Consider the following 337,170-nt stretch of genomic DNA (forward strand, 5'->3'; position numbering starts at 1 on the left):
CAGCAATGCATTGAGCTTACGCGTACTAATGAGCCGTGAGGCTTGACCATATAACCCCAAGACGCTTCACCGTCTTAATCTCTTACTCGCGGTTCGACTAAAACCCGGACGCTTGTCACTCGTTTACACCCTCTGTGGAGCCGGCGCTCGATGCGCTGCTCCCACCCCTTCCCTGGCGGCTATAGCGGCGTGGTCCCACCTGATCCCATCCCGAACTCAGAAGTGAAACGCGCATGCGCCGATGGTAGTGTGGCTCAAGCCATGCAAGAGTAGGTCACCGCCAGGGGCTTTATCCTAAAAACCCGCTACGAACAATCGTGGCGGGTTTTTTCTTTGCCCGGTGCATGCTGTTGCATGCCGCGCATGCGACCCGCAACAGGTCACCGCCAGGGGCTTTATCCCTAAAACCCGCTACGAGCAATCGTGGCGGGTTTTTTCTTTGCCCGGTGGGAAGCCGCTTCAGCGGCGATGGGTGTTCGCCTCAACCCGGCCCGCTGCCGCGGGATCGCCGGCCTGGCCAGCTCCCACCAGGTCACCGCAAGCACCCTTCGCCGACAGCGGCGGCTCCCACCAAGCAAGGCCGGTTCTCTGCCAAGGCGACGGCCACCGGTCATGTCCCCGATCACGGCCGATCGGCTACATTAGGCCCATGTATCTACAGACTTTCGGGTTGCGTGAGCCTCCATTCGGCGATGCACCGGACCTTCGGTTCGCGTGCCTGTTCACGCGCGAGCGGGAGATCCTCGCGCATGTCGAATACGAGCTTGGCTCCAGCACCTCCAGCGTCAGTCTGGTGACAGGCGAGCCGGGTATCGGCAAGACGCTGCTATGCATGCTCGTCGAGGCCGATGCGCCGAACCATGGCGTACGCGCGGTGCGCCACGGCGCCGGCGACTATGCCCTGGAAACCGTTGCCTGGCTCCGCTCCCTCTATGCCGGCTTCGGCTTGCCGTTGCCGTTGAGCGCCGAGGCCAATACCGAAGAGCACCTCGTCGATGGCCTGGCCGCGGGGCTCGGCCGGCTCGCGCACCACGTCAACCATCGGTTCCTGCTGATCCTCGACGATGCCGAGGAACTCAGCGACGGCGACCTCGCCATCGTCGACCGCCTGTTCAATGCGTGCGAGAAGGCGGCCGCGCCGTTTCACATCGTTCTTGTCGGAGAACCATCGCTTCGCGAGCGCTTCGCCGGCGCCGGTGCTCCCGTACTGGCAGCGCATATCCGCAGCCGTCTTCCCCTCGTCCCGCTCAATGCCGAGGAAAGCGAGCGGTACGTCCGGCACCGGTTGCATGTGGCGGGGACCTCGCGCATGCCTTTCAGTCGCCTCGGCCTGCGCAGCCTGCGCGATGACGGCAAAGGCAATCCACGGCGCTTGAACACGCTCGCCCACCGCGCGTTGGAAAGGGCGGCGGAGCGCGGTGAACAGTCCATCGGCGAGCGGGCCCTGGGCTTCGTGGTACGCGAGGCCTTGCCGCAACACGCACGCTACTGGCTGCGGCGCTACCGTAAGCCGATCCTCGCGATCGGCGCCATGCTGGCCATCCTGTTCGTGGGCGGAGTAGCCACCTGGTTCCTTACCGGGCACAGCCCCTCGCGGCCCAAGAACCTGGTAACTGTCACGCCCGAGCAGGCGCTGGCCAAGTTCCACGAGGCGTTGCCGACCCCGGATGTGGGCAAGGTGCGCGTGTGGGGTGAACTTCTAGCCCGTTGGCAGGTGACGTCGAAGGAAACTTCCGTCGCCAACGCGATCAACTGCGACGCCGTCATTTTTCCCGGCTTCGCCTGCGTCAGCGGCCGTGGCTCTCTCGATCAGTTGCGGCGTTTCGACCGTCCCATCGTTCTCGAACTGGACGAAGCCGACGCGAAACAGCAGGTGTTGCTGGTCGGCGCGGGGGACGAAGCCGTGCGCCTGTACCTCGGTGGCAAGTACGTCGAGCTGACACGCGAAGCCTTCGAGAAAATCTGGGACGGACGCTTCTATGCCGTGTTCCGCGTCGACCCGGCGATGCCGTCCAAGCTCGCCCGTGGCGCCAGCGGTGACGGGATGGCCTGGTTGCTCAGCCGCCTGCCGCCCGATCCTACCGCCAGCGGCAGCGCCACGGCGCCGGCCACCTTCGACCGCACGGTGGAAGCCCGCGTGCTCGCCTTGCAACAGCGCTTCGGCATCGCGGCCGACGGCGTGGTGGGGCCGGAAACCATGTTCGCACTGTCGTCGCTGGAAGCCGACGGGCCGCACCTCGCCCGCGGCGTGCCCTGAGCATGTTCGTCCAGGTCGACACCCGGCGGCGGTCCCGCTTGTGCTGGGCGACCATGCTCGTCGTCATCGTCTGCGTGGTGAGTTTCGTCGCGCTGGCCCTGAGTGGGCGCACCGAGCGCATCTCGATCATGCTGCACTGGGGCACGGTGCCGGCGCACCTGTTCGGCACCGGCTTGCCTCTATGGGAGCAGGTAAGCGACCCCGCGCTGCTGCGCCTGTTCACGGCCATGTTCATCCATGGTGGATGGCTGCACCTGTTGAGCAACCTGCTCTTCCTCGTGATCTTCAGCCTGCCCGCCGAGCGGAGCCTCGGATCGCCGCGATTCCTGCTGCTGTTCCTGCTTGGTGGCGTGGTGGCGAACCTCATCGGTGCGATCTCGCTGACCGGCGTGCGCGTGGCGATCATCGGCTGCAGCGGCGCGGTATCCGCGGTGGTGGGCGCTTATGTCACGTTGTTCCCGCGTGCGAAGCTGGGCCTGGTGCTGCCACTCGGCCTGTACCTCGAGTTCGTCCGTGTGCCTGCCTTCGTGCTGATCGGCATCTGGGCCCTCGTGCAGCTGCTTTTCAGCTATGCGGGCGCGAGCTACGGTGCCGTCGTGTGGTGGACCCACATCGGCGGCTTCCTGTTCGGCATCGTGTTCGCGCTGTTCTCGCGCGGGGCGATCGCCCGCCGTCTACGCGGCTGACATCTCGCGCGAGGCGAGCAGGTGCTCGCGTACGAAATGGCGCAGCAGCATCGTCGCATCGGGCGTAGGGACGACCGCGGCGAGCAAGGCGTCGGGTGCATGGCCTTCCTCACACAGCACGTCGTGCTTGCGCCGGATATAGGCGCGCATCACCTCGGCCGAGAACTCCGGATGGAATTGCGTGCTGATCGCGTGCTTGCCGTAGCGGACGAGATGGTGCGGATCACGATCGGACCGCGCTAAGGACACCGCGCCACGGGGTAGCTCCATGACGCTCTGCTCGTGCGTGGCATGGGCATGGAATTCCTGCGGCAGGCCCGCGCCGAGCGCGTCCTTCGCGGCATCACCCTGGGTCACGATGCGCAGCGTGCCCATTTCACGGCCGCCGGGCAGGTAATCCACGCGACCGCCCAGCGCATGCGACATCAACTGGTGTCCGTAGCACACGCCCAGCATGGGCAGGTCCACGTCCATCGCATTGCGAATCCACGCCGCCGTGCGTTCGCTCCAGGGCAGCTTCTCCGTCACCATCGACGCGGAACCGGTGATCACGGCGCCGGCGCAGTCGTCGGGATCGGGCAGGCGATCGCCCTGCTCGACGTCGACCACGCGAACGTGCGCGTCGCGAAGACGCAAGCCCAGGCGGAACCAGCGCGGGAAATCGCCATGGCGGGCGCTGATGGTCTCGGGCGCACGCCCTGTACGAATGATGAGAACGGGCTTCATGGCTGGATGCTGTCGTCGATATCGGTGGGCGGAAGCACGTTGAGTACTTCCCGTACGGTAGTGAGCCCGGCGGCCACCTGCATGGCCGCCGAGATGCGCAACGGTTTCATGCCCTCGCGCAAGGCCGCGCCGCCGAACTTGCCGAGGTCGAGCTCGGACGAAATGATCGAACGGAGCCTTGCGGAGACAGGCATCATCTCGTAGACGCCGGTGCGGCCGAGGAAGCCCGTCTTGCGGCATTCCAGACACCCGACCGGTTCGAATACGCGTTCCGGCACGGGGATATCCCAACCGTGGGTGAGTACGCCCCATGCATCGGGATCCTGCGCACCTGGAGTCTTGCAGTGCGGACAAAGCGTGCGCACCAGTCGTTGTGCGACGACGCCCGTCAGCGTGGACTGGATGAGGTAGTGCGGCACGCCCAGGTCCAGCAGGCGCGTTACCGCGCTGGGCGAATCGTTGGTATGCAGGGTCGACAGCACCAGGTGGCCGGTGAGCGAGGCCTGCACGGCCATCTGCGCGGTTTCCAGGTCGCGGATCTCACCGATCATGATGATGTCCGGATCCTGGCGCAGCAGCGTGCGCACGCCGGCGGCGAAATCCAGTTCGATCGCGGGTTGCACCTGCATCTGGTTGAGCTCGGGCGAGACCATTTCGATGGGATCTTCGACCGTGCAGACGTTGAGTTCCGGTCGCGCGAGGTGCTTCAGCGTCGAGTAGAGCGTGGTGGTCTTGCCCGAGCCGGTGGGGCCGGTCACCAGCACGATGCCGTGCGGACGCTCGACCATGCCTCGCCAGATGCGGTCTTCCTCGACCGAGAAACCCAGCTGGGCGAAATCCTTCATCACCAGGTCGGGGTCGAAGATACGCATCACCACCTTCTCGCCGAAGGCGGTCGGCATGGTGGATATGCGCAATTCCACTTCGCGGCCACCCGCCGACCGCGTCTTGATGCGGCCATCCTGCGGACGGCGCTTTTCCGCCACGTCCATGCGGGAGAGGATCTTCACGCGTGCCGTCACGGCCGTCATCACCGGCGGTGGCAGCTCGAACACCTTCTGCATCACGCCGTCGATACGGAAGCGCATTTGCCCGGCGTCGCGTCGCGGTTCGAGGTGGATGTCCGACGCGCGTTGTTCGAAAGCGTACTGCAGCAACCAGTCGACGATGTGCACGACGTGGCGATCGTCCGCCCCCACCTCGCCGGCCTTGCCGAGTTCGACCAGCTGTTCGAAGTTGATGATCTTGTTGGGTTCGCTGCCCCCCTTGGCGTCCTGGGCGAGCTGGATCGACCGCTGCACGCCGTAGAACTCGAGCAGGTAGCGATTGATGTCGATCGGGCTCGACACCACGCGGCGGACGTCGCGGCGGAGCATGTGGGCCAGGTCGTTCGCCCAGGCCATGTCGAACGGCTCGGCCGTGGCGAAGGTGACCTCCACGGACGACGCCGCCACGGGCAGGATGCGATGGCGCTGCGCATAGGCGCTGCTTACCACCTGGGTGACCTGGGCCACGTTGACCTTCATCGGGTCGATCTTGAGATAGGGCAGGTCGGCCTTGCCGGCCAGCCATTCCACCAGGGTCTCCAGGCTGAGCGGACGCCCCGTATCCCGGCGGTTCTCCAGCTTGCTGTTGGCGACCAGCACGAGGGGGTGCAGCTCGATGGCCGACTTGCCGCTGCGCGAACTCATGCGGACACGCTTGGCGTCCTCGCCGGTGAGGTACCCGTCGACGACGAGCGAGGCGAGCACCTCGTCCAGTTCCAGCCGGCCTCGGCGGCCGAGCAGCGCGCCGGGATGCGGATTGACTGCCATTGCGTCCGACCCTGTGTGAATCCTACGCCGCTATACTAGCCCGCTTTCTCAAGGACTCGGGAACCATGTCCGCGCCCACCTTCCAAGACGTGATCCAGACCCTGAACCGCTATTGGGCGGACCAGGGCTGCGTGCTGGTCCAGCCGCTCGACACCGAGGTCGGCGCGGGTACGTTCCACCCTGCGACCTTCCTCCGCGCGCTCGGACCCGAGCCCTGGGCTGCCGCCTACGTCCAGCCCTGCCGTCGTCCGACGGACGGCCGCTACGGCGACAACCCGAACCGCCTGCAGCACTACTACCAGTACCAGGTGGTGCTCAAGCCGAATCCGGACGACATCCTCGAGCGCTACATCGGCTCGCTGAAGGCGCTGGGCATCGACCCGCTGGTGCACGACCTGCGCTTCGTCGAGGACAACTGGGAGTCGCCGACCCTGGGTGCCTGGGGCCTCGGCTGGGAAGTCTGGCTGAACGGCATGGAGGTGACCCAGTTCACCTACTTCCAGCAGGCCGGCGGACTGGAATGCCGCCCCGTGACGGGCGAGATCACCTATGGCCTCGAGCGCCTGGTGATGTACCTGCAGAACGTCGACAGCATCTACGACATCGTATGGACACACGCCCCCCACGGCGTGGTGACCTACGGCGACGTGTTCCACCAGAACGAGGTGGAGCAGAGCACCTATAACTTCGAATACGCCAACGTGGCCGAACTGCTGCACTGGTTCGACGTGTGCGAGGGCGAAGCCGGCAAGCTGATCGCCGCCGGGCTGCCGTTGCCCGCGTACGAGCAGGTCTGCAAGGCCAGCCACGCCTTCAACCTGCTCGACGCACGGCGTGCCATCAGCGTGACCGAGCGCCAGCGCTACATCCTGCGCGTGCGCACGCTGGCCCGCAGCGTGGCCGAGGCCTACGTGGCACAGCGCGAGAAGCTCGGTTTTCCGGGCCTGAAGAACGACAAGGAGGCCGTCCATGGCCGATAAGCGACTGCCCCTCGTCATCGAGCTGGGCACCGAGGAACTGCCGCCGAAGGCACTCGACGACCTTGCCGGCGCCTTCGCACGCGGTGTCGTCGAAGGTCTGGAGAAACGTGGCGTCGCCGCCGACTACGCTTCGGCAAAAACCTACGCATCGCCGCGCCGTCTTGCCGTGCACATCGCGGACGTCGCCGTGGCCCAGCCCGAGCAGAGCGTGGAACGCCGCGGTCCCGCCGTGGCCGCCAGCCTCGGTGCCGACGGTGAACCCAGCAAGGCGCTGGTCGGTTTCGCACAGTCGTGTGGCGTCGAGGTCTCCGCGCTGGAGAAGCTCGAGACCGACAAGGGCGCATGGTTCGTCTTCCGCGCGGTGAAGCCCGGCCAGTCCACGGCGGCGCTGCTGCCCGAGATCGTCACCGAGGCGCTCAAGGCGCTGCCGATCCCCAAGGCCATGCGCTGGGGCAACCGTGAAGACAGCTTCGTGCGCCCGGTGCACACGCTGCTGATGCTGCATGGCGCGGATATCGTCGAGGGTGAAATCCTCGGGCTGAAGAGCGGCCGCCTCAGCAGCGGTCATCGCTTCCACCATCCCAAGCCGGTGCACGTGGCCGATGCCGACAGCTGGCTCGACGCGTTGCGCCATGCGCACGTCATCGCCGACCCCGCCGCGCGCCGCCAGCGTGTACGCGATGAGGTCGCCAGCGTCGCCACTGGCGGCATCCCGCGTCTCTCCGAAGGCCTGCTCCACGAAATCGCCAACCTCACCGAATGGCCGGTCGCCATCGCCTGCACCTTCGAGCGTGAGTTCCTCGACGTGCCGCCCGAGGCGCTGGTCACCACCATGGAGACCAACCAGAAGTTCGTCCCGGTGTTCGATGCCGAGGGCAGGCTGACGGAACACTTCATCGGCGTGGCCAACATCGAAAGCCGCGATCCCGCGGAGATCCGCAAAGGCTACGAGCGCGTGATCCGCCCGCGCTTCGCCGACGCGAAGTTCTTCTGGGACGAGGACCTCAAGACCCCCCTGGCCGACTACCAGGAAGGCCTGAAGAACGTCACCTATCAGCAGTCGCTGGGCAGCCTGTGGGACAAGACCGTGCGGGTCGCCGAACTGGCGCGCATCATCGCCAACCGGGTCGGCGTCGATGCCGGCCAGGCCACCCATGCCGCCGCGTTGGCGAAATGCGACCTGCTCACGCGGATGGTCGGCGAATTCCCCGAACTGCAGGGCGTGATGGGCCGTTACTACGCCACGCGCCAGGGTATCGCGGCCGAGGTGGCCGACGCGCTCGACAGCTTCTACCAGCCGCGTTTCGGTGGCGACGCCATCGCCGCCGGCAAGGTCGGCCAGGTGCTGGCCGTGGCGGAACGCCTGGACACCCTCGCGGGCATCTTCGCCGTTGGCCAGAAACCCAGCGGCAACAAGGACCCGTTCGCCCTGCGCCGCGCCGCGCTCGGCCTGGCGCGCACCCTGATCGAGGGTGGCCTGGACATCGACCTGCGCGCCACCCTGACGGAGGCGTTCGAACTGGTTCCGGAGGCCGCCCTGGTCGCCGGCGTGAAGCCTGGCAAGGACGGTAAGGCCCCGGCCGTCGACATCGGCGCCCGACGCCGCGAACTCGGCGACGAGGTTCACGCCTTCGTGCTCGACCGCCTGCGCGGCTACTACGCCGACCAGGGCTATTCGGCCGACCAGTTCGAAGCCGTGCTGGCCGTGACACCCGCCACGCTGCCCGATTTCGACCGCCGCCTGCGCGCCGTGGGCGAGTTCGCCCGTCGTGCCGAGGCGGCCAGCCTGGCCGCGGCGAACAAGCGCGTCGCCAATATCCTGCGCAAGCAGGCCGAGGAAGCGAACGCCGCGCCGATCCCGGGCACGGTCGATCCGGCGCATTTCGAGCTGGATGCGGAGCGTGAGTTGCATGCGGCATTGGATGCCGCCCGGGCGGATACCCGGACGTTGCTGGCCGGTGGTGACTACACCGGTACGCTGGCGCGGCTGTCGGCGCTGCAAGCGCCCGTCGACCGCTTCTTCGACGACGTGCTGGTCAATGCCGAGAATCCAGCGGTGCGGAGCAATCGTCTGGCACTTCTGGCGCAGTTGAAGGCCAGCTTCGGGGCGATCGCCGATATCTCACGGCTTTGATCTCACGGCCGTGACGTGTGGCGCGCGGTAACTCGCGCGCCAACGCGCTGGCGCGGCATCAGGCTGCCGCGACGCCCTTGTCGTCGTGGATGCGCGATACCACGGTGCGCCTGAAGGCCACCATCCGGTCCGCATAGTCCTGCTCGCCCGAGCGGCTGAGGATCGAATACATCTCTGCCACCAGATCGGCATGGCGCACCGGTGAGAAGCGGCTGCCGGCCATCTCGATGTCCGACTGCAGCAGCTTCATCGCCGCGGCGAGACGCGAGGGGTCCAGCGTTCCGGCAGGCGTCGCCGAGACCTCTCGGCCATCGCGGCCACGCGCGGATTCGGTGGACTCGGTGCGCGCGAGAGCGTCTTCGCCCGAACCATCGAGCAACATCGGCCCCTCGCCTGCGGCGAGCCAGACCAGCGACAGGCCCAGGGTCTTGGCCATCGTCACGCACCGGCCCCGGGATGGATCGGTGTTGCCGTCACGCCAGCTGCGCACGACGCCCTCGGAGAAGCCGCAGCGGCGGGCGATCTCACTGACGCTGCCGGACATCTTGATGACCGCGCGGACGCGGGTGGCAAACGAGGACGTCGGCACCGCGGTGTCGACGCGCCCGGTTTCCAGCCCCACATGGGCGGCGTCGGCCAGGATGGATCCCCGTGAATTGTCGTTCATGCGATTGAAACCTCGTGATTCAGAAGGCCGCCCCCCGGCGATTACGCGCAACCAACGCGCGAACCTGATGGTTGGTGTACAGCGATTAGCCTTCGAAAGCCTTTCATGCCGGAAGTTTCCGTAGTTTCTCGCTGCCTCGGTTGCGAATACCTCGGAAGATGGGGGTATGACGTCCGAATAATCGCCACATCTTGCTAGGAATGTTTCCTAGCCGGTGGAATGGTCATGTGCCATTAGTCATCCTGATCGTGAAGATAAGTGCTTGATCTTTACGCCAAAGACATCGATCAAGTCGTTATATCAATGCGTAAGTTATTGCCACGCACAGTATTTTTAGCGTTATTTTCCTGTTGTGGGACGCAAAATCCTGCGCTATACGTCATCTCGCGCGACGCGTTCTAAGGGGGAGAGTCGCGCGCCAGGGGCATCAGGGGGGAATCCCACATTTCGTTTTCACCGGCCATGCGCCGGTGTGGCGTGCTGCGCGGATTTCAAATCAAAAACCTCGCTCGTATTCCACCGGCCGTTTTTCGTGCCGGGCGGGTGAGTGCGCACGTAATTCCGAACGCACTGGGGAAGTGCGGTCCACTTGGGGAGTCACAAATGAATGTTTTGAAGTACGGCAGCCGGCCTTTCCGCCGCACTGCCCTCGCAACGGCGCTCGGCGTCAGCCTCGCCTGTGGCGGCGTTGTCCACGCGCAGTCGAACGCGTCCGGCGTGATCTTCGGCCATGCCGACGACGCGGCTGGCGGTACCGTGCACATCGTCAACGTGGACACAGGCTTGTCCCGTGATGTGCCGCTCCCGGCGGACGGCCGCTTCCGCGCCACATCGCTGCCAGTCGGTCACTACAAGGTGTCGCTCGAGCGCAACGGCACGACCGTCGCGACGCGCGACGTACAGGTGAACATCGGTTCCGGTACCGACGTCTCCTTCGCCGCCGCCGCCTCGGCCTCCTCGGCTACCAGCCTCGAAGGCGTGCAGGTGACGGGTACCGCACTGCCAGCGATCGACGTGTCGTCGGTCGATTCGCGCACCGTGCTCACCTCCGAGCAGCTGCAGCGTATTCCGGTCGCCTCGAACGTCAACGCCGCCGCGCTGCTGGCGCCCGGCGTCGTCAGTGGCGACTCCCGCTACGGCGGCGTCGTCTCGTTCGGCGGCGCATCCGCGGCCGAGAACCAGTACTACATCAACGGCTTCGCGGTGACGAACCCGCTGACCGGCCTCGGCTTCGCCACCTTGCCGTTCGACGCCATCGACCAGCAGCAGATCCTGACGGGTGGCTACGGCGCCGAATACGGCCGTTCCACTGGCGGTGTGGTCAACCTGACCACCAAGCGCGGTGGCAATACGTGGAAATTCGGCGCGCAGGTGCAATGGAGTCCGCGCGCGCTGAAGGCGGACCCGAGGAATATCTATTATCCGAAGACCTCGGGTAACGTCACCGACGGCGCGCTTTACCAGTACCGCAAGGGCAACAAGACGACCGATACCCTGTACGGCCTGTATTTCAGCGGTCCGCTGATCAAGGACAAGCTGTTCGTCTATGCCGCGGCCGACGTCGTGCGCACGGACGGTTCCGATGGCGTCACCAACGTCCTCACCCAGACCTCGTTCGATGGTCCGCTGAAGGCGAACCACTGGTTGGGCAAGATCGACTGGAACATCACCGATAGCCACATCCTGGAACTGACCGGCATCGGCGATACCAACCTCAACGACACCACTATCTATTCCTATGACTACGAGACCCTCTCGCGCAAGTCGTTGATCGGCTCCGAGCACCAGAAGAACATCGGCACGGCCAATTCGACGCCGGGCGGCATCATGTACATCGGCAAGTACACCGGGTACATCACCGACTCGCTGACCATCGATGCACTCTACGGCCACAGCAAGACCGATCACGTGGATAACGTATCCGGTGCCGCCGGCGTGGTGTGCCCGAACATCGTCGATAACCGGAACGTTCCCGCATCGCTCAAGCGCGTCAGCTGCGCGCCGGTGCAGGGCAACCTCATCGCCCCGGGTGCGCAGGACAAGGTCAAGAACTGGCGTTTCGATGTGCAGTACAGCATCGGCGATCACGACCTGCGCGTCGGTATCGACAACCAGACCGCGGAATCGTATGGCGGCCTTGCCGTGCAAGGCGGTGCGTTGTGGACCTATAGCACTCCTCCCGCTTCGGGCACCGTTTCGGGCTTCCCGGAACTGGCCATCCCGCCGGGATCGACCGAAATCGTCCGTCGCCAGATTTTCCGCGCCGCGGGTAACGTCAAGGTCGAGCAGGAAGCGCAGTTCATCGAAGACCACTGGCAGATCTCGCAGAACTGGTTGGCCTACCTGGGCCTGCGTAACGAGCAGTTCAAGAACTTCAACACCGACGGTGTCGTGTTCGTGAAACAGCGCCACCAGCTTGCACCGCGTCTGGGTATCACCTGGGATGTCTTCGGCGACTCGACCTTGAAGATCTACGCCAATGCGGGGCGGTACCACCTCGCCATTCCTTCCAATGTCGCCATCCGCGGCGCGGGTCCGCAGTTGTTCGAGCGTCAGTACTTCACCTACAGCGGCATCGATCCGACGACGAACGCGCCGGTCAATCCGACGCCGATCTCCGATATCCATTACGCGAACGGTGCCGACGGCAGCGCTCCCGATCCGAAGACGTTGTCGGCCAAGAACCTGAGTGCTTATTACCAGGACGAGTACATCCTCGGCTTCGACAAGCAGCTCTCGACCGATTGGACGATCGGTGCGAAGGCCACCTACCGCAAGCTCAAGAGCGTTATCGACGATATCTGCGACAGCCGTCCGATCGAAGCCTGGGCCGAGAAGAACAACGTCACGATCAGCCCCGACGCGGAAATTCCCGGATGCCTGCTGTTCAACCCGGGCAAGGGCAATACGTTCACGATCGACCTTGACGCCGACGGTCGCTACGAACAGGTGAAGCTCACCAAGGAAGACCTCGGTTTTCCGGACCTCAAGCGTAAGTACCTGGCCCTCAACCTCTACGTCGAACACCAGTTCAACAACCAGTTCTACGGTCGTGCCGAGTACGTCTGGTCGCACAGCTTCGGTAACTCCGAAGGCCTGCTGAAGTCGGACATCGGCCAGCTCGATCCTTCCGTCACGCAGGACTGGGACTACCCGGAACTGATGATCGGATCGAATGGTCCGTTGCCCAGCGACCGCCGTCACCAGTTGAAGGCTTATGGCTTCTGGCAGGCGACGCCGGAATGGTTGTTCGGTGCGAACCTGTCCGCCCTGTCGGGCCGTCCGAAGAACTGCCTGGGCGTGCGCGATCCTGACGTGTACCAGTACGGATCGTCGTACTTCTACTGCGACGGCGAGGCGCCGCGTGGCTCGCGTGGTCGCCTGCCGTGGACCTATCAGCTCGCGCTCAGCGCTGAATATCGTCCGGCCATGTTCGATCACAATCTGGCGCTGAAGATCGATGTGTTCAACCTCTTCAACCAGCAGCGCGAGCAGAACATCGACGAGACCTACCAGACGGCCGACGGCACGCTCAGCCCGACTTATGGTCGTCCGCTCAGCTTCTCCGTGCCGCGTAGCTTCCGCCTCACGGCGCGTTACGACTTCTCGCTCTAGTTCGCTTTGAAAGGTTAAAAGAAGAAAGGGCCGCGGGGCGTATACGCCCCGACGGCAAGGAAAAGCGTCTCCCCAGATTGCCCCCGGCGTCTCCCGCCGGGGGCATTTTTTTTGTGCGGAAGCGTTTCATTTGTAACCAAATTTTGGTCGATTTCCAGCTTTTGAGGGCCTGTCTTGGCCCTCCGGGAACCGAGAAAAACTGCCGATCCCTTGTAAATAATTTGTTGACACGGCGGTCAGCGTCCGCCTATGTTCGGCATCGACGATTCTGGCCGGTAATTTTGTGAACCGCGTTCACATTACCGTTCAGTGAAGAGTCGACGGCTTGTCGGGAGCAAGTCCAAGGGGAGAGGCGTACCGCTCTGGGAGGAGTGGCGCGCTGGCAAAACCCCCGAAATCCTGCACCCGCTCAGGTCATTATTTTCCGGCCTTGGTCGGTTTTGCTTGATTTCAGGCCCGGTTAGGGCCGATCTGGGGAGATTTGCAATGAGTTCTCGCAACATCCGGCAGGCATCCGCCCTGCGTCGTTCCGCGTTGGCGCTCGCCCTCGCCGTCGGTCTGGGCGGCACCGGCGCCGTCCTCGCTCAGTCCACCACGGGCTCGATCTTCGGTCAGGCCACTCCGGGCAGCACGGTTCAGGTCTCGGGCAGCACGGGTGTCACCCGTGAGGCTCCGGTGGGCCAGGATGGTCGCTACCGTCTCGGTAACCTGCCGTTGGGCAGCTATACCGTCAACGTGATGCAGAACGGCCAAGTGGTCGATTCGCGCAAGAATGTGGGCCTGACGGTCGGTGCCGGTACTGAAGTTTCCTTCGCGGGCGCTGCTACCGCTGCTGGCGCGCAGTCGCTGGATTCGGTCACGGTCACCGCGAATTCGCTGCCGCCGATCGACGTCTCCGCGACCGATTCGCGCACCGTCGTCACTTCGGAGCAGTTGGCTCGCCTGCCGCTGGGCCGTAATGCCGAGGCTATCGCATTGCTCGCCCCCGGCGCAGTGACTGGCTCCGGTGACTTCGGTCGTGTCGTCTCCTTCGGCGGCGCGGGTGTCACGGAGAACGCGTACTACATCAACGGTTTCAATACGTCCGATCCCCTGCGTAACCTCGGCGGTGTCAGCCTGCCGTATGGCGCGATCGATCAGCAGGAAGTCTATACGGGCGGTTATAGCGCCATGTATGGCCGCTCCGATGGTGGCGTTATCAGCCAGGTTGGTAAGCGCGGTACGAACGAATGGCATTTTGGCGCCCAGGTTCTCTGGGAGCCGAAGTTCGCGCGCTCTTCGTACGGTAACCGGTACTTCCCGAATGCAGAGCTGCCGGCTGGTTATTCCTACACCAACGAAGGGCAGGCTGGCTCGCTGTATCGCAGCCGTGAAGGCGATACGCAGTGGACCCGCACCGTTAGCGCATACGCCGGTGGCCCGCTGATCAAGGACAAGCTGTACATGTTCGTGGCGGCAGAGACCGAGAAGACGGAAGGTACAAGTACCACGTCCGCGACCTCCGCGAAGCCCGCCACGAACAGCTATACCTACCAGCTGCCGAAGTACTATGCCAAGCTCGACTGGAACATCAACGACAGCAATATCCTGGAGTTGACGGGTGTCCGTTCGACCGACGAGCGTAGCGGTATCTACAACGTCTATGACTACGATACCCGCGAAAATACCGGCCGGGATGGTACCTATCCTGATACGACCAAGACCTCTTCGCGCTATGCCGTTGCGAAATACACCAGCTATATCACCGATGACCTGACGTTCTCGGCGACGTACGGCCGTAGCCGTACCGACGACATCCTGCGCAATCCGGGCAACGGCGACCTGCCGCTGATCAGCAGCGCGACCAATCAGGATCCGCTAATCACAGGTGGTACGCCGATTCGCAACTCGACGGTCACGTCGCAGCAGAACGCGCCGGACGCCAACAGCAAGACGCATGGTCTTCGTGCCGACCTCGAATGGCAGGTGGGCGACCACCGCCTGACCGGCGGTATCGACAACATGAAGTTCAGCGCACATAACGAGGGTGTCGCTACCACCGGTCCGGGTTATATCTGGATTTACGGTAAGTCGAACGACGACACGGTTAATGTGCCGCTCGTTCCTAGCCTGGGTGTTGGTGCTCCGGGTGGCCGCGGTTATTACGCGCGCCGTTACATCTACAACACCACCACGAGCATGTCGGTCGACCAAAAGGCCTACTACATCGAAGACAAGTGGCAGATCAACGACAAGATTCTGTTGACGGTCGGTGTGCGTAACGATCGCTTCAAGAACTTCAACAATGTCGGTGAGAGCTACGTCAACAGCGGCAACCAATGGGCACCTCGCATCGGTGCGGCCTGGGACGTGTTCGGTGATTCCAGCCTGAAGGTGTACGGTAACCTCGGTCGCTATTACCTGGCGCTGCCGAACAGTGTCGCGATCCGTGGTGCGTCCTCGTCGACGTACACGAATGAATACTTCACTTACACCGGCATCGATCCCAACGGCGAGCCGACCGGCCTCAGCCCAATCGGTCCGGGTCCTGTTTCGTCGAACGGCGAGTATGGTCAGGCGAACGATGCCAAGTCGGTGGCAGCTCGCGATCTCGATTCGCAGTACCAGGACGAGGCCATCCTCGGCTTCGACAAGACCCTGGGTTCCGAGTGGGTCACGGGTGCGAAGTTCACGCTACGTAAGCTGCAGGCCGCGATCGACGACGTTTGCGACACGGGCCGCGTCGCAGACAAGCTCGCCGCGACCGGTGTCGATCCGGATAGCGTGACGATTCCTGGTTGCGTGATCTTCAACCCGGGCAAGGCCAATGAGTTCAGCTTCGCAAACGCGGACGGTAATGGCCGTACCGAAGTGAAGATGACCAAGGACGATTGGGGCTTCACCACGGGCGCCAAGCGCAAGTACTACGCTCTGGACCTGTACCTCGAGCATCCGTTCGACGGTAAGTGGTTCGGTCGCTTCGACTACACGTTCTCGAAGAGCTATGGCAACACGGAAGGTCAGGTGAAGTCCGATATCGGACAGACCGACGTCTCGAAGACGCAGGATTGGGACGCTGCGGCGCTGATGGTCCACAGCAACGGTCTGCTGGCCAACGACCGCAAGCATCAGTTCAAGGCTTACGGTTCGTACCAGTTGACCCCGGAGTGGATGGTGTCGGGTTCCATGCGCATCACTTCCGGTTCGCCGAGGTCGTGCTTGGGTTACTTCGGCCCCGAAGACGATGATCCGATCGGCTATGGTTCGGCCTACCACTCGTGCGGTGGCAAGCTGTATGCGCCGGGTGACCAGCGCATGCCGTGGGTGAAGCAGCTCGATTTGGCTGTCGAATATCGCCCGTCCTTCGCCGATCACAAGCTCGCCTTCGGCCTGCAGGTGTTCAACGTGTCGAACGAGCGTAAGCCGCTTCAGCAGGACTCCACGTACGAAGACGATCGTTTCACGGTCTCGAACACGTACAGCACGGGTACCTACTTCCAGACGCCGCGTTACGCTCGCCTCACGGCAACCTACGACTTCTAAGTCGGCTGTTGCCACGCCGCCTTGTATTGGCGGTGGATCTTGAAAAACGCCGCCCTTCTGGGCGGCGTTTTTTTATCTTCCTGAGAAACCGCAAGAGCGCGGAAATATCATCTAAATCCTTGACTCATAAGAAAATGATATTCAAATGTCTGCAATTTCGGCAAAAGTGCCCGTCAACACGCGAACCGCGTCGCGCTTTAAGGCCATCCCGGCAGTTTCACCCTTGACTTTTCGCGGGCCCCATTTGCCGGTATGCTCCGAGATTCCCCCCGGAAGGCCTTGCGCGCCATGCGCGCGCGTATCTTCCGTGACCCACGACATTTCCGTTCCGTAACGAGGTTCGACCCATGCGCAGGATCTTCTTGTCGCTCGCATCCGTGGCCGCACTGGCTCTTGCCGGCTGCAGTGGCGGCTCCGACAACAACGGCCAGCAGGCCGCCGCCGGTGGCAGCGACAATGCCGCTCCCGCCAACGCCAACGCCGTTACCGGAACGGTCACGCTTCGCGACGCCGGTGCGCAGCTTTCGCCGGACGCCAAGCTCGAGCTCAAGCTTGTGGATGTCTCGGCTGAAGGCTCGCAGCCCCTCGCATCCAAGACGGTCCAGCCGGTCACCTTGCCGCAGCAGTTCCAGCTCGACTTCAACCCGTCCGACCTCAACCCGAACGACATGTACATCGTCGAAGTGTCCCTGCAGGACGGTGAGCGTCATTATTCCTCGCCGCTGAAGACGCCGGTGCTGACCAAGGGCGCGAAGAACGTCGCCAACATCCAGCTCGTCGGCGAAGCCACGCCGGGCGAGAAGGAACTGGCCGGCTTCAACAGCGTGAAGAAGAACATCGGCGGCATGAAGGTGACCCAGGGTACCGCGCTGAAGGAAGGCGAATCGCGCGGCTGGCAGATCTTCAAGAAGGGCAATGACGTTCAGTTCGTCATCGAGCTGGTCGACTACGGCGACAAGGGTTTCACCTCGACGAACTACGCTTATAAGAACGGCAAGCCCTGGGTGATCGTCCAGGAGAAGAAGCCGAGCAAGGACGGCAAGCCGACCTCGATCGAGCGCGCGGGCTGGAACGATGCCGGTGAGCTGGTGCTGAAGCAGAATGAAGCCGGCGGCAAGGTCGACGCGCTCAGCGATGATGCCGCCAACGACCTGAAGAAGCAGGCCGAGGCGATGTACGCGAAGGGCGGCGGTAAGAAGTAAGGACGTCCAAACGGGTGTCGATAAACGCCGGCCTCGTGCCGGCGTTTTTTTTTTCGTCGCGGAAGATCGGGTCGCGATGGAAGATAAGGCGGTAGTGGGAGCCGACCCTGTCGGCGAAGGTACTCGCCCTGACCTGGCCCGCTGCCGCGGGATCGCCGACAAGGTCGGCTCCCACACCACCGCCTTCCTTCCTGGAAACAAAGACGCCGGCTGCGAGGCCGGCGTCTTTGTTTTCTTCGGATGTCGAACCGATCAGAAAGCCATCTTCACACCCAGGTTCAACCCGTTATACCGCTGCGTATCATCCGCGAAGCGGCCCGTGTAGCTCACCCAGCCGCTCCAGGTCTGGTTGAATTCCGCAGTGACGCCGAGGTCGGCGGTGACCCAGGTCTTGTCCGGCGTGAAGCCCTGCACGCTGAACTCGCCCGACATGTTGGTCAGGCCGGCGGTCACGTAGCGGTCGTCCGCGCGGCCGTCGTGGTTATAGGCCACTTCGGCGAACGGATGCAGCACGGTGTTGCCCGTGGCCCACGAACCCTGCAGACGCCAGCCGGCGGTTTCGATGCGGGCGTTACGCGTCTGCCTGTCGAAGCGCATCGCGGTGCTCGTGTTGTTGCGCTCGGTGTAGCCGAACACGCGCAACTGTTCCCACTCCACCGAAACGAACGGACCGGTCTTCAGCGTTTCATTGCCGAACCACCAGCCGCCGGTCAGGCCGCCACCGACGTGCGAGCCGTCGGTCTTGCCCGTTTCGGTGCGGCGGGCGGCGCCGAGGTCGATGCGGCGATCGATGTCGGTGAAGCTCAGCTGGCCGAAGCTGGCGAAGCCACCGAAGTAGCCGCCACCGTTGTGGTAGAACGCGTAGCCCGAGCCCGCGATGTCCTGCATCTTATAGCCGCCACCGCCCTGGAAATCGGCCTTGGACTGCGCGATGCCGAGGGCCACGCCCATCGAGACATGATCGTTGACGCGTGCGTCGGCACCGATGGTCAGGTTGACGTTGTCGCTGTCGGTCTTGGGCGAGGTGTCGGTGTTCTTGAACTTCTGCTGGCCGTAATCCACCGCTGCGAAGACGCGCGAGTCGGCGCCGAAGTTGTCGGCCATCATCTGGTTGCGCAGCGAGCGCACGTGCGCGGCGTTCGAGGCGAGGCCGGCTTCGCCGAGCAGCGAGATCTGCTGCGGGGCCGTGATCACCGAGATCGCGTACTGGCCGAGCAGCGCATGTGCCGCCGTGGTCGGATGGATGCCGTCGGCGAACAGGTAGGTGCTGGCCGCGTTCGGATCACGCAGCGTGGCCGGCGTGCAGGTGAGCGAGCTCGACGTGGTGCAGGCCGGCGTCGTCACGTTGGTGAAGCCGTACGTGCCCGGGCTGGCGATGACTTCGTTGAGCAGCGCGTAGGTATCGATCGGCACGATGCCGCGGTTGGCCTGGGCCAGGCCGCCGGAGAGGATGCCGTTGTAGACCTGGGTCAGCTGGGTGATCCCGGCGGAGGCGGCGGCGCCCTGCGACATGGCGGCGGGCGTCTTGCCGACGTCAGGCAGGTTGAAAACGACGATGGTCTTCGCGCCGGCGGCCTGCAGCGCCTTGATCTGCGCGACTTCGTTCGTGGCCGCGGTGGCGACCACGACCTGGGCGGTGGCCGGGTTGGCCGTGGCGGCCAGGAGGTCGTTGGCGCCGATCCACATCGTGTACAGCGCGTTCGGGTCGGCCTTGCCACCCGTCGATGCCAGATAGGTCTGGATCTGGGTGGAGGTCGGCGGAACGGTCAGCGGCGTGCCGGTGACGGGGTTGACGATCGCCGCGCGGGCATTGCCGTAGGCGTAGTCGGTGCCGCCCAGGAGGGACGGTGTGAGCGTGTAGCCGTAGTGGGCGGCGATGTTCTCCACGGCCACCGTGCCGGGGTTCGTGGTGAAGCGCAACTGCACCGGCGAGCCGATCAGCTTGGAGACGTTGCCGCTGTCGCTGAGGCTGTCGCCGAAGGAAACGACCTGCGTAAAGCCGTCGGCGTGAGCGCCGGCACTGAACAGAAGGGCAGCGCCGATGGCACCGGCAAGATGGCGAATACGCATTTGGTTCACTCCGTGTGTGGGCGTTAGAGAAACGTTACGGTAATGGAAGCCATACGCCGGCGCATGCTGCGCTGCGGTAGGGCGAGTGGCTATACATCGGGCCTGGAGCCGCGCGCGACGGCCGCTCCTGTCGGCGCAGGAGCGGCGTGAGGAAAACCGGCGGTGGTCGAGCCATGGCCGGAGCCGTGAGGTCCGGCGTCCGGCTTGAGAAATCCCCTAGTGGCGCAAGCCTTGTTACTTTTTCAAAGCCCGCGAGAACGCATCCGCGAACGCGCTGTTGGCAGGCGCGGCGGCGGGCTTGGCCGCGGGCTTGGCGGGTTGTGCCGGACGGCCACCTTGCGGTCCACGGCGATTGCCGCCGCCCGCCGGAGCCTCGTCACGTGCGCCCGGGCGACCGCCGCGGGCTTCGCCCGGCACATCGTCCAGGCGCATGCTCAGGGCGATGCGCTTTCGCGGCAGGTCGATCTCCATCACCTTGACCTTGACGATGTCGCCGGCCTTCACGGCGTCGCGTGGGTCCTTCACGAAGGTGTGCGAGAGCGCCGAGACGTGTACGAGCCCGTCCTGATGCACGCCGACGTCGACGAAGGCGCCGAACGCGGCCACGTTGGTCACGCGCCCCTCGAGCACCATGCCGACCTTGAGGTCTTTCAGGTCTTCGACGCCCTCGGCGAAACTCGGCGCCACGAATTCAGGGCGCGGGTCGCGACCCGGCTTTTCCAGTTCCTTGAGGATGTCGCGCACGGTCGGCACACCGAAGATCTCGTCGGTGAAGTCCTCGGCCTTGAGGCCACGCAGGAACGACGTGTCGCCGATCACCTGCTTCACTTCGCGGCCGCACTGCTCGAGGATGCGTTCGACCACCGGATACGCCTCGGGGTGCACCGAACTGGCGTCGAGCGGATTGCTGCCCCCGGTGATGCGCAGGAAGCCCGCGCACTGCTCGAAGGCTTTGTCACCGAGGCGCGGTACCTTGAGCAGATCCTTGCGGCTCGGGAACGGGCCGTTCGCATCGCGGTGCTTCACCACGTTCTCCGCTACGCTGGACGAGAGACCGGCCACGCGCGAGAGCAGCGGGGCGGAAGCGGTGTTCACGTCGACGCCCACGGCGTTCACGCAGTCTTCCACGCGTGCGTCGAGCGCACGGGCCAGCTTCACCTGGTTCACGTCGTGCTGATATTGGCCGACGCCGATCGCCTTGGGCTCGATCTTCACCAGTTCGGCGAGCGGGTCCTGCAGGCGCCGCGCGATGGAGACGGCGCCGCGGATCGAGACGTCGAGTTCTGGAAATTCCTTCGACGCGAGTTCGGAAGCGGAATACACGGAGGCGCCCGCTTCGCTCACCACGACCTTGGAAAGGTTCAGGTCGGCGTGCTTGCGCATCGTCTCGCCGACGAGCTTGTCGGTCTCGCGCGACGCGGTACCGTTGCCGATGGCCACGAGGTTCACACCATGCTGCTTCGCCAGCTGGGCGATGCGGGCGATGGACTGGTCCCACTGGTTGCGCGGTTCGTGCGGGTAGATGGTGTCGTAGGCGAGCAGCTTGCCCGTGGCATCGACGATGGCCAGCTTGCAGCCGGTGCGGATGCCCGGGTCGAGGCCCATCACCGTCCTGGCGCCGGCGGGTGCGGCCAGCAGCAGGTCCTTGAGGTTTTCACCGAAGACACGGATGGCTTCGTCTTCCGCGTACTCGCGCACGCGGCCGAAGAGGTCGAGGGTGAGGTGCAGGTGCAGCTTCACGCGCCAGGTGAGGCGCACGGTCTCGCGCAGCCACGCATCGGCACGGCGACCGCGGTCGACGATGCCGGCGCGCGCGGCGACGCGGCCTTCCCCTTCGGCATGGCCCTGGTCGGCATCGGTGCCCGGGTTGAGGTCGATCTCCAGCACGCCTTCGTTACGCGCGCGCATCAGGGCGAGCAGGCGATGCGAAGGGATCTTCGAAACGGGCTCCGCATGGTCGAAATAGTCGCGGAACTTCGCGCCCTCGTTTTCCTTGCCCGGAACGACGGTTGCGCGGATCTGTCCCTTCTCCCACAACCAGTCGCGCAGTTCGCCGACAAGGGTGGCGTCCTCGGCGATCGTCTCCATGAGGATGGCGCGGGCACCGTCCAGCGCGGCCTTGGTGTCCGCAACGCCCTTTTCCAGGTCGACGAAGCCGGCCGCGAACGTCTCCGGATCGAGCGCCGGGTCTTCGCGCAGGCCGATCGCCAACGGCTCCAGGCCGGCCTCGCGGGCGATCTGCGCCTTGGTGCGTCGCTTCGGCTTGTAGGGGAGGTACAGGTCCTCCAGGCGCGCCTTGGTGTCGGCGGCGAGGATGTCGGCGCGCAGCGCGTCGGTCATCTTGCCCTGCTCGGCGATGCTGTCGAGGATGGCCGTGCGGCGGTCTTCAAGCTCGCGCAGGTAGCGCAGGCGCTCTTCCAGCAGGCGCAACTGGATGTCGTCGAGACCCCCGGTCACTTCCTTGCGGTAGCGCGCGATGAAGGGCACGGTGGCGCCGCCATCGAGGAGTTCCACCGCCGCGCGCACCTGTTCGGGCTTGGCGGCGATGTCCTGGGCAATACGTTGTTCGATGCTCTGCATGTCGTTCCTGTGCGTGACTCGGCCGGCCGAACGTCGGGCCGGGCCGGGGATGATAGCAAGGCACGGGAAGACCCCGGCCGTGAGGCCGGGGCGGGCGGAGCCGTCAGGCGTCGAAGCTGCCGCCCGTGCCGCCGCGCGAGGCGGGTGCAGCGGCCTTGTCGGCACGCCCGGTCAGGACGTAGGTGCTGGCCAGGAGGTCGTGCACGCCCTGCTTGCGCTGGGTAAAGGCGGCCGTGACGTAGAAGACCATGGGGACGAGGAAGGTGAAGGCGTTCACCAGGCGAATCGCATTGCGTCCGGCGGCGCGGCCCACGCTGATGCGCTTGCCTTCCGTATCGGTGACGCGGATGCCCACCGCCATCTTGCCCGGCGTGGCCTGCCATTTCGAACTTTCGAAGGCCGCGTAGTAGACGAAGCCGATCACCAGCAGCACGTAGGTGATCGGCTGCACGGCCACGGCGTAGGCGGAGATCGCCGCCGTCTGGTCCGATTCCATCTGGCTGAGGAGTTTCGTCATCGCCGCGCCGAGCCCCATGCTCAGGCTGATGATCGTGAAGGGCACCATCAGGATCAGGTAGTCGATCACCCAGGCGCCGAAACGCAGCCAGAAGCCGGCGTACTCGGGTTCGGCGACGTCGGTGACGCCCATGAACGGCGGCGGTGCGGGCGGCGGCATCGGCGGGACGCTGCCGGCGGCGGGGCGCTCGTCCGGGAACAACTCGCCCAGCGGACGCCAGTCCGTCATGCCCTCGTGCCAGCCGAGTTCCTCCGGGCGGCAGGTGCCGTCGCGCAGCCACTGTCGGATTTCCTCATCCGCATAGGGGCCGAATCGCTCGCCGTTTCGTCCGATCCAGACTTGCATGGTGGTCCTTCCACTCGCTAACTCGATGGGAGCGATGATGCCAGATGGCCGGTTACCACGCCGACTGCTGGTGGTCATGGGCGGTGGCGAAGGCGCGTGGCGCGCCGGTTTCCCTCAGGCCGCCCGGCGCTTCAGATGCACCAGCAACAGTGAAATCGCGGCGGGCGTGACGCCGCTGATGCGTGCGGCCTGTCCGATCGTCGCGGGCAGCGAGCGCTTGAGCTTCAACAGCACCTCGGCGGAAAGGCCGCGCACGCGGTCGTAATCGAAGCCGTCGGGTATCGCCGTGGTCTCGTGCCGCCGCTGGCGCTCGATCTCCTCGCGCTGGCGCTCCAGGTAACCGGAATACTTCGCCTGTACCTCCACCTGCGTCGCCACCTCTGCGTCGTCCACCGCGGGTCCCAGTTCGGCCACCGTCGTCAGTCGCGCATAGTCCATCTCGGGACGGCGAAGCAGGTCGAGGGCATGCGTCTCGCGGCTGACGGCGATGCCGAGCGTGCGCTCGATGGTCGCGCCCAACGTGTTCCCCGGCGCGGCCCATAGACCGCGCAGGCGCGCCGTCTCGCGCTCGGTGGCCTCGCGCTTGGCTTCCAGGCGATGGAAGCGCGCGTCCGAGACCACGCCGCGCGCATGTCCCTGCGGTGTCAGCCGCAGGTCGGCGTTGTCCTCGCGCAGGTGCAGGCGGTATTCGGCGCGCGAGGTGAACATGCGATAGGGCTCGATCGTCCCGTTGGTCGTGAGATCGTCGATGAGCACGCCGATATAGGCTTCGTCGCGGCGCGGATACCACGGCGCCACGCCGCGAATGGCGAGCGCGGCATTCATGCCGGCGATGAGTCCTTGCGCCCCCGCTTCCTCGTAGCCCGTGGTGCCGTTGATCTGGCCCGCGAAATACAAGCCGGGAATGCCCTTGGTTTCCAGCCAGGGATGCAAGCCGCGCGGATCGAAGTAGTCGTACTCGATGGCGTAGCCGGGGCGCGTGATATGCGCACGCTCGAAACCCGGGATCGAACGGACCAGCGCGTACTGCACGTCGAAGGGGAGCGACGTGGAAATACCGTTGGGGTAGATCTCGAAGGTGTCCAGACCCTCCGGCTCGACGAAGATCTGGTGAGAGGTCTTGTCGGCGAAACGAACGACCTTGTCCTCGATCGAAGGGCAGTACCGTGGACCGACGCCCTCGATCTGCCCGCTGTACAACGGCGAGCGGTCGAGCGAGCCGCGGATGAGGTCGTGCGTCGCTTCGGTGGTGTGGGTAATCCAGCAACTCACCTGGCGCGGATGATCGGCCGCCGAGCCCAGGAAGGAGAAGTGCGGCATCGGGTCGTCGCCCGGCTGCTCGTCCAGCATGGCGAAATCGATGCTGCGGCTGTCGATGCGCGGCGGCGTTCCCGTCTTCAGCCGGTCGGCGGCGACAGGCAGTTCGCGCAGTTTCGCGGCCAACGCCGATGCTGGCGGATCGCCCGCGCGGCCACCGGCGTACTGTGCTTGTCCGATATGGATCTTGCCGGCCAGGAAGGTGCCTGCCGTCAGCACGACGGCGGCGGCGTGGAAGTCGAGGCCCATCTGCGTGCGTACGCCGGCGACCCGCCCGCCGACCAGGATGAGGTCGTCCACCGCCTGCTGGAACAGCACGAGGTTCGGTTGCGTCTCCACCATGGCGCGGATGGCGGCCTTGTAGAGGCTGCGATCGGCCTGGCAACGCGTCGCGCGCACCGCGGGCCCCTTCGAGGCATTGAGCGTGCGCCACTGGATGCCCGCGCGGTCCGCCGCGATGCCCATGGCGCCGCCGAGCGCATCGATCTCCTTGACCAGGTGGCCCTTGCCGATCCCGCCGATCGCGGGATTGCAGCTCATCTGGCCGATGGTCTCGATGTTGTGGCTGAGCAGGAGCGTGCGCGCACCGGCGCGCGCGGCCGCGAGCGCGGCCTCGGTGCCGGCATGACCGCCACCGACCACGATGACATCGAAGGTTTCGCTATGCAGCATGGGAATCAGGCGTAGGAAGACAGGAAGCAGGACGCGATTTTACGCGCTACGGACGGGCGCCGCTCGGCAGGGCGCCGGACCCGTGTGCAACGACGTGGCATGACTCGTGCTTCCCCCTCCACGCACTTCCACCGGGCAGACGCAGCGCGAGCATACGCGCGCCGAGGCCGAACGACAGGGGTTTGGCCGTGTGCCGGGGGAAGGAAGCGGGATGTGGGCAAGGATGCCCCATTCGGTTCGAATGAGATCTGGCGCCCGGCGGTCTCAGGAACAGGGGGAATCCAGGATGACCGTGCTGCCGGGCGCCAGAAACCGAGTGACTGGCACAAAGAGCCGCGGCTATGCCGCGGCTTTCTTCGTTGGAACGAACATTACACCGTCGGAATGAACTGTGTGTGACTTTTTCGTCAACGAAGTGCTCCAAATCGGCAATTGGTGACGCGCCGCGTCAGTTTCTCTCCCGCATTGAGACATCGCGCACATTTCTTCCTCAGCCCAGGGCGACCCGGGCGAGGATGTCGGTGAGGTCCCGTGACAGGTCCTTCCGACTGGCCAGTTCGGCCACCACGGCATGCGCGGCCTCCCGTCGCACGGGCTCCAGCCGTTTCCAGCCGTTGAACGCCGTCGCGATCCGCGCCGCCACCTGCGGGTTGAGCGAATCGATCGCGACCAGGCGGTCCGCCAGCCAGCGATAGGCCGCCCCGTCCACGCGATGGAAGCCGGTGGGATTGGCCCGGGCAAAACTGCCCAGCAGCGACTGGACACGGTTCGGGTTCTTCAGCAAGAACGCTTGGTCGTCTTCCAGTGCCCGCACCCGCGCCAGGGCGTCGGCACCGGGCAGCAAGGCCTGCATGGCGAACCACTTGTCGAGGGCGAGAGCGTTGCCGTCGTACCGCCGGCGGAAATGCGCGATCGGCGCCTCGGCAGCGTGGGCGTCGAGCGTGGCCAGCGTGGTCAGGGCGGCGAGCCGGTCGGTCATGCCGGGCGCCTGTTCATACTGGGCACGCGCCAGTTCCCGGGCCTCGCCCGGCCGGATCAGGGCGAGCAGGTCGAGAACCCGGCGCTTCAGCTGGCGCCGCGCCTGGCTGGGAGCATCCAGCGCCGCACTGGTCTGCGAACGCAGCGCCGCATAGCGGGCATGCAGCGCTTCCGTCCCTATGCGCTGGGCCAGCATGCGCAACATGGCCTGCCGGGCGATGCGGATGCGATCCGGATCGCGCTCCGCCTGGCGCTCCACCAGCTCGATCTCGCCCGGCGGTGTCAGCAATTCGGCAAGCAGGGCGTCATCCACGCCCTTGTCGTTGAACAGGTGGGCCAGGGCCTCGGTCCATGCGCGCAGGGCCGAGCCTTCGATGTTGCCGTCCCGGCAATCGTCGTAGGCCAGTCCGGCCAGTTGCTGCCCGGCCTCCCAGCGGTTGAAGCCGTCGGGATCGTGGCGCAGCAGGATGGCGAGTTCGCCCGGGACGTAGTCGCATTCGAGGATGACGGGCGCGGAGAAGCCACGCAGCAGCGACGGAACCGGCGCCGCTTCGACGTCCTCGAACACGAAGCTGCGTTCCGCGCTGTCGAGCACCACGGTGCGTTCCGCCGCGCCGGCGACGGCTTCGCCTTCGAGGCGAAGCGGCAAGGCCTTGCCCGATTGGTCGAACAGCGACAGCCGTACGGGAATGGGCAATGCCTGTTTCGCGGTCTGTCCCGCGGTGGCAGGCGTGCGTTGCCGAAGGGTCAGGCGATACCGCAGCTGCGTGGCATCGAAGCGTCCATCGGCGGATAGCCGGGGCGTGCCCGCCTGTCCGTACCATGCAAGATACGCCGACAGGTCGACGTCGTTCGCGTCGCCGAGCGCGGTCAGGAAATCCTCGATCGTGGCGGCCTGGCCGTCGTGCTGATCGAAGTAACGGTCCATGCCCCTGCGGAAGCCCTCCTGGCCGAGGTGGCCGGCGAGCATGCGAACCAGTTCCGACCCCTTCTCGTAAACGGTGGCGGTGTAGAAATTGTTTATCTCGCTGTATTGCGAGGGACGCACCGGATGCGACAAGGGACCGGCATCCTCGGGGAACTGCGCGCGCCGGAGCAGGGCCACGTCTTCGATCCGCTTGAGCGGCGCCGAGTTCATGTCGGCGGAGAAACTCTGCTCGCGGAACACGGTGAGGCCTTCCTTCAGGCTCAACTGGAACCAGTCGCGGCAGGTGACGCGATTGCCGCTCCAGTTATGGAAATACTCATGGGCGACCACCGCCTCGACGTGGCGATACTCGTCGTCGGTGCTCGAATCCGGGTCGGCCAGCAGGTACTTCGCGTTGAAGATATTGAGACCCTTGTTCTCCATCGCGCCCATGTTGAAGTCGTGCGTGGCGACCACATGGAAGACGTCGAGGTCGTAGTTGCGCCCGTACGCCCGCTCATCCCATTGCATCGAGCGCACCAGCGAATCCATCGCGTAGTCGCAACGATCGATGACGTCCGCTTCAGCCCAGATATGCAATGCGACGGCGCGGCCATCGGCGGTGGTGTAGTCGCGGCTGATCCGCTCGAGGCGGCCCGCCACCACGGCGAACAGGTAGCTCGGCTTCGGATGCGGGTCGACGAAGCGTGCCCAGTGGCGGCCATCCGGCAGCACGCCTTCCCCCTCGGGATTGCCGCCGGCGAGCAGTACAGGGAAGCGTTCGCGCTCCGCACGCAGGGTCACGGTATACCGCGACAACACGTCGGGCCGGTCCGGGAAGAAGGTGATGTGACGGAAACCTTCCGCCTCGCATTGGGTCAGCAGGAACCCGCGGTCGCGGCTGCCGGACAGGTACAGGCCCTCGAAGGCCGTATTCTCCGCCGGGCGCACGGCCACCCGCGTGGTCACCGTGCAACGGTCGGTGTCGATGGCGATTTCCAGCACGCCATCGGCGAGGATGTACTCACCCTCGGCGAGCATCCGCCCGTCCACGCCCAGCGAGAGCAGTTCCAGGCCCTCGCCGTTCAGTCGTATCGGCTCGTCCGCCTGGCGGACGAGGTCGAGCGTGGCGGCTACCTCGGTACGATCGATGCCAAGATCGAACTCCAGGGCCACATGCTCGACCGACCATGCCGGGGGACGGTAGTCGGCAAGGCGGATGACGGAGGTGGGGGCGTCGGAACGATCGCTCATGGCGGCACTACTAACGGTTGTCTGGTAAGACAGGCAGGCTAACATGCGCTAGGAATCGTCAAAAGGAAGTTTCCCATGTCACGTTTCAGCGTTACGCGCTCCCGTCTCGGCGCCCAGGAGCTGGTGGTCCTGGTCGATGCCGACGCCGACCGCGAGGTCCGTATCGCCCGCCGTGGCGCCACCGTGCTGTCGATCGGTACATGCTGGCGCGACGAGCAGCGCAATATCGCGGATGGTTTTCGCGACGAGCAGGAACTCGTCGGCCACAAGGGCTCCCGCTTCGCGATCATGACGCCGTTCGCAAACCGGGTTAACGATTCGCGGTATACGTTTGAAGGAAAAACCTACGATTTGCAGCCAGGTGCCGTCGGCGCCGATCGCGCCAGCCGCCACGGTTTCCTGCGCGGCGTCCTCTTCGACGTGCAGCGGGAACATGCCGACGACGACAAGGCATCCGTCACGCTGGTCACCCATGCCATCCGCCCCGAGGCGAACGCGGGCTACCCCTTCGCGCTGGATTTCAGCGTGACGTTCACGCTCGGCGACCGCGGCCTCACGGTGGAAGCGAAGACGCGCAACGTGGGCGATCACGCCGCACCGACGTTCTTCGGCTGGCATCCCTACTTTCGCCTGTCGGATAACCCGATCGAAGGCTGGGAGCTGCACGTGCCGGCCGACAAGGTGATCGCCACCGACAAGGATTTCATCCCCTTGCCGGGAACGCGGGCCTGGCAGGCCATCGACAAGGCCGACCGCGGGCTGGATTTCCGCAAGGCGAAAGCCATCGGCGACATGCAACTGAACCACACCTACGCGGACCTCCAGCTGGACTCCGATGGCAAGGCGCGGACGCGCCTGCGCGATCCGAAATCCGGCATGGGCATCGCCGTCTGGCAGGAGAAGGGCGTAATGCTGGTGTTCACCGCCGACACGGCCGACCGGGATGCGCGCAAGTCGGTGGCGCTCGAACCCATGGAGTGCATGCCGGATGCGTTCAATCGTGACGATTGCGCGCCCCTCGTGACGCTGGCGCCGGGCCAGGAGCGCCGCTTCGTCTGCGGCGTGGAGTTCGACGCGTGAACCTTCCCAGCTTCGCGGATATTCGCGACGCCGCGGCGCGCATCGCGCCGCACGCCAGGGTCACGCCGGTGCTGCGCAGCGATCGCATCGACGACCTCCTCGGGACGCCTGTCGTGTTCAAGTGCGAAAACCTGCAACGAGGTGGGGCTTTCAAGTTCCGCGGCGCCACGAATGCCGTGTGGTCGCTCTCCGGAGAGGAGGCGGCGTGCGGGGTGGTGACTCACTCTTCCGGCAATCACGGCAACGCGCTGGCCATGGCGGCGCGCACGCGGGGCATTCCCGCCCACGTCGTGATTCCCGAGGGCGCCGTGAAAACGAAGGTCGATGCGATCGTCGCCGCCGGCGCGACCGTGCATCGGTGCGCGCCGACAACCGCGGCGCGCGAGGCGCTGGCCGCCGCCGTGCAGGCCGGTACGGGCGCGACCCTGGTCCATCCCTATGCCGATGCGCGGGTGATGGCCGGGCAAGGCACGCTCGTGCCCGAGCTGTTTCGCCAGGCTCCGGGGCTGGATACGATTCTGTTTCCCATCGGTGGCGGTGGACTGGCTTCCGGTTGCTCGATCGCGGCGCATGGCATCGATCCGGCCATCGCGCTGTTCGGCGCGGAACCCGAAGGCGCCGACGATGCCGCCCGCTCGCTCGAATCGGACGAACGCGTGGGTCCGTTCGTAGCCGATACGATCTGCGACGGCTTGCGCACGCTGATCGGTGAACCTAATTTTCACGCCCTGCGCGATCATGGCGTGGTCGCATTGCGCGTCAGCGACTCGGAATGCATCGAGGCGATGAAGTTGCTCTGGACCGAGTTGCGCATCGTCGTCGAAGTCTCCAGTGCGACGGTACTCGCGGCCATGCTGCGTTATCCGGCGCATTTTGCCGGGCGTCGCGTCGGCGCGGTGCTCACCGGGGGCAATGTGGACCTGGACGCGTTGCCCTGGTGCCCTTCTTCCGGCTGACGGCGCCGCCCAACGCGATGACGGCGGCCCGCGCCGCTTCTGGTCATCGCATGCGGACGTGTGCCAAGGCGACGAGCGGACATCGTCGCCTGCGTCGCGTGGCTATCCTCGCCCTTCCTTAGGTGCAAATGCGGGGGTGGCGGATGCGCTGCCAATGGGCCGAACGCAGCGATGCCGAACGCGTCTACCACGATACCGAATGGGGCGTGCCCGTTCACGACGATCGTGGTCTGTTCGAATGGCTGGCGTTGCGCGGATCGCAAGCGGGGCTGGCTTGGCGCACGGTGCTCGCCAAGCGCACGTCCTACCATCTCGCCTTTCATGGTTTCGATATCGCACGCATCGCGGCGATGACCGATGCGGAGCTCGCCGCCGTGCTGCGCGATCGCGGCGTGATCCGGCATCGCCTCAAGATCGAATCGATACGCGGCAACGCGCGTGCCAGCTTGCGCGTCATCGACGAGGTGGGTTCGTTATCCACCTACCTGTGGTCGTTCATCGGCGATGCTCCGCAGAAGAACGCGTGGCAGCATGATGCGCAGGTGCCGATGCGCAGTCCCACCTCCGATCGCATGAGCGCGGCGATGCGCAAGCGCGGGTTTCGTTTCGCCGGTACGGCCATCTGCTATGCGGTGATGCAGTCGGTGGGCATGGTCAATGACCATGTCGTCGGCTGTCATCGCTATCGATGACGCCGCGTTCACCATCGCTGCACCGGCGACGCGTTGCCATGGGGTCATGGCAACCACTCGCATCGGCATCTCGGGCTGGCGCTACTCGCCTTGGCGTGGCGTTTTCTATCCCTCCGACCTCGTCCAGCGAGACGAGCTCGCCTATGCGTCGCGGCAATTTCCAACGATCGAACTGAACGGCTCGTTCTATTCGCTGCAGCGGCCGGAAAGCTACCAGTCCTGGTACGAAGCCACGCCCAAGGGCTTCGTCTTCGCCGTGAAAGGCCCTCGCTTCATCACGCACACCTTGCGCCTGCGGGACGTCGAAAAGCCGTTGGCGAATTTCTTCGCCTCGGGCGTGCTCGCCTTGCGCGAAAAGCTGGGCCCCGTCCTATGGCAGTTTCCCCCGAGTTTCCGCTTCGAACCGGAGCGCTTCGAAGCCTTCCTCGCCATGTTGCCGACCAACGTGAAGGCCGCCGCGGCGCTCGGCCGCAAGCACGACGCACACCTGAAACGGGAACCCTATCTGGAAGTGGGTCGCAATCATCGCTTGCGTCACGCCGTGGAGATCCGCAACGAAAGCTTCGTCGATCCTTCGTTCATCACCCTGCTGCGCAAGTACGGTATCGCCTTCGTCGTGGCCGATACGGCGGGCAAGTATCCGCGTTACTTCGACGTCACGGCGCCGTTCGTCTACGTGCGCCTGCACGGAGACGAGGAACTGTATGCCAGCGGGTATGGCGAGGCGGCCCTGGCCGATTGGGCGCGGCGCATTCGCGCGTGGCGCCGTGGTGCGCAACCCGCTGGCGATCCGCGTATCGCCAGGTCCGCACCGCCCAAGCGGGCGTCCCGCGACGTCTATGTCTACTTCGACAACGACGCCAAGGTGAAAGCCCCGGGCGACGCGCACGCGCTGGCCGAGTTGCTCTGAACCCGGGCCGTATCAGAACGGGGTCTTGCGCCGCGAGCCGCGCAGGTTCTCGATGGGGAAACTGGCGATCTCGCCACCACCTTCGCGCCGCGACTGCCCGGCGGGCGGTCCCCATGCGTGCGCCGTGACCACTTCCCAGGTCGAGGGAACGACACCGTCGCTGCGCATGGCTTCGTAAGCGTCGAGCATGCGCTTGTAATGCTGCTTACCGGTCAGGCCGCGTGGGCGGTCGGCGTCGGCGTTGTTCGCGCCCAGGCCCTTCAGTTCGTCCAGCAGCGCGCGTGGGGTGGGGTAGGTCAACGTGTAGCGCTCGGCGAAAAGCACGGGGTCCCGTAGGCCCTGCGCCAACATGGCGTCGCCGATGTCGTGCATGTCGAGGAAGCGCGCCACGTGCGCATGCTGGTCGGCTTCCGCCCAGGCCGCACGCAGTTCCTTCAAGGTGTCGGGGCCGAACGTGGAGAAAGTGAGCAATCCGCCCGGCTTCAGCACGCGCGCGCATTCGGCGAACAGGCGCGGGAGGTCTTCGCACCACTGGAAACAGAGGTTGGAGAAGAGCACGTCCACGCTGCGGTCGGGTACCGGCAAGGTGTATGCATCGGCGACGACGCGGCCGAACGGCTTCAGCCAGGACGCGTTATGCCGGGCCTGTTTCAGCATCGGCAGCGCGAGGTCGATGGCGATCACCTGCGCCTTCGGGTAGCGCTTCTTAAGTGCCGCGCTGCCACGGCCCGTGCCGGCGCCGACGTCGAGGACGATTTCCGGCACCGCTTCGTAGATGTCGAGCCGGTCGACCAGGGTCGCCTGCACTTCGCGCTGCAGCGCGTCGTGGTTTTCGTAGCTGCCGGCGGCGCGCCCGAAATTGCGGCGAACCTGGCGTCGATCGAAGTGGAAGTCGCTCATGCGTCTGCGTCGGTGAATGAAGTCAGGACATCCGCCACGGCGGCGGCATGTCCGATGAAAGGGGCGTGCCCGGCATGGGCGATCTCGGCGAAACGACCGTTTGCCGCCCCGGCGGACCAGCGCATCGCCTCGGGATGGACAATGCGGTCGCGACGGCCCGCTATCCAGAGGTTGGGCTGGCGAAGCCCGGCCAGGCGTGGTCGCAGATCGGTGGTTTCGAGCAGGCGCAGGCCTTCCAGCAGCACGCGTGGGTTGGGTTCGCCGCGGGAGAATGCTTCTTCCTTCAACCGGCGCGCCTCGGCGCGTGGATCGGCGCTGCCCATGGCCTCCAGGGCGATGAAGCGCTCCACGGTGGCCTTGTAGTCGTCCTGGAGATCGGTCGCCAGTCGGTGGACCATGGTCACGTCGTTGCCGTAGGGCCAGCCCTCGCCGCGCACGAAGCACGGCGTGGAACACACGGGGACCACCGCCCGCACGGCTTCCGGCACGTCGAGCGCGGCGGCAAGGGCCACCAATCCACCCATCGACCAGCCCAGCCAGGTGGCGGGCGGCGTCGCCTCGGCGATCGCGCGGGCACAGGCGAGCGGTTCCAGCGGGATGGCGGAATCACGGGAATAGCCGTGGCCCGGCAGGTCGACGACGTACATCGTGTAGCTGTCTGCCAGCACCTCGACCAGCGGCGCGAGAATGCCGCCGTGCATGGCCCAGCCATGGATCATCACCAGCGGTGTCGCGCCAGTGCCATGGGTTTCGATGTGCAGGCCGCTCATGCCTTCCGGCTCGGCGCGAGCGATGGATCGACCGCGCCGCGTTCGTCGAACACGAAGCAGTCGCCGCGCCAGTGGGCGCCGCCCACCTCTTCGAAATACTTGAGGATGCCGCCTTCGAGCTGGAATACGTTCGCGATGCCGATCTCGCGCATGTGGATGGCCGCCTTCTCGCAACGGATGCCGCCCGTGCAAAACGAGACCACCGTCTTTCCCTCGAACCGTTCGCGGTCGGCGGCGACGGCCGTGGGGAAGCCGGTGAAGCTGGACAGTCCATAGTCGACGGTGTTCTCGAACGTGCCCGCCGCCACTTCGTAATCGTTGCGGGTGTCCAGCAAGACCACCTCGCGGCCGGCGTCGTCATGACCGCGGTCGAGCCAGCGACGGAGGTCCGCCGGCAGCACGTGGGGCGCCCGCCCCTCCGCGGGACGAATGGCCGGCGCGTGCATCGTGATGATTTCCTTCTTCAGGCGCACGCGCATCCGGCGGAAGGGCGGCGCATCGGAGAGGCTCTCCTTCGGCACGAGATCGGCGAAGCGTGGGTCCTCGCGCAACCAGTCGATGAAGGCGGCCACGGCATCGGGGCTTGCGGCGAGGAACAGGTTGATGCCCTCGGGCGCGAGCAGGATCGTGCCCTTGAGCGCGAGGGCTTCGCAGCGTTCGACGATCCGCGCCCGCAGGGCGTGCAGGTCGTCGAGGCCGACGAACTTGTAGGCGGAGATGTTGAGGATCGTCATCGTCATGACCGGCGGGTGTGACCGCCCATTATACGGCCGCGCTTTCCAGGGCACGGGGCAAACGGCCCAGCGCGTCCAGGAGGGCGTCGATCCGCTCCGGCGCATGTGTCGCGGAAAGGGTGATGCGCAGCCGCGCGCCGCCCGGCGGCACGGTGGGCGGACGAATCGCCACGACCAGGAATCCCGCGGCTTCCAGCGTCGCGGCGGCAGCCATGGCGGCCCCGGCGGAGCCGATGAGCAAGGGCTGGATGGCGGTCGACGAGGGCATCAGGCGCAGGCCGAGTTGGGCCGCGCCGGCGCGGAATCGCGCGATGTTCGCCGCCAGGCGGTCGCGGCGGCCTTCGGTATCGGTGCGCACGAGGCGTACGGCCGTCCGGGTGGCGGCCGCGAATGCCGCCGGCATGGCGGTCGTATAGACGTAGGTGCGGGCGAATTGGGTGATCGCCTCGATGACGGACGCATCGCCCGCCACGAAGGCGCCTGCGCAACCCAGCGCCTTGCCCAGGGTGCCCATGAGGACGGGAACGTCGTCGGCGCCGAGGCCCGCCGCCGCGACCGAACCCGCGCCCTGGGGCCCCATGACGCCCAGGCCGTGCGCGTCATCCACGTAGAGCATGGCGCCGCGCTCCTGGCAGAGAGCCGCGAGCGCGGCGAGCGGCGCCACGTCGCCATCCATGCTGAACACGCCGTCGGTGGCGACCAGCGCGGGCAATCCGGGGCGGGCGTCGAGCTGGCGGGCGGCGCCATGCGCGTCGGCATGGGGATAGCGGCGCAGTTCCGCGCCAGCCAGATGGGCACCGTCGATGAGACTGGCGTGATTGAGCCGGTCCTGCACGCAGAGGGCATCCGGACGGCCCTGCACCGGCATCGCCCCCGCGCCTAGCAAGGCCTGCAAGGCGCCGAGGTTGGCCATGACGCCGGTGGAAAACAACAGCGCCCGTTCGCGGCCGGTCCAGTCGGCCAGTTCCTCCTCCAGCGCCGCATGCTCGCCCCGGTGGCCCGCCACGAGATGCGCCGCGCCGGTACCGACGCCCTCCGCGGCGGCCGTGCGGGTGAAGGCGGCAACGAGTTGGCGATGGCCGGCCAGGCCGAGATAGTCGTTGCCGCAGAAATCCGCCAGCACGCGCCCGTCGACGAGGCGCCGGTCGCCACCAAGGACGTCGCAGGTGCGGCTCTGGCGCAGCAGGCCCGCCCGCGCGCGTCCGGCCCGGGCGGCTTCCATGCGCGCGCGGAGATCGGGCCGGTTCACGCGGTGGCGTGGTCGTGCGTGACGATGTCGGCGTGCACCGTGCCTGGCTCGACCTCGACTTCCATCGGCTTGAGGCCGAGGCGTTCGAACAGGCGGCGGTCGTGCTCGACGTCGGGATTGCCGGTGGTCAGCAGCTTTTCGCCGTAGAAAATGGAGTTGGCCCCGGCGGCGAAACACAGCGCCTGCAAGGCATCGTCCATGCTTTCGCGGCCAGCGGAGAGGCGTACCACGGAGGCGGGCATGAGAATGCGGGCGACCGCGATGCTGCGCACGAACTCGAACGGATCGAGTGCCTCGGTGCCGGCCAATGGCGTGCCCGCGACCTGCACCAACCGGTTGATCGGTACCGATTCCGGATGCTCGGGCAGGTTGGCCAGCGTCGCCAGCAGGCCGGCGCGCTGCGCGCGTGATTCGCCCATCCCCACGATGCCGCCGCAACAGGTCCGCAGTCCCGCCTCGCGCACGTGTTCGAGCGTATCCAGGCGATCCTGGTACTCACGCGTATGGATGATCTCGCCGTAGAAGTCCGGGGAGGTGTCCAGGTTGTGGTTGTAGAAATCCAGTCCCGCGGCTTTCAGCGTGTCGGCCTGCGGCTGGCTGAGCATGCCCAGTGTGGCGCAGGTCTGTAGGCCCAGCGCCTTCACCGCACTGACGATCTCGGCCACCTTGGCCACGTCGCGGTCCTTGGGCGAGCGCCACGCGGCGCCCATGCAGAAGCGGCTAGCGCCCGCATCCTTGGCGGCCTGCGCCTTGGCCAGGACGGCCTCCACGCTCATCAGCTTCTCGGCCTTCACGCCTGTCGCATAGCGCGCCGCCTGCGGACAGTAGGCGCAATCCTCGGGGCAGCCACCGGTCTTGATCGAGAGCAGGGTGGAGACCTGCACGGCGTTGGGATCGTGGTATTGCCGGTGGATGGTCTGCGCCTGGAAGAGCAGGTCGTTGAACGGCAAGGCGAAAAGGTGCTCGACCTCTTCGCGGGACCAGTCGTGGCGGATGGCTGCGGTCATGGTGGGTTCCCGGGGGCGAAGGCGCGCAGTGTGGAAACCCCGCTGGCCACTGTCAACCTTAACAGCCATTTAAAAGTTGACATCGGGTTCGCCACCCCTGCCGTACGATGGCGTCGAACCCCACGAGGAGGCGACCGATGAGCGATGGACAGGGCAGCAGTGGCAACGTGCTTGCGGCGATCTGCAGTTTCTTCATCCCGGGCCTGGGCCAGCTGGTACAGGGACGCGTCTTCAAGGCGCTGATCATGTTCGTACTCGCCGCGGTGCTCTGGGTGATCTGGCTGGGTTGGATCATCCACCTGTGGTCGATCGTCGACGCAGCCATGTTCCGTCGACCCTAGCCACGGACCCCACGCATGGACGCGTTTCGCTGGAAGGAACGACTGGCGTCGGCGGGACGCTTCCTCCTGCCGTCGCGTTGCCTGCTTTGCGCCGGCCCCGGCCGGGGCGGTCTCGAACTGTGCGGCGGTTGCCGGCCCATGCTGATCGGCAACCTTTCGTCGTGCGGCCGCTGCGCCGTTCCGCTGTCCGAGCCCGCACCGGAGTGCGGACAATGCCTGCGGCATCCCCGGCCATGGGCCGACGTGTGGGTACCGTTCGCTTATGCGTGGCCACTCGACACACTCGAGATGCGTTTCAAGTTCGGCGGAAGCCTCGCGGCGGGGCGTGTCCTCTCGGCGTGCTGGATGGAGGCCGGGCCGCCACCGCTCATGCCCGACCTGATCGTGCCGGTGCCGTTGCACGCACACCGGTTGCGCTCCCGTGGATATAACCAGGCGTTGGAACTGGCCCGGCCGCTGGCGCGCCGCTATCGCTTGCCGCTGGCGCACGATGTGCTGCGACGCGTGCGAACGACCGATGCACAGACCGATCTGGACGCGACCGCACGCCAGGACAACGTACGCGGTGCGTTCGCGGTGAACCGCGTGCCGGCGCAGAAGCACGTGGCCGTCGTCGACGACGTGATGACCACGGGCGCGACGCTCGCCGAGTGCACCGGCGCATTGTTGGCGGCGGGTGTCGAGCGGGTGGATGTGTGGGCGCTGGCGCGGACGCCGCTGGCGAACCGCGACAGGCGATGCTCTTGTGGGAGCCGCTTCAGCGGCGATGGGTGCTCGCGGTAACCTGGCCCGCTGCCGCGGGATCGCCGGCAAAGTCGGCTCCCACACCAGCCCCACCAGATTCCCGCACACCGCCCTGGTGGGAGCCGACCCTGTCGGCGATGCTCTAATAGTTCACATAAACCGGATTGCCCAGGATCAGCAGCTTGCCCTCGGTCGAGCGTACGTCCACGCGCAACCAGTGCGGCTTGCCATCGCTCGTCCAGTCGAACGACATCTCGCCATTCGCCGGAAGGCGCTTCACAGGCACACCGTCGAACGGCCTGCCATCGATCGTCACCGTGATGTCGCTTCCTTGCAGCGCCTTGGTACGAACACCTACGTGAAGCACCGCGCCACGAGCCACCGTGATCGCATCGCCCATCGCGGCACGCGCGGAGCCGCTACTCGCCAGCACATCCAGTGCCCGATCGCGCGAACCCTCGGTGTCGACGAATACATGCCCCGCGCGAATGCCATCGAGGATGCCTTCCATCGACAGCTCGCGTGCGTGCACGACCGTCGTCGGCGTACCGATCACGCCGGCGAGTGGATCACGCGGATCGTCGGTGCCGACATGGCTGTCACTGCCACCGATGGCGGTGACGCGAAGCCCCGCGTTCAACTGGTTTTCCCAGAAAGGAATGCCGGTGTCGGCGCGTTCGGCATCACGGCCGTTCACGGCCTCGATGGCCTGGAAGCCGTGCATGTCCACCGGCGTCTCCGGGGTGAACCCGCAGCCCATGCAGGTTTCGTCGTTCGGCCGGCGCGGATGATTGATCGAGATCAGCCCGTGTGCCCGCGCGACGTCGTTCAGTAGCGTGTTCCAGTCAGGCACCTGCTTGCTTCCCACGCGGAAATCGACCGTGCGGGAGACGCCGAACAGATTGGCGTGGCCCGAGAACGTGGTGATCTCGCGCGCCGGGATGAGCAGCATGGTGTCGAAGTACGGTTGCATCTCGCGCAGTTCGGACACCTGCGACATGGTGTTGTGCTCGGACACGGCGATGAATTCCAGCCCGCGTTTCGCGGCGGACGCCACCGTGAAGAACAAGGGGCAAGGCACCTTTTTCGTGCCGGAGGCACTGAGGCAGTTGCCATCGCTATGCGCCGAGTGCATGTGCAGGTCGCCGCGGTACCAGCGGTCTTCCATGGACAAGGGTGCCGTCAGTCCGCGCTCCGGCCCGAAGCCTTCGTCGTCGCCGGAAAGCCATACCCGCGCGGTGTACGTGGCCTTCGACGCGGGGCGGATGTTCGGAATGCCAAGAAGCAGCCGCCACCTTCCCGGCACGATCGCACCGGGAAGGAAGGACGCCGTGGCATCGGTGGCCGATACGGTGAATCGCCGCTTGCTGCCGCCACTCCATCCACGGAAGCCATCCTGCGCCTCGAACCCGCCCGGTCCGAGCAGGCCCAGGTCGATGGTGGTGCGTTCCTCGCGTCCCGTGTAGTCGACGTCGATGGTGATCCGCGACGTGCCCTGGGGCACGTCGAACGGCACCTCGCGATAGGTGTGCTGATCCGCACCGGTCAGTTCGCCGCGGAGGACGAGGTCGGGCGCACGCTCCGCCGCCATGGCGACGGCGGCGAAGCAGGACAGAAGAAGGGCGATCAGCGCCCGCATCAGAAGCGGTACATCGCGGCGAGACGGAACGAGCGGCCCAGCAGCGGGCGCGCGATGAACGTGTTCGCACCGGCGTCGGAACTGGCCAGTTCACCCGCGCGCGGGTTGCCCTCGGTGAGTCCCAGCGAATTGGTAATGTTGTCCGCATAGAGGAACAATGAAAGCTGTGGTGTCGCGTCGTAGCGCGCGCTGGCGCCCACCACGTGGTACGAAGGCAGCACGACTGAGTTCGCCGTGTCGACGTAACGCTTGCCTTCATGCTCATACGACACCTGCAAGCGCAGGCGGCCGTCGAGCAGGTTCACCCCGGGAACGATGCGATAACTTACCTTGGGCACGCGGATCAGCTGGTTGTCGTCGTAATCGCGAAGCACCGGCGCCCCGGCCACCACGTCGGTGTAGCTCAGGCCCTTGTACTTCGGGTCCTGCAAGGTGGCGTTGAACTGCACGTCGAACCACTTCGTCGGATACAGCATGCCTTCGAGTTCCAGGCCGTAGGTCTTGGTGTTCGCGTAGCCGGTCTGTGGCGTGGAGGTATTGCCGTTACGGTCGAACACGTTGTTGGTGAAGCTGACATTGTCGTACTTGGTGTAGAACGCCGTCGCGTACAGGTCCATGAAACGGTCGCTGTACTTCCAGCCGGCTTCGGCGAGATCCATCGTCTGCAGCAGCGGCGTGGCGGTCGGGTTGGTGATGTACGTGCTGAGGTTGGGCAGGCGGAAGGCCGAGGTCCAGCGTGCGAACAGGCCCTGGCGCGGCGAGAACTGCCAGTTGGCGCCGAGGGTCCAGCCCGTCTTGTCGAACGACTGGTCGTAGTGGGTGAGCTTTCCGTTGCCGGTGAGCACCTGCGTGGCCGCCGGCGAGCCACCGATGTCGACGGTTTGCTTGCCTTCGGTGTAGCCCTCCACGTTGACCTTCTCCCAGCGCACGCCGCCGTCGATGCGCAACTCCGGCGTGACCTGCCACTCGTCCGAGGCATAGAAGGCGTTGGTCTTCGACTTGCCGCTGGCGTGTTCCCACTCGTACCCGTAGCGATAGAAGCCATGGTCGGTCAACGAACCCACGACGTTGCCATTGGCATCCACGCCGACGAGGTCGAGCAGGCGGGCATTGTCCTGGGCATCGGTCAAGACGGTCGAGGAGTAACGGTCGAAATCCTGCTCGAAGTTCGCGTGGTAGTAGCCGAACGTGACATCGTGGCTCTGGTCGCCGAACTCGAACTTGCGCAGTACGCGCGTATCGTTGATGAACTCGTCCACCGGCAAGGTCACGCCGCGAAGGCCTTCGGTCACGACCAACCCGTTGCCGTTCTGGTTCGCCACGTTGAAGACTTGCGAGGGGTTGTCGACGTAACGGAACTGGAGCGCCGTGGCCCCCGGGATGCTCGACAGGCGCTTGGTGTCCTGGGTGATGAATGAACTTGCGCTCTGCAACGCATTGGGGAAAACACCGTTGCGCTGGGTGTCGGTGGTGCTGTAGCGCATCGATTCGGCCAGCTTCCAGTCGTCGCCGAGATCGTGGTCGAACTTGAACGACACCTGGGTACGCTTCACGTGCGTGCCTTCGGTGTTGTCGAAATCGTAGAGGCCGCCACCGGCTTCGCGCATCTTCAGGTGTTCGGTCTCGGGGCCGGCCAACGTACCGTAGTTGCCGTTGAAGCCGGGCACGGCGCGAATGTCGCCGTTGGCATTGGTACGCATCGGAATGCCGAGGTAAAGGGCGACCTTGTCGTCCATGTGCTTCACGTCGAAGCTGATATCCCCGTGTTCCAGCTCCTTCGACAGCGTCGCGCGCAACTGGCCACCTTCATCGGCGTTGAATTGCGGGCGGCGCACGCCATTGTCGACGCGCCAGAAGCCGCCGACGCCGAGCTTCCAGCCGCTGCCGATCGGCGTGCCGTACCAGAAATCGAGCCGGTTCAGCGAATAGTTGCCGACGGTGTACTTCACCAGGCCTTCCGCCGTATCGCCCACCTTGCGCGGGATGAAATTGATCGCGCCGGCCGGTGCGTTCGAATAGAACACCGACGAGGGGCCGCCACGGACCACCTCGACGCGCTCGATCGTCTCGTCGAGGCGGAAGGCCTGGTCGGCGTTGAGGTAGCCCAGCGCGGGATCGTGCTGCACGGGGATGCCGTCTTCGAGCAGGGTCACCGATCCGTACCCATCCACGGGGATGCCGCGCGCGCGGATGTTGCCCGAGGCTTCGCCGCCAGACGATTCCACCCAGAAACCGGGAACCGATTTCACCGCTTCGGTGACGCTGGTGGGCGCCTGCATGCGCAGGCGATCCTCGTCGATCGTAGTGATCGAATAGCTGGTTTCCGCCTTGGTCCGGCTTTCCACGCCCGAGCGCGCCGTGACCACGACATTGTCGAGGTCGGTCGTCTTTTTGTCAGGATTGCTGTCTTGCGCATGGGCGGCGGCGGAAACGAGCAACGCGCCGGCGAGCGCCGCGCGCACGGCGCGGCTGAGCAGGGTCTTACGCATCTTTTTGTCTTCCGGGGGAGTGGGGGCAGGAAGCCCGCGACCCGCAAGAACTTATGCGTTACCGATGACGGAACGGCTGAGGTTTCATGACGGTCCCATTTCAATCGAGCGAAATGATGACCGTCGCTTCACGCCGTGATCTTGGTCACAAGGCGAGTGCGATGACGATGCCGAGCCATAACGCAAGACCGACCCAGTTGTTGTGGCGGAACGCGGTGAGGCATGCCATGCGATCGCGGTCGCGCATGAGCCATTGTTGGTAGCCGAACAGCGCGGCGGTGATGGCAAGGCCGATCCAGTACGGCCAGCCCAGCGCCGAGCGCGTGCCCACGAGCAGCATGGCCAGAAGAAAGGTGCCCATCAACACGCCGATGATGACGAGGTCCGCATCGGCGAACAGGATCGCCGTGGACTTGGCGCCGGCCTTGATGTCTTCGTCGCGGTCCACCATCGCATATTCGGTGTCGTAGATCACCGACCAGAGGATGTTGGCGATGAACAGCAACCATGCCACCGGGGGCACGGTATTCGTCACCGCCGCGAAGGCCATGGGAATCGACCAGCCGAACGCGGCGCCGAGCACCACCTGGGGCAGATTGGTGTAGCGCTTGGTGAAGGGGTAGACCGAGGCCAGCGCCGCTCCGGCGAAGGAGAGCAGGATGGTGAGCTTGTTAGTGAACAGCACGAGGATGAACGAGAACAGCAGCAAGCCGCCGAAGATGGTCAGCGCTTCGCGTGGCGTCACGCGTCCACTGGCGATGGGACGTCCAGCGGTTCGCGCTACCTGTGGGTCCAGCTTCCGGTCGGCATAGTCGTTGATGGCGCAGCCCGCGGAGCGCATGGCGAAGACGCCAAGGGTGAAGATGACCAGCGGCCCGATGGGCGGGAAATCTTTCGCGGCGAGCCACAGCGCCCACCAGGTCGGCCACATCAGCAGGAGCGCGCCGATGGGCCGGTCCATGCGCGTGAGCACGAGGTAGGCGTGGATCTTCTCGCGTCGCGCGGGCGGTAGGCCTTTCAGGAGGAACGCGAGCACGCGCTCGGCGTTGGTCGAGGCGTCGGCGGGGCGGGCGGCCGGTTTCGCCGCGGCGGTCTTGCGCGCGACAGGCGTCGCCTTGCGACGCGGGGAAGGCTTGCGGGAGGTGGGGCTCATGCCCGGAAGTCTAGCCGACCCGGCGGCGCGAATCGCCGACAGGGTCGGCTCCCGCCAGAGCGGTGTGCGGGAATCTGGTGGGCCCGGTGTGGGAGCCGACCTTGTCGGCGATCCCGCGGCAGCGGGCCATGTTGCGGCTAGCACCCATCGCCGCTGAAGCGGCTCCCACACTAAAGCGGCTCCCACGAGAGCGGCTCTCGCTGAGCCGGGGGGCTTAGGGCTCCAGCGGCTCGATCGGATCGTCGTCCACTGGCGGCTCGGGGTCCGCGTCGCGCTCGGGCTTGTAGCTTCCCGGCTTGCGGATCTCATCTTCCGGGCGATTCTTTCCCGGCTCGGCGAAAGGGGGTTGAGGATTTGTCGGCGTGTAAGGCATCTCTGGACTCCACTCGACCACGTTGGATTCCAAGCTAGGTCTGCGGGGGTGAAGTCCCCGGGTATGCCCCGTAAAGCTTCAGTCGAGGAGGGCGTCGAGCCGCTCCAGCGTCCACCGTACGCCGTGCGACGAAAGAGCTTCCACGCAGGTATCGTATTGCTTGCGGAAACGAGGGTCCCTGGCCGGCAGGGGACCGACCAGTTCCACGCTTTCGATGAGGGTGTCCTTCGAATCGCTGTCGATCAGCGGCTGGACGAGCCGCATCGCATTCGGTTCGCGCAGCGGATAAGCCTCGCCGTTATCGTCCTTGCCCACGCGAACATAACGATCGAACGCGGCAAGGAGGAAGGCGAGCCGGCGGGCGTCCCTGCCGTGTTCCAGGCAGGCGGTGAGGGTGGGCCCGAGGAACCCGGGGATCTTCGAACCACCGTCGAGGCAGAGCCGGTCGAGCTGGTCGGCGATCGACGCATTGCTGAAGCGTTCCAGCAACTTCTTCTTGTAGGGACCGAGGTCCATGCCCGGCAGCGAGGACAACCATACGCCCGCATCGTGGTCGAGGAAATCCGAAAGATAACGGTTGAACAGCGGATCTTTCACCGCCACGTCCACGCGGCGATGGCCGGCGAGGAAGGCGGGGTACGAGAGCATCTGGTGGGAGCCGTTGAGCAAGCGGATCTTGGCGTCCTCATAGGGCGAGACGTCACTCACGATCTGCACGCCATGGCGCTCCCACGCCGGGCGGCCATGGCGGAACGTATCTTCGAGCACCCACTGGATGAAGTCTTCGCAGACCACCGGTGCCTGGTCGTCGAGTCCGGTGGCGGCGTTCAACTGCTCGCGCACGGCGGGCGTGGTCGCGGGGGTGATGCGGTCGACCATGGCATTGGGGAAGTCCACCTGTCGCTCGATCCATTCGGCGAGCTCCGGCGAACGGGCCCGGGCGAACGCGAGCACGGCCTTCTTCGCCTGTGCGCCGTTGTGCCGGAGGTTGTCGCACGACATCAACGTGAACGCGGGAATGCCGGCGGCGCGGCGCCGCTCCAATGCGCCCACGAGATATCCGAAGACGCCGCGCGGTGAATCGGGATGCGCCAGGTCGTGGGCCACCGTGTCATCGCCGACGCGGAAGTTTCCGTGTTCGTCGATGAGATAGCCTCCCTCGGTGATGGTGAGCGAGACGATCCGGATCGAGGGATCGGCGAGGCGATCGAGCACTCGCGAGCCGTCGCGAGGCGCGTACAGGTAGTCCACCATGGCACCGACGAGGTGTGTCGTGCGTGCGCCTTTCGAATCGAACTCGCTGACCGAGTACAGGCCGTCTTGCGCCGTCAAGGCATCGGCCAGCGGCCCGTCGTGTTCCAGCAGGTTGATGCCGAGGATGCCCCAGTCGCGCATGTCCTGGTCGGCGAGCACGCGATTCGTATAGATCGCCAGGTGCGCACGATGAAAGGCGCCGACGCCGATATGCGCGATGCCTGCCTTCACCGTGCGCCGGTCGAAGGGTGGCGGTTCGACGCGCGAGGGCAGCTGGCCGAGGGTCTCGTTGCTCAGGGAAACGGGCATGGCAGGTTCTTACGGATGGTGGACGGCGACACCGGAGGCATCGAAGAGGTGGGCGTGGGTGAGGTCCAGGCGGATACAGATATCGCGGCCCGCGCGGCGATCGAAATCGCCATCGGCACGCACCGTGATCGAGCCCACCTGCGGCACGTCGACATAGGCGTAGGTCTCGCTGCCCAGCCGCTCGACGACGGTAAGCTTGCCGTTGACGGTTTCGCCGGTACCGTCGCCATCACAGACCTGGAGGTGCTCGGGGCGAATGCCGATGGTCACGGCGCCCGCATTCGACGATGCCCCCGGTACGGCGACGGCATTGCCATTGCGAAGACGGAACGCATTCCCTTCCGCCGTGGCGTCGAGGAAATTCATCCGTGGCATGCCCAGGAAGCCCGCGACGAACCGGTTCACCGGCCTGCGGTAGAGCTCCATCGGCTTGCCGATCTGCTCGATGCGTCCCTCGCTGAAGATGGCGATGCGGTCGGCCAGGGTCATCGCCTCGACCTGGTCGTGCGTCACGTAGATCATCGTGGCGTTGAGTTCCTGGTGCAGGCGCGCGATCTCCAGGCGCGTGGCGGCCCGCAGCGCGGCGTCGAGGTTGGACAGCGGCTCGTCGAAGAGGAACACGCGCGGCTCGCGGGTGATCGCGCGGCCGATCGCCACGCGTTGCCGCTGTCCACCCGACAGCGCGGACGGCTTGCGTTCGAGATAGGGTTCCAGGGCGAGGATCTTGGTCGCCCGGGCCACCTTCTCGTCGATGGCGCGCTGGTCCATCTTCGCCAGCTTCAGGGCGAAGGACATGTTCTCGCGCACTGTCATGTGCGGATAGAGCGCGTAGCTCTGGAACACCATCGCGAGGTCGCGCTTGTCCACGGCACGATCGGTGATGTCGTCCTGGTCGAGCAGGATCTGACCGTCGTCGGCTTCTTCCAAACCAGCGATCAGGCGCAGCGTGGTCGACTTGCCGCAGCCGGAAGGGCCCAGGAAGACACAGAACTCGCGGTCCTCGACCACGAGGTCGATACCCTTGATGACGTCGACGCCTTCGAACGACTTGCGCAGTGAACGGATTTCCAGACGGGACATGGGGCGGGCTCCTATTTGACTGCGCCGAAGGTGAGGCCGCGGACGAGTTGCCGCTGCGACAGCCAGCCGAGCACCAGGATCGGTGCGCAGGCCAGCGTCGACACGGCGGACAACTTCGCCCAGAACAGTCCTTCGGGACTGGAGAACGAGGCGACCAGCGCGGTCAGCGGCGCCGCGCTGGTGGTGGTGAGGTTGAGCGACCAGAACGCCTCGTTCCAGGACAGGATGAGGCAGAGCAGCGCCGTCGAGGCGAGCCCACCGCGGCTGACCGGGATCAACACACGGAACATGGTCTGCCACGTGCTCGCGCCGTCCATGCGGGCCGCCTCGAGGATGTCGTACGGAATGTCGCGGAAGTAGGTGTAGATCATCCAGACCATGATCGGCAGGTTGATCAGCGCGAAGATGACGACGAGGGCGGTCTTGGAGTCGAGCAGGTTCAGGTCACGACAGATCAGGTAGATCGGCACCAGCACGCCCACGCCGGGAAGCATCTTCGTCGACAGCATCCACAGCAGTACGTCCTTGGTGCGCTTCGTCGGGTGGTAGGCGAAGGCATAGGCCGCGGGCACGGCGACGATCATGCCGAGGATGGTGGCGCCACCGGCGGTGACGATCGAGTTCCATGCGTAATGCAGGTAATTCGCGCGGGCCAGGATCTGTTCGTAGTTCTCCAGCGTGGGCTTGAACAGGAAATGCGGCGGCATGCTGAACGCGTCGAGTTCCGACTTGAAGCTGGTCAGCAGCATCCAGAGGATGGGAAAGAACACCACCAGGGCGACGACCCACGAGGCGATGGCGCGGATCGTGCGGGCGAGGCGGCGCTGCGGTTTCTTGTGGGTCATGGTGTCCTCCTCAACGCGCCGTCAACGACTTGCCGATCAGGCGGATCAGGAACACCGCCATGATGTTCGCCAGCACCACCGCGACGAGACCTCCGGCGGAGGCGGCGCCCACGTCGAACTCCAGCAGGGCCTGGGTATAGACCAGGAACGGTATGTTGGTGGTCGCATCACCCGGCCCGCCGTTGGTGGTGACGTAGATCTCGGCGAAGATGTTGAGCAGGAAGATCGCCTCCACCATCACCACCACCGCGATGGGCCGCGCGAGATGCGGCAGGGTGAGGTATCGGAAGATCGCCATGCCGCGCGCACCGTCCATGCGCGCCGCTTCCAGTTGCTCGCGATCGAGCGACTGCAGGGCGGTGACGAAGATAAGGATGGCGAAGGGCAGCCATTCCCACGACACCACGACGATCACCGAGAGCAGCGGCCAGTCCGCGAACCAGTTCACCGGCGTGGCACCGAACAGCTTCCATATCCAGGCGAGGAAGCCGGACACCGGGTTCATCAGCAGGTTCTTCCAGACCAGCGCGGCCACGGTGGGCATGATGAAGAACGGCGATATCAGCAGCATGCGCACGATGCCCTGGCCCGGGAAGGTCTCGTCCACCAGCACGGACACCAGCACACCACCCACCACGGTGATGACGAGCACGCTGCCGACCAGCACGATCGTGTTGAACACGGAGGCCCAGAAGCTGGGATAGGTGAAGAAATAGGCGAAATTCTCCAGGCCCACGAAGGCCGATTTTCCCGGGTAAAGCAGGTTGTAGTACTGCGTGGAGAAGTACAGCGTCATCGCCAGCGGCACGATCATCCATACCAGGAGCATCAGGATGGCTGGCTGTGCGAGCAGTCGTTCCGGGCGTTTGCGGATGCGCGCGTTCATTGCGGCGGCTCCTTCTGGATGACCGGCTTCTTGTCGTAGTAACCGGCGCGCTTCATGGTGCGATCGACGGCGCCCTGCGCCGTATGCAGCAGTTCGTCCACGTTGCCGCGCCCGGCGAGCGCACCGGCGATCTGCCTGCCGACGAGGGTGGCGACCGCCTGGAATTCCGGAATCGAAACGATCTGGATGCCCTTGTAGGGAACCGGCTTCAAGGTCGGATGCGCGGGGTCGACCGCTTTCAGCGAGTCGTAGGTCACCTGCGCGAAAGGAGCGGCCTTGATGTAGGCCTCGTTGGCATACGTGGATTCGCGGGTGCCGGGTGGCGTGGATTCCTCGCCATACTTGCCGGCGACCATGCGCAGGTAAGGTTTCGACGTCGCCCAGAGGATGAAGTCACGTGCGGCATCGGCCTGGCGGGAACTGGCGGGGATCGCGAGCGACCAGACCCAGAGCCATGACGATCCCCGATCCGTGACCTGGTGCGGCGAGCGGACGAAACCGACCTTGCCGGCCACCGAACTTTCCTTGGGATTGGAGACGGTGCCGCCGCCGACGCTCGCATCCACCCACATCGCACAACGCCCCGCGGAGAACAGCGCCAGGTTCTCGTTGAACCCGTTGTCCGAGGGGCCGGGCGGCCCGTACTTCGAGAGCAGGTCGACATAGAAATTCACGGCCTGGTGCCACTCAGGCGTGTCGATCTGTGGCTTCCAACCTTCGTCGAACCAGCGGCCGCCCCAACTGTTCACGATGGTGCCGAGCAAGGCCATGTTCTCGCCCCAGCCGGCCTTGCCGCGCAGGCAGATGCCGTATACGCCGTGCGCGGGATCGTGGAGTTTCCGTGCGAATCCACGGATCTGGTCCCAGGTCGGCGCGGCCGGCATGGTCAGGTTCGCCTTGGCGAAGAGATCGGTGCGGAAGTAGGTGATGCTGGCTTCGGCGTAGAAGGGCAGCGCGTAGAGGTGGCCATCCACCGTCAGTTGTTCACGCACGTTCTTGAAGATGTCGTCGGCGGCGTAGTCGGCGGGAAGGTTGTCCAGTGGCTTCAGCCACTGCTGGGCACCCCATAGCGGGGCCTCGTAGGCGCCGATCGTGATCACGTCGAACTGGCCACCATGCGTGGCGATGTCGGTGGTGAGGCGCTGGCGCAGCGTGTTCTCCTCCAGCACCACCCAGTTGAGGTGCACGTCCGGATGTGCCTTCTCGTACTCGGAGGAGAGCGCCTGCATGCGCACCATGTCGGCATTGTTCACCGTGCCGATCGTCAGCGTCGTGTCGGCATGTGCCACGGCGACGATCCCTGGCAGCGTGGCGAACAGGACGATGGCGAGGACGCCGAGCCGGTTCCGGTAATCGCTCATCTTGCCTCCCTGGGTGGGCGGTCGAATGGATGTGCGTTTATAGGTTCAGCGCGGTGGTGGTCACCAATACGTGCCGTGTCGTTTTAGGGTGAAAATGCATACTTTCTTGCCATTACAGGCAACGCTGGTCCCGCGCGAGGGGCTGCAAGACAGCCATATTGCTGCGAAGCAGCATGATGACGTAATGGCATAAAAGTATGTGAAATGAAGATGGTGCCGCGCACGATGGCGATCGCCATGCGGCGACGCATCATCACAGATCGGCGGGCGGCCGCCGATGGCGCATACGGTATTCACGCGGCGTCATCCCGATGAGGATCAGGAAGCGGCGGTTGAAGTTGGATAGGTTGCTGAAGCCGACCTCGTAACAGATGTCGGTGATCGAACCTGCCGACGACACCAGTTTTTCGCAGGCACGCTGGATGCGGATCTGATTCACGTAATCGATGAAGCGGTAGCCGGTGTGCTGGTGGAAGAAGCGCGAGAACGCGGTCTCGGACATGCCCAGCCGGTCGGCGACGGTCTTCAACGATACGTCGCCCGTGTGGTGGCGGTCGATATAGGTCACCGCGCGATGCAGTTTCATCGACTGGCTGGGGTCCGCCGATGCCTGGAAAGGACGGCTGCTGAGCGAATGCCGCGTCGTGTCCTCGGCCAGGGCTTCGACCATCTCGAAGAAGCTGGCCACGCGACGCAACCCGGGATACGCCGCCACCCGGCGGAAGTACGGTTCGAGCGTGCGCCCGAGCTCGGGCGAAAACTCGATGCCGTAGCGGGCCTCTTCCAGCAGCAGCGACTTCACGTGACGCGCCGATGGCAGGAAATCGATGCAACGACGAACGAACGCCTCGGAGAAAAGAATGACACGGTCACGCAATGCCGAAGGCTCGCATGCGTCGTCGGTCACCCAGTTATGCGGCACGTTGGGCCCGGTGAGCATCAGGGTGTAAGGGGAAAAACGGCCTTCATAGTCGCCGACGTAGGCGGTTCCCTCCGTGGCCACGATGAGGTGCAACTCGTATGCTGGATGGTAGTGCCAGCGGATCAGGCGACTTCGCGAGCCGTGGTCGAGATAGTGGATCGACGGCTCGTCGGAAAGACCCAGCAGGTCCTGCTCACGTCCGAGCGCCGAGGTATCGGCAAGAGGCGGCGGCAGCGAAAGGGCGGCGCGGCGGTTCATGGGCCGAGCCTACTCTTTCGGATCGCCATGACCAAGTGGCTGCTTCGTCACGCCACGACCAAGGGCCATTCGATCGCCGCGATGCCGCTGCGTGCATGGTCGGCGATACGGCCCGCCTGTCGAAGCGCCTCGAGAAAGGCGTCGATGTCCTCGGCCCGCCCGGTGTATTCGATCACCGATCTGTCGCCGGTGCGCTGAAGGAGTCGCGCACCGAATCGTCCCAGGCATGTATCGATGGCCGGGACGTCATCGGTCTCGACATGGGCCACCAGCAACTCACGCTCCACGTAATCATCGCCGGACAGTTGCGACACCTCGATCACGTCGACGAGCTTCGCCGACTGCTTGACGATCTGCTCGACCACGGCGTCGTCGCCGAAGACGACGAGGGTCAGGCGGGAGGCATCCATATCGTGCGTGGCCGCGACGGTGAGCGATTCGATGTTATATCCACGCGATGCGAACAATCCCGCGACACGGGCCAATGCGCCCGCTTCGTTCTGCAGCAGGAGGGAAATCAGATGGCGCATGTCTAGAACATCCCTGTCGGTTCGGCGGTACGCAACACCGGTGCGCTGCTGCGGCTGGGAATCCAGTCACCGGTGATCATCTCGGCATAGGTCGCTCCCGGGCCGACCATGGGATAGACGCCGGCATCCGGGTCGATCACCACCTCGAGGAAGGCGGGGCCCTCGAAGGCGAGGAAGTCGGCGACGGTGGACTCGATCACGGCCGGGTCGTCCAGGCGCCGCGCCCACTCGAAGCCATCGGCTTCCGCGGCGCGGACGAAGTCCTTCTTGTGCAGGCTCTTGTCCGACGCGGAGAAGCGGCCCTTGAAGAACAGCTTCTGCCATTGGCGCACCATGCCGTCGCCGCTGTTGTTCAGCACCACGACCTTCACCGGCAGGTTATAGGTGGTGACGGTTTCCAACTCCCCGATGTTCATGCGGATGCTGGCGTCGCCATCGATGTCGATCACGACACGGTCGCGCCGGGCGAACTGTGCACCGATGGCGGCCGGCAAGCCAAAACCCATCGTTCCCATGGAGCCGGAGGTGAGCCAGTGCCGGGGCTCGCGGAAATCGAAATACTGCGCCGCCCACATCTGGTGCTGGCCGACCCCCGTACTGATGATGGCGCGGCCATCGGTGATGCGGTTGATCGCCTCGATCACCGCGCAAGGGTGGATGGCCTCGCCGTCCCGGCAGAAATTCATGCCGTGATGGGTTTTCAACGCCGCGACGTGCGCGTGCCATGTCGTGTAGTCGGGGCGGAAACCGGCGCGCTTGCCGTAGGCCGTCAAGCGGGGCAGCGAGACCTCCAGTGCGCCCACGTGGTGCCAGTCCACCGCCTTGACCTTGCCGATCTCCGCCGGATCGATGTCGATCTGCGCGACGGTGCGCGCACCAGGCGCGAACTTCGAGGGCACGCCGACGACGCGATCGTCGAAGCGTGCGCCCAGGGCCAACACGAAATCGCAATCGTCCATCGCATAGTTCGCGTAGGCCGCGCCGTGCATGCCGAGCATGTGCAGGGCCAGCGGATCGGTGGTGTCGAAGCCGCCGATGCCCATGAGCGTGGTGACCACGGGCACGCCGAAGGCATGCGCGAATTCACGCAGGGCCGCGGAGGCGCCCGCCGAAACGATGCCTCCCCCCGCGTAGATCAAGGGCCGCTCCGCCCTGGCGAGGGCGTCGAAGAAAGCGGCACATGCCCGATCGTCGATGGTGGCGGACTCGACCGCGTGCAGGCGTGTGCGATAGCCACGCACGGCCAGTTCCCGGCTGCCATGGAAGACCAGGGGCGTGTTTTGCACGTCCTTGGGAATGTCGATGACCACGGGGCCGGGCCGCCCGCTGCGCGCGATATGGAACGCCGTGCGCAGGGTGGCTTCGAGCGTGGAGGCATCGGTCACCAGGAAGACATGCTTGGCGCACGAGCCCATGATGGTGCTGATGGGTGCTTCCTGGAACGCGTCGGTGCCGATGGAACCGGTCGGCACCTGTCCACTGATGACGACCACGGGAATGGAGTCCGCCATGGAATCGCGCACCGGCGTGACCGCGTTGGTGGCGCCGGGACCGGAGGTGACCAGCGCGACGCCGACACGGCCGGAAGCCCTCGCGTAACCCGCGGCCATGAAACAGGCCCCTTGCTCGTTGGCGGGCACGATCAATGGCATGGGTTCGCTGCCATCCTCACGCGGATGGGTGCCGTTGTAACGGAATACCGCGTCGTAAACGGGAAGGATGGCGCCGCCGGAATAACCGAAAAGGACGTCGAGACCCTCGTCGGCAAGTACCTGCACGACGATGTCCGCACCGGTCATCGTCTGGCCGGCCAGGGGGTGGGTCGAAGGGGGGCGGCGAATATCGCCGACGGAGTCCAGTTGGGCGTTCACGGTGTGTCGTTTCCTTTGAAGCGAAGAACCGGTGCTTTCGGGTGTCGATGGAATGACGGTCGGTGGAGCGGTGGTTTCTTGAAAGGTTGCGGTTGCTGTGGAGACCTCGGTTGTTGCAGAAGCCGCGGCTCCTGCAGAAGCCGCGGACCTTGCAGAACCCGCGGCTCTTGTGGGAGCCGCTTCAGCGGCGATGGGTGCTTGCCCCGACCCGGCCCGCTGCCGCGGGATCGCCGACAAGGTCGGCTCCCACAACACCCTTCAGCCCTGGCAAGGGCTCTCCCACAACAGCTTTCATCCTCGGCAGGGTTTCTCCGGCCCGGCCGGGCTTATTCCGTCTTGGCGGGCTCCACGGCGGGTTTGGGCTGGTTCGCGGCGAGCCAGGGCATGCGCGCGCGCAGCTGTGCGCCGACCTTCTCGATCGGATGGTCGAGGTCGCGCTGCTTGAAGGCCTTGTAGTTCGGCAGGCCGGCCTTGTATTCGGCCGTCCATTCGCGGGCGAAGGTGCCGTCCTGGATATCCTTGAGCACGGCCTTCATCCGCTCCTTGGTGCCTTCGTCGATCACGCGCGGGCCGCGGGTGTAGTCGCCGTATTGCGCCGTCTCGGAAACGAATTCCAGCATTCGCGCGATGCCGCCTTCGTAGAAGAGGTCCACGATCAGCTTCAGTTCGTGCATCACCTCGTAGTAGGCGATCTCGGGGCGGTAGCCCGCCTCGACGAGGGTCTCGAAGCCCTTGATCACCAGCTCGGACGCACCGCCGCAGAGCACGGCCTGCTCGCCGAACAGATCGGTCTCGGTCTCTTCCTTGAAGTCCGTTTCGATCAGCATCGCGCGCGCACCGCCGATGCCTGCCGCATACGACATGGCGCGTTCGGCGGCCTTGCCGGTCGCGTCCTGATGCACGGCGTACAGGCAGGGAACGCCACGGCCGATCTCGTATTCACGGCGAACCAGCGCACCCGGGCCCTTGGGGGCGACGAGCACGACGTCGATGTCGGCACGCGGTTGGATCTGGCCGAAATGCACGTTGAAGCCGTGCGCGAACAGCAATGTGGCGCCGGGCTTGATGTTCGCCTCGATGGCGTCCTTGTAGATGCCCGGCTGGGTCATGTCCGGCGTGAGCACGGCGACCAGGTCGGCGCCGCGCACGGCGTCGGCCGGCTCGGCCACGGCGAAGCCATCCACGTAGGCGCGGCTCCAGGACGGGCCACCCGGACGCAGGCCGACGACGACGTCGAGTCCGGAGTCCTTGAGGTTGAGCGCGTGCGCGCGGCCCTGGCTGCCGTAGCCGAGCACGGCGATACGGGCGTTCTGCAGGGGAGCGGTGGTGGCTTGGATATCGGTCACGGGGTGTCTCCTTGGGAATAAGAGGTGTCGCTGTGATGGTCAGTTGCCGATCAGTTCCTGGGTCATGTCTTCGTCTTCGATTTCGCGGCGGACACGGCCGGCCGTAGCGGGCGTGTCGTCGAAGGCCTGGGTCACGGCGCCCTCCGCCGCCGAACCGACCAGGCGCGCGTACTTGGCGAGCACGCCGCGGGTCACCTTCGGGGTGGCGGGACGCCATGCCGTGCGCCGCGAGGCCAGGTCGGCGTCGGTGCGCAGTTCGCGTGTGGCGGCATCGATGAAGATAGCGTCACCTTCGCGCAACAACCCGATCGGCCCGCCGCGTGCGGCTTCCGGTGCGACGTGCCCGACCATGAAGCCGTGTGTCGCTCCGCTGAAGCGGCCATCGGTGATCAGGGCCACGTCGTTGCCGAGACCCCGGCCGACGAGCGCCGCCGTCACCGCCAGCATCTCGCGCATGCCCGGACCGCCGGCGGGACCTTCGTTGCGGATCACCATCACGTCGCCGGCGCGGATGCGTCCGGCTTGCACGGCGGCGAAGGCGTCTTCTTCGCTTTCGAAGACGCGTGCGGGACCGGCGTGGCTGGTGCGCCCGTGGCCGGCGAGCTTGAGGATGCAGCCTTCCGGGGAGAGATTGCCGTAGAGGATGCTGTAGCCGCCGCGCGGCTTGAACGCGTTGTCGACCGGGCGCACGACCTGCTGGCCATCGGTGGCCGCCGGTGCCGCGTCCAGTTCCTCGAACAGCGTGCGGCCGGTGATGGTCGGCGTATCGATGATCAGGGCCGCCTTGCGCAATTCGCGGGCGACGATCGCCGTTCCGCCGGCGGCGGTGAGTTCCACCGCGCTGTAACGGCCGCCCGGCTTCAGGTCGGCGATCACCGGCGTATGCGCGGAAGCGGGCTCGAAGTCCTCGATCGACAGCGGCACGCGTGCCTCGTTGGCGATAGCCAGCAGGTGCAGCACGGCGTTGGTCGAGCCGGCGGTGGCGGCGACCATGCGTGCGGCGTTGTCGAAGGCGGCACGGTTCATCACGTCGCGTGGGCGCAGGTTCGCCTCCAGGCATGCCATGGCCAGTTCGCCGCAGCGGAACGCGGCATCGCGCTTGGCGGGGTCCGTGGCCGGCACGTCGTTGAGGCCCATGGGCGAGAGGCCCAGGGTCGTCAACACCATGGCCATCGTGTTGGCGGTGAACTGGCCACCGCAGGCACCGGCGCCGGGGCAGGCATGACGCTCGACATCGTCCAGTTCGGCATCGTCGATCTTGCCCGCGCCATGGGCACCGACCGCCTCGAACACCTCCTGCACGGTGATCGGGCAACCGTTACGGCTGCCGTGCGCGATGCTGCCGCCATACAGGGCGACGCCAGGAATGTTGAGCCGGGCCAGGGCCATCGCGGCGGCGGGAATGGTCTTGTCGCAGCCGCACAGCACGACCATCGCATCCAGGCAATGCCCGTCGACGGCCAGCTCGATCGAATCGGCGATCAGTTCGCGGCTGACCAGCGACGACCGCATGCCCGACGTGCCCATGGCGATGCCGTCGGTGACGGCGATGGTGTTGAACTCGACGGGCGTACCCCCGGCGGCGCGCACGCCTTCAGCGGCGGCTTCGGCGAGATCGCGAAGGTTGAGGTTGCACGGCGATACATTGGACCAGCTGTGCACGATGGCGACCATCGGCCGCGCGATCGCTTCGTCGTCCAGGCCAGTGGCACGCAGCATGGCGCGTGCGGGCGCGCGGTCCGGGCCGGTCTTGATCGCATCGCTGCGCAGCGTGCGGATGGGGATCTTCTTCGTGTTCATGCGGCCTCCGCTTTCGCGTTGCAGGCGTCGAGGACGGCGCGGGTCACGGCATGCGTGGTGGCATTTCCGCCGAGATCGCGGGTGAGGTTGCCGTGCTCCAGCACGTGGTCGACGGCGGCCTCGACCACGGCGGCTTCATCGGGCAAACCGAGTGAATGGCGCAGCAGCATGGCGGCGGAGAGGATCGTGCCGAGTGGATTGGCCAACGACTGGCCGGCGATGTCCGGTGCCGAACCATGGATCGGTTCGTACACGCCGGCGCCCGGTCCGCCGATCGACGCGGAAGGCGACAGGCCCAGCGATCCCGCCAGCACCGACGCCTCGTCGGTGAGGATGTCACCGAACATGTTCTCGGTGACGATCACGTCGTAGTCGGCGGGGCGGGTCAGCAGGTGCATCGCCATGGAATCCACCAGCTGGTGTTCCAGTTCCACATCCGGATAGTCCGCGGCGACGCGCGTGGCCACCGAGCGCCACAGGCGCGAGGTTTCCAGCACGTTCGCCTTGTCGACGGAGGTGACCTTCTTCTTGCGCGTGCGTGCCAGTTCGAAGGCATGACGCACGACGCGTTCGATCTCCTCGACGGTGTAGCGGCATTCGTCGGTGGCATCGGTCTCGCTACGCGTCTTGGCGCCGAAGTAGATGCCGCCGGTGAGTTCACGGATGAAGACCAGGTCGACGCCCTTCGTGCGCTCCGGCTTCAGCGGTGACAAGGCGGCGGTGCGCGGGTGCAGTTTCAGCGGGCGCACGTTGGCGAACACGCCCAGCAGCTTGCGCATCGCCAGCAGGCCTTGTTCGGGACGCACGTTGGCGTTCGGGTCCGACCACTTCGGCCCGCCGACCGCGCCGAGCAGGATGGCATCGGCGGCGAGCAACGCCTCGCGCGTCCGTGCCGGCAGCGGGTCGCCGAAGCGGTCGATGGCGTCGCCACCGATCGCATGCTCAGTGAACGTGAACTCATGGCCGAAGCGTTCGGCCACCTGGCGCAACACGGCGACGCCCGCCGATGCGACTTCCGGGCCGATGCCGTCACCGGGCAATACGACGATCGAGGCCTTCATGCGGCTTCCTCCATGCGGGATTCGAATGCCGCGATATCGGCTTCCTGCTGGAGCAGGAAGCCGAGCTGGTCCACGCCGTTCAACAGGCAATGGCGCGAGAAGGCATCGAGATCGAAACGGATGCTGCCACCGTCGGGCAGGCGGATCGTGCCCTCGGCGATGTCGATGCGCAGTTCGACGCCGGGGTTGTCGAGCAGCCAGCGGTGCTCCGCCTCGCTCACGACGATGGCGAGCAGGCCGTTCTTGAGCGAATTGCCACGGAAGATGTCCGCGATCTCGCTGGAGATCACCGCCTGGATGCCGTAGTCCAGCAGCGCCCAGGGCGCGTGCTCGCGCGAGGACCCGCAGCCGAAGTTATGGCCGGCGACGAGGATCGCGCATCCGTGTGCCTGTGGCTGGTTCAGCGGGAAGGCGGGATCGTCGCTGCCGTCGGCGGCGTAGCGCCAGTCCTCGAAGCAGTGCTTGCCCAGGCCGGTGCGTTCGGTGGTGGTGAGGAAACGCGCCGGAATGATCCGGTCGGTGTCGATGTTTTCGTTTCGCAACACCGCGGTGCGTGAATGCACATAGGCGAGCGGGCGGCTGGTCTGGCTCATGCGGCGACTTCCTGGTTCATGTATTCGCGAGGATCGGCGACGCGCCCGGCGATGGCCGAGGCGGCGGCGACCAGGGGGCTGGCCAGCACGGTGCGTGCGCCCTTGCCCTGGCGACCCTCGAAGTTGCGGTTGCTGGTGGCGACGACGAGCTGGCCCGGTTGGGCGAGGTCGCCGTTCATGGCGATGCACATCGAGCAGCCCGACTGGCGCCACTCGGCGCCGGCGGCGCGGAAGACCTCGTGCAGTCCTTCGCTTTCCGCATCGCGGCGCACCTGCTCGGAACCGGGCACCACCAGCATGCGGACGCCGGCGGCCACGCGGCGGCCACGCATGATGCCCGCCGCCGCGCGCAGGTCGGACAGGCGTCCATTGGTGCAGCTGCCGATGAAGACGACGTCGACGCTTTCGCCCGCCATCGGCTTGCCGGCCGTGACCTGCATGTAGTCGAGCGCGCGCTGTTCCACCGCATCCGCCGCGGCGGGGACGGGGGCATGGATGCCCACGACCATGCCGGGGTGCGTGCCGTAGGTCACCGACGGCTGGATCGCCGACGCGTCGATGCGGACTTCGCGATCGTAGGTGGCGCCTTCGTCGGTGGGCAGCGTGCGCCAGTAGGCGACCGCGCGGTCCCACGCCTCGCCCTTGGGCACGCGGTCGCGTCCTTCCAGCCACGCGAAGGTGGTCTCGTCCGGCGCGATCAAGCCAGCGCGTGCGCCTGCTTCGATCGACATGTTGCACACCGTCATGCGCTCTTCCATCGACAGCGCGCGGATCGCCTCGCCGGTGTACTCGAGCACGTGGCCCGTGCCGCCGCCGATGCCGATCTTCCCGATGATGTGCAGGATCAGGTCCTTCGCCGTGACGCCGGCCTGCAACCTTCCGTCGACATGGATGGCGAAGGATTTCGGCTTGCGCTGGAGCAGGCACTGCGTCGCCAGCACGTGGCCCACTTCGGTAGTGCCGATGCCGAAGGCCAGCGCGCCGAACGCGCCATGCGTGGCCGTGTGGCTGTCACCGCAGACGATGGTCATGCCGGGCTGGGTCGCGCCGACCTCGGGGCCCGCCACGTGCACGATGCCGCGTTGCGGGCTATCCCAGCCCATCAGGTCGATGCCGAACTCGCGCACGTTCGCTTCGAGCTTGGCGACTTGTGCCTCGGCTTCCTTCGTGTAGTACGGACGCGTGCCTTGCGCGTCCGGCGGCAGGGTGGGCGTCGAGTGGTCCAGCGTGGCCAGCGTGCGGTCGGGGCGGCGCACCTTCAAGCCGCGGCCGCGCAGTTCGTCGAAGGCTTGCGGCGATGTGACCTCATGGACCATGTGCAGGTCGATGTACAGCACGCCGGGCGTGGTGCCGGTTTCCGCGCGTACCTGGTGCGTGTCCCACAGCTTGTCGAACAGGGTGCGTGCGCTCATGCCGCGACCCTCCCGGCGACGGCGTCTTCGACCGGCGTGAGCCAGCCCCAACGGTCCTCCGTGCGGCCATCGAACAGGCCGAAGAAATCCTCCTGCAACTGCCGCGTGACCGGACCAGGGCGGCCGCTGCCCACGGGCTTGCGGTCGACCGAGCGCACCGCGGTCACTTCCGCGGCGGTACCGGTCATGAAGACCTCGTCGGCGAAATACAGCATCTCGCGCGGCAGCGACTGTTCCACCACGTCGTAACCGCGTTCGCGGGCCAGCGTCAGCACGGAGTCACGGGTGATCCCGCACAGGATCGACGAGGCGGCCGGCGGGGTGTAGATGACGCCCTTGCGAACGATGAACAGGTTCTCGCCCGCGCCTTCGCTCAGCAGGCCGTCGGTGCCCAGCGCGATACCTTCCGCGAAGCCGCCGTTGGTCGCTTCACGAGCGATCAGCTGGCTATTGAGATAATTACCGCCGGCCTTCGCGCCGCTCGGGTAGGTGTTCGGCGCGGCGCGGTTCCACGAGGACACGCACACGTCGACACCCTTCTCGATCGCTTCGGCACCGTGGTAGGCGCCCCAGGGCAGGGCGATGACGGCCACATCCACCGCCGTGTCCAGCGAAGGCGCCAGGCTGAAGGTGAAGCCGCTGCGAAAGACGATCGGGCGCACGTAGGCGGAGGTGAGCCCGTTGGCGACGATGACTTCGCGGCAGGCGCGATTGATCGTGGCGGCGTCGTACGGCATCACCAGGTCGTACACGCGCGCGGAATGGAAGAGGCGCTCGGTGTGCTCTTCCAGGCGGAAGTAACGCGGGCCGTCGGGCGTGGCGTATACCCGCACGCCCTCGAACACGGAGGAACCATAGTGCAGCGCATGCGCGCCGACGTGGACGGTGGCGTCGGCCCAGGTCTTGATGCGACCGTTGTGCCAGAGATGGGTCGGGGCTTCCATGGTTTCTCCTTCAGGACTCGACCGCGACGGCCGCGGTCCGGGTGATGTTTCGATGCGTGTCCATCAGCGTCGTGATGTCATCGTTGGTGATCGAGCGCTGTTTGTCTGTCAGGGTTTTAAAACTTTCGAAGACGGCGTCGAGCGTCGGCTCGTCGATCTCGTGGCCGAGTTCGATCAGGCGCTGGCGCAGCGCGTGGCGCCCGGAGTGCTTGCCCAATACCAGGGAGGTCTTGGCGCCGACGTCCTGGGGCCGCATGATTTCGTAGGTGCCGCGATGCTTGAGCATGCCGTGCTGGTGGATGCCCGACTCGTGCGCGAACGCGTTGTCACCCACGATGGCCTTGTTGCGCGGCACCGGCTGGCCCGTGACCTCGGCGAGCAGGCGCGAGGTGGGATACAGGTGCTTGGTGACGATGCCGGTATCCACGCGAAACAGCGGCCGGCGGGTATGCAGTGCCATCACCACTTCTTCGAGCGCGGCGTTGCCCGCGCGCTCGCCGATGCCGTTGATCGTGCACTCCACCTGGCGCGCGCCGGCGCCGACGGCGGCCAGGCTGTTCGCCACGGCCATGCCGAGGTCGTCGTGGCAATGCGCCGAGAACACGACCTTGTCCGCCCCGCGCACGTGCTTGCGCAGGTACTGGAACATCTCGGTGATTTCGGAGGGGGTGACATAACCGACGGTGTCGGGCGCGTTGAGTACGCTGGCGCCGGCTTCGACGGCGACCGAGAAGATCTCGGCGAGGTATTCCGGCTCGGTGCGCAGGGCGTCTTCGGCGGAGAATTCGACTTCGTGGGCGAGGGCCTTGGCCCTGTATATCGCGGCGGCGGCGATATCGATGACTTCTTGCTTGCTCTTGCCCAGCTTGTGTTCGCGATGCAGGGGAGAGGTCGAGAGGAACAGGTGGATCCGTGAGTGCCTGGCGCCTTGCAAGGCCTTGCCCGCGCTATCTATGTCGGTGTTCTGACATCGGGCCAGCGCGGCGATCGTGGGCGTCTTCAACGTCCTCGCGATCTCCGCCACCGCGGCGAAATCGTCGGGTGAGGCCTGCGGAAAGCCGGCCTCGATGATGTCGACGCCCAATTCCTCCAGGGCATGCGCCATGCGCATCTTGGCGCGACGGTCCATCGAGAAGCCGGGGGCCTGCTCGCCGTCGCGCAAGGTGGTGTCGAAGATGCGCACGCGCCCGCCTACGTCGCTTTCGACGGTGTCGGTGCTGCCCTGGTTTGCTGGATTCATGTCTGGCTCCGCTCGTGAATGAGGCGGGCCGGGCAATAAAAAACCCCGCATCCGTTACCGGGTGCGGGGTTCTTTGGGAGTCTTCAGGTTCTTTCTTGTTTCACCTGGACACTTGCCCTCAGCCCGCACCTCCGCAGGTAATAAGTACAAGGCTAAGAAGAAGGAGGCCGCTGCCGGGACGCAGCTTGCCGCCGACCGACGTAAGTCGGTTCAGGGCAAAGCGGCCATGGGTGTTGCGCTGCGTCATGTAGTCGACCGTATGTCAGGTCGTTGGCACGTGTCAACACTTTCCGAAGAAACTTTATTCCTAGGACATTTGGACGGCTAGACGCCCGAGGCGGTGGTTTTGCCGCTCGCGTCGCCTTGGAATTGGGGTTTGATCAACTGGTATGGTCCCTGCGGACGTGGGGTCGACCCTCTCGGCGATGGGCTTGCCAAGCCCTTTCCCGAACGTGCGAATAGAACTTTTCTGAAAAATCCGTCCGATTGCGCTTGGATGACAGACGTGGGGCCATCCCCTACCTAGACTCGCGCTCCCGAAGTACAGCTTGGATGGGTGCATGCGAAGGATTGTGACCGGCGTGCCGTGCGCGTTTCTGTTGTTTATGGCGGCTTCTAAATCAATGGCGGCGGACCTTGATCCGTACGTGGAGTACGAGGTCAAGAAGGAAGGTTTTCCGGCGCAGTATTTTACCGACATCAATGAAGCCGCCGCATTGACGATGACGACCCACTGCGAGGCGCATTCGTTCTCGGGGTGCGAGCTGGAGAAGGTCTGGCCATTCAACACGATATACATCGTAGACATTCGGTATAAGACGTCGACCGGGTTCGGCTCGACTAGCGTCTGGAATTACCGTTACTACGCGTGTGAAGATGCAGATTCACTCTATATCGTCAGTGGCGACACCATCTGGGGACCATATCCAAACCGGCATCTTGCCGTAGGTGAATACTGGGGTGATGTCGTTTGCCGCTCGACCTCTACTCCCGATCCGGAAACCAGTCACCAATCCGACCTCGGCCCCGGCGACTGCGAAACCCGCCCCAACGTCGGCAACCCCATCAATGTCGGCCTCAACAATAAGTATCAGGAAGTCGTCGACATCGCCGCGACCGGCGGCTCGCCGCTGAGGTGGTCGCGCTACTACAACAGCGGCATCGTCGGTGAAGGCGCCGGGGAGGGTAAACCGACCGTTCCCTCCGCCGCCCACTTGGGTAGCCGCTGGCGCGGCACGTACGACCGCTCCCTGGCCGTCATTACAGGCAAGTCCGGCATCTTGGTCCGGCTGCAACGGCAAACCGGTGAACGTCTCGACTTCTCCGAGACGGACGGTCGTTTCCAGAGCGTCGCCGATCCGCGCGGTCAGCTGCTTCGCGAAAGCACGGGTTGGACCTATCGCACCGCCAGTGGTGAGACCGAAAGCTACGACGCCGATGGCCGTCTCGTGGCGCTCGATGCCGGCACCGACCGCCATGTCCGCCTGGGTTACGGCCCCTTCCTGCTCGAAGTAAGCGACCTGCAAGGACGTAAGCTCACGTTCGCCTACGATGGTGCCGGCCGCATCGCCACCGTCAGCGATGGCTCCGGTGTGGCTGTCACCTATAAATATGCCGAAGTCGATGGGGCAGGTCCGGAGGCCGATCTCGTGGCGGCAACCTACGCCGATGCTTCGTTGCACGAGTACTACTACAACGAATCCATCTTCCAGGATGGCGCCAGCCTGCCCCATAGCCTTACGGGCATCTACGACGAAACCAAGCAGCGCTTCGCCACCTTCTGGTACGACCGCGACGGCCGTGCCATCCGCAGCGAGCACGCGAACGGCATCGATGGCGTGCAACTGGTCCGCGAAGCCGGTGGCAGCGTGGCCGTGACCGGCCCGATGAAGGCGGTCCACCGTTATCGTTTCGCCGAGGTGCGTGGTGTTCGGAGGCTCGTCGGTGTCGACCAGCCGGGCGGCGCAGGCTGCGGTGCCGCCAACTCGAAGATCGAGTACGACGACAACGGCCTGGTATCGGGCCGCGTCGATTTTGACGGTCGAGTGATGACCTACCGCTACGACGCGGAGGGTAACGAGATCGAGCGCACGGAGGCGGCGGCTACGCCAACTGCCCGTCAGACGACCATCGCATGGGACGCAGTACTTCGAAGGCCAACACGCATTACCTCGCCCGGACGCGAAGAACGCTTCACTTACGATGCTGCGGGCAATCTCAGCACCCGCGAAACCTGGGGTGCCATCGATCCGAACCAGCCGGATGCACCGCTCACATTGTCTCGGGCTTGGCGCATGACCCATGACATCGACGGCCGCCTGATCCACGAGGAAGGCCCGCGCAGCGACACCGGCAAGTTAGGAACGCTGGCGCGACATTCCTATCGCGGGGCAGATGCCCCGAACTGTGCGCAAGGCGCCTGCGACTATCGCAAGGGCGATCTCTGGAAGAGTGAGGATGCTCTGGGCCATGTCGAGGAAATCCTGGCCTATGACCCAGGCGGTCGCGTGCGCTCCCGGCGGGATGTGCAAGGCACCGTATTTACCTATACGTACTCGCCGCGAGGTTGGATGACGGAGGCGAAGGAAGCGCGCTCCGATGGTGTCATCGCCAGCACTACGTTGACCTATACGCCGCGCGGCGATGTCGCCTCGGTGACGGATGCCGATGGCATCACCCTTCGCTTCGAATACGACGCTGCCGGCCGATTGATCCAGGTCGCAAATCCCTCCAATCATCGCTTGCGCTTCACCCTCGATGCCGCTGGAAACCGTATTGCGGACGAGGGGTATGACACCTTGTTCCTCAAGACACAGATCAAGCGCACGTTTGATGCGCTAGGTCGTGTTGAAACGGAAACACACGCCAACAATGCGGTTACTCAATACACCTACGACGAGCGTGGTCGGCCCACTGGCGTCACGGATGCCGATGGACGCCACGATACGGGCAGTTATGACGCCCTCGGACGCCTGCGCGAATCCATCCAGGATATCGGAGGCGTGGGTGCGAGCAGCAAGGCTTCTTATGACCCGCTCGATCAGCTGACGTCGATCGAGGACGCGAAGGGCCTGAAGACGCACTATCTAGCCACTGGTCTGGGCGATATCGGCAGCACCGATAGCCCGGACAGCGGCGAGTCCACCGACGAGCACGATGTCGCCGGACTGCTCGTACGTCATGAAGGTGCGGGTGGCATTGGAAGTTTCGACGTAACACGCGATGCGTTAGGTCGGCCCACGCTCGTCCGCTATGGTGACGCCGCGCTCGACACGCGTTACATCTACGACACAGCAGATAGCGCGTGCCCGGCAGGCGAACGTCATGCCACGGGGCGCCTATCTTCCATGGCACAGGCAAGCAGTCGAACGGTGTATTGCTACGACGCCCCCGGAAACGTCATGCGGAAGATCCAATCCTGGGGTACTACCGTCAAGGCAGTGTCCTACCGCTATTCGCGAGCCGGTCGTCTGGAGGAAGTCGCCATCGAGGGCGGCTCGCGTACCACGTACCAGTACGACAAGAACGGTTCCCTATACGGTGTCGCCGTCGCGCCGGACAATGGCGCCAAGATCGATCTCATTACGGCCGTCGCCTATCGACCGTTCGATCTCATCGAAAGCTGGCGGTACGGCAACGGATGGCAACTGAACGCAACACGAGACGATAGCGGCCGTGTAACCGCCTGGAGCGGTATCGATCCAGGCAACTCCTACTATTGGTTAGGTCGTACGCCCGCCGGCCAGATCGAATCGCAGACTGCGCGGGCTTATGCCTTCCGCTTTGACCATGATGGTCTCGGGCACCTGAGTGCCGTCGAGAACTCGAACGGGGACGCGCTGCGTAGCTTTGAGTACAACAGCACGGGCGACCGCGCATCGATGACCGTCGGCGGCATCAAGCAGAGCTATCTCTACGATCCGTCCAGTCACCACCTTTCCAGCACGGACGGGAAGCTCCGTCGGTATGACGCGGCAGGCAACACCATCGCCATCGGCGACGCGACGCTGGCGTACGACGCCGTGGGCCGTCTAGCATCGGCAAGCGAGCAGGGACGATTGCTTGTCAGCTACGGCTACAACGCAGCGGATGAGCGTATCGCGCGGACCGAGGCGGGCAGCGCGACCGGGTTGATTCTGTATGACGAAGCTGGGCATTGGCTGGCCGACTACGATAGCGCCGGCAAGATCATCCGGCAGGCTGTCTGGATGGGCGATTACCTTGCCGGTCTCGTCGACGGCGGCAAACTGCTATACGTCGAACCGGATCATTTGGGCTCGCCGCGCGCCGTGATAGACCCGGAGCGCAAAGTCGCGCTCTGGCGCTGGCGTCCGAGCGACGATCCGTTTGGGACGACCCTGCCTGATGAGGACCCGGATGCCGATGGCACGCGCTTTGTCTTCGACCTCCGCTTTCCAGGGCAGCGTTACGACGCGGCTACGGGACTGCATTACAACTACTTCCGGGACTATGATCCCGATGCGGGGCGGTATATCCAGGTCGATCCGATTGGGTTGATGGATGGGGTCAATCCATACCTGTACGCGGATGCATCGCCTATGCGACATATCGATCCACTTGGTTTGACTAAATGGGAGGGCAAAGTTCAGGCAAGGGGGATTGCGGCCGGTATTGGCGTTGCGCTCTACAAGTTCCTTCTCGAATCGGATTGCATTAACGGCCAGAAAGCTCAGGTCACCGTACATGCAGGAGGCGCGTCCATAGGTCTCAATATAAAGTTCGCTCCACCAATTTCCGCCACGTCATCTTCGGTAACTCTGGAAGATCGACTCGATCACGTTGACCCCAACGTGTTGAACGGTTGGTTTTCTGTCTGGGGCGCTGGAGCTTCATTTGGCCCGGGTTATGGTGCGTCTAGCATTCAGCTTGGTGGGAACGGAAGAATTCTTGCGCGCCCCAAGGATTCGGGGGCATGGTCTCATCCGTCGTTTGGCTCGCAGAACGGGCTTGAGCTCGGTGCGGGAGGAACCGCCGGACGAAGCAATGTTGTCGAGACGAACTGGACGTCTTGCAGTTGTGCAAGGCAATGAAGGGCGAGGTTCTTGTCTTCAAGGTGATGGTTGCTGCCAGTGCGATATCTGCCGCAGTTACCCTAGCTGCTTACTTTATGGCGACATACATCGGCGGCCCGTGGATCACGGACTATTTGGCATTCAAGATCAATATAAGTTTGGCGCTATTTCTGGCCATTCTTCCGATATGTGCGAGTTGGTCGAAACGTGCGCGAGCCCGCGGTCATCTCACCTGCATGGAACGACGAATCCTGGATTGCGTAGCCCTTTGTCTGCCGCCGTCCGAACGAGAAGTGTGGGGGAAACAGATAGATGCCATCAGTAACGTTCGACGGATTCTGGGCGGCCTTGAAGTTAACTTTGATATGCGTGCCGTTGGAAGGAATCCCTATTTCCCTCTTCCTCGATTCAGTAACGAAAATAAGTTCTCCGTCGCAGTGGTAACTATGTCGGTTCCGGCAGTCGAATTATCATTAAATGCGTACGTCTGGTGTGCGTCAGGCAAGCTATTTTCCATCGAGTATAGAGGGAGTGTCGAATACTTCGCAGGGATGGTTGGCTCCAATGCGGAGAAGGATGTCGTTATGTCGACAGAGATCATCGCGTCCAGTTTTTGAGATTGGTCTTGTTCTCGCCAATAGGGCGTTGTACATGAAGTTAAGGAACGTTCTTCTATGGATAGCGACTCTGTTTTCTGCGCTGCTCCCCCTGCTGCTATTTGTTGGACATACAGTGATGGGAAGATATCAGGTGGGAAGGAAATACGATTCGCAAAAGGTATCGTTTGCGAACGAATGTGCTCTCGATGAGTACTCAGTTGAGAAGCGCGTAATTTATGACAGGCGCAGGTTGGGAACATATCCCGTCTGCATCGATCGAGAAGGATCGGTAAGACAAATTGAGTCCAGCGGAGTCGTGCTTGGCCGGTCGAATTACGACGGAGCTTACAAAGTGACGCTGCTCGTCGACGAAGCAGCATCAGCTAGTATCTCGAAAGTTCTCGTGCGTGGCCATGGTGAAGCGATTCTGTATCGAGGGACACGCTGCTAACTCGTGTTGTCGGAAGCGGCAAGGATTTTCCCGGACGCCGTTCTTCCTATCACTCAGATCGCGAAGAGGCGGATATCGCGATGAGTCAGGTAGCCGTGATAGCTAGCCAGGAGGCAAAGCAATCGTGGCACAGGTAATGTAGTTTCCACGGAAGTCCAATTACCAACCTCGCAACCAATCCGCAAAAGCCCGCCCATCCACCGCCATCGGTTCAGCCGACGCATCCCTTGCGAGCATCGCCGCCAATGCCGCGGGCACCTCCACCCGCCGACCGATCAACGGCTCGACAATCGTGTCGAACTTAGCGGGATGTGCCGTGGCGGCGATGGTCCAGCCACGGCGGTCGCCCGCAAGGCGCTTGCGCTCGAACACACGAATGCCCGTGGCGGTATGCGGGCAGAACACTTCGCCATCGCTGGACGCGTGGCGATGGATGGTGTCGCGGATGCCGGCGTCGTCCACGCTTTCCGCATGGCCGTTGAGGCGGGTCGCCGCATCGCTGCCGAACAAGTGGCGGAGCCGCTCGAAGTTGCTCGGTGCGCCCACGTCCATGGCATTGGCGATGGTCGGAACGGCGTCGCGCGCACGGTAGGGCCGCCCGGCGAAGAATTCCGGCAGGGTTTCGTTGGCATTGCAGGCGAAGCTCACCTCGCCGATCGGCAGGCCGATCTCCCGTGCCCAGAGGCAGGCGACGGCGTTGCCGAGATTGCCGGTGGGCACGATGGTGTTCATGCGCTCCCCCGCATGCAGCGAGGCGTGGCCGAAGTACGCCATCTGCGGCAGCAGGCGGCCAAGACTGATGCTGTTGGCCGAGGACATCGGCACGTCCGCTTGCAGCGCGGCATCCCCTAGCGCTTCCTTCACCAACCGCTGGCAATCGTCGAAGCTGCCTTCGACGCGAAGGGCGCGCACATTGCCGCCGAAGCTGCCGAGCTGGTGCGCCTGGCGGGGTGACACGCGGTTGTCCGGGTAGAGGATCGCCACGTGTACGCCCGGCAAACCGTGGAACGCGGCACCGACGGCGGCGCCCGTATCCCCCGACGTCGCGACGAGGATCGTCAAGGGCCGCGTCGTGTCACGGTGCAGGCGGGTGAGGCAGGCGGCGAGGAAGCGCGCGCCGAAATCCTTGAACGCGGCCGTGGGGCCGTGGAACAGCTCGAGCAGGTGTGCGCCTTCGATGCGAAGCTCACGGCGTGGCGCGGGGAAGGCGAAGGCCTCGGCGCAGATGGCGGGCAACTCGTCGGCGAGGGGATCGCCTTCGAAGAAGGGTTCCAGCATGCGTTGAGCCGTTCCCGCGAGGTAGCCGTCGAGCGGCGGCAGGCCGATCCTCGGCATGGTCTCCGGCACATACAGGCCGCCATCGGGCGCGAGTCCGGCGGCGATGGCGGCAGAAAGACCCACGGGCGCGGCGCCGCCGCGCGTGCTGAGATAACGCATGCTCACAGCACTTTCGCGGCGGGGCCGTCGATCGGGGCGACCAGCACGTCGCTGTCATGGCCGGCGGCCTTGAAGGCGGCGCGCATGTCGAGCGCCGCGGCCTCCGCCGAAGCGCGATCCTCGAACCAGCCGAACACGCTGGGTCCGGCACCGGAAATGCTGGCACCGAAGGCGCCATGGTCGAGGGCCGCCTGTTTCACCTGGGCGAAGCCGGGAATCAGTGGCGCACGCCGGGGCTCGACGAGCACGTCGGATAAGCCCTCGCGTACCAGGGCCGCTTCACCGCGGTAGCAGCCCGCCAGCACGAGGGCCAAGTTGGCGCTCTGCGCCACGAATTCGCCCAGGGCGTAATGGCCGGCCAGCGCGGCGCGCGCGCGCCGGGTCTCCAGTACCACGTGCGGATGGACGAGCGCGCAGTGCCAGGTGGCCGGCACCGGGATACGGACCAGGCGGGAGGTCGTGGCCAACACGAGGCCGCCGATCAACATCGGTCCCAGGTTGTCGCCGTGGCGGCTGCCGCTGGCGACGACTTCACCATCGAGGGCGAAGGGGTACAGGGCCTCGCGCGACAGGGGTTCGTCGAGCAGCGCGTTCGCGGCGACGACGGCTGCCACGCAGGATGCCGCCGAACCGCCCATGCCGGAGCCGAGCGCGATGCCCTTGTGCAGGGTCAACTCGAAGCCGAAGGGCAGGTCCAATGCATGCAGCATCGATAGCAGCGCCGCACCGGCCGTGTTGTCGGGCGCGTGCAAGGGCAGGTCGGTCACGACACCATCGATGGCGGCGATGCGCACTTCCCGCTCGGGAATGCGGCGCACTTCGGCGCGGTCGCCGGCACCCGCGACCGTATGGCCCAGGATATCGAAGCCGATGCCGACGTTGCCGACACTGGCATAGGCCTCGGCCACGGCGACATCCGCACGGGCCAGGGGCGAGGATTCTTCTTTCAGCATGCGCACCGTTTTACTCCCATCGCGCCCGCCACGCGTAGCAGATCGGCGAACACCGCCGCCGCCGTGACCTCCGGACCGGCACCCGGTCCCTGGACGACCAGCGCATTGTCGCAGTAACGGCGCGTGGCGAAACGCACCACGTTGTCGGTGAGCCGCGAGTGGGCGAAGGCATGCTCGCGATCGATCGCCTGGACGCCGACCGACGCCTGCCGGCCATCGAGCCGCGCCACGTGGCGGAGCACGCGGCCCGAGGCTCGTGCTTCGGAAAGCAGGGCGGCCATCGGCGCATCCATGCCTTCCAGGTTTTCCATGAATTCCTCGCGCGAACATGCGGCGAGATCGGCCGGGATGAGGCTGTGCACGGCGACATCCTCCAGCGAGAGCGCCAGGCCCGCTTCGCGAGCGAGGATGACGAGCTTGCGCGCCACGTCCATGCCGGAGAGATCGTCGCGCGGGTCCGGCTCGGTGTACCCCATGGCGTGCGCTTCGCGGACGAGGGCGGAGAAGGGGATGGAGCCGTCGAAGCGGTTGAACAGCCAGGCCAGCGTGCCGGAAAGCATGCCTTCCACGGCGGTGAGTTCGTCACCCGTATCGATCAGGTCGCGCAGCGTCTGCACCACGGGAAGACCGGCGCCGACCGTGCCTTCGTAATGCAGGCGCGCGCCGCTGGCGCTCGCCGCGCCATCGATCCTGCGCCAGCGTTCGAGCGGTCCGCTGGCGGCACGCTTGTTCGGCGTCACCACATGGATACCGGCGGCCAGCCAGCCGGCGTAGTGGTCGGCGACCACGTCGCTGGCGCTGCAATCGGCGAGGACGGCCGCTTCGCCCCGTTCACCCGCGACATAGGCGGCGAACTCGTCCAGTTCCGCGGGGCGCCAGGTCTGTGCGCCGTGCGTGCGGCTGTTCAAGGCGTCGTCGTCGCAGTCGAGCCACATGTGGCGGCTGTCGCTGACCCCGCGCAGACGAAGTTCCAGGTTGCAGTCGCGGAGCAGGCGGGGCGCCGCCAGCCGGAGCTGGGTGAGCAGGGCGCTACCGACCTTGCCGGGGCCGACGATGCCGATATTGACGACGAACGGCGGGACGACCGCGCGCAAGGGCGCGGCACGGAGTGGTGAACGAGGTGGTGCGACAGCGATGGACACGATCAAAGCCTCCGGTGAGAGGCCCTTCGATCACGTCAGGTGGGTTGTCGGCTGAGAGTTCTGGCGCCGGTCCCGTCCTGCGGGAGGTCGGGGCCGGCAGCGACAAGGGAACTAGGCGCGCGCGAACTCCGATCCTCCGACCAGGGTAGTGGTCGTGGTGGTTGTAGTCGCGGTGGTGGACAGGGACGCGAGCACGCCGGCCGTGAGGGCCGTGATGGAGCGCGGTGCTGGCGTGATGGGATGCATGGGTTGACGTTATGCCTTGCGCGATGGGGCTGTCAAGCGGCGAGGGGCGGCCAGATGGCCTATGCGGGGGTATGGAGTCGGTTCCCACCGGCATGGACAAGGGGCGGCTCGGCTGACTATATGTGGACGAAGGATGTTGTGGGAGCCGACCCTGTCGGCGATTCAAGCCGCCGGAACGCTCAGCGTTTCGACAAATCGATCGAATACACCGCCGTCCCATCACCGTTGTCGCGCAGCTGGCGGATTGGCAGGCCGAGCGACTTCGCCACGTCTTCCTTGCCGCTGGCCGAGCTGAAGGTCACCGCGCCCTTGGTCTTCAGCGGCGCGAAAGTCCACGAACGCTTGTCGACATCCTTGCGCGTCAGCGTCTTCTTCGCCTCCACCCAGTGGATCACCACTTCGCGGTTACCGTCGGGTGCGCTCAACACGATGTTGGCGTCGTCCATGCCGGGGAATCCGCCGCCACCGCTGGCGCGGTAGTTGTTGGTCACGACGATGAACGGCTGCCCCGGCTTCACCGGCTTGCCCTTGTAGCGGAGGTTGGCGATGCGCTCGCCCTCGGGCTTGCTGATATCGATGGTATAGGTGATGCCGCCTTGCATCTGGTCGAAGTTGTAGCCGGGGAAGCTGCCGATCAGTGCCTGCTCGCCCTCCTTCGCCGGATCGATCCGGTTGAAACGCGTCGCCGCCTTCTCCAGCCACGCCTTCACGCCGGCGCCGTCGGTCTTCACCGCGGCGAGCGTGTTCGGATAGAAGTACAGGTCGGCCGCGTTGCGGATCGTCATCGGGCCGGCGGGAACGTCGGTGAAGTCGTCCGGGCCACCGAAGCCCGTGCGGAAGGCGGATGCGGCGGAAAGCACGGGCACGCCCTTCCATTCCGGATGCGTGCGGCCGAGCTCGTCACGCGCATAGTCGATCTGCGCCGCGTTGACCACCGCCAATGCGGACATGTTGCCTTCGTCGGCGAAGTAACTGCTGAGCGGATGGTCGGTGGCACCGATCGGTGTGTTCACATAGGCGATGGCGGCCTCGTGTGCCTCGCGCACGATCGGCGCGATGGCCGGATCGGGGGCTACGCACTCGTTCTTCTTCGGGCAGATCGGGCGGACCTGGCTGTGGCTCTTGTCCTTGTCCACCACCCAGCGGCCGCCTTCGCGCTTCAACGTCATGTCGATCACGCCGAGGTCCTTGCCGAAGAAACCGCCCATGACGGCCGGCACGCCACGGACGAGGCCGCGCTTCGCGTCCACGTCCTTCATGTCGGCATAGCGCGGTCCGGGAAATTCCGTGTGCGAATGGCCCAGGAGCAACGCGTCGATGCCAGGCACGCCGGCGAGGTACCAGCCGCCATTCTCCATCTGCGGCGTGTACGGCGCCGTGTTCAGTCCACCGTGCAGGATCGCCACGACGAGATCGGGGTGCTGGGCTTGCACCTCGGGCATGTACTTGTTCGCGGCTTCGACGACGCCATCGACGGTGACCTTGCCGGCGAGGTTGCGCTTGTCCCAGTCGAGGATCGGCGGGGGAGTGAAGCCGATGATGCCGATCCTGAGCGTGGTGGTGACCGGCTTGCCATCGGGACCCGTCGCCGTGACGGTCTTCTCGACGATCGTCCAGGGTTTGAAGATCGGCTTGCCGTCGCGTGCGCTGTAGACGTTGGAAAGCACCAGCGGGAACTTCGGCCCGGCGCACTGTCGCGGGCTCACGCCATCGACGTTCATTGCGGTGTTCGTCACCTGGGCGAGGAAGGGCAAGCCATAGTTGAACTCATGGTTGCCGGCGGTGCCGCCGTCGTAGCCCACGGCATCCATCGCCTTGTAGATGCCCAGTTCCGTGTCGCAGCCCACCGGTTTCACCAGCGCCTGGTAGTCGGCGAGCACGGAACCCTGGATGGTGTCCCCGCTGTCGAACAGCACGGTATTCGGGAATTCCTTGCGGGCTTGACGGATCAGCGTGGCGACACGTTCGTAGCCGAAGGTCGGGTCGTCCTTCTGCTTGTAATAGTCGTAGGAAAGGATGTTCGAATGGACGTCGGTGGTCTCGAGGATGGCGAGGTCGAGCGTCGCCCCATCCTTCACGCCGGTGGGCGCCGCGGGTTTTCCAGCGGGGGTGCCGGCGCAGGCGGCAAGCAGGGCGGCCGAGAGCGCGGCCAGGGCGAGAGGCTTGAACATCGTGGGTATCCGGTGGAGACGGGGTTCGGGACGGGAAACTAGCAGAAATGCCGGAGCGTGGTTTTCCGTGGAGCCAATCCTATGTGGGAGCCGACCCTGTCGGCGATGGGTGCTTGCCTCGAACCCGGTGGGAAGCCGCTTCAGCGGCGATGGGTGCTTGCCTCAACCTGGTGGGAGCCGCTTCAGCGGCGATGGGTGCTTGCCTCTGTCTGGCCCGCTGCCGCGGGATCGCCGACAAAGTCGGCTCCCACCAGGGTGAGGGGGCCCCACAGGAATTGAGGAGGCCACAGGAATAAGGAATCGCCATGGGGCTCATTGGCGGTCGGCTTTTGCTTCGTCGAAATAGGTATAGGTCTTGCCGTTGTCGTCGAGTTGCTTGGTCTTCAGGACGAAACGGTACGACGTCCGGTTCATCGGGGAGCCGTCGACGCGGCGGATATCGAGGCCGGTGGCTGTGTCGGTCGTCACCTGGGCGGACTTTACGTTGAGCCCGTCGGCGTTGCGACCCGCCAGGCCTTCGCGCAGCACGCGTCCATCCGTCTTCCCCAGGTCGAGCTTCAATAGCGAAGCCAGCGTCGGCGCGAGATCCACATTACCGCTGGGCAATTCGCTGTGCAGGCCCTGCCGAAAATCCGGCCCCGTCGCGACGAGGAGGTTGTGCACGTCCACGGGACTGAAGCTGCCGTGCATGCCCCGTTCGTTCGACATGCTGGTGTATTCCGTACCCTTGAATCCCTGCACCGTGGCATCGGCATCGAAGTCGTAGCTCACCACGATGTCCGGCGCGCGCTTGTTGGCGAGGTGCACCGTCGCCAGCGGCAGCGTGCCGGGCAACTTGCCGTAGCGCGCATCCACGAAGATCGCTCCGAAGGGCTCCCGGCTTTGCAGGAAACGCACGGCCTTCCGTACCAGTTCGCGATCGTGCGTGGGCTGGTAGAGGTATTCGCTGCCGCCGTTCGGGGCGATGACGAAGGCGTCCTTCGGCAACTCGGCCGGGACCTTGTAGGCGGGGGTGGTGTAAGGACCTGGCTTGCCGCAGATCCTGCCGTCGTCGTCGAAGCGGGTCGGTCGAAGCGGGCTGCCATCGGCCTTCACGCCGGCCATCACGGGCGCGTAGATGCATCCGAACCCGTCGAAGGCGGTAAACCCCGCACGGCTCATCTCATCGGCCAGGCGGATGGCGCCCGACGTGGAATATCCCCACTCCGCGTCGACGTGGCCCACGCGGCCGTCGTTGATGGTTCGCAACGGAAACAGATCCACCGGTCCGGAAACGTTGCTGTGCGCATGGTCGGACACGATGACGAGGTCGGTGTCGCCTTCCATGCCCAGTTCCTTCAGGCGCACCTGCAGCTTGCCCAGCAACTCGTCCTGCGCGCGCAAGGCAAGATGAAAATTGGGCGAGCCCACACCATAGGCATGCTCGGTGGAATCCGGATTGCGCAGCCAGACGAAGCTGATGTCCGGCTTCTCGACAGGCAGCACGTAATCGAGGAAGGCGTGCATCAGGTAGGCGTTGGCGGCCGTCGGCGGCGCCCCCGCGCCATCGGATGCATCGGAGGTGACGCCGTCCTTCAACGTCACCAGCGGGAGCGGTGCCGTCGGCGTGCCATTGTCCGGCTCCAGCTGGAAACGATCCGGTTCATACGCATGCACCGTGTTGGCGGGAAGCGGGAAACCCGCGCCGGCGAGCTTCTTCGCGAAGGCCAGTGGCAAGGCGACGTTCTCGTCGAGGATCGTCCCGCCTTCATGGATGTCCTGCAGGAAGGCCGGCCCCGACTTGCCGATCACCGCCGTCTTCAGGCCCGCCTTGCGTGCCTTTCCAAGCAGCGTCGGGGCCTGCAACAGGTCATGATCCCAGTGATCGTCCAATGCGCGGAGGACCGCATAGTCCTCGGTGTAGACGGGTGCGTTGAAGTCGCTCGGCACGCCCTTGGCATCGAAGCCCCTGGCCCCCGGCGCCCAGAAGCGGTTGCCGAAGAAGCCGATCGTGCCGGGGAACGAGCCGGTGGCGAAACTCGATGCGTTGACCATGGTGAAGGTCGGGTAGGTCGCGTGGTTGTCCGCGAAGTAGGAGCCCTGTTTCACCAGTGCCGCGAGGTTTGGCGTGTCTTCTTCGCTGATCGCATCGGGCCGCATGCCGTCCCAGACGAAGACGATGACGCGGTGTGCCGCGTGGGCCTCGACGGCGAGGACCATGAGGCACAGGGCGGCCAGTCGGGCGAGTTGGCGCATGGGCGGTACCGTGAGGTTAAAAGGGAGAATGGTGACGCCGTGATGTTGCAGTTCGGGGACGCCGTCGCAACTGCGACCCACGTCACCGCTTCGCAACATCTTCGCGTGACCGTAAAAAAACGTAAACACTTGTCGGTCACCCTCGTCCGCTTCCCCATGACGAGTTGCCTGTCGATGACGCACTCCCGCCGCGCCCTGTTCCTCGCCCTCGCCTCCGCGCTCGCCTTCCCGGCCCATGCCGACGATGCGCCGCCGCCGAAGCCCCAGGATCTGGAAGCGGTTTCCGTCATCGGACAGGGCGAAACGCGCCAGGTGCAGCGCATCGTGCCGGAAGACCAGAAGGTGCTCCCGCCGGGGACCAGTCCGCAGAAGATCCTCAACCGCCTTCCCGGCGTGTCGGTTCAATCGAACGATGCCTTCGGTGCCAACGAGGAATCGCAGTCGATCACCTTGCGCGGCTTCAACACCACCCGCCTGGGCTACACGCTCGACGGCCTGCCGCTCGGCGACAACGCCTACGGCAACTACAACGGCCTGAACATCTCGCGCGCGCTGTTGCCGGAGAACATGGCCACCGTCGAGTTGTCCGAAGGCATCGGCGCCCTGGGCACGGCCTCCACCAGCAACCTCGGCGGCGCCATCCAGTACTTTTCGTCGGACCCGGCCAAGACCTTCGGCGGCAAGGTGGCGCAGACCTTCGGTAGCGATCACAACCGGCGCACGTATGCGCGAATCGACACGGGCGACTACAAGGGTTTCTCCATGTACCTGTCCGGTGCCCATGCCGACGCGGACATGTGGGCACGACCCAATTCGCCGACGAATACCAAGCAGTTCAACGGCAAGGCCGTCTATGAGTTCGGTGAAGGCAACCGCATCACAGGGTTCGCCGATACCTCGCGCACGAGCCAGGCCGACTACGCCTATCTCTCCAAGAGCGGGCTGAAGCGCGGTCTAGGCTGGGACTGGAACCTCTACGCCCCCGACTGGAACCGTGCGCTGGCGGCGGCGTATTGCGCGCCCGCGTACACCAAGGGTGGCGTGAGCGACCCGCGATGCGGGTTCTCCGGCGGCGTGGACAACATCGACGATGCCTATTACCAGAGCCGAGCGCTGCGTCGCGACGATCTCTACTACCTCGCGGGCGACTTCGCCGTCGCCGACGCGGCCACGTTGCATACCCAGGTCTATCACCACGAAAACGCCGGCCAGGGCCACTGGTGGTCACCGGGACAGAAGTCCAATCCAGGTACCCCGGAAGAACTGCCGATCTCGATCCGCAGCACGAACTACACGATCAACCGCAACGGCGCCATCGCGTCGTTGTCGTGGGACCTGGGCAATCACCACGTGGAAGGCGGCGTCTGGTACGAAAAGAACGACCATCACGTCGAGCGAAATTTCTACTACATCGACGGACCGGTCAGCGACGACCGCTATCTCTCCGATCCGGATCGCCGCCTGTTCGCGCAGGACTATACGATCACCACCAAGCAAGCCTACCTGCAGGACAGCTTCAAGGCGCTGGACGATCGCCTCACCATCGACGTGGGCGTGAAGAGCCCGCACACCACCATGAAAGCGGTCGAACTGCCCGGCGTGGAAAGCCCCTATGCCAATGGCACGCTGAAAGCGGGCAAGTCCCTGCTGCCGCAGGCCGGGTTGGCGTTCCAGCTCGCGCCGGGCCAGGAGATCTTCCTCTCCTATGCCAAGAACATCGCCGCCTTCCAGGGTGGCGGCGCGGGCGGCCCGTTGTCGGTGTCGCAGGCCGCGTTCAATGGCACGAAATCGAACCTGAAGCCCGAGCAATCGCGCTCGATCGATGGCGGCTTCCGCAGCATCGGCGAGGGATACGAAGCATCGGTCGCGCTGTACGACGTGAAGTTCGACAACCGCCTGCTCTCGCTCAATCCCTGCCCGAGCATCGAGGTCGGTACGCGCCCGGAATGCAACACGGCCTTCGTCAACGTCGGCTCGGTGAGCAGCCGCGGTGCCGAGTTCACCTTCATCTGGAAGCCCGTGCGTGGTTTCGAGTGGTATAACTCGGCGTCGTTCAACGACTCCACGTATGACGACAACTATGTCGCCGGCGGCAAGATCGTCCCGGTGAAGGACAAGACCACGGTGGATACGCCCAAGCGCATGTTCGCCAGCGAGATCAGCTGGACCTCCGGGCCCTGGTCGGCCAGCCTGCGCGGCAAGTACACCGGCAAGCGCTACTACACCTATACGAACGACCAGAGCGTGGCCGGTGCGACCTCGTTCGATTTCGGCGCCAGCTACGACTTCGGCCCCGTCGCCAACCTGAAGGCGCTGACCCTGGCGCTCAACATCACCAACCTCACGGACCACCGCTACGCGACGAACCTCACCGCGTTCGCGGCGACGGACCCGCAGGGCCGCGCCCTGGCGTTCCACGCCAGCGCCCCGCGGCAGAGCTTCCTCACCCTGACGGCGGATTTCTGATGAGGGCGTTTGCTCTATCCTCGTGCGCTGTGTTCCTCGCCCTTGGAGCGATACCGATGCCCACGATCGCCGCCCCGGTGGCCCCGCTTGCCGCGAAGGTCCTCGTCATCGGCCATCGCGGCGCCAGCGCCTTGCGGCCCGAGCACACGCTGGCGTCGTACGCGGTGGCGATCGAAGACGGTGCGGATTTCGTCGAGCCGGACCTGGTCTCGACGAAGGACGGCGTGCTGGTGGTCCGGCATGAGAACGAGATCGGCGGCACCACCGACGTCGCCGCCCATCCGGAATTCACCAGCCGGCGTACGACGAAGACGGTCGATGGCGTGACCATCACGGGTTGGTTCACCGAGGATTTCACGCTGGCCGAACTGAAGACCTTGCGCGCCCGCGAGCGCCTTGCCGATATCCGCAAGGCGAACACGGCGTTCGACGGGCAGTTCAGCGTGCCCACCTTCGACGAGATGATCGAATTCGTCGCCGCCGAGGCCTCGGCCCGCCAGCGGGTCATCGGCATCATCCCCGAGATCAAGCATTCCACCTACTTCCGTGGCCTCGGCCTGCCGATGGAGGACAAGGTGCTGGCGACCCTGGATGCCCATGCCTACACACGCGTCGCGCCGGTGGAGATCCAGTCCTTCGAGGTCGGCAACCTGAAGTACCTGCGCGGGACGTTGGGCAAGAGTCATCCCAACGTCCGTCTGCTGCAGTTGATGGACGATGCGGCGGAGCATCCGGCCGACGAGCCGTCGATCACGTACGGCAAGATGATGACCCCTTCGGGCCTGAAGGCCATCACCGCTTATGCGGACGCGATCGGCCCATCCACGCGGAGCATCATTCCGCTGGGCAAGGACGACCGGCTGGCGCCCGTGACGTCGCTGGTTCGCGATGCGCACGCTGCCGGGCTGGAGGTCCACCCGTACACCTTCCGTCCTGAAAATCACTTCCTGGCCGCGGATTTCCGTGACGGCGCCGGTGATGCCGCGCGCAACGAGGCCGGCTCCGTCGCTGAGATCCGTGCCTACCTGGCCACTGGCATCGATGCGTTCTTCACCGACGACCCGGCCCTGGGACGCAAGGCCCTCGACGGACGCTGACACGGCGCATCGGCCCGCGCTGACGACACTCCGGGCTCGCCCGGCTATGATCCCCGGTCAGCCAGCCCCAGGGGATCCACCCGATGTCGTTAGCGAAGTTCCTCCGCCACAAGTCCGTCGAACAGCTCCAGGCCGAAGTCGGCCAGCGCACGGACTTCCGGCGCGTGCTGGGCCTGTGGCAGCTCACGGCGATCGGCATCGGCGGCATCATCGGCGTCGGCATCTTCGTGCTGGCGGGCCAGCAGGCCGCGCTCAACGCCGGGCCGGCCGTGGCCCTGAGCTTCATCATCGCCGGCTTCGGCAGCGCCTGCGCGGCGCTTTGCTACGCCGAATTCGCAGGGCTGATCCCGGTCACCGGCAGTGCCTACACCTATGGCTATGCAGTGCTCGGTGAGGGAGCGGCCTGGATCATCGGCTGGGATCTCCTCCTCGAATACGCCTTGGTGGTCGCCGTCGTGGCGATCGGCTGGTCCGGCTACGTGCAGGTATTGCTGGCCAGCGCCGGGGTGCACCTGCCGGAATGGGCGCAGAAGAGCATGAGCGCCGACACCATGAAGTATTTCTGGCAGCAGGGGCTGGGCTCGCTTGGCGTCTCGTTTGCCGCGCCCGTCGCCGCGCCGACCGATGCTCACCGCTTCAACGTGATCGCGGCCGGTATCTCGCTGCTGGTGGCGATCCTTCTTTCGGTACGTACGGAGTGGGGCGCGCGCCTGAACACCCTCATCGTCGGCATCAAGGTGCTGGGCGTGGCGCTGGTCATCGGTGTCGGCGCCTTCTTCATCAATACGGCCAATTGGCACCCGTTCATTCCGGAGCGGATCTTCGACGACAAGGGCGTCGGCCACTTCGGCTGGCACGGTGTGCTCACCGGCGCGAGCGTGGTCTTCTTCGCCGTGTTCGGCTACGACACGCTCACCACGGCGGCCGAGGAAGCGAAGAACCCGCAGCGTGACCTCCCGCGCGCGGTGCTGCTTTCGTTGGCCGTCGCCATGGTGCTTTATATCGCCGTGTCCCTCGTGCTCACCGGCATCGTGCCGTACGCCACGCTCAGTGGTGAAGCCTCGGTTTCCGATGCGTTCAACGCGATCGGCCTGCCCTGGCTGAGCAACGTGATCGCCGTCGCCGCCGTGATCGGCGTGATCAGCGTGTTGTTCGCCTTCATGCTCGGCGCGGCGCGGATCTGGTTCGCACTCGCGCGCGATGGGCTGCTTCCCGCCTGGTTCGCCCGCGTGCATCCGCGTTTCGGCACGCCGGCACGGCCGACCATGATCCTCGGCATCTTCACCGCGATCGTCGCCGGCCTGCTGCCGATCGGCGAGGTGGCCGAGCTGGTGAACATCGGCACGCTCAGCGCCTTCATCCTCATCTGCGCATCGGTCCTGGTACTGCGCGTGCGCAAACCGGACCTGGAACGCAAATTCCGTACGCCGGCCGTGTGGTTCGTGGCGCCGCTGGGCATCCTGTTCTCGCTGGCGCTGATCTGGGGCTTGCCCTGGATCACGTTCGAGCGCTTCGCCATCTGGATGGGAATCGGCCTGATCGTGTACTTCACCTATGGGGTGAAGCACAGCAAGCTCAATCGCACGCGGGCATAATATGCCCGCCGACGTGATCGGCATGGATCAATCAAGGGAGAGGACGATGGGGAAGGGGACACTTGCCGCACTGATGATGCTGGCCGCCGCGCCGGCGGCGTTCGCGGCGGATGGCGTGACGGTACCGAGGCCTGTGGCCTTCAACGAGGATGCGGAGATCCCGAAGGCCGTTCGCGCCGAGTGCAAGCTCGACGAGGAATTGCCCGATGCGATCGCCGCCACGGCGAAGGAGGGCGGCGTGCCGGTGACGTTCGCGCCGCAGGTCACGAGCGCGACCACGGGCCGTGCGCTGGAGCTGGAGATCACCGACGTCGCAGCCGACGGTAACGGGTTCATCGGGCACCGCAAGTCGATGTCGGTGCGCGGCAAGCTATACGACAACGGCCAGGTCGTGGGCAGCTTCAAGGCCCGTCGCACTTCGATGGGCGGCGCGTTCGGCGGGTTCAAGGGCAACTGTTCGGTGCTGTCGCGGACGGTGAATGCCATCGGCGAAGATATCGGCGGCTGGCTGGCCGCGCCGAAGATGGATTCACGGTTGGGTGACTTGGAATAAGCTGGCGCCCGCCTGGCTTCACGCCATGTATATCGGGGGCGGACCGCAAGGCCGCCCCCGATGCGTTTCCGACGTCTGTCGACGTCAGTAGTCGTAATTCACGCTAAGCCGAACATAACGCGGAAGCTGGCGCGAGGTCGGCGTTCCATAGAGCGGATTGGCGAGGTTCGGATTGGACTCGGCGTTGGGGTAGATGCCGATCACCTTCTGCTCGTTGAGCACGTTGAACACGTTGGCGTTGAATGCCAGCTTGGAATCGGCGAAGGCCGGGCGATAGGTGACGCCGAGATCGATCTGGCGCACCCAGGGCAGGCGTCCGTGGCTTCCCGGCGGCGACGGCAGGCCATTGCAGAAGTGATAGCTGTTGCCGTAACCGGCCGGATCGGTGCGGTCGACCCCGAAATATCCAAGGCAGGGTTTCGGCGCGCCCGAGATCATGCTGAGGTTGCCGCTGACCAGCCACTCGGGGGTGAACTCGTAGTAGCCGAAGAACTTCAACTGGTGCTTGTGATCGTTGTTCTGCACGCCGTTGGTGTTGACCATGATGTACGAGTTGTCCCAGTCCTGCGTCGTCGAGACCGCGGTCTGGCCCGTGCCGCGCGATTCGCGGTAGAGGTCCGAGCGGAGCTGGCCTTCCGTGTTGCCGTAGCTGCGCGAGAAGGTGTAGCTGACCTTGCCGTACCAGCCGTTGCTGAAGGGATGTTCGAGGAAGGTCTCCAACGCGTAGTAGCGTCGCTTCAGCCGGTCGAAGCCGAACTCCTTGTTCGATAGCGGCACGCTCACGTAGTTGCCGGAGGTGTCGACGAGATTGAAGGTGTTCGCCTTGCCCGGGTTGAACAGCCAGCAACTCACGGGGTTGCTGTCGGTGGTGACGTCGTAGCCGAGCGACTGGGCCTTGGCCAGTACCAGGTCGATGTCGCAATAGTCGTCGATGGCGTTGCGCAGGACGCGCTGCGTGGCCTTCGCGCCATAGACCCAGTCGGTACCCAGTGTCTTGGTGAAGCCGAGGATGAACTCGTCCTGGTACTCCGACTTCAGGCCCTTGGTCGTGACCGTCTTCGGATCGGGCAGCTGCCCGAAGGTGTTGTTCGCCGCGACGGGCGGCGAGATGGTGGTGAGGCCGGTCGGCGTGCCATCGGCGGCGATGCCGCCATAGGTGAAGTATTGCGACGTGGTGAGTGCGCCGCCCGCGGCGTTCAACGCCGGGTTGAGGGGCAGGCCGAGGTAGTAGCGGCCCGCGTTGGCGTACACCTTGAAGGTCGCATCCCCGTACACATCCCAGCTGGCGCCGAGGCGTGGCGCCCATTGCGGCTTGTGCTGGGTGACGAAGGCGTCGCCATCCGCATTGAAGTTCTGGAACTGGTCGTTGCGCAGGCCCACCGAAAGCAGCCAGCGGTCGTTGATCTGCCACTTGTCCTCGATGTATTGGGCGCGTTGGGTGGAGCGTACGGTGGCGAGGCTGCTGCTGATGTTCTGCACCACGTAATAGCCTTCGGCGCCGTTCGGAAAGCCGCCCGTGGCGGGCACGCCAAGACCGGTGGAGATGGGCGTGTTGGGATCGCCCTGGCCATACGTCCACGAGTAGCCCGGGCCCGAGGTGACCGATCCCTGGTCGAGCGCCGTCGCGGTCTGGTTGTCGATGCCGGCGGTGATCGTGTGGTCGCCGATCTTGTAGGTGATGTCGAAGCGGGTGTTGGTGGTGCGGTTGCCGCGCCCGGAAGGAATCAGGCTGGACACGGTCTGGCTGTTGCCGCGCCCGGTGCCGCCGTTCAACGCCGGATTCTGGTTGACCAGGCCGTCCACGTAGGTGAGCGAGGGATCGTACCCGCCCGGGGCGTCGTAGTCGGTGGTGTGCAGCTTGCCGTAGAGGGCGGTGATGGTGAGGTCGTCGGTGATGTAGCCGGTGTATTTCGCCGTCCAGAGATCGCCGCCAGCCTTGGTGTCGTCGTTCTGGCCGATGCGGGCGAGACGTGTACGGCTGTTGTAATCGTAGTTGTAGACACTGCCCGAGGTTTCGTACTTGTCCGACGCGCCGGTCAACTCGAGGATGTTGTTGTCCGTGATGTTCCAGTCGATCTTGCCGTACCAGCGCGGCGAGTTGTACCGGTAGTCCACGTACGGCTTGGTGCTGGTGTATCCGCTGACGGGATTGACGGTGTTGCCTTCCTGCCGCTGGAATTCACCGGCGATGAAGACGAACAGCTTGTCCTTGATCAGCGGGCCCCCCGCATAGGCGCTCACCGTGGTGCTGTCGCTGTCGTTCTCGCTGTCGGGCGAATACAACGAGCCTGCGCGTGGCGTGGCGGGCAGGCCGTTCTCGAAGTAGCGGTCGCGCTGGCTGGCGCGCGCGAAGCCCGGTTCCCACAGCACCTGTGCACCGAAATGCCATTCGTTCGTGCCTCGCTTGCCGACCACGTTGATCACGCCGCCGTCGGAGCGCCCGTACAGGGCGCTATAGCCACCGGTGTAGACCTCCTGCTGGTCGATGGCGCCGTAAGGCAACGACAGGCCGCCGAACCCGCGCAAGGGGTCGGTCGTGGCGAAACCATTCACGTAGTACGCGTTCTCGCTGGCCGCCGAGCCGCCGAAGCTCACCAGGGAATTGCCCGTCGGGCCCTTGAAGCTGCCGCCGTTGTTGACCACGCCCGGAGCGAGCAGCGCGATGGCTTCCGAATTGCGGCCGAGCGGCAGGCGGGCGAGCTGTTCGGACGTGACCACGGTGCGGGAATCGATGGTGGAAACGTCGATCTTCGGCAAGGCCGAGGCGGAAACGGTGACACCACTGAGTGTCTGGGCGTCGCTCGCCGCGAAGGACACCTCGGTGCCGGCACCGACTTTGAGCACGATGTTCTGTCGCGTGTCGATGGTCTGCCCGTTGGCACGCAAGCTGACCGTATAGGTACCCAGCGGCAGCTGGCTTATGGAATACCTGCCGCGGTCGTCCACCGGAATTTCGCGGCTGAGGCCGGTATCGCTGGTGACGACCACCGTCTGGCCGGCGGCGACGGGTGCCTGTCCGAAGATGCCGCCCGTCGTCGACTGGGCGAAAGCCGCGGGGCTCGAAGCGAGCGCCAGGGCGACGGCGAGGGTGGTCTTGTTGAGGGACTTGAAGCTGAGCATGAAGAAACGCCTCCTCGGAACGATTTCAAGGCAAAGGCATGCCCGGGCTCCGCGGGCGCGGAACCTGGATATCGATGTTGTGGTGACCCCCGGGCACATCCCCGACGCCGGCGACCGAGGGGTCGCCGGAGCGGTATGAGCCGATAAACGCGTGCGAACGCGTCGCTTCCGTTCAGCAGACAGCGCGTGCTGCGATGCAGCACTTGTTACCGGTTATAGCGAAAAGTTACGAGCATGTATAGGGGTATAGACGTCCCTATTCGCAGAAGAGCGGAATCCCCGGTGGGTCCGGGTTGACCGGCACGGTCCATTCCCGGGCCATCTGGACGCGCATGTTGCGTTCGTTCTTCCTCGAATAGCGGTAGCAATTGGACCTCATGGCGACGGTACCGGAGACCAGGTTGGTTTCGCACGGCCACACGGACGACCATCGCACCTCGGCGTCGTCGTGTGTCGCGCCCAAGGTGTGTCCGTACTCATGGGCGATGATCGTGTAGCGGCCCGAGAGCGAAGCAATCGCCTCTTCACCGCCGAGCCATGCCTGCCCGGTGACACCGGGCAGGGGTTCCTTGCTCGTGACGAGCATGAACTTGTACTCGAACTTTCCCGGGATGCGCGGCAACTTGTTCCGCCGTTCGTAGAAATCGATCGCCGTCGTCCAGTCGCGGAGCGACTCCTCGTGTCCATAGGACATATCGGTAAGCCCCTCGACCTGCTGGCTATAGATCGCCCACAACCGATGAACAGGCAGGATCTTCTTCATGTCCGCGATCCACCAGGCGACGTAACGGGCATGTATGTGTCTTCGGTCCATGCCGAGCGTGTCGTCGTGAAGGAACATCCAGAATGTCAGCGTGGGCGGTTGGTCCGCGCTGGGACGCCTGGGCCCATCCGTATTCCTTCCCGAGGGGCCCTGACGGTTCGCGTGTTCCACCGCGGCAGGCCTTGCGTCGACGGCGTCCGCGGACTCGACGACGTGGGGCGTGTCGTCATCGCGGTCGTAGCCGGTGACGGATACACCATCGCGACGAGCCACCGTGATGTCCAGGTGGTCACCGGAACGGGTGACGACGGCCTGTTCGCCTCGCCAGGTGGCAAGGTACATGTCTCCAGATTCCCCGTCGGCGAAACGAATGCCGATGTCGAGATGCGATTCGACGACGAGGGTGTCCGCACCCCCGACGCCGCGTGATCGTTCCGCCGAAGCGGCAAGGGAGACGGTGCGAGGCAACCCTGCGGTGACGGCCTGGTCGAAGGCGGCGATGGGATGTGTGATCGCCGGTCGCGCGGTGCAGATGCCGGCCGTGCAGGCGGCGGCGAGAATGACGGTGCACCGCAACGCGGTGATGGGTAGCTGGGCCATGGCAGTCCTTTGCGGGCGGTTGGGGTGGCTTGGAGCGGAGGCAGTGTATGCGGCGTCAGGGCGTCCTGGTGCGCGTGCGATGCGATGCGGTGCGACAGCCGGCGCCCCGTCGCGCCGGGGGTGCTGGCTTGGCGCGACGTACGCCTGCGTGGGCGAGCGGCATTGAATCGTCGCCAGCCACCCCCTACCTTCAAGCGTTCACGCCGCGCAGGAATGTCCCATGTCCGACCTCACGAGTTTCCCGATCAACGCCGTATGGCCAGCGGCCCACCCGGAGCGCATCCAGCTTTATTCGCTGCCCACGCCGAACGGCGTGAAGGTATCGATCATGCTGGAGGAACTGGGCCTGCCCTACGAGCCACACCTCGTCGACATCGGCAAGGACGAAAGCAAGCTGCCCGAATTCGTCGCGCTCAACCCGAATGGGAAGATCCCGGCGCTCGTCGATCCGGATGGGCCGGACGGCAAGCCCATCGGCCTGTTCGAGTCCGGTGCGATCCTGCTGTACCTGGCCGAGAAGACGGGCCGATTCATTCCCGCGGATGCCACCGGCCGTTGGGAAACCATCCAATGGCTGTTCTTCCAGATGGCCGGCATCGGCCCGATGTTCGGGCAGGTGGGTTTCTTCCACAAGTTCGCCGGCCGCGAGTACGAGGACAAGCGTCCGTTGCAGCGCTACGTGGCGGAGTCGAAGCGCCTGCTCGGTGTGCTCGACAAGCGGCTGGAAGGGCGCGAGTGGATCGTGGGCGACGAATACACCATCGCCGACATCGCCACGTTGGGATGGGTCAACAACCTCGTGACCTTCTATGGTGCCCGCGAACTGGTCGGTTTCGACGAATACGAGAATGTCATCGCCTGGCTCGAACGCGGCATGTCGCGTCCCGCGGTGCAGCGCGGACTGAAGATTCCCGCGCGGGCCTGATCCGGGTCGTCTGAAGAGACCGCCTTGTAGCGAGGCGGGTTCTTATCACGCCAGTACTTGAAGGCCGTGTTTCGCGACCACGGCCAACAGTTTCAGCGCCATGCCGCTAGGCTTCTTGGCGCCCGTCTCCCACTTCTCTATCGTGCTTTCGCTGGTATTCAAATAGCGCGCGAAGACTGGCTGGCTTACGTGGTTGGTTTCGCGGAGACGCTTGATCTGTGCAGGTTCGATTGTTGGCGGAATGGCGATGCACGTGGCATCGAATTCCCTCATCGTGGTCTTGTCGATCGTTCCGGCGCGATGCATGCCGGCCACCGCGCTGTGAATGGCCTCGAATGCGTCGCTCTTGTATTTGCGCTTAGCGGTCATTGTGCACCTCAACGAGTTCACCGGCGGCGATTTCGCATTCGATGTCGTCCTCGGATTTGCCGCCATATAGGGCAGCAAGTTTCTTAAAGGCGGCGAGTTCCGCATCGTCGATGTTGGCTCGATCTTTTTTCGCGAATAAGTAAGTGAATATCCAGAAGCGACGGCCCTTGGCAACGACGATGGCGCGGTGCATGTTCCGATGCAGTCGCTTCTTGAAAACACCCCCACCTAGATCATCCGCCTGCCCGCGCAGAATCTCGCGCGTGATCGCACGAAGTTCCGATTCCGGAATCCTCTCTTTTTTCGCCGCCTTGGCGAACCAGGCGGTCTTGAAGACCCGCTGGCGATGCGTCCATTCGCTCATGCATGAATATGGTAGCACCTGGTGCTATGGATAAGTCAAGGCGGAAGCCCCGCCCGTGACCTCTGGCATAGGGAACCCCGCAGCCCGGCGTTTAGGATCGAGGGCTTGCGCGGGCCTCAGGGGAACGCGCCGACCCGCTCGACAGGGATGGACGGGCGACCATCATGTTCCACGGGAGAACACAGTGAAATCCACCATGCTCGCCTCCGCGCTGCTGGCCGCCCTGGCAGGTATCGGCGCCTCGGCCGTCCGCGCGGACGATGTCCCCGCACCGCAAGACACCGCCTATAACGGCACCCTCAAGCTCGTCGTCGACGCCACCGACCTCGACCGCCGCATTTTCCGCGTGCGCGAGAACATCCCCGCGCAGCCGGGTCCGCTGACCCTGTTGTTCCCGGAGTGGATCCCGGGCCACCACTCGCCCAGCGGCCCGATCGACCAGTTCGCCGGCCTGATCGTCACCGCCGGAGGCAAGCGCATCGAATGGAAGCGCGACGAGTTCAACGTCTACGCCTTCCATGTGGACGTGCCGGCCGGTGCGTCCTCGGTGGACGTGGAATTCCAGACGTTGACGCCGCAGGACACCCGCCAGGGCCGCATCGTCATGACGCCGGACATCGTCAACGTGCAGTGGAACCAGGTATCGCTGTATCCGGCGGGCTATCGCGCGGATCGCATCCAGGTCGAGCCATCGGTGAAGTTCCCCGCGGGCTTCCAGTTCGGCACGGCGCTGGAACAGGCGAGCAAGGACGGCGACACGGTCACCTTCAAGGCGATCGATTATGACGACCTCGTCGATTCGCCGATCTTCGCCGGCCGCTACTTCAAGCGCGTCGACCTCGATCCCAACGGCCGCTCGCCGGTGCACCTCAACATCGTGGCCGACAACGCCAAGGCGCTGGAGATCAAGCCGGAGGCGCTCGATATCCACCGCAAGCTGGTCCAGCAGATGGACAAGCTCTACGGCGCGCGCCACTACAACCATTACGACTTCCTGCTGGCGCTGACCGAAAAACTCGGTGGCATCGGCCTGGAGCATCATCGTTCGTCCGAGAACAGCGCCTCGCCCAACTACTTCACCGAGTGGGACAAGAGCTGGCTCGGCCGCGACCTGCTCGCGCATGAATACAATCACTCCTGGGACGGCAAGTACCGCCGTGGCGCCGATCTGGCCACGCCGAACTTCAACGTGCCGATGGGCGACAGCTTGTTGTGGGTCTATGAAGGCCAGACGCAGTTCTGGGGCAACGTGGTCGCCGCGCGTGCAGGCCTGCTATCTCAGGACCAGGCGCGCGACATGCTCGCCTTCGTCGCCGCCACCTACGACAAGGGCCGTCCGGGCTTGTCCTGGCGCAACATCCAGGACACCACCAACGACCCGACCATCGCGCAGCGTCGTCCGCTCTCGTATCGAAACTACCAGATGAGCGAGGACTACTATTCCGGCGGCCAGATGATCTGGCTCGACGTGGACACGAAGCTGCGTGAGCTGACCAAGAACAAGCGTTCGCTCGACGATTTCGCCAAGGCTTTCTTCGGCATGAAGGACGGCGACTGGAAGGTGAATCCGTACACCTTCGAGGAAGTGGTCTCCACGCTCAATGGCATCACGCCATACGATTGGGCCACCTACCTGCGCGATCGCGTCGACGGCCACAAGGGTGACCTGGAAGGCATCGAGCGCGGTGGCTGGAAGCTCGTCTACAACGACAAGCCGTCCGATGCGCTCAAGGCCATCGAAGGGCGCCGCCACTATACCGACCTGACTTATTCCGCCGGCTTCGCGGTGTCGGCCAAGGGCGATATCTCGGACGTGCGCTGGGATGGTCCGGCATTCAATGCTGGCCTGTCGCCGGGCATGCACATCGTCGCGGTGAACAACAAGGAATTCGACGGTGACGCATTGAAGGATGCCGTCACCGCCGCGAAGACCGACAAGGCGCCGATCGAACTGCTGGTGAAGAATTTCGACCAGTACAAGACGATCAAGATCGACTACCACGAAGGCCTCAAGTACCCGCACCTCGAGCGGGACAAGAGCAAGCCCGACTGGCTGGGCGAGCTGTACAAGGCGAAGTAAAAAAAGGAGGGCGCCGCAAGGCGCCCTCCTTCTTCGACAAGGTCAAAGGACGCTTTTTTGTGGGAGCCACTTCAGCGGCGATGGCTCCCGACCAGGACCATGCCTGCTCCGCGGGATCGCCACTGAAGCGGCTCCCACAAGGCGCCGGGCGCTATCATCCGCCGCATGACCCCAGCCCCTCTGCCGCCAGGCCTCGAACTCGACCGCGCGCACCGCCGCCGTCGCCGCTACATGATCGCCTTCTGGATACTGGCCTTCGGCAGCGCGGCCATCGGCAACACCCTCACCAATCGAATGGATGCCGATCGCTACGGTATCCCCATCGCCACCTGGCAGATCGCCACCAACGAACTCACCAGCGTGCTCGTCTCGCTGGTGATGCTGCCCTTCCTGCTCCGCGCCTGCGATCGATGGCCGTTGCATGCGGATACCTGGCGCCGGCGTCTGCCGCTGTATTTCCTCGGCAGTGTCCTGTGGTGCGCCGTGCATGTGGCCGGCATGGATCTGTTGCGGCTCCTCGTCTACCGGCTGGCCGGCGTCGCCTTCGACCCGGGCTCGTTGCGGATGCAGGTCATCTACGAGTACCTCAAGGATGTCCGCACGGTCTTCGTCATCGTCGCCTTCTGGCACATGGTGGAGTGGTTCGGTCGGCGCGTGCAGGGCGAAGCCCACCTGCTCGACGCGCCGGACGAGGGTGCGCCCGTGGAGCCCGTGGACCGCCCCGAGCGATTCCTCGTGCGCAAGCTCGGCCGCGACTTCCTCGTCGCCACCGCCGACATCGAATGGGCGCAGGCCTCGGGCAACTACGTGAACCTGCGCGTGCGTGGACGCGATTACCCGCTCCGCAGCACGTTGGCGGCGCTGGAGACCCGGCTCGATCCGGCGGTGTTCGTTCGTGCCCACCGCAGCTATATCGTCCAGTTGGCCCAGGTCACCGCCATCGAACCCCTGGACGCGGGCGAAGCCCGCCTGCACATGGCCGACGGCAGCGTCCTGCCGTGCAGCCGGCGCTACCGGGAAAGCCTACGCTCCGTGGCGGCGGGCGCCGGGCCGGTGCCGGCCCGGGCCTGACATCGAGGCTAGGCCGCCCGGGCCATTCCCGCTACAATGCCGGTCCGCTGTTACGCGCCTGTAGCTCAGCCGGATAGAGTAGTGGCTTCCGAAGCCATTGGTCGGGGGTTCGAATCCCTCCAGGCGCGCCATTCTTTGCCCCGTCTCGCGTTGTCCATCGAGTATCGCCTGGCACACCCTTCGGCGCGGCGGTCGGCAGGAATTCCGTTCCGGATGCATGCCCTATGAAGGTCACCGAGGCGCGCCGCTTCTTTTTCATCGAGGGCGAGGGAGCGACTGATGTCTTCGCCAGAGAGAACTGGCGCGGAGGGGTACTCAATCGAGACAAGTACGGATGGCACCGCATGCCCCAGGTCCTCTGGGAGGCATTGCGAGATGCGAGTGCTGATTCTGCTTGGTGGATCTGTGGCTATGGAGTCGTAGGCGAGGTCGAGCCTGGCGCGGTGTCGTTTGCCTTCGACTGGAATTTCTTTCCTACGCTTCCCGATAACCCGGCCAAAACGTCGACCGAATGGGTTGCGTACAACGATTCGCGGACCATTGCCGTACTAGCGGATTTTGATGTCACCATCGTAGGGGCCTATCAGCCATTCGCTGACCAGATCGACCGCCTTCTGGCAATGTCGGACACGAGTCTGCGAAAGCTCACCCGTGATGATATGGGTGACGAAAATGAGTGGGGTTTTATAACGGCCCTCATCAAGTCGGCCATAAAATAGGTTCCCCACCGAAGATCGGGTCATACCTCGCGATTCGGCTTGGGTTTGCCCTCGCGGTGGAATGTGTGAAGCAGAGCGGTCAGCCGCGTGAGCCTGGTGGGAAGCGGACTGGTCCGCGATCCGTCGACCTGGGGCGAGCCGGAGAGGCGATGCATCGCATCTGTGTGGGTGGTGAGAGCCTCGTGCTTTCGACGCAACGCCTCCTTCGCCGGCAGAAAGGTTGAGGACTCGCGGACTAGTCCGCTTCCCACCAAGTTCCGGCGGCGGGCAGTTCGCACCGGACTCTTGGGTCCGGCAGGTCCCAAAAGGCCTCGCATCGGCACCGGTGATGTTCCCGGCACCGATGACTGCGCGCGTCATCAGGCGAGGCGGATCTCCACATCGATGTTCCCACGCGTCGCCTTTGAGTACGGACAGGTGCGATGGGCGGACTGGATCAGCTCGTGCGCGACGTCCGGGTCGATGCCGGGGAGGCTGACCGTGAGGCGTGCCTGCAGGAAGTAGCCGCCGTTGCCGGTGCCGAGATCGATCTCCGCGTCGACCGCCGTGTCCTTCGGCAGGGCGATCTTCCGTTCGCGGGCGGCGAGACCCATGGCGCCGATGAAACAGGCCGACCAGCCCGCGCCGAGCAACTGCTCGGGATTGCTGCCGGTGCCCGGGCCACCGGGTGAGGAGAGCTTCACGTTGAGACGATCGTCGGAGCTGCGCGATTCGCCGTCGCGGCCGCCGGTGGTGTGGGTCTTGCCGGTATAGAGGACGTTCTCGATCTGGGCCATGGCCGTGGTTTCCGTTGTGGGGTGGTCATAGGAAACCGCGAGGGCGTATCCGGGCTGTGTCCCGATGGCGGCGGAAGTGCATCGAACCGTGTCGCGGCAACGGCTCGACACATTCGGATACAAAGCGTGCGCTCGGCGGTCTTGGGCGGCCTGTCCGCGGCTTGTACATGCCGATACAAAAAGGCGGGGTGGGGGACACGTGCGAGATAAGTGGCGGGCGTCCAATACGACCATGCCCGGTACCTCTACCGGGCCCCTGTCGCCACCACGAGGTGTCCCCCATGCGCCCCATCCGCCTTGCCCTCGCCACCCTCGCCATCGGTGCCGCCCTCGTCGCGGCATGGCCGGGTAACTGGTCCTCCACCGCGCTCGCCCAGGATTCCACAGCCAAGGCCCCCGCACCGGATTTCGCCGGTATCGATCGTTGGTTCAACTCACGGCCGCTATCCATCGCTGGCCTGCGCGGCAAGGTGGTGCTGGTCGAGTTCTGGACGCATGAATGCATCAACTGCCTGCATGTGTTGCCGCATACCAAGGCGCTTTACGACAAATACGCCAAGGATGGGCTCGTGGTAGTTGGTGTGCATACGCCGGAGTACGACGAGGAGCGTGATCCCGCCAACGTGAAGGCGGCGATCGCCCGCTATGGCATCACCTGGCCGGTCGCCATGGATAACGGCTACCAGACATGGAACGCCTACGGGAATCGTTTCTGGCCGGCGCTGTACCTGATCGACCGCGATGGCCGGGTGGTCTACAGCCATTTCGGTGAGGGAAACTACGAAGAAACCGAGGCCCGCGTCCGCCAGCTCCTGGACAAGGCATGATGTCGTCGATCTAGCGCACCACACCGTCATCGAGAGAGATTCGCGCATGGAACATACCGACCATATCCTCGTCGTCGACGACGACCACGGCATCCGCACGGGCGTGGTCGACTACCTGCGCAAGAATGGCTTGCGCGCCACCGCCGCCGCGGACGGCCGCGAGATGATGGCGCAGCTGGACACTTCGGCCTTCGACCTGATCGTGCTCGACATCATGATGCCGGGCGACGACGGCCTCGTGCTCTGCCGCAACCTGCGCAGCGGCAAGCACCGGGCGGTGCCGATCCTGCTGCTCACGGCCCGCGACGATGAGACCGACCGCATCATCGGCCTGGAAATGGGCGCCGACGACTATGTGGTGAAGCCCTTCTCGCCACGCGAACTGCTGGCGCGGATCAAGGCGGTGATCCGGCGTACGAGGATGCTGCCGCCGAACCTGCGCATCACCGAATCCAGCGAGACGATCTCGTTCGGCCGCTGGCGCCTCGATACCACGGCGCGCCACCTGCTGGACGACGACGGCACCGTGGTCTCGTTGAGCGGCGCGGAGTTCCGCCTGCTGCGCGTGTTGCTCGATCATCCGCAGCGCGTGCTCTCCCGCGACCAACTGTTGAACCTCACGCAGGGCCGTGACGCGGAGTTGTTCGACCGCTCGATCGATCTCATGGTCAGCCGCCTTCGCCAGCGTCTGAAGGACGATGCGAAGGAGCAGGCGTACATCAAGACAGTGCGCAGCGAGGGCTACGTGTTCTGCATGCCGGTGACCGTGCATGGAGATGCGTCATGAACCCCGCCGGGGCCTTCCGCATGCCGCGCTGGTGGCCGCGGAGCATGGCCTCCCGGATCTACATCATCATCTTCACCGGCCTGTTGCTCGCGCAAGGACTGTCGTTCGGATCGATGTTCTACGAGCGTTACCAGAGTGCCACGACGGTGATGTTGAACACGCTCGAACACGACGTCGGTACGTCGGTGGCCGTGCTCGATCGCCTGCCCGCGGCGGAACGTCCGCAGTGGCTGCCGCGGCTGCAAAGGGATAACTACCGCTTCATCCTCGGGCCGGGTGACCAGGGCAGGCCCCTGGTCTCGGCCCGCTCACGCGACGTGACCGGCTTGATCGCGAAAGAGGTCGGGCCAGCCTTCCAGGTCCACGGCGCGACCACGTCCGTCTCGCCGGAGCGATACCAGGTGCACCTCACCCTGCACGACGGTTCGCCCCTGACGCTCGAGGTCACCCCACGCGGCGTGCCCGTGGCGGACTGGCTGCCCTTCGTGCTCATCGTGCAGGTGGTGGTGTTGCTGGCTTGCGCGTGGATCGCCGTGCGCCAGGCGACGCGTCCACTGGCACGGTTGGCGCGTGCGGCGGATGGCCTGACACCCGCCGTGGACAATCCGCGTCTCGCGGAAGACGGGCCAACGGAAGTCGCGCATGCCGCGGTGGCGTTCAACGCCATGCAGGACAGGATCGCGCGCCACCTGAAGGAGCGCCTGCATATCCTTGCGTCCATCTCCCACGACTTGCAGACACCGATCACGCGGATGCGCCTGCGCGCCGAATCCCTCGGCGACAGCGCCGCCCGGGACAGGATTCTCGACGACCTGCGCGAGATGGAACATCTCGTGCGTGAAGGCGTGGCCTATGCGCGTAGCGCGCACGGTGGTGAAGAGGCCCCCGTGCGCATCGATCCCGCGGCCTTTCTCGAGAGCCTCGTCTTCGATTACCAGGACTCGGGCCAGCCGGTGACGCTGGTTGGCAGTATCCACGGCGTGTGTCTGGCGCGGCCGAGGGCATTACGCCGTGTCCTCGGAAACCTCGTCGACAATGCGATCAAGTACGGTGGTTCGGCCGAGGTCGGCGTATCGCAGGATGCTCACGACGGTCTCTGCATCACCGTATCGGATCGGGGGCCGGGCATTCCCGAGGACGAACTCGACGAGGTGCTGCAACCCTTCTATCGCCTGGAGGCCTCGCGCAACCGGGATACGGGCGGCGCGGGCCTGGGCTTGGCCATCGCCATCCAGCTCATGCGCTCCATCGGCGGCAACCTGACCCTGGCCAATCGCGAAGGGGGTGGCCTGGTCGCGACGGTGGTGCTGTCTGGCGCGCGATAGCCGCGGATGGGGCGAAGGCTTGAGGTCACTTCTGTCTAAGACCCCGTGGGACGTCGCCTGTTAACGTCCCTCGCCACTGGCGCGCCGTTCGCGCCCTGCAGCCCTGACGGAGTCCCATCGTGTCCCACACCCTCACTGTGAAAACGCCGGACGGCTCGTTCGACGCCTACGTCGCCATGCCCGCCACCACGCCCGCGCCGGTCGTCGTCGTGGTCCAGGAAATCTTCGGTATCACCGAGGGCATCCGTGCGATCGCCGATGACCTGGCGCGCGACGGTTTCATCGCCGTGGCGCCCGACCTGTTCTGGCGCTTCCAGCCCGGCATCTTGCTGTCCGAACATAGCGAGGCCGACTGGAAGACGGCGGTGGGGTATTACATGAAGCTCGACCTCGGCAAGGCCGAGGAAGACATCGAGGCGACGGTCGCGGCCGCGCGTGCGTTGCCGGAATCGACGGGCAAGGCGGGCGTGATGGGCTTCTGCCTCGGCGGCCTGTTGTCGTTCCTCACCGCCGTGCGCGGCAAGGTCGATGCGGCGGTGGAGTACTACGGCGGCCGCACTGAGGAATTCGTCGAGCGCGGCGCGAACATGACGACGCCATTGCTGATGCACCTCGCCGGCGACGATGAATTCATGACCAAGGAAGCACAGGCGAAGATCAAGCAAGTGCTGGCTTCCCGCCCCAACGTGGAGATCCACGTCTACGACGGAAGAAACCACGCCTTCGCCCGTCCCCAGGGCGACCACTACGATGCGGCGGACGCGGAGAAAGCGAATGCCCGTACCCGCGCTTTCCTGAAGCAACACCTGTCGCCGCTGAAGCGGCTTCCCACCACAGCATGAAGCGGCTTCCCACCACAGCTATCGAGTAGACAGGTTAGGAATACACCTGTGGGATCTGGAACAGACCCTGTGGGAGCCGATCTTGTCGGCGATCCCGCGGCAGCGGGCCGGGTTACGGCAAGCACCCATCGCCGACAGGGTCGGCTCCCACCAGAAATCGGCGGCTATCCATCCACGCTCTTGCTGCTGTCGGATGAAAAAACGCCCCGGTTCCGGCCGGGGCGTTCTTTTTCGTCCAGCGAGTATCGCCTTCGCTATACCCTCGGGCCGCGGCGCAGGCCTCCGAACAGCAGCGAAAGGATGAACAGGATCAGGAAGACCACGAACAGGATCTTCGCGATGCTGGCGGCGCCCGCGGCGATGCCGGTGAATCCGAAGACGGCGGCGATCAGCGCGATGACGAAGAAAATGACGGCCCAATGAAGCATGGCTTGTCTCCTCTGGCGAGTTGGGAAGAAAAAAAAGGGGCTCAGTACTGGCGATCGATGCGGTCGCGAAAATCCTTCACCTGCCGCTCCGCTTCGTCCCTCGCCACGCCATAGCGTTCCTGGACCTTGCCCGCGAGGTACTCGCTATTGCCTTCGGCAACCGTCAGGTCGTCGTCGGTCAGCTTGCCCCACTGTTCCTTCATCTTGCCGCTCAGTTGCTTCCACTTGCCCTTGAGGGTGTCTTCGTTCATGGCGGTTCCTCGATCTATCGGTCATGCCCGCGCGGCGGTCGTCGCCGAGCCAGGACGCCGCCATTCGAGCATCGCGGTGTTGAAGCCGGTGTCTGTAGGGGGTGAGGCGACGGCTCACCGGGCCTTGGCGCGCCGTACACGGTAAAAAGGCGTTGCGATCGAGGCGGCGGTGGCGGATCGTGTCGTCACTTTCTCCGCACGGACCTTTCGACACATGAATGCCCAGACCCTCCGTGACCTCCACGCTGGCGAACGCTTGCTGGTCCTCGCCAACGCCTGGGACGGTGCCAGCGCCGCCATCGTCCAGCATGCCGGGGCGCCCGCCGTCGCCACCACCAGCGCCGGTGTCGCGTGGTCTTGCGGTTGGCCCGATGGCGATCGCCTGCCCGTGGCGGAGATGCTCGCCGCCGTCCGCCGTATAGCGAGGGTCGTCACCGTTCCGCTGACCGTGGATATCGAGGAAGGATGTTCCGACGACCCCGCGCAGGTGGCGGACTTCGTCTCGTCGCTGGTCGACGTTGGCGTGGCGGGGATCAACATCGAGGACGGCACCAAGGCACCCGCGTTGCTGGCCGACAAGCTCCGTGCGATACGCGCCCGGCTGGGTGGACGCGACCTCTTCATCAACTCGCGCACGGATGTCTACCTGCGCGGCATGGCATCGGGCGATGCCGCCGTCGAGGAAACGCTTCGGCGCGCGAGCCTTTATCGGGAGGCGGGCGCCGACGGCATGTTCGTGCCGGGTATCGCGGCGAGGGATGAAATCCAGCGTGTGGCGGCGGCGCTCCAGCCGATGCCGTTGAACGTGATGCTGGTGCCCGGGTTGCCGTCGCGGGAGGAACTGTTCGCCGCGGGTGCGCGCAGGCTCAGCGCGGGGATCGCGCTGTCGCTCGAGGCATATGCGATGGCGGGGCGGAAGGCGGCGGAGTTCCTGGGAACCGAGCCGAAGGACATCGGATACGGAACCTTGAACACGCTGCTGGCCGGGTAGATTCGCCGACGGGAAGCCACACTTGTGGAAGCAGCCCTGGTGGGAGCCGACTTTGTCGGCGATCCCGCGGCAGCGGGCAAGGTTACGGCAAGCACCCATCGCCGCTGAAGCGGCTTCCCACCGGAAACGAGAAAGGGCGCGACCTTGATCGCGCCCTTTCTCGTTGGAAAGACCTGGGAAGGCTTACTTCTTCTTGACCTCGAACGCCTCGTTGCCCACGGACTGGCCGTTGAGCGAGACGGTGACCTTGTACTTGCCTTCCGGCCACTCGTTCGGATTCTGGATCTTGAACGTGGTGACCGCCGGGCCATCGGTGCTGATCGACTGGCTGATGTCGCTGACGGTCGTGGTGGTGTCGCCGTCCTGGTAGGTCCACTTCGCGTTCAGCGTGGCGCCGGCGGTGGTGCCCTCGGTGGCGACGGAGGCGTAGATGGTCTTGTCGGTCGGGGCGAAGGCGGTCTTCGCCTTGGCGACCTTCTTGTCCGCGCCCACGGCGTTACCCAGGGTCACCGAACCGACCTTCAGCGACTCGGTGGCGGCGGCGGGAGCGGCCGGGGCGGCAGCCGGCTGGGCGGCGGGCGCGGCAGCGGTGGTGGTCGCCGGAGCCGGGGCGGCGGGGGCCGGAGCGGTGGCGGGTGCGGCCGGAGCCGTCGAGGCGGCGGCCGGGGCGGTGTTCTGCTGCTCTTCCTTCTTGCCGCAGGCGGTGAGGACCAGCAGGCCGGCGATGGTGGCCGTGCAGAGGGCGGACGAGCGGAAGGAAAGCTTCATGTCTGGATTCCGGGAGTGGCTTGTCAGGTTCGAAACGAAAGGGGCGTCAAGGTGGATCCCCTTGGCCGCCGCAGGGTACAGGCTACACAACTAAAGGCAAGACCAATGAAGAACGCATGAATGCGCCATTCATCATTGGCGCGCACCGCGCGGGTTCGAGGGTACGGCGGCCGGGTCGGTGCTGCGGAACGGGTTGATGTCCAGGCCGCCGCGACGGGTATAGCGCGCGTACACCGACAGTTCGCGCGGTGCGCAGCGGGCACGGAGATCCATGAAGATGCGTTCCACGCATTGTTCGTGGAATTCCGTATGGCTGCGGAAGGAAACGAGGTAGCGCAGCAGTCCCGCACGGTCGATCGGCGCGCCGGTGTAGGCGATCTGCACGCTGCCCCAGTCGGGTTGTCCGGTCACCGGGCAATTGGAGCGCAACAGGTGCGACACGAGCACCTCGCGCACGTCGCCATCGCGCGTGGCGAGGAAATCCGGACGCGGCGGGCCGTAGCTGTCGAAATCGAGTTCTTGCGTGTCCAGCAGGATGCCTTCCGGCTCGCCCAGCGGGGTGCCGTCCAGGTCGTTCGGCGCACGTAACACCACGTCCACCGGGCCACCCGACGCGGCCGACAGATCGCGGACCAGGGTGGCGAGCACCTGCGCGTCGTCGTCCATGCGTTCCTGGGCGAAGCTGTTCAGGTAGAGCTTGAACGACTTGGATTCGACGATGTTGGGCGTGGTGGCCGGGAAGCGGAACTCCGCCACGGCCACGACCGGCTTGCCACGTGCATCCAGCCAGGACAGTTCGTAGCCGTTCCAGACATCGACGCCATGGAAAGGGAGGGTACCGGCGGATACGCCGATCTCGTCGCGCTTGCCCTGGCGTGGAATCGGAAAGAGCAGGCTGGCGTCGTAGCGGTCCGCGTAGACGGTGGCCTTGCCCAGCGGTGAGTGATCGGGAGACGACATGGCGGTTTGCTGCTGGAACAAACCGCCATTATAAGCCAAGCACTTAGGCGTTGATGGAGCCCATCATGTTGGAGGCGTAACGGTCGCCCACGGCCGAGTCCGGCGGGAAGATCGCATCGATCTCGGCCACCTCGGCCGGGCTGAGTTTCACCGCCACCGCGCCGGCGTTTTCCTCCAGGTACTTCACCCGCTTGGTACCCGGGATCGGCACGATGTCGTCGCCCTTGGCGATCACCCAGGCGAGGGCGAGCTGGCCGGGGGTGCAGCCCTTGTCGGCGGCGAACTTCTTCACCTTCTCCACGATGGCCAGGTTCTTCGCGAAGTTCTCGCCGGTGAAGCGCGGATTGACGCGGCGATAGTCGTCCTCGGCGAAGTCCTCCGGCCGGGTGATCGCGCCGGTGAGGAAGCCGCGGCCCAGCGGGCTATAGGCCACCAGGGCGATGCCGTTCTCGCGGCAGGCGGCGAGCGTGCCGGTGGTTTCCGGATCGCGCGTCCACAACGAGTATTCGCTTTGCAGCGCGGTGATGGGATGCACCTTCGCGGCCTTGCGGATCGACTCGGCCGAGGCCTCGGACAATCCGAGATGGCGCACCTTGCCTTCCTTCACGAGGTCGGCCATCGCGCCGACGGTTTCCTCGATGGGCACCGTGCGGTCCACGCGGTGCTGGTAGTAGAGGTCGATGTAATCGGTCTTCAGGCGGCGGAGGCTGCCTTCGACCGACTGGCGCACGTAGTCCGGGTGGCCGCTGATGCCGCGCTTCATCGGATCGTTCGGGTCGCGGAGGATGCCGAACTTGGTGGCCAGGAATACCTTGTCGCGGCGGCCGGCGAGCGTACGGCCGAGCAGTTCCTCGTTGGTGTGCGGGCCGTAGGCGTCGGAGGTATCCCAGAAGGTGATGCCGAGCTCCAGCGCACGTTCCAGCGTGGCGACCGATTCCTTCTCGTCGCCGGCGCCATAGAACTCGCTCATGCCCATGCAGCCGAGGCCGAGGATCGAGACCTCCGGGCCGTGCGTGCCTAGTTTGCGGGTGATCATGCGTGTCTCCTTCGTTTCGAGGGGGCGTTCGCCGGCGCCGCCTTTGTCACGGGCGGCTCGGCGGGGAGGGGTTCGTCGGGATAGATCGAGCGGTACAGGGCGATCTTCTCGTCCAGCCGCACGATCGTCTCGGTCAGTTCGGTCAGCTGGCCGCGCAGGTAGGCGGCGTGCCGGGCGAGCAGGTCGCCGCGCAAACGGATGCTTTCGGGGGTTTCACCCAGGCGGCGCAGGCGCACGTATTCCTGGATGTCACGCATCGACATGCCGGTGCCGCGCAGGCGCAGCACGAAGTCGATGAGGCGCATCTCGGCTTCGCCGTAGACACGCTGGCCCCCGCGCCGTGGCACCGGGTCGATCAGGCCGATCTGCTCGTAATAGCGCAGCGTGTGGGTGGTCAGGTCGGTGGCGAGGGCGGCCTCGGCGATGGTCTTCGAATGGGGCATTCGAAGAGCGTACGCCTTCGAGTGCGCTCTAAGTCAACAGGGGCGACGGCAGCGGCTGCACGGGAGTCGGCTTGTGGTCCCTGTCCAGCGCGATCATCGTGAAGGTGCCGCGAGTGCACAGTTCACGCGCGCCGGAGATGAGGTCTTCGGTGTACATCGCCACGTCGATCTTCATCGAGGTGCGGCCCACCGATACGACCGTGGCGATGAGTTCCACCATCTGGCCCTTGCGCACGGGCACGTGGAAGTCGACCTGCTCGGAGCGCGCGGTGACCACGATCTGCCGCGAATAGCGCGAGGCGGCGAGGAAGGCGGCCTTGTCCATCCAGGCGAGCGCCTGGCCACCGAAGAGCGTGCCGAGGTGGTTGGTGTGGTCGGGGAAGACGATTTCGAGGACGCGGGCCTCGGTGGGGCGGTCGATGGGGGGCATGTTGGGGCGGTTTTTGGGGTGGGGAGACCATGCTATCGCGAGTGGGGAGGAGCATCGCCGACAAGTCGGCTCCCACAAGGGCGGCTCCCGCCAGGGCACCGCAAGCATGTTTTTGTGGGAGCCGACTTGTCGGCGATGCCTTCAGAAGTCGGTGATGCCGTTAGAACGACTGGTCGAAGGCCACCTCGCCCTGCACGCCCACCTGGTACGACGAGACGCGCCGCTCGAAGAAATTCGTCAGTTCCTGCACGTCCTGCAGGTCCATGAAGTCGAACGGGTTCTTCGCGCCGTACTTCTTTGGCATGTCAAGCTGCACCAGGCGCTGGTCGGCGCAGTACTCCAGGTACTGCCGCATGTCGTTCACCGAGAGCCCGGCCACGCCACCGGAGAGCACGTCCGCCGCGAACTGCGTCTCGCAGGCGATGGCGTCTTCCAGCATCGCCTCCACCTGCTGGCGCATGTCGTCGTCGAACAGGTCGGGCTCCTGTTCGCGCACGGTGCGCACCACCTCGAAGGCGAACGCCATGTGCCCGGATTCGTCGCGGAACACCCAGTTGGTGCCCGACGCCAGCCCGTGCAGCAGGCCGCGCGAACGCAGGTAATACACATAGGCGAAGGCGGCGAAGAAGAACAGGCCTTCGATGCAGGCGGCGAAACAGATCAGGTTGAGCAGGAACTGGCGCCGATGCTCGCGTGTCTCCAGGCGGTTGAGGTCCTGGATGGAGTCGATCCACTTGAAGCAGAACTCGCCCTTCTGCCGGATCGAGGGAATGCTCTCGATCGCGGCGAACGCCTTGTTCCGTTCGGACGGCTCGGGGATGTAGGTATCCAGCAGGGTGAGGTAGAACTGCACGTGCAGCGCTTCCTCGTACAGCTGGCGCGAGAGGAACATGCGCGCCTCGGGCGAGTTCACGTGCTGGTAGAGATTCAGCACGAGGTTGTTCGACACGATCGTGTCGCCCGTCGCGAAGAACGCGACGAGGCGATGGATCAGGTGGCGATCCGCGTCGGACATCTTCGCCTTCAGGTCGGTCACGTCGAGCGAGAAATCCACTTCCTCCACCGTCCACGTATTGCGGATGGCGGCGCGATACATCTCGTAGAACTGCGGATACTTCATCGGCCGCAGCGTCAGTTCGAAACCGGGATCGAGGATGTGGGTATCGCGGGTGATCGGTGAAGCGGACATCGGGGTACCTCGGGAAAGTGAATAGCTTTTCTTTTTACTGGCAGGCTTCGCAGTACTCGGGGTTCTCGAGCGAGCAGAACACCGCGGCCTCGGCCTGTTCCTGCGCGTCCGCGACCGGTGTGGCGGGCGTCGGCAGCGAGGCGGCCGACGAACTGACCGTGGTCTTCGCGATGCGTGTCGCCGGACGCGAGCGCAGGTAATACGTCGTCTTGATGCCCGACTTCCACGCGTACATGTACATGGAGGAAAGCTGCCCGATGTTCGGGTTTTCCATGAACAGGTTCAGCGACTGGCTCTGGTCGATGTAGGCACCGCGGGCGGCGGCGAGGTCGATCAAGGCCTTCTGCGGCAGCTCCCAGGTGGTGCGATACACCGCGCGCAGTTCCGCCGGGATGGCCACGATGCCTTGCACCGACCCTTCCGCGAGCTTGATCTGGTCGCGGATCTCGGCCGTCCACAGGCCCAGCGTCTTCAACTCGTCGACGAGGTAGCGATTCACCACGAGGAAGTCGCCCGACAGCGTCTCGCGCTTGAACAGGTTCGACACCTGCGGTTCGATGCACTCGTAGCAGCCGGCGATCGAGGCGATCGTCGCGGTGGGGGCGATGGCGATCAGCAGCGAGTTGCGCAGGCCCTTGGCCTTGATCTTCTCGCGCAGTTCCGCCCAGCGGCCGTCCTTGCCGGCCGGCGTGGCGGCCGGCCAATAGTCGAACTGCAATTCGCCGTTGGCCGCGCGGCTTTCCTCGAACCCGGGATGCGGGCCGTCGCGCTCGGCGATCTCGTTGGACATCGACAGCGCGTGGAAATAGATCTCCTCCGCGATGCGCGTGGACAACGCACGGGCTTCATCGGAATCGAACGGCAGGCGCAGCTTGAAGAAGACGTCCTGCAAGCCCATCACGCCCAGGCCGACCGGACGCCATTTCACGTTCGCCGTCTTCGCCGTGGCGATCGGGTAGAAGTTCAGGTCGATCACGCGGTTCAGCTGGCGCACGGCCGTGCGCACGGTGGTCGACAGCTTCTCGTAGTCGAACTGGCCGTCCACCACGTGGCGGGCGAGGTTGATCGAGCCGAGGTTGCACACCGCCGTCTCGCCTTCCGAGGTCACTTCGAGGATCTCGGTGCAAAGGTTCGACAGGTGGATGACGTTCTCGGGACGCGCGGTCTGGTTGCTGGTCGCGTTCGAGCGATCCTTGAAGGTCATCCAGCCGTTACCGGTCTGCGCCAGCGAGCGCAGCATGCGCGCGTAGAGTTCGCGTGCCTTGATCGTCTTCACCGCCAGGCCATCGGCTTCGGCCTTCTCGTAGGCAGCGTCGAAGGTGGCACCCCAGGTATCGACGAAGTGCGGCACGATCTTCGGGTCGAACAGCGACCAGTCGCCGTCCGACTCGACGCGGCGCATGAAGAGGTCCGGCACCCAGTTGGCGAGGTTGAGGTTGTGCGTGCGCCGGGCGTCGTCGCCGGTGTTCTCGCGCAGTTCGAGGAATTCCTCGATGTCGGCGTGCCACGATTCCAGGTAGACGCAGGCGGCGCCCTTGCGCTTGCCGCCCTGGTTCACGGCGGCCACGGAAGCGTCGAGCGTCTTCAGCCACGGCACCAGGCCGTTGGAATGACCGTTGGTCCCCTTGATCAAGGAGCCGCGCGAGCGGATGCGCGAATAGGCGAGGCCGATGCCGCCGGCGAACTTCGACAGCTGGGCCACGTCGCCGTACTTGGCGTAGATGGATTCCAGTGCGTCCTGCGGCGAGTCCAGCAGGAAGCACGAGGACAGCTGTTCATGCGCCGTGCCGGCGTTGAACAGGGTCGGCGAACTGGCCAGGTATTCCAGCGACGAGAGCATGCGGTACAGCTCCAGCGTTTCGGCCACGTCGTTGCCGCCGAGCGCGCAGGCGATCCGCATGAAGAAATACTGCGGCGTCTCGATGACGAAGCGCTTGGTCGGATGGCGCAGCAGGTAGCGGTCATAGACCGTGCGCAGGCCGAAGTATTCGAAGCGGCGCGAGGCCGTGGTGTCGATCGCGTCGTTGAGCTTGCGCGCGTTCACCTGCACGAAATCGCGCAGGCGTTCGTTGAGGATACCCAGGTCGAAACCGGTGGAGATCGACTGCGAGAACGACTGGATGTCCTGGCCGGACACTTCCTTGTCGATGAAGGCGGCGAGCAGGCGCGCCGCCAGCTGGCCGTACTCCGGTTCCTCGGCGGTGAGCGCCGCGGCGGTGCGGATCGACAGCTGGTCGAGTTCCTGGGTGGTCGCGCCGTCGTAGAGGCCGCCGATCGTCTTCAGCGCCACGCGCATCGGATCGACCGCGTACAGGCCATCGGCGCTGCGGGTCACCGCGCGCACGATCTTGTTCACGTCGACGACTTCCTGGCCACCGTTGCGCTTGGTCACGCGCATCTGGCCGGGGTTGTGCGGCGGGGTGAGGGCGAAAGCCGGCGGTGCGTCGTTCTTGTAGCCGGCGGCGGGCGCCTTGCCGGCGGTCGGAGAAGGAATGGCGGCCTGGTCGGCCGTCTCGGTGCGCTCGCGCGCTGCGGAATCCATCGTGGTCATGTGTGGCGTGCCCCAAGGCCTGGTTCAAACTCCCGTTCCCTCGGACGGGGCTCGAAGTGGCCAGGCAATGCGGGAAAGGCCGGGACGGAGCCCGCCCGAGGCGGCTCCGGTCCGCGACGTGCTTCCCCGCGGAAGCCGTCACCACAATCGGTACCGATCAGGCACCGACTGTTGGCAGGTCTTCGGACTCGTGGACGAGGGCTTGGAGGCCCGGCCTACCCGTCGCTTCCCAGTCGCCGAGGACCAGTGCATAGAACGGGGTCGTTTCCACTTACCGCTGCGGGGCAGTTCCGGATTCGCACCGGATTCCCTATTAAGTCCGACGGGCAGTCGCGCCTCTCCGGACACCAACGGGACACACGATATAGGCGATCCTATGGCTGGTCAACACAAGATGTGGTGTAAGCCACCTAGGTCCGCGTTCGTTCAAGACATGTAAAGGCCTTCTACACAAAGTGCATGAACCCGCGACGATAAACTCCGCTCCCCATCCCGGATCATTCAGGCTCGATGCCCTCACCATTCGCATTGCAGGACAATGAACTGATCGCCCGGGCGTTTGACGCCGCGCCCTACGGCCTCGCCGCCCTTTCTCCCACGGGTGAACTCCTGTACGCCAATGCCTGGGCCAGGGCCCGCCTGCCCGAAGGCGGGTTCCTGTCCATCTGGAACAGTGCGGGCCGCGACTGGTTCAGGTCGGAATTGCCGAATCTGGCCGCGAGCGGCATGCGCACGGCGGAACTCGGTTCCGTCGACGGCTCGCCCTGGCGCGTATGCATGGAACGCTGGGACGGCGCGGCCATCGTGTCCATCCAGCCGGCCAGTGGCGAAGACCAGGGCTGGCGCAGCGCCGGAAGCGGTCCCGCGCTCGCGCTCGACCTCACCCAGGACCAGTTGCGCCAGGCGCAGAAGATGGACGCGATCGGCAAGCTGACCGGTGGCGTCGCCCACGACTTCAACAACCTCTTGCAGGTGATCAGCGGCAACCTGCAACTGCTCGCCTCCGACGTCACCGGCAATGCCCGTGCGGAACGGCGCCTCGCCAATGCGATGGCCGGCGTGACCCGCGGCAGCAAGCTGGCCGCGCAGTTGCTCGCCTTCGGCCGGCGCCAGCCGCTGGCACCGAAGGTCGTGAACGTCGGGCGGTTCATCCGCGACATGGACGAACTCCTGCGTCGCGCGCTCGGCGAGGCGATCGAGATCGAAACCGTCGTCGCCGGCGGCCTGTGGAACACGCTGGTCGACCCGGGCAACGTGGAAAACGCGCTGCTCAACCTGGCGCTCAATGCCCGCGACGCGATGGACGGGCGCGGCAGGCTCACCATCGAGGCCGGCAACGCCTTGCTCGACAGCGCCTATGCCGCGGCCCATGGCGACCTGCGCCCCGGCCAGTACGTGATGATCGCCGTGACCGATACCGGCGGAGGCATTCCCCCGGAAATCATCGACCAGGTGTTCGAGCCCTTCTTCACCACCAAGCCCGAGGGCCGCGGCACCGGCCTCGGGCTCTCGATGGTCTACGGCTTCGTCAAGCAATCCGGTGGGCACGTGAAGATCTACAGCGAGCCCGGCGAGGGCACGACGGTGAAGATCTACCTGCCACGCTGCGTGCAGAGCGAAGACCGCCTGGTCGATCTCGACGAGGAAGCCGTGCGCGGTGGCGACGAGACGATCCTGGTGGTGGAGGACGACGACGCGGTGCGCGAGACGGTGGTCGGCATGCTCGGCGATCTTGGTTATCGCGTGTTGAAGGCGCGCGACGCGGAGAGCGCGCTGTCGATCGTGGAAAGTGGCATCGCGATCGACCTGCTCTTCACCGACGTGGTGATGCCCGGTCCGCTGCGCAGTCCGGAGCTGGCGCGCAAGGCGATGAAACGGCAGCCTGGCATCGCCGTGCTTTTCACCTCGGGCTATACCGAGAACGCCATCGTGCACGGTGGCCGCCTCGATGAAGGCGTGGAATTGTTGAGCAAGCCGTACACGAAGGAACAGCTGGCCCGGCGCGTACGCCATGTGCTGGCCGCGCGGGTACCGCGCCCGGCGGCCGAGATCGCGCCAGCGCCCATGGCGGTGCCGGGTGCGGCACCCACGCCATCGGTCTCGCTGCGCGTACTGGTCGTCGAGGATGACGCCCTGATACGGATGTCCATTTGCGAGATGCTCGAAAGCCGGGGCCACATCGCCTTCGAGGCCGGCGATGGCAACGAGGCCTTGCGTGTGCATGCCGTCGAGCCGATCGACATCCTGCTCGCCGATGTCGGGCTACCCGGGATGAACGGGGTGGACCTGGCCGAGCGGTTGCGCGAGGCGCAGCCCGGCCTGCCGGTGATCTATGCGACGGGCGACCATACGGCCAATGGGGTCGAGTGCGATGTGCAAACGCGGATCATCGTGAAGCCTTATGGGGTGGCCGACCTGATGGAGGCGATCGGGCGGATCGCGGGTCGGTAGAGCATCGCCGACAGGGTCGGCTCCCACCAAGAGCAGGAGCATCGATGCCCTGGTGGGAGCCGACCCTGTCGGCGATACGGCGCGCCTCAAGGCAACATGTGCCCACCGGTCACCCCGTAAGTCTCCCCGGTGATGAAGCTCGCTTCCTGGCTGGCCAGCAACACATACACCGGCGCGCACTCCACCGGTTGCCCTGGCCGCTTCAGCGGCACGTTCTTGCCGAATTCGACCACCTTCTCCTGTGGTTGCCCACCGCTCGGCTGCAACGGCGTCCACACCGGCCCCGGCGCCACGGCGTTCACGCGAATGCCCTTGTCCGCCGCCTGCTTGGCCAGCGCCTTGGTGAACGCCACGATCGCGGCCTTGGTCGGCGCGTAGTCGAGCAGGATGTCCGAGGGCTCGTAGGCCTGGATCGAGGCCGTGTTCAGGATCGCCGCACCCGGCGGCATGTGCGGCAGGGCCGCCTTGGTCAGCCAGAACATCGCGAAGACATTGGTGCGGAACGTCGTTTCGAAGGCCGCGCTATCCAGTTCGTCGATGGATTTCGCGTACTGCTGGCGGCCGGCGATGTTGGCGAGGATGTCGAGGCCACCCAGCTCCTTCACCGCCCTGGCGACCAGGTCCTTGCAGAACGCCTCGTCCTTCAGGTCGCCGGGCATGCCCACGACGGTGTGCCCTTCGCCTGTGAGCAGGGCGATGACCTCGTCGGCATCCTTCTGCTCCGACGGCAGGTAGTTGATCACCACGTCGGCACCTTCGCGGGCGAAGGCGATGGCCGTCGCCCGCCCGATGCCTGAATCGCCGCCGGTCACCAGGGCCTTGCGGCCTTTCAAGCGGCCGTTGCCACGGTAGCTGGTCTCGCCGTGGTCCGGCTTGGGGACCATTTCCTTCGCCAGGCCCGGTGCCGGCTGCGGCTGCTTGGCGAACTCCGGCTGCGGATACTGGGTGCGCGGATCGCGCATGGCGTACGGGTCGTGCTTGGCTGCGTTTGCCATGGGAAGGTCCTCGTGGGTGGAGAGGCCTTCAGGTTTACGGGCCGGGGTGTCCATACCCCGTCCACGTCATGTCACTTCCCCATGCCGACCATCTTCTTGCCTTGCTTCAGCACCGCGTCGCAGGCCTTGCGGGTGAGCTGGGCCTTGAGATCGCCGGTGCCGGCCGGGCTGGAGCCGCCGCCGGAGAGGTCGAGGGTCTTGCCGTCGCTGGACTTCAACAGTCCCTTCGCGCCGTCGAGGTAACCCTTGTCCTGCGTGGGAGCGGGCGTGGCCTGGGCGGACTGGCCGCCGAGCTTGCCCAGCAACTGGTCCTTCACACCCGCGGCGCCGCTTTCGCCGCCGAGGTAGTTGTTGTTCATGCAGTACTGGATGATGCCCGCGGCATTGCCCATGCTGCCCGAAGCGAGCGAGCTGCCGCCGCCACCCATCATGCCCTTCAGGCTGTCGAGTTGTACCGCCGCCGCGGGCGTCGCGGCGAAGGCGGTGGCGAGGGTGATGCCGGCGAGTAAGGTCTTCATGACAGGGCTCCGGGGTTAAAGGTGGGGAAGGGATAAACCTTGATGCGTTAGATGGATGTAAGCACGGCCGGCCGATATGCTCCGTGCGTACTCCGCGGAAGGAAGGTCCGTTGCCCGTTCGCTCCCGTCTCGCCTGCATCCTGCTGTTCGCCGCGCCGCTCGCGAACGCCACCGTCAGCCTCACCACGCCCCGTGTCGAACGCGCCGACACGCCTGGGTACGTCGACGTGGACAGGCCACGCTTCTCGTGGATCGTGCACAGCGATACCGATGGCACCGTGCAGACCGGCTATCGCATCATCGTGACGCATCGGGGCGCGACGGTCTGGGACAGTGGCGACGTCGTCGGCGCACGTCCGTTCGACATCGAATACGCCGGACCGTCGCTGACTCCCGGCGAACGTTACGAGTGGCGCGCCGACGTCCACACCTCCGGCGGCGACGCCAGCGTGGCCTCGCACTTCGATACCGCGCTGGACGAAGCCGGCTGGCACGGGGCGCGCTGGATCGGCAAGGGCGACGACACGCTTCCGGCGCCCTTGCTGCGGAAGACATTCCGTGTCGAGGGCGACGTGGCGCGCGCCACCCTGTACATCGCCGCCGGTGGTTATGCCGATGTGTCGATCGACGGCAAGCCGGTAAGCGACGCCGTGCTTGGCCCGGGTTTCACCGATTACGGGAAGCGCGTGGAAGTGGTGGCGGACGAGGTCACCCTCACGCCCGGCGAACACACGCTCGGTGCCGAACTCGGGCGCGGTTTCTACGGGCTCACCAACCCGAACGTATGGCATTGGGAACGCGCGCCGTGGCATGGCCGTCCGCGGATGCGCGCGTTGCTGCGCATCCGCTTTCGGGACGGCCGCATCGAGCAGGTCATCAGCGATGCAAGCTGGCGCGTGGCCGACGGGCCGACGCGGTTGGACGACTTGTACGGTGGCGAGGAATACGATGCGCGTCTTGCCTTGCCGCGCGCATGGTCGGCCGCGTCGGAGCTGCCGGCGCCTGCGGGAAGGCTCGTCGCGCAGGTCGAGCAACCCATCCGCGTCGTGGATACCCTCGACGCCACGGCCGTAACCGAACCGGTGCCGGGTACGTACGTGTTCGCGTTTCCCCGCGTGATGGCCGGTTGGGCGAGCTTCGACGTGAGCGGCCCGGCGGGCACGACGATCGTCGCACGTTACGGGGAGAAGCTGCTGCCAGACGGCACCGTCGACGCACGCGACGAGCATCATTATTTCAAGCAGGGCTTCCAGACCGACCGGCTGACGCTCGATGGTGGACGGGTGCGCTGGCACCCGCGCTTTTCGTACAAGGGCTTTCGCTACGTGCAGGTCCAGGGTTGGCCAGGTGGCAAGCCGGCAGCCGATGCGATTGCGGCGCAGGTGGTGCACACAGATGTCGCGGTGACCGGCCGCTTCGACAGCGACAACCCGTTGTTGAACTGGATACACGGGGCCGCCGTCGACACCATGCTGAACAACCTGCACGGCATCCCCACCGACACGCCCATGTACGAGAAGAACGGCTGGACGGGCGACGGCATGCTCGGCGCGGAGATGTTCCTGCGCAACTTCGACGCGGATCGATTGCTGGTGAAGTGGCTGCGTGACATCGGCGATGCACGCAACGCGCAAGGCGCGCCGTTGCTCATCGCGCCCAATCCCGGGTGGGGCGACGTACGCGCACCTACCTGGCATTCGGCCTACGTATTCATCCCGTGGTGGTTGTGGATGTATGCGGGAGACCGGCGGCCGATCGAGGAACACATCCAGGGCATCGCGCGCTACGTGGCGATGGAGGATGCGCGTTCGCCGGAAGGCATCGCCGATACGGAACTGGGCGACTGGGTCAGCCCGGAAACCGATCCGGGCGGCGAGAACGCGCCGGAGGACAAGCGCGTCGCCGCCACGGCCTATCTCTACGGCATGGAGCGTGCGACGGCGGCGATGCTGCGGCTTGTCGGCGACGCGTCCGGCGCCGCCCCGTTCGATGCCAGCGCGGAGAAGGTGCGGGCGGCATTCAACCAGCGCTTCCTCGATCGCGCGGCCGCCCGCTATCGCGGGGAAGGCGACCATGGCTATCGACAGGCGCACAACCTGTTGGCCCTGGCTTTCGGCCTGGTGCCCGACGACGTCAAGGCGCGCGTGGCGGCTGGCGTGGCGGCGGATGCGAAGGCGCGCGGGGATCATCTCGATACCGGCGCGCTGGCGACCAAGGCGATCCTTCCGGTGTTGACCGCCAGCGGCCGCGCGGACGAAGCCTGGGCCATCGCCATCCAGACCACCTTCCCGAGCTGGGGCTTCTGGCGCGCCAACGGTGCCACCAGCCTCTGGGAACACTGGAAGCTGGCCTCGCGCTCACGGGGCCACTATTTCCTCGGCACGATCGACGACTGGCTGTTTGGCGACGTGGCGGGTCTCCGGCCGCTGGAGCCGGGTTGGCGGCGTTTCGAGGTGCGGCCGGCCCTCACGGCCTTCCTGGGCCGCGCGTCGGCGGCGGTCATGACGCCCTACGGTGAAGCGTCCGTGGCATGGCGCAAGGTGGCGGGGAAGGTCGAGGCGGACATCGTGGTGCCGGTGGGCGCCGAGGCGGTGGTGACCCTGCCGGGGTCGCCGCGGAAGGTCCTCGGATCGGGCCGGCACAAACTGACTGCCCCATGAGCGTCTTCACATACCCCTCGTAAAGTCTTGCACCCCACCGCCGATACATCTTGCACGGGGATTTATCGAGGGTGATGGGTATGTCGGCAGTGGAAAGATGGTTCGGCCGCACGCGGCTGAACACGCGGGTATGGATGGTGACGACGGTGGTCGTGGCCGGCCTGATGGCGCAGACCATCATGGCGGGCATCGAAAGCCGCGGCGTGCAGATGCGCGCGCTCCAGGACACGCTCGAGCAGCACGTGACGGCGGCCATGGCGATCGCCGACGCCTACCATGCGCGTGCGCAGAAGGGCGAGTTGAGCGACCTGGAGGCGCGGGTGAACGCGCTGCAGGACATCGAGGCGATGCGCTGGGCGAACAACACCGGCTACGTGTTCGCGTTCGATTCGTCGCTGACGATGCGCATGCATCCGCTGCGGCATGACGACATCGGCAAGAACATTCGCGAGGATGTCGATGGCAAGGGCTTCCACCACTACGAGGCGATGCTAGCCACCGATACGAAGGCCGGCCACGGCATGACCCGCTATACGCAGATCATGCCCAAGACGAAGGAACTGAAGGACAAGATCAGCTTCTCGTCCTGGTACAAGCCGTGGGACCTGCACTTCGTGTCGGGCGCCTACTTCGACGCCATCGATGCGGCGTTCCAGGCCCAGCTCAAGCGCGACCTGGTCAAGTCGGGGCTCATCGCGCTGCTGGCGCTGGCGATCGTCTGGTTCTCGATGAGCAGCATCCGCACCAGCCTGGGTGGCGAACCGAACGATGCCGTGGAGATCGCGGGGCGTATCGCCGGTGGCGACCTTCGTGCGGACGGCGCGGCGGCCTTCGCGCCGGAGAGCTTGTTGGGCGCGCTGGAACGCATGCGTGGCACGCTGTCCTCGATCGTCACGGAAGTGCAGGAAGGCGCGCATGTCGTCTCCACCACCTCCAGCGAAATCGCGCGCGGCAACGACGACCTCTCGCAGCGCACGCAGGAACAGGCCTCCAGCCTGGAAGAAACCGCCGCGTCGATGGAAGAGATGACCGCGACGGTGAAGCAGAACGCCGAGAACGCCCTGGCGGCGGACCGCTTGTCCCGTCACGCGCGCGGTGCGGCGGAGAAGGGCGGCGCCGTCGTCGGCGAGGCGATGGAGGCCATGCGCCAGATCGGCGATTCCAGCCGTCGCATCGGCGACATCGTGGGCCTGATCGACGACATCGCCTTCCAGACCAACCTGCTGGCGTTGAACGCCGCCGTGGAAGCGGCGCGTGCGGGCGAGCAGGGCCGTGGCTTCGCCGTGGTGGCGGCGGAAGTACGCCGTCTCGCGCAGTCCAGCGCGTCGGCGTCGCGCGAGATCAAGGGCCTCATCCTGGAAAGCGGCGAACGCGTGGATGCGGGCGCGGCGCTGGTCGAGCAATCCTCGGACGCGCTGCGCGACATCGTCGACAGCGTGAAGAAGGTGACCGACATCGTCGCCGAGATCGCCGCGGCCAGCGCGGAACAGTCCTCCGGCGTCGACCAGGTGAACCTCGCCATCGCGCAGATCGACCAGGTGACGCAGGAAAACGCCGCCCTCGTGGAAGAGGCCGCCGCGGCCGCGAAGTCGATGCAGGACCAGGCCAAGTCGTTGCGCGACCAGGTGGCGTTCTTCACGGTGGACGCCGAGGCAGGCGGCAGCGACACGTCGCGCGCGGCGGTGGAGCGTGCCGCGCACGACCTGAGCTTTGGTCATCGCCAGGCCTCCGCCACGGCCGAGGCCGCGGGCTGGACCGAGTTCGCCTGACCAGGGGCCACGCGCCGGCGCACATTGTTTATCCTCGGGCGAAGCCACGACGAGGATGAACGCATGGACCACGCCGCGAGTTACGTGCACGGCGCGAGCCCCACACCCCTGCTGGGCGAGACGATCGGAGCCCTGCTCGATCGTGTCGCGGCACGTTGGCCGGACCGGCCGGCGCTGGTGGTACGCCAGCAGGGTGTCCGCTGGACCTACCGGGAATTCCACGCGGAGGTCGAGCGCGTCGCCGCCGGCCTTCTCGCGCTGGGCCTGGAGCCCGGCGACCGCATCGGCATCTGGGCACCGAACCGCGCGGAATGGGTGGTGGCGCAGTTCGCCGCGCCGAAGGCGGGGTTGATCCTGGTCAACATCAATCCCGCCTACCGTTCGCACGAGTTGGCGTATTCGCTGAACAAGGTCGCTTGCCGCGCGCTCATCCTGCCGCGCGCCTTCAAGTCGTCGCGTTACCTGGACATCCTTCGCGGCCTCGCCCCGGAACTGGAAGCCTCCCCGCCGGGCGGATTGCGCGCGGCGGCCTTGCCGGACCTGCGCCACGTGATCCTGCTCGACGAGGACGCGGCACCCGGCGCGCTGCGCTGGCGCGACATCGTGGCGGACGACACGGCGCGGGAACATCTCGCGGCGGTGGAGGCGGAGCTGTCGTTCGACGACGCGGTGAACATCCAGTTCACCTCCGGCACGACGGGTGCGCCCAAGGGCGCGACGCTCACGCATCACAACATCGTCAACAACGGCTTCTTCATCGGCGAGGCCATGCGTCTCAACGAGGACGACAGGCTGTGCATCCCCGTGCCGTTCTACCATTGCTTCGGGATGGTCCTGGGCAACCTCGCCTGCGTGACGCACGGCGCATGCATGGTGATCCCCGGCGAGGGCTTCGACGCGTTGGCCACGCTGGAGACGGTGGCGGAGGAACGCTGCACCGCGCTGCATGGCGTGCCGACGATGTTCATCGCCGAACTCGAACATCCACGCTTCCGCGAGTTCGACCTGTCGAGCCTGCGCACGGGCATCATGGCGGGCTCGCCATGCCCCATCGAGGTGATGCGCCGTGTCGTGCGCGAGATGCACATGAGCGAGGTGACCATCGCTTACGGCATGACCGAGACCAGCCCGGTCAGTTTCCAGACCGTGCCGGACGACCCGCTCGAACTGCGCGTGTCGACGGTGGGACGCATCCATCCCCACGTGGAAGTGAAGATCGTGGACGAGGCGGGGCGGGTCGTCCCGCGCGGCACGACGGGCGAGTTGCTGACGCGCGGCTATTCCGTGATGCGCGGCTACTGGGGCGACGAGGCGCATACCGCGCTGGCACTCGACGCGTCGCGCTGGATGCATACCGGCGACCTCGCGGTCCTCGACGACGAGGGGTACTGCACCATCGTGGGCCGCCTGAAGGACATGATCATCCGTGGCGGCGAGAACATCTATCCCCGCGAAATCGAGGAATTCCTCTACGGGCACCCGGATATCCAGGACGTGCAGGTGTTCGGCGTCCCGGATGACCGGCTGGGCGAGCAGGTGTGCGCGTGGGTCCGCCTGCGCGACGGGGCGAAGGCCACGGAGGGCTCGATCCAGGACTATTGCCGGCGGCACCTCGCCTATTTCAAGGTGCCGCACTACGTCCGCTTCGTGGACGGATTCCCGATGACCGTGACCGGAAAGGTGCAGAAATACCTGATGCGCGAGATGATGGAGGCGGAACTGTCCGGCAAGACGCGGTCCTGAAGCCAGGTCCGCCGACCGTCGTCCTCCACTTCGGATTCACGCCCTCCTCTCCACCCTAGCTGGAAGGGAGGGCTCAGGACACCAGAGAGGCGCATGTGAATCGAGTCAGGAGACACCACCCCGCGACGCTGTTCACCGCGTTCCTTTTCGCCTTGTTCGGGGCGGTGACCCTGCTGGGTGGCATCCGGCTGGTCAACCTCGGCGGCTCCGCGTATTACCTGGTCGCAGGCGCGGTCACCCTGGTGGTCGCGGCCTTGCTGCTGTTCCGTGTGCGACTGGCCGTGCCCCTCTATGGCCTCCTGCTGATCGGCACCGCCGCCTGGTCGGTCTGGGAGGTGCGCCTGGACTGGTGGCAATTGCTTCCGCGCCTCGACGTATGGTTCGTGCTGGGCTTGTGGCTCCTGCTGCCGTGGCCGCGCCGCGGGCTCAACCGGGACAGCCTCTACGAGACCTCCAGGCATACCGGCGGTGGTTTCCTCCTCGTCTCGTTGTTGATCGTCGCGGTGGTGGGCATCGCGGGAGCCCTTCATTCCGATCACGACCTGTCCGGCGAATTGCCGATGGCCGACGTCGCGGGACCGCAAGGCGACCGCGCCGCACGGCCCGACGGCGACTGGACGGACTACGGTGGCTCGCCATTCGGTCAGCGCTACTCTCCGCTGACGCAGATCACTCCGGATAACGTGGGACAGTTGCAGGTCGCCTGGAAGATCCAGACGGGCGATACCCCGGGGCCCGACGATCCGACCGAAACGACCTCCGAGAACACGCCGCTGAAGATCGGCGACACCGTTTATCTATGCACGCCGCACAGCCGCGTGATCGCGGTGGATGCGGCCACGGGACAGAAACGCTGGGAGTTCGATCCGAAGATCCAGAGCCCCGTCGGATTCAAGCACTGGGAACACATGACCTGCCGCGGCGTGTCGTACCACGACGATGCGAAGTACGCGGCCGCGACGGTTCCCGCTCCGGCGACGAGCGCGACGGGCGCTCCCGCGCCTGCTTCGACAGTCGCGACCGCCGCGGCGTCCACGGTCTCGGCGACGTGCCCGCGCCGGTTGTTCCTGCCGACCGCCGACGCGCGCCTCATCGCGATCAATGCGGATTCCGGCCAACCCTGCGCCGACTTCGGCGAGCAGGGCACGGTGAACCTGCGCACGAACATCGGCCCGTTCACGCCGGGTGGCTACTACTCCACCTCGCCCCCGGCGGTGACGAAGGACCTGGTCATCATCGGCGGCCATGTCACCGACAACGAATCGACGAACGAGCCCTCCGGCGTCATCCGCGCCTACGATGTGCACGATGGCCACCTGGTCTGGAACTGGGACCCCGGCAAGCCTGATGACACGGCGCCGATCGCGCCGGGCGCCACGTATACCCGCAATTCGCCGAACGTCTGGTCGCTCTTCAGCGTCGACGAGAACCTCGGCATCGTCTACCTGCCCATGGGAAACCAGACGCCGGACCAGTTCGGTGGCGGTCGTACGCCCACGTCGGAGAAGTACGCCGCGGGCATCGTCGCCCTGGACGTGGCCACCGGCAAGGTGCGGTGGAATTATCAGTTCACCCATCACGATCTCTGGGACATGGACATCGGTGGGCAGCCGACCCTGGTCGACCTGCAAACCGCCGACGGAATGAAGCCCGCCCTCGTCGCTTCGACCAAGCAGGGCAGTGTGTACGTGCTCGACCGGCGCGACGGCACGCCGATCATCCCCATTCGCGAAGTGCCGCGTCCGCAAGGTGCCGTGGCCGGCGATCACACCGCCCCCACGCAACCGCTATCGGATCTCAATTTCGCGCCGCCGGACGTGCGAGAGAAGGACATGTGGGGCACGACGCCGTTCGACCAGCTCTGGTGCCGCGTGCGTTTCCGTTCGTTGCGCTACGAGGGCATGTTCACGCCGCCCTCCGAACAAGGATCGCTGGTTTTCCCGGGTAATTTCGGCGTGTTCGACTGGGGTGGCGTGTCGGTGGACCCCACGCGCCAGTTGATGTTGATCAACCCGAGCTACATGGCGTTCCAGTCGCGACTGATTCCGAAGGACGTGTTGGCCAAGATGGAGGTCGGTCCCGCGAAGAGCGAGACCGAAGGCGTGAAGAAGGCCGAAGGCATCCCCTACGGCATCGAGTTGTCCGCCTTCCTCTCCCCGCTGGGCATTCCCTGCCAGGCACCGCCGTGGGGATACGTCGCGGGCGTCGACCTGCGCACGGGCAAGATGATGTGGCGGCACAAGAACGGCACCATCGTCGACAGCGCACCGCTGCCGATCCCGATGCCGCTCGGCGTCCCGAGCCTCGGTGGCATGGTGACCACGGCCGGCGGCGTCACCTTCCTCTCCGGCACGCTGGACTACTACGTGCGCGGTTACGACGTGCGCACCGGGAAGAAACTCTGGGAAGCCCGCCTGCCGGCCGGCGGCCAGGCCACGCCGATGACCTATGCGGACAAGGACGGTCGCCAATACCTCCTCGTGACGGCCGGCGGCCACGGCTCGCTGGGCACCAAGCAAGGCGACTGGGTGATCGCTTACGCCTTGCCCAAGTAGGGATGTGTAGTTACGGGTAGCCGACCTGGTGGGAGCCGACTCTGTCGGCGATCCCGCGGCAGCGGGCCAGGGTGAGGCAAGCGCCCATCGCCGCTGAAGCGGCTCCCACACGGACCTCGGTGGCGCTGGCTGTACGCCTAGCCCCGCTTCGGGCTGGGCAGCAGCGCCGCCAGCAAGCCGATCAGGGGCAGGAAGGCGCACACCTGGTACACCGCCTCGATGCCGATGTGATCGGCCAGTTCACCGAGCACGGCCGCACCGAGGCCGCCCATGCCGAACGAGAAGCCGAAGAACAGGCCCGAGATCATGCCGACGCGGCCTGGCACGAGCTCCTGTGCGAAGACGACGATCGCGGGGAAGGCCGAGGCCAGGATCAAGCCGATCGCCACGGTGAGCGGTGCCGTCCAGAACAGGCTGGCGTGAGGCAGCAGGAGGGTGAACGGAAGGGCGCCGAGGATCGAGAACCAGATCACGCGCTTGCGTCCGATGCGGTCGCCGACGGGACCGCCGAGCACCGTTCCCACCGCCACCGCGCCGAGGAAGACGAACAGGTGGAACTGCGCGTTCTCCACCGACACGCCGAAGCGATGGATCAGGTAGAACGTGAAATAGCTGGTGAGGCTGGCGAGGTAGACGTACTTCGAGAAGATCAGCGCGAGCAGGACGGCGATGCCACGCCGCGCCTCGCGCGTGGGTGGAGCGAGTTGCGCGTGCTTGCCGGCGTTGTTCGTCAGCCGGACCAGGCCATGGTGGCGATACCACTGGCCGACGTTCCACAGGATCGCGCAGGACAGCAAGGCGAGCAGCGCGAAGAAGGCCAGGCTCGACTGTCCCCAACGCACCACGACCAGCGCCGCGGCGAGCGGGCCCAATGCCTGGCCGGCGTTGCCACCCACCTGGAACAGCGACTGCGCGAGGCCGTGGCGGCCACCGGAGGCCATCCGTGCCACGCGGGACGATTCGGGATGGAACACCGACGAACCCATGCCCAGCAATGCCGCGCCGGCGAGCAGCAACGGGTAGGCGTGGGCCTTCGACAACACGAGCAGGCCGAACAACGAGAACAGCGTGCCACCGGGAAGCGCCAGCGGCGTGGGACGCCGGTCGGCGTAGAGGCCGATGAGCGGCTGCAGGATCGACGCGGTCATCTGGTATGTCAGCGTGATGAGACCGATCTGGCCGAAGTCGAGTTGGAAGTCGGTCTTCAGGCCCGGGTAAATGGCCGGAAGCAGCGACTGCATCATGTCGTTGAGCAGGTGACAGAAGCTGATCGCGAAGATCACGCCATAGACGGTCGTGTCCGCACGGCGGCCGTCCAGCGCCGCGTCGACGGGGGCTTGCATGGGCTTTCCTGGGGGTAGGGGAGCGAATATGAGAACACGGGCGAGACGACGCGGCCACTGCCGGCGTGATCGCGGGCCCTAGGTCCGGGCGCCGTGGCAATCCGCGCGGATGATGCACTCGACGAGTTCGGCCGGCGGCTTGCCGATTTCCACGCGCATGGCCTCTTCGTCGCCGGGTTCCTCCAGCGTCGCGAGCTGGCTGTCGAGGAGCGCCGGATCGAAGAAGTGTCCTGCCCGGTGGCCGAGGCGGTCGGCCAGCAGTTCGCGCGAGCCATGCAGGTAGACGAACTTCACGTCGTCGTGTCCATCGCGCAAGAAATCGCGATAGCGGTGCTTCAACGCCGAGCACGCCACCACCAGCGACTCGCCCTGCTGCCGGTGGCGATCCATTTCCGCCGCGATGGCGGCGAGCCAGGGCTGGCGGTCCGCATCGTCGAGCGGTATGCCCCGGGCCATCTTGTCGCGGTTGGCCTGGGGATGAAGGTGATCCCCGTCGACGAAGGGCTGGCCCAGCCTTGCCGCCAGGCCCATGCCGATCGTGCTCTTGCCGCTGCCGGAAACACCCATGACGATCGTGATCATGGCCGGAAGCATGCCGTCTTCCGGGCCACGGAATCGTGAACGGCATCGCGTACCATCATTGGCTGGTCCCTTTCGAACCCACGCCATGGAAACCATCGACCTGCGCAGCGATACCGTCACCCAGCCGACCGACGCCATGCGCGAGGCGATGTTGCGCGCGCCGGTCGGCGACGACGTGTACGGCGAGGACCCCACGGTCAACGCCTTGCAGGACCGCATCGCGGCCGACCTGGGTTTCGCCGCGGCGTTATTCGTGCCCACCGGTACCCAGGGCAACCTGCTCGCGCTGATGAGCCACTGCGAACGCGGCGACGAATACATCGTGGGCGCGGATGCGCATACCTATCGCTTCGAAGGTGGCGGTGCGGCGGTGCTGGGTTCGATCCAGCCACAGCCGATCCCGCAGGACGCCGACGGAACCTTGCCCCTGGACAAGGTCGAGGCGGCGATCAAGCCGATCGACCCGCACTTCGCCCGCTCCCGGCTGCTGGCGCTGGAGAACACCTGGCATGGCCGTGTCCTTCCGTTCGACTACCTCGCCTCGGCCCGCGACCTGGCGACACGGCGTGGGCTCGGACTGCACATGGACGGTGCGCGTCTGTACAACGCGGCGATCGCTTATGGCCGTCCGGCTCGCGAGGTCGTGGCGGGTTTCGACAGCGTGTCCGTGTGCCTGTCCAAGGGGCTTGGCGCGCCGGTGGGCTCGGTGTTGCTGGGCAGCGTGGCGCTGATCGACCGCGCTCGCCGCTGGCGCAAGGTCGCCGGCGGTGGCTGGCGGCAGGCGGGCATGCTGGCCGCGGCGGCGATGCATGCGCTCGACCACCATGTGGAACGCCTGGCCGACGACCACGCGCGCGCCAGCCGGCTGGCGAACGGCTTGCGCCGGATCGACGGACTCGAGGTCAAGGGTTGCCATACGAACATGGTCTTCGTCGACGTGCCGCCCGCACGCTTGAAGGACCTCGCCACGCATATGTCCGCGCAGGGCGTGCGACTGAGCATCGGCTATCTGCCGTCGATCCGCCTGGTGACGCACCTGGATATCGACGACACGGCCATCGAACGGACGATCGCCGCGTTCGCTTCGTTCGATTACTGACGCGGCGCCATCAGCTTGCGTTGCAGCGAGTAGAGAAGGGCGGCGTCGGTGAGATCGAGCGTGTCGGTTTCCATCGCGCGGTAATGGCGATGGAAGGCGATGATCGCATTGCGCGGGTTGGATACGTCATAACCGACCAGCCGCATCGCCGCCAGGCTATCGAAGCCGGGCGGCGCGGGGATCGGGCTCGGCTCCGGCCATAGTCCGAAACCGTAGCTGGCGAGCGTCGCCCAGGGGAACAGCACGCTCGGGTCGTTCTTCCGGCCGGGCGCGATGTCGCCATGACCGACCACGGCTTCGCGCGGGATGCCCAGGCGCGTGGTGAGATCGGCCAGCAGTTTCACCAGCGCTTGTATCTGCGGCTGGGTGAATGGGGACACGCCATCGTTGTCGATCTCGATGCCGATGGACGAGGAATTCAGGTCGGTCATGTCGCCCCAGCGCGAGGCGCCCGCATGCCATGCACGGTCGTTGTCGTCGACGAGCTGGTCGATGCGGCCATTGGACTCGACGAGGTAGTGGGCGCTTACCTGGCCTTCGCTGTTACGTGTGCTCAGCACGCGCAGGGCTTCCGCGGCGTCGCCGATCGACGTGTGGTGCAACACGATGATCTGCGCCTTGCGCGCGTTGAAGTTGGGCGACGGTGTCCAATGGGCGAGGGCGCTGCGCTGCGGTGCGACGCGTGGCCCGGTGGCGCAACCGGCCAGACAGGCGATCGCCAGCACGACCGCCGCGAGGCGGAGGCGCCTTGCGACGGTGGCCTTCGTTCGCGTCATTCGACGCGGAAGTCGCTGCTGGTGATGACCCACGCGATCTCCTCGCCCACGTCCCCGGTGTCTTCCCGGGATGCCACCACGATCTGGAGGTCGACGCAATCGTGGCCTTCGGAAAGCCATTCGGTTTTCTCCAGCGCCATGCCGGATTTCTTCAACGCCGCATGCAGGGCGGGCATCGTCGTGGCGAGTAGTTCCGTGCCCTCGTGGGTGAGCTGGCCGCCCAGCACCTCGATGTCGCACAGCTTGTCGTCGAGGAAGCGCAGCCGCAGCCATTCGTCTCCGGCGGCATCGGCGTATTCGTCTTCGTCGTCCCACATGTTTTCGCCGCCGGCCTTCCAGCCGAGTGTGTCGCGAAGTTTCTTTCGCGGCATGCCGAAGAAGATGTCGGTATCGCCGCGGCGGATGCCGCGGCCCGGGACCAGCTCGCAATGTTCCATGGCGTACCTCGTCAGATGGCGCGGGAGACCCGCCGGTGAAGCATGGCGGACCGGCGATACGACAGGCCAGCCGGTCCTGTCCGTGCCGTATCAGGGTTTATGGTCACGGCCGAGGTAGTCCTCGCTCTGCATTTCGATGAGCCGCGATTCGGTGCGGCCGAACTCGGCGCGAACCTTGCGGCCATCGTAGAGTTCCGTGATCGGCGCGGCCGCGGAGAGTACCAGCTTCACGTGGCGGTCGTAGAACTCGTCCACCAGCAGCACGAAGCGCTTGGCCTCGTTTTCCGAGTAGACGGTGAACTGCGGCACGTTGGACAGGATCACGGCCGGATACGACTTCGCCAGTTCGATGTAGTCGGCGACGGCGCGCGGGCCTTCGCAAAGGGCCGCGAAGTCGAACCAGACGATGTTGTCGGCGCGCTTGCGCACCGGCACCTCGCGGCCGCTGAGCAGGATGGAGCCGGCCTCGACGAGGTCGCCCTGCGCCTGGCCCATGAAGATCTTCGTCAGCGAGCGCTCAGCTTCGGGGCCGGGCGGGACGAGGTAGACCGGCGCCTGGCTCAGGGCGCGCAGGCGCCAGTCGTGCGGGGACACCATTTCATGGACCACGCAGTGCTTCTCGATCGCCGCGATGGCCGGCAGGAACCGTGCGCGTTGCAGGCCATCCTTGTAGAGGCCCTTCGGCGGCGTGTTCGAGGTGGTGACCAGGGTGACGCCGCGGGCGAACAGGCCGTCCAGCAGCCCGGCGAGGATCATGGCGTCGCCGATATCGGAGACGAGGAATTCGTCCAGGCACAACACGCGGCACTTCGTGGCGAGGCGTTCGGCCACCTCGTCGAGCGGATTCTGCCGTTCGCCGAGCTCGCGCAGCATGCCGTGTACCTCCAGCATGAAGCGGTGGAAATGCCGGCGAAGTGCGAGACCCGGGGCGAGGCTGGAAACGAAGAGGTCCATGAGGAAGGTCTTTCCCCGGCCGACGCTGCCCCAGAGGTACAGGCCGCGCACGGCGGCGCGCGGTTCGTTGCCGAGCATGCTGCGCAGGCGGCCGAACAATCCGCCACTGGCGGGTTCCGGCGCGCAGAGCGCCGCATGCAGGCGATCGAACTCGGCGATGACCGGCAACTGTGCCGGGTCCGACTCCCAACGATGCCCTGCGATGCCGTCCCGGTAGCGTTCGCCGGGCGTCGATTCCGTGCAGTTCATGCAGCGCGGGGCCCGGGCAACCAGTTCTTCACGCCATTCTTGATGACGCCGCGCAGGTCCATGAGGCGGCGATGGAAGAAATGGCTGGTGTCCTCCATTCTCACCAGTTGCGGCCGAACATCTTCCGGCAGGCTGTCGACCCAGTCGTAGACGGCCTGCGGATCGACGATCTCGTCGGCGTCGCCCATGACCACGAGCCAGTGGCCCGCGGGCAGTTCGATCTGGGCGAAATCCCAGCCACGGCCCGCCACGGGCGGTGCCACGCTGATCAGGGCATCGGCCCCGAGGTGGCTGGCGTTACGCAGGGTCACGTAGCTGCCGAAGGAAAACCCGGCCAGCCACAGGGCGGCGCCGGGACGGACCTTGCGCGCCCAGGCGACCACGGCGGCGAGATCGTCGCTTTCGCCATTGCCACTGTCGAACGCGCCTTCCGACCGGCCCACGCTGCGGAAGTTGAAGATGACCGTATCCATGCCGGACTCGCGCAGCGAGCGCTCGATCATGGTCACCACCTTGTTGTGCATGCTGCCGCCGTCCGTGGACAGCGGATGGCAGATCACGGCGACGCCGTGACGGGCCACGTCGGCGGTGGCGGCCTTGGCTTCGCATTCGAGCTTGCCCGCCGGGCCTGCGAGCGCGAAGCTCATGCTCTCGGCCGGGAAGTGATCCGGCGCTGTAGGTAGAAGTTCGCTCATGCTCTCCATGATACCCGCTGGCTGGCCGGTTCGCGGCGAAGACCGGCGATGAACGTCCTCGCACACGCCTTGTTGGCGGGCGACGACGCGGCCTTGCGCCTTGGCGGCATCATGGGCGACTTCGTGCACGGGACACCCGATCCGGCCATTCCCGAACGGGTCCGCCAGGGTATCCACCTGCACCGCGCGATCGACAGTTTCACCGACAGCCACGACGAGGTACGCGCGGCTCGCGAGCGCTTGCCCGCGCCGTTCCGCCGCTATGCGGGGATCCTCCTCGACATGTGGTTCGATCACTGCCTGGCGCGCGACTTCGCGCACTGGTCCGCGCAGCCCCTGGAGGATTTCTCGACGAACCTGCGTGCGGAGTTGCATGCCGCCGGTCCGCTGTTGCCCGATGCGCTGAAGCGCTTCCTCGGTTACATGGACGCGAACGGCCTTCCGGCCGGCTATGCGCGGGCCGAGGCGATCGCCAAGGCCTTGCGCGGCATATCGCAGCGGCTGTCCCGGGCCAACCCCGTCGGTGACGCCATGCCGCTGCTGATGGCGGAGGACGCCCTGTTGCAGGCCACCTTCGAGCGGTTCTTCCCGCAGCTGCGGGCGTTCGCGAAGGAATGGGTGGCCCGCCTGCCGCCGCTTACTTGACCTGGTCGGCCATCCACTTGACCGTGTTGCCGACTTGTTCGTCGGTCAGGGCCGGGTTGCCGCCCTTGGCCGGCATGTGGTTGCCGTCGGGACCGGTGTAGCCGTCGATGGCGTGCTTGGTGAGGGTGGCGATGCCCTGGGCGATGCGTGCGGACCAGGCGGCCTTGTCACCGAGCTTCGGCGCGCCGGCCACGCCAGCCGTGTGGCAGCTGTGGCACAGGTTGTCGTAGATGGTCTTGCCGTCGGTGCTGCCACCGTAGGCGACCTGCGAGGCGGCGGCCTTCGCGGCGGCTTCCTGGGCGGCCAGCATCGCCGCGCGGCCGGTGTCGCCGGCATAGACGCCGCCCACGGGGGCGATCCGGGCCTCGGTGCGCTTGGCGACGGCCGGGTCCTGATCCTTGGGGATGTTGCTGTAGATGGTATAGGCGATAACCATCAGGACGAGGGCCAGGACACTGAGGCCGGCGGTCAGCCACGAGAACTGACGCATGAAGTTCTGGTCGGACTTGCTCGGAGAACCGCTCACGCATTGACTCCACTGATTTGGGTGTGCCGTCCCCTCCCCGGGATCCGGCGTGCCTGCCGGCCGCAAATGCGGCGTCGAATTTCGCGAGTATAACGGAACCTCCGCGGGAGTCAGCGGTCTGCATGCCGGTGCCGTGCCAGGGGACCGGCCGGGAGACGTGCCGTCAGTCATGCTGTACCCCTGTCAACCGGCATTGTTCAATGCCGTTCACCTACACCTATATTGGCGCCGTCGGGTTTTCACCTTTTGGGGGTATAAACCCCCGTGGCGCACGGCGCGCCGGTCGGACCAGGTATCCCCGTCCGGTCATTCATCCTGGGAGTGTTTTGCATGTCGCGTTTTTGGAAGATCGCGCTGGCCGTCATCGTGGTTCTGGTGATCGCGGGCATATTCGTCGTTCCCCGGCTGCGTCACGCCGAAGGTGCGAACGCAGCCCAGACCCAGGGAGGCAAGGCCAATGGAGAGGGCCAGGGGAAGGACCAGCCGCCCGTGCCGGTCACCGTCGTACCCGTCGCCAGCCAGGATGTGCCCGTCTACCTCACCGCGACCGGTACCGCCCAGGCGCGCAACTCCGTGGTGGTGCGCCCGCAGGTCGGCGGCCAGCTGATGAAGCTCAACTTCCAGGAAGGCCAGGAAGTGAAGCAGGGCGACGTCATCGCCGAGATCGACCCGCGCACCATCCAGTCGCAGTACGACCAGTCCGTCGCCAAGCTGCGCCAGGACCAGGCCGCCGCGGCCACCGCCAAGAACAACCTCGAGCGTTCGCAGAACCTGGTCAGCAAGGGCGGCCAGCAGTACGTGTCCAAGCAGGACCTCGACAACCTCAAGAACACCCTCGACCAGGCCGTCGCCACGGTGGTCGCCGACCAGGCCTCGATCCGCGCCTCGCAGGTGCAGCTGGGCTTCACCAAGGTGATCGCGCCGATCGACGGCCTCGCCGGCATCCGCGCCGTGGACGTCGGCAACATCGTCGCCACCACGGACACGATCGTCACGCTGACCGAGGTCCATCCGATCTACGTCTCGTTCAACCTGCCCGAGAAGAACCTCGACCTGGTCCGCTCCTCCATGCGCGAGGAAGGCGCCACGCCACTCGAGGTCGCCGCGCTCGATCGCGTCGACGCGCACGTGGTGGCCACCGGCAAGCTCGACGTCATCGACAACACCATCGACACCACCACCGGCACGTTCCGCCTGCGCGCGCTGTTCGACAACACCAAGACGGAGCTCTGGCCGGGCCAGTTCGTCAATGCGCGCGTCCGCGTGCGCACGGTGAAGAACGGCCTCGTCGTTCCGGCCCAGGCGGTGCAGCGAGGCCCGGATGGCGACTACGTCTACCTCGTGCAGGGCGACAACACGGTCAAGATGCAGCCCGTGGAAACCGCGACCGAGGTGGGTGACAGCCACATGCTCATCAGCAAGGGCCTGAAGCTCGGCGACAAGGTGGTGACCGAGGGCCAGTTCCGTCTCAAGCCGGGCTCGAAGGTGCAGCCGCTGGCGCCGGGGCAGGTCCCCGCCGCGCCCACGGCCGAGGAATTGAAGGCGAAGAAGGATCAGCAGGGCCGCCAGGGCGGACGCCGCGGCTGATAGCGCTTAGCGCGCGGCGTGTCCACGACGGACGCGCCGCCACGGATCGCAAGGTCCCGACACCAGGAATAGAACGTGGGTTTCTCGACACTCTTCATCCGCCGGCCGATCGCCACCTCGCTGTTGATGGTGGCGGTCCTGTTGCTCGGCATCCTCGGCTACCGGCAGTTGCCGGTGTCGGCGCTGCCGGAGATCGACGCGCCCAGCCTGGTCGTCACCACGCAGTACCCCGGCGCCAGCGCCACCACGATGGCGGCCCTGGTCACCACGCCGCTGGAACGTAACTTCGGCCAGATATCCGGCCTGAACATGATGAGTTCGGACTCGTCGGCGGGCCTGTCGACGATCGTCCTGCAATTCAACATGGACCGCGACATCGACATCGCCGCGCAGGATGTGCAGGCGGCCATCAACCAGGCGCGCGGCACGCTGCCGAACAACCTGCCGTACCCGCCCGTCTACAACCGCGTGAACCCGGCCGATGCGCCGATCATGACGCTGATGCTCACCTCGGACAGCCGTGCGCTGCGCGACGTGAACAACTTCGCCGACTCGATCCTCTCGCAGAAGCTCTCGCAGGTGCAGGGCGTCGGCCTGGTCTCCATCGCCGGCAACGTGCGTCCGGCCGTGCGCATCCAGGTGAACCCGGCCCAGCTGGCCAACCTCGGCCTGACCATGGAGGACGTGCGCAGCGCGCTCACCCAGGCCAACGTCAACGCGCCCAAGGGCACGCTGAACGGCAAGACCCAGTCGTACAGCATCGGCACCAACGACCAGCTGGCCGATGCCGCCGAGTACAAGGGCACGATCATCAGCTACAAGAACGGCGCCCCCGTGCGCCTGTCCGACGTGGCGAACGTGATCGACGGCGTGGAGAACGACCAGCTCGCCGCATGGGCGAACGGCAAGCCGGCCGTGCTGCTCGACATCCGCCGCCAGCCCGGCGCGAACATCGTTCAGACGGTGCAGCAGATCCGCCAGACCATCCCCGACCTGCAGAAGGTGCTGCCGGCCGATGTGCACCTGCAGGTGTTCTCCGATCGCACCATCACCATCCGTGCGTCGGTCGAGGATGTCCAGTTCACCCTGATCCTCACGATCTGCCTCGTCGTCGCGGTGATCTTCGTCTTCCTGCGCCGCCTATGGGCGACGGTGATTCCCTCGGTGGCGGTGCCCCTGTCGCTCATGGGCACGTTCGGCGTGATGGCCTTCGCCGGCATGTCGCTGGACAACCTCTCGCTGATGGCGTTGGCGGTCGCGACCGGTTTCGTCGTCGACGACGCCATCGTGATGATCGAGAACATCGTCCGCTACATCGAGCAGGGCCAGGATGCCAAGACCGCCGCCGAGGTGGGTGCGAAGGAGATCGGCTTCACGGTGCTCTCGCTGACCGTCTCGCTGATCGCGGTGTTCCTGCCACTGCTGTTGATGCCGGGCGTCACCGGCCGCCTGTTCCACGAGTTCGCCTGGGTGCTGACCATCGCCGTGGCGATCTCGATGCTGGTCTCGCTGACGCTCACGCCGATGATGTGCGCGTACCTGCTCAAGGCCGACCAGCTGCCGGACGCGGACGACGCCCACGAACACGCCGCGGCCGCCGGCAAGCACACCACCTGGTCGCGCATCGTCGACGGCTACGGCCGAAGCCTCGACTGGGTGCTCGCCCACCGCCCGTTGACGATGATCGTCGCGGCGCTCTCGGTGGCGCTCACGGTCGTCCTCTACATCGTGATCCCCAAGGGCTTGTTGCCCGAGCAGGACACCGGCCTCATCACCGCCGTCGTGCAGGCCGACCAGAACGTCGCCTTCCCGCAGATGGAGACGCGCACGAAGGCCGTGGCCGACGCGCTCGGCAAGGACCCCGCCGTGTCCGGCGTGGCGGCCTTCATCGGCGCGGGCTCGGTCAATCCGACCCTCAACCAGGGCCAGATCTCGCTGGTGCTGAAGGATCGCGGCGATCGCGACAGCCTCGACGAGGTGTTGCCGCGCTTGCAGGAAGCCGCCTCGCACATCGCCGGCGTGGCGTTGTACCTGAAGCCGGTGCAGGACGTGACGCTGGACAGCCAGGTGTCCGCCACCGAATACCAGTATTCGCTGTCCGCCGTGGATTCGACCGCGCTGGCGGGTTATGCGCAGCAGATGACCTCCGCCTTGCGCAAGCGCGAGGAACTGGCCGATGTCGACAGCAACCTGGCCGACAAGGGCAATGCGCTGAAGCTCACCATCGATCGTGACAGCGCCAGCCGCCTCGGCGTGCCGGTGCAGACGATCGACGACACCTTGTACGACGCCTACGGGCAGCGGCAGATCTCCACGATCTTCACGCAGCTCAACCAGTACCGCGTGGTGCTGGAGGTCTCGCCGGAATACCGTACCAGCACCGACCTGCTGAACAAGCTCACCGTGCGCGGCAATGGCAACGGCGCGCTGACCGGTTCCAACGCCACCAGCTTCGGCCAGGTCGCCTCGAGCAACTCGGCCACGCCGGCGGGTATCGGCAACACCGGCAACGTCGGCTTCCAGGTCGGCGGTGGTGGCACCATCCCGCTGGCCGCGCTCGCCAGCGCCCAGGTCACCAGTGCGCCGCTGGTGGTCAGCCACCTGCAGCAGCTGCCGGCGGTGACGATCTCGTTCAACCTCGCGCCGGGCTACTCGCTGTCGTCGGCGGTGGACGCGATCCACGAGGTGGAGAAGGAACTGAACTTCCCGCCGGAAGTACGTGGTCAGTTCATCGGCAAGGCCGCCGAGTTCTCGTCCTCGGTGGGCGACGAAGTGCTCCTGTTGCTGGCCTCGATCATCGTCATCTACATCGTGCTGGGCGTGCTCTACGAGAGCTACATCCATCCGCTGACGATCATCTCCACGCTGCCGCCGGCCGGCGTCGGCGCGCTGCTCGCCCTGCTCCTTTGCGGCATGAGCCTGTCGGTGGACGGCATCGTCGGTATCGTCCTGCTGATCGGCATCGTGAAGAAGAACGCGATCATGATGATCGACTTCGCCATCGAGGCGAAGCGCACCGGCCTGAACGCGCAGGACGCCATCCGCCGTGCCTGCCTGCTGCGCTTCCGTCCGATCATGATGACCACCGCCGCGGCGCTGCTCGGCGCGCTGCCCCTGGCCCTGGGCAACGGCATCGGTTCGGAACTGCGCAAGCCGCTGGGCGTATCGATCGTCGGCGGCCTGCTGCTTTCGCAGCTGGTCACGCTCTACACCACGCCGGTGATCTACCTCTACATGGAGCGCTTCTCCGACTGGCTGGCCGAGCGCAAGCGACGACGCGCCCTGGCGCACGGCATCGAACCGCAAACCGCGGGCTGATGACGGATCGTCCCTTCCCAAGGAAATACCCCTTCTTCGCCGGACGGTTCGCCGCCCGGCGAAACCTTTTTCCGGTTGGCGCGTTAGGCAGGGAATGCCCACCGCCATCCCGCTCCCCATGAGCCGCTTCGCCCCATGAACATTTCCGGCCCCTTCATCCGCCGTCCCATCGGCACTTCGCTGCTGGCGATCGGTATCTTCGCGGTCGGCATCATCTGCTATGCGTTGCTCGGCGTGGCCGCGCTGCCGAACATCCAGTTCCCGGCGATCTTCGTCCAGGCGCAGCAATCCGGCGCCGACGCGAGCACGATGGCCTCCACCGTGGCCGCGCCGCTGGAACGCCACCTGGGCCAGGTGCCGGGCGTGGAATCCATGCGCTCGAACAGTTCCGAAGGCAGCGCCTTCGTGTTGTTGTTCTTCCAGAACGGCACCAATATCGACGCCGCCGCGCGCGACGTGCAATCCGCCATCAACGCCGCCCAGCCCGACCTGCCGCCGGGCTTGTTGAACGCGCCGTCGTATACCAAGGCCAACCCGAACGACGATCCCATCATCGTGCTGGCGCTCACCTCCGACACGGTGGCGCCGACCGCGCTCTACAACGTGGCGGATTCGATCCTCGCCCAGCGCCTGCGCCAGCAGGAAGGCATCGCCACCGTCGATATCGCCGGCAGCGCCACGCCCGCCATCCGCGTGGACGTGAACCTGCGCGCGCTGAATGCGATGGGGCTGTCGCCGGACCAGCTGCGCAACGCCCTCACCGCCGCCAACGTGACCTCGCCGCAGGGCTTCCTCAGCGACGGCGTCACCACCATGGCGGTGACGGCGACCGACTCACTGCACACGGCCGAAGAGTTCGCCAACCTGATCATCGGCGTGAACAACGGCGTGCCGATCCGCCTGTCCGACATCGCCAAGGTCTACGACGGGCAGCAGGATGCCTACCAGGCGGCCTGGTTCAACGGCAAGCCCGGCATCCTGATGTACGTCTACAGGAAGGCCGATGCGAACGTCATCGAGACGGTGGACCGGATCAAGGCACAGATGCCGACGATGCAGGCATGGCTGCCGGCCGGCGTGCAGCTGCATTCGTTCTTCGATGGCACGCCGACCATCCGCGCCTCGCTGCACGAGGTGCAGGCCACGCTGCTGATCAGCCTCGCCATGGTCATCATGACGATGGCTTTGTTCCTGCGGCGATTGGCGCCGACGGTGATCGCGGGCCTCGCCGTGCCGCTCTCGCTGGCCGGCGCGTTCGTGGTGATGTATGCGTTCGGCTATACCTTGAACAACCTCACCTTGCTGGCCCTGGTGATCGCGATCGGTTTCGTCGTCGACGATGCCATCGTGGTGATCGAGAACGTCATCCGGCACATGGACGAGGGGATTCCACGCTTCGAGGCGGCCTTGCTCGGCGCGCGCGAGATCGGCTTCACCATCGTCTCGATCACCGGCTCGCTGGTGGCGGTGTTCATTCCGTTGCTGCTCGCCCCGGGCATCATCGGCATGTTCTTCAAGGAATTCACGATAACGCTGGTGGCGGCGATCGTGGTGTCGGCGATCGTGTCGCTGACCCTGACCCCGTCCTTGTGCGCCCACTTCCTCACGGCGCACAAGGACGACAAGCCGGAATCGAAGCTGGGCCAGGCACTGGAGCGGATGCACGAGCGCCTGCTCGGGATGTACCGAGTGGCACTGGACTGGACCCTGCGCCACGCCTTGTTCATGGCGATCACGCCCTTGGTGCTCGTCGGGGTAACCTTCCTGCTCTTCGGCATGGTCAAGGGAGGCTTCTTCCCGCCGCAGGACACCGGCCTGATCGGTGCCCGCGCCACGTCCAGTTCCACGGTGTCGTTCGGCGAAATGAAGGTGCGCCAGGCCCGTCTCACCCAGATGCTGCTGGACGATCCCGCCGTGAAGGCGGTGGGTTCGCGCCTCGGCACCAGCCGCACGGGGTCCAGCGGCTTCTTCAACATCGAGCTGAAGACCATGGCGGAAGGGCGCAAGGAGAGCACCTTCGTCGTGCTCGACCGGCTGTCGGCCAAGGCCAACAAGTATCCCGATCTCAACCTGCGCCTGCGCCCGATCCAGGACCTGCCCACCGGCGGTGGCGGTGGCAACACGCAGGGCGGCCAGTATTCGGTGTCGCTGAAGGGCAACGACATCGTCGAGTTGCAGACCTGGCTGCCCAGGCTGGTCGACGCGCTGAAGAAGAACCCGATGCTGAAGGATGTCGGCAGCGACATCGATGCCGCGGGCCTGCGCCAGAACATGGTGATCGACCGCGACACGGCCGCGCGCCTGGGGGTGTCCATCGGCGACATCGACGGCGCGCTCTACAACGCCTTCGGCCAGCGCGCGGTCTCGACGATCTACTCGGATATCAACCAGTACCGCGTGATCGTCAACGCGCTGCCGCAGATGGCGGCCACGCCCGAGTCGTTGAACCAGATCTACGTGCGTTCCAGTTCCGGCGCGATGATCCCGATGACGGCGGTGACCAAACAGGTGCCGGGGCTCGCGCCCACCCAGATCGTGCACGAGGACCAGTACACGAGCATGGGAGTCAGCTTCAACCTCGCGCCCAACGTCAGCATGGGCGAGGCGATGGAGATCATCCAGAAGACCATCGACGGCATGCGCATGCCCGGTGACATACGCCTCGACGCCGGCAGCGATTTCCGCCGGTTCCAGCAGTCGCAGAGCGACATGCCGTTGTTGATCCTGGCCGCGATCATCACGGTCTACCTCCTGATGGGCATGCTCTACGAGAGCCTCATCCACCCGGTGACCATCCTCTCGACCCTGCCGGCCGCGGGCGTGGGCGCGCTTGCCGCGCTGGTCATCACCGATACCGAACTGTCGGTAATCGCGATGATCGCCCTGGTGCTGCTGATCGGCATCGTGAAGAAGAACGCGATCATGATGATTGACTTCGCCCTCGTGGCGCAGCGCGAGCACGGGCTCGATTACAAGGGCGCCATCCGCGAGGCCTGCCTGGTCCGCTTCCGCCCGATCATGATGACGACGATGGTGGCGATCCTGGCCGCCACGCCGCTGGCGATCGGCCTGGGCGAGGGCGCCGAACTGCGCCGTCCGCTGGGTATCGCCATGATCGGCGGCCTGGTGATCTCGCAGAGCCTGACCTTGCTCTCCACGCCGGCGCTGTACGTGATCTTCGCCTGCCTGTCGGAGCGCTGGAAGGCGCGCAAGGCGCGGCGCAAGGAGCGGAAGAGGGAGCGCCGCGCCTTGCGCGCCGCCGGCACCTGAATCGCCGACAGGGTCGGCTCCCACCAAACACCGTTGATGGTTGATGGCCTGACGGACCTGGGTGGGAAGCCGCTTCAGCGGCGATCCCGCGGCAGCGGGCCAGGTTACGGCAAGCACCTTTCCCACCCGGCACAACAGCCATGCCCCCCGATCGCTTTCCCCCTCCCGCCGAATCGGGCCACAATGGACAGGTTTCCCGCTCGCCGGCGCGCCCTCGTGGCCTGCGCCGGTGCGCCCCATGACCTGGCCCACTCAAGCATAAGGCTCGCCGAATCATGTCCAGCTCGCCCAAGATCATCTATACGCTCACCGACGAAGCACCGTTCCTCGCCACCGCCTCCTTCCTGCCGATCGTCGAAGCCTTCGCCGGCACCGCGGGCGTGGCGGTGGAAACGCGTGACATCTCGCTCGCCGGCCGCATCCTGGCGCAGTTCCCGGAGCGCCTCACGGACGCGCAGAAGATCGGCGACCACCTCGCCGAGTTGGGCCAGCTGGCCACCACGCCGGAAGCCAACATCATCAAGCTGCCGAACATCAGCGCCTCCGTGCCGCAGATGAAGGCCGCCATTCGCGAACTGCAGTCGCAGGGCTACAACTTGCCCGACTACGTGGATGCCCCCTCGACAGACGAGGAGAAGGAAACCAACGCGCGTTACGGCAAGGCCATGGGCAGCGCCGTGAATCCCGTGTTGCGCGAAGGCAATTCCGATCGCCGTGCGCCGCTTTCGGTCAAGAACTACGCACGCAAGCATCCGCATCGCATGGGCAAGTGGTCGCCGGAGTCGAAATCGCACGTCGCGCACATGGATGGCGGCGATTTCTACGGCAGCGAGAAGTCGGCCACGCTGGACAAGGCGGGTAGCTTGCGCATCGAATTCATCGGCAAGGACGGCGCGACGAAGGTCCTGAAGGACAAGCTCGCGGTGAAGGCCGGCGAGATCGTCGATGCCGCCGTGATGAGCCGCAAGGCGCTGGCGACCTTCATCGACGCGCAGATCGCGGACGCGAAGGCCAAGGGCGTGCTGTTCTCGCTGCACCTGAAGGCCACGATGATGAAGGTCTCCGACCCGATCATGTTCGGCATCGTGGTGCGCGAGTTCTACAAGGACGTGCTGGCGAAGCACGCCGACGCGCTCAAGCAGGTGGGCTTCGACGCCAACAACGGTATCGGCGACCTCTATGCACGGCTGGACAAGCTGGACGCGGGCACGCGCGCGCAGATCGAGGCCGACCTGAAGGCGGAGTATGCGCAGCGTCCCGCCTTGGCGATGGTCAATTCCGACAAGGGCATCACCAACCTGCACGTGCCCAGCGACGTGATCGTCGACGCCTCGATGCCGGCGATGATCCGCGACTCCGGCTGCATGTGGAATGCGGAAGGCAAGTTGCAGGACACCAAGGCGGTCATTCCCGATCGTTCCTACGCGGGCGTCTACCAGGCCGTGATCGAGGATTGCGTCGCGCACGGCGCGTTCGATCCGGCCACGATGGGCAGCGTGCCGAACGTCGGCCTGATGGCGCAGAAGGCCGAGGAATACGGTTCGCACGACAAGACCTTCCAGATCCCCGCCGACGGTACGGTTCGCGTCGTCGCGGACGATGGCGCCGTCGTGTTCGAACATGCCGTCGAGGCGGGCGACATCTGGCGCATGTGCCAGACCAAGGATGCACCGATCCAGGATTGGGTGAAGCTCGCGGTGCAGCGCGCGCGCCTCTCCGCCACACCGGCGGTGTTCTGGCTGGACGCCGACCGCGCCCACGATGCCCAGGTCATCGCCAAGGTGCAGCGCTACCTCAAGGACCACGACACCAGTGGCCTCGACATCCGCGTGCTTTCGCCGGTGGAGGCGACGACGTTTTCTCTCGAGCGCATCCGCAAGGGTGAAGACACCATCTCCGTCACCGGCAACGTGCTGCGCGATTACCTGACCGACCTGTTCCCCATCATGGAACTGGGTACCTCCGCGAAGATGCTCTCCGTCGTGCCGCTGATGGCCGGCGGTGGCCTCTTCGAGACCGGCGCGGGTGGTTCGGCACCGAAGCACGTGCAGCAGTTCGTCGAGGAAGGCTACCTGCGCTGGGATTCGCTGGGTGAATTCCTGGCCCTGGCCGCCTCGCTGGAACACCTCGCCGAGCGCTACGACAACAAGCACGCCCGCGTGCTGGCGAAGACGCTGGACCAGGCCAACGGCCGCTTCCTCGACAGCGACAAGTCACCCGCCCGCAAGGTTGGCGAGATCGACAACCGCGGCAGCCATTTCTACCTGGCGCTGTATTGGGCCGAGGCGCTGGCCGCACAGGACGACGACGCGGACCTGAAGGCCAAGTTCACCACGGTGGCCAAGACCCTGGCCGAGAACGAGGCGAAGATCGTCGCGGAACTCAACGGTGCGCAGGGCAAGCCCGTGGAGATCGGCGGCTATTACCACCCGGACATGAAGCTGGTGAGTGCCGCGATGCGTCCGAGCGCCACGTTCAACGCGGCGCTGGATGTGTTGGTGGCTTCGCGCTGACGGGTAGGACTGGGCGAGCCTGGTTGCCACCAGTCTCTATGCCATTGATCAATAGGCGCTGGCGGCCTTGAGGGTCGCCAGGTCCGGCGGCGTCAACTCGAGTGTCGCCGCCTTCGCGATCTCGTCCAGTTGTTCCAGCGAGGTGGCGCTCGCGATGGCGGCGGCGATCGAGGGTTGCGCCATCACCCATGCCAGCGCCACCTGGGCCGGCTTCGCGTCGCGGGTCTGTGACACCTCGTCCAGCGCCGCCAGGACGCGATAACCGCGGTCGTTGAGGTACGCCTTCACCTTGCCGCTCCGGGCGCTGCTCTTGGACAGGTCGGCCTCGCTGCGGTATTTGCCGCTGAGGAAGCCACTGGCCAGCGAGTAATAGCTGATCACGCCGATCTCTTCTTTCACGCATAGCGGTTGCAGCGCTTCCTCGAAGCCCTTGCGGTCCATGAGGTTGTATTCCGGCTGCATCGACTCGTAACGCGCCAGGCCCTTCGATGCACTCGTGCTCAAGGCATCGTCCAGCCGCGTGGCGTCATAGTTCGAAGCGCCGATCACACGCACCTTGCCCGCATTCACCAGGTCGTCGAACGCGCGCAAGGTCTCTTCGAGAGGCACCTTCGGATCGTCCTCGTGCGACTGGTAGAGGTCGATGTGGTCGATTTGCAGGCGGCGCAGGGAATCCTCCACCGCCTCCTTGATATTGGTCGGCGCCAGTCCGGGATAACGCGCCCATTTGCCCACCTTGGTGGCGACGATCACCTTGTCGCGCTTGCCGCTCTTCTTCAGCCACTTGCCGATGATCGTCTCGGATTCGCCGCCTTCGTTACCCGGCACCCAGGCCTCGTAGACATCGGCCGTGTCGATGAGGTTGAAGCCGTGGTCCACGAAGGCATCGAGGAGGTCGAACGAGCGTGCTTCGTCGACACTCCAGCCAAAGACGTTGCCGCCGAAGGCGAGCGGGCCGACCCGCAGGGGCGAACGCCCGAGGTTGCGTAACTTCATGCGTCATCTCCGATGAGGGCGGAAACCCCCATGATGACGCAAGGCAGGTTCAGGCCGCGTGTTTCAGCAGGTGGCGCAAGCAGGCTTTCCCGGGAGTCTTAATCCCGGCTGCACGCTCTCCTTGCGGGGAGCCGCGGAGGCCTGCGGAGCGCCTGCGCCGCGATCGATGACGGTTTCGTCACGGCCGAGCCGGAGCACGAGTTCGCGATTGACGATGTGGCCGTGCATGAAGGCAAGGCCGGTGAAGATCGATGCCATGACACCCTCCCATTACACCGTTCGCAACGACTTGCGGCTTTCGGTGAGGTAAAGGGTGCCCGTTCTAACGCGGGCCAAAAAGCGATATGTTTGCAACCCGGCCTTGAGGAATTTTCACATGTCCCGCCTCCCGCTCGGTCTGCTTCAGGGGTTCGTCCTGGTCGCCCGCACGGGCAAGCTGTCACGTGCGGCGGAACAGCTGAACCTCACCGTCAGCGCGTTGAGCCACCAGATACGCAACCTCGAGGAACGCCTGGGACGCTCCCTGTTCGATCGTGGGCCGCGCGGCGTCACCCTGACCGCCGACGGTGCCAACCTGCTCGAAGCCATCGGCCATCATTTCGAGGGCATCGAGCACGCGTTGAGCCGTTACGAAGGACGCCATCAGGACGCGGTGACGCTGAGCATCATGCCCTCGGTGGCGTCGAGCTGGCTGGTGCCTCGCCTGCCGCGTCTCGTGGGCAAGCATCCGGAACTGGAACTCAGTCTGCATTCGTCCGTGTCGGTGGTCGATTTCGACCGTGAACCCACCGTGGACCTGGCTTTCCGCTACGGTCTCGGCGCGTGGCCGCGCACGAAGGCGGACCGCCTGTTCGACGAGTACATCGTCCCCATCGCCAGCCCGTCCCTGGTACGCCGCATGGGCGGCTTGCCGGATACCTCGCTCGCGGGATGGCCTCTGCTCGGCGATCCGTCCGGCCGCTGGAACGACTGGGCGGAGACCTTCGGCATGCCGCTGCCGTCGCGCTACGTCGCGCGCTTCGACAACACCGAACACTTGCAGCGCGCGGTGCTCGAAGGCATGGGCGTGGCGTTGGGCCGCCTGGTCATGGCGCGCTCGCTGATCGAATGCGGCGCGTTGACGGTGCTGTGCAAGGAGCGCATGCGGGTCGCCGAGGCGTATTACCTCGTCTATCCGAAGCGCTCGGAAGCGCATACCGGCGTGGCGCGTTTTCGCGAGTGGCTGCTGGCCGAGGCGGCCGAGTACGAGGCCGGTATCAAGCACGGCTTGCCGCTGCCGGCCTGAATCATCCCGGATGACGAGTTTCGCTTGACCGCGCTTCGCTGCGGCGCGACAATCCCCCGGCTACCGCACGGGGTCTCGTGCGGCGGCAACCCTCTTAGCTTATCCAGGCATATGGACGTCTACCCTAGTCGACGCGCCGGCTCCCGCACGCATCGGGTCCCGGCGCTGGCAAAACTCATCGCCCGCGGCGACCGCACCCGGTCGGCCGGCGCTTTCCTCCGCTAGGGAAAGTCCGGCTCACCTCGTCGGAAGCCGTGAGCTTCCGTTATTCGAGGATTGAGCCATGAACCTCCAGCTCGACAAGACCGCGCCGCGCATGTTCGGCCGCCGTCTCGCTTTCGCACTCGCCCGCCGTCGCGCCACCGGCCCGGTGCCGGCCAAGCGCACGATCACCGTGCCGCGCTCGCTCGACACCGCTGAAAGCTCGTTGAAACCCGCGGAAGGCAAACTTCCGAGGCCATGAACAGCGACATAGACACTACGGCGCGGCTTACGCCGTCCGCCGTCGATATCCATAGCGACACCGAACGTCGGCCCCGCGCCGGCGCGCTCGCCTTCGGCTAACCGCCGACGGCCGCTCGCGCCTGACCGGACCGCGCGTCCGGAGAGGTAGCGAGCCATGAAGATCCACACCTCGCAGGCGGCCGTCGCCGCCAAGATCTACACCCAGGCCACCGCGGACGCCTATCGTCCCGCGGATGAATTGCTGCGTGCGCTGGACGCACGGCCGGATGGCCTCGACGAGGCCGCCATCGCCGAGCGCCTCGACCGCGACGGTATCAACGAAGTGGGCCACGAGAAACCGCCGCACTGGTCGATCCAGTTGCTGCGTGCCTTCCGCAATCCCTTCATCATCGTGCTGCTCGTGCTCGCGGGGGTGCAGCTGTTCACCGAGCCCGACGACGTCACCGGTCCCGTCATCATCGCGGTGATGGTGGCGATCAGCGTGCTGCTGTCGTTCACCCAGGAATTCCGTTCCTCGCGCGCGGCGGAGAAGCTGAAGGCGATGGTGCGCAACACGGCCACCGTCACCCGCCGCGCGGACGACGGCCACGCCGAGCGCATCGAAGTACCGGTCGAGGAACTCGTCGTCGGCGACATCGTCCACCTCGGTGCCGGCGACATGGTGCCCGCCGACCTGCGCCTGCTGGCGACGAAGGACCTCTTCATCAGCCAGGCCATCCTCACCGGCGAGTCGATCCCGGTCGAGAAAGCCGCGCCCAACGGCACCACGGCAGGCGATACCTCGTCCGGGCCGCTCGACCTGCCGACGATCTGCTACATGGGCACCAACGTGGTGTCCGGCACCGCCACCGCCGTGGTGTTGGCGACGGGCGGGCGCACCTACCTGGGATCGTTGGCGCACACCCTTTCGGGCGAGCGCGTGCAGACCAGCTTCGACCGGGGCATCTCTTCGGTGAGCTGGCTGCTGATCCGCTTCATGGCGGTAATGGTGCCCGTGGTTTTCCTCATCAACGGCTTCGACAAGCACGACTGGCTGGAAGCCTTCATGTTCGGGCTTTCGGTGGCGGTGGGCCTGACGCCGGAAATGCTGCCGCTGATCGTCACCGCCAACCTCGGCAAGGGCGCCCTCGCCATGTCGAAGCGCAAGGTGGTGGTGAAGCGCCTCAATGCGATCCAGAACTTCGGCGCGATGGACGTGTTGTGCACGGACAAGACCGGCACCCTGACGCTGGACAAGATCGTGCTCGAGCGCCACGTCGACCTCAATGGCGACGATTCGGATGAAGCGCTGGAATACGGCTACCTCAACAGCCGTTTCCAGACGGGCCTGCGCAACCTGATGGACAAGGCGGTCCTGGCCCACCGCGATCTCGAGCCGGTGGCCCATCGTTTCCACGTGGTGGACGAGATTCCCTTCGACTTCCAGCGCCGCCGCATGTCGGTGGTCGTGGCGGATGGGAAGGGCGAGCAGCTGCTGGTCTGCAAGGGCGCGGTCGAGGAGATGCTGGCGATCTGCAGCGAGGCGCGCATCGGCGACGTGACCGAACCGATGACGGCCGAGAAGCGCACCGAGATCCGCGCGATGACCCGTCGCCTCAACGAGGACGGCCTGCGCGTGCTGGTCGTGGCCGTCCGCCGCGATCCGACGGGCGAGCGCGCCTATGGCGTGGCCGACGAGCAGGGCCTCACGGCCGTCGGCTGCCTGGCCTTCCTCGATCCGCCCAAGGACTCGGCCGCCACCGCCATCCGCGCGCTCAACCACCATGGCGTGGCGGTGAAAGTGATCACCGGCGACAACGAGGCGGTGACGCGGAAGATCTGTACCGAGGTGGGCCTCGACGTGGAAGCGTCGGCGCAGGGCCGCGACATCGAGCAACTGGACGACGAGGCGCTCGACGCGATGGTGGAGAAGACCACCGTCTTCGCGAAGATGTCGCCGGTGCAGAAGGCCCGCGTGGTCCGGTCGCTCCAGCGCAAGGGCCATACCGTCGGCTTCCTCGGCGACGGCATCAACGATGCGCCCGCCCTGCGCGATGCCGACGTGGGTATCTCGGTCGATACCGCGACGGATATCGCGAAGGAGTCGGCGGATATCATCCTGCTGGAAAAGAACCTCATGGTGCTGGAGGAGGGCGTGATCGAGGGACGGGTCACCTTCGGCAACATCATGAAGTACATCAAGATGACGGCCAGCTCGAACTTCGGCAACGTGTTCAGCGTGCTGGTGGCGAGCGCCTTCCTGCCCTTCCTGCCCATGCTGCCGTTGCAGATCCTCGTGCAGAACCTGCTCTACGACCTGTCCCAGCTGTCGATTCCTTTCGACCGCATGGACGAGGACTACCTGCGCCAGCCGCGCAAGTGGGACGCCGGCGACATCGGCCGTTTCATGGTCTGGATCGGGCCGGTCAGCTCGGTGTTCGACATCACCACGTTCTGGCTGATGTGGCACTGGTTCGGCGCCAACGACGTCGCCCACCAGTCGCTGTTCCAGTCGGGCTGGTTCATCGAGGGCCTGCTCTCGCAGACCCTGATCGTGCACATGATCCGCACGCGGCGCATTCCGTTCCTGCGCAGCATGGCGTCCGCGCCGGTGCTGGCGTTGACCGGCGCGATCATGGTCGTCGGCATGTTGATTCCGTACTCGGGCCTCGGCGCGCGCATCGGCATGCATCCCTTGCCGGGTATCTATTTCGCCTGGCTGGCGCTGACGTTGGTGTGCTACTGCGTGCTCACGCAGGTGGTGAAGACGATCTACATCCGGCGCTACGGTCGCTGGCTATAGATCCTTCCTACCCCACGGTTGGCCGGGTGGCTACACGCGCGCGTGGGCGGAGAGGGACATACGCGTCGTCGCGATGAAGGTCTCATGGTGGCTCCTCAACCAAGGAGTCACCATGATGCTTCGACACACGCTCGCCGCCGTCCTCTTCGTCCTGCCCGCCGCCGCCTTCGCCCAGGTCGCGCCCACGCCCGCCCGCTATGTCGACGCCATCGACTGGCCGGCATCGGAACAGGGCATGGACCGCTTCTTCGAGGCGGAAGTCCGGCTCAACGCCGGCTTCGACAAGATCTGCGGCGACACCTTCTGCGAAGGCGAATACGGCAATCTCCGCCCGATGCAGCTTCGCTGTTCGGTCGACAGCACCAAGGGCACCATGAAGCAGTGCCTCTGGCTGTTCTCGGGCAGCACCGCCGCGGTGAATCCGAAATCCGGTGCCGTGCAGACCGCGGCCAAGCTCTTCAAATGCAAGCTCCTGCTCGCCAAGGACACCCCGGTGGACAAGTTCTACGAGGTGATGAACGGCGACGACGCGCTGCACGCGAAGTTGCCGATGTCGCGTTACTCCGTCTACGACGGGTTGGTCGGTTGCCTGTAACCACCGTTTCACAGCGTTGATCCACCGTCCCGCCGCACGCCTACTGGCGGCGGGGCGGTTACGCTGGTTTGCTCGATGCACCCACCATCGAGGTCACGCCATGCGCATCCACCATCTTCTCGTCCTGCTGGCCCTCATGGCCGCCGTTCCCTGCGCCGCCGCCGATGCGCCCAAGGCCGAGATCGAACAGGTGGTGACGCGTTTCCAGGCGTCACTGAAAACCCACGATCGCGCCGCACTGGCAAGCCTCTTCCTCGCCGACAGCAAGGCATGGTGGACCGTGCTCGGTGACGAAAGCTACCGCAAGGTCAAGGCGAAGCACCCGGAAGCCGCCCGCTACAAGACAGGTACCTGGCAGGAATTCGCCGACTACGTCGGCGGCACCAAGGCCAGTATCGAGGAGCGCTTCCACGACGTTCGCATCGAGACCGACGGCAGCGTGGCCTCGGTCTACTTCGATTTCGAATTCGTGGCCGATGGCAAAGTGGGTAACAAGGGCGCGGAAACCTGGCAGCTGATCCGCACCGACGACGGCTGGAAAATCGCCTCCATGCTGTACTCCTCCAACTTCTGACCGATACTGCGGGCACGGAAGCCACGGGCAAGCCCATGCGTGAAGATCGCAGCGTGACGGTGTCGCCGGGCATGGCCTGGGTCGCGGGCCTGCCCGTACTGGGCTGCATGCTGGTCATGGGCTTGCCGTCGGTCGGCGATGCGCACGTGCTGGCGTTCCGGCTCTTTTACGCCGTCGCCTACCTGTTCTGGATCGTGCCGGTGGGTTGGCTGCAGCGCTGGCTGTGGCGGCGCGGCGCCGGTGGGTGGACGATGGCCGCCGTGCTCCTCCCGGCTACCTATGCGATGTCGGTGTCGAACGCCTTGATCGCCTTGCGTTTCATCGCCAACGAGGACGCGCGGGCACGCCTGGGCTGGACCTGGGTGTTCGGCGGGCTGGACGGTTGCTGGCTTGCCCTCATCGCGTTCTGCGGGTTACAGGCGATCGTGCTGCACCGTGCGGCCCTGCAAGCCGAGGGTGAGCGCGTGAGGCTCGCGGGGCTCGCGGCGCGTGATGCCGAACTGCGCGCCTTGCGCTACCAGCTGCAGCCGCACTTCCTCTTCAATACCCTCAACGCGATCTCCGCCCTCGTCGCCGACGATCGAAAGCGGGAAGCCAGCCGGATGATCGCCCGCCTCGGCGACTTCCTCCGCGCCACGCTGGAGGAAACCCGTGGGCACGAAGTCAGCGTGGCCGAGGAAATCGCTTTCACCTCCACTTACCTGGATATCGAAAAAGCCAGGTTGGGCGATCGCCTGCGCGTGGACATGCGGGCGGGGCCGGATGTCCTCGACGCGATCCTGCCGTACCTGCTTCTCCAGCCGTTGGTCGAGAACGCGATCCGGCATGGCATCGCGCCGCGGGGAACCGTGGGTACGCTGGCCATCCACATCGTCCGGGATGACGACCGCCTACGCGTGACCGTCGACAACGATATACCGTTCCCTACGGACAGCCAGGCGACGGGCGTCGGGCTGGCAAACGTACGCGCACGGCTGGACGCGCTGTATCCCGGCGCATACCGTTTCGAGGCCGGGCTCGTCGAAGCGACATGGCACGTCGCGATCGAACTGCCATGGCGGGTCGCGAATGCCGCGCGGGTCGCCGCATGATCCGCGTGGCGGTGGTGGACGACGAGCCGCTGGCCCGCGCTGGCGTCCTGGCGCGTCTGCGTGGCGAGCCCGATGTCGCGGTGGTCGGCGAATTCGCGGATGGGCATGAACTCGCCGCGCTGCGCCGTCATTCGGTGGACGTGGCGATCGTGGATGTCCAGATGCCGGGACGCGATGGACTCGCCGCCCTGGCGGCGATTCCGGTGGCCGAACGTCCGCTTGCCATTCTTCTCACGGCGCACGAGCACTTCGCCGTACGCGCCTTCGAACTCCAGGCGGTGGATTACCTGCTGAAGCCCATCGACGACGAACGTTTCGGCGAAGCGATCGACCGGGTGCGGCGGCAGCTGCGTGGCCAGACGGTGGCCGCGACGACACAGCGCTTCGCCATCCGGACGGGGTCGAAACTGAGCTTCATCGACGCGAACGACGTCGAATGGATCGAGGCCGACGGCGACTACGCCGTCTTGCACGTCCAGGGACAGCGCCATCTGCTGCGCGAACCACTACACGCGCTTTCGCGCCAGCTCGACCCCACCCGATTCGTGCGCGTGCACCGGTCGGCGATCGTTCGCATCGACCAGGTGGAGGAACTGCGTCCGCGACCGAATCGCGACGCGGTATTGCGCCTGCGCGATGGTACGGCACTCAGGGCGAGCCGAACTTATATCGAGACCTTGCTCGCGGCGCTGCACCGCGTCGCCTAGTGCCGGGTCGCCCAGGCCGACGATGCGGACGGCAAGGCTTCGGGAGACGCGGATTCGGGTTCATCAGGCAAGGCGATCTCGACGCGGTTGCGCCCGGCGGCCTTGGCCCGGTAGAGCGCCTCGTCCGCCTTCGCCAGTAGCCGGTCGAGTTGTTCACCGTGGCGCGAGGTACACGCCACGCCGAAGCTGGCGGTCACATGGGCCGTGGAGGGGCCGCCGGCGGGCGGCGCGGCGAGCGCCATGCGGATCATGTCCGCACGCTTCGCACCGGCGGTCTCGTCGGCGTTCGGCAGGAGGATGCCGAATTCCTCGCCGCCCAGCCGTCCGAACACGTCTCCCTCGAGGATGTGGTCGCGGCATTCGGCGACGACGCGCAGGAGCACCCAATCGCCTTCGGCGTGCCCGTAGGTATCGTTGACCAGCTTGAAATGGTCCAGGTCGAACAGGATCAGGCAGGAGGGCTTGCCGCTCTTGCGAACGTTCTGCAACGTCTGCGTGGCTTCCTCGACGAAATGCTGGCGGTTGCAGATGCCGGTGAGACTGTCACGGCGCGCCATGCGCATGAAGCGCAACTGCGAACGCTTGGTGCGGACCAGCCACAAGCCGATCGCCGCCAGCACGGTGAGCAGCAACAGGATGTAGAGCCGGCTCGTCTCCATGGAGCGCCGGTCGACTTCGCGTTGCAGGTGCAGGATCTGGTTCTGGCGGTCGAGCGCGTCGGCTTCCATGCGGCTGGAGCTCACCTGTTGCTTGACCACCTGGTAGGCGAGCGCACGTGCCGTCACGTCGTCGAGATAGCCTTTGTCCGCCTGCATGTAGCGTTCGAGCCAATCGGTCGAGGCGTGGAAATCGCCACGCCGCTTGGCGCCCAGGTAGAGCGTTCGCAGCGCCACCGCCAGGGGCTCGGAATATTCCCCCGCGATCGAGCTGTCCACCGCCGCATGGGCATATTTTTCCGCCGCCTCCACGTTGCCGCCCTGCCAATGGCCCTCGGCGAGCAGTGATTCGAATTGTGAAATGAGGCTTGGATACTGGTCGCGCACGACCGCCGGATAGTGTTTTTCCAGCATGGCGACGGCTTCGGCGGCGTGTCCGGCACGGATGGTCCCTTCGGCCACGTCCGCGCGAAGCGCGTTGGCGATGAGGTTCTCGCCGGCGGCCTCGCATGCCGCGATGCCCTGGGTGAAGCGCGGGTCGGCGCCCTCGATGCGCTTGCCGCGATAGAGCGCGTGGAGCTTGATGAAGGTGCCCTTGCAGACGCTGTCGCCGGTGGGCGTGCTTTCGATCATCCGCTCGGCGTATTCGGCGGCGATGTCGTACTGGCCGGCGGACGTGAGCATCTGCGCCGCCTCGCCCAGGCCCTGGATGCGGGCCTGCGGATCGCTTATCTCGGGCAGGCTGTCGGTGAGTTCGGTCAGGCGGGAGAAGGCTTCCTGGTAACGATGCCCGATGCCCAGGATGTTGATCAGCGTGGCGGTGGCGCGGAAGCGCAGGGTGGCATCGGATGAACCGCCGATCACCGCCTCCAGCAACGGCACCGCGGCTTCGTAATCGCCGGCATAGGCGACCTGCCAGGCCTCCAGATAATGCAGGTGGGCCCGTTGTGCCGCGGTCAGCCGCGGAACGTCGCGGCCGAGCCGCGCCACCGTATCCATGAAGGCGGGATGGTCGGAGGTCTTGGTCGCGTCGGCATGGGCGAGCGTCGCCGTCGCGTCCTCGCCCGGCGTGAGCTGAGCGAGGGCCGCGCCGGCATAAGACGCCAGCGTGAATGCGATCGCCAGTCCCAGCCGGCGTCCGATGCGACCGATCATGCCACCGTGGCCTCGCGCTCAGGCGTCGGAGGGATCGGGGACGTCGGGTGTTTCGGGTGCGTCCTTCGCAGGCGCTTCGGAGTCGTCCTCGTTCTGCGGCGTGTCGCCGAGCTGGATGCTGTTGAAGGTGCCCGGCGCGACGCGGTCGCGCAGCGCTTTCTCGTCACCGGCGAGAATCGCGGCGGCCAACGCGCCATCGACGGCGGCCTCGTCCAGCTCACGGGCCAGTTCAGCCGTGCCGGCGGCGCGTAACGTGGCGTCGCCACCCATGCGTTCCAGGAAATCGATAACGTCAGACATGTTTGCCCCTTGATGAGACGCCGGACCACCTCCCCCGGTGCCCGTGCGCGTGGCGATCATAGCGCGGTGGGACGCGGCCCGTCGGTCTCCACGGCAGGGGCCACCCGCATTTGCCCCGGGAATGCCATGAAGAGGCCCCCGGTCCCGCCGCTGGCGGCTTCACCATGCCCAGGCCAACAGGGGGAAATCCATGCATCGAACGCCAGGCCTCGATTCGCTCCGCGCCATCGCCATCGCCTGGGTGATGCTTTTCCATGGCTACCTCGTCGGCGGCCTCGGCGAAGGCTTCTCGAAACTCGAACAGTCAGGTTGGATGGGCGTCGACCTGTTCTTCGTGCTCAGCGGTTATCTCATCGGTTCCCAGGTGCTGAAATCCCTGGCCGTCACGGGCCGGCTCGACTTCGCCGCCTTTTACGGGCGACGTGCCGTGCGCATCCTGCCGGCGTTCCTCGTCGTGCTCGCACTGTACGTACTGTGGCCGGCGTGGCGGGAAACGCCGGGGATGCAACCGCTGTGGCAGTTCCCCACCTTCACCTTCAACCTGCTGTTCGATAACGGCGGGAACTACGCCTTCTCCCACGTGTGGTCGCTTTGCGTGGAAGAGCACTTCTACCTCGTGTTTCCCATCCTCGCCTTCGCCCTGACGCGCAAGCCGGCCGCGTGGAAATTCGCCGTCATATGCGCCGTCGTGGTCGTCGGCGGCATGCTCGTTCGCGGATGGTCGTGGATGCACTGGTTCGCGCCGGCGCAAGCGGCGGATGACAACGCAGGTACCGTCTACCTGCGCTACCTGTACTACCCGACATGGGCGCGCCTGGATGGACTGCTGGCCGGTGTCGCGCTCGCGGTGTGCGGCGTGTACTGGCCGCAGGTCATGGCGGGGTTGCGTGCACGGCCGAACAGGGTGCTCCTCGGCGGCGTGCTCCTGCTCGCGTCCGCGCTGGTGTTGTTCGACGGTGCACGCACCGGGTTCTGGCCCTGCGTCGCCGGTTACCCACTGATCGCGCTGGCGATGGCCGCCTTCGTCGCCGCGGCCAGCGGGGAGACGTGGCTGGCGCGGCTGGACATCCCGGGTGCGGGCTGGCTGGCCCGTGCCTCCTACAGTCTCTACCTCAGCCACAAGGGCGTCTTCCACCTCGTGCAGTCCGCCCTGGGCGGCCAGTTGGCCGACCATCGGTTCCTGCGTTTCGCCATCTATGCGACCGCGACCCTGGCCGGCGGCGCCGTCCTCCACTACGCGGTCGAGCGGCCCTTCCTGCGCTGGCGCGACAAGCGTGCCGCGCGTTCGGATACACTGTCGCCGCCCAAGGTGATCCACGGCTTCAGCGCCGCGGATTGAAACGGGAATCCGGTGACGTGCGTGGCCTGCCAAGGGCCGCCGCCATTCCGGAGCTGCCCCCGCAACGGTAGGCGAGCAAAAGGTCGGCATCGAGCCACTGTGCCAAGGCATGGGAAGGCGCCGTCCCCGCAGGATTCCCTGCGCTCGCGAGCCCGGAGACCGGCCTCGAGGTACACCGGACAGGCGGAGGGCCATGTCGTGGGTGGCCGACAGCCTTCCGCCGCCGGCGATCCCCGCCATCCCGATTCCCGTCCCTCGCCATTCATGCCGCGCGGGTAGGCGCGGTGAGCAGGGAGTCACCCCGTGTCATTTCGTTCCTCCAGCCTCGCGGTCGCCATCGCGCTGGCCTTCCTCGCGCCGGCCGTGTCTTTCGCCGATGCGTCCACCGATCTCGACCAGGTCGTCGTCACCGCCAGCCGCACCGACCAGACCCTCAACCAGGTGCTCGCCGCCTCCACGGTGATCGACCGGGCCGAGATCGAGCGCTTGCAGCCGCGATCGCTGGCCGACCTGCTGCGCGGCACGCCGGGCGTCTCGATCGCCAACAACGGCGGGCCTGGCAAGGCCACCTCGGTGTTCCTGCGCGGCACCGAGGCCGACCACGTGCTCGTCTTGGTGGACGGCGTGAAGATCGGCTCGGCCACCTCGGGCACCGCGGCCTTGCAGGATATCCCGGTCGACCAGATCGAGCGCATCGAGATCGTGCGCGGCCCGTATTCGAGCCTGTATGGCTCCGACGCCCTGGGTGGCGTCATCCAGATATTCACCCGCCATCCCGAAGGCGGCTTCGTTCCCCACTTCTCCGTGGGCGTCGGCAGTTACGACACGCTGCGTGGCTCGGCGGGCTTCGCCGGCAGGGGTGCCCAGGGTTGGTACGCGGTGGAGGCGAGCCACGACCAGACCGACGGCATCAACGCCTGCCGCGGCAAGCCCAGCCCGGGCGGTGGTGGCTGCTTCACCTATGAACCGGACAAGGACGGCTACCGCGACAACGCACTGTCATTGAAGGGTGGCTGGCGATTCGACGAGCAATGGGATGCGGACGCCAGCGCCACGCGCACGGAAGGACGCAACCACTACGACGGCACCAGCAGCAACGTCGCCGAATCGGCCACCCAGGTCGTCGGCGGCCGCCTGCGCTACAAGCCATCGCAGGACGTGCTGCTCACGGCCAACCTGGGTCGCAGTGAAGACCTTTCCACCGATTACGAGAACGGCGTCTACGCCGATACGTTCAACACGCATCGCGACGTCGCGTCCGTGCAGGCCGACCTTGGCCGCGTGGGTGGCGCCGCCGGCCTCACCACGCTCGGTTTCGACTGGCAACGCGATCGCGTCGTCGGCAATACCGACTATCTGGTGGATGCGCGGCGCAATCACGCGTTGTTCGCGCAGTGGCAGCAGGAGTTCGGAGCCAGTTCGGTACAGGCCGGCCTGCGCCGCGACGAGAACAGCCAGTTCGGAGGAAAGACCACCGGCAGCTTGCAGTACGGCTACGCGCTGACGAAGACCCTGCGCGTCACGGGCAGCTATGGCACCGCGTTCAAGGCGCCGACGTTCAACGACCTCTACTATCCCGACTACGGCAACCCCGACCTCGGCCCCGAGACCTCGCGGAACTGGGAACTCGGTGTACGCGGCACGCCCGGCTGGGGCAACTGGTCGATCAACGCCTTCCAGAACAAGATCGACCACCTGATCGTGTTCGACTCCGGCCTGAGCGGACCGTTGTTTCCCTTTGGCGGGGCGAACAACATCGATCGTTCGCGCATTCGCGGCGTCGAACTGGCGGCGGACACCACCCTTGGTGACTGGCGCCTCGCCGGCAACGCGACGTGGTTGCAGCCGGACGACGATAGCGACGATGCGTCGCACGGCAACCTGTTGCCGCGTCGCGCGCGCCGCACCGCGCATGTCGATGTCGATCGCAGCTTCGGCGCGTTCAGCGCCGGTGCGAGCGTGTTCGCTTCCGGTTACCGCTACGACGATACCGCCAATGCCCATCGGCTCGGCGGCTACGCGCTGACCAACCTGCGCATGGCCTATGCCTTCGACGCGGCCTGGAAGGTCGAACTGTCGGCCAACAACATCTTAGACCGCCACTACGAGACGGCCCGCTACTTCAACCAGCCGGGCCGCAACTGGATGCTCACCTTGCGCTACCAGCCCCGTTCATGACCGCACACACATCGAGGACTATCCGATGAAACCGCTTTCGCGTCCCCTGTTCACCGCCGTCGCCGCCTTGTTCGCCTTGCTCATGATCGGCACGCGTTTCTCCCATTTCGGGGACGCGTTGCACCTGCCCGACGCCTCGATGGGGTTGTTCTTCCTGGGTGGTCTCTACCTGCGCAAGCACCTCGCCTTTCTCGGCTTCGTCGCCCTTTCGGTGCTGATCGACTGGTACTCGGTGAGCTATGCGGGGGTGAGCGACTTCTGCATCACCGTGGCTTACTCGTTCCTGCCGCTGGCGTATGCGGTGCTGTGGTATGCGGGGCGTCTCCTGGCGCCACGCTTCGACGGATCGCTTGCCTCGCACGCCCTCGTCTTCGCGGGCATCGTGGTTGGCGCCACGCTCTCCTATGCGATCTCCAACGGCGCGTTCTACTGGCTGGGTGGCCGTTATACCGAACCGAACATGGACCAGTACGTGCAGCGTTTCGCCCAATGGGCGCCGTTGTTCGTTCGTGCCGCCGCCGGATACGTGCTCGCCGCCCAGCTGGTCCAGGCCCTGGTGTTCCGCTTCGCGCCTCGCGCGGGCGACGGCAAGACGGCCAGCGCATGAACGACACGGTGCCCTGGCAGGACATGGACGAGGATGCTCGCCATCGGGACCGGATGCGCCGCAAGAAGGAGCTGATAGACCGGCGTATCGCCAAGGCGACGATCGACCGCGGCGTACTGGTGGTGAACACCGGCAACGGCAAGGGCAAGAGTTCGTCGGGCTTCGGTATGCTGGCGCGATCGCTCGGCCATGGGTTCCGCTGTGGCGTCGTGCAGTTCATCAAGGGCAGTTTCTCCACCGGCGAGGAGGCGTTTTTCCGCATGTTCGAGGACGGACCGCTGGATTACCACGTCATGGGCGAGGGCTACACCTGGGAGACCCAGGACAAGGCGCGCGACGTGGCCGCGGCGATGGCTGCATGGGAGGTGGCGGAGAGCATGCTTCGCGACCCCGCCTACGACTTCGTGTTGCTCGACGAGCTCAACATCGCCCTGGTGAAGCGCTACATTCCACTCGACCGCGTGCTGGACGCGCTGCGCCTGCGGCCCGAACGGCAGCATGTCGTCGTCACCGGCCGCGGTGCACCCGATGAACTGGTCGCCGCCGCCGACACCGTCACGGAGATGCGCGTGGTCAAGCATGCCTACCAGGCGGGCATCCGCGCGCAGAAGGGCGTCGAGCTGTGAGCCGTACCTGTCCCGCGCTACTGGTTTCCGCGCCTGCGTCGGGGCAGGGCAAGACCAGTGTCACCGCCGCGCTCGCCCGTGCCCATGCGCGGCAGGGACGCCGCGTGCGCGTGTTCAAGACGGGGCCGGATTTCCTCGATCCGATGATCCTGGAGCGTGCGAGTGGGGCGCCGGTGTACCAGCTCGATCCCTGGATGGGTGGGGACGACGACGTTCGCGCACGGCTTCATGCCGCCGCGGGCGACGCGGACCTGATTCTCGTCGAGGGCGTGATGGGCCTGTTCGACGGTGCGCCATCGAGCGCGGACCTGGCCATGGTTTTTGGGCTGCCGGTGATGGCGGTGATCGACGGTAGCGCCATGGCGCAGACTTTCGGCGCGCTGGCCCATGGACTGGCGAGCTATCGCCCCGGCTTGCATGTGCAAGGCGTGCTCGCCAATCGCGTGGGTGGCGCGTATCACGCGGGACTGTTGCGCGACAGCCTGCCCTCGGGCATGGCGTGGTACGGCGCCTTGCCGCGCGATGCGGCCATGGCCTTGCCGGAGCGGCACCTGGGTCTGGTCGCGGCGGCGGAACTGGCCGACCTCGATGCGCGACTGGATGCGCTGGCGGATGCGTTGCTGGTGCAAGGGCCGGTGGAGTTGCCGCCCCCGGTCGTCTTCGATGCGCCGCCGGCGACCGTCCCTTCGGTACGCTTGGACGGCGTACGCATAGCCATCGCACGCGATGCGGCATTCGCCTTTCTCTATCCCGCCAACCTCGACGTGCTGCGCGACGCGGGCGCGGATCTGTCGTTCTTCTCGCCCGTGGCCGGCGATCCGCTGCCCGATTGCGATGCGGCCTGGTTGCCCGGCGGTTATCCCGAACTGCATATCGACGCGCTCGCCGCACGCGATGACCTGCGTCGCGATCTGCACGCGCACGTCGAGGAAGGCCGTCCGCTGCTCGCCGAGTGCGGTGGACTGCTCTACGCCCTGGACCGCCTCGCCGATCGCGATGGTCATGAAGGTGCGATGGTGGGTTTGTTGTCCGGCCACGCGGCGATCCAGCCACGGCTGGCGGCGCTGGGCATGCAAGCCGTCGAACTGCCGGAGGGAAGCCTGCGCGGCCACTCGTTCCACTATGCGCAGGCGACGATGGAGGCGACGCCGCTGGCCGTGGCGAGCAACCCTCATGGCGGCCCCACGGCGGAGAAGGTCTATCGCCGCGGGCGCATGACGGCGAGCTTCGTGCACTTCTACTTTCCGTCGAATCCCGACGCGGCGTGCCGGCTCTTCCTGCGATGACGATCGTGCTGGCGATGTTGCTGGCCTTGGCGCTGGACGCCATCTTCGGCGAGCCGCGCCGTTTCCATCCGCTGGTCGGCTTCGGCTCGCTGGCCAACGCCGTGGAGCGCCGGCTATATGCGGACCGGCGCACGCCGGGCATCGTCGCGTGGGCGATCGTCGTGCTTTGTCCCGTGGCATTGCTTTGTGGATGGCGTGCGATGTCGCCGCCGGTCGTGGTCTTTGCCCTGGACGTGCTCGCGCTGTACTTCGCCCTGGGACGACACAGCCTCGGCGAACACGCGCGGCCGGTGGCTGCCGCCTTGCGCGATGGCGACCTGCCACGGGCGCGTGCCGCCGTGGGCCGCATGGTGAGCCGCGACACGGACGCATTGGATGCCACGCATGTCGCCGCGGCCGGCACGGAATCGGTGTTGGAGAATGGCCACGATGCGGTGTTCGGTGCGCTGTTCTGGTTCATCGTCTTCGGTGCGCCCGGCGCCTTGCTGTTCCGCCTGGCCAATACGCTGGACGCGATGTGGGGCTATCGGACCGTTCGTTATGAACGTTTCGGCTGGGCCGCGGCGCGGGCCGACGACGTGCTCGGTTACGTGCCGGCCCGGCTTACCGCGCTCAGCTACGCCGCCGTGGGCGATGCCGCGACGGCCCTCCGTTGCTGGCGAACGCAAGCCCCGTCATGGGACAGCCCCAACGCGGGGCCGGTGATGGCTTCCGGCGCGGGTGCGTTACGCGTGCGCCTGGGTGGTCCGGCTCGTTATCACGGCCGTTGGGAAGACCGGCCCGTGCTCGGCGACGGCGAGTCACCCGACGCGTCCTCGATAGTTCGCGCGTTGCGTCTGGTCGATCGCGCGGTCGTCGCCTGGCTGGCTGTCGTGCTGTTGGCGGGAGTGGCGGCGCATGCTTGAACACGGCGGACGTCTTGGGCGTGCCTCACGCGAGTTCGGTATTCCGCGTGAAGAATGGCTCGATCTGTCGACGGGGGTGTGTCCTCGTGGGTGGCCGGTGCCTGTCGTCCCGGCCGACGCATGGCAGCGCCTCCCCGAGGACGATGATGGTCTCCTGGACGCCGCGCGCGCCTATTACGGCACCCGAGACTTGTTGCCGGTCGCGGGATCGCAAGCCGCCATCGCCGCGCTGCCGCGTTTGCGCGCACGCTCGCGGGTGGGCGTGATCGCACCCGGTTATGCCGAGCACGCGCACGCGTGGCGGCGAGCGGGCCATGATGTCGTTGCACTGCCGCTTCCGGAGCTGCTCGCGCGTGCCGGGGAATTCGACGTCGTCATCGTGATCCGCCCGAACAATCCCACCGGCACCTGCCTCGACCGCGAGACCCTATTGGCCTTGCACTCCAGGTTGTCCAGGCCTGCTGTTGTGGGAGCCGCTGCCGTGGGACATGCACTGGTGAAGCCTGCTCTTCTGGAGCCTGCTCTTGTAGAGCCTGCTCTTGTAGAGCCTGCTCTTGTGGGAGCCGCTTCAGCGGCGATCCCGCGGCAGCGGGCCAGTTCGACTCAAGCACCCATCGCCGCTGAAGCGGCTCCCACAAGAGCAGGCCCTGTAGCAGGTTCCATAGCAGGTCCCATAGCAGGCCCTGTAGCAGGTCTCGTGGCAGATCCTTCAGCAGGCCCCATGGCAAGCAACGAGCCGTGGCTCGTGGTGGATGAGGCTTTCATCGACGCACGGCCGGACGAAAGCCTGGTGCCGCATGTACGTGACGGTTTAATCGTCCTTCGTTCCATCGGCAAGTTCTTCGGCCTGGCTGGCGCACGCGCAGGTTTCGTCGCCGCAAGCCCCGCCTTGCTCGGCGCATTGGCGGAAGTGCTCGGCCCGTGGACACTGACCGGGCCGACCCGGCACGTGGTGGCACAGGCGCTGATGGACCATGCGTGGCAGGCATCCGCACGCACGTGGTTGCACGAGACGTCCGCACGCCTGCGCGACCTGCTGACGACGCACGGCCTGCGGCCATCCGGTGGCTGTGAATTCTTCCAGTACTGCAAACGATCCGACGCGGAGGAACTGCATCGGTCGTTGGCGCGACACGCGATCCTCGTCCGGCACTTCGACGCCCCGCTGGCCCTGCGTTTCGGCTTGCCCGCGGATGATGCCGCCTTCGCGCGACTGGATCGTGTACTCGCGGAGGTCATGCGATGAGTGCCCGCGTACTCATGGTGCAGGGTTGTACGTCCGACGCGGGCAAGAGCACCGTGGTCGCCGCGTTGTGCCGTTGGTTGCATCGCCGTGGTGTCGCCGTTGCGCCGTTCAAGCCGCAGAACATGGCGCTCAATTCCGCCGTGACGGTGGATGGCGGCGAGATAGGCCGCGCACAGGCCGTGCAGGCCCAGGCGGCGGGTGTGCCTCCGCATACCGACTTCAATCCGGTGCTATTGAAGCCGAACAGCGATACCGGTGCCCAGGTGATCGTGCACGGACATGCCATCGGCAACATGGATGCCGTGGGCTATCACGCCTATAAACGCGTGGCGATGGAGGCCGTGCTCGCCTCGCATGCGCGCCTGGTGGATCGGTACGACGCATTGGTGGTCGAGGGCGCGGGCAGTCCGGCCGAGATCAACCTGCGCGAGCGCGACATCGCGAACATGGGCTACGCCGAAGCCGTGGATTGTCCCGTCGTGCTCGTCGCCGATATCGATCGCGGTGGCGTGTTCGCGCATCTCGTCGGCACGCTGGCCTTGCTCGCCGAGAGCGAGCGCGCACGCATCGTGGGCTTCGTCATCAACCGGTTCCGTGGTGACATCGCCTTGCTGCAGCCGGGACTGGACTGGTTGGAGCGCGAAACGGGAAAGCCCGTGCTCGGCGTGTTGCCCTACCTGCATGGCCTGGTCCTGGAAGCCGAGGATGCGCTGCCGCGACATCGCAGCGAACGTCCACGGTCGGCTTTGCGCGTCGCGGTGCCCGCGTTGCCGCGGATCAGCAACCACACGGATCTCGACGCGCTGCGGTTGCATCCGGAGGTGGACTGCCTCTTCGTCGGTCCAGGCGACGTATTCCCTCCTTGTGACCTGATCGTTCTGCCCGGCTCGAAATCCACGCGCGCCGACCTCGTCTGGCTGCGTGCACAGGGTTGGGACGAGGCGATCCTCCGGCACGTTCGCTATGGCGGCCGGGTGATCGGTATCTGCGGCGGCATGCAGATGCTCGGCCGGGCCGTGCACGATCCCGATGGCATCGAGGGTCAGGAAGGTTCGAGCGAAGGCCTGGGCTTGCTCGACCTGGAAACCACCCTTGCGCCGACCAAGCAGTTGCGCAACGTGCACGGTCGGCTCGCGGAGAGCCACGCCGCGGTGAGCGGCTACGAAATCCACTGCGGTGTGAGCGAAGGGCCGGCCATGGCCACGCCGGCAGTGTGGCTGGACGATGGTCGTGGCGACGGTGCGCGCTCGGACGACGGGCGAGTGATCGGTACCTATCTGCATGGCGTCTTCGATCACCCCGAGGCGTTGGCCACATGGCTCCGCGGTGCAGGGTTGCATGCCACCACGCCTTTCGACATCCAGGCACAACGTGAAGCGACACTGGAACGTCTGGCCGATACGGTCGACGCGCATATGGATGCCGCCACGCTGGAACGGATCTTCGGATTGCCCGCATGTTGACGCTTATCCTGGGCGGTGCTCGCTCGGGCAAGAGCGCATTGGCGGAACGCCTCGCCATCGACAGCGGCCGTGACGTCGTCTACGTCGCGACGGCGCAGGCGTTCGACGGGGAGATGGCGGATCGCATCGCGCATCATCGTGCGCGGCGGCCGGCCGAATGGACGTCGGTCGAGGAACCGCTGGCCTTGGCAGCCACGCTTCGCCGGCACGCACGTGCGGACCGCTTCCTGCTGGTGGATTGCCTCACCCTCTGGCTTTCGAACCTGCTCGGCATCGACGAGGGCGCACACTTCATGTCACAGCGCGACGCCTTGCTCGACGACCTATGCGGCCTGCCGGGAGATATCGTCTTCGTCAGCAACGAAGTCGGCCTCGGCATCACGCCGCTGGGCGAACTCACGCGCCGCTTCGTCGACGAAGCGGGACGCCTCCACCAAGTCCTGGCGCAACGCTGCGATCGCGTCGTCTTCGTCGCCGCCGGACTACCCCTGACCCTCAAAGGAACACCACCATGATCGACTGGCTCGCGGCACCGAGCCGCGTTCCGGACCACGCCGTCGCCCGCGCCGCGGCCGCACGCCAGGACACCCTCACCAAGCCACCGGGCTCGCTGGGCCGGCTAGAGGCGCTCGCCGTGCAACTGGCGGGTTTGCAAGGGCGCGAACGGCCTTCCGCCACACGGGTCTGGATCGCCGTGTTCGCCGCCGATCATGGGGTCGCGGCCGAAGGCGTATCCGCCTTCCCGCAGGCGGTCACGGGAGAGATGCTGCGCAATTTCGCCGGTGGCGGCGCGGCGATCGCCGTGCTGGCGCGCGAACTAGGTGCCACGCTCGAGGTGGTGAACCTGGGCACGGTGAACGATCCCGGCGATGTCCCGGGCGTGCGACGACGCGTCATCGCTTCCTCCAGCGCCAACTTCTGCGAGGGGCCTGCGATGACGGATGCCCAACTGGACGCTGCGCTGATGGCGGGTGCGGCAAGCGTGGCCGATGCCATCGATGCCGGAACGGACGTCTATATCGGTGGTGACATGGGTATCGGTAACACCACGGTCGCCAGCGCTCTTGCCTGTGCCTTGCTCGGCGCGGAACCGGATGTGCTTACCGGTGCCGGGACCGGGCTGAACGCCGAAGGCATCGCGCGCAAGCAGCATGTGATCGCGCGTGCCTTGGCCATGCACGCCGACGCGGATACGGCGCGCGAACGTTTGCGCCGCCTGGGCGGTTTCGAGATCGCGGCGTTGACCGGCGCCTTCGTCGCCGCCGCGCAGCATGGCCTGCCGGTGCTCGTCGATGGCTTCATCACGAGCGTCGCGGCGCTCGCCGCGGTCGCCTTGCGTCCGGATACGAAGCCGTGGCTGATCTTCTCGCATCGCTCGCAGGAGCTGGGTCATGCACGCGTGCTCGCGGCCCTGGAGGCCGAGCCGTTGCTCGACCTGCGCCTGCGCCTGGGCGAAGCGAGTGGCGCGGCCATCGCGGTGCCGTTGCTGCGCATGGCCTGCGCACTGCATGGATCCATGGCGACCTTCGCAGAGGCTGGGGTGTCCGAAGCATGAGCATCGACCTGCTTCGCCACGGTGACACGGGCCAGCGCAGTTATCGCGGGCAATTGGACGATCCGCTCAGCGAGCTGGGTTGGCAGCAGTTGCGCGGGGCCGTCGAAGGTCGTGAGTGGGATCGCGTGGTGTCGTCGTCGATGACGCGTTGCGCCGCATTCGCCGCGGAGTTCGCGCAACGGCGCGGATTGCCTCTACGTGTCGACGCGCGCTTGGCCGAATACCATTTCGGCGATTGGCAGGGCGTGCCGATCGAGACGATCGCTGCGACGGACAGCCAGGCGTTGGAGCGCTTCTGGGCCGATCCGACCACCTGTCCGCCACCGGGTGCGGAACATTTCGACGCCTTCCATGCGCGCTTGTCCGCGGCGCTGGACGATGTCGCGGCGGAAGCCGGCGATGCGCGCGTCCTCGTCGTCACCCATGGTGGTGCGATCCGCCTGTTGCGTTGCATCGCGGAAGGTCGTGGCTTCGGCGACATGGCGGGTATCGACGTGCCGCATGCCTCTCTGCATGCCTTGCACTGGAGCCGGTGATGCGCGGATTGGCGGTCGCTTTCGCCTTCCTGACGCGCCTGCCGGTGCCGCGGGTGAACTTCGGTACCGTTGCGCAGGCGGCATCGCTGAAATGGTATCCGCTGGTGGGACTGGCGATCGGCAGCTTGCTGGTGGCGACGGCGCGCATGCTGCATGCGTTCCCCGTGCTACCGGCCGCGGCGATCGTCCTCGTCGTGTGGGTGGCGTTGACCGGCGCCTTGCACCTCGATGGCCTCGCCGACAGTGCAGACGCATGGATCGGTGGCATGGGGGATCGCGAGCGCACGCTGGCGATCATGAAGGACCCGCGCAGCGGCCCGGCCGGCGTGATCTCGCTGGTGCTCGTGTTGCTATTGAAGTTCTCGGCGCTGGCGACGCTGGGCGCTACATGGTGGCTGGTGTTGCCACCGCTGCTGGGGCGCGCCGCGATCGTCTCGTGGTTCCTCACCACGAGTTACGTGCGCTGGCAGGGCCTTGGCGAACCCTTGCGCGGTGCACCGGCCGTCGGTTGCCGCGTGGCGCTGTTGCTTGCCGTGGGGCTGGCCGCGTGTCTCGGATATGCCGGCTTGTTGGCGCTCGGCGTCGCCGCGATCACCGGCTGGCTATGGCGGCGCGCCTGCATCCGCCGCCTCGGCGGCTTCACCGGCGATACCGCCGGCGCGCTGGTGGAACTGGTCGAAGCGGCGACGCTGGTCGCGCTGGTGGCGATCCACGGCTGAGCCCTACGGGATCGCGTCAGACCTGATGTGAGCCGACTCCGTTAGGAGCCGGCTCTTGGCCTTTGTGGGAGCCGACGTTGTCGGCGATCCCGCGGCAGCGGGCCAGGTCACGGCAAGCACCCATCGCCGCTGAAGCGGCTTCCCACCGGGTTTTGAGGCAAGCACCCATCGCCGACAAGTCGGCTCCCACAAAGAGCCGATTCACAAAGAGCCGACTCCCAAACTTGGAAAGGTCCCGGGACCCTGCGCTTAGCCGCCTACTTCACGCATCCATGCTTCCATCCCGCCTTCGACGTTGAAGATGCGGGTGAAGCCGTGGGCGGCGAAACGCTCGGCGGCGGCGCGGCTGGACATGCCGACGTTGCAGATGAAGGCGATGGGCGTGTCCTTCGGCAGCTGGCCGAGGCCTTCATAGCCTTCGTCTTCCAGGATGCGCGCGCCGTCGATCGGGGCGACCATCGCGCGGCTCTGGGCCGGGCGGACGTCGATGAGGACCACGTCGCCCGCGTCGAGCTTACCCTTGAGCTCCTGCACGCTCATCGAGCCGATCTCGACCGCGCCAGGGAATTTCAGGCTCAGGCCTTCGCCCTGCACCGTGGATACCCAGTCGATCACGATGCCCTTCGCGCGCGCGGCGCTGCCGGGATCGAAATGCACTTCGATGCCATTGGCGAGGACGACGATGTCGTGATCGCCGGCCGGCGCCAGCTGGAACCCGGCGCTGTGGTCAGGGCCGATTTCCAGGTGCAGGGCCATGCCCTGGGCGTTGGCCATGCCACCGCGGATGGCTTCGGCGGCCTTCTCGGTGATGGTGATTTCCGGCGGCGTGCGGTCCGGCGCGTCGACGCCGAACATCGTGTAGAGCTCGCCGCTTGTGTAGAGCTGGCGGATGATGTCCGAGCCGCCGACGAGCTCGCCCTTCACGTAGAGCTGGGGAATGGTCGGCCACTGGCCGTATTCCTTGATGCCTTCGCGAATCTCCGGGTCCTGCAGCACGTCGACCGTGTGGTAGGCGGGAATCACGTCGTTGAGGGTGTTGATCGCCGCCGCGGAGAAACCGCACATCGGCTGCTGGCGCGAGCCCTTCATGAACAGCACGACGTCGTGCTGGCCGAGGAGGGTTTCGATGCGCTCGCGGGTGGGGGTATCGAGGGCCATGGGGTCACCGCGGAAAGGGAAGGGAGCCATTTTACCGGCATCCACCGCACATGGGCCCTATCCGGTCCGTTTCAACCCGCTAGCGACACCCCGGTGCCGCGCAAGGTGGAGAGATCGGCCCGGCAGTCGGCCAGCGGGGCGAACCCGAGCACCGCTTCCGGCGAGGGCAGCACGGTCTCGCGGCTGGCCCGGCCCAGCGGGGTCACCCGCTCCGTCCAGTGGATCAGCTCCATGGCACCGGTGGCATCCTCCACCAGGGCGGTGCAGTGTTCCACCCAGTCGCCGTCGTTCAGGTAGAGGATGCCGTCGATCGGGCGAACGTGGCCGAAGTGGATGTGCCCGCAGATGTGGCCATCGAGGCCGCGTTCCCGGGCGTCGCGGGCCACGCGCTGTTCATAGCCGCGGATGTACTCGAGCGCCGCGCCGACGTGCGATTTCAGGATGATCGAGAGGGGAAGATAAGGCAGTTCCAGGCGCAGGCGCACCGCGTGCACGCGGCGGTTGGCCCAGCAGATGAACCGGTGCAGGGTGTCGCCCAGCCAGGCGATCCAGCGGCGGCCGACGTGTTCGGGATCGAATTCGTCGCCGTGGCTGACCCGGTAGCGGCGGCCGTCGGCGCCTTCGTGGATGGCATCCAGTTCCACGCGGATGCCGGCGATGCTCGATCCGGCCAGGCCGCGCATCTGGAAATCGTGGTTGCCGGGGATGTAGATCACTTCGACGCCACGCGCGGCGATCGCGACCAGTTCGGCGATCACGGCGCTATGGTCCGGATGCCACCAGTGGCGCTTCGCCAACGCTTCCAGGTCGACGATATCGCCGACGAGGTAGAGCCGCTCGCACTCCAGGTGGCGGAGGAAGTCGAGTAGATAAGCCGCCTTGCAGTCGGGGGTGCCGAGGTGCACGTCGGAGATGAAGGCGCTGCGGCAGGTGAGCTTCGCCATGGCATCGGTTCCCGGGGTTGTCCCGGGTGCTCAGTCTCGGGCCGGGAGGTAACGGGCGCGTGGCGGAGGTGTTGCAGGGGTGTTGCGATCTGGCCGGTGCTTCGCACCGGATCGCCGATGAATCGGCTCCCACAAAGAGCATGCTCCTGTGGGAGCCGATTCATCGGCGATCAGCGGTGAAGTTCACGCAGCGCCGCCTGGGCCTCCGGAAATATCCGCTTCACCCACTCCGCATATTGCGCAGCCGACGGATGCAACCCGTCGTCCACCAGCATGCCGGGCTTCGCCCCCGCTTCGCGCGAAGCGGGCGTCACGTCCACCCAACGCGCATGCATGCGCAGCGTTTCATCGCGCGCGATGGCGTTGAACGTATCGATCTCGCGGCCGATCGCTGCCCGGTCGCGCCCTTCGGCAAAGGCGGTCACGCCCCAGTCGGGAATCGACACGACGACGACGCGGCGGACATCGCCGGACAACGCCGCCGCCCGCCGGAGCAAGGCGAGGAATTGCTCGCGGTATTCCGTCGCAGGCCGCCCACGGTACTGGTTGTTCACCCCGATCAGCAGGGTGACGAGCGCATAACCTGGCTGCAACGCCGCCGCGTCCATCGCCGCGGAGAGTTCGTCCGTCGTCCAGCCCGTGGTGGCGACGATGCGCGGCGCCCCTACGGCGATGCCGCTTTCACGCAGCCGCGCGACGAGTTGCACGGGCCAGCGTCCTTCATCGGGCACGCCTTCGCCGATCGTGTACGAATCGCCCAGGGCGAGAAACGCGGGTTCCTTCATCGATCAGGCAACCGCACTGGCGGCGGGAATCGACTCGTCGGCCATGCGTGCGAGGACGCGGTCCATGCGGACGAACACCTCGGCGAGTTGATCCGGTGGCGGCAGCAAGGTGAGGCGCAGGTGGCGGCTCGCGGACAGGTTGAAACTGGTGCCCGGCACGACGAGCACGTTCTCGTCTTCGAGCAGGCGCAGGGCGAAGGCGGTGTCGTCGAAATGCGCGATGGCATCGGCACGAATCTGGGGGAAGGCGTAGATCGCGCCGCCGGGCGCCACCGTTTCGAGGAACGGACTGGCGGCGACGCTTTCGAGCACGATCCGGCGGGCTTCATGGAGGCGCCCGCCCGGCGCGGTCAGTGCGCCGATGGTCGGCTTGTCGAGCAGGGCGGGGCGTACGGCCCATTGTGCCGTCACGTTGGCGCACAGGCGCAGCGCGGCGAGCAGCTGCAGGGCGTCGCGGTAGTCCGCGGTGCGCCGCGGGTCGCCCGACAGGCTCATCCAGCCGACGCGGTAACCGCAGGCGCGATGGACCTTGGACAAGCCGCCGAAACTCACGCACGGATGGTCACCGGCGACCGCCGCGAGGGGCTGGAACGCCGTGCCGTCGTAGAGGATCTCGTCGTAGATTTCGTCGCACAGCAGGAGCAGCCCGTGCCGCCGCGCCACCTCGACGATGCGTTCGAGCAGCGCCTTCGGGTAGACCGCGCCGGTCGGGTTGTTGGGATTGATCAGCACCAGCGCGCGCGTGCGCGGCCCTACCAGTGCATCGATCTCGTCGGGATCGGGCAGGTGGCCGTTTTCGGCAAGGCAACGGTAATAGCGGGGGCTGCCGTCGTTGAGGATCGTGGCGGCGCTCCACAGCGGATAGTCCGGGCTGGGCAGGAGTACCTCGTCGCCTGGCTGAAGCAGCGCGCGCAGCGAGATGTCGATCAGTTCGCTCACGCCGTTGCCGATGAAGACGTGCTCGACATCGACGCCGGCCGCGCCACGGCTCCGCTGCTGGGCGACGATCGCCTCGCGGGCTTCTTCCAGGCCTTGTTCGTGGCCGTAGGCCTCGCTGTCCACCAGATGGGCGCCGATGGCTTCGCGCAGGTGCGGCGGGGTCGTGAACCCGTAGCGGCCGGGATTGCCGATGTTGAGCTTGATGATCGGCTGGCCCGCCGCTTCCATCTCGCGCGCACGCCGGGTGAGGGCGCCGCGGATTTCATAGCGCACTTCCGCCAGGTGCGCGCTGGGCTTGATCGAGGACACGTCGGGACTTCCGTTGCGTACCTGCCGGGCCCTTCCCGGAGGTCGTGTCACGATCCTAACAGCGTCTTTACGGTGTCGCGAGGCGGAAAACGGGCCGTGAGCGGGCATAATCCCGCCCATGACCGATTCCTCGGACCTGGCGCGCCTGCGCCACATCGGCTGGCGCGACCCCGCCTTGCCCGACGACCCACGCCGCCTCGCGCGCGTGGTGGCACAGCATCGCGCGGGCTACGAGGTGCACGACGGCTCGGTGGCGTTCAACGCCCAGCCGGCCGGGCCCTTCCTCAAACGAGGGCTCGACCCCTCGCTGCGGCCGGCGGTAGGCGACTTCGTCCTCCTCGACCACGCGAACCACCCCGTGATCGAAGCGGTGCTGCCGCGGCGCTCCGTGCTCACCCGCGCCGCCGCCGGCGAACGCTACGAGCGGCAGATCATCGCCACCAACATCGACTATGTGCTGGTGCTGACCGGGCTGGATGGCGACTTCAATCCCTCGCGCATCGAGCGCTACCTGACCCTGGTGGAAGGCTCTGGTGCCCGTCCCGTGGTACTGCTGAGCAAGGCCGACACGGGCGTGGACGTGGCCGCGGCCATCGCCGCGCTGGAGACCCGTCTGCCCGCCGACGCCGCGGTGCATGCGATCAATGCCAAGGACCCGGCCACGGTAGGCCTGCTGGCTGCGTACCTCGGCCCCGGCATGAGCGCGGTCCTGGTCGGTTCGTCGGGCGCGGGCAAATCGACGCTCACCAACACCCTGCTTGGCGAGGAACGCATGGCCACCGGCGCGGTGCGCACGAACGACAGTCGTGGGCGGCACACCACCACGCATCGCGCCTTGTTGAGCCTGCCGACCGGCGGGTGCCTGATCGACACGCCCGGCATGCGCGAACTCAAACTCACCGGCGAGGAAAACCTCGACCTGTTCGCGGACATCGAAACGCTTGCCGCGCAATGCCGTTTCGCCGATTGCAGCCACGGCAACGAACCGGGCTGTGCGATCCAGGCGGCACTCGCCTCGGGCGAATTGTCGCCGCAACGCTGGCGCAACTACCTCAAGTTGCATGACGAGCGCGAGGAACAGGCCGCGACACTGGAAGCCCGCCTGAAGCGCAAGGCCGGCCCCAAGCCCGCCGGTAAACCCCGCCGCGGCGACTGGTCACGCGGCGAGGATTGAGGCCCCGGCTGGCATTGATATCCCGGCTGGTGTGGGAGCCGACTCTGTCGGCGATCCCGCGGCAGCGGGCCAGGTCGCCGTAAGCACCCATCGCCGCCTCAACCCTACACACACCACGCCCGCAACCGACATACACCGCGCGCCCCGGTAACTAACTTGCCTGTCCCTATCGGCATGCAAGGAGGCCACCATGGCCACGGTATCGTGCGGGCGCGGTGCGCTCGCCATGGCGCTCGTCGGCGCATTCGCCTCGCCCGCGCCATCCACGGAATGGAAGGCCGGCATCGTCGTCGACCGTGGTGAAGCCGCGCAGTTGGACCCTGGCGACATCGTCCATGTATCCGGAGACAAGGTCGTCGGTATCCGCGTGGCCACGCGTGCCACCTTCGACGCGGAAGCGCTGACCCTCATCCACGATGGCGCGACGGCCCCCACCGGCCATGCCTTCGGCATCCTCGCCATCGATGGTGCCGAGGTATCGTTGGCCAACAGCCGTATCCAATTGAACGGACGCCGCACGATCGGGGTGCAGGCGCAACGCCACGCCACGATCGAGCTGGATCGTTCCAGCGTCGAGGTTTCCAGCAGCGCGGGAGACCGGTCCATCGCATTGGCGCTTTCCGGCGGCACGGCACGGCTCCGCGGGTCATCGATCGATGGAGGACGTGGCCACGCGATCGCCACGCAATTCTCCGGCGGCGGCACGGCACAGGTGCTATCGGAGGATTCGACGATCCGCGGCCGTATCGCCAGTGGCGACGTAGGCCTCGGCATCACGTCCGTCGCCGGCCGTATCGACGGCGACATCGCGCGCGAGGGTTCGGGGGCGCTCGACCTGCGACTGCTCCGCAGCGAGTGGCGAGGCAAGTCGGGACGGCTTTCGAGCCTCTACCTCGAAGACAGCACCTGGGTCGTGGCAGGGGACAGCGCCGTCGATGCTCTGCGGTTATCCCGCGGCGGTACGGTCGCGCTCGACAGGAGCCGGCCGGGTTTCACGACGCTCCGGGTCGGTGCATGGACGGCCGATGCCGGCGCCACCGGCGTCGTACTCGGTACCCGGCTCGATGCCGGCGGATCGTTGCGCCGGCAGGCTACCGACCGCCTGCTCGTCAGCGGCGACGTATCGGGCAGCACCGTGGTGCATGTGACCCGAGCCGACGGCAAGGGCGCGGCGACCACGGGACGGGACGGGAGCAACGGCCCCGCCGATGGCATCAGTCTCGTCCAGGTCGGTGGCACGGCGAGCGCCGGGTCCTTTCAATTGGCGGGAGACCACGTCGTGGTCGGACCGTGGAGCTACGCATTGCAGGCCTATGAACCGGGGAGGAGCGATGCCCGGCAGCGGCTGGTCGAAGGCGAGGGCGGCGGATTCTGGGATTTCCGCCTGCAAAGCAGGAAGGTCGAAGGCCCGGCGCAGGAGCGCGAGGGACGAAGCCGCTCGACCGTACCCGCCCTCCGTCCCGCACTCGCCCCGCAGGCGCCCGCTTACCTGGTGTTGAACCATGCGTTGTTCGGGTACGGCGTAGTGGCGCTCGATGCACTCCATCCGCACGAGCGGGACGTCGTCCGCGATCCGGCGCTGCGCGTATGCACGTTCGGTGGCGACGTGGCCTATCGCAGTACCTTGCCATTCACCGCCTATGGCGTGGACTACCGGCGCCGCGACCGCGGCGTGCAGGTCGCCGGCGATTTTCTCGTCCATGCCGACGGCGACACGACGTGGCGCGTGGGAGCGGCGGCTTCGCTCGGCGGCAGTCTCGTGTCGCCCCGAATCGTCGATGGTCGAAGCGAAGCCCGTATCGGTGCCCGCGGCGTGGCACTGCATGCGCAGCTGGCGACCGAAGACGGCTGGCAGGTGGCGGCCAGCTATGCCACGACGCACTACCGGATCGGCGTGCGCACGCCCACGCGGGGTGAGGTGCTGGGGCGGCTTCGGGCCAATGGCGATGACAAGGCGCTTTCCGCAGGGTATCGCTGGCAGGTCACGGATCGGCTCGCGATCGATCCGGGTTCGTCCCTGCTCTGGCAGCGGCTCCGTTTCAGCCGCGCCGTCGATCGCGACGGCCTCGACGTGCTCGGCGGCATGCCACGGCGCGTGATGCTGCGGAGTGGGGCAAGAGCATCGCTGATGCTCGCGCCCAAAGGCGGCGTGCTGTATGCGTGGACGCCTTACCTGGAGCTTCGGCATGCGCTCATCCGTCCTTCGGGCGGATCGACCGACCTTTCCGGTGAACGGTTTCCCATGGAGCGCGCGACGCGTGCGGCCGAGTTGTCGATCGGTGCCACCTTCCAACTGTGGTCGCGCATGACGGCCCATGTCGACGCGGTCCGGCGCGTTCGCCTCGGGCAGGGTGGCGAGTCCGGGATCACCGCGCGCGCCGGGCTGGCCCTCGCGTTCTAGGCGCGGGCCACGTCCATGCCACGCGTGGCTTGTTCCAGGCTCAATACGGTCTGCGCGATCGCTTCCGTCGTGGCCAGCGTGTCGATCACGCCCGTGCGCAATGCACCGAGGATGGCCGTGGCCTTGGTGTGCTCGCTGGCGATCGCGATCACATTGGGGATGCGTTCCAGGTCGGGCAGGGAAAGCCCCACCACGCGGTCCTGCATCAGGGTGGTGGCGGGCCGGCCATGGATGTCGATGAAGTCGTAGCCCATGATGTCGCCCACCGCGCCGGAACGCTTCGCTTCGGCGATCTCGGCCTGGGTGAACCAGCCCATGCGCACCATGTTGCTGTCCTCGAGGATGTCGCCGACGCCGACCAGGGCGATATGCGCGCGCTGCGCCTTGCTCAGCGACTGGCGGACGGTCTCGTTCTCGAGCAGGGCCTTGCACATGGCCGGGTCGCTGACCAGCGCCGGCGCATAGAGGGTTTCACTATCGCCGCCAAAGCGCAGCGCCAGGCGGCGACTGATGTGGTCGGCGTTCATCGCCTCGCCGCCGCGGTACGAACCGCCGATGGCGCAGACGAAGGAGCACTGCCGCTGGGTGGACGACACGGCGTGGTGCGAGATGGAGCTGACGTTGCGGCCCATGCCCACCGCCACGATGCTGCCGTCGGTGAGGATGCGGTCGAGGTAGCTCGCGACCAGGCCGGCCAGGAGTTCGCGTTGCTTGTCCTGGTCCTTGTGGTCCACCGAGATGATGGCGCGGTCGATGCCGAAACGGGAGGTGAGCTCGTCCTCCAGCGCCTGGGTGGCCTGGGGGTGATGGCGCACGCGGATCTCGACGATGCCTTCGTCCTGGGCCCGCTTCAGCAGGCGGCCGACCTTTGCCCGCGAGAGCGAGAACTTCTTCGCGAGGTCTTCCTGGGTCAGCCCGTCCACGTAGTAGAGCTTGGCGAGCTGGGTCAGTTCTTCGTTGGTCATCGCGTCCTTCGGGCGTGGGAACCGCACGGCGCATCTTAGCGGTCAAAGATGGCCGAGCGTCTTCTCGTAGGCGAGGATTTTCTCGACCTTCGGCGTGGAACGGCCACCGTCGAACTCGGCGCCCAGCCATGCGTCGACGATGCTGTTGGCCAGTTCGTTGCCGATAACGCGGCCGCCCAGGGTCACGATCTGCGCGTCGTTGCTGCGCCTGGCCCGCTCGGCGGAATAGGTGTCGTGGCATTGGGCGGCGCGCACGCCGGGCACCTTGTTAGCCGAAATGGCCATGCCGATACCGGTGCCGCAGAGCAGGATGGCGCGCGGAAAGTCGCCCGCGGCGATGCGTTCGGCCACGGCGATGGCGACATCGGGATACAACGCCTTCTCCTCCGGGCCATGCGTGCCGAAGTCGGTCAGTTCGACGTGGGGGTGCTTCTCGGCGATGTGCCGCTTCACCGATTCCTTGAGCGCGTACGCGGCCTCGTCGCAGCCGATCGCCACTTTCATGGGGTCTTTCTCCGGAAATCGCGCGATCATATGCGCGTCATTGAGCAAAAGATCATGCTGGCGATTTATAGGGGTGGGCTCCATCCATGTCAAGCGCAACCCAGGCGCAGGACCGAATGTTGCGTCGCAGCAAAGAGTTAACTGCATCGCCGCTCCTGTTGACACCCGAAAAACGACGTGGCTACTATCGGCTCCGCTTAGATCAACTGCTCACTGTTGAGCAAAAGTTCTAGAGGTGTCCGGTGAACGACGTCCTGCTCGAAGCACGCGAGGTTTCCAAGAGCTTCAATGGCGTGACCGCCCTGCGCGACGGCCGGCTCACCCTTCGCGCGGGCAGCGTCCACGCCCTCTGCGGGGGTAACGGCGCCGGGAAGTCCACGTTCCTGAATATCCTCATGGGTTTGCTACGGCGCGATGGCGGCAGCATCCGCCGCAATGGTGTCGAGGTGTCGTTCGCCAGTCCGGGCGACGCACTGGCCCACGGCATGGCGATCATCACCCAGGAACTCTCCCCGGTGATGGGCATGACGGTGGCGGAAAACCTCTACCTCGGCCGTGAGCCCACCCTGGGCGGTTTCTTCGTCGACTACCGCAAGCTGCGGAAACAGGCCCAGGCCTTGCTCGACCGGCTGGGCTTCGCCATCGATGCCAGCCGCACGATGAGCGAACTGAGCCTTGCCCAGGTCCAGCTTGTCGAGATCGCCAAGGCGTTCAGCTACGACTGCCAGGTGATCATCATGGACGAGCCCACCTCCGCGATCGGCGAGCGCGAGACCGAAACGCTGTTCGCGGCGATCCGCAGCGTCACGGGCAATGGCGCGGGCATCGTGTATGTGTCGCACCGTTTGTCCGAGCTGGCGGAAATCGCCGAGGACTACACGATCTTCCGCGATGGTGCCTTCGTCGAAAGCGGAAAACTGGCGGACATCGACCGTGCCCACCTCGTCCGCGGCATCATCGGCCGGGAACTCGTGGCGGTGGACAAGGAAAAACGTCCCGCCAGCGACAAGGTGTGCCTCAACGTGGATGGCCTTTCGCGCAAGAACGAGTTCAGTGACGTGAGCCTGCAGGTGCGTCACGGCGAGATCCTCGGCATCTACGGCTTGATGGGCTCGGGCCGCAGTGAATTCCTCAATTGCGTCTACGGCCTGACCACGCCGGACGGCGGCGACGTGCTGCTCGACGGCAAGCCGCTGCCCAAGGGCGATCCGGCCGCGACGATCCGCGCTGGCATCTCGCTGGTGACGGAAGACCGCAAGGACACCGGCCTGGTCCTGTCCGGCAGCGTGCGCGAGAACATCGCGATGGCGGCGTATCCGAGCCTGTCGAGCCTGTCGGTCATCCATGGCCGCAAAGAACGGGCGCTTGCCGACGAAATGATCGGCAAGCTCAACGTCAAGACGGCCTCGCAGGACCTGCCGGTCAGCTCGATGAGCGGCGGCAACCAGCAAAAGGTGGTCTTGGCCAAATGCCTCTCCACCGGCCCGACGCTGCTGCTCTGCGACGAGCCCACGCGCGGCATCGACGAAGGCGCCAAGCAGGAGATCTACAAGCTGCTCGACCAGTTCGTGCGCGCCGGTGGCGCCGTGATCGTCGTCTCGTCCGAGGCGCCGGAGCTGCTCTACCTCTCCGATCGCATCGCCGTCTTCAAGGGCGGCCGGATCGTCGCCACGCGCGACGACGACAACCTCTCCCAGGAAACCCTGCTGCATCTCGCCTCATGAACGCACAGACCCTCACCACGCCGGCAACGGCACCCGTCGCGCCGCGACAGCGGATGCGCACCTTCATCGATCGCTTCGCGATGCCGATCATCTTCGTCGTGCTCTGCGTGGTGCTCGCGTTCTCCAGCGAGTACTTCCTGACCGCGCGGAACCTGATGGACATCCTCAGGCAGACCTCGATCAATGGCATCCTCGCGATCGGCATGACCTACGTCATCCTGACCAAGGGCATCGACCTCTCCGTGGGCTCGATCCTCGCCTTCGCGGGAATCTGCAGCGGACTCGTCGCCGCGCAGGGGCATGGCGTGCTCGCCGCCCTCAGTGCCGGCCTGCTCGCGGGCGCCGTGCTGGGCGCGGTGAACGGCTTCGTCGTCGCGCGACTCTCGGTGCCACCGTTCGTGGCGACCCTGGGCATGCTGAGCGTCGCCCGTGGCCTCACCTATATCGTCAACGACGGCAGCCCCGTCGCCGACCTGCCGGACGCCTATCTCTCGCTCGGCGACGGCAAGCTCGGTCCGCTGAGCATGCCCATCGTGATCTTCGCCGCCGTGGCCTTGCTGTTCTGGATGGTGCTGAAGTACACGACCTACGGCCGCTATGTGTACGCGGTCGGCGGTAACGAGAAGAGCGCGCGCACCTCCGGCATCGGCGTGCGCAAGGTGATCTTCTCCGTCTACGTGGTCTCGGGCCTGCTTGCCGGGCTCGCCGGCATGGTCCTTTCCGCGCGTACCACCTCGGCGCTGCCGCAGGCGGGCCTCTCCTACGAACTCGACGCGATCGCCGCGGTGGTGATCGGCGGGACCAGCCTGTCCGGCGGCACGGGCAGCCTGGTCGGCACGCTGTTCGGCGCGCTGCTCATCGGTGTCATCAACAACGGCCTCAACCTCCTCGGTGTGTCCTCGTACTACCAGCAGGTCGCCAAGGGACTGATCATCGTCCTGGCCGTGCTCCTCGACGTATCCCGCAAGAAACAGCGCTGAACCGGCGCTCCCATTCCACGGAGAGAAACACATGAAATTGCGCAAGCTCCTCGTCTGCATGCTGGCCGCGAGCACCCTCATGGCGGGCGCCGTCGAAGCGAAGACCTACAAGATCGGTGCCGCCGTCTATGGCTTGAAGGGCCAGTTCATGCAGGCCTGGGTGAAATCGATCAAGGAACATCCCGCGGTGAAGGACGGCACGGTCCAGATCACCGTCTTCGACGGCAACTACGACGCCAATACGCAGAACAACCAGATCGAGACGATGATCACGCAGCACTACGACGCGATCATCTTCGTGCCGATCGACACCAAGGCCAGCGTGGGCGCCGTACGCCATGCGATGGCCGAGGACATTCCGGTGGTCGCCTCCAACACCAAGGTCGCCTCGGACAAGGTCGTCTACGTCGGCAACGACGACGTGGAAGGCGGCCGGCTCCAGGCCGCGGCGCTCGTGAAGCAGATCGGTGGCAAGGGCAACGTCGTCATCATCCAGGGTCCGATCGGGCAGTCGGCGCAGATCGATCGCGAGAAGGGCGAGCTGGAGGTGCTGGCGAAGAACCCCGGCATCAAGATCATCGAGAAGAAGACGGCCAACTGGGACCGCGCCCAGGCACTGAGCCTCACGGAGGATTGGCTGAACGCGCATCCCAAGCAGATCGCCGGCATCGTCTCGCAGAACGACGACATGGCGCTCGGTGCGCTGCAAGCCCTGAAGTCGCACGGCGTCTCGCCCAAGGACGTGCCGATCACCTCGATCGACGGCATGCCCGACGCGATCAAGGCGGCGCAGGCCGGTGAGATCACCACCTTCCTGCAGGACGCCCAGGCGCAGTCGCAAGGCGCGCTCGACGTGACGCTGGCCAAGCTCATCGGCGACAGCTACAAGCCGCGTTCGGTGATCTGGCAGCGCTACGGCAACCAGGTGAAATGGGCCGACGGCAAGGCCGCCAGTTACATCCTGCCCTGGGTGCCGGTCACCCCGCAGAACGCGGACACGTTGTACAAGCAGGTGACGGGCGGCTGATCATGAGCTCATTCTGGAACGACGCATTCGACCTCGGCGGCCAGGTGGCCGTCGTCACCGGCGGTGGCGCGGGCATCGGTTTCGCCTGCGCCGAACTGCTCGCCTCGCGCGGCGCCTCGGTGGCGCTGCTCGACCTGCGGCCGGACGTGGCGGATATCGCCGCCACGCTCCCGGGCGACGCGGGAAAGCACATCGGCGTCACGCTCGACGTACGCGACCTCGCCCAGGTAAACGCCGCCGTCGGCACGGTGACGAAGCGTTTCGGGCGCATCGATCACCTCGTCAACAGCGCGGGCGTGGCCATACTCGACAAGGCCGTGGACGTGACCGAGGCTGGCTGGGACACGACCATGGACGTGAACCTGAAAGCCTCGTTCTTCGTGGCCCAGGCCGTGGCGAAGCCGATGATGGCGGCGGGCCGCGGCCGTATCGTGAACCTCGCCTCGCAAGCGGCCGTGGTCGCGCTCGATCGCCACGTGGCCTATTGCGCCAGCAAGGCGGCCATCGTCGGCATGACCAAGGTGCTGGCGATCGAATGGGCCGCATCGGGAATCACCGTCAACGCCGTATCGCCCACCGTGGTCGAGACCGAGCTGGGCAAGAAGGCCTGGGCCGGGGAAGTCGGCGAACGGGCGAAGAAGCAGATTCCCATGGGACGTTTCGCCCAGCCGGCCGAGATCGCCGCGATGGTGCTCTACCTCCTTTCCGACGCGGCCGCGATGATCACCGGCGAGAACGTGGTGATCGACGGCGGCTACACCGTCCAGTAATCCCTTCCGCAGAACACGCAGGCGACCCATGTCCACCGTCATCGAACGCAGCGAAACGCGCGCCATTCCGTCCATTCCCAAGACCATGCAGGCCGTGGTCTGCTACGCGCCCGAGGATTACCGCCTCGAGGAAGTGCCCGTTCCCACGCCCGGCCCCGACGAGATCCTGACCAAGGTGGAACTGGTCGGCATCTGCATGGGCGACATCAAGACCTATCGTGGCGCGCCATCGTTCTGGGGCGACGACGAACAGCCGCGTTACGTGAAGCCGCCGATGATTCCCGGCCACGAATTCGTCTGCCGTGTCGTCGCGCTGGGGCCGGGTGCGGAGAAACGTGGCGTCGCCGTCGGCGACCGCGTGATTTCCGAACAGATCGTGCCGTGCTGGGGCTGCCGCTTCTGCAACCACGGCCAGTACTGGATGTGCCAGAAGCACGATCTCTACGGCTTCCAGAACAACGTGCAAGGCGCCATGGCGGAGTACATGATCTTCACCAGGGAGGGCATCGTGCACAAGGTGCCCGACGAGATCCCGCCGGACGAGGCGATCCTGATCGAACCGCTGGCGTGCTCGCTGCACGCGGCCGACCGCGCGGACGTGGGTTTCGACGATGTCGTCGTCGTGGCCGGCGCCGGCACGCTCGGCCTCGGCATCATCGGCGCGGTGCGCCTGCGCAACCCGAAGAAGCTCATCGTGCTGGACATGAAGCCCGAGCGCGCGGCGCTGGCGTTGCGCATGGGTGCGGACGAGGTATGGAATCCGGGCCAGGAAGACGTGGTGGCGAAGATCAAGGCGATCACCGGCGGTTACGGTTGCGACATCTATATCGAGGCGACCGGTCACCACCGGGCCGTGAACCAGGGCATGGCGATGCTGCGCAAGCTCGGCCGCTTCGTCGAATTCAGTGTGTTCAACGACGAGGCCACGGTCGACTGGTCGATCATCGGTGACCGCAAGGAACTGGATGTGCTCGGCTCGCACCTGGGTCCTTACATGTATCCGCGCGCCATCGACTTCATCGGGCAGCGCAAGATCGACGTGCGCGATATCGTCACCCACAAGTTCCCGCTGGCGAAGTTCGCCGAAGCCTTCGCGGTGATGGAGCGCGGCGAACATTCGCTGAAAGTCGTACTCGAACCCTGAGTTGCTTAGGTGCACACTCCATGATTTGTCAGGAATCACGTTAATGAACCGAGTGATCAACGACCCAGAGAAGGTCGTCGAGGACATGGTACGCGGCATCGTGGCCGCGCATCCCGAGATGGTGCTGGATAGCGCGAACCCCCGCGTTATCGGTGTCGCCGCGAAGAAACCCGAAGGCTCCGTCGGCCTGGTCACGGGTGGCGGCTCCGGCCACGAACCCGCCTTCCTCGGCTATGTCGGTCCGGGCCTGCTGGACGCCGTCGCCATTGGCGAGATCTTTTCGTCGCCCACGGCGAAGAGCTTCCTCGATGCCTTCAAGGCGGCGGATCGGGGCGCGGGCGTGGCTTGTCTCTACGGCAATTACGCCGGCGACAACATGAACGTGAAGATGGCGGTGAAGATGGCCGCCGCGCAGGGCATCACGGTGAAGACCGTGGTCGCCAACGACGACGTCGCCTCCGCGCCGAAGACCGAACGTGAAAAGCGTCGCGGCGTGGCCGGCGAGATCGTCATGTGGAAATGCGGCGGTGCCCGCGCCGCCTTGGGCGGCAGCCTCGACGAGGTGATCGCCACCGCGCAGAAGGCGATCGATGCCACCCGCTCGGTGGGCATCGGGCTTTCCGCTTGCACCATCCCCGCCGCCGGAAAGGCCAACTTCCACATCGCCGATGGCGAGATGGAGGTGGGCATCGGCCATCACGGCGAACACGGCGTGCAGGTAACGAAGACGGTGTCCTCCAGGGACATGGCGAAGATGATGCTGGACATCATCCTTCCCGACTTCCCCCTGGCGAAGGGCGACGAAGTGTCGGTCCTCGTCTCGGGCCTCGGCGCCACGCCCTTGATGGAGCAGTACATCTTCTACGCCGACGTCGCCGAGCAACTCGAAGCCGCGGGTGCCACCGTCGCCTTCCGCTTCGTCGGCAACCTGTTCACCTCGCTGGAGATGAACGGCATCACGCTGACGCTGACCCGGCTCGACGACGAACTGAAGACCTGCCTCGCCCATCCCTGTTCGAGCATCGGCCTGAAGGTGCTGGCATGACGACCGTCGTTTCGCTTCCGCTTTCCGACGGGCGTTTCATCGTCGACGACCTCGTCGCGACGATCCGCGCCAACCGCGATCAACTTTCCGAGATCGATGCCGCCACGGGCGACGGCGACCATGGCATCAACATGGCCAAGGGCTTCGCCTTATGCGCCGAACGCATGGATGCCGAGGACGTGCGCGGCGCGGGCGAGGCGTTCGAGGCCCTGACGATGGCCTTGATGGGCGACATCGGCGGTTCGATGGGCCCCCTTTACGGCAGCTTCTTCCTCGAATTCCAGCTCGCCTTTACGGGACGCGACACGCTGGACGCGGCGCTGTTCGGGCAGGCGCTCGCGGCGGGCTTCGCGTCGGTCCAGGAGTTGGGCAGCGCCAAGGTGGGCGACAAGACCTTGATGGACACGCTGGTGCCGGCCGAGGCCGCGTATCGCCAGACGCTGGCGGAGGGTGGCGACTTCATCGAGGCCTTGGCCGCGATGTCGGCCGCGGCGGAGCGAGGCAAGGATTCCACGAAGGACATGCAAGCCAGGATCGGCCGCGCGGCACGGCTCGGTGAACGCTCCATCGGCACCGTCGACGCCGGCGCCACCTCATGCTTCCTGATCCTGAAGTCGATGGCGGACTCCATCACACGCCGCCTCGCGCCTTGAGGCTTTTGCATGACCTTGCATGGCCTTGCATGGCCCGCAGGAATTGCAGGGTTGCGGGGTTGCGGGGTTGCAGGCTGCAGGGTGGCAGGGTGGCAGGGTGGCAGGTTGCAACTTTGCAAGGTTGCAAGGTTGCAAGAACCTGGTGGGAAGCCGCTTCAGCGGCGATCCCGCGGCAGCGGGCCAGCCCGAGGCAAGCACCCATCGCCGCTGAAGCGGCTTCCCACCAGTCCCTCGACAAGTCCCAGTCCCTCAACAAGCCCAAGTCCCTCGACAAGTCCGGCTCCTCAATAAGTCACCGTCACCTTCACCACGTCGCTGTACACGCCAGCGCCGACGGCCGGTTGCACCGGCAGGCGCCCATACACCGTCAGTGTCTGTTCCGCGCCCGAACCCGTCCCCGTCGCCGTATCGACGTTCAGCGACTCTCCCCAACGCAGCGTGCGCGGACTGTCACGGTAAAGCTCGTAGTTCACGAAGCCGCTACCGGAGGTCATTCGCCTCGTCGTCCCGGAGGCGTTCTGTCCATTGTCCAGCCCTACCTGATACGCGGCGCGGTTGGTGCAGGTCATGCGCAGCAACGAGGTCTGGTCGGTGTTCGCCTGCAGCAGGCCGGATACGCTGCCGAAGTTGAGATCGCTCGCCGTGGCGAGGGTGCACAGGTTCGATACCGATGCGGTCACCGTCGAGGACGGCCCGGCCGCGCTGGCGCCACCGCCGCCGCCACTCTGGCAACTCGCCGGATACGTGCCGAGGCTGAGCAGCACCTCGTTGTAGCGGTACGCGATCCCGTTCGCGTTGAGCCCTCCGGCAAGGGTCCCGCTGTACGTGCCGCTCGACAGCGTCGACTGGCCGGCGGGCACCCGGCCATAGACGGTGACCGAGCCGGTGCGTGTCTGTGGATTCGACAGGATGGTGAAGGTCAACTGGAAGGTCAGCGGCGTGTACGTCGCGTTCCCGATGGGGCCCCACACGTTGCTGCGTGGTGAGTCCTTGTAGAGCTGGTACTGCATGCGATCGCTGTTGCCGTTGATGGCGGTACGCGGCGAGACGTTGCCGAGGTCGTCCGGAGCGAGCCCGATGCACCCGGTGACGTAGACGCCGTAAAGACCGCCGAGCAGGCCGCCGCTGTACGTGCAGCTGTAGTTGATCGTCGCCGTGCCATCGACGGTGCCGGACGTGGGGTCCACGGGACCGAAGGCGAGCGTGGTGATGCTGGTGATCGTACAGGTGGTCGCGGCTTCCGCCCGCGGCCCCGCCAGCAGTGCGGCAAATGCGATGGCGGTGAGTGCCAGCCATTTCACGGCATGTGACCCCGGCAAACCAGCGGGCCGAGATCGGGCAGGTTGCGCGCATGCGAGGGGTAGTCGAGCGTCGCCTTGCAATGGCCGCCCCCTTGTATATCCACGTCGAGGATGGTGCTGCCTTCCAGGTCGTCGAGATAGACCATGCCGTCATAGCCGACGATGGCGTTTCCACCATCGCCCGTCGCGACCGTGGAACCCAGGGGCAGGGGCGAGCCGGATTCGTCGACGAGCGTGGTCAGCGCGGCGCGCACCCGCTTCACGGGGAAGCGCAGCATCACCCCCGAACGGTCCGCGGGCGCGATCGTCGCTTCGACGCGCTGTACGCGATCGTCGGCGGGCAGGTCGAGGGGGTCGATGGCGAGGCGGTTGTCCTGGTAGGCGTTCAGCCGCGGGACCAGCAGCAATCCACGGCTGTCGGTCACGCCGGTACGGCGATTCTCGAGCAACACCGGAACGTCCGCTGCACCCTCGGTCGTCACGAGGGCGAAGGCATCGTCGATACGACGAGCGGCGAACACGTGCCCGCCCATCAGCACGATCGCCCCGTTGGCATCGGCATAGCTGTACGAGGAAGGCCCCACGTCGCTTGCGCCGACGGTGAGCTGGCCACGGTTGCCGAGCCAGCCCACTTCACCAAGACCGCCCGCATCCGCGCCCGAACGTCCTTGCACGTGCCATCCGAAACCGCCGTCCCCGTCGATGGCACGGCTGGCGTCGACCACGCCGAAGGTCCGCTCGCGGTCGCGCTGCATGGATGCGCTCAAGGTGGCGCGGAGATCCAACGCGACGGTCACGCCGATGAAAAAACTGCGGTCCGAGGCATCGTCGAGGTTACGGTTGTAGCTGGCGCTCAACGATACGCCGCGACCGACGTTGCGCAGCGCGAACAGGCCGGCGTATCGCGAGATGGGCTGTCCGCTGTAGCGGAGCCGGACGAGGTTGGCGCCGAAACTGGATTCGCGCACGTTGAAGCCGATGAGCGCGCGGTCGCTGACGCGTGGCGGGGGCGAGCCGTAACCCGCGGCCACATCCTGGTAACGGGCGTCGCCACGCAACGTGTCGATCGACGCATTCATGTAGTGCCCGTTCCATGCGTAGCCGAATCCATACTGCCTGCCGCCGCCTCGGGACAGGGACAGTGACGCATTCAGGACGTGTGCCCCGACGGGATTCCACACGCCGCCCGCGCCCGCGGTGCCGCGCCCGTCACCCCCTTCGGCGTGCGATTCGACGGTGAGCGCGTCGGTGACGCCATGCCTCCACGTCGCGCTGCCGACCGGTGCGTCGCCATACGAGAAGGAGTCGATGCCATAGGCCCGGCGTACCGTGCCGAGTTCCACCGACCAGTCGTCCAGGCCTTCGCGCAGCAGTTGCCTCGCGGCATAGAAAGGGAAGGTGACCGTGCTGCTGCGGCCGAGCGCGTCCGTGAGCACCACTTGCGCCTGTCCGGCCTGGTCGATGCCGGGAACGGCGGTGAGTTGGAACGGGCCGGCCGGCACCTTGCCGCTGTACTGGCGGATGCCGTCGACATAAAGCTCCACCGACGATGGCGCCGTGGCCTCGCCGAAGAACTGGGGCAGGGGCGTCGTCACGCGATAGGGCTGGGTGGCGAAATCCGTGCCGTAGGCGATTCCGCCGATACGCGTGGCCCGTGTCCAGGCCAGGTAACCGGTGAAGGTGTCGCCGATGGTCAACACCTGCGCACGATCGGGAAACGAAAGCCGCCACTGGGTATCCAGCCGCACGGAATCTCCACGCCATCCCACGCCGTGGGATTGGTAGCGACGGGTCAACGAGGTGGTGCTGAGCACGCCCAGGCCTTCGCTGAAGCCACGCAATTCCGCGAGCCCGCTGATGTTGCCCTCGCCACCACCGTGCGCGGCGTAGATGTCGTAGTTGAGCAGGACCCCGGTCCCGCTCGTGGCGCGCAACGCGGGACGTTCCTGTCGATTGAGGATGTGCGTGGGCAGGTGCAGACGTTCGTTCGGTACCTGGATATCCACGCGTTGCAGGCGCACGTCGTAGGTATAACGAAGACCTTCGATATCCGGCAGGCAGCGTTCGCCGTCACCGGGCGGCAGGATGAACCCCAGCCCGCGCAAGTCACCGGCCAGCGCGCATAGCGTTTCCCCGCGGTGGATGAAGTGCACGAGCTTCTCCGTCGACGAGCCGTTGAGCACCACCTCGAGATAGAGGTCTTCTCCCGTGGTTCGTACGCGTGGCATCACCGTGGGCGGAGGTGGGACGGGGATCGGTTCGTTGGACGAGGCGTGGCTGCTGCCGGAGTCGAGCGCCAGGACACTAAGGGCCCCTAGGGTCAACGACCAGCGTCGATTCGGACGCCTCACCGTTGATCCTCGCGCGCAATACGCCGCCCCTCGGCACGTCCGTCGGAAGAGTCCAGCGCATCGTCGAGTCCGGCAGGGCATAGCCGACCAGCCCGGACAGGAGCACGTCGCGCCGGTCCTCCGGACCCTGCCAGGTCACGTCCGCGATTTGCGCATGGCCGTTTCCGCTGTTGTGCACGCGCAGTCGTGTACCCGCCGCCGTTTCTTCCCAGGTGGTTTCCAGTGCTGCTTTCGTCGCCGGGTCGCCGGCGGGGGCAAGGAAAACGGGAATGGAATAGCGCAGGATGAAGGTCAGCCCGCCCTTGGCGGCCATGCCCACCGGCAATTCGTCGACCAGGATGCGATAGGCGGCTTCCACGCCGCCAGGCGGTGGCGTCGCCTGCCGGATCACGCGCACGAGTTGGCGATCCCCCGGCTCGATGGCCACCATCGGTGGACTCACCACGAGGTCGCGCGATGGCGCCAGGGCATCCTCGCCGTTCACCTGCGTCCAACGGAAGACGCGGACCTGGGCCTGGATCGGATCGTTGCCCGTGTTCGTCAGCCATAGTGCCTCGGCCGATGTCTTCGCCGCGAGGCGAAGGCCGATGGGCGTCACCTGCAATCCACTGCCCGACGCCACCGGCGCCACGATGGCCGCGATGGCCATCGCGGCAGCCTTCGCCACGCGGAGCGCCCATCGGCACACCGTCAGTACGTGATCGTGGCGGTGATGACGTCGGTGTAGCTGCCGGCGGTGAAGTTGGTACTCGGCACGCGGCCGTAGACGGGGATGTTCTGCACGCTGCCGGTCCCCGTGCCCGCGTAGACGTTGCCGCCCGCGCCGGTGGTGCTGCCCCAGATGTCGGCCGCGGTGCGCGTGGCGTTGCGGTAGAGCTGGTAAGGCACCAGGGCCGAGCCGTTGCTCATCTTGCGCGAGTTCGCGTCGGTGCCGTTCTGGCCGTTGTCCAGCGCGATCGTGTAGGGAGCGCTGGGCGTGCAGTTCACGTTGAGCGCGCCCTGGTTGTCGACGTTGGTCGCGGTGGATGGCTGGCTGCCGAAGTTGACATCGGTCGGTGCCGTCGTGGTGATGTCGCAAGCGGCGGTGATCGTGACACGCACGTTGAACGTGGTCGTGGCGGTGGCGGCGTAGCCCACGGAACTGGCCGTGCCGAGGACGATGACGACGGTGCCGGCGAACAGGCGGATGACAGGATGCATGGCGTGTCTCCCTGGTGGCGAAGCGGTCCGGCCGATCGGCGCGGGTACGTCCGTCGGAAGCAAGGATCGGGGAAAGGCGAATGTGCCGGTGTGCATTTACGGCCCCCTTGCCGTATCGACGTATCGATGCCGAAAGGGCGCAGATCGATGGATGTCAAGGACGCTTGACAGGACGGGACGTTCATCGCATGATGGTGTAAAGCGTGCTTGACATGCCTCCGGCCGTCCGACAAGGCCGTCCGACTACATCCATCGAAGGGGAGCGGCGATGCGTGCCGTGCACAAGCGTTACCTGCGTGAATTCTTCCCGGCGATGCTGGCCTACGTGATCCTGCTGTTTCTCTCCGTCGGTTGGCTGAAGACGTTGGAGGGCAATCTGGCGCGAACGCTGGTCACCCTGTTGCCCGTGCTGCCGATCGCCTTCGTCATTCGCGCGATGGTGCGCGTGATCCGCGACCAGGACGAATTCGAGCGCCGCATCGATCTCGAATCCATCGCCATCGCTGGCGGCATCGGCGCCTTCGGCTTCTTCACCTACGGCATGTTGCTCAACGCGCGGGTGATCGCCGCGCCGCCCGCCGAGGCGGTGGCGATCTGGGTGTTGCCGGTGCTGCTGGGTTGCTTCGGCGTGGTCAAGTGCGCCGTCCGCTTGTATTACCGTGCCCGATGAACAACCGCGTCCGCGAACTGCGAACGGCGTTGGGATGGTCGCAAGCCGATCTCGGCGAGAGATTGGACGTGTCCCGGCAAACGGTGAACGCGGTGGAAACCGGGAAGTACGATCCCAGCCTGCCGCTCGCCTTCAAGATCGCGAAGCTGTTCGAACTGCCCATCGAATCCATCTTTACCCCGGGGGAATGAGCGTATGAAACGAGCGCCACGGATCGCCATCGTCATCGCGATCGTCGCCGCCACCCTCTCGGGACGGCAATGGATGCATCACCGGGCGGAGGAACCGGCCACGACGACGGAGGCGCCTGCCGCGACGCGTCCCGCGCCGCCACGGGTGTGGAAGCTCGGCTCGCTGGAACTGAAGCCGTGCGAACTGCCGCAGCCGCATTCGGGCTTGTCGACGGCGGCGTGGTGCGCGCCTTTCCAGGTGCCGGAGGATCGCGCGAATCCCGGCGGCCGCAAGATCGCCTTGCGCCTGGCGGTCGTCCGCAGCAGCGCGCAGGTGCCGGCCCCCGACATGGTCGCGTTCATCGCCGGTGGCCCGGGGCAGTCCGCCGCCGAAAGTTATCCGGCGATCGCACCGGCGATGGCGCCGCTGCTGGCGCACCGCAACCTGCTCCTGCTCGACCAGCGCGGTACCGGCGGATCGCATCCGTTGAGCTGCCGCGAAGATGAGCCGGGCGTGCCCGGTGGCGCGGAGGAAACGCACGGCTTCGACGCCGAGGCCGTGCGCAAGGAAACCCGCCACTGCCTTGAGCAGCTCTCGAAGGACGCCGACGTGCGCTTCTATACGACCACGGATGCCGTGGCGGATCTGGAAGACGTGCGGCGCGCGCTGGGTTCACCGACGTTCGACCTGCTCGGCGTGTCGTACGGCACCCGCGTGGCCCAGCAGTACGCCATGCGACACCCGGACGGCCTGCGCACGTTGATCCTCGACGGCATCGCACCGAACTCGCTCGTGCTGGGCGAAGATTTCGCGGTGAACCTGGATGCCGCGCTGAAGGCGCAGTTCGCGCGCTGCGAAGCCGACGAGGCCTGCCGCGCGCGTTTCAGCGATCCCTACCAGACCCTCTACCAGCTGCGTGATGCCCTGCGCGCCAACCCGCACAAGGTGAGTTTCCGCGATCCGCAGAACTATGCGTCCGTGCAACGCGTGCTGAGCGAGGTCTCCCTGGCCACCGTCGTGCGGATGTTCGCCTACTCCCCGGAAACCGCCGCCTTGTTGCCGTTGTCGATCGACGCCGCCGCGCGCGGCGACGTCGGTCCGCTGCTGGGTCAGGCGAAGCTTCTCACCGGCGATCTCGGCGACACCATGGACGGCGGCATGCAGTACTCGGTTATCTGCTCCGAAGATGCCGACCTGCTGCAACCACGTCCGCAGGACAAGGACACCATCCTCGGCGACACGATGATCGAGGCGTTTCGCGCGGCGTGTTCGGTCTGGCCTCACGGTGCGCGTCCGGCGGATTTCCACGAACCGCTGAAGAGCGGCGTGCCCACCCTGTTGATGTCCGGCGAGTTCGATCCCGTGACGCCACCGCGTTACGGCGACGAGGTGGTGAAGGGCCTGCCCAATGGGCGCCACCTCGTGTTGAAGGGGCAGGGCCACAACGTGGTCGCGCGCGGCTGCATGCCCCGCCTGCTCGACCGCTTCATCGACAAGGCGGATGCGAAGGGCCTCGACACGTCGTGCCTGGATCGCCTCAAGCCCTTGCCCGTCTTCGTCGGATTCAACGGAGCCACCCCATGATCGAGGTCAAGGACCTGCACAAGGCGTTCGGCGAGGTACGCGCCGTGAATGGCGTGAGCTTCACCGCGCGCGATGGTGAAATCACCGGCCTGCTCGGCCCCAACGGCGCGGGAAAGACCACCACGCTGCGCATGCTCTACACCTTGATGACGCCGGATGCCGGGCAGGTGCTGGTCGACGGTGTGGACGCCGCGGTCGATCCGCTCGCCGTCCGCCGCCAGCTCGGCGTGTTGCCCGATGCGCGAGGGCTCTACAAGCGCCTGACCGCGACGGAGAACATCGATTACTTCGGCCGCCTGCACGACATGGAACCCGGCCTGCTCCGGCAGCGTCGCGAGGCCCTGATCGATGCGCTGGAGATGCGTGACATCGCCACGCGGCGCACCGAGGGTTTCTCGCAAGGGCAACGGGTCAAGACCGCGATCGCCCGCGCGCTGGTACACGATCCGCGCAACGTATTGCTCGACGAGCCCACCAACGGACTGGACGTGATGGCGACGCGCGCCATGCGCCATTTCATGCGGCAACTGAAAGACGAAGGGCGTTGCGTGCTTTTCTCCAGCCACATCATGCAGGAGGTGGCCGCCTTGTGCGACCGCATCGTCGTGATCGCCCACGGGCGTGTCGTCGCCGATGAATCGCCCTCCGCCTTGCTCGCGCAAACCGGCGAAACCAGCCTCGAGGATGCCTTCGTGAAGATCATCGGTACCGATGAGGGGCTCGCCGCATGAGCGCCTTCACCGCTGTTTACTGGAAGGAAGTGCGGGAGAACCTTCGCGATCGCCGCACGCTCGTCAATGCCTTGATCACCGGTCCCTTGCTCGGACCGGTCATGTTCATCATGTTGATGAACGTGATGGTCAACCGCGAACTGGCCAAGTCCGACCGGCCGATATCCGTGCCGGTGATCGGTGCGGAGGTCGCGCCGAACCTCGTCGCCGCGTTGAAGGGCGCGGGCATCGATGCGGCCCCGGCCATGCCCGATCCGGAGAACGCGGTGCGCGAACAGCGCGCCGACATCGTGCTGCGCATCTCGCCGGAGTACGCCCAGGCATGGAGCAAGGGCCAGGCCGTACAGGTGGAGTTGATCTACGATTCCTCGCGGCGCGACGCGTCCACGCCAGTGATGCGCGTGCGCAGCGTGGTCGAGTCATACGGAAAACGCGAAGGTGCGATGCGGTTGATCGCGCGAGGCTTGTCACCGACCACGGCGTGGCCGGTGCAGGTGGCCGACAGGGACCAGGCCACGTCGCAGTCGCGGTCGGCGTTGATGTTCTCCTTCCTGCCTTATTTCTTCGTGCTCACGGTCTTCCTCGGGGGCATGTACCTGGCCATCGACCTCACCGCCGGCGAGCGCGAACGCCAGTCGTTGGAGCCACTGTTCGTGAATCCCGTGGCGCGCTGGAAGATCCTGGCGGGGAAGCTCGCGGCGATCTGCACGTTCTCGCTGGTGAGCCTCCTGCTCAGCGTGGCGGCGTTCGCCACCGCGCCCTTGTTCATTCCGGTGGAGAAGCTGGGCATCGCGCTGGACCTCGGGCTGCGGTTCGGCTCGCAGGTGGTGTTGCTGATGCTGCCCTTGATCGTGCTGCTGGCCGCATTGCAGTCGCTCGTGTCGGCGTTCGCCAAGAGCTACCGCGAGGCGCAGACCTACCTGTCGATCCTGATGATCATCCCGGTATTGCCGAGCGCCTTGCTTTCGGTGATCCCCGTGCGTGCGGAGCCATGGATGTACGCGGTGCCGCTGCTCGGGCAGAACCTGGGGATCGTGCAGTTGTTGCGCGGGGACGGCGTGCCCGGGTGGCAGCTCGGTTTGTGTCTTGCGGGCGGTTTCGCCGCGGCCGTTGTGGCGGTGTGGGGCACGGCTCTGCTGTACCGCTCGGAGCGCCTGGCGATTTCCGGTTAAGGGCTAAGAGCATCGCCGCTGAAGCGGCTCCCACAAGAGCGCCGTGTGGGAGCCGCTTCAGCGGCGAAATTCCATCACCCTCACCGCCACCGCACATCCACCCCCACCAGGAACGTCCGCCCCGGCGCCGGCTCGTAATACCGTCCGTTTCCATCGTTGACGATCACCGACCCGATCACATGCCGGTCGGCCAGGTTGTCCACCCGGGCGAAGGTGTTCACCCGCCAAGGCCCCTGGTCGAACACGTACCCGCCGGACACACCGAGCAACGCATACCCCGGCGCCGATTCCGTGCCCAGGTCGTTCACCGACGTCGCGCCCATGGCATTCATGTCCAGCCCCGCCTGCCAGCCGCGCTCACCGCCGTACTTCAGCGCCGCATAGCCCGTCGAACGCGGCACCCCCGGAATACGCGTACCGGCCTGCACCGGTGTATCCGGGGCGGGACAGCCCGCCGCCACACAAGTGAGGAAGGGTGTGCGGAAGCTCGCCTGCAAGTGCGTGTACGACGCGATGAACCGAAGGTTTCGTGCCAGCCCGGCACTGAACGAAGCCTCGACTCCCTGTCGCCGCGACCGAGCGATGTTCTGGTAGGTCGTGCGGCCACCGAGATTGGTCGCCACCGCGAGTTCGTCGTCGCTATCCGCGCGGAACACGGCGAGCCCCGCTTCGATGCCATCGGCCGGACGCAGCTTCAGGCCCAGCTCCGCGTTGTGCGATCGCGAGGGCTTGAGGTCGAAGGCCAATCCGGCGCCGCGATCGGCACGGTAGCCGAGTTCGGAAAACGTGGGCGTCTCGAAGCCGCGGCCCCAGTTCGCGTATACATGCATCCAGGGCGCCGCGCGCCAGAGCACGCCGAACACGGGCGTGGTCGCGCTGTACTTCACCGTGCCGCTGTCGTCGGGATTGCCCGGGGCGACGTAGCGATCGGTGGAACGAAAGCGCACCTCGCTGTGCCGGATGCCTCCCATCAGGCTCCAGTCACCGGCGACGCGCCACGTCGCCTGGGCGTACTGGTCGAAGTCGAAGACACGGTCGATCTCGTCGCGGCGCTTGTCGCCGCGGACGCCGAGCGTGCCGCCGACGAAGTTGTTGTAGCCCTGGCGGTGTTGTTCCTGGTTGTCGTACGCCACGCCCGTGGCCAGTTCGAACGGCCGTCCGGCCAGCGTGTCGCGCCACGTCCAGCGCACGTCGCCGCCGCCGTATTCGTTGTCGAGGTCCACGACGCCACCAGAGTTTCCCCGTTGGGAGACTTGCGTCGCGACCGGAATCGACAGGTATTGCGTGACCCCGCGCTGGCCGTAGTAGCCCATCGCGCGCAGGCTGTTGGCTTCGTCGATACGCTGGTCGTAGATCAGGCCGGCCTGCTGCTGGTCCGCCGATTTGCGGGTGTCGAAGGTGTTAGCCACGGCGGCGACCTGGCGCGGGTCGGCCCGGTACTGCGCCCGGGTGAGTCCCAGCGGGTCCTGGGCGTCGGGCGCGTCCAACGTGTTGACCACGAGGGTCAGCCTCGCGTCGTCGTCGACCTTCCAGCCGATCTTCGCGTTGCCCGACTCGCGCCGAGCGGTGCTGTGGTCACGATAGCCGCTGGTGCGGAAGTGGGTGAAGTCGACGTTATAGTCGACCGGTCCGTCCACGCCGCGCGCGTTCACCGACGTGCGGAAATTACCGTTGCTGCCGCCGGCGATGCCGAAGCGCAGTTCCGGTGGCTCGGTGCCATCGGCGGTGAAAAGTTGCACCACGCCACCCGACGCATTCCCGTAGAGGGCGGAGAAGGGCCCACGCAATACCTCGACCCGGTCCGCCGAGTCGAGGTTGAAGTGCGACACCTGGCCCTGACCGTCCGGCATGCTCGCCGGTATCCCATCGGTGTAGAGCCGCACGCCCCGGATGCCGAAGGTGGAGCGTGCGCCGAAACCGCGGATCGATACCTGGGTATCCTGTGCGTAATTCTGCCGGTCGCGGGCGACGATGCCCGGGATCGCCTGTACGCGCTCGGACAGGTTCACGTCGAGCGATCCGTCCGGTGGCGTGGCGACCACGTCGATGGCGGCGGGGATGTCGTAGGGTGACTGCGCCGTACGGGTGGCGGTGACCACGACGGGCGCGAGCTGTGCGTCCTGGGCGGCCACGCCGGAGGCCAGCGCGATAAGGATGCCGCCCGCCAACGGGCGGAGGTGGGGAGGGCGCATGTGGGGTTCCCTGGGGTGGAGCGTGGAGGATGCCGAAGGGATTGTATGCATAAGCTCAAGGCCTGGGCCCACACACGTGCTAGCCTTCCCGCCCACGTCCCCTACCTTCCGGTGCCGCCATGAAGAAGCTCGCTTTCGCCTGTGTTGGAATGCTCGGTCTCGCGTTCGCGCACACCGCCCTCGCCGCCGATACGGACCAGCCGGCCCGGGCGACGCCGCCCGCCAGCGCCAGCCAGCTCACCGCCGCCGAACTGGACAAGGCGATCGCCGGCAGCTGGCGTTCGCCGGAGAACAAGGCGCGCGATGCATACCGGCATCCACGCGAAATGCTGACCTTTTTCGGCATCCGCCCGGACATGACCGTGATCGAGATCTGGCCGTCGGGTGGCTGGTTCACCGAGATCCTCGCTCCCTTCCTCCATGACAACGGCCATTACATCGGCGCGGTCGAAAAAGGTTCGAAGAGCACGGCGGCCTTGCAGAAGAAGTTCTCCTTCGCGCCGGCGCAGTATGGCAACGCGAAGATCGTGGAGTTCAACCACAAGGCACCCGTGCTCGGCGCACCGGGTTCGGCCGACATGGTGCTGACCTTCCGCAACGTGCACAACTGGGCGGCCGACGGCAGCGCCGAAGCGATGTTCAAGTCCTTCTTCACCGTGCTCAAGCCCGGTGGCGTGCTCGGCGTGGAAGATCATCGCGCGGATGCGGGCAAGAAGCTCGACGAGGTCGTGAACTCCGGCTACCTGCCGACCGACTACGTGATCAAGCTGGCGACCGACGCGGGTTTCAAGCTCGACGCACAGAGCGAGGTCAACGCGAATCCGAAGGACGACCACAACCATCCGAAGGGCGTGTGGACGTTGCCGCCGACGCTGGAGATGGGCGAGACGGACAAGGCCAAGTGGCAGGCCATCGGCGAATCCGACCGCATGACCCTGCGCTTCGTGAAGCCCGCCACCGCCAAGTAAGGTGCTGGTCGCGTTGAACAAGCCCTTCGGGGTGCTTTGCCAGTTCACCGACGAAGCCGGCCGGCGCACGCTGGCCGACTTCGTGCCGCAGAAGGGCGTGTATGCCGCGGGGCGGCTGGACCACGACAGCGAAGGGCTCTTGCTGCTTACCGACGACGGCAAGTTGCAGCACCGGTTGGCCGATCCGAAGCACAAGCAGCCGAAGACCTATGTGGTGCAGGTGGAGGGCGTGCCGACGGAGGATGCGCTCGAGCGGCTGCGGAATGGCGTGGTGCTCAAGGATGGGCCGACGTTGCCGGCGGTGGTGGAAGCCATCGACGAGCCGGACTGGCTATGGCCGCGCGATCCGCCGGTGCGCTTTCGCAAGACGGTGCCTGATGCGTGGCTGCGTGTCGTGCTGCGCGAGGGGCGGAATCGGCAGGTGCGAAGGATGACTGCCGCCGTGGGGTTGCCGACGTTGCGGCTGCTGCGCGAGGCGGTGGGGGATTATCGGCTGGATGGGTTGGGAGTCGGGCAGGTGCGGGTGATCGATTCCCGGGTGGTTCGCTAAAGTAGGTATCGCCGCTGAAGCGGCTCCCACAAAGAGCATCGCCGACAGGGTCGGCTCCCACCAGGTTGCCGCAGACAGGTGGGAGCCGACCCTGTCGGCGATGCTCTGGTGGAATCCGCCCCAGTTAGCGATGCTCTTTGTGGGAGCCGCTTCAGCGGCGATCCCGCGGCAGCGGGCCAGGCACCGCGCCCTCCCACCACTCAGTGCCCCATCACCACTCAGCCGCCATCACCACTCCGCCACCGACCCATCGGGATGCCGCCATAGCGGATTCCGCCAGTCGGCCACTTCCCGGCTGCGCTCGATCAGCAGTTCCTCGTTCACCTCGATGCCCAGCCCCGGCCCGCTGAACGGCAACGCATAACCGCCATCGTCCAGGGTGAGCGCGTCCTTGTTGAGGACGTAATCGAGCACTTCGCCGCCCTTGTTGTAGTGGATGCCGATGCTCTGTTCCTGCAGCGTGGCGTTCCAGCTGACGAAGTCCACGTGCAGGCACGAGGCGAGCGCGATCGGTCCCAACGGGCAATGCGGCGCCAGGGCCACGTCGTACGCCTCGGCCATCGCGGCGATCTTCACGCATTCGGTGATGCCGCCGGCGTGCGAGAGATCCGGTTGCAGGATCGAGATGCCGCCGCGTTCCAGCACGCTCTTGAATTCGAAACGCGAATACATGCGTTCGCCCGCGGCAATGGGAATCGAGGTCTGCGCCGCGATGCGCGGGTAATACTCGGCTTGTTCGGCGAGTACCGGTTCCTCGATGAACAAGGGACGGAACGGTTCCAGTTCCTTGACCAGCACCTTGGCCATCGGCGCGGACACGCGCCCATGGAAGTCGAGGCCGAACTCGATCGTGTTGCCGAAGGCCTCGCGGATCTCGGCCACGCGCGCCACGGCCGCGTCCACCGCCTTGCTCGAACCGATGATGCCCATTTCCTCGCACCCGTTCATCTTGAACGTGTCGAAGCCATGGGCCATGCGCTCGCGGATCTGCGCGATGACATCGGCCGGCCGGTCGCCGCCCACCCAGCAGTAGGTCTTCATGCGATCGCGCACGCGGCCGCCGAGCAGTTCGTATACCGGGGCATTCAACACCTTGCCCTTGATGTCCCACAGGGCCTGGTCGATGCCGGCGATGGCGCTCATGAAGACGGCGCCGCCGCGGTAGAAACCGCCGCGGTACATCGTCTGCCAGAGGTCGTTGATGCGGGATGGGTCCTTGCCGACCACGTACTCGGAAAGTTCGTGCACCGCCGCCTCGACGGTGCGCGCACGGCCTTCCACCACGGGCTCGCCCCAACCGACGACGCCTTCGTCGGTTTCCATCTTGAGGAACATCCAGCGCGGCGGGACGCGATACGTGGTGATCTTGGTGATCTTCATGCTCAGACCGAACGATAGGCTTTGACGAAGGCGTTCGCGCGCTCACGCGTCCGCGACACGGGTTGCCCCGCTTTATACAGGTCGCCGCCCAATCCCGCACCGATGCAGCCCGCATCGAGGAACTGGCCGATGTTCTCCGGCGTGACGCCACCCACGGCCAGCAACGGCAGGTCGGGCGGCAGCACGGCGCGGATGGATTTCACGTAGCCCGGGCCCCATTGCGTGGCGGGAAACAACTTCAGCGACTGCGCGCCCGCGGCGATGGCCGCGAACGCTTCGCTCGGTGTGCTGAAGCCTATGGAGGTATACATCCCGCGTTCGCGGCCGCGGCGGATCACCGCGGGGTCGGTGTTGGGCGTCACCAACAGGTGACCACCCAGGTCGGCCACGGCGTCGACCGCGTCCGGCGTCAGCACCGTGCCCGCACCGACCAGTGCCCGGGTACCGGCGACTTCCAGCGCCATGGGAATGCTGCGTTGCCAGTCGGGGGAGTTGAGCGGCACCTCGATGGCGTCGAATCCCGCTTCGAGCAGGGCCTCGACGTGGCCGACGATGTCGTCCGGGGTGATGCCGCGAAGAATGGCGATGAGGGGAAGCGCAGTCGGCCAGGCCATGGGTTCACTCGTGATAGAGCTGGGAACGGCCGCCGTCGACGCGGATGTCGGCGGCGTTGATATAGCGTGCTTCGTCGGAAGCGAGGAACAACGCAGTATAGGCAATCTCTTCCGGCTCACCGATGCGCCTGTTGGGCAGGATCTCGGTCTGCCGGCGACGTTCCGCCTCGGGATCGGGCGCGGCGGCGAAGCCGGCCTCGGCGATGGCGGTCAGCACCAGGCCCGGGGAAATCGAGTTCACGCGAATGCCGTGCGCGGCGTACTCGATGCCTAGCGCCTTGGTCAGCCCGATCAATCCGTGCTTGGCCACGGGATAGGGGAAGCAGTGCGGGACGATCTTGTGCCCGTGCACCGAGGCGATGTTGACGATGCTGCCGCGGCCAAGGCCGAGCATGCCGGGCAACACGGCCTTCGCGCAGTTCCAGGCGCCCTTGAGGTCCACCTCGAAACAGCGCGTCCACTCATCGTCGCTCAGCGAGAGCGGGTCGTGGAAGACGTTGATGCCGGCGTTGTTGACCAGGACGTCGGGTGCGCCGAAGCGTTCCGTCGCCGCGTCGACCATCCGCCGAACCGCCGCCGGATCGGTCACGTCGGCCTGGAACAACAGGGCGTCCGGCGTATCCAGGCCGGCCAGCGTGGCACGCGCCTGGGCGTTGTCCTCGATCACGTTGAGCACGATCTTCGCGCCGTGCGCGGCGAACAAGCGGGCCGTCGCGGCGCCGATGCCCTGCGTGGCGCCGGTGACGATGGCCACCTTGCCCGCGAGGCGCGGCAAGGGCGTGGTGCGTGGATCGGCCTTCGTCGTGACGGTCATGCGCCCGATCCGTGACCGTAACGTGCCTCGGGCAAGCCGCGTCCGCGGGGCGGCGTGCCGATGAAGATCGCGCCGTTCGTTGGCTCGCCGGCGATCACGGTGTCCTTCAAGCCCTTGTGCGCCGAGGTGACCACCATGCGGTCGAGCGCGTCGCCGGCGAACGTGACGCAACTCGGCTGGCGCGCGGGCAGGTCGATGGTCGCGTCCACGCGTCCATCGGGGGCGTAGCGCAGCACGCGCGATCCACCCCACTGCGCGTTCCAGAGGAAGCCCTCGGCGTCGACGGTCGAGCCGTCCGGTTCGACACCCTCGTCCAGCTGGGCGAAGACACGAATGCGGTCGATGTCACCGGTCGCGGCATCGTAGTCGCAGGCCATGATCTGTGCCGTGGGCGAGTCGGTGAAGTACATCGTTTCGCCATCCGGGCTGAAGCAGATGCTGTTGGTGATGGCCGCCTTCGGCAGGGCCAGCCGGTCGAGCTTGCCGTCGTGCGTGTAGCGCCAGAACGATGCCACCTTTTCCGGGCCGCGCTCGTTGAGGGTCCCGAAGATGAAGTTGCCACCGCGGTCGCAGCGACCGTCGTTGGTGCGCGTGCCGGGCAGGTCGGGCTCGACGTCCTCGAGCACGTGCAAGGTGCCGTCGCGGGTATCGTAGCGGGCGAGTTGTTTCTCCAGCGCGAGCAGGAGCACGCCGGGCTGGTGGGTGAGGGCGAAGCAGCACAGGCGCGCCGGGAGCTTCCAGTCCTTCACGACGCCGGTGGCCGGGTCGTACGAGAACAGCTGCGAAGTGGCGATGTCGGTCCAGCGGACCAGGCCGGCCATGTCGTCCCAGATCACGCCCTCGGCATGGGCCTGGCGGTGCGGGGAAAGCGGTTTGAAGGTGTCGGTCATCAGCGGGATTGCCTGCGGTTCTTGAGCTGGTCCACGAGCACGGCGATCAGCAGGATCGCGCCGCGGACCAGGTACTGGTAGAAGGCGTCGATATTCATGAGGCTCATCGCATTCTGCACGGTGCCCATGATGAGGACGCCAACGAGCACGCCGCTGATGCTCGCACGGCCGCCCATCAGGGAGACACCGCCCAGCACGCACGCGGAAATGACGTTGAGCTCGAAACCTTCACCGGCGTTGGGTTGGCCACTGGTCATGCGCGAGGCGAGGATGATGCCGGCCAGCGCGGCGACCAGGCCCTGGATGAGGAAGATGGCGATGCGTACGCGGTCCACCGCCACGCCGGCGAGGCGCGCGGCGTCGGGGTTGCCGCCGATGGCCAGGGTATTACGCCCGTAGATCGTCTTGTTGAGCAGCACGCCGAAGACGACGAAGCAGGCCAGGGTGACCCATACCGGCACCGGCAGGCTGAGGAACTCGGCGCTGCCCAGGGTGAAGAAGGCCTCGCTGGTGACGCCCACGGCCTGGCCGTGCGAGGCGATGAAGGCCAGCCCGCGCACGATCTCCATGGTGGCCAGCGTGGTGATCAGCGCGTTGATCTTGAGCTTGGCGATGACCGCGCCGTTGACGAAACCCACCAGCGCACCCGCGATCAGGCTGGCGCCGATGCCGATCACCACGCTGCCCGTGGCGTTGGAAACGATCGCGCAGAACACGCCGGCGAAGGCCACGGTCGACCCCACCGAGAGATCGAAGTCGCGCGATGCCAGGCAGAACATCATGGTGCAGGCGACCATGCCGATCTGCGAGACGGACAGGGCCAGGCCGACCACGTTGTCCCATGAGAAGAAGTACTGCACGGTCATGCTCAGCACGGCGAACAGCACGACGAAGATGCCGATCAGGCTGTAGTCGTCGACGACCTGCCAGAGCAGGGCGCGGCGGTGGGCCTCGGGCGTCTCGCGGGTCGCGGCGATGGCGGCGGCGTTGGACTCGGTCATGGGTCAGGCGTTCCTTATCGGGGTGGATCCCGCGCTTTCGGGCAGGGCGGCGGCGAGGACGTTCTGCTCGTTCGCCGAGGCGCGGTCGAACTGGGCGGTGATGCGGCCACGGCACATGGTGACGACACGATCGGAGACGCCGAGTACCTCGGGCAACTCGCTGGATATCATCACCACGGCCACGCCGCGCGCGGCCAGTTCATAGAGCACGTTGTAGATCTCGTTCTTCGCGCCGACGTCGATGCCGCGGGTGGGCTCGTCAACGATCAGCACGCGCAGGTCCTTCTCGGCCAGCCAGCGCGAGAGCACCGCTTTCTGCTGGTTGCCGCCGGACAGCAGGCGGATTTCCTGCCGGCGGTGCGGCGTGCGGATGCGCAGTCGCTCGATGTAGCTGTCGGCGGTCCTGGCCTCGTTGCGGTCGTTGACGAAGAGACCGGCGGTGAGGTGGTTTCGCCGAGCGCTGATGTTGATGTTCTCCGACACCGAGCGCACGCCGATGATCCCGTCTTCCTTGCGGTCTTCCGGGCAGAACACGAGACCGTGCCGGATGGCGTCGCGGATGTGCGAGCGCTTGATGCTCTGTCCATCCACGCGGACGTCTCCGGCGGTACGACGGTCGGCCCCGTAGACCACGCGCATGACCTCGGAGCGGCCGGCACCGACCAGGCCGAAGAAGCCGACGATTTCGCCCGCGCGTACCTCGAAGCTCACCGGCAGCGGCACCGCGCGGCCGGTCACGTTCTTCACCGAGAGGCGCACGTCGCCGTGCTCGCGCGGCTGGTAACCAAAGATGTCGCTGATCTCGCGGCCGACCATGCGCTGCACGAGCGCGTCACGGGTGACGCCCTCCAGCGTGTCGAAATCGGCGACCTTGCGCCCGTCGCGAAAGATCGTCGCGGCATCGCAGAGCTCGAAGATCTCGTCGAGGCGGTGCGAGATGTAGATCATCGCCTTGCCCTGCGCGCGCAGGTCGCGCACGAGGCGGAAGAGCACGTCGGTCTCGCGATGCGACAACGAGCTGGTGGGTTCGTCCAGGGCGAGGATCTTCGCATCGCGCAGGATCGCCTTGACGATCTCCACCATCTGCCGCTGGCCGATGGAAAGCTGCTTCAGCTTCGCACGGGGATCAAGGTCCACGCCGAGCGCGTCGAGGCGCTCGCGGGTCCAGGCCAGCGCACGGCGGCGGTCGACCAGGCCGAAGCGCGTGGGCAGGCGGCCGAGCAGCAGGTTTTCCATGACCGACAGTTCGGGCACATACTGGAGCTCCTGGTGGATCACCGCCACGCCCGCGTCGATGGCATCGGCCGCCTTGCGGAAGTGCCGCACGTGTCCATCGATCGCGACTTCGCCCTCATCGGGGATGTACTCCCCGCCGAGGATCTTCATCATGGTCGACTTGCCCGCGCCATTCTCGCCGAGCAGGCCGTGCACGCTGCCGGCGCGCACGGCGAAGCCGACATCGCTGAGCGCGCGCACGCCGGGGAAGGTCTTCCCGATGTGGCGGAACTCGAGGCGCGGGGCATCCGTCATCGTCAAAGCCCCATGTCCTTGCGGATCTCCGCGGCGTTGGCGCGGGTGATGAGCTGGCCGGTGGTGAAGGTGAGTTGCGGCGGCGCCTTGCCGTTCTTGATCCACTCGTACATGTTCACCGAGGTCTCATAGCCGTGGCGCTTCGGGCTGATCAGCACGCTGCCGAAGAAGCCGGTCGGCTGTGCCTTGGCGAATTCGTTGAGCGCCGACTTGCTGCCGCCGATACCCACGCCGATCATGTTGTCGGCACGGAAGTTACGGCCTTCCGCCGCCCGCACGGCACCGAGCACCGCTTCGTCGTTGAGGCCGAAGGCGATCCAGTGCTTGTATTTGGGGTTCTGCGTGATGGCGATGTTCGCCGCGTTGAAGGCGTTCTCGGTATCCGTCTTGGCCTGCGGCGCGTTGACCACGTTGGCCTTCGGGAACCCGGCCGCGGTGAGCGCGGCGATGGCGCCGTCGGTGCGTTCCTTCGCCGTCGGCAGCTGGTCGTAGGAGATGCGCAGGGCACCGGTTTCCTCCGGCTTCCAGCCACGCTTCTTCATCTCCGCGGCGATCGCCTCGCCAACCTGCTCGCCGATCTTCGACGCGGAGATGCCCATGTGCGGCACCGATTCGATCGGCTTGCCGGAGCCGTCGACCAGGCGGTCGTCCACCGTCATCAGCTTGAGCTTGTCGATCTTCGCCTTGGCCACGATCGAGGGTCCGAGCTTCACGTCGGGCGTGCAGATGATGAAGCCCTGGGCGTGCTGCGATTTCAGGTTGTCGATGGCGGTCAGCACCTGGCCGCCGTCCGGCGCGCCGATCTTCACCAGGGTGAAGCCCTTCTCCTTCGCTGCCTGTTCGGCGTACTTCCACTCGTCCTGGAACCACGGTTCCTCGGGCTGCTTCACCACGAAGCCGATCTTCACCGGGTCATCGGCGGCGAAAGCGGGCGCGGCGGTCACGGCCAGCGCCAGGGCGAGGGCGCGGAGGCCCAGGGCGATCTTCGTCTTCATGCGTTCCCTCCTCGGGTGATTCGGATGGCCATGGGCCGTGTTGTCAGTCGACCAGCCCGCGACGGCGGGCGACGGCGATGGCGCCGTATCCCGCGAGGTCGCGTTGCTCGTCGTCGCCCAGCACGGTGACCGTGCCGGAGAAGAAATCGTCGCCCTCGACCAGCCGGGCGATGGCCTCGCGCAGGATCGGCTTGCCGCTGACGACGAAACGCGTGCCCGGGCTCATCCGGATCGCGCTGGAATTCTTGAGGGTGAGCAGGTCCGAACCGAGCACCGCGCCAAGCAGGAAATTGGCGCGCGCGTTGGCGTCGTACACCGCGAACTGGTCGAGGATGCGCACGCTGAAGCAGGCGCGGCCCAGGCCGATCTTCTTCGCCGAAGCGGCGCCGGCCAGGAGCATCTCGGGGTCGATGCGCTTGGCGAAGCCTTCCTTGAGCGAACCGGCGAGGATGGTGTCGTGCGATATCACGTGCAGCAGTTCGCCCGCCAGCGTGGTGACGCAGCCGTCGATGCGGCGCTTCGCGTCGATGCTGACGAACTTCGAATGCGAGCCGGGCAGCACGATGACCGTGGGCTCGTCGAGCCCCAGCCGTTCGACCAGCGCGAAGGATTCCACTTCCTCGCCGCGCATCATGTCCATCGCCTCGCAGTTGTGCAGGCCGATGTGGTCCACCGCGTTGCGTACGCCGGGCACGAACCAGATCGGCTCGTGCCACACGTTGGCGATGAGGCTCTCGCGCATGGCGGCGGCGAGGTCGTCGATGCCGGCGGCCGCGACCACGTGCGGAATTTCGCACAGGCCGACGTTGGAGGTGATCATGCCGGAGGCGATGGCGCGGCCGATGTCGCCCTTGCCGAGGTTCGCCGCCGCGAGGGCTTCGGCGATCGTTTCGCGCACGCCTTCCTCGAGTTTCGCCGTGCTGCCGGTGATGGCGGTGTCGCGCACGCCGACCTGCCGTGCGGCCTGTCCGGCCACGACGCCGTCGTGCCAGACGGTGACGCGGGTGTTGGTGGTTCCGGTGTCGACGGTGAGGATGTTCATCGAGGGTCCGATCGAAAGCGCCATGGATTCTTGGCGTTGCCTGCCGAGGCAGGCAAACTAGAAATTCTTCGGGGGTTCCCCAAGTTTTTTTGAACGAGTCCGCAATGAAGCGCTCATTACCCCTCCATGCCGTGCGCGTGTTCGAGCTTGCAGCGCAGCATATGAGCTTCACCAAGGCGGGCGAGGAACTCTCGCTGACCGCCGCGGCGGTGAGTGCGCAAGTCAAATTGCTGGAGTCTTACCTGGGTACGCCACTCTTTGTGCGAAGCAACAATCGACTCTCGCTGACGACGGCGGGAGAAAATTATTTCCCGCGTATCCGCGACGCTTTTCGTGCGCTGCAACATGCCACGGACCAGGTGATGGGGCAGCGCAATGCTTCCTTGCGCGTCTCCGTGCCACCCACCTTCGGTACGAAATGGCTGGTGCCGAGGCTGTTCCGCTTCTTCGCCCGGCATCCGGACATCGCCGTGGAAGTGGTGACCGATGGCGGTGACGATGGTGGCTGGGACCTGGCCATCGACGATCGCGTGAACGAGGGCGCCGGGCAGTCGATCCTCGTGGTGAGCGGTTACACGCCAGTCTGTGCCCCCGCACTCGCCGAGCAGGTGCGTGGGCCCGCGGACTTGCCCGCGCAGATGCTCCTGCACGAACGTCCGGGCCGCCGTGCCGCGGCGGCGACGGGATGGGACCAGTGGTTCGAGCGCGCGGGTGTCGAACCGGGGCCGGTGTCGCGCGAGATGGGTTTCAGCGACGGCACGATGATGCTGCAGGCGGCCATCGAGGGGCAGGGCGTGGCGCTGGCCCAGGAGCTGCTGGTGGCCTACGACCTGGCCGCGGGCCGTCTCGTCGCCCCGTTTCACCTGGCGTTGCCGCTGCATCACACCTATTACCTGGCGGTGTCCCGCGATGCCGAGCCGCGCGAGGAAACCACCGTCTTCCGCGATTGGCTCTTCGCCGAGATCACGACAGCCGGCTGAGGCCGGCCAAAACCCGGCAGGAGCCGCGCTTCACCTGTGGGAGCCGCTTCAGCGGCGATGGGTGCTCGCCTCAGCCTGGCCCGCTGCCGCGGGATCGCCGCTGAAGCGGCTCCCACAATTCTCGCAGGCCCGCAATCCCTCAGGCCTCACAATGCTCAGCAGTCCCGCGTGGCCTTCTTGCGGCGCCACCAGATCACGCCCAGCACGACCAGCGCGGCGGCGATCGCCAGCCATACGCCCGTCTGTCCGCGATGAATCCACATCGCCAGCCACTCATGGTTGTGCGCTCCGAAATAGCCCAGGTAGACCCATAAAGGCACGCTGATGGCGGCGGCGAGGCCGTCCAGCAGCAGGAAGCGGAAGAAACCGACGCGATGGGTGGCCCCGGCGGTGATGAACACGGCGGTGCGCATGCCCGGAAGGAAGCGGGCGACGAACATCATGCGGTTGCCGTAGCGCTCGAATTTCTCCTGCACCTTCGCGTAGCGTTCCGGCGTGAGCAGGCGTGCGACGAGGCGCCAGCTCATGATCCTCCCGCCGAAGTGACGGCCGAGCAGGAACATCGTGGAATCGCCCACCAGCACGCCGGCCATGCCCACGCCGACCATCGTATGGACGTCGCCGTAGCCCAGGCCGGTGATGATGCCGCCGGCCACGAGGGTGATGTCCTCGGGCAGCGGGATGCCTGCCCCGCAGAGCATCAGGGCGAAGAAGACGGCGAGGTATCCGTTCCTTCCGAAGAAATCGACGAGGTCGTTGAGCAGGTCCATCAGTAGCGCACGAATCCGGCTGGGGCCGGTCCCTTGGAGGAACGAGGCCGGGATGATCCCACGGATCGCGTTACGCCCACGATGCGGCGCATCATTCGCCGTCCGCCGGGGCGGGGGTGGCCAGTGCGGCGAAGAGGGAACGCAGTTCGGCTTTTTCCGCGTCGTCGAGCGCGCCTTCGCGGCTCCGGGCGATCAGGGTCTCGCGACGTTGTGTCGTGGCCTGGCGTTGCATCTGGGCCAGGGCGTCGAGGAATTCCACGCGCTGCATGTCGGCCTCGCCGATGACGTCGGCCTGCATGAGCTTCTGCAAGGACGCGTATTCGGGGCGGTCCATGAAGTGCTCGACGAGCACGGCGGAATTGATGTCCGGCCGCGCGCGGGCCAGGTCGATCAGTTCCGCGAGCAGGCCGACGCCGGGCCGTTCCAGGCGGAGGAACGGATAGGGCGGCTCGACCTCTTCGGCCAGCGAAGGCTGGGCGAGAAGCAGGGTGATGGCGCTGCGGACGAGGCTGCGTTGCACGTTGGCTGGGCGCGACGCCGATGGGCGAGCCGGCCCCGGTTCCGGTTCCAGCACGGCGCGTGCCCCGGTGCGGCGTTCCAGTTCTTGCGCCATCAGGTCGCGGAAGGCGCCATCGGGCAGTTTGGCGATCAGCGGACGGGCGCGTTCCGCGAGACGTGCGCGGCCGTCGATCCGGGTGACGTCGACGTCGCGGGCCAGTTCCTCGAAGAAATACTCCGACATCGGCATGGATTCCTTCATGCGCTTCTCGAAGCCGTCCTTACCTTCCTTGCGTACCAGGGTGTCCGGATCTTCGCCGTCGGGCAGGAACAGGAAGTGGGCCTGGCGGCCGTCGCGCATGCGCGGCAGGATCGACTCCAGTGCGCGCCATGCCGCCTGACGGCCGGCGCGGTCGCCGTCGAAACAGAAATAGACGTCGGGTGCGGCGCGGAAAAGCACTTCGGCGTGTTCCGGCGTCGTCGCCGTGCCGAGCGTGGCGACGGCGATGGGCAGTCCGGCCTGGTGCAATGCGATGACGTCCATGTAGCCCTCCACCACCATGATCCGGGTGAGGTGCTGGTGGGCCTGCTTCACCTGCCACAGGGCGAACAACTCGCGACCCTTGTGGAAGAGCGGTGTCTCCGGCGAGTTGAGGTATTTCGGGCTCTGTTCCGACGACAGCACGCGTCCGCCGAAGGCGATCACGCGGCCACGCCGGTCGAGGATCGGGAACATCACCCGCTCGCGGAAGCGATCGTAGCGATTGCCCCGCTCGTTGCTGGCGACCATGCCGGCTTCGTTGAGCAGCTGACGCCGACGGTCGGACGTGCCCAGCGCCTTCAACACGCCGTCGAAACCGGCGGGTGCCCAGCCGATGCGGAAGCGCTTGACGATCTCGTCGTCGAGGCCGCGCCGGTCGACATAGGCGCGAGCCTCGGGACTGTTGTCGAGTTCGCGCTGGTAGAAGCTGGCGGCGTCGTCGAGCAGGGAGTAGAGGTCGCTGCGGTCCTCGCGCGGCTTATCGTCGCGGCCACCCTCGTAGGGCACCTTCATGCCCACCGACTGGGCGAGTTCCTCGATGGCGTCGGGGAATTCGAGACGGTCGTAATCCATGATGAACTTGATCGCGCTGCCATGCGCGCCGCAGCCGAAGCAGTGAAAGAACTGTTTCTGCGGGCTCACATAGAACGATGGCGAGCGCTCGTTGTGGAAGGGGCAGCACGCCGTCCATTCGCGCCCGGCCTTCTTCAGCGGCACGCGCCGCTCGATCACGTCGACGATGTCGACGCGAGTCAGCAGTTCATCGATGAAATTGTCGGGAATACGGCCACGCATCAGTCCCCTAGGATGCCATGCATCCGCTTCCGTATGGAGTCCGGCGTGTCCTCAGAAGACGAGCTTGAAGGCGCCGATCAGGACCAGGATCGCGATCACGAACAGGATCAGGAAGATGGCGAAGCACACCTTGGCGATGGTGGCGGCGACGCCCGAGACCCGGCTGAAGCCGAGCGCGCCGGTAACCAGGGCGATAAGGCCGAAGATGATGGCGTACTTGAGCACAGGAATCCTCCGTCAGGCGCCGGAGGAGGGCCCGCCAGCCGCGCCGCGCAGGATGCTGGCAGCGCCGTGGCGAAGCCGTGAATGGCTGGCTCGCGATGGGTGCTTGCCACAGTCTGGTGGGAGCCGACTTGTCGGCGATCCCGCGGCAGCGAGCCAGGTTATGCGAGCACCCTTCGCCGGCAGAGCCGGCTCCCACAGGGAGCAAGGGGCTTTACGGCAAGCACCCATCGCCGACAGGGTCGGCTCCCACCAGGGCTCGACCCCCCCCATCGGAGCTCCCATTGGTGGGGGCCCCAACTTGAATGGCTCAGGCCAGCTTGGCCTTCACCTTGCCTGCCACGGCGGCCATGTCGGCGCGGCCGGCGGCTTTTTCCTTGATCAGCGCGACCACCTTCCCCATGTCGCGGGCGGTGGTGGCACCGGATTCGGCGATGGCGGCATCGATGATGGCGTCCAGCTCGGCCTCGCCCAGCTTGGCGGGCAGGTAGCCGTCGATCACGCCCATCTCGTAACGCTCGATGTCGGCCAGGTCGGTGCGGCCGGCCTTGTCGTACTGATCGATCGAATCGCGGCGCTGCTTCTGCATCTTCTCGAGCACGGCAAGCACCTGGGTATCGTCCAGCTCGATCCGCTCGTCGACCTCGCGCTGCTTGATCTGCGCCAGGACCAGGCGGATGACGGCCAGGCGGTCCTTTTCCCCGCCCTTCATGGCGGTCTTCATGTCTTCGGTGATCTTTGCCTTGAGGCTCATGTCTTTTCTCCGGGACGACGAAAAGCCGGCTTCACCTTTCGGCGAAGCCGGCTCGGGATTTCCGCCTGAGTGCGGGGGCGGCGTAAACGCGCCAACCGCGATACCATGCCGGCCACGAGGACCGGCTGGTACATCAGTACATGCGGGTCCGGCGCGTCGTGTCGCGGGACAGACGGCGCAGGTGGCGCTTCACAGCAGCGGCACGCTTGCGCTTACGCTCCTGGGTCGGCTTTTCGTAAAATTCGCGCTTGCGCGTTTCGGCCAGCACGCCAGCCTTCTCGCACGTACGCTTGAAGCGGCGAAGGGCAAGCTCAAACGGCTCGTTCTCGCGGACTTTAACGCTCGGCATGGAAACTCCACTTGATTAAACTGACCCGTGAATCCGGGTGAGCCGTGGATTATAACGTGATCGAGATGAAAAATTCAAAGCCCGTTTTGGGCGTGGAAACCTCCTGCGACGAGACCGGCGTGGCCCTGCTGCGCTGGGACCCCGAGAAGCCTGGCCGGGGGCTGCTTTCCCATGCCCTCTTCAGCCAGATCGCCCTGCATGCCGAGTACGGCGGCGTGGTGCCGGAACTGGCCAGTCGCGACCATGTGCGCAAGCTGCTGCCCCTGGTCAGGGAGGCCTTGAAGGAGGCCGGCATGACCCCGGCGGATCTCGGTGGCGTGGCCTATACGGCGGGGCCCGGCCTGGTCGGCGCCCTGCTGGTCGGTGCCTCGGCCGCCCGCGCCATGGCCTGGGCGCTGGGCGTGCCCGCCATCGGCGTGCACCACATGGAGGGTCACCTGCTCGCGCCGCTGCTCGAGGACGATCCGCCGGAACCGCCCTTCGTGGCCTTGCTCGTCTCGGGTGGCCATTCGATGCTGGTCGAGGTCAAGGCGATCGGCGAGTACAAGATCCTGGGCGACACCCTCGACGACGCCGCGGGCGAGGCCTTCGACAAGACGGCCAAGCTCATGGGCCTGCCCTACCCGGGCGGCCCGGCGCTGGCGAAGCTGGCCGAAGAGGGCACGCCCGGGCGTTTCCGCTTTTCGCGTCCGATGGTCGACCGGCCGGGGCTGGATTTCAGCTTTTCCGGTCTGAAGACCCAGGTCTTGCTGGCCTGGCAGGCGTCGGACAAGACCGGGCAGACCCGAGCCGACATCGCCCGCGGTTTCGAGGAGGCGATCGTCGACACCCTGGCCATCAAGTGCCGGCGTGCGCTGGAGGCCACCGGGGCGAAGCGGCTGGTGATCGCCGGCGGCGTGGGTGCGAACAAGCGGCTGCGCGAGCAACTGGCCCAGGCCGCGGCGGCGGATGGTTTCCGGGTGTATTTCCCGCGCCTGGCGTTCTGTACGGACAACGGCGCGATGATCGCCCTGGCCGGCGCGATCCGTCTGGCCGCCGGCCAGCACCAGGACGAGACGATCCAGGTGTATCCGCGCTGGAGCCTGGAGACGTTGCCGCCCGCGGCTTGAGTGCTTGCGAAATCGCCCCTCGTCGCGGACCCTGTAAGACCCTTCGCCGCACCTGACTCCATGGATATCGTCTTCATCGAAGACCTGCGCATCGACGCGGTCATCGGCATCTACGACTGGGAACGCCGCATTCGGCAGACCCTGTCGTTCGATCTCGAGATGGCCTTCGACAATCGCCGGCCGGCCGCCAGCGACGACATCGCCGACACGCTCAACTACAAGTCGATCTCCAAGCGCCTCCAGGCTTACGTGGAGGCTTCGAGCTTCGGCCTGGTCGAGACGCTCGCCGAGCGATGCGCGGAGATCGTGCGCGAGGAATTCGGCGTGGCCTGGGTGCGCCTGAAGCTCTCCAAGCCCGGCGCGGTGCGCGGGGCACGCGCGGTCGGCGTCCGTATCGAACGCGGTACGCGTCCGGAATGATCCGCCCGGTGGATAAACACTGACGTGGGACGCGCCTACCTCAGCCTGGGCTCGAACATCGATGCGGAACACTGGCTCGGCCTCGCGGTGGCGGAGCTGCGTCGCCGCTTCGGCGCGCTCGATGTTTCGCCGGTTTACCGCAGCGCGGCAGTGGGCTTCGACGGGCCGGATTTCCTCAACCTCGCCATCGCGCTCGACAGCGACCTCGGCCCCGACGACCTCAACGACTGGTTGCACGCGCTGGAAGATCGCCATGGGCGTGTCCGTGGTGGCGAGCGCTATGCGAGCCGCACCCTCGACGTGGACATCGTGCTCTACGACGACCTCGTGTTGCGCGGGGAAGGGCACCTGGAGATCCCGCGCGGCGAGTTGCGCCACGCCTTCGTGCTGAAACCCATGGCCGATATCGCGCCGGCGCTGCGCCATCCGGTGAACGGCCGGACCATGGCGGAGCTATGGGCGGCGTTTCCACGGGAGAGCGAGCCGCTGGTGCTGGATGAAGCCTGCACGCGAGCCGTGGCCGCACCCAGGTAAGAATCCTACGTTGAGGACGGGTTTCGCTCTTGTGGGAGCCGACTCGTCGGCGATGGGTGCTTGCGCTGGCGACTACTCCCGCAAGATGCTACAACGCGTCCACATCGGACCAAGGGGAATCAAGGAAATGGGTAAGTTCGCACGCAGTTGGGCGCTGATGAAAGCCAGCGCCAACATCCTCCGGCAGGACAAGGAGTTGATGCTCTTCCCGCTGCTCGCGGGGCTGGCCTCGCTCGTGGTGATCGCCACGTTCGCCTGGCCTGTCATCGCCCTGGTTACGCATAACCAGGCGGAATTCGAAGGCCAGCGCCAGCACGTCTCGCCGATGTTCCTGCTGGTGAGCTTCCTCTTCTATTTCGTGCAGTACAGCGTGGTCATCTTCTTCAACGTGGCCCTGGCCTCGGCCGCGCTGATCCGCCTGGACGGCGGCAATCCGACCCTCGGCGACGGTATCCGCACGGCGATGGGCAAGCTGCCGAACATCCTCGGCTACGCCCTGATCGCCGCGACGGTGGGCATGATCCTTCGCGCGTTGCAGGAGCGTCTCGGCTTCATCGGCCGTCTCGTCGTGGGCCTGATCGGCTTCGGCTGGACCGTGGCGACCTTCCTCGTCGTGCCCGTGCTCGCCGCGCAGGACGTCGGCCCTGTCGATGCGGTGAAGCGCAGCGCCGGCGCGTTGAAGCAGACCTGGGGCGAGAACCTGATCGGCAACGCGGGCATCGGCCTGGCCGGTGGCATCCTCACGTTCTGCCTGATCTTCGTCAGCGGCATCCTGTTCTTCGCGGCGGCCAGCACGCAGTCGGTGGCACTGATGGTCGCGGTGGGCGTCATCGCCCTCGTCGGCCTCGTCGCGCTCAGCCTGTTCCAGGCGGCGATGCATGGCGTGTACTCGGCGGCCTTGTACCGCTACACGCAGGAAGGCGACCCGGGCCAGGGTTTCGACCGGGCGCTGCTCGAATCGGCGTTCCGCCCGAAGAACTGACGCTCAGATCGTCAGCGCACGTCCGCCATCCACGCGCACGACCTGTCCGGTCGTGTAGCGTGCATCGAGCAGCAGCCAGCGGACGGCTTCGGCGACGTCCGCTGGCTCGCCCTTGCGTGCCAGCGGCGTCTTCGCGATAAGGTTTTCCGCGGCTTCTTCCGGCTTGCCGGACTCGGGCCACAGGATGGCGCCCGGCGCCACGGCGTTGACGCGGATATCGGGCGCCAGATCCTTCGCCAGGGCGAAGGTGAGCATCGCCAACGAGGCCTTCGCCATCGAGTACACGACATGTCCGGCGAGCGGGCGCTCGGCGTAGATGTCGACGATGTTCACGATCGCTCCCTTTGCCTCGCGTAGGGCCGGCGTGGCCGCTTGGGCGAGGAAGAAGGGTGCGCGCGCGTTCGCGGCGAACAGGTCGTCCCAATGCGCGGGCGTGGTCGCGCCGACCGGGGTGGGATAGAACGCGGAGGCGTTGTTGACCAGTCCGTCGAGGCGGCCGAAGCGCTCGACCACGGAGCCGACGAGGACCGGCAAGGCGTCGTCGTCTTCCAGCGCGGCGGCGAACGTGGCCGCGCTGCCCGCGCGGGCGGCGTTGAGCTCACCCGCCAGCGCGTCGGCTTCACCGGCCGAGCGCCGGTAGTGGATCGCCACGACGCAACCCGCGGCGTGCAGGCGCCGGACGATGGCGGCGCCGACGCGGCGCGCGCCTCCGGTGACGAGGACGACCGGCTGCTTGTTCATCGTGACTCCCTGTAGATGCGCCCGCGAGCTTGCCGCAAACCGGCGCCCACGTCACCGGGCATCGCTACGCGTCCGTTTCCGGCGAAGCATGGCCGTCTTCCTCGACATACACCTCGCCACTGAACAGTTCGATCGCCGTCCGCGCCACCTGTCCGGTGTCGTAATAGGCGTAGGCCCCCACGCCCAGGGCGCCGACGATGGGCAGCCAGCGCGAGATGCCCTTGCCGACGGCCCGCTTGGAGACACTGACGCCGATGCGGCCGGCCAGCCGTTGCAACACGCCCGTGGCGGCGGTGCGGAAGACCAGGCGGTCGCCGACGCGGATGGCCACGTCGCGGAAGGCCTGCGCGGCGGTATGGCGGAACAGGCACCAGAGCATCTGTTCCCGCCCGAGCCGGGCGGTCTTGCCATAGGCGGCGGCGATATCGCTGACCAGTTGGCCCTGGATACGCCAGATCGCGACCAGTTCCGGCAGCACGGTCAGCCATCCCAGCGGGCCCGGCGGCAAGGCCAGCGACCCGGCCGTCACCGCGGCCTTGTTGGCGGCGGCGCTGGCCAGCTTGCGCGCCTCTTCCTCCGCCGTACCCTTGCCGGCGGGGGCGACGTCGCTGTCGGGAATCCGGCTGACGAATTCCAGGATGGCCTTGGCGACGGGGCTGTCGGCGCGTCCGGCGCTCGTCGCGACGATTTCCTTCGATGTCGATGTGGTGTCTCGTTTCGCCATCGGTCTCTCCGGGGTCAGGACGGGCATGGTCGCCGCGACGGCGTGAGTCGATCATGAAGCGGCGTGAAAGCTGGCGGAAAGCTACACCCGGCACAGTCGCCTCGCCCAATTCCCCCTTGGCGTGTCCGCAAGAAGATACGTTATAACATTTCGATCCTTGGAAAAATCCACGATGACCCCTGCTCGCCTCGCGCTCTGCATCGCCCTCGCCCTGTCCGCCGCACCCGTTTTCGCGACCGACGACAGGCCGCCGCCGAAGGCCACGGACCTTGGCGAGGTCGATGTGACCGCCCGGCTCGACGAGGCACGGAACAGCCTGTCGCCCGACACGGGCAGCAGCCAGTACGTCATGGACCGGCAGACGATCCAGGCCCTGCCGCTGGGCGATTCGACGCCGTTGAACCAGGTCATCCTGCAGGCGCCGGGCGTGGTCCAGGATTCCTATGGCCAGTTGCACGTGCGCGGCGACCACGCGAACCTGCAGTACCGCATCGACGGCGTGCTCATCCCGGAAAGCATCGGCGGCTTCGGCCAGACCCTCGACGCGCGCATGATCCAGAACGTGAAGCTGCTCACCGGCGCCTTGCCCGCACAGTACGGCGAGCGCACCGCGGCCATCGTCGACATCACCACGCGTTCGCCCAAGGAAGACGGCGTGGGTGGCAGCGTCGGCATCACCGGTGGCCAGTTCGGCACGCTGAACCCGAACGCGACCCTGTTCGGCCGCAGCGGCGCCTGGAGCTGGTTCCTCACGGCCAACTATCTCGAGAACGACGTCGGTATCGAGAACCCGACCTCCAGCCGCAAGCCGATCCACGACCACACCAACCAGGTGAAGGCGTTCGGCGACATCTCCTACCTGATCGACAACGACACGCGCCTCAGCTTCCTGTTCGGCGCCACCAACAACCGTTTCGAGATTCCGAACAACCCTGGCCAGACGCCGCAATTCGGCTACCTCGACGTCACCAACTTCGACTCGTCCCAGCTCAACGAGCGCCAGAAGGAAAAGACCCGCTTCGGTGTGTTGAGCCTGCAGGGCAAGATGGGCGATACGGCATATCAGGTCTCGGCGGGGCAGCGCTACAGCAGCCTGGACTTCACCCCGGACGACATCGGCGACCTGATGTTCAACGGCGTCGCTTCGGACGTGAGCCGGGCGAACCGCGCGAGCACGCTGCAAGCGGACTTCTCCACGCCGCTGGGCGACAGCCACACCTTGCGCTACGGTATCTACGGCTCGTTCGAACGGGCGAACGCCACCAACGACGCGCTCGTGTTCCCGGCCGACGCGGACGGCAACCAGACCTCCACCACGCCGCTGAACATCGTCGATGCCAGCCGCATCATCGCCCGCACCTATGCCCTGTACCTGCAGGACGAGTGGAGCATCGGCGAGAAGTGGACGGTGAACTACGGCGTCCGCGCCGACCGTTACGAAGCCTTCCGCACGGAAAGCCAGCTGAGCCCGCGCGTCGGCGTGGTGTACCAGCCCACGGACAGCACCACGATCCATGCGGGTTTCTCGCGCTACTTCACGCCGCCCGCGTCGGAGATGATCAGCCCCACCTCGATCGCGAAGTTCGCCGGCACCACCAACGCACTGCCCGACAACGGCAACGACACGCCGCTGGCCGAGCGCTCCAGCTATTACGACATCGGCATCTCGCAGAAGCTGGGTGATGCGTGGACGGTGGGCCTCGACAGCTATTCGCGCCACGTGCAGCGCATCCAGGACGAAGGACAGTTCGGCACCGCGCTGGTCTATTCCACGTTCAACTACGACCAGGGCAAGGTCAAGGGTGACGAGCTCACGATCAACTACGACGGTGGCGCGCTCACGGCGTACTTCAACTTCGCGTACAACCGCTCGGTCGGCAAGCGGATCATCACCGGCCAGTACAACTTCAACCCGGACGACCTGGCCTATATCCAGGACCACTTCATCCATCTCGACCACGACCAGAAGTACACCTCGTCGGGTGGCATCAGCTACGCCTTCGCGGATTCGACCCGGATCGGTGCGGACTACCTGTTCGGCTCCGGCCTGCGCAGCGACGGCATCGTGCCGAACGGCGACACGATGCCGGCGTACTTCCAGCTCAACCTGAGCGTGTCGCGGGATTTCCATCTCACCGCGGCCGGCGCCACGCATGCGCAACTGGCCCTGGTGAACGCGCTGGACCGCACCTACGAGATCCGCGACGGTTCGGGCATCGGCGTGGGCGCGCCCCAGTTCGGTCCGCGCCGCGGCCTGTTCCTGTCGCTGCAGCAGGATTTCTGAGGCACAGGTCCATCGCTTGACGCCGCCTGGGCGGGGCTTCCGTTATCCTGCGCACTCGTTTACGAATACGCATGGCATGAACGTCAACCTCCCCGCACCAGGCGCCGACGAGCGCGCCCATTCCGATCACCTCGTGGCCCTGTTGCGCGAGGAGATCGCCTCGCACGGCCCCATGCCTTTCTCGCGCTTCATGGAGCGCTGCCTGTACACACCGGGATTGGGTTACTACAGCGCGGGCAAGGCCAAGTTCGGCGCCGAGGGCGACTTCGTCACGGCGCCGGAACTGGGCACGCTGTTCGCCCGCTGCGTCGTCCGTGCCTTCGAGCCGGTACTTGGTTCGCTCGGCCCGGAGGCCGGGTTCCTCGAACTCGGCGGTGGCAGCGGCGCTTTCGCGGAAGCGGCCTTGCTGGCCCTCGACGCGGCCGGGTGCCTGCCACGGCGCTACATGATCCTGGAGCCGAGCGCCGACCTGCGCGAGCGCCAGCGTGAACGTCTTCATGCCGCGCTTCCCGCCGCCTTGTTCGCGCGCGCGGCATGGCTCGACGGTCCGCCGGAGGCCGAGTGGGAAGGCGTGCTCTTCGCCAACGAGGTGATCGACGCGCTGCCGACCACGCGCTTCACGGCCCGCGATGGCGAGATCTACGAAGAACACGTCGTTCTCGATGGCGAGGGCCGCTTCGTGCGCAGCGATCGCCCCGCCGATGCCCTGGTGGGCGGTGCCGTGCGCCATGTGGAGCGCGATCTCGGCCGTGGATTCGAAAACGGATACCGCAGCGAGATCCTGCCGCAGCTGCCCTATTGGGTGCAGGCGGTGGCGGGCAGCCTGCGTCGCGGCGCGATGTTGTTCGCCGACTACGGGTATACCCGCGGCGAGTTCTACCAGTCCGAACGCACGGACGGGACCTTGCGCGCCTTCTATCGCCATCGCATGCACGGCGATGCGTTCTTCCTGCCGGGGTTGCAGGACCTCACCGCGTCGGTGGATTTCACCGCCCTCGCCGAGGCGGGCAACAGCGCGGGATTCGGCGTCGCGGCCTATATGCCGCAGGCCCAATTCCTGCTCGCGGCGGGAATGCAGGAATTCTTCGAGAACGACTACTTGGCGCTGACCGACGAGGCGGCACGCTATCGCCTCGCGCAGGAGGTGAAGAAGCTCACCATGCCCGACCAGATGGGCGAGCGCTTCCAGGCCATGTTGTTCGCCAAGGGTATCGACGCCGCGGCGCTGCCCGCCGAGGTGATGGCGGCCGATCAGGGGTCGCGGCTGTAGCCGACCGGGGCGCGGCACCGCTTTTGTGGGAGCCGACTTGTCGGCGATAGCTACGAAGCGGTGCGCGGCACGCCCGCGATGGCCTGCGCCTGCGCCGTCTTCATCGCCTCGCCGATCGCCGGCCCTTGCAGCCCCCGTTCGACGAACGCCTGCGAGGTAACCGCCGCCGCCGCCTCTCGGCAGGCGCGCAGGAACTCGGCCTGTGGATACGCCGCGTCTTCGCTCCCCAGCCGGCCGCGCTTGTCGGCCATGCATGCCAGCAGGAAGGTCTCCAGGCGCTCCGGGCGGCGCAAGGCCCCCAGCGTCTCCAGCAGGCGAAGGATCGTCGCCGGCTTCAGCTCCAGCGCCATGTGCGCGTTGAGATGATGCTTGCACACCACCTCCGCCATGAACGCGTACTCGGCCGGCACCTTCAGGCGGGACGACATCGCGCGCACCGGCTCGACGCCACGTTGTTCGTGCATGATGTGGCGCGGCAGCACGTCGGCGGGCGTGAGCGCCTTGCCCAGGTCGTGCGTGAGAGCGCACCAGCCGACCAGCGCATCGCCGGGAGCGAGCCTCGCGGCGGCATCGAGCACCATTTCCACATGGATGCCGGTATCGACCTCCGGATGGAATTCCGGCCGCTGCGGCACGCCGTAGAGCGCATCCACCTCGGGGAACAGCACGCGCAAGGCACCGCTGTCGCGCAAGACGCGAAGGAAGGCGGACGGGGCCGGTTCGGCGAGCGCTTTTCGTGTCTCGGCCCACACGCGTTCCGGTACGAGGTGGTCCACCTCTCCGTCTTCGACCATGCGCCGCATCAACGCCATGGTTTCTTCCGCCACCGTGAAACCCAGTGGCGCGTAACGCGCGGCGAAACGCGCCACGCGCAGCAAGCGCACGGGATCTTCCGCGAAGGCGTCGGACACATGGCGGAGCGTGCGCGTCTGGATATCGCGGACACCGCCGAACGGGTCCACGAGCGAACCGTCCTGGTGCCGGGCAATGGCGTTGATCGTGAGGTCGCGGCGTTCGAGATCCTGCTCGACGGTCACCGACGGGTCCGCATGGAAGGCGAAGCCATGGTAGCCGCGGCCGGTTTTCCGTTCCGTGCGTGCCAGGGCGTATTCCTCCCTGGTTTCCCCATGCAGGAATACAGGGAAATCCTTGCCCACGGCCTTGTAGCCGGCGGCGAGCATCTCCTCGGGCGTCGCGCCCACCACGACCCAGTCGCGGTCGACCACGGGTCGGCCGAGTAATTCGTCGCGAACGGCACCGCCGACCAGATAGATGTCCATACGTCCTTTCAAGGGCGACGCCGGCTGCGCGCCTCGTCCAGCCGGCGCTGGCGCACCGACGGGCCGAGCAGGCGTGGCAGCCATGCGGAGAAACGCTGTGGATCGATGCCCAGTTGCGCCAGGCCGTCGACCTGGCCGACCGAGTCGGTGAGCAGCGAGCGGAAGTTGTCTGGCGTGAACGGCTTGCCTGGTACGAACTGGGCCACCTGGGCCTGGAGCCGTCCCAGCGCATCGGGCATCGGCAGCACCGCGCGGCGGCGGCCGCGGGCATCGCGGATCGCGCGCACGATGTCGATCAGCGTCCATGTTTCCGGACCGTACAACTCGTAGGTCCGCAGCACGGACGACGGGTCGCCGACGGCGCGTGCGATGGCCTCGGCCACGTCGCCGACGTAGACGGGCGCCATTTTCGCCCGAGGCCTCGGCAGGGGCACCACGGGCGCCATGCGCAGCAATTGGTCGAAGCGGCTGACGAGGCCATCGCCGGGCCCGAAGATCGTGCTCGGTTCGTAGATGGTCCAGTCGAGCGTGGAGGCTTTCACCAGCGCCTCCGCTTCGCCGCGCGCGCGCAGGTATCCGGAATGGCCCTGTCCCGCCTTGAGCGAACTCATCAGGTGCAGGCGATGCACGCCGGTGTCCTTGCAGGCGCCGACCACCAGCCGGGTCAGTTCCGGGTAGACGCGTGCGAAGGTGTTCCTGCCGCTCTCGTTGAGGATGCCGACGAGGTGGATCACGGCATCCGCGCCCGCGATATGCCGGCGCAGGGTGGGCGCATCGTAGATGTCGGCACTGGTCACCCTGACGTTACGGCCCACGGCGCTGTGGCGGCGGCCCTCGCGATTGCGCGAGAGCAGCAGCAACTCGTGCCCATCGGCGGCGAGCCGCGGAACGAGGCTGCCTCCGACGAAGCCGGTGCCGCCGAGGATGACGATGCGCTGGGCTTTCACCGCTGGGGTTCCTGTGGCACGGGCGACGACGATGCCTCGGCGGGAGCGGGCTCCATGACGGCCGGTGCCGTCGGTGGCGGGGCCTTCGCCACGGCGGGCGAGGGGCAGGCCACCGGCTTGCGCACCGCGCCCGGCGAAGGCAGCGTGTACGTGCTGCCGAGGCGGGTCATGCGCGAGCCGATGGACAAGGCGTTGCCGTTGAGGCGCCAGTCGTAGATCACGGCGAAAGCCATCACGCGCGCGACGTATTCCCGTGTTTCCTTATACGGAATGCTGGCGACGAACAGGTCGGGATCGAGCGTGCCGCGTGCCTCCACCCACTGGTCGACCTTGTTCGGCCCGGCGTTGTACGCCGCGCTGGCGAGCCAGGGCGCTCCGTTGTAGCGCGCGGCCATCTGCGCGAGGTAACGCGTTCCGAGCACGATATTGGTGGTGGGTTCGTAGAGGCTGTCGCCACCGGACCACGAGAGGCCGTTTCGCTTGGCGACCAGCGCCGCCGTACCCGGCAGCAGCTGCATGAGGCCGCGCGCATCCGCGCCGGAACGGGCGTCGGTCATCCATGCGCTTTCCGCGCGGATGATCGCGTAGGCCCAAGGCGCCTCGATGCCGGCCTGGCTGGCCTGTTCCACGACGCCATCCTGGCGCGCCAGCGGGAAGCGCTGCTCGTAGAGACGCAGGGCGTCCCCCGACGAGAGGCCGAACACGGCACGGTCGTACCAGCCCTTGCGGAACGCCAGGTCGGCGGCCAGTCGCTGGGTTTCCGCATCGCGGCCGGCGAGTGCGGCCGTCCATTCGCGACGGCCGAGCTTCTGCAGGCCCACGGCGTAGAGTTCGAACGCGCGGTCGAGCCCGGGATCGGCGAGCAACGCGGCCTCGCGTGCTTCGTCGGTGGCCATGCTCGAAGGGCAGATCGCGTAGGCGGCGTCGATCCGGTCGGCGGCGAGGAAACCGAAATACGTGGCTTCCTGGGCCACCGAGCGGTAGATCGGTTGCGCCTCGCCCTTGCGCCCCAGCTTCTCCAGCACGAGCCCGCGGAAATAGCGCCACTCGCCATCGTCTTTCTGCGATTCGCCGAGCGCGTCGAGCGCCGCCAGGGCGGCACTCCAATCCTGTCGCGCGAGGGCGACCCGCACGCGCCATTCGCGCGCGGCGTCGGTTTGCGCGCCAGGTGGCAAGGCGGCAAGGCGTTCGAGCGCGGATTCGTCGAAGTCGGTGGCGTGGAACAACGCCAGTGCGTTCTCGATCGCGCCCTTTTGCTGCTCACTGAGGGAGAAGCGCGGTGCCAGCGTGGACCACGCCGCATCGGCCACGGTGGACTGCTTGCGCGCCATGCGCTGCAGGGCCAGCGTCACGGCCTGGCGGTGGCGCGGTGTGTCGGGCCAGGTGGAAGCGGCGCGCAATGCGCTGGCGGGATCGTTCAGCGCCTGGGCGATGCGCTGCGCGGCGGTCGCGTCCTCGGGTGGCAACCAGGGTGCCAGCGAGGCCACCGTGCCGCCCTTGCCTGCCTCGGCGGCGGTCTGGATGCGCGTCCACAGGCGTTCGGGTGTCAGCAGTCCCTGGTCGTGCGCGGCGGCGATCACGGGATCGCAGGCGTTCGGCAGGCTGGCCTTCTTCCACAGGTCGGAGAGGTCGCGGTCGAACACCAGCGGTTCGTTGCGCGCGAGCTTCGCCTGCAATGCGAAACAGCTCAACGAGTCGCCGAGGCCGGGCTGGTACATCGCGCTGAAGGTGGTCCAGTCCTTGCGCCGCGCAAGCTCGCCCAGGAAATCGCGGCGCAGGTCGGCGGCGGGGATGAGACCGGGATAACGGGCGAGATAGGCGTCCACGCGCGCGCGATCCAGCGTGCGCAGGTCGTGCTCCAGGGCCGCCGCTTCCAGATAGGGGAAGAGCACGTAGCCCTCCAGTCCAGCCGCCTGCGCCTTCCACGCGTCGCCGCCTTGCTGGGCCGCGGCGTAGGCCTGGCGGAAACGCAGGCGCTGGGCTTCCGTACCCTCCGCCGATGCGGTGAACGCGGCGACGGCGCCGCCGATGGCGAGGACGGCACCGGCCAGCAGGCGGAGGGAACGGGCGGCGCGTCGCGATGCCGGGGCGTTGACCATGGGATTCCTTCACGGGTACGTACCGCATGATTGTAGGGGAAGGAGGCGCGCAGGCCGGATGAACATCCTGAACGACGGGAATCGCTCTCCCGCCTGCGGGCCGTTAAGCTTGTGCCGCTCACTTTCGCTTTCGATCTGGAACGGCATGCCGCCACATACTTCCTACGCGCGGTTCGCGCGACCGCTCGCTTGGATCGTCCTCGTCCTCGCCGCCGTGTTCGGCGCGGCGTATTGGTGGTCGCTCGGACGTCCGGTGAACCTGCCGGATTCGCCCACGGCCCGCATCGCCTGCGTGTCGTACGCACCGTTCCGCCTCGAGGGGGAGACGCCGTTCGACTTGCACGCCTTCATTCCCCCGGAGCGGATCGACGCGGATCTGAAGGCATTGTCCGCGCGCTTCGATTGCGTCCGCACCTACTCGATGAGCCAGGGCCTGGGCGCGGTGCCCGATATCGCCGGACGCTATGGCATGAAGGTGCTGATGGGCATCTGGCTCGGTCGCGATCCCGTCGCCAACGAGCGGGAGATCGAATTGGGCCTGGCGGCGGCGAGTCGCGACCACGATACCTTGCGCGGGATCGTGGTGGGCAACGAGGTGCTCCTGCGCAACGAACTGTCCGAGCACGCGCTGGCCGCTTATATCGCGCGGGTGAACGCGGCGACCGACGTGCCCGTCACCTATGCGGATGTCTGGGAGTTCTGGCAGAAGCACCCGGCCTTGGCCAAGGTCACCGATTACCTCACGATCCACATCCTTCCGTATTGGGAGGACGAACCGGTGGCGCCGGAGAAGGCCGTCCAGCACGTGGCCGACGTCTACCGGAAGATGAAGGCGGAGTTTCCTGGCAAGCAGATCATGATCGGCGAAACCGGTTGGCCCAGCCAGGGGCGCTCGCGGCGCGATGCCAGCGCAAGCCTGGTGAACGAGGCGCGCTACGTGCGCGAATTCCTCAATTACGCCGCGACCGTCGACATGCCTTACAACCTGATCGAGGCCTTCGACCAGCCGTGGAAGCGCGACCTCGAAGGTACGGTCGGCGGTTTCTGGGGCATCTTCGACGCGCAGGCCAGGCCGAAATTCGCGATGCAGGGGCCGATCGTGGAAGAGCCACGCTGGACATGGGCGATCGCTGCCGGCGGTGTGGGATCGCTGCTGTTCCTGCTGGGCGGCGCGTTCCGGCGCCGCTGGCACGGGGTGTCCGGCTGGTTGGCGCTCGCCCTGGCCGGATTCGCCACCAGCACCGCGCTGGCGGCTCACGCGCGATTGCTGCTCTTCGCCTGCCGCAATGACGTGGAGTGGGCCACGGGCATCGCCATCGGCGTGGCCGGACTGCTGACGGCGCTATCGCTGGGGCGGGCGATCGCATCCCGGCTCGCCTTTCCGGTGAACCCGGCGGCGGTCGCTCCGTCGCCCGTCGAACGCGAGCGCTTCGGCATCGCATGGACGGACGCCTTCACCCCACAACGCTTCTTCTGGATGTTCGTCCTGACCCTCTACGGCATCCTGATGGTATTCAACGGCCGATACCGTGATTTTCCCATCGGCCTCTTCGCGATGCCGTGCATCGGCTTCTTCGTGCTGGCGCTGTTGCGCACGCGCGACCGCGCGCTCATGCCGCTGGTGGAAGAGCGGCTCATGGCGATCTGGCTGGTGCTGCTCGGTGCGAGCGTGGTCGTGCAGGAGACCGGTGCGAACGCGGTCTCGTGGGGATGGCTGCTGTTGAATCTCGCCCTGGCGCTACCGGTGCTGATCGCCTGGCGCAGCCGTAGCAGTAAGGCAGCAGTCGAGTAATCCCGCAGGAGCCGCGTAACCCTTGTGGGGGCCGCTTCAGCGGCGATGGGCACTTGCCTCAGTCCGGTGGGAGCCGACCTTGTCGGCGATGGGCACTTGCCCCGATCAGGCCCGCTGTCGCGGGATCGCCGATGAATCGGCTCCCACAGGAGCATCGCCGAGAGGGTCGGCTCCCACCAGGGTCCGGCTGAACTGGACGCGTACCAGGCGTAGCGAGCCGATCAGCAGGGCCAGCGCGCCGCCCTCGTAGCAATACAGCTGCAACGCGACGACGCCCAGCGAGGCGGCGAGCACGGCGGTGAAGGTGTTTCGCCAGAACACCGCGACCAGGGCCGCCAGCACGGCGGCATAACCGTAGCCGTAGCTGAGGAAGCCCTGCACGATGACATTGCGCGGCGCGCACCACCACGGGCCATCCTTGGCGTCGCATGCATGCCCCAGGTCGGACGGCTCGATGAATCCGTAGCGCAGCAACCCGGCCACGAGGGCGACGGCGACGATGATGGCCCAGGGCAGGGCGATGCGGAGGCTCGATTTCATGGCGTTCCTGTCTGGATCAATGACGCCGCACCGGACGCCTGGGCAAGGGCGATCGGCAGGCGGATCTCGGCGGCCAGCGGCAGATGGTCGGAGAACGCGCGCGGCAGCGTCCACGTGCGCTCGAGCTTGATGTCCGCCGACGTGAGGATGTGGTCGAGGGCGCGCCGGGGCTTCCAGCTGGGGAAGGTCGGAGTCGCCACCGAAGGGGGTTGCAGCGCGGTCTTGTCGAAGAGATGACGCATCTCGAGGCTGGCCGGCTCGGTGTTGAGGTCGCCCATCAGCACCGCATGCGGATACGGCGCGAGCAGTTCGGCGATGAAGGCGAGTTGGCCCAGGCGCGCCGCGGCGCCGAGCGAGAGATGCGCGATGACGACCACCAGCGAATCGGGCCCGTGGCCGAAACGAACGAAGAGCGCGCCGCGGCCCTTGATCCGGCCCGGCAGCGGGTAGTCGATGACTTCGCTGGGTTCGATACGGCTCAGCAGGCCGTTGGCCGAATGCGCCACGCGCGCCATGGGCCGGTTCGGCTGATGGCTCCAGTAGGGCATGCCGGCCGCTTCGGCGATGTACCGCGTCTGGTTGAGGAAACCCGAACGCAGGCTGCCGGCGTCGGCCTCCTGCAGGCCCACCACGTCGAACTCGTGAAGCAACTCCGCGAGCGAATCCAGGTTCGCCAGCTTCGTCCGGCCGGGCAGCACGGCGTTGACGCTGCGGGTGAAATAATCGCTGTAACGCTGCACGCTCGCGCCGGCGAGGATGTTGCAACTCAACAGGCGCAGCGTGCGCTCGGGAGCAGGCGAAGGATTCGGCGTGGCGCGGGTCATGATGCGGCGTGGGGTCTCGACTGGCCGGGAGGCCAGAGGATGCCCTCCGCCGTGTGAACGGAGGGCATCGATGGGGAAGGGCTTACTTGCCGCCCTTCAATTCCTTGTCGACCAGGAACTTCGAAACGCCGTTGAGCTCGTCGAAGTCCTTGATCTGGGCGCTGCGGTACTTGCCGTCCACGACGATGGTCGGCGTGCCGTCGATGCCCCAGGCCTGGATCAGCTTGGTGTCGGCAAGGATGCGGTCGCGTGTTTCGGCGCTGTTGGCGGCGGCGAGGAACTTCGCCTTGTCCACGCCATGCTGTGCATACCAGTCGGCGAGTTCGTCGAGCGTGCGCAGCGGGTAATGCTCTTCGTGGATGGCCTTGAACAGCGCGGCGTGCGTCGCTGGCAGCGCGTTGAGCTTCTTCGCCGCGTAATAGGCCTGTGCATACGGCAGCCAGGCGTCGTTGAACGCCGCGGGGATGGCATGGAACACCACGCCCTTGGGCAGTTCCTTCTGCAACTGCTCGACCTTCGGCTCGTAGTGCGCGCAATGGATGCAGCCGTACGAGAACACCTCGACGACCTCCACCTTGCCGTTCTTCGGGTCGAGGCGTTGCGGTGCGGCGATGGCCACGTACTGCGTGCCGTCGGTATAGGTCGCGGTGGACGCGTCGTCGGCGGGGCGCGCGCTGCAGGCCGCGGTCATGGCCAGGCCGACGAAGAGGAGCGAAAGACGCTTGAACATGGATGTCTCCGAAGTGGGTCGAGTGCGCGGTTACTTGCCCGCGGCTTCCTTGCTGACGAGCCACTGGGTGAGCTCGACCGCCTGCGGATAGCCGCCTGCGGTGATCGGGGTCAGCCGGTACTTGCCGTTGACGACGATCGTCGGCGTGCTATCGACCTCGTAGGCGCGGATCAGTTCATCGGCGCGCTTCATCTTGGTGTTGATGGTGAAGGAATTGGCCGTGGCGACGAATTCGTCGGGCTTGACGCCGTACTTGACGTAGAACTTGGCCACGTCGTCGATGGTCGGCCATGCCGACTGGGCCTTCGGCTTGCCGGACTGCTGGTCCATGATGCCGAGCTCGCCGCTCTTGAACACGGCGTCGAAGAAGGCATCGTGGCTCTGCTTGTCCACGCCGAAAGCCTGCGCCGTGAGGTAGGCGCGCTGCAGCAGCGGCCAGTTCTCGTCCGGGCGGAACGAGGCAGGGGTATAGGTCATGACCGCGCCCTTGGGCAGGCTCTTGGCCAGTTCGTCCACCACGCCGTGGAACTGGAAGCAGGCGGGGCAGCCGTACGAGAACACCTCGGTGACCTCGATCTTGCCGGGCGTGCTGGTCGGCTGCACCGGATCGATGCGGAAGTAATGCTTGCCTTCCACCCATTTGCCATCGTCGACGAACGGCTTCGCGGCGGGGCGGCTGTCGTCGGCGGCGCTCGCTACCGGCGCGGGTGCGGGTGCCGTGCTACCGCTGGCGGCCGGGGCGGCCGTCGTCGCGGGCGCGGGCGTGGCCGCCGCCGTGGAGGGCGATGCCGGTGTCGCCGCCGGGGCCGGGGCCGCGGTCGAGGCGGCGGGCGGTGCCGTGGCGCTGTCGTTGTTGCCCGAGCCGCAGGCGGCGAGGCCGATCAGGGCGGCGCAGAGGAGGGGAAGGCGCATACGCATGTGGGGTCCTTTTCTTACCTTCTTAAACAGGAACGGGCCCGAAGGGCCCGTCCGATCTTCCAACTTTAACGCCATCAGGGCGTCGCGGGTGCGGCGGCCGTCGGTTCGTTCGTGTGCAGGCCTTCGATGTAGCTGGCCACGGCCGCGATGTCCTTGTCGTCGAGCTTCTGCGCGATCGAGACCATGATCTTGGTGTGCGGGCCATCGTTCGGCGTGCCACCGTCGTGCCAGCCCTTCAGGCGCGCCTCGATGTACTTCGCATGCTGGCTGGTGAGCTGCGGATAGTGCGCTCCCGGGTTGCCTCGGCCGTCGGGACCGTGACACGCCATGCAGGCGGGGACGCCGCGATCGACGTCGCCCTGGCGGTAGAGCGTCTGGCCCTGTTCGACCAGCGCCTGGTCGGCCACGCCGGGCAGGGATGCCTTGCCGGCGAAGTAGGCGCCGATGTCGTGCATGTCCTGCTCGGACAGCGGTTGCGCGAAGCCGACCATGATCGGGTTCATGCGCTTGCCGGACTTGAAGTCCGCCAGCTGCGCGGCGATGTACTGCTCGCTCTGGCCGGCGAGGCGCGGGTACTGCGGATCGGAGGAATTACCGTCGATACCGTGGCAGGCGCCGCAGGCGGCGGCCTTACCCTGCCCGGCCGTGGCATCGCCAGGCTTCAGCGCGGCGGTGGCACCCGCGGGCGCGGTGGCCGTTTCGGCCTTGGGCATGCCCGGGGTGGCAGGATCGGCGGCCGGGTTGGCGCCCGGCTTGGCGGCGGCCGTGGCGGCCGGAGCCGGCGCGCTGGCCGGCTTGGCGGGAGTTGCGGTCTGGCCCGCGGCTGCATGCATGACGAGCAACGCGGTGATGGCAGCGGCGGCGTGCCGAAACTTCATAAGTCTCTCCAAGGGGGAACTTTCCGGACCGGGACGCGTACCCTGCCGCGTCTCAACCAAAAGATTATGGGGGGCGCGGGAGAGCCCGGTCAAACCGCGTCGCGCGCGCCGCCGCGCCCGATCGCATACACTGCCGGGCCTTCGTTTCCTCGTGCCCCTCCGGCCACTTATCCATGTCCTCCAATCCCCTCAATGGCGCCCGCTTCGTGCTGGCCGCCCACGAAATCACCCAGCTCCCCTACGACCAGGGCGCCGAAGTGGCCTTCGCGGGACGCTCCAACGCGGGCAAGTCGAGCGCATTGAACGCACTGACAGGGCACAACGGCCTGGCCAGGACCTCGAAGACGCCCGGACGCACGCAGTTGATGGTCGTGTTCGACCTGCCGCCGTTGAAGAGGGAAGGCGCCGCGCCGGTCGACGCCCGCCTGGTCGACCTGCCTGGCTACGGCTACGCCAAGGTGCCCGAGGCCATGCGCCAGCACTGGCGCGGCGAGATCGACGCCTATCTGAAGATGCGCCGCAGCCTGCGTGGCATCGTCCTGATCGTGGACATCCGCCACGAGCTGAAGGATTTCGACCGGACGATGCTCGATTTCTGCGCGGCGACCGAGCTGCCTTGCCACGTGTTGCTGACCAAGGCCGACAAGCTCTCGCGTGGTCAGGCATCGGCCGCGCTGGAGGCCTTGCGCAAGGACTTCCGCGCGAACGGCGTGCCCGGCACGGCGCAGGTCTTTTCCTCCACCGCGAAAACCGGCGTGGAAGAAGCGCGCGCCCGCGTGATGGAACTGCTGGCGACACCGCGCCCGCACGAACTCTGACGCGGCCACCTTCGGGTGGCCGGACCGTCACCTACCTTCGGGTGGGAAGCCACCCCACCCGAAGGTAGGTAACTGTTAGCTCAGGCCAGCGTCGCCATGAAGACGCGGCACAACGCTTCCATGCCCTTGCGATCCTCGTCGTCGAAACGGGCGACCGATGGGCTGTCGACGTCCCACACGCCGAACAGGCTACCGTCGGCCTTCACCAGCGGCACGACGATCTCGGAATTCGACGCCGCGTCGCAGGCGATGTGACCTTCGAACTCGTGCACATCGCGAATCACCTGCGTTTGCCGCGTCTGCGCGGCCGTGCCGCAGACACCGCGGCCCAGGGCGATGCGAATGCAGGCGGGTTTGCCCTGGAACGGTCCGACGACCAGTTCCGTGCCGTCGAACAGGTAGAAGCCGGCCCAGTTCAGGTCGGGCACGGCGTCGTAGACGAGCGCGGCGAAGTTGGCGGCATTGGCGATGGTATTCGGCTCGCCATGCATCAGGCCTTCGGCCTGCTGGACCAACTCGGCGTACAGGGTGGCCTTGTCGTCGGTGGCGATGGCCTTGGTTTCGAACATGGCGGTTCCCGGGGGTGATTCGTGGGCGAAGCGGTGTATGGTGCCACGTCCCGAATTCCGCAAGGCCGTTGCACGATGTCGCGCCATCTCTTCGTCGCCGGTACCGACACCGGTATCGGCAAGACGCACGCCGCCCAGGCCCTCGTCCACGCCTTCCGCAGGGCGGGTGAGCGCGTAGCCGGCATGAAGCCCGTGGCCAGCGGTTCCGCGCGAGGCCCGGAAGGCATGCGCAACCAGGATGCCCTCGACTTGCAGGCCGCCAGCGCGCCGCATCCCGCCTACGAACGGGTCAACCCCGTGGCGTTGGAGGAAGCGGTCGCACCGCACCTGGCCGCCTTGCGTGCCGGACGTGCGATCGACTGGCCGACGATCGATGACGCCTTCCAGTCACTGGCGCGTGACTACGACCGCGTCGTGGTCGAAGGCGTGGGTGGCTGGATGGTGCCGCTGGCAACAGGCATGTCGACCGAAGACATGCCTTCGCGCTGGGGCCTGCCCGTGGTCCTGGTGGTTGGCGTGCGCCTGGGTTGCATCAGTCATGCGCGCCTCACGGCACGGGCCATCCAGGCCGACGGTTGCCGGCTGGCGGGATGGATCGCCAACGTGATCGAGCCGACGATGCCCCTGCGGGAGGAAAACATCCAGACGTTGCGCGACTACCTGCCGGCACCCTGCCTGGGTGTGCTGCCCTACCGCGTGGCGCCTGCCGACGCGGCCGTTCTCCTCGACCTCGGTCCGTTGGGCTGACGGCACCTTCACGCGTTTCATCCTAACTAGTCGGGTCATGACCACCTACTATCTTTCCGTCAAGGACATGGGCAAGGCGAAGGGGCCGGACCCGGAGCTTTCCTTCGAAGGCATCGGCCCGGAGAAACTGGCCGCCGACATCGCCGACGCCATGCGCAGCGACAACCTGTTCCAGCGCTGGCGCGCCAAACAGCCCGAGCCGGACGAGGTCGATCCGAGCCTCGGCGTTACCGACGTCTCCGCCTCCGCCACGGGCGAGCTCTCGAATGACCGCAACGACGTCAAGCTGACCACTTCGCTGCCGATGCGGATCGTGAAGCATCGCCTGAACCTGTTGATCGGATCGAGCTGGGAGCTTCGCGACACCCGGTAAGACATCGCCGGCCCTGTCGGCGATAGAACGCCCTGACGGATGGCGGTTGTTCCCGATACGCCACCACGGCTAGAGTCGGTGACTTTCACCGTCAGGGGATACCTCGACCATGCTCAAGGTCCGCACGCTCGTGATCGCCACTTCGATTGCCCTTACCGCCGCTTGCTCGTCCTCGAACGAGGCCGACAAGGCTTCGGCGCCCGCATCGCCGGGAAGCGCTCCCGCTCCCGCGACGACCGTGGCGTCCACCGCGCACGAGAACCCGTTGCTGACCCAGAGCTCGCTGCCGTTCCAGGCACCGCCATTCGACAAGATCGTCGATGCGGATTTCCAGCCCGCGCTGGAAGAAGGCATGAAGCAGCAGCTGGCCGAGGTCGAGGCGATCGCCAACGCGACCGAGGAGCCCACGTTCGAGAACACCGTCGTCGCCCTGGAGAAAACGGGCGTCCTGCTCAAGCGCGTCGAGAACGTGTTCAGCACGCTTACCGGCGCCAACACCAACGACACCTTGCAGAAGGTCGAGGAAGAGGAATCGCCCAAGCTCGCCGCGCACAGCGATGCGATCTACCTCAACGACAAGCTGTTCAAGCGGGTGGAATCGCTCTACGAGAAGCGCGCGTCGTTGAACCTCGATCCGGAATCCGCCCGTCTCCTCCAGGTGACCTACGACGATTTCGTCCACGAGGGCGCAAAGCTTTCCGAAGCGGACAAGGACAAGCTCAAGGAGCTGAACAAGGAAGAGTCGACGCTCAGCACGAAGTTCACCAACCAGTTGCTCGCCGCGACCAAGGCCGCTGCCCTGGTGGCCGACGACAAGAAGGCGCTCGACGGCATGTCCGACGCCGATATCGAGGCGGCCGCCGCGGCCGCCAAGGATCGCCAGCTCGACGGCAAGTTCGTGGTGACCTTGCAGAACACGACACAGCAGCCGGCGCTGCAAGCCATGAACGATCGCGCCACGCGCGAAAAATTGTTCAAGGCCTCGTGGGAGCGCGCGGAGCACGGCGACGCCAACGACACGCGGCAGATCATCACGCGCATCGCGCAGCTGCGTGCCGACCGCGCGAAGTTGCTTGGATTCCCGAACTACGCGGCGTGGAAGCTCGACGACCAGATGGCGAAGACGCCCGAGGCCGCCGAGAAGTTCATGGAACGCCTGGCGCCCGCCGCCGTCGCCCGCGCGACGGCTGAGTCGAACGATATCCAGCAAGTGATCGACCAGGAAAAGGGGGGCTTCAAGGTCCAGGCCTGGGATTGGGACCACTACGCCGAGAAGGTGCGCAAGGCCCGGTACGACCTGGACGAAGCGCAGATCAAGCCGTATTTCGAGCTCGATAACGTGCTGCAGAATGGCGTGTTCTACGCGGCCACCCAGCTCTACGGCATCACCTTCAAGGAGCGCAAGGACATTCCGGTGTGGCAGCCGGACGTGCGCGTGTTCGAGGTGTTCGACAAGGACGGTACCTCGATGGCGCTGTTCTATTGCGATTACTTCAAGCGCGACAACAAGAACGGCGGCGCGTGGATGAGCAACCTCGTCGACCAGTCGAAGCTGTTCGGCACCAAGCCGGTGGTGTACAACGTCGCCAACTTCACCAAGCCGGCCGCGGGCCAGCCGGCGCTGCTCTCGTTCGACGACGTGACCACGATGTTCCATGAATTCGGTCACGCCTTGCATGGCCTCTTCGCCGATGCACAGTACCCATCGCTTTCGGGTACCAGCACCGCGCGCGATTTCGTCGAGTTTCCCTCGCAGTTGAACGAACAGTGGGCATCCGATCCGCAGGTCTTCGCCCATTACGCGAAGCACTACCAGACCGGTGCGCCCATGCCCGCCGAGTTGGTGGAGAAGATCAAGAAGGCGCGCAGCTTCAACCAGGGCTACGCGATGAGCGAATTGATCTCCGCCGCCCTGCTGGACATGCAGTGGCACATGCTGCCGCCGGGTGGCGCCAAGCAGGACGTGGACGCGTTCGAAGCCAACGCCCTGAAGCATGCGGGCTTCACGCTGCCGCAGGTGCCCCCGCGCTATCGGTCGAGCTACTTCCAGCATATCTGGGGCAATGGGTACGCCGCGGGCTACTACGCCTACCTGTGGACGCAGATGCTCGATTCCGATGCCTTCCAGTGGTTCAAGGAGCACGGCGGGCTCACCCGCGAGAACGGCCAGGTCTTCCGCGACAAGGTCCTTTCGCGAGGAAATACCGTCGAACTGGGCAAGCTCTATCGCGATTTCCGCGGCAAGGACCCGAGCATCGAACCGATGCTCAAGGACCGCGGGTTGAAATAAGTTTCGTCCCCTGGCGACACGATGAGAAAGGGCCCCGAGGGGCCCTTTCCTTATCTGGACTGCAGCTTCACCTCATCGATACGCAGCTTTCCTCCCGTCCAGCGCACGCCCTGCAGGCTCGATCCCCGCGGAGCCGTGAACGACAGGCGTTGCGGCCCACTCGTCGGATCGACGCGAATCGAGTGCAGCATGGTGAAATCGGGCGCGCCGAGGAATTCGATCGTGGCGGGCTCGGCCGACGGATCGGGTATGACGGTGAGATCGAGGGAGTTGCGCACCGTGCGATACATGAGGAAGGCATCGTTGCCCGCCGCCTCGGTGCTGCTCAATACCTGTCCCGAGGTTTCCCCGTCGCTGGAGGGTGTGATTTCCAGTCCGCTGGAATTGGCGAGGATGATGTAGTGACCCTTGTCGATCAAGCCCTGTAGCGGACCCGAAGGGATCTCGTCGAAGTCGATCAGGGTACCGTCGGTAACAGGAGGCGAATGCATTTCGACGCCGTCGATATATGCGCCGCGCTGCAATTGCAGGGCAAGCCTGTTGAAGACTTGCCCTTCCGGTACGCTCATGGTGAGCCGCAGCCGGTTGTCCGTCGTGCCGTGCTGGAGCGTGAGCGACTGACGCTCGAGTTCATCGATGTAGAGGGTGGCCGTGGAGGCGAGCGCCGGCGCGCCAGATGGCAAGACGACGGTGAATGCCACGCTTTGCAGCGGTTTGTCGAAGTGGATGTCGACGGACGCGGGGCCCGCCCGTTCGGCGCCACCCAATGCAAGGCCAGAGGCAAGGTCGTCCGGCTGTTCGACGGGCTTGATGACGGCGGCGCTGTCATTCATGGCCGTGATGCGGAAATGTTCGAGCTTGAGTTCGTCGCCGGGTTGGATGATGCCGGCATGGGCCTGGTCGAAGGTTTCGAGATCGACGCGGCTCGTGGACCATGCGGTTCCTGGAGCGAGTGCGATGAATGCCGGTACGATTGCGGATAACAGAGTGCGTTTCAATTCATTCCTCCCTGGAATGTCAGTGCGGCCTCAATGACCGCGCGCAGCATAGCAGTGTGCGCGTGGGACTACGGCTGACAAGGGAGCGAACGCAAGTTGGGATTGCGCTTTGCGCTGCTCAGGGCGACAACGAGATGCACGCGATCTGGATGAGACCGCCACGCCACGCGATGCCTTGCAACTCGCACAGGGGGTCGGCACGGTATTCGATCGTTGTCCACAGGCTGCCGCGGGTGTCGCCACGGCTGCCCCTCGGGCGCAGCAGGTTGATGGCCTGCACCTCGTCGAAGCGGCGATGTTCCAGTAGCCCGATATGCACATCCCCCGTATTGCCCACGGTACGCAATGTGCAGCGCACGCGCCCGTACGCATGCCGGAAGATCAGGCGGCAGTCGTTCGAGGAACTGCGCCGGCCAGTCAATACATTGCCGTCGTCGGACTGTTCGATGATCGCATCGGCTTCACCCGCGACGACCACGAGCGCGGGTAGCGCGAGCATTTCTCCCGACCTGACGAGGCCGAGGTGCTCGTCGCCGAAGTGCTGATCGATCGCGCAAGGACCAAGCACGCCTCCATGGCCCTCGAGCAGTGAACGCAGGCGCGGATCGTCCCATGAGTGCGCCTTCCCGCTTCGTTCCGTTCGGCCGGCCGGGACTCCCGGCAACGCTTTCCTCAGATCCTTCGGTGGTACGGGCGTGACCCGTAGTGGCAACGTCATGTCGCAACCCTCCCTGGTGGACCGCTAGCTAAGCAAGTCGCTCACGCACGTCGCAATACGCCTTATGGCGTAGGCGTACCGGAGCGCCGATCAATAGTACGGCTGATCGGGAACGGCGACCGAGGGATTGCATTCGGCGGCTTCGGTATTCTCCAGCCCGACGTACGGACGATCAGGCTCGAGGTTCCATGTCGGCTTGTCGGGAAAGAGTTTCACATGGCACGCCAGCTGGTTCATCGATCCGAAGAGGTTCGCGGTAAGGCGTGGGTTGTTGCCGAATTTCTCGATGGCCTCCAGGATCAACGCATCGACCTCGGCACCGACGACCTTGCGCCCGCAATCTGTCGGCGTGATCGCCAGCACCGGCCCGTACTCATCGAGGCTCCACACGCCATTCAAGATGTACGGAGGTGGGCAGTCGCTGGTAGCGGGACGCTCGGCCTCGACCTGTCTGGCGCCGCCTTGCGTGCAGGCCGTTCCCGCGCCCAGGAAGGCAAACGCGATGACGAGGATGCGGATGGCGTTCCATGTCCGATGGTCCATGAGGATTCCTTTCCCTGGATGCTCGTGATGAGTGGCCGTGATCGTACCATCGGCGATGCGTTCGCTTCGGAACGTGGCGAAGGCCGGGTCTGTTGCCGGACACGATCTTCGCCATCGCCTTGCCGAAACGGCTTAGCGATGCGGGGCGGCCCGTCAGCGCAGTTCGACGTTGTCGACGTAGGCACCGCGCTGTAGATGCAGGAGCATCGATGTGAACGGAGTCCCGTCTGGCTGGCTCAGGGAAAGGCGAACGCGATGCCCGGCCGCGCTATGCCAGATCGTCATGGCATAGGGGTGTTCCGCATCGCCGTAAAGCATCGCGACGGACTGGATCGGCCGATCGGAAGGCGGAACGACCAGGGTGACATCCACGCGGTGCCATGGTCGCTTGAAGTAGAGAAACATCGTGGCGAGCGAATGGCCTTCGGGTATCCCGAGGGTCATGCCGGAAGCGATGTCGTCGTCGAGCGTCGCTGGTCGAATGGCCGCCGCGGCGGAACTGGGGATATCGATGTCGAAGTGCTCGAGGACGAGCGGGCGGCCTGACTCGATCGTCTGGGCCGGGAGATGGTCGAAGGGTTCGATCACGGTTTGCGCGGTGGCCGCGCCAGGAACGATGAGGGCCGCCAGCAGGGCGACTCTAATACGGTTGCGCATGATTCCTCCCTGGAATCCATCGCGGCCACGACGGCCGCTTGGCATTCTAGTCGGGCAGAAGGACGTCGAATGCGCAAAAAAAAGCGCCCATAAAAAAACCGCGCCCTCACGGGCGCGGTTCTGGTAGCTCGACTGTCGGTGTTACTCGCCGATCGTGAGCAACGAGGCGTTGCCGCCCGCGGCGGTGGTGTTGATGGTGAGCGTGCGCTCGCCGGCGAAGCGCAGCAGGTAGTGCGGCCCACCCGCCTTCGGGCCGGTGCCCGAGAGGCCCTCGCCGCCGAACGGCTGCACGCCGACCACGGCGCCGATCTGGTTGCGGTTGACGTAGCAGTTGCCTACGCGGGCGCGGCTCTGGATGTACTCGATCGTGTCGTCGATGCGGCTGTGGATGCCCAGCGTGAGACCGAAGCCCGTGCCGTTGATCTGCTCGACGACCTTGTCCAGTTCCGAACCCTTCCAGCGGATCACGTGCAGCACCGGGCCGAAGATCTCGCGGGTGAGCGTGGCCAGCGAAGGAATCTCATACGCGCGCGGGGCGAAATACGTGCCATGGGCGGCGGATTCCGGCACGGCCACCTCGGCGATCTTCTTCGCTTCGCGATCCATGCGTGCGGCGTGGTCGACGAGGATCTGGCGAGCGTCTTCGTCGATCACAGGACCCACGTCCGTCGACAACAGGCCCGGGTCGCCGACCTTCAGTTCGGCCATCGCGCCGGCGAGCATCGCGATCACCTTGTCGGCGATGTCTTCCTGCACGAACAACACGCGCGCGGCGGAGCAGCGCTGTCCGGCGGACTGGAAGGCCGAGGCGATCACGTCCTTGACGATCTGTTCGGGCAGGGCCGAGGAATCGGCGATCATGGCGTTCTGGCCGCCGGTCTCGGCGACCAGGGCCGCGATCGGCGCGTTACGCGCGGCCAGCGCGCGGTTGATCGCCCAGGCGGTTTCGGTCGAGCCGGTGAAGGCCACGCCGGCCACGCGCGGGTCGCGGGTGAGCGCGGCACCGACGGTGGCGCCGTCGCCCGGCAGATACTGCAGGACATCGGCGGGAACGCCCGCCGCGTGCAGGAGCTTCACCGCCGCGTAGCCGACCAGCGAGGTCTGCTCGGCCGGCTTGGCGATCACCGCGTTGCCCGCGGCGAGCGCGGCGGCCACCTGGCCGAGGAAGATCGCCAGCGGGAAGTTCCACGGGCTGATGCAGACGAACACGCCGCGGCCGTTGAGGAACAACTGGTTGCTCTCGCCGGTCGGGCCCGGCAGTTGCTCGGGCTGGCTGAACAGGCGGCGCGCCATCGTGGCGTAGTAGCGCAGGAAGTCGGCCGCCTCGCGGATCTCGGCGATGGCGTCCGGCAGGCTCTTGCCCGCCTCGCGCACGCACAGCGCGATGAACTCGGCGCGGTGGTGTTCCAGCTGTTCGGCGGCGTGCTCGAGGATGGCGGCGCGGCTCGCGGCCGGAAGGCGGTCCCAGCCCGGCTGCGCCTTCACGGCGGCGGCCAGGGCCTGGTCGACCAGGGCCGGATCGGCGCTTTCGACGGTGCCGATGATGCGGCGGCGGTCCGACGGGTCGGTGACTTCGACCTTCGCGCCAGCGGTGCCGGCGCCGGCGACCAGCGGTGCCGCGGTCCAGGGGCCGCTGTGCTTGTTGACGGCGTCGGCGAGTTCGTTGAGCTCGTTGTCGTTAGCGAAGTTCATGCCCATGGAGTTCTTCCGAAGTTCACCGTAGAGATTGACCGGCAAGGGGATGCGGGGGTGGGGAATGGAGGCGAAGGCGCGCACCGTTTCGCACGGATCGGCGACAAGGTCGCGCACCGGCACGCTCTCGTCGACCACGCGATTGACGAAGCTGGTATTGGCGCCGTTCTCGAGCAGCCGGCGGACCAGGTAGGGAAGCAGGTCCTCGTGGCTGCCGACCGGCGCGTAGACGCGGCAGGGCACGTTGAGCTTGTCCTTGCCGATCACTTCGGCATACAGATCCGCGCCCATGCCGTGCAGGCGCTGGTTCTCGTACGGACGGCCCTGGGCGATGTGGTGGATCGCGGCGATGGTATGCGCGTTGTGCGTGGCGAACTGCGGGTACACGGCGTCGCCACCGGCCGCGAACAGGCGCCGCGCACAGGCGAGGTAGGAGACGTCGGTGTTCGGCTTGCGCGTGTAGACCGGGTACCCGGAGAGGCCGTTCTCCTGGGCGCGCTTGATCTCCGCGTCCCAGTAGGCGCCTTTCACCAGGCGCACGAACCAGCGGCGGCCGGTGGCGCGGGCCTTCTCGGTGACCCAGTCGATCACGAACGGCGCGCGCTTCTGGTAGGCCTGGATGACGATGCCCAGGCCATTCCAGCCTTCCAGCGATGGATGCTCGAAGACATCGCCGATGATGTCGAGCGAGAGCTCGAGGCGATCGGTTTCCTCGGCGTCCACCGATAGCGCGATGCCGTTCTTGAAGGCGAGCTGCGAGAGTTCGAGCAGCTTCGCGCCCAGTTCGGCGCGGGCGCGGGCGCGGTTGGCCACCTCGTAGCGCGGGTGCAGCGCCGAGAGCTTCACCGAGATCGAGGGGGCTTCCAGGTTGTTCGGGAACGGGCCGCGCGCGCCGAGCGCGTTGATCGCGTCGCGGTAATCCTGCTGGTAGCGCTCCGCGGTGGCCTGGGTGAGCGCGGATTCGCCGAGCATGTCGTACGAATAGCGGTAGACCGCGTGGTCCTTCTCGGCGGAGCGGTCGAGCGCTTCCTTGATGGTGCGCCCCATCACGAACTGGTGGCCCATGATCCGCATGGCCTGCCGTACCGCGAGGCGCACCACCGGCTCGCCCGCGCGGCCGACGAGGCGGCGCAGGGCGGAGCTGAAGTCGTGGCGGGTTTCCTCGGCGAGGTTCACCAGATGGCCGGTGAGCATCAGGCCCCAGGTGGAGGCGTTGACGAACAGCGACTCGCTGCGGCCCAGGTGCTTCTTCCAGTCCGCCTCGCCCAGCTTGTCGCGGATGAGCTTGTCGGCCGTGGCCTTGTCGGGGATGCGCAGCAGCGCCTCGGCGACACACATCAGCAGCACGCCTTCCTCGGAGGAAAGGTCGTACTGGCGCATGAAGGACTCGACCGCGCTCTGGTCCTTGGCCCGCGCGCGGACGCGCGTGACCAGGCCCGCGGCGACGTCGATCACGTGCTCGCGCTCGGTCGGGGGCAGGGTGGCCTGGGCCAGCAGGTCGTTGACGGCCTCGGTTTCGTCGCGCAGCCAGGCGGCCGTGATGCGCGCACGCGCCGGCTCGGCGCCGGTCGGGAGTTCGGAACGAAGGATGGTGGGATTCACTGGGGGCAATGAGGGCGGGGGAGACCGCCCATTGTAGGCGAGCACGGCCTTTCGTGGGTTATTGCGAAAGCGAGCCTGAAGAGTGTCAGGCGAGCAAGCCATGGTGGGCAAACCAAGATAGGCAAACCAAGGTGGGAAGCGCGCTGGCGCGCGAATCAAGTCTTGCCGAGAGCCCGATCGCGCGCCAGCGCGCTTCCCACCGCGCTTCCGCCGCCTTCCGCGGGCCGTTTGTTCGGCTGCCGGCGCACCCTTCAAGATGCGGCAACTTGTCCGGGGCATCCATACAGCCCTATCATCCCAACGTTCCAGGCACGCCGGGTCCCCATGATCGTGCTTCGACCGACCGTCGCGGGTCAGCCGCGCGTGTTGTGGCTCAGGCCCAACCGTGCGTTGGACAAGCGCGGTCTGCGTCGACTCATCATCGGCCTGGCGTTGTTGGCCCTGGCGACGGCGTCGCTCGGTGCGTGGCAGGGGAATGTGTTCGCTCCCGTGTTCGCCCTGGTGGAGGCCTTCGTCGTGGGGTTCGCGCTTGGCGCGGCCTGGCGGGCCGGCGGCAGGGGTGAACGTATCGCGATAGGGCCGGATACGCTGGAGGTTCGTGCCGTGCCGGGACACCGGACGGTCCGGTTCCAGACGTACTGGTTGAAGGTAGGGCTGGCACCGGGGGACGGGCGAAAGCGTCTGTTGCTCACGTCGCACGGCAACGAGCTGGAAATCGGCGCCTTCCTTGGGGAAGAGGAAAGGGTCGAGGCGTCAAGGAAACTCATGGTGCTGCTGTCCGAAGTTTCCGGCCAGAGGCGCAGGTAGGTTCAACAAAGGTGCAAGACATGACATCTGGCGGCATCGGACGATCGGTATCGGCGTGGGCGGCGGGCGCCTTCGCGCTGTTCGGAGGGACGGCCTGGGCCAACCCGGAACCGAACCAGCTGAACATGACCAAGGGCGCGGCGGAGTGGTCGCCCTACGCCATGCACATGGTGGCCCTGTGGGTCTGCGTGGTCATCGGCATCGTCGTCTTCGGCGCCATGTTCGTGGCCATGTTCCGCTTCCGTAAGTCGCGCGGCGCCGTGGCCGAGAAGTGGTCGCACAGCACCAAGCTCGAAGTGGTATGGACCGTCGTCCCGGTCATCATCCTGATCTTCCTGGCCCACCTGGCCACCGGTGGCCTCACCTCGTTCGCCGACACCACGAACTCCGAGATGACCATCAAGGTCACCGGTTACCAGTGGAAGTGGCGCTACGACTACGTGGACTACAAGGGCAAGGGCGTCGACCAGGTCGGCTTCATGTCGAAGCTGGAAGAGACCTCCGACCGTACCCGCCAGCTCAAGTCCAACCTCGATCCGGACAAGATCCAGGTCGACGGCTACCAGACCTACCTGCTGGACGTGGACAAGCCCCTCGTGGTCCCGGTCGGCACCAAGATCCGCTTCATCATCGTCGGCGGCGACGTCATCCACTCCTGGTGGGTGCCGGCGCTGGGCTGGAAGATGGACGCGATCCCGGGCATCGCCAACGCGGCCTGGACCAAGATCAAGGAGCCCGGTGTCTACCGTGGCCAGTGCGCCGAACTTTGCGGCCAGGACCACGGCTTCATGCCGATCGTGGTCAAGGCCGTACCCAAGGCCGAATTCGAACAGTGGCTGGCGACGCAGGAAGACGAGGCCAAGGTACGCAAGGCCGCGCAGACCGCCCAGAACGCTCCCGCCCCGGCCCCCCAGGGTTAACCCGCTTACGTTTCAAGGTAGAGGTGCAAGGCCATGGCGCACGCAGCCACCCACGACCACCACGATCACCATGGAGCCCCGAAAGGGTTCTTCCAGCGATGGGTGATGTCCACGAACCACAAGGACATCGGTACGCTGTACCTGATCTTCTCGCTGACGATGTTCTTCATCGGCGGCGCTTTCGCGATGGTCATCCGCGCGGAACTGTTCAAGCCGGGCATGCAGCTCGTGCAGCCGTATTTCTTCAACGAAATGACGACGATGCACGCGCTGGTGATGATCTTCGGCGCGATCATGCCATCGTTCGTCGGACTGGCGAACTGGATGATCCCGCTCATGGTCGGCGCGCCCGACATGGCGCTGCCGCGCATGAACAACCTGTCCTTCTGGATCATGCCGTTCGCGTTCATCCTGTTGCTGTCGACGCTGTTCATGCCGGGCGGCGGTCCCGCCGGTGGCTGGACGATGTACCCGCCGCTGTCGTTGCAGGGTGAGTCCATCGCGTACACGATCTTCGCCGTCCACCTCATGGGCATCAGCTCGATCATGGGTGCGATCAACATCATCGCGACCATCCTCAACATGCGCGCCCCGGGCATGGACCTGCTGAAGATGCCCGTGTTCGTGTGGAGCTGGCTCATCACCGCGTTCCTGCTGATCGCGGTGATGCCGGTGCTCGCCGGCGCGGTCACCATGCTGCTGACCGACAAGTATTTCCATACCAATTTCTTCAATGCCGCCGGCGGCGGCGACCCGGTGCTGTTCCAGCACATCTTCTGGTTCTTCGGGCATCCCGAGGTCTACATCATGATCCTGCCCGCGTTCGGGATCATCTCGGAGATCATCCCCACCTTCGCCCGCAAGCCGATCTTCGGCTATCGCGCGATGGTGTTCGCCATCGCCTCCATCGCCTTCCTCTCGTTCATCGTCTGGGCGCACCACATGTTCGCCGTGGGCCTGCCGATGGGCGCGGAGATCTTCTTCATGTACGCGACGATGCTGATCGCGGTGCCGACGGGCGTGAAGGTCTTCAACTGGGTCTCCACGATGTGGGGCGGTTCGATGACCTTCGAGACGCCGATGCTGTTCTCGATCGCCTTCGTGATCCTGTTCACCATCGGTGGGTTCTCGGGGCTGATGCTCGCCCTGGCCCCGGCCGACTTCCAGTACCACGACACCTACTTCGTCGTGGCCCACTTCCACTACGTGCTGGTGACCGGCGCCGCCTTCTCGATCATGGCCGCCGCCTATTACTGGATTCCGAAGTGGTCGGGCAACATGTACAGCGAGACCTGGGGCAAGATCCATTTCTGGTCCAGCGTGATCTCGGTCAACGTGCTGTTCTTCCCGCAGCACTTCCTCGGCCTCGCCGGCATGCCCCGCCGCATTCCCGACTACAACGTGGCCTTCGCCAACTTCAACATGATCAGCTCGATCGGCGGCTTCTGGTTCGGCGCCTCGCAGCTGATCTTCCTGGGCGTGGTCATCCACTGCGTGTTCTTCTCCAAGAAGAAGGCCGCCGACCGCTCGTGGGAAGGCGCCAAGGGCCTGGAGTGGACCGTGCCGTCGCCGGCGCCGTTCCACACCTTCGACGTGCCGCCGGTCATCCATGACGACGAGCTCGCCCACGGCAACACGGAACACTGATCGATGCAGGACATCACGGACATCGAGATGGAAGCGCGCCGCAAGCGCGCCCGCCGCACGGCACTCATCGCAGGCGGTTTCGCGGTGGCGGTGTTCCTGCTCTCGATCGTGCAGATGCTGAAGGTCTGACCGGTTAAAACAAGCGATATCCACGGGAAACCACCATGGGTCACCAGCAACAAGACGTCTATTTCGTACCGAGCAAGAGCTACTGGCCGATCGTGGCAGCGGTTTCCATGTTCGTCACCGTGTTCGGTGCCGCGCACTGGCTGAACGCGCAACCCGGCGAGGGCAGCTTCGGCAAGCCGCTGTTCTGGGTCGGCATCGCCATGATCCTGGGCATGTTCTTCGGCTGGTTCCGTTCGGTGATCAACGAATCGCTGGCCGGCAACTACAACGGCCAGGTGGACCGCTCGTTCCGCATGGGCATGATGTGGTTCATCTTCTCCGAAGTGATGTTCTTCGGCGCCTTCTTCGGCGCACTGTTCTACGCGCGCCTTTTCGCGGTGCCCTGGCTGGGCGGCGAAGGCCACGGCGTGCTCACCCACCAGTTCGTCTGGCAGGGCTATGAAGCCGCGTGGGGCGCCAGCGGTGGCGGCGGTCCGGAGAAGATCGGCGGCTCGTTCCAGACCATCCCGGCCTGGGGCCTGCCCCTGCTCAATACGCTGATCCTTCTGTCGTCCGGCGTGACCATCACCATCGCGCACCACGCGCTGAAGGCGGGCCATCGCAAGGCGCTGCTGATCGGCCTCGGCGCCACCGTGCTGCTGGGCTGCCTGTTCCTCTGGTTCCAGGCCCACGAGTACGCGGAAGCCTACGAGCACTTCAACCTCACCCTCGGCAGCGGTGTCTACGGCGCCACGTTCTTCATGCTCACCGGGTTCCACGGCATGCACGTGACACTGGGCACGATCATGCTGGCGATCATCTGGGTGCGTTGCGCGAAAGGCCACTTCTCCAAGGACGACCACTTCGGTTTCGAGGCGGTCGCGTGGTACTGGCATTTCGTCGACGTGGTCTGGCTGGCGCTGTTCCTCTTCGTCTACGTGCTCTGACCGGCGTTCAACGAAGAAACAGGCGATAGGCCGGGTTGGCGGTTTCCTCGCGATAGGGGTAGCCGAGCCGGTCGAGGAACCGGGTCAGCGCGGCATCGTCCGCGCCAGCCTGGATACCGACCAGGGTGGAACTGTAATCGGCGCCCTGGTTCCGGTAATGGAACAGGCTGATGTTCCACTCCGGCGACATCGAGCGGAGAAAGCGCATCAACGCGCCGGGACGCTCGGGGAACTCGAAGCGGAATAGCCGCTCGCCTTGCGCATCCGTCGAGCGGCCGCCGACCATGTGCCGGATATGCTGGGTCGCGAGTTCGTCGCCGCCCAGGTTGACGACGGAAAAACCGGCGGCCTCGAAGGTCGCGGCCAAGGGCGCCTCTTCGGCCCTGTCGTCGATCTGCAAGCCCACGAAGATCCGCGCCTTGTCGTCCGTTCCCAGGCGATAGTTGAACTCGGTGACGTTGCGCTCGCCCACCAGCTCGCAGAAGTGCAGGAAACTGCCGCGCTCCTCGGGGATGCTGACGGCGAAGATCGCCTCGCGCGATTCGCCCACGGCGGCGCGTTCGGCGATGAAGCGGATGCGATCGATGTTGAGGTTGGCACCCGAGGTGATCGCCACCAGCGTGAGCCGCCGCGCCCCGGCTTGCGATGCGTGGCGGCGCGCTCCCGCCACGGCCAGTGCGCCCGCCGGCTCGACGAAACGCCGGGTGTCCTTGTAGATGTCCTTGATGGCCAGGCAGACTTCGTCGGTATCGACGAGGATCACCTCGTCCAGGTAATCCCTGCACAAGCGGAACGTCTCCTCGCCGACGAGTTTCACGGCCGTTCCATCGGAAAAGAGCCCGACCTCCGGCAGTTCGACGCGATGGCCCGCTTCGATCGATCGCGCCATCGCGCAGGAATCGTGGGTCTGCACGCCGATGACCCGGATATCCGGACGTACCATCTTCACGTAGGTCGCGACGCCGGCAGCGAGGCTGCCGCCGCCGATGGGCACGAAGATGGCGTCGATGTGGCCCTGGTGCTGCCCGAGGATCTCCATGGCCACGGTGCCTTGCCCCGCGATCACGTCCGGATCGTCGAAGGCGGGGATGAAGGTCATGCCCCGTTCGCGCTGGAGCGCCAATGCGTGCGCGAATGCTTCGTTGTACGACTCGCCGGCCTCCACGACTTCGACCGTCGGCCCACCGAAGCGGCGCGTGGCGTCCACCTTGACGCGTGGAGCGGTCTGCGGCACGACGATGACCGCGGGCGCGCCGAGTTGCGCCGCCGACCAGGCGACGCCTTGCGCGTGGTTACCCGCCGAGGCGGTGATGATTCCCCTCGCCAGTACATCGGCGGGAAGGCCGCTGATGCGGTTGTACGCTCCGCGCAGCTTGAACGACGAGACCGGCTGGGTGTCTTCCCGCTTGAGCAGGATGTCGTGGCCCAGCTGCTCGGAGAGCACGGTGGCGTGCTGCAGTTCGGTACGCCGCGCGACGTCGTAGACACGTGCGTTGAGGATGCGACGGAGGTAGTCGGCGGCGTCTGGGGTTGGGGCTTGCATCGAAACGTGTCTCCGGTCGAGCTGGGGGCCGGAGGCGGCTATGAAAAACCCGCCTCTGGGGGCGGGTTGTCGGTCACCTTGCGCGCGTGATTCAACCCACCATCGATGCGATGGCGATGCTAATCAGCGTAATGAGGTGGGACGGACGGTTCATGGGTCGATCCTCGCCCGGTGGTGGCTTGGTGTCAACCGCGCGTGGTTCTCGGCTTCGCCATCGTGGTGGCTTTGCGCTTCGAGGCGGGGGAGTCGTCGGGTACCGTTCTCTTCGCTAAGTCCTCGTTCGGCCTACGCCTACCTGCGGAATCGCTCTGAGAACGGTACCCGACGACTCCCCTTCGGACCGTGCCGCGGGTTATTGGCGAGCGGAGCAACTTACATCGCCGGCCGTTGTGAACGATCCCGACATCCGACTAGTTCCTTGAGGTGAGGTTTTTCTTGCTTTGCTGCATTCGTCCATCCGATGCGCATATCACTCGTGAGCCGCCGAATTGGATTGATGCGCAACGCAAGTCATTGCACTCATTGCAGTTGCCGTTAACGCGTACTGTTTTCGTGTCGGCTTGTCACGAGTCCCGCCGCTCCGTCACTAGTCTTGCGCCCGCCGACGATTCCTACGGCAAGTGCGACCGCGCCATCGCCTCATTAGCGGCACGGTCATCGACAGATGGCCGCGGAGCGTCATATCAAGGAGAAAGTGAATGATCGATCGATTTGGGCGGCCTAGCCGACCCAGCACGTTTGCGATAATCGCAATGACCGCAAGCATCGTCGCCAACATGGCCGCTGCACCAATGGTGTTTGCCGTTCCGACCACAAATGCCGTCTCAAGCGAATTGCCTGCACGATTCTCATTGACGCTGGCCCAGCGTGATGAAATCGAGGAAGTGCTCACTGGCATGGCACAGGACATCGTCTCGAATCAGGAGCGGATGGATGGGCAAGGCATCATTTCGAGCCCAGTGGTGCGCTTCAGCGAGGATGGAAAGTCGCTTATCGTCGACTTGGGTAAAGGATACGTTCCGAAGATCAACGGGGGGGAACTCGAGGATCGTTTGCGTGAGATCGAGACGCCGCTTACTTTCCACATGGAAGCGATCTTCCCTGTGTATAAGGTCGAGTTCCTTTTCGGCGGAAGGGATATTTACTACTACTTCCCCGAAGATTGGCGTCCTGCTCCCTCTCAATGGAGGCAAGAGCCGCGATCAGGCCAGCTTCGACCCCACACCAACAGCGTGCTCGTTTCTGCTGGTCATGGAATCTATTTTCACCGCGGGTATAAGGACTGGAGGGCGGCGCGAGAGCCAGCGAATGGCATGACTGAAGATTTCATTACGCCGGTCATGTCCGCAGATCTTGCCACCTATCTCAATGATCGAAGCGAGGTCGAGTCGGTCCTTGTGAGATCACAAGCTCTCGTTACGCATGCGGAAAGCGGAAGTCCTTGGTGGAAGGTCAGTGCGCGATATCACCTGAAGGAACTTTACCCGGCTTTGACGGATGTCTGGAATAGCAAAGGCACACAGGACTATCCGTTGGTCGAGCGGGACGACGACATCTACAGCCGTCCTTTTTTCGCTAATCACCTGGGCGTTGACGCCATCCTCCACGTGCATACGAACGCCGAGTCCAACACCTCGATTCGCGGAGCTCGCGTGTACTATCAAACCGGCCGTGTGCCCGATAGCGAGCTTGCTCGCAGTTCGCTCTTCTATATGGCTGAAAGTATCCATTCGGTGCCTGGATACGAGGACTATCCGGTTGCCAGTGCGCCACACGAAGGGAACTACGCCGAGAATCGCGAAGCAAAAATGATCAGCGTGATCGCGGAAGTTGGATTTCACACTAACCCCTTGGATGCCGCAGCGTTGCAGGACCCCGCATTTCAGAAGGCAGCCATGCGGGGCTTTGAGAAAGGATATCGTCTGTTCCTTGCGCAGAAGCCACTTCAGAAGTTTGAGATCGTTGATCATCCGAACGTGGAGGCAAAGCCAGGCGAGTCCGTGCCTGTCGAGGCGCATTTCAGTGGATATCCCAGATTTCCTGTAAGTCGTGAGAGCTCTGTGCTCTCCTGCCCGGAAGGATGGACGTGTAGCGGCGGTACGCAAACGCTAGCCGAAACGGAGTCGCCATTTGTAACCATGGCAAGCTGTGGGGCTTCGAACGTGGAAGCTGGAACGACTCGGTCGCAGGTTGTCTTTACAGATGCGGATGGCCTCTCGACTACGACCGAGTACGAATTGCACTGCACTGGTAGAGATATGCGTCATTGACGTACCTGCGTCAATGACGCAGTATTGATCAATGGACACATTTTTCGAAAACCTGCTTGAAAGCGTCCAGGAAATGGACGGCATCCTTCGTGGTGAGCGGCAGGCATCGCGTGTGTTCGAGGTCGATCCCGAGGCGATCAAGGAGCTTCGCGAAACCACGGGCCTTTCACAGTCGAAGTTCGCGCTGCTCCTCGATGTCGACGTAGGGACGTTGCGTAACTGGGAGCAGGGGCGGCGGGCCCCGACCGGGCCCGCGAGGGCTCTACTGCGTGCCATCCGCAACGATCCCCGGCACGTGCTGGCCGCGCTTGCCTGAGTCTGGATGGCTAACCCGGTTAAATCGATCTCATGCTAGGTTCGGGCCTCCTTGAAAAGGGGAGGTCCCGCATGAAGATGTCTCGCCTGGTCGCGCTCGCGGTGTTCGCGTGTGCCGCCACCGCGCCGCTGCACGCCACCGATGCGCCCGTCGTCAGCGGGCAAGCCCGCTTCACGGTGCTCACGCCACGCGTCATTCGCATGGAGTATTCGCCGAACGCGCAGTTCGAGGATGCGCCGTCGCTCGTCTTCGCCACGCGCGGCAGTGCGCCGGAGGTGAAGGCCCGGGTCGATCATGAAAAGGGTTGGCTGGTCATCCGCACGGACGTGCTCACGCTGCGCTACAAGGAGGGCTCGGGCGCCTTCACGGCCGATAACCTCGGCATCGCGTCGAAGACGACGAAGCCGGCCATCGATTGGCACCCCGGCCTGAAGGAAACCGCCAACCTCGGCGGCACCGCGCGCACGCTCGACCAGGTGGATGGCGAGCGCCACGCCTCGGACAACTCGTTGCTCGACCTGGGCGACGGCCTCATCTCGCGCGATGGCTGGCATCTCGTCGACGACACCGGCAGCTTCGTGCTGGGCAACGAAAAACTGCCCTGGGTGCATCGCCGCGCCTGCCAGGACTGCACCGACTACACCTTCTTCGGTTACGGCCACGATTACACCGCGGCGCTGGGCGATTTTGCCCTGGTGGCCGGGCGCGAGCCGCTGCCGCCACGCTATGCCTTCGGTTATTGGTGGTCGCGGTACTGGAATTACAGCGACGATGAGCTGCGCGACCTCGTCGCCCACTTCAACCGCTATGGCATTCCGCTCGACGTCCTCGTGATCGACATGGACTGGCACCGTACCGACGGACTTTCGTGGGTGCACCCGAAGAAAGACGTCAACGGCCAGAGCATGGGCTGGACGGGCTATACATGGAACCGCAGCCTGTTCCCCGAACCGGGCCGCCTGCTTCGCTGGCTCGGTGAGCAGGGATTGAAGACCACGCTGAACCTGCATCCGGCGTCCGGCATCCTGCCCCACGAAGATGCCTATAAGGATTTCATGGCCGCGTTGAAGGCCGATCCCGCGAAGCCGTTACCGTTCGAGGCGGCCGACGCGACGTACATGGCGGCGTACTTCAGCACGGTGCTCGATCCGCTGCATGCCATGGGCGTGAGCTTCTGGTGGCTGGACTGGCAGCAGTGGAAGGAGTCGAAGGCCATGCCGGGCCTGTCCAACACGTGGTGGCTCAACCATGTGTTCTTTACCCACATGCAGGAGCAGGGCGACAAGCGCGCCTTGATCTACCACCGCTGGGGCGGCCTGGGTAACCATCGTTACCAGGTGGGCTTCTCGGGCGATTCGATCATCTCGTGGGGCTCGCTGGCGTTCCAGCCGCGCTTCACGGCCACCGCATCCAACGTGCTGTATGGCTACTGGAGCCACGACCTGGGCGGACACACCTTCCGCGACGAAAGCGATCCGGCCACGCGCCGCATCGACCCGGAGTTGTACATCCGCTGGATGCAGTTCGGCGCATGGAGCCCCATCATGCGCACGCACACCACCAAGAACCCGAACCTCACGAAGGAACCGTGGCGCTTCGCGCCGGCGCAGTTCGATGCATTGCGCGACACCGTGCTCACCCGCTACACCTTCCTGCCGTACACGTACACGATGGGGCGCAAGGCATACGACACCGGTGTCTCGCTGGTGCGCCCGATGTATTACGGCTGGCCCGACAACGACGAGGCTTATAAGGCGGCTGGCGAGTACATGTTCGGCGACGACCTGCTGGTCTCGCCGGTGACCGCGGCCGGCGATGCCAACGGATTCACCTCGCACGAGACGTGGTTGCCGGCGGGGAACTGGTTCGATACCACGGACGGCAGCGTCGTGAAGGGTGGCCGCACGTTCGCCGGCCGCTATCGCCTCGACGAAGTGCCGGTATTCGCGCGGGCGGGCGCCATCGTCCCGACGAACACCGATCCGACGGTGAGCGTGGCCCACGATGGGGGTGCGCGTACCTTGCGCGTCTATCCCGGTGGCAACGGCAAGGCGGAACTGTACGAGGACGCGGGAGACGACGAGGCCTACCGTACCGATGCGTTCGCACGCACGGCACTCTCGTCCGAGTGGTCGAAACACGCCCTTCGCGTGAAGATCGCACCGCGCACGGGCAATTATCCCGGCATGCCCACGTCGCGCCAGTGGTCGGTGGACGTGGTGGGTTCGGCGATGCCGGCGAGCGTCACCGTCGACGGGGTGAAGCTCAGCCGCTCCGACGACGCCAAGCCCGGCACCTGGCGCCTCACCGGCAAGGACCTCACGCTGCACGTGACCCTGCCGCAGCATGGCTACGACAGTGTTCAGGTCGTCGAGGTGACCTGGCCCGCGAACGCGCCGGATGTGAACGGCCTCGTGGGCCAGATGCGCGACGTGCGCGAGGCGGTGGCGTGGTTGAAAGCGCACTGGGAAGACGTGAATGGTGTTCCCGACGACGTCTCGCTCGCCGCGCAGGCCGACCTGCTGATCGACTACCGCCCGGAGCGGTTCACTGAGGAAGTCGCGGCGTTCCGAAAGCGCTATGCGCAGCTGGACAAGGCGCTGGAACAGGGCGGCGTGCCGGCCGACATGCGCGCGACGTTCAGGGCGCGGCTGGGCGTGAGTCGCTGATCCGACGGCGCGGGGCGGCACCGATTGCCGCACCGCGCCTTGGTCTTCCCGGCGCAGGCGCTAGAATTGGCCCACCCCGTGGGGGTGCAGCCAGCCCATGAAGATGCCCAGCGCCACCATGGCGATGAGCAGCAACGACAGGCCGATGCGGCGGGTGAGGGCCCAGACGGTGCGTTTGCTCTGTCCCTTGTCGGTCATCATGAAGAACAGCGCCTGCCCGAGGTTGAACAGCACCACCAGCAGCAGGATCACCAGCGCGTATTTGTAGATGGTTTCCACGTGACCGTTCCGCCCCATTTCGACAATCCGAGTATAGCGGTCACCACGCAGGGTCTTGCATGACCTTCCTGCGTCGTCCGACGTGGTTCGCTGTCGCACTCACCGTGGCTGGCGTGCTGGTTTTCGTGCGGCTGGGCGTCTGGCAACTGGATCGCGCCGACGAGAAGGACGAACTCCTGCGGCGGTTCGCCGCATCGGTCGCTGCCGACATCGAGGATTTCGGCGCGGTGGCCGAGGTTCCGCCCGATGACCGCTACCCACGGGTCGACGTGCGTGGCGCCTTCGTGCCCGGTCATTACTACCTGCTCGACGACCAGACCCACGGTGGCAAGGTGGGAGTGCATGTCTACGCGCCATTCGCGCCCCGTGGCAAGGACCCCTACCTGCTGGTCGACCTCGGCTTCCTGCCCAAGGAATCCGGTGCGAATCCCCGCCTGCCGCCCTTGCCCATGGGTGAAACCGAGATCCATGGGCTCTACGTGCCACCGCCCGGCGTGGGGATACGTATGGGTGGCGATCGCCTGCCGTTGCAGAAAGGCGCGGAAAAAACGCTCGTCTACATCGACACCGGGGAAATCGGGACCGACCTGGGGCGCTCGCTGTATCCTCGCGTGCTCCTGTTGGACGCCGATCCGGCAAGCATCTACACGCGCGACTGGACGCCGGGTTTCATGCCCCCGGCTCGCCATCGCGCGTACGCATTCCAGTGGTTCACCTTCGCCTTCGCGGCGCTGGTGATCTTCGTCCTCCTGCACCGCAAGCGACGCTAAGTAGCGGCCCGAGAGCTCATGACCGATCCGACCGTCCGAACCACCACCCCCCGCAGCGGCCGCCTCAAGCTGGTCCTGATCATGCTGGTCTTCCTCGCGCCGATCGTCGCCGCCGGGTTGCTCACCCTTTCCGGCTGGCAACCCCAGGGCAAGGGCAACGGGCAGCCGATCGTGCCGCAGCGCAGCCTCGCCGCCGTGCGCGTGGATGTCGATGGCCAGCCCTGGGCATGGCGTGACGTCGAACCGCGCCTCACCCTGGTGGCGCTGCCGGGCCCGGATTGTGCGGTGCGTTGCGTGCATACCCTCGGCCTCATGCGCAATGCGCGGATCGTGCTCAACCGCAACGCCGATCGGTTGCGCCTGCTTTACCTGGGCAGCGCGCCCACCGCGGCTGGGGCGGACGCGGTGATGGTCGCCTATAAGGTCGGCAGCGATCCCTCGGACGCCTTCGGCGAGTTCCGCCCGACCGAGCCCGACAGCGTGGCGGCGGTGCTGGTCGAGTCCAACGCGACCGCGCTGTCGTATTACCCGGCGGGCTTCGATCCGACCGGGTTGCGCAAGGACCTGCAGAAGGTGATCCGCTGATGTCGCCGCGTTCCGTGAAGGTCCTGAGGACGCTCGCGTTGCTCGCGGCGCTGTTCGCTTTTGGCGTGGTGATGTTCGGTGCCTTCGTGCGCTTGTCGAACGCGGGGCTCTCCTGTCCCGATTGGCCGACCTGCTACGGCAAGGCCACCTGGCCGGGTCATGCGCAGGATATCGCGCAGGCGAACGAAGCCTTTCCCGACCGTCCCTACGAGACGCACAAGGCCTGGCGTGAGCAGGTGCATCGTTTCCTTGCCGGCAGCCTCGGTGTGATGGTGCTGGCGATCGCGTTGATCGCCGCATGGCGCCGCCGCTTCGCCGTGCTGTCGGTCGCCCTCGCGGCGGTCTTCGCCGCCGTGGGCGTGGTCATGTACATGCGTGGCGAGCACGTGGTCTCGTCCTGCCTGTCCGCACTGGCGATCGCCTTGCCCTTGATCGCCGCGGCGACGCTCGACCGTCCTGGCGCCTGGAAGGTCGGCGTGGCGGCCCTGGCCGTCATCATTTTCCAGGCCATGCTCGGCATGTGGACGGTGACCCTGTTGTTGAAACCCATCGTGGTGATGGGTCATCTCCTCGGCGGACTGGCGACGTTCGCCCTGCTGGCCTGGGTGGCGCTGCGCTGGTGGCGTGTCGGCACGCCGGACGACCGTTTCGCCGCCCTGCGTGCGCCGGTCGCGATCGGCATCGTCGTGCTGGTGTGCCAGATCGCCCTCGGTGGCTGGACCAGTTCGAACTACGCCGCGCTCGCGTGCGGTACCGACTTCCCCAAATGCCTTGGGCAATGGTGGCCGGAAACCGATTTCCCGCAGGCCTTCGTGCTCTGGCGCGGCATCGGGGTCAACTATGAGGGAGGCGTTCTCGACATGGCCGCGCGCAGCGCGATCCAGGTCGCCCATCGCATCGGTGCCCTGGTGACCTTCTGCTACCTCGGCTGGTTGTCCCACCGCCTGGCCCGTGCCGGACTGCGCAAGGCTGGTATCGCGGTCGCCGTGGTGCTGGTGGCCCAGGTGCTGCTCGGCATCGGCAACGTGCACCTCGGGCTGCCGCTTCCGGTGGCCACGGCGCACAATGGTGTCGCCGCGCTGTTGTTGTTCACCCTGCTGGTGGCGCTTGCCAGCACGCAGCGCCTGCCCGTGCCGGAGTCCCCTTGAGCATCCTCGGTCAATACCTCGAACTGACCAAGCCGCGCGTCGTCGCGTTGCTGGTCTTCTGCGCCATCATCGGCATGTTCCTCGCCGTGGATGCGAACGGGCAACGCATGCTGCCCGGCTGGCATGCCGTGGTGTTCGGCACCTTGGGCATCTGGCTGGCCTCCGCGTCGGCGGCGGCGTTCAACCACCTGATCGACCAGCGCATCGACAAGCTGATGACGCGCACGTCGCACCGTCCGCTGGCGACGGGCCAGCTCACGCCCATGCAGGTCTTCGTGTTCGCGATGAGCCTGGGCATCGTCTCGATGCTGATCCTCGTGTTCCTGGTGAACATGCTGACGGCGGTGCTCACCTTCTTCTCGCTGATCGGCTACGCGGTGATCTACACCGCCTACCTGAAGCGCGCGACGCCGCAGAACATCGTCATCGGTGGCATCGCCGGCGCGGCACCTCCGATGCTCGGCTGGACCGCCGTCACCGGTTCGCTGCATCCGTATGCCTTGCAGTTGCTGCTCATCATCTTCGTCTGGACGCCGCCGCATTTCTGGGCGCTTGCGATCTTCCGCGTCGAGGATTATTCACGTGCGCAGGTACCGATGCTGCCGGTGACCCACGGCGTCACCTACACGCGCTGGCATATCCTGTTCTATACGATCCTGCTTTTCGTGGTGACCCTGCTGCCGTTCTTCACCGGCATGAGCGGGTTGATCTACCTGTTCGGCGCCGTGGTGCTCGGCGCGGGTTTCCTCTGGTACGCGGTCCGCATGCTGAACCCGCCGGACGATCTCTTCGCCATGAAGATGTTCAACTATTCCATCGTCTACCTGATGGTGTTGTTCGCCTTCCTGCTGGCCGACCACTGGCTGGTCGACCCGGTCATCCAGACGGGCTTCCGCTTCGAACCGGTGGCCTGATCGTGGGAGCCGCTTCAGCGGCGATCCCGCGGCAGCGGGCCAGTCCGAGGCAGGCACCTCATCGCCGCTGAAGCGGCTCCCACAAGGTGGCTGAAGGCTGTACTAGAGCGCTGTGTGCGACCAGCTGGCCACGGCGGCGGGGTGTTCGAGGTGCAGGTGGTGGCCGCCGTCCATGTGGGTGACCGTGATGTCCGCCACGCAGTCGATGCGTACCTGCATCACCTCGGGTTCGAGGTAGGGCGCGTGCGGGCGGGCGAGCAGCAGTGACGTCGGCGCCGCGAGGCCCAGCAGCAGGGCCATGATCTGCGTCTCCGCCAGGCGGATCGGCGTGGGCCGGGACAGGCGCGGGTCGCTGCGCCAGCTGTAACCGCCTTCGGCCTCACGAAGCCCGCGCTCCACGATGTGCCGTGCGAGGGACGCGTCGAGTCCACTCGCCAGGGCACGGGCGCGCGCGGCGTCGTCGATGGAAGGAAACACGCGCAGCGGACGGCTGCCCTCGGCCTTCACCGCCATCGCTTCGCGGAAGCGGTCGAGCGTGCGCGAGCCGTCGTCGCCCAGCGGCCCCAGGCCTTCGATGAGGGCGAGTCCGCGGATGCGTTCCGGCGCCGCGATGGCCACCATGGTGGCCACGCCAGCTCCGAGCGAGTGCCCGAGCAGGTGGAAGCGGGGCAGGGCGAGGGCGTCGACGGCGGCCAGCACGGCACGGGCGTAGTCGACGTGCTGGTAAATCATGTTTTCGGGGAAATGCTGCGAGCCACCGTGCCCGGGCAGGTCGAGCGCGATCACGTGGAACCGCTCCGCCAGATGCGGCGCCAGCAAGGCGAAGCTGGCGGCGTTATCGAGCCATCCGTGCAGCATCACCAGCGGTGGCGCATCCGGCTCGCCCCAACTCAGGGCCGCCAGCTCCAAGCCGGGCGTGGACACTTTCAGTTCACGCATCACCATCGATCCGGCGGGCGCGCTCGCCCGCGGCGGCGAGTTGGGCGGCGACGGACGCGCCGTCGTAACCCGGCGAGAATTCCGGCCAACCCTGGCCGTGCCGAAGGACGAGGCCGGTCAGAGTTTGCACGTGTGACGGTGTCGCATTGAGGCAAGGGATGTAGCTCAGCGTGTCGCCACCCGCTTCGCGGAAGAAGTCTGCGTTCTGCATGGCGATTTCCTCGAGCGTCTCCAGGCAATCCACGGCGAAGCCGGGGCTGATCACATCGATCCGCTTGATGCCGCGCGCGCCGAACGCCTTGACCGTCTCATCCGTATAAGGATGCAGCCAGCGCTCGCGCCCCACCCGCGACTGGAAGCTTATCGGTGCTTCGTCCTCGGACAGGCCCAGCGCCTCGCGCAGCAGGCGCGCCGTGGCGTGGCACTGGCAGAAGTACGGGTCGCCGGCGCGCAGGTACCGCTCCGGAATGCCGTGGAAACTCATCAGCAGCTTCTCGCCCCGACCATTGGCAGCCCAGTGCGCGCGGACACTGTCGGCCAGGGCGGCGATGTAGGCGGCCTCGTCATGATAGTCGTTGACCTGGCGGAGTTCCGGAGGCCAGCGCAGGCTTTTCACGGTGTCGGCGACGGCATCGAACACGCTTCCCGTGGAAGTGGCCGAGTACTGCGGATACAGCGGAAGCACCAGCAGGCGGCGGACGCCCTCGCGCTGCAAGGCGGCGATGGTGCTCGCGACGTCGGGCTTGCCGTAGCGCATGGCCAGCGCCACGCGGACCGGGCCGGGCGCGTGCGAGGCCAGTTCTGCCTGGAACGCGGCGGCGAGGGCTTCGCTGCCCACGCGCAAGGGCGAGCCTTCCGGCGTCCAGATGCGCGCATACGCGTGGGCCGAGCGTTTGGGCCGCACGCGCAGGATCACCCCATGCAGGATCGCCAGCCACAGCAGGCGCGGGTATTCGATGACGCGTGGATCGCCGAGGAACTGGGCGAGGTAGGGCCGGACCGCGGCCGCCGTGGGCGCGTCAGGTGTACCGAGATTAACCAGCAGCACCGCCGCCTGGGGCCGGGTGTCGTGGGAATGACCGGCAAGGCCGGTATAGTTTGGCGTACCTGGCATCGGCGTCCGGCGCTCGCGGGGATCGCCGCAGTCTGCCATACGGCGGCGCGGCGGGGCTTGCTCGCGTTGCCGCAGCCGATGCCTTCCCGCGCCAGAAAGGAGCCACCCGATGTCCCCACGCCTGTCCCGTCTGCTCGCCCTCGGACTTCTCACCCTGCTCCCGTCCATGGCGGCGCAGGCGGCGGACCCGCCGCGCACCCAGGCCCGGGAAGCGGTGCGGGTGCTCTCGGAAATGATCGACGACGCGCCCGACAAGTCCCTGCCGGCCGACCTGCTGAAGAACGCGCGCGCCATCGCCGTGATCCCCGGCATGGTCAAGGGCGGTTTCGTCTTCTCCGGCGCCAAGGGCGAGGGCCTGATCTCGATCAAGACCCGGGACGGCACCTGGTCGAACCCGAATTTCATCTCCACCGCCGCCGCCGGCGTGGGTTTCCAGGCGGGCATCCAGTCCACCGACGTGATCCTCGTCTTCCGCACCGACCGCGGCGTGGACAGCATCATCGACGGCAAATTCACGATGGGCGCCAACGCGTCCGCCGCGGCCGGCCCGGTGGGCCGCTCGGCCACGGCGGCCACCGATGGCCAGATGAAGGCCGAGATCTACACGTATTCCCGTGCCAAGGGCCTTTTCGCCGGCATCGCGCTGGACGGCGCCCGGATCAGCATCGACGACGACTCCAACGAGGAAATCTACGGCCCCGGGATCACCGCCCGCCGCATTTTTGAAGGCGGTGTGACGAATGTTCCAAGCGAGGTGGTGGAATTCAGGGATAAACTGGAGGAGTACACTAACCGCTGATCGTCCACCGGCGCCCCCCTTGGGCGCCGGCCCGTCCCACCGGCGCCGATGAGGGCGCCCTCGAGGTTTCCATGAGCATTACCCATATCGTCCTCCTGCTGCTCGTCGTCGTGCTGATCTTCGGTACGAAGAAGCTTCGCAACATCGGCTCGGACCTGGGCGGCGCCATGCGCGACTTCAAGAAGGGCCTGGACGGCGACGAAGAGGCCAAGGCGGCCCGCGAGCGTGAGGAAAAGCTGCGCGCCGATCCGCCGTCCTCGACCCAGGTGCCGCCGGCCCACAGCGAGACGAGCGAGCCGCGCGACCGCGGTCAGTGATCCTGGCGCCGCCATGATCGACATCAGTCTAGGCAAGCTGCTGCTTCTCGCGGTGGTCGCCCTCATCGTCCTCGGCCCGGAACGCCTGCCCCATGCGGCCCGCACCGCCGGGGCCCTGTTGCGTCGCATGCGCAACGGCTGGGATAGCGTGCGCGCCGAGGTGGAGCGGGAGATCCAGGCCGAGGAGATCAAGCGCACCCTGCGTGAAACCGCCGACAACGCCCGCGCCGCCCACGACAGCGTGCGCCAGGATATCCACGCCGCCGGCGCCGAGATCCGCGGCACCGGCGAACGCGTGCGCGACACCTTCACCGAAACACAAACAGCGCGTGCCGCGGCCGGCGAGCCCGACCCCGCGGTCGACATGCTTCCATTGAAGCGCGACGAGCCGGCATCGTCCGGGAACGAGCAGCATGACCGCACGTGAGCCCGATCCGTCGCCCGACGACGTGGTCGAAGAGGGCCTGTTCTCCCACCTGATGGAACTGCGCACGCGGTTGCTGAAGGCGATCGTCGTGCTGCTGCTGGTCCTGCTGGCCCTGGTGCCGGTGGCGAACCATCTTTACGCGGAGTTGGCCAAGCCCTTGGTCGAGCGCATGCCGCAGGGCGCGCACCTGATCGCCACCGAAGTGGCGAGTCCGTTCGTCACGCCGCTGAAGCTGGCGTTCTTCGTGGCGCTGTTCATCAGCATGCCGATGATCCTCTACCAGTTGTGGTCGTTCGTCAGCCCGGGCCTGTACCGGCACGAGAAGCGCCTGGCCCGGCCGTTGCTGGTCGCCTCGCTGGTGCTGTTCTATTCCGGCTGTGCCTTCGCGTATTTCGTGGTGTTGCCGGCGGCCTTCAAGTTCCTCAACGCGGTCACGCCCGAAGGCGTCGCGATGATGACGGACATCACGCATTACCTCGATTTCGTGATGCTGATGTTCTTCGCCTTCGGCCTCTGTTTCGAAGTGCCCGTGGCCGTGGTGATCCTCGCCGCGATCGGCGTCGTCGATGCCGAGAAGCTCAGCAAGGGCCGTGGCTATGCCATCGTGGGTGCGTTCGCCATCGCGGCGTTCATCACCCCGCCCGACCTGCTGTCGATGGTGATGCTCGCCGTGCCCATGTGCCTGCTCTACGAACTGGGCTTGCTGGCGGTGCGCTTCCTCCTCAAGCCACCCGTCCAGGACTGACGCCATGGGCGCCTCGATCGGCTGGCTGGCGGTCAAGGGCAAGGGTGGTGACGAAGTGCGCACGGCGCTCGATCTCGTGCCGAATGGCCAGACGGCGACCCAGCCGCGCCGTGGTTTTTCCATCGCCTTGCCGAACGGCTGGTTCGTCGTGGTCACCCGCTTCGCGGCGCCGCTGATCGCCGAGGACGACATGCGCCGGTTGTCTCGCGGCTGCGTGCTGGTCACCTGCGAATACGATGACGACGTCATGGTGAGTTCCGCCACCTGCTACGTCAACGGCATCCGCAACTGGCGCGCCGAGCACGACGGGCAGCAGGACGACACGCGCGACCTCTCCACCAGCGGCAGCCTTCCCGCTGCGTTCGACGCCATCCATGCGCGCATCGAAGGCCTGCAGGACGCGGCCGACGCGGAAGGCGACGATGTGGACCACTACTATTCCCTGCCGATCGAACTCGCGCAGAGCGTCACCACCTTCCACGCCGACCTGCCCGCGTCGGCCTATGGCGCGACGGCGTGCGAAGGTTGGGTGGTGGCCGAAGCCACGGCCGCCGCGCCGTCCGATCCCGACCTTCCGCGTAAGGTACGCAAGGCGGTGGAGAAGGCTTCGCGGCCGTGGTGGAAGTTCTGGTGACGCGCAAGACAAGGCATTCGATGGAGGCTGTTGCAAAGGTGATGACGGGTTTCGCGAAATACTTTTCGGCTAGGCCTGCTTATTGAAGGCGTAGCGCACAGCGTCGTCCAGGCTTTTGAATTGCGTCAGGTCCGTCGGTGGATCGATTCCAAGTTTGCCGCCGATGCGGTCGGCAACATCGTTCAGGGATTTGCACCCTCCGACGACCTTGGTCCAGTTCGATGACGTGAGGCTGGTCTTGATGTCGTGAGCCTTCAGGTGCTCATTGACAGTCTCGATGATGGTTGAACGGATCTGTTCTTCGGTGCTCATGGCATGTTCCTTATGCGATGTGGGGCAATAGGGAAGCCAGTCCTTCCGGCTTCCACACGCATGGTGTCCCCATCCTTCGATTCCGCCTATACGTCGTCTGTTGTAGGCGATCGATGGAAAATGGAATCCGATCCATTACCGATTGGTGGACTGCCGATTCAGCGCCATGCCCTTGAGCACATTCAGCGCCTGCGACAACGCGTAATCCTCGATCGCCAGCTTGCCGTCGTCATCCGTGGCGTTCTTGTCATCGGCGACTGCCTTCTCGTTGACGAGATGGTTCGGCAGGTCGGCCTCCGATCCGATCAACTGTGGCGGCGTGTCCGCCTTGTTCACGGCAAGATCGGCCAATGCGATATCCGGCTTGATGCCCTCGGCCTGGATCGACGTGCCATTGGGCGTGTAGTAACGCGCGGTGGTGATCTTCACCGCATGGTCCTGGTCTAGCGGCAACACGGTCTGCACCACGCCCTTGCCGAACGTGCGCCGGCCCATGATGAGGGCGCGATGGTTGTCCTTGAGCGCGCCGGAGACGATCTCCGCAGCCGAGGCGGTGCCGTTGTCGGTGAGGATGACCATGGGCGCGCCCTTGAGCAGGTCGCCCGGGTGCGCATCGAAGTGCAGGTTGGCGTCCGGGAGGCGGCCCTTGGTGGTGACGATGGTGCCGGAGTCGAGGAAGGCATCGGCGACGCCGACGGCGGTGGTCAACAGGCCGCCGGGATTCGAGCGCAGGTCGAGCACGGCGCCCTTGGGTGCGCCATTTTTCTTGATGAAGTCGGACAGTTTCTTGTCCAGGTCGGAGGACGTGTCCTCCTGGAACTGGCTCAGGCGGATATATACGTATCCCGGATCGAGCTGGCGCACCTTCACGCTGGTGACGTTGATGCGCTCGCGCACCAGCGGCAGGTCGATCGGCTTGTCGGACTTCTCGTGGAGGATGGTGAGGGTGATCTTGCTGCCGGGGTCGCCGCGCAGCTTCTTGAACGCCTCGTCGATGTTCTGGCTGTCGACCACCATGCCATCGACCTTGAGGATGGTGTCGCCGGGCTTGATCCCGGCGCGCGAGGCGGGGGTATCGTCGATCGGGGAAACGATCTTCAACATGCCGTCCACCTGCAACACCTCGATGCCGAGGCCGCCGTACTGGCCCGTGGTGTCCTCGTCGAGTTCGTCGAGGCCTTCCTTGTCGAGGTATTCGCTATGCGGGTCGAGGTTCTGCAGCATGCCGCTGATGGCGGCGTTCATGATGGTCTTGTTGTCGAGCTTCTCGACGTAGGCCTGCTGGACGATGTGATACACCCGCGTGAAATTGCGGACGTCGTCCAGGCTGACCGTTTCGTCGGCTTTTTCGACCACGGCCGCGGCGCTGGTCGAGGACGCCGCCGGTGCGTCCGGCTGCTTGATCGGCTTCTGTTGGGCCTGGGCGGTGGGGATCGCCACGACGGCGCCGAGTGCCAGCGCGAGTGCGAGGCGAAGGGGGTGCTGACGCATGCCTTTCTCCGGGGTCAATGCCGTTTGCCGAGCCAGCCGCGCGCATCGATGGGTTTCCCACCCTGGCGCAGCTCGAAGTAGGCGCCGTTGTCACCGGCGGGCGCCGCGGCGGTTCCGACGGCTTCGCCGGCCTCCACCGTATCGCCCACGCCGTGCAGCAGCGTTTCGTTGTTGCCGTACATGCTCATGAATCCGTTGCCGTGGTTCACGATGATCATCATGCCGTAGCCGCGCAGGAAGCTGGCGAACACGACGCGACCCCGCGCCACCGCTTTCACCTCGCTGCCACGGGGAGCGACGATGATCACGCCATTGCCGTAGGCATGCACCGGGCCGTTGGCCGGCCAGGGCAGGTTGCCGCGCAGGTTGCCCATGGGGGCGCTGGCTGGCGCGCCCTTCGGTGCCGGCGCGGGCTCGGCGGCCTTGGCCGCCTCGTCGATCACTTTCTGTAGCCGGGCGACCAGGGCGTTCATGTCCTGCTCGTTCTGTTTCAGGGCGGCTATGCGCTGCGCCTGGTCCTTGTATTTCGAATCCGCTTCGGCCACGAGTTTCTGCTGTTCGGTCCGTTGCTTTTCCAGTTCGCCGGCGCGCTTCTCGCGCTCGGCACGGGCGGCCTCGAGCTTCTGCTGTTCGGCCGTGATGGCGGCTTCGACCTCCTGCAGCCGGGAAAGATCCGCGAGCAGGCCGCGGATGCGTTCCACGCGGTTCTCCTGGAAATAGCGGGAATAGGCCAGGGCGCGCGAGATCCGGTTGACGTCCTCGTCGCCCAGGAGCAACTGGAGGTCCGAGCCCCGGCCCAGGGTATAGGTGGCGCGAAGGAGGTCCCCGAGCGCACCTTTCTGTTTGTCCAGGCCCTCCTGGATACCGGCCCGCTGCTGGTTCAGCTGCTCGAGGTCGCGCCGGCGCTGCTCCAGTTCGGCCTCCGTGGCACGGACGGCCTTGGCCGCCGAGGAGACCTGTTCGGCCTGCCTTGCCAGCGCGGCGTTGGCGCTGTCGCGGGCGTTGGCCGTCTCCCGCTGCTCGCGGGTGAGCGCGTCGATGTCCTTGCGTACCCCTTCGAGCTTCTGCCGGGCCTCCTCCTGCTGGGCCCGCGCCTTGGCGTCCTGCTCGGCATGGGCCGGCGGGAGGGGGACGAACGTGGCGAGGACGAAGACGAGGGTGAGGGGCAGGCGGGGGACTGGGCGCATCGGAGGATTATTACCTATCCCGCGACGACTGGCTGGTATGGCCCACTACCGGCGCCGGGGGCCGTTTCCAGGAACTGGTCTCATGGCCACCCCGTAAGTTTTCCGTTCTTATTCTGTTTGGACGTCCGAATGCTTTGACGCAGCGCGGCAATTGTGACTAAAGTGGGACGCATGTCCTTAGCGCGCACGTGAAGGGCGACCGTTCCAGGTCGCGGGGCCCGATGCGCGCCATACCCAGCAAAACCAACAGCCACGAGGAGGCGGATGGTGAAGCAAGGCATTCCGCGCCTCTATGACGAGGCGTTCGAACACGACAGCTGCGGCTTCGGCATCGTCGCGCAGATAGACGGCCACGCGAGCGCCGCGCTGGTCGATACGGCGTTTTCCGCCCTGGCCAAGCTTTCCCACCGCGGTGGCGTGAACGCCGACGGTATCAGCGGCGACGGTTGCGGCGTGCTGATCCGCCGTCCGGTGGAATGGTTGCGCGCCCTCGCGGGTGAAGCGGGCATTTCGCTCGCCACGCATTTCGCCAGCGGTGTCGTCTTCCTCGATCCCAACGGGGACGATTCGGCGGCGCGGGTACTCGAGGCCGAACTGGCCGAGGTGAACCTGCGCGTGGCGGGCTGGCGTGATGTCGCCGTCGATGCCGCCGCATGCGGCCCCCTTGCCGCCTCGTCGATGCCGCGCGTGCGCCAGGTCTTCGTCGACGCGCCGGGCGATCTCGCCCCGGCGGTGTTCGAGGCCGCCTTGTTCCGCGCGCGCCGGCGGGCCGAGTTGAAGCTCGCCGACGACAAGCAATTCTACGTGGTGTCGCTCTCGGGTGAGGTGGTCGCCTATAAGGCGATGGCCGCGCCCGGCCACTTGCGTGACGTCTATCCGGACCTCAAGCACTCGGCCCTGGTCGCCGACGCGGTGGTCTTCCACCAGCGTTTTTCGACCAACACCTCGCCGCAGTGGCGCCTCGCCCAGCCGTTCCGGTTCCTGGCGCACAACGGCGAGATCAACACGATCCGCGCCAACCGCCGCTGGATGCAGGCGCGCACGTCGGTGATGCGTTCGGAGTTGGTCGACCTCTCGGACATCGGCCCCTTGGTCCGGCAGAGCGGCTCGGATTCCGAGAGCCTCGACAACGCCCTGGAAGTACTGCTGATGGGCGGCATGGACCTGCTCACCGCCATGCGCGTGCTGGTGCCGCCGGCCTATAGCGCGCGCGAGGACATCGACGAGGACCTCGCCGCGTTCTACGAGTACTACGCGTTGCACAGCGAGCCGTGGGATGGCCCTGCCGGACTGGTGATGTGCGATGGGCGCTATGCTGCTTGCACGCTCGACCGCAACGGGCTGCGCCCGGCGCGTTGGGCGTTGTCGGACGACAACCACCTCATCGTCGCCTCGGAAGCGGGTCTCTGGGATGTGCCGTCGTCGCGCATCGTGGCCAAGGGCCGCCTCGCCCCGGGCGAGATGATCGCGGTGGATTTTCGCGAGCACCGTCTGTTGCGCAACACCGATATCGATGCGATCAATCGTGCCCGCGCGCCGTTCCGCGACTGGCTGCGCGATGGCGTCACCTATCTCGAATCCGATCTTATCGATCCGAGCCTCGCCGCCGAGCCGCTGCCGGCGGACGAACTGCGCCGGTACCAGAAGCTCTATGGCCTTTCGCGCGAAGAGTGCGAATCGGTGTTGAAGGTGCTGGCCGAGACCGAAGCCGAAGCCACCGGCTCCATGGGCGACGACACGCCGATGGCGGTGCTCTCGCGGCAGATCCGGCCGCTTTTCGACCGCTTCCGCCAGGGCTTCGCCCAAGTCACCAACCCGCCGATCGACCCCTTGCGCGAGCGGCTGGTCATGTCGCTGGTGACGCAGATCGGGCAGGAACGGAACATCTTCGACCTCGGTCCCGAGAACGCGAAACAGATCCTGCTGAACTCGCCGATCCTCTCGCAGCGCAAGTTGCGACAGATCCTCGCCAATCCCGACTACGCCGACACGCCGCGCTTCGACCTCATGTACGGCGCCGACGAGACACTGGAGCAGGCCCTCCTGCGCATCTGTGACGCCGCCGAGGCGGCCGTGCGCGGTGGCGTGAGAATCGTCTTTCTCAGTGATCGTTATCCGCGCCGGGACATGCTGCCGATCCACTCGTTGCTCGCCACGGGCGCGGTGCATGCGCGCCTGGTCGACAAGGGCCTGCGTTGCCAGTGCAACATCATGGTCGAGACGGCCACGCCGCGCGATCCGCACCACTTCGCCTGCCTGATCGGATTCGGCGCCACGGCGATCTATCCGTGGCTGGCGTACCAGAGCCTGTTCGACATGGGACGCAGCGGACATATCCGCAACGGCGAGGGCGCGCCGCGTGAGATCGGCCGCAATTACCGCCGTGGCATCCGCAAGGGCTTGCTTAAGATCTTGTCCAAGATGGGCATCTCGACGGTCGCGGGCTACCGTGGCGCGCAGCTGTTCGAGATCGTCGGCCTCTCGCCGGACGTGGTGTCGATTTGTTTCCCCGGTACGCCATCGCGCATCGGCGGTTCCACCTTCGCCGATCTCGAGCACGAGCAGCGCCTGCTCGCGGCCGAGGCGTGGGATGAGGCGCAGTCGCTGCGTGCGGGCGGATTGTTCAAGTATGTGCACGGTGGCGAGTTCCACATGTACAACCCCGACGTGATCGCCAGCTTGCAGGTGGCGGTGCGCACGGGGGAATGGTCGGACTACGAGAAGTACGCTCACCACGTGGACGCCCGTCCACCCTCGGCGTTGCGCGACCTGCTCGTGCCGCGCGAGGCCACGCCGATCCCGCTCGACGAGGTCGAGCCGGTGGAGGCCATCCTCAAGCGCTTCGACTCCGCGGGCATGTCGCTCGGCGCATTGTCGCCGGAGGCGCACGAGGCGCTCGCCATCGCGATGAACCGCCTGGGCGCGCGAAGCAATTCGGGTGAAGGTGGCGAAGACCCCTCGCGCTACGGCACCGACCGCGCGTCGAAGATCAAGCAGGTGGCGTCGGGCCGTTTCGGCGTGACGCCGGCTTACCTCGTGAATGCGGAAGTGTTGCAGATCAAGATCGCCCAGGGCGCCAAGCCGGGCGAGGGTGGCCAGCTTCCCGGTCACAAGGTGGACGCGACGATCGCGCGGCTGCGTTACGCCAAGCCGGGTATCGGCCTCATTTCGCCACCGCCACACCACGACATCTACTCCATCGAAGACCTCGCCCAGCTGATCCACGACCTGAAGGAAGTGAACCCGCAGGCGCTGGTGTCGGTGAAGCTGGTCTCGCACGCTGGTGTCGGTACGGTCGCCGCCGGCGTGGTGAAGGCGGGTGCGGATCTCATCACGGTCTCCGGCCACGACGGTGGCACCGGTGCCAGTCCACTCACGTCGATCAAGTACGCGGGTACGCCGTGGGAGCTGGGTCTCGCGGAAACTCAGCAGACCCTGCGTCTCAACGACTTGCGCGGTCGCGTCCGCTTGCAGACCGATGGTGGCCTGAAAACCGGCCTCGACGTGATCAAGGCGGCGATGCTGGGCGCGGAGAGCTTCGGTTTCGGTACGGGCCCGATGGTGGCGCTTGGCTGCAAGTACCTGCGCATCTGTCATCTGAACAACTGCGCCACCGGTGTGGCCACCCAGCATCCGGTGCTGCGCCAGAAGCACTTCCTCGGCTTGCCCGACATGGTGATGAACTACTTCCGCTTCATCGCGGAAGACGTGCGTCGTCACCTCGCGCGCCTTGGCGTGCGCTCCCTCGGCGAGTTGATCGGACAGAGTGGTCGACTGGAACAGCGCGACGGTGTCACCGCCGTGCAGGAACGTCTCGATCTCGCGCCGCTGATCACCGAAGACGGGTTGGGCGAGCAGGTCGATTTCGCCTGCACGCTGGCGCGCAACCCGATGCGTGATCCTGCTTCATTGGCCAATCGCATCACCGCGGACACGCGCCTCGCCGTGGCCGACCGTCTCGGTGGCACGTTCCGTTATCCCATCGTCAACACGGATCGTGCGATCGGCGCTCGCCTGTCGGGTGATGTGGCTCGCCGCTGGGGCGATGCCGGCATGTCCGACAAGCCCGTCAACCTGCACCTCGAAGGCGCGGCGGGGCAGAGCCTTGGTGCGTGGAACGCGGGTGGCGTGCATATCGACCTCGTGGGCGAAGCCAACGATGGCGTCGGCAAGGGCATGGCCGGTGGCCGCCTGGTGATCCGTCCGCCTGCGGATTCGCCGTTCGCCAGTCAGGACGCCTCGATCATCGGCAATACCTGTCTGTACGGCGCGACGGGTGGCGAGTTGTTCGCCGCGGGTCAGGCTGGCGAGCGCTTCGCCGTGCGTAACTCCGGCGCGCTGGCCGTCGTGGAAGGCGCTGGCGATCATTGCTGCGAATACATGACCGGCGGCGTGGTGGCCGTGCTTGGCCACACCGGGCTCAACTTCGGCGCAGGCATGACCGGCGGTTTCGCCTATGTGCTCGATCTCGAACGCAGCTTCGTCGATTGCTACAACCACGAGCTCGTCGACATCGTGCGTATCTCGCACGAAGGCATGGAACATTACATGCAGCACCTGCGCCAACTCATCGCCCGTCATGCCGAACTCACCGGCAGCGCCTGGGGCCATCGCGTGCTCGGCGATTTCCGCGGCCTGCTGCAGCGTTTCTGGCTGGTGAAGCCCAAGGCGGCGAGCCTCGACGCGCTGGCCGAAGAACTGCGGAGTGCCGCATGAGCGCGAAGGACTTCCGCTTCCTCGACATTCCCCGGCAGACGCCGCGCACGGTGCCGGTCGCCGTGCGCGTGCTCGGCTACGGCGAGATCTCCGGTGACTTCGCACCGACGGAAGCCGCCTCGCAATCGGAACGCTGCATCGATTGCGGCAACCCGTATTGCGAACACGCCTGCCCGGTGCACAACTACATCCCGAACTGGCTGAAGCTGGTGCAGGACGGCCGTCTTTTCGAAGCGGCCACGTTGATGCATGAGACCAACCCGCTGCCGGAGATCTGCGGCCGCGTGTGCCCGCAAGATCGTCTGTGCGAAGGTGCGTGCACCTTGGAGCAGGGCGATTTCGGTGCCGTGACGATCGGCAGCGTCGAGCGCTGGGCTACCGACGAAGCCATCCGCCAAGGTTGGCGTCCCGATCTTTCCCGGGTGCGTGAAACCGGTGCACGCGTCGCCGTGATCGGTGCCGGCCCCGCTGGGCTCGCCTGCGCGGATCGCCTGCGCCTGGCCGGCATCGGTGCCGATGTCTTCGATCGTCAGCACGAGATCGGTGGCCTGCTCACCTTCGGCATTCCTCCGTTCAAGCTCGACAAGTCGGTGGTGCGCACACGACGCATGGTGCTCGAAGGCATGGGCGTGCGCTTCCATCTCGGCGTCGAGATCGGCCGCGATATCGAGTTCGATGAATTGCTCGCGGACTACGATGCCGTGTTCGTCGGTACCGGTGCCTATACGTTCGTGGACGGCGAACTCGACGGTCGTGACCTGCGTGGCGTGCACGATGCGCTTCCCTTCCTCATCGCCAACACGGAACGCCTGCTGCACGACGAGATGCCGTCGCCGGAATACGACCTTGCCGGCAAGCACGTGGTGGTGTTGGGCGGTGGCGATACCGGCATGGACTGCAACCGAACGGCGATCCGTCTCGGTGCGGCGTCGGTCACCTGCGTCTATCGCCGCGACGAGCCGAGCATGCCGGGATCGCGCCGGGAAGTCGGCTACAGCCGCGAGGAAGGCGTGCGCTTCCTGTTCCAGCGTCAGCCCATCGCGCTGGTGGGTGAGCAAGGCAAGGTAAGCGCCGTGCGCGTGGTGGAGACCCAGCTCGTCGACGATGGCGATGGACGTCCGCGTCCGCGCAACGTCGAAGGCAGCGAGACCAACCTGCGCGCCGACGTGGTGATCCAGGCCTTCGGTTTCCAACCGAGCCCGCCCGACTGGTGCGACGCCTTCGGCATCGAGCGCGACCGCAGCGGCCGCATCGTCGCCGGCGGCGAAGGCCGCCTTCCCCTGCAAACGAGCAATCCGCGCGTCTTCGCCGGCGGCGACAACGTCCGCGGCGCCGACCTCGTCGTCCGCGCCGTCTACGACGGCCGCGAAGCCGCCGCCTCGATCGTCCGCCTGCTGGCTGCGAAGAAGACAGAAGCCAAGGCACTCCGAGACCCGGTGGGAGCCGACCTTGTCGGCGATCCCGCGGCAGCGGGCCAGGTCTAGGCAAAACCCATCGCCGGCATAGCCGGCTCCCACAGGGGGGGGCTGGCCCTACCCCTCGATCCGCCAAGGCCGAGGTCGCCGAGACCCGGTGGGGATCGCCGAGACCTGGTGGGAGGTCGCCGAGACCTGGTGGGAGGTCGCCGAGACTTGGTGGGAGCCGACTTGTCGGCGATCCCGCGGCAGCGGGCCAGGTTGAGGCAAGCACCCATCGCCGACAGGGTCGGCTCCCACCACAGCGGCTCCCACCAGGGCGGCTCCCACCACGGGCGGCGATTTCCGAACGGCGTCGCGGAAGCGCACAATAAGCCGATGCTCCCCCGAGCCAATTCCCCATGTGCCTGATCGCCTTCGCCTGGCGCGCCCATCCGCGCTGGCGCCTTGTCCTCGTCGGCAACCGCGACGAATTCCATGCCCGTCCCACCGCGCCGCTCGCCCCCTGGGATGAAGCGCCGCAAGTCCTCGCGGGACGCGACCTCGAGGCGGGCGGTACATGGGCCGGGGTGGGAGCGCAGGGACGGGCCAGCGTGATCACCAACGTGCGCGATATGTCCGCGGACCACAGCGGTCTCTCCCGTGGGCTACTGGTCGCCGATTACCTCGGCTCGACCCTCCCGGCACGTGCGCACGCGATCGAGTTGATGGCCAGCGCCAAGGACTATCGCCCGTTCAACCTGCTCACGTTCGACCGTGACGACGCGTACTACCTCGGTAACCACCCGAGCGCACGTGCACAACCCGTCGAGCCAGGCGTCCACGGATTGAGCAACGCGGACTTCAACGCTCCGTGGCCAAAGACGCGGGCCCTGGTGCATCGCCTGGACGAGTGGCTCCGGGAGGGCAAGGAAGACGACCTCGACGCCCTGTTCGCCATGGTCTCCGACCAGGGGCGCTGGCCGGACGATCTGCTGCCCGACACGGGCATCGGTATCGAACGAGAGCGTTTCCTTTCGAGCGCTTTCATCGTCGGCGAGAACTACGGCACCCGGGCCAGTACCGTCATTCTGGTCGATCATGAAGACCGCACCCTGATCGCGGAACGGCGCTTCGGCCCCGATGGTGTACCGGGAGGCGAGACCCGCTTGTCGGTCGCGTAAGCGCTCCGCCTCACCGTTCTTGGCTTTCAGGCGAGAGTCTTTTGCCTTCCGGGCGATTGAATCCCCCGGCGCATGCCCCGACGATGAACGGGTACGCCAAGCCGCGTCCTTTCATCAATCTCCCGGAGTCACCATGAATATCGACCTCAGCAAGCGCAGCGCCATCGTCAGTGGTTCCACAGCCGGTATCGGCCTCGCCATCGCTACCGGCCTCGCCGCTGCCGGCGCGTCCGTCGTCGTCACCGGTCGCACGCAAGCGCGTGTCGACGAAGCCATCGCCTCGGTGAAGAAGGCCGTTCCCGGTGCGAAGGTGAGCGGCGTCGCCGCCGATCTCGGCACGGCCGAAGGTGCGGCCGCGCTCATCAAGGCAGTGCCGAACACCGACATCCTCGTGAACAACCTGGGTATCTTCGAGCCGAAGGATTTCTTCGACATCGACGACGCCGAATGGACGCGCTTCTTCGAGGTGAACGTGACTTCGGGTGTACGCCTGTCACGCCACTACGCCAAGGGCATGGCCGAGCGTGGCTGGGGCCGCGTGCAGTTCATCTCCAGCGAATCGGGCATCCAGGTTCCCGCCGAGATGGTCCATTACGGCGTGACCAAGACCGCCCAGCTCGGCGTATCGCGCGGCCTGGCGGAAGTGCTCTCCGGCACCGGCGTGACGGTGAACGCGATCCTTCCGGGACCGACCTTGTCCGAAGGCGTGAGTGAATTCTTCGGCAAGATCGCGCAAAGCCAGGGCAAGAGCCTCGACGAGATCGAACGCGACTTCATCCAGACCCACCGCCCGACGTCGCTCATCAAGCGCTTGCTGAGCGTCGAGGAAGTCGCGAACGTCTCGGTCTACCTCGCTTCCGAACAAGCCTCCGGCACCACCGGCGCCTCGATCCGCGTCGACGGCGGCGTCACCCGCTCCATCATCTGATCGAGCGCTCCGGGATGGGAGCCGCTTCGTGTGTGGGAGCCCCTTGTCGCGGAGCCGCTTGTTGTGGGAGCTGCTTGTTGTGGGAGCCGCTTCAGCGGCGATCCCGCGGCAGCGGGCCAGAGGCCGGCAAGCACCCATCGCCGCTGAAGCGGCTCCCACACAAGCTGTCCCCACACACTACTCAATCACCCAGCTGACAAATGATCCGCGCAAACGCCCCATCGTCCCGCTGAAATTCAGGCCGCGGCGCATGGAACCGTTGCTCACTCAATGCCACCGAGGCCACCCGGTCCATCCGAAAGAACTTCCATCCGGCGGAGGCGCCCGACGCGCTTCCGCCGGCAACCTGGTAAGCACTCAATAATCGGTCACCCGCATGGTCGTCGCCATACACATGCGGTTGCACCAGTCGCGTTGCGCCGCCGTACTCCACGAGCAACAAACGCATTGACGCGATGGCCTCGCAAATCGTCGCCTCGAAGCGCTTCACGACACGTCGCCGTCCACGTAGAACCAGCGTCCATCCTCGCGCACGAACCGGCTGGTTTCGTGCATGCGCTCCGCGCTGCCACCACCCATCCGCAATCGCGCGACGAATTCGACGACGGCGGTATCCGGCGTCGGGTTCTCGTGACGTTTGACGGTCAAGCCAAGCCATGTCGGCTTCGGTGCCTGCGCAGCGAGCCCAAGCGACGCCGGCCGCGTACTGTCGTGCCACGTATCGAGCAGGTACGTTTCCAGGCCGAGCACATAGGCGCTGTAGCGCGACCGCATGAGTGCTTCGGCTGTTGGCGCGGGTTCGCCGGCGTGCCATCGGCCGCAGCAGGTGGCGTATTCGACGCCTCCACAGGGACATGGGTCCATCGCTAGTTCTGCCTCTGGGTTCGTGAATGACGTCGGTAAGTGTAAGTGACCGTCGGCGAAGGACACATGGACGCGTCGCAGGCCACGTCAAACGTAGGATTGACAACATTAAATCGGCGACCTAGATTCGCTCAACCACGGTGCAAGGCCGGGGCGAGGGGGCGGGGTGCGGTGAAGGCGATCCATCCAGTATTGATGGCCGTACTTTCTTTCGTTGCAGTCGAGCATTCGGCTGCGAGCGATCGTGTGGGCGACGCCAAACTCGAACAGCAGCGAAAATTACTCGTGGGTGCGGAAAGAGTGGATTTGGCCCGAAGCGCCGCCATCCGCATATGTGGTCTGATTGCTGACACGGAGGACCGCAGCCTTGTCTCACCAACACTTGTCTCCGATCTCGTGACGGCAACGAATTCGGATGACGAAGGTGTGTCCTACTTCGCTGTTCGTAGTCTCGCACTCATTGGACCGAGCGCATCCAGTGCGTTGCCAGCCCTGAACCGACTCCTGGAAAGGAAACGCCATCCACCTGCGGGAACGCTGATTCTGGGTATCAGTGCGGTTCCCCAGGTCGAGAATGCCATCAAGGTGATCCAAGGAATGCCTGTCAAGGTAATGCCGGCCGTGTCAGAGCGGTGCGATGCCCGCGATGGTTGAGAAGTGCTCGAAGGAAGGTCTCATCCTTGCCCTGGCGGATCGTGGTTGTACATGATGTCGCCGGCCTGTTTGAAGCACGGGGTCGTGCGTTTCCAACGGTGGAAATTCAATGACACTTTATTTTCTGATCGTCGTCGCCCTCGGGATACTGACGCGCATGGTGTCCATGGCCTTCACGGCGGGGATGGAAAAAGCGGTGCCGGAGATGGGTGCCGGAGGTGTCCGCGGTGCGGCGCACGAACGCTATACCAACCGCGCGCTCCTCGGCGTGCATCGTGTTCCCACAACGGGCCTGCGTATCCTGCGCGGCGTGCTTCGGGTTCTGACGGTTCTGATGTTCCTTGGGTATTGCGGCGCCGTCTATATCGCCTTTTCAGATGGATCTATGCCGAGACAGTGCGATCTATGCCAGTTCGATCCCCGAGATAAATCCTTCCAGTTCTGGGCAGCCTATTCGCTCGCGATAAGTCTGCTCCTGACGATGCACCTGGCGAGCATGATGGTGCTTGTCAGTGACCCCCGTATGGTCGAAGCCACCGGATGGGTCGATTATCGACGAATGAAAATGGCGCTCCGCATGATTTTTCAGGATCGCCCCGCACCTGCGGGTTCCTTCGGCAGGACACTTCGCACCGCGTGCCGTTGCTTCGCTGTCTTCGCCATCGTCGACGTGCTCTTCCTGATGGCGTGCGAACTGTGAAGAGACAACGCATCTACCAACCGTTGGGTGATCGATATGCGTAGCACTGGGCTCTGTTTTTGCGTGTCGCTGATAGTAGCCGTCATGCCTGCAGTAGCCGTGGCAAGCGGGCCGGCACTGAAAATGCTCCAGGATGATGGTGTGGTCTACGTGCTATTGAGCAACCACGGCGACAAGCCCATCAAGGTGAGAACCGACTTCCTCCTAGACTCGTTAATCGGAAGTTTGAGGTTCAATGTGCGTAGAGGTGCGACTGATCTGCCGCTGTCCGCGCACATCAATCCCAATCTTCCCACCGAGGAGACGTATATTCGACTACCTAAGGGATTCGTTCACGGTCAGGTTTTCGGCAAGTGGTTCATCGCGTCCATGTACGGGATGGGCGTCGGCTGCTACGACGTTTCGGTGACATACCACGATAGGATGGCAAGTGACTTCGCTGCGTTCGGCGATGAGGTGACATCTAACTCGGTGCGTCTTTGCATCGATGCCGAGAATTCAGGTGTGCCTCTCTCAGTCAAGGAGGCTAAGGCCTTGGCAGAGAGAAGTGTCTCCAGGCGTGCAGAAGCAGCTGGCGATGCATCGGTTACAGCGCTCGGAGAAGTCGATCACTTCTTTCGGTTTGGCGTACGGTCTCAGAGTCGCACGGAAATTTTCGTCGACGGGCGGACTGCGGAAACGTGGGTGTCGAATGGGAAGGAATGTGTACGCGTCGAGAGGGGAGGTCTGGCATCAGTGTATTCCGCCCATGGTTTGCCGCCCTCTGCCTGTCAAGCCGAAGGCGGCAAGTAGCCATGATTGCGCGCAGTGGTGACGAGTTCCGCACACTTGCGCTGGAACCACATTAACTGGGTTGCTTATGCCAACAACAATTCCGATCAAGAACCTCGACCTGATGGGCGCGTAGGCATGCAGTCCGGGATGCGAGCCGTGAAAAAGATTCTCCTGCTTGGACTCATTGTGTTCTGCCACGCCTGTCAAGACTCTGCACCAAATGGAATAGTTGACGACTGAGATCTCGTTGCACATCTAACCCTGCATCCTGCAGGAAGCACGAAAACGTTCACAGGTCTCGCAACCGCTGTACCGTCGCACGTCATCGCGTCGTCTTGGTGGAGGATGAGAGGACTTATAAGCAAGTCGCCCCGAACGCGAGAAACATATAGAGGATTCAGCGTGGTCGAGGTTCCTGGGTTCGGCGCAAGCGTCGTGCTGTTGCCAACCTCATACTCTGAAGCTTATCCGTGGGTGGTCATTTGCGATGGACCAGGTATGTCAGAACCGGTTGGTGACTGCGCAATCAAGGGGAACTCGGGTACGTGGGTGGCCGAAGTTCCTATCAAGACGGTTGATATGGGTATCTTTCCCGTGATCGTCCAAGCTATCCAAGATACGTTGCCTCCGAAATCCACGGCGAACACCCCTTGAAGAACTAGTCACATGTGTCTCTCGATCTCGGGTTCTTGGCCTTCTAAATAACCTCTCCAGAGACGATCAACCCCGACAAGTCATACCCCATCGCCACGGCTCGCGTCTTCAACGCATCGAACGTCTTTCGATCCAGCGACGGCTGCCGCGACAGTATCCAGAGGTACTTCCGCCCTGGTTGCCCGACCATGGCCCATCGGTAGTCATCGTCCAGCGCCACGACCCAATAGTCCGCCCAAACTAGTGGTAACCACGACAGCCATTTTGGCGCGAAGCGCACTTCCAACTTCCCCTGGGCGAAGGGTTCCGGGCGACGAGCCACGCCGTCGCTGGCGATGGTCGCGCCTTCGGCGGTGACGCATTCGTTGTGCACTGCAACGGTACCGTCGGGCTGGGGCACATAGCGCGCGGTGACGAGCCCTGTGCACTTGCGCTGGAAATACATCGGCAGGCGGGCGATCTCGTGCCACGTGCCGGCGTAGCGCGCCAGGTCGAGGTGGGCGACGGCGGTCACCGGGGTGGTCGCGACGACGGTGGGCGTGGCCATGGAGCCGATGAGGGCGATGAATGCGGAGCGCATGGCTGGATTCCTTCAGGGCGACCCCCTACGATGCCCATGGGGAGTGAACGTCGTTTGAACCGCGCTGCACCGGGGCATGCCATCGCATGGACAGGAATCCACCTCTCGTCCGCAGACCGCTGCTGAGGCGGTTGCGGGAGCGTTTTGTCTCCCGGGTGGCGGTCCGCTTCGATCGCGATGCGGGAGCTATCGTCACGTGTCCTGGGCGGTTGCGGATGCGTGAGGTGTCGATCGATCGCATCGTGCGCGTGGAAGCGGGTAATCGTGACGATGCCGCGTACGACACGGTATTCCTGTTCTTCCATGTCGAAGGGGAAGAAACGCTTGCCGTGTCGGAAATGGAGAAGGGCTTCGCGACGTTGGTCGATGACCTGCGGCTTTATTTTCCGGGGATCGAGTATTGGCAGCGTGCCGTGCCGCCGGTGGCGTTTCAGTTGACGTCGGTGGATCTTTGGATGCGGGCGTCGTTGGATACGCCGGGTGGGGAGGGTGACGTGGTGGATAGTGCCGCGTGAGGTGGTTTGGGCGTCGATGATTTTAGGCGGGAAGAGCATCGCCGACAGGGTCGGCTCCCACCAGTCCGCCGAAACCTGATCGTTAGCCGCAATCTGCTTGGTGGGAGCCGACCCTGTCGGCGATAGCAGGTCGACAGGAGCGTCAGATTTCGCCAATCATGACGATCAACGCCGTGGCGCCGTGGGGTAATTCGAGATGGTGGGGCCCGATGACCGAATCGCCCTCACGGCAGGTCTGCCCATCGACACGCGCTTCGCCGCGGGCCACGTAGAGAAGCACGGCGCCTTCCGCAACCGTCGCGGCAACTGGCCCACGTATGACATCGACACGTCCGTGCCGCACACCACGCCGCACCATGAGATTGAAGTCGCGCGTCGCTCCACCGGATAACGTCACGTCGACGCGAGCCTCGCCAGGAAAGTCGAATGGAGCGAGCGGTGTCGTCAGTGCATGCTCACGTTCCCCATCCAGCGTCATCGTGAACCCATCGCCCTCCAGCAGCACGATGGTGCGGTCGATGCCCGGAAACGTGGAGAAGGGCGAAGCCGTATCCACGTCCGCGATGCTGACGCGCCAGAGGAAATCGTCCATCGAAGCGCCAACTGGCTCAACGGCGATCTCGCGTGTGACCCCGAGGCCGTTCTTCCACGGCACGGCCTTCAGGTCGTCGAAACGAAGGATGCTCATGCGACGCGCTCGATCTCGCGGGCGAAGGGTGGCAGCGCGCGAAGCATGCCCGTGCCGTAGCGCTTCGTGATGACGCGGCGGTCCAGCAGCACGATGCGGCCCGTGTCGGTTTCGGTACGGATGAGCCGGCCGCAATACTGTGTGAGCAGGCGCGTGGCATCCGGCACGCTCACTTCGATGAAGGGATTGCGTCCACGCGATTCCAGCCATTCCGCATACGTGGCGCCGACGGGGTCCGTCGGCACGGCGAATGGCAGTTGCGTGACGACGACGGTCTCGCAGAGCTTGCCCGGCAGGTCGAGGCCTTCTCCGAACGAAGCGAGCCCGAACAGGGTGCTCCCCTTGCCGGCCTCGATGTCTTCGCAATGTTCCGCGATGAGTTGCGACTTCGACAACGAACCCTGCGCGCGCACCTTGCGCACGAACTCGATCGGCAGGATCTGCAAGACCCGATCGAGCTTCGCCCGCGACGTGAACAGCACGAGGTTCCCCGCGTTCCAGTCGAGGTGCTTGGCCAGCCACTCGGACACTTCGCGTGCATGGCCTTCACGATCTTCCGGCAAGGACTTCAGCGCGGGCACTTCGAGCCGGGCTTGTCTTTCGAGATCGAATGGCGAAGGCAGGCTGAGCGTGAGGGCTTCATTGGGCAGGCCCACCGAATCCGCGAAGCCACGGAAGTTGCCTCCGGCGCTCAGCGTGGCGGAGGTCATCACCACCGCGGACGCATTGTCCCAGAGCACGCTGCGCAACAGCCCACCCGCCGAGACGGCGGAGGCATGGCAGACCAGTTGCTGTTCCGGTGTCATGCTGACCCAGCGGGCCAGCGGCGGGCTGTTCTCGCGGTCGTCGGTGGACCAGGCGTACCAGGTGCGCACCTGACGATCGAGGCGTTCCAACGCCACGCCGAGTTCCCGCGACAAGGCTTCCTGCGTCGGGCCGCCCGCTTCCATTTCCACGACCGTGCGGCGCACGGTGCGCAACCAGCGTTGGATGTCCTTGGTGATGAGGTGCAGGTGCTCGGCGTGCATCTTCCAGTTTTCCGGAAGTTGGCCGAGCGACGCGCGGAACACCGGCTCGGTCTCGCTCGACGAGGGTGTCCACGACAGGCGGATCTCGCGCTCGATCTCTTCCAGCGCGTTGGACATCGCCAGCAGCTTCTCGTCGCCCGCTTCCAGGGTGAGGTTGCCGATGCTTTCCTTGTCGGTGAGCGAATAGGCGCCATGGATCTGGTTTTGCAGCCGGCCGATCCGGCGCACCGCGGTGGCGAGATGCACGTCGGCGGCGCCACGGTCGATCGCCTTGCCGGGCACGTGGTGCGCTTCGTCGAAGATGTACAGCGTGTCTTCCGGCTTGGGCAGGATCACGCCGCCGAAGGTGTCTTCGTCACGTGGCATGGTGAGGTCGGCCAGCACGAGGTCCTGGTTCGCCACCACGATGTCGGCTTCGCCGATGGCACGGCGGGCGAGGAAGAACGGACAGACGGCGAAGGAGCCACACTTGCGGCCCGTGCAACCGCCGGCGCTGGTGGTGACCATGCCGCGGACGAGGTCGGAGAGCGGCTCGGGACTGGTGTCGATGTCACCGTTCCACTCGCGCGATTCGAATACCTTGGCGAGTTTCTCGACGGCCTTGGTATCGCGCTCGGCGGGCGGGCGCGACCACAAGGCGAGGTCGGCGTCGAACTCGAAGCCTCCCTGTGCCGAGGGCTCCGCGCCCGCTGCGCGAAGGTTGCGCGGGCAGAGATAGCGGCCACGGCCCTTGGCCAGCGCCACCTTGGCTTCCACGCCACACAAGGTGAGGTATTGCGGGATGTCGCGCTGGACGAGCTGTTCCTGCAACGCCACCGTGGCCGTGGCGATCACCAGCTTCTTCTTCTGCGCACGGGCCACTTCGAGCCCGGCGATCAGATAGGCCATGGACTTGCCCGTGCCGGTCGGTGCCTCGATCACGGCGGCACCCGCCGGTTCGGCCAAGGCCTTGGCCACCTCGGCGATCATCTTCAGCTGCGAGGTACGCCCACGGAACCCCGCAAGGCCGTCCTTCAGCCGCGCATAGGCGGCGCGGATCGCGGCTTTGGTGTCGTCGGTGAGCATCGGGCAGGCATGGGAACGTGCGGGGCAACCTTGCAAGGTTACCCTATCGTCGTCTCAGCCCACGAGGCTCAGGCGTGGCGGTTCATTCCGGTGGACGGCGTGGGGAGGCCGGGAACGAGTCCGGCCACCACGAAGGTGTGTTCTTCCCACGTTCCGTCGGCCTGCTGCACATGGATCTCGACGGGACGGCCGAGGCTATCGGACAGGCCCGGGGCCAGGGCTTCCGCGGCGGCGATCGCCGCGGCCTGCGACGCATACCGGCCCAGGGGAAGCGAGGCACGGCGCACGATCCACGGTCCCTGTGTCGATTCGCTGTATGGAATGAACAGTTGGGCGGAACTGGAAGCCATGGGACCCTCTCGATGGTGGGTGTGCCAGACGGACGAGGCCGCCGCTGCGGCCTCGCGATCCACGCTACGCCGAATCGGCTAAAAAACCCGTTAACCCTTGGCGGGCAAGGGCTGCCGGGATATTTCCGCGCGCCGGAAGCAGTCGGGGGCATGGCTGTTGATGAGGCCGGTGGCCTCCATCCAGGCGAAGACGATGGTGGGTCCGACGAAGGTGAAGCCGCGGCTCCGCAAGGCCTTCGACACCTGCCCGGACAGGGGGCTGTTCGGTGGCACCGGGCCCTCCCAGGCGATGGGCTCGCCGTCGACGAAACCCCAGGCGAAGCGCGCGAAATCCTCGCCGGCGTCGCGCATCGCCAGATAGGCCCGGGCGTTGCGAATCGTCGCGTCGATCTTGCTGCGCGAGCGGATGATGGCGGCGTCGGCCAGGAGGCGTTCGACGTCGCGCGGCCCATAGGCGGCGACACGCTCCGGATCGAAACCATCGAAGGCCTGCCGGAAGCCTTCGCGGCGGGCGAGGATCGTTCGCCACGAGAGCCCCGCCTGGAAGCCGTCGAGGATCAGCTTCTCCCAGAGCTTGCGGCTGTCACGCTCGGGTACGCCCCATTCGCGGTCGTGGTACCCGCGCATGAGGTCGTCGGCGTCGCCCCAGGGACAGCGTACGAGGGGATCGACCATCGATTACCCGCCGAAACCGAGGTAGTCGAGTTTGCCGACGCCGACACCGTTGTGGCGGAGGATGTCGTACGCGGTGGTCACGTGAAAGAAGAAATTGGGGATGGCGAAGGTCAGCAGGTACGACGCGCCGGTGAAGCTGTGTTCGGTGTCCTTGAACTTGCGCGAGATCGCGCGCGTGGCGCCGGCCTCGAGCGCTGCCCGGTCCACCGATTGAATCCAGGCCACCGTGGCGTCGATGCGCTTGCGCAGGTCGGCGATGGTGGTCTCGTTGTCTTCGAACGACGGCGGCTGCACGTCGCCAAGGCGCGCGATGGCGAATTTCGCCGTGTCGCTGGCGCGCTGGACCTGCCCAGCGAGATTCAGCATGTCCGGGGCGAGCCGTGCTTCCACCAGGGAATCGCCGCCGTGTGCCTCTGCCTTGGCGAGGAGATCGGAAAGGACGCGGAAGCCGCGGACGAAGACGGGAGCGGAGGCGTCGTAGGTGGAGATGCTCATGCGGTGGTATCTCTTGAGGTGGGCGACCCCGATCGACGTGGGGATGCCACAGGACTTCGACAAGCCCGACTCCCTGGTGGGAGCCGACTTTGTCGGCGATCCCGCGGCAGCGGGCCAGGGTACGGCAGGTACCTATCGCCGACAGGGTCGGCTCCCACCAGGCCTTGCACCCTTGCACCAAGCCTCGCACCCGGCCTCGTTCGGGTCTACCATCGGCCGCCTTACCCACCGATCCCGCGGGTCCCCATGCCGCCACTCGATGCCACCACGTCCGCGCCCGACGTCATCGTCGCGATACGCGGCCTCTCCAAGACCTACAAGACCGGCTTCCAGGCGCTCAAGCGCGTGGACCTGGAAATCCACCGGGGCGAGATCTTCGCCCTGCTCGGCCCGAACGGCGCAGGTAAGACGACGCTCATCAGCATCGTCTGCGGCATCGTCAATGCCAGCGAAGGCAGCGTGAGCGTCGACGGTCACGATATCGCCCGCGACTACCGTGCGTCGCGCGGGCTGATCGGCCTCGTGCCACAGGAACTGTCCACCGACGCCTTCGAGACGGTATGGGCGACGGTGAAATTCAGCCGTGGACTCTTCGGCAAGCCCGCGAATCCGGACTACCTGGAAAAGATCCTGCGTGAGCTTTCGCTGTGGGAAAAGCGCGACTCGAAGATCATGACCTTGTCCGGCGGCATGAAGCGCCGCGTGCTGATCGCCAAGGCGCTGGCGCACGAGCCGCGCGTGCTCTTCCTCGACGAACCCACGGCGGGCGTCGATGTGGAACTACGTCACGACATGTGGCAGATGGTCCATCGCCTGCGTGAATCGGGCGTCACCATCATCCTCACCACGCACTACATCGAGGAAGCGGAAGAGATGGCCGATCGTATCGGCGTCATCAACCGTGGCGAACTGGTGTTGGTGGAAGAGAAGCACACATTGATGCGCAAGCTGGGCAAGAAGCAGCTGTCGCTGCAATTGCAGACACCGTTGCAGGGCGTACCGGAAGGCCTGGCGAACTGGCCGCTGGAGTTGTCGGCCGATGGCAGCTGCCTCATCTACACCTTCGATACCCAGGGTAGCGACACCGGCATCGCGGAACTGCTGCGCAAGCTCGGCGAACTCGGCATCGACTTCAAGGACCTGCATTCGAGCGAGAGTTCGCTCGAGGACATCTTCGTCAGCCTGGTGAGGGCACGCGCATGAACGTCTACGCGATCCGCGCCATTTATCGCTTCGAGATGGCCCGCACCTTCCGTACGCTGATGCAGAGCATCGCCTCGCCAGTGCTTTCCACGTCGCTCTACTTCGTCGTCTTCGGCGCCGCCATCGGTTCGCGCATGGGCGATGTAGGCGGGGTGAGCTATGGTGCCTTCATCATTCCCGGCCTGATCATGCTGTCGTTGCTCAACGAGAGCATTTCCAACGCCGCCTTCGGCATCTACATGCCGAAGTGGGCAGGCACCATCTACGAACTGCTTTCGGCACCCGTGTCTTACGTGGAAGTGGTGCTCGGCTACGTCGGCGCGGCAGCGACCAAGTCGGTCATCCTCGGTCTGCTCATCCTCGTGACCGCACGCCTGTTCGTGGACTACGAGATCCTGCATCCGTTCTGGATGATCGCCTTCCTGCTGCTCACCGCCGTCACCTTCAGCCTGTTCGGCTTCATCATCGGACTGTGGGCCGACGACTTTCAGAAGCTGCAAGTGGTGCCGCTGATGGTGATCACGCCGCTGACCTTCCTCGGTGGCAGCTTCTACTCGATCTCGATGCTGCCGCCGGTCTGGCAGAAGATCACGCTGTTCAACCCGGTCGTGTACCTGGTCAACGGCTTCCGCTGGAGCTTCTACGGCAAGGCGGACGTGAACGTGGTGGTCAGCGCGGGCATGACGGTCGGCTTCCTGCTGATCTGTCTCGCCGTGGTGTGGTGGATTTTCCGCACGGGTTGGAAATTGAAGTCGTAAGTGAGAAGGAAGCCGCCGGGTCCCCGTGAAGACGGGAGCACGGCGGCTTTCGCGGACTCAGGCCTTGCCGAGGAAATCCGCCTTGCCCAGCACCACGCCCACGCCACGCAGGATCGCGTAGGCCGTGGTGGTGTGGAAATACACGTTCGGCAGCACGAAGTTCAGCAGGTAGTCCTGTCCGCGCGTGCGCATCTCGCCGCTGCGCATCTTCAGCACGATCTCGCGCTCCTCGCTGCCTTCGAACTGCGCGGGCTTGAACGACTCCAGCATGCCGATCACCTTGGCGATGCGAGCTTGCAGGTCGTCGAAGGTCGCCTCGTTGTCTTCCATCTTCGGCGGCTCTTCGCCGGCCAGGCGGTATACGGCACCTTTCGCCATATCGGTCGCGATCTGCACCTGGCGGATGAGCGGGAACATGTCCGGCGTAATACGCGTGTTGAGCAGCACCTCGGGCGCGATGTTGCGGTCGGCCGCGTGCGCAGCGCCCTTGGCGAGGACGCCGGAGAGGTTGGTCAGGGCGCGGACCAATACGGGCACGCAGGTCTGGTACATCGTGATGGACATGGGTTCGTAAACTCTTGTGGTGGAGGTCGGCCAGTCGGCCGCGGCGACGTATTGTGCGGGGTCGTTGGCGGCGCGTCGACGGCGGCGGGTTAGGATGGGCACATGAGCTCACCGGACGCGCATCCCTCCCGTACCGACGCCGCCTTGCGGGTGATTCGCCTGCGCCGGGCGCAGCGGGCGCTGGACGGATTGTTCCGTTCGTTGCCGCTCGGCCGCCGGGTCCGTACCGGGATATTCATGGCGTTCAAGACCGTGCTTTCGGCCCTGGTCGCCTATGCGATCGGACACGCGCTGCACACCGAACAGGCGTTCTGGGCCGCGATCAGCGCCGTGGCGGTGACCCAGCCCCACTTCGGCGACACCCGTGGCGCAGGCCGCGACCGCTGCCTGGGAACGATCTTCGGTGGCATCGCCGGCCTGCTGGGCCTGTCGGTCGGGGGTAGCGGCGACATGCTCTCGTTCGGACTGGCGCTGGGGCTGGTCACGCTGGCCTGCTGGACGGCGAACGCGGGCCCGGCCGCCCGTATCGGCGGCATCACCACCGCAATCGTGCTGCTGGTTCCCAGCCAGGGGCCACGCTGGGAGGTTCCCTTGTACCGTTTGGGCGAGGTCATCCTCGGCACGCTCTGCGCGCTCGCCATCGGCTGGATGGTGTCGCGTCTCGAAGAACGGGCGGAACGCAAACAGGAAACGGAGGCACCATGATCCCCCGAACGCGCCACCGCGAGCGACACAAGCTCGACCGGATCGGCTGGCTGCGCGCCGCCGTGCTCGGTGCCAACGACGGTATCCTCTCCACGGCGAGCCTGCTGGTGGGCGTGGCGTCGGCGGGACGGGCAGGGCCGGGCGACATCATGATCGCCGGCGTGGCCGGACTGGTCGCCGGGGCCATGTCGATGGCGGCAGGCGAATACGTGTCGGTCCGTTCGCAGGCGGATAGCGAGAAGGCCGAGTTGGCACTGGAATCGCGCGAGTTGCGCGAGGACCCGCGTGGCGAGCACAAGGAACTGACCGAGATCTACGTTCGCCGCGGCCTCGACCGGGAACTGGCCGATCGCGTGGCGGAGCAGTTGATGGCGCACGACGCGCTCGAGGCGCATGCGCGGGACGAGCTGGGGCTGTCGGTGACCATGGCGGCACGGCCGTTGCAGGCCGCCGCCGCGTCGGCGTTGAGTTTCGCCAGCGGCGCTCTCCTGCCGATCGTCGCCGCGGCATTGTCGGCGCGTGACGCGGTCACCATGGTGACGGTGGCCGTGTCCCTCGTGGCCCTGGCGATCCTCGGTGCGGTATCCGCCTGGACCGGGGGCGCGAGCATCGGCCGCGGCGTCACCCGCATCGTGTTCTGGGGTGCGGCGGCGATGGCGCTGACGGCGGTGGTGGGGCGTCTCTTCGGCGTGGCGGCTTAAGCGGTTACCGGGGTTTTCAACCCACCACGCAGCGATTGCGACCGCCGTTCTTGGCCGTGTACAGCGCAAGGTCCGCGCGGTCGAATACCGACTGTGGCGTGTCGCCCGGCCGGAACTGGGTCAACCCGATCGACGCGGTCACGCGAACGGGCTGACGGCTCGCATGGAAGGCGAGGTGCTGGATCTTGCCTCGCAGACGCTCGCACACCTGTAGCGATTCCGCTTCGTCGGCGCCATCGAAAACCACGATGAATTCCTCACCGCCATAACGGGCGACGAAGTCGCAGGGGCGTATGTGCTTCAGCAGCGCCTGGCCGATGATGCGCAGCACCGCGTCGCCCGCGGTGTGGCCGTAGGTATCGTTGATGCTCTTGAAGTGGTCGATGTCGATGGCCGCGATGCTCAGCGGCCGCATGGTGGCCTGCCAGCTTTCGTAGGCCGCCTCGATCCGCTTCTCGTAGGCGAGGCGGTTCGGCATCCCGATCATGGTGTCGGTCTGCGCGAGTTCGTGTTCGCGTTCGAGCGAGCGCTGCAAGGTGTTGCGTTCGGTCTCGAGTTGTTCGATGCGCAGCCGCATCCGCTCCGCGCGTTCGCGGTACGCGGTGAGCCGGATGCCTTCGCGGTCGCGGAAATCGCGGAAGCAAAGCGAGATGGTCTCGAGGCTTTGATTCACGCGTTCGCGCAACTCGTGCATGTCGTCGATCTCGAGCGCGGCTTCGCCGAGCAGGCGCATCTCGTGTGCCACCGAGGCATCCAGGGCTTGCCCATTCGCTTCGCCGGTGGATTGATCGGCCAGTTCCCGCGACATGTACTGGCTCATCTCGTCGAGACGGCCGGTGACGTGGCGGAGCACGGCCTGCAAGGCGTCGATCTCGCGTTGCAACCCGATGCGCTGTTCGTTGACGAGGTCGGCCAGGCGGTCGCCGCACGCTGCCAGCGCCACCAGGTCGCCCGCGTCGGCGACATCGTGGCGCAGGTCGTTGGCGCGGTCCGCGAGTCGCGGCAGGATGACGATGCGGTCGACCAGGCGGCTCAGCGACGACTGGACGGAAGAACCGTGTTCGGTGCGCTGGGGACGCGTGATGGGAATGGACCGCTCGTCGTTCACGCCACGCGGGCGGGCGCCCAAGCCCTCGATCGCCTCGGCGAGCTCGTTGACGAGCGGCTCGAGTGACAACGGTTCCATGGTGCCGCTCAAGGCGGCGGACAGGCGCTCGATATGGGGGTCGACCTGGTCGTGCGCGCCATGGGCGACGCGGCCGAGGCAACCGACCAGCTGGCGCAGGAGGGACTCCGCGGTGCGCCACTGCGCCTCTTCACGGGTCAACCGCTCCACGGCTTCGTGATACTTGCTTTCCCAGAGCTGGTTGTCCAAACGCACGTCCCAACCGTCGCGTTATTTGCCGATTCGGATCACATAATACGATGAAGTTTGCGAATTAGCTCACGTTTTCCGGGCCAGGGCGGGCTCCGGCTCGCCCCTCGTGGCCCGCGCCGCCACCACGATGCCGACGGCCACGAGGGCCGCGGCCACCAGGAAGGGAAAGCCGGGCAGGTGCACGGTGCGTGCCGGCGAAATCCAGAACGCGAAGATCTGGGCGAACAGGTAGGGACCGAAAATTCCTGCGAAGCTCCCCAGGCTGGTGACGGCACCCTGCAGGCGCCCCTGTTCGTCCGGCTCCACGTGGCGGGTCATGATCGACTGGATCGGCGGGCCGGCCAGGCCCCAGAGCGACATCAGCGGGATGCCGACCAGGAAGGCCCAGCCCACGGGGGCCAGGCCCATCACGGCGAACGATGCCGTGCCGAAGGCCATGCCGGCGAGCAGGACGCGACGTTCGCCGAAGCGGGCCGCGAGGCGGCCGGTGAGGAAGGCCTGCACCGTACCGTCGCAGGCGCCGACCAGGGCCAGGACGTAACCGACCTGTTGCGGTCCCCATCCGTAGCGATAGTCCGCGTAGAGGACGAACACCGTCTGCAACACGTAGTGGGCGAGATAGAACAGGAACATCACGATGGAGAGGCCGAATACCTCGCGGTGGCGGCGCAGCATCTTCAGCGCGCCGAACGGATGGGCCGTACGCGGCTCGAAGCGAGCCGCCCGTTTCTCCGGCGGCAGCGACTCGGGAAGGATGAAGAAGCCATACAGGAAGTTGGTCAATGCCAGCCCGGCCGCCACCCAGAACGGCAGGCGCAGGTCGATCCCACCGAGGAAGCCTCCCAGCGCCGGACCGACGATGAAGCCGATGCCGAAGGCGCCGCCGAGCATGCCGAAAGCGGCCGCGCGTTTCTCCGGCGGGGTGACGTCGGCGATATAGGCGTTGGCGGTGGTGAAGCTCGCCGCGGTGATACCGGAAATGACACGCCCGACGAAGAGCAGCCATAGCGAAGGCGCGATCGCCATGAAGACGAAGTCCAGCCCCAGGCCGAGGTTCGACAGCAACACCACCGGTCGCCGCCCGAACCGGTCGGACAGCGCACCCTGGATCGGCGAGGAAATGAACTGCACGATGGCGAACACGGTACCGAACACACCCACCCACCAGGCGGCGTTCGACACGGTGTTGCCGGTCATCTGTTCGATCAGGTGCGGCAGCACCGGAATGATGATGCCGAACGCCAGGATGTCGATCAGCACCGTGACGAAGATGAAAACGACGGCGGCGCGGCGCACGGGGGTGTGGGTATTCGTGTCCATGGTGTCCGTGGTCAATCCAGGAGTCGCTTCAATCGCGGCGCCACGATCGGCACCGTCAGCATCGTGCTCGCCACCGCCATGAGCAGCAACGCGGTGAATGTCTCGCTGGTGATCACGTGGCGGTCGAGCAGGATGTTGACGAAGATGATCATGATCAGCGCCTTGGTCTGCAACAGCCAGCCGATCGTCCATGCATCGCCACGCGCCCAACCGAGCAGCTTGCCCGCCAGTCCCACGCCGGCGAGCTTGCCCGCCACGGATGCCACCAGCAGCAATGCCGCGGCGACGAACACCGCCGTGCCACCGACCGACCAGTTCGTGCGCAGTCCGGTGGAGAGGAAGAACACAGGCATCACCACCAGCAACACGTGATGGCGAAGCTTGTCCAGGTGATCGAGCGTGAACCAGTCGCGGTCGATGATCGCACCGGCGAGGAACGCACCGACCATGTAATGCAGGCCGCACCAGTCGGCGCCATACCCGCAGGCGGCCAGCCATATCAGGCCGACATACCAGCGATCGCTTTCCTTGAGTCGCACCATCAACTGGCGGAACAGCCATGCCGCCACCGCGAAGCCGGCGAGGAATGCCGCCTGGTGCCCCACCCGCTTCCAGTCGAGCAGGATGATCGCGAGCACGCCCCATATCGCGAGATCGTCGAGGCTGGCGTAACGCAGCACGCGCATGCCGAGTGGCCGGCGCAGGATGTCCAGCTTTTCGAGGAACAGGATGAGGATGGGCAAGGCGGTCACCGCACATGCCATGCCCACGCCCAGCACGAACTGCCAGGTGGCCGCCGCTTCGCCCATCCACCCGTCGCGCCAGGCCAGCATCGCCAGGGCGGCCAGGCAACCGGCGACGAGGGGCCCGGCCAACGCGAGGCCCGCCGTCGTACCGCATTCCCTGCGCTGCTTCCAGACCTCGCGCAGGTCCAGCTCGATCCCGGCGATCCAGACGAACACCATCACCGCCCACCAGGCGATGCCGTTCAGGGCGCCGATGACCGGCGGCGCGAACACCGTGCCGTAATAATCCGGGAAGACCTTGCCCAGCACCCCCGGCCCCAACAGGATGCCGGTGACGATCTGCACCACCACGAGCGGCGCCCAATAGTCGGTACGGAAAACGCGCCAGACCAGATATGGCACGCCAAGAATGATCGTCATCGCGATCAGGAACAATTCGGTCGTATTCATCCACCCTCCCCAGGTTCGCCAGAGGGTAACGGAAATCGATAAAAGTGGGACCCGGCAGCCCGGTGCAAGCCAGGCTCTGGTGGGAGCCGACCCTGTCGGCGATGCTCTTACCGCGGCGGCTGCGAAAGCTCCCTGGCATCCAGCACCCCGTCCCCATTCCGATCCAGCTTGTGAAACTGGTGGATCAGGTTGCGCTGGAACTCGTCCAGGTGCACCGGCCTCGCACCGGGACGCATCGGACCATCATTGGCGTCGAGCACCCCGTCGCCATCGACGTCCATGCGCAGGAAGCCCTGGCTCATGTAGCGGACATACTCCGCTTCGTCGATCCGGCCGTCGCCATTGCCGTCCATGCGGCGAAGGTATTCCACAGGCGTTCGCGGGAAGTCCTGGCCGAAAACCGGGGCGATCAGGAACAGGGTGGCCAGCAAGCCGTATGGACGTCGATTCATGGGCAGGCAGTCTGCTCGATCCCCGACCGTTTGTCGCCCCGTGGGAAACGGGAGTACCTTTGAACCCTTGCACCTTTCGCCAAGGGATTTGCCCATGATCCACGACAGCATTCTGGATACCATCGGCCGCACGCCCATCGTGCGCCTGCATCGGCTGGCCCCGCCCCGCGTGACCCTCTACGCGAAGGTGGAATCGTTCAACCCGGGCGGGTCGGTGAAGGATCGCCTCGCCATCGCCGTGATCCTCGACGCCGAGCGGAAGGGTTTGCTGAAACCCGGCGACACCGTGGTCGAGGCCACCTCCGGTAACACGGGTGTCGCACTGGCGATGGTTTGCGCGGCCAAGGGTTACAAGTTCGTTGCGACGATGGCGGACAGCTTTTCGGTGGAACGCCGGAAGCTGATGCGGGCCTATGGCGCCAAGGTGATCCTCACGCCGGCCGCCGAGCGCGGCAGCGGCATGGTGAAGCGGGCGGAGGAACTGGCCGCGAAGCACGGCTGGTTCCTGCCGCGTCAGTTCCAGAACCCCGCCAATCCCGCTTACCACCGCAACACGACGGCGGCGGAGATCCTCCAGGATTTCGCCGGTCGCCGGCTGGATGCCTTCGTCACGGGTTGGGGTACGGGCGGCACGCTCACGGGCGTAGGCGAGGTGCTGAAGGTGGCCCGTCCCGAGGTGAAGATCGTCGTGTCCGAACCCGCCGCCGCGCCGCTCCTCGCCGACAAGCCATGGTCGCCGCACAAGATCCAGGGCTGGACACCGGATTTCGTGCCCGAGGTGCTCAACCGGAAGATCTTCGACGTGAATCTGCCCGTGGACGAGGTGCTGGCGCGCGATACGGCGCGGCGGCTCGCCCAGGAGGAAGGCGTCTTCGTCGGCGTGTCGGCCGGCGCCACCGTGGCGGCGGCCTTGAAGTATGCCGAAGGCGTGGAAGAGGGAAGCGTCATCCTCGCCATGCTGCCGGACACCGGCGAACGTTACCTTTCCACCTTCCTGTTCGAGGGTGTCGAGGAAGGGTCGGACGATGCATGGCTGAACAGCCTGTCGTGACAGCCGCGAAGCCGCCGGTGAACCATCATCGGCGGCTTACAAACGCACTGCGTTCCCATCACGCCTGACGCGTCACGGTAGGCCCTTCGAAAAGGAGGAGACCACCATGACCCTGTTCCGCAGCAAGAGCATCGGCGAAGAAGTCCTCGGGCGCGCGCACCGCGTCGCGGGCGCCGTCACCGGCCATCATCCTCGCGAAGCACTGGGTGCCGCGCGTGAGTACGCGGGGCAAGCGGGTGCTCTCGCGAGCCAGGCCGTGGGTGCCGCTGGGCGCGGTGTCCGCCGCAACATGGGGTTGAGCATCGCCATCGGGGCCAGCCTCGGCGCGTTGGCCACCGCGTATCTCCTGGCCCGGCGTCATGCGCGGTTGCATGACGAACACGACGAACATGATCCGACGAGGCAGCGGCCGACGAACAGCAGTGGCGACGCGCTGGATGGGTCGGGCGAGGACAACCCTATCCCGGGTGAGACGGGGCTGTATTAGCCGCCGTGGTGGGAAGCCGCTTCAGCGGCGATTGGGTGCTTGCCGCACCCTGGCCCGCTGCCGCGGGATCGCCGACAAGGTCGGCTCCCACAACGGCAGGGATAGGGCTCCCCACCAGGGCAGGACTTCCACCGGAGCTAGGGCTTCTACCGCAGCTTGGACTTCCACTGGAGCTAGGGCTTCTGCCGGAGCCTGGACTTTCATCGCGGCTTACGCCGCGTTCGAGCGTCTGCGCAGTACCGCCAATGGTTGGGCCCAGGTGGCGCCGGGGCGGCGCTTGCTGGTGACCAGGGTCAGCTCCGAGGGCTGGAACACGTTGACGTTGTGGGTCGCCGGCGTGGTCAGGATGTACTGCGCGCGGGTGCTCTTGAGGAAGGCGCCCACCTTGTCGATGTTGAAGATGTCGAGGTGGGCGAAAGGTTCGTCGATGAAGACGAAGCCGCCCGGACGATCCTCGTCGCGCATCAGCGCCACCAGCAGCAACAGCGATTTCATGACCTGCTGGCCGCCGGAAGCTTCGCCGTCGTCCATGCCGATCCAGCCCTTCTTGTCGAACTCGAAGCGCACCTGCAAAGCGGCCGAGGCGAGGGCGAGGTCGTCGTTGCTCAACTCCGGAAGGTCGACATCGACACCGATGCCTGCCAGTTCGGCCAGCACCTTGAGGTTCTTCGCGTAGCGGCGGACGGTGTTGCGCAGCACCTGGATGTACGCGCCGCGCGCTTCGTGCGTGATTCGCGACGCGCGTTCGAGATGCACGCGGCGCTTTTCCAGGTCCTGCTTCAGGCCTTCATGGTCGGCCCAGAATTTCTCGCGCAGGGCGAGGACGCTCGGGTCCTGCTCCCAATGCCCCTCGTCGAGGCGACGCTCGATGCGATCGATTTCCCGGCGCACGGCGGAGGGCGATTCGTAGCGTTCGCGAAGCGCCGCCATGGCGCCGCGCGTGCGATGGACGAGGGCGACGTGGGCGCGCTTCAGCCGGAACGCCTTGAGCCGGTCGGCCTGCTCGCCACGCAGTTGATGGTACTGGCGCACGGTGTCGGCAAGCTGGTTCTGGATCGAGCGCTGCTCTCGCGCGGCGTTGTCGCGCGCGTTGGATGTCTTCAGCCGCTTCTCGCGCACCGCTTCGTAATGGACTTCCGCCGCCGCGTGGCTGTCGGCGGTACGCTGCACGTCTTCGCGCAAGCGTGCCTGTTGCTCGCGTGCCTCGGCGAATTCGTCGGCGCGGTCGGCGAGCTGGCTGCTGGCGCTGGCGCCACGCAGTACGGCTTCCGCATCGCTGGCACGGGCGAGGGTGTCCTTGCGCTCGGTGGCGATGTCACGCAGGCGGCCCTCGATCTCGCGCAGCCGGGCTTCGCCGTCCCTCAGCTGGCGTTCGCGCGCGCCGGAGCCGAAATACATGTCGTCGACGCCGAGATGGCGTCCGCCGCGGCGTTCGCGGAAATAGCCCTGCGGCGTGATCCAGTCCTGGTCCTTGCCGATGCGCGCCCCGTCCGCGACGTCCTCCACGCGGCGGATGCGATCGAGGTTGCGCAGCAGCCAGTCCGGCGCCGCGGCCGAGAACTCGACCACTTCCAGCAGCGAGCCGCGCGTGGCCGTGCTGGCGGGCGCACGGTCGGCCACGACGAAATGCTTGTATCGATGCTGCTCGCCCAGCTTCCATGCCTTTTCGCGGTCGCGCGGGTCGTCCAGCAGGACCACATGGCGATAACCGGCGAGCACGGCCTCCACGGCGAGTTGCCAGCGGGGCTCGACGATCTCGACGATCTCGCTGAGCATGCTGTGACGAATGCCGGCCTCGTCGAGCGCGCGGCGGAACGATGCCTCGAAATCCGGTGTATAGCGCCTGCCGCTACGCCAGGCGGAGAGCTGCGTCGTCAGCGTCGCCAGGTCCTGGCGCAAACGGGTCTCCTCCGCTTGAAGAGTGTTCACTCGGGCCCGCGCGTCGCGGGCGACATCGGCAAGCCGTTCGTGATCGGCACCGCCCTGGGCGGCGACCATTTCGCGCAGCCGCGTCTCCTGCTTGATCAGCAGGTCGTTCTGGGCGAGTTCGGCGCGAGCCGCGTCGAGGCTCTTCTGGGTTTGCTGGCGTGCGAGGTCGGCCTCGTGCTGTTCCGCACGCAACGCTTCACCGGTGGCGTCGAGTTCACCCAGCTGACGGGTCAGTTCCACATCACGGCGTTCGAGTTCCGCGACGCGGCGTTTCACGCCGGTGAGTTGTGGGCGCGCACCACGAATACCCGCGCTCAACTCGGCCAGTTCCGTGCGTGGCAGGATGTCGGCGACGAGTTCGATACGTTCGCTCTTGAGCGCGTTCCATTCCTGGTACGACCGTGCGCGCGCCTCGGCTTCCTGCAGGCTCACGCCGATCAGCGAGAGCTGGTGCTCCAGCCCATGTTGCTCGCGATCCGCCTCGGCCTGCTCGTTACGCGCGCGCTGGTAGTCGTCGAGCACGGCCTTGTCGCCGAATACGTCGAAGACGAGGTCGAGCAGCGCCTTGGGTGGCAACTGGCAGAGCTTGTCCGTCGCACCTTGTTCCAGGGTGAGCACACGCCGGATCGCCTGCGATAGTCCCGCGCCTTCCAGGCGCACGCGGTATTCGCGCAAGCCGAGGAAATCGCCACGCGCCTCGATCTCTTCCACGCTGACGTCGCCGCCGAGCACGGCGTACTGGCGCGTCCACTCGCCTCCTTTCTTCTGGATGCGGCAGGCGAGGGTCACCTCGCGGTCCATCAGCGGAAAGAACGGGCGCTCGCCGCTCGGTCCAGGTGTATTGCCCACGCGTGCACGCAGCCAGGCAAATGGCTTGCCGTTGTGGCGCAAGTAGCTCTTGTAGTCGCGGTTGCCGGCGCAGTCGATGGTGAGCAGGGTGCGCAGGGCATCGAGCAAGGTCGTCTTGCCGGAGCCATTGGGGCCCACCACGGTCACGATATTGGTATCGAGCGGCAGGCTGAAACGCTGCCAGTAGTCCCAATGCACCACTTCAAGGCTGCGGAAATCAAACATCGGTGTTCTCCCCGGCGGGGCGCGGGGCGGCATCCGCAAGTAAGTCGCCGAGCGCGCCGTCGAGGATGCGGCGCGCCGTGCGTTCGTAGTCGAAGGCGAGGTCGAGCAAGGGGCCTTCGGCGACCTCGCCCTTGCGGCGCACGATGAAGCCGAGACGGTTCAGCGTACCGAGGTTGAAACCCACCCGTGTCTTGCCACCGAGCTTGTCGCCGAAGTCGGCCAGCAAGGTACGTTCGGCGATCACGGGAGAGATGGCCGGATCGCGCGGTATGGGCTTGTCCTCGGCGAACATCTGGCTTTGCGAGGCGGCCGCTTCCGCATCCTGTCGCTCGACCTGGCGCTGCCGTTTCGGCAGCACGATCAGCGCCCAGATGACGACCAGCAAGGCCACGCCGTCGCGGTCGAGCTGCAAGGTATTCGAGATCCAGCTGTCGCTGCCGCCGAAGACGGCGCGCTCGCTTTTCCGCGCCACGGCGAGGCCGACGTAGGCGGCATAGGGATGTTCGCGCAATTCGAGTCCGACGGCTTCGAGGCGGCGGTCGAGGTCCTCGCGGAAGCCTTCGTCGAGCAAGGCCTTGCGTGCCTGAGCATCGTCGCGTGGCAGCCAGCGTTGGGCGAGCAGCCGGGTGATAAGGCTGGCGGTATCGTCATGCATCGGTGGTGTCCTTCGCGGCATCGCGCGGACGCAGGCGTCCGGCGCTGACCAGCGCGATCTGGGGCAGGTCGGTCTCGATCAATCGCGCCTCGATCTCCAGCGCGAGCGGCAGGCGCGCGAGGTCGGCGGTGCCACCTTCCAGCGCCGCCGACTCGGGATCGCCGAGCAAGCCAAGCAGGGAAAGGCGATAGGCGGAAAGTGCGTAATCGTCGCCGATGAGCGTGGCTTCGAGTTCGCGCGGTTCGGCGATGGTCGCGAGTTCGGCACGCCAGTCGTCGAGGAAGCGCAGGTCTTCCTCGTCCATCGGCAGGTCGGCGGTATCGGGCGGCTCTTCCGCTCCCGGCAGCGCGGTGCTCTCGGCGGCGAGCCGTTCGCGTTCGAGCAGCTCGAACTCGGCGACGTCGAGGGCGATCTGATCGTGGATGAAGGGGGCGGGCAAGGGCAGCAGAAGCTGACCATCCTCGAAGGCGGCCAGCGTGTCGATGTCCTGCGCGCGCAGCCAGCCGACCAGGTCCGACGAGGACAGGCCGGTACGGCCCAGGTGCACGCGGTGCTGGTCGATCTTGTTGAGTTCGCGCTGGAAGGTGCCGGCCTGGCGCAGCAGGGCGCTCTGCGCACGGCCGACGGCCTGGGCCAGGCGATGCGCCGCGGGCTCCAGGTCGTCTTTTTCCGTGATGCCGGCGACGACCTCGGTACCCTTCTCCACCCACGTCCAGACCGAGTCGAGGCGTTCGGCGGCGTGGCGGATACGGTGTTCGGACCCGGACAGCACGGCGCGATCGAAGTCTTCTTTCAGCTCGGTCAGGCGTGAGAGCAGGTGGCCGAGTTCATCGACCGACACGCGCCCCACCGCCTGCCCCGCGGCGAGTTGCGCCGTGAGGTAGCCGAGGCCGTCATCGTCGTCGTCCTCGAACTCGAGCATCGCCGCGATCGCGCCCAGCGCCTTGCGGCCCAGCGGCCCCACGCGGTAACGAAGGGTCTCGCCGTCGTAGACCAGCAGGTCGTGGTCCTTGAGCCGCTGGACCACCGTCTCGAGTTTCACCGGGTCGACGAAAGCCAGGTGGTCGCGGATCTCCTGGGGCGTCCATTCCGTCGCATGCGAGCGGCCGCCGAGCGTGCGCAACACCAGCAGGCGTAGCAGCACCTGTGCCTCGCTGCCGTGGAACAACGCGGAGAACGTGCGCAGCAAGCCGCGCCCCCGCAGCAGCGGGAACACGGACGGAAGGTCCTCGACGACGACGCCGTCGCGGAAGAGATCCTGCAGGCGTTCGTCGTGGACGGTGGTGTCGGCCGGACCGCTCAAGGTCAGCGACGGTCGACGCCGACGAAGCGGAGGAATTCGCCTCGTGTGCGTGGATCTTCGCGGAAGCTGCCGAGCATCTGGCTGGTGATCATCGACACGCCGCGCTTGTGCACGCCACGGGTGGTCATGCATTCGTGGCTGGCGTCGATCACCACGCCGACACCGCGCGGACGCAGGGTGTCTTCGATACAGTGCGCGATCTGCGCGGTGAGCTTTTCCTGCACCTGGAAACGACGGGCGAAGCCGTCGACCACGCGGGCGAGCTTGCTGATGCCGACGACACGATCGGTGGGAACGTAACCCACGTGCGCGCGGCCGATGATGGGGGCCATGTGGTGCTCGCAATGGCTCTCGAACTCGATGTCGCGCAGGACGATCATCTCGTCGTATCCGGCCACTTCCTCGAAGGTACGGCGCAGGTAGTCGGCCGGATCCTCGTCGTAGCCCTTGAACCAGTCCGAGTAGGCCTTGACCACGCGCTTGGGCGTATCGAGCAGGCCCTCGCGGCTCGGGTCCTCGCCCGCCCACAGCAACAGCGTGCGCACGGCCTCCTCGGCCTGTTCACGGCTAACCGGGCGGGACTTGGCGTCGTCGCTCATCGGGACGGATTCCTTGATGGAAGCAAAGGAGTCATTGTAGTGGGAGCCGACCTTGTCGGCGATCCCGCGGCAGCGGGCCGGATCGAGGCAAGCACCCATCGCCGCTGAAGCGGCTTCCCACCGGAGCGGCCTTCCCACCCGAGCGGCTCCTTCGCGGGAGGTGACTTTGCCAAAACCTTGTGGGAGCCGGCTCTGCCGGCGATCCCGCGGCAGCGGGCCAGGTTGAGGCAAGCACCCATCGCCGCTGAAGCGGCTTCCCACAGGAACGGCTCCCACCGGGTTATTGGTCTTCGGGCGGGGGAGTGGGGGTGGTGTCGGCCTCGGCCTCGGCGTCATCCAGGCCGGGCGCCAGTTCGAGCAGGACTTGCGATTCGTCCGCGCCCAGCGATTCCACGCCGCGCAGCTTGCGTTCGATGGCGCGGGTGCGAATGCCGGCGCTGTCGATGCTGTTTCGTACCGTGTCCAGTTGCTTACGGGTCTTCTCCAGCACCGTGGCGAACTTGCCGAACTCGTTCTTCACCGCCGCCAGCACGTGCCAGACCTCGGACGAGCGCTTTTCGATCGCCAGGGTGCGGAAGCCCATTTGCAGGCTGTTGAGCAGGGCGGTGAGCGTCGTCGGACCCGCCACCGTGACGCGGCACTCCCGCTGCAATTGCTCGGAAAGCCCGGGGCGGCGGATCACTTCGGCGTAGAGGCCTTCGGTGGGCAGGAAGAGAATCGCGAAGTCGGTGGTGTGCGGCGGCGCGATGTACTTGCTGCGAATGCGCTTGGCTTCTTCCCGGACGCGCAGTTCGAGCGCCTTGCCCGCCAACAGGGCGCCTTCGGCATCGGCCGCGTCCTGGGCGTCGAGCAGGCGCTGGTAGTCCTCCACGGGGTACTTCGCGTCGATCGGCAGCCAGACCGGCGTGCCTTCCTCGGTGCCGGGCAGGCGGATGGCGTATTCCACGCGCTCGCTCGAACCGGGCACGGTGGCCACGTTGGACGCGTACTGTTCGGCCACGAGGATCTGTTCGAGCAAGGCGCCCAGTTGTACTTCGCCGAACGTGCCGCGGGTTTTCACGTTGGTCAGCACGCGCTTCAGGTCGCCCACGCCGGCGGCGAGCGCCTGCATTTCGCCCAGTCCGCGTTGCACGGCCTCCAGCCGCTCCGACACCAGCTGGAACGACTGGCCCAGCCGTGTCTCCAGGGTGGACTGGAGTTTCTCGTCCACGGTGGCGCGCATCTGTTCGAGCTTGGCGGCGTTGTCCTGCTGGATCGCGGCCAGCCGTGTTTCCAGGGTGGCGCGGACATCGCCGAGGCGCTTTTCGTTCTCGGCGGTGAGCGCGGCGAAACGCTGGTCGAGCACCTCGCCGAAATGCTTCAACGTCAGCGCGGATTCCTCACGGGTCTTGCGCGAATCGTCGGCCAACCCCTGGCGCAGCGATTGCAGGCCAATGTCGGTGCGCTCGGTGAGCTGGTCCAGGCGGCGGCCGAAGCCTTCGATGCGCTCATGCTGGCGGTCGGCGGCGATCTGCAGTTGTTCCTGCACGTGGCCGCGGAATTGCCCGAAACTTTCGCCCAGTTCCCCTCGGCCCGCGCGCTGTTCTTCGCGGATGACGCCTTCCAGCCGGCGGTTGTCCTCGCGCAGCGCATCGAGGCGAAGCGCGCTGCCATCGTCCTGCCTGCCGCGGGAAAGCAGGGCGATCAGCAGGCCCAGGCACGCCAGCGCGACGGCCAGCAGGGCGATCAGGAGGATGGTTTCAAGCGTCATGGAGCGAGAGGGTACCTGTGTTGGGAGGCCCCTGGCGAAGCCGTCGCCGCTGAAGCGGCTCCCACAGGAGGCGTCGTCAGAGACTGGCGGGTGCGCGTCTCAGAGCGTGCGATTGCCGACGATGACGACATCGGCCGGGCGCTTGGCGAACAAGCCCACCGTGACCACGCCGACGATCTGGCTGAGATCGGCTTCCAGTTCCACCGGGTTGGTGATCCGCCAGCCGTGCACGTCGATGATCCAGTTGCCGTTGTCGGTTACCACGCCGTCGCGCCATACCGGATTGCCGCCGCGGGCGACGATCTCGCGTGCCACGTGGCTGCGCGCCATGGGGATCACTTCGATCGGCAGCGGGAACTTGCCGAGCACGTCGACCAGCTTGCTCGCATCCACGATGCAGACGAAGGTGTCCGACGCGGCGGCGACGATCTTCTCGCGGGTGAGTGCCGCGCCGCCGCCCTTGATCAGGCGCTTGTGCGGGTCACATTCGTCGGCGCCGTCGACGTAGAGGTCGAGCCGGCCGGCGGCGTTGAGATCGATCACGTCGATGCCGAGCTTGCGCAAGCGTGCGCTGGAGGCTTCCGAGCTGGATACGGCCGCCTTGATGCGGTCGCGGTACTGCGAGAGCTCGTCGATGAAGAAATTCACCGTGGAACCGGTACCCACGCCGATGATCCCGTCCTTGAAGACACCATCGCCGACGAAGCGGAAGGCGGCGGTTTCGGCGGCAAGGCGTTTCTCGTTGTCCTGGCTCATGACTTTTCCAGTTTCAGGATGAAGTCCCAATCGCCCTTGGCCACGGGCATCACCGACAGGCGGTTACCCTTTCGCACGAGCGGCATGTCGACGAGTTCGTCGTATCCCTTCAGTTCCTCCAGCGAGATCGTGCGTGCGAGTTTGCGCTCGAACTTCACGTCGATCAGCACCCAACGCGGTTCCTCGCGCTTGCTCTTCTCGTCGTAGTACTTCGACTTGGGGTTGAACTGGCTCTCGTCCGGATAGGCGGGCGAGGCCACCGTGGCGATACCGACGATGCCAGGGACATCCGTGTTGGAATGGTAGAAAAAGACCTTGTCGCCGACCTTCATGCCGTCGCGCATGAAATTGCGCGCCTGGTAGTTGCGCACGCCGTCCCAGGGTTCGGTGCCTTTGCGCTTGAGATCGTCGATGGAGAAGGTGTCCGGCTCGGACTTCATGAGCCAGTATTTCATGCGTCGGCGCCCGTGCAGTCGATCAGTTCCTTGTCGGTCGCGATGTAGTCGAGCGAGATGTCCCACTCGGCGGTTTCGATCGCGTCCAGTTCCTGGAAGGCGTAGCCGACGCCGACCAGCAAGGGCCGTGCCGGACGGGGCTGCCCGCGGAGGAATTCGAAGCTGCGGTCGTAATAGCCACCGCCGAAGCCGAGGCGGTTGCCACGCCGGTCGAAGCCCAGCAGCGGCACCAATACGAGGTCGAGCTTGCTCGCCTCGATGATGCGTTCGGCGGCCTTCGGCTCGGGAATGCCCATTTCGTTGGCCTCGACGTCCTCGCCGGTGGTCCAGGGCGCGAACGTGAGCCGGCGCTTGCCGCCCGACTTGGTGACGATGGGCAGGTAGAAGGTCTGGCCGCGTTCGGCCATGGGCGCGATGGCGAGGTTGAGCGGCAGTTCGCCGCCCGTGGCCCAGTAGCCGGCCACGTGCTCGTCGGTGAGGAATTCGGGCAACTGCTCCAGGGACTGGCGCAGTCCCTGTGCCGCGGCGACGCGCTCCGCCGGCTTCAGCTGGCGGCGGCGCTGCACGAGGTCGGCTCGCAGTTCACGTCTCTCGGGTAGCTTTGACATGGGTCGTTCAGCCGAACGGCACAGGCAAGGTTGCCGTCGAGCCGCCCCCTCCGGTGCCGCGGAGGGGACGCTGACCGGTCTGGAACCGGCCGGCCGGGGAAATAAGGAGGCGTTCTCCGCGATGCCGCTGCGCACCAAACGACCTTGATCCAAAGGATCAGGTGGGAGGGCTACGCAACTTCAAGGCTTTCCGTACGAGGCGGACATGCACAACAGTCGCGAAAAGCCGACCCGGGGTCGTATGTAGGAACAAGGCAAATGTAAAGTGCGCTGGCGAACACCGCAGGGAACGCCCGTCGCTATTTTACCGATGCGTCGAGCAGACCATCAAGCTTTCTTCGCAGGGAGGCCAGTCCGTCGGTCAGCACCTGTTCCTGCGAGTCGTGCTCCTTGCGCAGCGTGAGGAGCTCGTGAGCGATGCTCACGGCCGCCAGGACGGCGACCCGGTCGAATCCGGGAGCCTTCGCGTTCGACTTCAGCTCGCGCATCTTGCCGTCGAGGAACTGGGCGGCGGCGATCAGCCCGGGGCGTTCTTCCGGGGCGCACGCGATATGGAACTCGCGGTCGAGCAGGCGCAGGGATACCGGTTCGCTGGCGGTGGCATTCATGAGAGGTATCAGCCCGTGTTCTCGAGCGCCTTCAGGCGCTGGATCATCGCTTCCACACGGCTGCGCGCCTGTTCGTTGCGCGCCATCAGCCCTGCACGTTCGTTCGCCAGCTGTTCCTGGCTATGCCGCAGGCTGCGGTTTTCCTCGGTCAGCCGGCGGACGGTATCGACGAGCCGGTCGAGCGTCGCGCTCAGGGCTTCCAGTTCGGTCTTGAAGGCATCCGGGTTCGTCATGCGCGGACTATATAACAGGATGTCGGGCCTTGTGGGCGGCCCGTGAAGGCGAAGGCGCCAGCGGCGTGAAGTCGCCTGCATTAGACTTCAGTTTCGCGTATCCAGGAGTAGCCGTCATGTCGGCCAACCAGACCGTCGATCCGGAAGAGATCGCCGAGCTCATCGCCCGCTGCAAGCTGTCCGTCTCGGTCAGTGAATTCCATGGTGCCCTGGTGGGTTATCTCAGCGCCGGTGGGCACTTCCCGCACGGCTCCGTGCTGGGGGCCCTGCAACTCGAGCCCGACCCGGAGCCGAGCGACAAGGAAATGGCCATGCTCACCCGCCTGCGGCATCAGACCGAGGAATGGCTGGCCGACCCCGAGCTGACTTTCTCGCCCTGGCTGCCCGACGACGACGCGCCGATCCCGGAACGCGCCGAGGGCCTCAGCGAATGGGTCGAGGGTTTCCTCGGCGGCTTCGGCCTGGGCGGTTCGGTGGAGGTCAACCGGGGCATGAGCGACGATGCGAAGGAAGTCCTGCAGGACATGGCCGGCATCGCCACGGCGGATTTCGAGTTCGATGCGGATGACGACATCAACGACGAGAGCCTGATCGAACTCGAGGAATTCGTCCGTGCCGGTGCCATGCTGTTGCACGCCGAGCTGAGCCGCGCGTCCCGACCGGCCAACGACACCCTGCATTGATCGCCGCGGCCGAGTACGCCCGGCGCCGCCGGGAGCTGATGCGCATGGCTGGCGAGGACGCGGTGCTGATCCTCGCCGCGGCCCCGGAGCGCATGCGCAATGCCGACGCGCCGTGGCCTTACCGGCAGGATTCCGATTTCCACTACCTCACCGGGTTCGACGAGCCGGAGGCCGTACTGGCCTTGCTCCCGGGCCGCGCCCACGGTGAAAGCGTGCTGTTCTGCCGCGAGCGCGACGCCGACCGCGAACGCTGGGACGGCGAGCGCATGGGCACCGACCGCGCCGCGCGCGAATTGCGCCTGGACGACGCCTTCCCGATCGACGATATCGACGACATCCTCCCGGGCATGATCGAGGGCCGGGCGCGCGTGTACTGCCATTTCGGCCAGGAACCCGACTTCGACGCCCGCCTGCTCGGCTGGATGCGCCGCTTGCGCACGGCCCGGGGTGGCGGCGTCGTACCCAAGGACCTGGTGGCCCTGGGTCATTTGCTGCACGACCTGCGCCTGTTCAAGTCACGTGACGAACTGGCCCTCATGCGCCGTTCCGGCGAGGTGGCTGGTGCGGCTCACCTGGCCGCGATGGCCATCGCCCGGCCCGGCGTGGCCGAGTACGAGGTGGAGGGCGAGATCCTCCGCACCATCCGCAGCCGTGGCGCGGTGCCCGCTTTTCCACCCACCGTCGCCGGCGGCGCCAACGCCTGCATCATGCATTACCAGGCGAACCGCGCCACCTTGAAGGACGGCGACCTGCTTCTGGTCGACGCGGGTGCGGAGGTGGACTGCTACGCCTCCGACATCACCCGGACCTTTCCGGTCGGCGGGCGGTTCAACAAGGAACAGCGCGCGCTCTACGACATCGTGCTCCAGGCCCAGTTGGCGGCGATCGACGCGGTACGCCCCGGCCGCTCGTTCGGCGATGCCCACGACGCCGCCGTGCGCGTCATCGCGGAAGGCCTCTGCGCGGTGGGCATCCTACGCGGCGGCGCCGACCGGATCATCGCCGAAGGCAGCTACAAGACCTATTTTCCCAGCAAGACGGGCCACTGGCTCGGCCTCGATGTCCACGACGTGGGCGATTACCGCATCGACGGCGAACCGCGCGTCCTCGAAGAGGGCATGGTCGTCACCGTGGAACCGGGGATCTATGTACCGCTGGACGATAAGCGCGTGGACGAGCGCTGGCGCGGCATCGGCATCCGGATCGAAGACGACGTGGCGGTGACCAAGGGCGCCCCGGAGGTGATGACGGCCATGGTACCGAAGTCGCCCGAGGCCCTGGAGCGCTGAACCGAGCCTGTGGGAGCCAGCAGACTTGTGGGAGCCGCTTCAGCGGCGATCCCGCGGCAGCGGGCCAGGTCGAGGCAAGCACCCATCGCCGCTGAAGCGGCTCCCACCAGGGCTGAGGGATGCTCTACTTCAAGTCCCCTCGCGCTTCGACACCGGCTCGTGCGCACGGCTCGCCTCGTCGTCCGAATGCACCTCGAACCACACCGCATTGAGGATGCCGAAGGTGCAGGCCAGCCCCAGGCCGAGAATCCAGGCGAAATACCACATGGCGTTGCTCCTTCAGTACAGGTTGTGCGACTTGCGCACGTGTTCGAGGGTGACGCGGCCGCGCATCACGCGATATACCCAGCCCGTGTAGAGCAGGATGAGCGGGATGAACACCACGGTGACGCCGAGCATGATGAGCAAGGTGCCGCGACTGGACGACGCGTCCCACACGGTAAGGCTCGACGCGGGGTCCAGCGACGACGGCATCAGGAAGGGGAACAGCGCGAGCCCGGCCGAAAGGATCGTGCCGGCGACGGCCAGGCAACTGGAGAAGAAGCCGCCAAAGCCGCGCCGCCCGACGAACAACTGCACGCCGAGCGCACCGGCGAAGGCGAGTACCGGGGCCGCCCAGAACGCGGGATGGGTCATGTACCCGGTGAACCACGACGCGCCCACCGCCACCTGTTTCGCCAGCGGATTGGACAACCCGCCCGCCACTACCGGTCCGGAGATCGCGTAACCGGGAATGCCGTAGGCGAGCCACACGCCGGCCAGCACGAACAGGACGAGGTAAACGAGCGAGGCGATGCGCGCGATCTTCGCCGCACGTTCCGCGATGACATGGTCGGCCTTCATCGCCGCCCAGCTCGCGCCGTGCGCCAGCAACATGCTGAGGCTGACCAGCCCTGAAAGCAGCGCGAACGGACGGAAGAGGCCGAAGAAGCCACCTTCCCAGGACATGCGCAGGTCGCCGTCGTAGCGGAAGGGCAGCCCCAGGAAGAGATTGCCGAAGGCCACGCCGCACACCAGCATCACGATCACGCCGGAGGCGATCAGGCAGTAGTCCCATACGGCCTTCCATCGGGGATCGGGCATCTTCTCGCGGAAGTTGAACCCCACCGGCCGGATGATGAAGGCCACGAGCAGCACGAACATCGCCACATACAGGCCCGAGAACGATGCCGCATACAGCAGCGGCCACGCGGCGAACACCGCACCGCCGCCGAGGATGAACCACACCTGGTTGCCTTCCCAGGTGGGCTCGATGGTTTCCAGCAGTACGTTGCGCTCGTGCTCGTCCTTGCCGAGCACGCGCAACAGTGCCGCCACGCCGAAGTCGAAGCCGTCCATGATCGCGAAACCGATCAGGAGGACGCCGATGAGCGCCCACCAGATGATACGCAGGGTGTCGTAGTCGAACATGAGGTTCTCCTTCAGGCCGTCTGCGCGGTAACGGGGATGGAGTCCGGCTGCTTCGGCCACATGCCGAGCCCGTCGGGTCCCTTGCGGGCGAACTTCACCATCAGGTAGCCATCGATGACGGCGAGCGCGGTGTAGAAGAGGACGAAACCGCCGAGTGAGATCCAGACCTGTCCCGCGGTGAGCGACGATGCGCCCAGCGCCGTCGGCAGCACGCCTTCGATCGCCCAGGGCTGGCGGCCGTATTCCGCGACGATCCAGCCCAGCTCCGCCGCGACCCATGGCAGCGGAAGGCTCCACAATGCAGCGCGAAGAAAGCCGCGTCCGTCGAGGCGGCGCTTGCTCGCGCGCCAGAACGCATAGGCGAACAACGCGATGAAATACAGGCCGCAGGCCACCATGATGCGGAACGACCAGAACAGCACGGGAACGTTCGGGATCGTGCTGTCGGCGGCCTTCTGGATATCCGCCGGCGTGGCCTTGCGCGGATCGTCGATGAAGCGCTTGAGCAGCAGGGCGTAACCCATGTCTTTGTCGTGCGCGGCGAGGATCGCGCGGGCCTGCGCATCGTCCTTGTTCTCACGCAGGACGAGCATCGCGTCATAGGCCTTGATGCCGTCGGCGATGCGCAGCTTCGCATCGTCCACCAGGCTCGCGATGCCGATGATCGGTTCGTCCAGGGACCGGGTACCCATCAGGCCCATCACCCAGGGAATACGGATGGCCGCATGCGTCTCGTGCGTCTTGACGTCGGGCAGGCCGAACAGCGTGAAGGAGGCCGGCGCCGGCTCCGTTTCCCACATGGCCTCGATGGCCGCCATCTTCATCTTCTGGTTCTCGGACACGGTGTATCCGGATTCGTCACCCAGGACGACCACCGACAGCGACGCGGCGAGGCCGAAGCTCGCGGCGACCGTCATCGAGCGCTTGGCGAACTCGATGTTGCGTCCGCGCAGCAGGTACCAGGCGCTGATCGAGAGCACGAACATCGCGCCCATCGTGTAGCCGGCGCTCACGGTGTGGACGAACTTGGATTGCGCCACGGGGTTGAAGATCACCTCGTTGAACGAGGTGACTTCCATGCGCATCGTCTGCGCATTGAACGCCGCGCCCACCGGGTTCTGCATCCAGGCGTTGGCGATGAGAATCCACAGCGCCGAGAGGCTGGTGGCCAGCGCGAGAAACCAGGTCACCAGCATGTGCTTGACCGGCGAGATGCGATCCCAGCCGAAGAAGAACAGGCCGACCAGGGTGCCTTCGAGGAAGAAGGCCATCATGCCTTCGATCGCCAGCGGCGCGCCGAAGATGTCGCCCACGTAGTGCGAGTAGTACGCCCAGTTGGTGCCGAACTGGAACTCCATGGTGACGCCCGTGGCGACGCCCATGGCGAAATTGATGCCGAACAGCACGCCCCAGAACTGGGTCATGCGCTTCCATATCTCGCGCCGCGTCATCACGTACACGCTTTCCATGATGGCGAGCATGAAGGCGAGGCCCAGCGTGAGGGGAACGAAGAGGAAGTGGTAGAGCGCCGTCAATGCGAATTGCAGGCGCGACAGGCCGACGACATCGGGGTCGACGATCATGGCTTGATTCCCTGGGTGGAGGCGGAAGCGGGCGCGAGCACCCGGCCGATACCGGCGGGCGAGACGTCCGCGCGGGGCAACGGCCGGATGGCCACGTACCAGATGAGCATGAGCACGGCGAGCTTGGCGACGACGATCACGGAAAGCTCGAGGACGAGCTTTCGCAGTGGCTTGTCACGCCATCGGCGGCGCCTGGGTGGACTGTCGACGACCATCGGTGCGACTCCCTCGTTCCTGCGAACATCTGCACGGCATCGTAAGCCGGGCACGCCCCGCGCGGCCGATGGCCGATTGTCGCAACCGGCTGACCGCGTATCCTTCCACCTTCCCCTTTTGCCGCAGCATATCCCTCCATGACCGAGAGTAAAGTGCGTTACGCCTCAGTGGACGTGCTGCGGGGGATGACCGTGGCGGCCATGCTGCTGGTCAACGATCCCGGCGACTGGGGCCATGTATGGTGGCCCCTGGAACACGCCGAGTGGAACGGCTGTACGCCGACCGACCTCGTTTTCCCGCTGTTCCTCTTCATCGTGGGAGTGTCGGTGTCGCTGGCCATCGTGCCGCGGATCGACGCCGGCGCGGCCAGGGCGCCGATTCGGCACGCGGCCGTGCGCCGCGCGCTGCGCATCGTCGGGCTGGGCCTGTTGCTGAACCTCGTCGCCTGGCTCGCGATTCCCGAGGCGCACCTGCGCTTGCCGGGCGTGCTGCAACGGATCGGCATCTGCTTCGCGGCAGCGGCCCTGCTTGCCGTGGACACGCGGCCGCGCACACGGGACGTCCTGTTCGTCGCGCTTCTTGCCGTTTATGGGGTGGTGCTGCTGGCCGGCGGCATGGAGCCGTGGACGAACCTTGCCAGCCGGATGGACTCGGCGATATTCGGCCCATTCGTCTATGCGACCGACCCTGCCACGGGTCGCGGGCACGACCCGGAGGGTCTTCTTGCCACGCTGCCATCCCTGGCGACGACCTTGCTCGGCATGCGTGCCGGGGCATGGTTACGTGCGGGCGATACAAAGAAGCTGGCGGTGGCGGCGGTTGCGTGCCTTGCCCTGGGATGGTTGGCGCAGTGGCTATGGCCGTTTAACAAGAACCTGTGGACGCCCAGCTACGTCCTCTGGACCGGCGGCTGGTCGTTCGCCTTGTTGGCATTCGTCCACGAAGCGGTCGACCGGCGCGGCTGGCGTTTGCCAGGCCGCGCGTTCGGGCTCAACGCCATCGCCGCGTATGCCGGCTCCGGCCTGATGGTCTACCTGCTGATCGCGCTAGGCGTGACCGCTCCGTTGTACCGCCACGCCTTCGCCGCGTGGATGACACCCCTGTTCGGGCCGTACGTGCCCTCCGCCGCCTGGGGTGTCGCCTTCGTCGCCGTGTGGTGGCTGGCGGTGCGTTGGATGGATCGACGCGGCATCTACCTCAGGGTCTGAAGCGCGAAGGCGTCGCGGGTCAGGTTCTCCGGTGCATCCGCGGTGCAGACCACGTCGTCTTCGATCCGGATGCCACCGTACTTGCGGAACGCTTCCACCTTCGCCCAGTCGATGTCCGATGCGAACGGCTTGTTCTTGAGTTCGGCCAGCAGCATGTCGATGAAGTAGAGGCCGGGTTCGATCGTCACCACCATGCCGGGTTCGAGCTTGCGCGTCAGACGCAGGTACGGATGCCCCTCCGGCTTGGCGATCGTTCCGCCCGTCTCGGAGGCCTGGAACCCCGCCACTTCGTGCACCTGCAAGCCGATGCCATGGCCGAGGCCGTGCGGGAAGAACGCGGCGGAGACACCCGACTCGACGGCGCTTTCCGCACTCATGCGGATGAAGCCGTGTTCGCGCAGCACGCCAGCCAGCACGTGATGGGCATGCACATGCAGTTCGGGGTAGCTCTGGCCCGCGCGTACCTTCGCCACGAACGATTGTTCGGCGGCATCCACCGAATCGATCAGGGCCTGGAATTCGCCTGCGTGCGCGCTTGCGTACGTGCGCGTGATATCGCTTGCGTAGCCCGCCGCGCTGGCGCCCGCGTCGATCAGGAACGAACGGCTTTCCGCGGGCGCGATGCGGTCGAAGTTCGTGTAGTGCAGCACCGCGCCGTGCTCGTTGAGGCCGACGATGCTGGCGTAAGGCAACTCGGCGTCGATCTGGCCCACGGCGGTGAGGTAGGCGAGGTGGATGCCCAATTCGCTTTCGCCGTCACGGAAGGCTCGCTCGGCGGCGCGATGGCCGCGCGTGCCGCGCCGGCTGGCTTCGCGCATCAGTTCGAGTTCGTACGGCGTCTTGTACGCACGGTGGTAGTGCAGGTGGTCGATCACCGTGGCCGGGTTGTTGGCGCATACGTCCTGCAGGTTGCAGAACTGGTCACCGATGATGGCGCAACGCGAGAGGGTGGCCGGAAGTTCGGCGATGGCGTCGGCGGGCTTGCGCACCACGACGATGTCGAAATGGTCGACCCAGTAGCCGGAGGGTGCCTCGGGAACCACGTGCCAGTAATCGCGTGGCTGGAGGAAAACGAGTTTCGGCTTCTCGCCCGGCGTGTAGACCAGCCAGCTTCCGGGCGTGTCGGTCAGCGGCAGCCAGTGCTTGAAATGCGGGTTCGTGACGAACGGGTAATCCTGGTCGTCCAGGAACTTGGTGATCGGGCGGCCGGCCGGTACCACCAGGTGGTCGAAACCGCCGCGCGCCAACGCGGTGTCGGTGCGCTCGCGCAAGGTGGCGAGGTGCTGCGGGTAAAGCGCGGCCAGCGCGTCGTTCATCGGGGACTCTCCGGAGCGTGGGGCAAACCGCAATGGTGCGCTTCCGCCGGCCCATCGCCAACCCCGGAACGCCTTCAGGCCTTCGCGAACACCACGGTGTAGTCGCCTGCGATATCGCCCAGGCGCTGTCGCAACGCGGTGGCGGCGTGTTCGTCGCCGTCACGGGTGAGACCCTTGAGGTGGGCACCGTACAAGGTGATGGCGAAGTGGCCCACGGCGAAATCGTTGGCGGGCGACCGCCAGAGGTGCAGGGACGTCCATGTGGCGCAGGAGGGACAGGCCACATAGGCGGAATCGGGTGCGTCGCACCACACCGCGAGTGCTTCCTCCAGGGCTTCGCTGCCCTCGTCGCCAGGTGCCAGCGTCTCCCGGCATTCGGGACAGCGGATGACGAAGCTGCCGTCGTAGCGGCAGAAGATCCCGTTCTCACGGCCGCCGTCCACCAGGCGTGCGCCGCCGTTGCCGTCCTCGCGCCAGCGGTGTCCGCTGGCATGCAGGCCGATGGCCCGGATGCCGGTATCCGCCACGAGGCGCTCGTCGAGCACGCGGAAGCGTGTTTCCTCATCGCCGATGGGCAGGGGCGAAATGGTGCCGTCCCCGACGAGGTGCAGATACAGGTCGGTGGCGGCCGCCGCGGCGTCGTCTCGCTCGAGGTCGGTGTCGACCAGGATGGTGGTGGCATCGCTCATGAGAAGCGATGGTGGTCCTCCATGTGGGGCGTCGTAAAGCATGGCCAGAGGCTTCCGTTCAGTCCGCGGGTGGTCCGATCCATTCGTCGATGGCACGCACGTCGTCTTCACTCGCCGCGACGATACGGTATCCGGCCCAGTATTGTCCCGCCGACGCGGCCGGTTCGTGCCACTGCTCCTGGATGCCGATTTCGACCCTGTGTTCCCGGTGTTGGGCATCGGGAAGCGTGAAGGCCACCTGTTGAACCACGCCACTGCGCGGCGCGTTGCCGACGAGCAGCATCAGGCCGGTGGCCGAGAGATTGCCCAGTTGACCGACCACGCCTTCGCTCATGATGTCGATCACCGGCATCGGCGAACTGGCCCGCTTGCGCGGCGCGCGGCGTTGTTCGAATTCGGATTTCATGCGCGGCCCGCCAGGCGTGTATCGCCGGCGCCTTCGCGGCGGAGGTTACGCGCCACCGCCTGCCATGCGCGGTCGACGATGGACATCTTCTGTTCCTTCCATTCGCGCGCTTCGCCTTTGGCGACCAGCCGGGCGAGGCGGGTGAGATCCATGTCCTCGCTGCGGCCGCCACGCTGGTTCACGAAGAGGCAGCGGCCGGTGGTCGGGGAGAACCACGCGAGCTTGCGCAGGACGATGCTCCCGTCGGCCTGGACGAACTCGAACCAGGTGCCGAAGCGCAGGCTGGCGAAGCCGTCGTACACGGCGCGCGCGGCGGGATCGAGCGGGGTCGGCTGCACGGGACCCACGGGTTCGCCGTGCGCGGTGCCTTCGCCCAGGCGTGGACGCTGCTTGAGCCGCACGGCGACATCCGTGGGTGTCAGGCCATCGTCGCCGTGCCGCGCGGGGCCGTCGAACAGGCCGGCCGCGACCTGGGCGGCTTCGGAGGGATGCATGCCCAGGTGTTCCAGCCCACGCTCCACGTCCTGGCGCAGCTTGCGCGCGTCGGCGATGGCGCGCCGGCCGAGCAACTGATCGGTGACGCCCAGGCAATAGAGGAAGGCCTCGCCGTTCTCGCCGCCACGCAGGATGTGCAGGGCGAGCACGTCGGCCCACGTGCGTTCGAGCAGGATGCGCAATACGCCCCGGGGTGCGGCGCCACGAACCATGCGTTCGGCCATGATGTCGGTGGCGCGCTGGCGCGCCCGTTCGAGCCGGTCGCGTCCTTCCATGGCTTCGATCTGGCGCCGCTCGGCGACATGCGCCTTGCGCGACAACAGGGCGATCTGCTGTTCGATATCGGACCGCCATGCAGGATCGATCACCTGGGCATGGCTGGCTTCCACGACCAGTCGCTCGAGGCGGTCGACCAGGGCCGCATCCGGTTCGCCCTCGGCGGGGTCGAGCCAGTGGTGCGCCGCCTCGCTCACGGTATCGAGCAACTGGCGGGCAGGGTGCTCGGGGCGGTCGAAGAAACCGCGATCGTTCACCGCCGCGCGCAGCATCGGCCACTGCAGTCCGCCAAGGACGGCACGACCCGGGCTTGCCGTGCCGAGCTGCTGGCCCAGGCTCTGGAACAGGCGCGCGGTGAGCTCGACGGTATCGCCTTGCTCGATGGTGAGTTCGGCGGCCGGTGAACCGGCCGGGCGGGCGCGGTTCAACTGATGGATCAATTCATCGCGCAGCGCCTGCGCGCTGCGGATTTCGCGTTGCGCCGCGTCGGTGACATCGACGACATGCCCTTGCAAGGCGAGCAGGGCGGTCTGCAACTCGTCGTCCGAGGCCAGCCGGCCCGGTGCGAAACCTGCGCCTCGTCCGGTCTCCACGCGCCGGGCGAGCAGGCTGCGCAGGCCCTCCAGTACACCGATGTGGCCTTCGACGAGCGTGGCGGTGCTCGCCTCGGCCGGTGCGCCGCCCGTGGCCGGCTCGGCGGCGTTCGCACGACGCTCGATGGCGGGCGCCGGGGCGACACGCACGTTCGGATAGACGCGGAAGCCCGGCAAGATGCCGCGCGTGCGGAAATGTTCGTTGAGCGCGCCGTAGAAGGCCTCGCCGTGGCCGAGCACGCGCGCGTCCACCGCGTGGAACAGGAGCAGCCTGTGCGCGGTCGACAAGGGCATCGGCGTGATGGCGTCCTTCAGCGCGGCGATGAGCGCGCGGGGGCCGGCGGGCAGTGCTTCGCCTTCCAGTGGAGGCGTGCCGGCCAATACCGCGAGCCGGTAGCCGAGTTCGAACAGGCTGCTGGCGCTGCGCGCCTCGCCGCGCGCCGCCATGCTCGCCAGTGCGTCGGCCTGTTCCTGCTCCTCGGGATCGACCAGGCTGAGCGTCAGGTGTTCGGCGGCGGTGGAGGCCTTCTGTTCGCTCATGTCGCCGAGCCGGCGGAAGCGCTCCGATAGATGGGCCGCGAACCGGTTGCGGAAGCCGGGGCCGTCGCGCTCGACGATGTTCCGGCTTTCGAAGCAGGCCTGTTGTTCGAGATGGTTGCGGCTGCTTTCCGCGGCGGCGAACAGGCGCTGGTCGAAATCGCGCAGCGAGTCGCGCAGGGGCATGTCCAGCCAGGTCAGGCACAGCGACAGCCCCTGCTGCGCTTCGCGTTCCGCACGCGGCGACAGGGCGACGGGATGCGGTCCCGTCCGGCCGTACGGCGGTTGCGTACCTGCATTCATTCGAAGAGGTCCTCCCCGACCTTGCCTGTGAGTTTAGGTGTCCATCCCATGCAGGCGCCAGCGCGCCGGCGGCCCGCTTATGGCTTAGGGCGATTGGAATAGGCGGTGGGCCGGTCAGGCCATGAACGCTTCGATCACGTCGTTCAGGAAGCGCTGGCCCAGCGCGGTGGTCTTCAGCGTCGCGGCATCCTGGACCAGCCAGCCCTTCGCCACGCAGGCCGCCATGGCGGGCGCTATGACGGCGTGCGACAGGCCGGTCCGTTCGGTGAAATCCCCCATCGGGACGCCGTCGACCAGCCGCAAGGCATTGAGCATGTATTCGAACGGCAGGTCGTCGAGGGCGACGAGGTTATCCCCGCCGATGCGGGCGGGCTGGCCGGCGCTGGCGAGGTAGGCGGCGGGCAGGCGGGTTTTCCAGCGCCGGCGCACCCCGTTCGCATCGCTGATCTTCCCGTGGGCGCCCGCGCCGATGCCCAGATAATCGCCGAAACGCCAGTAGTTCAGGTTGTGCGCGCCGCGCCGCCCGGGCAACGCATACGCCGAGACCTCGTACTGGCCGTATCCCGCTTCACCGAGCCGTGCTTCGCAGGCTTCCTGGATCGCCCACGCGGCATCGTCGTCGGGCAGGGGCGGCGGGTTGGCGGCGAAGGCGGTGTTCGGTTCCAGGGTGAGCTGATAGTGCGAGACGTGGGTCGGCCCCAGCGCGAGGGCGCGTTCGACGTCGTCGAGCGCTCCGGCCAGGGTCTGTTCGGGCAGGGCGTACATCAGGTCGATGTTGATGTTGTCGATGCCGGCATCCTGCGCCTGGCGAACCGCGTCCGCGGCTTCGCCGGCCGAGTGGATACGGCCCAGGCGGCGCAGCTTGTCGTTGTCGAAACTTTGCACGCCGAACGAGATGCGATTCACGCCTGCCGCGAGGTAGCCATCGAAGCGTCCGTGTTCCACGGTGCCGGGATTGGTCTCCAGGGTGACTTCCGCATCGGGGGCGAACGCCAGGCGCTCGCGTGCGCCATCGAGGAACCGGCCGACCAGTTCCGGGGCGAACAGGCTGGGCGTGCCGCCGCCGAAGAACACGGTGGCGATGGGGCGTCCGTCGAGAGCCGTGCCGAAATCGCGCAGGTCCGCGTCGAGGTCGGCCAACAGGGCATCCACATAATCCGCATAGGCGGGCGTGCCGCGTACGCCATGCGAGTTGAAGTCGCAGTACGGGCATTTCCGCACGCACCACGGCATGTGCACGTACAGCGAGAGCGGCGGTGGGAGCAGGTTCATGCCAGTTCGGCGAAACGCGCCTTGAGCAACGCCAGGGCCTGGCCCCGATGGCTCAGGCGGTTCTTCCGCGCCGGTTCCAGTTCCGCGGCGGAAACGTCGTGGCCATCGGGGAGGAACAGCGGGTCGTAGCCGAAGCCACCGTCGCCGCGCGGTGCTTCCAGGATGCGCCCGTGCCAGCGGCCCTCGGCGATCAGCGGTGCGGGATCGTCCGCATGGCGCAGCAGGACGAGCACGGCGATGAAATAGGCGCTGCGCCGTTCCGGCGGCACGCCGCCGAGTTCGCGCAGGAGCTTGGCATTGTTCGCGGCGCTGTCGCCGTGGGTTCCCGCATAGCGTGCGGCATACAGCCCCGGTGCGCCGTTCAACGCATCGACGCAGATGCCGGAGTCGTCGGCCAGCGCGGGCAGGCCGGTGGCGCGGGCCGCGTGGCGAGCCTTGATGAGGGCGTTCTCGATAAAGGTGAGGCCGGTCTCGTCGGCATCGTCGACCCCGAGCGAGCTCTGCGCCACGAGTTCCACGTCGCTGCCGGCCAATAGCTGTTCCAGTTCGATCACTTTGCCGGCATTGCCGGAAGCCAGGACGATGCGCATCGGATCAGAGCCCTTCCGAGAATTCGGGAGCGTAGTCGACGCGGCCGCGGTAACCCGCGAGGCCTTCGACCGTCAGTGGCAGCACCTGGAAGGCATTGCCGCCTTCGAAGGCGTCGTGCAGCCCATGACTGGATGCCTTGCTGAAACCGAACGCCGCGTAATAGACCGGCGAACCGAGCACGAAGATGGCGCGCGCCTCACGCACGAAGCAGGCACCGATGCCTTCCTCGATGAGGGCGCGGCCCACCCCCTGGCGCTGGTGTTCCGGCAGCACGGCGACCGGGGCCAGGCCCAGGGCCTTGCCGTCGTCGCCTTCCTCGACGGTTACCGGCGAGAACAGCACGTGGCCGAGGACGGCATCGCCTTCGTCGACCGCCACCAGGGAGATCGTGTCGCGGCCGGCGGCCACGAGGCGGCGGACCAGACCGGCCTCGGCGTCGCGGCCGAAGGCGGCTCGGTGCACGGCGACGATCGCCTCCAGGTCGGCGGTGGTGGCGGTGCGGACTTCGGTCACGAGGTGGCCTCGAGGGCGGCGCGTTGCGCGGCCACCAGTTCGTCGATGCCCTTGGCGGCGAGATCCATCAGCACGTTCATTTCCTCACGGCGGAAGGCATGGCCCTCGGCCGTGCCTTGAACTTCGATGAAGCCGCCGCCGTCGTTCATCACGACGTTCATGTCGGTATCGCAGTTGGAGTCCTCGGCGTAGTCGAGATCGAGCACCGGCACCCCGTTGTAGATGCCGACCGATACCGCGGCGATGGCGCCGAGGATGGGGTTCCGCTTGATCGCGTTGCGCCGGGTCAGCGTCGCCACCGCGTCGACCAGGGCGACGTAGGCACCGGTGATGGCCGCCGTGCGCGTGCCACCGTCGGCCTGGATCACGTCGCAATCCAGCGTGATGACGCGTTCGCCGAGGGCGGCGCGGTCCACGCAGGCGCGCAGGGAGCGCCCGATCAGGCGCTGGATCTCCATCGTGCGGCCACCCTGGCCGCCGCGGGCCGCCTCACGCTGGGTGCGGTCGGTGGTGGCGCGGGGCAGCATGCCGTACTCGGCGGTGACCCAGCCCTCGCCCTTGCCGCGCAGCCACGGTGGCACGCGCTCCTCGACGGAGGCGGTGCAGAGCACCTTCGTGTCGCCGAAGGACACCAGCACGGAGCCCTCGGCGTGGCGGGTGTAGTGGCGTTCGATGCTGACGGCGCGCAACTGGTCGGCGGTGCGGCCGCTCGGACGGGAAAAGGTCATGTGAAGCCTGATTTGGGCACGGACGGTGGGTCAGTTTACCATTGCCCCCTTTCCTCCACGCGTGAGCGAAGGCAATCCGATGATCCGCAGCATGACCGCCTATGCCTCCGCCGAGGGCGCCGGCCCGTCCGGCACGCTGACCTGCGAGTTGCGCACGGTCAACCACCGCTACCTCGAGATCAGCCCTCGCCTGCCCGAGGAAATGCGCGGTTTCGAGAGCGCCGTGCGCGAGCGGATCGCCGCGCGGTTGTCGCGCGGCAAGGTCGACGTCACTGTCCGGCTGCGTTCCGAACCGGGCTCGGGCGAAGGCCTGCGGATCAACGGCTCGGTGTTGTCACGCCTCTCCGAGCTGGCGCTCGACCTGGAGCAGCGGTTCCCGCGCATGCATATCGAGTTCACCGAGTTGCTTCGCTTCCCCGGCGTATTGCAGCAACCGGAAACCGACGCGGACGCGTTGCAGGGAGCGCTCCTTGACGTGCTCGACCGCGCGCTCTCCGTCCTGGGCGACACCCGTGGCCGCGAAGGCGCCAAGCTGGGCGACATGCTGCGCGATCGCCTGGACGCCGTCGACAAGATCGTCGGCGACGTGCGCGGGTGGATTCCGGAGATTCGCGCGGCCTTGCGCGCCCGCCTCGAAACCCGCCTCGCCGATATCCGCCAGCCGGTCGAACCGGGCCGCATGGAGCAGGAACTGGTCCTGCAGATCACCCGCATCGACGTGGACGAGGAACTCGACCGCCTCGCCACGCACATCTCCGAAGCTCGCCGCGTGCTGGCCCTGAAGGAGCCGGTCGGGCGCCGACTCGATTTCCTCATGCAGGAATTCAACCGGGAGGCGAACACGCTGGGATCGAAGTCGGTGGATTCGCGCACGACCAACGCCGCCGTGGAGCTCAAGGTGTTGATCGAGCAGATGCGTGAGCAGGTGCAGAATATCGAGTAGGGTCCGATCGATTCCCGCTTATCCGGCGGACTGATGAGCCTCAGTGCTTCAGGAGGCAGTGTGCGCTGGCTTGCTGAATGGCGTCGTCCTCGCGGAACCCGCTGGCGATGTTCTTGCCTTCAGGATGCATCCTACCCGATCGCCCGACACACACGAGCTTGGCGCGGCCCGGTGATAAAGTGGCGGCCCTTTCACCAAGGATTCCCTTCGCCATGAATAGCCAATCGTCGTATCCCATCGGTAGCCACGGACAGCCGTGGGGTGCCGTGGAAATCGCCGACTGGCGTTCGCGGCAGGTGAAGCGGCGCAGCTATGCCGCGGATGTCCTGCACGCATTGGAGCACCTGCGCGAGCGCTTCGACGTGGCGGAGTACGGCGCGCTGGATTATGCCGGTGAACATTACCCCCTGATGGCCGTCCGCAGCCGCGACTGGCGCGACGAGTTGCCGATCATGCTCGTGACCGGCGGTGTGCATGGCTACGAGACCAGCGGCGTGCACGGGGCATTGCAGTTCCTGCGCGATCACGCCCAGGACTATGCGGGACGCGCCAACCTATTGGTGGTGCCCTGCGTCAGTCCCTGGGCCTATGAGCGCATCCACCGCTGGAATCCGGACGCGATCGATCCGAACCGGAATTTCCGCGAAGGAAGCCCGTCGGGCGAGGCCGCGGCCCTGGTGAACCTGCTGGCGCCGTTGCACGGTCGCGTCCTCATGCATATCGACCTGCACGAAACCACCGATTCGGACGAATCGGAATTCCGTCCCGCCCTGGCCGCGCGCGACGGCAAGGACTTTGAGCCGGGGGAAATCCCGGACGGCTTCTACCTCGTGGACGATACGGAGAATCCCCAGCCCGCGTTCCAGCAGGCGGTGATCGAAGCGGTGGCCAAGGTCACGCATATCGCACCCGCCGATGCGCACGGCGAGATCATCGGTTCACCGCAGGTGGCGCCGGGTGTCATCGAATATGCCTTGAAGACATTGGGCCTGTGCGCCGGCATCACCGGTGCACGCTACACGACGACGACCGAGGTTTATCCAGACAGCCCGCGCGCCACGCCGCAGCAGTGCAATGACGCGCAGGTGGCCGCGGTGCGCGCGGCGATCGATTACGCATTGGCGCATCGCTGACGCCAGGGGCGTCACCGCGATAGGGGCAACCGCGACGCGTGGCTGGCCACCAGTACCCAGCCCCCCGGCTTTCGAACGTAGGTATCCGTGAACTGGAAATCCAGTGAGTAGGGCTTCCCTTCGGCCTTGCCTTCCACCCGGGTGATGCCGGTGGTGACGGCCGCGTCGCCGTACAGGCGTACTTTCACGTCGCGGTTGCGGAACGCGTCGTACTTCGTGCCGCCACGCAGGTCGGCGACCTCGTCGGCTCGCGTGGTGACCTTGCCGGTCGAACTGGTGAGCGTGAAGGTCGGGTCCAGGTGCTGCTCCAGCCAATCGGCGTCCTCGCGCTCGAAGGCCGCGCAGATATCGTGGTCGGCCTCCAGGATCTTCCGCAGGTCGTCCTTTTCCGCGGCGACGGTCGGCATGCTGGCGAAGAGCAGGACTGGCAACAACGACGAAAGCAGGGCGGTGTGCATGGGCGTCTCCAGGCGATGTCGGGCAAACGTAGCGCAAGTCGGCCTTACTGGCACTTGACGCACCCTCGATCCGCACGGCTAGGATCGACGATCCGCCAAGGGGAAGATGCGCCATGTCCTTTCGTCACACCGTGCTCGCGCTGTCGCTTGGCGGCTTGCTCGCCACCTCAGGCGTCCATGCCACCACGGACGAAGCGGCCCGCTGGCGGCACGAAGCCCAGGCCGTCACCATCGTTCGCGACGACTGGGGCATTGCGCATGTCCACGGCAAGAGCGATGCCGATGCCGTCTTCGGCATGGCCTATGCCCAGGCGGAGGACGACTTCAATCGCGTGGAGACCAACTATCTCACTTCGCTGGGCCGCACGGCCGAGGCCGAAGGGGAGTCCGCGCTGTGGCAGGACCTCCGGCAGAAGCTGTTCGTCGACCCGGAGACGCTGAAGGCCGATTACACGCGGAGTCCGGCGTGGCTCAAGCGGTTGATGGATGCCTGGGCGGACGGGCTCAACTACTACCTCGCCAGCCACCCGGAGGTGCGCCCGCGCGTGATTCGTCGCTTCGAGCCGTGGATGGCGCTGAGCTTCAGCGAAGGCAGCATCGGCGGCGATATCGAGCGGGTGAAGACGGCCGACTTGCAGGCGTTCTACGGGAAAGATCCCGCCGGTGCCCTCGCGCAGTTCGTGCCGCCGTCGAGCTGGGCGGAGCCGACGGGTTCGAACGGCATCGCCATCGCACCGAAGCTCACGGCGAATGGGCACGCGCTGCTGCTGATCAATCCGCACACCTCGTTCTTCTTCCGCTCCGAATTGCAGATGTCGAGCGACGAAGGACTGGATGCCTACGGCGCGGTCACCTGGGGCCAGTTCTTCATCTACCAGGGCTTCAACAAACATATCGGCTGGATGCACACCTCCACCGGCGCCGACGTGGTCGACGAATTCGCCGAGACCATCCAGCGCAAGGACGGCAAGCTGTTCTATCGCTATGGCAATGAGCTCCGTCCGGTGACTTCCCGCGAGATCGCGGTGCCGATGCGGGCGGCCGATGGGTCGCTCACGGAGCGCCGCTTCACCGTCTATGCGACGCACCATGGTCCCATCGTTCGCTCGGAAGGCGGCAAGTGGATCGCCGTGGCGCTGATGAACAAGCCACTGGAGGCCTTGCAACAGAGTTGGCTGCGAACCAAGGCCAACGATTACGCCACGTACATGAAGGTGGCGGCGTTCAAGGCGAACTCATCGAACAACACGATCTACGCGGACGACAAGGGCAACATCGCCTACCTGCATCCGCAATTCATTCCGAACCGTGACGACCGTTTCGACTATACGAAGCCCGTCGACGGCAGCGATCCGGCCACCGACTGGAAGGGAACGCTTCCGTTGGACAAGGCGCCGCGCCTGTTCAATCCGCCGACCGGGTGGATCTTCAACACCAACGACTGGCCGTATTCGGCCGCCGGACCCGATAGTCCCAAGCAGGCCGACTACCCCCGCTACATGGATTCCGTCGGCGAGAATCCGCGCGGCCTGCACGCGACACGCGTCCTTACGGGCAGGCGCGACTTCACGTTGGCTTCGCTGATCGACGCCGCGTTCGATCCGTACCTGCCGGCATTCGCGCGCCAATTACCGATCCTGATCGCCGATTACGACGCGCTTCCCGCCACCGATCCCTTGAAGCGGCAGCTCGCCGGTCCCGTCGCGCTCCTGCGTAGCTGGGATTACCGTTGGGGCATCGCGTCGATGCCGACCTCGCTCGCCGTGTTTTGGGGTGACATCCTGTGGGACAAGGCGAGCAAGCTGGACACGGCGGAAGGCTTGTCGGTCTACGACGTGATGGCGGAGAAGGCGGGTCCGAAGGTGCGATTGAATGCGCTGGCAGAGGCGGCAGACCGGCTGGAAAAGGACTTCGGCAGCTGGGGCGTGCCCTGGGGCGAGGTCAATCGCTTCCAGCGTATCGATGGAGCGATCAAGCAACGCTTCGACGATGCGAAGCCAAGCATCCCCGTGCCGTTCACTTCATCGCGCTGGGGGTCGCTCGCCTCGTTCGGTGCGCATCGCTGGCCCGGCGCGAAGCGCTACTACGGCACCAGCGGCAACAGCTTCGTCGCCGTGGTGGAGTTCGGCGACAAGGTGCGTGCCCGCGCCGTCACCGCCGGTGGTGAGAGCGGCGACCCATCGTCGAAACATTTCAATGACGAGGCCGAGCGTTACACCACGGGTAACCTGCGTACGGTGTATTTCTGGCCTGAAGAACGCGAAGGGCATGTCGAGCGGACGTACCATCCGGGTGGCCGATAAGCGTCCAGTGGTTTGCCGAGGGGAGATATCGCATGGCTAAGTGGGTTCCAAGGGTGCTTCTTGCACTGTCCGGTGTGGCGGTATCAGCCATGGTGCTCGCCACCGATGTGACATCCGACGGCGACAAGCGAACGGACCACCCGTGGCTGCTCAAGGCCGACCGCGTCTTCGATGCCCGTGACGAGCAGACGCATGCCGGCTGGGTGGTCCTCGTGCAGGGTGACAAGATCGTGGATGTCGGTCCGTCCGCGAAGGTTTCCGCGCCACCTGGCACGCAGACCATCGACCTGGCCGGCATGACCCTGCTGCCCGGCCTCATCGATGCCCACTCGCACGTTTTCCTGCACCCGTACAACGAAACGCTGTGGAACGACCAGGTATTGAAGGAAACGCTCGCGTTCCGCACGATCCAGGCCGTGAAGCATGCGCGCGATACCTTGATGAGCGGCTTCACCGCGTTGCGCGATCTTGGCACCGAAGGCGCGGGTTACGCCGACGTGGACGTGCAACAAGCCATCGACAAGGGCCTCATCCCGGGACCGCACCTGTTCGTGGCGACGCGCGCGATCGTGGCCGGGCACTGTTATGGGCCGGGACCGCTGGGCTTTCGCGACGACATCGACTTGCCGCAGGGCGCGGCGTCCGTCAGCGGTGCCGCGCAGATGATCGACGCCGTGCGCGACCAGGCGGCGCACGGCGCGGACTGGATCAAGCTCTACGCCGACTACCACTGCGGCAAGGCCAAGGGCTCGATGCCGACGTTGAGCCAGGAAGAATTGAACGCCGCCGTCGAGACCGCGCATTCGCTGGGGCTGCCGGTGGCGGTGCATTCCTCGACGGCCGAAGGCATGCGCCGCTCGGTCATGGCCGGCGTCGAGACCATCGAGCATGGCTATGACGGCACCCCGGAAGTCTTCGCGCTGATGAAGAAACACAACGTGGCCTACATGCCCACGCTCGAAGCCAGCGCCGCCTACGCCGAATACTTTGGAGGCTGGAAGCCCGGCCAGTCGCCGACCGAGTCGATGGCGAAGTCGGCGAAGGCGTTCAAGCTGGCCATGGACGCCGGCGTGACCATAGGCAACGGCAGCGACGTTGGCGTGTTCACGCACGGCACCAATTACAAGGAACTGGAGTGGATGGTGCGCGATGGCATGTCACCCGCCCGCGCCCTCCTGGCCGCGACCGCGGTGGACGCGAAGGTGCTTCGCCAGCAGGACCGGATCGGCCAGCTGCGCAGCGGATTGCAAGCCGACATCATCGCGGTGCCCGGTGACCCGACGCAGGACATCGGGACGCTCGCGCACGTCGCTTTCGTGATGAAGGGCGGGGTGGTCTACAAGCGGCCGGACTGAGACCCGGATCGGCCGGGCGAAAGGTGGCCGATAGCCGAAACCCGGTACAATCGCCTTTTGCCCGGTCGGTGCGCCGGTGCCACCGGGAGCGAGCCATGAACCCCCAACGAGATAGCCGCGGATGATCGAAGGCACCCTGTTCGTGGTGGCCGCGCCCTCCGGGGCGGGCAAGTCCACGTTGGTCAATGCGCTGCTGGAGCGCGAGCCCGGTATATCCCTGTCCGTGTCGCATACCACGCGGCCCCCGCGGGTGGGCGAGGAATACGGTCGGCACTATTTCTTCGTCGAGCGCCCGGATTTCGAGCGCGAGATCGTCGACGGCATCTTCCTGGAGCACGCCGAAGTGCACGGCAACCTCTACGGCACCTCGCGTACCGTGGTGGAGGGCAAGCTGGCCGAAGGCGCCGATGTCCTGCTGGAAATCGACTGGCAGGGTGCGCGCCAGGTGCGCAAGGGCAAGCCGGACTGCGTCAGCGTTTTCATCCTCCCGCCGTCCCGGGGGGAACTCGAACGCCGTCTCCGGGGTCGAGGATCGGACGCGCCGGAGGTGATCGAGCGCCGCCTGTTCAACTCCCGCGAGGAAATCGCGCATGCGCACGAGTTCGACTACATCATCGTCAACGACCGTTTCGAGGACGCCCTGGGCGATCTCCAGGCGATCGTCCGCGCCGTCCGCCAGCGCACGCCGTGGTCGGCCCGCCGCCACGAATCGCTGATCGAGGAGTTGCTCGCACCATGACCGACGACGCCATCGTCCGCATCCGCGGCCTGACCACGGTCCTCAACGGCAAGACCATCTTCGACAACCTCGACCTGGATATCCCCCGTGGCAAGGTCACGGCGATCATGGGGCCGAGCGGCACCGGCAAGACCACCCTGTTGAAGCACATCACCGGGCAGATGCGTGGTGACGCCGGCAGCGTGGAGGTCGACGGTGAGAACGTGCCGGCGCTCTCGCGCGAACGGCTGTTCGGCCTGCGCGAGCGGATCGGCTACCTGTTCCAGAACTCCGCCCTGCTCACGGACTTCGACGTCTTCGAGAACGTGGCCTTCCCGCTGCGCCAGCACACCCGGCTGCCGGAAGAACTCATTCGCAACATCGTGTTGAACAAGTTGCAGGCCGTGGGCCTGCGCGGTGCCGCCCGGTTGATGCCCACGGAGCTTTCCGGCGGCATGGCCCGTCGCGTGGCGCTGGCGCGCGCCATCGTGTTCGATCCCGCGTTGATCCTCTACGACGAACCCTTCGTCGGGCTGGACCCGATCGCCCTGAACCAGGTGCTGCTGCTGATCCGCACGCTCAACCAGACCCTGGGCATCACCAGCGTGCTGGTGGCGCACGAGCTGGCGGCCGTGCAGAAAGTGGCCGACCGCGTCTACCTGATCGCCAACGGCAAGGTCGTGGCGCAGGGCGCACCGGATTCCCTCGCCAACGACGGCTCGCCATGGACGGCGCAGTTCTTCGGCGGCGAGCCCGACGGTCCGGTTCCCTTCCAGTATCCCGCGGGCGACTACGCCACCGCGCTCGGTTTCCCCGGAGGCAAGGCATGACCGCCAAGGACGACAACGTCGTCATTCGCAGCCTGACGCAGATCGGCGCCTGCGGGCTCTTCCTGCTGACCATCCTCGCGGCCGTTCCGCGCAGCTTGCGTCATGGCCGCGAAACGATCCGCCAGATCTGGTTCGTCGGCGCGATGAGCCTCACCATCGTGATGACCTGCGGCCTGTTCGTGGGCATGGTGCTGGGCTTGCAGCTTTACGACGTGCTCTCGATCTTCGGCGGCACGTCCGCCACCGGCACCGTCGTCGCCATCGCGATCTACCGCGAACTCGGTCCCGTGGTCACGGCCTTGCTGTTCGCCGGCCGCGCCGGCACCTCGGTCACCGCCGAGATCGGCCTCATGCGCGCCACCGACCAGCTCGACGCCATGGAGATGATGGCGGTCGATCCGATCGCCTACGTGGCCGCGCCGCGATTCCTCGCCGGCGTCGTCGCCTTGCCCCTGCTTGCCGTGGTGTTCTGCGCCATGGGCGTGTTCGGCGGCCACCTGGTCGGCGTCACCTGGCTGGGCATCGACAACGGCACCTTCTGGTCGAACATGACCGCCACCGTCGACGTCCAGAAGGACATCATCGACGGCGTACTGCTCAAATCCATCGCCTTCGGCATCGTGGTCTCCCTGATCGCGGTGTTCCAGGGCTACACCACCCCGCCCACCAGCGAGGGCGTCGCCTATGCGACGACCCGCACGGTGGTGGCCTCGTCCATCGCCATCCTGGCGCTGGACTTCGTCCTCACCTCGTTCCTGATCTGAGGCACCGGAGACCCGCCATGACCCGTCATTCCTTCATCGCCCATTCGAGGATCGTGCCGTGACCCAGAGACGTTCCTATGCCGTCGGCACCGGCCTGTTCATCGTGCTCGGCTTCGCCGCCCTGGCTTACCTCGCCACACAGACCACCTCGGTGGCCAACGCCACCCAGGGTTCCAGTTACGTGGTGGAAACCCACTTCGCCAACGTCGGCCAGTTGAAGACCCGCGCCCCGGTGAAGATCGCCGGCGTACGCGTCGGCTCGGTGCAATCGATCGAGCTGGTGCCGGGCAAGGAGGAGGCCAAGGTCACCTTGTCCATCGACGACCGGCACAAGGACATCCCGGACGATTCCGTCGCCACGATCTTCACCAGCGGCCTGCTGGGCGACCAGTACGTGGGCATCCAGTTCGGCCGCTCCAAGAATCCGGTGAAGGAAGGCGGCGAAATCGGCCTGACCCGTCCGGCCCAGCAGCTGGAGGAAATGCTCGGCAAGTTCTTCGGCGGCGGCAGCGCGCCGGACCGCCTTGGCGGCACCTTCCACGTGACCGGCGAATTCACCAACGTGGGTGCCCTGCAGCCAGGCGCGGCGGTGAAAATGGCCGGCGTGCCCATCGGCAGCGTCGATTCGGTGGTGATCAAGCCCGGCAGCAGCGAAGCCACGGTGACCCTTGCGATCGACAAGCGCTACTCCCAGATACCGGATGACTCGTCGGCCGCGGTATTCACCAGCGGTTTGATCGGTAGCCAGTATGTTGCGATCCAACCCGGCGGGTCGCCGGAATACCTGGCGGAAGGCGATAGCTTCGTGCTCACGCAGTCCGCGCTCCAGCTGGAAGACCTGATCGGCAAGTTCCTGGTGAACGGTTCGCCGAGCGACAACAAGTCCGGTGGCGCCCAGGGCTCCACCCAACCCGACAACGCCGGCAAGAAGTAAGGCCGGACCAGGAGACACCGCATGTTGCGTCAGCTTTCCCTCGCCATCGCCCTCGCCGTGACCACGGCGGCGGCCGCGCCCGCCTTCGCGCAGGCCGCGCCCGCTCCGGCCGCCGCGGTCGACGCGCAGTCCCCGCAGGGCATCGTCACCACCATCTCCGACGACCTCGCCAAAGCCATCGAGGGCCATCAGGCCGAACTGAAGAGCGACAAGGAAAAGCTCATCGCCGTCATCGACGACGTTTTCCTGCCGCACTTCGACATCGACTACGCGTCGATCCTCGTGCTCGGCCAGAACGCCTCCAAGGCGTCCCCCGAGCAGCGCGAGCGCTTCGCCAAGGCCTTCTACAACTCGATCACCCACCGGTACGCGGAAGGCCTGCTCAACTACACGCGCGGTCGCGTGAAGGTCCTGCCGTTCAGTGGCGACCTCAACAACAAGCGCACCGTCGTGCGTACGCAGGTGATGCTCGACGACGGCAAGTCCGTCTCGGTCGACTACGCGTTCCGTAAGTCGAAGACGGGCGACTGGAAGGCCTACGACGTGATCATCGAAGGTATTTCGTACATCACGAACTACCGCAACCAGGTCGACGCCGAGATCAAGAAGGAAGGCCTGGACAAGCTGACCGCCGACCTCGAGCAGAAGGGTTCGGCCGCCATCGACGAGATGCAGCAGCAGACCGGCGGCGCCCGCAAGTGAGCTCGCCGGCGTTCCAGTTCGGCAATCCGGCGCCGGAGACCCTCGCGGTCTCCGGCGCGCTCACGTTCGCCACCGCGGCCGAAGCGCTGGACGCCGCCCGCCGGCAACTGGACGGCGGACGGCAGGTCAATCTCGACCTCGCTGGGCTGTCCCAGGTGGACAGCGCCGGCCTCGCCACCGTGCTGGCCTTGTTGGCCCACGCCCGCAGCCAGGGCAAGACGCTTTCCGTCACCCACGCCCCCGCCGGCCTGCAAGCCCTGGCCCGCGTCTCCGGCGTCGACTCCCTCTTCTAACCCGCCCACCCCTAGCGGAAGCCGCCCGCGGTGGAAGCCGACCTTTGTGGGAGCCGCTTCAGCGGCGATCCCGCGGCAGCGGGCCAGTTTCTCCTGCACGGCTCGGCTTTGCCCTCGCGTTCGGAGGCGCGAGGCCCAAGCAACGCCCGCGACCTGGATGGGTGCCGTTGCGTGTGAATCCCCCTCATTCGGGTGGGAAGCGGGCTGGCCCGCGATTCGCCACCCTGGGACGAGCGGATGAGGCTATGCATTGCAACCGAGCGGGCGGTGGAAAGCCTCACCCAATTACTGCAAAGCCTCTTTCGCCAGCAAAAAGATCGAGGACTCGCGGGCCAGCCCGCGTCCCACCATGTTTCGGCACGGGGCGGGCGTTGCTCTTTCCCACCGACCCACCGCAGTGTCGAGAGAGCTGCCGGGCGCCACCCTCGGCGCGACATGAGGAGCCGAGGAGGGGCGGGCGGACAAGGCCCGGAGGGGATCGGCCTGGACGGCCGATCGTTTTCGCTGAGGCAGGAGCCGAATCGAAAACCCCCGCCCGACCGTCCGAGCCCGAAGGGGCGCCAGCCATAGGACACGGCCGCGCAGCGGCATCCCTTCCCAAGGGACGGCACCGCCTGTCGCGCCGAGGGTGGCGCCCGGCAGCTCCCCTCGCCGCAAAAAGCGAACGCGAGGGCGAAAGCCGAGCCACGAAGCAGCCGCGGCTAGTCCATGAAGAACCAAAAAAAAGGGCCCCGAGGGGCCCTTTTCGTCATTGCGGCTTTTCGCCGTTCTGCCGTTCCCAGGTGTGCTGCTCGTCGAGCAGTTTGTCCGGGTCGAAGTCCTTGCTGTCGTTCAGGCCCTGCATCTGCTCGATGGCTTCCGGCGGTGGGTTGCCGTAGTAGATGCTGTAGAGGCGCTGCTGGCGGTAGGCGTCGCGGATGAACACGTACGGGTCGTAGGCGGAGGCGAGGAAGCTTTCCGCGTCGATGCCGCGCGAGCGCAGGGTCACGAGATAGAGCACCTGCGGCACGTACTGCTGGCCGTACTTGAAGTCGTGGTTACGCGTGTAATAGCTGAGCGGGTCGAAGAAGTAGCTGTCGACCGGCAGGCGCCATACGTCGCGGACCGTGGTCGGGCCCACGAAGGGGAGGACCAGGTAGTCGCCCTCGGGGACGCCCCAGCGGGCCAGGGTCACGCCGAAGTCGTTCTGCTCCAGCGGGAGGCCGAGCAGGCTGGCCGGGTCCTTGAAGCCCAGGAAGCCGATCGTCAGGTTGACCACGAAGCGGCTGGTGGTCAGGAAGGCCTGCTTGGGCCGTGCCTGGAGCAGGTCGTTGGCCACCGTCACCGGCAAGCGGATATTCGTATAGAAGTCGCTGATGGCCGTACGCACGGGCGGGTTGGTCACCTTCCGGTAGCCGACGGCGACCGGGCGGATGACCGCCTTGTCCAGCGAATCGTTGAAGGCGTAGACCTTGCGATTGAACTTCTCGTTCGGATCGTCGGTACGCGGGGGCGCGATATGGCAGGCCGCCAGCAGGGTGGCGGCGATGAGGCCTAGCGCGGTTTGGACGGTCCGTTGCAGGGTTCTGGGGCGCATCGATGTGGCTTTGGGGGTGGGGCGGTGCTTTAGTGTACCGCGCGGTATTATTATTTGCACGAAGGGCCCGTCCGTCCTGGTCAGAACCGCGCATGATACCCCTACCCCGATTGCCAGCCAACGGGCCGGGCGGCTAAACTGCACGGTCAGAAGTATCTTTATTGTCAAGGATTTGAAATGGCCCGTATTACCGTCGAAGACTGCCTCGAGGTAGTCGACAACCGCTTTGAGCTCGTGCTCATGGCGACCAAGCGCGCGCGCCAGTTGTCCAAGGGCGCCGAACCGACCCTCGACCCGAACAACGACAAGCCGACCGTGCTCGCCCTGCGCGAGATCGCCGATCGCCGCGTCAGCGACGAAATGATCGACGAAATCGACCGCGCCGCCCGTGAACGTGCCGAGCGTGAAGCCCTCGAGTGGGCCGCCACCGAAGTGGACGACGACCTCTCGAAGGGCGGAGATGATTGATGACGCCGGGTCGTTGTCGGCCCTGCATTCATCCTCACCCTGCGCACGCTGACGCGCGGCTGGAAAGGCCGCGTGCGGGAGGCTCCGCGGCCTGAGGCGCGCGAGATTCTCCCATGGAAGTCATCCCTGCGAAAAAACTGACCGACGTGGTCGATGACGGACCGGTGCCTCCCTACGTGCAGGCACTGGAAGACCGCGTGGGTGCCTACCTGCCGCACGACCAGGTGCTGCGCATCCGCAAGGCCTTCCTGGTCGGCGCCGCCGCCCATGAAGGGCAGACGCGCAAGTCCGGCGAGCCGTACATCACGCACCCGGTGGCCGTGGCGCACGTGCTCGCGGAACTCGGCCTCGATGCCGAGACGATCATCGCGGCGATCCTGCACGACACGCTCGAAGACACCAAGCTCGAACGCGGGGAGTTGGCCGGCGCCTTCGGTGAAACCGTGGCCGAACTGGTCGACGGTGTCACCAAGCTCGACAAGATGCGTTTTTCCAGCCGTGCCGAAGCCGATGCCGAGAGCTTCCGGAAGATGCTGCTGGCGATGGCGCGCGATCTCCGCGTCATCCTGATCAAGCTTTCCGATCGACTGCACAACATGCGCACGCTCGGCGCGAAGGATGCCGAGTCGCGGCGGCGCATCGCGCGCGAGACACTGGAAATCTACGCGCCCATCGCGCAACGCCTCGGCATGAACAAGTTCAAGGCCGAATTGCAGGATCTCGGGTTCAAGGCGCTCTACCCCGATCGTCACCGGATCATCGGCGAGCGCATCCGCGCCGCCCTGGGCAATCGCCGCGAAGCGATGGCGAAGATCGAGATGGCGCTCGAAGGCCGCCTCGCCGCGGAGAAGATCCCCGGCCGCGCGGTAAGCCGCATCAAGTCGGCGTGGAGCATCTATTCGAAGATGCGCAACGAACACAAGTCGTTCGCGCAACTCATGGATGTCTACGGTTTCCGTGTCATCACCGATTCGGCCATGCATTGCTACATGGCGCTCGGCGCCGTGCACGGCCTGTACAAGCCGGTGGACGGCCGCTTCAAGGATTTCATCGCCATTCCCAAGGGTAACGGCTATCAGTCGTTGCACACGGTGCTGCTCGGGCCGTTCGGCGCGCCGATCGAAATCCAGATCCGCACCTCGGAGATGGAGTCGGTGGCCGAACGCGGCGTAGCCGCGCACTGGGCGTACAAGAGCGATTCCGGCCCGGCGAACAGCGCGCAGGCGCGGGCACGCGAGTGGCTGTCCGCGTTGGCCGACAGCCAGGCGAACACGCCCTCGGCGTCGGAGTTCCTCGAGAACGTCAAGATCGACCTGTTCCCCGACGAGGTCTACCTGTTCACGCCGCGTGGCGACATCTTCTCGCTGCCGCGCAACGCCACAGCCCTCGATTTCGCCTACGCGGTGCACACCGACGTTGGCGATCACGCGGTGGCCGCGCGCGTCGACAAGAAGCTGGTGCCCTTGCGCACGCGCCTGGTGTCCGGCCAGCAGGTGGAGATCATCACCGCGCCATCGGCCGTGCCCAACCCGGCGTGGCTCGAGGCCGTGGTCACCGGCAAGGCGCGCACGGCGATCCGCCAGTATCTCAAGCACCTGCAGCACGAGGATGCCGTGGACTTCGGCCACCGCATGCTCGACCGCGCGCTCGATGCCCGTGGCCTCAGCCTGGACGCGATCCCCGGCGCCACGCTCGATCGCTTCCTCGAGGACGCCAAGCTCAAGCGCCTGGAGGAACTCTTGTCGGAGATCGCCCTGGGCAACCGTTTCGCCGACCAGGTTGCGACGCAACTGGTGGCGCTGCTCGGCCCGGGCGAGAGCCATACGCCAGCGCCCGCCGAGCATTCGGCGGAGAAGATCCGCATCAGTGGCGCCGAGCGCGGCGTGCTCAGCTTCGGCAATTGCTGTCATCCGCTGCCGGGCGACGAGATCGTCGGTTTCCTGTCCTCGGGCAAGGGCATCGTCGTGCATCGCGTGGAATGCCCCAACGTGGCGGAGTTCCGCAAGACGCCGGAACGTATCGTCGCCATCGAATGGGATCGCGACGTCTCCGGCGATTACCGCGCGGAGTTGCGCATCGAGGTATTGAACCGCCCGGGCGTGCTGGCCACCGTCGCCGCCGCGATCGCCGATGCCGGTTCGAACATCGAAAACGTCGAATACATCGAACGCGACAGCACCGCCGCCACGCTACTCTTCGCCATCGAGGTAAAGGACCGCAAGCACCTCGCCGACGTGATGCGCCGCGTGCGTCGCACCGGCGTGGTCAGCGGCGTTTACCGCCACCCGCTCTAGGACCTCCCATGACCCGCAGCACCATCGCCACCGACAAGGCACCTTCGGCCATCGGCCCGTATTCGCAGGCCGTGCGCGCAGGCAACACTGTGTACTTCTCGGGCCAGATCCCGCTCGATCCGGCCACCGGCAACCTCGTCGAAGGCGACATCACCCTCCAGACCCGCCGTGTGTTCGACAACCTCGTGGCTGTCGCCGAGGCCGCTGGCGGCAAGCTGTCGGACATCGTCCGCGTCGGTATCTATGTCACCGACCTGGGCAACTTCGCCGCGGTGAACGCGGTGATGGCCGAATACTTCCAGCAGCCGTATCCGGCGCGTTCGACCATCGAGGTCTCGGGCCTGCCGAAGGGCGCCCAGGTCGAGGTCGACGCGATCCTCGTCCTGCCGTAAGCCCATAGCGCGGTTTCCGTGGCTCGCCATGCATCGCCGACTCCCGCCGCGCCGGTGGCGGACCCGGGGCGCGCGCCCCTGACGACGCTCGGCGGCGTGGGGCCCGCGCTCGCCGAGACGCTGGGACGGCTGGGGCTGCGCGAGGTGCAGGACCTCTGGTTCCATCTGCCCTTGCGCTATGAAGACCGCACCCAAGTACGTCCGATCGCCGGCCTGCGCCCCGGCGACCGCGTGCAGGTGGAAGGCATCGTCGAATTCGTCGAACGGGGTTTCCGCTTCCGGCCGCAGCTCAAGGTGGTCATCGGCGACGAATCCGGCGGCGTGCTGCTGTTGCGCTTCTTTCACTTCCGCAAGTCGCAGGTCGACCAGTTGCCGAAGGGCACGCGCCTGCTTTGCTTCGGTGAAGTGCGCCAGGGGCCACAGGGCCTGGAGATCGTCCACCCGCAATACCAGCGCATCGAACCCGATGAACCGGTGGTGGTGGATGAGCGGCTGACGCCGGTCTACCCGACCACCGAGGGACTCGGCCCGCGGCGGCTGGCCAGTCTCGTCTCGCGCGCGTTGGCCCATCTGCCGGCGGACGACAGGCTGGAACTCATCCCCGAGTCGATCGGCCGTCCGATGGGCCTGGCGTCCTTGCGCGAGGCCTTGCTCTACGTGCACCGGCCGCCGCCGGAAGTCGATCTACGCGAACTCGGCGAGGGCCGGCATCCCGCGCAGAAACGCCTCGCCTTCGAGGAACTGCTGACCCAGCACCTCACCCTGCGGCGCATGCGCGCGGCGGTGAAGAAGCGCAAGGCGCCCGCGTTGAAAAGTGCCGGCGCGCTGCGTGAGCGATTGCTTGAGGCGCTGCCGTTCGCCCTCACCAAGGCCCAGGCACGCGTGTCGAAAGAGGTGGCGCGCGATCTCGCACGCGCCCATCCCATGCTGCGCCTCGTGCAGGGTGACGTCGGCAGCGGCAAGACCGTGGTCGCCGCGCTGGCCGCCGTCGCCGCCGTGGAAAGCGGCTATCAGGTGGCGCTGATGGCGCCGACCGAATTGCTTGCGGAGCAACACCTGCGCAACTTCCGCGCCTGGCTCGAACCGCTGGGACTGGACGTGGAATGGCTGGCCGGCAAGGTACAGGGCAGGGCGCGCAAGAAGGCGCTCGACCGCGCGGCCAGCGGTGATGCGCATGTCGTCGTCGGCACGCACGCGTTGATGCAGGAGGGCGTGGCCTTCGCGAAGCTGGGCCTCGTCATCGTCGACGAGCAGCATCGATTTGGCGTGCACCAGCGGCTGGCGCTGCGCGACAAGGGTGCGGAAGGCGATCTCATTCCGCACCAGCTCGTGCTCACGGCGACGCCGATCCCGCGCACGCTCGCGATGAGCGCCTACGCCGACCTCGACGTCTCCTCGATCGACGAATTGCCGCCGGGACGGACGCCCGTGCAGACCGTGGCACTGTCGAACGAGCGGCGCTTCGACGTCATGGAGCGCATCCACGCGGCATGCATGCAAGGCCGGCAGGTTTACTGGGTCTGCACGCTGATCGAGGAATCCGAGCAGCTCAATGCGCAGGCGGCCGAGGTGGCGCATGCCGAACTCACCGCCGCGCTGCCGGACCTCGCGGTCGGCTTGATCCACGGGCGCATGAAGCCGAAGGAAAAGCAGGCGGTGATGGACGCCTTCAAGGCGGGCGAACTCGCCGTGCTGGTCGCCACCACGGTGATCGAGGTCGGCGTGGACGTGCCCAACGCGAGCCTGATGGTGATCGAGAACAGCGAACGGCTCGGCCTCGCGCAATTGCATCAGTTGCGCGGCCGCGTGGGGCGCGGAGCGATCGCGTCCAACTGTGTGTTGCTTTACCAGACGCCGCTGTCGCGCCTGGCCAGGGAGCGCCTCCAGGTGATGCGCGAGACGAACGACGGGTTTCGCATCGCCGAGAAGGATCTCGAACTGCGCGGCCCGGGCGAGGTGCTGGGTACCCGGCAGACCGGCCAGTTGCAGTTCCGCATCGCCGACCTCGCGCGCGACGCGCACCTCATGCCCGAGGTGCAGCGCGTGGCCGAGGCGATGATGAAGGACCATCCCGCGCGCTGCGAGTTGCTGATCGCGCGATGGGTGGGCGACGCGGCCCGGTATGTGGATGCCTAAGGCGGACTGAGGCGGGTCCGCCTAGACCAACCCTAGGTGCCGCCGCACTTCCGCCGCGATCGTCGCGGTTTCGCGCAACGGGGCCTGCCGGTCGGCGGTAGCCGCATCGATGTCGTGCAACAACCCGGCCGAGCGCAACTCGGCATGGAAACGCGCCAGCTTCTCCGGCAAGCGCGCGGATACGAAGGTATGCACGGGGCGTCCCGTCGCACAGGCTTCCGAAAGCATGTTGACGGAATCGGGGGTGACGACCAGCCGGTCCGCCCAGCCGAGGATGCCGGGATAGGGGTTCGCCCCATCGGCGCTGCCGGTCCAGACCACGCCAGGCAAGCCGGCGAAGGCCTCGCGGATGCGTGGCAGGCTCGACGCCGGGGTACGACGGGACACGGCGACAAGAACCGATCCACCATCCGCCGCGTGCCGTGCACGTGTCGCCGCCAGGAAGGCATCCATGGCGGCGGCGTCCGGTCGCGAGCCGTGCCGGTCCCCGCCGATCAACACGCCGAGCCGTGGGCCGGGCAGGGTGCCGAATGGCGCGAAGGCGTCACGCCCGTCGGCCAGCCAGGCGTCGTCGATCGGATGGAGCGAGCCCAGCGAATGGAGCACGTTGTCCCCGACCAGGCCGTCGTGCCGGGGCGTAACCACGAGGTCCCAGTGCGCCGGGTCGATCCGCGGATCGAGGATCTGCACGACGAGTGTCGCGCCGCCGGACCACCGGCGAATCTGCCGCGTGGCCCAGGCCGCCTGGCGGCCACACCCGATCGCCAGCTTCGGCCAGGGTGGCAACAGGCTGTCCTCATCGTGCCCGAGCGCCATCCTCGCACCCGGCAGGTTCCGTGGCGCGAGCCACGACCAGGGTGCGCGCAACTGGACGATGATCTCCCGGATCGACGGCGTCAGTGCCTCGGCCAGGGCCAGCGCCTGGCGACGATTGCCCGCGGCACCGTCGGTCACCACCCAGCAGGACTCGTGCGATAGCGTGTTCACCTGGCGCTCCGGCCTCCGATTGTTGTCGATTTCGGCACAGTTCGTTCCCTGGGCGGCTGATCCACGATCGTGTCGTGACGCTTACACTGTAAGGATGCCGGTGTTTCGGCAGGCCATCACTGTACAAGGATACCCATGAGTGCTCCGTTGACCGATGCTTCGCTTGACCAGCTTTTCCTCAAGGCCCGCACCTACAACGCGTGGCTGCCAAAGGAGGTGACCGACGAGCAGCTTCACCGGCTGTACGACCTGGCGAAATTCGGCCCCACGGCCGCCAACTCCTCGCCGATGCGCGTGGTTTTCGTGAAGTCGCAGGACGCGAAGCAGCGCCTCAAGCCCCATCTTTCCGAGACCAACGTCGAAAAGACCATGCAGGCTCCGGTCACGGCGATCGTCGCCACCGATTTCGCCTTCTACGAGAAGCTACCCAAGCTTTTCCCGCATGCCGATGCGCGTGTATGGTTCGTCGGCAACGAGCCGATGATCCAGTCCTCGGGTACCCGGAACGGTTCGCTGCAAGGCGCCTACCTGATCATGGCCGCCCGCGCGTTGGGCCTGGATTGCGGTCCGATGTCCGGCTTCGACCAGGCCGGTGTCGACGCCGAGTTCTTCGCGGGCACCCAGGTCAAGTCGAATTTCCTGGTCAACATCGGCTACGGCGATCCCGGCAAGAACCTGTTCGAACGCCTGCCGCGCCTGGACTTCGACGAAGCCGTACGGATCGCCTGATTCTTCCCGCGGTGACCGCACGGTCCCGCCGTCACCCGCCGTACCCACCTCACTGCAGGAGATACACCATGCGCGCTCTTCGTTATGTCGCCCTCGCCGCCCTGTTGACCACCGCCGGCAGCGCCGTCGCCGCCCCGGTCACCTACACGCTCGACCCGGGTCATACGATGGTCCTGTTCAGCTGGAACCACTTCGGTTTCTCCAACCCGACGGCCAACCTCGGCCAGGTCGAGGGCACCCTCGTCTATGACGAGAAGGACCCGTCGAAGGCCACGGTCGAGGCGACCCTGCCGCTCTCCGGCCTCGACAGCTTCGTGCCCAAGCTCGACGAGCACCTGAAGTCGGCCGACTTCCTCGACGCCGCCAAGTACCCCTCCGTCACCTTCAAGAGCACCAAGGTCGTGCCGGCGGGCAAGGGCAAGCTGAAGGTCACCGGCGACCTGACCGTCCACGGCGTGACCAAGCCGGTCACCCTCGACGTCAGCCTGAACAAGGTCGGCCCGCACCCGATGATGAAGGTGCAGACGGTCGGCTTCGACGCCACCACCACGATCAAGCGCTCGGACTTCGGCGTGGGCGCGTATGTCCCGAACGTCTCCGACGAGATCAAGATCCGCATCACGACCGAAGCGCACGACGCCTCGGCCGAAAAGAAGTAAGCCGCCCGCTTCCCGCGAGGTAGTGGAACCCGCGCCGGCGACGGCGCGGGTTTTTTCGTTTCCGGGCGGCCCTCGCCGCGTGCCGCATCGTCACGCCGGGCATTTCGTTCCTGCTAACATCGCCTTCTATCCCCGGTTCCACCGCATCGTCGGAGTTTTCCCATGCGCCCCAATCCCGCGGCCGCCCCGCTGATCCCGGCGAACGCCGAAAATCGTTACGAAGTGACCCGCGCCGACCTGCCGTTGTCCTGTCCCATGCCGGGCATGTACCTGTGGAACTCGCATCCGCGCGTCTACCTGCCCATCGAGGACGACGGTGGCACCTCGAAGTGCTCCTATTGCGGCGCGACCTACGTCCTGAAAGACTGATCGGCCCCCGCGCGGGCATGCTTCGTGCATTGCCCTCGTAACCTCTCAAACGGACCAACCCATGGCCACCGTCTCTCCCAATCGGACGATGACCGTCGTACAGCTCATACCCGCCCTGCATTCGGGTGGCGCCGAGCGCTCGACCCTGGAAATCGCCAGGGCCCTGGTCCAGGCAGGTCATCGTTCCATCGTCGTGTCCGCCGGCGGGCGGATGGTCGAGCAGCTGGAAGCCGAAGGCAGCGAACACATCGCCTTGCCCATCGGCAAGAAGTCGTTCGCCACCCTGTTCACCGTCGGCAAGCTGCGCCGCGTGTTGCGCGACGTCCAGCCGGACATCGTGCACGCCCGTTCGCGCCTGCCGGCCTGGATCGGCTGGTGGGCGATGCGGGGCGTCAAGCCGCGCCCGCACTTCGTCACCACCGTGCACGGCCTGAACCGGCCCAGCCGCTACAGCGCGATCCTCCTGCGCGGCGAACGGGTGATCGTGGTCTCGCAGACCCTGCGCGACTACGTGCTGCGCCACTACCCCCACGATATCGAAACCTCGCGCATCACCGTGATCCCGCGCGGCATCGATACCGACGCATTCCCCTACGGCTACCGCCCCGACGACAGCTGGCAGCGCGCGTTCTTCGAGGAATACCCACAGCTGGCCGGGGCGCCCCTGCTGACGCTTCCGGGGCGGGGCACGCGCCTGAAGGGCCATGCGGACGCGATCGAGTTGATCGCCGACCTCACCCATCGGGCCATCGACGTGCGCCTGCTCCTGCTCGGCGCCGATGAGCCCGGTCGCGAGGCCTATGTGGCCGAACTGTGTAACCTGATCCACCAGCGCGGGCTCGACGACAAGGTGGTGATCTCGCCACAGCGGTCGGACGTACGCGACATCTATGCGATGTCGACCCTCGTGCTGCAGCTTTCCAGGCGTCCCGAGTCGTTCGGTCGCACGGTGGTGGAAGCCCTGGCGCTTTGCCGGCCGGTGATCGGCTACGCCCACGGTGGCGTCGGTGAACTGCTGGCCGAACTCTATCCCGCCGGCCGCGTCCCGCTGGGCGACCGCGAAAAGCTGGTCGAACGGGCCGCGGAGCTGCTTCGCTTCGCCCCGTCCATCCCGCCGCCGCGCGCCTATCGCCTGTCCGACATGCAGTCGGCCACCCTGGCGCTGTACGCGGAGGTGGTGGACGGCGTACCGGCCGCGTGAGCGGGCGCAGCGTCGGCGCGACGATCCGGGCGGGGCTTGCCTCGCCGCTGCTTCCGATCTGGCTGGTACCGGCCTTGCTGCCGTTCGGGCGAAGCGCCGAGCTCGGGGTCTTTCTCGCCCTCGTCGGCAGCATCCTCCTGCTCGTGCGCGAACCGCAGGCGTTGCGCCACCATCCGGGCGCCAAGCTGTTCCTGTGGCTGTTCCTGGCCTACGCCGGGGCCGCCCTGGTGTCCGCGGTGGACGCGGTGGCGCCCGGCAAGAGCTGGGGCACGGTCGCCGGCATCCTGCGCTTCGCCCCGCTGGGCGTGTACACCTGTTTCGCGGTGCGCCGGCCGGGAAAGGTCCACGCGCTTTATGTCGCCACGGCCGTCGTGGTCGCGATCTGGGTGGCCGATGCCTGGGTGCAGGCGCTCACGGGCTACGGCTTGGCGGGAGCCTCGGACGTGGATCGGCTCTCCGGCATCTTCGGTGCGGATAACCTGAAACTGGGCCCCGCCTTGTCGGCGTTGTCGCCCTTCCTGCTATGGGCCGCACGTGAGCGCTGGGGCCGGCGTGGGCTTGTCGTCGCCTTCCTGTTCGCACTCGGGCCGGTGCTCTTGTCCGGATCGCGCGCCTCGTGGCTTTGCTATGCCGTGGTCACGTTGTGCTTCGTCTGGCGCGAAGCGGGGTCGTTCCGCCGCTTCGCGGTCGCCTGCGCCGCGGGCGGCGTGGTCGTGGCCCTCGCCCTCGCGCTGGCGTGGCAGATGTCGCCGCGCTTCCGCGACCGCGTGGCGCATACGCTGCCGGCATTGTCCGGCACCTCCGCGGGCGTGGACGCGGCACTCACGGGCCGTCTCGATATCTGGACGACGTCGTTGCGCATGTACGCCGCACATCCATTGAACGGCGTAGGTGTTCGCGGCTTCCGCGTCGCCTACCCGTCCTTGGCCTCGCCGGGCGATCACTTCCTCACGATCGAGAAATGCGGGGAAGGCGAAGGGGCCTGCCACGCGCACCAGGTCGTGCTCGAAGTCGCCACGGAAACCGGCACCCTCGGCCTCCTGGCCTGGCTCGCGGCCGCCGTGTATGCCGTGCGCGCCTGGTGGCGCGCTGGCGCGTCCGCCCGTGCGCGCGCGTTTCCGCCGACGGTGGCGCTGGCCGCCATCCTGTTCCCGTTGAATACCCACATGGCGTTCTACTCGGCGTGGTGGGGGCTGCTGGCGGCATGGTTGCTGTCGGTGTGGTGCGCGGCCCTGTTCGCCGACCTGCCGGATGTGGAGGCCCGCCATGCCGCGTGAGCCGTTGTCGGTTGTCGTCACCACGTTCGACAATGCGGCCACGATCGGCGCCTGCCTCGCCTCGGTGGCTTTCGCCGACGACATCGTGGTGCTCGATTCCGGTTCGACGGACGAGACCCGTGAGATCGCGGCCCGCCACGGCGCCCGTGTCCATGTGCAGCCGTTCGCCGGCTACAGCGCGCAGAAGCAGGCGGCGATCGACCTGGCCCGGCATCGATGGGTGTTGCTGCTCGATTCCGACGAGGCGATACCGGCGATGGCCGCGGAATGCATCCGTTCAGTGCTCGACACGCCCCAAGCCGCCGGCTATGTGCTGCTCCGCCGCGAGTGGGTGTTCTGGCGTTGGCAACCCGAGCGTGCACGGCTCAACCACTACGTGCGATTGTTCGACCGCACGCGGGCGCGCATGAGCGGCCATGAGGTGCATGAAAGCGTCATTGTCGACGGTCCGGTGCAGCGGCTGGACGCGGTCATCGACCATCACGGCGAGCGCGACATCGAAGGACGCGTCGACAAGGCCAATCGTTATTCGTCGTTGCAGGTGCGCGACCGGCATACCCGGACGCCCCGTTTCCTGCGTATGCGGATGGTTTTCTATCCGGCGGTGGCGTTCGCCCGTTACTACTTCTGGCGTGGTCATTGGCGCGGTGGCTGGGCTGGCTTCGTCGCGGCCCGCGTGCACGCGTTCTACGCGTTCCTGAAGTACGCCAAGCTGTATGAACTGCGCCGGTCAGGCGGCCAGCGCGACGGGCGCGGCCCGCTCGAAACCGAACGCGGCGACGACTAGCTCGCAAGCCTCGCGGCGCAAGGCCTCGCGACGGCGGAACTCGCTGCGGCGTTTGCTTTCGATCTCCGATGCGTCGCGCACGGGTTCGCGAGGAGGGAGCACGTAGAAGCCATCGTCCCCGGCAGCGCCGTCGGATTCGATCCAGAAGGCGTCATAGTCCGCCTTCACCTTGTCCGGAATGCCGGCGAAGACATGGGCGGCGTTGCCGATGCCCAGCACGCGCTCCACGCCGAAAGCATCGGCCAATGCACGGATCATCGACAACAACAGGTTCTTCGGCCGAAGCCCGTGGCATTGGCGCGTGAGTTCGCGCACGACATCGCGGCCAGCGTTGTTGGCGGCGCCTTGCAGGCAGCCGATGACGATCGTGCGGCCTTCATCGATGAAGGAGATCGTGGCGTATGAAATCTGCAGTCCGCTGTCGTCGGTGAGCGAAAGACTGAGTTCGCCTTCGCGACCCCTGCGCAACGGCGCCTTGACGATCAGGGAAAGTGCGCTGCCGTCGCGCAGCGTCACCCGTCCGGCCAGCACCTGGCGCTCGCGATAGAGGGTGTGGAAGAACGGACGTGGAAAGCGGGCCAGCGCGAAGTCGTAGTGATCGCGCAGCGCCTTGAAGCGGCGCTCCTTGCTCCATGCCTTGCTGATGTAGCGATGCTGGTAGCGCTCCACCAGCACGGTGTCGATGGAGGAAATGCCGGCCATCGGCGGCTTCTCCAGAAAGGCCAGCCATGCATCGTGCGCACGCCACCGCGACGCACAACGCAGGGCATAGGTGAGCACCGCACCGATGGCATGCGTGCGCGTGCTGTGCCATCCGGCACGGCCGCGTAGTGATCGCGCGAAACGAAAAAACGACTGCATGGCAAAGGTCCGTCTTGTGGGCACGACGAACTTTCTACGCTGGCGTTTTTTCGCGAGGCTTTCGTTATTTAGGACGAAAGGTTCGCCGTTGTGCAGGCGTTATGCACCACGAAAGATCAGGGAAAGTCCGATGAAAGATCGCGGCTTACCTGTGAGGCCGGGAAGGGGACGAAAACAGGTTGCCGCAGCGCTTCGGGTGGGAAGCGGCCTGGGCCGCGATCGCGCGCCAGCGCGCTTCCCACCCCAAGCTCACCTGAAGCTAGGGATGGCCGAGGTGCAGGAGGCGACACCCGGTGGCTCAGTAGATCTTCGGCTCGCCGGGTGGGCGGGTCTTGAAGCGCTTGTGGACCCAGAGGTATTGCTCGGGTGCTTCGCGGGCCATTTGTTCGATCTGCGCGTTGACGCGCGCGGTGTCGAAAGCGGCGTCCTTGCTGGGGAAACCTTCCAGCGGGGCGCCGAGGCGCATCGCATAACCCGCGTCGCCGGGCAGGCGGCGGTGGAAGAAAGGAATCACCAGCGCGCCGGACAGCCGGGCGAGGTGGTGCGTGGCGGTGATCGTCGCCGCCGGCACGCCGAAGAACGGGACGAAGACGTTGTCCTTGCTGCGCATGTCCTGGTCGGGCGCGTACCAGAGCGTGCCGCCCGCCTTCAGGTATTTCACCGTGCCGCGGATGTCGTCCTTCTCGAACATCGCGTCGGCGTAGTGCAGGCGCGAGCGGAGCACGGTGAATTCGAAGACGTCCGAATCCATCAGACGGTACATGCCGGCGATGCGGATGCGCTGGGAAACGAGGCGCGCGCACAGTTCCAGGTGCGAGAAATGGCCGCCGACGAGCAGCACGCCGCGACCGGCGCGGCGCGCCGCCTCCAGGTGTTCCAGTCCTTCCACGGTGACCGGTACGCGGGCGATGGCGCGGTCAGATCCCATCCAGCCGAGGGCGAACTCGGCCAGCATCATGCCCACGTCGCAGAGGTTGGCGCGGACCAGCGCCTGCTGTGCGGCCGGGTCCAGTTCCGGGAAGCAAAGCGCGATATTGGTCGCCGCGATCCGCCGCCGCTCCGGATTCAGGTGCAGGGCCAGGCGGCCCGCCAGCCGGCCCAGGCGCATCAGCAGACGGAAGGGCAGGTGCGCGATCAGCCAGATGAAGGCCACGCCCAGCCACGCCGGCCAGTGGCGGGGCGTGAGCAGGCGGCGCGTGAGATGGGGGCGGGGCATACCGGGCATGGCCGGTCATTGTAACGAATGGGGGCGGCTATACTGCCCGGTCGATGGCAATACCAGGGATCCGCGTGCTGCTGCGCCTGCTCTACAACTTCGCCATGTACCTGTTCACGCCGCTGGTGATGCTCCGCCTGATGGCGCGCGGCATGCGCTATGGCGATTACCACGTGCGCTGGCGCGAGCGCTTCGGCCGCTTCCGTGAGCCGCGGCTGGCGGGCTGCCTCTGGGTGCATGCGGTATCGGTGGGCGAGGTGAATGCGGCCGAGCCGCTGGTGAAGGCGCTGATGGAGGCCTACCCGCAGGCGCCGATGCTGGTGACCACGGTGACCCCGACAGGCTCCGAGCGTGTCCGCCAGCTGTTCGGCGACAGTGTGCACAGCGTCTACCTCCCTTACGACCTGCCATTCGCCGTGAAGCGTTTCCTGCGCAGCACCCGGCCACGGCTGGCGGTGATCGTGGAGACCGAGATCTGGCCGAACCTCTACTTCGCTTGCCGCAAGCACGGCATCCCCCTCCTGATCGCCAATGCGCGCCTTTCCGAGCGCTCGCTGCGCGGGTACGCGCGGATGAGTTCGCTGGTGAAGCGTGCGCTTCGCTGCGTGAGCCATATAGCGGCGCAATCGCGTACCGATGCGGCGCGCTACCGACTGCTTGGCGCCGAGCCGAGCCAGCTCACCGTATGCGGCAACCTCAAGTTCGATATGCCGGTGCCGCAGGCCGCGCTCGAGGCGGGCACGGCGATGCGTGAGGCTTGGGGCAAGGGACGGCCGGTATGGATCGCCGCGAGCACGCACGAAGGCGAGGAGATGTGCGTGCTCGAGGCGCACCTGAACGTGATGCGCCGCTTGCCCGATGCCCTGCTGCTGATCGCGCCACGTCATCCGGAGCGCTTCAAGGCCGTGGAGTCCTCCGTGCGCAGCCTCGGCTTCCAGGTGGCCACGCGCAGCGCCGATGGCCTGCCCGGTCACGCCACGCAGTGTTTCGTCATCGATTCCATGGGCGAACTGCTGCGTTTCTTCGCTGCGGCGGATCTTGCTTTCGTCGGCGGGAGCCTCGTGCCGATCGGTGGTCACAACGTGCTCGAACCCGCTGCGCTGAACAAGCCGGTGCTCGTCGGACCTCATACCTTCAATTTCGAAGAGATCACGCAGGCGCTGCTTGACGAGGGCGGTGGCCAGCGAGTGAACGATGGCGACGAACTGGGCGAACAGGTGCTGTCACTGCTTCGGGACAGGGAACGCCGCGAGACGATGGGGAGCCAGGCCCGCCATGTATTCGATAGCGAGCGCGGTTCCGTGGGCAAGGTGATGGCGTTGGTGGATGCGCTGTTGCAGGAATAGGTCCCGGTCGTGCGCCGCCGATATCCGGCGACGCGATCCCGCTTACCGGTACGAGTGCGTCGCTTCCGGCAACGTGCAGTTGAGATGAATATTCACGACGTTATAGTCGGCTGCGTTCTCGGCGGGGAAGTAGCTGTAGTCCGTATCGAGGGCCTTGCCGTCTTTCCGGTCGCAAGGCTTGAAGACTTCCGAGCGCGCCGTGACATACAGCTCATCCAGGGATTCCGGGCCTACGGCGAGCAACGTGTAGCCGAAGTTCCCGCCGGCTCTGTTGCCGATGTCCTCGACGATACGCGTGCCCGGTGTCCCGGCGTTGGCGGCGCAAGCAAGGATGGCGCCTAGGCCGGCAATGGTGAATCGCTGAATGAATGTCATGGGTATTCCTGTCGAGCCCGGATCGGGCAGGGATATCCTGATGACGGCTCGTTCATTCCTATATGGAAGCATTCTGAGTTTGCGGAATGGTTATAGGAAAAAACGGCAAGCTGTAGCGCCCGCCGTTCCAGCCCGTTGCGGGAGTAACCGCGCCCGCCGTGTCTTCGACAACGGGCGCGGCTTCGGCACGAAACAGCCGATGCGTTACTGCAGGATCGAGGCGCCCGGGCGCGAGAGGTCGGCGACCGGTCGCGGCGGAACGTTGGGGCGTACCGGCTTGCACAGGACGGTGGCCTTCAGGAGATGCACGTTGGCCATCGAACCCCAGCCGCCGATGTAGTCGTAGCGTACGTTCGCGACGAAGCCGCCTTCGGCGTCGCATTTCTTGGGAGCTTCCACCATGACGTGGTCGTAGGCTTGTCGCTTGCTGCTGCCGTGGTAGGTCAATTCGTACTCGTACGGCTCATACGGATCGGATTCGGCGTTCGCGGTCGTGGCGAAGGCGGCAAGCGCGAGCGCGCCGATGAGGAACGGGATTTTCATGATCGTCCTTGGTCGTTGTGATCGCCCGGAACGGGCTAGCGAATGATGTAGCCAGCACGGTGGCGCCGATACAGGCGATAGCCCCAAGACGCTGTAGTCCGATTCCGAAGCCACGCCAAGGCTCAAGGAACAAAAAAGGCCCTCGGTTCACGAGGGCCCTCTTCATTCTTTCCATTACGCGCCTGGCGAATTACTGCAGCAGTGCGTTGATCGCCTCGAGGTCCTTCACGTCCACCGTGCCCGCGGTCTGCTTGAGCAACAGCTTGTCGAGGATGAACTGGTGGCGGGCCTGCGAGTAGTCGCTGAGCGCCTGGGTGAGGTTCTGCTGCGCGATCAGCACGTCGACGATGGTGCGCGTGCCGACTTCGAAGCCGGCCTGCGTGGCGTCGCGTGCGCTTTCGGACGACTCGACGGCGGCCTTGGTGGCCTCGACCTTGCTGATGCCGGCGACGACCGAGCGGTAGTAGTTCAGCGTGTCGCGCACGACCTGGCGGCGGGTCGACTCCAGGGAATCCTGAGCCGAGTCACGCTGGTAGATCGACTGGCGCACGCGGGACTGCGTGAGGCCGCCGGAGAAGATCGGCACGCTGAGGGTCAGGCCCACGCTGGTCGCTCCGCGGCCGTTGCTGCTGCCGAGCGTGCCCGCGGAGGACGCGGTACCGGCGTTCTGCGTCCACGCCGTGCTCTTGCTGTAGCCGACCGTGGCATCGAGCGTGGGCAGGTGGCCAGCGCGTGCGGACGAGATGCTGTGCTCCGCCGACTCGACGTTGTACTGCGAGGCGATGATGGTCGGGTTGCTCTTGACCGCCTCGGCCACCCAGGCTTTCGGATCGTTGGGCGTGGGCGCGTCCATCGGCAGCTGCTCGCGCAGCTTCTTCAGGTTGTCGGCCGGCTTGCCGGTGATCTGGGTGAGCGCCTCGCGGGAATCCGCCAGGGTGTTCTCGGCGGTGATCACGGCGGCGACCGCGGTGTCGTGCTGCGCCTTGGCGTCCTGCACGTCGGTGATCGCGGAAAGGCCGACGTCGAAACGCTGCTGGGCCTGTTCGAGCTGGCGGGCCAGCGCCTGCTCGTTCGCCTTGGCGAAGGTCAGGGCGTCGTCGTTGGTCAGCACCTGGAAATACGCGGTGGCGACGCGGGTGGCGAGCTGCTGCAAGGCCGCCTCGTAGGTGGCGTCCTGCGCCTCCGACGAAGAACGGGCCGCCTTCAGGTCGGCGTACTTGCTGAAATCGACCACGCTCTGGCTGATGGTGGCGCCCAGCTCGCGGGTGCGGGTGTGGCCCGCATCGGAGGTGAGCACCGGGTTGCCGGCGCCGTCGACCACCGGGTTGCCCGCGGCGTCGGTGACGATCGAGCGGGAGGGGCCGTTCGGATCGCTCTGGTTAAGGCTGAGCTGGGCGGTGATCTGCGGCAGCAGCAGCGCGCGGGCCTGCGTCACGCCCTCGCCGGTGGCGAGACGGGTGGAATCGGCCTGCGACAGCACTGGGTCGTTGGCCCGGGCCTGTCGGTAGGCGTCGAGCAGGTCTTCCGCATGGCTCGCGAACGGCATCGCGGCCAATGCCAGCGCGACGGTGAGCAGCTTCAAGCGCATGGTTTCGCCTCGTGGGTGATAGGGAATCTGGTGGGTCAGAGCACGAAGCGCTTCACCGGCGCGGCATGCGCCAGGTAGGGAAGGTCCGTTTCGAACAGCGATTCCTCGCGATAGCGGCCTTCACCCTCGTGGGTGAGCAAGACCGCCGTTTGCGCGGGCGAATCGCCGCGTACCACGAACATGCGCCCGCCAGGCTTCAGCCAGCGCACGAACTTCTCGGGGACCGTGTGCACGGCTCCCGTGACCACGATGGCGTCGAAAACGCCCGTGGGCTTGTAACCGTTGACGGCCTCGGCGGTTTCCAGCGAGACGTTCGCCACCGCCGCGGCGGCCAGGCGCTGGCGCGCGGCCTCGACGAAATCGGCGTGCATGTCGATGCTGGCGACCTTGCCGGCCAGGCGGGCGAGGCAGGCGGTGAGGTAACCCGATCCCGTGCCGATCTCGAGGACCTCGTCGGTCTTGTTGAGCGCCAGGGCCTGGAGCACGCGACCCTCGATCACCGGCTTCATCATGACCTCGCCGTGCCCGAGGGGCAGGGTGAGGTCGGCGAATGCCACGTTCCGGTGGGCCGGCGCGACGAAGTCTTCGCGGCGCACGCTCTTCAGGGTCTCGAGGACGTCGGCGTCGAGGACTTCCCAGGGGCGAACCTGGTTCTCGACCATGTTCTGCCGCGCCTGCTCGAAATTCATCGCCATGTGTTGGATCCCGTACGAAAGCTGCAAAAAGATTCGGAAGGATAAGCGCTTAGCGCCCGTTTTCCCAATGTGTTAAGGCTGCGGTGCCGACGCCATCCGGCGAAGTGCCGGAAGTCACCGGACCGGCCTGACGGAAGTCATGGTCCGCGCCGCCGGCTCGTGCGCTGGCGCCTGAACGGACCCCGGCGCCCACCCTTGGCCGCCATGGGTAACCGCCCGAACGCCCCCACTTGTCATTCTAAGGTAGACGAGCGGTGCGGCCAGCGTTTTTCCGGCCTGCTGGAAATAACTGAACCGCTGCGTATAATAAAGTCATAATTTCTGTTTGTGAAGGTGCAGCCATGAACGCCAGCCCGAAATTGAAGACCCAGGGTCCGGGGCGTCCGAAGGACATGGAGAAGCGCGCGGCCATCCTCGACGCGGCCAAGTCGCTCTTTACCCATGGCGGCTTCGCGGGCACCAGCATGGATGCCGTCGCGGCTTCCGCCGGCGTTTCCAAGCTCACCGTGTACAGCCATTTCGGCGACAAGGACAACCTCTTCCGCGAGGTCATCCGCGCGCACGTGCAGGAACGCCTGCCGGACGACCTGTTCGACTTCAATCCGGGCGCGGACATCCGCGTCACCCTGACCAACATCGCCAGCCGCCATGCGGCGATGGAAACCAATACCGAATCGGTGGGCACCTTCCGCGCGATCCTCTCCGACTGCCAGTCGGGCGGCAATCCGCGTTTCGGCCGACTGGTATGGGAAGAAGGCCCGGCGCGCATGCACAAGTTGATGCAACGCCTGCTCGAGGGCGCCGCTTCGCGCGGCCAGCTCGACATCCCCGACGTGTCGCGTGCCACCACGCAGTTCCTCGCCTTGCTCAAGGGCGACCTGCTGATCCGCCGCCTGTTCGGTTGCGAAGATTGCGCCGTGCAGTTCGCCGAAGAGGTCAAGGCCAACGCCCTGGCCGCGGTGGACATGTTCATGCGCGCGTACTCGCCGCGCCATGTGAGCGTCTGACGCTCGCTTCCCGGCCCGCTTCGTGGTTGAATTCCCGGCGAAGCGGGGGTGCCCATGCGATATGCGCGGGCTGAGAGAGTCCCTTCGAACCTGATCCGGTCCGTACCGGCGTAGGAAGCTTCGTCCACGGTCGACATGCGTGCCATGCACGCGTCGTGCCCTCGTGACGGCGCCGTCCGCTTCTCCCTTCCCCCGTGAGGAACGAGAAGCCGATGAATGCCTTGCCCACCGACCTGGCCCGCGCCGCGCGCGAGCTGTCCCAGTCCGTCACCGCGCCGATGGCCGGCTCCCGAAAGATCCACGTCACCGGCAGCCGGCCCGACCTGCGCGTGCCGATGCGCGAGATCGCGCAGTCCGCGACACCGACGCTTTTCGGCGGCGAGGACAATCCGCCAATCGTCGTCTACGACACTTCCGGCCCCTACACCGACCCCACGCACGTGGTGGACCTGGCCGCCGGCTTGCCGACGTCGCGTGCGGCCTGGATCGCCGAACGTGGCGATGTCGAGCGGCTGGACGGGTTGTCGTCGAGCTTCGGCCGGAACAGGGCGAACGATCCGCGCCTGGATGCCGTCCGCTTCGCCTCCGCGCGTGCGCCGTTGCGGGCGAAAGCGGGCGCCAACGTCACCCAGATGCACTATGCACGGCGCGGCATCGTCACGCTGGAGATGGAATACATCGCCATCCGCGAGAACCAGCGCATCGACGCGCTGGCCGGTAGCGCGCTGCGCATGCAGCACCCGGGCGAGGCCTTCGGCGCCTCGCTGCCCTCGCGGATCACCCCGGAATTCGTGCGCGACGAGGTGGCGCGCGGCCGCGCGATCATTCCGGCCAACATCAATCATCCGGAAGCGGAGCCGATGATCATCGGCCGCAACTTCCTCACCAAGGTCAATGCCAACATCGGTAACAGCGCGGTGAGCTCCGGCATCGCCGAGGAAGTGGAGAAGCTGGTCTGGGCGATCCGCTGGGGCGGCGACACCGTGATGGATCTCTCCACGGGCAAGCACATCCACGAGACGCGCGAGTGGATCGTCCGCAATTCACCGGTGCCCATCGGCACCGTGCCGATCTACCAGGCGCTGGAAAAGGTCGATGGCGTGGCGGAGGACCTCACCTGGGAAATCTTCCGCGACACGCTGGTCGAGCAGGCCGAGCAGGGCGTGGATTACTTCACCATCCATGCCGGCGTCTTGCTGCGTTTCGTACCGCTCACGGCGAAGCGCGTCACCGGCATCGTTTCCCGGGGCGGCTCGATCATGGCCAAGTGGTGCCTCGCGCACCATCGCGAGAATTTCCTCTACACGCATTTCGAGGACATCTGCGAGATCATGAAGGCGTACGACGTGTCCTTCAGCCTCGGCGACGGCTTGCGGCCGGGCTGCGTGGCCGATGCGAACGACGCCGCGCAGTTCGGTGAACTGGACACGCTCGGTGAGCTTACGCAGCTGGCCTGGAAACACGACGTGCAGTGCATGATCGAAGGCCCCGGGCACGTGCCCATGCATCTCATCAAGGAGAACATGGAGCGCCAGCTGGAGAAGTGCCATGAGGCGCCGTTCTATACGCTGGGGCCGTTGACCACCGATATCGCGCCCGGCTACGACCACATCACCAGTGCGATCGGCGCGGCGATGATCGGCTGGTTCGGCACCGCCATGCTTTGCTACGTCACGCCGAAGGAACACCTCGGCCTGCCCAACCGGCAGGACGTGCGTGACGGCATTATCGCGTACAAGATCGCGGCGCACGCGGCGGATCTCGCCAAGGGTCATCCGGGCGCGCAGGTGCGCGACAACGCCTTGTCGAAGGCTCGTTTCGAATTCCGCTGGGACGACCAGTTCAACCTCGGCCTGGACCCGGACAAGGCGCGCGAATTCCACGACGAGACGATGCCGAAGGACGCGCACAAGTCCGCCCATTTCTGCTCGATGTGCGGACCGAAGTTCTGCTCGATGAAGATCACCCAGGACGTGCGCGACTACGCGGCGGAACAGGGCACGGTCGAGCTGGCCGAGCGCGGCATGGCGGAGAAGTCCGCGGAATTCCTGGCGCAAGGCGCGGAGGTCTACCACAAGGCGTAAGCCCCGGCGTCCGGCATCGCTATGGTGGGAGCAACTGTCTTTTTCCTTTGGCTCCTCAAGGCGCAGTGGATCGCCAGCCGACCTGATCACGGACCATGGC

At 66.0% G+C, this 337,170-nt stretch carries 296 protein-coding genes, 1 tRNA gene, 1 rRNA gene, 1 other RNA gene, 4 pseudogenes and 3 riboswitches; of the genes and pseudogenes, 146 read left to right on the plus strand and 157 right to left on the minus strand.

From position 1 onward, the window contains the following. Window positions 1-171: 171 nt before the first annotated feature. From rrf to AB6730_RS03455, 3 genes are all read left to right on the plus strand, one after another. A 5S ribosomal RNA gene (gene rrf / locus AB6730_RS03445) occupies window positions 172-286 on the plus strand. Between the two features lie 363 nt (window positions 287-649). Next, the gene (locus AB6730_RS03450) at window positions 650-2,257 is read left to right on the plus strand and encodes an AAA family ATPase (RefSeq protein ID WP_371022270.1); all 1,608 of its coding nucleotides are present in this window, start codon (window positions 650-652) and stop codon (window positions 2,255-2,257) included. 2 nt (window positions 2,258-2,259) lie between these two features. Continuing rightward, on the plus strand, window positions 2,260-2,943 hold the full coding sequence (locus AB6730_RS03455; protein ID WP_306849515.1) for a rhomboid family intramembrane serine protease: 684 nt from the start codon (window positions 2,260-2,262) through the stop codon (window positions 2,941-2,943). Here AB6730_RS03455 and AB6730_RS03460 read toward each other — a convergent pair. After that, window positions 2,932-3,669, minus strand: a complete 738-nt coding sequence (locus AB6730_RS03460; protein WP_371022271.1) for a glutamine amidotransferase — start codon at window positions 3,667-3,669, stop codon at window positions 2,932-2,934. The genes AB6730_RS03455 and AB6730_RS03460 overlap by 12 nt on opposite strands. Then, entirely contained in the window at window positions 3,666-5,483 is a 1,818-nt protein-coding gene (locus AB6730_RS03465) for a GspE/PulE family protein (protein WP_371022272.1), read from the minus strand. Before AB6730_RS03465 ends, AB6730_RS03460 begins: the two co-directional genes overlap by 4 nt. Window positions 5,484-5,548: 65 nt before the next feature. Here AB6730_RS03465 and glyQ point away from each other — a divergent pair, with 65 nt between their 5' ends. Together glyQ and glyS are read left to right on the plus strand one after the other, a co-directional pair. After that, on the plus strand, window positions 5,549-6,463 hold the full coding sequence (glyQ, locus tag AB6730_RS03470) for a glycine--tRNA ligase subunit alpha (protein ID WP_371022273.1): 915 nt from the start codon (window positions 5,549-5,551) through the stop codon (window positions 6,461-6,463). Then, window positions 6,453-8,597 carry a glycine--tRNA ligase subunit beta gene (gene glyS / locus AB6730_RS03475; protein ID WP_371022274.1) on the plus strand — a complete coding sequence of 715 codons (2,145 nt, stop codon included), beginning with the start codon at window positions 6,453-6,455 and terminating at the stop codon, window positions 8,595-8,597. The genes glyQ and glyS overlap by 11 nt, the downstream gene beginning before the upstream one ends. Window positions 8,598-8,655: 58 nt before the next feature. Here the strand turns inward: glyS and AB6730_RS03480 are convergent, their stop codons facing one another. Continuing rightward, window positions 8,656-9,264, minus strand: coding sequence for a helix-turn-helix domain-containing protein (locus AB6730_RS03480; RefSeq protein ID WP_371022275.1), 609 nt, complete (start codon window positions 9,262-9,264; stop codon window positions 8,656-8,658). 603 nt (window positions 9,265-9,867) lie between these two features. Here AB6730_RS03480 and AB6730_RS03485 point away from each other — a divergent pair. Together AB6730_RS03485 and AB6730_RS03490 are read left to right on the plus strand one after the other, a co-directional pair. After that, entirely contained in the window at window positions 9,868-12,879 is a 3,012-nt protein-coding gene (locus AB6730_RS03485) for a TonB-dependent receptor plug domain-containing protein (protein ID WP_371022276.1), read from the plus strand. Between the two features lie 486 nt (window positions 12,880-13,365). Then, on the plus strand, window positions 13,366-16,401 hold the full coding sequence (locus tag AB6730_RS03490; RefSeq protein ID WP_371022277.1) for a TonB-dependent receptor domain-containing protein: 3,036 nt from the start codon (window positions 13,366-13,368) through the stop codon (window positions 16,399-16,401). Window positions 16,402-16,542: 141 nt separating this feature from the next. Here the strand turns inward: AB6730_RS03490 and AB6730_RS03495 are convergent, their stop codons facing one another. Beyond that, a complete protein-coding gene (locus AB6730_RS03495) occupies window positions 16,543-16,722 on the minus strand; it encodes a hypothetical protein (RefSeq protein ID WP_371022278.1) in 180 nt (59 codons plus the stop codon). Between the two features lie 26 nt (window positions 16,723-16,748). Between AB6730_RS03495 and AB6730_RS03500 the strand changes: the two genes are divergently transcribed. After that, window positions 16,749-17,603, plus strand: a complete 855-nt coding sequence (locus AB6730_RS03500) for a DUF1481 domain-containing protein (protein ID WP_371022279.1) — start codon at window positions 16,749-16,751, stop codon at window positions 17,601-17,603. A 252-nt stretch (window positions 17,604-17,855) separates the two neighbouring features. On the opposite strand, the gene AB6730_RS03505 is transcribed toward AB6730_RS03500, so the two are convergent. From AB6730_RS03505 to pepN, 5 genes are all read right to left on the minus strand, one after another. Beyond that, window positions 17,856-19,673, minus strand: a complete 1,818-nt coding sequence (locus tag AB6730_RS03505; RefSeq protein ID WP_371022280.1) for an autotransporter domain-containing protein — start codon at window positions 19,671-19,673, stop codon at window positions 17,856-17,858. 234 nt (window positions 19,674-19,907) lie between these two features. Then, window positions 19,908-22,253, minus strand: a complete 2,346-nt coding sequence (locus tag AB6730_RS03510; RefSeq protein ID WP_371022281.1) for a Tex family protein — start codon at window positions 22,251-22,253, stop codon at window positions 19,908-19,910. A 103-nt stretch (window positions 22,254-22,356) separates the two neighbouring features. Continuing rightward, entirely contained in the window at window positions 22,357-23,115 is a 759-nt protein-coding gene (locus AB6730_RS03515; RefSeq protein WP_371022282.1) for an RDD family protein, read from the minus strand. Window positions 23,116-23,229: 114 nt separating this feature from the next. Further along, window positions 23,230-25,104, minus strand: a complete 1,875-nt coding sequence (mnmG, locus tag AB6730_RS03520; protein WP_371022283.1) for a tRNA uridine-5-carboxymethylaminomethyl(34) synthesis enzyme MnmG — start codon at window positions 25,102-25,104, stop codon at window positions 23,230-23,232. 490 nt (window positions 25,105-25,594) lie between these two features. Then, window positions 25,595-28,243, minus strand: a complete 2,649-nt coding sequence (pepN, locus tag AB6730_RS03525; RefSeq protein ID WP_371022284.1) for an aminopeptidase N — start codon at window positions 28,241-28,243, stop codon at window positions 25,595-25,597. Between the two features lie 75 nt (window positions 28,244-28,318). Between pepN and AB6730_RS03530 the strand changes: the two genes are divergently transcribed. The 4 genes from AB6730_RS03530 (at window position 28,319) to AB6730_RS03545 (ending at window position 31,881) form a co-directional block, all read left to right on the plus strand. Continuing rightward, entirely contained in the window at window positions 28,319-29,323 is a 1,005-nt protein-coding gene (locus AB6730_RS03530; protein ID WP_371022285.1) for an aldose 1-epimerase, read from the plus strand. Further along, on the plus strand, window positions 29,320-30,279 hold the full coding sequence (locus tag AB6730_RS03535; protein WP_371022286.1) for a threonine/serine dehydratase: 960 nt from the start codon (window positions 29,320-29,322) through the stop codon (window positions 30,277-30,279). Before AB6730_RS03530 ends, AB6730_RS03535 begins: the two co-directional genes overlap by 4 nt. 143 nt (window positions 30,280-30,422) lie before the next feature. Further along, window positions 30,423-30,971, plus strand: a complete 549-nt coding sequence (locus AB6730_RS03540) for a DNA-3-methyladenine glycosylase I (protein ID WP_371022287.1) — start codon at window positions 30,423-30,425, stop codon at window positions 30,969-30,971. A 46-nt stretch (window positions 30,972-31,017) separates the two neighbouring features. Continuing rightward, window positions 31,018-31,881 carry a DUF72 domain-containing protein gene (locus AB6730_RS03545; protein ID WP_371022288.1) on the plus strand — a complete coding sequence of 288 codons (864 nt, stop codon included), beginning with the start codon at window positions 31,018-31,020 and terminating at the stop codon, window positions 31,879-31,881. Between the two features lie 12 nt (window positions 31,882-31,893). On the opposite strand, the gene bioC is transcribed toward AB6730_RS03545, so the two are convergent. From bioC to bioB, 5 genes are read right to left on the minus strand one after another with little or no spacing between them, the layout of a single operon-like run. Beyond that, complete coding sequence (gene bioC, locus AB6730_RS03550; protein ID WP_371022289.1) at window positions 31,894-32,781, minus strand: malonyl-ACP O-methyltransferase BioC; 888 nt, start codon at window positions 32,779-32,781, stop codon at window positions 31,894-31,896. After that, entirely contained in the window at window positions 32,778-33,551 is a 774-nt protein-coding gene (gene bioH / locus AB6730_RS03555; protein WP_371022290.1) for a pimeloyl-ACP methyl ester esterase BioH, read from the minus strand. The genes bioC and bioH overlap by 4 nt, the downstream gene beginning before the upstream one ends. After that, a complete protein-coding gene (locus AB6730_RS03560; RefSeq protein WP_371022291.1) occupies window positions 33,548-34,285 on the minus strand; it encodes a sulfurtransferase in 738 nt (245 codons plus the stop codon). The genes bioH and AB6730_RS03560 overlap by 4 nt, the downstream gene beginning before the upstream one ends. Window positions 34,286-34,313: 28 nt before the next feature. Continuing rightward, the gene (locus tag AB6730_RS03565) at window positions 34,314-35,534 is read right to left on the minus strand and encodes an aminotransferase class I/II-fold pyridoxal phosphate-dependent enzyme (protein ID WP_371022292.1); all 1,221 of its coding nucleotides are present in this window, start codon (window positions 35,532-35,534) and stop codon (window positions 34,314-34,316) included. Next, window positions 35,531-36,541 (minus strand): biotin synthase BioB, encoded by a 1,011-nt coding sequence (bioB, locus tag AB6730_RS03570; RefSeq protein ID WP_371022293.1) that lies wholly within the window; start codon window positions 36,539-36,541, stop codon window positions 35,531-35,533. Before bioB ends, AB6730_RS03565 begins: the two co-directional genes overlap by 4 nt. A 137-nt stretch (window positions 36,542-36,678) precedes the next feature. On the opposite strand from bioB, the gene AB6730_RS03575 reads away from it, so the two are divergent. Together AB6730_RS03575 and AB6730_RS03580 are read left to right on the plus strand one after the other, a co-directional pair. Next, entirely contained in the window at window positions 36,679-36,882 is a 204-nt protein-coding gene (locus tag AB6730_RS03575; protein ID WP_371022294.1) for a hypothetical protein, read from the plus strand. 15 nt (window positions 36,883-36,897) lie between these two features. Then, window positions 36,898-37,665 (plus strand): ComF family protein, encoded by a 768-nt coding sequence (locus tag AB6730_RS03580; protein ID WP_371022295.1) that lies wholly within the window; start codon window positions 36,898-36,900, stop codon window positions 37,663-37,665. Window positions 37,666-37,768: 103 nt separating this feature from the next. On the opposite strand, the gene AB6730_RS03585 is transcribed toward AB6730_RS03580, so the two are convergent. From AB6730_RS03585 to AB6730_RS03675, 19 genes and pseudogenes are all read right to left on the minus strand, one after another. Continuing rightward, the gene (locus AB6730_RS03585) at window positions 37,769-39,265 is read right to left on the minus strand and encodes a CehA/McbA family metallohydrolase (protein WP_371022296.1); all 1,497 of its coding nucleotides are present in this window, start codon (window positions 39,263-39,265) and stop codon (window positions 37,769-37,771) included. Further along, window positions 39,265-41,754, minus strand: coding sequence for a TonB-dependent receptor (locus tag AB6730_RS03590; protein WP_371022297.1), 2,490 nt, complete (start codon window positions 41,752-41,754; stop codon window positions 39,265-39,267). The genes AB6730_RS03585 and AB6730_RS03590 overlap by 1 nt, the downstream gene beginning before the upstream one ends. A gap of 145 nt (window positions 41,755-41,899) precedes the next feature. Beyond that, window positions 41,900-42,907: a 4-hydroxybenzoate octaprenyltransferase gene (ubiA, locus tag AB6730_RS03595; protein WP_371022298.1), complete on the minus strand. Its 1,008-nt coding sequence runs from the start codon at window positions 42,905-42,907 to the stop codon at window positions 41,900-41,902. A gap of 214 nt (window positions 42,908-43,121) precedes the next feature. Continuing rightward, a complete protein-coding gene (locus AB6730_RS03600) occupies window positions 43,122-43,280 on the minus strand; it encodes a hypothetical protein (RefSeq protein WP_371022299.1) in 159 nt (52 codons plus the stop codon). Window positions 43,281-43,358: 78 nt separating this feature from the next. Then, on the minus strand, window positions 43,359-44,843 hold the full coding sequence (locus AB6730_RS03605; RefSeq protein WP_371022300.1) for a mannitol dehydrogenase family protein: 1,485 nt from the start codon (window positions 44,841-44,843) through the stop codon (window positions 43,359-43,361). 9 nt (window positions 44,844-44,852) lie between these two features. After that, on the minus strand, window positions 44,853-45,923 hold the full coding sequence (locus tag AB6730_RS03610) for an ABC transporter ATP-binding protein (RefSeq protein ID WP_371022301.1): 1,071 nt from the start codon (window positions 45,921-45,923) through the stop codon (window positions 44,853-44,855). An 11-nt stretch (window positions 45,924-45,934) separates the two neighbouring features. Next, window positions 45,935-46,768 carry a carbohydrate ABC transporter permease gene (locus AB6730_RS03615; protein ID WP_371022302.1) on the minus strand — a complete coding sequence of 278 codons (834 nt, stop codon included), beginning with the start codon at window positions 46,766-46,768 and terminating at the stop codon, window positions 45,935-45,937. A 10-nt stretch (window positions 46,769-46,778) separates the two neighbouring features. After that, complete coding sequence (locus AB6730_RS03620; protein ID WP_371022303.1) at window positions 46,779-47,654, minus strand: carbohydrate ABC transporter permease; 876 nt, start codon at window positions 47,652-47,654, stop codon at window positions 46,779-46,781. Next, a complete protein-coding gene (locus tag AB6730_RS03625) occupies window positions 47,651-49,015 on the minus strand; it encodes a sugar ABC transporter substrate-binding protein (RefSeq protein ID WP_371022304.1) in 1,365 nt (454 codons plus the stop codon). The genes AB6730_RS03620 and AB6730_RS03625 overlap by 4 nt, the downstream gene beginning before the upstream one ends. A 253-nt stretch (window positions 49,016-49,268) precedes the next feature. Then, on the minus strand, window positions 49,269-50,195 hold the full coding sequence (locus AB6730_RS03630) for an AraC family transcriptional regulator (protein WP_371022305.1): 927 nt from the start codon (window positions 50,193-50,195) through the stop codon (window positions 49,269-49,271). Window positions 50,196-50,242: 47 nt separating this feature from the next. Beyond that, complete coding sequence (gene ilvN, locus AB6730_RS03635) at window positions 50,243-50,725, minus strand: acetolactate synthase small subunit (RefSeq protein WP_371022306.1); 483 nt, start codon at window positions 50,723-50,725, stop codon at window positions 50,243-50,245. A gap of 2 nt (window positions 50,726-50,727) precedes the next feature. Beyond that, window positions 50,728-52,524 carry a biosynthetic-type acetolactate synthase large subunit gene (gene ilvB, locus AB6730_RS03640; RefSeq protein ID WP_371022547.1) on the minus strand — a complete coding sequence of 599 codons (1,797 nt, stop codon included), beginning with the start codon at window positions 52,522-52,524 and terminating at the stop codon, window positions 50,728-50,730. Window positions 52,525-52,922: 398 nt separating this feature from the next. Continuing rightward, a complete protein-coding gene (ilvC, locus tag AB6730_RS03645) occupies window positions 52,923-53,942 on the minus strand; it encodes a ketol-acid reductoisomerase (RefSeq protein WP_371022307.1) in 1,020 nt (339 codons plus the stop codon). Between the two features lie 39 nt (window positions 53,943-53,981). Beyond that, window positions 53,982-55,742: a dihydroxy-acid dehydratase gene (gene ilvD / locus AB6730_RS03650; protein WP_371022308.1), complete on the minus strand. Its 1,761-nt coding sequence runs from the start codon at window positions 55,740-55,742 to the stop codon at window positions 53,982-53,984. Further along, window positions 55,739-56,803 (minus strand): 3-isopropylmalate dehydrogenase, encoded by a 1,065-nt coding sequence (gene leuB, locus AB6730_RS03655; RefSeq protein ID WP_371022309.1) that lies wholly within the window; start codon window positions 56,801-56,803, stop codon window positions 55,739-55,741. Before leuB ends, ilvD begins: the two co-directional genes overlap by 4 nt. Further along, a complete protein-coding gene (gene leuD / locus AB6730_RS03660) occupies window positions 56,800-57,396 on the minus strand; it encodes a 3-isopropylmalate dehydratase small subunit (RefSeq protein WP_371022310.1) in 597 nt (198 codons plus the stop codon). The genes leuB and leuD overlap by 4 nt, the downstream gene beginning before the upstream one ends. Continuing rightward, complete coding sequence (leuC, locus tag AB6730_RS03665) at window positions 57,393-58,808, minus strand: 3-isopropylmalate dehydratase large subunit (RefSeq protein ID WP_371022311.1); 1,416 nt, start codon at window positions 58,806-58,808, stop codon at window positions 57,393-57,395. The genes leuD and leuC overlap by 4 nt, the downstream gene beginning before the upstream one ends. Then, entirely contained in the window at window positions 58,805-59,752 is a 948-nt protein-coding gene (locus AB6730_RS03670) for a branched-chain amino acid transaminase (protein ID WP_371022312.1), read from the minus strand. The genes leuC and AB6730_RS03670 overlap by 4 nt, the downstream gene beginning before the upstream one ends. Before the next feature lie 52 nt (window positions 59,753-59,804). Next, window positions 59,805-60,992, minus strand: a pseudogene (locus AB6730_RS03675) (2-isopropylmalate synthase); the annotation flags it as partial. A 560-nt stretch (window positions 60,993-61,552) separates the two neighbouring features. On the opposite strand from AB6730_RS03675, the gene AB6730_RS03680 reads away from it, so the two are divergent. Together AB6730_RS03680 and AB6730_RS03685 are read left to right on the plus strand one after the other, a co-directional pair. Beyond that, window positions 61,553-66,043 carry an RHS repeat-associated core domain-containing protein gene (locus AB6730_RS03680; RefSeq protein ID WP_371022313.1) on the plus strand — a complete coding sequence of 1,497 codons (4,491 nt, stop codon included), beginning with the start codon at window positions 61,553-61,555 and terminating at the stop codon, window positions 66,041-66,043. Beyond that, the gene (locus tag AB6730_RS03685) at window positions 66,040-66,642 is read left to right on the plus strand and encodes a hypothetical protein (protein WP_371022314.1); all 603 of its coding nucleotides are present in this window, start codon (window positions 66,040-66,042) and stop codon (window positions 66,640-66,642) included. Before AB6730_RS03680 ends, AB6730_RS03685 begins: the two co-directional genes overlap by 4 nt. Window positions 66,643-67,234: 592 nt before the next feature. Here the strand turns inward: AB6730_RS03685 and thrC are convergent. The 5 genes from thrC to AB6730_RS03710 form a co-directional block, all read right to left on the minus strand. After that, window positions 67,235-68,512 carry a threonine synthase gene (thrC, locus tag AB6730_RS03690; protein WP_371022315.1) on the minus strand — a complete coding sequence of 426 codons (1,278 nt, stop codon included), beginning with the start codon at window positions 68,510-68,512 and terminating at the stop codon, window positions 67,235-67,237. Window positions 68,513-68,514: 2 nt separating this feature from the next. Continuing rightward, the gene (locus AB6730_RS03695; RefSeq protein WP_371022548.1) at window positions 68,515-69,465 is read right to left on the minus strand and encodes a homoserine kinase; all 951 of its coding nucleotides are present in this window, start codon (window positions 69,463-69,465) and stop codon (window positions 68,515-68,517) included. Further along, the gene (locus tag AB6730_RS03700; protein WP_371022316.1) at window positions 69,459-70,607 is read right to left on the minus strand and encodes a homoserine dehydrogenase; all 1,149 of its coding nucleotides are present in this window, start codon (window positions 70,605-70,607) and stop codon (window positions 69,459-69,461) included. Before AB6730_RS03700 ends, AB6730_RS03695 begins: the two co-directional genes overlap by 7 nt. 425 nt (window positions 70,608-71,032) lie before the next feature. Next, window positions 71,033-73,024: a bifunctional 2',3'-cyclic-nucleotide 2'-phosphodiesterase/3'-nucleotidase gene (locus tag AB6730_RS03705; RefSeq protein ID WP_371022317.1), complete on the minus strand. Its 1,992-nt coding sequence runs from the start codon at window positions 73,022-73,024 to the stop codon at window positions 71,033-71,035. 312 nt (window positions 73,025-73,336) lie between these two features. After that, window positions 73,337-75,259 carry an alkaline phosphatase family protein gene (locus AB6730_RS03710; protein WP_371022318.1) on the minus strand — a complete coding sequence of 641 codons (1,923 nt, stop codon included), beginning with the start codon at window positions 75,257-75,259 and terminating at the stop codon, window positions 73,337-73,339. Window positions 75,260-75,427: 168 nt separating this feature from the next. Between AB6730_RS03710 and AB6730_RS03715 the strand changes: the two genes are divergently transcribed. The 4 genes from AB6730_RS03715 (at window position 75,428) to AB6730_RS03730 (ending at window position 80,970) form a co-directional block, all read left to right on the plus strand. Then, the gene (locus AB6730_RS03715; RefSeq protein ID WP_371022549.1) at window positions 75,428-77,725 is read left to right on the plus strand and encodes a TonB-dependent receptor; all 2,298 of its coding nucleotides are present in this window, start codon (window positions 75,428-75,430) and stop codon (window positions 77,723-77,725) included. Between the two features lie 56 nt (window positions 77,726-77,781). Continuing rightward, window positions 77,782-78,822 (plus strand): glycerophosphodiester phosphodiesterase, encoded by a 1,041-nt coding sequence (locus AB6730_RS03720; RefSeq protein WP_371022319.1) that lies wholly within the window; start codon window positions 77,782-77,784, stop codon window positions 78,820-78,822. An 83-nt stretch (window positions 78,823-78,905) separates the two neighbouring features. Continuing rightward, window positions 78,906-80,417: an amino acid permease gene (locus AB6730_RS03725; RefSeq protein WP_371022320.1), complete on the plus strand. Its 1,512-nt coding sequence runs from the start codon at window positions 78,906-78,908 to the stop codon at window positions 80,415-80,417. 46 nt (window positions 80,418-80,463) lie between these two features. Continuing rightward, window positions 80,464-80,970 carry a hypothetical protein gene (locus tag AB6730_RS03730; RefSeq protein WP_371022321.1) on the plus strand — a complete coding sequence of 169 codons (507 nt, stop codon included), beginning with the start codon at window positions 80,464-80,466 and terminating at the stop codon, window positions 80,968-80,970. A gap of 84 nt (window positions 80,971-81,054) precedes the next feature. On the opposite strand, the gene AB6730_RS03735 is transcribed toward AB6730_RS03730, so the two are convergent. Further along, window positions 81,055-84,090 carry a TonB-dependent receptor plug domain-containing protein gene (locus AB6730_RS03735; RefSeq protein WP_371022322.1) on the minus strand — a complete coding sequence of 1,012 codons (3,036 nt, stop codon included), beginning with the start codon at window positions 84,088-84,090 and terminating at the stop codon, window positions 81,055-81,057. Between the two features lie 256 nt (window positions 84,091-84,346). Next, window positions 84,347-85,453 carry a reprolysin-like metallopeptidase gene (locus tag AB6730_RS03740; RefSeq protein ID WP_371022323.1) on the minus strand — a complete coding sequence of 369 codons (1,107 nt, stop codon included), beginning with the start codon at window positions 85,451-85,453 and terminating at the stop codon, window positions 84,347-84,349. A gap of 220 nt (window positions 85,454-85,673) precedes the next feature. On the opposite strand from AB6730_RS03740, the gene AB6730_RS03745 reads away from it, so the two are divergent. Next, window positions 85,674-86,378 carry a glutathione S-transferase N-terminal domain-containing protein gene (locus tag AB6730_RS03745; protein WP_371022324.1) on the plus strand — a complete coding sequence of 235 codons (705 nt, stop codon included), beginning with the start codon at window positions 85,674-85,676 and terminating at the stop codon, window positions 86,376-86,378. Window positions 86,379-86,423: 45 nt separating this feature from the next. On the opposite strand, the gene AB6730_RS03750 is transcribed toward AB6730_RS03745, so the two are convergent. After that, a complete protein-coding gene (locus tag AB6730_RS03750; RefSeq protein ID WP_371022325.1) occupies window positions 86,424-86,747 on the minus strand; it encodes a helix-turn-helix domain-containing protein in 324 nt (107 codons plus the stop codon). Next, window positions 86,737-87,111 carry a type II toxin-antitoxin system RelE/ParE family toxin gene (locus AB6730_RS03755; protein WP_371022326.1) on the minus strand — a complete coding sequence of 125 codons (375 nt, stop codon included), beginning with the start codon at window positions 87,109-87,111 and terminating at the stop codon, window positions 86,737-86,739. Before AB6730_RS03755 ends, AB6730_RS03750 begins: the two co-directional genes overlap by 11 nt. Window positions 87,112-87,307: 196 nt before the next feature. Between AB6730_RS03755 and AB6730_RS03760 the strand changes: the two genes are divergently transcribed. From AB6730_RS03760 to AB6730_RS03775, 4 genes are all read left to right on the plus strand, one after another. Next, entirely contained in the window at window positions 87,308-89,191 is a 1,884-nt protein-coding gene (locus AB6730_RS03760) for a M61 family metallopeptidase (RefSeq protein WP_371022550.1), read from the plus strand. 165 nt (window positions 89,192-89,356) lie between these two features. Next, window positions 89,357-90,262, plus strand: a complete 906-nt coding sequence (locus AB6730_RS03765; protein WP_371022327.1) for a LytTR family DNA-binding domain-containing protein — start codon at window positions 89,357-89,359, stop codon at window positions 90,260-90,262. Window positions 90,263-90,316: 54 nt separating this feature from the next. Beyond that, window positions 90,317-90,393: transfer RNA gene (locus tag AB6730_RS03770), tRNA-Arg, on the plus strand. A 93-nt stretch (window positions 90,394-90,486) separates the two neighbouring features. Beyond that, entirely contained in the window at window positions 90,487-90,981 is a 495-nt protein-coding gene (locus AB6730_RS03775) for a hypothetical protein (protein ID WP_371022328.1), read from the plus strand. 359 nt (window positions 90,982-91,340) lie between these two features. Here the strand turns inward: AB6730_RS03775 and AB6730_RS03780 are convergent, their stop codons facing one another. Next, window positions 91,341-91,757: an organic hydroperoxide resistance protein gene (locus AB6730_RS03780; RefSeq protein ID WP_371022329.1), complete on the minus strand. Its 417-nt coding sequence runs from the start codon at window positions 91,755-91,757 to the stop codon at window positions 91,341-91,343. A gap of 281 nt (window positions 91,758-92,038) precedes the next feature. Here AB6730_RS03780 and AB6730_RS03785 point away from each other — a divergent pair, with 281 nt between their 5' ends. The 4 genes from AB6730_RS03785 to AB6730_RS03800 all read left to right on the plus strand — a co-directional run bounded on the left by AB6730_RS03785 (window position 92,039) and on the right by AB6730_RS03800 (window position 95,538). Further along, window positions 92,039-92,584, plus strand: coding sequence for a thioredoxin family protein (locus AB6730_RS03785; protein WP_371022330.1), 546 nt, complete (start codon window positions 92,039-92,041; stop codon window positions 92,582-92,584). A gap of 46 nt (window positions 92,585-92,630) precedes the next feature. Then, window positions 92,631-93,371, plus strand: a complete 741-nt coding sequence (locus AB6730_RS03790) for a response regulator (protein ID WP_306848974.1) — start codon at window positions 92,631-92,633, stop codon at window positions 93,369-93,371. Further along, window positions 93,368-94,696, plus strand: a complete 1,329-nt coding sequence (locus tag AB6730_RS03795; protein WP_371022331.1) for a sensor histidine kinase — start codon at window positions 93,368-93,370, stop codon at window positions 94,694-94,696. Before AB6730_RS03790 ends, AB6730_RS03795 begins: the two co-directional genes overlap by 4 nt. Before the next feature lie 119 nt (window positions 94,697-94,815). After that, window positions 94,816-95,538 carry a dienelactone hydrolase family protein gene (locus AB6730_RS03800; protein WP_371022332.1) on the plus strand — a complete coding sequence of 241 codons (723 nt, stop codon included), beginning with the start codon at window positions 94,816-94,818 and terminating at the stop codon, window positions 95,536-95,538. A 254-nt stretch (window positions 95,539-95,792) separates the two neighbouring features. On the opposite strand, the gene AB6730_RS03805 is transcribed toward AB6730_RS03800, so the two are convergent. Together AB6730_RS03805 and AB6730_RS03810 are read right to left on the minus strand one after the other, a co-directional pair. Continuing rightward, a complete protein-coding gene (locus AB6730_RS03805) occupies window positions 95,793-95,966 on the minus strand; it encodes a DUF1328 domain-containing protein (RefSeq protein WP_167028689.1) in 174 nt (57 codons plus the stop codon). 41 nt (window positions 95,967-96,007) lie between these two features. Further along, complete coding sequence (locus tag AB6730_RS03810; RefSeq protein ID WP_371022333.1) at window positions 96,008-96,217, minus strand: CsbD family protein; 210 nt, start codon at window positions 96,215-96,217, stop codon at window positions 96,008-96,010. A 214-nt stretch (window positions 96,218-96,431) separates the two neighbouring features. Here AB6730_RS03810 and AB6730_RS03815 point away from each other — a divergent pair, with 214 nt between their 5' ends. Further along, complete coding sequence (locus AB6730_RS03815; RefSeq protein ID WP_371022334.1) at window positions 96,432-97,208, plus strand: isocitrate lyase/phosphoenolpyruvate mutase family protein; 777 nt, start codon at window positions 96,432-96,434, stop codon at window positions 97,206-97,208. 183 nt (window positions 97,209-97,391) lie between these two features. On the opposite strand, the gene AB6730_RS03820 is transcribed toward AB6730_RS03815, so the two are convergent. The 7 genes from AB6730_RS03820 to AB6730_RS03850 form a co-directional block, all read right to left on the minus strand. Then, on the minus strand, window positions 97,392-97,976 hold the full coding sequence (locus tag AB6730_RS03820) for a hypothetical protein (protein WP_371022335.1): 585 nt from the start codon (window positions 97,974-97,976) through the stop codon (window positions 97,392-97,394). Window positions 97,977-98,108: 132 nt separating this feature from the next. After that, window positions 98,109-98,936 carry an NADPH-dependent 7-cyano-7-deazaguanine reductase QueF gene (gene queF, locus AB6730_RS03825; RefSeq protein ID WP_371022336.1) on the minus strand — a complete coding sequence of 276 codons (828 nt, stop codon included), beginning with the start codon at window positions 98,934-98,936 and terminating at the stop codon, window positions 98,109-98,111. A gap of 43 nt (window positions 98,937-98,979) precedes the next feature. Then, window positions 98,980-99,972 (minus strand): aldo/keto reductase, encoded by a 993-nt coding sequence (locus tag AB6730_RS03830; protein WP_371022337.1) that lies wholly within the window; start codon window positions 99,970-99,972, stop codon window positions 98,980-98,982. Next, on the minus strand, window positions 99,969-100,415 hold the full coding sequence (locus AB6730_RS03835; protein ID WP_371022338.1) for a MerR family transcriptional regulator: 447 nt from the start codon (window positions 100,413-100,415) through the stop codon (window positions 99,969-99,971). The genes AB6730_RS03830 and AB6730_RS03835 overlap by 4 nt, the downstream gene beginning before the upstream one ends. Window positions 100,416-100,443: 28 nt before the next feature. Next, complete coding sequence (locus tag AB6730_RS03840; RefSeq protein WP_371022339.1) at window positions 100,444-100,845, minus strand: acyl-CoA thioesterase; 402 nt, start codon at window positions 100,843-100,845, stop codon at window positions 100,444-100,446. Between the two features lie 160 nt (window positions 100,846-101,005). Next, a complete protein-coding gene (locus tag AB6730_RS03845; RefSeq protein WP_371022340.1) occupies window positions 101,006-102,034 on the minus strand; it encodes a ribonucleotide-diphosphate reductase subunit beta in 1,029 nt (342 codons plus the stop codon). A 34-nt stretch (window positions 102,035-102,068) separates the two neighbouring features. Further along, complete coding sequence (locus tag AB6730_RS03850; protein ID WP_371022341.1) at window positions 102,069-104,585, minus strand: ribonucleoside-diphosphate reductase subunit alpha; 2,517 nt, start codon at window positions 104,583-104,585, stop codon at window positions 102,069-102,071. 155 nt (window positions 104,586-104,740) lie between these two features. Further along, window positions 104,741-104,952: riboswitch (cobalamin riboswitch) on the minus strand. Between the two features lie 143 nt (window positions 104,953-105,095). Here AB6730_RS03850 and AB6730_RS03855 point away from each other — a divergent pair. Further along, window positions 105,096-107,036, plus strand: a complete 1,941-nt coding sequence (locus tag AB6730_RS03855; protein ID WP_371022342.1) for a response regulator — start codon at window positions 105,096-105,098, stop codon at window positions 107,034-107,036. A gap of 86 nt (window positions 107,037-107,122) precedes the next feature. Here AB6730_RS03855 and AB6730_RS03860 read toward each other — a convergent pair whose 3' ends face one another. Further along, window positions 107,123-108,031, minus strand: coding sequence for an SDR family oxidoreductase (locus AB6730_RS03860; RefSeq protein ID WP_371022343.1), 909 nt, complete (start codon window positions 108,029-108,031; stop codon window positions 107,123-107,125). A gap of 71 nt (window positions 108,032-108,102) precedes the next feature. Continuing rightward, window positions 108,103-108,549 carry a DUF2501 domain-containing protein gene (locus tag AB6730_RS03865; protein WP_371022344.1) on the minus strand — a complete coding sequence of 149 codons (447 nt, stop codon included), beginning with the start codon at window positions 108,547-108,549 and terminating at the stop codon, window positions 108,103-108,105. A 110-nt stretch (window positions 108,550-108,659) separates the two neighbouring features. Between AB6730_RS03865 and AB6730_RS03870 the strand changes: the two genes are divergently transcribed. The 4 genes from AB6730_RS03870 to AB6730_RS03885 all read left to right on the plus strand — a co-directional run bounded on the left by AB6730_RS03870 (window position 108,660) and on the right by AB6730_RS03885 (window position 117,276). Further along, the gene (locus AB6730_RS03870) at window positions 108,660-111,209 is read left to right on the plus strand and encodes a family 78 glycoside hydrolase catalytic domain (RefSeq protein ID WP_371022345.1); all 2,550 of its coding nucleotides are present in this window, start codon (window positions 108,660-108,662) and stop codon (window positions 111,207-111,209) included. Window positions 111,210-111,289: 80 nt separating this feature from the next. Next, window positions 111,290-112,978 carry a methyl-accepting chemotaxis protein gene (locus AB6730_RS03875; protein ID WP_371022346.1) on the plus strand — a complete coding sequence of 563 codons (1,689 nt, stop codon included), beginning with the start codon at window positions 111,290-111,292 and terminating at the stop codon, window positions 112,976-112,978. 63 nt (window positions 112,979-113,041) lie between these two features. Beyond that, the gene (locus AB6730_RS03880; RefSeq protein WP_371022347.1) at window positions 113,042-114,721 is read left to right on the plus strand and encodes an AMP-binding protein; all 1,680 of its coding nucleotides are present in this window, start codon (window positions 113,042-113,044) and stop codon (window positions 114,719-114,721) included. A 95-nt stretch (window positions 114,722-114,816) separates the two neighbouring features. Then, window positions 114,817-117,276, plus strand: coding sequence for a glucose/quinate/shikimate family membrane-bound PQQ-dependent dehydrogenase (locus tag AB6730_RS03885; RefSeq protein ID WP_371022348.1), 2,460 nt, complete (start codon window positions 114,817-114,819; stop codon window positions 117,274-117,276). Between the two features lie 137 nt (window positions 117,277-117,413). Here AB6730_RS03885 and AB6730_RS03890 read toward each other — a convergent pair whose 3' ends face one another. Beyond that, window positions 117,414-118,619, minus strand: coding sequence for an MFS transporter (locus AB6730_RS03890; RefSeq protein WP_371022349.1), 1,206 nt, complete (start codon window positions 118,617-118,619; stop codon window positions 117,414-117,416). Window positions 118,620-118,697: 78 nt separating this feature from the next. Beyond that, window positions 118,698-119,213 carry a gluconokinase gene (locus AB6730_RS03895; RefSeq protein WP_371022350.1) on the minus strand — a complete coding sequence of 172 codons (516 nt, stop codon included), beginning with the start codon at window positions 119,211-119,213 and terminating at the stop codon, window positions 118,698-118,700. A 73-nt stretch (window positions 119,214-119,286) separates the two neighbouring features. Here AB6730_RS03895 and ltaE point away from each other — a divergent pair, with 73 nt between their 5' ends. Further along, window positions 119,287-120,300, plus strand: coding sequence for a low-specificity L-threonine aldolase (gene ltaE / locus AB6730_RS03900; RefSeq protein WP_371022351.1), 1,014 nt, complete (start codon window positions 119,287-119,289; stop codon window positions 120,298-120,300). Here ltaE and AB6730_RS03905 read toward each other — a convergent pair. The 4 genes from AB6730_RS03905 to AB6730_RS03920 form a co-directional block, all read right to left on the minus strand. Then, complete coding sequence (locus AB6730_RS03905; protein ID WP_371022352.1) at window positions 120,294-121,076, minus strand: N-acetylmuramoyl-L-alanine amidase; 783 nt, start codon at window positions 121,074-121,076, stop codon at window positions 120,294-120,296. The two genes, ltaE and AB6730_RS03905, sit on opposite strands and share 7 nt — an antisense overlap. Then, window positions 121,073-121,513, minus strand: a complete 441-nt coding sequence (locus AB6730_RS03910) for a hypothetical protein (RefSeq protein WP_371022353.1) — start codon at window positions 121,511-121,513, stop codon at window positions 121,073-121,075. The genes AB6730_RS03905 and AB6730_RS03910 overlap by 4 nt, the downstream gene beginning before the upstream one ends. A 90-nt stretch (window positions 121,514-121,603) precedes the next feature. Beyond that, window positions 121,604-122,716 (minus strand): cell division protein ZapE, encoded by a 1,113-nt coding sequence (gene zapE, locus AB6730_RS03915; protein WP_371022354.1) that lies wholly within the window; start codon window positions 122,714-122,716, stop codon window positions 121,604-121,606. Continuing rightward, the gene (locus AB6730_RS03920) at window positions 122,713-123,411 is read right to left on the minus strand and encodes an alpha/beta hydrolase (RefSeq protein ID WP_371022355.1); all 699 of its coding nucleotides are present in this window, start codon (window positions 123,409-123,411) and stop codon (window positions 122,713-122,715) included. Before AB6730_RS03920 ends, zapE begins: the two co-directional genes overlap by 4 nt. 48 nt (window positions 123,412-123,459) lie before the next feature. On the opposite strand from AB6730_RS03920, the gene AB6730_RS03925 reads away from it, so the two are divergent. Then, on the plus strand, window positions 123,460-124,056 hold the full coding sequence (locus tag AB6730_RS03925; protein WP_371022356.1) for an ACP phosphodiesterase: 597 nt from the start codon (window positions 123,460-123,462) through the stop codon (window positions 124,054-124,056). Here AB6730_RS03925 and AB6730_RS03930 read toward each other — a convergent pair. Further along, on the minus strand, window positions 124,049-124,546 hold the full coding sequence (locus AB6730_RS03930) for a cytochrome c5 family protein (protein ID WP_371022551.1): 498 nt from the start codon (window positions 124,544-124,546) through the stop codon (window positions 124,049-124,051). The genes AB6730_RS03925 and AB6730_RS03930 overlap by 8 nt on opposite strands. Window positions 124,547-124,912: 366 nt before the next feature. Between AB6730_RS03930 and AB6730_RS03935 the strand changes: the two genes are divergently transcribed. From AB6730_RS03935 to AB6730_RS03950, 4 genes are all read left to right on the plus strand, one after another. After that, window positions 124,913-126,169, plus strand: a complete 1,257-nt coding sequence (locus AB6730_RS03935) for an efflux RND transporter periplasmic adaptor subunit (RefSeq protein WP_371022357.1) — start codon at window positions 124,913-124,915, stop codon at window positions 126,167-126,169. Between the two features lie 75 nt (window positions 126,170-126,244). Beyond that, window positions 126,245-129,487, plus strand: coding sequence for an efflux RND transporter permease subunit (locus AB6730_RS03940; RefSeq protein ID WP_371022358.1), 3,243 nt, complete (start codon window positions 126,245-126,247; stop codon window positions 129,485-129,487). 135 nt (window positions 129,488-129,622) lie between these two features. Beyond that, on the plus strand, window positions 129,623-132,757 hold the full coding sequence (locus tag AB6730_RS03945; protein ID WP_371022359.1) for an efflux RND transporter permease subunit: 3,135 nt from the start codon (window positions 129,623-129,625) through the stop codon (window positions 132,755-132,757). A gap of 275 nt (window positions 132,758-133,032) precedes the next feature. Next, entirely contained in the window at window positions 133,033-135,270 is a 2,238-nt protein-coding gene (locus AB6730_RS03950) for an NADP-dependent isocitrate dehydrogenase (RefSeq protein ID WP_371022360.1), read from the plus strand. Between the two features lie 48 nt (window positions 135,271-135,318). On the opposite strand, the gene AB6730_RS03955 is transcribed toward AB6730_RS03950, so the two are convergent. Together AB6730_RS03955 and AB6730_RS03960 are read right to left on the minus strand one after the other, a co-directional pair. Continuing rightward, window positions 135,319-136,266, minus strand: coding sequence for an aldo/keto reductase (locus tag AB6730_RS03955; RefSeq protein ID WP_371022361.1), 948 nt, complete (start codon window positions 136,264-136,266; stop codon window positions 135,319-135,321). Window positions 136,267-136,329: 63 nt separating this feature from the next. Continuing rightward, complete coding sequence (locus tag AB6730_RS03960; protein ID WP_371022362.1) at window positions 136,330-136,524, minus strand: hypothetical protein; 195 nt, start codon at window positions 136,522-136,524, stop codon at window positions 136,330-136,332. Window positions 136,525-136,642: 118 nt separating this feature from the next. On the opposite strand from AB6730_RS03960, the gene AB6730_RS03965 reads away from it, so the two are divergent. From AB6730_RS03965 to AB6730_RS03995, 7 genes are all read left to right on the plus strand, one after another. Continuing rightward, entirely contained in the window at window positions 136,643-137,551 is a 909-nt protein-coding gene (locus tag AB6730_RS03965) for a LysR substrate-binding domain-containing protein (RefSeq protein WP_371022363.1), read from the plus strand. Window positions 137,552-137,834: 283 nt separating this feature from the next. Further along, window positions 137,835-138,014 carry a hypothetical protein gene (locus AB6730_RS03970; RefSeq protein ID WP_371022364.1) on the plus strand — a complete coding sequence of 60 codons (180 nt, stop codon included), beginning with the start codon at window positions 137,835-137,837 and terminating at the stop codon, window positions 138,012-138,014. Window positions 138,015-138,170: 156 nt separating this feature from the next. Next, entirely contained in the window at window positions 138,171-140,798 is a 2,628-nt protein-coding gene (mgtA, locus tag AB6730_RS03975) for a magnesium-translocating P-type ATPase (RefSeq protein WP_371022365.1), read from the plus strand. A 112-nt stretch (window positions 140,799-140,910) separates the two neighbouring features. Beyond that, window positions 140,911-141,393, plus strand: coding sequence for a hypothetical protein (locus AB6730_RS03980; RefSeq protein WP_371022366.1), 483 nt, complete (start codon window positions 140,911-140,913; stop codon window positions 141,391-141,393). 100 nt (window positions 141,394-141,493) lie between these two features. After that, a complete protein-coding gene (locus AB6730_RS03985; RefSeq protein ID WP_371022367.1) occupies window positions 141,494-141,967 on the plus strand; it encodes a nuclear transport factor 2 family protein in 474 nt (157 codons plus the stop codon). A 35-nt stretch (window positions 141,968-142,002) separates the two neighbouring features. Then, on the plus strand, window positions 142,003-143,058 hold the full coding sequence (locus tag AB6730_RS03990) for a sensor histidine kinase (RefSeq protein ID WP_371022368.1): 1,056 nt from the start codon (window positions 142,003-142,005) through the stop codon (window positions 143,056-143,058). Beyond that, window positions 143,022-143,765 (plus strand): LytR/AlgR family response regulator transcription factor, encoded by a 744-nt coding sequence (locus tag AB6730_RS03995; protein WP_371022369.1) that lies wholly within the window; start codon window positions 143,022-143,024, stop codon window positions 143,763-143,765. Before AB6730_RS03990 ends, AB6730_RS03995 begins: the two co-directional genes overlap by 37 nt. Here the strand turns inward: AB6730_RS03995 and AB6730_RS04000 are convergent. Together AB6730_RS04000 and AB6730_RS04005 are read right to left on the minus strand one after the other, a co-directional pair. Beyond that, window positions 143,762-145,576 (minus strand): diguanylate cyclase, encoded by a 1,815-nt coding sequence (locus AB6730_RS04000; protein WP_371022370.1) that lies wholly within the window; start codon window positions 145,574-145,576, stop codon window positions 143,762-143,764. The genes AB6730_RS03995 and AB6730_RS04000 overlap by 4 nt on opposite strands. A gap of 18 nt (window positions 145,577-145,594) precedes the next feature. Next, on the minus strand, window positions 145,595-145,876 hold the full coding sequence (locus AB6730_RS04005) for a hypothetical protein (RefSeq protein WP_371022371.1): 282 nt from the start codon (window positions 145,874-145,876) through the stop codon (window positions 145,595-145,597). 190 nt (window positions 145,877-146,066) lie between these two features. Here AB6730_RS04005 and AB6730_RS04010 point away from each other — a divergent pair. From AB6730_RS04010 to AB6730_RS04070, 13 genes and pseudogenes are all read left to right on the plus strand, one after another. Continuing rightward, a pseudogene (locus AB6730_RS04010) lies at window positions 146,067-147,149 on the plus strand (acyltransferase family protein); the annotation flags it as partial. A 17-nt stretch (window positions 147,150-147,166) separates the two neighbouring features. Then, window positions 147,167-147,398: riboswitch (cobalamin riboswitch) on the plus strand. Between the two features lie 120 nt (window positions 147,399-147,518). Then, window positions 147,519-149,393, plus strand: coding sequence for a TonB-dependent vitamin B12 receptor (btuB, locus tag AB6730_RS04015; protein WP_371022372.1), 1,875 nt, complete (start codon window positions 147,519-147,521; stop codon window positions 149,391-149,393). 25 nt (window positions 149,394-149,418) lie between these two features. After that, entirely contained in the window at window positions 149,419-150,000 is a 582-nt protein-coding gene (locus AB6730_RS04020; protein WP_371022373.1) for a hypothetical protein, read from the plus strand. A gap of 23 nt (window positions 150,001-150,023) precedes the next feature. Beyond that, a complete protein-coding gene (gene cobO, locus AB6730_RS04025) occupies window positions 150,024-150,626 on the plus strand; it encodes a cob(I)yrinic acid a,c-diamide adenosyltransferase (RefSeq protein ID WP_371022552.1) in 603 nt (200 codons plus the stop codon). Then, window positions 150,623-151,912, plus strand: coding sequence for a cobyrinate a,c-diamide synthase (locus AB6730_RS04030; RefSeq protein WP_371022374.1), 1,290 nt, complete (start codon window positions 150,623-150,625; stop codon window positions 151,910-151,912). The genes cobO and AB6730_RS04030 overlap by 4 nt, the downstream gene beginning before the upstream one ends. Continuing rightward, the gene (cbiB, locus tag AB6730_RS04035) at window positions 151,909-152,817 is read left to right on the plus strand and encodes an adenosylcobinamide-phosphate synthase CbiB (protein WP_371022375.1); all 909 of its coding nucleotides are present in this window, start codon (window positions 151,909-151,911) and stop codon (window positions 152,815-152,817) included. Before AB6730_RS04030 ends, cbiB begins: the two co-directional genes overlap by 4 nt. Continuing rightward, window positions 152,810-153,271: pseudogene (locus AB6730_RS04040) on the plus strand (aminotransferase class I/II-fold pyridoxal phosphate-dependent enzyme); the annotation flags it as partial. The gene cbiB and the pseudogene AB6730_RS04040, both read left to right, overlap by 8 nt. A 270-nt stretch (window positions 153,272-153,541) precedes the next feature. Continuing rightward, window positions 153,542-154,063 (plus strand): annotated as a pseudogene (locus tag AB6730_RS04045) (aminotransferase class I/II-fold pyridoxal phosphate-dependent enzyme); the annotation flags it as partial. Then, window positions 154,060-155,526: a cobyric acid synthase gene (locus AB6730_RS04050; protein WP_371022376.1), complete on the plus strand. Its 1,467-nt coding sequence runs from the start codon at window positions 154,060-154,062 to the stop codon at window positions 155,524-155,526. The pseudogene AB6730_RS04045 and the gene AB6730_RS04050, both read left to right, overlap by 4 nt. Beyond that, entirely contained in the window at window positions 155,520-156,041 is a 522-nt protein-coding gene (gene cobU, locus AB6730_RS04055; RefSeq protein ID WP_371022377.1) for a bifunctional adenosylcobinamide kinase/adenosylcobinamide-phosphate guanylyltransferase, read from the plus strand. The genes AB6730_RS04050 and cobU overlap by 7 nt, the downstream gene beginning before the upstream one ends. After that, window positions 156,038-157,081 carry a nicotinate-nucleotide--dimethylbenzimidazole phosphoribosyltransferase gene (cobT, locus tag AB6730_RS04060; RefSeq protein WP_371022378.1) on the plus strand — a complete coding sequence of 348 codons (1,044 nt, stop codon included), beginning with the start codon at window positions 156,038-156,040 and terminating at the stop codon, window positions 157,079-157,081. The genes cobU and cobT overlap by 4 nt, the downstream gene beginning before the upstream one ends. Next, entirely contained in the window at window positions 157,078-157,617 is a 540-nt protein-coding gene (locus tag AB6730_RS04065; protein ID WP_371022379.1) for a histidine phosphatase family protein, read from the plus strand. The genes cobT and AB6730_RS04065 overlap by 4 nt, the downstream gene beginning before the upstream one ends. Then, on the plus strand, window positions 157,617-158,336 hold the full coding sequence (locus AB6730_RS04070) for an adenosylcobinamide-GDP ribazoletransferase (protein WP_371022380.1): 720 nt from the start codon (window positions 157,617-157,619) through the stop codon (window positions 158,334-158,336). The genes AB6730_RS04065 and AB6730_RS04070 overlap by 1 nt, the downstream gene beginning before the upstream one ends. Before the next feature lie 249 nt (window positions 158,337-158,585). Here AB6730_RS04070 and grxD read toward each other — a convergent pair whose 3' ends face one another. From grxD to AB6730_RS04090, 4 genes are all read right to left on the minus strand, one after another. Continuing rightward, window positions 158,586-159,494 carry a Grx4 family monothiol glutaredoxin gene (grxD, locus tag AB6730_RS04075; RefSeq protein ID WP_371022381.1) on the minus strand — a complete coding sequence of 303 codons (909 nt, stop codon included), beginning with the start codon at window positions 159,492-159,494 and terminating at the stop codon, window positions 158,586-158,588. A gap of 71 nt (window positions 159,495-159,565) precedes the next feature. Continuing rightward, window positions 159,566-160,438, minus strand: a complete 873-nt coding sequence (locus AB6730_RS04080; protein WP_371022382.1) for a UDP-2,3-diacylglucosamine diphosphatase — start codon at window positions 160,436-160,438, stop codon at window positions 159,566-159,568. A 170-nt stretch (window positions 160,439-160,608) separates the two neighbouring features. Further along, window positions 160,609-161,223: an SGNH/GDSL hydrolase family protein gene (locus tag AB6730_RS04085; RefSeq protein ID WP_371022383.1), complete on the minus strand. Its 615-nt coding sequence runs from the start codon at window positions 161,221-161,223 to the stop codon at window positions 160,609-160,611. A gap of 3 nt (window positions 161,224-161,226) precedes the next feature. Further along, the gene (locus AB6730_RS04090) at window positions 161,227-162,471 is read right to left on the minus strand and encodes an aminotransferase class I/II-fold pyridoxal phosphate-dependent enzyme (protein ID WP_371022384.1); all 1,245 of its coding nucleotides are present in this window, start codon (window positions 162,469-162,471) and stop codon (window positions 161,227-161,229) included. 118 nt (window positions 162,472-162,589) lie between these two features. Here AB6730_RS04090 and rsgA point away from each other — a divergent pair, with 118 nt between their 5' ends. Both rsgA and AB6730_RS04100 read left to right on the plus strand, forming a co-directional pair. Beyond that, window positions 162,590-163,645 carry a ribosome small subunit-dependent GTPase A gene (gene rsgA, locus AB6730_RS04095; RefSeq protein WP_371022385.1) on the plus strand — a complete coding sequence of 352 codons (1,056 nt, stop codon included), beginning with the start codon at window positions 162,590-162,592 and terminating at the stop codon, window positions 163,643-163,645. Window positions 163,646-163,835: 190 nt separating this feature from the next. Continuing rightward, window positions 163,836-166,046, plus strand: coding sequence for an autotransporter outer membrane beta-barrel domain-containing protein (locus AB6730_RS04100; RefSeq protein ID WP_371022386.1), 2,211 nt, complete (start codon window positions 163,836-163,838; stop codon window positions 166,044-166,046). On the opposite strand, the gene AB6730_RS04105 is transcribed toward AB6730_RS04100, so the two are convergent. Both AB6730_RS04105 and rpiB read right to left on the minus strand, forming a co-directional pair. Next, window positions 166,043-167,011 (minus strand): sugar-binding transcriptional regulator, encoded by a 969-nt coding sequence (locus AB6730_RS04105; RefSeq protein ID WP_371022387.1) that lies wholly within the window; start codon window positions 167,009-167,011, stop codon window positions 166,043-166,045. The two genes, AB6730_RS04100 and AB6730_RS04105, sit on opposite strands and share 4 nt — an antisense overlap. Before the next feature lie 42 nt (window positions 167,012-167,053). After that, window positions 167,054-167,515, minus strand: a complete 462-nt coding sequence (gene rpiB / locus AB6730_RS04110) for a ribose 5-phosphate isomerase B (RefSeq protein ID WP_306849078.1) — start codon at window positions 167,513-167,515, stop codon at window positions 167,054-167,056. 242 nt (window positions 167,516-167,757) lie between these two features. On the opposite strand from rpiB, the gene AB6730_RS04115 reads away from it, so the two are divergent. Genes AB6730_RS04115 through dhaL form a run of 7 tightly spaced genes read left to right on the plus strand, consistent with a single transcriptional unit; the run spans window position 167,758 to window position 174,858 of the window. Next, window positions 167,758-169,239 (plus strand): sugar ABC transporter ATP-binding protein, encoded by a 1,482-nt coding sequence (locus tag AB6730_RS04115; protein ID WP_371022388.1) that lies wholly within the window; start codon window positions 167,758-167,760, stop codon window positions 169,237-169,239. After that, complete coding sequence (locus tag AB6730_RS04120) at window positions 169,236-170,219, plus strand: ABC transporter permease (RefSeq protein ID WP_371022389.1); 984 nt, start codon at window positions 169,236-169,238, stop codon at window positions 170,217-170,219. Before AB6730_RS04115 ends, AB6730_RS04120 begins: the two co-directional genes overlap by 4 nt. 31 nt (window positions 170,220-170,250) lie before the next feature. Next, on the plus strand, window positions 170,251-171,246 hold the full coding sequence (locus tag AB6730_RS04125; protein ID WP_371022390.1) for a substrate-binding domain-containing protein: 996 nt from the start codon (window positions 170,251-170,253) through the stop codon (window positions 171,244-171,246). A 2-nt stretch (window positions 171,247-171,248) separates the two neighbouring features. Next, window positions 171,249-172,016, plus strand: coding sequence for an SDR family oxidoreductase (locus AB6730_RS04130; RefSeq protein WP_371022391.1), 768 nt, complete (start codon window positions 171,249-171,251; stop codon window positions 172,014-172,016). 28 nt (window positions 172,017-172,044) lie between these two features. Then, complete coding sequence (locus tag AB6730_RS04135) at window positions 172,045-173,160, plus strand: alcohol dehydrogenase catalytic domain-containing protein (protein WP_371022392.1); 1,116 nt, start codon at window positions 172,045-172,047, stop codon at window positions 173,158-173,160. Window positions 173,161-173,203: 43 nt separating this feature from the next. Beyond that, complete coding sequence (locus AB6730_RS04140) at window positions 173,204-174,205, plus strand: dihydroxyacetone kinase subunit DhaK (RefSeq protein WP_371022393.1); 1,002 nt, start codon at window positions 173,204-173,206, stop codon at window positions 174,203-174,205. Next, window positions 174,202-174,858, plus strand: a complete 657-nt coding sequence (gene dhaL, locus AB6730_RS04145; protein WP_371022394.1) for a dihydroxyacetone kinase subunit DhaL — start codon at window positions 174,202-174,204, stop codon at window positions 174,856-174,858. Before AB6730_RS04140 ends, dhaL begins: the two co-directional genes overlap by 4 nt. A gap of 284 nt (window positions 174,859-175,142) precedes the next feature. Here the strand turns inward: dhaL and AB6730_RS04150 are convergent, their stop codons facing one another. The 4 genes from AB6730_RS04150 to AB6730_RS04165 all read right to left on the minus strand — a co-directional run bounded on the left by AB6730_RS04150 (window position 175,143) and on the right by AB6730_RS04165 (window position 179,710). Then, complete coding sequence (locus tag AB6730_RS04150) at window positions 175,143-176,159, minus strand: spore coat protein U domain-containing protein (RefSeq protein WP_371022395.1); 1,017 nt, start codon at window positions 176,157-176,159, stop codon at window positions 175,143-175,145. Next, on the minus strand, window positions 176,156-178,387 hold the full coding sequence (locus AB6730_RS04155; RefSeq protein WP_371022396.1) for a fimbria/pilus outer membrane usher protein: 2,232 nt from the start codon (window positions 178,385-178,387) through the stop codon (window positions 176,156-176,158). Before AB6730_RS04155 ends, AB6730_RS04150 begins: the two co-directional genes overlap by 4 nt. A 76-nt stretch (window positions 178,388-178,463) precedes the next feature. Next, window positions 178,464-179,159, minus strand: a complete 696-nt coding sequence (locus AB6730_RS04160) for a molecular chaperone (RefSeq protein ID WP_371022397.1) — start codon at window positions 179,157-179,159, stop codon at window positions 178,464-178,466. A gap of 41 nt (window positions 179,160-179,200) precedes the next feature. Further along, the gene (locus AB6730_RS04165; RefSeq protein ID WP_371022398.1) at window positions 179,201-179,710 is read right to left on the minus strand and encodes a spore coat U domain-containing protein; all 510 of its coding nucleotides are present in this window, start codon (window positions 179,708-179,710) and stop codon (window positions 179,201-179,203) included. 268 nt (window positions 179,711-179,978) lie between these two features. Between AB6730_RS04165 and AB6730_RS04170 the strand changes: the two genes are divergently transcribed. Genes AB6730_RS04170 through AB6730_RS04190 form a run of 5 tightly spaced genes read left to right on the plus strand, consistent with a single transcriptional unit; the run spans window position 179,979 to window position 184,038 of the window. Further along, on the plus strand, window positions 179,979-180,380 hold the full coding sequence (locus AB6730_RS04170; RefSeq protein ID WP_371022399.1) for a hypothetical protein: 402 nt from the start codon (window positions 179,979-179,981) through the stop codon (window positions 180,378-180,380). Continuing rightward, window positions 180,377-180,571 (plus strand): helix-turn-helix transcriptional regulator, encoded by a 195-nt coding sequence (locus tag AB6730_RS04175; RefSeq protein ID WP_371022400.1) that lies wholly within the window; start codon window positions 180,377-180,379, stop codon window positions 180,569-180,571. The genes AB6730_RS04170 and AB6730_RS04175 overlap by 4 nt, the downstream gene beginning before the upstream one ends. Before the next feature lie 4 nt (window positions 180,572-180,575). Continuing rightward, window positions 180,576-182,135 carry an alpha/beta hydrolase gene (locus tag AB6730_RS04180; protein WP_371022401.1) on the plus strand — a complete coding sequence of 520 codons (1,560 nt, stop codon included), beginning with the start codon at window positions 180,576-180,578 and terminating at the stop codon, window positions 182,133-182,135. Next, complete coding sequence (locus AB6730_RS04185) at window positions 182,132-182,866, plus strand: ATP-binding cassette domain-containing protein (RefSeq protein ID WP_371022402.1); 735 nt, start codon at window positions 182,132-182,134, stop codon at window positions 182,864-182,866. Before AB6730_RS04180 ends, AB6730_RS04185 begins: the two co-directional genes overlap by 4 nt. Continuing rightward, on the plus strand, window positions 182,863-184,038 hold the full coding sequence (locus AB6730_RS04190; RefSeq protein WP_371022403.1) for an ABC transporter permease: 1,176 nt from the start codon (window positions 182,863-182,865) through the stop codon (window positions 184,036-184,038). Before AB6730_RS04185 ends, AB6730_RS04190 begins: the two co-directional genes overlap by 4 nt. Before the next feature lie 80 nt (window positions 184,039-184,118). On the opposite strand, the gene AB6730_RS04195 is transcribed toward AB6730_RS04190, so the two are convergent. Further along, complete coding sequence (locus AB6730_RS04195; protein ID WP_371022404.1) at window positions 184,119-186,230, minus strand: TonB-dependent receptor family protein; 2,112 nt, start codon at window positions 186,228-186,230, stop codon at window positions 184,119-184,121. 119 nt (window positions 186,231-186,349) lie between these two features. On the opposite strand from AB6730_RS04195, the gene AB6730_RS04200 reads away from it, so the two are divergent. Further along, a complete protein-coding gene (locus AB6730_RS04200) occupies window positions 186,350-187,198 on the plus strand; it encodes a class I SAM-dependent methyltransferase (protein WP_371022405.1) in 849 nt (282 codons plus the stop codon). Window position 187,199: 1 nt separating this feature from the next. Beyond that, complete coding sequence (locus AB6730_RS04205) at window positions 187,200-187,748, plus strand: rRNA large subunit pseudouridine synthase E (protein WP_371022406.1); 549 nt, start codon at window positions 187,200-187,202, stop codon at window positions 187,746-187,748. Window positions 187,749-187,976: 228 nt separating this feature from the next. Here AB6730_RS04205 and dgoD read toward each other — a convergent pair whose 3' ends face one another. Genes dgoD through AB6730_RS04245 form a run of 8 tightly spaced genes read right to left on the minus strand, consistent with a single transcriptional unit; the run spans window position 187,977 to window position 196,014 of the window. Next, on the minus strand, window positions 187,977-189,128 hold the full coding sequence (dgoD, locus tag AB6730_RS04210; protein WP_371022407.1) for a galactonate dehydratase: 1,152 nt from the start codon (window positions 189,126-189,128) through the stop codon (window positions 187,977-187,979). 2 nt (window positions 189,129-189,130) lie between these two features. Then, window positions 189,131-189,757: a 2-dehydro-3-deoxy-6-phosphogalactonate aldolase gene (locus tag AB6730_RS04215; RefSeq protein ID WP_371022553.1), complete on the minus strand. Its 627-nt coding sequence runs from the start codon at window positions 189,755-189,757 to the stop codon at window positions 189,131-189,133. Further along, window positions 189,747-190,556, minus strand: coding sequence for an SDR family oxidoreductase (locus AB6730_RS04220; RefSeq protein ID WP_371022408.1), 810 nt, complete (start codon window positions 190,554-190,556; stop codon window positions 189,747-189,749). The genes AB6730_RS04215 and AB6730_RS04220 overlap by 11 nt, the downstream gene beginning before the upstream one ends. Continuing rightward, window positions 190,553-191,446 (minus strand): SMP-30/gluconolactonase/LRE family protein, encoded by an 894-nt coding sequence (locus AB6730_RS04225; RefSeq protein WP_371022409.1) that lies wholly within the window; start codon window positions 191,444-191,446, stop codon window positions 190,553-190,555. Before AB6730_RS04225 ends, AB6730_RS04220 begins: the two co-directional genes overlap by 4 nt. Beyond that, complete coding sequence (araH, locus tag AB6730_RS04230) at window positions 191,446-192,447, minus strand: L-arabinose ABC transporter permease AraH (RefSeq protein WP_371022410.1); 1,002 nt, start codon at window positions 192,445-192,447, stop codon at window positions 191,446-191,448. The genes AB6730_RS04225 and araH overlap by 1 nt, the downstream gene beginning before the upstream one ends. 3 nt (window positions 192,448-192,450) lie before the next feature. After that, window positions 192,451-193,977: an L-arabinose ABC transporter ATP-binding protein AraG gene (araG, locus tag AB6730_RS04235; RefSeq protein WP_371022411.1), complete on the minus strand. Its 1,527-nt coding sequence runs from the start codon at window positions 193,975-193,977 to the stop codon at window positions 192,451-192,453. Between the two features lie 2 nt (window positions 193,978-193,979). Then, window positions 193,980-194,972, minus strand: coding sequence for an arabinose ABC transporter substrate-binding protein (locus tag AB6730_RS04240; RefSeq protein WP_371022412.1), 993 nt, complete (start codon window positions 194,970-194,972; stop codon window positions 193,980-193,982). Window positions 194,973-195,015: 43 nt separating this feature from the next. Further along, window positions 195,016-196,014, minus strand: coding sequence for a 2-dehydro-3-deoxygalactonokinase (locus AB6730_RS04245; RefSeq protein WP_371022413.1), 999 nt, complete (start codon window positions 196,012-196,014; stop codon window positions 195,016-195,018). Between the two features lie 104 nt (window positions 196,015-196,118). Between AB6730_RS04245 and AB6730_RS04250 the strand changes: the two genes are divergently transcribed. Then, complete coding sequence (locus AB6730_RS04250; RefSeq protein WP_371022414.1) at window positions 196,119-196,994, plus strand: LysR substrate-binding domain-containing protein; 876 nt, start codon at window positions 196,119-196,121, stop codon at window positions 196,992-196,994. A gap of 155 nt (window positions 196,995-197,149) precedes the next feature. On the opposite strand, the gene AB6730_RS04255 is transcribed toward AB6730_RS04250, so the two are convergent. From AB6730_RS04255 to rpsU, 5 genes are all read right to left on the minus strand, one after another. After that, on the minus strand, window positions 197,150-197,764 hold the full coding sequence (locus AB6730_RS04255; RefSeq protein ID WP_371022415.1) for a DedA family protein: 615 nt from the start codon (window positions 197,762-197,764) through the stop codon (window positions 197,150-197,152). Window positions 197,765-197,855: 91 nt separating this feature from the next. After that, window positions 197,856-199,598: a DNA primase gene (dnaG, locus tag AB6730_RS04260; RefSeq protein WP_371022416.1), complete on the minus strand. Its 1,743-nt coding sequence runs from the start codon at window positions 199,596-199,598 to the stop codon at window positions 197,856-197,858. 51 nt (window positions 199,599-199,649) lie between these two features. Next, the gene (locus AB6730_RS04265) at window positions 199,650-199,823 is read right to left on the minus strand and encodes a DUF1328 domain-containing protein (RefSeq protein WP_371022417.1); all 174 of its coding nucleotides are present in this window, start codon (window positions 199,821-199,823) and stop codon (window positions 199,650-199,652) included. 307 nt (window positions 199,824-200,130) lie between these two features. Continuing rightward, window positions 200,131-200,574: a GatB/YqeY domain-containing protein gene (locus tag AB6730_RS04270; RefSeq protein ID WP_371022418.1), complete on the minus strand. Its 444-nt coding sequence runs from the start codon at window positions 200,572-200,574 to the stop codon at window positions 200,131-200,133. A gap of 133 nt (window positions 200,575-200,707) precedes the next feature. Continuing rightward, complete coding sequence (rpsU, locus tag AB6730_RS04275) at window positions 200,708-200,923, minus strand: 30S ribosomal protein S21 (RefSeq protein ID WP_029213735.1); 216 nt, start codon at window positions 200,921-200,923, stop codon at window positions 200,708-200,710. 65 nt (window positions 200,924-200,988) lie between these two features. Between rpsU and tsaD the strand changes: the two genes are divergently transcribed. The 4 genes from tsaD (at window position 200,989) to AB6730_RS04295 (ending at window position 203,968) form a co-directional block, all read left to right on the plus strand. Then, entirely contained in the window at window positions 200,989-202,032 is a 1,044-nt protein-coding gene (gene tsaD / locus AB6730_RS04280) for a tRNA (adenosine(37)-N6)-threonylcarbamoyltransferase complex transferase subunit TsaD (protein WP_371022419.1), read from the plus strand. 60 nt (window positions 202,033-202,092) lie between these two features. Next, complete coding sequence (gene folB / locus AB6730_RS04285; RefSeq protein ID WP_371022420.1) at window positions 202,093-202,452, plus strand: dihydroneopterin aldolase; 360 nt, start codon at window positions 202,093-202,095, stop codon at window positions 202,450-202,452. Between the two features lie 24 nt (window positions 202,453-202,476). Beyond that, window positions 202,477-202,986, plus strand: coding sequence for a 2-amino-4-hydroxy-6-hydroxymethyldihydropteridine diphosphokinase (gene folK / locus AB6730_RS04290; protein WP_371022421.1), 510 nt, complete (start codon window positions 202,477-202,479; stop codon window positions 202,984-202,986). Window positions 202,987-203,113: 127 nt separating this feature from the next. Next, a complete protein-coding gene (locus tag AB6730_RS04295; protein ID WP_371022422.1) occupies window positions 203,114-203,968 on the plus strand; it encodes a DUF6159 family protein in 855 nt (284 codons plus the stop codon). A gap of 3 nt (window positions 203,969-203,971) precedes the next feature. Here AB6730_RS04295 and AB6730_RS04300 read toward each other — a convergent pair whose 3' ends face one another. Beyond that, on the minus strand, window positions 203,972-204,709 hold the full coding sequence (locus AB6730_RS04300) for a pteridine reductase (protein ID WP_371022423.1): 738 nt from the start codon (window positions 204,707-204,709) through the stop codon (window positions 203,972-203,974). 64 nt (window positions 204,710-204,773) lie between these two features. Beyond that, window positions 204,774-205,433 carry a hypothetical protein gene (locus AB6730_RS04305; protein ID WP_371022424.1) on the minus strand — a complete coding sequence of 220 codons (660 nt, stop codon included), beginning with the start codon at window positions 205,431-205,433 and terminating at the stop codon, window positions 204,774-204,776. 172 nt (window positions 205,434-205,605) lie between these two features. On the opposite strand from AB6730_RS04305, the gene AB6730_RS04310 reads away from it, so the two are divergent. Next, window positions 205,606-207,717, plus strand: coding sequence for a TonB-dependent receptor (locus tag AB6730_RS04310; RefSeq protein ID WP_371022425.1), 2,112 nt, complete (start codon window positions 205,606-205,608; stop codon window positions 207,715-207,717). A gap of 76 nt (window positions 207,718-207,793) precedes the next feature. Further along, window positions 207,794-208,987 carry a class I SAM-dependent methyltransferase gene (locus tag AB6730_RS04315; RefSeq protein WP_371022426.1) on the plus strand — a complete coding sequence of 398 codons (1,194 nt, stop codon included), beginning with the start codon at window positions 207,794-207,796 and terminating at the stop codon, window positions 208,985-208,987. A gap of 50 nt (window positions 208,988-209,037) precedes the next feature. Here the strand turns inward: AB6730_RS04315 and AB6730_RS04320 are convergent, their stop codons facing one another. The 3 genes from AB6730_RS04320 to AB6730_RS04330 are packed head-to-tail and all read right to left on the minus strand — an operon-like array spanning window position 209,038 to window position 213,313. Beyond that, entirely contained in the window at window positions 209,038-210,267 is a 1,230-nt protein-coding gene (locus AB6730_RS04320; RefSeq protein ID WP_371022554.1) for a multifunctional CCA addition/repair protein, read from the minus strand. Between the two features lie 8 nt (window positions 210,268-210,275). Beyond that, complete coding sequence (locus tag AB6730_RS04325; RefSeq protein ID WP_371022427.1) at window positions 210,276-211,214, minus strand: complex I NDUFA9 subunit family protein; 939 nt, start codon at window positions 211,212-211,214, stop codon at window positions 210,276-210,278. Continuing rightward, the gene (locus AB6730_RS04330) at window positions 211,211-213,313 is read right to left on the minus strand and encodes a transglycosylase SLT domain-containing protein (protein ID WP_371022428.1); all 2,103 of its coding nucleotides are present in this window, start codon (window positions 213,311-213,313) and stop codon (window positions 211,211-211,213) included. The genes AB6730_RS04325 and AB6730_RS04330 overlap by 4 nt, the downstream gene beginning before the upstream one ends. A 145-nt stretch (window positions 213,314-213,458) precedes the next feature. Here AB6730_RS04330 and AB6730_RS04335 point away from each other — a divergent pair, with 145 nt between their 5' ends. Next, entirely contained in the window at window positions 213,459-215,105 is a 1,647-nt protein-coding gene (locus AB6730_RS04335) for a glycosyl hydrolase family 17 protein (protein ID WP_371022429.1), read from the plus strand. 105 nt (window positions 215,106-215,210) lie between these two features. Here AB6730_RS04335 and AB6730_RS04340 read toward each other — a convergent pair whose 3' ends face one another. From AB6730_RS04340 to AB6730_RS04360, 5 genes are all read right to left on the minus strand, one after another. Then, window positions 215,211-215,645 (minus strand): hypothetical protein, encoded by a 435-nt coding sequence (locus tag AB6730_RS04340; RefSeq protein WP_371022430.1) that lies wholly within the window; start codon window positions 215,643-215,645, stop codon window positions 215,211-215,213. Further along, a complete protein-coding gene (locus AB6730_RS04345) occupies window positions 215,642-216,469 on the minus strand; it encodes an endonuclease/exonuclease/phosphatase family protein (RefSeq protein WP_371022431.1) in 828 nt (275 codons plus the stop codon). Before AB6730_RS04345 ends, AB6730_RS04340 begins: the two co-directional genes overlap by 4 nt. A gap of 82 nt (window positions 216,470-216,551) precedes the next feature. Further along, window positions 216,552-217,199, minus strand: coding sequence for a thiol:disulfide interchange protein DsbA/DsbL (locus AB6730_RS04350; protein ID WP_371022432.1), 648 nt, complete (start codon window positions 217,197-217,199; stop codon window positions 216,552-216,554). 30 nt (window positions 217,200-217,229) lie between these two features. Continuing rightward, a complete protein-coding gene (locus AB6730_RS04355; RefSeq protein WP_371022433.1) occupies window positions 217,230-218,111 on the minus strand; it encodes a thiol:disulfide interchange protein DsbA/DsbL in 882 nt (293 codons plus the stop codon). A gap of 80 nt (window positions 218,112-218,191) precedes the next feature. Further along, window positions 218,192-218,995, minus strand: coding sequence for a cytochrome c (locus tag AB6730_RS04360; protein ID WP_371022434.1), 804 nt, complete (start codon window positions 218,993-218,995; stop codon window positions 218,192-218,194). 173 nt (window positions 218,996-219,168) lie between these two features. Here AB6730_RS04360 and yihA point away from each other — a divergent pair, with 173 nt between their 5' ends. Next, window positions 219,169-219,813, plus strand: coding sequence for a ribosome biogenesis GTP-binding protein YihA/YsxC (gene yihA, locus AB6730_RS04365; protein WP_371022435.1), 645 nt, complete (start codon window positions 219,169-219,171; stop codon window positions 219,811-219,813). Window positions 219,814-219,893: 80 nt separating this feature from the next. On the opposite strand, the gene AB6730_RS04370 is transcribed toward yihA, so the two are convergent. Next, window positions 219,894-220,382 (minus strand): GAF domain-containing protein, encoded by a 489-nt coding sequence (locus AB6730_RS04370; protein ID WP_371022436.1) that lies wholly within the window; start codon window positions 220,380-220,382, stop codon window positions 219,894-219,896. Window positions 220,383-220,457: 75 nt separating this feature from the next. On the opposite strand from AB6730_RS04370, the gene bioD reads away from it, so the two are divergent. The 3 genes from bioD (at window position 220,458) to dcp (ending at window position 223,792) form a co-directional block, all read left to right on the plus strand. Next, window positions 220,458-221,129: a dethiobiotin synthase gene (gene bioD / locus AB6730_RS04375; RefSeq protein WP_371022437.1), complete on the plus strand. Its 672-nt coding sequence runs from the start codon at window positions 220,458-220,460 to the stop codon at window positions 221,127-221,129. Window positions 221,130-221,166: 37 nt separating this feature from the next. Next, entirely contained in the window at window positions 221,167-221,502 is a 336-nt protein-coding gene (locus tag AB6730_RS04380; RefSeq protein WP_371022438.1) for a hypothetical protein, read from the plus strand. 109 nt (window positions 221,503-221,611) lie between these two features. Next, complete coding sequence (gene dcp, locus AB6730_RS04385) at window positions 221,612-223,792, plus strand: peptidyl-dipeptidase Dcp (protein WP_371022439.1); 2,181 nt, start codon at window positions 221,612-221,614, stop codon at window positions 223,790-223,792. Window positions 223,793-223,842: 50 nt separating this feature from the next. Here dcp and AB6730_RS04390 read toward each other — a convergent pair whose 3' ends face one another. From AB6730_RS04390 to putA, 5 genes are all read right to left on the minus strand, one after another. Continuing rightward, the gene (locus AB6730_RS04390; RefSeq protein WP_371022440.1) at window positions 223,843-224,790 is read right to left on the minus strand and encodes a hypothetical protein; all 948 of its coding nucleotides are present in this window, start codon (window positions 224,788-224,790) and stop codon (window positions 223,843-223,845) included. Between the two features lie 118 nt (window positions 224,791-224,908). Then, window positions 224,909-225,289: a hypothetical protein gene (locus AB6730_RS04395; RefSeq protein WP_371022441.1), complete on the minus strand. Its 381-nt coding sequence runs from the start codon at window positions 225,287-225,289 to the stop codon at window positions 224,909-224,911. A gap of 309 nt (window positions 225,290-225,598) precedes the next feature. Continuing rightward, the gene (locus AB6730_RS04400; protein ID WP_371022442.1) at window positions 225,599-226,051 is read right to left on the minus strand and encodes a DUF2599 domain-containing protein; all 453 of its coding nucleotides are present in this window, start codon (window positions 226,049-226,051) and stop codon (window positions 225,599-225,601) included. Window positions 226,052-226,204: 153 nt separating this feature from the next. After that, window positions 226,205-226,708, minus strand: coding sequence for a hypothetical protein (locus tag AB6730_RS04405; protein ID WP_371022443.1), 504 nt, complete (start codon window positions 226,706-226,708; stop codon window positions 226,205-226,207). A 141-nt stretch (window positions 226,709-226,849) separates the two neighbouring features. After that, window positions 226,850-230,104, minus strand: a complete 3,255-nt coding sequence (gene putA / locus AB6730_RS04410; RefSeq protein WP_371022444.1) for a bifunctional proline dehydrogenase/L-glutamate gamma-semialdehyde dehydrogenase PutA — start codon at window positions 230,102-230,104, stop codon at window positions 226,850-226,852. Window positions 230,105-230,326: 222 nt separating this feature from the next. On the opposite strand from putA, the gene AB6730_RS04415 reads away from it, so the two are divergent. From AB6730_RS04415 to AB6730_RS04435, 5 genes are read left to right on the plus strand one after another with little or no spacing between them, the layout of a single operon-like run. Then, entirely contained in the window at window positions 230,327-230,809 is a 483-nt protein-coding gene (locus AB6730_RS04415; RefSeq protein ID WP_371022445.1) for a DUF2244 domain-containing protein, read from the plus strand. A 20-nt stretch (window positions 230,810-230,829) separates the two neighbouring features. After that, window positions 230,830-231,729, plus strand: coding sequence for a cytochrome c oxidase subunit II (gene coxB / locus AB6730_RS04420; protein WP_371022446.1), 900 nt, complete (start codon window positions 230,830-230,832; stop codon window positions 231,727-231,729). Window positions 231,730-231,762: 33 nt separating this feature from the next. Further along, the gene (gene ctaD / locus AB6730_RS04425) at window positions 231,763-233,376 is read left to right on the plus strand and encodes a cytochrome c oxidase subunit I (RefSeq protein WP_306849197.1); all 1,614 of its coding nucleotides are present in this window, start codon (window positions 231,763-231,765) and stop codon (window positions 233,374-233,376) included. Between the two features lie 3 nt (window positions 233,377-233,379). Then, window positions 233,380-233,505 carry a hypothetical protein gene (locus AB6730_RS04430; RefSeq protein ID WP_371022447.1) on the plus strand — a complete coding sequence of 42 codons (126 nt, stop codon included), beginning with the start codon at window positions 233,380-233,382 and terminating at the stop codon, window positions 233,503-233,505. Between the two features lie 35 nt (window positions 233,506-233,540). Then, window positions 233,541-234,431 carry a cytochrome c oxidase subunit 3 gene (locus AB6730_RS04435; protein WP_371022448.1) on the plus strand — a complete coding sequence of 297 codons (891 nt, stop codon included), beginning with the start codon at window positions 233,541-233,543 and terminating at the stop codon, window positions 234,429-234,431. A 7-nt stretch (window positions 234,432-234,438) separates the two neighbouring features. On the opposite strand, the gene ilvA is transcribed toward AB6730_RS04435, so the two are convergent. Beyond that, window positions 234,439-235,974 (minus strand): threonine ammonia-lyase, biosynthetic, encoded by a 1,536-nt coding sequence (ilvA, locus tag AB6730_RS04440; protein ID WP_371022449.1) that lies wholly within the window; start codon window positions 235,972-235,974, stop codon window positions 234,439-234,441. A gap of 698 nt (window positions 235,975-236,672) precedes the next feature. On the opposite strand from ilvA, the gene AB6730_RS04445 reads away from it, so the two are divergent. The 3 genes from AB6730_RS04445 (at window position 236,673) to AB6730_RS04455 (ending at window position 241,229) form a co-directional block, all read left to right on the plus strand. Further along, a complete protein-coding gene (locus tag AB6730_RS04445) occupies window positions 236,673-238,244 on the plus strand; it encodes an N-acetylmuramoyl-L-alanine amidase (protein WP_371022450.1) in 1,572 nt (523 codons plus the stop codon). A gap of 31 nt (window positions 238,245-238,275) precedes the next feature. Beyond that, window positions 238,276-238,560 carry a helix-turn-helix domain-containing protein gene (locus tag AB6730_RS04450; protein ID WP_371022451.1) on the plus strand — a complete coding sequence of 95 codons (285 nt, stop codon included), beginning with the start codon at window positions 238,276-238,278 and terminating at the stop codon, window positions 238,558-238,560. A gap of 71 nt (window positions 238,561-238,631) precedes the next feature. Next, window positions 238,632-241,229, plus strand: coding sequence for a TIM-barrel domain-containing protein (locus AB6730_RS04455; RefSeq protein ID WP_371022452.1), 2,598 nt, complete (start codon window positions 238,632-238,634; stop codon window positions 241,227-241,229). A 60-nt stretch (window positions 241,230-241,289) separates the two neighbouring features. On the opposite strand, the gene AB6730_RS04460 is transcribed toward AB6730_RS04455, so the two are convergent. Then, window positions 241,290-241,526 (minus strand): twin transmembrane helix small protein, encoded by a 237-nt coding sequence (locus tag AB6730_RS04460; RefSeq protein ID WP_072322441.1) that lies wholly within the window; start codon window positions 241,524-241,526, stop codon window positions 241,290-241,292. Between the two features lie 41 nt (window positions 241,527-241,567). On the opposite strand from AB6730_RS04460, the gene AB6730_RS04465 reads away from it, so the two are divergent. The 4 genes from AB6730_RS04465 to cyoE are packed head-to-tail and all read left to right on the plus strand — an operon-like array spanning window position 241,568 to window position 244,925. Continuing rightward, window positions 241,568-242,278, plus strand: coding sequence for an SURF1 family protein (locus AB6730_RS04465; protein ID WP_371022453.1), 711 nt, complete (start codon window positions 241,568-241,570; stop codon window positions 242,276-242,278). Between the two features lie 18 nt (window positions 242,279-242,296). Beyond that, window positions 242,297-242,863, plus strand: coding sequence for a hypothetical protein (locus AB6730_RS04470; RefSeq protein WP_371022454.1), 567 nt, complete (start codon window positions 242,297-242,299; stop codon window positions 242,861-242,863). Continuing rightward, a complete protein-coding gene (locus AB6730_RS04475; RefSeq protein ID WP_371022455.1) occupies window positions 242,863-244,011 on the plus strand; it encodes a heme A synthase in 1,149 nt (382 codons plus the stop codon). Before AB6730_RS04470 ends, AB6730_RS04475 begins: the two co-directional genes overlap by 1 nt. Continuing rightward, a complete protein-coding gene (gene cyoE, locus AB6730_RS04480; RefSeq protein WP_371022456.1) occupies window positions 244,008-244,925 on the plus strand; it encodes a heme o synthase in 918 nt (305 codons plus the stop codon). Before AB6730_RS04475 ends, cyoE begins: the two co-directional genes overlap by 4 nt. Window positions 244,926-245,027: 102 nt before the next feature. Here cyoE and AB6730_RS04485 read toward each other — a convergent pair whose 3' ends face one another. Further along, window positions 245,028-245,864, minus strand: a complete 837-nt coding sequence (locus AB6730_RS04485; protein ID WP_371022457.1) for an alpha/beta fold hydrolase — start codon at window positions 245,862-245,864, stop codon at window positions 245,028-245,030. Continuing rightward, window positions 245,857-246,978, minus strand: coding sequence for a ferrochelatase (gene hemH / locus AB6730_RS04490; protein WP_371022458.1), 1,122 nt, complete (start codon window positions 246,976-246,978; stop codon window positions 245,857-245,859). Before hemH ends, AB6730_RS04485 begins: the two co-directional genes overlap by 8 nt. Window positions 246,979-247,087: 109 nt before the next feature. Here hemH and AB6730_RS04495 point away from each other — a divergent pair, with 109 nt between their 5' ends. From AB6730_RS04495 to AB6730_RS04515, 5 genes are all read left to right on the plus strand, one after another. Next, entirely contained in the window at window positions 247,088-247,777 is a 690-nt protein-coding gene (locus tag AB6730_RS04495; RefSeq protein WP_371022459.1) for a lipid-binding SYLF domain-containing protein, read from the plus strand. A 71-nt stretch (window positions 247,778-247,848) separates the two neighbouring features. Then, window positions 247,849-248,094 (plus strand): twin-arginine translocase TatA/TatE family subunit, encoded by a 246-nt coding sequence (gene tatA, locus AB6730_RS04500; RefSeq protein WP_371022460.1) that lies wholly within the window; start codon window positions 247,849-247,851, stop codon window positions 248,092-248,094. A gap of 13 nt (window positions 248,095-248,107) precedes the next feature. Next, window positions 248,108-248,521: a Sec-independent protein translocase protein TatB gene (tatB, locus tag AB6730_RS04505; RefSeq protein WP_371022461.1), complete on the plus strand. Its 414-nt coding sequence runs from the start codon at window positions 248,108-248,110 to the stop codon at window positions 248,519-248,521. Further along, the gene (tatC, locus tag AB6730_RS04510) at window positions 248,508-249,266 is read left to right on the plus strand and encodes a twin-arginine translocase subunit TatC (protein ID WP_371022462.1); all 759 of its coding nucleotides are present in this window, start codon (window positions 248,508-248,510) and stop codon (window positions 249,264-249,266) included. The genes tatB and tatC overlap by 14 nt, the downstream gene beginning before the upstream one ends. A 4-nt stretch (window positions 249,267-249,270) precedes the next feature. After that, on the plus strand, window positions 249,271-249,900 hold the full coding sequence (locus AB6730_RS04515; protein ID WP_371022463.1) for a hypothetical protein: 630 nt from the start codon (window positions 249,271-249,273) through the stop codon (window positions 249,898-249,900). A gap of 69 nt (window positions 249,901-249,969) precedes the next feature. Here the strand turns inward: AB6730_RS04515 and AB6730_RS04520 are convergent, their stop codons facing one another. The 3 genes from AB6730_RS04520 to AB6730_RS04530 form a co-directional block, all read right to left on the minus strand. Next, complete coding sequence (locus AB6730_RS04520; RefSeq protein WP_371022464.1) at window positions 249,970-250,212, minus strand: hypothetical protein; 243 nt, start codon at window positions 250,210-250,212, stop codon at window positions 249,970-249,972. A 135-nt stretch (window positions 250,213-250,347) separates the two neighbouring features. Beyond that, on the minus strand, window positions 250,348-251,703 hold the full coding sequence (locus tag AB6730_RS04525; protein WP_371022465.1) for a S41 family peptidase: 1,356 nt from the start codon (window positions 251,701-251,703) through the stop codon (window positions 250,348-250,350). A 14-nt stretch (window positions 251,704-251,717) separates the two neighbouring features. Beyond that, the gene (locus AB6730_RS04530) at window positions 251,718-252,890 is read right to left on the minus strand and encodes a murein hydrolase activator EnvC (protein WP_371022466.1); all 1,173 of its coding nucleotides are present in this window, start codon (window positions 252,888-252,890) and stop codon (window positions 251,718-251,720) included. Between the two features lie 264 nt (window positions 252,891-253,154). Here AB6730_RS04530 and gltB point away from each other — a divergent pair, with 264 nt between their 5' ends. The 4 genes from gltB to AB6730_RS04550 all read left to right on the plus strand — a co-directional run bounded on the left by gltB (window position 253,155) and on the right by AB6730_RS04550 (window position 261,112). Beyond that, on the plus strand, window positions 253,155-257,606 hold the full coding sequence (gltB, locus tag AB6730_RS04535) for a glutamate synthase large subunit (protein ID WP_371022467.1): 4,452 nt from the start codon (window positions 253,155-253,157) through the stop codon (window positions 257,604-257,606). Next, window positions 257,603-259,090 carry an FAD-dependent oxidoreductase gene (locus AB6730_RS04540; RefSeq protein WP_371022468.1) on the plus strand — a complete coding sequence of 496 codons (1,488 nt, stop codon included), beginning with the start codon at window positions 257,603-257,605 and terminating at the stop codon, window positions 259,088-259,090. Before gltB ends, AB6730_RS04540 begins: the two co-directional genes overlap by 4 nt. A gap of 332 nt (window positions 259,091-259,422) precedes the next feature. Next, window positions 259,423-260,184 carry an NRDE family protein gene (locus AB6730_RS04545; RefSeq protein WP_371022469.1) on the plus strand — a complete coding sequence of 254 codons (762 nt, stop codon included), beginning with the start codon at window positions 259,423-259,425 and terminating at the stop codon, window positions 260,182-260,184. Window positions 260,185-260,317: 133 nt separating this feature from the next. Further along, complete coding sequence (locus tag AB6730_RS04550) at window positions 260,318-261,112, plus strand: SDR family NAD(P)-dependent oxidoreductase (protein WP_371022470.1); 795 nt, start codon at window positions 260,318-260,320, stop codon at window positions 261,110-261,112. Window positions 261,113-261,293: 181 nt separating this feature from the next. On the opposite strand, the gene AB6730_RS04555 is transcribed toward AB6730_RS04550, so the two are convergent. Continuing rightward, window positions 261,294-261,602, minus strand: a complete 309-nt coding sequence (locus tag AB6730_RS04555) for a hypothetical protein (protein ID WP_371022471.1) — start codon at window positions 261,600-261,602, stop codon at window positions 261,294-261,296. Continuing rightward, complete coding sequence (locus AB6730_RS04560) at window positions 261,599-261,976, minus strand: YchJ family protein (RefSeq protein WP_371022472.1); 378 nt, start codon at window positions 261,974-261,976, stop codon at window positions 261,599-261,601. Before AB6730_RS04560 ends, AB6730_RS04555 begins: the two co-directional genes overlap by 4 nt. A gap of 171 nt (window positions 261,977-262,147) precedes the next feature. Between AB6730_RS04560 and AB6730_RS04565 the strand changes: the two genes are divergently transcribed. The 3 genes from AB6730_RS04565 (at window position 262,148) to AB6730_RS04575 (ending at window position 264,122) form a co-directional block, all read left to right on the plus strand. Then, the gene (locus AB6730_RS04565; protein ID WP_371022473.1) at window positions 262,148-262,630 is read left to right on the plus strand and encodes a hypothetical protein; all 483 of its coding nucleotides are present in this window, start codon (window positions 262,148-262,150) and stop codon (window positions 262,628-262,630) included. 109 nt (window positions 262,631-262,739) lie between these two features. Further along, the gene (locus tag AB6730_RS04570; RefSeq protein ID WP_371022474.1) at window positions 262,740-263,330 is read left to right on the plus strand and encodes a hypothetical protein; all 591 of its coding nucleotides are present in this window, start codon (window positions 262,740-262,742) and stop codon (window positions 263,328-263,330) included. A gap of 84 nt (window positions 263,331-263,414) precedes the next feature. After that, the gene (locus AB6730_RS04575; RefSeq protein WP_371022475.1) at window positions 263,415-264,122 is read left to right on the plus strand and encodes a hypothetical protein; all 708 of its coding nucleotides are present in this window, start codon (window positions 263,415-263,417) and stop codon (window positions 264,120-264,122) included. Window positions 264,123-264,801: 679 nt separating this feature from the next. On the opposite strand, the gene AB6730_RS04580 is transcribed toward AB6730_RS04575, so the two are convergent. Further along, the gene (locus AB6730_RS04580; RefSeq protein ID WP_371022476.1) at window positions 264,802-265,338 is read right to left on the minus strand and encodes a lipocalin family protein; all 537 of its coding nucleotides are present in this window, start codon (window positions 265,336-265,338) and stop codon (window positions 264,802-264,804) included. Window positions 265,339-265,562: 224 nt separating this feature from the next. Between AB6730_RS04580 and AB6730_RS04585 the strand changes: the two genes are divergently transcribed. Further along, a complete protein-coding gene (locus AB6730_RS04585; RefSeq protein ID WP_371022477.1) occupies window positions 265,563-265,853 on the plus strand; it encodes a hypothetical protein in 291 nt (96 codons plus the stop codon). A 142-nt stretch (window positions 265,854-265,995) separates the two neighbouring features. Here the strand turns inward: AB6730_RS04585 and AB6730_RS04590 are convergent, their stop codons facing one another. The 5 genes from AB6730_RS04590 to AB6730_RS04610 form a co-directional block, all read right to left on the minus strand. Continuing rightward, a complete protein-coding gene (locus AB6730_RS04590) occupies window positions 265,996-266,541 on the minus strand; it encodes a HutD family protein (RefSeq protein ID WP_371022478.1) in 546 nt (181 codons plus the stop codon). Beyond that, window positions 266,538-268,634 (minus strand): ATP-dependent DNA helicase DinG, encoded by a 2,097-nt coding sequence (gene dinG, locus AB6730_RS04595; RefSeq protein ID WP_371022479.1) that lies wholly within the window; start codon window positions 268,632-268,634, stop codon window positions 266,538-266,540. Before dinG ends, AB6730_RS04590 begins: the two co-directional genes overlap by 4 nt. A 68-nt stretch (window positions 268,635-268,702) precedes the next feature. Then, window positions 268,703-268,984 carry a DUF2188 domain-containing protein gene (locus tag AB6730_RS04600; protein WP_371022480.1) on the minus strand — a complete coding sequence of 94 codons (282 nt, stop codon included), beginning with the start codon at window positions 268,982-268,984 and terminating at the stop codon, window positions 268,703-268,705. A 90-nt stretch (window positions 268,985-269,074) separates the two neighbouring features. After that, window positions 269,075-269,659 (minus strand): DNA-3-methyladenine glycosylase I, encoded by a 585-nt coding sequence (locus AB6730_RS04605; protein WP_371022481.1) that lies wholly within the window; start codon window positions 269,657-269,659, stop codon window positions 269,075-269,077. Window positions 269,660-269,662: 3 nt separating this feature from the next. Further along, a complete protein-coding gene (locus tag AB6730_RS04610) occupies window positions 269,663-270,154 on the minus strand; it encodes a DUF1993 family protein (RefSeq protein ID WP_371022482.1) in 492 nt (163 codons plus the stop codon). Window positions 270,155-270,400: 246 nt separating this feature from the next. Between AB6730_RS04610 and AB6730_RS04615 the strand changes: the two genes are divergently transcribed. Further along, entirely contained in the window at window positions 270,401-271,357 is a 957-nt protein-coding gene (locus AB6730_RS04615) for an ABC transporter ATP-binding protein (protein ID WP_371022483.1), read from the plus strand. Then, window positions 271,354-272,115 (plus strand): ABC transporter permease, encoded by a 762-nt coding sequence (locus AB6730_RS04620; RefSeq protein WP_371022484.1) that lies wholly within the window; start codon window positions 271,354-271,356, stop codon window positions 272,113-272,115. Before AB6730_RS04615 ends, AB6730_RS04620 begins: the two co-directional genes overlap by 4 nt. 57 nt (window positions 272,116-272,172) lie before the next feature. On the opposite strand, the gene AB6730_RS04625 is transcribed toward AB6730_RS04620, so the two are convergent. Beyond that, a complete protein-coding gene (locus AB6730_RS04625) occupies window positions 272,173-272,679 on the minus strand; it encodes a DUF1993 family protein (protein ID WP_371022485.1) in 507 nt (168 codons plus the stop codon). Between the two features lie 102 nt (window positions 272,680-272,781). Here AB6730_RS04625 and AB6730_RS04630 point away from each other — a divergent pair, with 102 nt between their 5' ends. Together AB6730_RS04630 and AB6730_RS04635 are read left to right on the plus strand one after the other, a co-directional pair. After that, window positions 272,782-273,384 (plus strand): aromatic acid exporter family protein, encoded by a 603-nt coding sequence (locus AB6730_RS04630; protein WP_371022486.1) that lies wholly within the window; start codon window positions 272,782-272,784, stop codon window positions 273,382-273,384. Then, window positions 273,381-274,085, plus strand: coding sequence for a VIT family protein (locus AB6730_RS04635; protein ID WP_371022487.1), 705 nt, complete (start codon window positions 273,381-273,383; stop codon window positions 274,083-274,085). Before AB6730_RS04630 ends, AB6730_RS04635 begins: the two co-directional genes overlap by 4 nt. A gap of 16 nt (window positions 274,086-274,101) precedes the next feature. On the opposite strand, the gene AB6730_RS04640 is transcribed toward AB6730_RS04635, so the two are convergent. The 4 genes from AB6730_RS04640 to AB6730_RS04655 form a co-directional block, all read right to left on the minus strand. After that, a complete protein-coding gene (locus AB6730_RS04640; protein WP_371022488.1) occupies window positions 274,102-275,466 on the minus strand; it encodes a GGDEF domain-containing protein in 1,365 nt (454 codons plus the stop codon). A 63-nt stretch (window positions 275,467-275,529) separates the two neighbouring features. Next, on the minus strand, window positions 275,530-276,783 hold the full coding sequence (locus AB6730_RS04645) for a TCR/Tet family MFS transporter (protein ID WP_371022489.1): 1,254 nt from the start codon (window positions 276,781-276,783) through the stop codon (window positions 275,530-275,532). 11 nt (window positions 276,784-276,794) lie between these two features. Beyond that, a complete protein-coding gene (locus AB6730_RS04650; protein ID WP_371022490.1) occupies window positions 276,795-277,979 on the minus strand; it encodes a cation:proton antiporter in 1,185 nt (394 codons plus the stop codon). Between the two features lie 107 nt (window positions 277,980-278,086). Next, window positions 278,087-278,431 carry a hypothetical protein gene (locus AB6730_RS04655; RefSeq protein WP_371022491.1) on the minus strand — a complete coding sequence of 115 codons (345 nt, stop codon included), beginning with the start codon at window positions 278,429-278,431 and terminating at the stop codon, window positions 278,087-278,089. Window positions 278,432-278,525: 94 nt separating this feature from the next. Here AB6730_RS04655 and cysK point away from each other — a divergent pair, with 94 nt between their 5' ends. Both cysK and AB6730_RS04665 read left to right on the plus strand, forming a co-directional pair. Next, window positions 278,526-279,482, plus strand: coding sequence for a cysteine synthase A (cysK, locus tag AB6730_RS04660; protein ID WP_371022492.1), 957 nt, complete (start codon window positions 278,526-278,528; stop codon window positions 279,480-279,482). Window positions 279,483-279,588: 106 nt separating this feature from the next. Next, on the plus strand, window positions 279,589-279,969 hold the full coding sequence (locus AB6730_RS04665; RefSeq protein WP_371022493.1) for a hypothetical protein: 381 nt from the start codon (window positions 279,589-279,591) through the stop codon (window positions 279,967-279,969). Window positions 279,970-280,179: 210 nt separating this feature from the next. Here AB6730_RS04665 and AB6730_RS04670 read toward each other — a convergent pair whose 3' ends face one another. The 11 genes from AB6730_RS04670 to AB6730_RS04720 all read right to left on the minus strand — a co-directional run bounded on the left by AB6730_RS04670 (window position 280,180) and on the right by AB6730_RS04720 (window position 289,939). Then, on the minus strand, window positions 280,180-282,972 hold the full coding sequence (locus tag AB6730_RS04670; RefSeq protein ID WP_371022494.1) for an AAA family ATPase: 2,793 nt from the start codon (window positions 282,970-282,972) through the stop codon (window positions 280,180-280,182). Beyond that, window positions 282,965-283,627 (minus strand): hypothetical protein, encoded by a 663-nt coding sequence (locus tag AB6730_RS04675; protein ID WP_371022495.1) that lies wholly within the window; start codon window positions 283,625-283,627, stop codon window positions 282,965-282,967. The genes AB6730_RS04670 and AB6730_RS04675 overlap by 8 nt, the downstream gene beginning before the upstream one ends. Then, on the minus strand, window positions 283,620-284,930 hold the full coding sequence (locus AB6730_RS04680; RefSeq protein WP_371022496.1) for a hypothetical protein: 1,311 nt from the start codon (window positions 284,928-284,930) through the stop codon (window positions 283,620-283,622). Before AB6730_RS04680 ends, AB6730_RS04675 begins: the two co-directional genes overlap by 8 nt. A gap of 2 nt (window positions 284,931-284,932) precedes the next feature. Then, window positions 284,933-285,529: a GTP cyclohydrolase I FolE gene (gene folE, locus AB6730_RS04685; protein WP_371022497.1), complete on the minus strand. Its 597-nt coding sequence runs from the start codon at window positions 285,527-285,529 to the stop codon at window positions 284,933-284,935. A gap of 280 nt (window positions 285,530-285,809) precedes the next feature. Continuing rightward, entirely contained in the window at window positions 285,810-287,279 is a 1,470-nt protein-coding gene (locus AB6730_RS04690) for a DNA recombination protein RmuC (protein ID WP_371022498.1), read from the minus strand. Between the two features lie 99 nt (window positions 287,280-287,378). Continuing rightward, the gene (gene rpiA, locus AB6730_RS04695; RefSeq protein WP_371022499.1) at window positions 287,379-288,035 is read right to left on the minus strand and encodes a ribose-5-phosphate isomerase RpiA; all 657 of its coding nucleotides are present in this window, start codon (window positions 288,033-288,035) and stop codon (window positions 287,379-287,381) included. Continuing rightward, entirely contained in the window at window positions 288,032-288,490 is a 459-nt protein-coding gene (locus tag AB6730_RS04700; protein WP_371022500.1) for an EVE domain-containing protein, read from the minus strand. Before AB6730_RS04700 ends, rpiA begins: the two co-directional genes overlap by 4 nt. Beyond that, entirely contained in the window at window positions 288,487-289,098 is a 612-nt protein-coding gene (locus AB6730_RS04705; protein WP_371022501.1) for a 5-formyltetrahydrofolate cyclo-ligase, read from the minus strand. The genes AB6730_RS04700 and AB6730_RS04705 overlap by 4 nt, the downstream gene beginning before the upstream one ends. Window positions 289,099-289,207: 109 nt before the next feature. Beyond that, window positions 289,208-289,390, minus strand: a non-coding RNA gene (gene ssrS, locus AB6730_RS04710) — 6S RNA. Window positions 289,391-289,397: 7 nt separating this feature from the next. Further along, on the minus strand, window positions 289,398-289,706 hold the full coding sequence (locus tag AB6730_RS04715) for a cell division protein ZapA (protein ID WP_371022502.1): 309 nt from the start codon (window positions 289,704-289,706) through the stop codon (window positions 289,398-289,400). Between the two features lie 8 nt (window positions 289,707-289,714). Continuing rightward, the gene (locus tag AB6730_RS04720) at window positions 289,715-289,939 is read right to left on the minus strand and encodes a TIGR02449 family protein (RefSeq protein WP_036116258.1); all 225 of its coding nucleotides are present in this window, start codon (window positions 289,937-289,939) and stop codon (window positions 289,715-289,717) included. Between the two features lie 116 nt (window positions 289,940-290,055). Here AB6730_RS04720 and AB6730_RS04725 point away from each other — a divergent pair, with 116 nt between their 5' ends. Then, window positions 290,056-290,622 (plus strand): UPF0149 family protein, encoded by a 567-nt coding sequence (locus AB6730_RS04725; RefSeq protein WP_371022503.1) that lies wholly within the window; start codon window positions 290,056-290,058, stop codon window positions 290,620-290,622. Further along, window positions 290,619-291,911 carry an aminopeptidase P N-terminal domain-containing protein gene (locus tag AB6730_RS04730; protein ID WP_371022504.1) on the plus strand — a complete coding sequence of 431 codons (1,293 nt, stop codon included), beginning with the start codon at window positions 290,619-290,621 and terminating at the stop codon, window positions 291,909-291,911. Before AB6730_RS04725 ends, AB6730_RS04730 begins: the two co-directional genes overlap by 4 nt. 129 nt (window positions 291,912-292,040) lie before the next feature. Here AB6730_RS04730 and cydX read toward each other — a convergent pair whose 3' ends face one another. From cydX to cydP, 4 genes are read right to left on the minus strand one after another with little or no spacing between them, the layout of a single operon-like run. Continuing rightward, window positions 292,041-292,178, minus strand: a complete 138-nt coding sequence (cydX, locus tag AB6730_RS04735) for a cytochrome bd-I oxidase subunit CydX (protein ID WP_371022505.1) — start codon at window positions 292,176-292,178, stop codon at window positions 292,041-292,043. A gap of 12 nt (window positions 292,179-292,190) precedes the next feature. Next, complete coding sequence (gene cydB, locus AB6730_RS04740; protein ID WP_371022506.1) at window positions 292,191-293,321, minus strand: cytochrome d ubiquinol oxidase subunit II; 1,131 nt, start codon at window positions 293,319-293,321, stop codon at window positions 292,191-292,193. Window positions 293,322-293,332: 11 nt separating this feature from the next. Beyond that, window positions 293,333-294,904, minus strand: a complete 1,572-nt coding sequence (locus tag AB6730_RS04745) for a cytochrome ubiquinol oxidase subunit I (protein WP_371022507.1) — start codon at window positions 294,902-294,904, stop codon at window positions 293,333-293,335. Then, window positions 294,901-295,119, minus strand: coding sequence for a cytochrome oxidase putative small subunit CydP (gene cydP / locus AB6730_RS04750; protein WP_371022508.1), 219 nt, complete (start codon window positions 295,117-295,119; stop codon window positions 294,901-294,903). The genes AB6730_RS04745 and cydP overlap by 4 nt, the downstream gene beginning before the upstream one ends. A gap of 138 nt (window positions 295,120-295,257) precedes the next feature. Here cydP and AB6730_RS04755 point away from each other — a divergent pair, with 138 nt between their 5' ends. Then, window positions 295,258-296,328: an acyltransferase family protein gene (locus tag AB6730_RS04755; RefSeq protein ID WP_371022509.1), complete on the plus strand. Its 1,071-nt coding sequence runs from the start codon at window positions 295,258-295,260 to the stop codon at window positions 296,326-296,328. Here AB6730_RS04755 and pepQ read toward each other — a convergent pair. From pepQ to rph, 8 genes are all read right to left on the minus strand, one after another. Beyond that, window positions 296,313-297,644, minus strand: coding sequence for a Xaa-Pro dipeptidase (gene pepQ, locus AB6730_RS04760; RefSeq protein ID WP_371022510.1), 1,332 nt, complete (start codon window positions 297,642-297,644; stop codon window positions 296,313-296,315). The two genes, AB6730_RS04755 and pepQ, sit on opposite strands and share 16 nt — an antisense overlap. Before the next feature lie 74 nt (window positions 297,645-297,718). Beyond that, window positions 297,719-298,333 carry a hypothetical protein gene (locus AB6730_RS04765; protein WP_371022511.1) on the minus strand — a complete coding sequence of 205 codons (615 nt, stop codon included), beginning with the start codon at window positions 298,331-298,333 and terminating at the stop codon, window positions 297,719-297,721. A gap of 58 nt (window positions 298,334-298,391) precedes the next feature. Next, on the minus strand, window positions 298,392-298,739 hold the full coding sequence (locus AB6730_RS04770; RefSeq protein ID WP_371022512.1) for a PilZ domain-containing protein: 348 nt from the start codon (window positions 298,737-298,739) through the stop codon (window positions 298,392-298,394). Continuing rightward, window positions 298,736-300,943, minus strand: a complete 2,208-nt coding sequence (locus AB6730_RS04775) for a DUF1631 family protein (protein WP_371022513.1) — start codon at window positions 300,941-300,943, stop codon at window positions 298,736-298,738. Before AB6730_RS04775 ends, AB6730_RS04770 begins: the two co-directional genes overlap by 4 nt. Window positions 300,944-301,057: 114 nt before the next feature. Further along, window positions 301,058-302,215: a radical SAM family heme chaperone HemW gene (gene hemW / locus AB6730_RS04780; RefSeq protein WP_371022514.1), complete on the minus strand. Its 1,158-nt coding sequence runs from the start codon at window positions 302,213-302,215 to the stop codon at window positions 301,058-301,060. Beyond that, entirely contained in the window at window positions 302,212-302,805 is a 594-nt protein-coding gene (gene rdgB, locus AB6730_RS04785; protein WP_371022515.1) for an RdgB/HAM1 family non-canonical purine NTP pyrophosphatase, read from the minus strand. Before rdgB ends, hemW begins: the two co-directional genes overlap by 4 nt. Window positions 302,806-302,809: 4 nt before the next feature. Then, window positions 302,810-303,319, minus strand: coding sequence for a GNAT family N-acetyltransferase (locus AB6730_RS04790; RefSeq protein ID WP_371022516.1), 510 nt, complete (start codon window positions 303,317-303,319; stop codon window positions 302,810-302,812). Further along, complete coding sequence (gene rph, locus AB6730_RS04795) at window positions 303,316-304,047, minus strand: ribonuclease PH (RefSeq protein ID WP_371022517.1); 732 nt, start codon at window positions 304,045-304,047, stop codon at window positions 303,316-303,318. The genes AB6730_RS04790 and rph overlap by 4 nt, the downstream gene beginning before the upstream one ends. A 79-nt stretch (window positions 304,048-304,126) precedes the next feature. Here rph and AB6730_RS04800 point away from each other — a divergent pair, with 79 nt between their 5' ends. Both AB6730_RS04800 and AB6730_RS04805 read left to right on the plus strand, forming a co-directional pair. Beyond that, complete coding sequence (locus AB6730_RS04800; protein WP_371022518.1) at window positions 304,127-304,990, plus strand: YicC/YloC family endoribonuclease; 864 nt, start codon at window positions 304,127-304,129, stop codon at window positions 304,988-304,990. 212 nt (window positions 304,991-305,202) lie between these two features. After that, entirely contained in the window at window positions 305,203-306,123 is a 921-nt protein-coding gene (locus AB6730_RS04805) for a M14 family metallocarboxypeptidase (RefSeq protein WP_371022519.1), read from the plus strand. Between the two features lie 11 nt (window positions 306,124-306,134). Here AB6730_RS04805 and AB6730_RS04810 read toward each other — a convergent pair whose 3' ends face one another. Then, window positions 306,135-306,581, minus strand: a complete 447-nt coding sequence (locus AB6730_RS04810; protein WP_371022520.1) for a nuclear transport factor 2 family protein — start codon at window positions 306,579-306,581, stop codon at window positions 306,135-306,137. A 113-nt stretch (window positions 306,582-306,694) separates the two neighbouring features. On the opposite strand from AB6730_RS04810, the gene AB6730_RS04815 reads away from it, so the two are divergent. The 8 genes from AB6730_RS04815 (at window position 306,695) to AB6730_RS04850 (ending at window position 314,480) form a co-directional block, all read left to right on the plus strand. Further along, window positions 306,695-308,884: a penicillin acylase family protein gene (locus AB6730_RS04815; RefSeq protein WP_371022521.1), complete on the plus strand. Its 2,190-nt coding sequence runs from the start codon at window positions 306,695-306,697 to the stop codon at window positions 308,882-308,884. An 89-nt stretch (window positions 308,885-308,973) separates the two neighbouring features. Further along, window positions 308,974-310,239, plus strand: coding sequence for an amidohydrolase family protein (locus AB6730_RS04820; RefSeq protein WP_371022522.1), 1,266 nt, complete (start codon window positions 308,974-308,976; stop codon window positions 310,237-310,239). Between the two features lie 121 nt (window positions 310,240-310,360). Then, window positions 310,361-310,978: a guanylate kinase gene (gmk, locus tag AB6730_RS04825; RefSeq protein ID WP_371022523.1), complete on the plus strand. Its 618-nt coding sequence runs from the start codon at window positions 310,361-310,363 to the stop codon at window positions 310,976-310,978. Beyond that, window positions 310,975-311,787: an ABC transporter ATP-binding protein gene (locus tag AB6730_RS04830; RefSeq protein ID WP_371022524.1), complete on the plus strand. Its 813-nt coding sequence runs from the start codon at window positions 310,975-310,977 to the stop codon at window positions 311,785-311,787. The genes gmk and AB6730_RS04830 overlap by 4 nt, the downstream gene beginning before the upstream one ends. Next, a complete protein-coding gene (mlaE, locus tag AB6730_RS04835; RefSeq protein WP_371022525.1) occupies window positions 311,784-312,551 on the plus strand; it encodes a lipid asymmetry maintenance ABC transporter permease subunit MlaE in 768 nt (255 codons plus the stop codon). Before AB6730_RS04830 ends, mlaE begins: the two co-directional genes overlap by 4 nt. A 58-nt stretch (window positions 312,552-312,609) precedes the next feature. Continuing rightward, window positions 312,610-313,485 carry an outer membrane lipid asymmetry maintenance protein MlaD gene (mlaD, locus tag AB6730_RS04840; protein WP_371022526.1) on the plus strand — a complete coding sequence of 292 codons (876 nt, stop codon included), beginning with the start codon at window positions 312,610-312,612 and terminating at the stop codon, window positions 313,483-313,485. 21 nt (window positions 313,486-313,506) lie between these two features. Next, complete coding sequence (locus AB6730_RS04845) at window positions 313,507-314,187, plus strand: phospholipid-binding protein MlaC (RefSeq protein ID WP_371022527.1); 681 nt, start codon at window positions 313,507-313,509, stop codon at window positions 314,185-314,187. Beyond that, on the plus strand, window positions 314,184-314,480 hold the full coding sequence (locus AB6730_RS04850) for a lipid asymmetry maintenance protein MlaB (RefSeq protein ID WP_371022528.1): 297 nt from the start codon (window positions 314,184-314,186) through the stop codon (window positions 314,478-314,480). The genes AB6730_RS04845 and AB6730_RS04850 overlap by 4 nt, the downstream gene beginning before the upstream one ends. Window positions 314,481-315,228: 748 nt before the next feature. Here the strand turns inward: AB6730_RS04850 and AB6730_RS04855 are convergent. Next, entirely contained in the window at window positions 315,229-316,056 is an 828-nt protein-coding gene (locus tag AB6730_RS04855) for a VacJ family lipoprotein (protein WP_371022529.1), read from the minus strand. Between the two features lie 177 nt (window positions 316,057-316,233). Here AB6730_RS04855 and rpoZ point away from each other — a divergent pair, with 177 nt between their 5' ends. The 4 genes from rpoZ to recG all read left to right on the plus strand — a co-directional run bounded on the left by rpoZ (window position 316,234) and on the right by recG (window position 321,346). After that, the gene (rpoZ, locus tag AB6730_RS04860) at window positions 316,234-316,524 is read left to right on the plus strand and encodes a DNA-directed RNA polymerase subunit omega (protein ID WP_306849349.1); all 291 of its coding nucleotides are present in this window, start codon (window positions 316,234-316,236) and stop codon (window positions 316,522-316,524) included. Between the two features lie 113 nt (window positions 316,525-316,637). Continuing rightward, window positions 316,638-318,818 (plus strand): bifunctional (p)ppGpp synthetase/guanosine-3',5'-bis(diphosphate) 3'-pyrophosphohydrolase, encoded by a 2,181-nt coding sequence (locus AB6730_RS04865; RefSeq protein ID WP_371022530.1) that lies wholly within the window; start codon window positions 316,638-316,640, stop codon window positions 318,816-318,818. An 8-nt stretch (window positions 318,819-318,826) separates the two neighbouring features. Continuing rightward, window positions 318,827-319,210, plus strand: coding sequence for a RidA family protein (locus AB6730_RS04870; protein WP_371022531.1), 384 nt, complete (start codon window positions 318,827-318,829; stop codon window positions 319,208-319,210). A gap of 18 nt (window positions 319,211-319,228) precedes the next feature. After that, window positions 319,229-321,346 (plus strand): ATP-dependent DNA helicase RecG, encoded by a 2,118-nt coding sequence (recG, locus tag AB6730_RS04875; protein WP_371022532.1) that lies wholly within the window; start codon window positions 319,229-319,231, stop codon window positions 321,344-321,346. Window positions 321,347-321,367: 21 nt separating this feature from the next. On the opposite strand, the gene AB6730_RS04880 is transcribed toward recG, so the two are convergent. Further along, on the minus strand, window positions 321,368-322,333 hold the full coding sequence (locus AB6730_RS04880; protein WP_371022533.1) for a mitochondrial fission ELM1 family protein: 966 nt from the start codon (window positions 322,331-322,333) through the stop codon (window positions 321,368-321,370). Between the two features lie 135 nt (window positions 322,334-322,468). On the opposite strand from AB6730_RS04880, the gene AB6730_RS04885 reads away from it, so the two are divergent. The 6 genes from AB6730_RS04885 (at window position 322,469) to AB6730_RS04910 (ending at window position 327,355) form a co-directional block, all read left to right on the plus strand. Continuing rightward, window positions 322,469-323,062 carry a malonic semialdehyde reductase gene (locus AB6730_RS04885; protein ID WP_371022534.1) on the plus strand — a complete coding sequence of 198 codons (594 nt, stop codon included), beginning with the start codon at window positions 322,469-322,471 and terminating at the stop codon, window positions 323,060-323,062. A gap of 68 nt (window positions 323,063-323,130) precedes the next feature. After that, window positions 323,131-323,721 (plus strand): YceI family protein, encoded by a 591-nt coding sequence (locus AB6730_RS04890; RefSeq protein WP_371022535.1) that lies wholly within the window; start codon window positions 323,131-323,133, stop codon window positions 323,719-323,721. 162 nt (window positions 323,722-323,883) lie between these two features. Further along, a complete protein-coding gene (locus AB6730_RS04895; protein WP_167031395.1) occupies window positions 323,884-324,090 on the plus strand; it encodes a zinc-finger domain-containing protein in 207 nt (68 codons plus the stop codon). Between the two features lie 61 nt (window positions 324,091-324,151). Continuing rightward, window positions 324,152-325,291, plus strand: a complete 1,140-nt coding sequence (locus AB6730_RS04900; RefSeq protein ID WP_371022536.1) for a glycosyltransferase — start codon at window positions 324,152-324,154, stop codon at window positions 325,289-325,291. Further along, on the plus strand, window positions 325,288-326,568 hold the full coding sequence (locus AB6730_RS04905; protein WP_371022537.1) for an O-antigen ligase family protein: 1,281 nt from the start codon (window positions 325,288-325,290) through the stop codon (window positions 326,566-326,568). Before AB6730_RS04900 ends, AB6730_RS04905 begins: the two co-directional genes overlap by 4 nt. Continuing rightward, complete coding sequence (locus AB6730_RS04910) at window positions 326,558-327,355, plus strand: glycosyltransferase family 2 protein (protein ID WP_371022538.1); 798 nt, start codon at window positions 326,558-326,560, stop codon at window positions 327,353-327,355. Before AB6730_RS04905 ends, AB6730_RS04910 begins: the two co-directional genes overlap by 11 nt. On the opposite strand, the gene AB6730_RS04915 is transcribed toward AB6730_RS04910, so the two are convergent. Both AB6730_RS04915 and lpxL read right to left on the minus strand, forming a co-directional pair. Then, entirely contained in the window at window positions 327,299-328,216 is a 918-nt protein-coding gene (locus tag AB6730_RS04915; protein WP_371022539.1) for a VirK/YbjX family protein, read from the minus strand. The two genes, AB6730_RS04910 and AB6730_RS04915, sit on opposite strands and share 57 nt — an antisense overlap. A 298-nt stretch (window positions 328,217-328,514) precedes the next feature. Beyond that, window positions 328,515-329,441: an LpxL/LpxP family Kdo(2)-lipid IV(A) lauroyl/palmitoleoyl acyltransferase gene (lpxL, locus tag AB6730_RS04920; RefSeq protein ID WP_371022540.1), complete on the minus strand. Its 927-nt coding sequence runs from the start codon at window positions 329,439-329,441 to the stop codon at window positions 328,515-328,517. A 71-nt stretch (window positions 329,442-329,512) separates the two neighbouring features. On the opposite strand from lpxL, the gene waaA reads away from it, so the two are divergent. Next, window positions 329,513-330,778 carry a lipid IV(A) 3-deoxy-D-manno-octulosonic acid transferase gene (gene waaA / locus AB6730_RS04925; protein WP_371022555.1) on the plus strand — a complete coding sequence of 422 codons (1,266 nt, stop codon included), beginning with the start codon at window positions 329,513-329,515 and terminating at the stop codon, window positions 330,776-330,778. A gap of 42 nt (window positions 330,779-330,820) precedes the next feature. On the opposite strand, the gene AB6730_RS04930 is transcribed toward waaA, so the two are convergent. From AB6730_RS04930 to AB6730_RS04945, 4 genes are all read right to left on the minus strand, one after another. Then, window positions 330,821-331,153 carry a hypothetical protein gene (locus AB6730_RS04930; RefSeq protein WP_371022541.1) on the minus strand — a complete coding sequence of 111 codons (333 nt, stop codon included), beginning with the start codon at window positions 331,151-331,153 and terminating at the stop codon, window positions 330,821-330,823. A 204-nt stretch (window positions 331,154-331,357) separates the two neighbouring features. Further along, complete coding sequence (locus tag AB6730_RS04935) at window positions 331,358-331,696, minus strand: hypothetical protein (RefSeq protein WP_371022542.1); 339 nt, start codon at window positions 331,694-331,696, stop codon at window positions 331,358-331,360. Window positions 331,697-331,886: 190 nt separating this feature from the next. Beyond that, window positions 331,887-333,284, minus strand: coding sequence for a TolC family outer membrane protein (locus AB6730_RS04940; protein ID WP_371022543.1), 1,398 nt, complete (start codon window positions 333,282-333,284; stop codon window positions 331,887-331,889). A gap of 35 nt (window positions 333,285-333,319) precedes the next feature. Beyond that, complete coding sequence (locus AB6730_RS04945) at window positions 333,320-333,979, minus strand: protein-L-isoaspartate O-methyltransferase (protein ID WP_371022544.1); 660 nt, start codon at window positions 333,977-333,979, stop codon at window positions 333,320-333,322. A gap of 341 nt (window positions 333,980-334,320) precedes the next feature. Here AB6730_RS04945 and AB6730_RS04950 point away from each other — a divergent pair, with 341 nt between their 5' ends. Both AB6730_RS04950 and thiC read left to right on the plus strand, forming a co-directional pair. After that, window positions 334,321-334,986: a TetR/AcrR family transcriptional regulator gene (locus tag AB6730_RS04950; protein WP_371022545.1), complete on the plus strand. Its 666-nt coding sequence runs from the start codon at window positions 334,321-334,323 to the stop codon at window positions 334,984-334,986. 34 nt (window positions 334,987-335,020) lie between these two features. Continuing rightward, window positions 335,021-335,120: riboswitch (TPP riboswitch) on the plus strand. Between the two features lie 78 nt (window positions 335,121-335,198). After that, window positions 335,199-337,070 (plus strand): phosphomethylpyrimidine synthase ThiC, encoded by a 1,872-nt coding sequence (gene thiC, locus AB6730_RS04955; protein WP_371022546.1) that lies wholly within the window; start codon window positions 335,199-335,201, stop codon window positions 337,068-337,070. Window positions 337,071-337,170: the final 100 nt, after the last annotated feature.

The organism is Luteibacter sp. RCC_6_2 (genome assembly GCF_041360655.1).
Taxonomy (GTDB): Bacteria; Pseudomonadota; Gammaproteobacteria; order Xanthomonadales; family Rhodanobacteraceae; genus Luteibacter.

Coding starts and splice junctions, on each gene's coding strand:
- AB6730_RS03450 (WP_371022270.1), top strand. CDS start 650: ATGTATCTACAGACTTTCGGGTTGCGTGAGCCTCCATTCGGCGATGCA.
- AB6730_RS03455 (WP_306849515.1), top strand. CDS start 2,260: ATGTTCGTCCAGGTCGACACCCGGCGGCGGTCCCGCTTGTGCTGGGCG.
- AB6730_RS03460 (WP_371022271.1), bottom strand. CDS start 3,669: ATGAAGCCCGTTCTCATCATTCGTACAGGGCGTGCGCCCGAGACCATC.
- AB6730_RS03465 (WP_371022272.1), bottom strand. CDS start 5,483: ATGGCAGTCAATCCGCATCCCGGCGCGCTGCTCGGCCGCCGAGGCCGG.
- glyQ (WP_371022273.1), top strand. CDS start 5,549: ATGTCCGCGCCCACCTTCCAAGACGTGATCCAGACCCTGAACCGCTAT.
- glyS (WP_371022274.1), top strand. CDS start 6,453: ATGGCCGATAAGCGACTGCCCCTCGTCATCGAGCTGGGCACCGAGGAA.
- AB6730_RS03480 (WP_371022275.1), bottom strand. CDS start 9,264: ATGAACGACAATTCACGGGGATCCATCCTGGCCGACGCCGCCCATGTG.
- AB6730_RS03485 (WP_371022276.1), top strand. CDS start 9,868: ATGAATGTTTTGAAGTACGGCAGCCGGCCTTTCCGCCGCACTGCCCTC.
- AB6730_RS03490 (WP_371022277.1), top strand. CDS start 13,366: ATGAGTTCTCGCAACATCCGGCAGGCATCCGCCCTGCGTCGTTCCGCG.
- AB6730_RS03495 (WP_371022278.1), bottom strand. CDS start 16,722: ATGTCGTGGGTCACGGAAGATACGCGCGCGCATGGCGCGCAAGGCCTT.
- AB6730_RS03500 (WP_371022279.1), top strand. CDS start 16,749: ATGCGCAGGATCTTCTTGTCGCTCGCATCCGTGGCCGCACTGGCTCTT.
- AB6730_RS03505 (WP_371022280.1), bottom strand. CDS start 19,673: ATGCGTATTCGCCATCTTGCCGGTGCCATCGGCGCTGCCCTTCTGTTC.
- AB6730_RS03510 (WP_371022281.1), bottom strand. CDS start 22,253: ATGCAGAGCATCGAACAACGTATTGCCCAGGACATCGCCGCCAAGCCC.
- AB6730_RS03515 (WP_371022282.1), bottom strand. CDS start 23,115: ATGCAAGTCTGGATCGGACGAAACGGCGAGCGATTCGGCCCCTATGCG.
- mnmG (WP_371022283.1), bottom strand. CDS start 25,104: ATGCTGCATAGCGAAACCTTCGATGTCATCGTGGTCGGTGGCGGTCAT.
- pepN (WP_371022284.1), bottom strand. CDS start 28,243: ATGAGCGATCGTTCCGACGCCCCCACCTCCGTCATCCGCCTTGCCGAC.
- AB6730_RS03530 (WP_371022285.1), top strand. CDS start 28,319: ATGTCACGTTTCAGCGTTACGCGCTCCCGTCTCGGCGCCCAGGAGCTG.
- AB6730_RS03540 (WP_371022287.1), top strand. CDS start 30,423: ATGCGCTGCCAATGGGCCGAACGCAGCGATGCCGAACGCGTCTACCAC.
- AB6730_RS03545 (WP_371022288.1), top strand. CDS start 31,018: ATGGCAACCACTCGCATCGGCATCTCGGGCTGGCGCTACTCGCCTTGG.
- bioC (WP_371022289.1), bottom strand. CDS start 32,781: ATGAGCGACTTCCACTTCGATCGACGCCAGGTTCGCCGCAATTTCGGG.
- bioH (WP_371022290.1), bottom strand. CDS start 33,551: ATGAGCGGCCTGCACATCGAAACCCATGGCACTGGCGCGACACCGCTG.
- AB6730_RS03560 (WP_371022291.1), bottom strand. CDS start 34,285: ATGACGATCCTCAACATCTCCGCCTACAAGTTCGTCGGCCTCGACGAC.
- bioB (WP_371022293.1), bottom strand. CDS start 36,541: ATGACCGCAGCCATCCGCCACGACTGGTCCCGCGAAGAGGTCGAGCAC.
- AB6730_RS03575 (WP_371022294.1), top strand. CDS start 36,679: ATGAGCGATGGACAGGGCAGCAGTGGCAACGTGCTTGCGGCGATCTGC.
- AB6730_RS03580 (WP_371022295.1), top strand. CDS start 36,898: ATGGACGCGTTTCGCTGGAAGGAACGACTGGCGTCGGCGGGACGCTTC.
- AB6730_RS03585 (WP_371022296.1), bottom strand. CDS start 39,265: ATGCGGGCGCTGATCGCCCTTCTTCTGTCCTGCTTCGCCGCCGTCGCC.
- AB6730_RS03590 (WP_371022297.1), bottom strand. CDS start 41,754: ATGCGTAAGACCCTGCTCAGCCGCGCCGTGCGCGCGGCGCTCGCCGGC.
- ubiA (WP_371022298.1), bottom strand. CDS start 42,907: ATGAGCCCCACCTCCCGCAAGCCTTCCCCGCGTCGCAAGGCGACGCCT.
- AB6730_RS03600 (WP_371022299.1), bottom strand. CDS start 43,280: ATGCCTTACACGCCGACAAATCCTCAACCCCCTTTCGCCGAGCCGGGA.
- AB6730_RS03605 (WP_371022300.1), bottom strand. CDS start 44,843: ATGCCCGTTTCCCTGAGCAACGAGACCCTCGGCCAGCTGCCCTCGCGC.
- AB6730_RS03610 (WP_371022301.1), bottom strand. CDS start 45,923: ATGTCCCGTCTGGAAATCCGTTCACTGCGCAAGTCGTTCGAAGGCGTC.
- AB6730_RS03615 (WP_371022302.1), bottom strand. CDS start 46,768: ATGACCCACAAGAAACCGCAGCGCCGCCTCGCCCGCACGATCCGCGCC.
- AB6730_RS03620 (WP_371022303.1), bottom strand. CDS start 47,654: ATGAACGCGCGCATCCGCAAACGCCCGGAACGACTGCTCGCACAGCCA.
- AB6730_RS03625 (WP_371022304.1), bottom strand. CDS start 49,015: ATGAGCGATTACCGGAACCGGCTCGGCGTCCTCGCCATCGTCCTGTTC.
- AB6730_RS03630 (WP_371022305.1), bottom strand. CDS start 50,195: ATGAACCGCCGCGCCGCCCTTTCGCTGCCGCCGCCTCTTGCCGATACC.
- ilvN (WP_371022306.1), bottom strand. CDS start 50,725: ATGCGCCATCTGATTTCCCTCCTGCTGCAGAACGAAGCGGGCGCATTG.
- ilvB (WP_371022547.1), bottom strand. CDS start 52,524: ATGACCGGTGCGGACATCGTCGTGCAGGTACTTGCCGACGAGGGTCTC.
- ilvD (WP_371022308.1), bottom strand. CDS start 55,742: ATGAACACGAAGAAGATCCCCATCCGCACGCTGCGCAGCGATGCGATC.
- leuB (WP_371022309.1), bottom strand. CDS start 56,803: ATGAAGGCCTCGATCGTCGTATTGCCCGGTGACGGCATCGGCCCGGAA.
- leuD (WP_371022310.1), bottom strand. CDS start 57,396: ATGAGCCAGACCAGCCGCCCGCTCGCCTATGTGCATTCACGCACCGCG.
- leuC (WP_371022311.1), bottom strand. CDS start 58,808: ATGAGCGCACGCACCCTGTTCGACAAGCTGTGGGACACGCACCAGGTA.
- AB6730_RS03670 (WP_371022312.1), bottom strand. CDS start 59,752: ATGGAAGCCCCGACCCATCTCTGGCACAACGGTCGCATCAAGACCTGG.
- AB6730_RS03680 (WP_371022313.1), top strand. CDS start 61,553: ATGCGAAGGATTGTGACCGGCGTGCCGTGCGCGTTTCTGTTGTTTATG.
- AB6730_RS03685 (WP_371022314.1), top strand. CDS start 66,040: ATGAAGGGCGAGGTTCTTGTCTTCAAGGTGATGGTTGCTGCCAGTGCG.
- thrC (WP_371022315.1), bottom strand. CDS start 68,512: ATGCGTTATCTCAGCACGCGCGGCGGCGCCGCGCCCGTGGGTCTTTCT.
- AB6730_RS03695 (WP_371022548.1), bottom strand. CDS start 69,465: ATGCTGAAAGAAGAATCCTCGCCCCTGGCCCGTGCGGATGTCGCCGTG.
- AB6730_RS03705 (WP_371022317.1), bottom strand. CDS start 73,024: ATGTTCAAGCCTCTCGCCCTGGCCGCGCTCTCGGCCGCCCTGCTTGCC.
- AB6730_RS03710 (WP_371022318.1), bottom strand. CDS start 75,259: ATGCGCCAACTCGCCCGACTGGCCGCCCTGTGCCTCATGGTCCTCGCC.
- AB6730_RS03720 (WP_371022319.1), top strand. CDS start 77,782: ATGCCCACGATCGCCGCCCCGGTGGCCCCGCTTGCCGCGAAGGTCCTC.
- AB6730_RS03725 (WP_371022320.1), top strand. CDS start 78,906: ATGTCGTTAGCGAAGTTCCTCCGCCACAAGTCCGTCGAACAGCTCCAG.
- AB6730_RS03730 (WP_371022321.1), top strand. CDS start 80,464: ATGGGGAAGGGGACACTTGCCGCACTGATGATGCTGGCCGCCGCGCCG.
- AB6730_RS03735 (WP_371022322.1), bottom strand. CDS start 84,090: ATGCTCAGCTTCAAGTCCCTCAACAAGACCACCCTCGCCGTCGCCCTG.
- AB6730_RS03740 (WP_371022323.1), bottom strand. CDS start 85,453: ATGGCCCAGCTACCCATCACCGCGTTGCGGTGCACCGTCATTCTCGCC.
- AB6730_RS03745 (WP_371022324.1), top strand. CDS start 85,674: ATGTCCGACCTCACGAGTTTCCCGATCAACGCCGTATGGCCAGCGGCC.
- AB6730_RS03750 (WP_371022325.1), bottom strand. CDS start 86,747: ATGACCGCTAAGCGCAAATACAAGAGCGACGCATTCGAGGCCATTCAC.
- AB6730_RS03755 (WP_371022326.1), bottom strand. CDS start 87,111: ATGAGCGAATGGACGCATCGCCAGCGGGTCTTCAAGACCGCCTGGTTC.
- AB6730_RS03760 (WP_371022550.1), top strand. CDS start 87,308: ATGCTCGCCTCCGCGCTGCTGGCCGCCCTGGCAGGTATCGGCGCCTCG.
- AB6730_RS03765 (WP_371022327.1), top strand. CDS start 89,357: ATGACCCCAGCCCCTCTGCCGCCAGGCCTCGAACTCGACCGCGCGCAC.
- AB6730_RS03775 (WP_371022328.1), top strand. CDS start 90,487: ATGAAGGTCACCGAGGCGCGCCGCTTCTTTTTCATCGAGGGCGAGGGA.
- AB6730_RS03780 (WP_371022329.1), bottom strand. CDS start 91,757: ATGGCCCAGATCGAGAACGTCCTCTATACCGGCAAGACCCACACCACC.
- AB6730_RS03785 (WP_371022330.1), top strand. CDS start 92,039: ATGCGCCCCATCCGCCTTGCCCTCGCCACCCTCGCCATCGGTGCCGCC.
- AB6730_RS03790 (WP_306848974.1), top strand. CDS start 92,631: ATGGAACATACCGACCATATCCTCGTCGTCGACGACGACCACGGCATC.
- AB6730_RS03795 (WP_371022331.1), top strand. CDS start 93,368: ATGAACCCCGCCGGGGCCTTCCGCATGCCGCGCTGGTGGCCGCGGAGC.
- AB6730_RS03805 (WP_167028689.1), bottom strand. CDS start 95,966: ATGCTTCATTGGGCCGTCATTTTCTTCGTCATCGCGCTGATCGCCGCC.
- AB6730_RS03810 (WP_371022333.1), bottom strand. CDS start 96,217: ATGAACGAAGACACCCTCAAGGGCAAGTGGAAGCAACTGAGCGGCAAG.
- AB6730_RS03815 (WP_371022334.1), top strand. CDS start 96,432: ATGAATGCCCAGACCCTCCGTGACCTCCACGCTGGCGAACGCTTGCTG.
- AB6730_RS03820 (WP_371022335.1), bottom strand. CDS start 97,976: ATGAAGCTTTCCTTCCGCTCGTCCGCCCTCTGCACGGCCACCATCGCC.
- queF (WP_371022336.1), bottom strand. CDS start 98,936: ATGTCGTCTCCCGATCACTCACCGCTGGGCAAGGCCACCGTCTACGCG.
- AB6730_RS03830 (WP_371022337.1), bottom strand. CDS start 99,972: ATGATCACCCGCAAACTAGGCACGCACGGCCCGGAGGTCTCGATCCTC.
- AB6730_RS03835 (WP_371022338.1), bottom strand. CDS start 100,415: ATGCCCCATTCGAAGACCATCGCCGAGGCCGCCCTCGCCACCGACCTG.
- AB6730_RS03840 (WP_371022339.1), bottom strand. CDS start 100,845: ATGCCCCCCATCGACCGCCCCACCGAGGCCCGCGTCCTCGAAATCGTC.
- AB6730_RS03845 (WP_371022340.1), bottom strand. CDS start 102,034: ATGTCCGCTTCACCGATCACCCGCGATACCCACATCCTCGATCCCGGT.
- AB6730_RS03850 (WP_371022341.1), bottom strand. CDS start 104,585: ATGACCACGATGGATTCCGCAGCGCGCGAGCGCACCGAGACGGCCGAC.
- AB6730_RS03855 (WP_371022342.1), top strand. CDS start 105,096: ATGCCCTCACCATTCGCATTGCAGGACAATGAACTGATCGCCCGGGCG.
- AB6730_RS03860 (WP_371022343.1), bottom strand. CDS start 108,031: ATGGCAAACGCAGCCAAGCACGACCCGTACGCCATGCGCGATCCGCGC.
- AB6730_RS03865 (WP_371022344.1), bottom strand. CDS start 108,549: ATGAAGACCTTACTCGCCGGCATCACCCTCGCCACCGCCTTCGCCGCG.
- AB6730_RS03875 (WP_371022346.1), top strand. CDS start 111,290: ATGTCGGCAGTGGAAAGATGGTTCGGCCGCACGCGGCTGAACACGCGG.
- AB6730_RS03880 (WP_371022347.1), top strand. CDS start 113,042: ATGGACCACGCCGCGAGTTACGTGCACGGCGCGAGCCCCACACCCCTG.
- AB6730_RS03890 (WP_371022349.1), bottom strand. CDS start 118,619: ATGCAAGCCCCCGTCGACGCGGCGCTGGACGGCCGCCGTGCGGACACG.
- AB6730_RS03895 (WP_371022350.1), bottom strand. CDS start 119,213: ATGCTTCCGGCCATGATCACGATCGTCATGGGTGTTTCCGGCAGCGGC.
- ltaE (WP_371022351.1), top strand. CDS start 119,287: ATGGAAACCATCGACCTGCGCAGCGATACCGTCACCCAGCCGACCGAC.
- AB6730_RS03905 (WP_371022352.1), bottom strand. CDS start 121,076: ATGACGCGAACGAAGGCCACCGTCGCAAGGCGCCTCCGCCTCGCGGCG.
- AB6730_RS03910 (WP_371022353.1), bottom strand. CDS start 121,513: ATGGAACATTGCGAGCTGGTCCCGGGCCGCGGCATCCGCCGCGGCGAT.
- zapE (WP_371022354.1), bottom strand. CDS start 122,716: ATGAACTGCACGGAATCGACGCCCGGCGAACGCTACCGGGACGGCATC.
- AB6730_RS03920 (WP_371022355.1), bottom strand. CDS start 123,411: ATGAGCGAACTTCTACCTACAGCGCCGGATCACTTCCCGGCCGAGAGC.
- AB6730_RS03925 (WP_371022356.1), top strand. CDS start 123,460: ATGAACGTCCTCGCACACGCCTTGTTGGCGGGCGACGACGCGGCCTTG.
- AB6730_RS03930 (WP_371022551.1), bottom strand. CDS start 124,546: ATGCGTCAGTTCTCGTGGCTGACCGCCGGCCTCAGTGTCCTGGCCCTC.
- AB6730_RS03935 (WP_371022357.1), top strand. CDS start 124,913: ATGTCGCGTTTTTGGAAGATCGCGCTGGCCGTCATCGTGGTTCTGGTG.
- AB6730_RS03945 (WP_371022359.1), top strand. CDS start 129,623: ATGAACATTTCCGGCCCCTTCATCCGCCGTCCCATCGGCACTTCGCTG.
- AB6730_RS03950 (WP_371022360.1), top strand. CDS start 133,033: ATGTCCAGCTCGCCCAAGATCATCTATACGCTCACCGACGAAGCACCG.
- AB6730_RS03955 (WP_371022361.1), bottom strand. CDS start 136,266: ATGAAGTTACGCAACCTCGGGCGTTCGCCCCTGCGGGTCGGCCCGCTC.
- AB6730_RS03960 (WP_371022362.1), bottom strand. CDS start 136,524: ATGGCATCGATCTTCACCGGCCTTGCCTTCATGCACGGCCACATCGTC.
- AB6730_RS03965 (WP_371022363.1), top strand. CDS start 136,643: ATGTCCCGCCTCCCGCTCGGTCTGCTTCAGGGGTTCGTCCTGGTCGCC.
- AB6730_RS03970 (WP_371022364.1), top strand. CDS start 137,835: ATGAACCTCCAGCTCGACAAGACCGCGCCGCGCATGTTCGGCCGCCGT.
- mgtA (WP_371022365.1), top strand. CDS start 138,171: ATGAAGATCCACACCTCGCAGGCGGCCGTCGCCGCCAAGATCTACACC.
- AB6730_RS03980 (WP_371022366.1), top strand. CDS start 140,911: ATGATGCTTCGACACACGCTCGCCGCCGTCCTCTTCGTCCTGCCCGCC.
- AB6730_RS03985 (WP_371022367.1), top strand. CDS start 141,494: ATGCGCATCCACCATCTTCTCGTCCTGCTGGCCCTCATGGCCGCCGTT.
- AB6730_RS03990 (WP_371022368.1), top strand. CDS start 142,003: ATGCGTGAAGATCGCAGCGTGACGGTGTCGCCGGGCATGGCCTGGGTC.
- AB6730_RS03995 (WP_371022369.1), top strand. CDS start 143,022: ATGGCGGGTCGCGAATGCCGCGCGGGTCGCCGCATGATCCGCGTGGCG.
- AB6730_RS04000 (WP_371022370.1), bottom strand. CDS start 145,576: ATGATCGGTCGCATCGGACGCCGGCTGGGACTGGCGATCGCATTCACG.
- AB6730_RS04005 (WP_371022371.1), bottom strand. CDS start 145,876: ATGTCTGACGTTATCGATTTCCTGGAACGCATGGGTGGCGACGCCACG.
- AB6730_RS04020 (WP_371022373.1), top strand. CDS start 149,419: ATGAAACCGCTTTCGCGTCCCCTGTTCACCGCCGTCGCCGCCTTGTTC.
- cobO (WP_371022552.1), top strand. CDS start 150,024: ATGGACGAGGATGCTCGCCATCGGGACCGGATGCGCCGCAAGAAGGAG.
- cbiB (WP_371022375.1), top strand. CDS start 151,909: ATGACGATCGTGCTGGCGATGTTGCTGGCCTTGGCGCTGGACGCCATC.
- AB6730_RS04050 (WP_371022376.1), top strand. CDS start 154,060: ATGAGTGCCCGCGTACTCATGGTGCAGGGTTGTACGTCCGACGCGGGC.
- cobU (WP_371022377.1), top strand. CDS start 155,520: ATGTTGACGCTTATCCTGGGCGGTGCTCGCTCGGGCAAGAGCGCATTG.
- cobT (WP_371022378.1), top strand. CDS start 156,038: ATGATCGACTGGCTCGCGGCACCGAGCCGCGTTCCGGACCACGCCGTC.
- AB6730_RS04065 (WP_371022379.1), top strand. CDS start 157,078: ATGAGCATCGACCTGCTTCGCCACGGTGACACGGGCCAGCGCAGTTAT.
- AB6730_RS04070 (WP_371022380.1), top strand. CDS start 157,617: ATGCGCGGATTGGCGGTCGCTTTCGCCTTCCTGACGCGCCTGCCGGTG.
- grxD (WP_371022381.1), bottom strand. CDS start 159,494: ATGGCCCTCGATACCCCCACCCGCGAGCGCATCGAAACCCTCCTCGGC.
- AB6730_RS04080 (WP_371022382.1), bottom strand. CDS start 160,438: ATGGCGAAGCTCACCTGCCGCAGCGCCTTCATCTCCGACGTGCACCTC.
- AB6730_RS04085 (WP_371022383.1), bottom strand. CDS start 161,223: ATGAAGGAACCCGCGTTTCTCGCCCTGGGCGATTCGTACACGATCGGC.
- rsgA (WP_371022385.1), top strand. CDS start 162,590: ATGACCGATTCCTCGGACCTGGCGCGCCTGCGCCACATCGGCTGGCGC.
- AB6730_RS04100 (WP_371022386.1), top strand. CDS start 163,836: ATGGCCACGGTATCGTGCGGGCGCGGTGCGCTCGCCATGGCGCTCGTC.
- AB6730_RS04105 (WP_371022387.1), bottom strand. CDS start 167,011: ATGACCAACGAAGAACTGACCCAGCTCGCCAAGCTCTACTACGTGGAC.
- rpiB (WP_306849078.1), bottom strand. CDS start 167,515: ATGAAAGTGGCGATCGGCTGCGACGAGGCCGCGTACGCGCTCAAGGAA.
- AB6730_RS04120 (WP_371022389.1), top strand. CDS start 169,236: ATGAACGCACAGACCCTCACCACGCCGGCAACGGCACCCGTCGCGCCG.
- AB6730_RS04125 (WP_371022390.1), top strand. CDS start 170,251: ATGAAATTGCGCAAGCTCCTCGTCTGCATGCTGGCCGCGAGCACCCTC.
- AB6730_RS04130 (WP_371022391.1), top strand. CDS start 171,249: ATGAGCTCATTCTGGAACGACGCATTCGACCTCGGCGGCCAGGTGGCC.
- AB6730_RS04135 (WP_371022392.1), top strand. CDS start 172,045: ATGTCCACCGTCATCGAACGCAGCGAAACGCGCGCCATTCCGTCCATT.
- AB6730_RS04140 (WP_371022393.1), top strand. CDS start 173,204: ATGAACCGAGTGATCAACGACCCAGAGAAGGTCGTCGAGGACATGGTA.
- dhaL (WP_371022394.1), top strand. CDS start 174,202: ATGACGACCGTCGTTTCGCTTCCGCTTTCCGACGGGCGTTTCATCGTC.
- AB6730_RS04155 (WP_371022396.1), bottom strand. CDS start 178,387: ATGCCACGCGTACGAACCACGGGAGAAGACCTCTATCTCGAGGTGGTG.
- AB6730_RS04160 (WP_371022397.1), bottom strand. CDS start 179,159: ATGGCCATCGCGGCCATCGTGGCGCCGGTGGCGTCGGGCAGTGGATTG.
- AB6730_RS04165 (WP_371022398.1), bottom strand. CDS start 179,710: ATGCATCCTGTCATCCGCCTGTTCGCCGGCACCGTCGTCATCGTCCTC.
- AB6730_RS04170 (WP_371022399.1), top strand. CDS start 179,979: ATGCGTGCCGTGCACAAGCGTTACCTGCGTGAATTCTTCCCGGCGATG.
- AB6730_RS04175 (WP_371022400.1), top strand. CDS start 180,377: ATGAACAACCGCGTCCGCGAACTGCGAACGGCGTTGGGATGGTCGCAA.
- AB6730_RS04180 (WP_371022401.1), top strand. CDS start 180,576: ATGAAACGAGCGCCACGGATCGCCATCGTCATCGCGATCGTCGCCGCC.
- AB6730_RS04185 (WP_371022402.1), top strand. CDS start 182,132: ATGATCGAGGTCAAGGACCTGCACAAGGCGTTCGGCGAGGTACGCGCC.
- AB6730_RS04190 (WP_371022403.1), top strand. CDS start 182,863: ATGAGCGCCTTCACCGCTGTTTACTGGAAGGAAGTGCGGGAGAACCTT.
- AB6730_RS04195 (WP_371022404.1), bottom strand. CDS start 186,230: ATGCGCCCTCCCCACCTCCGCCCGTTGGCGGGCGGCATCCTTATCGCG.
- AB6730_RS04200 (WP_371022405.1), top strand. CDS start 186,350: ATGAAGAAGCTCGCTTTCGCCTGTGTTGGAATGCTCGGTCTCGCGTTC.
- dgoD (WP_371022407.1), bottom strand. CDS start 189,128: ATGAAGATCACCAAGATCACCACGTATCGCGTCCCGCCGCGCTGGATG.
- AB6730_RS04220 (WP_371022408.1), bottom strand. CDS start 190,556: ATGACCGTCACGACGAAGGCCGATCCACGCACCACGCCCTTGCCGCGC.
- AB6730_RS04225 (WP_371022409.1), bottom strand. CDS start 191,446: ATGACCGACACCTTCAAACCGCTTTCCCCGCACCGCCAGGCCCATGCC.
- araH (WP_371022410.1), bottom strand. CDS start 192,447: ATGACCGAGTCCAACGCCGCCGCCATCGCCGCGACCCGCGAGACGCCC.
- araG (WP_371022411.1), bottom strand. CDS start 193,977: ATGACGGATGCCCCGCGCCTCGAGTTCCGCCACATCGGGAAGACCTTC.
- AB6730_RS04240 (WP_371022412.1), bottom strand. CDS start 194,972: ATGAAGACGAAGATCGCCCTGGGCCTCCGCGCCCTCGCCCTGGCGCTG.
- AB6730_RS04245 (WP_371022413.1), bottom strand. CDS start 196,014: ATGAACATCCTCACCGTCGACACCGGAACCACCAACACCCGCGTCACC.
- AB6730_RS04250 (WP_371022414.1), top strand. CDS start 196,119: ATGAAGCGCTCATTACCCCTCCATGCCGTGCGCGTGTTCGAGCTTGCA.
- AB6730_RS04255 (WP_371022415.1), bottom strand. CDS start 197,764: ATGGACCTGCTCAACGACCTCGTCGATTTCTTCGGAAGGAACGGATAC.
- dnaG (WP_371022416.1), bottom strand. CDS start 199,598: ATGCGTGGCCGTATTCCCGACAATTTCATCGATGAACTGCTGACTCGC.
- AB6730_RS04270 (WP_371022418.1), bottom strand. CDS start 200,574: ATGAGCCTCAAGGCAAAGATCACCGAAGACATGAAGACCGCCATGAAG.
- rpsU (WP_029213735.1), bottom strand. CDS start 200,923: ATGCCGAGCGTTAAAGTCCGCGAGAACGAGCCGTTTGAGCTTGCCCTT.
- tsaD (WP_371022419.1), top strand. CDS start 200,989: ATGAAAAATTCAAAGCCCGTTTTGGGCGTGGAAACCTCCTGCGACGAG.
- folB (WP_371022420.1), top strand. CDS start 202,093: ATGGATATCGTCTTCATCGAAGACCTGCGCATCGACGCGGTCATCGGC.
- AB6730_RS04295 (WP_371022422.1), top strand. CDS start 203,114: ATGGGTAAGTTCGCACGCAGTTGGGCGCTGATGAAAGCCAGCGCCAAC.
- AB6730_RS04300 (WP_371022423.1), bottom strand. CDS start 204,709: ATGAACAAGCAGCCGGTCGTCCTCGTCACCGGAGGCGCGCGCCGCGTC.
- AB6730_RS04305 (WP_371022424.1), bottom strand. CDS start 205,433: ATGGCGAAACGAGACACCACATCGACATCGAAGGAAATCGTCGCGACG.
- AB6730_RS04310 (WP_371022425.1), top strand. CDS start 205,606: ATGACCCCTGCTCGCCTCGCGCTCTGCATCGCCCTCGCCCTGTCCGCC.
- AB6730_RS04315 (WP_371022426.1), top strand. CDS start 207,794: ATGAACGTCAACCTCCCCGCACCAGGCGCCGACGAGCGCGCCCATTCC.
- AB6730_RS04320 (WP_371022554.1), bottom strand. CDS start 210,267: ATGGACATCTATCTGGTCGGCGGTGCCGTTCGCGACGAATTACTCGGC.
- AB6730_RS04330 (WP_371022428.1), bottom strand. CDS start 213,313: ATGGTCAACGCCCCGGCATCGCGACGCGCCGCCCGTTCCCTCCGCCTG.
- AB6730_RS04335 (WP_371022429.1), top strand. CDS start 213,459: ATGCCGCCACATACTTCCTACGCGCGGTTCGCGCGACCGCTCGCTTGG.
- AB6730_RS04340 (WP_371022430.1), bottom strand. CDS start 215,645: ATGAAATCGAGCCTCCGCATCGCCCTGCCCTGGGCCATCATCGTCGCC.
- AB6730_RS04345 (WP_371022431.1), bottom strand. CDS start 216,469: ATGACCCGCGCCACGCCGAATCCTTCGCCTGCTCCCGAGCGCACGCTG.
- AB6730_RS04350 (WP_371022432.1), bottom strand. CDS start 217,199: ATGTTCAAGCGTCTTTCGCTCCTCTTCGTCGGCCTGGCCATGACCGCG.
- AB6730_RS04355 (WP_371022433.1), bottom strand. CDS start 218,111: ATGCGCCTTCCCCTCCTCTGCGCCGCCCTGATCGGCCTCGCCGCCTGC.
- AB6730_RS04360 (WP_371022434.1), bottom strand. CDS start 218,995: ATGAAGTTTCGGCACGCCGCCGCTGCCATCACCGCGTTGCTCGTCATG.
- yihA (WP_371022435.1), top strand. CDS start 219,169: ATGTCCTCCAATCCCCTCAATGGCGCCCGCTTCGTGCTGGCCGCCCAC.
- AB6730_RS04370 (WP_371022436.1), bottom strand. CDS start 220,382: ATGTTCGAAACCAAGGCCATCGCCACCGACGACAAGGCCACCCTGTAC.
- bioD (WP_371022437.1), top strand. CDS start 220,458: ATGTCGCGCCATCTCTTCGTCGCCGGTACCGACACCGGTATCGGCAAG.
- AB6730_RS04380 (WP_371022438.1), top strand. CDS start 221,167: ATGACCACCTACTATCTTTCCGTCAAGGACATGGGCAAGGCGAAGGGG.
- dcp (WP_371022439.1), top strand. CDS start 221,612: ATGCTCAAGGTCCGCACGCTCGTGATCGCCACTTCGATTGCCCTTACC.
- AB6730_RS04395 (WP_371022441.1), bottom strand. CDS start 225,289: ATGCTCGCGCTACCCGCGCTCGTGGTCGTCGCGGGTGAAGCCGATGCG.
- AB6730_RS04400 (WP_371022442.1), bottom strand. CDS start 226,051: ATGGACCATCGGACATGGAACGCCATCCGCATCCTCGTCATCGCGTTT.
- AB6730_RS04405 (WP_371022443.1), bottom strand. CDS start 226,708: ATGCGCAACCGTATTAGAGTCGCCCTGCTGGCGGCCCTCATCGTTCCT.
- putA (WP_371022444.1), bottom strand. CDS start 230,104: ATGGCTTGCTCGCCTGACACTCTTCAGGCTCGCTTTCGCAATAACCCA.
- AB6730_RS04415 (WP_371022445.1), top strand. CDS start 230,327: ATGATCGTGCTTCGACCGACCGTCGCGGGTCAGCCGCGCGTGTTGTGG.
- coxB (WP_371022446.1), top strand. CDS start 230,830: ATGACATCTGGCGGCATCGGACGATCGGTATCGGCGTGGGCGGCGGGC.
- ctaD (WP_306849197.1), top strand. CDS start 231,763: ATGGCGCACGCAGCCACCCACGACCACCACGATCACCATGGAGCCCCG.
- AB6730_RS04430 (WP_371022447.1), top strand. CDS start 233,380: ATGCAGGACATCACGGACATCGAGATGGAAGCGCGCCGCAAGCGCGCC.
- AB6730_RS04435 (WP_371022448.1), top strand. CDS start 233,541: ATGGGTCACCAGCAACAAGACGTCTATTTCGTACCGAGCAAGAGCTAC.
- ilvA (WP_371022449.1), bottom strand. CDS start 235,974: ATGCAAGCCCCAACCCCAGACGCCGCCGACTACCTCCGTCGCATCCTC.
- AB6730_RS04445 (WP_371022450.1), top strand. CDS start 236,673: ATGATCGATCGATTTGGGCGGCCTAGCCGACCCAGCACGTTTGCGATA.
- AB6730_RS04450 (WP_371022451.1), top strand. CDS start 238,276: ATGGACACATTTTTCGAAAACCTGCTTGAAAGCGTCCAGGAAATGGAC.
- AB6730_RS04455 (WP_371022452.1), top strand. CDS start 238,632: ATGAAGATGTCTCGCCTGGTCGCGCTCGCGGTGTTCGCGTGTGCCGCC.
- AB6730_RS04460 (WP_072322441.1), bottom strand. CDS start 241,526: ATGGGGCGGAACGGTCACGTGGAAACCATCTACAAATACGCGCTGGTG.
- AB6730_RS04465 (WP_371022453.1), top strand. CDS start 241,568: ATGACCTTCCTGCGTCGTCCGACGTGGTTCGCTGTCGCACTCACCGTG.
- AB6730_RS04470 (WP_371022454.1), top strand. CDS start 242,297: ATGACCGATCCGACCGTCCGAACCACCACCCCCCGCAGCGGCCGCCTC.
- AB6730_RS04475 (WP_371022455.1), top strand. CDS start 242,863: ATGTCGCCGCGTTCCGTGAAGGTCCTGAGGACGCTCGCGTTGCTCGCG.
- AB6730_RS04485 (WP_371022457.1), bottom strand. CDS start 245,864: ATGCGTGAACTGAAAGTGTCCACGCCCGGCTTGGAGCTGGCGGCCCTG.
- hemH (WP_371022458.1), bottom strand. CDS start 246,978: ATGCCAGGTACGCCAAACTATACCGGCCTTGCCGGTCATTCCCACGAC.
- AB6730_RS04495 (WP_371022459.1), top strand. CDS start 247,088: ATGTCCCCACGCCTGTCCCGTCTGCTCGCCCTCGGACTTCTCACCCTG.
- tatA (WP_371022460.1), top strand. CDS start 247,849: ATGAGCATTACCCATATCGTCCTCCTGCTGCTCGTCGTCGTGCTGATC.
- tatB (WP_371022461.1), top strand. CDS start 248,108: ATGATCGACATCAGTCTAGGCAAGCTGCTGCTTCTCGCGGTGGTCGCC.
- tatC (WP_371022462.1), top strand. CDS start 248,508: ATGACCGCACGTGAGCCCGATCCGTCGCCCGACGACGTGGTCGAAGAG.
- AB6730_RS04515 (WP_371022463.1), top strand. CDS start 249,271: ATGGGCGCCTCGATCGGCTGGCTGGCGGTCAAGGGCAAGGGTGGTGAC.
- AB6730_RS04520 (WP_371022464.1), bottom strand. CDS start 250,212: ATGAGCACCGAAGAACAGATCCGTTCAACCATCATCGAGACTGTCAAT.
- AB6730_RS04525 (WP_371022465.1), bottom strand. CDS start 251,703: ATGCGTCAGCACCCCCTTCGCCTCGCACTCGCGCTGGCACTCGGCGCC.
- AB6730_RS04530 (WP_371022466.1), bottom strand. CDS start 252,890: ATGCGCCCAGTCCCCCGCCTGCCCCTCACCCTCGTCTTCGTCCTCGCC.
- gltB (WP_371022467.1), top strand. CDS start 253,155: ATGGTGAAGCAAGGCATTCCGCGCCTCTATGACGAGGCGTTCGAACAC.
- AB6730_RS04540 (WP_371022468.1), top strand. CDS start 257,603: ATGAGCGCGAAGGACTTCCGCTTCCTCGACATTCCCCGGCAGACGCCG.
- AB6730_RS04545 (WP_371022469.1), top strand. CDS start 259,423: ATGTGCCTGATCGCCTTCGCCTGGCGCGCCCATCCGCGCTGGCGCCTT.
- AB6730_RS04550 (WP_371022470.1), top strand. CDS start 260,318: ATGAATATCGACCTCAGCAAGCGCAGCGCCATCGTCAGTGGTTCCACA.
- AB6730_RS04560 (WP_371022472.1), bottom strand. CDS start 261,976: ATGGACCCATGTCCCTGTGGAGGCGTCGAATACGCCACCTGCTGCGGC.
- AB6730_RS04570 (WP_371022474.1), top strand. CDS start 262,740: ATGACACTTTATTTTCTGATCGTCGTCGCCCTCGGGATACTGACGCGC.
- AB6730_RS04575 (WP_371022475.1), top strand. CDS start 263,415: ATGCCTGCAGTAGCCGTGGCAAGCGGGCCGGCACTGAAAATGCTCCAG.
- AB6730_RS04580 (WP_371022476.1), bottom strand. CDS start 265,338: ATGCGCTCCGCATTCATCGCCCTCATCGGCTCCATGGCCACGCCCACC.
- AB6730_RS04590 (WP_371022478.1), bottom strand. CDS start 266,541: ATGAGCATCCTTCGTTTCGACGACCTGAAGGCCGTGCCGTGGAAGAAC.
- dinG (WP_371022479.1), bottom strand. CDS start 268,634: ATGCTCACCGACGACACCAAAGCCGCGATCCGCGCCGCCTATGCGCGG.
- AB6730_RS04600 (WP_371022480.1), bottom strand. CDS start 268,984: ATGGCTTCCAGTTCCGCCCAACTGTTCATTCCATACAGCGAATCGACA.
- AB6730_RS04605 (WP_371022481.1), bottom strand. CDS start 269,659: ATGGTCGATCCCCTCGTACGCTGTCCCTGGGGCGACGCCGACGACCTC.
- AB6730_RS04610 (WP_371022482.1), bottom strand. CDS start 270,154: ATGAGCATCTCCACCTACGACGCCTCCGCTCCCGTCTTCGTCCGCGGC.
- AB6730_RS04615 (WP_371022483.1), top strand. CDS start 270,401: ATGCCGCCACTCGATGCCACCACGTCCGCGCCCGACGTCATCGTCGCG.
- AB6730_RS04620 (WP_371022484.1), top strand. CDS start 271,354: ATGAACGTCTACGCGATCCGCGCCATTTATCGCTTCGAGATGGCCCGC.
- AB6730_RS04625 (WP_371022485.1), bottom strand. CDS start 272,679: ATGTCCATCACGATGTACCAGACCTGCGTGCCCGTATTGGTCCGCGCC.
- AB6730_RS04630 (WP_371022486.1), top strand. CDS start 272,782: ATGAGCTCACCGGACGCGCATCCCTCCCGTACCGACGCCGCCTTGCGG.
- AB6730_RS04635 (WP_371022487.1), top strand. CDS start 273,381: ATGATCCCCCGAACGCGCCACCGCGAGCGACACAAGCTCGACCGGATC.
- AB6730_RS04645 (WP_371022489.1), bottom strand. CDS start 276,783: ATGGACACGAATACCCACACCCCCGTGCGCCGCGCCGCCGTCGTTTTC.
- AB6730_RS04650 (WP_371022490.1), bottom strand. CDS start 277,979: ATGAATACGACCGAATTGTTCCTGATCGCGATGACGATCATTCTTGGC.
- AB6730_RS04655 (WP_371022491.1), bottom strand. CDS start 278,431: ATGAATCGACGTCCATACGGCTTGCTGGCCACCCTGTTCCTGATCGCC.
- cysK (WP_371022492.1), top strand. CDS start 278,526: ATGATCCACGACAGCATTCTGGATACCATCGGCCGCACGCCCATCGTG.
- AB6730_RS04665 (WP_371022493.1), top strand. CDS start 279,589: ATGACCCTGTTCCGCAGCAAGAGCATCGGCGAAGAAGTCCTCGGGCGC.
- AB6730_RS04670 (WP_371022494.1), bottom strand. CDS start 282,972: ATGTTTGATTTCCGCAGCCTTGAAGTGGTGCATTGGGACTACTGGCAG.
- AB6730_RS04675 (WP_371022495.1), bottom strand. CDS start 283,627: ATGCATGACGATACCGCCAGCCTTATCACCCGGCTGCTCGCCCAACGC.
- folE (WP_371022497.1), bottom strand. CDS start 285,529: ATGAGCGACGACGCCAAGTCCCGCCCGGTTAGCCGTGAACAGGCCGAG.
- AB6730_RS04690 (WP_371022498.1), bottom strand. CDS start 287,279: ATGACGCTTGAAACCATCCTCCTGATCGCCCTGCTGGCCGTCGCGCTG.
- rpiA (WP_371022499.1), bottom strand. CDS start 288,035: ATGAGCCAGGACAACGAGAAACGCCTTGCCGCCGAAACCGCCGCCTTC.
- AB6730_RS04700 (WP_371022500.1), bottom strand. CDS start 288,490: ATGAAATACTGGCTCATGAAGTCCGAGCCGGACACCTTCTCCATCGAC.
- AB6730_RS04705 (WP_371022501.1), bottom strand. CDS start 289,098: ATGTCAAAGCTACCCGAGAGACGTGAACTGCGAGCCGACCTCGTGCAG.
- AB6730_RS04715 (WP_371022502.1), bottom strand. CDS start 289,706: ATGAATGCCACCGCCAGCGAACCGGTATCCCTGCGCCTGCTCGACCGC.
- AB6730_RS04720 (WP_036116258.1), bottom strand. CDS start 289,939: ATGACGAACCCGGATGCCTTCAAGACCGAACTGGAAGCCCTGAGCGCG.
- AB6730_RS04725 (WP_371022503.1), top strand. CDS start 290,056: ATGTCGGCCAACCAGACCGTCGATCCGGAAGAGATCGCCGAGCTCATC.
- cydX (WP_371022505.1), bottom strand. CDS start 292,178: ATGTGGTATTTCGCCTGGATTCTCGGCCTGGGGCTGGCCTGCACCTTC.
- cydB (WP_371022506.1), bottom strand. CDS start 293,321: ATGTTCGACTACGACACCCTGCGTATCATCTGGTGGGCGCTCATCGGC.
- AB6730_RS04745 (WP_371022507.1), bottom strand. CDS start 294,904: ATGATCGTCGACCCCGATGTCGTCGGCCTGTCGCGCCTGCAATTCGCA.
- cydP (WP_371022508.1), bottom strand. CDS start 295,119: ATGGTCGTCGACAGTCCACCCAGGCGCCGCCGATGGCGTGACAAGCCA.
- AB6730_RS04755 (WP_371022509.1), top strand. CDS start 295,258: ATGACCGAGAGTAAAGTGCGTTACGCCTCAGTGGACGTGCTGCGGGGG.
- pepQ (WP_371022510.1), bottom strand. CDS start 297,644: ATGAACGACGCGCTGGCCGCGCTTTACCCGCAGCACCTCGCCACCTTG.
- AB6730_RS04765 (WP_371022511.1), bottom strand. CDS start 298,333: ATGAGCGATGCCACCACCATCCTGGTCGACACCGACCTCGAGCGAGAC.
- AB6730_RS04770 (WP_371022512.1), bottom strand. CDS start 298,739: ATGAAATCCGAATTCGAACAACGCCGCGCGCCGCGCAAGCGGGCCAGT.
- AB6730_RS04775 (WP_371022513.1), bottom strand. CDS start 300,943: ATGAATGCAGGTACGCAACCGCCGTACGGCCGGACGGGACCGCATCCC.
- hemW (WP_371022514.1), bottom strand. CDS start 302,215: ATGAACCTGCTCCCACCGCCGCTCTCGCTGTACGTGCACATGCCGTGG.
- rdgB (WP_371022515.1), bottom strand. CDS start 302,805: ATGCGCATCGTCCTGGCTTCCGGCAATGCCGGCAAAGTGATCGAACTG.
- rph (WP_371022517.1), bottom strand. CDS start 304,047: ATGACCTTTTCCCGTCCGAGCGGCCGCACCGCCGACCAGTTGCGCGCC.
- AB6730_RS04800 (WP_371022518.1), top strand. CDS start 304,127: ATGATCCGCAGCATGACCGCCTATGCCTCCGCCGAGGGCGCCGGCCCG.
- AB6730_RS04805 (WP_371022519.1), top strand. CDS start 305,203: ATGAATAGCCAATCGTCGTATCCCATCGGTAGCCACGGACAGCCGTGG.
- AB6730_RS04810 (WP_371022520.1), bottom strand. CDS start 306,581: ATGCACACCGCCCTGCTTTCGTCGTTGTTGCCAGTCCTGCTCTTCGCC.
- AB6730_RS04815 (WP_371022521.1), top strand. CDS start 306,695: ATGTCCTTTCGTCACACCGTGCTCGCGCTGTCGCTTGGCGGCTTGCTC.
- AB6730_RS04820 (WP_371022522.1), top strand. CDS start 308,974: ATGGTGCTCGCCACCGATGTGACATCCGACGGCGACAAGCGAACGGAC.
- gmk (WP_371022523.1), top strand. CDS start 310,361: ATGATCGAAGGCACCCTGTTCGTGGTGGCCGCGCCCTCCGGGGCGGGC.
- AB6730_RS04830 (WP_371022524.1), top strand. CDS start 310,975: ATGACCGACGACGCCATCGTCCGCATCCGCGGCCTGACCACGGTCCTC.
- mlaE (WP_371022525.1), top strand. CDS start 311,784: ATGACCGCCAAGGACGACAACGTCGTCATTCGCAGCCTGACGCAGATC.
- AB6730_RS04845 (WP_371022527.1), top strand. CDS start 313,507: ATGTTGCGTCAGCTTTCCCTCGCCATCGCCCTCGCCGTGACCACGGCG.
- AB6730_RS04855 (WP_371022529.1), bottom strand. CDS start 316,056: ATGCGCCCCAGAACCCTGCAACGGACCGTCCAAACCGCGCTAGGCCTC.
- rpoZ (WP_306849349.1), top strand. CDS start 316,234: ATGGCCCGTATTACCGTCGAAGACTGCCTCGAGGTAGTCGACAACCGC.
- AB6730_RS04865 (WP_371022530.1), top strand. CDS start 316,638: ATGGAAGTCATCCCTGCGAAAAAACTGACCGACGTGGTCGATGACGGA.
- AB6730_RS04870 (WP_371022531.1), top strand. CDS start 318,827: ATGACCCGCAGCACCATCGCCACCGACAAGGCACCTTCGGCCATCGGC.
- AB6730_RS04885 (WP_371022534.1), top strand. CDS start 322,469: ATGAGTGCTCCGTTGACCGATGCTTCGCTTGACCAGCTTTTCCTCAAG.
- AB6730_RS04890 (WP_371022535.1), top strand. CDS start 323,131: ATGCGCGCTCTTCGTTATGTCGCCCTCGCCGCCCTGTTGACCACCGCC.
- AB6730_RS04895 (WP_167031395.1), top strand. CDS start 323,884: ATGCGCCCCAATCCCGCGGCCGCCCCGCTGATCCCGGCGAACGCCGAA.
- AB6730_RS04900 (WP_371022536.1), top strand. CDS start 324,152: ATGGCCACCGTCTCTCCCAATCGGACGATGACCGTCGTACAGCTCATA.
- AB6730_RS04910 (WP_371022538.1), top strand. CDS start 326,558: ATGCCGCGTGAGCCGTTGTCGGTTGTCGTCACCACGTTCGACAATGCG.
- AB6730_RS04915 (WP_371022539.1), bottom strand. CDS start 328,216: ATGCAGTCGTTTTTTCGTTTCGCGCGATCACTACGCGGCCGTGCCGGA.
- lpxL (WP_371022540.1), bottom strand. CDS start 329,441: ATGCCCGGTATGCCCCGCCCCCATCTCACGCGCCGCCTGCTCACGCCC.
- AB6730_RS04930 (WP_371022541.1), bottom strand. CDS start 331,153: ATGACATTCATTCAGCGATTCACCATTGCCGGCCTAGGCGCCATCCTT.
- AB6730_RS04935 (WP_371022542.1), bottom strand. CDS start 331,696: ATGAAAATCCCGTTCCTCATCGGCGCGCTCGCGCTTGCCGCCTTCGCC.
- AB6730_RS04940 (WP_371022543.1), bottom strand. CDS start 333,284: ATGCGCTTGAAGCTGCTCACCGTCGCGCTGGCATTGGCCGCGATGCCG.
- AB6730_RS04945 (WP_371022544.1), bottom strand. CDS start 333,979: ATGGCGATGAATTTCGAGCAGGCGCGGCAGAACATGGTCGAGAACCAG.
- AB6730_RS04950 (WP_371022545.1), top strand. CDS start 334,321: ATGAACGCCAGCCCGAAATTGAAGACCCAGGGTCCGGGGCGTCCGAAG.
- thiC (WP_371022546.1), top strand. CDS start 335,199: ATGAATGCCTTGCCCACCGACCTGGCCCGCGCCGCGCGCGAGCTGTCC.